This is a genomic window from Paenibacillus sp. MCAF9 (assembly GCF_052114265.1).
Taxonomy (GTDB): domain Bacteria; phylum Bacillota; class Bacilli; order Paenibacillales; family Paenibacillaceae; genus Pristimantibacillus.
The window spans coordinates 57,672-416,448 of the sequence record NZ_JBFREL010000006.1 but is presented as its reverse complement, the minus strand read 5'-3'; the positions used below and the strand labels follow the sequence as shown (position 1 = coordinate 416,448).

General features: G+C 44.2%; 324 protein-coding genes, 7 tRNA genes, 5 pseudogenes, 1 riboswitch and 1 other annotated feature (1 of these 338 running past the window's edge). Of the genes and pseudogenes, 264 read left to right on the top strand and 72 right to left on the bottom strand.

The window, feature by feature from the left end; translation table 11 throughout:
- Positions 1-1,210 (top strand): annotated as a pseudogene (locus AB4Z45_RS14135) (IS1182 family transposase); the annotation flags it as partial.
- Positions 1,211-1,667: 457 nt separating this feature from the next.
- Positions 1,668-1,829: a hypothetical protein gene (locus tag AB4Z45_RS14130; RefSeq protein WP_441909951.1), complete on the top strand. Its 162-nt coding sequence runs from the start codon at positions 1,668-1,670 to the stop codon at positions 1,827-1,829.
- A 618-nt stretch (positions 1,830-2,447) separates the two neighbouring features.
- Here the strand turns inward: AB4Z45_RS14130 and AB4Z45_RS14125 are convergent.
- The gene (locus AB4Z45_RS14125; RefSeq protein WP_441909949.1) at positions 2,448-4,373 is read right to left on the bottom strand and encodes a glutaminase domain-containing protein; all 1,926 of its coding nucleotides are present in this window, start codon (positions 4,371-4,373) and stop codon (positions 2,448-2,450) included.
- Between the two features lie 141 nt (positions 4,374-4,514).
- Between AB4Z45_RS14125 and AB4Z45_RS14120 the strand changes: the two genes are divergently transcribed.
- A complete protein-coding gene (locus tag AB4Z45_RS14120; protein WP_441909947.1) occupies positions 4,515-5,351 on the top strand; it encodes an AraC family transcriptional regulator in 837 nt (278 codons plus the stop codon).
- Positions 5,348-5,887, top strand: coding sequence for a histidine phosphatase family protein (locus tag AB4Z45_RS14115; RefSeq protein ID WP_441909945.1), 540 nt, complete (start codon positions 5,348-5,350; stop codon positions 5,885-5,887). Before AB4Z45_RS14120 ends, AB4Z45_RS14115 begins: the two co-directional genes overlap by 4 nt.
- A 124-nt stretch (positions 5,888-6,011) precedes the next feature.
- Here the strand turns inward: AB4Z45_RS14115 and msrA are convergent, their stop codons facing one another.
- Positions 6,012-6,527 (bottom strand): peptide-methionine (S)-S-oxide reductase MsrA, encoded by a 516-nt coding sequence (gene msrA / locus AB4Z45_RS14110; protein WP_441909975.1) that lies wholly within the window; start codon positions 6,525-6,527, stop codon positions 6,012-6,014.
- A 213-nt stretch (positions 6,528-6,740) separates the two neighbouring features.
- On the opposite strand from msrA, the gene AB4Z45_RS14105 reads away from it, so the two are divergent.
- On the top strand, positions 6,741-7,514 hold the full coding sequence (locus AB4Z45_RS14105) for an HAD-IIB family hydrolase (protein ID WP_441909943.1): 774 nt from the start codon (positions 6,741-6,743) through the stop codon (positions 7,512-7,514).
- Positions 7,515-7,567: 53 nt separating this feature from the next.
- Positions 7,568-8,113 (top strand): GrpB family protein, encoded by a 546-nt coding sequence (locus tag AB4Z45_RS14100; protein ID WP_441909942.1) that lies wholly within the window; start codon positions 7,568-7,570, stop codon positions 8,111-8,113.
- Between the two features lie 75 nt (positions 8,114-8,188).
- Here the strand turns inward: AB4Z45_RS14100 and AB4Z45_RS14095 are convergent, their stop codons facing one another.
- Entirely contained in the window at positions 8,189-9,391 is a 1,203-nt protein-coding gene (locus AB4Z45_RS14095) for a serine hydrolase domain-containing protein (RefSeq protein ID WP_441909941.1), read from the bottom strand.
- 235 nt (positions 9,392-9,626) lie between these two features.
- Here AB4Z45_RS14095 and AB4Z45_RS14090 point away from each other — a divergent pair, with 235 nt between their 5' ends.
- The 8 genes and pseudogenes from AB4Z45_RS14090 to AB4Z45_RS14055 all read left to right on the top strand — a co-directional run bounded on the left by AB4Z45_RS14090 (position 9,627) and on the right by AB4Z45_RS14055 (position 15,886).
- On the top strand, positions 9,627-9,968 hold the full coding sequence (locus AB4Z45_RS14090) for a cupin domain-containing protein (protein ID WP_441909940.1): 342 nt from the start codon (positions 9,627-9,629) through the stop codon (positions 9,966-9,968).
- A gap of 155 nt (positions 9,969-10,123) precedes the next feature.
- Positions 10,124-10,357 carry a DUF3953 domain-containing protein gene (locus AB4Z45_RS14085; RefSeq protein ID WP_441909939.1) on the top strand — a complete coding sequence of 78 codons (234 nt, stop codon included), beginning with the start codon at positions 10,124-10,126 and terminating at the stop codon, positions 10,355-10,357.
- 15 nt (positions 10,358-10,372) lie between these two features.
- A pseudogene (locus AB4Z45_RS14080) lies at positions 10,373-10,814 on the top strand (histidine phosphatase family protein).
- 55 nt (positions 10,815-10,869) lie between these two features.
- Positions 10,870-11,565 carry an HAD family hydrolase gene (locus AB4Z45_RS14075; protein ID WP_441909938.1) on the top strand — a complete coding sequence of 232 codons (696 nt, stop codon included), beginning with the start codon at positions 10,870-10,872 and terminating at the stop codon, positions 11,563-11,565.
- A 225-nt stretch (positions 11,566-11,790) separates the two neighbouring features.
- Positions 11,791-12,888: an endospore germination permease gene (locus AB4Z45_RS14070; protein WP_441909937.1), complete on the top strand. Its 1,098-nt coding sequence runs from the start codon at positions 11,791-11,793 to the stop codon at positions 12,886-12,888.
- Positions 12,885-14,357 carry a spore germination protein gene (locus AB4Z45_RS14065; protein WP_441909935.1) on the top strand — a complete coding sequence of 491 codons (1,473 nt, stop codon included), beginning with the start codon at positions 12,885-12,887 and terminating at the stop codon, positions 14,355-14,357. Before AB4Z45_RS14070 ends, AB4Z45_RS14065 begins: the two co-directional genes overlap by 4 nt.
- A gap of 2 nt (positions 14,358-14,359) precedes the next feature.
- Positions 14,360-15,505, top strand: a complete 1,146-nt coding sequence (locus AB4Z45_RS14060) for a Ger(x)C family spore germination protein (protein WP_441909933.1) — start codon at positions 14,360-14,362, stop codon at positions 15,503-15,505.
- A 153-nt stretch (positions 15,506-15,658) separates the two neighbouring features.
- Complete coding sequence (locus tag AB4Z45_RS14055) at positions 15,659-15,886, top strand: hypothetical protein (RefSeq protein WP_441909932.1); 228 nt, start codon at positions 15,659-15,661, stop codon at positions 15,884-15,886.
- Between the two features lie 82 nt (positions 15,887-15,968).
- On the opposite strand, the gene AB4Z45_RS14050 is transcribed toward AB4Z45_RS14055, so the two are convergent.
- A complete protein-coding gene (locus AB4Z45_RS14050) occupies positions 15,969-16,886 on the bottom strand; it encodes an aldo/keto reductase (protein ID WP_441909930.1) in 918 nt (305 codons plus the stop codon).
- A gap of 320 nt (positions 16,887-17,206) precedes the next feature.
- On the opposite strand from AB4Z45_RS14050, the gene csaA reads away from it, so the two are divergent.
- The gene (gene csaA / locus AB4Z45_RS14045) at positions 17,207-17,536 is read left to right on the top strand and encodes a chaperone CsaA (RefSeq protein ID WP_441909928.1); all 330 of its coding nucleotides are present in this window, start codon (positions 17,207-17,209) and stop codon (positions 17,534-17,536) included.
- 49 nt (positions 17,537-17,585) lie between these two features.
- Here the strand turns inward: csaA and AB4Z45_RS14040 are convergent, their stop codons facing one another.
- Positions 17,586-18,383, bottom strand: coding sequence for a polysaccharide deacetylase family protein (locus AB4Z45_RS14040; protein ID WP_441909927.1), 798 nt, complete (start codon positions 18,381-18,383; stop codon positions 17,586-17,588).
- A gap of 370 nt (positions 18,384-18,753) precedes the next feature.
- Complete coding sequence (locus AB4Z45_RS14035) at positions 18,754-19,002, bottom strand: hypothetical protein (protein ID WP_441909926.1); 249 nt, start codon at positions 19,000-19,002, stop codon at positions 18,754-18,756.
- A 354-nt stretch (positions 19,003-19,356) separates the two neighbouring features.
- Here AB4Z45_RS14035 and AB4Z45_RS14030 point away from each other — a divergent pair, with 354 nt between their 5' ends.
- The 7 genes from AB4Z45_RS14030 (at position 19,357) to AB4Z45_RS14000 (ending at position 26,619) form a co-directional block, all read left to right on the top strand.
- The gene (locus AB4Z45_RS14030) at positions 19,357-20,274 is read left to right on the top strand and encodes a cation diffusion facilitator family transporter (protein ID WP_441909925.1); all 918 of its coding nucleotides are present in this window, start codon (positions 19,357-19,359) and stop codon (positions 20,272-20,274) included.
- A 547-nt stretch (positions 20,275-20,821) separates the two neighbouring features.
- Complete coding sequence (locus AB4Z45_RS14025) at positions 20,822-21,277, top strand: GNAT family N-acetyltransferase (RefSeq protein ID WP_441909924.1); 456 nt, start codon at positions 20,822-20,824, stop codon at positions 21,275-21,277.
- Between the two features lie 194 nt (positions 21,278-21,471).
- Positions 21,472-22,170: an epimerase gene (locus AB4Z45_RS14020; RefSeq protein WP_441909922.1), complete on the top strand. Its 699-nt coding sequence runs from the start codon at positions 21,472-21,474 to the stop codon at positions 22,168-22,170.
- A 216-nt stretch (positions 22,171-22,386) separates the two neighbouring features.
- Positions 22,387-24,057 carry a spore germination protein gene (locus tag AB4Z45_RS14015; protein WP_441909921.1) on the top strand — a complete coding sequence of 557 codons (1,671 nt, stop codon included), beginning with the start codon at positions 22,387-22,389 and terminating at the stop codon, positions 24,055-24,057.
- A gap of 2 nt (positions 24,058-24,059) precedes the next feature.
- The gene (locus tag AB4Z45_RS14010) at positions 24,060-25,148 is read left to right on the top strand and encodes a GerAB/ArcD/ProY family transporter (protein WP_441909973.1); all 1,089 of its coding nucleotides are present in this window, start codon (positions 24,060-24,062) and stop codon (positions 25,146-25,148) included.
- Positions 25,145-26,437: a Ger(x)C family spore germination protein gene (locus tag AB4Z45_RS14005; protein ID WP_441909919.1), complete on the top strand. Its 1,293-nt coding sequence runs from the start codon at positions 25,145-25,147 to the stop codon at positions 26,435-26,437. Before AB4Z45_RS14010 ends, AB4Z45_RS14005 begins: the two co-directional genes overlap by 4 nt.
- Positions 26,434-26,619, top strand: a complete 186-nt coding sequence (locus tag AB4Z45_RS14000) for a hypothetical protein (protein WP_441909918.1) — start codon at positions 26,434-26,436, stop codon at positions 26,617-26,619. Before AB4Z45_RS14005 ends, AB4Z45_RS14000 begins: the two co-directional genes overlap by 4 nt.
- 69 nt (positions 26,620-26,688) lie before the next feature.
- On the opposite strand, the gene AB4Z45_RS13995 is transcribed toward AB4Z45_RS14000, so the two are convergent.
- The gene (locus tag AB4Z45_RS13995) at positions 26,689-26,877 is read right to left on the bottom strand and encodes a hypothetical protein (RefSeq protein ID WP_339208474.1); all 189 of its coding nucleotides are present in this window, start codon (positions 26,875-26,877) and stop codon (positions 26,689-26,691) included.
- Positions 26,878-26,982: 105 nt separating this feature from the next.
- Positions 26,983-28,128 carry an MFS transporter gene (locus AB4Z45_RS13990; protein ID WP_441909917.1) on the bottom strand — a complete coding sequence of 382 codons (1,146 nt, stop codon included), beginning with the start codon at positions 28,126-28,128 and terminating at the stop codon, positions 26,983-26,985.
- A gap of 118 nt (positions 28,129-28,246) precedes the next feature.
- On the opposite strand from AB4Z45_RS13990, the gene AB4Z45_RS13985 reads away from it, so the two are divergent.
- Both AB4Z45_RS13985 and AB4Z45_RS13980 read left to right on the top strand, forming a co-directional pair.
- Positions 28,247-29,125 (top strand): LysR substrate-binding domain-containing protein, encoded by an 879-nt coding sequence (locus AB4Z45_RS13985; protein WP_441909916.1) that lies wholly within the window; start codon positions 28,247-28,249, stop codon positions 29,123-29,125.
- A gap of 73 nt (positions 29,126-29,198) precedes the next feature.
- Entirely contained in the window at positions 29,199-29,717 is a 519-nt protein-coding gene (locus AB4Z45_RS13980) for a GyrI-like domain-containing protein (RefSeq protein WP_441909915.1), read from the top strand.
- A gap of 11 nt (positions 29,718-29,728) precedes the next feature.
- Here AB4Z45_RS13980 and AB4Z45_RS13975 read toward each other — a convergent pair whose 3' ends face one another.
- From AB4Z45_RS13975 to AB4Z45_RS13960, 4 genes are read right to left on the bottom strand one after another with little or no spacing between them, the layout of a single operon-like run.
- Positions 29,729-30,781 carry a Ger(x)C family spore germination protein gene (locus AB4Z45_RS13975; RefSeq protein ID WP_441909914.1) on the bottom strand — a complete coding sequence of 351 codons (1,053 nt, stop codon included), beginning with the start codon at positions 30,779-30,781 and terminating at the stop codon, positions 29,729-29,731.
- Positions 30,778-31,848: a GerAB/ArcD/ProY family transporter gene (locus AB4Z45_RS13970; protein ID WP_441909913.1), complete on the bottom strand. Its 1,071-nt coding sequence runs from the start codon at positions 31,846-31,848 to the stop codon at positions 30,778-30,780. The genes AB4Z45_RS13975 and AB4Z45_RS13970 overlap by 4 nt, the downstream gene beginning before the upstream one ends.
- Entirely contained in the window at positions 31,841-33,187 is a 1,347-nt protein-coding gene (locus AB4Z45_RS13965; protein ID WP_441909912.1) for a spore germination protein, read from the bottom strand. Before AB4Z45_RS13965 ends, AB4Z45_RS13970 begins: the two co-directional genes overlap by 8 nt.
- 57 nt (positions 33,188-33,244) lie before the next feature.
- Positions 33,245-33,460, bottom strand: a complete 216-nt coding sequence (locus AB4Z45_RS13960) for an alpha/beta-type small acid-soluble spore protein (protein WP_076270125.1) — start codon at positions 33,458-33,460, stop codon at positions 33,245-33,247.
- A gap of 181 nt (positions 33,461-33,641) precedes the next feature.
- Between AB4Z45_RS13960 and AB4Z45_RS13955 the strand changes: the two genes are divergently transcribed.
- From AB4Z45_RS13955 to AB4Z45_RS13900, 12 genes and pseudogenes are all read left to right on the top strand, one after another.
- Positions 33,642-34,190 carry a GNAT family N-acetyltransferase gene (locus AB4Z45_RS13955; RefSeq protein WP_441909911.1) on the top strand — a complete coding sequence of 183 codons (549 nt, stop codon included), beginning with the start codon at positions 33,642-33,644 and terminating at the stop codon, positions 34,188-34,190.
- Positions 34,191-34,302: 112 nt separating this feature from the next.
- Complete coding sequence (locus AB4Z45_RS13950) at positions 34,303-35,022, top strand: hypothetical protein (RefSeq protein ID WP_441909910.1); 720 nt, start codon at positions 34,303-34,305, stop codon at positions 35,020-35,022.
- A 180-nt stretch (positions 35,023-35,202) separates the two neighbouring features.
- Positions 35,203-35,469 (top strand): hypothetical protein, encoded by a 267-nt coding sequence (locus tag AB4Z45_RS13945; protein ID WP_441909909.1) that lies wholly within the window; start codon positions 35,203-35,205, stop codon positions 35,467-35,469.
- Positions 35,470-35,659: 190 nt separating this feature from the next.
- Entirely contained in the window at positions 35,660-36,277 is a 618-nt protein-coding gene (locus AB4Z45_RS13940; protein WP_441909908.1) for a cyclase family protein, read from the top strand.
- Between the two features lie 63 nt (positions 36,278-36,340).
- Positions 36,341-37,030, top strand: coding sequence for a metal-dependent hydrolase (locus tag AB4Z45_RS13935; protein WP_441909907.1), 690 nt, complete (start codon positions 36,341-36,343; stop codon positions 37,028-37,030).
- A 44-nt stretch (positions 37,031-37,074) separates the two neighbouring features.
- On the top strand, positions 37,075-37,281 hold the full coding sequence (locus tag AB4Z45_RS13930) for a hypothetical protein (RefSeq protein WP_441909906.1): 207 nt from the start codon (positions 37,075-37,077) through the stop codon (positions 37,279-37,281).
- Positions 37,282-37,502: 221 nt separating this feature from the next.
- Positions 37,503-38,381, top strand: a complete 879-nt coding sequence (locus AB4Z45_RS13925) for a TolB family protein (RefSeq protein WP_441909905.1) — start codon at positions 37,503-37,505, stop codon at positions 38,379-38,381.
- A gap of 27 nt (positions 38,382-38,408) precedes the next feature.
- Entirely contained in the window at positions 38,409-39,161 is a 753-nt protein-coding gene (locus tag AB4Z45_RS13920) for an SDR family NAD(P)-dependent oxidoreductase (protein WP_441909903.1), read from the top strand.
- A gap of 173 nt (positions 39,162-39,334) precedes the next feature.
- Positions 39,335-39,595 (top strand): hypothetical protein, encoded by a 261-nt coding sequence (locus AB4Z45_RS13915; RefSeq protein ID WP_441909902.1) that lies wholly within the window; start codon positions 39,335-39,337, stop codon positions 39,593-39,595.
- 90 nt (positions 39,596-39,685) lie between these two features.
- Positions 39,686-39,931, top strand: coding sequence for a hypothetical protein (locus tag AB4Z45_RS13910; RefSeq protein ID WP_441909901.1), 246 nt, complete (start codon positions 39,686-39,688; stop codon positions 39,929-39,931).
- 219 nt (positions 39,932-40,150) lie between these two features.
- Positions 40,151-40,323: pseudogene (locus AB4Z45_RS13905) on the top strand (transposase); the annotation flags it as partial.
- A gap of 689 nt (positions 40,324-41,012) precedes the next feature.
- The gene (locus AB4Z45_RS13900; RefSeq protein ID WP_076270114.1) at positions 41,013-41,432 is read left to right on the top strand and encodes a GreA/GreB family elongation factor; all 420 of its coding nucleotides are present in this window, start codon (positions 41,013-41,015) and stop codon (positions 41,430-41,432) included.
- 73 nt (positions 41,433-41,505) lie between these two features.
- Here the strand turns inward: AB4Z45_RS13900 and arfA are convergent, their stop codons facing one another.
- On the bottom strand, positions 41,506-43,017 hold the full coding sequence (gene arfA / locus AB4Z45_RS13895) for an arabinosylfuranosidase ArfA (RefSeq protein WP_441909900.1): 1,512 nt from the start codon (positions 43,015-43,017) through the stop codon (positions 41,506-41,508).
- 159 nt (positions 43,018-43,176) lie between these two features.
- On the opposite strand from arfA, the gene AB4Z45_RS13890 reads away from it, so the two are divergent.
- The 7 genes from AB4Z45_RS13890 (at position 43,177) to AB4Z45_RS13860 (ending at position 53,916) form a co-directional block, all read left to right on the top strand.
- Entirely contained in the window at positions 43,177-44,079 is a 903-nt protein-coding gene (locus AB4Z45_RS13890; protein ID WP_441909899.1) for an ArsR/SmtB family transcription factor, read from the top strand.
- 51 nt (positions 44,080-44,130) lie between these two features.
- Positions 44,131-45,705 (top strand): response regulator transcription factor, encoded by a 1,575-nt coding sequence (locus tag AB4Z45_RS13885; RefSeq protein WP_441909898.1) that lies wholly within the window; start codon positions 44,131-44,133, stop codon positions 45,703-45,705.
- 3 nt (positions 45,706-45,708) lie between these two features.
- Positions 45,709-47,484 (top strand): sensor histidine kinase, encoded by a 1,776-nt coding sequence (locus AB4Z45_RS13880; protein ID WP_441909896.1) that lies wholly within the window; start codon positions 45,709-45,711, stop codon positions 47,482-47,484.
- Between the two features lie 174 nt (positions 47,485-47,658).
- The gene (locus AB4Z45_RS13875) at positions 47,659-48,960 is read left to right on the top strand and encodes an ABC transporter substrate-binding protein (protein WP_339208504.1); all 1,302 of its coding nucleotides are present in this window, start codon (positions 47,659-47,661) and stop codon (positions 48,958-48,960) included.
- Positions 48,961-49,149: 189 nt separating this feature from the next.
- Positions 49,150-49,989, top strand: coding sequence for a carbohydrate ABC transporter permease (locus AB4Z45_RS13870; RefSeq protein ID WP_372239025.1), 840 nt, complete (start codon positions 49,150-49,152; stop codon positions 49,987-49,989).
- On the top strand, positions 49,982-50,806 hold the full coding sequence (locus AB4Z45_RS13865) for a carbohydrate ABC transporter permease (RefSeq protein WP_076270107.1): 825 nt from the start codon (positions 49,982-49,984) through the stop codon (positions 50,804-50,806). Before AB4Z45_RS13870 ends, AB4Z45_RS13865 begins: the two co-directional genes overlap by 8 nt.
- A 77-nt stretch (positions 50,807-50,883) precedes the next feature.
- Positions 50,884-53,916, top strand: coding sequence for a glycoside hydrolase family 2 TIM barrel-domain containing protein (locus tag AB4Z45_RS13860; RefSeq protein WP_441909895.1), 3,033 nt, complete (start codon positions 50,884-50,886; stop codon positions 53,914-53,916).
- Positions 53,917-53,998: 82 nt separating this feature from the next.
- On the opposite strand, the gene AB4Z45_RS13855 is transcribed toward AB4Z45_RS13860, so the two are convergent.
- A complete protein-coding gene (locus tag AB4Z45_RS13855) occupies positions 53,999-54,868 on the bottom strand; it encodes a helix-turn-helix domain-containing protein (RefSeq protein WP_441909894.1) in 870 nt (289 codons plus the stop codon).
- Positions 54,869-54,988: 120 nt separating this feature from the next.
- On the opposite strand from AB4Z45_RS13855, the gene AB4Z45_RS13850 reads away from it, so the two are divergent.
- From AB4Z45_RS13850 to AB4Z45_RS13815, 8 genes are all read left to right on the top strand, one after another.
- Positions 54,989-56,092, top strand: coding sequence for a glycoside hydrolase family 172 protein (locus tag AB4Z45_RS13850; RefSeq protein WP_441909892.1), 1,104 nt, complete (start codon positions 54,989-54,991; stop codon positions 56,090-56,092).
- A 99-nt stretch (positions 56,093-56,191) separates the two neighbouring features.
- On the top strand, positions 56,192-56,509 hold the full coding sequence (locus AB4Z45_RS13845; RefSeq protein ID WP_083682390.1) for a Dabb family protein: 318 nt from the start codon (positions 56,192-56,194) through the stop codon (positions 56,507-56,509).
- Positions 56,510-56,540: 31 nt separating this feature from the next.
- Complete coding sequence (gene nikR, locus AB4Z45_RS13840) at positions 56,541-56,990, top strand: nickel-responsive transcriptional regulator NikR (RefSeq protein WP_441909891.1); 450 nt, start codon at positions 56,541-56,543, stop codon at positions 56,988-56,990.
- A gap of 205 nt (positions 56,991-57,195) precedes the next feature.
- Positions 57,196-58,785, top strand: coding sequence for an ABC transporter substrate-binding protein (locus tag AB4Z45_RS13835; protein ID WP_441909889.1), 1,590 nt, complete (start codon positions 57,196-57,198; stop codon positions 58,783-58,785).
- Between the two features lie 21 nt (positions 58,786-58,806).
- The gene (locus AB4Z45_RS13830; RefSeq protein WP_441909887.1) at positions 58,807-59,802 is read left to right on the top strand and encodes an ABC transporter permease; all 996 of its coding nucleotides are present in this window, start codon (positions 58,807-58,809) and stop codon (positions 59,800-59,802) included.
- The gene (locus AB4Z45_RS13825) at positions 59,799-60,659 is read left to right on the top strand and encodes an ABC transporter permease (RefSeq protein ID WP_441909885.1); all 861 of its coding nucleotides are present in this window, start codon (positions 59,799-59,801) and stop codon (positions 60,657-60,659) included. The genes AB4Z45_RS13830 and AB4Z45_RS13825 overlap by 4 nt, the downstream gene beginning before the upstream one ends.
- 45 nt (positions 60,660-60,704) lie before the next feature.
- Entirely contained in the window at positions 60,705-61,628 is a 924-nt protein-coding gene (locus AB4Z45_RS13820; protein WP_441909884.1) for an oligopeptide/dipeptide ABC transporter ATP-binding protein, read from the top strand.
- Positions 61,618-62,223 (top strand): ABC transporter ATP-binding protein, encoded by a 606-nt coding sequence (locus tag AB4Z45_RS13815; RefSeq protein WP_441909882.1) that lies wholly within the window; start codon positions 61,618-61,620, stop codon positions 62,221-62,223. Before AB4Z45_RS13820 ends, AB4Z45_RS13815 begins: the two co-directional genes overlap by 11 nt.
- Here the strand turns inward: AB4Z45_RS13815 and AB4Z45_RS13810 are convergent.
- Positions 62,220-63,062: a helix-turn-helix transcriptional regulator gene (locus AB4Z45_RS13810; RefSeq protein ID WP_441909972.1), complete on the bottom strand. Its 843-nt coding sequence runs from the start codon at positions 63,060-63,062 to the stop codon at positions 62,220-62,222. The genes AB4Z45_RS13815 and AB4Z45_RS13810 overlap by 4 nt on opposite strands.
- Before the next feature lie 127 nt (positions 63,063-63,189).
- Here AB4Z45_RS13810 and fabF point away from each other — a divergent pair, with 127 nt between their 5' ends.
- The 3 genes from fabF (at position 63,190) to AB4Z45_RS13795 (ending at position 66,666) form a co-directional block, all read left to right on the top strand.
- Positions 63,190-64,428, top strand: coding sequence for a beta-ketoacyl-ACP synthase II (fabF, locus tag AB4Z45_RS13805; protein ID WP_441909880.1), 1,239 nt, complete (start codon positions 63,190-63,192; stop codon positions 64,426-64,428).
- A 231-nt stretch (positions 64,429-64,659) separates the two neighbouring features.
- Positions 64,660-65,739, top strand: a complete 1,080-nt coding sequence (locus AB4Z45_RS13800) for an AI-2E family transporter (protein WP_339208517.1) — start codon at positions 64,660-64,662, stop codon at positions 65,737-65,739.
- Between the two features lie 96 nt (positions 65,740-65,835).
- Entirely contained in the window at positions 65,836-66,666 is an 831-nt protein-coding gene (locus tag AB4Z45_RS13795) for a uroporphyrinogen-III synthase (RefSeq protein WP_441909878.1), read from the top strand.
- A 54-nt stretch (positions 66,667-66,720) separates the two neighbouring features.
- Here the strand turns inward: AB4Z45_RS13795 and AB4Z45_RS13790 are convergent, their stop codons facing one another.
- The gene (locus tag AB4Z45_RS13790) at positions 66,721-67,611 is read right to left on the bottom strand and encodes a helix-turn-helix domain-containing protein (protein ID WP_441909876.1); all 891 of its coding nucleotides are present in this window, start codon (positions 67,609-67,611) and stop codon (positions 66,721-66,723) included.
- 162 nt (positions 67,612-67,773) lie between these two features.
- Here AB4Z45_RS13790 and AB4Z45_RS13785 point away from each other — a divergent pair, with 162 nt between their 5' ends.
- Positions 67,774-68,805, top strand: coding sequence for an alcohol dehydrogenase catalytic domain-containing protein (locus tag AB4Z45_RS13785; RefSeq protein ID WP_441909874.1), 1,032 nt, complete (start codon positions 67,774-67,776; stop codon positions 68,803-68,805).
- Positions 68,802-69,785 carry a Gfo/Idh/MocA family protein gene (locus AB4Z45_RS13780; protein WP_441909872.1) on the top strand — a complete coding sequence of 328 codons (984 nt, stop codon included), beginning with the start codon at positions 68,802-68,804 and terminating at the stop codon, positions 69,783-69,785. Before AB4Z45_RS13785 ends, AB4Z45_RS13780 begins: the two co-directional genes overlap by 4 nt.
- A 102-nt stretch (positions 69,786-69,887) precedes the next feature.
- Here AB4Z45_RS13780 and AB4Z45_RS13775 read toward each other — a convergent pair whose 3' ends face one another.
- Positions 69,888-70,583 carry a GntR family transcriptional regulator gene (locus AB4Z45_RS13775; RefSeq protein ID WP_441909871.1) on the bottom strand — a complete coding sequence of 232 codons (696 nt, stop codon included), beginning with the start codon at positions 70,581-70,583 and terminating at the stop codon, positions 69,888-69,890.
- A gap of 171 nt (positions 70,584-70,754) precedes the next feature.
- Between AB4Z45_RS13775 and AB4Z45_RS13770 the strand changes: the two genes are divergently transcribed.
- Positions 70,755-71,984 carry an MFS transporter gene (locus tag AB4Z45_RS13770; RefSeq protein WP_441909869.1) on the top strand — a complete coding sequence of 410 codons (1,230 nt, stop codon included), beginning with the start codon at positions 70,755-70,757 and terminating at the stop codon, positions 71,982-71,984.
- A 265-nt stretch (positions 71,985-72,249) separates the two neighbouring features.
- Here AB4Z45_RS13770 and AB4Z45_RS13765 read toward each other — a convergent pair whose 3' ends face one another.
- On the bottom strand, positions 72,250-73,131 hold the full coding sequence (locus AB4Z45_RS13765) for a helix-turn-helix domain-containing protein (RefSeq protein WP_441909868.1): 882 nt from the start codon (positions 73,129-73,131) through the stop codon (positions 72,250-72,252).
- A 158-nt stretch (positions 73,132-73,289) separates the two neighbouring features.
- Here AB4Z45_RS13765 and AB4Z45_RS13760 point away from each other — a divergent pair, with 158 nt between their 5' ends.
- The 26 genes from AB4Z45_RS13760 to AB4Z45_RS13635 all read left to right on the top strand — a co-directional run bounded on the left by AB4Z45_RS13760 (position 73,290) and on the right by AB4Z45_RS13635 (position 104,070).
- A complete protein-coding gene (locus tag AB4Z45_RS13760; RefSeq protein ID WP_441909867.1) occupies positions 73,290-74,369 on the top strand; it encodes a Gfo/Idh/MocA family protein in 1,080 nt (359 codons plus the stop codon).
- Between the two features lie 33 nt (positions 74,370-74,402).
- Positions 74,403-75,239, top strand: a complete 837-nt coding sequence (locus AB4Z45_RS13755) for a sugar phosphate isomerase/epimerase family protein (protein ID WP_076270088.1) — start codon at positions 74,403-74,405, stop codon at positions 75,237-75,239.
- 228 nt (positions 75,240-75,467) lie between these two features.
- Positions 75,468-77,852: a glycoside hydrolase family 95 protein gene (locus AB4Z45_RS13750; RefSeq protein WP_441909865.1), complete on the top strand. Its 2,385-nt coding sequence runs from the start codon at positions 75,468-75,470 to the stop codon at positions 77,850-77,852.
- 5 nt (positions 77,853-77,857) lie between these two features.
- On the top strand, positions 77,858-80,686 hold the full coding sequence (locus tag AB4Z45_RS13745) for a glycoside hydrolase family 3 C-terminal domain-containing protein (protein ID WP_441909863.1): 2,829 nt from the start codon (positions 77,858-77,860) through the stop codon (positions 80,684-80,686).
- A 142-nt stretch (positions 80,687-80,828) separates the two neighbouring features.
- Positions 80,829-81,182, top strand: coding sequence for a hypothetical protein (locus tag AB4Z45_RS13740; RefSeq protein WP_441909862.1), 354 nt, complete (start codon positions 80,829-80,831; stop codon positions 81,180-81,182).
- A 207-nt stretch (positions 81,183-81,389) separates the two neighbouring features.
- Positions 81,390-83,192 (top strand): cache domain-containing sensor histidine kinase, encoded by a 1,803-nt coding sequence (locus AB4Z45_RS13735; RefSeq protein ID WP_441909861.1) that lies wholly within the window; start codon positions 81,390-81,392, stop codon positions 83,190-83,192.
- A gap of 1 nt (position 83,193) precedes the next feature.
- Positions 83,194-84,741, top strand: a complete 1,548-nt coding sequence (locus AB4Z45_RS13730) for a response regulator transcription factor (protein WP_441909970.1) — start codon at positions 83,194-83,196, stop codon at positions 84,739-84,741.
- A gap of 286 nt (positions 84,742-85,027) precedes the next feature.
- The gene (locus AB4Z45_RS13725; protein WP_076270082.1) at positions 85,028-85,987 is read left to right on the top strand and encodes an ABC transporter permease; all 960 of its coding nucleotides are present in this window, start codon (positions 85,028-85,030) and stop codon (positions 85,985-85,987) included.
- Positions 85,988-85,999: 12 nt separating this feature from the next.
- A complete protein-coding gene (locus AB4Z45_RS13720) occupies positions 86,000-86,893 on the top strand; it encodes a carbohydrate ABC transporter permease (protein ID WP_076270081.1) in 894 nt (297 codons plus the stop codon).
- Positions 86,894-86,963: 70 nt separating this feature from the next.
- Positions 86,964-88,688, top strand: a complete 1,725-nt coding sequence (locus tag AB4Z45_RS13715; protein WP_339208536.1) for an ABC transporter substrate-binding protein — start codon at positions 86,964-86,966, stop codon at positions 88,686-88,688.
- Between the two features lie 92 nt (positions 88,689-88,780).
- Positions 88,781-90,805, top strand: a complete 2,025-nt coding sequence (locus AB4Z45_RS13710) for a beta-galactosidase (protein ID WP_441909859.1) — start codon at positions 88,781-88,783, stop codon at positions 90,803-90,805.
- Between the two features lie 448 nt (positions 90,806-91,253).
- Positions 91,254-91,739: a stage V sporulation protein AC gene (gene spoVAC / locus AB4Z45_RS13705; RefSeq protein WP_076270077.1), complete on the top strand. Its 486-nt coding sequence runs from the start codon at positions 91,254-91,256 to the stop codon at positions 91,737-91,739.
- Position 91,740: 1 nt separating this feature from the next.
- Positions 91,741-92,763: a stage V sporulation protein AD gene (spoVAD, locus tag AB4Z45_RS13700; RefSeq protein ID WP_076270076.1), complete on the top strand. Its 1,023-nt coding sequence runs from the start codon at positions 91,741-91,743 to the stop codon at positions 92,761-92,763.
- Entirely contained in the window at positions 92,760-93,110 is a 351-nt protein-coding gene (gene spoVAE, locus AB4Z45_RS13695; protein ID WP_076270075.1) for a stage V sporulation protein AE, read from the top strand. The genes spoVAD and spoVAE overlap by 4 nt, the downstream gene beginning before the upstream one ends.
- 140 nt (positions 93,111-93,250) lie before the next feature.
- The gene (locus AB4Z45_RS13690; RefSeq protein WP_339208541.1) at positions 93,251-94,207 is read left to right on the top strand and encodes an AAA family ATPase; all 957 of its coding nucleotides are present in this window, start codon (positions 93,251-93,253) and stop codon (positions 94,205-94,207) included.
- Positions 94,208-94,211: 4 nt separating this feature from the next.
- On the top strand, positions 94,212-95,459 hold the full coding sequence (locus AB4Z45_RS13685) for a DUF58 domain-containing protein (protein ID WP_441909857.1): 1,248 nt from the start codon (positions 94,212-94,214) through the stop codon (positions 95,457-95,459).
- Positions 95,456-97,711, top strand: a complete 2,256-nt coding sequence (locus tag AB4Z45_RS13680) for a transglutaminase domain-containing protein (protein WP_441909855.1) — start codon at positions 95,456-95,458, stop codon at positions 97,709-97,711. Before AB4Z45_RS13685 ends, AB4Z45_RS13680 begins: the two co-directional genes overlap by 4 nt.
- Positions 97,712-97,827: 116 nt before the next feature.
- The gene (locus AB4Z45_RS13675) at positions 97,828-98,352 is read left to right on the top strand and encodes a YqeG family HAD IIIA-type phosphatase (protein ID WP_076270071.1); all 525 of its coding nucleotides are present in this window, start codon (positions 97,828-97,830) and stop codon (positions 98,350-98,352) included.
- Complete coding sequence (gene yqeH, locus AB4Z45_RS13670) at positions 98,352-99,476, top strand: ribosome biogenesis GTPase YqeH (RefSeq protein ID WP_076270070.1); 1,125 nt, start codon at positions 98,352-98,354, stop codon at positions 99,474-99,476. Before AB4Z45_RS13675 ends, yqeH begins: the two co-directional genes overlap by 1 nt.
- A gap of 38 nt (positions 99,477-99,514) precedes the next feature.
- Positions 99,515-100,375, top strand: coding sequence for a shikimate dehydrogenase (aroE, locus tag AB4Z45_RS13665; RefSeq protein ID WP_441909968.1), 861 nt, complete (start codon positions 99,515-99,517; stop codon positions 100,373-100,375).
- Between the two features lie 60 nt (positions 100,376-100,435).
- On the top strand, positions 100,436-100,741 hold the full coding sequence (gene yhbY, locus AB4Z45_RS13660; protein ID WP_076270069.1) for a ribosome assembly RNA-binding protein YhbY: 306 nt from the start codon (positions 100,436-100,438) through the stop codon (positions 100,739-100,741).
- Positions 100,742-100,849: 108 nt separating this feature from the next.
- Positions 100,850-101,440, top strand: coding sequence for a nicotinate-nucleotide adenylyltransferase (nadD, locus tag AB4Z45_RS13655; RefSeq protein ID WP_441909853.1), 591 nt, complete (start codon positions 100,850-100,852; stop codon positions 101,438-101,440).
- Positions 101,430-101,984 (top strand): bis(5'-nucleosyl)-tetraphosphatase (symmetrical) YqeK, encoded by a 555-nt coding sequence (gene yqeK, locus AB4Z45_RS13650; protein ID WP_441909852.1) that lies wholly within the window; start codon positions 101,430-101,432, stop codon positions 101,982-101,984. The genes nadD and yqeK overlap by 11 nt, the downstream gene beginning before the upstream one ends.
- Positions 101,985-102,005: 21 nt before the next feature.
- A complete protein-coding gene (gene rsfS / locus AB4Z45_RS13645; protein WP_054027809.1) occupies positions 102,006-102,353 on the top strand; it encodes a ribosome silencing factor in 348 nt (115 codons plus the stop codon).
- Positions 102,350-103,306, top strand: coding sequence for a CvfB family protein (locus tag AB4Z45_RS13640; protein WP_441909850.1), 957 nt, complete (start codon positions 102,350-102,352; stop codon positions 103,304-103,306). Before rsfS ends, AB4Z45_RS13640 begins: the two co-directional genes overlap by 4 nt.
- Positions 103,303-104,070, top strand: a complete 768-nt coding sequence (locus AB4Z45_RS13635; RefSeq protein ID WP_441909848.1) for a class I SAM-dependent DNA methyltransferase — start codon at positions 103,303-103,305, stop codon at positions 104,068-104,070. Before AB4Z45_RS13640 ends, AB4Z45_RS13635 begins: the two co-directional genes overlap by 4 nt.
- A 704-nt stretch (positions 104,071-104,774) precedes the next feature.
- Here AB4Z45_RS13635 and AB4Z45_RS13630 read toward each other — a convergent pair.
- A complete protein-coding gene (locus AB4Z45_RS13630; RefSeq protein ID WP_441909847.1) occupies positions 104,775-104,960 on the bottom strand; it encodes a hypothetical protein in 186 nt (61 codons plus the stop codon).
- Between the two features lie 313 nt (positions 104,961-105,273).
- On the opposite strand from AB4Z45_RS13630, the gene nrdI reads away from it, so the two are divergent.
- The 11 genes from nrdI (at position 105,274) to AB4Z45_RS13575 (ending at position 114,724) form a co-directional block, all read left to right on the top strand.
- Complete coding sequence (gene nrdI / locus AB4Z45_RS13625; RefSeq protein WP_076270063.1) at positions 105,274-105,633, top strand: class Ib ribonucleoside-diphosphate reductase assembly flavoprotein NrdI; 360 nt, start codon at positions 105,274-105,276, stop codon at positions 105,631-105,633.
- Entirely contained in the window at positions 105,620-107,704 is a 2,085-nt protein-coding gene (nrdE, locus tag AB4Z45_RS13620; RefSeq protein ID WP_441909845.1) for a class 1b ribonucleoside-diphosphate reductase subunit alpha, read from the top strand. Before nrdI ends, nrdE begins: the two co-directional genes overlap by 14 nt.
- A gap of 142 nt (positions 107,705-107,846) precedes the next feature.
- A complete protein-coding gene (gene nrdF, locus AB4Z45_RS13615; RefSeq protein WP_076270061.1) occupies positions 107,847-108,803 on the top strand; it encodes a class 1b ribonucleoside-diphosphate reductase subunit beta in 957 nt (318 codons plus the stop codon).
- A 157-nt stretch (positions 108,804-108,960) separates the two neighbouring features.
- A complete protein-coding gene (locus AB4Z45_RS13610; protein ID WP_441909843.1) occupies positions 108,961-109,938 on the top strand; it encodes an ABC transporter ATP-binding protein in 978 nt (325 codons plus the stop codon).
- Entirely contained in the window at positions 109,938-110,741 is an 804-nt protein-coding gene (locus AB4Z45_RS13605) for an ABC transporter permease (protein WP_441909841.1), read from the top strand. The genes AB4Z45_RS13610 and AB4Z45_RS13605 overlap by 1 nt, the downstream gene beginning before the upstream one ends.
- Positions 110,742-110,746: 5 nt before the next feature.
- Entirely contained in the window at positions 110,747-111,529 is a 783-nt protein-coding gene (locus tag AB4Z45_RS13600; RefSeq protein ID WP_076270058.1) for an ABC transporter permease, read from the top strand.
- Between the two features lie 42 nt (positions 111,530-111,571).
- Positions 111,572-112,480: an HPr(Ser) kinase/phosphatase gene (hprK, locus tag AB4Z45_RS13595; RefSeq protein ID WP_441909840.1), complete on the top strand. Its 909-nt coding sequence runs from the start codon at positions 111,572-111,574 to the stop codon at positions 112,478-112,480.
- A 134-nt stretch (positions 112,481-112,614) separates the two neighbouring features.
- On the top strand, positions 112,615-113,067 hold the full coding sequence (locus AB4Z45_RS13590) for a GyrI-like domain-containing protein (protein WP_076270056.1): 453 nt from the start codon (positions 112,615-112,617) through the stop codon (positions 113,065-113,067).
- A gap of 127 nt (positions 113,068-113,194) precedes the next feature.
- Complete coding sequence (locus AB4Z45_RS13585; protein ID WP_441909838.1) at positions 113,195-113,677, top strand: hypothetical protein; 483 nt, start codon at positions 113,195-113,197, stop codon at positions 113,675-113,677.
- The gene (locus tag AB4Z45_RS13580) at positions 113,674-114,465 is read left to right on the top strand and encodes a PhzF family phenazine biosynthesis protein (RefSeq protein ID WP_441909836.1); all 792 of its coding nucleotides are present in this window, start codon (positions 113,674-113,676) and stop codon (positions 114,463-114,465) included. The genes AB4Z45_RS13585 and AB4Z45_RS13580 overlap by 4 nt, the downstream gene beginning before the upstream one ends.
- A 4-nt stretch (positions 114,466-114,469) precedes the next feature.
- A complete protein-coding gene (locus AB4Z45_RS13575) occupies positions 114,470-114,724 on the top strand; it encodes a DUF2164 domain-containing protein (RefSeq protein ID WP_076270054.1) in 255 nt (84 codons plus the stop codon).
- Between the two features lie 166 nt (positions 114,725-114,890).
- Here AB4Z45_RS13575 and AB4Z45_RS13570 read toward each other — a convergent pair whose 3' ends face one another.
- Positions 114,891-116,063 (bottom strand): diguanylate cyclase, encoded by a 1,173-nt coding sequence (locus tag AB4Z45_RS13570; protein ID WP_441909835.1) that lies wholly within the window; start codon positions 116,061-116,063, stop codon positions 114,891-114,893.
- Positions 116,064-116,186: 123 nt separating this feature from the next.
- Between AB4Z45_RS13570 and AB4Z45_RS13565 the strand changes: the two genes are divergently transcribed.
- From AB4Z45_RS13565 to AB4Z45_RS13555, 3 genes are read left to right on the top strand one after another with little or no spacing between them, the layout of a single operon-like run.
- Positions 116,187-117,314, top strand: coding sequence for a glycosyltransferase family 4 protein (locus tag AB4Z45_RS13565; RefSeq protein WP_339208561.1), 1,128 nt, complete (start codon positions 116,187-116,189; stop codon positions 117,312-117,314).
- A 32-nt stretch (positions 117,315-117,346) separates the two neighbouring features.
- Positions 117,347-118,633, top strand: coding sequence for a metallophosphoesterase family protein (locus AB4Z45_RS13560; protein WP_441909833.1), 1,287 nt, complete (start codon positions 117,347-117,349; stop codon positions 118,631-118,633).
- Positions 118,634-118,688: 55 nt separating this feature from the next.
- Positions 118,689-122,009, top strand: coding sequence for an AAA family ATPase (locus AB4Z45_RS13555; RefSeq protein WP_441909832.1), 3,321 nt, complete (start codon positions 118,689-118,691; stop codon positions 122,007-122,009).
- A gap of 24 nt (positions 122,010-122,033) precedes the next feature.
- On the opposite strand, the gene AB4Z45_RS13550 is transcribed toward AB4Z45_RS13555, so the two are convergent.
- Entirely contained in the window at positions 122,034-123,074 is a 1,041-nt protein-coding gene (locus AB4Z45_RS13550) for a YkvI family membrane protein (protein WP_441909830.1), read from the bottom strand.
- A gap of 213 nt (positions 123,075-123,287) precedes the next feature.
- Positions 123,288-124,001, bottom strand: a complete 714-nt coding sequence (locus AB4Z45_RS13545) for a hypothetical protein (protein ID WP_441909828.1) — start codon at positions 123,999-124,001, stop codon at positions 123,288-123,290.
- 266 nt (positions 124,002-124,267) lie between these two features.
- On the opposite strand from AB4Z45_RS13545, the gene AB4Z45_RS13540 reads away from it, so the two are divergent.
- The 3 genes from AB4Z45_RS13540 (at position 124,268) to AB4Z45_RS13530 (ending at position 125,600) form a co-directional block, all read left to right on the top strand.
- Positions 124,268-124,837 (top strand): xanthine phosphoribosyltransferase, encoded by a 570-nt coding sequence (locus AB4Z45_RS13540; protein WP_076270047.1) that lies wholly within the window; start codon positions 124,268-124,270, stop codon positions 124,835-124,837.
- Between the two features lie 82 nt (positions 124,838-124,919).
- Positions 124,920-125,240, top strand: coding sequence for a hypothetical protein (locus tag AB4Z45_RS13535; protein WP_076270046.1), 321 nt, complete (start codon positions 124,920-124,922; stop codon positions 125,238-125,240).
- Between the two features lie 135 nt (positions 125,241-125,375).
- The gene (locus AB4Z45_RS13530; protein WP_076270045.1) at positions 125,376-125,600 is read left to right on the top strand and encodes a hypothetical protein; all 225 of its coding nucleotides are present in this window, start codon (positions 125,376-125,378) and stop codon (positions 125,598-125,600) included.
- Here AB4Z45_RS13530 and AB4Z45_RS13525 read toward each other — a convergent pair.
- Positions 125,575-128,172, bottom strand: a complete 2,598-nt coding sequence (locus AB4Z45_RS13525; protein ID WP_441909826.1) for a transglutaminase domain-containing protein — start codon at positions 128,170-128,172, stop codon at positions 125,575-125,577. The two genes, AB4Z45_RS13530 and AB4Z45_RS13525, sit on opposite strands and share 26 nt — an antisense overlap.
- A 134-nt stretch (positions 128,173-128,306) precedes the next feature.
- On the opposite strand from AB4Z45_RS13525, the gene AB4Z45_RS13520 reads away from it, so the two are divergent.
- From AB4Z45_RS13520 to AB4Z45_RS13470, 11 genes are all read left to right on the top strand, one after another.
- Entirely contained in the window at positions 128,307-129,449 is a 1,143-nt protein-coding gene (locus tag AB4Z45_RS13520) for a GntR family transcriptional regulator (protein ID WP_441909825.1), read from the top strand.
- A 407-nt stretch (positions 129,450-129,856) separates the two neighbouring features.
- Positions 129,857-131,263: an ABC transporter substrate-binding protein gene (locus tag AB4Z45_RS13515; protein WP_339208572.1), complete on the top strand. Its 1,407-nt coding sequence runs from the start codon at positions 129,857-129,859 to the stop codon at positions 131,261-131,263.
- A gap of 68 nt (positions 131,264-131,331) precedes the next feature.
- Positions 131,332-134,283 carry an extracellular solute-binding protein gene (locus tag AB4Z45_RS13510; protein WP_441909824.1) on the top strand — a complete coding sequence of 984 codons (2,952 nt, stop codon included), beginning with the start codon at positions 131,332-131,334 and terminating at the stop codon, positions 134,281-134,283.
- Positions 134,284-134,394: 111 nt separating this feature from the next.
- Positions 134,395-135,279 (top strand): carbohydrate ABC transporter permease, encoded by an 885-nt coding sequence (locus tag AB4Z45_RS13505; protein ID WP_256711010.1) that lies wholly within the window; start codon positions 134,395-134,397, stop codon positions 135,277-135,279.
- Positions 135,280-135,283: 4 nt separating this feature from the next.
- On the top strand, positions 135,284-136,156 hold the full coding sequence (locus AB4Z45_RS13500) for a carbohydrate ABC transporter permease (RefSeq protein WP_076270040.1): 873 nt from the start codon (positions 135,284-135,286) through the stop codon (positions 136,154-136,156).
- A 17-nt stretch (positions 136,157-136,173) separates the two neighbouring features.
- Positions 136,174-138,231, top strand: coding sequence for a YIP1 family protein (locus AB4Z45_RS13495; RefSeq protein WP_441909822.1), 2,058 nt, complete (start codon positions 136,174-136,176; stop codon positions 138,229-138,231).
- A 22-nt stretch (positions 138,232-138,253) separates the two neighbouring features.
- The gene (locus AB4Z45_RS13490; RefSeq protein ID WP_441909820.1) at positions 138,254-140,845 is read left to right on the top strand and encodes a DUF5696 domain-containing protein; all 2,592 of its coding nucleotides are present in this window, start codon (positions 138,254-138,256) and stop codon (positions 140,843-140,845) included.
- Positions 140,835-141,719, top strand: coding sequence for a carbohydrate ABC transporter permease (locus tag AB4Z45_RS13485; protein WP_076270038.1), 885 nt, complete (start codon positions 140,835-140,837; stop codon positions 141,717-141,719). The genes AB4Z45_RS13490 and AB4Z45_RS13485 overlap by 11 nt, the downstream gene beginning before the upstream one ends.
- A 15-nt stretch (positions 141,720-141,734) precedes the next feature.
- The gene (locus AB4Z45_RS13480) at positions 141,735-142,688 is read left to right on the top strand and encodes a carbohydrate ABC transporter permease (RefSeq protein WP_076270037.1); all 954 of its coding nucleotides are present in this window, start codon (positions 141,735-141,737) and stop codon (positions 142,686-142,688) included.
- Between the two features lie 90 nt (positions 142,689-142,778).
- Complete coding sequence (locus AB4Z45_RS13475; protein ID WP_441909819.1) at positions 142,779-145,544, top strand: alpha-mannosidase; 2,766 nt, start codon at positions 142,779-142,781, stop codon at positions 145,542-145,544.
- Positions 145,545-145,694: 150 nt separating this feature from the next.
- On the top strand, positions 145,695-146,243 hold the full coding sequence (locus tag AB4Z45_RS13470; RefSeq protein ID WP_441909817.1) for an SGNH/GDSL hydrolase family protein: 549 nt from the start codon (positions 145,695-145,697) through the stop codon (positions 146,241-146,243).
- 63 nt (positions 146,244-146,306) lie between these two features.
- Here AB4Z45_RS13470 and AB4Z45_RS13465 read toward each other — a convergent pair whose 3' ends face one another.
- The 3 genes from AB4Z45_RS13465 to AB4Z45_RS13455 form a co-directional block, all read right to left on the bottom strand.
- Positions 146,307-147,122: a creatininase family protein gene (locus tag AB4Z45_RS13465; protein WP_441909815.1), complete on the bottom strand. Its 816-nt coding sequence runs from the start codon at positions 147,120-147,122 to the stop codon at positions 146,307-146,309.
- Positions 147,123-147,145: 23 nt separating this feature from the next.
- Positions 147,146-149,848 (bottom strand): glycoside hydrolase family 10 protein, encoded by a 2,703-nt coding sequence (locus AB4Z45_RS13460; RefSeq protein ID WP_441909813.1) that lies wholly within the window; start codon positions 149,846-149,848, stop codon positions 147,146-147,148.
- A gap of 179 nt (positions 149,849-150,027) precedes the next feature.
- Complete coding sequence (locus tag AB4Z45_RS13455) at positions 150,028-151,608, bottom strand: FAD-dependent oxidoreductase (RefSeq protein ID WP_441909812.1); 1,581 nt, start codon at positions 151,606-151,608, stop codon at positions 150,028-150,030.
- A 187-nt stretch (positions 151,609-151,795) separates the two neighbouring features.
- Between AB4Z45_RS13455 and AB4Z45_RS13450 the strand changes: the two genes are divergently transcribed.
- The 3 genes from AB4Z45_RS13450 to AB4Z45_RS13440 all read left to right on the top strand — a co-directional run bounded on the left by AB4Z45_RS13450 (position 151,796) and on the right by AB4Z45_RS13440 (position 154,519).
- The gene (locus AB4Z45_RS13450) at positions 151,796-152,830 is read left to right on the top strand and encodes a phosphotransferase (RefSeq protein ID WP_441909811.1); all 1,035 of its coding nucleotides are present in this window, start codon (positions 151,796-151,798) and stop codon (positions 152,828-152,830) included.
- The gene (locus tag AB4Z45_RS13445; protein ID WP_441909809.1) at positions 152,811-153,554 is read left to right on the top strand and encodes a glycerophosphodiester phosphodiesterase; all 744 of its coding nucleotides are present in this window, start codon (positions 152,811-152,813) and stop codon (positions 153,552-153,554) included. The genes AB4Z45_RS13450 and AB4Z45_RS13445 overlap by 20 nt, the downstream gene beginning before the upstream one ends.
- 98 nt (positions 153,555-153,652) lie before the next feature.
- Entirely contained in the window at positions 153,653-154,519 is an 867-nt protein-coding gene (locus tag AB4Z45_RS13440; protein ID WP_076270167.1) for a MurR/RpiR family transcriptional regulator, read from the top strand.
- 291 nt (positions 154,520-154,810) lie between these two features.
- On the opposite strand, the gene tlp is transcribed toward AB4Z45_RS13440, so the two are convergent.
- Entirely contained in the window at positions 154,811-155,026 is a 216-nt protein-coding gene (tlp, locus tag AB4Z45_RS13435; RefSeq protein WP_076270030.1) for a small acid-soluble spore protein Tlp, read from the bottom strand.
- A gap of 552 nt (positions 155,027-155,578) precedes the next feature.
- Between tlp and AB4Z45_RS13430 the strand changes: the two genes are divergently transcribed.
- The 11 genes from AB4Z45_RS13430 (at position 155,579) to AB4Z45_RS13380 (ending at position 171,287) form a co-directional block, all read left to right on the top strand.
- A complete protein-coding gene (locus AB4Z45_RS13430) occupies positions 155,579-156,970 on the top strand; it encodes an ABC transporter substrate-binding protein (protein WP_441882796.1) in 1,392 nt (463 codons plus the stop codon).
- A gap of 101 nt (positions 156,971-157,071) precedes the next feature.
- Positions 157,072-159,966 (top strand): extracellular solute-binding protein, encoded by a 2,895-nt coding sequence (locus tag AB4Z45_RS13425; protein ID WP_441909807.1) that lies wholly within the window; start codon positions 157,072-157,074, stop codon positions 159,964-159,966.
- A 15-nt stretch (positions 159,967-159,981) separates the two neighbouring features.
- Positions 159,982-160,935 carry a carbohydrate ABC transporter permease gene (locus tag AB4Z45_RS13420; RefSeq protein ID WP_144376841.1) on the top strand — a complete coding sequence of 318 codons (954 nt, stop codon included), beginning with the start codon at positions 159,982-159,984 and terminating at the stop codon, positions 160,933-160,935.
- Between the two features lie 2 nt (positions 160,936-160,937).
- Entirely contained in the window at positions 160,938-161,810 is an 873-nt protein-coding gene (locus AB4Z45_RS13415) for a carbohydrate ABC transporter permease (protein ID WP_441909806.1), read from the top strand.
- Between the two features lie 20 nt (positions 161,811-161,830).
- On the top strand, positions 161,831-163,894 hold the full coding sequence (locus tag AB4Z45_RS13410) for a YIP1 family protein (RefSeq protein WP_441909805.1): 2,064 nt from the start codon (positions 161,831-161,833) through the stop codon (positions 163,892-163,894).
- 4 nt (positions 163,895-163,898) lie between these two features.
- Complete coding sequence (locus tag AB4Z45_RS13405; RefSeq protein WP_441909804.1) at positions 163,899-166,454, top strand: DUF5696 domain-containing protein; 2,556 nt, start codon at positions 163,899-163,901, stop codon at positions 166,452-166,454.
- Between the two features lie 2 nt (positions 166,455-166,456).
- Positions 166,457-167,359, top strand: coding sequence for a carbohydrate ABC transporter permease (locus AB4Z45_RS13400; RefSeq protein ID WP_076270024.1), 903 nt, complete (start codon positions 166,457-166,459; stop codon positions 167,357-167,359).
- A 15-nt stretch (positions 167,360-167,374) separates the two neighbouring features.
- Positions 167,375-168,370 (top strand): carbohydrate ABC transporter permease, encoded by a 996-nt coding sequence (locus AB4Z45_RS13395; RefSeq protein WP_441909803.1) that lies wholly within the window; start codon positions 167,375-167,377, stop codon positions 168,368-168,370.
- A 98-nt stretch (positions 168,371-168,468) separates the two neighbouring features.
- Positions 168,469-169,152, top strand: coding sequence for an N-acetylmannosamine-6-phosphate 2-epimerase (locus AB4Z45_RS13390; RefSeq protein ID WP_441909802.1), 684 nt, complete (start codon positions 168,469-168,471; stop codon positions 169,150-169,152).
- Between the two features lie 18 nt (positions 169,153-169,170).
- Complete coding sequence (locus tag AB4Z45_RS13385) at positions 169,171-170,229, top strand: DUF4855 domain-containing protein (protein ID WP_441909800.1); 1,059 nt, start codon at positions 169,171-169,173, stop codon at positions 170,227-170,229.
- Positions 170,226-171,287, top strand: a complete 1,062-nt coding sequence (locus tag AB4Z45_RS13380; RefSeq protein ID WP_441909799.1) for a Gfo/Idh/MocA family protein — start codon at positions 170,226-170,228, stop codon at positions 171,285-171,287. Before AB4Z45_RS13385 ends, AB4Z45_RS13380 begins: the two co-directional genes overlap by 4 nt.
- Positions 171,288-171,377: 90 nt before the next feature.
- On the opposite strand, the gene AB4Z45_RS13375 is transcribed toward AB4Z45_RS13380, so the two are convergent.
- Positions 171,378-172,916, bottom strand: a complete 1,539-nt coding sequence (locus tag AB4Z45_RS13375; RefSeq protein ID WP_441909798.1) for a DUF4127 family protein — start codon at positions 172,914-172,916, stop codon at positions 171,378-171,380.
- A gap of 313 nt (positions 172,917-173,229) precedes the next feature.
- On the opposite strand from AB4Z45_RS13375, the gene AB4Z45_RS13370 reads away from it, so the two are divergent.
- The 7 genes from AB4Z45_RS13370 to AB4Z45_RS13340 all read left to right on the top strand — a co-directional run bounded on the left by AB4Z45_RS13370 (position 173,230) and on the right by AB4Z45_RS13340 (position 180,039).
- Positions 173,230-174,597: an N-acyl-D-glucosamine 2-epimerase gene (locus AB4Z45_RS13370; protein ID WP_441909797.1), complete on the top strand. Its 1,368-nt coding sequence runs from the start codon at positions 173,230-173,232 to the stop codon at positions 174,595-174,597.
- 45 nt (positions 174,598-174,642) lie between these two features.
- Complete coding sequence (locus tag AB4Z45_RS13365; RefSeq protein WP_441909796.1) at positions 174,643-175,602, top strand: Gfo/Idh/MocA family protein; 960 nt, start codon at positions 174,643-174,645, stop codon at positions 175,600-175,602.
- Between the two features lie 37 nt (positions 175,603-175,639).
- Positions 175,640-176,482, top strand: a complete 843-nt coding sequence (locus AB4Z45_RS13360; RefSeq protein WP_441909795.1) for a sugar phosphate isomerase/epimerase family protein — start codon at positions 175,640-175,642, stop codon at positions 176,480-176,482.
- Between the two features lie 82 nt (positions 176,483-176,564).
- Complete coding sequence (locus AB4Z45_RS13355) at positions 176,565-177,377, top strand: MBL fold metallo-hydrolase (protein ID WP_441909794.1); 813 nt, start codon at positions 176,565-176,567, stop codon at positions 177,375-177,377.
- 30 nt (positions 177,378-177,407) lie between these two features.
- Positions 177,408-178,787, top strand: a complete 1,380-nt coding sequence (locus AB4Z45_RS13350) for an ADP-ribosylglycohydrolase family protein (RefSeq protein ID WP_441909792.1) — start codon at positions 177,408-177,410, stop codon at positions 178,785-178,787.
- Positions 178,788-178,923: 136 nt separating this feature from the next.
- Positions 178,924-179,127, top strand: coding sequence for a hypothetical protein (locus AB4Z45_RS13345; RefSeq protein WP_441909791.1), 204 nt, complete (start codon positions 178,924-178,926; stop codon positions 179,125-179,127).
- 27 nt (positions 179,128-179,154) lie between these two features.
- A complete protein-coding gene (locus tag AB4Z45_RS13340; RefSeq protein WP_441909790.1) occupies positions 179,155-180,039 on the top strand; it encodes a GNAT family N-acetyltransferase in 885 nt (294 codons plus the stop codon).
- Positions 180,040-180,158: 119 nt separating this feature from the next.
- Here the strand turns inward: AB4Z45_RS13340 and AB4Z45_RS13335 are convergent.
- Positions 180,159-180,542, bottom strand: a pseudogene (locus tag AB4Z45_RS13335) (transglutaminase-like domain-containing protein); the annotation flags it as partial.
- A gap of 268 nt (positions 180,543-180,810) precedes the next feature.
- On the opposite strand from AB4Z45_RS13335, the gene AB4Z45_RS13330 reads away from it, so the two are divergent.
- Positions 180,811-181,305, top strand: coding sequence for a DUF2199 domain-containing protein (locus tag AB4Z45_RS13330; RefSeq protein WP_441909789.1), 495 nt, complete (start codon positions 180,811-180,813; stop codon positions 181,303-181,305).
- 198 nt (positions 181,306-181,503) lie between these two features.
- Here the strand turns inward: AB4Z45_RS13330 and AB4Z45_RS13325 are convergent.
- Positions 181,504-181,587, bottom strand: a tRNA-Leu gene (locus AB4Z45_RS13325).
- Positions 181,588-181,669: 82 nt separating this feature from the next.
- On the opposite strand from AB4Z45_RS13325, the gene AB4Z45_RS13320 reads away from it, so the two are divergent.
- Entirely contained in the window at positions 181,670-182,260 is a 591-nt protein-coding gene (locus AB4Z45_RS13320; RefSeq protein WP_441882835.1) for a xanthine phosphoribosyltransferase, read from the top strand.
- Positions 182,261-182,466: 206 nt separating this feature from the next.
- Positions 182,467-183,372, top strand: a complete 906-nt coding sequence (locus tag AB4Z45_RS13315; RefSeq protein WP_441909788.1) for a divergent polysaccharide deacetylase family protein — start codon at positions 182,467-182,469, stop codon at positions 183,370-183,372.
- Here the strand turns inward: AB4Z45_RS13315 and AB4Z45_RS13310 are convergent.
- Complete coding sequence (locus AB4Z45_RS13310; RefSeq protein ID WP_441909787.1) at positions 183,337-184,038, bottom strand: N-acetylmuramoyl-L-alanine amidase family protein; 702 nt, start codon at positions 184,036-184,038, stop codon at positions 183,337-183,339. The two genes, AB4Z45_RS13315 and AB4Z45_RS13310, sit on opposite strands and share 36 nt — an antisense overlap.
- Positions 184,039-184,174: 136 nt before the next feature.
- On the opposite strand from AB4Z45_RS13310, the gene AB4Z45_RS13305 reads away from it, so the two are divergent.
- Positions 184,175-184,369: a YqzE family protein gene (locus tag AB4Z45_RS13305; RefSeq protein WP_441909786.1), complete on the top strand. Its 195-nt coding sequence runs from the start codon at positions 184,175-184,177 to the stop codon at positions 184,367-184,369.
- Here AB4Z45_RS13305 and AB4Z45_RS13300 read toward each other — a convergent pair.
- The 3 genes from AB4Z45_RS13300 to AB4Z45_RS13290 form a co-directional block, all read right to left on the bottom strand.
- On the bottom strand, positions 184,360-185,253 hold the full coding sequence (locus tag AB4Z45_RS13300) for a hypothetical protein (protein WP_441909785.1): 894 nt from the start codon (positions 185,251-185,253) through the stop codon (positions 184,360-184,362). The genes AB4Z45_RS13305 and AB4Z45_RS13300 overlap by 10 nt on opposite strands.
- 124 nt (positions 185,254-185,377) lie before the next feature.
- Complete coding sequence (locus AB4Z45_RS13295; RefSeq protein ID WP_441909783.1) at positions 185,378-186,337, bottom strand: YqhG family protein; 960 nt, start codon at positions 186,335-186,337, stop codon at positions 185,378-185,380.
- Entirely contained in the window at positions 186,334-188,157 is a 1,824-nt protein-coding gene (locus AB4Z45_RS13290) for a DEAD/DEAH box helicase (protein ID WP_441909781.1), read from the bottom strand. Before AB4Z45_RS13290 ends, AB4Z45_RS13295 begins: the two co-directional genes overlap by 4 nt.
- Before the next feature lie 277 nt (positions 188,158-188,434).
- On the opposite strand from AB4Z45_RS13290, the gene AB4Z45_RS13285 reads away from it, so the two are divergent.
- A complete protein-coding gene (locus tag AB4Z45_RS13285; protein ID WP_441909779.1) occupies positions 188,435-190,984 on the top strand; it encodes an adenosylcobalamin-dependent ribonucleoside-diphosphate reductase in 2,550 nt (849 codons plus the stop codon).
- A gap of 98 nt (positions 190,985-191,082) precedes the next feature.
- Here the strand turns inward: AB4Z45_RS13285 and AB4Z45_RS13280 are convergent, their stop codons facing one another.
- Entirely contained in the window at positions 191,083-191,640 is a 558-nt protein-coding gene (locus AB4Z45_RS13280) for a TetR/AcrR family transcriptional regulator (RefSeq protein ID WP_441909777.1), read from the bottom strand.
- Positions 191,641-191,834: 194 nt separating this feature from the next.
- Here AB4Z45_RS13280 and AB4Z45_RS13275 point away from each other — a divergent pair, with 194 nt between their 5' ends.
- Entirely contained in the window at positions 191,835-192,785 is a 951-nt protein-coding gene (locus tag AB4Z45_RS13275) for a ketopantoate reductase family protein (RefSeq protein ID WP_441909775.1), read from the top strand.
- A gap of 65 nt (positions 192,786-192,850) precedes the next feature.
- Here AB4Z45_RS13275 and uppS read toward each other — a convergent pair whose 3' ends face one another.
- Both uppS and AB4Z45_RS13265 read right to left on the bottom strand, forming a co-directional pair.
- The gene (uppS, locus tag AB4Z45_RS13270) at positions 192,851-193,567 is read right to left on the bottom strand and encodes a polyprenyl diphosphate synthase (protein WP_441909773.1); all 717 of its coding nucleotides are present in this window, start codon (positions 193,565-193,567) and stop codon (positions 192,851-192,853) included.
- Positions 193,568-193,601: 34 nt separating this feature from the next.
- Positions 193,602-194,396, bottom strand: coding sequence for a lipid II flippase Amj family protein (locus AB4Z45_RS13265; RefSeq protein WP_441909771.1), 795 nt, complete (start codon positions 194,394-194,396; stop codon positions 193,602-193,604).
- A gap of 274 nt (positions 194,397-194,670) precedes the next feature.
- Between AB4Z45_RS13265 and AB4Z45_RS13260 the strand changes: the two genes are divergently transcribed.
- The 5 genes from AB4Z45_RS13260 to AB4Z45_RS13240 all read left to right on the top strand — a co-directional run bounded on the left by AB4Z45_RS13260 (position 194,671) and on the right by AB4Z45_RS13240 (position 199,765).
- On the top strand, positions 194,671-195,351 hold the full coding sequence (locus AB4Z45_RS13260; RefSeq protein WP_441909769.1) for a FadR/GntR family transcriptional regulator: 681 nt from the start codon (positions 194,671-194,673) through the stop codon (positions 195,349-195,351).
- A 95-nt stretch (positions 195,352-195,446) separates the two neighbouring features.
- The gene (locus tag AB4Z45_RS13255) at positions 195,447-196,775 is read left to right on the top strand and encodes an ABC transporter substrate-binding protein (protein ID WP_441909767.1); all 1,329 of its coding nucleotides are present in this window, start codon (positions 195,447-195,449) and stop codon (positions 196,773-196,775) included.
- Positions 196,776-196,835: 60 nt separating this feature from the next.
- On the top strand, positions 196,836-197,726 hold the full coding sequence (locus tag AB4Z45_RS13250; RefSeq protein WP_339209580.1) for a carbohydrate ABC transporter permease: 891 nt from the start codon (positions 196,836-196,838) through the stop codon (positions 197,724-197,726).
- A 1-nt stretch (position 197,727) separates the two neighbouring features.
- Positions 197,728-198,555, top strand: a complete 828-nt coding sequence (locus AB4Z45_RS13245) for a carbohydrate ABC transporter permease (RefSeq protein WP_076269999.1) — start codon at positions 197,728-197,730, stop codon at positions 198,553-198,555.
- Positions 198,556-198,562: 7 nt separating this feature from the next.
- Complete coding sequence (locus tag AB4Z45_RS13240) at positions 198,563-199,765, top strand: trans-sulfuration enzyme family protein (protein ID WP_441909765.1); 1,203 nt, start codon at positions 198,563-198,565, stop codon at positions 199,763-199,765.
- Between the two features lie 1,853 nt (positions 199,766-201,618).
- On the opposite strand, the gene AB4Z45_RS13235 is transcribed toward AB4Z45_RS13240, so the two are convergent.
- Positions 201,619-202,515, bottom strand: coding sequence for a diacylglycerol/lipid kinase family protein (locus AB4Z45_RS13235; protein ID WP_441909763.1), 897 nt, complete (start codon positions 202,513-202,515; stop codon positions 201,619-201,621).
- 358 nt (positions 202,516-202,873) lie between these two features.
- Between AB4Z45_RS13235 and AB4Z45_RS13230 the strand changes: the two genes are divergently transcribed.
- The 8 genes from AB4Z45_RS13230 to AB4Z45_RS13195 all read left to right on the top strand — a co-directional run bounded on the left by AB4Z45_RS13230 (position 202,874) and on the right by AB4Z45_RS13195 (position 212,192).
- Entirely contained in the window at positions 202,874-203,251 is a 378-nt protein-coding gene (locus AB4Z45_RS13230; RefSeq protein WP_441909761.1) for a BlaI/MecI/CopY family transcriptional regulator, read from the top strand.
- Between the two features lie 13 nt (positions 203,252-203,264).
- Positions 203,265-204,770, top strand: a complete 1,506-nt coding sequence (locus AB4Z45_RS13225; RefSeq protein ID WP_441909965.1) for a M56 family metallopeptidase — start codon at positions 203,265-203,267, stop codon at positions 204,768-204,770.
- A 165-nt stretch (positions 204,771-204,935) separates the two neighbouring features.
- Positions 204,936-206,885, top strand: a complete 1,950-nt coding sequence (locus AB4Z45_RS13220; RefSeq protein WP_441909759.1) for a serine hydrolase domain-containing protein — start codon at positions 204,936-204,938, stop codon at positions 206,883-206,885.
- Between the two features lie 56 nt (positions 206,886-206,941).
- Complete coding sequence (locus AB4Z45_RS13215; protein WP_441909758.1) at positions 206,942-207,616, top strand: response regulator transcription factor; 675 nt, start codon at positions 206,942-206,944, stop codon at positions 207,614-207,616.
- Positions 207,613-208,965, top strand: coding sequence for an ATP-binding protein (locus tag AB4Z45_RS13210; protein ID WP_441909757.1), 1,353 nt, complete (start codon positions 207,613-207,615; stop codon positions 208,963-208,965). The genes AB4Z45_RS13215 and AB4Z45_RS13210 overlap by 4 nt, the downstream gene beginning before the upstream one ends.
- 165 nt (positions 208,966-209,130) lie before the next feature.
- On the top strand, positions 209,131-209,616 hold the full coding sequence (locus tag AB4Z45_RS13205) for an RNA polymerase sigma factor (RefSeq protein WP_441882875.1): 486 nt from the start codon (positions 209,131-209,133) through the stop codon (positions 209,614-209,616).
- Between the two features lies 1 nt (position 209,617).
- The gene (locus tag AB4Z45_RS13200; RefSeq protein ID WP_441909755.1) at positions 209,618-210,589 is read left to right on the top strand and encodes a hypothetical protein; all 972 of its coding nucleotides are present in this window, start codon (positions 209,618-209,620) and stop codon (positions 210,587-210,589) included.
- 241 nt (positions 210,590-210,830) lie between these two features.
- Positions 210,831-212,192, top strand: coding sequence for a sodium-dependent transporter (locus AB4Z45_RS13195; protein WP_441909754.1), 1,362 nt, complete (start codon positions 210,831-210,833; stop codon positions 212,190-212,192).
- Positions 212,193-212,249: 57 nt separating this feature from the next.
- Here the strand turns inward: AB4Z45_RS13195 and AB4Z45_RS13190 are convergent, their stop codons facing one another.
- Entirely contained in the window at positions 212,250-212,999 is a 750-nt protein-coding gene (locus AB4Z45_RS13190; protein WP_441909752.1) for a class I SAM-dependent methyltransferase, read from the bottom strand.
- A gap of 333 nt (positions 213,000-213,332) precedes the next feature.
- Between AB4Z45_RS13190 and AB4Z45_RS13185 the strand changes: the two genes are divergently transcribed.
- Positions 213,333-214,427: a glycosyltransferase gene (locus AB4Z45_RS13185; RefSeq protein WP_441909750.1), complete on the top strand. Its 1,095-nt coding sequence runs from the start codon at positions 213,333-213,335 to the stop codon at positions 214,425-214,427.
- Positions 214,424-215,038 (top strand): glycerol-3-phosphate acyltransferase, encoded by a 615-nt coding sequence (locus AB4Z45_RS13180; protein WP_441909748.1) that lies wholly within the window; start codon positions 214,424-214,426, stop codon positions 215,036-215,038. The genes AB4Z45_RS13185 and AB4Z45_RS13180 overlap by 4 nt, the downstream gene beginning before the upstream one ends.
- Before the next feature lie 97 nt (positions 215,039-215,135).
- On the opposite strand, the gene AB4Z45_RS13175 is transcribed toward AB4Z45_RS13180, so the two are convergent.
- Positions 215,136-215,597 (bottom strand): VOC family protein, encoded by a 462-nt coding sequence (locus AB4Z45_RS13175; RefSeq protein ID WP_441909747.1) that lies wholly within the window; start codon positions 215,595-215,597, stop codon positions 215,136-215,138.
- Positions 215,598-215,803: 206 nt separating this feature from the next.
- Between AB4Z45_RS13175 and AB4Z45_RS13170 the strand changes: the two genes are divergently transcribed.
- Together AB4Z45_RS13170 and AB4Z45_RS13165 are read left to right on the top strand one after the other, a co-directional pair.
- Positions 215,804-216,313, top strand: coding sequence for a class I SAM-dependent methyltransferase (locus tag AB4Z45_RS13170; protein WP_441909746.1), 510 nt, complete (start codon positions 215,804-215,806; stop codon positions 216,311-216,313).
- A 280-nt stretch (positions 216,314-216,593) separates the two neighbouring features.
- Complete coding sequence (locus AB4Z45_RS13165; protein ID WP_441909744.1) at positions 216,594-216,914, top strand: hypothetical protein; 321 nt, start codon at positions 216,594-216,596, stop codon at positions 216,912-216,914.
- Positions 216,915-217,033: 119 nt separating this feature from the next.
- Here AB4Z45_RS13165 and AB4Z45_RS13160 read toward each other — a convergent pair whose 3' ends face one another.
- A complete protein-coding gene (locus tag AB4Z45_RS13160; RefSeq protein ID WP_441909743.1) occupies positions 217,034-217,891 on the bottom strand; it encodes an SDR family oxidoreductase in 858 nt (285 codons plus the stop codon).
- Positions 217,892-217,985: 94 nt separating this feature from the next.
- Positions 217,986-218,999 (bottom strand): alpha/beta hydrolase, encoded by a 1,014-nt coding sequence (locus AB4Z45_RS13155; protein ID WP_441909742.1) that lies wholly within the window; start codon positions 218,997-218,999, stop codon positions 217,986-217,988.
- Between the two features lie 310 nt (positions 219,000-219,309).
- Between AB4Z45_RS13155 and AB4Z45_RS13150 the strand changes: the two genes are divergently transcribed.
- Positions 219,310-220,761, top strand: a complete 1,452-nt coding sequence (locus tag AB4Z45_RS13150) for an amidase family protein (RefSeq protein ID WP_441909740.1) — start codon at positions 219,310-219,312, stop codon at positions 220,759-220,761.
- A 146-nt stretch (positions 220,762-220,907) separates the two neighbouring features.
- Here the strand turns inward: AB4Z45_RS13150 and AB4Z45_RS13145 are convergent, their stop codons facing one another.
- The 5 genes from AB4Z45_RS13145 to AB4Z45_RS13125 all read right to left on the bottom strand — a co-directional run bounded on the left by AB4Z45_RS13145 (position 220,908) and on the right by AB4Z45_RS13125 (position 226,530).
- Positions 220,908-221,117, bottom strand: a complete 210-nt coding sequence (locus tag AB4Z45_RS13145) for a YrzA family protein (RefSeq protein WP_076268099.1) — start codon at positions 221,115-221,117, stop codon at positions 220,908-220,910.
- 52 nt (positions 221,118-221,169) lie between these two features.
- Complete coding sequence (locus AB4Z45_RS13140; RefSeq protein ID WP_441909739.1) at positions 221,170-222,543, bottom strand: sugar porter family MFS transporter; 1,374 nt, start codon at positions 222,541-222,543, stop codon at positions 221,170-221,172.
- A 234-nt stretch (positions 222,544-222,777) separates the two neighbouring features.
- The gene (locus AB4Z45_RS13135; protein WP_441909738.1) at positions 222,778-224,112 is read right to left on the bottom strand and encodes a response regulator transcription factor; all 1,335 of its coding nucleotides are present in this window, start codon (positions 224,110-224,112) and stop codon (positions 222,778-222,780) included.
- The gene (locus AB4Z45_RS13130) at positions 224,087-225,538 is read right to left on the bottom strand and encodes a sensor histidine kinase (protein ID WP_441909736.1); all 1,452 of its coding nucleotides are present in this window, start codon (positions 225,536-225,538) and stop codon (positions 224,087-224,089) included. The genes AB4Z45_RS13135 and AB4Z45_RS13130 overlap by 26 nt, the downstream gene beginning before the upstream one ends.
- The gene (locus tag AB4Z45_RS13125) at positions 225,535-226,530 is read right to left on the bottom strand and encodes a sugar-binding protein (protein WP_441909734.1); all 996 of its coding nucleotides are present in this window, start codon (positions 226,528-226,530) and stop codon (positions 225,535-225,537) included. The genes AB4Z45_RS13130 and AB4Z45_RS13125 overlap by 4 nt, the downstream gene beginning before the upstream one ends.
- A gap of 158 nt (positions 226,531-226,688) precedes the next feature.
- On the opposite strand from AB4Z45_RS13125, the gene AB4Z45_RS13120 reads away from it, so the two are divergent.
- The 7 genes from AB4Z45_RS13120 (at position 226,689) to AB4Z45_RS13090 (ending at position 238,504) form a co-directional block, all read left to right on the top strand.
- Positions 226,689-228,425, top strand: coding sequence for a hypothetical protein (locus AB4Z45_RS13120; protein WP_441909732.1), 1,737 nt, complete (start codon positions 226,689-226,691; stop codon positions 228,423-228,425).
- A 255-nt stretch (positions 228,426-228,680) separates the two neighbouring features.
- Positions 228,681-231,437 carry a glycoside hydrolase family 2 protein gene (locus tag AB4Z45_RS13115; RefSeq protein WP_441909730.1) on the top strand — a complete coding sequence of 919 codons (2,757 nt, stop codon included), beginning with the start codon at positions 228,681-228,683 and terminating at the stop codon, positions 231,435-231,437.
- Between the two features lie 523 nt (positions 231,438-231,960).
- Positions 231,961-232,689, top strand: coding sequence for a GNAT family N-acetyltransferase (locus tag AB4Z45_RS13110; RefSeq protein WP_441909728.1), 729 nt, complete (start codon positions 231,961-231,963; stop codon positions 232,687-232,689).
- Positions 232,690-232,858: 169 nt separating this feature from the next.
- Complete coding sequence (locus AB4Z45_RS13105) at positions 232,859-233,167, top strand: ArsR/SmtB family transcription factor (protein ID WP_372238995.1); 309 nt, start codon at positions 232,859-232,861, stop codon at positions 233,165-233,167.
- Positions 233,164-233,580, top strand: a complete 417-nt coding sequence (locus AB4Z45_RS13100) for an SRPBCC family protein (RefSeq protein ID WP_441909727.1) — start codon at positions 233,164-233,166, stop codon at positions 233,578-233,580. The genes AB4Z45_RS13105 and AB4Z45_RS13100 overlap by 4 nt, the downstream gene beginning before the upstream one ends.
- A 238-nt stretch (positions 233,581-233,818) precedes the next feature.
- Entirely contained in the window at positions 233,819-236,986 is a 3,168-nt protein-coding gene (locus AB4Z45_RS13095; protein ID WP_441909725.1) for an ATP-binding cassette domain-containing protein, read from the top strand.
- A gap of 132 nt (positions 236,987-237,118) precedes the next feature.
- Positions 237,119-238,504 (top strand): M48 family metallopeptidase, encoded by a 1,386-nt coding sequence (locus tag AB4Z45_RS13090; protein ID WP_441909723.1) that lies wholly within the window; start codon positions 237,119-237,121, stop codon positions 238,502-238,504.
- Positions 238,505-238,569: 65 nt separating this feature from the next.
- On the opposite strand, the gene AB4Z45_RS13085 is transcribed toward AB4Z45_RS13090, so the two are convergent.
- A tRNA-Pro gene (locus tag AB4Z45_RS13085) sits at positions 238,570-238,646 on the bottom strand.
- 8 nt (positions 238,647-238,654) lie between these two features.
- Positions 238,655-238,730 (bottom strand) — tRNA-Thr (locus tag AB4Z45_RS13080).
- Between the two features lie 85 nt (positions 238,731-238,815).
- On the opposite strand from AB4Z45_RS13080, the gene AB4Z45_RS13075 reads away from it, so the two are divergent.
- On the top strand, positions 238,816-239,946 hold the full coding sequence (locus AB4Z45_RS13075; protein WP_441909721.1) for a glycerate kinase: 1,131 nt from the start codon (positions 238,816-238,818) through the stop codon (positions 239,944-239,946).
- A gap of 65 nt (positions 239,947-240,011) precedes the next feature.
- On the opposite strand, the gene AB4Z45_RS13070 is transcribed toward AB4Z45_RS13075, so the two are convergent.
- Positions 240,012-241,331: a hemolysin family protein gene (locus AB4Z45_RS13070; RefSeq protein ID WP_441909719.1), complete on the bottom strand. Its 1,320-nt coding sequence runs from the start codon at positions 241,329-241,331 to the stop codon at positions 240,012-240,014.
- 256 nt (positions 241,332-241,587) lie between these two features.
- Between AB4Z45_RS13070 and AB4Z45_RS13065 the strand changes: the two genes are divergently transcribed.
- The 14 genes from AB4Z45_RS13065 to thiI all read left to right on the top strand — a co-directional run bounded on the left by AB4Z45_RS13065 (position 241,588) and on the right by thiI (position 257,072).
- The gene (locus AB4Z45_RS13065; RefSeq protein ID WP_076268111.1) at positions 241,588-242,358 is read left to right on the top strand and encodes a DUF1836 domain-containing protein; all 771 of its coding nucleotides are present in this window, start codon (positions 241,588-241,590) and stop codon (positions 242,356-242,358) included.
- 72 nt (positions 242,359-242,430) lie between these two features.
- Positions 242,431-242,515: riboswitch (cyclic di-GMP riboswitch) on the top strand.
- Between the two features lie 85 nt (positions 242,516-242,600).
- Positions 242,601-244,358 carry a methyl-accepting chemotaxis protein gene (locus tag AB4Z45_RS13060; RefSeq protein WP_441909717.1) on the top strand — a complete coding sequence of 586 codons (1,758 nt, stop codon included), beginning with the start codon at positions 242,601-242,603 and terminating at the stop codon, positions 244,356-244,358.
- A gap of 157 nt (positions 244,359-244,515) precedes the next feature.
- Complete coding sequence (locus AB4Z45_RS13055) at positions 244,516-246,288, top strand: HSP90 family protein (RefSeq protein ID WP_441909715.1); 1,773 nt, start codon at positions 244,516-244,518, stop codon at positions 246,286-246,288.
- The gene (locus AB4Z45_RS13050; RefSeq protein WP_441909714.1) at positions 246,285-247,328 is read left to right on the top strand and encodes a hypothetical protein; all 1,044 of its coding nucleotides are present in this window, start codon (positions 246,285-246,287) and stop codon (positions 247,326-247,328) included. Before AB4Z45_RS13055 ends, AB4Z45_RS13050 begins: the two co-directional genes overlap by 4 nt.
- 73 nt (positions 247,329-247,401) lie before the next feature.
- Positions 247,402-248,313, top strand: a complete 912-nt coding sequence (locus AB4Z45_RS13045; RefSeq protein WP_441909963.1) for a prenyltransferase — start codon at positions 247,402-247,404, stop codon at positions 248,311-248,313.
- Between the two features lie 29 nt (positions 248,314-248,342).
- Entirely contained in the window at positions 248,343-249,071 is a 729-nt protein-coding gene (locus tag AB4Z45_RS13040) for a DUF6081 family protein (protein ID WP_441909712.1), read from the top strand.
- A 23-nt stretch (positions 249,072-249,094) separates the two neighbouring features.
- The gene (locus AB4Z45_RS13035) at positions 249,095-250,498 is read left to right on the top strand and encodes a sensor histidine kinase (protein WP_441909710.1); all 1,404 of its coding nucleotides are present in this window, start codon (positions 249,095-249,097) and stop codon (positions 250,496-250,498) included.
- Entirely contained in the window at positions 250,491-251,189 is a 699-nt protein-coding gene (locus AB4Z45_RS13030; protein ID WP_441909709.1) for a response regulator, read from the top strand. Before AB4Z45_RS13035 ends, AB4Z45_RS13030 begins: the two co-directional genes overlap by 8 nt.
- Before the next feature lie 82 nt (positions 251,190-251,271).
- Positions 251,272-251,979: a YwaF family protein gene (locus AB4Z45_RS13025; RefSeq protein WP_441909707.1), complete on the top strand. Its 708-nt coding sequence runs from the start codon at positions 251,272-251,274 to the stop codon at positions 251,977-251,979.
- Positions 251,980-252,343: 364 nt separating this feature from the next.
- On the top strand, positions 252,344-252,946 hold the full coding sequence (locus AB4Z45_RS13020; RefSeq protein WP_339208690.1) for a nitroreductase family protein: 603 nt from the start codon (positions 252,344-252,346) through the stop codon (positions 252,944-252,946).
- 171 nt (positions 252,947-253,117) lie between these two features.
- Positions 253,118-253,888: an HAD family hydrolase gene (locus tag AB4Z45_RS13015; RefSeq protein WP_441909706.1), complete on the top strand. Its 771-nt coding sequence runs from the start codon at positions 253,118-253,120 to the stop codon at positions 253,886-253,888.
- 42 nt (positions 253,889-253,930) lie between these two features.
- Complete coding sequence (locus AB4Z45_RS13010; protein ID WP_441909705.1) at positions 253,931-254,608, top strand: lytic transglycosylase domain-containing protein; 678 nt, start codon at positions 253,931-253,933, stop codon at positions 254,606-254,608.
- Between the two features lie 92 nt (positions 254,609-254,700).
- The gene (locus AB4Z45_RS13005) at positions 254,701-255,849 is read left to right on the top strand and encodes a cysteine desulfurase family protein (protein WP_441909704.1); all 1,149 of its coding nucleotides are present in this window, start codon (positions 254,701-254,703) and stop codon (positions 255,847-255,849) included.
- 2 nt (positions 255,850-255,851) lie between these two features.
- Positions 255,852-257,072, top strand: coding sequence for a tRNA uracil 4-sulfurtransferase ThiI (thiI, locus tag AB4Z45_RS13000; RefSeq protein ID WP_441909703.1), 1,221 nt, complete (start codon positions 255,852-255,854; stop codon positions 257,070-257,072).
- A 78-nt stretch (positions 257,073-257,150) separates the two neighbouring features.
- On the opposite strand, the pseudogene AB4Z45_RS12995 reads toward thiI, so the two are convergent.
- Positions 257,151-257,503: pseudogene (locus tag AB4Z45_RS12995) on the bottom strand (transposase); the annotation flags it as partial.
- Positions 257,504-257,709: 206 nt separating this feature from the next.
- Complete coding sequence (locus AB4Z45_RS12990; protein ID WP_441909702.1) at positions 257,710-258,417, bottom strand: TerC family protein; 708 nt, start codon at positions 258,415-258,417, stop codon at positions 257,710-257,712.
- Between the two features lie 139 nt (positions 258,418-258,556).
- Here AB4Z45_RS12990 and AB4Z45_RS12985 point away from each other — a divergent pair, with 139 nt between their 5' ends.
- From AB4Z45_RS12985 to AB4Z45_RS12955, 7 genes are all read left to right on the top strand, one after another.
- A complete protein-coding gene (locus AB4Z45_RS12985; protein ID WP_441909701.1) occupies positions 258,557-259,219 on the top strand; it encodes a TerC family protein in 663 nt (220 codons plus the stop codon).
- Positions 259,220-259,387: 168 nt separating this feature from the next.
- Positions 259,388-259,870, top strand: a complete 483-nt coding sequence (locus tag AB4Z45_RS12980; protein WP_054027942.1) for a hypothetical protein — start codon at positions 259,388-259,390, stop codon at positions 259,868-259,870.
- Between the two features lie 39 nt (positions 259,871-259,909).
- Positions 259,910-261,751, top strand: a complete 1,842-nt coding sequence (typA, locus tag AB4Z45_RS12975; RefSeq protein WP_441909699.1) for a translational GTPase TypA — start codon at positions 259,910-259,912, stop codon at positions 261,749-261,751.
- A gap of 180 nt (positions 261,752-261,931) precedes the next feature.
- On the top strand, positions 261,932-262,243 hold the full coding sequence (locus tag AB4Z45_RS12970; protein WP_441909698.1) for a YlaH-like family protein: 312 nt from the start codon (positions 261,932-261,934) through the stop codon (positions 262,241-262,243).
- Positions 262,240-262,512 carry a hypothetical protein gene (locus AB4Z45_RS12965; protein ID WP_339208701.1) on the top strand — a complete coding sequence of 91 codons (273 nt, stop codon included), beginning with the start codon at positions 262,240-262,242 and terminating at the stop codon, positions 262,510-262,512. Before AB4Z45_RS12970 ends, AB4Z45_RS12965 begins: the two co-directional genes overlap by 4 nt.
- A gap of 17 nt (positions 262,513-262,529) precedes the next feature.
- The gene (locus AB4Z45_RS12960; protein WP_441909696.1) at positions 262,530-263,579 is read left to right on the top strand and encodes an LCP family protein; all 1,050 of its coding nucleotides are present in this window, start codon (positions 262,530-262,532) and stop codon (positions 263,577-263,579) included.
- Between the two features lie 81 nt (positions 263,580-263,660).
- Entirely contained in the window at positions 263,661-263,894 is a 234-nt protein-coding gene (locus tag AB4Z45_RS12955) for a hypothetical protein (RefSeq protein WP_441909695.1), read from the top strand.
- Positions 263,895-263,933: 39 nt separating this feature from the next.
- On the opposite strand, the gene AB4Z45_RS12950 is transcribed toward AB4Z45_RS12955, so the two are convergent.
- A complete protein-coding gene (locus tag AB4Z45_RS12950; RefSeq protein WP_441909694.1) occupies positions 263,934-264,470 on the bottom strand; it encodes a YhcN/YlaJ family sporulation lipoprotein in 537 nt (178 codons plus the stop codon).
- A 119-nt stretch (positions 264,471-264,589) separates the two neighbouring features.
- Between AB4Z45_RS12950 and AB4Z45_RS12945 the strand changes: the two genes are divergently transcribed.
- Together AB4Z45_RS12945 and AB4Z45_RS12940 are read left to right on the top strand one after the other, a co-directional pair.
- On the top strand, positions 264,590-265,921 hold the full coding sequence (locus AB4Z45_RS12945; RefSeq protein WP_441909693.1) for a PhoH family protein: 1,332 nt from the start codon (positions 264,590-264,592) through the stop codon (positions 265,919-265,921).
- 122 nt (positions 265,922-266,043) lie between these two features.
- A complete protein-coding gene (locus AB4Z45_RS12940) occupies positions 266,044-267,333 on the top strand; it encodes an ABC transporter substrate-binding protein (RefSeq protein ID WP_441909692.1) in 1,290 nt (429 codons plus the stop codon).
- Between the two features lie 73 nt (positions 267,334-267,406).
- On the opposite strand, the gene AB4Z45_RS12935 is transcribed toward AB4Z45_RS12940, so the two are convergent.
- A complete protein-coding gene (locus tag AB4Z45_RS12935; protein ID WP_441909691.1) occupies positions 267,407-268,507 on the bottom strand; it encodes a coiled-coil domain-containing protein in 1,101 nt (366 codons plus the stop codon).
- Between the two features lie 78 nt (positions 268,508-268,585).
- Here AB4Z45_RS12935 and AB4Z45_RS12930 point away from each other — a divergent pair, with 78 nt between their 5' ends.
- Complete coding sequence (locus AB4Z45_RS12930; protein WP_441909690.1) at positions 268,586-269,743, top strand: class I SAM-dependent methyltransferase; 1,158 nt, start codon at positions 268,586-268,588, stop codon at positions 269,741-269,743.
- 186 nt (positions 269,744-269,929) lie between these two features.
- Here the strand turns inward: AB4Z45_RS12930 and AB4Z45_RS12925 are convergent, their stop codons facing one another.
- Positions 269,930-270,166 carry a DUF2626 domain-containing protein gene (locus tag AB4Z45_RS12925; protein WP_053375484.1) on the bottom strand — a complete coding sequence of 79 codons (237 nt, stop codon included), beginning with the start codon at positions 270,164-270,166 and terminating at the stop codon, positions 269,930-269,932.
- 276 nt (positions 270,167-270,442) lie between these two features.
- Between AB4Z45_RS12925 and AB4Z45_RS12920 the strand changes: the two genes are divergently transcribed.
- From AB4Z45_RS12920 to ftsZ, 21 genes are all read left to right on the top strand, one after another.
- Positions 270,443-271,093 carry an RsfA family transcriptional regulator gene (locus AB4Z45_RS12920; protein ID WP_076268145.1) on the top strand — a complete coding sequence of 217 codons (651 nt, stop codon included), beginning with the start codon at positions 270,443-270,445 and terminating at the stop codon, positions 271,091-271,093.
- Positions 271,094-271,272: 179 nt separating this feature from the next.
- Positions 271,273-272,274 carry a ketopantoate reductase family protein gene (locus tag AB4Z45_RS12915; protein WP_441909689.1) on the top strand — a complete coding sequence of 334 codons (1,002 nt, stop codon included), beginning with the start codon at positions 271,273-271,275 and terminating at the stop codon, positions 272,272-272,274.
- A gap of 6 nt (positions 272,275-272,280) precedes the next feature.
- On the top strand, positions 272,281-272,676 hold the full coding sequence (locus tag AB4Z45_RS12910; RefSeq protein ID WP_339208710.1) for a DUF3397 domain-containing protein: 396 nt from the start codon (positions 272,281-272,283) through the stop codon (positions 272,674-272,676).
- Between the two features lie 148 nt (positions 272,677-272,824).
- Positions 272,825-274,465 carry a bacillithiol biosynthesis cysteine-adding enzyme BshC gene (gene bshC, locus AB4Z45_RS12905; protein ID WP_441909687.1) on the top strand — a complete coding sequence of 547 codons (1,641 nt, stop codon included), beginning with the start codon at positions 272,825-272,827 and terminating at the stop codon, positions 274,463-274,465.
- Between the two features lie 20 nt (positions 274,466-274,485).
- Positions 274,486-275,751, top strand: coding sequence for an adenosylhomocysteinase (locus tag AB4Z45_RS12900; protein ID WP_441909685.1), 1,266 nt, complete (start codon positions 274,486-274,488; stop codon positions 275,749-275,751).
- Positions 275,752-275,926: 175 nt separating this feature from the next.
- The gene (locus tag AB4Z45_RS12895) at positions 275,927-276,934 is read left to right on the top strand and encodes a DUF4349 domain-containing protein (RefSeq protein ID WP_441909683.1); all 1,008 of its coding nucleotides are present in this window, start codon (positions 275,927-275,929) and stop codon (positions 276,932-276,934) included.
- Between the two features lie 145 nt (positions 276,935-277,079).
- Positions 277,080-277,517 (top strand): division/cell wall cluster transcriptional repressor MraZ, encoded by a 438-nt coding sequence (mraZ, locus tag AB4Z45_RS12890; protein ID WP_076268151.1) that lies wholly within the window; start codon positions 277,080-277,082, stop codon positions 277,515-277,517.
- Between the two features lie 29 nt (positions 277,518-277,546).
- On the top strand, positions 277,547-278,497 hold the full coding sequence (gene rsmH / locus AB4Z45_RS12885; RefSeq protein WP_179089802.1) for a 16S rRNA (cytosine(1402)-N(4))-methyltransferase RsmH: 951 nt from the start codon (positions 277,547-277,549) through the stop codon (positions 278,495-278,497).
- Between the two features lie 23 nt (positions 278,498-278,520).
- Entirely contained in the window at positions 278,521-278,913 is a 393-nt protein-coding gene (gene ftsL, locus AB4Z45_RS12880) for a cell division protein FtsL (protein WP_256710903.1), read from the top strand.
- A 56-nt stretch (positions 278,914-278,969) separates the two neighbouring features.
- A complete protein-coding gene (locus AB4Z45_RS12875) occupies positions 278,970-281,261 on the top strand; it encodes a penicillin-binding transpeptidase domain-containing protein (RefSeq protein ID WP_441909681.1) in 2,292 nt (763 codons plus the stop codon).
- A gap of 136 nt (positions 281,262-281,397) precedes the next feature.
- Positions 281,398-283,338: a stage V sporulation protein D gene (locus AB4Z45_RS12870; RefSeq protein ID WP_339208717.1), complete on the top strand. Its 1,941-nt coding sequence runs from the start codon at positions 281,398-281,400 to the stop codon at positions 283,336-283,338.
- Positions 283,339-283,412: 74 nt separating this feature from the next.
- Complete coding sequence (locus AB4Z45_RS12865; protein ID WP_441909680.1) at positions 283,413-284,900, top strand: UDP-N-acetylmuramoyl-L-alanyl-D-glutamate--2,6-diaminopimelate ligase; 1,488 nt, start codon at positions 283,413-283,415, stop codon at positions 284,898-284,900.
- Positions 284,897-286,312, top strand: a complete 1,416-nt coding sequence (locus AB4Z45_RS12860; protein ID WP_441909678.1) for a UDP-N-acetylmuramoyl-tripeptide--D-alanyl-D-alanine ligase — start codon at positions 284,897-284,899, stop codon at positions 286,310-286,312. Before AB4Z45_RS12865 ends, AB4Z45_RS12860 begins: the two co-directional genes overlap by 4 nt.
- Positions 286,313-286,316: 4 nt before the next feature.
- The gene (gene mraY, locus AB4Z45_RS12855) at positions 286,317-287,276 is read left to right on the top strand and encodes a phospho-N-acetylmuramoyl-pentapeptide-transferase (RefSeq protein ID WP_076268158.1); all 960 of its coding nucleotides are present in this window, start codon (positions 286,317-286,319) and stop codon (positions 287,274-287,276) included.
- 75 nt (positions 287,277-287,351) lie between these two features.
- The gene (gene murD / locus AB4Z45_RS12850) at positions 287,352-288,791 is read left to right on the top strand and encodes a UDP-N-acetylmuramoyl-L-alanine--D-glutamate ligase (RefSeq protein WP_339208719.1); all 1,440 of its coding nucleotides are present in this window, start codon (positions 287,352-287,354) and stop codon (positions 288,789-288,791) included.
- 46 nt (positions 288,792-288,837) lie between these two features.
- The gene (spoVE, locus tag AB4Z45_RS12845) at positions 288,838-289,935 is read left to right on the top strand and encodes a stage V sporulation protein E (RefSeq protein ID WP_076268160.1); all 1,098 of its coding nucleotides are present in this window, start codon (positions 288,838-288,840) and stop codon (positions 289,933-289,935) included.
- A gap of 466 nt (positions 289,936-290,401) precedes the next feature.
- Positions 290,402-291,307, top strand: coding sequence for a UDP-N-acetylmuramate dehydrogenase (murB, locus tag AB4Z45_RS12840; protein WP_441909674.1), 906 nt, complete (start codon positions 290,402-290,404; stop codon positions 291,305-291,307).
- A gap of 15 nt (positions 291,308-291,322) precedes the next feature.
- Positions 291,323-292,591 carry a UDP-N-acetylglucosamine 1-carboxyvinyltransferase gene (gene murA, locus AB4Z45_RS12835; protein WP_441909672.1) on the top strand — a complete coding sequence of 423 codons (1,269 nt, stop codon included), beginning with the start codon at positions 291,323-291,325 and terminating at the stop codon, positions 292,589-292,591.
- Between the two features lie 111 nt (positions 292,592-292,702).
- Positions 292,703-293,455 (top strand): cell division protein FtsQ/DivIB, encoded by a 753-nt coding sequence (locus tag AB4Z45_RS12830; protein WP_441909670.1) that lies wholly within the window; start codon positions 292,703-292,705, stop codon positions 293,453-293,455.
- Between the two features lie 236 nt (positions 293,456-293,691).
- On the top strand, positions 293,692-294,933 hold the full coding sequence (gene ftsA / locus AB4Z45_RS12825; protein ID WP_339208723.1) for a cell division protein FtsA: 1,242 nt from the start codon (positions 293,692-293,694) through the stop codon (positions 294,931-294,933).
- A gap of 119 nt (positions 294,934-295,052) precedes the next feature.
- Complete coding sequence (gene ftsZ, locus AB4Z45_RS12820; protein ID WP_441882996.1) at positions 295,053-296,168, top strand: cell division protein FtsZ; 1,116 nt, start codon at positions 295,053-295,055, stop codon at positions 296,166-296,168.
- 1,353 nt (positions 296,169-297,521) lie between these two features.
- Here ftsZ and AB4Z45_RS12815 read toward each other — a convergent pair.
- Positions 297,522-298,205: a DNA-binding response regulator gene (locus tag AB4Z45_RS12815; RefSeq protein WP_441909668.1), complete on the bottom strand. Its 684-nt coding sequence runs from the start codon at positions 298,203-298,205 to the stop codon at positions 297,522-297,524.
- A gap of 509 nt (positions 298,206-298,714) precedes the next feature.
- Here AB4Z45_RS12815 and spoIIGA point away from each other — a divergent pair.
- From spoIIGA to sigG, 3 genes are all read left to right on the top strand, one after another.
- Positions 298,715-299,632 carry a sigma-E processing peptidase SpoIIGA gene (gene spoIIGA / locus AB4Z45_RS12810; RefSeq protein ID WP_441909666.1) on the top strand — a complete coding sequence of 306 codons (918 nt, stop codon included), beginning with the start codon at positions 298,715-298,717 and terminating at the stop codon, positions 299,630-299,632.
- Positions 299,633-299,670: 38 nt separating this feature from the next.
- Positions 299,671-300,393, top strand: coding sequence for an RNA polymerase sporulation sigma factor SigE (sigE, locus tag AB4Z45_RS12805; RefSeq protein WP_054027973.1), 723 nt, complete (start codon positions 299,671-299,673; stop codon positions 300,391-300,393).
- Positions 300,394-300,497: 104 nt separating this feature from the next.
- A complete protein-coding gene (gene sigG / locus AB4Z45_RS12800; RefSeq protein ID WP_054027974.1) occupies positions 300,498-301,280 on the top strand; it encodes an RNA polymerase sporulation sigma factor SigG in 783 nt (260 codons plus the stop codon).
- Positions 301,281-301,334: 54 nt separating this feature from the next.
- Here the strand turns inward: sigG and AB4Z45_RS12795 are convergent, their stop codons facing one another.
- Together AB4Z45_RS12795 and AB4Z45_RS12790 are read right to left on the bottom strand one after the other, a co-directional pair.
- Complete coding sequence (locus tag AB4Z45_RS12795) at positions 301,335-301,763, bottom strand: DUF3995 domain-containing protein (protein ID WP_441909664.1); 429 nt, start codon at positions 301,761-301,763, stop codon at positions 301,335-301,337.
- 16 nt (positions 301,764-301,779) lie between these two features.
- Entirely contained in the window at positions 301,780-302,346 is a 567-nt protein-coding gene (locus AB4Z45_RS12790; protein WP_441909662.1) for a TetR/AcrR family transcriptional regulator, read from the bottom strand.
- A 178-nt stretch (positions 302,347-302,524) separates the two neighbouring features.
- Here AB4Z45_RS12790 and AB4Z45_RS12785 point away from each other — a divergent pair, with 178 nt between their 5' ends.
- The 9 genes from AB4Z45_RS12785 (at position 302,525) to AB4Z45_RS12745 (ending at position 310,655) form a co-directional block, all read left to right on the top strand.
- Positions 302,525-302,806 carry a YlmC/YmxH family sporulation protein gene (locus AB4Z45_RS12785; RefSeq protein WP_076268170.1) on the top strand — a complete coding sequence of 94 codons (282 nt, stop codon included), beginning with the start codon at positions 302,525-302,527 and terminating at the stop codon, positions 302,804-302,806.
- Between the two features lie 140 nt (positions 302,807-302,946).
- Positions 302,947-303,798 carry a peptidoglycan editing factor PgeF gene (gene pgeF, locus AB4Z45_RS12780; protein WP_441909660.1) on the top strand — a complete coding sequence of 284 codons (852 nt, stop codon included), beginning with the start codon at positions 302,947-302,949 and terminating at the stop codon, positions 303,796-303,798.
- Between the two features lie 3 nt (positions 303,799-303,801).
- The gene (locus AB4Z45_RS12775) at positions 303,802-304,521 is read left to right on the top strand and encodes a YggS family pyridoxal phosphate-dependent enzyme (RefSeq protein ID WP_441909659.1); all 720 of its coding nucleotides are present in this window, start codon (positions 303,802-303,804) and stop codon (positions 304,519-304,521) included.
- 2 nt (positions 304,522-304,523) lie between these two features.
- Positions 304,524-304,973, top strand: a complete 450-nt coding sequence (locus AB4Z45_RS12770; protein WP_053375511.1) for a cell division protein SepF — start codon at positions 304,524-304,526, stop codon at positions 304,971-304,973.
- A gap of 10 nt (positions 304,974-304,983) precedes the next feature.
- Complete coding sequence (locus AB4Z45_RS12765; protein ID WP_054027981.1) at positions 304,984-305,250, top strand: YggT family protein; 267 nt, start codon at positions 304,984-304,986, stop codon at positions 305,248-305,250.
- 18 nt (positions 305,251-305,268) lie between these two features.
- Entirely contained in the window at positions 305,269-306,051 is a 783-nt protein-coding gene (locus AB4Z45_RS12760) for an RNA-binding protein (RefSeq protein ID WP_441909658.1), read from the top strand.
- 96 nt (positions 306,052-306,147) lie between these two features.
- Positions 306,148-306,645, top strand: coding sequence for a DivIVA domain-containing protein (locus tag AB4Z45_RS12755; protein ID WP_076268175.1), 498 nt, complete (start codon positions 306,148-306,150; stop codon positions 306,643-306,645).
- 79 nt (positions 306,646-306,724) lie between these two features.
- Positions 306,725-307,026 (top strand) — a binding site (T-box leader).
- Positions 307,027-307,072: 46 nt separating this feature from the next.
- A complete protein-coding gene (gene ileS / locus AB4Z45_RS12750) occupies positions 307,073-310,171 on the top strand; it encodes an isoleucine--tRNA ligase (RefSeq protein WP_441909656.1) in 3,099 nt (1,032 codons plus the stop codon).
- A 145-nt stretch (positions 310,172-310,316) separates the two neighbouring features.
- Positions 310,317-310,655, top strand: coding sequence for a DUF5665 domain-containing protein (locus tag AB4Z45_RS12745; protein ID WP_256710892.1), 339 nt, complete (start codon positions 310,317-310,319; stop codon positions 310,653-310,655).
- Here AB4Z45_RS12745 and AB4Z45_RS12740 read toward each other — a convergent pair whose 3' ends face one another.
- A complete protein-coding gene (locus AB4Z45_RS12740) occupies positions 310,656-311,387 on the bottom strand; it encodes a TraR/DksA C4-type zinc finger protein (RefSeq protein ID WP_441909654.1) in 732 nt (243 codons plus the stop codon).
- A gap of 228 nt (positions 311,388-311,615) precedes the next feature.
- Here AB4Z45_RS12740 and lspA point away from each other — a divergent pair, with 228 nt between their 5' ends.
- From lspA to AB4Z45_RS12660, 16 genes are all read left to right on the top strand, one after another.
- Positions 311,616-312,137 carry a signal peptidase II gene (gene lspA / locus AB4Z45_RS12735; RefSeq protein WP_441909652.1) on the top strand — a complete coding sequence of 174 codons (522 nt, stop codon included), beginning with the start codon at positions 311,616-311,618 and terminating at the stop codon, positions 312,135-312,137.
- Entirely contained in the window at positions 312,118-313,056 is a 939-nt protein-coding gene (locus AB4Z45_RS12730) for an RluA family pseudouridine synthase (protein WP_441909651.1), read from the top strand. The genes lspA and AB4Z45_RS12730 overlap by 20 nt, the downstream gene beginning before the upstream one ends.
- 112 nt (positions 313,057-313,168) lie before the next feature.
- A complete protein-coding gene (locus tag AB4Z45_RS12725; RefSeq protein ID WP_339208739.1) occupies positions 313,169-314,404 on the top strand; it encodes an LL-diaminopimelate aminotransferase in 1,236 nt (411 codons plus the stop codon).
- Between the two features lie 339 nt (positions 314,405-314,743).
- Positions 314,744-315,319, top strand: a complete 576-nt coding sequence (pyrR, locus tag AB4Z45_RS12720) for a bifunctional pyr operon transcriptional regulator/uracil phosphoribosyltransferase PyrR (protein WP_441909650.1) — start codon at positions 314,744-314,746, stop codon at positions 315,317-315,319.
- The gene (locus AB4Z45_RS12715) at positions 315,316-316,215 is read left to right on the top strand and encodes an aspartate carbamoyltransferase catalytic subunit (RefSeq protein WP_076268183.1); all 900 of its coding nucleotides are present in this window, start codon (positions 315,316-315,318) and stop codon (positions 316,213-316,215) included. Before pyrR ends, AB4Z45_RS12715 begins: the two co-directional genes overlap by 4 nt.
- 40 nt (positions 316,216-316,255) lie before the next feature.
- Positions 316,256-317,542, top strand: coding sequence for a dihydroorotase (locus AB4Z45_RS12710; protein WP_441909648.1), 1,287 nt, complete (start codon positions 316,256-316,258; stop codon positions 317,540-317,542).
- Positions 317,543-317,602: 60 nt separating this feature from the next.
- Entirely contained in the window at positions 317,603-318,748 is a 1,146-nt protein-coding gene (carA, locus tag AB4Z45_RS12705) for a glutamine-hydrolyzing carbamoyl-phosphate synthase small subunit (RefSeq protein ID WP_339208742.1), read from the top strand.
- Complete coding sequence (carB, locus tag AB4Z45_RS12700) at positions 318,735-321,959, top strand: carbamoyl-phosphate synthase large subunit (RefSeq protein WP_441909647.1); 3,225 nt, start codon at positions 318,735-318,737, stop codon at positions 321,957-321,959. The genes carA and carB overlap by 14 nt, the downstream gene beginning before the upstream one ends.
- A gap of 137 nt (positions 321,960-322,096) precedes the next feature.
- Positions 322,097-322,834 carry an orotidine-5'-phosphate decarboxylase gene (gene pyrF / locus AB4Z45_RS12695; RefSeq protein ID WP_441909646.1) on the top strand — a complete coding sequence of 246 codons (738 nt, stop codon included), beginning with the start codon at positions 322,097-322,099 and terminating at the stop codon, positions 322,832-322,834.
- Positions 322,827-323,474 (top strand): orotate phosphoribosyltransferase, encoded by a 648-nt coding sequence (gene pyrE, locus AB4Z45_RS12690; RefSeq protein ID WP_441909645.1) that lies wholly within the window; start codon positions 322,827-322,829, stop codon positions 323,472-323,474. Before pyrF ends, pyrE begins: the two co-directional genes overlap by 8 nt.
- Before the next feature lie 176 nt (positions 323,475-323,650).
- On the top strand, positions 323,651-325,378 hold the full coding sequence (locus AB4Z45_RS12685; protein ID WP_441909644.1) for a methyl-accepting chemotaxis protein: 1,728 nt from the start codon (positions 323,651-323,653) through the stop codon (positions 325,376-325,378).
- A gap of 177 nt (positions 325,379-325,555) precedes the next feature.
- Positions 325,556-326,287, top strand: coding sequence for an ABC transporter ATP-binding protein (locus AB4Z45_RS12680; protein ID WP_076268190.1), 732 nt, complete (start codon positions 325,556-325,558; stop codon positions 326,285-326,287).
- Positions 326,259-327,320, top strand: coding sequence for an efflux RND transporter periplasmic adaptor subunit (locus tag AB4Z45_RS12675; RefSeq protein ID WP_441909962.1), 1,062 nt, complete (start codon positions 326,259-326,261; stop codon positions 327,318-327,320). The genes AB4Z45_RS12680 and AB4Z45_RS12675 overlap by 29 nt, the downstream gene beginning before the upstream one ends.
- Positions 327,321-327,323: 3 nt before the next feature.
- Positions 327,324-330,245, top strand: a complete 2,922-nt coding sequence (locus AB4Z45_RS12670) for an ABC transporter permease (protein ID WP_441909642.1) — start codon at positions 327,324-327,326, stop codon at positions 330,243-330,245.
- Positions 330,246-330,253: 8 nt separating this feature from the next.
- Positions 330,254-331,144 (top strand): ABC transporter ATP-binding protein, encoded by an 891-nt coding sequence (locus AB4Z45_RS12665; RefSeq protein WP_441909960.1) that lies wholly within the window; start codon positions 330,254-330,256, stop codon positions 331,142-331,144.
- 6 nt (positions 331,145-331,150) lie between these two features.
- The gene (locus AB4Z45_RS12660) at positions 331,151-332,656 is read left to right on the top strand and encodes an ABC transporter substrate-binding protein (RefSeq protein ID WP_441909641.1); all 1,506 of its coding nucleotides are present in this window, start codon (positions 331,151-331,153) and stop codon (positions 332,654-332,656) included.
- Positions 332,657-332,723: 67 nt separating this feature from the next.
- On the opposite strand, the gene AB4Z45_RS12655 is transcribed toward AB4Z45_RS12660, so the two are convergent.
- Positions 332,724-333,236, bottom strand: coding sequence for a 2'-5' RNA ligase family protein (locus AB4Z45_RS12655; RefSeq protein ID WP_441909639.1), 513 nt, complete (start codon positions 333,234-333,236; stop codon positions 332,724-332,726).
- Between the two features lie 138 nt (positions 333,237-333,374).
- Here AB4Z45_RS12655 and AB4Z45_RS12650 point away from each other — a divergent pair, with 138 nt between their 5' ends.
- The 4 genes from AB4Z45_RS12650 (at position 333,375) to AB4Z45_RS12635 (ending at position 333,946) form a co-directional block, all read left to right on the top strand.
- On the top strand, positions 333,375-333,539 hold the full coding sequence (locus tag AB4Z45_RS12650) for a hypothetical protein (RefSeq protein ID WP_162839330.1): 165 nt from the start codon (positions 333,375-333,377) through the stop codon (positions 333,537-333,539).
- Positions 333,540-333,648: 109 nt separating this feature from the next.
- Positions 333,649-333,725: transfer RNA gene (locus AB4Z45_RS12645), tRNA-Met, on the top strand.
- 37 nt (positions 333,726-333,762) lie between these two features.
- Positions 333,763-333,839: transfer RNA gene (locus AB4Z45_RS12640), tRNA-Ile, on the top strand.
- Positions 333,840-333,860: 21 nt separating this feature from the next.
- Positions 333,861-333,946: transfer RNA gene (locus tag AB4Z45_RS12635), tRNA-Leu, on the top strand.
- Positions 333,947-334,143: 197 nt separating this feature from the next.
- Here AB4Z45_RS12635 and AB4Z45_RS12630 read toward each other — a convergent pair.
- Entirely contained in the window at positions 334,144-334,659 is a 516-nt protein-coding gene (locus tag AB4Z45_RS12630) for an RNase H family protein (protein WP_441909638.1), read from the bottom strand.
- 220 nt (positions 334,660-334,879) lie between these two features.
- Here AB4Z45_RS12630 and AB4Z45_RS12625 point away from each other — a divergent pair, with 220 nt between their 5' ends.
- From AB4Z45_RS12625 to AB4Z45_RS12615, 3 genes are all read left to right on the top strand, one after another.
- On the top strand, positions 334,880-335,275 hold the full coding sequence (locus AB4Z45_RS12625) for an RDD family protein (RefSeq protein ID WP_076268196.1): 396 nt from the start codon (positions 334,880-334,882) through the stop codon (positions 335,273-335,275).
- A 170-nt stretch (positions 335,276-335,445) separates the two neighbouring features.
- Positions 335,446-335,931 carry a hypothetical protein gene (locus tag AB4Z45_RS12620; protein ID WP_441909636.1) on the top strand — a complete coding sequence of 162 codons (486 nt, stop codon included), beginning with the start codon at positions 335,446-335,448 and terminating at the stop codon, positions 335,929-335,931.
- Between the two features lie 51 nt (positions 335,932-335,982).
- Positions 335,983-336,675: a uracil-DNA glycosylase gene (locus AB4Z45_RS12615; protein ID WP_441909634.1), complete on the top strand. Its 693-nt coding sequence runs from the start codon at positions 335,983-335,985 to the stop codon at positions 336,673-336,675.
- Positions 336,676-336,733: 58 nt separating this feature from the next.
- Here the strand turns inward: AB4Z45_RS12615 and AB4Z45_RS12610 are convergent, their stop codons facing one another.
- A complete protein-coding gene (locus AB4Z45_RS12610; protein ID WP_441909633.1) occupies positions 336,734-337,696 on the bottom strand; it encodes an S-layer homology domain-containing protein in 963 nt (320 codons plus the stop codon).
- A gap of 200 nt (positions 337,697-337,896) precedes the next feature.
- Here AB4Z45_RS12610 and AB4Z45_RS12605 point away from each other — a divergent pair.
- Positions 337,897-337,969: transfer RNA gene (locus tag AB4Z45_RS12605), tRNA-Val, on the top strand.
- 113 nt (positions 337,970-338,082) lie between these two features.
- On the opposite strand, the gene AB4Z45_RS12600 is transcribed toward AB4Z45_RS12605, so the two are convergent.
- The 3 genes from AB4Z45_RS12600 to AB4Z45_RS12590 form a co-directional block, all read right to left on the bottom strand.
- Positions 338,083-339,231 (bottom strand): tyrosine-type recombinase/integrase, encoded by a 1,149-nt coding sequence (locus AB4Z45_RS12600; protein ID WP_441909631.1) that lies wholly within the window; start codon positions 339,229-339,231, stop codon positions 338,083-338,085.
- Between the two features lie 99 nt (positions 339,232-339,330).
- Positions 339,331-339,699: a helix-turn-helix domain-containing protein gene (locus AB4Z45_RS12595; RefSeq protein WP_441909630.1), complete on the bottom strand. Its 369-nt coding sequence runs from the start codon at positions 339,697-339,699 to the stop codon at positions 339,331-339,333.
- A 26-nt stretch (positions 339,700-339,725) separates the two neighbouring features.
- The gene (locus AB4Z45_RS12590; RefSeq protein WP_441909629.1) at positions 339,726-340,385 is read right to left on the bottom strand and encodes a helix-turn-helix domain-containing protein; all 660 of its coding nucleotides are present in this window, start codon (positions 340,383-340,385) and stop codon (positions 339,726-339,728) included.
- Positions 340,386-340,462: 77 nt separating this feature from the next.
- Here AB4Z45_RS12590 and AB4Z45_RS12585 point away from each other — a divergent pair, with 77 nt between their 5' ends.
- From AB4Z45_RS12585 to AB4Z45_RS12530, 12 genes are all read left to right on the top strand, one after another.
- Positions 340,463-340,672: a helix-turn-helix transcriptional regulator gene (locus AB4Z45_RS12585; protein ID WP_441909627.1), complete on the top strand. Its 210-nt coding sequence runs from the start codon at positions 340,463-340,465 to the stop codon at positions 340,670-340,672.
- 122 nt (positions 340,673-340,794) lie between these two features.
- A complete protein-coding gene (locus tag AB4Z45_RS12580) occupies positions 340,795-341,088 on the top strand; it encodes a hypothetical protein (RefSeq protein ID WP_441909626.1) in 294 nt (97 codons plus the stop codon).
- A 48-nt stretch (positions 341,089-341,136) separates the two neighbouring features.
- On the top strand, positions 341,137-341,310 hold the full coding sequence (locus AB4Z45_RS12575; protein WP_441909958.1) for a helix-turn-helix domain-containing protein: 174 nt from the start codon (positions 341,137-341,139) through the stop codon (positions 341,308-341,310).
- Positions 341,311-341,319: 9 nt separating this feature from the next.
- Entirely contained in the window at positions 341,320-342,036 is a 717-nt protein-coding gene (locus AB4Z45_RS12570; protein WP_441909625.1) for a replication protein, read from the top strand.
- 23 nt (positions 342,037-342,059) lie between these two features.
- Positions 342,060-342,407: a hypothetical protein gene (locus AB4Z45_RS12565; protein ID WP_441909624.1), complete on the top strand. Its 348-nt coding sequence runs from the start codon at positions 342,060-342,062 to the stop codon at positions 342,405-342,407.
- Complete coding sequence (locus tag AB4Z45_RS12560) at positions 342,388-342,708, top strand: hypothetical protein (protein WP_441909623.1); 321 nt, start codon at positions 342,388-342,390, stop codon at positions 342,706-342,708. The genes AB4Z45_RS12565 and AB4Z45_RS12560 overlap by 20 nt, the downstream gene beginning before the upstream one ends.
- On the top strand, positions 342,708-342,929 hold the full coding sequence (locus AB4Z45_RS12555; RefSeq protein ID WP_441909621.1) for a hypothetical protein: 222 nt from the start codon (positions 342,708-342,710) through the stop codon (positions 342,927-342,929). The genes AB4Z45_RS12560 and AB4Z45_RS12555 overlap by 1 nt, the downstream gene beginning before the upstream one ends.
- A gap of 284 nt (positions 342,930-343,213) precedes the next feature.
- Positions 343,214-343,831 carry an HK97 family phage prohead protease gene (locus AB4Z45_RS12550; protein WP_441909620.1) on the top strand — a complete coding sequence of 206 codons (618 nt, stop codon included), beginning with the start codon at positions 343,214-343,216 and terminating at the stop codon, positions 343,829-343,831.
- 190 nt (positions 343,832-344,021) lie between these two features.
- Entirely contained in the window at positions 344,022-344,681 is a 660-nt protein-coding gene (locus AB4Z45_RS12545; protein ID WP_441909619.1) for a hypothetical protein, read from the top strand.
- Between the two features lie 11 nt (positions 344,682-344,692).
- Positions 344,693-345,301 carry an HK97 family phage prohead protease gene (locus AB4Z45_RS12540; RefSeq protein WP_441909618.1) on the top strand — a complete coding sequence of 203 codons (609 nt, stop codon included), beginning with the start codon at positions 344,693-344,695 and terminating at the stop codon, positions 345,299-345,301.
- An 82-nt stretch (positions 345,302-345,383) separates the two neighbouring features.
- Entirely contained in the window at positions 345,384-347,927 is a 2,544-nt protein-coding gene (locus AB4Z45_RS12535) for a hypothetical protein (RefSeq protein WP_441909616.1), read from the top strand.
- A 919-nt stretch (positions 347,928-348,846) separates the two neighbouring features.
- Positions 348,847-349,020 (top strand): hypothetical protein, encoded by a 174-nt coding sequence (locus tag AB4Z45_RS12530; RefSeq protein WP_441909615.1) that lies wholly within the window; start codon positions 348,847-348,849, stop codon positions 349,018-349,020.
- Between the two features lie 337 nt (positions 349,021-349,357).
- Here the strand turns inward: AB4Z45_RS12530 and AB4Z45_RS12525 are convergent, their stop codons facing one another.
- Positions 349,358-350,041: a hypothetical protein gene (locus AB4Z45_RS12525; RefSeq protein ID WP_441909614.1), complete on the bottom strand. Its 684-nt coding sequence runs from the start codon at positions 350,039-350,041 to the stop codon at positions 349,358-349,360.
- A 198-nt stretch (positions 350,042-350,239) separates the two neighbouring features.
- Here AB4Z45_RS12525 and AB4Z45_RS12520 point away from each other — a divergent pair, with 198 nt between their 5' ends.
- Entirely contained in the window at positions 350,240-351,181 is a 942-nt protein-coding gene (locus tag AB4Z45_RS12520; protein WP_441909613.1) for a putative phage abortive infection protein, read from the top strand.
- 72 nt (positions 351,182-351,253) lie between these two features.
- Here the strand turns inward: AB4Z45_RS12520 and AB4Z45_RS12515 are convergent, their stop codons facing one another.
- From AB4Z45_RS12515 to AB4Z45_RS12505, 3 genes are all read right to left on the bottom strand, one after another.
- Positions 351,254-351,850 carry a replication-relaxation family protein gene (locus AB4Z45_RS12515; protein WP_441909612.1) on the bottom strand — a complete coding sequence of 199 codons (597 nt, stop codon included), beginning with the start codon at positions 351,848-351,850 and terminating at the stop codon, positions 351,254-351,256.
- Positions 351,792-352,982: an FtsK/SpoIIIE domain-containing protein gene (locus AB4Z45_RS12510; protein ID WP_441909611.1), complete on the bottom strand. Its 1,191-nt coding sequence runs from the start codon at positions 352,980-352,982 to the stop codon at positions 351,792-351,794. Before AB4Z45_RS12510 ends, AB4Z45_RS12515 begins: the two co-directional genes overlap by 59 nt.
- A gap of 279 nt (positions 352,983-353,261) precedes the next feature.
- A complete protein-coding gene (locus AB4Z45_RS12505; protein WP_441909609.1) occupies positions 353,262-353,447 on the bottom strand; it encodes a hypothetical protein in 186 nt (61 codons plus the stop codon).
- A 161-nt stretch (positions 353,448-353,608) separates the two neighbouring features.
- Here AB4Z45_RS12505 and AB4Z45_RS12500 point away from each other — a divergent pair, with 161 nt between their 5' ends.
- The 3 genes from AB4Z45_RS12500 to AB4Z45_RS12490 all read left to right on the top strand — a co-directional run bounded on the left by AB4Z45_RS12500 (position 353,609) and on the right by AB4Z45_RS12490 (position 355,759).
- Entirely contained in the window at positions 353,609-353,830 is a 222-nt protein-coding gene (locus AB4Z45_RS12500) for a helix-turn-helix domain-containing protein (protein ID WP_441909608.1), read from the top strand.
- Positions 353,831-353,834: 4 nt separating this feature from the next.
- Positions 353,835-354,206: a hypothetical protein gene (locus AB4Z45_RS12495; RefSeq protein WP_441909607.1), complete on the top strand. Its 372-nt coding sequence runs from the start codon at positions 353,835-353,837 to the stop codon at positions 354,204-354,206.
- 1,010 nt (positions 354,207-355,216) lie between these two features.
- Positions 355,217-355,759, top strand: coding sequence for an NAD(P)H-dependent oxidoreductase (locus AB4Z45_RS12490; RefSeq protein ID WP_441909605.1), 543 nt, complete (start codon positions 355,217-355,219; stop codon positions 355,757-355,759).
- Between the two features lie 62 nt (positions 355,760-355,821).
- On the opposite strand, the gene AB4Z45_RS12485 is transcribed toward AB4Z45_RS12490, so the two are convergent.
- The gene (locus tag AB4Z45_RS12485; RefSeq protein ID WP_441909604.1) at positions 355,822-356,196 is read right to left on the bottom strand and encodes a winged helix-turn-helix transcriptional regulator; all 375 of its coding nucleotides are present in this window, start codon (positions 356,194-356,196) and stop codon (positions 355,822-355,824) included.
- A gap of 365 nt (positions 356,197-356,561) precedes the next feature.
- Here AB4Z45_RS12485 and AB4Z45_RS12480 point away from each other — a divergent pair, with 365 nt between their 5' ends.
- Positions 356,562-357,068, top strand: a complete 507-nt coding sequence (locus tag AB4Z45_RS12480; protein ID WP_441909602.1) for a DUF4352 domain-containing protein — start codon at positions 356,562-356,564, stop codon at positions 357,066-357,068.
- 453 nt (positions 357,069-357,521) lie between these two features.
- On the opposite strand, the gene AB4Z45_RS12475 is transcribed toward AB4Z45_RS12480, so the two are convergent.
- Both AB4Z45_RS12475 and AB4Z45_RS12470 read right to left on the bottom strand, forming a co-directional pair.
- Positions 357,522-357,689, bottom strand: coding sequence for an aspartyl-phosphate phosphatase Spo0E family protein (locus AB4Z45_RS12475; RefSeq protein WP_441909956.1), 168 nt, complete (start codon positions 357,687-357,689; stop codon positions 357,522-357,524).
- A 210-nt stretch (positions 357,690-357,899) separates the two neighbouring features.
- Positions 357,900-358,073: a YjfB family protein gene (locus AB4Z45_RS12470; RefSeq protein ID WP_076268202.1), complete on the bottom strand. Its 174-nt coding sequence runs from the start codon at positions 358,071-358,073 to the stop codon at positions 357,900-357,902.
- 190 nt (positions 358,074-358,263) lie between these two features.
- On the opposite strand from AB4Z45_RS12470, the gene AB4Z45_RS12465 reads away from it, so the two are divergent.
- Positions 358,264-358,431, top strand: coding sequence for a hypothetical protein (locus tag AB4Z45_RS12465; protein ID WP_179089803.1), 168 nt, complete (start codon positions 358,264-358,266; stop codon positions 358,429-358,431).
- A 137-nt stretch (positions 358,432-358,568) separates the two neighbouring features.
- Positions 358,569-358,777 carry the 5' portion of a DUF3892 domain-containing protein gene (locus AB4Z45_RS12460; RefSeq protein WP_076268203.1) on the top strand. The gene runs 43 nt beyond the window's last position, so 209 of the gene's 252 nt are visible here — the first part of the coding sequence; the start codon lies at positions 358,569-358,571; the stop codon falls past the right edge of the window.

Below are 358,777 nucleotides of genomic sequence, written 5' to 3'. Positions count from 1 at the left end.
TGGATAATGGACGTCCTGCTATTGATCCACTTGTACTTTTTAAGATGATTTTCCTAGGCTACTTCTATGGGATTCGTTCGGAGCGTCAGTTGGAACGTGAAGTGCAAACTAATCTGGCTTATCGCTGGTTTTTGGGCTTAGGATTAACCGATCGTGTGCCGGACCACTCGACTATTAGTTGGAACCGTCGCACTCGCTTTAAGGATACGACAGTCTTTCAGGACATCTTCGATGAGATTGTTTTGCAAGCGATCTCTCATCGGATGGTTGGCGGGCGTGTGTTGGTATCTGATTCTACGCATGTGAAAGCGAATGCGAATAAAAAGAAGCACACGAAAGAGCAGGTWMAGCAGAACACRCGAGACTATCTGGATGAACTGAATGCTGCTATTGAAGCAGACCGGAAAGCACATGGAAAAAAGCTTTAAAGCCACGGGAGGAGGTGAACGAAGAGAAGGAAGTAAAGGTTAGCACGACGGATCCCGACAGTGGCTATATGATGCGAGATGGCAAACCAGAAGGCTTCTTTTATTTGGATCATCGCACCGTCGATGTGAAACACAATCTCATCACCGATGTTTTCGTCACAGCAGGAAATGTGCATGATTCCGTACYGTATCTYTCTCGCTTAGATCGTCAAAGTGAACGATTTGGATTTCATGTTGAAGCCGTTGCTTTAGATTCCGGTTATTTAACAGCTCCCATCTGTAAAGGTCTTGAAATKCGTAAAATATTTGGCGTCATTGCGCACCGGCGTTTTCATTCTACGCAAGGCTTGTACCACAAATGGGAATTCACATACGATAAGGAGCGAGATACGTATCTCTGTCCGCAAAAGCAAGAGCTTCTCTACCGAACAACAGACCGGAAAGGATACCGGCACTATGCGTCAGATCCAGACCAGTGTGCAAATTGTCCGATGTTGGCAAAATGTACACGTTCACGAAACCACCGAAAAGTGGTGACGCGACATATTTGGGAAGACAGCAAGGAACAAGTGCGGGCAAACCGATTGAGTAAATCCGGTAAGCAACTGTACAAGAAACGAAAAGAAACAATTGAGCGAAGCTTCGCGGATGCTAAACAGCTCCATGGGTTTCGCTATTGCCGTTTACGGGGACTGTTGAACGCAACAGAGCAAGCACTCATGACCGCGGCTGTTCAAAACATGAAAAAGATTGCCCTCCACCTAGAAAGGCGGGCAATCTAGTGGGAATCCCTCTAAAAACTATTTAAACCGTATACAAATACAAAAAAAGAAACCCTGCGCTTTGAAAAAGCGGGGGTTTCTCCACAGTCTGAGGTTATCAAAAAGATAACCTTCTCTTTTTTTGTATATAATTAAAAAAAGACTTGATAAGCAGATGAAGTTGTGTGGAGTGGCCCCTTGAAAAAACGAGTAGGTTTCGTCAATGAATAAGTACGCGAATTCGCTAAAACAAACGCTGACATCCCTCATGCAAGAAATGTCATCCACACAAGCACCCTACGTCAAAAATCCTGAAAAAGAATTTACCCGAAAGGAGAATCTGTCTTTTGAAAAGGTTATGAAACTCCTAATCTCCATGGGTGGCAACAGCTTATATAAGGAACTCTGGGAATCGTAGGGCTATGACATAAACACGGCAACGACTTCTGCTTTTGTTCAGCAAAGGAATAAAATCCTGTTGTCTGCTGTGGAATTTTTGTTTCACGCATTTACAGATTTGAATATGGATATCAAGGACTATCGTGGATATCGATTACTTGCGATTGACGGTTCGGATTTACATATGGCAACTAACCTGGTGGACACGGACACCTATTTTCAAAATCAACCGAACATCTAAGGATTTAACCTTCTGCATTTGAACGCAGCCTATGACCACTGTAACAGACTTTATGTGGATGCCCTTGTTCAGCCACGAAGGTTGTGCGACAGGGTAGGCACTAGCTATTGGTCCCTTCCACGTCTACCTTTGACTTTTTGGATTTACAGGAGAACTTGTTTTAACCGATTTCCTTTCGGGTTGTTCGTTTCGTCCTGCCCAGTGGCACTTATGGAATCTTCATTACGAATCATTCTGCTTCTGATTTCTCAGCCGATGAACTCGAGTCGATTTATCACATGCGTTAGGGCATTGAAACTTCTTTCCGGGCCTTAAAATACACTGTTGGTCTGACAAATTTTCACGCAAAGAAGCAAGCAGTATACGCGCAAAATCCGCTCCAGATCAGTCGTTAGCTTCGTCTACAGAGTAGCATATTTCAGTTCACACGATCACTTTTTTAAGCGGATTTTCCATCCGCTTTATTTGTTGTACGCTGTTTCCTTACTTACACAAAAAAACAACGGCACAGGGCTTTGTCCCATGCCGTTGCGGATTCCAATTTTATACTTTATACCGGATATTGTCATTGAGCTTAACGTAATGACTGCCGCTAAAGGTCGCCTTTTCACATACGATCTACTTGATCTTACAAATCTCTTTATCCATAAGCATCTTAATAAATAAGCCGCCTTGCACGGTACGGTTTTGGAAACCTACCATCTTTGCAGTGCTTGTTGAATACCAATCGCTCATTGGAACGCGGCTCTCGGTTTTATCATATGCATGCCAGAGGCGGTCTACAATGGAATTGAAATCTTCCTTATTGTCGCAGAGCGTCGCACTCCAAACGATCCAATCCGATTTGGTGTAAGTGTCACGATTATCAAGCATGAGTCCAAATTCACCTGAATGTTTCTCCAAATAGGCTTTAGTCTCAGCTTTAAATGTATCTTTAGGGAACAATTCTAGACCGAATATTTGATCCCATACCGCATTGTATTTCATGCTGAAGGAATCAGGACGATCAAATGCTAAACGATAGGTTCCGTCTTCATTAGCAGCCATGACGAGCCAGTTATCTATCATTCCTTTTGCAACATTCATTAATTCCTCTGACTTTTTCTCGTCTCCAGCCATACGGTTTAGAATCGCAAAGCTTGCGATACCCATAATAGCCTTAATCGATAAGTTACAGTTATGCGCGAGATGCCCTGCAAAATCATCCGTACACAGCTGGTTGTCAGGATCTACACCATTGTTAATTAAATAATTGCACCATTTCTCAAGATGGTCCCAGTTCTCTTTGGCAAAAGATACATCATTCTCCGTGACCGCAACAGCAGCTGTGCAAATCAGCATATTGCCACATTCTTCAACGGGCATTTGCCAAGTAGGGCATGTGCCGTGACTATAGACTTGGCCGTTAACGAGTGGATAGGTTCCCGCATCGTGTGGTGCAAAATCATAATACCAAATATCAGTAGCAGCGTATTTAAAAATAGGGCGCAGCATCCCTTTAACGAGCTCTGGGTTGTAAATTAAAAATTGCGGTATGGATGGATACGTAACGTCTACCGTAGCTGCACAGCCATTGCTGAAATTTTCTTTGGATATAAAGAGAACGTTTCCATCCGTATCCGCACAAACCTTATGACCTGCAATAGCTTGTCTGTAGGCTAATGATACTAGTTCCGCGTACTTCTCGTTGCCTGATTCTGCAGCTTCTGCAAATAGAGTGGATGAGAATTGTTCACACTTTTCAAATAGGCTGTCGTACTCAGATAGTGCCTGCTTCAAGGCATCTTCGATGGTTTCACCGTCTTTTTTCCAATAAGCATTAAGCGGCTCATTAAAATATTCAATCGCTTTGATGTCATCATATGCAACAGCAAAAAGCGCATTTGCGTTTTCGCCTGTATTTACAGGGATAGACAGCTCAATGTTATGGCTTACTGTACCGTATTCATGCGTATTGGCTACATCAATGACTGAAGCCTTTTCATGATTAGAAGCGAGGTATAAATAACCCCAGTTAATTCTAAGATCATCACCAGCTTTATTTAAAACATTTTGAAATTTGCTTCCAATCTTGCCGCATGTAAAACCTGGCTCGCTAATATCTTTGTAATCGACGGGGAATTCATATTTAAAGTTTTGACATAACTCATCATCGACATTTATTTTTATAGTCACATTATGCGCTTCACCATTGTTAGATTCGGCTTGTACATGAATATAAGACACGGGTCTAGACATAAGCTTTAAATCATCCATTAGAAGTGGGGTAGTAAACGTAACTACCAAATTGATTTCATCAGAAGTAAAACGATATTTGCTGGATAATGCATTAATATCTACACTTGTTTGTTTCATTTTTATACCATTATCGTTGCCGCCCATAAAACAATATTCTTTTCCGTTAACCTCAGCGGTACCGACTAATTTATGAGGTTGGCCCGTCCAATGTTTGGTGTCAGCTTCGTTCAGTTCGTTAGCCATAGACCAAACAGAAAAATAAGGATCTACAGTTATAAGTGGGACAGCTGGAGCTCGCATAATCATAGTAATTCCTCCTAAGTTAGATGAAAATGAATGAAATGCAAAACGATTGAATAATGTTATCTGTTGCTGTAATATACAATTTATCATACAAATTACGGTCTGATAATAGAAGTTATCACAATAGATGTGAGGAATATCACAATGAAAGAAACTGTTTATAGCTTTTGGCATCTGCTAGATCCTAAACTTCCATTGAACATCGTAATGGCAGGAATTTCTTATTGTGATAAGAATTATATCATCGAGAGAAAAGGTGAAAATTTATTTTCATTCGAATATATTATGGATGGAAGCGGTGTGCTCGAGATAGAATCCCAAACGCTGTATCCTCAAAAAAATGACGTATATCTCTTAACTAAAAATAGTTATCATAAGTATTATGCCAGCGAGGAAAATCCGTGGGTTAAAATATGGGTCGTTTTTAATGGGGATTTTGCAGAAAGTTTATTTAAGCATTACTTGCCAGCAGACACCTATATTGTGAAGGATTGCAACATTCTTTCTTATATGAATGAAATTATTAATATTGCATCTGCCAAGCAAAAAAACTACTCTGATATTACAGATGAGATTTCAGTTATTGTGTTAAAAATCATATTGCATTTAAAAAACCATTTGGAAAATAAAGTGCTCTCTATTCCTGAACGCATTAAACAGTGTTTGGATTTAAACATCGAGAATGCTATCGATATTAACGATGTTTCATTGCAGCTTGGTTATTCGAAAAACTACATTATTAAATTATTCCGAGAATGTTATGGTATAACGCCTTATACTTATTTTCGCAATCGCAAAATAGAGCTCGCCAAACAATATTTGCTTAACACGAATCTAAACATCAACGAGATATCTACAAAGCTGAATTTTGCCGACCAGCATTATTTCTCTTCATCATTTAAAGCGATTGCGGGCATTACTCCTTCGGAATATAGAAAAAATAGAACTAATCAATTTATAGATGCGGAGGGGTACTCTTGAACATCTACGTAGTCAGACACTGCAAGGCAGAAGGGCAATCGCCAAGTGCTAATCTTACCGAAGAAGGTTATCTGCAAGCGGAGCGGGTAGCTGAATTACTGCAGGGCAAACCTATCGAACATATCATTTCGAGCCCCTTCCTAAGGGCCATTCAATCTATTTCTCCATTAGCTGAAAATATTCAGGTAAACTATCATGTGGATGATCGCTTGTCAGAACGAGTTTTATGTGGCGAAAGCAATGTTAACTGGCTTGAAATGCTTCGTCATACTTTTACAGATCTGGAGATATGTTATGAAGGCGGCGAATCCAGTACTTCTGCGATGAATCGTGCCTTAGCGGTAATAACCGATGTGAGAAATAGCGGGTTTAGCAATGTGGTTATCGTTACCCATGGAAACTTGATGTCCTTGCTGCTTAAGCATTATGAAACTAAATTCGGTTTTGAGGAATGGGCATCCTTGTCTAATCCTGATGTCTATCATTTGCAGTTTGAAGGTGAATTGCCGATTATACAGCGAATTTGGAATGGCTGAGCTAGACAGAAAACCTACGGCGTATGAAATTATTTTCGAACGTTTCATATCAAATAGGGACGCAAACACGTAAAAGTGTCGCGTCCCTATTTTTTTTCTATCTTTCATTAAACAAAGTTATTTTCTACTTCCAGTATTTCTCGATAATAGCATCACGGCCAGAATATACTCGTGATTCCTTATAAAACTTTGGATTTTTACGGTGATAATTCTGGTGATACTCTTCCGCTGGATAGAATACTTCCGCTTTTTGAATCTCTGTTGCAATCGGCTTGTCAAAACGGCCGCTCTTTCCAAGCTCTTCCTTGGATAATTGAGCAAGCTGGCGCTGTTCTTCTGTATGATAAAAGATGGCAGCACGGTATTGGCTCTTGCGATCATTGCCTTGTCCTACAGCGTCTGTAGGGTCAATTTGGGGCCAATAAAGCTCAAGCAGTTTTTCATATGGGAAGATGTCCGAATCATAAGTGATTTGTACGACTTCCAAATGACCGGTTTCGCCAGTCAATACTTGCTCATAAGTAGGGTTCTCCAGCGTTCCGCCCATATAGCCGGACAGAATGCCATGTATGCCGGGCTGTTCTTCAAAAGGACTTACCATACACCAGAAGCAGCCCCCGGCAAACGTTGCTTTTTGTATCATTTGCTCTCCCCATTTCCATAACTAATTAATAAAGCGTTCGAGTGAACACATATTATAAGCTTGATCATTCAATCAGTCTATTGCTTTGGTGGCTTCATAAGAGATATTGTCTAGAAATTCCAAAGCTTTTGCAGTAAACTAATTGAATCTAATTATATCTATTTATAATCAAATAGTACATGACATTCATTTGGAAGTAGGGGATTACTTATGATTTTTGTTTTTGATTTAGATGGAACCATTTGCTTTAAAGGACAGCCTGTTTCTGAAAAGATTTTAAGTGGTTTGGAGGAATTAACTCAAGCAGGGCATGAAGTTATTTTTGCTTCCGCTCGTCCCATTCGAGATATGCTTCCTGTTCTTCATCAACGTTTTCACAGCTTTTCTCTTATAGGAGGAAATGGTTCTCTTATTTCTAAGGATGGCAGCATGATTGCTATAGAAACTTTTAATGAAGATTTACGCCTTACCATGTTAAAGCATATTGAAGTGCATCAAGCGACATATTTGATTGATAGCCATTGGGATTACGCCTACACCGGTTCCTTAGAGCATCCGATATTAAAAAATGTTGATGCCTCCAAGCTTGCTAAGCTTGTTGCAGTAGAGTCGCTGGAGACCATCGTCAAAATACTAATTCTTACCGCGAATGATATGGAAGCTTTGGAGCAAAAGCTTGCAAGCCTAGAAGTTGTTATTCACAGGCATCGTAATGAAGGTGTCATTGATGTTAGTCCAACTCATATTCATAAATGGAGTGCCCTGCAAAAATTAGGGGTGGAAGCCAAACAATTTATTGCATTTGGGAACGATGCCAACGACATTTCGATGTTTCAAAATGCAAAACATACGGTTATGATTGGCCATCATGATGAGCTGGCTTCTTATGCATCGGAAGTGATTCCGTTCGCGGACAATTACGAAGAACAGATCGTAGAGAAACTGAAGGAGCTTGCTGGCAAGCATGTTCCATTGAATTCATAATTGCTTTTGAGTGATAAGTTTTTATTAAAGAACAGCAACGTAAGGAGCTCATTATGGAGGAACAATGGATAATTGCAAAATATAATCCAGAATGGAAAAATCGATTTAATGAAATCGCTCTAAAAATAAGGAATGCTATGGGAGATTTGGTCGTTCGTATTGACCATGTTGGCTCTACTTCGATTGTTGGTTTAGATGCGAAGCCCATCATTGATATTCAACTATCCGTTATTGATTTTGAAACGATCATAAACCATAAGAATGAGATGGAGAAAATAGGCTTCGTATACCGAGAAGAAAACGCAGATAAAACGAAAAAGTATTTTCGAGAAATACCGGGCAGTCGAAGAACGCATATTCATGTACGGCAGTCAGGTAGTTTTTCAGAACAATTAACTTTATTGTTTAGAGATTATTTGCGTGCTCACCCTGAGGACTGTTTAAGATACGCTCGGGAGAAACATCGATTGTTTGAGCTTTATAAGGATGAACGCTCCAAGTATGTAGAAGGCAAAGGGCCAATCGTTTGGGATATTATTCAGAAAGCACATATTTGGTCGCAAGAAGCGGGTTGGAAACCATTGGCTTCAGATATGTGAAGGAGAAACTTCTTATTCAGAATGGAGGAGCAGCAGGCAGCTGCTCCTTTTCTGCATATATAGGATTTAAAGATGTTACATGCCCGATTCCTTAACGAGACGTTTGACCATGGAATGAAGATTTAGCGATTTTAAACTTAAGCTCAGCTCATTGTTAAAAAAGAGGATCAAACCCGATTTGTTGTCTGGATTAAACACCGTAATCGTGAGTACTCCGGGATCTGAGCCGTTGTGTCCAATAACCTTGCCTTTGCTGACGCCTTTCAAGTAAAGACTATCCAGCGCTGAATAGCTCCATCCGAGTGCCTGATTGCCATTATCCGACTGAGGTTTGAACATCTCATCAAGTGTGGCCTGCGATAGGATGGTTCCGTTCTCAGCCTTCCCGCCGTTCATGATTGCAAGATAGAACTTAGCAAATTCGGTAGTTGTCGTCTTCAACGTACCGTCTGGATAAGTCGGGAAAGAATAGGGCATCAGCGGTTTATGTTTTGCATCATATTGCACGGCAAGTACGTCATTGCTTAATAAATCCTTATGCATCCATTTGGTATGCTTCATGCCCACCGGGTCAAAGATATGCTGCTGCGTATATTCCGGAAAAGGTGTTTTGGTAATCTCTTCGACTAAATAGCCGAGTAAACCATATCCGACATTGCTGTAGTTGAACGCCGAACCAGGTTTATCTTTCGTAAAGTTTTTTTCTTCGTCGTACCATTTTTCTCCCGGAACGAGAAATTCCTTCATGAACTGCGCGAGTGTAACCGTTGAGTCGCCACCACCGCTGTTCGAAGTGTAGAGGCTGTCGTACAGCTTCCAATTGTTATCAATTCCTGAAGTATGGTTTAACAGCATGCGGAATGTAATGGGAGTGTCTGGAAATTTAGGATGAACAATACTTATCGGCAAAAACGTATTTATGTCATCATCCAGCTGAATGGTTCCTTTCTCAACAAGCTGCATGACGGCCGTGGCAGTCACTGTTTTGGAAACGGAGGCAATCTGAAATACCGTGTCATTTGTGATCGGTAAATCTTTTTCCCTGTCAGCGTCTCCGTAATTAATAATGCGATCAATTTGATTGTCCTTGATTATCGCGATGGATACGCCTGTCATGCCTGATTTCTTCATTTTGACTTGGACTAATTTCTCAAGATCCTTAGGGTTAGAGAAGTCAACCTGAATGAATGTAATCGTTGCGAGCGTTATTATGAGAACTCCCAAAATAAGTCCAATGATTTTCCAAACCCGACCCTTCTTCCTTTTCTTCTCCATCATGACGCCACCTTCCGCCGTTTCACAGGCCGACTATTTATAACATTTCTTAACTTTACCAGATATAGTAAAAAACGAATTCGCACCGCAGTCGAGTTTGTTGCCTCGACTTTAGACTAGATCGTGCTGGAGGTTTTAATTATTATTCTTTTGTTTGTATAATAATTCAACCAGAAATAATGGACAATTTTCATGGCGCATTTTACAACAAAAACATTAGTGGTTAGGGGCAATTGATATGAAAATAAGTAAACAATCTGCTGAACATTATATTTGGGGAGACAACTGTGATGGTTGGCATTTAGTTAAAAATAAGGAATTAAGCGTTATTCACGAAAGAATGCCAGCAAATACTGCGGAAGTAAAGCATTATCATCAAGATGCTAAACAATTTTTCTTTGTCTTATCAGGAACAGCTGCTATGGAAATTGGTGATAAAGAGGTTATTTTAAATCAACATGAAGGAATCGAGGTTCCACCTCAGATCCCTCATCAAATGTTTAATAAATCCAACGAAGAAATTGAATTTTTGGTTATATCTCAACCGAATAGTAGAGGTGATAGGTACGTAATAGATTAATGGAATTAGCCGGCGGATAACATTAATAGGTTGTAAGTAAGTTAAGGGTAGTAGGGTGAAATAGAGAATCCGTAATTATGATATCATGTAAATATAAGGTATCTGTGAATTTTAATAGACAAAGATAGTTTTTAGGGAGAAAGGAGAGATATGTTGTGAAAAAAAGTATAATTATATTAGCGATAATTGTTTTCGGTCTTTCCTGTTATAGTCTAACGACTAAAAACTTTGAAATGATGCCATATTTAATGTTATTTTTAGCCATATTTATGTTAGTAACAGGACTAGCTGAACTTCAAAAAGACAGAAAAAGTTTCTGGGGGTATATGAGCATTATTGTTTTTTTATTTGCTTTATTTGTTTCCATTCAAGGTTTCTTATTGAATTAGTGGAAGTGGTTAGATATGAAAACGTTTATTTACATGGTCAGGCATGGAGATTCACCTAAAGGAGAAGGGAAGGAGAGAACGCGTGGGCTAACTGAAAAAGGGATTTCAGATGCCCGTATCATAACTGAAATATTGAAAGAAGAGGGAATAGACAATTATATTTCAAGCTCATACAGAAGGGCGAAGTTGACGATAGAGGAACTAGCGCAGTCTTCTGGCAAAGTAATATTGGTTTTTGATGATCTTAAAGAAGTAAACTTTTTAAAAGATGATGAAATCATGCCCGATTTGGAATTGTATCCATTGGTTAAGAAGATGTTCTCTGACCCGGAATTTTTGTCGTCAGTACGATTTGGAATTTTTATTAAATACCTCAAAGCCGGATATCTATAGATTGGAATTCGAGGGTGAAATGTTAATAGGAATGGAGAGATTATGGAACACAACTACAGTGTGAGATAATTAAACTATGTTTTCTTAAGCATGGGTTAAGCTAGGGAGATAGGATGAAAATGATTAAGTATATTATTTTTGATTGTATGGAAACCATAGTTGATTTAATTGAGCTCCCAAATGCAAGTGATTATGCTTACTGGTCTTATGCGAATTCTGGTGTTGAGCAGTATTGGGTAAATTTTGATGAGTACTATAAAAAATATAAGCTTGCCAAAAAAACATTAAGTGATAGTTATAAGACACATCAAGAATATGAAATGAAACAAAGAATTGAGTTTATCGTTAACAACACAACCTCTATTAAACAAAATAGACAAGCAGTTATAGATCGTTTATACGAAAATTACTGGGATACCTATAAGTCTAAATGTTTTATTAAGGAAGAAACTAAGCAGGCAGTTGCACAACTTAAAGAAAAATATCATTTGGCAATCGTGTCTAATTTCATGATTAGGGATGGCATAGAAGAGCTGCTGGATATAAATAATTTGATCCATAGTTTTGATTTCATTGTGACTTCCATTGGATTTGGATGGAGAAAACCTGACTCAAGAATTTATAAATACGCAATTGATAAATCTGGTTGTCAGGAGCATGAAATCCTATTCATTGGTGATGATTATGAGAATGATTACGTGGCACCAAGGAAATATGGCATGCATTCTCTATGGTTAAACAAGACTAACGAAAAGAAAGATCAAATTGATCAAATTCACGACTTTTATGAATTAACAAGAAAATGTTTAGAGTAGATGCTAAGTTGGAAAACCAGCTTATATTCGATTACATATTGTTATATATGAATGGCAGCCTATGACGTGTTTTTTCGTCCAAGGCTGCCATTTTTTTATTAGGCTGAACCAAGACATGATTTGAATTGAATCTGTGCAACTTGCTCCTTTTGGAATATTAAATTGAAATTAGTACCAAAATAGAGTGAGGGTTTACGGATTGTATAGATATGGATGTGATTTCGTTTGAGCGGTTCGGGAACTAAAATTAGCTTTGTACAAATATTTATGATGTTTTCATTAATGAATGGCCTTACCAGCCACGTTATCGTTAATCCGATGATCTTGTCTGCGTCCAAACGTGATTCATGGATTACTGTGCTGATTACAGGAGTATTTTTTCTTATTTGGATTTTGCTATTGGTTTGGCTAATGAACCGATCCGGTCAACAAGAGTGGAAGAAGTGGCTATCCCGAAGAAGTTCTCCTTTTGTGTCTTGGCTTCTTATCCTTCCTGTTTGTATCCAGATGTATCTCATTGGCGGTATGACCGTCATACACACTGCCACATGGCATGTTACAAACTATTTGCCCACGACTCCTAAAATGCTGCTTGTTGTCTCACTGGTATTATTTTGTACAGCCATGTCTATGTGGGGATTAAGGGTCATTGCGATCGTTGCAGGAGTGCTGCTTCCGCTTGTTGCTATGTTAGGCATTTTTGTCGGTTCATTTAATTCTCCAATGAAAGATTTTGCGCTATTAAAGCCTGTACTTGAGCATGGATGGGGCCCGGTATGGAACGGAATGGTTTATTCCGGAGCAGGTTTTGTGGAGCTGATGGCGCTGATCGTGCTCCAGCATCATTTGAAGACTAAAGTACGTGCTTGGCAGCTGCTTTTATATGGTGTGTTCTCCATCGTCATTTCACTGGGGCCTATCGTTGGTGCGATTACAGAATTTGGCCCGATAGAGGCTTCCCATCAAATGACTTCGCCATACGAGCAGTGGAGGCTCGTGAAAATCGGGCAATTTGTTGAGCATCTAGACTTTTTATCCATCTTTCAATGGCTGTCTGGCGCGATTGTTCGCATAAGCTTATCTGTGTATTTATTCGTTGAATTGCTTTCTCTTCGTCAAGAACGCAGTCGACACTGGGCAATAGCTATCATAATGGTAAGTTATATCCTTCTGTCACTGTTTCGAGTAAACGAATATACCTTTTATTTATGGATGGATCGTTATTACATGCCAATCTCGCTGGCGGTATTGTTATCCTTTTCATTCTTATGGATGATTGCCGCCCTGTTCTTAGGATCTGCCTCAAAGGAGGGAAAAACATGAATGGACAAGCACAATCAAAGTCAAAGATCTGGAATGAGGAAAGCTTAAGGGCTCTCTTTGCAGGCTCATCAGATGTCAAAATCCAAGCTTGCCACTTCGGAGAACAAGAGAGCGTTGAAGTCGTGATTGCTTTTGCAGAAGGACTGAGCCATTCAGCCGATATTGGTAAGTTTATTTTACCAGAGCTTAATCGACTCTTTAAAGAACAGGGCTCATTCAAGGATCCGATTGTGCGGTTGTCCAATGTACTCTCGATTACGGAATTTACAGAAGTGACCGAAGATGCGCTGTCGGAGGCCATATTTCAAGGAGATCTGCTGCTCATATTCACCGAGGAAAACAAAGTGGCTTTTGTAAGCATAGCAGATAAGCCAACAAGACAACCATACGAATCCAGTACAGAAATTTCGGTTAAGGGACCAAGGGATGGGTTCGTTGAAGATATTACTGTAAATATTGCCTTAATCCGTAAACGGCTTCGAAGCCCTTCTCTCCATGTAGATAATTTGACAATAGGACGAAGAACAAAGACGCGGATTGGGGTTCTTTACTTTTATGACATCATTAATCCCAAGATATTGGAGGACTTACATGCGCGATTGGAAAAGATTGATATTGACGGTTTAATCAGTATTAGTCAGCTAGAGGAATTGTTGTCTGATTTTAAATTTAAGCTATTGCCGATTATGGATTTTACCGGAAGACCTGATTATGCCGTCCAAAGCTTGTTATCGGGCCGTGTAGTACTCGTTATCGATGGATTGCCGATGGTGTTAATAGCGCCAGCTGGCTTGTCCCTTATTTTAAAGTCTCCAGAGGATGCCCATTTCAACTATGCGTATGTTTCATTCTCAAGAATAATAAGAGGGATCAGCTTATTTCTGTCTATATTCTTGCCAGCCATATGGGTTGCGTTAGTGTCGTTTCATCAAGACCAAATTCCATTTCAAATGATGGCTACCATTTCTGTGACAAGACTGGGGCTGCCGCTTTCTTCGCATATGGAGATGTTTTTGCTGCTTATGCTGCTGGAGATATTTAGGGAAGCGGGAGTAAGGCTACCTAACGCAATCGGTCAGACACTGACGTCAATTGGGGGGCTGATCATTGGAGATGCAGCCATTCGTGCGGGTTTGGTCTCACCTTCAGTAGTCGTAGTTGGTGCGATTACCGCCGTTTCGGGGGTAACTCTAGTGAATCAGACGTTAAGCACGCAGGTTAGTATTTTGAGGCTGTTCTTTTTTACACTATCCGCAATTCTCGGCATGTACGGCGTGATTTTAGGTATGGTTCTGCTCATTGGTTACATGGGTACTATAAAATCATTTGGCGTAAGCTATTTGGCGCCTTTATCTCCGCTATCCATTAGTGAGCTGCTTATTTCGTACCTGAGATTGCCGTGGGATAAAATCAACAAACGGCCTACCGCGCTGCAAACGAAAGATCCCGATAAGAAGAAGGAGGATTAGACATGTATATTTTCCGGGCAATAAGCGTGCTTCTGAGTAGTATTATGATTCTAAACGGTTGCACGAGTACGCCGGAAATTCAAAATATGGCATATGCGACGGCTATTGGCGTTGACTTTAAGGACGGCAAATGGATTGCTTATACGCAGATACTCAATTTTTCAAACATCTCGCATAGTGAACAAGTTAGCCTTGGTAAAGCTGTCCCCGTATGGGTAGGCAAAGGGGAAGGGAAAACGATGGCATTAGCATTAACAGACATTAGCAGAACATCCCAGCTGCAAGTGTTTTGGGGTCATGTTAAAGCTGTCGTTATGACAGAAGCGGTGCTCAAGAAGGGTGTCACCGATGTGTATAGCGCGATTAATCGTTACAGGGAAGTAAGGTACAATATTCTGATCTATGGAACAAAAAGGAGCCTGCCAGAAATATTTATTCAGAAATCGATTCTGAATTTATCCCCACTGGAAACGATCATGTTTACGGCTAGTCAAATGCATTCAGTCGTTTCAGTCATCCTTCCTGTTACTGGAAATCGCGTTATTGCGGATTTAAATGAACCTGGAGAGCCGGCAATGATTCCATCGCTTGACCTTGATTCTAAAGATTGGTCGGAAGACGAACAACCAAAGCCGATGTTCAGCCTATCAGGTGGTTATTTTTTCAAGAAAAACAAGATGATAGGATGGATGTCAGGACGGGATCTGCAAGGGATTAGATGGGCGGAAGAGGGACTGAAACGTATACCGCTTCAAGTTACTGCCCACGGGTCACCGGCTGCCGTTATTGAATTTTCATCTCCGAGAATGAAAATTAGACCCGTAACGGAAAAGGGAGAAACTCGCTATAATCTTGAAGTTGAGGCAAAGGGCATTGTCATTGAGCTAATGCAAGACGTAACCATAAACCATTTGAAGGAATGTACAGCTGATGCCATCCGCAAGGAAATTACGAACACTTACAATAAAGCGTTAAAGCTCGATATCGATCCGTTTCATCTCAGACAGTCGCTTTATCAGTCATCACCCGCGGAGTTTAAGCGCTTATCCAGCACCGATGATTTTTTCTTGAAAAATGATTCTATCAAGGACATTAAAGTAAACGTCAATCTCTTGAATACGGGCAAATATAAGGGGACAAAAAATTAATTGATGTAGTCATTTGGAGTCTAAAACAAGATTCCTCGTAACTCTTGTAGCAAGAGCACAATCATGAAGCCTCTACTAATCATAGATTAAAAGGAGCATGATAGTGGGAGGTGAGCTTGAATGGAAGAAATGTATCGTTTTAGCAGAAATAATATGAACTGTAGAGTCCGTGTTCGGACTCGTGATGGCCGTTGCCATGAAGGCGTTATCGTAAACGTTGATAGAAACAATCTATATTTACGGACATCGGATGGGGTAAGAACGTCAGCATATTATGGTAATGGGTACGGTAATGGATATGGATACGGTTATGGTTATGGTTTTGGGGCAGGTCTACTGACTTTGTCATTGTTTACGCTTCTTGCTATAGCTTTGATCTAAATAAAGAAACCTCAAGTCCATAGCGGCTTGAGGTTTCCTTGTTTTATAGCAGCAAGATGGAATATCTCGCCCCATGTTTCTGTTAAGGAAGAATGTTTCCTGCAGCACGATAAATGGCATACCATTCTTCGCGTGTCAAATGAACTTCGCTCGCATTGCAGCAATCGTTCAGGCGGTCAAGATTCATTGTACCGATTACCGGTTGCATATGCGCAGGGTGGCGCAAAAGCCATGCAATAGCAATTGTTGTATTGCTAACATCGTATTTTTCAGCAATTTCATCGATTTGTTTATTCAATTCCGGGAACTTGTCGTTTCCAAGGAATACGCCTTCAAAAAATCCATATTGGAATGGAGACCAAGGCTGAATCGTAATATCGTTCAGTCTGCAATAATCGAGGATACTGCCATCACGGTGCACAGCAGCATCATTTTCCATATTTACGTTAAATCCGCTCGATATCATAGTCGCGTTCGTAATGCTTAGTTGCAACTGGTTAGCGACTAGAGGCTGCTTCACCGATTTCTTTAAAAGTTGAATTTGCATTGGTGTTTGATTGGATACGCCGAAATGGCGTACTTTGCCTGAGCTTTCAAGGCGATCAAAAGCTTCAGCTACTTCTTCCGGCTCGACCAATGTATCTGGACGGTGCAAAAGCAGAATGTCCAAGTAATCCGTTCTCAGTCGCTTCAAAATTGCATCTACCGATTCTAAAATATGTTCTTTGGAGAAATCGAACATGCCAGGACGAATGCCGCACTTTGATTGTAAAATAATCTTCTCGCGAACTTCAGCGTTCATATGAATAGCATCTGCGAATATTTCCTCACAAGTTCCACCGCCATAAATATCAGCATGGTCAAAGAAATTCGCACCCTTATCTAGCGCCGTCTGAACAAAACGTTCGGCACCGGCCTTGTCCAGCGAATTAATACGCATGCAACCGACTGCAATCACCGGCACCTCTAGTGTACTGCTTCCAAGCTTCATCGTCCTCATGATTTAAGTCCTCCTTCGAGATTGGTTAACTTTGTTTGATGGATTCATCGCAAATAGAAGAGTGTTCTATTTGTTGCTGCACAAACTATGTAAACGCCTTCCTAAAACAATTGTGCCTTATGATTGTCTCACAAAAGGCTGCAGTATTTCAATGTTTACAAAAAGGATAAAATGATATATGTGTCCGCTGGTCGTGAGCACGGCATCTCTTTCTAGGCGGTCTGGTATTTACATACAAACGTGAATTCGGTATTCTGGAAAAATAGTTTCAACTTGGAATTCATTTAATCGCGAATTATTATTAAATGGAGGCARCAAACATGGCGACAATTGAGGATTTCATGAAATTAGATATTCGTATTGGTACGGTTATTCATGCAGAACCTTTTCCAGAAGCTCGAAGACCCGCAATAAAATTAGAAATCGACTTTGGTGATTTTGGCGTCAAACACTCTTCGGCACAGATCACAGAACGATATGAACCAGAACAGCTTATTGGCAGCCAAGTTGCTGCAGTCATGAATTTTCCTGTTAGACGTATTGCGGGCTTTAAATCCGAGGTGCTTGTCATTGGCGGAGTTCCATCGGAAGGCGATGTGGTTCTTTTAAAGCCTGATCAACCCGTTCCGAATGGGACGCCAATTGCGTGAGGACGTTTATCAAAAAAAGAACAGGCTGCCGATATAATCGGCAACCTGTTTAGCTTTCCACGTTCACACGTCGACAGCGATCGTAGCAATTAAAGTTATAGGGCTCCATGTCAGCTTCGATTTTTTTTGGAACATAACCATCGTTTGTTAGGCTGGTAAGAAGTTTAGTTAAATGCTTTGCCGTTTCTGGTAGATCATGCATGAGCACGATAGGGGTCACATCATTTTTCTCTAATTTTTGTATTTGAGATATTGTCGTTTTAATATAATCTTTGCTTGAATTAGACCAGTCGCTGCTGTCCACGTTCCAATCCCACAATTTATACCCGTTGTCATTTAAAACCTTCCTGAATGAATCTGTTAAATAAGGTACACTGCCGTAAGGCGTACGAATTAGAACCGTTGAGATGCCTGTAATTTTCTCAAGCGTTTTTTGAGCTTGATTCATTTCATCCAGCGCAGATTGTTCCGAACGGTAAAATCGATTTTTATTGTGTGTGACACCATGCAAAGCTACGGCATGTCCTTCTTCTACAATTCGTTTAACGATTTCTGGAGACTGTCTCATTTTTGGTTCCAACATAAAAAATGTTGCTTTTACATGAAATAGCTTCAATGTATCCAATATTTCATTGGTAGCTGAAGAGGGGCCGTCATCAAAGGTTAAATATATCGTTTTATTATTTTTGTCATCATCGATTTCGGAAGGCTGTTTTACAGTAATTAAATTTGTTTCAAGTTGTTCATCTGTGTCATTTACTGTTGCTTGAATAGGGTTTGGACTGCTGCTGCATGCAGATAATTGAGTAACAATGATTAAAATAATACAAATGGCAAGTTTTCGCATGATCTAATTCCTCGTTTTGTGTAAGATGTTTTGATTGCGACGCTTCTTTTGTCCTTTCTTTTTGTACTGTGGTATCTATCTTTGGTATGTCTGTTTAGTCAGTATAAAAAATAAAAGTGTCAGCACTATGGCTAACTTGTTTCTATGTTGTAAAATCTCGCAAAAATCGACATCAGCTACTGATTATTGATTTGTTAATTGGCAACACTATGTAAGAAGAATGATGGACAGGCTATGGCCATCAGTGATGGAGCAGATGAATTTTTTAAGGGGACAGCGGCACTCTGAGACTATTTAATATAAGTCTCATCATTCCGTTGTCCCCTTTATTGATTGACCTGCTTTGATAACCAAATGGCTGTTATTAAATCTATTTTCGTTTCTTTTTTAAAAATTTTCTAGTTAAATTCACTGATATTGATCTTAAATCAGAGGAATCGGTTGAATTTTGACCAGAAGCGCTATTATCGCTGCCGCTGTCACTGTCGCTGCTGCTAGAATCACTGCTGCTTCCTTTTCCGGCTATATTGGTTATGTTGATGTTTATTCTGCCAACATTCCCAAAAATAATCGTGCCTTCGTTTCTTTCAATGATGACACGTCCCAATTCGCATCCCATAATAGCTCAGCATCCCTTTCTTTCATCACTATTTAAAGCAGCTTGACTGTAGATGATTCTTACTGACTATTCTATGAGTGAACGAGTAGATAGGTATTGGCTATTTGTAGAGTTACAGGAGCCTTTTTTTAGTCTAAAATTTGTTTTTATTATGCGATGCGGTATAAATGCTCTCATTCTACTGGATTTTTCTGGTTTTGCGCATGAGCAACAAAATTAGTTTATTCAAACTCTATTGGTGTCTGGGAAGATTTCTTACATGGGGCAAGACTGTTTCTCTAGACCCACATGAATTTCGTTTTGTATAATGACACGGTACCTTTAAGGCTATAGAAGATAGGAAGTGCTCAAGGATTGACTACTCAACTGGATGCAACGAACAAGCAATCAACTTTCGCGATTTGGACCAGCTTAATTAGCAACATTGTATTGACCGTCATGAAACTTACAGTTGGTTTGCTGTTTGGCAGCCAAGTGCTTATTGCAGATGGCGTTCATAACGCAGGAGATGTATTTGCAACTGCAGCAGCATTAGTCTCAATGATGATATCAAAGCGACCGCCGGATGAGGATCATCCGTATGGACACGGAAAAGCTGAGGTTATCGGAGCAGGAATTGTAGCGGTTGTACTTGTCCTTGCTGCGCTCTACATGGGCTATCACTCCGTAATGGCAATGATGGAACCGCCACATAAAGCAACACTGCTTGTCCTCATTGCAGCAGCCATTTCACTCGTATGGAAACAGTGGCTTTATGTTTACACGATGCGAATTGGCAAAAACACGAATAGCAGCGGCTTAATTGCCACTGCATATGACCATTTAGCGGATGTATACGCATCACTGGCAGCAGTTATTGGTATTGCTCTAGCCATGTTAGGTGAACATTACAATATTCATTTTTTAAAATATGGAGACCCCTTCGCTGGAATCATTGTTGCTTATTTTGTTCTAAAGCTGGCCATTCAAATGGGAAAAACCTCTGTTGACGTATTAATGGAGAAAAATATTGATGGAGTGAGCATGGAGCAAATTTCAGAGCTCGTTAAGTCGATACCTGAAGTAAAGCGAATTGACCGAATACGGGGTAGAGAGCACGGACATTACATTATTGTTGATGTAAGGGTGGGTATTCCGGCTGAATTAAGCGTACAAGAAGGCCATGACATTAGTAGAGAAATTAAACGTGTGATTCAGTCGCAAAACCCGATGGTGGAAGAGGTTCTTGTTCATTTAAATCCATGGTATATGGAAAACACTCAAAAAGAGTAAAGGTAGTTAAGCCGATACGAATGCGGAAAAACGGGTGCTGTGGCATCCGTTTTTTGTTTGTTTTTCAACAGGTTAAGAATGATATAAGAATGAATGGTTTCACTAAGCAGTATACCTAAACGCAACAAAGGCTCGCGATTAGTCGTCTATCTCGTAATTGGAATATTTAGCATACGGAGGGTATAGATGATGAAACAATTAAAAGGCAAAGCTGTCGTAATCGTTATATTAATTGCTTGTTGCATTCCCTTACTTTTATGTTGGTGGTTGTATATCATCCTAAGTTCTCCGACGATGCACTGAATGACTCGAGATCTGTCATGATAAATAAATGATATTTTTGAGTTCAGTAAACTTCAGTTATAGACATTCTTTATTACCCAAGCTGCGAATAAGTCGTTTATGATGTGTATTGTAGCTATCTTTATAGAAGGAGTGATGCGTTATGAGAAATGACCGGTTTCAAATCATCGATTTGTTCGAGAGGCCTATCACTTAGGGAAATCCGATAGATGGTTTTTCCTGAAATACAGGGAGGAATCCAGGAATGATTACATTAAAGGCATTAGACATTAGTAATTGGGAACAATGTGCACAGCTTAAACCTAAACCAGAGCAAGAAAAATATATCGCACCTAATATTTATTCGATCGCTGAAGTGCAATTTTTAAAAGGATTTGTAACGAGGGCGATTTACAATGATGAAGTAATGATTGGTTTTACAATGTTTGGGCTTGACCCAGACGATGGGAACTACTGGATTTATCGGTTTATGATTGATGGAGCATTTCAAGGACAAGGTCATGCTTCTAAAGCAATGCTGCTGGTTATCGATGAAATAAAAAATGCAAGTGACCGAACGGATGTTATTGTCCTTGGATATAAACCGGAAAATGAGCGAGCGAGGAAGCTTTACTCAAAAGCAGGTTTTAAAGAAGAATGTTATGCTCCTTGGGGAGAAGTACTTGCGAAGTATAGCTTCAAGCAAGCTGTTCACAAATAACGAGAATAAAATTTCGTACAGCAAAGGCTGCCGACCTAAATGAGACGGCAGCCTTTGCTGCGTTCATATAAAAGAATGTTTAAGAATTATGATACCTAAATAATATCGATATGATTATTGCGGATGGATCGTTTAATATAAGCATAGGAGTGTCAAGTTGTAACCAGCTCTGATTTTCAAGAGGAGGAATTGTGATGTCCATGCCGACTAGCGATACATTGGCGAGAAAGAAAGTTAGAGCCATTATTACTGGTTCTACTGGAATGGTGGGAGAGGGGGTGCTCCATGAATGCCTTAATCACTCTGAAGTGGAGCAGGTATTAGTCATAAATCGCAAGCCATGCGGCGTAACCCATCCAAAGCTAACAGAAATTATATTACCGGACCTCTTTGATTTATCTAGTATTGAATCCAGGTTAAGCGGCTATAATGCCTGTTTCTTTTGTCTAGGCGTATCGTCTGTAGGAATGAAAGAGGCTGAATACAGCAGAATTACATATGGTTTAACCTTATATATAGCTAATCTGCTCTCCAAATTAAACACGGATATGACCTTTTGTTATGTAACCGCGGGAGGAACAGACAGTACGGAACAGGGCAAAAGCATGTGGGCACGGGTGAAAGGGAAAACGGAAAATGATCTGCTGAAGCTGCCCTTCAAAGGAGCCTATATGTTTCGACCAGGCTACATACACCCGACAAAGGGATTGAAAAACGTCCATCGCTTTTATGGGTTGTTAACTTGGCTGTACCCTGCTTTGCGGCCTATTTTTCCGAAGCATGTCATTACGTTAAGAGAACTGGGCATAGCGATGATTCATATCGTTAACGAGGGGTACGAGACTTCCATATTAGAGAGTAAAGATATGGCGAAAGCGGCAAAATTGAAATAAAGCTTCATGGATGTACAAATGAGAACGAAGTTAAATACATATTGGAGAACTTCCCTTCTGGCAGCATAGAGGGAAGTTTTTTTTATGAGCTTCTGCCCTAAGAGGAGTTGGGGTCAGAGCAGAATAACAACAGCTGTAATTGTACATACTACGCTCATCTTAGACTGGGAAACTTAGGGTACCCGCCTAAAGTCTTCCGTAAGGGAGTGGAATGAAATGAAAGCCAAAGGGAAATTAGGGAAATATTTTAGAGCTGATTTGTCTTCTGTCCAAAATGATTTTTCACTGGGAAACTGGGGTGGAAAAGCTGATCAAAACCTTGAGAGCACAGAAGATACCACTATGCCTCAGATTAGTGATTACACTCAAGATTATGGACGTCTATCCCGAAGTCTCGCTGAAAATTTAGAATGGTTTAAGGCTCATTTCACTTATCCCCGCAACCGAGGCTTAATCGTTCGTGAAGTAACAGTAGGACAGCATGGGCGGAAAGGTGCAGTTCTTTTCATGGATGGACAAGTGGACTGGAAGCATCTGGACCGCTGTGTCATGGTGCCTTTAATGAATATAGAGATGAAGCATGTTGAAGAGCCGGATATCGATTTGCTGATGGCGGATACGTTCAAAGATGGAAAAGTCACCTCAAAAGTAGAGCTTGGACATATTACTGATAGTATTTTGGCAGGCTCCGCTGCCATTTTATTTGATGATGTAGCTGAAGCGATACTCATCGTGGTTAAAGGGTGGGAAAAGAGAGCCATCGATACCCCTAGAACAGAGGTTGTTGTACGCGGAGCAAATGAAGGGTTTACTGAGGAGCTAGAGACGAATTTATCAATGATTAGACGAAGACTGCGGACGCCTGACCTCATTGTGGAGTCTGGTTTTGTAGGTACGCTCTCACGGACTGAAATAGCCATTGTATATATTAAATCGATTGCAAACGAAGAGCTTGTAGCCGAGGTTAGAAAACGTATCGCAAGCATTCGATATGATTACATCGGCGATAGCGGCACGATTGAGCAATTAATTGAGGAACATTCAAATTCAATTTACCCCAATATACTCAGCACCGAACGACCAGACTGGACCGCGGCACATCTTGCCAATGGTTACGTAAGTATTATGGTCAACAATTCGCCTTTCTCTCTAATTGTCCCAGCTCATTTTCCACTTTTTCTGCAAACGGTGGAGGATACTTATCTTCGTTGGCCTTACAGCAGTTTTATCCGTTCGATTCGCGTGATCGGTTTTTTTGTTGCACTCTATTTGCCGAGTATCTATGTGGCAGTCGCTAATTTTCATCAAGAAATGATTCCAACGACACTTATGCTAGCTATTGCAGGTTCACGCGAGGTTGTCCCGATTCCGCTGGCTGCAGAAATATTTATGCTCGAATTGATGTTCGAAATCATTCGTGAAGCAGGCGTCAGGATTCCGAGCGTTATCGGTCCTACAATTGGTATCGTTGGGGCATTGATACTGGGGCAAGCTGCCGTACAAGCCAATATTGTAAGCCCGATCGTTGTCATTATTACGGCAACGACAGCGCTAGCTTCTTATACGATTCCGAACTATAACATGCAGTTCGCCACACGTATGCTTCGTTTCATTTATTTGCTTGCAGCGTCTTATCTCGGCTTGGTTGGCGTTGTTTTACTGTCATTATTGCTATGGACTACGCGAGCAGCGGAAAATTCGTTCGGCGTTCCTGTACTAGCTCCTTTTACTCCTCATAGACCCAGCAGCGATTCATTTTTGAGAAAAGCAATCGATAAGCAAATTTATCGTCCGTTTTCGATCCGTCCCAAAGATGCGAATAAAATTCCGAGCAGTAAAGCGGCAGAAAGCGATGAGACGAACAAACAAGGGGATGCGCAGAAGTGAGAATGCATCACATTGGTTTAAGAGAGGCTACTGCAATCGGCATTATTTTTATCATCACAAAAATATTTTTGCCTTTCCAAAGGTCTTTGGCAGAAGAAGGGGGCTCCGCAGCTTGGATTATTCTTGTCATTGCGATGCTGTTCTGTCCGCTTACTTGGTGGGCGATTAGAGGGGTGATAAACAACGGTCCAGAAAATAGTACATTAATTACGGCTACGGAAGACATATTAGGCCCGATTTTGGGAAGTGCAGTTAATCTGATGTACTGCACTTTTTTCTATATGATTACATTCATCGTGCTTCGTGAATTTTCAGAAATCATATCCTCTGAAATTTTGCCTAGAACACCACTTATGGCTATTCTACTTGCGCTTTTATTACCGATTGCCTTTATCGCACATACAGGAATCGAAGCCATTGGCCGAATCAGCTCCATAACTGTATTCCTCATTGTAGGAAGCGTTTATCTATTGCTAATTGGTGGTTTAATGACTCATATGGAGCCCAAAGCTTTATCACCCTTATGGGGAACTGGTCGTTCTCATGTACTTTTTTTGGGTGTAATTAAGAGTTCTTTATTTTCCGAGCTGCTTGTACTCGGATTTCTTCTGCCAAGAATGCGACATCAGAAGGATTGGGGAAAAGTGGCTTGGTGGTGTATCATCGTTTCATCTGTCCTACTGCTCAGCACAACGATTTGTTATTTATTTATCTTCCCATATCCAACAGCTGCGCGAATAAACGTACCGTTAATGGAAATTAGCAAGCTGATTGTATATGGACGGTGGCTGCAGCGCTTGGAAAGTTTGTTTCTCATCGTTTGGTTAATTAGTACAGTCGTTAAATTAGCGGTGGGCTTATATTGTACAGCTTCAGCGTTGTCTCAAATTTTTCACCTGCCAAGACATCGGCCGCTCGTGTTTCCGCTGACGATCACGATATTCAGCTTTGCCATGCTGCCAGACAGTGAGATGACGGCCATCGCTTGGGATCGGGACATTCTTAGAACCTATGGTTCAATCATTTCGATTGGTTTGCCTATGCTGACATGGCTGGTAGGCATCATCCGTAAAGGGAGGAGACCAGCGTGAGACGCTCATTTCGGATTGTAAACACCATAGTGGTTACAGTAACGAGCCTGATTTTTTTATCGGGCTGCTGGGATCGGCTGGACCCGGAAAATATGGCTTTTGTGATTGCAATCGGTGTGGATGAAGGCCCACAAAATGATTTCTTATTTAGTTTTGCCATTGCTGTACCAAAGCTCAGTGATATGGGTCAAAGCTCAGGCGGAGGGGGAAATAAAGTTGTCATTGTACATACCGTTGAAGGCTCCAATATGGCTTCTGCACTCGCTCTTAGCCAAAGCTTTATTGCTCGCAGATTAACGCTAATTCACTCTAAAGCGCTCATTATAGGCGAAGGGCTGGCCAGAAAGGGCGTTATGCCTCTATTAAGCGAAGCGGTTCGTAATCGGGAATTTCGGCGTACCGTTAATATGATTACAGCAAAAGGAAAAGCAAAGGACTACCTGCAATTTGTTCAACCAACGACTGAACAGGACGTAAGCTTCTGGTTTGAGCTTGAAGTAGATCCAAAAAATCAAGGCGGCACCATACCGAAGCAAGCGCGTTTTCATGAATTTATTATGGATGTCGAAAGTAAAGGCACAGGTGCTATTTCTATATTATCAGCTCCTAGGCCTGATGTTAAAAAAGGCAAAGAAAACTTTCCTTCTGATGAGAAAGATCTGAATCCAGATGCCAAACAGCCTATTGTGAGTGATCAATATGCAGGGAAAATAAAACGAGCAGGTGATGTTCCTGTAGAATTTTTCGGCAGCGCCATATACAAAAGCAGCTCTTTGGTTGGTTATTTAAATGGATCGGAGACACGGTTACTAAATATGCTGCGCGGGGAATTGGAGGAAACGACTTGGGATTTCCATGACCCTTCGGATAAAAAGCTCAATTTAAGCATGACAATGAATGCCGATAGACAAGCAAAGCTGAAAATAAAAAGAAACGGTGATCAAGTTACCGCAATCTTCGATGTTAAATTGGAAGGAGAATTAATCAGCGTGCAAACCAAAGTGAATTATACCCAGCCGAATAATCGAGAAAAACTGGAGAAGTCCATTCAAAAACAATTGCACGAGGACGCCCTAAAATTGTTGAACAAGACCATCCATCAATGGAATGTCGATTGTTATCGGATCAACAATCGAGTGATTTCCACATTTTCATCGGTGCAAGAGTGGGATGCATTTAATTGGAGCAGTCATTTGAAGGAAATGAAGTATGAAGTTAATATTTCCTTTGTCATGCGGCGATATGGTGGTCAAGTGGGGCCCGCGATTGAAGGTGATCAGGTTTCATGAGTAAGCATGTTATGTTGTTTACTATTTTAGGTTTATTCTCCATTTGGGGCTGTGTATATGTGGGAAGCCTTGCTCCCTCGCTTTGGAAGCAGAAAAATTTTAGAGGAGCCATTGGTGTAAGTATATTAGCGGGCGTCACGTTAGTTGTTCCTGTTTTAGTCAGAATAATCGGAGAGGAATAAAAAACAAGGCCTTTGCTAACTGCAGAGGCCTTGTTTATATGGTTGCCGCAATATAAGTAAGCTGTTTCTTTATCCAGTTACAGCATCTACTCGTGATTGATCAGCATTTATGCAGCGTTTGCATACCGTGATCGATGAGCCGTTTTTTGTCGCTCGCGGATAAAGCAATTTGATTCTAGTACGATTGCAAGTAGGGCAGGTGCCTCTGCCGCGTGATGGGAGGTTCCAAAGAGTCCGTCCTCTTTTTGATTTTGCCATCAATTATTCCTCCTTTCCGTTCAATTACTGGTTAAAACAATTTGTTTCAATATCTGTATTTTAATTCCTATTCAGGTAGGTTTGAAAGATAATAAATGACTATAATTAAACTGTTTCTTTTTTGTCGCCTATCTTTAAACTAGCAGCAAGCAAAATGAAGATGATGATCATTAGCACGGCTAGCGCCGGAGCAAAGTTATCAAATAGATCGGATGTGAAGCCGATAAATAGAGGGCCAATGGATCCTAATAAGTAACCGCCAAATTGCATGACAGCTGATAATGATGTAGCTTCTTCCGCACCTTTAGCCTCTTGAATTGGAATAAGGATTGCTAGTGGAAACAGACCGCCAGCACCAATACCTAGAAAAACAGCAGCAAACCATGGAGAAAAATGCAAAAGCAATAAAACAATTCCGATCAGTTCTGCAAGACCGCATACGAGCAGCCAAGTTTTTCTGCGGCCAGTTTTACTTACAAGCATTGGAATGAAGAAGCTAATAGGAATTTGAATAACAGTAAATAATGTAAGGACAAGACCGGATTGCGAATGGCTTAAACCTAACGATTGAGCAATGGGAGCGAGCCAAGCAGTTATCGAATAAAAAATAGCGGCCATACAACCAAAAAACAAGGTAAACAACTGTACACGTTTATTTTTGACAAACAAAGATGAGATCGTAATAACGGTTCTCTTTGTTCCTTTTTTCTTTAAAAGCGGGAGAAGCAATAGAGAAGCGGGCAGTGCTAGAATACCCCAGAAGCCTAAAGAGTACTGCCACGATTCATTTAATTTATGGAATAAAGGCACAGAGAAGCTGGATGCAATCGCAGCCCCAATGACCATAGCTACAGAATATACGCCTGTTATACCCGGCTTATTTGGAAAGTGTTTTTTTATAAAGCCTGAGATTAAAGGTCCTGCAATTCCAATCCCAATACCCGTGAATAGCGATGTCGTAATTAAGAAAAGGCTGCTATTTGCGAATACACGAAGGGAAGTGGCTGTCAGGATCAAGAGCATAGCCGCAAGCAATGACTTTTCTATTCCTAAATGGGAATTCAGCTTTATCGCCAAAACAGCAAATATCCCCATAGAAAGAACGGGCAGTGTCGTCATCAAACTTACGGTGACCCCGCTCATTCCTAAATAGGATTGAATAATATCAAATAAAGGACCGACCGAAGTAATCGATGGTCTTAAATTCAAGGATACAAGAAATATAACTAAAATAAGATACATATAACGCATAGGAAACATCCCCTTCTTGGTTGTTGCACTCATTATAGTTTTGTATTTATAATAGTTCAATACTATATAATCTATAGAAATGATAGCATTTAACTATAATCGAAGAAGGGTTGTTACTATGGAGATTAGACAATTACAATACTTTCTTATGTTGTGCAATGAATTGCATTTCTCTGAAGCGGCATACAAATTAGGGATTTCACAACCGACGTTAAGTCAACAAATACGAGTGATGGAAGATGAGCTCGGCGTTCCTTTATTCGATCGCATTGGTAAAAAAACGGTTAAAACCGAGGCGGGAGAACTTCTTGAAAGCTATGCTTTGAACATTGTTCAACAACTAGAAAACGCCAAAAAGGCAGTATCCGATCTTACCAATCTGGATGCTGGTCAATTGCGAGTAGCCGTGCTGCCATCGGATCTCGATTATCGATTAACTTCCTTGCTCGTTGATTTCCACAGGGAACTGCCGAATACAAAAGTTCAAGTGATACCATCGATTGATATTTCAAATAAAGTGCTGAACAATGAGGTTGATATTGGTGTTGGTTTAGCGATTCAGTCAGATCCAAGGTTAACTCGCATTCCTTTCTATACCGAATCGTACAGCCTATACGTAAATAAAGAACATCATTTAGCAGCGCAGGATATTATTTTGCCAGAACAATTATTAGAGATCCCTTTTGTAATGTTCCCCAAAGGTTTTTATGGACGTGATTTAATTGACAAATGGTGCAAAGAGCAAGAAATATTTATCCGAACCATTATGGAGACAGGGTCTGTTACTTCTTTGTTTCAGCTCGTAATAGAAGGAATTGGAGCTACCATACAACCAAGCCAATTGATTGAAAGCTTCCACTCGATGAATATCTATGCGATTCCGATTAAACGTTCACCAACGCGAGAGTTAGAAATTTTTTATCGCAATGATCGATATTTGAGTCGAGCGGCTAAAGTTTTTATGAAGCGGTTGGAACTGTTTTTTTTGAGGATGTAGTTGCAATTCCGTTTACTTTTATGTAAAAATTTAGATGTAATTATTGATTGATAGGCTGAGGGGAGAGGATCATTTGAAAGAGGAAACTGTAATAGAGCTGATCGAAGTAGCGCCATTTAAGGCGCTGGCAGTACGGACAGGAATGACGCCAGACAAGAGTGGAACAAGGGTGGCTTGGAGCAAGCTGACTGAACATGTGCCACTGGACGATGAACGGCTGACTTCAGCACAATCAGCGTATGTATTCATCCCGCAGCAGCAATGGGACAAGGAAGTGGATACACTTTGGGTCGGTCTTAAAGTTAGCGAGTTCGGCATCGTGCCCGAAGGCGTTGAAGCGCTGGAAGTTAGCGGTGGACTGTGTGCTAGCGCTCGCGTGTATGGTGATGAGACGAGCATGTGGGGTGTCTATGAGAAGATGTTCTCCTGGCTGGAGCAGTCACCGGACTACGAGCTTGATAAACGTGATGGTGTACTCGGTATGGAGACGGTTCCGCTCAAGCCAATCAATGCTTTAACCATTCCTTATTCAGACATCAAAACCTTCGATTTCACGATGCTCTATCCCGTTCGGCAGAAGCTGGTCAAATGACATCTATTGCTTCATTTGATATCACCGCTGTCTCTAATGATCACATTAACGGTAAACTCTTGGTTTAACTTCGGAAACCATACTGTTTTCCAGTTTTCACTTTGATTCTCCGTCATCTTATTGCGGTAATATTGTCCGAGTCCCAAAATATCTGATTTATGAGCTTGAAGTCTGCTGAGTAGATTAGTGTATCTCTTTATCATTAGTGTTTCAAGCGCTTTTTCAACCTCTGCATTCGTAGGGTTTCCATTCTCTTCTTCAATAACGCCTATTAATTTCATATGGCTCTTCATACTTGGAGTGGAACCAGACCAAATCGCTTCATTGTGAACACGAGCACTATCGATCATAACGGTTGCATTATTCATGAGTTCAACCGTTCCTCCTGAATATTGTCCTTGGTAAAGGTTGTAAATTAGCGTCTCTTCAATCGACATTTTTCCGACCATACGATCCCTGTTCATTATGGCAGAACCGAGGGACATGAAGGGCGTAGTAACCCCTTTCGCAATAAGAGGGATTGCAGTATCCTCTGTTTGTACATACATTCCGCGGTAGGCTTCCCAAATGTGAATAATGGAAATATTCGGTGTCCAACCAGACTCCTTGCCAAAAAAATCATAAGCGGATAAACCGATATTCACCTTTTTCTTATCGTGCATTAGCTGTGAGAAATCTCCAGATACAATAGCGACTAATGCTTTCGGTGAAATTTCTCTTGAACGGATAACAAACTCGATGGCGTCTTTAATGCTTTTTCTTGCCGTGGTTTCGCTTATGAGCAGCAGCTTTAAATGTAATAAGTCAACACTCTCCTCTGCATGGGTTCGGAGAATATCAACCGCCTTGTCGATCGATTTGGCTTCTGCTTGCAGCGTTCTTGTTGAGTTGTTTTGTTGGCTTGGAATACGTAAAAAAACTTGAACATTGCCTTCTTTGCCTTCCGTTATTCCCATAACGACAGGCAGCATACGTTTATTAATGTCTTTATTATTCCAGCAGCCTCCTAATACGGCGAAGCTGCAGCATAATAATATGAACGCTATAAGAGATTTATATCTCATGCCAGCTTCCTCCTTTTTACCAAACCCATAATGAAAATAGCTAAAGGTAGCGCGAAAATACAATAAAAGCGGAACCACGTATCCATATTGATGAGAACTTGAACAGCATTCCAAGTGGGAAGAAACCCTGCAAGCGCAACGACTGAAATAGCGAGAATGATCACGATGACGGGTACAGAGGAAATGAGATAAAGCTTTTGAATTAATTGGATCATCATCCAAAGTAAAAGAGCAGCGTAAACAAAAACAGAAATGAGCGTACAGGTAATAAAAAATAAAGTTAGCCTATCAAACATAATCCAACTGATATCAATGGAATCCATGGATATAATGGTTGGGAATTGAAAGCGAGACGAGGTTTCACGGCCGAATATAAAAAGCGGAATATAAACGAGAGCTATATAAAAAAATAGCAAACTCACATAAGTTAAAAAAATGGATTTGCTTTTTTTAAATATTGGATATTTATAGAGAGGGATAAATCCTAAGAACAAAAATCCAGAATGTGCAATAAAACTCGAGTAAAAGTCAGCGCTGGCCATGAAAGAAAAGGTTTTATCTATCAGCGGATAACCATTCTTTAAATCAAAATTGCCAAACGAAGTGATAAACGAAAAGAGTGTCACTGGCATACAAATGATAAAAAGAATGAGAGTTGCTCTTATAATAGTCTGAATTCCTTTCCATGCCGCATATAGAGGCACGAGTACCAACAATGCAAGTGACCATAGCGGATATTCCGGAAGGAAGGTCACGGTCAGCATTTCGGAGTGAACCCTGAGAATGACACAAACATCTATAAAGAAGAACAGGAGCAACGGGGCAAGAATGAAGCGTGCAGCCCATTTTCCTGTTATTTCATTAAAAATATCGGCAAGATCCATTTTTGGAAAACCAGCAAGTCCTTTTAGATACAGCCACATTAAGATCAATTCCAACAAATATCCGATTAAAATAGGCTCCCAATGACCGCTTTTTGTAGAAGCGATCGTTTTTTCAGGGAAAATTAAAAGAATGGTAGCTAGATGAACTAAAAAAAATGTAGTTAATGGTGCGAATTTACTCATTAGAACCTCCAGATTTTATACTCGAGTTCACATACGGGTAGTGGAAAGTAGTCATACTTGATAAGTAAAAACATATCCAGACGACCCCGACGAGCGTGCCTAGCAGGCCATAAACCGCGCTGATTAACAAAATTACGTATTTTAGGATTCGAATCAAATACGCATTTTGGTAGCTGACTAACGTGAAATTGGCTATTGTTGTCGCAGCTAAAATAATGATTAATAAATTACTGACCAATTTTGCCTGAACAACGGCTTGGCCAAGTATAATTCCCCCTACCATCGTAGTGGTGGGTCCTATACTCTTTGGAAGTCTTATGCTCGCTTCGATAACCATCTCCAAAATGCCAAGCATGAACAAAGCTTCGACGAGTGCGGGATAAGGTACACCTTCTCTGCTTAATGCCACAGATAAAGCCAGCTGAATACGAAGAACCTCTGGATTGACCGCAACCAAGGCAACATAAAGACCTGGTGCGAGAAGGCTTACGAACAATCCGAGAATCCGTACCATGCGCATGGTAATCATATAAATGTATGGATAGTTGCGATCCCCTTGCATACTCCAAAGATCGGTCACAAAACCAGGCATAGCCATTGCAAAGGGATGATGATCCAAAAAAATGATGATGCGGCCTTCCATTAAATGCCGAACGGACTCTGAAGGAAGCTCAGTTGAAAGGAATGGCGGGACAAGGCTGTACTTTGGCAGTCCTAGCATTTTTGATAAATCTTGAATGCTTTCAATTTCAGTGCCTTTATGTTTCTCCAAAAGGGAGTTGATATGGTTTATGAATTTTTTTTGAGATTTGTTTTTGATGTAAAATAGGCTGATTTGGCGTGGATTAAATGAGCCTATTGAATAAGTACTGAGGATTAGATGATTAGCTGTTATTTTGGATCGCAACAAGCTTATATTCGTATTGATATCTTCCGTAAACGCATCGAATGATGATAATAGTACACTTTCAGTTAGTGGGGGACTGATCGGTCGGGAGATTTGCGGATGCAATAAATTAAGCATTAAAATGGTGGAACCGTCTTCAGAAAAGAGGCCAATTCTCCCTCGTAATAATGATTGTGCAATCTCATCTAGAGATTTCACATAAGCCCCTCCAAAAGTAGAAAAAATCTGATCGAAAACATCGATCGATTCATTGGAATAGGGCTCGAGCAGAAGTAAAGAATTTCTAGACTCGTTAATGTTTACTAGAGATTCAAAATAGCAAAGTTGAATTTTTCTGTTATGAATGAGAAATTCCTCTTTGACGAAGTCTGAGCTTTCTTCGAAATATTGGTTTACTTGATCATATAAGTTCATGGATAATGGTTGATTCATGATTTACCACCCCGTAGTTAAGGCCCTCCACAAAGCGGAGGGCCTTTTGGCTGTTGTTTAGAAGTTGCGTTGACCTAATTGTTGTTCAGCAATTTGGACGAGCTTCTTCGTAATATATCCACCGATTGAGCCTGCATCACGAGTCGATAAGTTACCGTTGTAACCATCTTGCGAGAACTGTACACCTAATTGCTGTGCTGCCTCTGTTTTCAATTGTGAAATGGCTTGTCTTGCTTGCGGTACGACTAAAGTATTCGAACTTCTTCTGCTCATGTTTTATCACTCCTTCATGGGATGTAAGGTTATTATGGTTTGTAAATTGTAAATGTATGCAAGTTTAAAAACTGATTTTTCGAAAAAATTACAATGCTCATAAAGATGAGTATAATGAGTATTGCATTGTTGCGGAAAATTGCATTTCATACACAAATAAAAAGCTTAGGAGTGATGGTTTGTGGAAGGTGAGAAAATATATCTGTCTCCATTAGAAATAAAGGATACCGAAGAGCTGCTTGCAATTAGACGAAGGAATTTTTATTTTTTTCAGCCATTTGAGCCTATAAGGCCAGAGCATTATTTTACGATCGAAGAACAGAAAAAAATGATTGAATCAAGCCTGCAAGCTGCGGCTAACGATCAAGGTTTTGTGTTTGGCGTATTTCTTAACGAGTCGAATAAGCTTATAGGGAGAATCGAATTATCAGGCATCGCACGAGGCCCTTTTCAAAATGCGTATCTGGGTTACTTCCTTGATCAAGAGCATAACGGCAAAGGTTATGCGACTGAAGCCGTATCATTATGTGTCAATTTTGCGTTTAATCAAATCGGCTTGCATCGTATTCAAGCAGGAGTCATGCCAAGAAACTTGCCATCGGTTCGAGTGCTTACGAAAGCTGGCTTTAGATACGAAGGACTTTCCACCAAATATTTAAAAATTAATGGCGTTTGGGAAGACCATGCGATCTATGCGATTATTACTGAGGATAGGGATGCTGCTCAGTAGAAATCCATTTAAAAAGAACCTCATTTTTGGGAAATGTTTCAAATTCGCATAGGGTGTGTATTAGCCTAATAGAATGAATTTAAACAAACAAAGAATGGGGTAGTGATGTTCAATGAAAAAAATGTGTTCACTTATGCTAAGTTTGTTTCTGGTAGTCGTTGTTATTGCAGGAGCAAGTGGAGGAGCCACCGCAGAAGCCGCTGTCAAAAAAGAGTATCTTGAAATTTCAAAAAACGTCGTTTATTACGGACAATTGAAAAACGGTAAACCGCATGGAAAGGGAACAATGTCCTGGTACCAAACAAAAACGTATTCAGGTGATTGGGTGGACGGCAAACGAAGCGGGTTTGGTAAATTTGTGAGCAGATCTACAAGCGAAGGCACAGAAATTACATACGATGGCGCTTGGAAAAACGATCTTAAAGCAGGCAATGGTTCATTGAATACGAAGATTATCAGCTCGGATGGCAGTGTACAATCACATAAGATTCAATTCGGTCAGTTTACGAATGACAAATTCACAGCAGGATATTCCGTATTGCATGTGAAAGATGAACCAGCATATAGCTTTAACTACAAAGATACAGCGATGAATCTTCAAGTGATCGGTACGAATGTGAAGATGAAGGAAGCATGGAAAAATGGTACATTCTCAACCATTCAATTTATGAAGGGTAAAGTGATGAAGCATTACGCTGTCGCATTCAACGAAAACCCTTCTTTGGTGAAACAGAACAAAGCGACACTTAAATATTTACAAGGCATTCAATCACAAGTAAACACGCATTTGATTAAGTTTGAAAGCTTAGCTAAGCGGGTGCCTTTGGCTTAACGCATAATAGATTTTCAGCGGATGGCTCCTTATGTGAAGGGGCCATCCTTTTTTTAATCTTCCTTCACGTTTGTCAAGTACTACAGAAACATGGTACTAGGTGGATGGTAAGGTGTTGTGTATAGTTAATTTATCCATACAACGCGTGGAATAGGTACTTCAGGAGGGTGAATAGTTGCTGTGAATACAACATTAATAAGAAATGGTGAGCTGCAATGGAAAGCATCCATCCTGAAGCAGCATGAAACATATGCCTATCAAGCGGCTTATTATTTGCTTGAAGATGAGTTCCTTGCAGCCAAAGCAGCGATGGATACACTTGCAGCATTGATTCGGGATGAAGCTTTTTTTGTTAAGGAAGCCGTGCTCCAGCAGAAGCAATTGAAACAATTGGTTATGAAAATATCGCTGGGCATTAAAGCTTCACACCTGCGAACTTCAATTTAACCTAATAACAATAAACCTCAAACTTATGCTTCACTCTCCTCGTTGCTTGTTCTAAATCAATTCAATTCTACTCCAAGTCCAATTTGGATTTTTTCTCATCCTGCCGCTACAGCCCATTTTCGTAAACAACACTGATATGATATAGTTTTTATGTAAGATAAAGACAATTCATGCAGGAGGATGTGGCAGTATGATCATAGACTTGACGCATATGATTCATGACGGGATGCCGGTATTTCCGGGGCACACAGAGACGACTCTGGTGCAAAGCAGTCATTTTCAAAGTGATGGGTACAATAACCACCAATTATCGATTAATATGCATGCAGGCACTCATATCGACGGCCCGATGCACTTATTGGACATTCAGAAATATATGACAGAAACCTCAGTTGAGCAATTTGTTGGAGATGGCGTACTGCTGGATGTAACTGGGGCTGCAGTAGTCGATTACAAAGAAGAGTACGAAACACGTATTCATGAGGGACAGATCGTTATTTTACATACTGGGCACGGCGATTTTTATGGGAAACCTTATTATTTCAGCGATTATCCGGTGTTGACCGCCGATTTTGTTGAATTGCTTATTCGAAAAAAGGTGAAAATGATCGGTTTAGATACCCCTTCGCCTGATCGCTATCCTTTTTCCATTCATAAAAGCTTGTTTGGCAGCAATATTTTTATTATAGAAAATTTAGCGAATGTAAAGCGGCTGATTGGCATTCAAGCTTTTGAAATTATAGCGCTGCCGCTCCTTATTCAAGCGGACTCATCCATTGCACGAGTGATCGCACGCGTAAAAGAATAACGATATAATGAGACATACAGCCAGCCCAAGCTTTCAACTAAAACGAAGGAGGATGATGTTTTTATGGATATTATTTATCATGGACACTCTTGTATTCAATTGATCGCGGGGGACAAATCGCTTATTATCGATCCCTTTCTGAGAGGCAATCCGCTTGCCACTACGAAAGCGGAGGAGATAAAGACGGATGCCGTTCTCCTCACTCATGCTCATATGGACCATATTTTAGATGCGGATCAGATTGCATTAAACAATGATGCTCCTGTTGTGGCGAACCCGGAGCTCGCGGCTTATATGTCATGGAAAGGCGTGAAAACGATCGGCATGAACATTGGCGGAACGTTAGATTTGGGATTTGCCAAAGCTAAAATGGTACAAGCGTTCCATTCCTCGGGGATCGTTGTCGAAGAGGACAAAACCATTTTGTACGGCGGCATGCCTGCCGGTTACATTGTAAATATGGAACAACTAAATGTTCTTCATGCAGGCGATACCGCTTTATTTGGCGATATGAAAATGATTGGTGACCGTCATTCAATCGATATCGCTTTTATTCCGATTGGCGATCATTATACGATGGGGATAGATGATGCGCTGCAAGCGGCAATATGGTATAACGCGAAGCTGGTTGTGCCTGTTCATTACAATACTTTTCCTGTTATTCGCCAAGAGGCTGAAAGCTTCGTGCAGCAGCTGCAAGAAAGAGGGATTAAAGGAAAAGTGCTCAAACCAGGCGAGAAAATAACGGTATGACTAGGCATGTAATTTACATTGTCACATGTGTTTTTATAATCGTAATGTCAGTGTGTTTACTTTGGTACGCGCTATGGGATGCGAGTCAGCCCAAAACCGGACCTGTTGGCAACGGCGTTCATATGCCTACTTTCCAAGACTTATGGCCGATATACAGTATGATGGCAATGGGTGTTTTGAATTTGCTTGTGGCCATTATGCGTTATTTGGAATATAAGAAGACACAAGTGAAAGATGATGTAATGAAATAAGGCGTTTGAGAGTAAAAAGGATTGACAGCGATTTCACGTTTTGTGTATGATGTACCTGTTAACGCGTGTTCATAATGATCAAAACAACATAGAAATAAGTCCTATTTAAATAATAGGATTTATTTTTTAGTATGTATAAACACGCGTTCACAAAAGAGATGCCGTGATACAAGTGAATGCGGATTTTGGAAATTATACTTATATAAGGCGGTTGATATGAGATGGAAGCTGCACAAGAATCCAAAAATAATGAAAAGCGCACATTAGTCAGCATGCTTGAAAAGATCGATGTGAAAACTGGCGAACGCAAAGTTTTGGCTGAATTCAATCATTTAATTGAAGCGCCAAACTGGACCAAAGACGGCAACCATCTTATTTATAACAGCGGAGGTTTGCTATACACCTTTGAGCTAGCAACTGGGGAAAGCAAGCTGATCGAATCGGGGTATGCCAATCATTGCAACAATGATCATGTTTTATCACCTGACAATACGCAATTAGCGGTAAGCCATCACACGCAGGAGGATGGAAAATCACGAATTTATATATTCTCACTATCTGAAGGTTTGCCTGCCCTAATTACACCGTTAGCGCCAAGCTATTTGCACGGCTGGTCTCCTGACGGCGCCTCGCTCGCTTACTGTGCAGAAAGGAATGGTCAGTACAACATTTATACGATACCGGCTCACGGCGGGATCGAAGCACAGCTGACCGATACGCCTGGTCTGGATGATGGACCGGAATATTCGCCGGACGGCCTACATATTTGGTTCAATTCGACAAGAACTGGCTTGATGCAATTATGGCGCATGAACGTTGATGGAAGCGAGCAGACTCAAATGACATTTGATGAGAGCAATAATTGGTTTCCACATGTGTCTCCCGATGGTGAATCCGTTGCTTATATTACTTACCGCAAGGGTGATGTTGATCCGAACGATCATCCTGCCAATAAAGATGTTGAAATTCGTCTAATGCCAAGCAAAGGCGGACCACATGCTGTCATTGCTGAATTATTTGGCGGTCAGGGCACAATCAATGTGAACTCTTGGTCGCCGGATAGCCGCGAGCTCGCTTTTGTCAGTTATAAATTTATATAATTATTTTAGTTTGAAGGAGAGTTATTCATGGTTAACGTAAATGGGAAATGGGCGCTAATTACAGGTGCGAGCAGAGGTGTAGGTTACCAGACGGCAATTTTTATGGCGAAACAAGGCTGTAATTTGATTTTGCATAGTCGAAATATTGAACATACAAAAGTGGTGGAACAAGAGGTTAAGGCACTTGGTGTAGAAGCGTATTGCGTCCAAGCGGAGCTGGCTAATCATGAAGAAGTAGTTGCTATGCTTAATGAAATCGAAGCTAAGGATACGGCTGTAGATATCGTTTTCAACAATGCTGCAGTTCAAATCGCCTACCGTACCAATTACTGGGAAACACCGATTGAAGATTTTGAGATGAGCTTCCGTATTAACTTCATTTCAATAGCAACAATCTGTCACCGCTTAATTCCTAAGATGATTGAACGCGGATTCGGACGTGTCATTAATACGACAAGCGGTATTAAAAATGAGCCGGAGCAGGCAGGTTATGCTGCAAGTAAAGCTGCTCTTGATAAATTCACGAAAGATTTGGCTTCGAGACTGGAAGGAACCAACGTCATGATTAATATAACAGATCCAGGCTGGTGCAGAACGGACCTGGGAGGTCCTCATGCACCTAGCTCAGTAGACACGGTTATTCCTGGTATTGCAGTTGGTGCCTTTGTAGATGATAAGAAAAGCGGTAGATTCTTTCATGCGCAAAATTTTGTAGGAATGATGTTAGAAGATGCTGTTGCAAAAGCTGAACAAATGGTAGCGAATCCATACATCATTTAGAACGAATATATGCTTATAGTTGCATGACAATATTCCTGCTCTTCTCACTAACCGTGAAGGAGCGGGATTTTTGTTGTGAAATATTTTTTTTCGACTTCTTACTTCGACAACGTTTTATTATTCATGAAGCTATACTAAACAGGTGCTATTTTATTGACAGCGGAGGGTTGCTCATGACTAATTCGAATTTCAGAAAGCGGATAGTTTGGTTCATTAACAGTGAGAGCGAACGAGTGTTAAGTAATTTGAAGAGCGGGGCAGTTAATAAAGAGAATGCTTTAGGAAGCTTTAACACGCTGTATCAGATCGCTTCATCAACAAGAGATACGGATACGATGGTAAGCTTGTGCGAAATGATCAACAAGGTAAGAGAATCGAATCATCGATCTGGATTATTTCATTTTACGGAGATGCGCAAAGGATCTTTTTATTGACTCTATATCGTTTTCATAGGCGAATTCAAAGAAAAGAGACCGATTCCGGTCTTTTTTTGTTGATTCAATTATTTCCTGCGGGGGTAAGTATTGTTTAAGAATAATCATACAACGAAGCTGAAGGGAGCACTAAGCATGAATAAACCTACAAAAAAACTTAATAAATTGCTTTTGATAACGATGATGAGTATCGTTGTTATTTTCACCGCTTCCGCTTGCAATAATGATAAGGATGCTAATAACAATGGCAATAGCAACGTGATTGAAGACGACGCCAATAACACCCCTGATACGACGGATGATGCCATAACAAACGATGATGCTACAACACCTTAAATACGCCATTTCTATGTAAAAGTGAACAAAGGGGCTGTCTCAAAATTTTCTTCAAATCTAATCAATTAGAGGTATTAGTACACCTATTTGCAACATTCCAATCTTGTTTGTTAAAAACAGGTGTACATTTACACTTATTTACTCTCGACTATCGGATCGCGCACATTACAATCATACGACGATCATCGCTGATGCTGGATATGGTCAGTCTGAGTTATTATGCGCTACAAGCAGCAAGCAAGGGAAAAACTGAGCTGCGAGGAAGGATATTCGCTGTCGGTAAGACGAATGATTGAATCCGAAAGTATTTTAGGGCAGATAAAGAATAACCAAGGATTCCGGCGTTTCTGCTTCGCAGCTTACCGAAGGTAAGTCTGGAGGTCGGGTTATAGACCAGAATAGAAAAAAGCAGTACAGGAATAGCTCTGCTGTACTGCTACCAATACTCCCGTTCAAAGCGAGCTATTCCTCAGCGAGCTTGATGCTTATGGGACAGCCCCTTTGCTTTTTAACTATTTTTTTGATTGTTTCTTTTTTGCTCTCGAAATATAGGATCTCTCGCTTTTATTGCGTTTATGCGAACGGTTTGATCTGTTTTCTTGTTCGCCACCTACTTGATTTTCATCAACATAGCAATATTCATAAAGGTGTTTTTCACAAGGAACACAGTGATGACGTGTAACAACGTTTACTTGGTGAACTACCTCTACGATTTGTGGATGGAAAACATCTCTGGTAACCGTTACTGGAGGATCATATACCCGGACTGTCGGACAAAATGGTCTGCAAGACAATATTGTCAGCTCCTTTCCTAGTAGTCTTCTATACAATATGAAACTCCCTTATACAATGCTTGTGCTACTGCCTTGCGAGACAAATGAGGATAGAGAAGCGCTAGGTTAATTCAATGGTTCGATCAAAAAAAACTAGAGATTGGACTTCTGATTGAAGTCTGATAATATGGGAGCAAGGCCTCTACTCTTAGAGGCCTATATTTTTATAAGGAGGAAGCAGCAAATGATGCGAACCATCGTCCAAACCTTGCCGCTGCGCAATACGTCTTTAGGGGGTGAAGTATACTATGAACCATAGTCTTCCCTTAGATACCCTTAGAGATCAGCTAAGGCTTCAGCTCGTAGTTTTGGGTGAAGAGAAGCAAGCTTTTCTTGATGCGCATGCGCCCAAACAGGAGTCAGAGCGAAAGCAAATCTATCAATTTATTACCGAATATGTACAGTTTGTCGAGAAAGAGCTGAAATCATCGGATGAGCGATTGCCATCAACCGTATTTATAGGCTGCGAGGTTACCATTTCTTATTTGGATGACGCTACCTCAGATACGTTCAAAATTGTTTATCCCCATGACGCAGATCCGGAGCAGAATAACATTTCGTTCCTCTCTCCTGTCGGAAGACAGCTGCTGATGAGCCGTATAGAAGATATTATATCGGTTGAGACGCCAGCTGGAGCTATGCGCATGCGAATGCTTCATATTCAATAGAACTAGAAAAAACCGCTGAAGCTATAGCTTCGGCGGTTTTTTAGTATGCTTTCTATCATTCTGAGAGGCACAATTAACCTCTGTTAGTTTGAAGTCTGATCACGTTCCAAGATGCTTTGCCGAGCAACGCTTTAACGTTTCCATTATCAGCTTTGGCAGTGCCGCGGTTATGAGGTACGACGTTGCTTGGGTTCGTTTTTGTATTATTTGCTTTCAAGTCATCATGCTCCAGAACGATATGCTCGATAATGCTTACATCGCCGAAGCTGCGAACATCTACATCAAGCTCAAGTGCTTCGGATAAATGACGATTGACGGCGAAAATAGTAATTTCTCCTAGCTCCTCATTGAAAACGCTGATTGCTTCTAAAAAAGGCACGTCAGTGAAATCCTTGGAATCGTATTTCGGTGATGAAATTATCGGATGAAGCACGGTTCCTCTTCCATAAACGGAAGCGTGAAGATAAGGATAATAGGTCGTTTGCAGCCATAATGGCCCGCCGGTCTCTGTCATTATTGGCGCGATGACATTAATCAGTTGAGCGATACATGCCATTTTTACGCGGTCCGCGTGTTTGAGCAGCGTAATTAGGAAACAGCCTACAGCCAGTGCATCCTCAAGTGTATACACATCCTCGAATTCAGGTGGAGCTACTTGCCAAAGCTCTTCTGCTCGGCTTGAGCCGATCGAGTTCCATACATTCCACTCATCAAGCGAGAGCATTAGCTTTTTCTTGCTCCGTTTCTTTGCCTTCATATAATCGCAAATGGCTGTTACGCTGTAAATGAACTGATCCATATCAAGCGATTTTGCCAAGAAGTTGGAGGAATCGTTTTCGTTATTGTTGTAATACGTATGAAGCGATAGGAAGTCCACTTGATCATAGGTAAGGTCAAGCACGGTTGCTTCCCACTCCGCGAAAGTGCTCATGCCGCTGGATGAGCTGCCACAAGCAACAAGCTCGATGGATGGATCGACCCAGCGCATTGCTTTGGCCGTTTCATTCGCGAGTCTTCCATATTCCACAGCAGTTTTTGCCCCGATTTGCCAAGGTCCGTCCATCTCATTCCCTAAGCACCAGGTTTTAAATTTATGAGGCTCTTTATAGCCATGTGAAATGCGAAGATCGCTGTAGTAAGACCCTGATGGATGGTTGCAATATTCAACAAGGTTTCTAGCCGCATCAATGCCGCGTGTTCCAAGATTTACAGCCATCATCACTTCTGAGCCGACAAGCTTCGCCCAATCTGCAAATTCGTTTGTTCCTACTTCATTCGTTTCTGTTGTCCACCATGCAAGATCAAGAAGACGTTTGCGCTCGGATTTAGGCCCGACGCCATCCTCCCAATTATAGCCGGATACAAAATTTCCTCCTGGATAACGTATAATTGGCACATTCAAAGAGCGAATGGCCTCCAACGCATCGCCGCGGAAGCCGTTTTCATCTGCGGTAGGGTGGCCGGGCTCGTAAATTCCGCCATATACTGCTCTGCCTAAGTGTTCAATGAATGATCCATAGAGCCGTGGGTCGACTGCGGAAAGTGTGAAATTTTTATCAATATGCATCGTAGATTTCATAGACATAAATAATTCTCCTCCTAGTTGAATTAATGTATTAACTAATTCATATTTGTTGATTTAATATCTAATATTTATCATAATAAATAAATACATTCAATACGATTGTTGTGAATTGCTTTAGGATTAACTAAATTACTAATTGTAAAAGCGGGTGAGTTTCACATGTATTTATCAACCGATGCAGCGTCGCTGCGTGTATACGAAGCGCTTGCGAGCGAAGTGCGCTTGCAAATTATTGATTTGCTGAACAACAAAGAGATGCATATAAAGGAGCTTGCTGCAGAGCTGTATTTGAGCAGCGCAATTGTAAGCACCCATGTCAACAAGCTGCAAAATGCTGGCCTCGTTAGTTATAGAATGCGCAGAATAAATGGAGGCACATATAAATATTGCTCCTTGTCGGCAGAGTATCTCCAAGTTAAACTGTCTAAATATGCAGAGAGTTCTAGAAAATATAAGGAAGTGTCCATACCGGTTGGACATTATACGGATATTGAAGCTGCACCGACCTGCGGCATTGCATCGACGGAAAAGATGATCGGGCATTATGATATGCCCACTTATTTTATGGATCCTGAGCGTGTTCAAGCAGGGATTTTATGGTTCACTAGAGGTTTTGTTGAATACAAAATTCCTAATTATTTATTTAAGGATCAGGTCGTACAGGAAATTGAAATATCATTTGAAATTGGATCAGAGGCACCCTATGTCAATGAGAATTGGCCGTCAGATATTCAATTTACTCTGAATGAGCAAAAGCTTGGCATGTGGACGAGTCCTGGCGACTTTGGCCGGATGAGAGGCCGATATTCACCAGATTGGTGGCATTCTGACGTTAATCAGTATGGCCTATTAAAGGTGCTTCGAATAAATAAAAAAGGTTCCTTTATCGATGGTCAGCAAATTTCTGATATGACGATTGATGATGTATCATGGAATCGTTCGCAGTGGACATTCCGTATAAGTGCGGACGATACGTCGCAGGGCCGCGGCGGTCTCACTCTTTATGGAAAAGGCTTCGGGAATTATGACCAAGATATTGTTATTCGCAGCTATTATGAATGATTGCCTTCTTATTTGACAGAAAAAAATGACGGGGATGGCGGAGGTTTACGAATGGAAATTTCATGTCGTGTTGTTATTGTAGATGACGAACTATTAGTCAGGCAGGGAATTAAGCATCTGTTGAATTGGGAACAGGAGGGCTTCCAGATTGTGGGGGAGGCATCAAATGGAAAAGAGGCGCTTGAGCTGATTGAGCGCGTCGAGCCTCATATTGTGATCACTGATATCGTTATGCCAGTTATGGGCGGAGAAGAGTTAACTCGTGCAATAAAGGCAAGATATCCAGAGATTGAAGTGATCATATTGAGCAGTTATGGCGAGTTTGATTATGTGAGATCGACCTTTCAAAGCGGCGTAGTCGATTATATTTTAAAACCTAAGCTTGAAGCTATTCAGCTATTAGACACGGTGAAACGAACGGCGCAAAAAATTCCATCACTGAAGCTAGTGGAATCAACTAACGAGGCTTTATCCGTTAAACATATTGTTGAGAAGCTAATATCCGGTTACGAAATCGATGTGGATGACCACGTCCTTGCAGAAGCATTTCCTCATAACAGCTATCGGCTGATTGGGGTAGATTTGAAGTCTCTGAACAGCATGAGCAGGGAAAGATATGATGATTCCTATTGGCTCGACAAAATGAAAGCGGTACTCAGCAGCGAATGTCCGCAGGCGATTTATTTTGCACTTCCGGTAGAACATAATATGGCAACACTACTCGTCAATATAGATCAAAGCGAGCAGCATAGCTTGGTAAGAGCAGGCAGAGAGCTTGCTGCTTGGTCGGGAGAGCGGTTGAAAGAGATTGGTTGGACGATCGGTGAGGCATTTGATGATTTGAGGCAGCTTGGTTCGAACTACAAGAACAGTTTTCTGAAATTAAACGCCTACCGTTACTTTCTTCCGCCCACCAATCGTTTAATCGTACATGGCGAACTTCCAAAAACCTCGGATGAAATTGATGTCTTCAACATGAATCAATTTACTGAGCTTTTGAACAGACGGCAATTCGATGAAGCGTTTGACGAGCTGCTCAATTATGTGAATAGTCGTTCAAGCCAATATAAAACCGATGTTTTCGAGTTTAAGTCCTTTTTAGGCAATGTGATTTTCAATATAACGATTTTATTGGGTCGCCTTGACCCAGCGATGAAAAAGCTAGATGAAACGAAGTATGCCTATTTCAAATCCATTGGTGAATCTTCTCATGTCAACGAGGCAGCTGCGCTCTTACAAGCATTTATTAACGAAGTGAATGACGTGGTTCAGGTGAGAGGAGCAGCAAGCAGCAACCCGAATATGACGCTGCTGCTGCAATTTATTCGGGAGAACTATGCTGAGCCGCTTAGTCTGACGGAGATCGCCAAGCATTTTCATTTTAATCCATCGTATTTGTCTAGTTATTTCACAGCGCATAATAAAGAAGGCTTTAGTGAATATTTGAATAAAATCAGAGTGGAGAAAGCGGCTGAGCTGCTGCAGCAAGACGCAGCGTCCATTTCTGAAATTAGCGGCATGGTTGGTTACTCAGATCACAGTTATTTCACGAAAGTATTTAAGAAGCTGACGGGTCTGTCGCCTAGTCATTATAGAAAACAATACATGGGCAAGAAGAGGGATTAGGTTATGAGAGTTTTTTTGGACAAATTTAAATATCACGGCCTATTTATAAAAATGTTTACGGTGACGCTTGTCAGCATCATTGCCGTGTCGCTGCTTACCTCTACCGTCATGATACAAATGTCAGAGAAGCTGTTCATGAATACCTTCAGCATTACAAATTCCAAAATCATCAATCAAATTAAAGCGAACTTTGAATCCTTCAACTATTCGATCGTCACCGCCTCCAATAATGTGCTGCAAAACGGTTCGATAAAAGGTTTCCTCACAAAGCCGGATAAAAACGCTATTTCGTCGGTTAGCAGTTATTATGAGGCCAGTATGCAAATGAAACGGATTCAGTCCAATGTCGCTGCATACCCCGTCACCATTACGATCACAGGGATTAATGGCAAAAGCCATTCGACAGACAGCTATTATTGGCCGAGTTCCTTGGAGAAGCTAAGAAATAGCCGCTTAACCGAGAATACGCTAGTCGCGCCAAAGCGGTTAATCTATCAGTTGGATATTGAGAACATGGCTGATACGTCAGCAGAAGATCCGATTATCGTTGCATCCAGGGCACTTATGGAAAAGACGAGCGCGAAAAAATACGGCATTGTTTATTTTGCAATAAAGGAAAGTGAATTTAAACGGTTTTATTCAAGCTTCACAAGCAGAGGCAATGATGTCGTTATTTTGGATCGATCTGGTTTGGTCGTTTCGAGCAATCGTCATGAGCTTATAGGAAAACAAGAAGACGCTCTGCTCGGTTACGCTAAAGAAATTGACGAGCAAAAATTAGATTATAAAGATGTAAGCGTGATGGGGAAAAGCAACTTGGTGCTCTCTCAATATCTGCCTGTTTATGATTTTTATCTCGTTAATTTAATCGACAAGCAAGCAGTGCTCAGCGAGATGGTTGATTTTAAGACTGTCGCGCTTATTTGCATTGCCATTGTTTTCAGTGCACTTATTATCGTATTTCTTATATCAAGAAGATTGACGAAATCGTTGACGATGCTCGCTAGACAAATGTCGCGTATTACGGCCAATCCCTTCGATAATTATATTAACGTCACAGGCAGCTATGAGATTAAGCAGCTCGGAAATGCTTACAACTATATGTTGGATGAACTAAATGATTATATTAAGCAGCTGATTCAGACGCAGAAGGACCAGCGCAATGCAGAGCTTTCAGCGCTGCAAATGCAAATTAATCCACATTTTCTTTATAACACATTAGCATCCGTCAAAATATTAGTGCAGCAGGGCAACAAGGAAAAAGCAGCAGCCACGATCAATTCACTTATTTCACTTTTGCAAAATACAGTAAGCAACATCAGCGAGACAATCAGCGTAGCGCAAGAGCTCGTTAATTTAAAACATTATGTTTTCATTAACCATGTTCGTTACGGCGAGCAAATTGTCGTCAATTATTTTGTTTCGAATGATTGTTATGGGTATCATTTACCGAAGCTCATCATCCAGCCGTTTATTGAAAATGCCTTCTTTCACGCCTTCCAAGAGCGAAACGATGGACATATTTATGTGCTTTTCTCGCGCGAGGAAAATGCATTAGTGATTGAAGTTGTCGACAATGGGGTTGGCATGAAGGATTATGACCATGAAAATCAGGACAACAGCTCGAGCAGCGGCAGCCATTTTTTCTCTGGAATTGGCATTCGAAACGTTCAAGATCGGATCGTATTGCTCTATGGAGAGGAATTTGGCGTTGAAATTGTGAGTGATATCGGTGAGGGAACACGGGTGAAAATTAGGCTACCGCTCAAATCCTCCTAAAAAAAATACCAATAAACAAAATAAATCACAATTACATAATAACGCTTGGAAAGGTAACAATAGAATGACAAAAGCACACAAATATATTGCTAACGGGTCAATTTATCGAGTTGATATAATTAAAATCGTTAGCCGGCAAACGCTTTCAAATAAGTATCCAAGGGGTTGAATGAATTGAAAAAACTACTTGCAATTATGTTGGCCAGCTTCGTTCTGCTGACCGCATGTTCTAGTAAAGAAAACAATGTTCCTAACAATGGCGGTAAACCTGCTGAGGGGACGAAGGAAATTACAGTATGGGCGTGGGATAAAGCTTTTAACATCGGTGCTATGGAGCGCGCAAGCGAAGCCTACAAAGCAAAAAATCCGGATTCCACTTTAAAAGTAAACATCGTTGAAAATGCACAAGCGGATATTATTCAAAAATTGAATGCTGGTTTGAACGCAGGTACAACAAAAAGCTTGCCAACAATCGTGTTGATTGAAGATTACCGTGCACAAAGCTTCTTGCAAGCTTACCCAGAAGCATTTTTCGAATTAACAGATTTCATTAAGCCAGGCGATTTTGCCGATTACAAAATCGGGCCAACTAGCCTAGATGGCAAGCAATACGGCGTACCATTTGATACGGGCGCTGCGGGCTTGTACGTAAGAAAAGACTACTTAGAAGAAGCAGGCTATAAGCTAGCTGACCTTCAAGATATTGACTGGAAGAAGTTTATCGAGATCGGTAAAGCTGTGAAAGCCAAAACAGGCAAAGCACTTCTTACACAAGATCCGAATGACCTTGGACTCATTCGCATGATGATCCAATCTGCTGGTTCATGGTACTTGAAGGAAGACGGTACTACACCTAACTTAGCAGGCAACGAAGCGCTTAAGGAAGCTTTTGAAACATACAAAGAAATTATGAACGCTGACATCGTAAAGGTTATTTCTGACTGGAGCCAATTTGTTGGTGGATTCAATAGCGGTGATGTAGCAACGATCCCTACCGGCAACTGGATTACAGCTTCCGTTAAGGCTGAAGCATCACAGTCCGGCAAATGGGCAGTCGTGCCATTCCCTAAACTAACGAACAACCCGAATTCCGTAAATGCTTCTAACCTTGGCGGCAGCTCATGGTATGTCATGAACGTTGACGGCAAAGAAGCAGCGGCAGAATTTTTGAAACAAACATTTGGTTCGGATGTAGATCTTTATCAGAAGCTTGTAACAGAGATTGGCGCAATCGGAACACTTAAAGCAGCAGCTGCTGGCGATGCGTACAAGCAAGCGGATGAATTTTTCGGCGGACAAAAGGTCATTGAAGATTTCGCTAAATGGACAGAAAAAATTCCAAAAGTGAACTACGGCATGCACACGTACGCGATTGAAGATATTCTCGTTGTAGAAATGCAAAATTTCTTAGGCGGCAAAACAATCGATAAAGTGTTAAGCGATGCTCAAGCACAAGCAGAAACGCAAGTTAAATAAATCAGAGCATACGGCAAGTGAATAAAACCTGGGGCTTCTCCTACTCCTGATTCGCATGTTCGGCTTCCGGCAGCAGGAGCTGGAGGAGTCTAAAGGTTTTATTTTTTCCGTAAAGAAAGGGGTTAGGCTAACGTGAAAGCAGCGAGGCCTGGCGTGAGTATTCGCACGAGAGCCAACTTAACTGGATGGATGTTCGTTATTCTAGCCGTCATTATGATTGCGGCATTCTATTTCTATCCGATGATTCAAGCGCTCATTTTATCGTTTAAATCCGGTAAAGGTATGAATCTATCATTTACAGGATTTGATAACTACGTTCGGCTATTCAGCGATAAAACGTTTTTGACTGCCGTTAAAAACACATTTATTTATTTGATTATTCAAGTACCCGTTATGATTGTTTTGGCTATGTTTATTTCTGTATTGCTAAATGACAGCAAGCTGAAATTTAAAGGTTTTTTCCGTACGGCAATATTTTTACCGGCCGTTACCTCACTCGTTGCTTATTCCGTTATTTTTAAATACTTGTTTGCTACAGACGGATTGGTCAATAAAATGCTGACTAATCTCCATTTGGTCTCGACACCGATTCAATGGATCACGGACCCTTTCTGGGCGAAAATAACAGTTATCATTGCAATCACATGGCGCTGGACTGGCTACAATATGATTTTCTACTTGTCCGCGCTTCAAAATATTGATCACTCGATTTATGAGGCAGCAAAAATTGATGGCGCCTCCTCTACGAGACAGTTTTTTGGCATTACGGTGCCATTGCTTAAACCAATCATATTGTTTACATCCATTACTTCTACGATCGGAACCTTGCAGCTGTTTGATGAAGTTGTCAATATTACGAAGGGTGGACCAGGCAATGCGTCGATGTCCATTTCGCAATATATTTACAATTTGTCATTCAAGTATTCGTCCGATTTCGGCTATGCTGCAACCGTGTCGTATTCCATCGTAATCATGATCATCATATTGGCATTTGTACAGTTTAAAGCGGCAGGTGATAAAAATGGATAAATTAAAACGCATCTTTGTTTATATTTTTCTAAGTGTCGCTGCGTTCGTGTCCATCTTTCCATTTCTTTGGATGATTATCAGCGCTACGAATAAGTCGGCTGACGTAACGAAGGGAAGATTGCTTCCCGGCAGCCAGCTGTTTGAAAATTTAAGTCAGTTATTTGAGACGGTAGATATTGTTCCAGCATTGTTGAACTCGGCAAAAATATCGGTCACAACAACCATATTGGCCATGGTTATTGCCTCGCTCGCTGGTTATGGCTTTGAGATTTATAAGAGCAAGGCAAAGGATGTTGTATTTAACATCTTGCTGTTATCCATGATGATACCTTTTGCGGCTATCATGGTGCCGTTGTATCAAATGTTTGCAGGCATATCGCAAGCTGTTCCCTTTCTCGGCATAGACACGTTGTCTGGTGTAGTCCTTCCGACCTTTACCACAGCGTTTCTTATTTTCTTCTTCCGTCAGAACACGAAGATGTTTCCGCGGGAGCTGCTGGAGGCGGGCCGAATTGACGGGCTTAACGAAATTAGTCTTTTCTTCCGTATCTTCATGCCTACAATGAAAACGACCTATGCAGCAGCAGGAATCATTACCTTCATGTCAAGCTGGAACAACTACTTATGGCCGCTCATTGTATTGCAATCGCCGGAGAAGAAAACAATTCCGATGCTCATATCCAATCTAGGATCGAGCTATTCACCGGATTACGGCATTATTATGACAGCGATCGTTATATCCACGATTCCAACTGCGCTTGTATTCTTCCTAATGCAGAAGCATTTCGTAGCAGGGATGACGGGTTCCGTAAAATAAGCATAATCAAAGTCAGGCGGGCTGCTTGTTTCACCGCAGCCCGCCTGGCTTTTAAATCCATTTAAGGGGAAAATAAAATGAATGAAATGAAACCGACGATAAATTGGCTTACCGATTTAAGCGTATTTGCTGTGAACCGGCTGCCAGCACATTCTGATCATCGCTATTACGAATCAATAGAGGAAGCAGCCGCTGATCACCAAATGGCACTTCGCTATGATCTAAACGGAAGCTGGAAATTCAGCTATGCAGTGAAACCGGAGGATCGTCCAGAGAGATTCTACCAATTGGATTATGTTTGCGATAGCTGGGGAGATATTAACGTGCCGGGACATATCCAAATGCAGGGATACGGCAAACCGCAATATGTAAACACGATGTATCCTTGGGACGGTCATCATGATATTCGTCCGCCAGCTATTCCGGAGGATCATAACCCTGTCGGCAGCTACGTTAAATATTTTAAGGTACCAGCTAATATGCAGCAAAAACCAGTCTACATTTCGTTTCAAGGTGTAGAGTCAGCGTTTTATGTATGGTTGAACGGTGAATTTGTGGGATACAGCGAGGACAGCTTTACGCCAGCGGAGTTTGATTTATCTCCTTATTTGGTGGATGGCGAAAACAAGCTTGCGGTTGAAGTTTATCAGCGCAGTACAGGCAGCTGGCTGGAAGATCAGGACTTCTGGCGTTTCTCAGGCATTTTCCGTGATGTTTATTTGTATTCCGTTCCAAGTATCCACGTCCGTGATCTATTTGTACATGCAGATTTAAATGATGACTATACTAATGGCAGTATTCAAGCAGATCTGAAACTCGAAGGGCAGCAGCCATCGAGAATAAGGATGGAACTAAAGGATGCAGACGGTTTAACTGTTGCGACGGTTTCCTCTGATTCGGTCGAAGGTCCATCCTTATCCCTTTCATTGGATGCAGGTATAGTAATCCCTTGGAGTGCAGAAAAGCCTTATTTGTATATGCTTTATATTACCGCTTATGATCAAGCAGGTCATCTCATTGAAGCGATTCCTCAGAGGGTTGGCTTCCGCAAATTTGAAATGATCAACAAAATCATGCATCTAAACGGCAAGCGTATCGTATTTAAGGGCGTAAACCGCCATGAATTCAATAGCCGCAAGGGAAGAGCAATTTCGAAGGAAGATATGCTTTGGGATATTGCAACGCTTAAGCGAAACAATCTGAATGCGGTGAGAACCTCTCATTATCCGAATCAATCGTTATGGTATGAGCTATGTGATATTTATGGCGTCTATGTCATCGATGAGATGAATCTGGAGACGCATGGCTCGTGGCAGAAAATGGGCGCGGTTGAGCCTTCGTGGAACATCCCGGAAAACAAGCCGGAATGGCAGCCTATCGTGATGGACCGTGCGATTTCCATGGTTGAACGCGATAAGAACCATCCATCTATTCTGATTTGGTCAGTGGGCAATGAAGCTTATGCAGGCGAGGTGCTCTTGAACGTATCGAATTATTTCCGCGAGACGGACCCTAGCCGTTTAGTTCATTATGAAGGTGTATTCCATAACCGCAAATATAACGACACAAGCGACATGGAGAGCCGAATGTATGCTAAGCCCGCTGATATCGAAGAGTATTTGAACGATGACCCGCAAAAGCCATATATTAGCTGTGAATATATGCATGCTATGGGCAACTCAGTAGGCGGCATGCATAAATACACGGAGCTTGAACAAAAGTATCCGATGTATCAAGGCGGCTTCATTTGGGACTATATTGACCAGGTAATCGTGAAGAAGGACCGCTATGGTAAAGAGTTTCTTGCTTACGGCGGAGACTTCGATGATCGCGCGACGGATTATAACTTCTGTACGAATGGTATTGTTTATGCGGATCGTAAGGAATCGCCGAAGATGCAGGAAGTAAAATTTCTTTATCAGAACTTGAAGCTTATTCCTGATCGCCATGGCGTGACGATTAAGAATGAGAATTTGTTCGAGGGTACGGATGCATATGATTTAGTTGTTTGCCTCCATCTTGAAGGAAAAGAAATATTCCGCAGTACATTATCCGTTGATGTGGCTGCACAAAGCGAATCATATGTGAAGCTTGAGCTTCCTGAGGCAGCGGAGCAAGGGGAATATGTACTGCATGCTGCGCTCACATTGAAAGAAGATCATTTATGGGCACTAGCTGGCTATGAGATTTCCTTCGGACAATTTGTGTTTTTAGTGGAAAATCGTGCGGAAGCCGTGCATCCGGAAGATTCGCTTCGAGTTGTCGAAGGCGATGTTAACATTGGCATGCATGGTCGCGACTTCAGCATCATGTTCTCGAAGCAGGCAGGCACGCTCACATCGGTCAATTATGCGGGCAAAGAGATGATTGCTATCCCGCCGGCGCCATTATTCTGGCGTGCAACAACGGATAACGATAAAGGCTTCTCGCTCGGCTTCGATTCCGGCGTATGGTTTGCGGCAAGCCTGACACGCAAATGTACTCAAGTTGAACTTACCGAGCAGTCTGGAAGTGCAACCGTTACCTTCCAGTACAAGCTGAGCATTAGCTCGGAAGTGCTTGTCACCGTAGCGTACACCGTGTTCGCAGACGGCAGCTTGAACGTCAAATCCCGCTACAAAGGAGCGGAAGGGCTGCCGAAGCTGCCAATATTCGCATTATCATTCAAGGTTCCCGCAGATTATAGCCATTTGGATTGGTACGCCATGGGGCCGGAAGAGAACTACATTGACCGGGCATTTGGCGCTAAGCTTTGTGAGTTCAGCAACAATGCCGCAGACAATGTATCCGGCTATGTCGTGCCGCAAGAATCAGGTAATCGCACGGGCGTTCGCCGTGTAAATATTACGAATGATTATGGTCGCGGCATTCGAATTTCAGCGCCTGCATCGCAGCCGGTAGAATGCAATATTTCGCCTTATACAGCATTTGAGCTTGAAAGTGCCAGCCATCACTACGAGCTGCCGAACGTGCATTATACGGTAGTTACCGTAGCCGGCAGACAAATGGGTGTTGGCGGTGACGACAGCTGGGGTGCGCCAGTCCATGACGAATATCTCATTCCAGCAAATCAAGAGATGGCGTTTGAATTCAATATTCACCGCGTATAAGTTATGTTTATGAACAAGGCTATGTAAAATGAAGGGAGGCTGTCCCCAATGTAGATTATTCTACTTCAGGGGCAGCCTCTATTTATTTTTCCTGCCGGTACTTGGAAGGACTGCAGCCTTCACTCCCTTTGAATGCGCGGCTGAAAGCATGAATGTTCGAATAGCCGAGCTGCTCAGCGATATCCTGCATCGGCAAATAAGTAAACTGAATCATCATTTTTGCTTTTTCTATACGGATCTGCTGATGATATTGAATCGGTGTTTTCTGAAACATGTTTTTGAACAAATGAATCAAATGGAATTTGCTTATATGGAATCGCTCAGACAGCTCATCCAGCTTGATGCAGCGGTGCACATTATGCTCGATGTATGAACGAACATCCGTAAGCAGCCCCAGCTGTCCATCACTTTTCGTTTTGCTTCCCCAATATTGCTCCCTCATTATGAGGGACAAAATCGCCAGCAAACAGCTTTTGATACGGATCTCATAAATGGGAGGTTTCGTTTCGAATTCGCGAATCAATTCGAAAAGCGATTGTTCCAAAGGAAAGGGATCTCCAAGGCGAAAATGAGTAGGCATAAGAAACGGTGATGCGGATAGCTCATTATTACGAAACCAGCCCTTCTCCTTCGTATTCATCTGATGGAGCGGTTTAAAGGAAACGCCAACATCTTGGCTGTCAGGCTGAACATACAGATCAAAATGAACATGGGGCTGGCGAACTCTCGTTCCGCCAATATTTTGAATAGCGTGTCTTTGCCCGGGCTTAAAGAAGAAGCAGTCTCCAGCCTTTCCGTGATAGACAACATCCTCCACGGTTACGAGCATTTGACCCTCCATGAGGTATAGCAGCTCATAATCCCAAATAACCCGCTCATCCATCTTCCACGTAGGCTCCAGCACACTGTCCATAGCCACCCGAATATAGGGGGACAGTTTATCGACCTGCATATCGATCACCTCAGCAATTTATGATAAACAACTTAACAATAAAAGGTAAGGGATAATCATATCTATCATTATATAATAGGCTCGATAATAAACAATAATTGATACATGAGGTGATGGACTATGCTGCAGCAGCACGGACTAGGATTTGGTTTATCCTCCGCTCCGCTCGTCACGAATGCGCGTACCCGATCCATTTCAGCAGAAAATGTGAATGGTGAGAAAGGGCAGGGCGGTAAAGAAGCGAGCAACTTGGGCATTGGAAGAAAAGGCAGGCCTGCCATAACACTGGGTCAAGGTGAAGAAGTGACGCTTGCCCATATCCAAGGGACGGGAGTCATTCAGCATTTCTGGATTACTGTCGCGGACAAAACGGGCAGAGGGCATGCGGCACAATACGTGCTTCGTGATCTTATTCTGCGCATGTACTGGGATGATGAGACGAGCCCATCGGTGGACGTTCCGCTCGGTGATTTTTTCTGCAATGGCTTCGGTGTGCGAGCAAGCGTTCATTCACTTCCGATTGCTGTCGTTCCGACGGGCGGCATGAACTGTTATATTCCAATGCCGTTCCGGAAATCGGCGAAAATCACGATTGTAAATCAGCATGCCGCTAACATAGATGGTTTTTTCTATACGTTTAATTATTCGCTCGTTGATGAGCTGCCAGAGAATGCAGCGTATTTTCACGCGCAGTGGCGCCGTGAGAAGGTCACAGAAATAGGCAAAGACTATACGATTCTGGATAATGTCAAAGGTGCAGGACAATATATCGGCACATACCTTGCATGGGCCGCACTCGAGCGGAACTGGTGGGGAGAAGGCGAGATCAAATTTTATATGGATGGCGATCAAGATTGGCCTACGATTTGTGGAACGGGCACGGAGGACTATGTGGGAGGCGCATGGTGTTTCAGCAATACGCGGACAAACGAACCCGAATCGTATTCCACGGCGTATTTGGGCTATAAGTTTTACAAGGAAACGACGGAGGTCGACCCGTGGTATGGTCATAATGTACCCATGCACGGCATGTACCGCTGGCATCTGCCCGATCCGATTCGATTTAAAAATGATCTGCGTGTGACGATTCAGCAAATCGGTCACGACCATACGAAGCTGTTCGAACGCTCCGACGACATCTCATCCGTAGCCTATTGGTATCAGATGGAGCCGCATGCCCCATTTCCTCAGATGCCCCCGGCTAATGAGCGATGGCCGAGGTAAGCATAAGGCAGTGAATACATTCGTGATAACAATAGAATAGAAGTCCATGATATGATAGGGAGAACGTCGTATTTTACAAAAGAAAGGAGTTACTCGAATATGTACGAGCATCTCGTATCATTTAAGTTTAAAGAGAAGCTTTCTAGCACCAAAGAACAAGAGCTGCTGAGCGCTCTTTATTCCTTGCAAACAGAAGTTCCAGGCATCATTGAATTGACTGCAGGCTGTAATGCAACGACAGAAACGGATAATATTCAAGGTTACACACTGGGCTTGCGAGTTACCTTTAAGGATCAGCAGTCTTTGCTCGACTACGGTCCGCATCCTGCACATCAGCATTTTGTAGGTTTGCTGGACGGGCTGCTTGATAACGTAATCGTTGTAGATTATCCAATCTTGAATAAACCGATCAACTAGCTGTCGAATCTGAAGCAGGCAGGGTGAGCAAATGGCTGAAAAGGAAGAGCTGGTTCGGTTTGGCGTGTCCTTTCCGGCACCGCTGATTGATCAATTTGATCGATATACAGACGAACTTGGCTATCATAATCGATCGGAGGCCATTCGTGATTTGGTTAGGCGAGCCTTGCTTGAGCCAACCAGAATGAACGGTCAGGAGCATGTTGCAGGTACGATTGTTCTCGTATATGATCACCATGTCAGTGATTTACCCATTGTTCTGATGGAGGTGCAGCATCGCTTTCATCACGATATTATTTCCAACATGCATGTCCACTTAAACCATGATCAATGCTTGGAGGTCATCGTCGTGAGAGGACAGCTGTCGCGCCTGCGGTCGCTGCATCAGCAGATTCAAGCACAGAAGGGCGTCATTTATGCCGAGCTCTCCGTTACTTATGCGGATAAACATGATTCTGCCATAGAGCATACTCATACTTGAGATCGGAAGCTGTTATATTTGAATTTTTTAATAGGATTGTACATTTAAGAGGATTTCTAACATATCGACGCTGTCGATGTTAGGTCCTCTTTTTTTCTGGCGTTTTTTGAGCGAATTTTGAAGAAAAAGGATGAAACTCTATCAAAGTCGTGTTACAATATCACATAATCGTGTTACTTAATGTAACGCAACAGGAGGGATTGGGTTGAAAACTATCGTTTCAGCTATCACTTATGCAATCATTGTTATATTCATCATCACAGGATGCAGCAGTGTGAAGCCGGCAGACACTACTGCCAAAACAGATGAGCTAATTGTTGCGGTAGGATCAGAGCCGGACACCGGTTTTGATCCGATTAAAGGCTGGGGACGGTACGGCTCTCCGCTATTCCAGAGTACACTGCTTAAACGGGATGATGATCTGAATATTGTGAACGATTTGGCTGCTGACTATCACGTAAGCGAGGATGGCAAGTCGTGGAAGGTCAAACTGCGGGAGGATGTCGTATTCTCCGACGGAAAGCCGTTAACTTCTGAGGATGTGAAGTTTACATTTGATACAGCTGCCAGCAATGGCGCTGCGATTGATCTAACTAATTTAGCAAACGTAGAAGCAGGAAATAACGAAGTTGTGTTTCATTTAAAGAAACCGCAATCGACATTTGTTTATTATCTCATAACGACAGGTATTGTACCTAAACATGCTTATTCGAGTAGTTATGCGGAAAATCCGATCGGCTCAGGTCCGTTTACATTCGTACAATGGGATCGCGGACAGCAGCTAATCGTAAAGGCAAACGCGAACTATTACGGAGACAAGCCGTATTTTCAGAAGCTGACTTTCTTATTTTTAAATGAAGACGGGCCATTCGCGGCGGCAAAGGCTGGAAGCGTTGATCTTGCTTATATACCGTCCACGTTTAGCAAACAAAAGGTTGCTGGCATGCGGATTGAAGCAGTAAAAACAGTAGATAACCGCGGAATAGCATTCCCCTTTGTCAAAGCTGGCGGCAAAACGGAAGAAGGTTATCCCATTGGAAATGATGTAACCGCAGATAAAGCAATACGCCTGGCTATCAATACGGTAATCGATCGTCAGCAGCTGGTCGATGGCATTTTGGACGGGCATGGCTCACCTGCCTATACAGCGAATGATGGTCTTCCATGGTGGAATGACGAGACGAAGATCAAGGATAATGATGCTGCTGCAGCCGCCAAAATATTAGCGGATGGAGGCTGGGTGGACAGCGATGGTGATGGTATCGTCGAAAAAGGGACGTTAAAAGCACAGTTTACACTTCTGTATCCTTCAGGTGACGTTACACGGCAATCGTTAGCGCTGGCTGCGGCGGAAATGGTGAAAGCTGCCGGCATTCACATTTTGGTTGAAGGTAAAAGCTGGAACGAGCTCGAGAAGCTGATGCATTCGAATGCTATGCTGCTAGGCTGGGGAAGTCATGACCCGCTCGAAATGTACAATCTATACAGCAGCACATTTGGTGGCGTTGACTATTACAATACGGGTTATTACAGCAACCAGACCGTGGATCAGCTGTTTGAACAAGCGTTGGACGCGCGTACGGAGGAAGAAGCACTGGCCTATTGGAAAAAAGCGCAATGGGATGGACAAACGGGACTGAGTGCAAAAGGCGATGCTCCATGGGCATGGCTCGTAAATATTGATCATTTGTTTCTCGTGAAGGACAAGCTTTATATCGGAAAGCAGCGAATTCAGCCGCATGGTCACGGATGGCCTGTAACGGACAATATTGAGAGCTGGCGCTGGGAAGAGTAACGGGCGGGAGAGGTTGTCAGCATGCTACAGGGAGTTGCAGTATTTGTAGGGAAAAAGTTTATCCGATTAATTGCGCTGCTTGCATCGGTCAGCATCATTACTTTTGCGCTCGTTGCTTTATCGCCGATTGATCCCGTGCAATCGTATATCGGAGCAGATGTCATGCGTGTCGGCGCAGAGCAAAGGGAGCAGATTGCTGCTTATTGGGGACTTGACCGACCATTCGCTGAACGGTTTATAAAATGGGCGTCTGCTCTGCTGCAAGGAGATATGGGCACCTCAATGATATACAGAGAGGCTGTAACGAAGGTGATTGCGGACCGTTTCTTGCACTCGGTGCTGCTCATGGCGTTCGCATGGACGCTGTCAGGCATTATTGGATTTGCCGCTGGCGTAGCCGCAGCTATAAAGAAGGATTCATGGTTGGATCGGTTGATCAAAAGCTATTGCTATACGCTGGCTTCGACGCCTGCCTTTTGGATCGGCCTGCTGCTTATGATGGTATTTGCTGTATGGCTCGGCTGGCTGCCAGTAGGGCTCGGTGTTCCTGCTGGGGTATTGTCAGGTAGCGTAACGGCTGCCGATTATATTCGTCATATGATTTTGCCAGGTATTACGCTGAGTGTCGTGGGCATCGCACCGATTGCACTCCATACACGCCAGAAGCTGATTGATGTGATGGAAAGCGATTATTATTTGTTTGCCAGAGCTCGAGGTGAATATGGTGTGAGTTTGTTTCTTAGACATGGTCTTCGCAACATTGCATTGCCTGCTATTACGCTGCAGTTTGCTTCATTTGGCGAATTGTTCGGTGGAGCCGTTCTTGCAGAGCAGGTGTTTTCTTATCCGGGACTCGGTCAAGCGACGGTAGAAGCGGGACTTCGCGGTGATGTGCCGCTGCTTATGGGGCTTGTCTTATGCAGTACGATCTTCGTATTTACAGGCAATGCAATAGCTGATTATTTTTACCGTATGGTTGATCCAAGGCTGAGGTACGGGAAGGAGGCGCAAGGATGAATCAGCTGACAATTCTGCAGAAACCAGCTGCTCGGAAGCGTTCAAACGAACGGCGACGAATGCTTATATCGGCAATAGGCGCAGCGCTTCTGCTTGCAAGCATCGGCATAGGCAGCTGGCTTCTTGATTCATCTGGACTTTCAGTTCAGCTGAATAATCGGAACTTGCCTCCGTCGCTAGCTCATTTGTTCGGAACCGATTGGCTGGGGAGGGATATGCTTTCCCGCACTGTGAAGGGACTGGCGCTTAGCATTCAAGTTGGGCTGCTCGGTTCGATTTCCAGCGTACTTATTGCAGCGATGATGGGATTGATGGCGGCAACGCTTGGGAAGACGGCTGATCGCATTATTTCCTGGCTTATTGATGTTTTTCTAAGCGTACCTCATCTCGTATTGCTTATATTGATTGCTTTTGTTTGCGGGGGCGGCCTTAAAGGGGTAGCCATCGGCATCATGCTGACGCATTGGCCAAGCCTTGCTCGAGTGATTCGTGCGGAGGCGATGCAGCTCATGTCAGCGGAATATGTGCTAGTTGCGAGGAAGCTCGGAAGATCACGTTTGTCCGTTGCTGCGAGGCACTTAGCGCCGCATTTATTTCCGCAATTGTTGGTTGGTTTTCTGCTGTTGTTTCCACATGCTGTGCTGCATGAAGCGGCGATAACCTTCCTAGGCCTTGGCATGTCACCGCATCAGCCCGCAATAGGAATTATACTTTCTGAATCCATGCGTTACTTATCGACAGGAATGTGGTGGCTTGCGGTATTTCCGGGACTCGGATTGCTGCTGACTGTACGCGCGTTTGATAAGCTGGGCAACCATTTGCGGCTGCTCATTGACCCGCGGAATGCTCAGCTATGACGCTAATGGAAGGCGATATTGATCAATATGGAGGGAGGTTCCCCTATGCCGCTGCTGGAGGTGAATAAACTATCCATTTCCTTTATGCACTATGTGAAAGGCAGCTCGCAGGAGCAGGTTTCGATTATCGATGAGCTGGATTTCGCGATAAATGAAGGTGAAATCGTAGCCGTCGTTGGAGCGAGCGGATCGGGAAAAAGCTTGCTTGCTCATGCGATTATGGGCATTTTGCCTAAAAATGTTGTGATGACCGGAACCATCTCATACGGCGGAGAAGTGCTGAGTGAAGCTAAGCTTAAGCGCTACCGCGGTAAGGAAATTGCCTTAGTACCGCAATCGGTAAGCTTCCTTAATCCGTTAATGCGCGTAGGCAAGCAGCTGCGCACGAGCGCTGATGGCGCTGAGCAGCTTCAGGAACGGAGAGGGTTATTTGCGCGGCTTCAGCTTGGAGCACATGTGGAGAGGCTGTTTCCCTTTCAGCTTTCAGGAGGCATGGCTCGTAAGGTGCTTGTCTCTACGGCAGCGCTGGAAAGAACAAGGCTGATCATCGCAGATGAGCCTACGCCAGGCATGCATCCGGATGATGTTGCAGAGGCGCTCGGTCACTTCAAGCAGCTCGCTGAAGGCGGCTGTGCCGTGTTGTTTATTACACATGACATTGAAGCAGCTCTACAAATTGCAGATAAGGTCGCTATATTTTATGCGGGAACCGCTGTTGAGGTCGCTTCGGCCAAAGATTTCCACGGAAATGGTGAGCAGCTTAGGCATCCATACAGCCGCGCCTTATGGCGTGCGCTTCCTCAAAATGGTTTCGAACCGCTGGCCGGGACGCAACCTGCAAGGAGTTCTGCGATTTCAGGCTGTCTCTTTGCTGAACGCTGCAGCTTGGCTACAGAACGATGTGTTGACAGCAGGCCGGCCGCTCGCAGCCTTCGGAGTGGAATGGTGAGGTGTGTTCATGCGACTTGAAGGAAGGAATCTCGGCTGGCGTTATGCGGACGGTCCTTGGTTGTTTAAAGATTTTAACATTTCGATACAGTCAGGAGAGGTCGTCGGCCTGATTGGACCTAGCGGCAGCGGAAAAACGTCGTTAGGCCGGTTATTGGCTGGTTATTTGAACCCTATTGCAGGAGAGGTGTCGGTTGATGGACGGAGCAAGAGTAATAAAGGCTCTGATCCTGTCCAAATGATTTTTCAGCATCCAGAGCGCGCGGTTAATCCAAGATGGCGGATGGCAAAAACATTGACTGAAGGTTGGTCCCCGGATGCTGCGCTGCTTGAAGAATTAGGCATTAAGGAGCAGTGGCTGCGTCGTTATCCAAATGAGCTGTCAGGCGGAGAGCTCCAGCGCTGCTGTATTGCGAGAGCTCTCGGACCAGATACTAAATTTCTCATCGCAGATGAAATGACGACGATGCTTGATGCGATTACGCAGGCGCAAATATGGCATAAGATGCTTGAAATTGTCCGTGCTCGTCAAATGGGCTTGCTCATTATTAGTCATGATCATGCGCTTGTAAACAAAATTTGCAATCGAACGATTTCATTCAAGGGCCAGCGCTAATCTTGTCCGCCCATTAGTCTGCGCAGCTTAGCTTCGGTTGATGTTTCAGGTGCGGGCGTATAGACGCTGCACCGAAGATCGGTATTTCCCTTTACTTGAAATGAGGTCAGATGAAACAACATCTTTCCGACTCGTGCATGTCGAAATTCCAGCAATACATCTGGAGCAGAGCTGACCTGGCTTTGCTCCCAAAGATATTGAAACTCCGGATGGCTTCGCTTCATTTCATCAATAAACCGCTCATACCAATCATCCTGCACATATTGACCGTAATAGGCGCGAAAGATAGCTAGAAATCCTCCTACAAAATGCTCCCAATTTCCTGCTAGCCTGCGGAATTCTTTCCTTGTGAACAATAACTCAATCATATTTCGCTGTTCAGCTGGAATTTGGTCAAAGTCCATAAACACATGCGAGGCGGCCTCGTTCCAACCGACGATTTGGCAGCGCCGATCCGATATAATAGTTGGACAGAAGCGGAGCTCCTTTAAAATTCTTTTTAAAGAGGGTGTAATTTCGGTCTGCTCCTCATTAATAGGCAGCGTGCTATAGCCGGAACCGAGGGCGAGGGCGTACAAGTATTCCCGTTCATCGTCATTTAATTGCAGAGCCGCCGCAACACAATCCAGAACAGACGCCGATACTTGAATATCTCTGCCTTGTTCTAGCCAGGTATACCAAGTTGTGCTGACGCCAGCAAGCTGAGCGACCTCCTCACGTCGTAAACCAGGTGTTCTCCGCCGTGTTCCAATAGGGAAACCAACGTCCTCCGGCATGATTTTGGCACGCCTTGATTTTAGAAAGGATGATAATGCTTGTAGTCTCGTCTCTCGATTAATCATGGTTTCCATCTCCGTACTCTCTTTATAGTAGTACTCATTATACTATAATAAACAACAACTTGTAATAGGATAAAGAGTGTGACAAACTACTACCCATAAAGGATTTTGCGAAGGAGGAAATAAGATGGAACGTGTCGTTATTACGGGGATGGGTGTCATCTCGCCGCTAGGGAACAGTGTGGAGCGTTTTTGGGATGGTTTGGTGCATGGACAATCAGGTATTTCTACGATTGATACATTTGATGTAAGCAAACATAAATCGAAAATTGCAGGTGTCGTAAGAGATTTTGATGGTGAAGCTTTATTTGGAAAAAAAGAAGCCCGTCGAATGGATCGGTTTAGCCAGTTTGCGATAGCAGCTGCTGAGCAAGCGCTGGAGGATGCAGCACTTAAGGTTGAAGAGACAGATCGGGAACGTGTTGGCGTTTATGTAGGCTCTGGCATCGGCGGCATACAGACGCTGCTTGACCAAGCTGAAGTGCTGCATGATCGAGGGCCAGATCGTGTTAGTCCAACGCTTGTTCCGATGATGATTGCGAATATGGCAGCGGCGATGATCAGTATTCGGTTCGGCACGCAGGGGCCGTCGATGGCGCCTGTTACCGCATGCTCGATCGGGAATACGGCAATTGGTGAGGCTTGGCGTCTTATTCGATCAGGCAGCGCGGATGTCGTTATTGCAGGAGGAACGGAAGCGGCAGTTACAGATATTTCACTCGCAAGCTTCGGCAATGCAACATCGGTATCAACGCGGAATGAAGCGCCGGCTTCGGCAAGCAGACCCTTTGATGCAGGGCGCGACGGCTTTGTTATGGCCGAAGGAGCTGGCATTCTCATACTCGAATCACTGTCACATGCGCAGCAAAGAGGAGCCCGCATTCATGCGGAGGTTATCGGCTATGGCGCCAGCTCAGATGCGTATCATATGGTCGCGACTCATCCCGAGGGAATTGGTGCTTATCAGGCGATGAAGCATGCGCTGCGAGAAGCTGACTTGGAGCCTAGTCAAATTGATTTAATAAGCGCGCATGCCACCAGTACGGAAATCGGCGACCGTTCCGAAACGGCAGCCATTAAGAAGCTGTTTGGTGACCTCGCGTATCAAATTCCGGTGACAGCAAACAAATCGATGACAGGTCATATGCTTGGTGCAGCTGGCGGAGTAGAGGCTATCGCACTCGTGAAGAGCATGCAGGAGGGGATTATCCCGCCAACGATCAATCAAGAACAACCAGATCCAATTTGTGATCTTGATTATGTGCCAAACGTTGCGCGCGAAGCTGAGATTAATATAGCGATGTCCAATTCCTTCGGCTTCGGCGGTCATAATGCCGTAATTATTTTGAAGAAATTTCAGGCTTAAACATGATGTAATGAAGTGAATTTTCTTAATACCGAGAATAAAGCAAGAAGCTGGGTTGGCGGATTACTGCCGTTGACCCAGCTTTTTTTATTTTGTTATAAAATCCGAGCGTTATTGCGGGCAGCAGGGAGAAATGACCAGTACTCCAACGATTCAATTCATGGTAGGAAGGGTAAAGGTTATGTAACCTATGGATAACAAGATCAGTTAAAAAGAGAAGAAGGTGCAGGCATGGCCAGACATAATCGATTTTTTAGATGGTGTTTCACGATTATTTTGGTATTAATTATTATTTATTTGGGGTCGCGCGTTTCATTTATATTTAAACCTGTGCTTTCCTTATTCAGTATGATTATCGTTCCACTTATGCTGGCAGGCTTTTTCTATTACTTGCTGCGCCCGCTCGTCAATGTGATGGAGCGGCATAAGGTTAATCGTACGCTCGCCATTTTGCTTATTTATTTGATTTTCGCCATTATGATGGTTGGCTTCAGCATCTTGGTATGGCCTTCCTTGCGTACACAGCTCAATAATTTGGTCGAAAATGCACCCGCTCTGTTTACTACTTTAAGCGAGCAAGTTGCAGAGCTTGAGCATAATGGGTTTTTATCGTCCTTTTTGCCGCAGGATTCGAATCTGTTATCTAAGCTTACGGAGTATTTGAACAAGGGCTTTACGGTATTTACAGAATATTTGACCGGGCTTTTTTCTTTTTTCTCAAATTTCGCGATTGTGCTCATAACGTTCCCGATTCTGCTGTTCTATATGCTGAAGGAAGGCGGGAAGTTTGGTGAACAAATTGTAAGCTTTATACCCAAAAGGTTCCGTATCCACGGTAAAGAGGTCATGGACGATATCGATCATATGCTCAGCAGCTTTATCGTTGGCAGAGTTATCGTGAATGTAGCACTCGGCGTTCTCATGTATGTAGGTTTTCTAATTATTGATTTGCCTTATGCGATGCTGCTGACCGTAGTGGCCGTTATCTTAAACTTTATTCCGTTTATCGGGTCTTTTTTATCTTCCATCCCGATTGTCATCATTGGCTTCATTGAAGCGCCGTCAATCGCGATCTGGTCTATTGTCATTATTACAGTAGCGCAGCAAATTCAGGATAATCTTATATCGCCCTATGTTTTTGGGAAGCAGCTTGATATTCATCCGATGACGACGATTATCTTGGTGCTCATGGGCGGAGATATTGCAGGAATTTTAGGCATACTGCTTATTATTCCGGTGTATATGATTTTGAAAATCGTTTATAGCAAAGTTTACGAGCTGTTCTTCAAGCAGAAATGGGAAAATGCTTAACTGAGATTGTCACATAATGGGTGCGTATTATGGCATCATCTGTTATAATGACGTCGGCTAAGGCAAATTTACCGAAAGTACGGTGGCTTGATAACGATGGGGATAAACGCATTGCAAGGGAAACAAATCGTAATTGCTGGATCTCGGAAAACGGATGAGATGTGCATGGTTATTGAAAAGCAGGGCGGCGTCCCAATTGTTCGTTCGCTTCAAGGCTTGACGATGTTTGATGAGGCGCTGTTGGAAGCGCCATTGCGAAACTTCGCTGAGCAGGGCGCAGATTGGGTTATTTTGACCACTGGCATGGGATCGGATCAGATCGTCAACACAGCCGACAGCATCGGCATTAAACAAGCGGTGCTTGGTAGGCTGGCAGAGGCGAAAATCGCCACAAGAGGCTACAAAACGTCTGCATTTCTTAAACGTTCAGACCTAAAAGCGGTAGTTAGCACGGATGATGGGACGATGGATGGACTCATAGAAAATCTCGAAGCCTTTGATTTTGAAGGGCAAAGGGTGTGGATACAGCTTCATGGCGAGCCAGCTCCGAAACTAGTACGTTTTCTCGAAAATAAAGGTGCTTCGCAAGTAGAAGCGGTGCTGCCCTATAAGCATGTTCCGCCGGATGCTGCTACAGTCGAGCTGCTGCTTAGCGAGCTTTCTGCCGGCACAGTCGATACGGTCTGCTTCACGACTGCGGTGCAGGTGCACTATTTGTTCAAGCATGCAATTGAATCGGGCCGCAAGGAGCTTTTGCTGAACATCTTTAATCAGCACATCGTGGCTGCCGCAGTCGGAAAAGTAACGGCTGCAGCTTTGAAGGAGTACGGCGTGGAAAGAATCATCGTTCCAGAGCTGGAGCGAATGGGCGCATTGGTCATCGAAATTGGACGTTATTATGAGCGTACTGAAGGCAAGGAAGTATAAATATTATGAAGAGGCAGTCTTAGACACGTAATCGTGTTTTAGACTGCCTTTATTTTATGAAAAGGGTTTTTCTTGCGCATTTCTGAAATGCCTTGGTGATAGGCCATAACTTTTCTTGAACGCTTTCGAGAAATGCGAGGCGTTGGCGAATCCGCAATACTCCGCAATTAAATCGAGCTTAAGTCCAGTTGTGGCTAACAGCTCGCTTGCTTTCTCCAAACGTAAATGAACGAGAAACTGATGGGGCGTTGCTCCAAAATAGTGATGAAAAATAACGTTGAAATGGGATTCGGAATATCCCGCATGCTTCGCCATCGACTCCACCGTGATTGTTCCAGATAGGTGAAAGGAAATAAAAGCTTTCATCTTCGTTACGAACTGCTGATCCTCGAATGCCAAAGAGCCTGTCGTCTCAAAGTCGCCGATTAATAGAAGGAGCAGCTCCATAGCCAGCTTTTGGGCATGAAGCACGTTTTGTATGTCGTTGTGGCTAAAATGCTCAATCATTTGGTTCAGCAGCTTTTTGAACGATTCCGGATGCCGCGGCTTCAGCTTGACGGGCAGCTGCAGGTTTGGAAATTCGTTTAACTGCGGCTGCTTCAAATCCGAATAAGGCTCCAAGTTTGTCTGGCCGGGCGTCGTTACAAAGCTTCTTTCTCGGTTCGGATTATAAAAAAAATCAAGATGAGTGTTTGGTACTACGCAGCTCCCATATCCTCTCGTTGTGAAGAGCATTCCAGGCTGAATAAGTGCAAAGTCGCCAGGTAGCAGCTCATATTCGACCCCCTCAACCGTAAGCAAATAACGGCCTTCTTCCATATATAAAAACAAATAATCGAGCAGACGACGTTCACCTTGAAAAAATGACGTTTCTTTAAAGCGATAGCAAAGCCGTATAAACGGCAGCACGGGATGGTCATTCCAGTTATGCAGCTGCGTATTCATTCCTAATTGCCTCCATTTCATATGATTAGTGCGATCATTATCATTGTTTTTGACAAGTTATTTCGATGTTTTTTACATGATTACCTTTATTATTAGCTTTATTATAGAGGTGAGCAATAGAAACTATCGAGGATAATGACATGAAAATGGAGGGGTATACGAATGAGCTTTATGATACCTGACGTGATGACTGCACCAAGATTTTTGGGAAATGGGAAAATTGACTATATCGAGAAACCGGTGCCTGCCCCTGGACCAGGTCAGCTGCTGCTCCAAGTCAAAGCAAACGCTTTATGCGGATCAGAGCGTGGACAGTTCTACAGCGGTTCCGAAGCGACGCCTGGTCATGAGGCGGCAGGCATCGTTGTCGCAGCAGGTACAAATACCAAAACAGATGTAGGTACACATGGCGTTGTTTTTTTAATGGATTTTTGCGGGCAATGCCGCAGCTGCAAGCGAGGGTATACGAACCAATGCTTAAGCAAGCGTGCAGATTATGGCTTCTCTCATGATGGCGGTTACGGCCCTTATATGGTCGTGAACGAAAATGTGTTTTTTGCTGTGGATGCTGCCATTCCGCTCGCAGAAGCAACGATATTGCTTGATATCATGGGGACAGGCGGTCATGCCATTCGCAGAGCGCAGCTTGTGCATGGCGATATCGAATCCATCCTTATTGCCGGTGCAGGTCCGATTGGTCTAGCGGTGCTGGCGATGGCGAAGCTGCTGCTGGGCAAAGAGCTGCCTGTATTCATTATGGATTTTACACCTTACCGTTTAGAACTGGCACAGAAAATGGGTGCTATTCCGATCCATTTGGGGGAAACAACACTTGAAGCGGGATTGGCAGCCGCAGGCTTTGACCGTATAGATGCAGCATTCGATACGAGCGGTAGAAGAACAGCTCGCGAAGCAGCTTTGCATGCACTGAATCATCGCGGTGTACTCGTATGCATTGGTCATGGCGAGCAGCTAAATTTGCAAGTATCCTCCGATTTGATAGCAACAGAGAGAGCCGTGCTTGGCAGTGAGTATTTTCCGTTTAGCGAGCTAGAGGCTAATCATCGTTTGATGGGTGAACACCTGCCATACTTAAGTCAAATCATCACGCACCGATTTGGACCACAATCAATGCAAGAAGCATTTGAGTTGTTTTTCAAAGGGGATACGGGAAAGGTGGTCATTGAGCTATGAGCAGTGAGGGGCGAGTGAAGGTTGCCTTAATCGGTGCTGGCGGCTGGGGATACCACCATGCTCGTATTTTTAATGCGCGTAAGGATGTTGATTTTTGTGCCGTTGTTGGACGAGATGCTGACCGAACAAGGGCAAGAGCAGATGAGTTTGGGACAAATGCTTATACGAGCATCGCGGAGATGCTGGAGACGGAACGGCCTGACCTCGTCAGCTTATGCTTGCCGAATCAAGGGCATTTTGATGCGACCATGCAGGTTATTCAAGCAGGTGTTCCATTATTGGTGGAAAAGCCGCTCGTATTTGATCTAGGGGAAGCTGATTTATTGCTTTCGGAAGCAGCAAAGCGGGAGCTGTTTTTTGCGATTAATTTTAATCACCGCTATGCGACAGCTGTTCAGATGGCTAAAGAAGCGATGGATGCGGGACGGTTAGGAGAGCTTATATTCGTTTCTTGGCGATTTGGCGGTGAAGGAACAAGTGATCATCCGCACGGCAACTTAATCGAAACCCAGTGCCACGGATTTGATATGCTTGAGCATTTATGCGGCCCGATTGCATCGGTGATGGCACAAATGACAGATAAAACCGGAAACGGTTTCTCTACCATGGCATTAGCACTGCAATTTCAATCCGGCGCAGTAGGAACACTGCTCGGATCTTATGACTCCTCGTATGCATACGCACAGACTCATGCGATGGAGCTTAATGGCTTAAAGGGCAGAGTGACCATTGAAGATACAGTGAAGAAATTTACGTTTCAACGCTCGGGCAGCGAAACAGCCGAAGTATGGCAAGCGGGTTACTTCAATGATAAAGAGCGAGAATTCCACCTCACGTTTGACAAGCATTTTGACCATTTGCTCGGTGCATTTCGTGCGGGTGAAGCACCGCCTATTCACGCTGCGGCGGGGCGCAGAGCGCTTCAGCTAGCCCATGCAGCGATTGAATCATTCCAGATTGGGCAACGGATTCAGACGTAGAGCACGCTGTGGAAGGATCGGTTTAACTAAAAAAAGTGATTAAGCGACTTACTGGTCGGCTTAATCACTTTTTTGGTTATAGTCAGATGTGGTACGGATCGCTCAAAGAATTTTGTCCAGATGCTCAAGAGGCCTATTTAAATTAAGCTTCATCAAACGTGAGGCTTCTTCGCCATTACGTGCTTCAAGCGCTTGAATGATGTACTCATGATCCGCTGCAGCCGTATGGGTCTCCCAGTTCGGCCGTTTGAAGAAAATATATTTGTATCTTCTTATATGTAATTGAAGCGAGGAGCAAAAGGTGAGTATATGCTGATTATTGGCAATTTGCAGTATCGTTTCATGAAACTCTTCATCATATTCCATCGCTTCATAGAGCTGCTCTTCACTAACTTTTTCATTAAAGCTGGCATTAATAGCACGCAGCTGTTCAATATGCTCTGGCTGAATATTGTCGGCAGCAAGCTCAGCTGCTAATGCTTGAAGGGCTGTAAGGGGCGCATACAGCTTAAGGATATCTTCCTTGGCTAGCGTCGTGACTCGCGTCTCTTTGCCAGGAAACATTTGAATGAGTCCTTGAACCTCAAGCAATTGAAAGGCTTCCCTAATCGGTGTGCGGCTGACGCCAAGTGCCTCGGCAAGCTCTGAATCGTTAAGCTTCTCTCCGGGCTGAAGCGTGCCGTCGATAATCCATTTTTGCAGCTGGCTTAAGGTACGCTCCTTGGCGGATAGTCTAACGGGTGTTGAATAATCAGTTGGAATAGGCAGAGGGGATCCTCCTTTATTTTTTGGTTTCATTATGAAAGTGATAGGATAACAGTTTCGACAATATATAATATATCGCAGATTCATTCATTGAAGCAAATGCCAAAAAATTTAAAAAGGAATTTATTGCTTTTATTTGCTTAAGGAAATATAATATGCGATATATTACATATTACATTCTATTTGGAGTAAGGAGAAAACTGTATGTCTAGTACTCAAGCTTCAATCGCAACATCACCGTCCGCTTTAAAAACGATATACCCATTGTTGTTCGCTATTAGCTTCGTGCATTTGATTAATGACACGATTCAATCGGTCGTGCCGGCATTATTTCCTATTTTGAAGGACTCGCTTTCACTGAGCTTTGCTCAAATTGGATTGATCTCTTTGATGATTAATTTAACTGCAGCGCTGCTGCAGCCTGTTGTCGGCATTTTATCTGATTCGCATCCGAAGCCGATGCTGCTGCCTATTGGCATGCTGTTCACAATGGGGGGCGTTGCTGCTCTTTCGTATGCCTCGCATTTCTGGATGGTCATGGTCGCTGTTATGTTAATTGGAATTGGCTCAGCCGTTTTCCATCCAGCTTCTGCGCGGGTTTCCTATTTGGCGGCTGGGACGAAAAAAGGTACAGGGCAGTCGATCTTTCAATTTGGCGGAAATATTGGACAATCGCTGGCACCAATCATGACAGCTGTTCTGTTCGTGCATACTGGCCAGCGCGGTGTGATCTGGTTTGCTCTGGTCGTAACTATCGGGATTGTCATTCAATTTAATGTAGCCAAATGGTACGGCAAGCAGCTTGCACTGGAGCCAAGGAAGAGCACGAAGCAAGCGGCAAAGCCGGTCTCCAAACTTAATGTGTCCACTGGTAAAGTTGTATTTGCCATTACGATTTTAATGATTCTTGTGTTTTCCAAAAACGTCTATATTTCTGCGATCAGCAGCTACTACTCGTTTTATGCTATCGAGCATTTTGGACTCTCCGTCAGTCATGCTCAAATCGTATTGTTTGTCTTTCTTGCAGCGAATGTTATTGGCTTGCTTCTCGGCGGGGTGCTCGCTGATAAGTTCAGCCGTCGCAGCTTGATCTGGTTCTCTATCCTAGGAACTGCACCATTTGCGCTGCTGCTTCCTTATGCTAATTTAACATTTTCCGTTATTTTAATCTTTTTTGCCGGTTTGATCTTGGCCTCGGCATTTTCTGTTATTTTAGTTTATGCGAACGAATTGCTGCCTGGGCGGGTTGGCCTCGTATCAGGTGTGTTTTTCGGAATGGCGTTTGGTCTCGGGGGCATTGGTTCGGCGGTACTCGGCAATTTGGCAGATTCCATGGGTATTGAGTTTGTCATTCGCTGCACGTCCTATTTGCCTTTGCTTGGCATGCTGACGATTTTGCTGCCATCGGATCGCAAAGCCAAAGCTGCCGTTTAATCCGAGTGGACGATTTTCTCATTGGGACAATTTCCGCGCATTCCCCGCCCACATACAATGTTGGTGTATAGCCTAAATGGTGCTGGGAGGGGAGTAACGCTGTGAATAAGCGGACTCTAATGATTGTTTCGCTTGTCATTTATGTATTGCTAGCTATCTTATTCCTCGTTTTGTCTATTTTTCACTAAACACATAACAGAGCAAGGGCTGTCCTAGGAGTAGATTGATCTACTCTAGGCAGCCCTTGTTTGTTTATTAGCTTCGGCTACTTGCCGGGCTGCTCCTGACTAAGCTTCATTTTACGGTAATCCTTCGGAACGACGCCCTTGGTTTCACGGAAAATACGGGAGAAGGTTTTGTATGAGCCATAACCAACCTCCAGCGCAATTTCAGCGACGCTCATATCGGTAGAAACAAGCAGGCTGCAGGCATGCCGCAAGCGCAAATCATGCAGGAAATGTACGAACGTTTGTCCAGTCGTTTGTTTAATGACTTCACTTATGCGAGACATGCTCAGTGAAAAGCGGCTTGCAAGGTCAGATAGCGCAAGCTCGTCTTGATAATGTTGATGAATATAATGAATGATCGGCCATACCGAGGCACTCGATTTGGAAGCGAGCCTTGAGGCTGGAGCAGACGGCGCAATATTGCGGCGATAACGATCAAAGAAAGCTAATATTTCCTTCAACCGCACTTGCAGCATCGTTCGGCGCCAAGGCTCCTGCCCCGCATACTCACGAAACATATCTTCTATTAAATGCTTCATTCGTTCATTATCAGCTCCGCTAAGTTGAACGGATGGCGGCAGTGTATTCTGATCGATGAGGTCCATAAGGCCTTCCTCTTGTCCAGGCTCCATCAGCAAGTCCATGCTAAACATACAATTATAAAGAACAAGTGTACTCCCGGGCTCGGTAAATAGTTCATGCACCTGATAAGGAAGCACAAACGTAAAAGTGCCGGGCAGCATTTGATGTTTTGCATCGTTGATCGATTCAGAGCCTCTTCCGTCTACAACATAAGAGAACTCCAAAAAATCATGGCGATGCGGCCTAAAGCCATGATAGAGACGGTTTAGGCTAATATGGAGGGGAGAAGAGGTATTCATATTTGGATACGTTTTCAAATAGTCAGGTATGTAGGTCATGAATGAATGCATTCCTCCGAAAATCTGAGACTTTTATCGAAAAACAAGCACGATTTCTCATCCCGTTTATTCTAACATAAATGAAGAGATCAAGCGTTACCAAAAACGAGTGCTTATTGCTGAGCAAGGGTTCATTCAAAATTATAGGAGGAATTTCATTGACTGCAGAAAATAAGATTAGAATAGGTATTATCGGTGCGGGAAATATTGGCAACGTCCATGCAGGAGAATTTTCTAAGCTTGGCGAAGAGTGTATCATTACGGCGATTACTGATCTGGATTTGAAGCGAGCAGAGAAAGCAGCCAAGCAATATGGTATTGAGCATGTTGCGGCTTCCAATGAAGAGTTGATTCAGCGAGCTGACATCGATGCGGTCATCATCGGTGTGCCTAACCAATTCCATGCTCCGCTTGCCGTTCAAGCTCTTGAAGCGGGCAAGCATGTATTGATAGAGAAGCCGATGGGCATTAACAGCGATGCTGCTCGTCAAATATTGAGAGCAAGCGAAGCAGCAGACCGTGTCGTCATGGTCGCTCATCAAATGCGCTGGGAATCTGTTGCAATGCAAATTAAAGAGCAAATCGACCGTGGTGAGCTTGGCAAAATTTATACAGCCAAAACGGGCTGGTTTCGCCGCAAGGGCATTCCGGGCTGGGGCACATGGTTTACACAAATGGATCAATCAGGCGGCGGCCCGCTTATCGATATCGGCGTTCACATGCTTGACCTTGCACTGTATTTGATGGGCAATCCAAAGCCGGTTTCCGTATATGGATCAACCTATGCAGAGTTTGGACCAAACCGTAAAGGGATTGGCACATGGGGTACACCGGATTGGGACGGAAGGTATGATGTTGAGGACTTGGCTACGGCGCTAATCAAAATGGAAGACGGCAGTACACTCTCGCTTGAAGTGAGCTGGGCAGTTCATATGGATACGGACAATTCACCGTTTATCCATGTAATGGGCTCAGAAGGCGGCGCAAGCTATAGCGGTGCTGAAGGCAAGCTGCTGACAGAAAAATTTGATCGCCCGATTGAAAGTGTTTTGAGCAAAGCAGACAATGATGAAGGTGAGCGCGCTCGTCTTAGCCGTCACTTCCTTGCATGTATTCGTGAAGGTAAACAGCCGATTACTTCCGTATTGACTGGTTTGACGAACAATCTTGTGCTTGATGCCATTTATGAATCATCGCGCACAGGCAATGAAGTGAAGCTGGACTGGAATCTAAATTAATTATAATTGATTGTAGAATGAGGAGGAATTTGTATGTTGAGAGGTTTAACTGGAGCGGGTCTTGGTCGAATCGAAAGTGATGAGCATCTAATTAAGCTCGCTGGCGCGTACGGATTTCAAGCTGTTGATTTGGATGCGGCGTCGCTAATTAATCGCTATGGCGTAGAGCAAGCGCGTGAGCTTCTTGCAAGCAATGGCGTAGTAATTGGCTCCATTGGCCTTCCAGTAGAATGGAGAACAACGGAAGAAGCTTTTCTTGAAGGATTGGAGAAGCTGGCTTCCTCAGCGGCTGCGGCTGCGGCTCTAGGCTGTACAAGCTGCTGCACCTATATTTTGCCTTCAACAGATTTGAAAGCAGCTCGCTTCATGGCACTTGCAACTCGCAGATTGCGTACTTGCGCTCAAATTCTAGGCGCTTATGGCATTCGCCTGGGCCTTGAATTTGTTGGCCCGCATCATTTGCGGACGCGTTGGGAGAATCCATTTATTTGGACGCTCGAGGAAACATTGGAGTGGATCGACGCAATCGGTGAGAGCAATGTAGGGTTGTTGTTTGATGCCTATCACTGGTATACGAACAGCCTGACTGTTGCTGATATTGAAGCGCTTCGTCCAGAGCAAATCGTCCATGTTCATATCAATGACGCGCCGGACGTACCGGTTGAGGAAGCACTCGACAACGGCCGCGTATATCCAGGTGAAGGTGTAATTGATTTAGTAGGATTCCTGCAAGCCCTTAATCGTATTGGCTATAAAGGTGCCGTTTCACAGGAAATCTTATCATCAGAAGCGGAATCGCAATCGCCGGAAGAGCTGGCGCAGCGCTCCAAAGCAGGCTTTGATAAAGTATTTGGCGCAGCTGGTCTGTAAGAAATACACCTTCAAATATAATATGGCTGTTACTTACATCGCTGCAAGCACACATCATCGTGCTTGCAGCGATTTTTTATTATTTAGCGAGAATTCGAAAAAACGCTAATTTTGACATGATTTTTCATGAAATGTATGGGGTACTGTCGAGTAGGGCAATTCCGTTATGATGAATAATAACTGTTTTTTAAAGCGCTGTGAACAGAGCGATAATAGGAGACCAAAAACATGGGATATAAAGCAGAGCAGCTTCATCCGTTAAGCCTTTGGTATAGGCAGGCTGCTTCACGATGGGAGGAAGCGCTGCCCATTGGGAATGGCCGATTAGGCGGTATGGTATTTGGCGGCGTGGAGCAAGAACGCATTCAATTAAATGAAGATACATTGTGGTCAGGCTTTCCGCGGGATACGAACAATTACGAAGCGCTGCGCTATTTGAAGCGAGCCCGTGACTTCATCGCAGATAAAAAATTTGTTGATGCGGAGCAGTTAATCGAGGCGAAGATGCTTGGAACAAACACAGAGTCCTTTCAACCAATGGGCGACTTGTTTATAGAGCAGCATTTTGAACACGCGCATGATCAGGCCGCAGATTACATTCGCAAGCTTGATATCGATGCAGGCATCGCTGCTGCACGGTTTCAAGTGGGTAAAACGGTTTACTCGCGCGAGATGTTCGTTAGCGCGGTGGATCAAGTATTATGCGTTAGATACGAGTCAGAAGGAGAAGAGCTGCTAGAGCTTACAGCAGCAATGACTTCCTCCGTACAGTATGGAATCGAGGCAGCAGGCAGCGACGCTATCGTACTTCACGGTCGTTGTCCAAGTCATGTAGCAGACAATTATTTGGGCGATCATCCGCTGGCTGTACAGTATGAGAATAATCGCGGCATTACGTTTCAAGGAAAACTGATGGTCAAGATAGAAGGCGGCAAACTATCGATAAACAGCAATAAGCAAATAAATATTCAAGGGGCAAGCTCGGCTACATTTCTATTAAGCGCAGCAACAAGCTTTGTGAATTTTGATGTTCAGCCTGACAAAACTGCTGCTGCCCTGACCGAGCAAAACGATCGCCTACTGGAGAAATCATTAACATTCAGCTATGAACAGCTGCGAGAGCGCCATGTAGGGGATCATCGAAGCTTGTTTCAACGCGTGCAGCTCGATTTGGGGCGGACGGCACAAGCTCGATTGCCGACAGATGAGCGGCTGGAAAACTATAAGCAAGGCAAACAAGATCCAGATTTGGAAGCGCTATACTTCCAATACGGCCGATATTTGCTTATGGCAAGTTCGCGGCCTGGCACGCAGCCGGCTAATCTGCAAGGCATATGGAATGACCGGGTTCAGCCGCCTTGGAACAGCGACTATACGACGAATATTAATACGCAAATGAATTATTGGCCGGCGGAAATAGCAAATTTGAGCGAATGCCATGAGCCTTTGTTTCGCTTGATTGAGGAGCTCAGCATCACGGGAGCCCGTACCGCGGCTATTCATTACAACAGTGCAGGCTGGGTAGCGCATCATAATGTGGATTTATGGCGGACATCAACGCCGACAGCCGGCCATCCAAGCTGGGCTTTCTGGCCGCTTGGCGGCGTTTGGCTGACGCAGCATTTATGGGAGCATTATTTATATCATCCGAGTGAAGATTTTTTGAGAGAAAAAGCTTATCCCTTAATGAAGGGCGCAGCTTTATTTTGTTTGGATTGGCTTCAGGAGAACGACAAAGGGCAGCTGATGACTTCGCCATCCACGTCGCCAGAGAATAAATTTCTGACCGCACAAGGCGAGGTTAGCAGTGTTGCTGAGTCATCTGCTATGGACATTACTTTAATTGGCGAGCTGTTTGATCATTGCGCAGCAGCTGCGAGCTTGCTCGGAATCGATGCATCTTTCAAGCAGCAGCTGGAAGCAGCGAGGAGCAAGCTTCCTCCGCTGCAAATTGCGCCTAATGGACAATTGCAGGAATGGCATGATTATTTTGAGGAGCACGAACCTGGGCATCGTCACGTATCTCATCTATATGGTTTATATCCAGGTACGTCCATCAATCAAGAAACAACTTCGGAGCTTGTGGAAGCGGGCCGCCTTTCACTTGAGAGCCGCATAAACCACGGAGGCGGCCATACAGGCTGGAGCTGTGCGTGGTTAATTAACTTATTTGCGAGGCTGAAGGATTCGAAGTCTTCTTATCACTTTATCCATACTTTGCTTGCACGCTCTACGCATCCGAATTTGTTCGATGATCATCCACCGTTTCAAATCGATGGAAACTTTGGCGGTACGGCGGGCATTGCAGAGCTTCTGCTGCAAAGCCATTTGGGTTATATCGAGCTTCTGCCAGCGCTCCCGGGTGCATGGCCGGCAGGTTGCGTGAAAGGTCTTAAAGCGCGTGGAGGGTTTGTTCTCGATATGGAATGGACAGATGGCAAGCTGACGACTGGGCGCATGCAATCCACACACGGATCGATTTGCAGCTTACGATCGAAGGAATCCATTACCGTTGCCGCTTCAGATGGTACAGCTATCGATGCGTCAAAGCCATTTCCAACAAACAAAAATGAATGGTATAGCATATTTACATCCACGATAGAGGGGGAGTAAGCATTATGACGACCAGTATACGTTTTCCATTTGAAAATTTAGAGCTTCCGCTTGAAGAACGGGTAACCGATCTTGTTTCACGTTTTACGCTGGATGAGAAAATTGAATCGATGGTTCAATACCAGCCTGAAATAAAGCGATTAGGCGTAAAGCCGTACAAACATGGGACGGAAGCGGCGCACGGAATGGCGTGGTTAGGCGAAGCGACCACGTTCCCTCAGCCCATCGGGCTTGGCTGCACTTGGAATCCTGTGCTGCTGAAGGAAGTAGGCTCTGCAATCGGTGACGAAGCACGCGTTTACTTTCAGCGAAACCCAGCCATCAACGGCTTGACGCTGTGGGCGCCAACGGTGGATATGGAGCGAGATCCGCGCTGGGGAAGAACAGAAGAGGCTTATGGAGAAGATCCTAAGCTGACAGGTGAGCTAACAGCCTCGCTGGTACAGGGCATTCAAGGCGATCACCCGCTTTACTTTAAAGCGGTAGCGACCTTGAAGCATTTTATCGGCAATAACAATGAAATCAATCGCGGCAGCTGCTCGGCAAGCATTGATCCGCGCAATATGAAGGAATATTATCAAGCAGCGTTCAAGCCTGCTTTCGTCAAGGGCGGCACTTATTCGATGATGACCTCGTACAACTCGGTTAATGGCACGCCTACTATTTTGCACGAGGATGTAAACAAAGTAGTGAAAGCGGAATGGGGCATGAACGGCTTCATCGTCAGCGATGCGGGAGATTTGCTTGGTATCGTCAACGATCATCAATATTATGATTCTTATAAGAAGGCAGTAGCTCATTCCATCAAAGCAGGCATCGACAGCATAACGGATGATAAAGAAAAATCATGCGCGGCTATTCGCGAAGCTTTGACAGAAGGGCTGCTGTCTGAGCAGGATTTGGATAAAGCACTCATTAACACCTTCCGTGTACGTTTCCGCTTGGGAGAGTTCGATCCCGCTGAGCGGAATCCTTACGCGGATATGCCTGAATCGAAACTATGTGCGCCGGAGCATGGACAATTATCGTTGCGGGCTGCAAAAGAGTCGATTGTTTTGCTCAAAAATGAGAACAAAACGCTGCCGTTGAATAAAGAAAAGCTAAGCCGTGTAGCAGTTATCGGGCCGCTTGCCGACGTTGTATACCGAGACTGGTACTCTGGTTCACTGCCGTACAAAGTAACACCACTTGAAGGCATCAAGAGCAAGCTTGCCGGCAAAGAAGTAACATTCAGCAGCGGCAATGATCGCGTTCGATTGAAATCAGCTGCGAATGGAAAAGCATTGCGCGCATCCACAGAACATGCAAACCGTCTGCAAGCGACTGATTTGGATGAGGAAGGCGATACATTTGAGGTGACAGATTGGGGCTGGGGCAGTTATACGCTAGAGAGCATGGATTCCGGCAAGCTGCTTACAAGCGCAGATGATGTCAATATTGCAGCAGCTGCAAGCGAAGCTTTTGGCTGGTATGTGAAGGAAGTGTTCAAGCTTGATGAGCAAGCTGATGAGAAATTTGCGATACGAACTTGGAACGGCAAGCTGGTCTCTGCCCCTAATGGCGGCGCAGATTCCCTTCAAGTTACGGAATTAGCGGATATAGGAGCAAGCGAGCTGTTCTCTAAAGATGTTATCGCGAACGGAATTGCAGAAGCGGCAGCTGCAGCCAAAGCAGCAGAAACGGCAATTGTTTTCGTAGGCAATAATCCGCTTATTAACGGAAAAGAAGAAATCGATCGTCCAAGCCTTGACCTTGCCGCTTCGCAAAATGAATTAATTAGCGCGGTATTCGCTGCTAATCCGAACACGGTCGTCGTAGTTATTGGAAGTTACCCATTTGCACTTAACAAGGTAAACGAGCAAGTTCCCGCGATTGTTTATTTATCACATGCGGGTCAAGAGCTGGGCAATGCCATTGCTGACGTTTTATTCGGTGATTATTCGCCGGCTGGACGCTTGAATATGACTTGGTACAAATCAGAAGAGCAGTTAACCGATCTAATGGATTATGATATTTTGAAAGGAAAACGAACATATCTTTATTTCGATGGCGAACCGTTGTATCCATTTGGTTATGGTCTTAGCTACGGTTCATTTCGATACGGTCCGCTTGAGATTACGAATAACGCTGCGAGTATGAACGGCAGTGTAACGGTGAAACTGCAGGTTACGAATGAGAGCGGCGTCGCAGCGGATGAGGTTGTCCAATTATATGTACGAGTGGAGGGCTCAAGGGTACAGCGTCCGCTTAAGAAGCTGGTTTGCTTCACGCGGATTTCATTCGAGCCTGGAGAGACGAAGCAAGTAGAGCTTGTAGTTCCAGCAGAAGAGCTTGCTATTTGGGATGTAACACGGGACCGTTTCTGCCTTGAATCGGCGGCTTATACGTTTGCAGCTGGTGCCTCCTCCGCACATCTCCTTGCCGAGGGTACAATAACAATCGAAGGCGAGACCATTCCACCACGTCAGTTATCCTTGCAGACGCGTGCGGAAAACTATGATGATTATGCGCATGTTTATTTGGATGAGAGCAAGGAAGGCGGAACGGCAGTCCGTTTATCGCAAGCAGTGGGCTGGATCAAATTTAACGATGTTGATTGGTCAAACGGTCCAAGTGTATTTGAAGCTCGCGTTTGCGGCGGCGCTCAAGGCGGAGAGTTGTCTATTCAGATGATCAGCCCGGCCGCTGTTTTTAGAGGCTCATGCTCGGTTGAATCAAGCGGTGAGCAAGAATGGCAAACGATTCGTATTGATCTGCCAAGCTGCAAGCTGAGAGGCGATCTGGTAATTGGTTTGACGGAAAGCGTGAAGCTGAGCTTCTTCCGCTTCCAATAATAAGAGCTTGTTCGTACGGAGCTGTCTTCAGGTGCTAGATAGCGCTTGTTGCAGCTCCGTTTTTGCGGTTATGGTTGCTTTTTATGTAATGCCGCTTTATTCTTTAAATGAACAATGAGCATCGACAGAGGAGCTAGTCCATATGGCAAACGACATTGAAATCAACTTGTATAAAGATTGGATAAATACGGTGAAAGAAATCTTCCGGGGGTCAGGACATCCTTTGCCTGAATCCATTAGCGATCGGGAGGCAGCATTTGCTTACTTCTCGCAGACCGCACAATCGGAAGAGGAAGCAGCGCAGCAGGCGGATGCGAATGAAGAACGCCTTGCCTCGCTGCAGCAGACGATCATCGATCATTTTGAAACGGTTATTGTGCCGGATATTCGCAGCAGAACAAATTATGAAGGCGATCGTTTTGCTTTCAAATGGTTGTACAACAAAGGCGAGCATATCGTTGAAGAGCACTCATCCTACCGAATTCCGCTCTCTTAAGAGCGGGATTTTTGCATCGTATAGGCAGCGCTCCCATATTGTCTAATTTTCATATGATAAAATATTGAATTAGTGATGTAGGCACGGCAGATTGCCAGCATTATAATGTAGATGCCTTAAAATTTTACGCGAAAAAGTAAACGCTTACCTCAGCCGATACTAACGAATGAAGTTTGCTGCGCAAAGCTTTAAGGAGGAGCCGTTTGTATGAAGAAGAGCATTCGAACAATGGGGCAAAGAATGAACAATATTCGAATCAAAAAGAAACTTATTATTTCTTTTATTCTCGTTGTTTTTGTACCGGTGCTTATCGTAGGCATTTTTCTTACCGTCGCTTTTAGGCAAAATGTGCTTGATCAAGCGACCCAGCAAATTACGAATAACGTCGAGCGAATTAAGAAGCAGACCTTGGATGTTATACGCATGCCAATCGAAATTTCCGACAAGCTGCTGGTCGATAGCAGGTTAACGAACGTCGTCAACACGCAATACAGCTCCACGTTTGATGTCGTTAAGGCGTTTTGGGATTACCGTGATTTTAAAGATTACATTAAACTATACAGTGAAGTCTACAACATACGCTTTTATACGACGAATATGACGATACTCGACAATTGGGAGTTTCTGAAAGTTACCGATCCCATTGCGAGAACAGACTGGTATAAGTCAGCAATGAAGCGCGATGGCATTCACTGGGAATACATTAAGGATGAAACTAAAAATAACCGCCGTTATTTAAGTCTGATTCGGAAGATCACGTTCCCAACGTATCGGACAAGCGGCGTACTAGTGATAGGCGTGAATCAGGATGAGCTTAATGCGATGATTAGCCAAGAGCCGTTTGATACGATGATTATTGATGACAATGGTTATATGATTGCAGCGAAAAACCCCGAATGGGTAGGTAAAAATATTTCTGAATTAGACTTTGCCAGTAAACTGACGAATAAAGCAGCAGGCACCTATGAATTCAAATACGAAGGAAAACCTTCGAAAATTGTGATCGAGGATCTTCAGCCTGAATCAAGCTTTAATCGTTTGAAAATCGTATCTGTATTTACAATTGATAGTATTGTAAGTGGAGCTAATCGCATAAGCTTGCTTGGGCTAGGCATTATTTTGCTAAGCTTAGTTATAGCCTTCGTTATGATTTATATTTTTTCTGCGATTATATCGAAGCGGATGCTGGTCCTGAATAAAGATTTGAACAAAGTAGCGATGGGAGATTTGAACGTGATTTCGCATGTGACAGGCAATGACGAGATTGGCATCCTGTCCAAGCAATTCAACAACATGGTCGTAAGTATTCGCGGCTTAATGGACGAGGTAGCGGAATCGCATAAACAGCAGGCCCAGCTGCAGCTTAGACAGAAGGAAATTAAGCTGAAAATGATGGCCAGCCAAATCAATCCTCATTTTTTGTTTAACGCGCTTGAATCGATTCGAATGAAGGCTCATATCAAGGGCGAGACAGAGATTTCTTCAATCGTTCGTATGCTTGGTAAAATGATTCGTCGAAATTTAGAAATAGGCCCACGCAAAATTGCATTAAAGGATGAACTGGAAATGGTGCGCTGCTATTTGGAAATTCAAAAATTCAGATACGGCAACGATCGATTGACGTTTCGCCTCGATATCGATGCTAACGGTCAGGAGATCGAAATTCCGCCGCTCATTATTCAGCCTCTCATCGAGAATGCTGTTGTGCATGGTCTTGAAAATGTTGCTGAGGGCGGATTCGTATGGTTAAAGACAGAGGTCAGTGATCATATGCTTCGGGTCGAGGTATCCGACAATGGCGTAGGAATCAGCGATGAAAAGATTAATGAAATCAATGAATCGCTGAATGATATGGAAGAAGAGGAAGAATACCGAATTGGGCTGCGCAATGTCCATCAGCGGCTGGTCATGATTTATGGGGACGGATATGGCTTGACGCTGACGAGCGAGCTTGGAGCGGGTACGCGCATTACTTTTGAAATTCCAATAGGGGGTCATTCGCTTGCATAAAGTGCTCATTGTAGACGATGAACCGATGATTCGAGAAGGACTGCAAACATTAGTTGATTGGAGCAAATTCGGCTTTGCCGTCGCAGGGACAGCAGCTAGTGGACGCGAGGCAGTCGAGAAGCACGGCGTGCTGAGTCCTGATTTGATTCTGATTGATATCCGCATGCCTGGCATGGATGGACTACAAGCGATTGAGGAAATAAGGAAAACAGACAATAGCTGTCATTTTTTAATTTTGAGCGGCTATGCGGAGTTCAATTATGCTAAGCAGGCGATCGCGCATAATGTGGATGGTTATATTTTAAAGCCGATTGATGAAGATGAGCTGGAGAGCTATGTCGAACGTGTCTCTGCACAGCTACAAAGTCAGTCGGAGCAGCGTCAAAATACAGAGCAATCGACTGCTTTACTGCGTGAGGAGATGCTGTATCAGCTCTCAAGCGGGAAGCTGGATGCAAATACGGCTAACAGCCACGAGCTGAAAACATTATTGGGTGAGCCGGCGAAATATTACCAGCTGATGTTGATCGAGCTCTACAGCAGGGAGCATTCCCTTACGCTGAATGCAACGCTCAAGAAGAAGCTGACGGACATTGTTGAAGAGAAGCAAATCGCCTGGGTTTTTTCTGCCGAGCCTTATATTGGGATATTGCTTAAAGATTATGTGCTTCAAAATGGCTCGCGCGAGCAAATGAAGCTGTGGATCGAGGAATGCTGCGGAACGAAGGTGAAATTTACAGCTGCGGCAAGCGAATCCGTTCGCGAACCCGCGGAGCTGCAAAAATGGTCCATGCCCATTCACGACCTATTAAAGCAGCGGTTCATGCTGCAAGGACAATTCATCCATATGGCATCTTTAGCGGTGGAGAGACAGCAGGCGGAGGCTGAGCCTAGCAATCAATTATCAATCGATAGCCTTGCTCAAAAGCTTTATTATATGCTGGATATCGGGAGCAAAGAGGGAATGGAAAAAGCGCTGCAGGAGGCGTCAAAGCAAATTATCGCTTTTGATTCTTCCGAGCCGTTCGTCAAATCGAGCTGGGCGCAGCTTCTCACAATTGTACTTAATAAAGCGGCCTTGTCTAATCCGCAGCTATCGCTTCATGAGGATCTGTCGATGATTACCGCCTTGTACCTTGCCCATCATTATGAGGAAATGATTGCGCAGCTGCAAACCCGTCTGTCGGAGCTGGCGATGAAAACCTCGAAATCAGACAGCTTGTCGGTCATGAAACAAATGACTGATTTTATTGAACGTCATTATAGTGAAAATATTAAGCTGGAAACGCTGGCTGATCTATTTAATTACAATAGCGGCTATTTAGGCAAAATGTTCAAAAACTATACGGGTGAGCATTTCAACACGTATTTGGATCAAGTGCGAATACAGCATGCCATTGAGCTGCTGCAGGAGGGGCTCAAGGTTCATCAGGTGTCGGAACGGGTCGGATATGCGAATGTTGATTATTTCCATAGTAAATTTAAAAAGTATAAAGGAGTATCTCCCTCATCCTTTAAAAGTATTTCTGGTAGAACGGCTTTGGAATAGGAAGCTGTTGTTCCTATAATCTTTTTATACTTACAAACATCTATTTCACAGGACTGATAGAGTCGCTGGCGAGCTAGATGTTTTTTTTATTTTTTATGTAACCAATGGTTATGAAAGCGCTTGAAAGAACGTATTTTCATATGATTTTAGGTCTAATTATATGGGTGCCGGAGGATAGGTTCTATCGTTTATGATAAGTACAGATAAGAGAGGGTAAGCTACTCACCACATAAGGTAGCTTGCGAAGACGTTTTTGCACGAAGCAGAAACAGTAGGAGGAGCAGCTATGAAACCGCTAACAGATAGTCCTAAGCAGTTAAGGGCGACAAACAAAAGGAATCGATTTTGGTTCAAAGCCATTCAGCAGCGTTACTTGTACATGATGTCGCTGCCGTTCGTCATCTGGATCTTCCTATTCAGCTATGTGCCGGTATGGGGCTGGTTGACCGCATTTCAGAATTATAAGCCGAAAAACGGGATATTGAATCAAAAATGGGTAGGTCTTGATAATTTCATAGAGCTGTTTCAAGACGAAAGATTTTATATCGTTTTGCGAAACACGCTGGCCATGAGTACGATGGGGCTTATCGTAGGGTTTACGATTCCAGTTATTTTTGCGCTATTGCTTAATGAAATAAGAGGGCAGTTCTTTAAGCGCTCTGTACAAACCATTTCATATTTGCCGCACTTTGTATCTTGGGTTGTTGTTGCGGGGCTTGTAACGAAGATGCTGTCAACAGACGGCGGTGCGATTAATCAATTATTGATGTTTCTTAACATCATTGATACGCCGATTCAGTTTATGGCCAAGGGCGAATGGTTCTGGAGCGTCGTGACCTTATCGGATTTGTGGAAGGAAATGGGCTGGAATTCCATCATCTTTTTAGCTGCGATGGCAGGAATAGATCCTGAGCTTTATGAAGCATCGACTGTCGATGGGGCAGGCAGATTCCGCAAAATGTGGCATATTACATTACCGGGAATTAGAACAACCTTTATGGTGCTGTTCATTTTATCGATCGGTCATTTAATCAGCATTGGCTTCGAGAAACAGTTTTTGTTAGGAAATCCTCTTGTATCCGATTTTTCAGAAGTGCTCGATCTGTATGCGCTGAAGTACGGTATTCAAATGAGCCGATATTCGTATGGTACGGCAATCGGTATCTTTAACTCCGTCGTCAGCATCCTATTAGTGTTTATCGCGAACGGAATTTACAAACGAGTCACCAAAGAATCAATCATATAGGAGGTGCGGTACATGCAAGGAGCTATGAGAAGAAGTACAAGCGATAAAGTTTTTGACACATGCATTTATGTATTCATGATCATCGTTGCTATCGTAACGTTGTATCCGTTCCTGAATGTACTAGCGATATCATTTAATGATTCGGTAGATACAGTAAGAGGCGGTTTAACTATATACCCTCGCGAATTTACACTCAAAAATTACGAGACGATTTTCGGCTTTGAGGGACTGCTTGTAGGCTTCAAAAACTCGGTTATTCGTACCGTTTTGGGAACGCTCATTGGGGTGTTGTCGGCATCCATGATGGCTTACACTTTAAGTCGTCCAGACTTCCAAGCAAGAAGATGGATGTCCGTTGTATTCGCACTCACGATGTATTTCTCAGGCGGTCTCATTCCAGGGTTTCTGCTTATGAAAAACTTAGGTTTGATTGGTACGTTTTCGGTTTACATCATTCCTGCTATTTTGAGCGTTTGGAACGTGTTCATCGTCCGCTCTTATATTGACGGGCTTCCGTATGCACTCCAAGAATCAGCCAAAATTGATGGGGCAAATGATTGGACTATATTTTGGAAGGTTATCCTTCCGCTTTGTCAGCCTGTACTCGCTACAATTGCTTTGTATATTGCTGTTGGACACTGGAACGCGTGGTTTGATACTTACTTGTTCAATAATAGGAGTCCAGAGAATACGACACTGCAGTATGAGCTGATGAAGGTGCTGCTATCCACGCAAACGGGCAGTAATTATCGTGATCCTAATGCGCAGCAAACGCTGGCGTCGGTTTCACCGGAATCTATCAAGATGGCGATTACGATCGTCGTTACAGTACCGATTTTGCTAGTGTATCCTTTCCTTCAGAAGTATTTTGTCAAAGGCATGACGCTTGGCGCAGTAAAAAGTTAATATTGGTAATAGCAGGTTTCCTGTTATATACACGAGCATGATGAACGAGAAAAAGGGAGGCTTTCAAGCAATGAAAAGAAAAATGCAAATGGCTTTAAGCTTGGTATTGGCACTAGTATTCGTATTTGTCACGGCATGCGGCAATTCGAATAATGAAGGCGGCAAAAATAAAGAAACGAACGCGCCAGGCAATTCCACGAATTCACCAACAAATGCAGCAGAGCCTGAGAAGGGTGATCCGATTACGATTCGTATCGCTTCTGGCGACGCGAACCCGAGCTGGGACGATATGAAGTCGGATGTAGGGCAATTTATTGTAGATAAAACAGGCATTACGATTAAGCAAGAGTTCCCTGTCGGCGGCAGTGACACAGATATGTTTGCCCTTATGGTAGCAAGCGACGAGTTTCCCGATATGGTTATGCCAAAAGGCAGCGCAGGCAAATTGGTTGATGCTGGCGCACTGATCGATCTTCGACCTTTGATTGAGGAGCACGCACCGAACCTGAAAAAGATTTACGGCGAATACTTTAACCGTCTTCGTTGGAGTAAAGATGACGACGCGATTTATGTGCTTCCCCAAGACGGCGTAGGGCAAACCTACTTCGAAGCTGGCGGCGGTTTCCAATTGCAGCACCAAGTGCTTGAAGCTGCAGGTTATCCGGAAATCAAAACGGTACAAGACTATGAAGCTGCAATTAAAGCTTATATTGAGAAGAACCCTAAAACAGCTGATGGCCAGCCGACAATCGGTATGTCGCTTAACGGCGGTGAATGGCAAATTCTAATTTCAGTTACAAACCCGGCTTTCTATGCAACAGGCGCTCCAGATGATGGCGAGTTTTTCGTTAATCAAGACACACATGAAGCGATCATGCATTACCAGCGCCCTGAGGAAAGAGAGTATTTCCGTTGGTTGAACCATATGAACGATATCGGTCTGCTTGATAAAGAAAGCTTCGTTCAAAAATACGATCAATATAAATCAAAAATTGCTTCCGGCCGTGTGCTTGGACTTATTGACCAAAACTGGGATTATGGCGAAGCAGAAAACGCTTTGAAAGCAGCTGGCAATTTTAAATCAACTTACGCTCGTTTTCCTGTAACGCTGAATGATACATTCCAAGATCACTCCTTCCAAGGCACAGGTTACCTATCTGGTTATGGAATTGGGATTACAAAGGATGCAAAAGATCCAGTACGCTTAATCAAATTCCTTGATTACCTTGCATCTGATGAAGGTCAAGTATTAGTTAACTGGGGTATTGAAGGCAAGCATTACAATGTAGAAGGCGGGAAACGTGTTATTCCTGCAGATGTTCAAGCTCAAAAATCAAATGACGGCAATACATTTAAGAAAACGACAGGCATTGGCAACTACTTGATTTCTGCTCGCTATGGCGATGGCGTGAAGGACCCTTCTGGAAACTACTATACGACGACATTCCCTGAGCAAATTCAAACGGCTTATTCCGAAGAAGACAAGAAGACGCTAGCGAAATACAATGCGAAAACGTACAGAGACCTATGGCCTGCTGACGATGCATTCCCAGTTCGCAAATACGGCGCAGCTTGGACACTTCCGTTCGAGACGGGCTCGCAAGCAAACGTTATTTTCCAAAAAACACAAGATATTATGAAAAAACGTATCCCTGAAGCGATTCTTGCTAAACCAGCAGACTTCGATAAAATCTATGATGCATTTCTAAAAGATCTTGATGATGCAGGTGTAGCAAAATTGAATGCTGAATTTACAAAAATGGTGCAGGATCGTGTGGAACTTTGGTCGAAATAAGACTCAAAGTGAATTGGCAGGGAGAGGGCTCATCTAATGAGCTCTCTCCCTTGCTGTTAATTAACATAAACTGAAGGGAGATTGAAATAGAAATGATAAACGAGAAACTTCCGAAAATATGGTACGGCGGAGATTACAATCCGGAGCAGTGGGATGATGAGACGATGACAGAGGATCTTCGCATGTTCAAGCTTGCGAACATCGATGTCGCAACGGTTAACGTTTTTTCTTGGGCGCGGATTCAACCAAGTGAAGAAACCTATGATTTCACTGAGCTGGATAACATAATAAACAGACTTCATGGCGACCAAATCGCTGTTTGCCTTGCTACAAGTACGGGGGCTCATCCGGCATGGATGGCGAAGAGATACCCGGATGTCACTCGTGTCGATTATGAGGGCCGCAAACGTAAATTTGGAGGACGCCACAACTCCTGTCCGAGCAGCCAAACCTACCGGCAGCATTCGGGACGCATAGCTGGGAAGCTGGCAGAGCGTTATAAGGATCACCCTGCGATTGTCGCTTGGCATATTTCGAATGAATATGGCGGCTACTGTTATTGCGATAACTGCGCCGTCGCTTTCCGAATATGGCTGCAAAAGCGTTATCACACGATTGAACAATTGAATAAGGTTTGGTATACAAATTTCTGGGGCCATACTTTTTATGACTGGGATGAAATTGAACCGCCTAATGCGCTTAGCGAGGAATGGGGCGGCAATCGATCCAACTTCCAAAGCATTTCGCTTGATTATCGCAGATTTCAATCAGATGCTCTGCTTGATTGTTATTTAATTGAACACAAAGAAATTCGCAAACACTCGCCCAACATTCAAATTACGACAAATATGATGGGTACTTACCCTGAGCTTGATTATTTCAAGTGGGCAAAACATATGGATGTCATCTCGTGGGACAATTACCCGTCGATCGACACTCCTGTAAGCTATACAGCAATGACGCACTCGCTTATGCGCGGTTTGAAAAGTGGACAGCCCTTTATGCTGATGGAGCAAACGCCGAGCCAGCAGAACTGGCAAGCTTACAACGCTTTGAAGCGCCCTGGCGTCATGCGGCTTTGGAGCTATCAGGCAGTAGCGCATGGCGCGGATACCGTTATGTTCTTCCAGCTGCGCCGCTCGATCGGAGCATGTGAGAAATATCATGGCGCAGTCATTGAGCATGTGGGCCATGAGCATACACGCGTATTTCGTGAGTGCGCAGAGCTTGGTCATGAACTGACGAAGCTTTCGGATAAGCTGCTTGATTCGCGAATTGATGCAAAGGCAGCCATCGTATTTGACTGGGAAAACCGCTGGGCAGTTGAGCTATCCAGCGGACCAAGCGTAGCTTTAAAATATGTGGATGAGGTTCATAAGTATTACGATGCCTTGTTTGAATTGAATATTCAAACCGATATGATCAGCATTGAAGAAAATTTCGAGCAATATGATCTCGTCATTGCACCGGTTATGTATATGATTAAACCGGGTTTTGCGGAGAAGGTAGAAGCGTTGGTGGAACGCGGCGGTACCTTCATTACGACTTTTTTCAGCGGCATCGTTAATGAGAATGATCTCGTAACTACGGGCGGCTATCCAGGCAAGCTGCGCAAGGTTCTCGGCATTTGGGCGGAGGAGATCGACGCGCTGCTGCCAGGCCAACACAACCAAATGGTGATGAAAAAAGTTGATGGGGCTCTCAGCGGCACTTATTCATGCAGTCTGCTATGTGATTTGATCCATTCTGAAGGCGCTGAGGTTGTTGCTGAGTATGGCTCGGATTTCTATAAAGGCATGCCAGCGGTTACTGTCAATAAATTTGGCAGCGGGGAAGCTTGGTATATAGCTTCCAGTCCAGATAAAGAGTTCCTGCAGTCGCTGCTCACGAACTTATGCAAGGACAAAGGGATTGAGCCAATCTTGTCCGTACCTACAGGGGTCGAAGTAACACGCAGAAATAAAGATGGGAAATCCTTTACTTTTATTTTGAACCATAACTCAGAGCCTTCTGAGCTTCAGCTTGGCGCTCAGCAGCGAACAGAGCTTCTCACGGGTGAGATTGTCAGCGGCGCTTACAGCTTAGCTGCTAAAGGCGTAATGATTATCGAACAATAAAACATTTGCCTATTGAAATCGCTCTGGATAAGCTTCGCAGCTGGGTGTTTGGCATATGCTGTTGTTAAAAGCCCGGTGTGAGGGGAGCTGCACTTTTGTCTACGAAGCGGCAACGTCATTTATTGAGCTTGCTCGTGCTCATAATGTATGTTTTACTCGTTCTTTTGTTATTAGCCATATTTCTTTAAATAAAGGGTTGCCTTCGATTAAATCATTAGTCGGGGGCAATCCTTTTTTTAATGTAAGAAAGTATATTATTTGCTCCAGATTATCTTGTATATCTCCGTCAAAGCTGATGCAGCATCCAGAGGACATTGATGGCGTTTTTGTTTGAGTTGGAATATTGCAACCTGCTATTACAAATAATGAACCAGAAGAAAGCAAAGCGGTTACGGAACTTTAGCTTCAGGCATAGAGAAAAACCGTAGCGGAAAAGGAGGATGGTTTTGTGGCGACCAAAAGCAAAAGTCATTACAAAAAAATGTCCATGTCACCAAAAGAATATCAATCGTTCGCAAAAACGATGGAGCCGCCTCGATCTGTACTTGGAAATTGTTTGAAAGCATTCGTTTTCGGCGGGGCAGTATGTGTATTTGGACAGGTTATACAGGAGCTTTATGTCCATCTGATGGGAATGAGCGAAGAAGCGGCAAGCAATCCAACAGTTGCAACGCTTATATTGATATCGGTTATTTTAACGAGCCTAGGCGTATACGATAAAATTGCGCAATGGGCTGGTGCTGGCTCAGCAGTGCCTGTAACCGGATTTGCCAATTCCATGTGTTCGGCCGCTTTGGAGCATCGGAGCGAAGGTCTTGTGCTTGGTGTTGGCGGCAATATGTTTAAGCTGGCTGGTTCAGTTATTGTTTTCGGTACAGTTGCAGCTTTCTTCGTCGGTATCGCTCATCTTATTCTCGGAACTGGGGGTCAGTAATATGCTGCGAGGGAAACAATCATGGTGGTTTGAGAAACGCCCGGTAATAATCGGCGAGGCGACCGTGGTCGGGCCTGATGAGGGAGATGGTCCGCTTGCAGCCGATTTTGATCTCGTCCATCCTGAGCTGGACATGCAGCAAAAAAGCTGGGAGAAGGCAGAGCGGCTGCTGCTGGAGCAAGCCTCGGAGTTTGCAATTCAAAATGCCGGCATCGAACGCGACCAGCTTCAGTTTTTTGTCGGCGGAGATCTCATGAATCAAATTATTAGCAATAGCTTTGCTGCTCGATCACTCGGAGTACCCTACATTGGAGTATTTGGTGCATGCTCCACCTCAATGGAGTCATTGGCGCTTGCATCGCTCTTCGTGAACTCAGGCTCAGCCACTCATGTGCTGGCAGGCACTTGCAGTCACAATTGCACAGCTGAGAAGCAATTTCGTTATCCAACGGAATATGGCTCACAGAAGCCGCCTACCGCACAATTTACGGTTACGGGTTCTGGCGCAGCTGTTGTCGCTGCAGAAGGTGACGGCCCAGTAGTGGAATGTGCAACCATCGGGAAAGTCATAGATCTTGGCATCACAGATCCATTTAATATGGGAGCTGCAATGGCACCCGCGGCTGTAGATACGATACAAGCCCATTTTAACGATACAGGTAGATCTCCTCGTGATTATGATTTAATTGTAACGGGTGATTTGGCTGGAGTAGGGCATCCCATTGCAAAGGAATTGCTTATGAAAAACGGCGTTCCGATGAACGAAACAGTGTTTGGCGATTGCGGCCTTATGGTATATGACGTTCAGAAGCAGAAGGTACAGGCAGGGGGCAGCGGATGTGGTTGTTCAGCCGTCGTTACTTACGGACATTTGCTCAAACGAATCAAGAAAGGCGAATTAAACCGAATTTTAGTCGTGGCGACGGGCGCATTATTATCGCCGCTCTCGTTCCAGCAAGGCGAGAGTATTCCATGTATAGCACATGCTGTTGCCATTAGCGCAGGAGGGAGCAAGCATATATGATCTTTTTGTGGGCTTTTTTAGTTGGTGGAGGAATTTGTGTGATTGGTCAGCTGATGTTTGATGTTCTTAAGCTGACTCCTGCCCATACGATGTCGACCTTAGTGGTCATTGGGGCTATCGTTGATGGTTTTGACTTATATGAACCGCTCGTTAAGTTTGCAGGAGCAGGAGCTACAGTTCCGATAACAAGCTTTGGTAATGCCCTCGTACATGGCGCATTAACCGAATTGCATACGCAAGGCTGGATTGGCGTTATATCGGGTATCTTTAAGGTAACTAGTGCCGGCATTTCGGCAGCGATAATATTTTCCTTCTTGGCAGCACTTGTCGTCAGGCCAAAAGGATAACCATTTATGCACTTAAGTTGGAGGGTCCTGTGGGATCTTCCAATTTTTTTTGTAGCGAAAAAATTTGTGTACTGCAAAGGAAGTACTGTAAAATAGTAGTATTGAATACTAACTCATGCGTTATTTCGGGAGGTTATGAAATGGATATTCGTCCTGCAGACATGCAATTATGCTCTACTATTCTCCGAAACTTAGAATCTTGTATCCTCGGCAAACAGGAAGAGATCCAAAGATTGTTAATTGCCGTTGTTGCAGGTGGACATGTTCTGCTTGAAGACGTGCCAGGCACGGGTAAAACACAATTAGTGAAAGCGTTGGCAAAGTCAATAGGCGGCCAATTCCGCCGGATACAATGCAATCCCGACTTGCTGCCAACTGACATAACAGGCGTTTCCATTTACCATCCCAAACAAGAAACCTTTTTATTTCGTCCAGGGCCAATTATGGCTAATATATTGCTAGCCGATGAAATCAATCGCGCGACAACGAAGACACAATCTGCATTGCTTGAGGCGATGGAAGAAGGACATGTAACGGTTGATGGCGATACATATGAGCTGCCTCGTCCGTTCGTTTTGCTTGCTACCCAAAACCCAATTGAATTTGAAGGCACCTATACGCTTCCAGAGGCGCAGCTGGATCGGTTCATGATGAAGCTGTCGCTCGGTTATCCAAGTGAAACAGATGAGCAGCAAATGGTGCTCTCTAATGAAGGAATACATCCATCTGACCGCATTCAGCAAATGATTAATATATCCGATATGATTCAAATCCAGGACCAAGCGCTTAAGGTGCATATTGATGACGCCGTAGGCAAATATTTAGTTTCATTAATAAGAGGAACGAGAGAAAACGTGAATGTAATGCTCGGTGCAAGTCCTCGTGCAGCGTTAGCGCTAGCAAGAGCAGCTAAAGCAAGTGCTTATATTCAGCAGAGACAGTTTGTAACGCCTGATGATGTGAAGGAACTTGCTCCTTACGTGCTTTCGCACAGGCTTCTTCTAAGAATGGAAGCTAGAATGAACGGTCTTAAAGCGGAGGATATCATCGAGCAGGTGATTCAGTCCACGAAAGTACCGGTTCGGCTAGAGCGTTAGTCGTATGACAGCGGCCAAATCTTCGAAGGTGCGGATGCAGCTTGTCGCAGTCATTTATTTGACCAGTCTGTTCTACTTTTTATTTCAAGGCGGCAAAACCGCGATGATGCTCTTCATGATTTTGAATTTATTAATTATTTATTTAGTGCTTGGCAGGTGGAGCGGAATCAACAAGGTTACAGGAAGCAGAGTGTATGCGATGCCCGGAGCTACAACAATCGATCAATCTTTATCAGCAGGCAGCACGCTTGAAGTAAGCCTTTCCATGAAAATTCCTGGCTATTATCCGCTTCCATACGTCATTGTTAGAGATCAGCTGCATCGTCATAATGGACAAAGGCTGGCATTTGAAACTTCCTTCGTACCGAATTGGAAGCGTGCGGGCCATGTCGTTTATCAGACGCCTCCGCTGCAGCGCGGCGAGTACCGATTTACGCATACAGAGTGCTTATCTTATGATGTATTCGGCTTGTTCGAGCATTCAGGGAAATTCGGCTCGGAGACGGTGCTTAATGTACTGCCTCAGACGGTTCCGCTAAGGCAGTGGAATGGCATTCAGCGCGGGATTCGCGGTCCTTACTCTCATGCCATTGCGTCACGCTCAGCGAAGGAAACGACACAAATTAACGGGGTTCGTGAATATTTATACGGAGACCGTTTGTCACGTGTCCATTGGAATGCGACGGCGAAGACCGGCGAGTGGAAATCGAAAGCATTCGAGCGTGAATCATTGCCGCGAACGCTTGTCATACTAGATCGTCATTCGAGCAGCTACAAAGGTGAACTCGCGACTCGCTTCGAATTAGCCGTATCTGTTGCTGCTTCATTGCTCGAGAACGGTCTCAAAAGTGATACTGCAATGGGGCTGCTCTCCATTGGAGACTCCATGACATTCGTTACACCTAAATCTGGCATTGATCAACGAAATATGGTGATGAGGCATTTAACCTTTGTTGATGCAAATGCAGCACGGCCCTTGTATCCGTCGCTTCAGCAAGCTGATTCTACGATCGAAGCCGGAAGTTTTGCAGTCCTTATTACTCCTGAGACCGGCGCGGATGTTATTCGAAGTATGGAGTGGCTCTCTCGCAAAGGAATTACCCCTTGCTTGATTCATATCTCTTCGTCGATTGATTTATTAAGCCATAACACTTCTTGGAAACGTGTATTGCGCGAACGCGGATGGCCTGTATTTGAAGTTCGTCAGCTGCAAGAGCTCCCAACGGTATTGGAAGGGAGCGGAATTGCATGAAGCAAATGATGAAATCAATTGGAGTGTATTTAACGACGAACTGGTTTGAGAAGCTGAGATCTATATTTATTGCCATTATTTTAGCGAATGTAATTACAATATTTGAAGGTTATTGGTGGGACGAAACGTACGCCATTGCCTACTACACTTTATTTGCGGCGGCAGCAATTGATATATTGCTTCCTCCCCGCTGGAAGTTTCTGAAGCTTCTTTTCCAAGTAATGGCAGCTATTTTCATTACAACGCAATGGGCAAGAATGGAATGGATTGTTGCAAGTCCACAGGGCTGGCAAGAGTGGCTGTGGTGGCTGCAGGTACATCTCGTTCAGCTTAATCCATTTATATGGATAAGTGGGGCGATGCTTATGCTCTACGTGCTGTTTGGAATATGGACAATCACAAGAGTTCGAATGTTCGGATTTGTAGGCGTAAGCATTTTGGTGTTAACCATCGCAGATTCCTTTACGCCGATCTGGCTGTGGGATGAAGTAGGGATGGTCGTCTTTATTGGTTTGCTCTGGATGGTCGCTGGCCACTTGTCGAGGCTGAAGCGCGATCATCCGAATAGCTGGAAAGAGCTAATCGAGTATCCGCTGCGATTAATGGTGCCGATTGCACTCGTTTTATCTATTCTCATGATTGTTGGATTGAATATGCCTTCAATTGCTCCTATTCTTCAGGATCCTTATACGATCTGGAAGGAAGCTAAGGGGGAGAGGGTTCAGGTGTTTTTAGGCGATAAGGGCACAGACGTCATATCGCCGAACCGATCAGGCAATGCGAGCTCCGGATATAGTCGAAGCGACGATAAGCTTGGCGGTGGATTTGAATTTGATTATTCACCGATGATGACCGTTACGACCTCGCATCGCAGCTACTGGCGCGGGGAGTCTAAAGCTTTTTACACAGGTGACGGGTGGATTGATGTTGCTCCCAGGCTTGCTGGCGAAGAAAATATTCCTGTTGTGAAGGGTGAGGCATTCGCTTCATTAGATGATCCGCCAAAAGCTGGTGTAAAGCAAGTCAATCAGATTGTTACGATGATTCGAAAGGATGTTTATCCGGTTCTTTTTGCCGCTGCACCACTTTCGAAGATCAACTGGATTGAAAATGAAGAGGCAGCTATTCCAACTAGCTTAAGATGGGAGCCTAGCTCAGGCGAGCTGCGGCTGCTGAACTGGTCCATGCAAAACCGCAAATACCCGCAAACGTATTCGGTTACGTCGTCTGTACCTGTTCTAGATGAAGCGCTGCTGAAGACATCCAAAGCTGGCTGGTCAGATAAGGAAGAGGCTGCACGCAATTCATTTTACTTGCAATTGCCTGAATCATTGCCTGATCGAGTCAAACAGCTTGCAGAGCAGGTTACCGCCGGGGCTGCTAATGATTATGATAAAGCTAGAATGTTGGAATCGTATTTAAGGCTCAATTACAACTATAATAATTTGCCCGATGAATCAAAGCTCACAGGATCTACCAGCGATTTCGTTGATCAATTTCTGTTTGAGCTGAAAGAAGGCTATTGCGACTACTTTTCAACCTCAATGGCCGTTATGGCGCGCAGCTTAGACCTGCCGACGAGATGGGTTAAAGGATTTGCTCCTGGTGCGCTGCCAGCTAGTGATTTCGGGCCTCCAGGCGGTTATAGGGAGGAAGAAGTAAATCCAAGCGGAGCAGGCACTTACACCGTTCGAAATTCAGATGCTCATTCTTGGGTAGAAATTTATTTTGAAGGTACAGGCTGGATTCCTTTCGAAGCAACAGCGGGTTTCTCATTCCCGTATACGCTGCCTGAAGAGGAGGTTGCTCCTTTGCCGGATCTCGATCTCGGCGATAGCGATACTGCAGCAGCTGGAGATACAGAAGGCTCATCAAGCTCGCAGGTTTGGTTATGGAGCTCCATATCACTGCTTATCGCTGCTTCCGTTGCATGGCTTATTATTCGTCGTGACAAGCTTATCTTTTCTTGGAGAAAGCTCCGCCATGGATCATACACAACAAATGATCGAATCGTACTTGAGACGCAAAAACTGCTGCGCATTTGCAAAAAGCGTGGAATGGAGCGCGAAGACCATGAGACGCTGCGCGAGGCAGTGTTGCGCTGGTCGCAAAATCAGAAGCGGCTGCGTGAAGATTTTAAGATTGTGCTGAATGGGTTTGAACAAGCGAAATACAGCCCCGTTATGGCGTCATCCGAAGAAGCAGATCGTTTCGTCGTTAAAGTACGCTCACTCATTGATCAATTAAGATAACATACGAACAAATACCGCTCGCCAGAGAAATTGGTAGCGGTATTTTTTTGCAACAAATTTAGTTTGTATGGTATAGTTTCGTAAGATAGCAAGCAGAAAGCAGAGGGATATCCATTATGTTTGAACGGCTGTTGCCGCATATGCGCGTCAATACAGTATATGAAATTAACTTAGATGAGCTGCATGCAAGAGGCGTTCGCGGCATCATTACGGATTTGGATAATACGCTTGTCGGTGCCAAGGAGGCGTTAGCTACGCCTGAGCTTGTGCAGTGGCTTGATTACGTACGTTCTCGGGGCTTTCAGGTTGTTATCGTATCCAATAACAACGAGACACGCGTCGGGAAGTTTGCTGCGCCGCTGAATATTCCATATATTCATGCTGCTCGCAAGCCAGCTGGCAAATCGTTCAAGAGAGCGCTTAGCGTACTCCGCCTTGCACCTGAGGAAACCGTCGTAATCGGAGATCAGATGCTGACGGATGTGCTTGGGGGTAACCGTATGGGGTTGTACACCATCCTTGTCACGCCAATCGCTCCTGCTGATGAAGGTATAATGACACGAGTGAATCGTCGTATTGAACGAATAGCGTTAGTGCGTTTAAGGAAAAAAGGGTTATGGTATGAGGGGGAAACAAAGTGATGGAACAACAACTTAGTCAGGCATATGGATCATGTGCGGGCTGTGGAGTGGCGCTTCAGATTAAAAGTTCTGATTTGCCAGGTTATTTGCCGGAGGCGGCTGTCGGTCGCGAACCGGTTATTTGCCAGCGATGCTTCCGAATTCGCAATTATAATGAAGCTTCATCCGTAGCGGTTGATCAGGATGACTTCTTAAAGCTGCTTGGCAGCATCGGAAATACGGATAGCCTCGTTGTGCATATTGTCGATTTGTACGATTTTGAAGGAAGTTTGATTTCAGGCTTGCAGCGTTTTGTCGGAAACAATCCAGTGCTGCTTGTCGTGAACAAAATCGATTTGCTGCCGAAAGCGATGAACGTCAATCGACTTCGGAATTGGGTTCAGAAGCAAGCAAAGGAAGAGGGACTGCGCACAGTCGATGTTGTCCTATGCAGCGCGAAGCGGAATATGGGCTTCGAGCGAGTTATTGAAGCGCTTGAGCAGTACCGGAATGGCCGAGATGTCTATGTGGTTGGCGCGACGAATGTCGGCAAATCAACCTTGATTAATCGTCTAATTCGAGATTACAGTGACATGGAACGTGAGCTGACTACCTCTCGTTATCCGGGAACAACGCTTGATGCCGTTCATATTCCGCTTGAGGATGGTAAAGCGATTATTGATACCCCAGGTATCGTCTATACGACACGTATGACAGAGGTTGTACCGCGGAGCTTCCTAGGCTCACTATTGCCGGACAAGCCAATTAAACCGCTCGTCTATCAATTGAACTCGGGTCAATCGCTGTTTATTGGCAGCCTTGTTCGATTCGATTTTGTCGAGGGTGATCGCCAATCCTTTACGTTCTATGTTTCAAATGCGCTCAACATGCATCGTACGAAGCTGGAGCGGGCGGATGAGTTGTATGCAGATCACCGTGGGCAATTGCTCGGAGGACCATCGCTTGAAGAACTAGAAACGATTCCGGCTTGGACAAGGCATTCACTGCGCGTTAAGCGCGGCTTGAATAAGGACGTATTTATATCCGGTCTTGGCTGGATTCAAGTGAACGGTACTGGTGGAGCTGTTATTGACATTTATGCGCCGAAGGGCGTTAAGGTCATGCTTCGCGACTCGATGATCTAAACACATGTCACTTGGAAGGGGAATTCACTGTGACGAATATGGGCGCAGGAAACCAGATTGACAGCAATACTCTTTTGTTCGGCGTCATCGGCAATCCGATTAGGCATTCGAAATCACCTATTATGATGAACCGTGCCTTTCGGGAAACGGGAATTAACGGTGTATACACTGCTTTTCATGTTACGAGCGATCGTATCGGAGATTTTGCCGCTGGTGTTCGTGCAATGGGCATTCGCGGTGTCAATGTTACGATCCCCCATAAGCTGGACATTATGTCCGTGCTTGATGAGATCGATGCAAGCGCGCAGGCCATTGGCGCGGTTAACACGATTGTCAACGACGCTGGCCGCCTAATCGGATATAACACCGATGGCATTGGTTATGTGCGTTCGTTGAAGGAAGAAGCGGAGCGTGAGCTTGCCGGCAAACGAATCGTCGTTATCGGCGCGGGCGGCGCAGCCCGCGGCATCATTTATGCTCTAGCAAGCGAGAATCCTGCGCGAATTACGATTGCCAATCGTTCCGTAGACCGGGCAAAAGAGCTTGCAGATTCATTGCAAAATAAAGTAGATATTGAAGCGATTTCGAATGATGAGCTGCAAACCGCATGCGAGCAAGCCGATATCGTGATTAACACGACATCAGTAGGCATGTTCCCTCATACGGAGGAGACGCCAATTGATGCAAGCTGGCTGAAGCTGGGCGCGGTTGCAAGTGATTTAATATACAATCCTTTGAAAACGAAATTTTTGCAGCAAGCAGAGCAGCGCGGCTGCCGCATTCATGGCGGGCTTGGCATGTTTATTTATCAGGGCGCATATGCCTTTGAATATTGGACAGGCCAGCCAGCACCCGTCACAGCGATGCGAGAAACGGTACTTGCTTCATTGCAAGGCTAAACTTATTTATTGAAGCAATCAAACAGACGAATTATTGAGATGAAAGAAGGAACACTTATTATGCTTACAGGCAAACAAAAACGATATTTAAGAGCGCTAGCTCATCATTTGACACCGATTTTCCAAGTCGGAAAAGGCGGTACTAACGATCACCTCGTTCGTCATATCGAGGAGGCGATTGAGTCGCGCGAGCTTATCAAAGTTTCTGTTCTTAACAACTGTCTAGACGATCCTAAGGAAATCGGCGTTGAAGTTGCTAAATCAGCGGGCGCGGAGCTTGTACAAGTGATTGGCAAAACGATCGTTCTGTACAAAGAATCGAAGGACAACAAACAAATCGAGCTTCCTACAGCTGCTCGCAAATAATAAGGACCGAGACTTGCGCGGCGAATGCAGCTTTTTGTCATAAAGGGCATACTAGAAGACACGAGCTGTTAACGCTTCGACTTTGCTTGATAGGGAGGCGTTCAACAAGTGAGTAAGATAGGAATTATGGGCGGCACCTTCGATCCCATCCATATCGGTCATTTGATTGCTGCAGAAACCGCACGAGAGCAGAGCGGCTTGGACGAGGTGTGGTTCATCCCGTCATACGGACCACCGCTCAAAGCGAATGAGCCAGGCGTTAGCGGAGAGCGGCGCTACGAAATGGTATGCAATGCTATCGAGAGCAACAAGGCCTTCCGAGCGCTTGATATTGAATTGCAGCGCGGTGGCGTGAGCTATTCCTACGACACGATCGTAGAGCTGCAGGGACGTTATCCGAACCATTCTTTTTCCTATATTATCGGTTCAGATCGCATCAACGACCTGCCGAAGTGGCATGAAATCGAGCAGCTAGCTGCTCGAATATCATTTATTGGATTAGAGCGTCCAGGCAATCCGGTCGATATTTCCGCACTGCCGGTTTTTTTGCAGGAGCGGGTCAGCTTGGTTCACATGCCTGCCATTGCGATTTCTTCAACAGCGATTAGGAGCAAGGTGAAAGCTGGGCAGTCTGTTCAATACTTAGTGCCTGATTCGGTGAATAGCTACATGAGGAGGTACAACCTGTATGAATCGTGAGCAAATGATCGAAAAAGTAAGAGCGGAAATGCCTGAGCGAAGATGGCTGCATACACAGGGAGTTATGGAAACCGCGGTCATATTAGCTAATAGGTTTGGCGAAGATGCTGTACGAGCTGAGCTTGCTGCCATTTTGCATGATGTTTCTAAGTACTGGAATGTCGATCGTATGCAGAAAGTCATTCGCGATCAAGCATTGCCAGCAGAGCTTTTACTTTATGATAAAGAATTATGGCATGCACCCGTTGGGGCGTGGGTAGCCGAACATGAATTTGGTGTGGCGGACACCGAAGTGCTGGACGCTATTCGCTACCATACATCTGGTCGCCGCGGCATGTCGAAACTTGAGAAAATTGTTTGCCTTGCTGATTATATGGAACCAGGGCGAGATTTTCCAGGGGTAGACAAAATTCGCGAGCTTAGCGAGCATTCATTGGATCAAGCATTGCTTGCTGGCTTTAACTCTACAATTTCCTTCTTATTAGAAAAAGGAAAACGAATATTTCCGCTAACAATAGAAGCAAGAAATAGTTTATTAGAATAATATTTAACAGGAGGCTGAGCTATGGCGTTACATTCGGATCAATTGCTTCAAATCACAGTCGCAGCAGCAGAAGACAAAAAAGCGGTGCGCGTTGTTGCTTTGAACTTAAAAGAAATTTCCTTGGTGGCGGATTACTTCGTAATTTGCAGCGGTAACTCGGATACACAAGTACAAGCTATCGCAACAGAAATTCGGAAACAAGCTGAGAAAAATGGCAATCGCGTGCGCGGAATCGAAGGTATGGATTCGGCAAGATGGGTGCTGATTGACCTCGGCGACGTTATCGTTCACGTATTCCATCGCGATGAGCGTGAATATTACAACATTGAGCGGCTATGGTCCGATGCGAAGGTTGTGGAGTTTGCATGAGTTTTGTAGCCGGAACAACTTTGACTTTAAGGGTGGCACGCGAGGTGTCGCCCTACGGCTATTTTTTGAGCGATGAAGAATCGGATGTGCTCATGCATTATACCGAGCTTGTAGGCTCTAAGCCAAAAATCGGCGATGCAGTAGAAGTATTCATTTTTTACGATTCCGAGGATCGATTGGCTGCTACGATGAAGAAGCCGCTTCTCCAGCTAGGTGAGCTTGCTCGCCTGAAAGTAGCGGACGTTCATCCAAGGCTTGGCTGCTTCCTAGAAATGGGGCTTGGCAGACAATTGCTGCTTCCGCTTTCGGAGCTGCCGGAGAGTTTTGAATACAGGCCTCTTCCTGGCGATGAAGTATTTGTTGTGATGAAGCATGACAAAATAGGAAGACTCGTAGCGAAAATTGCTTTTGAAGAGGAACTCTCGGAGCTTGTCTTCCATGCACCTGAGAGCTGGAATAATCAATGGGTTGAAGGCTGGGTAACTAAAACGCTGCAGCTCGGCTCGTTCGTCATGATTGATGGCGGCGTTGTAGGGTTTGGCGTTTATGGGCTTATTCCAAGCGCGGAACGAATCCGTCCGCTTAGACTTGGTGAGCGTGTAAGCGCTCGTGTAACCTTCATTCGTGAAGATGGCAGAGCTAACCTCTCCATGGCGCAGCGTAAGGAAGTAGGACGATTGGAGGATGCTGATCGACTGCTTGCCTTCATTAAAGAAAGACCAGGCGGCGGAATGCCATACTCTGATCAGACAGATGCCGACATTATTAAACAAAAATTCGGGATTAGCAAAGGTGCCTTCAAACGCGCTTTAGGCAAGCTGATGAGAGAAAGGCTTGTCACACAGAAAGGCAGCTGGACTTATTTGGCAGAACCGTCTGATGCGACGACCGAGCAAGCAGGAGAGCAAGCGAACGCTTCAGGCTCCTCAGCTGAGGGAGCTGACGGGCAATGACACGCTCTTATGGACAGTTCGCTGCTGTCTATGATCAGCTGATGGAGGATATGCCTTATGCAGAGTGGCTGGGCTTCGCAAGGGCCGGCTGGTCGCGCTATGGCATGCCTGCTACTGTCGTAGATCTTGGTTGCGGTACAGGGAGCATTTCGATTCCGTTAGCACGCTCGGGTTTCCATGTGTATGGAATCGATTTGTCATCGGACATGCTTACCGTCGCACGCAGCAAGTGGGATGAGACGCCTCAGGCTGTTACGAGACCGCGCTCCGGTTCGATTCGGTGGCTACAACAGGACATGCGTGAATGGGAGCTGCAAGAGCCCGTTGATGCGGTCATTTCGTTTTGTGATTGCTTGAACTATTTGACGGAGGAAGAGGATATTGAGGCGGCTTTCCGAGCTACCTATGCCGGCCTTCGCAGCGGCGGTTCCTTTTTATTCGATATGCATCCGCCAAAGCAGCTCATTCGTTATGCGGAAGAACAGCCCTTTGTGCTTGATGAGCGTGATGTAGCCTATATATGGACATGCGACTTTGAAGAGGAGCGCTGCGAGATCGAGCATAACCTAACGATATTCTCGCGCGACCGCGATTCAAAGTTTTATCGGTTTGAAGAATCACATGTGCAGCGCGCTTACGATCCAGACTGGATCGAGTCAGCTCTGTACCGTGCGGGCTTTAAAACGGTTGACCGTTACGCAGATTTTGAGCTGAAGCCAGCTGACAGCGAGTCAGAGCGTTTGTTCTTCGCAGCAATCAAATAATATGATCCACTAGAGATGGGTGTCTCATAGAGTCTAACTAGACTTTATGGGAAACCCTTTTTTGATCTGTCCGGCTATTCGCAGAAAACGTCGCTTTATAAGAGACGACAAAAGGGGACTGTGGTGCGTTAGTACCTATACGTGCTTACAGAGTGGAATAGTCATGAGAGTACGCTCGAAAGTTCGCTGTAAGAACACATATGCGCTTATAGAGGAAAAGTAACTCTGGTTTGTGGTGGTTAAGCACACATATGTGCTTAATGAGTGGAATCGTCGTGAGATCACGCTCGATAGTTCGCTGTAAGAACAAATATGCGCTTATAGGGGGCATGTAACTCTGGTTTGTGGTCTGTAAGAACACATACGTGTTTACAGAGTGGGTTCGTGGTGTGAGTATGCTCGAAAGTTCGCTGTAAGAACAAATATGCGCTTATAAAGGAAAAGCAACCCTGGTTTGGAGGTTAAGCACACATATGTGCTTAAAGAGTAGGATCAAAGTATGAGTTGGTCTGTATAGATGTCGATTGCAGTGTCGAAGTAGAAACATTGCAATCGACATCTATATCTAGTGTGATTGTCGAATGATGACGATTTTCGTTCTGATTGTAAAATTTTATCAACAGCGTTTTGGTGAACGAGAAGTGCTATCGATTTCTTGAATTATTCGCTTGTATATATCTAGATCTTGTGACTCGTATATCCGATTATTCTCGAAGCGCATCTTTTAATCGGCTGTTCATGCCTGCGGTAGCAGATGCTTTTCGTATCGATTCAAGCTTCATTTTCTTGATCGTTTCGGCCATTAGATCTTGATCTTTTTCAAGTTTTTCGATGTATTCAAGCAGCTCTGGCACTGTATATCCGGCATCTTTGAACAGTTTTTCTAGCAATGCTCTTATTTGTTCTGCAGTTGTGTTTACGATTTTCAGGACCCCCAAAATAGCAATAAAATGTCACTATCACATCATATCCTCATCTGTTAAAATAGTCGAGTGCGCCAAAAAAATAGATTAATATTTTCTCCATAATTTTCATTGACTACTCCTATATATTGATGTAGAATCAAAAACATCAACTACATATTGATGTGGATTGGTGCCTTCAACGATTACCAGCGGTATATCTTGAACAAGCGCAGCTGACGGAATTGCTAGTCAGAAGCGCTTTTTAATTGCTTGATTACAGTAAGGGAGCGAACGTGTTATGCTAGTCGTCTATGATTCCAAAACAGGCAACGTCAAGCGTTTCATCAAAAAATTGAATATGCGGGCGGTGCCGATTGATGAGAGGGAAGAAGTTGACGAGCCGTTCGTGCTAGTAACATACACAACAGGGTTCGGCCAAGTTCCAGAGAAGGTAACTTCGTTTCTAGAAAGCAACTCTGGCATGCTCCGCGGCGTTTCTGCGAGCGGCAACCGCAACTGGGGAACCGGATTCGCTAAAAGCGCGGATACGATCTCACAAATGTACGATGTTCCAGTGATTTTGAAGTTTGAATTGTCAGGTACGAATCAAGATACGCAACATTTTGTCGAAAGGGTGCGAACCATTGAAGCATATTGAATTGAATAACGAATTGATGCAGCGCGGTGCAGACGGATTTTACCAGCTTGATAAAGATAAAGAGGCTGTCGCTGCATTTATGGAAGAAGTGGCTGAGAAGAGCGTGAAGTTCGACTCCCTCAAACATAAGCTAGAATACTTAATCGAAAACGATTATTACGATAATGTATACGAAAAGTATACATATGAGCAGGTTGAAGCTGTATTTACACTAACGGCAAACAGCGGCTTTGAATTCCAATCCTACATGGCTGCATCGAAGTTCTACAAGGACTACGCGATGAAGACCAACAACAAATCGCAATACTTGGAGCAATATTCCGATCGTGTAGCCATCGTTGCTTTGCATTTGGGCGAAGGCGATGCTGCTAGAGCACTTCGAATTGCGGAAGCGATGATTGACCAACGTTTGCAGCCAGCTACCCCTACCTTCCTCAACGCAGGCAAGAGCCGCCGCGGAGAAATGGTTTCCTGCTTCCTGCTTGAAATGGACGACTCACTTAACTCCATCAACTATGTACTCGGCACATGTATGCAGCTCTCCAAAATCGGTGGCGGCGTAGCCGTCAACCTATCGAAGCTTCGTGGACGCGGTGAGCCTATTAAAGGCGTAGAAGGCGCAGCAAAAGGCATTATGCCGGTGCTGAAGCTTATGGAGGATGCTTTCTCCTACGCAGACCAAATGGGACAACGCAAAGGTTCTGGAGCAGGCTACTACAATATTTTCGGCTGGGATATTATCGAATTCCTTGATTGCAAAAAAATTAACGCAGACGAAAAAGCACGTATTAAAACTCTTTCGATCGGCCTAATTATTCCGAATAAATTTTATGAGCTAGCTGCTCAAAACAAACCGCTATTCGTGTTCGGTCCACATTCCGTTCAGAAAGCATACGGCAAGCATCTCGACGATATGGATATGGACGAGATGTACGAAGAGCTGCTGGCTAATGAGCTGGTAACGAAGAAAAAAGTAATGAACGCACGCGACATGTTGACAAAAATCGCTTCGATTCAACTAGAATCTGGCTACCCATATATTATGAACAAATCGAATGCTAACAGCGTTCACGCTTTGAAGGATATCGGCTCTATCAAAATGTCCAACCTGTGCACAGAAATATTCCAGCTTCAGGAGACATCGGAAATTAAGGATTACGGCTACGAGGATGTCATTAACCGTGATATTAGCTGCAACCTTGCTTCCCTTAATATTGTTAACGTAATGGAGCACAAAAAGGTGAAGGAATCGGTACATGTTGGTATCGAAGCTTTGACGACGGTTAGTGATTTGTCTAATATCGACAATGCACCAGGCGTTCGCAAAGCGAATGAGGAGCTTCACTCCGTAGGACTTGGCGCGATGAATCTAAATGGATACCTTGCGAAAAACAAAATCGCTTACGAAAGTGAAGAAGCGAAAGACTTTGCCGGCGTATTCTTTATGATGATGAACTACTACTCCATTGAGCAAAGCATGGAGATCGCCAAAGAGCGCGGGATTACTTTCAAAGACTTCGACCGTTCGGAGTATGCGAAGGGCACATACTTCACTCGTTATGTGGAAAATGATTACCGTCCAAAAACAGACCGCGTGAAGGAATTGTTCGACGGTATGGAAATTCCATCACCTGAGGACTGGGCTGCACTTAAAGCAAAAGTCCAAGAACACGGCTTGTACCATGCTTATCGTCTGGCTATTGCGCCTACACAAAGCATTTCGTATATCCAAAATGCGACTTCAAGCGTAATGCCGATTGTTGAGCATATCGAGACTCGTACGTATGCAAACTCAACAACTTATTATCCAATGCCTTATTTGGCGCAGGAAAATTACTTCTACTACAAATCGGCTTACAACATTGATCAGTTCAAGCTGATTGATCTTATCGCAGAGATCGGACAGCATATTGACCAAGGTATTTCGACTGTACTGCATGTTAACAGCAATGTGACGACTCGTGAGCTGGCGCGCTTCTATGTTTATGCTGCTCAAAAAGGTCTTAAATCGCTTTATTACACAAGAACGAAGCGGCTTTCCGTTGAGGAATGCACGAGCTGCGCGGTTTAAAATATAAGAAAGTATATGTTTTTCACATACTTTTCTTATATTTCTCTGCGAAACGAAAGCTATGCCTCTAAAAGACGGCATAGCCGTTTACGCTTGAGTACTATTTAAATGACGCTTACGTAGCAAAGAAGGAGCTCACCAAATGAAAGCAGTAAACTGGAACCGCCCAGATGACGATTTCACGTTAACATTCTGGCAGCAAAATGTAATGCAATTTTGGACGGATGAAGAAATTCCGTTATCAGATGATAAAATGGACTGGATGGAAATGACGGACGCGGAGCGCACGCTGTACAAAAACGTGCTCGGCGGTCTGACTTTGCTTGATACGATTCAAGGCGGCGTCGGCATGCCGAAAATTTTGGAGCATGTTGATGGCTTGCAGCGCAAAGCAGTATTGTCATTTATGTCGATGATGGAACAAATCCATGCCAAATCGTACAGCAGCATTTTCACTACACTTGCTTCTGGCGAAGAGATCGACGAAATTTTCCTGTGGGTTGAGCAGAACGAACAGCTTCAGAAGAAAGCAAACCTGATTTCTTCTTGGTATTCGAACATCACTGGCCCGAAAGAGCTTTACAAAGCGATGGCTGCTTCTGTATTCCTGGAGAGCTACTTGTTCTATAGCGGATTCTTCTATCCGCTTTACTTAGCTGGACAAGGTAAAATGACGAGCAGCGGCGAAATTATCGATTTGATTTTGCGTGACGAGAGCATCCATGGCTTGTACGTTGGCGTTCTAGCACAAGAGCTGTTCCAAACGTTTAGCCCTGAGGAGCAAGCACAGCTGGAAATCGAGATTTATGCATTGCTAAACGAGCTGTACGAGAATGAGATTGTGTATACAGAGCATCTTTATGCGCCGCTTGGCCTTGCTGAGGAAGTAAATGTTTACGTCCGCTACAATGCGAACAAAGCGCTTATGAATCTTGGTATGGAACCGCATTTCCCTGAGGAAGCGGTAAACCCAATCGTGTTCAATGGTATCAGTACGCATACGAAGCAGCATGATTTCTTCTCCAAAAAAGGTAATGGCTACGTACGTACGATTCACGTTGAGCCGCTTAATGATGACGATTTTGTTTTCAACTTCTAATAAAACTTAATGTAAATGCAACATACGAGTCGCTCTTTATTCAGCCTTATAGGCAGAAAAAGAGCGATTTTTGATTTTTTTATTGAGGAAACAATTGACACATTATTCTTTCGATGTTAGTATTTCCCTCTCAAAACTTGCGCGGAGGTAAAAAATAGTGATTACAGTTCATGGGATAAGTAAATCGTATCAGGTTGCTAAACGCTCTTCAGGCGTTAAGCAAGCAGTAAAGGCATTATTCAAAAGGGAATACAAAGTTGTGGAAGCGCTTAACGATATTTCTTTCACGATTGAGCCGGGTGAAATTGTAGGATACATCGGACCTAACGGGGCGGGCAAGTCAACGACCATTAAAGTGATGAGCGGCATTCTTGTGCCAGACAGTGGTACATGTACGGTCATGGGTTATACGCCGTGGAAGGATCGGGTCGCGTATGTGAAGCATATTGGTGTTGTTTTCGGTCAGCGTTCTCAGCTGTGGTGGGACGTGCCAGTCATCGATTCCTTCGATCTGCTGCGGGATATTTATAAGGTGCCAGAGCAGGAGTATCAAAGCACATTAGCATTGCTTACAGAAACACTTGAGCTGCAGGAAATTATTCAGATGCCAGTAAGACAGCTTAGTCTTGGACAAAGGATGCGCTGCGAAATTGCGGCTTCCCTGCTGCACAGCCCAAGTGTACTATTTCTGGATGAGCCCACAATTGGCCTCGATGCCGTATCCAAAATCGCTGTGCGCCGCTTCATTAAGACGATAAATGAAGAAAAGGGCGTTACGATCATTTTGACCACTCATGACATGAATGATATTGAAGCGCTGGCGAACCGGATTATTCTTATTGGCAAAGGAAAGCTGCTTTATGATGGCAGCCTAAGTGCGATACGCAGCCAGTTCGGAACACAAAAAACGATTACAGTCGTATACAGCCACCGCGCTGAGCCGCTTGAGATTGCTGGTGCTGTCGTTGAAGAATGGTCGCCTGAGCGTGCTGTGCTAAGCGTCGATACAGCTCTGGTTGTCATAAGCGATGTGCTCATCCGTCTGTCTGAGCAGGTGGAGCTTCTCGATGTCACGATTGATACCTTGCCTATTGAAGATATGATCGTTCAGCTGTATAAGGAGCATCAAATATAATGAGAGCGTATATTTCGGTATTTAAGCTGCGTCTCACATACGGATTGCAATACCGTACCGCAGCGCTGGCGGGAGTTGCGACTCAATTTTTTTGGGGTTTCATTATCATTATGGTGTTTGAGGCGTTTTATAGCGGGACAACGACTCCGCCTCCAATTTCATTGAAGCAGCTTATCACATATGTATGGCTGCAGCAGGCTTTTCTTTCGTTTGTGATGTTGTGGTTCCGAGACAATGAGCTATTCGGACTTATAACGACTGGCAATATTGCTTACGAGCTTTGCAGACCTAGCGGCATTTACGGATTATGGTATGCCAAGCTGATTGCACAGCGGCTCTCGAGTGCCATTCTAAAAAGTATCCCTGTTTTAATAGTAGCTTTTTTTCTGCCAGAGCCTTACCGGATGCCGCTGCCAGAAGATCCAGCAGCCTTTGTTTTGTTTATCGTTGCATTATTGCTTGGACTGCTTATGATTGTTGCCCTTTCTATGTTGATGTACATATCCGTGTTCGTTACGCTTTCACCGGCTGGCTCGCTGCTCATGTTTGGTGTAATCGGCGAATTTCTGGCAGGCATGGTTATACCTGTGCCTCTTATGCCCTCATGGCTGCAAAACATTGTATATGTGCTGCCGTTTCGATGGACAGCGGATTTCCCATTTCGAGTTTACTCGGGACATATTGCTAAGGAAGAAGCGCTCATCGGCATCGGTGTTCAACTGGTTTGGTTTGTTGTACTAGTGGCCTTAGGCAGGCTGGCAATGGCAAAAGCATTACGTAGAGTTGTTGTGAATGGAGGGTAACCCATATGAGATTGTTCGGTAAATATATTTTGATCATGTTTAAGTCGCAAACGCAGTACCTTACCTCATTTTGGCTGCTCTCCTTAGGTCAATTTTTTGTGCCATTTTCTGTTTTTGCAGGATTGTATTTTATGTTTGAACGTTTTGGCCAAATTGAGGGTTGGAATTTTCAAGAAGTAGCGTTATGCTTTTCTATTATTCATATGTCATTTGCGATTAGTGAATGTTTTGCACGCGGTTTTGATTCGTTCTCTACGTTGGTCGTTAATGGAGATTTTGACCGTCTGCTGGTTCGGCCGCGCAGTACCGTGCTTCAGGTACTCGGCTCGAAATTCGAATTTTCACGTGTGGGACGGCTGCTGCAAAGCGTAATCATCTTGACGTGGGCTTTAAGTGAGCTTACGATCGAGTGGACATTGCTTAAAACAATAACTCTTATTTTTATGATTTTAAGCGGTGTCTTTGTTTTCTCTGGTATCTTTATACTGGCTGCAACGATGTGTTTTTGGACGGTTCAAGGTCTTGAGATTGCAAATATATTTACGGACGGAGGGCGAGAGATGGCCCAGTATCCGTTAAGCATTTACAAGAAATGGGTGACTCGTTTTTTTACGTTCGTCATCCCTTTCGGAAGTGTCAATTATTTGCCTTTGCTCTACTTGTTAGACAGAACCTCTGGGAATGAACTGCTCTATATGATTTCGCCAATAGCTGGCATCCTCTTTATTTTGCCTTGTCTGCTTGTATGGAACATCGGTGTTCGTCATTATCGCTCGACAGGCTCTTAATATGAACAGCACTTTATGATAACAGCAAAGGAGCGTAATGTTATGAAATCAATAGCGGTACGGGAATTAGCAGCGCAATTATCATTAGAAATATTAGCAGGAGCCGATAAGCTCGATCGACAGATTGCTAAAGCAAGAGCCTATCGACCAGGACTTGAATTTGTTGGATATTACGATTTTTTCCCACAGGAGCATGTTCAAATTTTGGGCAGGAAGGAAATTACATACCTGCACTCCTTAAGTGAAGAAGAACGAAATCATCATATTGGCAATATTGTTAAATATCATCCGCCTTGCTTTGTAGTTACTGCGGGTCAGGAAGGTCTAAAATATTTGACCAAATATTGCGATCAAGAAGGCATTCCTTTGCTGCGAACGAAGCTTCCAACGGTGCAATTGCTTGGCATGCTGGATGCTTATCTGCTCAAAACGCTTGCTCCGGAAATATCGATTCATGGGATTTGCTTAAATGTGCTTGGCATTGGCGTACTGCTGCGCGGCAAGTCAGGCATTGGCAAAAGCGAAACAGCCCATACGCTCATCAAACGGGGCTCTAGGTTAGTTGCTGATGATATCGTTGTACTAAAAAAGCTGAGCTCCCAAACGCTGCTTGGCACGCATAATGAGAAAACAAAGGAGTTTCTAGCTCTGCGCAGCATTGGTCTTATTAATGTTGTGAGATTGTATGGCAGACAAGCGTTTCAAGACGAGACGAGAATTGTACTCGATATTGAATTAACGAAGTGGCGTGATAATGAACTCAATAATGATTTAGAGCTGGAAACCAAATTTACAGATTATATGGGCGTGAAAATTCCTCATATTGAAATCCAAGTGCAGCCGGGCAGAGACGTTGCAGGTTTAATTGAGGCAGCCGCGAATAATTGGTACTTAAAGCAGCAAGGCTATAGTGCGGTAGAAGAATTTATGAAACGGCTGGAGCAAGGCTAGCGGCTTTGTCAATAATCCCGATAAAGGATTAACATGCAAACGACTATCCAAATACTTGCAAATCATGTTACACTATGGGCAGAGAAAGCTCATCCTAGCGCACAAGTCCTGACAGATTCGAAGGAGGAAATCGCGTGGAAAACTGCTCAATCGTAACAAAACCTGCGCTTCATTTGGCGGGTATCAGCTACTGCGGTCCATATTCATCCTTTCCGGATGAAGCGATTCGGCTGCAGACCGAGTTTTTGACACGCAAGCACGAGTTGAATGATGCAACAAAATCGACCGTATTGTACAGTCCGTACTTCGGCAATGAAGTGTTTGCTACCTACTGGGCTTGTTATGAAGTCCAGCATCTGGAGGAATTGCCTCCTGGTATGGTACAATTCACGATTCCTGAACATCGTTATGCGATGGTCGCTTGCTCCAATAAAAGAATCGGCGAAGGGTACGAGCAGCTTCATGCTTGGATAAATGAGCTGCGGCTAGAGAAGCAAGAAAACGCCGTATCGCTGGAGTTGTTTTATATTGACGAGCATCATTTGGAGGAAGAGCCGGTAGAGCTGCTTATTCCGCTCAAAGGATAGCCTATATGAAGTGCTTGCACGCAAACGAATCGGAGTATGGAATGGATAACATTCGAGCCGAATCATTTTGTGAGAGCAAGCACTTTTTTGTTTGAGATTGAAGCAGATTCAGAGAAGAGGATTTCAAATGTCAGCTATGAGAGATGGGAATAAGCACTCGTTTCGGCAGTATGCCAGCAAGCTAGTTATTGCTGGTATTGCGGCTGGTGCTGTGAGTGGAATCGTGTTAGGCTTTACGATGAAGCTGCTTGAGCACCTTACCGGATCAGCGGTATATGTATTGCTTCTTAATATTGATTTCATAGAATGGCTGCCTTATAAACGAACGGAGACGCTTGAATTTATCCTTCATATGGTTGTTGCACTTCCACTCGGTATTATTTATTTATCCCTGTTGTCGCTTTGGAGAGCCCCGATAGGACTAAGCCTTGGCATGAGTATAGCAGTCGCATGCTGTACGTGGATTCCACTTACACAGCTATCAGAGCGTACTCCAGCAACTGGCGATGTACAAGCGCTGATTTGGTGGTTGCTTGGTCATCTCTTATATGGCGCTGTACTTTCGTTGTTTGGCGTGACATGGATTAAGAAAGGAATGTTGGAAAAATGAATTATGCGTTATATATTGTAGATGCATTTACGAATGAAAAATTCAAAGGCAATCCTGCCGCTGTTTGCATTGTAGACGAGCCTCAGTCTGAACGCTGGATGCAGCAGGTGGCAGCGGAAATGAATCTCTCAGAGACGGCATTTATTAAGCAGGGAGCAGAGCATTATGAGTTAAGATGGTTCACACCGATTGCTGAGATTGATTTATGTGGACATGCTACGCTTGCGACAGCACATATATTATGGGAAACAGGAAGACTGCCACAGCACGAAACGGCACGATTTATGACGAATAGCGGGTTATTGACCGCTGTGCATAAAGGGGACTGGATGGAGATGAATTTCCCTTCCGAGCCGCCGGAAGCAGCTGTTGCACCTGAGGAGCTCATTCAGGGTCTGGGTCTCATTCCGAGATATGTTGGCCGCAATCGAATGGACTACTTTGTTGAGCTAGACAGTGAGGATACACTGCGTACGCTGCGGCCTGACTTTGGGATGCTTGCCCGTCTGAGCGCCCGCGGAATTATCGTTACAAGCCGTTCAACAAATGCTGCGTATGACTTTGAATCTCGGGCATTTTTTCCTGGCACAGGGATCGATGAAGACCCCGTAACGGGTTCGGCTCACTGCGCGCTCGCGCCATATTGGGCGAAGAGGCTCCGCAAGCAGGAGTTAACTGGCTATCAGGCATCGGAGCGCGGCGGGATTGTGAAGGTAAGGCCGGAAGGCGAGCGAGTGTATTTGCAAGGACAAGCAGTGACCATTCTAAAAGGACAATTGGAGGGGTAATAAAATGTTAATGTTGAAGCTGCCAAAAGAGCAGAAGGAGCAGTTGATTGCTAGCATTCAGCAGTATTTCGAGCTGGAGCGTTCGGAGACGCTTGGATCGATTGCGGCGGAGCAGCTGCTTGATTTTATGATACAAGCGGTTGGGCCGCATGTTTATAATCATGCGATTAAAGATGCACGCCAAACGGTACTTGAGCGGATGCAAACGCTGGAAGACGAGCTTTATTCATTAGAGAAGCCAACTGCGGCGAAGCGATAACGAGAGGGCTTGGCAGTCAGCTGTAAGTACAGCGAGAAGGCAGGCCAGCTGTTTTAAATGGTAATCATTAGACTGATAATGAGCATGTACGCATTTCTCTGAAGCAAGCAAAAAAAGGCACTGACCATCAAGGCTATAAGCCTCATGATCAGTGCCTTTTCATTGTTTATGCTTTTGATTTTTTGGAAGCAGCTGATGATTTGAACGGGGTTACTTTATTTTTGCCCGTCGTTTTGGAATAGTACATCGCTTCGTCAGCCTGCTTAATCATTTCTTGAACAGCCTTGCTTTCTTTGGAGGTGCTGAAGCCGACGCTTATCGTAACCATCGTTTCCTGCTCGACTCTGCGCCGAATGGATTCAGCTACAATTTCAGGTTTCACTCGCTCCGTGCTAATGCAGCTTAGCAGCTCTTCTCCGCCATAACGGCCAGCTGATCCGATGCCGCTCGATTCTTCCTTAATAATCTCGGAAACCTGCTTCAGTACGCCATCGGCTTTATGGTGGCCATGGGTATCATTCAATTTCTTAAAGTTGTCGATATCGCAAAAAATAATAGCCATCGGCTTGCTGCTCAGCAGCAGCTGCTCCGCCTTTGAATAGAAATGGCGCCGATTATACAATCCAGTCAAGCCATCCATAATTGACGATTGATAGGTAAACATCAACCTTTCGATTACCCACTCGAACAAGAGAATAAACAACAGGGTATAATATACGATTGGCAGCAGCTGGCTAATCGTCAGCAACCAAGTCAATGAGCCATGAAATACATAGGCATTCGACAGCCTAGCAAGCTCGCTTGCAAAAAAAACGATTAAGCTCGCGTAATATTTGGAGCTCATATGGGCGCTTCTTGTATCAAGCATAATCATGAAAATAACGATCAAACCATAGAAATCGAGTGCGGGATATGTAAAAGCTTGCGCATGAACGACCGTGTCCATTGAATTGGGCATAATCGCAAATTGTATGCCTGCAATAACGAATGTCATCATACTCATAATGATAAAGGGAATGACTTTAAGCTGTGCCGTTCGATGAGTATATAATTTCATGAAAACAAAGTTTATAATAATAAAAGATAGGATTTGAAGTATGGTAAAGGCTAAATGTAGAAATGGTGATAATGACCAGCCTGGATAAGCGAGCACGACGAGCAGGCATTGCTTAATAATAATGATTGGGATGGCTGTAATGAGCAAGCGATAAATTCGTTTGTTGCGGTAGCTTACATAAAGCCGAACCGACATGAAGAGCATTAAGATCAGAATGACGATGACCGCCGATGAAGAGAGCAGTTGTCCATTTGGGCCTGAAAGCCATTGTGTAAGAGTCATGAGTTACCCACCGTTATCTAGTATTAGTTTCAATAGCTTTACAGAAACATATGTTCTAATATATCATGTTTTACGGTGAACGAATAGTTGGAATACAGGTTTTACGTTGAAAGGATGGGACACATGAATATTTTACAAGCGTTATTTTTTCCACCGGAGCAGCCGGGCGGAGTTTCTTCCATGATCCCGTATATTCAAGATAGGTTCATTAAGTTTGGTTGGCAAATGGAATTGTTCTCTCTGCCTAAGCGGGTAAGAAGCAAAGGGCAGGAAGAAGTGACATTCGAAACCTTTGATCACACGATCTACAGCGGAAATGTAATGGTCGATAAATATATTCAAACGTATAAAGATTACGTATGGTGGACAAAGATGCGCATCAAAAAGCCATACGATATTATACATGCGCATCATCCCATTGCTGGGCTTGTCATGAAGCAGCTATTTCCAGATACTCCGCTTGCGATGACGATCCATTCCAGCTATGAACGGGAGCTTATTCTAAACGGCAAGATTAAAGAGGGTGGACCTGAACACCGATTTCTTATGAGTCTTTATGGCGAGCTGGAAGCGAAGGCGGATCAATTGCTGACCGTTTCCGAGTCCTTCCGTACCTATATCGCTCCTCATATCAAGCATCCAGAGAAAATAAAGGTTATTCCAAATGGTTTTGACGAGAAACGATTTAAACCGATATCCCACGAGAATGCGGTAACGCAGCTCATTACGGTGTGCAGGCTTGTCCCTGCCAAAGGACTTGATGTTCTGCTGCGCGCATGCGCAGAGCTTAAACAGAAGGGTCATCCGTTTGTTCTTCATATCATTGGCGATGGACCGATTCGCGAGGAGCTTGAAGCATTAGCAGTTGAGCTTGATTTGTATGATGATATTATCTTTTACGGCTATATGCTGCATCCGGAAGAGTTTATGCCGTTTTTTGATGTATTTGTATTGCCTTCACGCGCTGAGGCCTTCGGCTCTGTGTTCGCAGAAGCTGCTTTATGCTCGCTTGCGCTTGTCGGCACGAATGTAGGAGGCATTGCCGAGCAAATCGAAGATGGCGTTAATGGATTGTTAGTACCGCCGGAAGATGCGACAGCTCTTGCTGATGCGCTGGAGAAGGTCGTAACCGATCCCACTTATCGTTATCATCTGGCAAGGTCTGGTTCGGATAAAGCCAAAAAGGTATATTCACTTCAACGAGTGATTGCACAGCTGAAAAAAGTTTATATTCATATGAAGCCGGAATAACGGCTCATTCTATCGGAATAGGCGGTTATAAAATGTCGGTACCTTTTCGATTTATCCATGCAGCAGATTTGCATTTAGACAGCCCTTTCCGAGGGCTTGCGAAGGCTCCGGATCAGGTGAGAGAGGTGCTCAGCGAGTCCACCTTTGCAGCGCTGCGTCAGCTAACGCAGACCGCCATACGCGAGCAGGTGGATTTTATCGTGCTGGCTGGCGATTTGTTCGATGAAGCAGACCGTTCGCTCAGGGCACAGCTCATGCTCGTACGAGAGTGGCAAAAGCTGCAGGAGCACGGAATATCCGTATATGTGATCCATGGAAATCATGACCCGTTAAATGGCGAGCGAGCAGACTTAGAACTGCCGGCAAACGTGCATATATTTGGAGCGGATCAAATGGAATATCGGCCGGCTTACCGTACTAACGGTGAGCTGGCTGCATTTGTTTACGGCAGGTCATACGGAAAACGCGTCGTCTCGGAAAATATAGCTGCGGCTTATCAAATACAGCAAGAAGCGCCCTTTCATATCGCGCTGCTCCACGGAAATGTTGATGGCGATGGAACGCATGACCCGTATGCGCCATGCTCGCTGGGCGAGCTTATCGGGGGCAAGGGCTTCGATTATTGGGCGCTAGGCCATATTCATAAACGAAGGGTGCTGCATGAATACCCTCATGTCGTATACGCAGGCAACACACAAGGAAGAAATCCGCGTGAAGTAGGGGCTAAGGGCTGTTACTTGGTGGAGGTAAACGCTGCAAGAGCGGTAGAGCTGACCTTTTTGCCGCTGGATGAAGTCAGGTGGCACGAGTATGACTGCTCCATCTCTGAGCTGAGTACAGAACAGGAGCTTTTGCAGCAATTGGAAGGTCTACTTGACACAATATTAGCTGAAGCGGAAGGCCGCTCGGTTATGCTTCGACTTTGTTTGACAGGTCGCGGGCTGCTGCATCAGAAGCTCTCGGAGCCAGCGATTGTTCGAACGCTGCTTGAGCAGTTGCAGGAGGGCAGGGCGATATCGTCTGCTGAACCATGGATCTTCGTGCATGGCCTAGAGGTGAATACAGGGGCTGCGATCAAATGGGAGGAGCTGGCGGTGGAAGACAGCTTTACCGGAGAGCTCGTTCGATTTAGCGCAGCATTAACGGAGGATGAGAAGTTATGGCAGGATTTTGCCAAAAATGCTGTGAGCCCTGCAGCAGGGCATGCGAAGCTTGGCAGACTTATGTTTAACCAATGGGACGAGCCTCCCGAGCGCTGGCTAGAGCAAGCGCGCGAGCTGACGCTTGGTTTGCTTCATGATCATGAACGTGGCGGATGATGATAGGGCGAGTGCAGCTTGTATCTGCAAAAGCCTATAGGAGATGACAGGAAGCATGAAGCTTTTGAAGGCTGAAATTGACGGTTTCGGACAGCTATATAGGAAGCAAATACCGCTCGATGCGGCGGTCATTATCGTATATGGTCCAAATGAAGCGGGAAAAAGCACGATGTTCGGCTTTATTCGATCGATGCTTTTTGGTTTTGCCAAACGCGGACAGTCGAATGAGCGGCAAGAACCGGTGAATGGCGGCAAGCATGGCGGTCGGATGTTTTTTCAAAGTGCAGAAGATGAAGCCTACGTTGTTGAGCGGTACGCGGCTGACGGATTAGGCAAGCTTAAGCTGCGCGCTCTAAGCCTTGCAGCTGGCAATGACGAATTGTTAAATGATCCATTCATTAGCGTCATTGCTGCAGCAGATAATTCACTCGAAGAAGCAGCACTCACACAAACGGAATGGGAACGGCAGTTTTTAGGAGGCATTAGCGAAAAGCTGTATCGACAATTGTTCGCTATTACGCTGACTGAACTGCAAGAAATCGGCGCGTTGTCGGGAGAAGAGCTTGGACAATATTTGTATCAAGCAGGGTGGGACAACGGAAAATCGATAGCAGCAGCTGAGAAGCGTTTAGCACAGGAAATGGACCTTCTCTTTAAGCCACGCGGAGCTAATCAACAAATTAATCAGCATTTGAAAACGCTTGAGCAAATAGATGCGCAGCTTCGCAAGCGCGCAGATGCCATTGTCTCCTACAATCAGTTGACGCAGCAGACGGGCGAGCTGGATGCATTCTTGCAGCAGCTGGAATTGGGGCTGCCAGCAAAGGAAGCAAGGCAAATGCTGCTTCATAAAGCTTGCACGACTAGGCCATTGTGGATTCGCAAGCAGCAGCTGATGATTGAGCGCGAGCAAGTCGCTTACGCTGCAGAGCTCTCGCCGCATGCGGAGAAGGAATGGGACGAGCTGCAAAGGCAAAGAGCTGAGCTGCGCGAAGAAGCGGAGAAGCAAAGGCAGAAAGCGCTGCTGCTGGAGCTGCAGCTTGAAGCAATAAGTTATGATGAGCAGCTTCTCCGTATTGGAGATGAGACGGAAGCTCTGCTTCAGGCAGCTGAGAGTATGCGCCAGCTGAAGCAGGACAGCATAGAGCTGGAATCAGAGCTTCGCGAGCATGATGAGATGATTGCGAGGCTCGTTACCAGCATCGCGCCGGAATGGACAGAGCGTCAACTGAGGGAGCTTCACGTTACGATAGCCGATCGTGACTTTGTGCGCAGCGCCAGGCAGCAGGAGCTGGAGCACGCGCGAGGAGAGGAGCGATTCGCGGCTGAGCTTGAGACGCTTAAGCAGCAGGAGCAGGAAGCGTCTATCGCTTTGGAGGAGGCGAGGTCAGCCGCCGCACGGGAGAAGGAGCGCAGCGAGCAGGAGGGCAGCACCGGATTTGAGGTGCTGCCGCGCACGCGAGATGCGCTGAAGGGGGCGTGGAACGCCCTCGATAGCGCGCTGCGCGAGTGGGAGCTCGAGCGGGCGCGCTCTGCCGGAGCCGCTGCAGCCGCAAGCGAGAGCGAGTCGGCTGGCCGCGGCGCGGCAGCTTCGGGCCGAGGCGGAGCCGGCCCTTGGTGGGCTGCGGCGGCAGGAGCGGGCGGAGCCGCGCTGGCGCTTGGAGCTGCCGCGCTTGGCGGAGCAGGGCGCGGTGCAGGTATTGCTGCGCTGGCGCTGGCGGGAGCGGCGCTTGCGTTTGTTGTTATGGCGCTGCTGCGGAGTCGCGGTGCTGGGAATGCAGCAGCAGGCGAGAGCAGTGATCAGCTGCGTGGACGCGGACGTTCGCGAGGGCGCAGCGGAGCAGCTGCGCTCACCGGTACGGAGCTTAATGAACGAGAGAAACGAGTGCATCAAGCTTTAGAGATGATTGTACATAATCCGCAAGAGGCAGCGGCTGCCCTGCTTGCGGCAAAGCATTACAGCTCGCCAGAGCATCTGCTCGCAGCGGAACAAGCGCGCACACAGCTGCGCGCCGCAGTCGAAGCCCGTCTCGAGGCGCTGCAGCGCAGCGAGCGCCTCATCGACCATAGCAGCGAGCTCGCCCGCCGCCTAGAGCGGCTGCGCGCGCACGCTGCAGGACGCAGCGAGGCTGCCGCCGCTGCTGCACAAGCAAGGCAAGCCATCGCCCATCAGTGGGCTGACTGGCTTGCAGCTCGCTCACTGCCGGCGGGAATGTCGCCGGCCGCTGCGCTCGAAGCATTCGAGCTTGCCGAGCAAGCTTTGCAGCGGCTGCAGCATTATGACCGGCTGTCGGCGAAACAAGCCGCCGCAGGCAAACAGCTGGCTGCTTTCGCTGCGCAAGCAGCGAAGCTGTGCGGGCATTTCAAGGAAGCGGCCGCAGCGGTTGCAGCTGATCCAGCCCTCGCGCTGCGCCTGCTGCATGCCGAAATTCGCCGCCATGCTGCAGCCAAACAAGAAGCGCGCGCTATTATTGCGCGCCGTGACGAGCTGCAAATGGCGCAGCAGGCTGCTGAATCCCGGCAGCTTAAGCTAGAGAGCCAAGTGTTGAAAACAGTGGAAGCGGCTGGTCTATCAAGTGAAGCCCAATATGAGCTTGCCATTTCGCATCATAGCATATGGACAGCGCTTGAGCTTGAACTTTCAAAGCTTGCGTTGGAAATAACGGCTGGCATGTCAGCGGAGAGAATTTCCGAGCTCGAGCATTTGTTTGGCAGCTATGATGAAGAGCAGCTGCAGCAGCTGCATTTGGAGTCGCAGACGGAGCTGAAAGAGCTGGAGCGGCAAAAGCAGGAGCAGCTTGAAAAGCGGGGGAGAGTGCGGCAGTCGCTAGACCATCTTTTGCAGGAAGAGGAGCATCAAAGGCTGCTTTCTGATAAAGCGATGACGGTTGCCCAGATCGAGAAGGATGCAGAGCGGTATGCGGTCCTTTCTATTAGCGCAGCATTAATTAGCCGAACAAAACGTGTTTATGAAGAAGAGCGTCAGCCTGTCGTGCTTCGCAATGCGTCGCGTTATATGATGGAGCTGACAGATGGCAAATATATTCGGGTACTTACAACGCCAGGCGAACCGGGAATCAGGCTGGAAACAGCGGAGCACCGTCTCATCGACAGCGGAATGTTAAGCAGAGGAACAGCGGAGCAGGTTTATTTGGCGATGCGCCTTGCTTTGGCGGAGGAAGCAACAAGTGGATCGAAGCTTCCTCTTATGCTGGATGATGTGTTTGTTAATTTCGACAAAGGCAGGCTGCATGCAGTAACCAAGCTGCTCGCATCCTTATCGAGTGAAAGGCAAATTATCGTTATGACTTGTCATGAGCATGTTCGAGACGCAATGCTTGAGCATTGCGAGGGTGCGTTACTCGTACAAATTTGATGGTTGCAAGCAGCCAAATGCTCTCTAATGAGTAGTAACACGTTTGCGGATAATTAAGATGAGCCAGCCCAAGCTGACCAAGCCGAATAACGGATAAAGAGTTGACAGCAGCGGACCAAATCCGATTTGGCTGGCTACATAACAAATCGCGAGGATAAGAAGTACAATCAAGCTCCGAGCCCATTTCAAACGCTCATGAAGCTGAAGGGTGAGGCCGTAAATGTCTGCAATGAGTGTCGTGAAGATTTCAGCGAAAATAATGAAAACGTAAATAAACTGTACGCTAGGCCCTAGCTGCCGAGCAATCCCGCCCATCGGTATTGCGAATTGTTGAATGCCTGGCATATGAACGGAAAGCGCGATGTGACCAGCCAGCAGCATGAACCCAATTCCGATTCCTCCGACCCATGAGCCAGCAATAATGACCTTGCGGTCACGGATTTCTGCTCCCAGCGGCACAAGCACAGCTTGCGACATCGAGAGGTTGAAGGCGGTATATAAAAAAGGTGAAGCCCAAGCGGCCCAGATGGAATGGTCGCTTGATAAAGTAATGAACTTGTCTGCGCCTGGCGTTTGAAATGTATTGATGATGATGAGTACAGTGAACAGCAGCATAACAGGGACGACGATCGCATTGACCGTCAGAATAGCATTCATTCCTTTGCGCAGCAAAAAATAACAAGCGGCAATCGTAATAAGCAGACCTGATTGATAAGAAATATTCCAATGCTCATAAAATATGGTGCCGGCACCTGCGAGCATAACAGCGGTTACGCCAAGGAGTACGACTAACATAAAGTGGCTGATAAGTCGTCCATATTTGTCGCCGAACAATGCTTTATTTAAGTCTTCGTACGACTTTGCTCTAATTTCACTTGCAATGAGCATCATCTTGGTGCCTAGCCAAATGAACAAAATGGTAGATATAACAATCGTGACCGTACCCCAGTAACCGAAGCGGGTAAAAAACTGAAGTATTTCTTGGCCGGTGGCAAAACCGGCCCCCACGATTGTTCCCATGTAAGTTGAAGCGATTTGCAATACCTTCCCAGTACGTTTCCACATCGTCTACCGTCCTCCGTTCGATAACCCTCTATAATTAGAAGGTATGTCCAAACGGGGACAGGCATGACTTTTTTCAAAATATTACGATTTTCTACGGGATATTTAGAAGCAGAGAGGGCCTTAATTCTAGCAGCGGCGGTAGTGCTGTGGTGTATTTCCTTCAATGGCAGCCTTGGTTTGCTCTTTACATTAGTCACGCATGCTAAATTCTGTCTAGCTGATAGCGAGAAGCTTAATGGAAATGATTTCGTTATGCTCGGGGTCAAGATCCAGCTTTAGCAGCGCTTTGTTTGCTTTGTAAGTGAGCAAATAGGCGGTTTGCTTCTCAGGCTTGCCAAGTGCAAGCAATGCAGCTTCCGGATTGTCGCCAATTTGCAGGCCGCTTAGGCCGGCTTGAATGTTTTTTTCAAAAAGCTCAATAAATTGCGTTTTTTTCTTAGCATTGATTCCAACTGCAAATCCATCATATTCAAGCACGGTAACAGGATCCGTCTCTTCCTCAAGCTTGTAGCTGTCTTGCGGATTGCCAAACTGCTTAACAACCGAAGCATGGGTATCGCCAATTGCTACGCCGTGGAGAAGAGGCGCGTCTGCTTGCCACAAAGCATCTTCACTTTCGGTTTTTACCGGCGCTTTGGGATTCTCTGACTTGCTGACTGCTGAGGTTTCAGCGTTTGTATTGCTGCTCGTATCCACTTTGTTCACATGAGGCTCGTCCATTTGAATCTCATTTTCCGTTAGCTCAGAGTAAGAGTTTTGAGGGCTGTTAGGCTTGCTCGTCTGCTTGGTCGGAAGAGGAGCTGTGTCATCCGTGTAAGTATCTGGCGTTGTCGTCGATGCGCTCTGGCAGCTGGCAAGCAATAAGGCAAGCGTTGAAGTTGCCGCGAGCATAGCTGCTTTTTTCGTAAATAATCGATTGGTTTTCAAGGTTTACACTCCTTTCCCTATAGGAAATATCATCGGTATAATGAACCATATTTATAAATGTTCAGCTAAATTCGTTCAAAAGTTATGTTATTAAATTAGACGTGTAAAATGTGGTAAAAGTTTCTCTATTTTACTGTAGATATGAAATTTCTCGCTCGAATTCGCTAGATTTTTTTGGGATTAAAAACGATCCCTTCAATAGGGTTGCACTTTTTGCCTGACCTATGGTACGGTATCAAAAAGGATTTTGGTGGAGGTAATGAAAGATGGAAAGTTTAAAACAACGTATTTTAGCAGAATCATCCGTATTGTCTAGCAATGTACTGCGGATGGATGCTTTGATCAACCACCAGGTCGACCCAGCATTGACAATGGAAATGGGACAAGAGTTTGCAAGACGCTTCGCGGAGGAGCAAATTACGAAGGTGATAACGGTGGAGTCGTCGGGAATACCCGCTGCCTTTGCAACCGCATATACTCTAGGAGTACCGCTCGTTTTCGCTCGCCGCAAGAAGACATTAATTGCTGATCCGGATGCATATGTGGAACGTGTTCCTTCCTTTACAAAGGGAATGGTGACTGATATTATGGTGTCCAAACAGTTTCTAACGGCTGAAGATCGGGTACTCTTTATTGATGACATTATTGCCAACGGCGATGCAGCGCGTGGATTGATAAAAATTATTCAGCGCTCGGGAGCAGCTTTAGTTGGACTTGGCGTCGTTGTCGAGAAGTCATTTCAAGCTGGAGGAAGAACATTGCGGGAACAAGGAATTCGTGTGGAGCCGCTCGTTCGCATTTCTTCGCTTGATAACGGTGAAATTAAATTTGAGTAATAAGTTCCAGTACAAATGTTCTTTTCGCATCCGGCATTATCGCTTATAATGGTACAGAAGTGATCGAGGGGAGGCACATACTATGGGGGAAATGTCTGCAGAGTTTATGTATACAAAGCTAAGCGATGCTAAAGTCCACTTTGAGCGTGCACTAGATTGTAAACATACGGAATTTGATGATTTATATCCTTATATGATTGAGCATCCGCAATTTTTCTGGTACAAACGTTATGTCGCGTGGTCAGAGCTGCTCACTATCGTGAAGCTTTGCGACGAATTGTCTATTGAATGGCGGGAGCAATTCACTGACCGTCAAGGCGAATATATCGGCAAACGGGTGATGTCATCACGCGTGCTGGATGAGTGGTATGAAACGAATGACGCGAAAGAGCATGCAGGTTAACGTAAAGAATGATATAAGTATAAGTTAAACCTTATTATTATTTATATTTTGAAGTAAACCTCAATGTGATGCGTAAGCATCCATTGAGGTTTTTCAATAATCATACGGGTTAGAATAGAAGCAGGAGGAATTGCAATGATAAGTGAAGAGCAATTGGATCAATATCGCGTAAGCGGTGAGACGATAAGAGTTGTAAGAGATGCAATCGAAGCAAATGACGTTAAAGGTATCGTTGTAGCATGGGACGAGTCCTCTGTCGTTATTCGCAGACCAAATCGCCGAGTAGTGAAGCTAAGCCGTACATATAGCTACACACCAGCATCCGAGGATCGGCTTAATCTTTTTCCTGATGAGAATTAGCAATCGCATGAATGGCATCCAGCGCTTCTTTGCCGGTTCCGAGCTTGTATCCCTCTGACATGTATCGGATTCGTCCTATATTATCCAAGACAAACAGGATGGGAAACTGTTCCATCCTCTTCGGCACGATCAAGGGCTGGAAGAGGTTAAGGCCAGCGTATGACTGGTCAAGGTGGAAAGAAGCGTTTCGGGGCAAGGCAGCATCTTGTTCTAATGAGAAGGATGCGGTCAGCTTATCTTCACCCGCTGTCAATATGACTTGGCCATTCCATGCCTCAAATGCAGGAGCCAGCTCTCGAAGCTCTCTCAGCAGATGTTTTGAAGGCTCACGGTCTGGCTCGATCCAAGCGATGACTGCGCCGCGCGGCTGAACGGCTGCTTTCATGCTAATCTTTGGATAGAATAACTCCTTATCCATGGCATCAACAGAGAGTGAGGCTAGTATTGGAATTTCCATATCCTTGCTGCGGAAGCTCAATGTCAATTTTGTTGTAGCTGATGGAGAGATGTCAAAATAAGCAAGCCGGACCTTTACAGTACCATTTGGAAGTCTTGTTCCGGTTATTAACCGATATTGTCCGCATACCAATTCGATTGGCGCGTCGAATACGTCCTTTTTGCCAAAGGGGAGCATCTGTGTGTGATACATGCCCTTCGTAAAGCGCGCAATCGTGAAGTTATGGAAATAGGCAGCTTCTTCTACATCTGCTGCTATGTCTTTGATGAAATGAACAAAACCTAGAGCTGGCGCTGAGGTGCCCTCCGAACAAAAGTCAGTCCAATGGCTTAGCATAAAGTATTGCGGCCTTAAATCAGTTGGTTCAAGGCGAGCTGGTATTCCTATGCTTCTTGCTGTCGCGATTAGAAGAATGTGGAAGCAAAGCCGATCGCCTTTTTGTAATTCAAAGCTGCCTAGCGGCGTGGCAGAGCCGTTATAATGATTCATGCCTTCGATAATATCAAATTCACCGGCAAGCCGCTCGTACATGGCCTCAGGTTGACCGCGATACAGCTCCTTTTCTGCCTCAGAGTAATGCTCTTGGAAACGATGCTTGTAGGGTGCAATCATCTCATAATGTATACGCGGACAAAGAAGATACTTGCTGGTAAAAGATTTATCTAAATCGGTATCCTGACTTTCAATCAGCGGCAAAAAACCAAGTAGATGATCATCTAACGAGATTTGAAACGTATCTGTCAAATCCTTTTCATGAAGTGATTCCAGCAGCAAAAGCGGCCATTCTCCATGCAAAGGGGATTGATTTTGTAAAAAAGCATAAATCTCATGGCTGTTGCCTCTAGCTTTTTGAAGGACATTCCATACCCGATCTCCATTTAGGGAGAGCTGATCAGCTAGCTGAGAAGACTGCTCCAAGCTAACAAATGTGGCTTCATATGCAGCACGAATTTGGGAACCCTCTTGAATTCGCTCACTATTTTTCTGTTTCTCCTGCTCAGTGGCGGCTGAAGTCAGCTTGCTGTCCACAGATGGCGGGGGGATCATCTCAATATCCGAAATGCCGCCTCGAACTTCCTCTTTGCTCATAACCATTGTAAATTCGTTCGCGTCTCCCGTATGGATAAGTATAGAGCCCCAGCCTTCTTCGCCAACAGCATGTATATATAAGCTGCCAAGTCCAGTTGTAAGTGTAACTTGCCCGGATTGATCTGTCGTCTTTGTCACAATAGTAGAAAACTCGGCGTAATTATACAGCTGGAAGTGTACCTTAGCACTAGATGGGGAACCAGCTTGATTAAGTACTTTGATCGTAATGGTCTTGTTTACGGCATAGTTGTCTAGTAAATTAATTTCGGTATACCAAGGATGCTGCAGCGTAATTTCCTCGGGGCCTGCATAGTTGGAGGGAACTCTCGTATTAACGAGCATAGCTCTTTTTGCAGGGGCGCTAAACCAGCCTTGGTCTAACTTTGCTTCTGGCTCGCAAGCACCGAGAAAACGCCATCGACCATCAGCCCAAGCTTCCACCCAAGCATGATTGGAATCACAATGGGCCCAGCGTGGTGTATAGCACTGCCTTGCAGGAATTCCGATGCTGCGGAGTGCAGCAACTGCAAGTGTGGACTGCTCTCCGCAGCGTCCGAGAGTGGTACGGATAATGGTTAAAGGAGATACGGTGCGCTGGTCGTTTCCTATGTAGGTAGCTTTTTCATGGCACCAGTAGTTAGTCTCCAAAATGGCATCTTCCATGGACAGACCTCGAACGCGCTCGAACAATTCATTAAACAGCAAGCTTCGAATATCTTCGATGTTCTCGTTATTGACCCGATATGGGAGAACAAAGTGGTAAAATAAATGATCGGACACTGTGCTGCCCCATGGCACTTTATTCCGAATAGCAAGGGAAGCCCGTACATGGCTAAGAAAAAGTTCACCATTATAATCAGCTAAGTCATTTAGAGGCATGTAGGCATATAAAAATTGCAGCGCAAACTGCTCATCCGCGCTTAAGGGCTGCTGAAAAACGCTGAATAGCTGCTCTTCACGCAAGCTGGCTAGGCTCCTTTTGTAGGCAAATTTTTCTAGAACCTGTGTTGTCCAGTCTGAATTCATAATTATGATCATCCTCTCCTAAAAACTGCAGGTATACTCCAATGAAGTTGGTATATTTAATTTGCATTATAAAGAATTGATTTGGTATAATCAATACAAGAAATGCATTACGGATAGACTGGAAGTGAATGAGCATGCAGTCCGAAAACAAACCTTTGTATATGGTCATTCTTGAGGATCTCAAGGAAAAGATAAAATCGGGAGAATATTTGCCTGATCAACAACTTCCAACAGAAGTGGAATTGGCGGAGAAGTCAGGGGTTAGCCGCATTACATCGAAGCGCGCATTAATCGAGCTGGAACGGGAAGGCCTAATATACAGAAAACGCGGAAGCGGGAGCTTCGTCAAAAAACAAGAGATTTATATCGAATCCGATACAGGCACCTCAAATGCCAATCGGATTATTTCAATGATTCTTCCTTATATGGCGACACATGAATCGGACTATATAACCGGAGCATCGGACTATTTGGACGATAAAGGTTATTATTTAAGCATTCATAACAGCAATTGGAGCAGGGACAAAGAGAAGGAGCTGCTCGTTCGAATTCCTAAGAACGGTTCAAGCGGCATCATATTGTATCCGATCAGCACCATTAGCAATATTGATTTGATCAATGCTATTTATTGGAACGACTACCCGATTGTGACGATTGATCAGTACTTTGAAGGCATTCCGATTACGAGCGTTACTTCAAATAACTTTGAAGGCGGTTATGAGATCGCGAAGCAGCTGCTTGAGTTTGGCCATGAGCGAATTGCTTTTGTTTCCAGCATCAGCATCGAATTTCGCAGTTCGGTGCGCGACCGGTATCAAGGCTACTGCAATGCGCTGAAGGATTACAAAATTCCGATTGATCCTGACTTAATCGTTTCGGATTTCTATAGACAAGTAGATGAAACAAATAGCAAAACCTTCTATAAATCAATGATTGCTTCGCTGATTCAGGCTGGGGTAACAGCGATTCAAGTTGAGCATGATCACCTTGCCGTCGATCTTCTTAAAAACGCGATTGAAATGGGATTGCAAGTTCCAGGACAGCTTTCAATTGCCGGCTTCGACGATCATATCATTGCGCAGCATGTAGAGGTTCCGCTTACGACCGTAGCCCAAGATTATAACGAAATAGGCCGTAAAGCGGCTGAATTAATCGTTAATCGAATTGAACGAGCTGATTTTTCACCGCAAAAATTACAGGTTCCCGTTCGTGTGGTAGAAAGAGAGTCCATTGGCATGCAGACGGTAGATGATCAAGCCTCGGTCAAATCGGTATAGGCAATCTATTATTCTGCGTCATTCATTTTAATGTAAAAAGCTGGCCATAATGGCCAGCTTTTTTATTTGGTATAATCAATAATGTATTTTACTATATTAAGTATATTCATTGTTTACAAAAAATAGTATTGCGATTATAATAACTTTTGTAAGCAGGCTAAAAGGTATATCTAATTACATAGCCAAGTCGGTTTGTAATTGAAGTGATGCACCTTGAGAACGAACCGATTGTACAACAATGGATATATCGGTTATTTTTGCTTGCGAAGAATGTAAGCGCTTTATAACTGGTTTTATTATGCCGTTAAGGAGGGCTGCTCGGTATTTCTGTCTAGAGCTTGGTTAAAGCGTTTCGTAATCATGTCTTTTTAAAATTTCAATCCAATATGAATGATGGGGGATTTTAAATGAAAAAGCTAAAATTACGCTCGTTTGCAGTCATTGCATTAATACTCATGGTTTCAATTGTAGGATGCTCCGGAAAAAATGGTGCTAACAGCAATCAAGGGAAAGAAACGAATGCAGTTTCTCCGACAAATGCTGAACCAACAACAGAAGCGACTGTGGCGCCGGAAGAGAACAAATACGATTTAAAAGGGCAGACGATTAAAATCGGCGTTTGGTACGACGGAGCAGATCCAAGATTAGTAGAAGAAAAAGGTCCCGCAGAAGAAGCACAAATCAAATTGATTGAAGCTGCGGAGAAAAAATATAACGGCAAAATTGAATTTGTAAAGTTCGGCGACTATGGAAAGTATATTGAAAATTTTACGACGACTTCTCTCTCAGGCACACCGTTTGCGGATATCGTTCGGATCGAGCTTTTCTGGGCGTTTCCACAGCTTGTGAACAAACAGTTCATTCAGCCAGTTGATGAATTTTTGGATTTGAATGATCCGAAATATATTAGCTGGATGAAGGTTGGAGGAAGTTATGACGGCAAGCAATACGGGATGACGGATTCAGCTCCTTCTCCGTACGGCATGTTTTATAACAAAACGCTCGTTCAGAAGCTTGGCCTAGAGGATCCATACGAGCTTCAACAAAAAGGCGAATGGACATGGGATAAATTCCGTGAATTTGCAAAAACCGCTACGAAGGATACAGACGGCGATGGAAAAACAGATGTATTTGGCGTAACCGGCGCTTATGGTAAAGTTAAAGCATTTGCAGAGCAGATGGTCTACACGAACAACGGGGCTCTGGACAAGGATGCAAGTGGAGAATACAAATTCGCTATGAACAGTGAAAATGCGATTGAGTCCTTGCAATTCATTTCTGATCTCTACAACACTGATAAATCGATCATGCAGCCGGTTCCTGAGGATGCAGCGAAAGAATTCATCGCTGGCAAAGGCGTTATCTATGCAGGATTCAGCTGGGAGCTTGGCACGTTTGTCGATAGTATGAAGGATCAACAACTTGGTTATGTTTTCTTCCCGAAAGGCCCTAAGGCTGATCGCTATGTTTCCTACACACCGTTTGGCAATATGTTCATGGTAGCTAAATATTCGAAAAATGCTGAGGTTGCTGTGAAAATTCTTGATGAGATTAGTCTTCATGAAGAGGGCAGAAAGCTAGCCAATGAGTCATGGGAAACTTCTTACCCTAGTAAAGAGTCGCTCGATACTCGGAAACAGATGGCCGACAACATTGAGTATATCTCCTACTATGGCATTCCAGATGGCGAGAAGCTCTTTGAAGGTGTCGTCAAAGAAATTACAGAAGGCAAAGTATCGCCGTCCACTGCAGTTGACAAAATCAAACCGCAGTTTGAAGCGAACATGAACAAATTGCTTCAAGACAACAAATAAAATTTTGTCAAAAACTCTCGGCAGGCTCCTATTTTAATAGAGAGCCTGCTAGGGAGGAGGGGGAAACGATGCGGCGACCAAGCGTTAAAGTCATTTCGTTATTGCTTCTGTCACTAGCTGTTTGTGTCTCCTTGTTTTTTCAGGAGTCCGCACTAAATGGCACGGTTACTGCTGAAGGAACATCGGCAAGCAATCGGAATACCCATTCGACGGCTTTAGATGCGCCATATGAAAAGGGTGGTTATGACGAATACTTGTCTAAATATGATCCTATTCAACTGGCTGCTAACGATACGATTGTAATCGAAGGGGAGAGCTACAGCGAAGTTAAGGGAATGGAAGTTTCTATCGTTGAGAATAGAGCGGGCAACGAGGGGCAAGCGGTTCTCACGAAAGATTCAGGTGCGATTTCCTGGGCATTCGAGGTTAAGCAAGAAGGACTATACAATCTCGGTATATATTTTTATAGCGAGCCGGGCAAGGATTCAGATATTGAACGGGAGCTGTTAGTGGATGGGCAATCGCCATTTAATGAAGCTAGAAGCATAACCTTCAATCGAATATGGAAAAACGAGAAGCAACGCTTCGATCGCGATGCGAGGGGAAATGATCTGCTGCCTAACCAAATCGAAGAGCATATGTGGCAGGAAAGCTTAATTAAAGATAACACGGGCTTTTATGAAGAGCCTTTTTTATTTTATTTCTCGAGAGGCCAGCATACACTGACGCTGACTTCGGTTAAAGAGCCGCTCCTCATCGATTGGTTGAAGCTGTCTGCACCGGAAATTGCTCCTACATATGCAGAGGTTGCCAGCAAGTATAAAGAAGATGGGCTAAAGCAGGCTGCAGACGTTTCGATCAAGCTTCAAGCAGAGCAAGCTTTATACAAATCTACGCCAAGCTTGCTGCCTTATAATGATCGTTCTTCTCCCGCGGTCGAACCTTACCATGTATCAAAGCTTCGCAATAATGCAATGGGTGGATGGGCATGGAGAATGCCGGGACAATGGATTGAATGGGAAATTGAAGTAGAGCAAGAAGGGCTCTATCAAATCGCTTTGAAAAACCGTCAAAACTATTTGAATGGCATGTCTGCGCTGCGCTCCATTTATATAGATGGGAAGCTGCCCTTTAAGGAGTTGAAAGAGGTTCAGTTTCCATATAACCATTCTTGGCAAATGAATGTTTTGGGAACGAGCAAAGATGAGCCTTATTTATTCCATCTCACTAAAGGCAAGCATCGGTTACGGATGGAAGTGACTTTGGGCGAGCTGGCGCCAATTTTGCGATCGGTGGAAACGAGCATTCTTGAGCTAAATGCCATGTATCGCCAAATCATCAGCTATACAGGTACTGTTCCGGATACCTTTCGTGATTACAATCTGGAACAGCGCATCCCTGAAATGATTGAAGTGTTTGAGAAACAAAGCAAGCTGCTTTATAGTATTGCGAGCAGTATGGAAGGACCATCTGAGAGTGGAAATGACCGAACAGCGATTATTAATAGACTAGCGTATCAGCTTAAGGACATGGCGGGCCGCCCGGAATCCGTGCCATCACGGATCGAAGCATTTAAGACGAATGTTGGCGCGCTTGGCTCATGGATGCTTACGATTAATGAACAGCCGCTTGCTTTGGATTATTTGATCGTTAGCTCGCCAGAAGCAAAGCTGCCGAAGCCCGAAGCAACCAGATGGGCAAAGATGTTAACTGGGATCAAATCGTTCGCAGCATCCTTTAGTGAAAACTACGATGATTTCTCGGATGAAGAAGAGACGAAGCAAAGCGTTACTGTATGGGTAACATCGGCTCGTGACCAAGCACAAGTCATTAAACGCTTGATAGATGATCGTTTTACGAGTACGACGGGCATACATGTGAATTTAAAACTCGTAAGCGCGGATGTGCTTCTACCGTCAACTGTCTCGGGGAAAGGGCCGGATGTTGCTTTGCAGGTTGGCAACGACTTGCCGATGAATTACGCGAGCCGCAGCGCTCTTCAGGATTTATCTGCGTTTCCAGATTATCCGGAAGTTCAGCAGCAGTTTCTGGCAAGCGCCATGGTGCCTTATGAATATAAAGGAAGCTATTACGCATTGCCTGAGCAGCAAACGTTTCCAATGATGTTTTTCCGAAAAGATATATTGGAGGATGAGCTGCATTTGGAAGTGCCGGAAACGTGGCAGGATGTCTATGATATGCTGCCTACGCTCCAGAAGCATAACTTGCAGTTTGGTTTACCGCAAAAACCGCTTGATTCCATTGGTAATGAGCTTGCAACGACGAATATCATGACGCTTCCGCCCAATCCTGCATTTGCGATGTTTCTGCTTCAGCAAGGCGGCCAGTTTTATAAGGACGGTGGTAAATCGAGTGATTTGGATTCAGAGACATCGATTTCGGAGTTTAAGAAGTGGACCGATTTTTATGTCAATTATAAAATTCCAATCGCAGCTGATTTCGCAAACCGCTTCCGAACAGGCGAAATGCCAATCGGTATCGTCGATTATACGATGTATAACAAGCTGACTGTTTTTGCGCCTGAGATCAAAGGGCTGTGGTCATTTGCGCCTGTTCCAGGCGTTGCTGCTGTGGATGGTTCCTTACACCGCGAGGTAGGCAGCGGAGGCTCGGCATCGATTATGTTCAAGCAAGCGAAAAACAAAGAAGAGGCGTGGACCTTCTTGAAATGGTGGACAGGCAAAGATACGCAGGTTGCTTTTGGCAGACAAATGGAAATTCGAATGGGTGCTGCTGCCAGATACCCAACGGCAAATATGGAAGCGTTAGCTTCACTTCCTTGGCCAACGAAGGATTTTCAAATGCTGCAGGAGCAAATGAAATGGGTTAAGGGCATACCAGAGGTTCCGGGTGGATATTTGACAGGCAGAAACATCGATAATGCATTCCGCCGTGTTGTCGTTCAAGGAGAAGATCCGCGTGAAACGATGGACAAATATGTAAGGGCGATGAATGAGGAAATTACATTAAAGCGCAAGGAATTTAATCTTCCTTATTAGAAACGAGGGGCTTAAATGAAACAGCAGTTAGCAGCCCGCCCCGTAACGAGGGGGAAAGGCGATTCACGTATTCTAGCTCATGGGAAAGAGCTGAAGCCAAAATTAACGCGCATGTTTGTTGAAATGAAAAAAAGTAAACACGCTTATGTGCTGCTGGCACCATACTTTATTATTTTCTGCACATTTACTGTACTCCCTGTGCTATTATCGCTGCTGCTCAGCTTTACGAATTTTAATTTTCTTGAGAAGCCTAGGTGGATTGGCTGGCAAAACTATTCAAGATTACTCGTTCAAGACGATATTTTTCTGATTGCGGTAAAAAACACGTTTTTGTTCGCGGCCATTACGGGGCCGATTAGTTACTTGGCGTGCTTCTTGTTTGCATGGCTTATTAACGAGCTAAGGCCGAAGATAAGAGCTTTTCTTACGCTCGTCTTGTATGCGCCATCGATTGCGGGCAATACCTATTTGATTTGGCAGCTATTGTTCGCAAGCGACTCTTATGGTTATGCGAACTCCTTTCTAATGAAGTGGGGCTTCATTATGGAGCCGATTCAGTGGCTGCAAGATACGAGGTATGTGCTGGGCATTCTCATTCTCGTTCAGCTATGGCTAAGTCTCGGCACATCCTTTCTAGCCTTTATCGCAGGGCTGCAAAATGTAGATCGTACCCTGTACGAAGCGGGAAGCATTGACGGCATTCGCAACCGCTGGCAGGAATTATGGTTCATAACACTGCCTGCTATGCGCCCCCAGCTGATGTTTGGCGCGGTTATCCAAATTACGTTGGCGTTCTCCATTGCAGAGATCTCCATCTATATGATCGGTTTCCCAAGTGTGGATTACGCAGCACACACCATTGTTACCCATTTGGTTGATTACGGCTCCATTCGGTATGAGATGGGCTATGCGTCGGCGATTGCCACGGTATTGTTCAGTATCATGCTCCTTACAAATCTCTTAACGCAGAAGCTGCTCGGAAAAGTGGGTGAGTAGAGGGATGAAACGATCTTTTAAAGTGTCAAAGAGGCTGAATCGTTCCTTGTCAGTCGATATACTGCTGTTTCTGCTGCTTGGCGGCGTCGCTTGTTTTATGGCATTGCCGCTTGTGTTCACGATCAGCAATGCATTTAAGCCGTTGGATGAAATTTTCTCCTTTCCTCCAAAGCTGTTCGTTCGAAATCCTACTTTCAAAAATTTTAGAGATTTGCTTGGTATATTCAGTGATTCGTGGGTGCCCTTCTCAAGATACGTATTCAATACTTTTTTCATTGCTATCGTGGGCACCGTGGGGCATGTCATTTTTGCTTCGGCAGCGGCTTACCCTCTTGCCAAGCTTAAATTTCCGGGGAAACGAGTGTTGTTCTCGCTCGTTGTACTCTCTCTTATGTTTACCGCCTACGTTACACAAGTGCCGAACTACATGATCATATCGTGGCTTGGTCTGATTAATACGTATTGGGCGATCTTGCTGCCTGCTTTCGGCATGACTCTAGGATTGTATCTCATGAAGCAATTCATGGAGCAAATCCCGGATGCTCTGCTAGAAGCAGCCAAAATTGACGGAGCGAGTGAATACCGAATTTATTGGCAAATTATTATGCCGATCGTTAAGCCAGCTTGGCTGACGTTAATTATTTTCTCCTTGCAAAGCTTATGGACAAATGGGTCGGTAACGAGCCACAAATATATTTACAGCGAGCAATTAAAAACGGTAGATTACGTTTTTGGTCAAATCGCGAGCGGAGGACTTGTTAGAACAGGACCGGTAGCTGCGGTAACACTGCTGATGATGCTTGTACCGATCACCGTATTTATCGTAACGCAGAGCAATATTATTCAAACCATGTCTACATCGGGCTTGAAGGAATAACAGGAGGGAAGCAACGGATGAAGAGAATCATCGCCGCGTTATTTATCGCATCGCTCATGATCGGTGCGGCCGCTCCTGTTGCAGAAGCCGCAATAGATACCTATCAGTATTCCTATTGGGGAGATGCTGTGCCCTCGCCGAATGCATACAAAATGGAGCAAGTCATTTACGGTGACAACTGGAGCAGTGGGCGTCTTGCTTCGCCAATGGATATGTTCGTTGGCAAGGATGAGCGAATATACATTGCGGATACGGGCAATAACCGAATCATAATATTGAACAAGGAATTTCAAGAAGAACTGGTCATTTCCAAATTTGATAATGAAGGAAAAGAAGATGCGCTGAATAAGCCGGAGGGAGTATTTGGCACAAACGATGGTCTCATCTATGTGGCAGATACACTCAACCGAAGACTTGTCGTATTTGATACTGCGGGTAAGTTCATACGAGCAATAGGCGAGCCTAAATCAACGCTGCTGCGGCCAGGGTTTCAGTACGCGCCAATTAAGGTGGCCGTTGATAAAGCGAAGCGAATATTAGTCGTTAGCCGCGGGTCTTACGAAGGAATGATGGAGTTTGACGATGAAGGGCAGTTTATCGGCTTTATTGGAACGAACCGAGTAAAGTTCAGCCCGATTGATCTGTTCTGGAAACGGATATCGACCAAAGCACAGAGACAGCAAATGGAGCAGTTCATACCGCTTGAATTTAACAATCTCGATCTTGATGAGGACGGGTTCATCTACACCTCAACCTCAGAAGAGGATTCGAACCGGCCGATCAAACGGCTGAATCCATCGGGAGCTGATATTTTGCGGAGCAAGGGTTATTTTCCGCCCAAGGGTGATATTGGCACTCTGAAGACGGGGACCAATCCGGGCAGCTCCATATTCATCGATGTGGCTGCGGATCAAGCTGGCATGTATTCCGCGCTTGATTCTAAGCGGGGACGGATATTTACTTACGACAAGGATGGAAATCTGCTGTACGTGTTTGGAGGGTTAGGAAGCAAGCAGGAGAATTTCCGTACCCCCTCTGCCATTGAAATTATGGATGATCATATACTTGTGCTGGATAAAGATAACGGACGGTTGACAGCATTTGAGCCAACCCGCTATGGCAGCTTGATTAGGGAAGCCGTTATTTCACTTTATCATGGCAAAACAGAGCAATCCACAGCTGCTTGGGAGAAGGTGCTTCAGCTAAACGGAAATGTGGAGGTAGCCTATTTAGGCATCGGCAAATCTCTGCTCAAAAAAGGCGAATATCATGAGGCAATGTCTTATTTCAAGCTTGGGAACAACAGGGAGTATTACTCCGAAGCCTTTAAGGGTTATCGAAAAAGCATCGTGCTGGCGCATTTTGGCACTATTGTTCTCGTTGTTGCACTAGCTGTTGTACTTGGTTTTACCCTTTTGAAGTGGAATCGGAGAAAGGTGAATGGCCAGCACTTTCAGGAGTTCGGCATTATCAAAAATCCTTTCTATACGATGATGCATCCCTTTAATGGCTTCTGGGAAATGAAATACGAGCAGAAGGGCAGGCTCAAGCTCGCTTTCGGCATTGTGTTTCTGCTTGTCATCTTCACCATTATTAAGCGGCAATACAGCGGCTTCGTCGTCAATTTCAACAACCCAAGCCAATTGAACAGCTTGAACGAATTAACTTTTATCGTATTGCCTTTTGTTCTGTGGTGTGTTGCGAACTGGTCCTTAACGACCTTGATGGATGGTGAGGGTAAATTCAAGGAAATTGTGATGGCGACAGCTTATGCGATGATGCCATTAGTTATCATTTATTTGCCTCAAACGCTGTACAGCAATTTAATTACAGGCAGCGAAAGCTCGTTCTATTATTTGCTTGATGGGGTTGCCCTGATTTGGTCAGCATGGCTGCTGTTCACAGGTACGATGACAGTGCATCAATATTCAGCTGGGAAAACGGTTGTGACGATGCTGCTTACACTCGTTGTCATCGGAATTATTGTTTTTATCGGGGTATTATTATTCAGCATGCTTCAGCAGATGATCAGCTTCGCCATTTCTGTCTATAAGGAATTATCGTTCAGATTGTAGCGTGCGGGAAGGAGAGATGGTCGTGACAGGTAAGAGGAAGATGTCCAGCATCCTGTTCGCGGCACTGCTTGCGAGCGTTGTTGCTGCAAGTGCGGCAGGCTGCAGCAAGAAGGAAGAAGCTGGAGCGCAGATAAACCTCGGTACAAAAGAAGCCGAGGCCATCTCTGATCAGCAGGAAGACCGGGTGATTGGAGCAGGACGTAAATCAACTGCGGTCAACACGGATAAGGAGCTGCAAGCGTTGTCGGCGATGGAATTAGTGAAAGAAAATGACGCGCTTCAGCTCTATATCAACCGTGAAACAGCAGAAATTGCCCTAAAGGACAAACGCGACAGCTACGTCTGGTTTTCAAACCCGGTTGAGAGAAGCGAGGATCAGAAAGCTTCGCCTTTGTACCAATCAGAGCTATCCTCACAGGTGCTGCTTACTTACTACAATGAAAAAGGGCAGGTCAATGCTTTCAACAGCTATGACGATAGCGTCGCAAAGCAGCAATTTGAAATAACGGACGAAGAGAACGGGATCAAAGTCGTTTATCGAATAGGCAATATTGCCAAAGGTTTCGCTAATATTCCAAAGGTAATCAGCAAAAAAAGATTTCAAGAGCAAATCTTGGATCAGATTGCCGATGAAGAGCTGAGAAAAAGTGTTGAATACAAATTCAGCTTCGATGAGGCAAAACAAATTTATGTCGTCCGCAAGCTGCAGGATTACGTAGCGGAGGAAATCTCTGCGGCACTCGAAGCTGCGGGCTACACAGCGGAGGATGCGCTGCAGGATAACGAAGAGAACGGCGCAGCCGACGCTGCATCAGCCGCAAGGGCAGAATTTACGATTCCAATCCAGTATAAGCTGGATAATGAGCAGCTTGTTGTAACGATTCCGGGCAAGGAGCTGCAATTCAATGCGGAATATCCAATTGCCAGCGTACAGGTGCTTAAACATTTTGGCGCTGCTGGTGTGAAGGAATCGGGATACTTGTTCGTGCCTGACGGCGCAGGCGCTCTAATTGAGCTGAACAGCGGAAAACACCAAGCGGAACCCTACAATTTGCCTGTGTACGGCAATGACGGTACGTACAATGTGAAAGAAAAAATACAGACTAATGAGATGACAAGGCTGCCGGTATTTGGGCTTAAGCGATCCGACCATGCTTTATTTGGAATCATTGAAAATGGTGATGCGATGGCAAGCATTACAGCAGATGTAAGCGGACGAAATGACTCCTATAATACCGTTGGAAGCAAGTTTCAAATTTCATCCATGGACTTTTACACGCTTACGTCGGGGACAAAAACGAGCTCCGTGCCGATGTTTCAAAAGAAAAGGTATGACGGCGACTTATCCATAAGATATTCCTTCCTTAGCGGTGAAACCTCCGATTATGTAGGAATGGCTGCTGAATATCGCAATTACTTAATCAATAAATTCAATATACAAAAGCTGGATAAAGTCGAGGATTCGCCGTTTGTGATGGAGCTGATAGGAGCATTCCGGGTAGATAAATCATTCCTCGGAATACCGTATGAAGCAACACAATCGCTAACCAGCTTTGCTGAAGCGAAAAACTTGCTGCAAGAGCTGATGGATACGGATATCCGCCATATCGATTTGCGTTATGTCGGGTGGTTTAATGATGGTATTCGGCACAGCTCGCCAGCAAGTATCAAAGTCGTGAATAAGCTGGGAGGCAAAGAAGGGCTTCGTGAGCTAGCTGATTTTGCACAGAAAAACGGGATCGGCTTCTACCCGGATACAGCTTTTTTGGAAAAATACAAAGGTTCCAGCGGATCGGCTACATGGCTTGATCGCGGTGAAGCAAAGGTTTATCAATATAATCCGGTTATGTACGATCAGGATACTTCGAAATTTTCCCACTATATCTTATCGCCTGCTGCGCTGCCGAAGCAAATAAACGGTTTTTTGGCGGATTACAAAGCGCTCGGGCTGCAGGGATTATCGCTAAGAGATATGGGAAATCAGGTCAATTCCGATTACAATCCGGATAAAACGATAACTCGTCAGGAAGCGCTGGAAATGATCAAGACACAGACAAATAAGCTGAGCCTTCAGACGCAATCGATCATGGTGAATGGCGGCAACGCATACAGCTTGCCTTATGCAGATGTAATCGTAAACGCACCGACCAAGAGCAGTCTGATGAATATTACAGATCAGGATATTCCGTTTTATCAAATTGCATTGCATGGCTATTATGATTTGGCTGGCTCACCTTACAACATGGATGATAAGCAAAATCCTCGTCTATCGATGCTGAAGGCGCTGGAAACGGGCTCGAGCTTATATTATCAATGGTACGCCAGTGACTCAACGAAAGTGAAGGACACCGACTACGATAACCTTTATGCTTTGAACTACAAAGATTGGCTTGATGAAGCGGTGCTGCTCTATAAGGAAGCGAATGGCGTATTGTCGAAGGTTCGGAATCAGGTCATTGTGAAGCATCGACAAATCGTGCCGGGCGTCGTGGAAACGACATTTCAGAACGGTTATGTCATTACGATTAACTACAATAATAAGGCGATAGCACTAGAGGGCATGCAGCTTGCAGCTCAAAGTTATCAGGTAGGCGGTGAGGCAGATGTTCAATAAGCCATTGACCTTGGCGCAGAAAAAAGCATGGTGCGGCGTGCTGTTCGCCACGCCATTAATGCTGGGATTAGTCATGCTGTTTATCATGCCGCTCATTCAATCCTTACGATTCAGCTTAAGCTCAATAAGTTTGGTTGAAGGCGGCTTCGCAGTAAAGTATGAGGGTTTCGCAAACTTTCGTCATCTATTTCTGACAAATGCAGATTTTCCGCGCAGGCTGACTGAATCGGTTACAGATATGATCGTTAATGTGCCAATCATCATCGTATTCAGTCTCTTTGCAGCGGTGCTATTGAATCAGAAGTTCAGAGGAAGAGCGATGGCAAGGGCAGTCTTTTTTCTACCCGTCATTCTAGCCTCTGCGGCTATAGCCAATATGGACATTAGCAGCTTTGTTGGAAGCTCTTCATCATCTAGCGGAAGCGGAAACCTTATGCAGAGCTTCGAGCTGAAAAAGATGATGATGGAGTCCGGCTTGGCGCCTGTATTCGTAAATTATATTTCGGATGCGGTTGACCGAATCTATGAAATTATTAGCTCCTCCGGCGTCCAAATTCTTATCTTTCTTGCGGGCTTGCAATCCATTTCACCCTCACTGTACGAATCTGCGAGAATTGAGGGGGCAACGGGCTATGAGATTTTTTGGAAAGTTACATTCCCGATGATGACGCCGCTTATTCTGACGAATTTAATTTATTCCATTATTGATTCATTCAATAACAATTCTGTTAACGCACTTATTTCGGAAACGGCATTCAAAACGTTTGAGTTCGGGCAGAGCGCAGCGATGTCTTGGGTGTATTTTATCGTTGTCGCTATAGTACTCAGCTTATCGGCGGGAATCATTTCGAGAAAAGTGTTTTACTACGATTGAGAAGGAGGAGAGGCCATGAAGCTGCCGGCCATTCACGCGGAAAGGTTTCACCGCCACTATAATCCGGTCGAGAGATCGAAGCGATTGTTATGGACGTTGCTAAGGTCAGTACTCGTTTCTGGTTTTTGTTTTATTATATTATTTCCGCTATTTCTTCGTTTCTCGGTCGCATTCCGCAACAAAATTGATATCTATGATCCGACGGTGCTGTGGATTCCTAGAAACTTCACGTTGGACAATTTTAAAATTGCGATGGAAGCGACCCACTATTGGGCTACTCTACTGAATACGTTTTTGATATCGGCGGGAACCACTGCCATTCAACTCGCATCCTGTGCGCTAGCGGCATATGCTTTTGCAAAGTTGAAGTTCAAAGGCAGCGGCATCCTCTTTGGATTCGTTATATTCACCATTGTTGTACCGCCGCAGACGATTATGATTCCGCTATATTTAACGTATAGGTACTTTGATATGTTCGGTTTAGTAGGTTTGTTTTCGAAGAGGGACAGCTTTAATCTAATTGATACCTTTTGGCCTTTCCTAATTTCATCCGCTACGGGAATGGGGCTCAAAAACGGTCTTTATATTTATATTTTTCGGCAATTTTTCCGAGGCATTCCGAAGGAGATTGAAGAAGCGGCCGTTGTTGACGGCTCAGGTGTTTTTAAAACCTTCTATAAGATTATGCTGCCGAATGCCGTTCCTGCAATTGTTACGGTGGTGCTGTTTTCCTTCGTATGGCAGTGGAATGACAGCTATTATGTCTCGTTGTTTCTCAGCAAAGTAAAAGTATTGTCAACGCAGTTAGCAGACATGGGCTCTGTGCTTGGCAAAGAACCCGATCTTGTGTATCAATCCATGCTGCTGAATACGGGCGTTCTCCTGCTTATGCTCCCGCTTATTATTATGTACTTGTTCGTACAGCGCTACTTCGTCGAAAGTGTAGAGCGTACAGGCATCGTAGGCTAACGCTAGCAAAGTAAGCATTAATCGGCATTAGGCAAGCACGTGGAGCGGCGTCTTTGCTTTCATCCCAAACAGAGAATGGAGAAGGATACTTTGATATCATCTACTACTGTTCATATCATTTCACACACCCATTGGGACAGGGAATGGTACTTGCCATATGAGAAGCACCATGTTAGATTAATTGCGCTTATCGACCATTTGCTTGAGACGCTGGAACGAGATTCGGATTTCAAAAGCTTCCATCTTGATGGGCAGACGATTATATTAGAAGACTATTTGCAAATTCGTCCGGAAAAAAGAGCGCTGCTTGAGCAGTATGTTCGCGAAGGACGCATTCATATTGGACCGTGGTATATTTTGCAGGATGAATTTTTGACGAGCGGTGAAGCAAATGTACGCAATCTCGTTTATGGGCACCGAGATGCTATGCAGTTCGGCAAAGCTGCAAAGGTGGGTTATTTTCCGGATTCGTTTGGAAACATTGGGCAAGCACCGCAGCTGATGCTGCAAGCAGGAATCGAGAATGCTGTGTTCGGACGCGGTGTGAAGCCAACTGGCTTTAATAATGAAGTTTCTCAAACGAAAGCCTACGAATCACCGTTCTCCGAGATGATTTGGGAGGCTCCAGACGGCTCAAGAGTGATCGGCATTCTGTTCGCCAATTGGTACAGCAATGGCAATGAAATTCCAACTGATCCTGAAGCGGCCGATGCTTATTGGCAGCGTAAATTAAAGGATGTCGAAGAGTATGCTTCAACGCCCCACTGGCTCATGATGAATGGCTGCGATCATCAGCCGGTGCAGACGGATGTAGCACAAGCTATTGCGACAGCGCAGCAGCTATTTCCGGAATATCAATTTGTCCATTCGAATTTTGAAGATTATATTAGTGCGGTAACCGCATCGCTTCCTGAGAAATTGTCCATCGTCAAAGGTGAACTAAGAAGCCAGCATACCGATGGCTGGTCGACGCTTGTTAATACTGCATCTTCGCGAATCTATCTTAAGCAAATGAACCAAACAGGCCAGGCGCTGCTGGAGAAAGCGGCCGAACCGATAGCAGCCTTTGCTTATTTGACAGGCCATGCTTATCCTCATCATCTATTCACATATGCTTGGAAAACATTGATGCAAAACCATCCGCATGACAGCATTTGCGGATGCAGTGTCGATGAGGTCCATGCAGAAATGGTGACCCGTTTTGCCAAAAGTAAGCATGTCGCCGAAAGCATTATCGAAGACAGTTTATCCGCAGTCGCTTCGAAGGTAGATACGAGCGTATTTGCTTCCTTTGGAGAGGTTACTTCTACACTCCTTGTTGTTAATACAACGGGCTGGCTGCGTTCTGGTATTGTTACCACTGATGTTGAGATCGAGCGCATCTATTTCAATAGTGGAATAGATTTTTATACGATGAAGCAGCGACTGAAGGAAATTGATTTAGCAGGTCTATACCTCATGGAGTCAGAGGGCAGCAAGGTATCCAGCGGCATAGAAGATCTAGGCGTACAATTCGGATACGATTTGCCCGAGGATCAGTTCCGTCAGCCTTATTTTGCTAGAAAAGTACGTATTCGATTTGAGGCGCACGGTGTACCAGCACTTGGCTACAAAACCTATGCGCTGATTAGAAATGACTACTCTAAACAGCTTCAAGCTGAAGATGGCTCTCTAATTAGAAATGAACGAGAGATGGGCAATGCTTATTTGACTGTAACGATCGCTGATGATGGTTCCTTGACTATTGTTGATCATCGTTCGAATGAAGTGCTGCGCAATCAGTGTATATATGAAGATACAGGAGACATTGGTAATGAGTATATGTACCGCCAGCCAAACGGTGACGTCCCGCTGACAACGAGAGGTCTTCGAGCCGAAATACGCATAACGGAAGATTCGCCTTTTCAAGCCAGCTTTGAAATTACGCACCAGATGTTAATCCCGAAGTCGGCAGAAGAGCTGTTGCAGCAGGAGAGAGAAGAGCTGATTTGGTTTACTGGACGAAAATCAGGCAGGTCGGATAAGCACATTCCTTTTACGATTAAGACGAAGGTATCACTTAACAAAAACGGGCAAGCACTGCAAATAGAAACAACCTTTAACAACGAGGCTCTTGACCATCGTTTGCGTATGTTGTTCCCGGTAGACTTTCAATCGAAGACACATTTGGCAGATTCAATCTTTGAAGTGGTGGAGCGGGATAATACCCCATCGGAGGAATGGAGAAACCCAAGCAATTGTCAGCATCAGCAAGCTTTTGTGACGTTGATTGGCGAGAAGCAGGGGGTTACGATCGCCAACCTTGGTTTAAATGAATATGAAGTTTTGCGAGAGGAAGATGAAAACAATACCATTGCGGTTACTTTGCTGCGTGCGGTGGGTGAGCTAGGTGATTGGGGGTACTTCCCGACCCCTGAGGCGCAGTGTCTCGGCGAGCATACGGTTAAGCTTGAAATTATACCGTTTTCGGTGGAGAATCAGCATGCAAAGTCGGAGTTCATTGGGCATGGAGCTATGGCATCGATGAAGGAAGCTTATCAATATCAATTTCCTTGGATAGTGAAACAGACGGGTACACATGAGGGTGGGCTTCCAAGTAGTTTTTCCTTTATGCAATGGGAGGGTGACAAACTATGTTTGTCTGCTCTTAAGGTATCGGAGAATACGGGGGATTTGATCGCGCGCTGGTATAATCTATCACGAGATGAGCAAACGTTAAGCGTTTACCCTACGCTAGGCGTGAGCGCAGCACATCGCAGCAGCGTTATGGAGCAGAGACTGGAGGAGTCAGAGCTTGGCCGAATGGTGGTTCGTCCCGCTGAAATCATTACGCTTAGTTTAGATGTTACTTTGTAAATTAGCATACGGAGTACAACACACACCTAACTGTCTTTGAGAAACGGTTGGGTGTGTGCTATATTTCAAGAGGGATGAGGATGACATGGACGTAAGCATCACGTTTGCGGCATGGGCAAATATTATAAAAACAAGGGGAAGGTGTTGCGGATGAAAAGAGTACTGCTGCTCGGAGATTCGATCCGAATGGGCTATGAACCGCTTGTGCGCGAGGCTTTGAATGAAACGGCAGAGGTTGTCGCACCTGAGGAGAACGGCAGATTTGCGAAACATACGTTATGGGGAGTTAACTTGTGGATTAGAGATCTGGGCAAACCAGATATCGTTCATTGGAACAACGGGTTATGGGATTTGCATCATGAAGCGCCAATGGTCGAGGCACTCACTTCATTAGAAGAATATTTGGAAACGCTTAAACGGACGGCGAATGAGCTGCAAAGAACGGGTGCAAACATCATATTTGCAACAACGACGCCTGTTCCAGCCGATGCGATTGGGCGCAGCAATGCAGAGATTGATTTATACAATGCGGCAGCTGTAAAGCTGATGGAAAGCCTAGGCATACAAATAAATGATCTGAATGCTGCCATAAAAGAAGATCTAGCATTACATATTTGCGAGGATCGTTTGCACTTATCTGAACGAGGAAATCGTAGATGCGCGGAGAAAGTCATCGAGCACATCCATAAATATTTGTAATGTAAGGAGTAAAGGAAATGGCAGTCCAAAGCCTGTAGCTAGGCAGGACTGCCATTTCTTGTTTTAACGGATAAGATTCACATCGTCGCATCGATCAAAAAAAGCGGTTTGCTGCTGCAAAGAGGTTTCATCATTTTTGACAGCGTGTATCGCTTTGGCGAAGTTGCTAGCGCACATTGAAATATACTCCTTACCATACGCTGCCGACGACAGTGAAGGATCGCCTGCAATCTGATTTGGGAACTCCATATACCAATGGATGCCAGCGGACAGCCTATGCTCTGTTAGCGTTCGTCCAAGACCTTTGGACTCCCACTCGCCTGGATTCAAACGTTCCATATGGACAAGAGAAGGATTAATATGAAGAATTTGCGATGTTTCCATATGATCGGCATGCCCGTAGTCATCTGGCGTTTCATAGGATTGATCAAGATGAGCAAGCTGCTCGGCATTTAATTCCCATAGATTATAGGCGTACACAACATAATCCTTGCGTTCATCGAGCATCGTTTGGACGAAATAGCTCAGCAGATTGTTATTGCCGCCGTGCCCATTGGCCAAAATAATTTTGTTGAAGCCGTTGCGCCTAATTTCCTTGCACACTTCCTGCAAGAGGCGCAGCTGCAGCTCACTGCCAAGAGCAACTGTGCCTGCGTAATGCTTCACCTCGGATACTTGGCCGAAAATATAATAAGGAAAGATAACACAGGACTCTAATTGAGCTGACTTCTCTACGATTTCTCTAGCGATCATCATATCCGTTCCGAGGGGAAGATGATCGCCATGCTTTTCAAGACAGCCGATCGGCAGCACACAGACTCGGTTCGTTGACTTCACGGCCGTCTCAAATTCCTTGACGGTTAAGTTTTCCCATAACATACAGTTGGTCCTCTCTGTGTTGTTTAGTGCGCTGCCTTGGATACGTAAACGAGAATAATGGTTTCCAAATAATTAAGATCCGCAGCCATTCGTTTTTTAACTTCTACGTTCAAAGCACGATCCGATTCGATACGCTCCAGAAGCTTCTCTATTTTCTTAAGTGCTTCTTTGGCGTCCTTGCCGACTGATTTTTTATCCTTCCAGCTTTTTTCAAGCTGCTCCAGCTCTTTTACATATTTCTTATCGTTATCCATCCCATTGAACGGGACATAAATTTGTTTGATTTTGCGCTGCATTTCGGAAATGATCGTTTTGAAGGATGTTAAAACATCTTTGTCTGGGACGATGGCAGGCTTGCTGTAGAGACCTGCTAAAAGCGCCTTGTCATATTCATTTCCAAACAACGATTCAAATTCGAACAAAGCTGAGCCGGATACGCCTACTGCGACGGAGTCATTAATTTGTTTAAGCAGCATCTCCTTCGTTAAGCCAAGATTCGTTCCGACACCAATGACGATCAGCGCCTTGTTGTTTGCGAGTGCAACGGAGTTTAAGGAATCAGTGGCAACAGATGAAGCATCTGGATGATAGGACATCGGGAAGAGCTGGTCGATATAGTTTTTGGCAATCCAATCCCTTGGCTCCTGGTGCATGAACTCTGGCCCATTCACGTAGTTCGGCCATACGGCGGCGGAGACTCGGATATCCGGCTTCAATTTTTTGGCTTCACTGGAGATCCGATATACGAACTCATTAATCGTATTTTTTCTAAAATCAACCCACGCTTGCCAAAGCTTGTCGCCGGGATGAAGGTCGATCGGATCTGCGCCATGCTTCTGCTTGAACAGATTGCGCGTATAAGAGTCATAACCAAAGTCGTTCGTGTAGTCACCTGCATCGGGATAACGAATATAGTCCAAATGCAAGCCGTCTACTTTATATTTCTGAAGCAGCTCCTTATAAATTTCAGAAACAAAGTCCCGTACTTCAGGCCTTACAGGGTTGAGGAAGTAGTACTGGGTGTTGTAAAGCGGAACGTCTTGATAATCGTGGCCTTGTCTACTGATCATGGACCATTCCTGCTTAAGGCTTCTGACGGGACCAGCCATACTGCCGACGCCTACCAAAAAGTTTTCGACCCACGCATGAACCTCGATGCCTGCTTTTTTGGCTTCTGTTATATAGGCGTTCAATACGTCAAAACCGCCATAAATCGGATTTTGATCAGCTAGCGGATGGCTCGTTGGGTAAATCGTAAAGCCATTCCACCACGTCTCTAAGTAAATGGAGTTGATATTTAAAGCGTGAAGCTTCGCAATATGCTGCTGAACCTGCGCTAGATTCGTTTCCTTCGGACGAATCCAAATGGATCGATGGTCTACAGCGCGGGATTCATAGCCCATGAAGCTGGCTTTCTCCACCCGTGCGTGCAGCTCTGCGAACTGGACGGTGAAGGAAGCGAAATCACCTTGTGCAATCTGGCTTTTCAAATCGACCAATGCTGCTTGTGCAGATGTAATTTGTTGTTCCATACCGTTATAGTTAATGTCTAGAAACTGCTGCTTGGAGAGAATAAGCTTTTGCTTCGCGGCATCTATTCCTATTTGCGCTTTATCCAGATAGGATTCTGGCGTGAACAGAAATAACGCTTGTTTCTTATCCGTGAGCAGCTTGAAGCTGCTGCCAATGGATACATGCTCGCTTAGCCAGCTTGCTTTGACGCCATGCCCGGATATGACATATCCGCCAGCTGGAATGGTAGAATTATTGCCGCTCACATGCGTGACTTTGCCTTCCGAGTTTACGACAACCTCGTATCCCCAAGGATTCGTTCCCGTTGACGCGCCATAGCTGTTGTCGTAAATAATGAGCTGGTCCGTTCCGCGGTGTCCGGGGTATGGTTCATTGCTGCCGTCATCCCAGCCTCCGGGATTATCTTCTCTCGTTCGCGGATTTAAGGCGTCGTATCCTATTTTGGAGGCTTCAACTAACACTTCATTGTTCATATTCAATTCAACGGCATCTCCAATCCGCACAGTTCCATTTAATTTGGCAAAAAACGGACTTTCAGCTTGAATAGAGACAACGTATCCACTCGCAGGAATGGATGAGTTGTTATCGAGCCAATTGCCGCTAGTATCCTGCGTCATCGTTGCTATTCGCGTAACGGAACCTCCGTCAACGGTGATCTCCATGCCCCATGGATTTGTTTTTGTTGCAGGGCCGTATTCTGGCAAATACAGAACGATATCTGCCGCTCCGCGCCCTGCATTAATCTGAGTAATTGGAACGATCTCTTCATTAACGGTAAAATATTGGGCTGGATAAACCGATATAGGAAAGCTCGTTGTAATGGAATCTCCAATCTTGAAGCCGTTGATTAATGCAGCTTTGTTTCCCGTTCCAGATATGACGTATCCGTTAGCAGGAATATAAGTGCCGTTAGTGCTGTTTGTGTATATGGCTGTAACGATATTGTTTGTAATGATGGCTTCTGTTGTCGGAACGAGCGGAGGTTTTGTTGTGGTTCCGTAGCTGCGGGTAAATATCATGAGCTTGTTGTCTTGACTCTCTTGATTAATGAGGTCAACGATGTGGTTTGTGCCGTCCTCAAGCGTAATGGATGGCTGGTCAGGAGAAGCGGGCTCTGAGAAGGCGGTTGAAGAAATGCTGATCAGAAGAAGGGCAACACAAAGGACGAGATTAAACAATCGTTTGGTCATCATGGCATACACCTCGAATCTTCTCATTTGTACGCATAAAACAGAACCTTACACTTCACCGCCTTTCGGATAAAGTAGCTGTTCATGTTCATGATTGATTGTTTATCTAGCAGTAGTGTACCAGCAAGCGGATCGTTTTTCCATAAATTTTATGAAAAGAGGATAATATTTTTATTTTCTATCTATTGCTTTAAATTTTCTGGCCAATGAGTCTCAATGCCTTGATTTTGAATAAGCGTTAAAAAAGCTTCCAGATGCTGCTTATATTCTCGTACTTCATGCGGGGTGACTTGATTTATAATGGAGTAAGCGGCTAAATAACCTGCAGATTCACCGATGTTCCATTCGGTTGGATGCAGCCGGTAGCAGCCGTTTGTAATTTGAGTGGTGCCAATATTTTTACACGCAGGGAGCAAATTTTTCATCCGAACAGGGAGGAGGGCTCCGAGCGGAATTTCGTATGGCAAGCTGGGAATGTAGAAGCCGCGATTGGATTTTGTTGTTGTGTGGAGATCTAGATGATAACTTCCGACGCCTACACTGTCCTCATATCGTTTGATCCCTTGATCCCCCCTGATTTCGAGGCTGACATCATGCTCCGTAATCGTATACTGCGCCTTTATTCTGCGAGATTCCCGTATATAAGGATGTTTGGCAATACCATCTTCTGTTCCAACAATGTCACCGCGAAGTCGAAGGCCTGGATAACCAATGCCTCCATCTGGACGCGGTGCTTCCGTTTGCAGCCAATAAACGAGCGATAGACTTTGCTGACGCGCACTCTTCAAATGTTTTTGTTTTTCTTCCTCAGTTACCTCATAAATAGGTCCTAAATAATAATCGTTTTGTGCCCAGTTAATTAAAGTGATATCGCTTTCAAACGAGCCTTCTTTAAACAAAGAACGGTCAATAATGCGCCTGTAAGACCAGAAGGGCATGGGTTCTTTCCCATCGGGCATGAAGATAATTTCTTTGTCCTGGCACGGATCATGAATGTCTCCCATTTTCCAGCCGAACAGCGGGAAGCGTGAATGCGCAGGAATGAAGCTTCGCCAAAAGTCATACTGCTCTGGTTTCTCAATCGTATAATCCGCGTTCTCCATGTGATCCAAAGCAAATACAAACGTAAAGGATTGCATATCAAGGGAATCGGCCTGCTCGAGCGCATGTGGCTCTCCCGTTTCAGCTTTCGCTTCAGCTCCTGATACATACTCTGCACCGGCAAGAGGAAGAAGGTCGCCGCATTCGGTCGCGTCCAAATAGTAGGAGCCCTGCAGCTTCTTCATTTCACCTGAGGTGATATGTTTGACAAGGACAGATTCAATCAGGTCTTCGTTTGTTTCAGCGGACTTTAATTGATAGCCGAGTAGAATTGTTATTTTTCCACTGCTGATATGAGGAGCAAGCATGGTCTCAAGCACATGAAGCGCGGCTTTTGGTTCATGGCAAAGTCGGCTGACCCAGCCGTTTCCTGGGTTTAGGCGATCATTGTTTTTGGCGTCTTCTACTAAGGGATAGTTTTCCTTGTAATAACGGCGAATACGGTCGCGAAATTCACGATATGTACGGGTGCAGCCGAAGCTTTCAATCCAAGGATGCTCGTCGGGAGGAACGGCTTGACTAGTCAACTGCCCGCCAATCCAATCTGTTTCTTCCGTAACAATCACCTTCATGCCTAACTTAGCTGAGGATAGTGCAGCCATGCATCCGCCAAGCCCTCCGCCAAGTATAATGATGTCAGCCGTAATCGATTGTTGTTCCATTCGAGTCCCGCCCTTCTAGAATTGAATGAAAATTTGCTATATCGTAACACGAGATAGAGATTATATCCACCAATTATGATATTATTAAAAAAAATATCTTTTTCAAAATTCTGGCAGGCCATAAAGCCTATATCCGAACATTATTTTAAATTGTGAAAGTTAATTGAAGGAAAGAGGAGGGATTCTATTGCCTCAAGAGATCAATATGCAATGGGTTACGAGTCTTTGTATTCATTACGAGATTGGAGAGCCGCTCATTCAGCCAAGTCCGGTCACTGGCGGTTTGCTTCATCACATGTGGAAGCTCAGCACAACAGAAGGCCAATTCGCCTTGAAAATATTAAACCCTGAAATTATGGCAAGAGCAGGTGTCTTGTCCAACTATTTGCTCTCGGAGCGTATTGCAGCAGCCGCAGCAAGTTCAGGTATACCTGCCGTCTTAGCAAAGACGGTTAATAATGACATCATTACTCAGGTTTCTGGTGTGGATGTTATGCTGTTTGATTGGATTGACGGAGCTGTCATTACTCCCGCTGATTGCCGCAGGGAACACGCGAGTGTAATTGGAGCTTTGCTTCATAAGATTCACAGCTTGAATTTCGAGGAGCAGCAAAGTCCACTCTGGACCTCCTTTGGGCAGGACTACTGGAGGAAATTGATAGATGATGGGCTCAGGACAGCGACGCCATGGGCGCAGCAGATGGATGCTGGATTCAATGACTTGTTAGAATGGAATCATCAGTATCAGCAAGCCAGCCAGATGTTGAACAATAGCCAGTGCTTCAGCCATCGCGATTTAAATCCGAAAAACGTCGTTTGGAAGGACGGTCTTCATCCGCATATTATTGACTGGGAAGCAGCTGGCTCAACAAATCCAACAATGGAGCTGCTTGATGCTGCCTTAAGCTGGAGCGGGATGGATACGGGACACGTCAATAAAGAGACTTTTATGACGATGCTAGGCGCATATCAAAAGGCCGGTGGGACAGAGCTAACGCATGTGAAGGAAGCTTTCTACGGCAGAATGGGCAGCATGCTCGAATGGCTGGAGTACAATATGAGACGTTCGCTGCACACAGATATTTTCGGTGATTCGGAGCAGCAGCTTGGCAATGAGCAGGTGCTGTTGACCTTCTCGTCCTTAAAGGAAATGTCAGCAAATATTGATGAGTGGATGGAATGGATAGAGGAGAGGGATCAGAATGAAACCAGCAATCAATAAAAAACTTATCGTCATTGCCCACCGAGGTGCGGCCGGGTATGCACCCGAGAATACGATAGCGTCATTTCAGCTTGCGATAGAGATGAAGGCTGATTTCTTGGAACTGGATATTCAGCTTACTAAGGATGGGCAGCTTGTTGTTATTCATGATACAGAGGTTGATCGTACGAGTAATGGCAAAGGCAAGGTGCTAGACTTTACGATGGCTCAGCTGAGTAAACTGGACGCAGGAAGCTGGTTTAATGCGAAATTTGAAGGTGAACGAATGCCAACACTATCAGAGGTATTCACCTTATGCAAAGGGAAGATCGGTATCTTAATCGAGATTAAGGCGCCTTGGCTGTATCCGGGGATAGAGCAAAAGTTAGCCGAAGAGCTGCTTGCTCACGGCATGCTGGATGAAGATCCTGCCTCTATTATTGTTCAATCTTTTGATCAGAGCTCTGTGAAGCGATTTAGTGCTATTATGCCCCAGGTTCTAGTTGGTTTGCTCGTTTATCAGTCTGAAGATGTAACAGCAGAGAAGATTCAAGAAACAGCCGTGTATGCAGATTATGTGAACCCGAGCTTGAATCTCGTTACAAAAAGTTTCGTAGACACCATTCATGCTTTAGGCAAAAAAACGACGCCTTGGACGGTTCGCTCGGCAGCGGAAGTGCCGCCATTGCTTGATTTTAACGTTGATGGCATTATTACCGATTATCCTGATTATGTGAAGCGATAGGAATTAATCAGGAGTTTTGAGAGTATGTCATTTATTGTAAGCCAAGAATAGATCATCTAAACTATTGAGATAAGTATACTATGAAGCGAGCTGATACGATGAAGATGGCAGGTCAAAAAATTAACCAGTCCAATACGCTTTTGTTGATTTCGAGTATATATACTTCCTTGACCAAAGCGGAGAAAAAAGTAGCCGACTATGTGAAATCAAATCCCGAGGAAGCGGTTATGGCGACGGTAACCGATTTATCTGAGCAGGCGGGGGTAGGCGAAACGTCCGTTATTCGTTTTTGCCGCAAGCTAGGCTTCCGCGGTTATCAAGAGTTTAAGCTTTCTATTGCGCAGGATTTGGTCAACCGTCCGTCGTACTCGACCGTTGAAATAGAAGAAGAAGACAGCACGCTGACGAAGGCAAGAAAAATTACGCTTCGCAACGAAATGATGCTGAAAAATACGCTTGATCTAATCAATCCGGCGGATTTGGACAAAGCAGTCCATCGGATGCTCGCAGCGGACAAAATTTATATTTTTGGAGTAGGATCATCCGGTATTACAGCACTTGATCTTCATTATCGACTGATGCGAATTGGAATGAATGTGGAGGCGCATAGGGATTCCCATATTATCGCGATGTCTGCATCGCTCGTGAAGAAAGGGGAAGTGGTGTTTGGCATATCAACCTCGGGAAGCACGAGAGATTTGGTAGATCCGCTGCGCCAAGCGAGAGCTAATGGAGCTGAGGTGATTTGCTTGACAAGCCATATGCGTTCTCCGATAACAGCACATGCCGACACCATTTTATTGGTGCCCTCACGTGAGATGCCTACCGAAGGCGGTTCTTGGTCAACAAAAATTACTCAGGTACATTTATTGGACATTTTGTGCAATTTGTTGTCTCATAAGAAAAATAATGCCACAGAAGCTTTGGAGAAGACGGCTCGCTCCGTCGTAGACAAGCTGTATTAATCGACAGGGCCGTCTTTCAATCATATCGCAAAGCCTATTAAAAATAGGGCTGTCTCAAAAACGTTTAGCTTCTGAAGGGATTGCTCACATGAAAAATAGCCGTACAGGAGAGCTATTCCTGTATGGCTATTTTTCTATTCTGGTCTATATTTGCTTGCAACATCAGATTGTGGGCAGGCGAAAGCCACGGCCTCTAGACTTGGCTTAGGCAAGCCGCGAAGCAGAAAACGCCGAAATCCCCGGTTATTCTTGATATGTCCGAATACACTGCTTTAGGGAATCGAGTTTACTTTATTGCCCTGCTTCATCCTGCTTCTCCGCTGCGAAAGATTGGATGCTTTCTTTGCGGCGCTCGTTTTTAGCTTCGATCGATTGCTGCTGATCCGAAGATAATTCATCTGCAAATTCATTTAAGTACTGTTCTGCTTCTTGCAAATTTTCTTTTGTGTTGTTAATATGCTGCTGCAAATGAGCGGCATTATCTTCTCTGTTGTCTGGTTTAGCCATTTGTAATCCTCCTCTCTGTGCAGTAGTCCTTCTTAAGATGTCCGACAAGCACCGAAATTATGCCAATAGAGAGCGCTGACAGCTAATGTTTAAATTTTCTGACAATATAGAATAAAGGCATATTTTTTTAATATATAAATTAATAGTGGAGATAAAATCCATTGTGTGATAGCTTAAAAAAGGATTCACCCGTAAAAGGACGAACCTTTTAAAATACGATTTTTCCAAACGGTTTTAAAGTAGATTTACGAATAAAAGAATTTTCTTTCAGAAAAAATAAAATTATTGAAAAATTCCTCCAGTGATGATATGTTGTAAACAGGAAAGATCATCACTTTCTGGAAGGATTTATAGCATCTCATTATTGGTGGACTACCATGACAATCACATAAAAAGTAAGCCGAAACCTTCCAAGTAAGTGGGGCATGAAGGCATCGATGCGGGGTTGGAACTTGAACTGATAACAGGGAGGGATGACCAAACAGCAGTTGATCGCAGCAAATGTAGAGTAAGCATGAGCTCTTGCATTTCATCCATTGGAGGGGTAAAGCTATGCGGAAAATAAAATGGTTTGCAATGGTTTTATTGGCGGTTACGCTCGTTTTTGTATCGGCATGCAGCAAGGGCACCAATAACGGAAGTGAGAAAGCGACGAACAAGCCTACGAATGATACGACTGCCGAAACGGCAGCTCCGACAGAAGCTCCGCCTGTAGAGCCGGTTATCGACATGAACGGCGAGACGTTGAAAATTATTCACTGGGTCGACGGACCGTCAGAGGATACGCCGGAAGGTGCAGCGACACTGGAGAAGTGGCGAGCTGCCGAGAAGAAATATAATGTGAAGATCGTGTGGGAGAAGGTGCCTTGGGGCGAGAACATCAAAATGGTTACAAACGCCGCGCTTTCTGGTGAGTCAGCAGCCGATATCGTACCTTTGGATTACTATTTTGCAGTGCCGGCCATCAATCAAGGATTGTTTATGCCGGTGGATGATTTCTTCAATTTTGATGATCCCAAATGGCCTGCAGGCTTGAAGCAGCACGGTGCGGTCAATGGCAAAATGTACGGCTTTACCTCCAATATCAACAACGCCTCTGGTCTCTACTACAATAAAACATTATTTGAGCGCGAAGGTCTTCCAGATCCGCATGATTTGATCGCTCAAGACAAATGGACATGGGACGCTTTCCTAGACATCGCCAAAAAAGCGACAAAAGATACGAACGGCGACGGTGTAATCGACCAATGGGGCGTCACCAATATCGTCGGAAATCTATCGCGCATCTTGATTCACTCCAACAACTCCTCCTTTATTACACTCAAAGACGGCAAAAACGTCTTCAACTATGACGATCCAAACCTGCTAGAAGCACTTCGCTTTTTTAGTGATCTGTTTAATGTGCATAAAGTCGTCGCTCCTAACAAAAACGAGAATTTCGAGGATTACAATGAGTCGCAAACGTTATTCAACTCCGGTAAAGCCGCAATGGTGACTGGTGAAGTGTGGGAAGGCGCAACAAGAACAACAATGACCGATGAGCAAGGTTTTGTTTATTTCCCTAAAGGTCCAAAAGCAACAACATGGCAAGGCAGCATTGAAAACTACGTGCAGTTCTATATCCCTGCCATCGTTAAGAGAGCAAAAGAGAAAGCTTATATTTGGGAACAAATTCAAATGTGGGATCGCGTAGAGCCGATTAACCGCGAGGAAGCGGAGAAGCAGCTGCTTGCTGATGAAAGCGATATTGAAGTGATGCTCGATTCTCTGAAATATGCACAGCCTATTTTTCTGCCGCTAGGCGGAGCTTTAAGCGATATTTCCTATTCGATTGCCAATCGCGGCGAGTCGCCAGAGACAGTGCTTGAGCGAAATAAACAAATTGCACAGGATGCGATTGATAAGGATTTGAATACACAAACAACAACAAAGGCAGCACAATAAAGGATGAGACTAGATTGATAAAACAGCATCGCAGGGAATCCCCATTAGGGATTCCCATCCTTTTATATGGACGACCATTTAAAGAGGAATGAGGGGTTCGCATGCTGAAGGTAACCAGGAAAACAAAGAGAGTGGTTGGCGCACTGCTGGCTCTGGTCCTATGCCTGACAATCGTCTCCATTTATCCTGCAAGCCGCTCCTCAGGCAGCGATCATATACTGGAGTCTACTCATGCGGCATCAGCCTTATTGGAGAAGAAATTAGCAGACCTTCCTTCAGCAGGAAATCGCTATGAAGAGTATGCAGCTGAGTATGCAAATGAGCCGCATCCATCGATCAATCAAACAATTGAAGCCGAATCCTTTGCTGCGATTGAGGGTATGAATGCTGAAAAAATGGAAGTTTACGACGGTGCCGAGACGCCAGTCGTTGAAACGGAAGATTCAGGTGTGATTCATTGGGATGTTGATGTGCCAGAAGACGGATTATATCATATGGCTTTGCGCTATTTTCCGGTGGAAGGCAACACTTCACCCATTGAGAGAGAGCTGCGTATCGACGGTGAAGTTCCTTTTGAAGAAGCATCCAGACTTGTTTTCTCACGGGTATGGCGCAATGAGCTGGCCGAGCTGGAGCAGGATGCCAAGCAAAATGATTTGCGGCCGAGACAAGTTGAAAGCCCGCAGTGGCAGGAGAGAGTAATGCGAGATGCGGAAGGTTATTATCGTGAGCCGTTCTCTTTTTATCTATCCAAAGGCCAACATCGAATTTCACTCGTTTCTCTAAGAGAACCGATGATTATAGACTATTTGAAGCTTTACCAGCAAGAAGAAATTCCTCCCTATGAGAAAGTAGCGCAAGGGTATCAAGAGCAAGGCTATAGTGCGACGAACGGCTTGTTTATTAAGCTTCAAGGCGAGGACGCCGCGTTCAAATCAAATCCCTCATTGTATCCGCTGAATGATCGCTCCAGTCCTGGCACGGAACCCTATCATGTATCAAAAATTAGAATGAATACAATCGGAGGCGTCAACTGGAAAATTCCTGGACAGTGGATTTCGTGGAACCTTGATATTCCAGAAGACGGGCTTTATGAATTTGGCCTTAGATACAAGCAAAATACGGTCAGAGGCGTGAACGTGGTTAGAGAGCTTTCCATCGACGGAAAAATTCCGTTCAAGGAGGCGGAAGCTATCCCTTTCCGTTATGACGGCGCATGGCAGATTGGAATGCCTGGCGAGGATGGCAAGCCGTACTTATTTTATTTGACCAAGGGGAAGCATGAAATCAAGCTGGAGCTGACGATGGGCGACCTCGCTGAAATTATTCGAATGGTGCGTTCCAGCATCCAGCAGCTCAACGCATTGTATCTCAAAATCATCATGATCACTTCGGCTTCACCAGACCCTCTTCGCGATTACGAGCTGGAGAAAAAAATTCCTGAGCTGCAAAAGGTGTTTAAGGAGCAGAGCGAGTTTCTTACCGCCGCAGCAGATCGGATGGATGAGCTGGTTGGCGGCACGAGCGCCAGCACGACGATTTTAAGAACAACCGCCTATCAATTGAAGGATATTGGGAGCCGTACCGAGACGTTGACCTCACGGCTCAAAGGCTTCAAGGATAATGTGACCGCCCTCGGCACTTGGCTGCTTACCGTAAATCAACAGCCGCTTGAAATCGATTATTTGTTTTTCAAATCGCAGGATGTACCTGTGCCGAAGGTCAGTACTGGAATCATCGGGAAGTCTGTACATGAAGTGATGTCCTTTGCTAGATCGTTTTCCGAGGATTACAGCCACATCAGCAACGTCAAGCAAGGAGACAAGGAAGTAACCGTGTGGATTGCAGCAGGAAGAGATCAGGCTCAGCTGCTTCGGTCTATGATTGACAACACCTTTACGCCGCAAACGGGCATTTCAGTTAATTTACAGCTCGTGAATCCAGCAGTCGTTCTGCCTGCAACGCTAGCGGGGAAAGGCCCGGATATCGCGCTGACCCAAGGCGATGTAATCAACTTTGCGATGCGGAACGCGCTTCAGGATTTATCCAGCTTCCCGGAATTTGAACAGGTTAAGGACCGGTTTATGGATAGCGCTTTCGCAAGCTTTAAGTATCAGGACGGCGTGTTTGCTCTACCAGAAACACAATCGTTCCCAATGCTTTTCTATCGCAAAGATATTTTGGAAGAGCTGCATTTGGACGTGCCGCAAACATGGGAGGATATGTACCGTATCATTCCCGAGCTCCAGAAGCACAACATGGATTTGGCGCTGCCGCAAAATATTGTGTTTGAATCGATGCTCTATCAAAATGGCGGCCAATATTACCAGAAAGACGGTATTGCAACCGACCTTGATTCAGCTATTGGCATAGAGTCGTTCCAAAAGTGGACGGAGCTGTATACCAACTATAAGCTGCCAATTGAATTTGATTTCATTAACCGTTTCCGTACAGGCGAGATGCCAATTGGTATTGCGGATTATACCACGTTCAATTTCTTGACGATTTTTGCCCCGGAAATTAGAGGCCAGTGGAGTTTTGTCGCGGTACCGGGCACGAAGAGCGAGGCGGGGACGGTTCGCCACGACACACTTAGCTCAGCTACAGGCACAGTGATGTTTAAAGACGCCAAAAATAAAGAGGCAGGCTGGGCGTTTATGAAATGGTGGACGGACACGGAGGCGCAGGTCACGTTTGGGCGTGAGATGGAAGCGATATTAGGGGAATCGGCGCGATATGCAGCTGCGAATTTAGAAGCTTTGCAGCGTCTTCCATGGTCAGCAAAGGAAATGAATCAGCTGGTTGAGGAGCTGAACTGGGTCGTCGGCAGACCTGCTGTCCCAGGCGGCTATTCACTCGATCGGCACATCTATAATGCCTTTTACGAGGTGTACACCGACGGCAGCGAACCGCGGGAAACGCTGGAAAACTATGTCCGAACGATCAATCAGGAAATTACGATCAAGCGCGAAGAATTTGATTTGCCGACAAAGTAGAAGGGAGGGGTCCATATGATTCAGCTTGTTAAAAAAAGCAAGTTAAAATTGGACAGCAAAACGCTGCGGCCGCGGTTGAATCTGAAGTGGAAGGAAGTTTCGAAGAACAAGGTTTTATATGCCATGATTGCACCGTTCTTTCTGATCTTCTTCACCTTTACCGTCCTTCCCGTCTGCTTATCGCTGCTGGTCAGCTTCACTAACTTTAATATGCTGGAGTTTCCGAAGTGGGTAGGCTGGCGCAATTACGCTCAATTGTTCGTAAGGGATGATGTGTTTCTAATCGCTTTAAAAAACACGCTGATCTTCGCCGCAATCACAGGACCTGTCAGTTATATCGCCTGTTTTGTGCTCGCGTGGATTATTAATGAGTTTCCGCCAAAGATTAGAGCTTTTGCGACGCTGGTTTTTTATGCGCCTGCCTTGTCAGGGAGCGCCTTTATCGTGTGGACGCTCTTGTTCAGCAGCGATTCCTATGGATATATCAATGCTTTCCTGCTCAAGTGGCATTTGATATTGGAGCCCATCCTTTGGCTCAAGACACCAAAATATATTCTTCCGATCATCATTATCGTACAGCTTTGGCTCAGCCTTGGAACGAGTTTTCTTGCCTTTATCGCAGGGCTGCAAGGACTTGATAAAACGTTATTCGAGGCGGGTGCGATCGATGGCATACGCAACCGCTGGCAGGAGCTTTGGTTCATTACGCTTCCTTCAATGAGGCCGATGCTGATGTTTGGTGCGGTCATCCAAATTACAGCTTCCTTCGGCGTTGCGGAGGTAGCGACTGCGCTTGCTGGGTTCCCAAGCGTGAAGTATGCGGGCCATACGATCGTTACGCATTTAATGGATTACGGCTCCATTCGCTTTGAGATGGGATACGCCTCAGCTATTGCGACCGTGCTGTTCGCAATGATGCTCGGCTCCAATCTCATCGTACGAAGGCTGCTGGCGAAGGTCGGTGAGTAGCGATGATCACAATTCGTCTAAGAAAAAAAAGAATAAGCCGCTCATGGATGGGCGATATCTTTCTGTTCTTGCTGCTTGCAGCAGTAGGCTATTTTATGGCAATGCCGCTCGTATTTGTGATCAGCAATGCATTCAAGCCGATTAACGAAATTTTGAAGTTTCCGCCTGATTTTTTGGTCAAAAATCCAACATTCACTAACTTTACGGACTTATATCATCTGCTTTCCGGCTCATGGGTGCCTTTTACTCGTTACATTTATAACACTTTTTTTATTGCGATTGTTGGTACGGTCGGTCATGTGCTCATTGCTTCCCTCGCAGCTTATCCACTGGCGAAGCGGAAATTTCCGGGAAAGGGATTCCTTTTTACCATTGTAGTCCTATCGCTAATGTTCTCAGCTACGGTTACTCAGATTACGAATTACATGACGATGTCATGGCTCGGTTTTCTGGATACCCACTGGGCGGTTATTATTCCGGCAATTGGCTCCTCGCTTGGGCTGTATCTTATGAAACAGTTTATGGAGCAAATACCGGATGCGCTGCTCGAAGCTGCACAGATTGATGGCTGCAGTGAAGTTCGCATTTTCTGGAGTGTCGTTATGCCTGTCGTCAAACCTGCATGGCTTACGCTAGTTATTTTCTCTTTCCAAGGTTTATGGGGGGCAGGCGGAGCAGCGGGCTCGATGTACATTTACAGCGAGCAGCTCAAAACAATTGATTACGCGTTAAGTCAAATTCTGGCGGGAGGCATCGCACGAACGGGTCCTTCGATGGCAGCAACATTGCTGCTGCTCACCGTTCCGATTCTCATCTTTGTGCTATCGCAGAGCAGCGTTATTCAAACGATGTCAACCTCCGGCATGAAAGAATGATGGGAAAGGGGAGGCTTACGTTGAATCGATTATGTAAATTGCTGCTGCTCTTCCCACTAATGCTGATCCTGGTTGGCATTTCGGTTCCGGTCTATGCTGCGCCATACGATGGCTACAATTATTCGTGGTGGGGAGATCCTGAGCCAGCGCCTGTGCCGTACTTGCCAGTGAAGCAAATCGGCGGGGAGCAGTTAAGCTCCGGACCATTCAAATCGCCAGAGGATTTGTTCATCACCGCTGACAATCAGATCTATGTCGCGGATACAGGGAATAACCGCATCGTAGTGCTTGATGAGCAAGCAAGCGTAATTCAGACGATTGATGCTTTTGTGAATGGCAATAAAGAGGATCGCTTCTCAGCTCCGCAAGGGATCTTCGTACATTCAAATGGACATTTGTTCATTGCCGATACAGGAAACAAACGCATTGTTGAACTAACGAAGGAAGGCGAGCTGGTACGCGTCATTGGCGCTCCGGAGAGCGATGTGCTGGGCGGGAACTTTGTCTATGAGCCGATCAAGCTGGTCGGAGATTCAGCGGGTCGTTTATATGTTGTCGGAAAAGGCGTGTTCAATGGCATTATGCAGTTTGATTCCGGCGGCAAGTTCTCAGGGTTTATGGGGGTCAATAAAGTACGCTACAGTGCCGCGGATTTGTTCTGGAAGCGCGTCATGACGAAGGAGCAGCGTTCCAAAATGGTGCTCTTTATCCCTGTCGAATTCAACAACGTCGATATTGACAGCGAGGGCTTTGTTTATGCTACGACAAGCGAGGCATTCTCGGATACACCAGTTAAGCGGTTGAATCCATCTGGAACGGACGTGCTGAAGAGAACGGGCTACCAGCCGCCAAAAGGCGATATCCGATTCCGCATGGGAGGCACACGGCCCGGAACATCAGCTATTCAAAGCGTCGCGCTTGATCGAAATGGGATTTACAGCATTTTGGATAGTACGCGAGGGAGAATCTTTACGTACGACAGAGAAGGCAAGCTGATGTATATTTACGGACTGCTTGGTGAGCAGGTTGGCACGTTTAAGACGCCAACCGACATTGACATGTTAGGCGAGAAGATGATTGTGCTGGATAAAGGCTTGAATCAGCTGGTCATGTTTGAGCCAACGCGCTATGGAAAGGTGATTCGAGAAGCCGTTATTAATAATGATATTGGCGAGGAAGAAAAGTCGGTCGAGAAATGGCGCGAGGCTTTGCGCTTAAACAACAATCTCGAAATCGCCTATTTGGGGATCGGGAAAGCGGAGCTCAGACAGGGACATAATTACGAAGCGATGAAGCATTTTGAGCTGGGCATGCACACGCAATATTATTCACGGGCTTTTGAACGTTACCGCAAGGATTTCATGTGGGAGCATTTCGGGAAAATTGCGGCAGTAGCGATAACAGCAGTCGTTCTGCTCATCGCTGCGAGAGTGCTTATCAAGCGCAGAACAGCTGAGCCTGGCGTAGTGGGAATGGGCTGGTATACAATCTTCCATCCGTTTAATGGATTCTGGGAGCTGAAGTTTGAGCGAAAAGGGAAGATCTGGTTTGCTTTGCTGCTGCTGCTTATTCTCTCTCTTCTCTATGTGCTTAAAAGGCAGTTTACCGGCTTTATCTTTAATCCAACGGTCAATGCAGAGAATGTAAACGTGCTTGATGAGATTAAATTTATTGTGCTCCCGTTTTTTCTATGGTGCATCGCCAACTGGTCGATGACGACGCTGATGGATGGCGAGGGGAAATTCAAAGAAATTGTAATGGCTACCGCCTATGCGCTTATTCCAGTTGTGCTGATGCAAATTCCGCTTATTTTATTGTCCAATGTCATTACGATTCAGGAAGGCTCCTTCTATCGATTGCTGGAGTCAATCGGCTTCTTGTGGTTTTTTGGATTGTTATTTGTCGGTATGCTTACCGTTCATCAGTATACGGTGGGGAAAACGGTCATTACGATGCTGCTAACGATGCTTGTGATGGGCATCATTATCTTCTTAGGCTTGCTTTTCTTCAGCTTAGCGCAGCAGATGCTTTCCTTCGCGGCTACGGTATACAAAGAAGCGATGTTTAGACTAGGGGAGGGATAATGCCATGTCAAAGCACAATACACGGAAATGGGTGGCATTATCCCTGCTGCTTGCGATGCTGTCGCTGCCGGCTTGCACATCGGGAACGGTTAACAGTACCCTTACATCCGGGACGCCGAGTAAAGATGCCGCGGCAACGGATGCTTCGCTTCGTGCACTGGACGCATCCGCTCAAGTGGAGCCTCGAATAGAAGGTCTTGATCCGGTGCTGGAGAATGATGCGCTTCGGCTTTATATCAGCAAAGCTACTGCTGAAATCGCGGTCGTGGATAAAAAAAGCGGGAACATTTGGCGCTCGAATCCTGACAGCACGGAGGATAAGCTTGCTTCACCTTATTTAAAGGGGAAATTATCCTCCCAAATCTCTTTCGTTTACCTCACGAAGAGCGGTCAGAACAAGGATTATGACAGCTATAACAACAGCGTGAAGTATAATCAGTTTGAAATTAAGCAAGCGGATAATGGGGTGACGGTCACCTATCAGTTCGGTGATCCGCAGAAAGGGCTCGAGTCCATACCGCAGAAGATAAGCAAGGAGCGGTTCGAAGAAAGATTGCTGAAGCGATTGGAAGATCCAGCGGATCAAGAACAGCTGAAGGTTAGATACAAGCTAAATGAGGAGCAGGGTATTTACGAACGCCGAGAAATACCAAAAGCTGTCGTGAAAAAGCTATTGGCAATTTTTGAGAAGGCGGAATATACGGAAGAGGATTTTGCTATCGATAATGGTGAGGGAGACGGCGGTGGAGCAGCTGAAGAATCGGTTAAGCCGAAATTTTCAGCAGCGATTGAATACACATTGGATGGCAGAGATTTAATCGCTTCAGTGGATACGTCGACCATCACTGAAGATACTCCGCCTTATCGGATACATTCGATCAGTCTTCTTGAAAATTTCGGAGCTGCGGGCCAGAAGGATGACGGCTACCTCTTTCTTCCTGACGGGTCGGGAACACTTATTAGGTTCAACACTGGAAATATTCAAGCGCAGCCTATCCTGATTCCGATTTACGGTGAAGACAGCTCGATCTATGTAAATGAAAAGTTTAATACGCTTGAACCAAACCGGTTGCCGGTATTCGGAATGAAAAAGAACGATGCTGCTTTTCTTGCCATTATTGAGCAGGGGGAAGCGCTCGCCAAGCTTTCCGCGGATATAAGCGGGCGATTGCATGAGTTTAATACGATTGCTGCCCAGTTCATTATTTTGCCGAAGGACGAGGTGCGTTTAAGCAATAACGAGATTATGCACAAAACGCCAAAGGAGACGTACAAGGGGAATTTGAAAATTCGTTATTCCTTATTAAGCGGCGATGAGGCTGATTACTCGGGCATGGCAGCAAGCTATCGCACTTATTTGGAGAAGGCGGATGGGCTAACAAAGCTGAAAGCAGAAGGAGATGCGCCATTTTATATGGAGCTTGTTGGCAGCATCCCAAAAAAGAAAAACATGTTAGGTTTTCCATATGAGGCTCTTGTGCCTTTAACGAATTTGAAGGAAGCTGAGCAGCTCGTTGATCAGCTTCACGGCAAGCAAATACAAAATATACGGCTGAGTTACAAGGGCTGGTTTAATGAAGGCTTAAATCATACGATAGCTTCGAATATCGACATGGATAACGTGATAGGGAGCAAAGGCGATTGGCTGCGATTAGCGGAAAAGCTGCAGAAGAGCGGAGGCGGGTTTTATCCGGATGCTGCCTTCCAGCATATCTATCAGAATTCCGGGAAATTTAGCCCGAGCAAAGACTCTGCCCAGTACATTTCTCGGCGCTATGCGAAAATTTATGAGTTCGATCGCGCAGCATATTTTCGGCATAACGAGCTGTTGTCACACTATTTGTTGACTCCAAGAAAGCTAAGTTCAACGGTCAGCGGTTTTCTGTCTGATTTCAAGAAGCTGAATCCTGGAGCTATTTCCTTAAGGGATCTGGGCTCTGAGCTTCATTCGGATTTCCGAAGAAATGCAGAGGTGACAAGAGAGGACGCAAAACGAATCGTTACAGATCAGCTCGAAGCCATTTCGGAGATGTCTCCAAGCATAATGGTCAATGGCGGCAATGCTTATGTGCTTCCGTATGTATCGCATATTCTAAACCTGCCGCAAAAAAGCAATGAATACCAGCTAGCCGGTGAGTCGATACCGTTTAACCAAATGGTGCTGCATGGTTATATCGAATATGCGGGAAAAGCATACAACATGGCTGACGAGCAAGACATTCGGGAAAGTGTACTGCGCTCGCTTGAAACGGGATCAAATGTCTACTTTAGCTGGTTCTATGCGGAGCCGTCCGTCCTTAAGGACACTCGATTCAGTTATCTTTATTCGAATGATTATGAGCAATGGTTTGATGAGGCTGTCGACGCTTATGGCGAAGTGAATGCAGTGCTGCGGCAGGTCCGCGGTCAGAGCATGATCAAGCACGAAAAGCTGGCGGAACGCACTTACAAAACCGTGTATGAGAGCGGCTTAACGGTTTATGTAAATTACAGCGATGCCGTTGTGCATACGGATGGTGTGAGCATTGAAGCCCATGATTACATCGTTAAGGGGGGATAAGGATGTCGAAGAGACGAACACTGAGCTTGGAGCGCAAAAAGGAAATATACGGCGTGTTGTTCGTAACCCCTTGGCTGCTTGGATTCGTACTGCTGATGGTTATCCCATTCGTCCAGTCGCTTCAATTCAGCTTCCATAAGCTGACGCTAAATTCGGAAGGCTACTCGCTTCAATATGTCGGCCTTGAAAATTATCGCAACATCTTTTTCGTTGATGCCTGGTACGTTCGTTCCTTAACGGAAGCCGTTACGGTGATGGCATTAAACGTACCGCTCATTATTTTTTTCAGCTTATTTACAGCCACATTATTGGTGCAGAAATTCAGAGGGAGAATGCTTGCGAGAGCGATCATATTCCTGCCAGTCGTGTTAGCCTCAGGGGTTATAGCTAAGCTTGATAACGGCAATTTTCTAGCTCAAATGATCGGCTCCGCTTCAACCGACATGGAGGGCAACTATTCTGGACTGCGAAGCATTGAGCTTAGGCCGCTGTTATTCCAAGCCGGTCTTAGCCGGGACATTGTGGAGTATTTGACGAGTGCGGTTGATCGAATCTACCAGATCATCAGCTCGTCTGGCGTCCAGATACTCATTTTTTTAGCGGGGCTGCAGTCGATTTCACCCTCTCTTTATGAAGCGGCGAAGATGGAAGGGGCCACAGGTTATGAAGCCTTCTGGAAAATAACGTTTCCAATGATTTCGCCGCTCATTCTGACGAATGTGGTGTATACCATCATCGATTCCTTCTATGACAATAAAATGACGCAAATGATTCAGGACGCAGCTTTTGGTCGATTGGACTTTGGCGTCAGCTCGGCGATGTCGTGGATTTACTTTCTAGTCATCTCGATCATTCTAGTCGTATCGACGTATCTGATTTCGAAGCGTGTATTCTATTATGACTAACAAGGAGGAAGAGATATGGATGCTGAGACAAAGGTGAAAAGCCGCATCTCGGACTCTGCCTTAGTGCGGGCCGCAACGAGCTGGTACGATCGCCATAGCCCAGTTGAGAAAGCGAAGCATTGGCTTTGGATATTCATCCGTTCCGTACTCATCGTCGGGATTTGTTTTATCATTTTGTATCCGATCATTACGAAGCTTTCCATCGCGTTGCGCGACAAGCAGGATATGTTCGATGCAACCGTCGTTTGGCTGCCGCGGCATTTTACACTGGATAATATCAAAATCGTCATGGGTTATTTAAAATATTCGGAATCCGTCACTAACACGCTGCTGCTCAGCCTTGGGACGTCGCTGCTTCAACTTGCTTCCTGCGCACTGGCTGGGTATGGCTTTGCAAGGCTCAAGTTCCGGGGCAGCGCCATTTTGTTCGGAGTCGTCATCTTCACCATCGTTGTGCCGCCGCAAACGATTATGGTTCCTACGTATTTGCATTATCGCTTTTTTGATGTGTTTGGGCTTTATCATCTGTTCACAGGAAAAGATGGCGTGAATCTGCTGGAGAGCTTCTGGCCTTTCTTTATTTCTTCGGGGCTTGCGATGGGCTTGAAAAACGGTCTGTATATTTATATTTTCCGTCAATTTTTTCGCTCGCTGCCGAAGGATTTGGAGGAGGCTGCGTATGTGGACGGAGCGGGCATTCCGGGTACCTTTGCAAGAGTCATGCTGCCTAATGCTGTACCTGCGATAGCTACGGTCATGCTGTTCTCGTTCATCTGGCAATGGAATGACAGCTACTTTGTAAATCTCTTTGCGCCAAATTATACCCTTCTAGCAAGAATGCTCGATTTGCTGCCTGGCGCTGTTCGACCCGAATATGTTGGAGGTATTTCTCATACATCTTTATATTTGAACACTGGTACACTGCTCGGCATTTTACCGATCTTCATTCTTTATTTATTCGCACAAAGATACTTTGTAGAAAGCGTAGAGCGCACAGGATTGGTAGGCTAGCGATTATTCGGGCAACCGTACTTACGATTGGAGGGTTCTGCAATGAACGATGCCATAGGAGTAGATAGCGAGGGGCTCTTGGATAAGCAGGTGACCCTATGATCCCACCATTAATTGCCGGACTAAAAAAAGGATTTATCGTATCCTGTCAGGCGCTTGAGCATGAGCCATTGTACGGCTCCGATATTATGGCTGCGATGGCAGCGGCAGCGGAATCCGGAGGGGCATCAGCTATCCGTGCCAATACGCCGCAGGATATTGCCGCTATCAAACGCAAATGCAAGATTCCGGTTATCGGACTATATAAAAAACATTATCCCGATAGCGATGTCTACATTACTCCAACCTTGCTAGAGGCAGGAGAAGTGATTCGAGCGGGTGCTGACATCGTGGCTATAGACTGTACTTCCATGCCGAGGCCAGGAAACGAGAAGCTGGATCATGTCCTTGCTGCTATTCGTAAAAAATTCCCTGATACGCTGATCATGGCGGATATTTCTACATTTGAGGAAGGCGTTTCCGCTATGAAGCTTGGCGTAGATGTCGTCTCTACGACGATGTCGGGTTATACGCCACAAAGTCCGAAGCAACAAACTCCTGATTTTGAGTTGATCGGGAAATTAGCTGCGCTTGGTCAGACACCCGTTTTTGCGGAAGGAAGAATATGGTCGATCGAGGATTGCTTGCGCTGCTTTGACGCTGGCGCGCACGCTGTCGTAATCGGAACTGCTATTACAAGGCCGCAAGAGGTTGTGAGACGTTTTGTAACGAGCATCAAGTAATGAGTAGGAGGCAGCGATATGGAGCGATCGGATAGTGGAGCTTTTCTTCGTTCAGGGGAACAAACGGCAGGAATAAACAACCTGATGTTGTTTTATAACGGTCATTATAAAAACGATGCGGGCGTATGGAGGAAAGAACAATTTATTCCCTATATCAGCTACATCGATGCTGAAGGCAAGCCGCTCGAATGGCTGTTTGACGGGGCTTTGTTTCTAGCCAAGTGGTCTTATTCCTCAAACGGATTTGAAGAATCAGAGGAGCATCCAAACGATCAAAAAGACTGGCAATGGTACTTGGATAAGACCTTTGCAGAATCAGGTGAACTGTCGGCATTAAATGAAGCGATGGAGGAAGTTGCTCTAAAATTAGCAGACCCAGAGCATAAAATGAAGGTTGTGCTCATGATTCCCTATCCGGCTCCGAATCAACAAAACTTTGGAGAAATAAGCGATGACAACAAATCGCTTTGCTTCGATCATACGATTGTTTCTGCACTAGAAGCGACTCGAAATAAACAAAAAGCGCTTGAGTGGTATATTGGTCAACTTCTAGAGCGCTGGGAGAATGCTAACTTGCCCTTTCTCGAGCTGAAGGCGCTCTATTGGATGAATGAAGCTGTGAATACGAGCGTTCCCTACGAGGAAGGGCTGATTGGCTGGACGGGAGATCTGGTTCGCGCGAAAGGGTTGAAATTTTTCTGGATTCCCTATTACAGGGCCAGCTTGTATTGGAAATGGAAGGAGCTAGGCTTTGACGCAGCAGCAATGCAGCCTAATCACTTTTTTACTAAGACAGGCGAATCGAGAGTCGGGATCGCAGCCAACATGGCCAAACAAGCCGGCATGGGCGTAGAGATCGAGGTCGATTCTCGGGTTTTTGAAAGCAATGGCGATTTTCGCGCAAAATATGAAAATTATTTGGCAGGCGGCGCGAGATATGGTTATAGCGGGGATGTATTTAAAGGTTATTATCAAGACGTCAAGCTGCTCTTTGATGCAGCATATGCGGAGGAGCCGGAGAAAAGGGATATTTATGATTTGACCTATCAATTTATAAAGGGGCGTTATAAACGATGACAAAAGTGAATATTGGCGTGATCGGGGCAGGTTCTATTTCGGAGGTTCATCTGAATGCGTATGCAGGCAATCCAGAAGTTAACCTTTATGCCATATGTGATTTAAACGAAGAACGGGCCCAAAACAAAGCGAGTAGATTTGGCGCGCAGAAGGTGTACACCGACTACCGCGAGCTGCTTGCAGATCCAGCAATCGATGCAGTGAGCATTTGCACATGGAACAACTCGCATGCTGAAATTAGCATTGCTGCCGTAGAGGCCGGCAAGCATGTGCTCGTGGAGAAGCCGCTTTGCAAAACCGTTGCAGAAGCGGAGCGGGTAGAGCAAGCGGTGAAAAATAGCGGCAAGGTTTTGCAGGTTGGTTTCGTGAGGCGCTACGGCTCGAATACGGACGTTTTGCAGCGTTTCATCAGTGCAGGTGAGCTCGGCAGCATTTATTATGCAAAGGCGACTTGTTTGCGAAGGTTAGGGAATCCAGGTGGTTGGTTCTCTGACAAGGAGCGTTCGGGCGGGGGGCCTTTAATCGATCTTGGCGTACACATCATTGATTTATGCTGGTACTTAATGGGCAAGCCGAAAGTAAAGTCGATCAGCGGCAATACTTATCGTCAGCTAGGGAATCGGGCAAATGTCCAAAATCTATCGTTTTACAAAGCATCCGACTATGATTCCAGCAAAAACACCGTTGAGGATCTGGCAAACGCGCTTATCCGTTTCGACAACGGGGCATCACTTTTGGTTGATGTAAGCTTTACGCTGCATGCCAAAAAAGATGAGATTACCGTCAAAATTTTTGGTGACAAAGGCGGCGCCGAAATCGAGCCGGAGTTGTTCATCGTTGCGGAGAAACATGATACGATTCTGAACATTACGCCGCAGGTTGACCAGCTAGGCTTTGATTTCGCCAGCGGATTCCAAAATGAAATCAACCATTTCATCGAAAGCTGTCTCGGAAGAAAAGAGACCTTAAGTCCAGTACAAGATGGTCTTGAGGTGATGAAAATGCTGTGCGGCATATACGAATCAGCAGAGAAGGGTGAAGAAATTCAGTTCAGCTGAGCTTTAAAGGATTAATAAAAATGCTGTTCCATCGGGCAAGCCTAGGAACAGCATTTTCAGATCTGATGTTGATGGCTTGCGAGCGCTGTATTATAAGGATAAATCGACTTCAAACATGCGATTCCAAGGGAGATCGGCTTTTAATTCGTCGATCCTGCCCTCAGCGAGTTCAGCTAAATAATCATTGCAGAAGCGCTGCAGCTTTTGGGTGATGAGCTGAGATACATGCTCTTTAACTTGGCTCACATCGAAGTAGTTGGCTCCGAGCTCTGGCAAGTGATGAGCGACTTCCTGTCTTACGATTGTTTGATAACCCCAATCTTCAATCAAACGATAAAGCATGAAATGCTCGCTCATTTGTGTGCTTGATTCTTGGTTATTGCTTTGTTGGCGATAGTAGGAAGCTACGATGGCATGCGCTATCACCGTTCCGAGTGTATTGCCGGACGTATTCCAGCCGGCGTAAGCGGAGAGGCGGGAAATTAGGTTTTTCTTGGATAACAGCTTTAAGAGGCTATTATCGGCGCCATTGCATGAAGCGACATCCGCCAGTGCAACCATGGCCCCTTTATTAGCTATCGCTTCAATCGCCGTAACGAATTCAGCTATATGTACCTCAGAGAAGTAGGAACGGTGACGATCCCGGTATAAATTTGGTGATTCAGCTGCATCATGCGAAGACACTGGAGGAGAATGTACCATGAGTACAAAATCGGCTGTCATCGAGGAATCACCCATGAAGGCGCCTCCTGAAGTTAAGTGAGATTTTATGCTTTCATTCAGACTGCGATCCTCGTATTTCGGAATGATCGTTGGCCCAAGTGTCGAGGAGTAGCGAACAAAAACTTCAGGTTGATATTTTTTGATCGAGCAAAACACCTTGGCGAATAAGATGCTTCCTATTTCGTCAGCACCAGGGTAAATAAGCACATTATCCATGAGATTGTACTGCTCTAACGAGATAAGAAGCTTGCGCTGCTCCATCGGACTGAAGCCGTATTTCGAATTATCGTCCAGAGGAATAACAAGATGATCAATGATGCCGGATTGTACGATCGTGATAATGTGTTCATTCACTTGTGAGTTCGTTTCTCTGCGCTGTAGAAAGTCATTTAGAATGGCGCTTGGTATAGAGGTATGAAGCTGAAGCCATTCGTTTTGTTCATCATCGTTCAGCAGCTCGGAGGTCTGCTTGTCTTTTAACCAGCCATAGCGATAAATCGAGTGTCCATAATGCGCGTAATAATCAGGTTCCTCGTCACTGCTGTTGTATGCTGGGGCTCTCATAATTAAATTGAACGCATAAATGCGAAGTGCGGGATTGCGCTGCTTCAGCTGCTCAAGCAGTTGGAGACGTTCCATGCATGCTTGAAGCGATAATTGATGCAGACGGGAAGGAACAATGCCGCCGTAAACGAGCATATCAACGGAAAGAATCAAGTAGTCTGCATCAACAGCTTGCTGAAGCAGCCAGTCATGTACCCCTTCATAGCGGGCAGGCTGTTTCTTTCTTCCGAGCAATTCTAGTGGCGGAGCGACGAGCGAGAGATCGCTGATTGCAGCTATCATTTGTGGGAATTTTGCATTGCAAGGACGTTCGTCTAGCGGAAGGTAAACGACTTTACTCATACAATGACCTCCAGTTATGGATAAATGATGAATTACACCTATTATACATCAAGCAGAGTGAATGGAATATTTTTTTATAGAAATAATTTAAAAAGGATTTTTTCTCTAAATAGGTCATGAAAATTAGATTGCGAGATCTCACATCTGTCGTTGGATGATCATTTATGAGGCGTGGTCTCGTTCTACTAGAAAAGTCGAAATTGAAACGATTGGAGGATTTATTCTAAAAGTTTAAAATAAATAAAAAAATATTCCGTTATCTATTTATAGGTGGTACACTACAAGTGAAATTGGAAAAAGGAGGTATAAATGGTTGTCTACGTTGTTTAAGGACTCATTTCGCAACCAAGCCGTTTCTGGTCCTAGCATCCAAATTGATCCCTCATTTCCCTATTATCAGCAAAGGTCGCCAGAGAGTATTGTTGAAGAAATTATGCTTGCAGGGTATCAAAGCGTCCATTATTTTGTTGTAAATGAACATGTCATTCAGAAGGACTTGCTGCACGCTTTCCGTCAAAATGGAATTCCGGTGTGGGCGATGGTGATAGGAAACGGTACCTTCTCTACCGACAGGTTTCCAGAAGAATGGCCTTCTTGGCAGATGAAGCTGCTTAAGGAGCTGAATGACGGCTTCTGGCGATTGTCGCCATTTAGTGAAGGCTACGTGCAGTGGAAAAAATCAGCGATGGCTAAGCTTGTGACGGAGTATCCTTTTGACGGGATAGAAATTGCCGAGCCGTATTTTCCGGAGTGGGGCGGGATTGAGAGAGGGGTTTACGGAGATATTGGGCCGCTTGCTAGGTCGGCGTTCCGAGCACGTTACGGCGTAGATATGCCTGATTTTACAAATGCAGCTGCCCCTAACTATTACCTTCGGGATGTTCAAACCTACAACAAGTGGATCGAGTTCCGTGTAGAAGCAGTCAATGGCTTTATAAATGAAATGATAAATGGAGAAGGAGGCGTTCGCGAGGTTAGGCCAGATATCGTTGTCGCCACTTGGTCGCTTGCGATTAATGCAGGACAGGATAGCGTTGAACGACTCCGTGAAGACCAAGGCCTCGATGCTCCATCGATGATTGAAAAGGTTAAGCCCGATATCCATTTCTTGCAAACGCATTGGCCCGATTGGCTGCGCGGTGATCTGCCAGCTGATTACGTTAAAGGCTACCAGCCCTTTGTCGATCAGATCAAGGAGCGATTTCCCGAGCTGCCATTAGCCGTTCAGGCGGATATCGGTTCTGCACAGCCAATGATTAAAAGCGGGGAATGGCTGGAGACATTCAGTCAAACGGCTTTTGCGCTCGGCTATGCATCTTGGACAGCTTATGAGTATCATACAGGCGGTTATATGTATGATCATAAGCCGTTTCCCATGCTAACTGAACGGAGAAGCAGAAACGAAATTGTGATTTCATTCAACAAACGGATTGACGAACACTCGGCTATGAATGATTCCTGCTACAAGCTTTGGGATAACGGCGCTTCTATTTCTCTGATATGGGATATTATAGCGGTTGATGGAAATAGAGTTATTCTTCGTTCAGAACAGCTGCCGGCAGCTTCATTTGTGCTAGAGCTAAGTGATATTCGTGATACGCCGGAGAGATGGTTGTTTAAGGATAGACCCGCAAATGTGATTCCAAATGGTACGAGATTGTCCATTCTAGGAGTTTATTGAGCAAGAACGCAGCAATCATTACTCATGGGGAGTGAAGATGATTATATGCAAAATATTCATATTGGTTTTATAGGTACTGGCGGTATCGCGCAGCTTCATGCTGGTCAGATGCAAGCGCTGGAAGGCGTGGAAATCGTTGCAGTGGCAGACCCAAATGAACAGTCTGCTCTGCAGTTTCTATCAACATTCCATTTGACCAATACCCGTCGATACGCAGGCCATAAAGAAATGCTCGAAGAAGGCGGCTTGGATGCTGTTATTATATGCTCACCGCATACTTTGCATTTTGCCCAAGCGCTTGATGTATTGAACGCAGGCTGCCATGTCTTGATTGAGAAGCCGATGACCTGCACCTCCCAAGAAGCTGAGCAATTAATAAATGCTGCAGAGGCAAATTCGAGGCTGCTTCAGGTTTCCTACCAAAGACATTTCCAACCGGAGTTCATCTTTATTCGCCAAGCGATAGCAGATGGCGTAATTGGCAAGCTAAGCTCGATTAACGCAACGCTCTATCAGGATTGGAAACGCAGCCAAACAGGCACATGGCGACAAAATGCTGCGCTTTCTGGAGGCGGTATGCTAATGGATTCAGGCAGCCATATTATTGACGTTCTGTTATGGACAACAGGCCTTACGCCGCTTGAGGTGAAGTCGACGCTAAGCAGCCACGGTGCACCGGTGGAAATCGATTCTTTTTCGAGCATCACCTTTGAAGAGGGTGCCATTGCTGCGCTGAACATTATTGGTTATGTACCGGGCTATAAGGAGTTTTATTCCTTCTGCGGAGATTTAGGCGTGATCTATCTCGAGAATGGCAGAATTGAAATTTCAACCTATATGGATGGCGTTCTGCCAGTTCAGCTGCCAGCTCAAAGCACCAATCAGGATAAAAGCTTCATTGATGCGATTAGAGGAGAACATGAAATATTGGTGTCGGGAGAATATGCTAGGAGGGTTATTCAATTGACTGAAGCGATATATCGTTCAGCTGACTATCAAGTTTGATTTGGCACTTCTATTTTCCATGAGGAGCGTGATTGGTTTGAACGTTAGCTTGAGTATGTGGAGCGTGCATAAATATTGGTATGAGGGAAAATGGGATACCGTTGATTTTCTAGCATTTGCCTCCGAGACAGGGGTTAAGGGAGTGGAGCTGCTCAGTTGTTTTTGGAAGGATAAGGAGAAGGATATCCCATTAATTGATGAAGCGCTTCGTAAATATGGTTTGCAGGTTGCGTGCTTCAGCGCGTGCAACAACTTTGTGGTAGCAGATGATTCACAAAGGCAAGCACAATTAAAGGAAGTAACGGATGCTGTCGACGCGGCTGTTCATTTTGGAGCCAAGGTCGTTCGTGTATTCTCAGGGGATTTACCCAATGACTCCATATCGTTTGAGCAGGGAATGCAATTCGTAATTGATGGACTTCGTGCAGCGGCTGATTATGCCGAACAGAAGGGTGTAACACTATGCCTAGAAAATCACGGGTTATTTGCAGGACGCAGCGACCAGGTTATGGCTATTATCCAACAGGTTAATTCTCATGCGCTGCGAAGCACATTTGATACCGGAAATTTTCTGCTCGTTGGCCAAAGCTCTAGCGATGCGATTGATGAGCTGAATGGATATGTTGGTCATGTGCATGTTAAGGACTTTTTACCAGTGCCGGAAGGTACGGCTGGCGGCGTCACTCGGGCTTTAACGGGGGAACTGTTTTTAGGGAAAATTGCTGGAGAAGGCGCTGTCGATTTGAAGTATATTTTCGGCGAGCTGAAAAAATCAGGTTTTGACGGGTGGCTTACCGTAGAGTTTGAAGGCGAAGAGGAGCCTAAGCTTGGCTCTATTGAAGCGGTTAATCATGTAACACGAATAGTGGCAGGCCTTTAAGAAAGCATTAAATGATAAAGGATAGTTAGTTGATTCTGTGTCTACGACCAAAACTTAAGAACGATTTGGAAGGAGATATATCGTGAAGGTGCATTTTCTTGGCACTGCTGCTGCGGAAGGTTTTCCTGCGATGTTTTGTCGTTGTGTGCACTGCTTGAAGGCAAGAGAGCTTGGCGGTAAAAATGTGAGAACACGGAGCTCCGTCCTTATTGATGGCGTGTTGAAGGTTGATTTTCCGCCAGATACGCTTCATCATGTTTTGACGGGCGGCATCGATCTCGGTCTTGTGAAGGATTTGTTCATCACGCACACGCATCTGGATCATCTTCGTGCAGAGGATTTGGAGCTGCGGATGCCTGTTTATGCTCATGGATTGGATGCGCCGTTGCATGTTTACGGCCACGATGCAGTCATTCGCAAATGCCGGGATGCTGTTGGCAGACCAGATGCGGAGCGGTTGGTGCTGCGAAAAATAGATCCGTTCGAAACCGTCGATACCGGAGATGCCAAGGTGACGGCGCTGCCGGCTAATCATGATCCCGATGAAACCTGTTTGCTCTTTCTAATCGAAAAGGATGGAAAGCGCATCTTTTATGGACACGATACCGGGCTTCTTCCTGAAGAAACTTGGCGATGGCTGGAACAGACGAAATTGGACCTCGCCATATTGGATTGTACGAACGGCCATCTGCCGTTTACAGGCGGCCATCTCAACATCGCAGCCGTTCTTGATATTAGGAATCGGTTACGCAGCAATGGGATATTCAGCCGGGAAAGCAAGGTTGTGGTCACACATTTCTCTCACAATATAGGACTGCTGCACGATGATCTTACGCAGTTTTTTGATCAAGAGGATATCATAGCAGCTTTTGACGGTATGCTTTTGCAGCTATAATACGGTTCCTGAAAGGAGTGAATGCCGTTCATGAAAGCCTCCGAGCAGTATTACTTGCAATACAGCCATCATGTTGAAATTGAAAGGCAGCAGGCAATGGACGAGGGGAAACAGATCAGCGCAGAATTGGCTGCTACGTATGAGAAGCTGGCTTCCATGCCGTGGAATGACCCGCAACGTGAACAAATGGCTGCGGCTTATATAGACGAAATGGGAGAGCTGCCTTTAAGAGCTGACTTCCCGTTTGTTGAGCCCTCTAACCAGCCGGAAATCGTAGCGGAACGACCAGTTGCCGAATTCCCGGTGAATCAACCTGCTCTATATGAAGATTTAGCGGATAAAATGTATGGTGCATGGCTCGGTCGATCCGCAGGCTGCTTATTGGGGCAGCCGATCGAAGGGTGGAGAAAGGAACGTATTACAGGCTTGTTAAAGGAAACAAACAATCTTCCAGTTCATTATTATATTTCATCCGAAATGGATCCGGAAATTGCGGAGAAGTACGGCGTCATCAACGAGGGCGGGTCGTATGGAAACGAGCTCGTAAGCTGGATTAATAATGTGAAGCATATGGTCGAGGACGACGATATGAACTATACGATCATCAGCCTTGCTGTATTAGAAAAATTCGGCTATGACTTCTCTCCCGACGATGTAGCAGAAACATGGCTTAACCTGTTGCCTTTGCTGCGCACCTGTACTGCAGAACGCATTGCATACCGGAATCTCGTTAATCGCTTAGATCCACCACTCTCAGCTACATATCGCAATGTCTATAGAGAGTGGATTGGCGCTCAAATTCGAGTTGATTTGTATGGCTACATTAATCCTGGGAATCCAGCGAAAGCCGCTGAAATGGCTTGGAGAGACGCTTCGATCTCACATGTAAAAAATGGTATCTACGGCGCTATGTGGACAGCAGCTATGCTGGCCATGGCTGCCGTGACGGACAACAGGCAGGATGTGATCAGAGCCGGTCTCGGTCAAATTCCTGCCAATTGCCGGCTTGCTGACGATATTCGGACGGTGTTACGCTGGTACGAGGAGCAGGTGGCCTTTGATTCAGTAGTAGAGCGTATCCACCATAAATATGATGAAAGCAATGCACATCATTGGTGCCATACGATCTCTAATGCGATGATTGTGGCGGCGTCTCTGCTGTATGGTGAAGGTGACCTGGAAGCAACAATAGGTCTAGCAATTATTTCGGGCTTTGATACTGATTGCAATGCGGCTACCGCAGGTTCTATTGTAGGTATGCAAAAAGGTGCGAGCCAACTACCCGAGAAATGGGTGAAGCCGTTAAACGATAAAATTCGTTCCGGCGTAGATGGCTTCGGAATCGTGCCTCTATCTCATTTGGCAGAGCGAACGGTGAAGTTGATTGCAAATAATCCTTATTTGAAATGATGGGGTTGCTACAATTTGAAAGCGATACAAATACAATAAACCCAATACCGCCAAGGTGTTGGGTTTATTGTATACTGGGAGAAAAGGGTAATCATTTTATCTTATAAAAACAGCTAGATATGGAGGAGATTATTCGATGCGTTATGAAGTTAAACTGAATGCGATAGAACAGAAATGGGATATTGTAGCTGGCCGAAAAGAGATCATAAAAGGAATGACGGATAAAATTTTTGCTGAGAAAATTGCTGAAGAATTAAATAAAGCCTATGATCAAGGCAGTGCTGATAGAGAGAATGTAGATAAGAAAATCAATGACAGCATAAATAAATTATTTTTTTAATACTAAAACAGAATCGAGGTGTAAGAATTGAACCAGATTATTATACAAAAATATGATCCTCAAAGAGATAAAGCTCAAATCGAACGTATGCTGCTTAACTACAATCATCTATTGAATATATTTTATAATGATGAAAAAGGAAACAAAGATAATATTTTGGTTGCACTCAATAATACTACAACCATTGGGTTTCTTTCATTTAATGGTTTCGGCAGAAAACCTCAGGCCATATTATATGTGAACAAAGAGTATGAAGCAGCGGATGTCGGCTCAATGCTAATACAAGAATATGAAAAAATGCTTATTCCAAATGAAAAAGTAGAGCATACCCTATTTACGTGTTCTCATCTTGACACTGATTTAATTAGTCTTTTGGACAATAATGGATACAGATTATATATATCCTCATACATTATGGAGCGTAAGGGTGAATCATTCCCTTCAGACAACATCATAGTTAGAAATTATGAAGAGAAAGATTATTTTGAATGGGATAGAATTTGCGAATTAGCTTTCTATCATATGCGACAGCGTATAGGATTGTATCCTTCGTTTTTTTATAAACCTGTGGAATGGGAACGCGAGCAGTTTGCCCAAAATAAAAATAATATGTTTGTAATGATAGTTGATAATACTATAGTAGCAATAGGAAAAATTGAAGGAAATAAAATATGTACCGTTGCTATTTCCATAGAACATCAATCACGTGGTTATGGAAGACTTTTTGTGAAATACCTGGTTAATGAAATCATCAGCAGAGGTGAAGAAAAGGTAATCCTTGACGTTGCAAAAGGTAATTTTGCGAAAACATTATATGAAAGCCTTGGGTTTGAAGAAACGGCGCTTTACGACCACTATATTAAATATTTTAGACCGGATACAAGACTAAGTGCTCCACCCGACGATTATTAAACAATACTTATGGATGCTGAAAAGTGCCTCGAAATGAATCTAAAGCTCAGAAGGCAATCCATTCAAATACATATGAATAGCGTTTGTACATTGTTTAAGTACTTGAATCGTTTTAGAGTCAGGCTGTTGATATAAGCGGCATTAAGAGCATGAATGCAGTATCCTGTGTCGGGTGTATCCCCAATTGTAAGTCGTTGATAACAAAATCCTGTTGGAATCCCTTTGCTTCTTAACAGTGCAGATAATAAATTTGATTTGGCGTAGCAAATACCTTCTTTATAAAATAGGACATCTGAAGCGCTACATGTTATCTGATTGCTTTGAATGTCCCAAGAGTGCGCTATTTGATTTCGAACAAATTCGTATGCATTTTTTATAAAATCGACTTCGTTAGAAGATCTAGAAAATAATCCATCTGATAAATTGTTGATTGTCGGGTGACTGAAATCGATGTCTTCTGTTTCCTCCAAATAATCTTCTATATTATCCGACTCACACGATATGTTCGTAGCATAATGCCTCCAGTTATTAGTTTATTCTTGGGAATTATTATGCATTTAAATGAATTAATATACAACATTTAATTTCGTTCAACCGTTGTTGACCTAGTAGTTTTTATATCTGAATAATGAAATGCAATATGGTACAATAGAACGGATTATTATTGAGAAAATGCAATTATATACGGTAGAATATAGAAGTAAAGTGCTTTAAGAATTAACATAATTTGGTGGTTATAAAAATATTAGAAAACAGGCAGGAGTAGAAACGATGAAATGCCCTCATTGCAACAACGAATTAAGTGAAGTCCCTTTATGTTACGGAATTGAAGCACCAGACTATTTTTACAAGGTGCCAGAAGAGCAAAGAACAGAGTTAATTAGAGATTTTTGCGTAATTGATGAACAATTTTTTTATATTAGGGGACACATTGAAATACCAATTATTGATTGTCATGAAAAATTTATATGGAGTGTTTGGGTTTCACTTAGTGGCGAAAATTTTTTGAAATCCAATGAATTATTGAATGTACAAGGGAGAGAAAACGAACAACCATATTTTGGCTGGTTGTCGACGGAACTTTCAATATATCCAATATCTACACTGTCGTTGAAAACAATGGTACATACACAAGAAGTAGGCGCTGTTCCATTAATAGAACTAGAACAGACTGATCATCCACTTGCAGTTGAACAAAGAGAAGGAATTACAATGGAGAGAGTAATAGAGATTGCTCATTTAACAAATCACCACATGAACGATTGAATAGCTAATGAAAACTGACTTTTATGAACATCTATTTTCAATTGAAATGGGTGAATTGCAAAATTACGCAACAAAAAACCACTTCGTTATCATGAATTAAGTATCATGATAACGAAGTGGTTTAAATTTACAAAATGTTGTCTCATATTGACCACTAGATTAAACATCGTCTAAAATAGTCTATAAACCCAATAAGGATGCGGTCGAGAGGACTCGAACCTCCACGGCTGTTACACCACTAGAACCTGAATCTAGCGCGTCTGCCAATTCCGCCACGACCGCAAAACATGTTTTAACAAGAAATATCGTATCATGAGCAAGCTGGAATAGTCAACAATATTTTATAAAAATGGGGGAAAATGCTGTGGAACAGTTAGAGCAAAAAATCATGCAAGAAGGAATCGTCCTCAATGACAATGTATTGAAGGTGGATTCATTCTTAAACCATCAAGTAGATCCGCAGCTTATGCTTGCCATAGGTAAAACGTTCACTTCCCTATTCGAGGCGCAAGGAATTACGAAGGTGCTCACACTGGAGTCTTCAGGCATTGCACCTGCGGTTATGGCCGCTCTGCAAATGAACGTGCCGTTAATATTTGCGCGTAAACGCAAGTCGCTGACACTTAAAGATGATCTCTATACCGAGAAAATCTATTCCTTTACGAAGCAAGAGGAAAGTGAAGTTACTGTTTCACGCAAGTTTTTGGCAGCTGAAGATCGTGTCCTCATTATAGATGACTTCCTAGCGAACGGCGATGCAGCGCTTGGTCTGGCTCGAATTGTTGAGCAAGCGGGTGCTTCGGTAGCCGGAATCGGTATCGTGATCGAGAAGGCGTTCCAGCCAGGACGTGAAAAGCTCATCGAGCATGGTTATCTTGTACATTCATTGGCAAGAGTGGCATCATTAGCAGGCGGAAAAGTAACATTTGCACCACATCCAGTCGCTCACGCTTAAACAACAAGTTGTATATAACTAAATTGCTCACAGAAATTTAAGTTCGAATAAATTATAAATAGGAATCAATGACAAGAGAGGCCTAAATCAGGTCTCTTTTTTTATATTTAGAAGTTAGGTTTATTCTTCTGATATTATGCTGCATTCGCATATTTTCCAGCATTTTCACAAACAATAACAGCAAACGGTGAAAGGTGCGTGCAGCAATGAGCAGACAGCATAATGTAATTGAAGAAAAAGAAAGACAGAAATTTTGTGAAATGAGATGGTTATCGGTTGCTAAGACAGCTGCGGCAGTCATGTTGTTGAGTACATTTTCAGCTGCTATTAGCCCGCTCAGCTATAATCATGTTTCTGCTCAGAGTTCAGCTAAAGGGATAAGTGCGGCTGAGCAGGTGGATGAACGGAAGCCAGTGGCAATCGTAATTGACGATTTTGGCAATAACATGAGCGGAACTGAGGAAATGATGAAGCTTCCAGTCAAAATTACAGCGGCGATTATGCCTTTTATGCCAACGACTAAGAAGGATGCAGAGGAAGCGTATAGGCTTGGCCATGATGTCATTGTTCATATGCCGATGGAACCGAACAAAGGGCTAAAAAGCTGGTTAGGCCCTGGAGCGCTCACAACTGATTTAAGCGATGCAGAGGTGCGCAAACGGGTAGAGGATGCCATTGACGATGTGCCTCATGCCATTGGGATGAATAATCATATGGGCTCAAAGGTGACAGCAGATGAGCGAATGATGCGAATTGTGCTCAGCGTATGCAAGGAGCGGGGGCTCTTTTTTCTAGATAGCCGGACCACCTTCAAAACGGTTGTTCCCAAATTAGCCAAAGAGCTGGGCGTGCCGACAGTCTCCAATGATGTATTTCTTGATGACGTTTATACTGTTCAACATATATCCAAGCAAATCGGCGTGCTGCGCAAGCATCTGGAGTCACATGACAGCTGCATCACGATCGGACATGTTGGAGCACCTGGGAAATACACATCCTCGGTTCTACATCAGTCCATACCTGCGATGCAGCCTACTGTGAGATTCGTGAAGCTGACTGCGCTTATTGGCGGTGAATCAATGAACGATCCACTTGTATTGCCTAATCCCTGAGGCGATGGCTTCAGCAACTTCTTGCTGACGCTGCGGATCTGTCAGCATTGTACGATCATGCTCGCTGCTTATAAAGCCCATTTCTACAATTACAGCAGGGTCCTGCACCCTTCTAAGTAAATAAAACGGTTTTCCTTCCCTTGGGAGGAAAGCCGTATTTTGTTGTCGATTAAGCGCATCTTGTATGCAAAATGCAAGCAATGAGCTTTCACCGCTGCTCTGATGCAGCACCAGAGGGCCTTTCTGCATACTTTTCTTTGACCAATTGACATGCAAACTAATGAGCAGTTCACTTTCAATTTCATCGGTTAGTTGACGGCGCTGCGATAAATCTTTACGATGTCTCGAACGTGTATTATGCCAACGATTATCGTCACTGAGTGCATAGTCGCCGGTTCGATTGAGTACAGCCGGTATGTTTTGGCTTCGCAATATGAAATACAGCTTTCGCGCAACAGCTAAATTAATGTCCTTTTCTAAAATATCAGCTGATGAGGCTCCCCCGTCAATCCCGCCATGTCCAGCATCGATGATGACTACAGTTGACGGAAGCGCCCAGTCCTGATTGTAGCCTACCGGCAAAAGAGGCCATGCAAAAGCGCTGGATGAGCTGCTGGAAGCAGCCAGCCATACTACAACAAAGGTTAGTGCCATTTTACGAAACATGCTGATTGTTCCTCCAGATTTCTTTGACATACGGTTAGCGTGGCTGTTTGGAGGGAAACTCATGCATGTTTAGATTGGATGGTTAAGGGGCAAACTTAAATTATTAATTCATACGGTATTGAAAGGACTGATTAGCATGGCAAAAGGCGATGAATACGTAAAATTTATGACCGAAAAATTTATAAATTATGTGGAGACACCAAGAGAAGAACGGAAACAAACCAACGTATTAGCCAAATCTCGGAGAGAGCCTTGGCTGACGCGTTGGTTCGGATGGGGACCAGTGAGTGTAATGTTATGGTGGCGCGGACGCGCTGAGCGTCATCGGTAAAAGTGACCAAGCTCGATTAAAAGCTGAAGTGGAATATAGCGGCGATCAGAACCATCCTCGCTTGCTTCAAGCGCGACATAGATTTGACCGTTATCCCATTTGTTATATCCGACGACAGACCAGACATATAACATCTGGCCATCAAACAGCTCAGCAGTAAAGCGGAGCTGTTCTTTGTTGTTTATTTTCGCAAAGAGAGGTGTGTAAGAATTAGAGCTTAATGTGATGGGTTTATTCGTTAGCCAGGGAAGCTTATCGAATGGATTAAATGACGGCAGCGAGACTTGTTTAATAAGGACTGCTTTCTGAGTGTTAAGTAATGGAGCCGCTTTATCAAGCTTAGTTGCGGCAGCATTTGTCCAATCTTCCTTCTTGGCAGGGAGCGATTCACCGCTGACAGCATCTGCATAGTACGTTTCTTTCTCTGTCGTTATTTTCCATGCGGCAAGGAGAGGGTGAACATATATTCTTTCGATTTGGTTTGCAGGCTTTAAAAGCTCCAGCTGCTTAATCGCTCTAGAAAGGGTGCTTTCATCGAATAATGGATGATTGTTTGTTCCGTATTCACCTAGCTGATATCCACCTGACTCCACCGCATTAATGACAAGATAACCGACAGTATTTTTATTTTGCATGACAAGCACAAGCCAGCTATGCGTTCCAGGACCAATTGGAGAAACAATAAGCGTCGACTTTTTCCATGCGGCAAAAGAAGGCTGTACAGCCAGTTCTTCAACCCAGCGCTGCGCTTGCTGCTGAACAGGCTCATAAACGGTTGTAGGATTAGAAACGGCCGCAGCAGCTTGTGGCTGCAATCCTCCTGCATACAATACAATAGCGGTCAAAACACATGCCGCTGTAAGCTTGATGAATTTTTTTGGCATAATTAATCACCTCCATATCATTGTATAGGACAAGCTTTAAGAAGGCTGTTGCAACCTGTCGCGTAAGGGCGGCCTTGTGACCGCCTTTTTTTGACGTATTGCTGCGGATAACGTCAGATCCATGTCAATCGATACCCTCGAGATGAAAGATGCCGCAGTTAATGGCGGACGCAGTCACCCTAGGCTCATATTGCCATCTGATTTCGGATTGACGCTGAGCGAATTGCTCCTCAATCGCTGGTTTGTTTTCTTCGATTGCATTCTTAACAAGCGGCTCGTAGTAGCCGTTAATTCGATCAAGCTCTTCCTTCAACCTTGCTGATGCACTCTCAGCCCAGCTGTAATCATAGCTGCGAAGCTTGCGCTCCAGCGTTTGCTCTATGATGCTAAGCGCTTTATTGAAGGAGAGGCCATTTTTGGTGATGTGAATATTTGCAGGCAGGCGAGGCGTAAGCTTGTGCGTAAGCAAGCGATCGTAGAAATGCTCCACGCATTGGCCAGTCGCGAGCGAGACACCGTAGCTATGAATTTCTTCGCGCTTGCGATCACAAGCGAACTCTACCCGCATATTGACAGACAGCCATGCGGTGTAAGGGGTCGAGGTAAAGGGATTGTTCGAGCGTTTGTCTGGCTCCTGAAACAAATGGACGAAGCTGCCCTTAGCTTTTGCAGCATCAAATATTTGCTCGAGCTTGCGTGCGCCAAAAAACAAGTCTTCACGCGGAATGCGAACGGGTGCCGCTAAGCTGCCGTGAATAAAGCCTAGCGAACGCCCAAGAGCGGCATTCGCTGCTGTATCTTGCACGTTCAGCGCAGCATCCTGTTCGGTGTTCACGACTTCAATTTTTTTGAGCTCCTCGGCAGCGTCATATTTGTTCTTGTCCGTTACAAACAAGAATGTCATCGTCTCTGGTTCTGCGTCAACACGATCGACGAAGCTCCAGTAGTAGGGACGATTCGTAAGTTCACGGTCGGCGTGAGGAGAGAGCTTCACCGTGAAATGGCTTGGTGACTTTTCTAAAATCGAGCATTCGGTAGCTTCTAAATAGCGGTTTACAAATTTGTGCACCTGTTTTTCGTTCAAGGCTGCACCTCCACGGTTTGTCCAAGCGTATCCAAATTCACTAGCAGGTCGGGACTTGTCGGCAGCGGGTTTTCGCCTGTCAGCACCTCTTCGCGAATGCGGCTGAGGGAGGAGCCCAAATGATTGATTTTTTGTTTTAAATCCGTATCGTTGCCCGATTCTAGCAGCATTCGAGCAAGCCGCTGCTCCAGCGAGCCATCCCCTTTCTCAAAGCGCTCCAAAATATGATCCAGCTCGCCAATAACAAGCTCGAACAGGTTTATTTTTTCATGCAATAGGTTGACGATATGCTCTTCAATGGTACCGATTGTGCACAGATTGTAGATTTTTACGTCTTCCTTTTGCCCAAGGCGATGCACCCGTCCAATGCGTTGTTCGACTCTCATTGGATTCCAGGGCAGATCGAAATTAATCATGTGGTGGCAAAATTGCAGGTTTATCCCTTCGCCGCCAGCTTCCGTTGCGATGAGGATTTGCGCGCGCCCGCGGAATAAATCCATCATCCAATCCTTTTTGCCGCGGTTCATACCGCCGCGATAAGGGACGGCAATCATATTTTGAGCGCGGAAAAACTGCAGCAAATATTCCTGAGTAGCCCTGTATTCAGTGAAAATGATAACCTTGTCGTCCATTTCTTTGACAAGCTCCATCGCTTTCTCTGCTTTGGTATTGGCTTTGATATTACGAATTTTCTCTACAAGCTCCCATATTTTTGGACGCATAGGGGAGTCTTCGGACGTTTTCTTAAATAGATTAACAAGCGTTAGAAAAACCGCATCGCGACTGCTGCATACTTCACGCTGAAGGGTAACGAGTGAGAGCATGCTCGATAAATCGCCGCCGCTTTCTTCATACCGTTCCTTAACGAAGCCCGTCACCGCGTCGTATAGCGCTTTCTCTTCTTCTGAGAGAGTAAGCGGTATATTTTTGACAAAACGTTTCGTGAAATGAATGCCGCCGTCCCCGCGCCGATTCCGAATCATGACGCCGGAGAGTGCTTCCTGCAGCTGATCTTCGTTTTTCGGAAGCCGCTTGTCGACAACAAAGTTTGCTGCAAATTCACTTTGACCGCCCAGCTGACCAGGCTTGAGAAGCGTAATGAGATTGAACAGCTCGTCCATATCGTTTTGGATTGGGGTAGCCGTAAGGAGCAAGCAATATTTTTTACGTAAAAGATTAGCAAACTGATAGTTCGTCGTTTTCTTGTTTTTCAGCTTATGTGCTTCATCGATGATGATGATGTCATAATCTGTTCCAAGCACAATCTCGCGATGCGGATCACGCTTAGCGGTATCAATAGAAGCGACAACTACATCATAACCCCATGTATGCTCCTTCTTCTGGGCTACGGCAGAGATGCCGAATTTCTGATTAAGCTCACGCACCCATTGAAGAACAAGGGAAGCGGGGACAAGAATGAGAATACGCTTAGCTAAACCGCGCACAATATATTCTTTGAGCACGAGTCCTGCTTCGATCGTTTTGCCAAGTCCAACCTCATCGGCCAAAATCGCACGGCCGCCCATCTCATGCACCACTTTGCGCGCTGTGCTGATTTGATGTGCCATTGGCTCGAAGGCTGGAAGAGATCGCAAGCATAACAATTCTTCGAAGCTTTCAATTCGTTTCGCTTGCTCGGCCTCCATAGCGAGCTGATATAACGTCCAATCATCCCATGGGCCGCCTTTTGTTAAACGGTTTTGCAGTTCTTCAAACCAAGAGCGGTCATGCTGCAGCTCAACTAAAGGATGAAGCTTGCGAGAAGTAAAGGCAGTGCCTGCTTCACCTGAGGCAGCCTGCGGCGTCGTCTGAAATGTCATCTAGTACAGCTCCTTCCGCAGTAAAAGGGATAAGTTGTTATTAGTATTGCCTTTTCATCTAATATTAATAAGATGCTGCTTAAAAAAGAGGATGGACTAGCAATATAACGAGAGTGGGCATGTAAGCGGACAGGTTTGCTAAATTTCGCCACAAACGAGCATGAAAATCAATATGTAGTATAGTATAATGGTTTTATGACACAATATATTGTGCTAAAAGCATATCTGATCTTACCTATGCCTTCAGCACGTTAGTATGAGGGAGGAAGCAGCTGCGATGGAGATGTCTGGTGGAAATCGGCTTGAGGGCCTTAGTGAAAAAATCTTTTTGGATCGATATGCATGGAAAAATGCAGATACGAGTAAAACGGCGATCGGCGATATCGTGCTTGTTCTAACGAAGGATGATCCGAAATTCCCTGTCAAGGAAGTCGGAGAAGTTATCGGCCGCGATGGCAGCCAGGTTACCGTAAAGCTTAGAAACGGCGAGCTTGTGGAGTCTACAACAGAGAAACTTACGCTTACGATTGAGAAAACGCCTGAGGAAATGTGGGATCGTCTTGCAGATGCGATGGCATCCGTTGAAGATGGATCAGAGAAGCAAAAGGAATGGCGGGACAAATTCAGATATTTATTAGATGATTGGAAGCTGGTTCCGGGCGGGAGAATTGCAGCGGGGGCTGGAGCTAGTGAAGAGCTGACGCTATTTAATTGTTATGTCATCCCCTCGCCAAAGGATAGCCGCGGAGGCATCATGACAACGCTCACGGAGATGACTGAAATTATGGCGCGAGGCGGCGGCGTTGGGATGAATTTATCTTCGCTGCGACCTCGAAGAGCGATAGTTGCAGGCGTTAATGGTTCATCGAGCGGCGCTGTATCATGGGGTGGGCTGTTCAGCTATGCAACGGGACTTATTGAGCAGGGCGGCAGCCGCCGAGGCGCCTTGATGCTTATGATCAATGATTGGCACCCGGACGTATTAGAGTTTATTACGGTCAAACAAACGATGGGGCAAGTGACAAATGCCAATCTGTCGGTTTGTATCAGCAATGCTTTTATGCGGGCTGTAAAGGAAGATTTGGAATGGGAGCTCGTATTTCCAGATACCAAAGATATAGAGTATAACGAGCTATGGACCGGCGATCTGGATGCATGGCGCAAGCTTGGCAAAAAGGTTATCCCCTACAAAACGATGCGCGCTCGTGAAATATGGCAAGCGATTATTGAATCCGCATGGAAGTCAGCCGAGCCTGGCGTTGTCTTTATGGAGTATTATAATCAAATGTCGAACAGCTGGTATTTCAATCCCATTATTAGTACGAACCCTTGCGGTGAACAAGGCTTGCCGGGCTGGGGCGTCTGTAACTTGTCAGCTGTAAACCTATCGAAGTTTTATGATGAAGAGCAGCATGACGTTGCTTGGGATGAACTTGCTAAAGTTACACGCTGGTCTGTAAGGTTTCTTGATAATGTCATCGACAAAACACCCTATCATTTTGAAGAAAATGAGCGCAATCAGAAGCTTGAGCGGCGTATCGGGCTCGGAACGATGGGACTAGCTGAGCTTATGATTAAGCTGCGTATCCGATATGGCAGTGCAGAGTCGTTGGTTTTTCTAGATAAGCTGTATGGATTTATGGCTAGGGAGTCTTATTTGGCGTCATCGGAAATCGCTGCTGAGAAAGGTTCATTCCAAGCGTTTGAAGCTGATAAATATGTACAGAGCGGATTTATGAAGCAATTGATAGCCGAATTTCCGGAGATTGGCGACAGTGTGGCTTTGAACGGCATGCGAAATGTGACGGTCATTACACAAGCGCCAACAGGAAGCACGGGAACAATGGTCGGGACGTCTACGGGAATCGAGCCTTATTTTGCCTTCGAATACTATCGTCAGAGCCGTCTCGGTTTTGACAAACAAGATGTTCCGATTGCAGCGTCTTGGAAGGCGTCTCATCCGGGGGAGGAGCTACCAGATTATTTTGTAACCTCGATGAGCTTGTCGGCTGAGGATCATATTCGGGTACAGGCGGCTATCCAGCGCTGGGTGGACAGCTCGATTTCCAAAACGGCGAATTGCCCGGCAGATTTCACAGTGGAGGAAACGGGCAGATTGTATGAGCTTGCTTTTGAGCTCGGCTGCAAGGGCGTGACGATTTACCGAGATGGCAGTCGTGATGTTCAAGTTCTCTCAACGTCGTCTAAAGAAGAGAAAACGGAAGTACCATTTGACGCGGATTTGGTGGAAGCCGTTGTCCGAACAGCCGTGCAACCTGAGCAGGAGCTGGATAAGCAGTACAAACGCAGACCGCAGGTGCTGCGGGGAGCGACCTATAAGGTGAACACACCATTTGGCATGGCTTATATTACGATAAATGATCTGAATGGCACACCAGCAGAAATTTTCTTGAATGTAGGCAAGGCAGGTTCGGATGTGTTTGCGATGGCTGAAGCATTAGGGCGTGTATGTTCGTTATTTCTGCGCTATGGCGATCATGGAAACAAGGTAAAGCTGCTCGTCAAGCATTTGAAAGGGATTGGCGGATCGGGGGCGATCGGATTCGGAGTCAACCGAGTGGAGTCCATTGCGGATGCCGTTGCAAAATCGCTTGAGATTCATATGGAGAATGGGACGGAGCAGGAGACTGCAGCGAAAATAGTTCAAAGAGAAGAAGCAGCAGCGTCTGCGGATTATACGGCAATCTCCAAATCTTCTGTAGACACTTCTTCCGTAGATTTGTGCCCCTCTTGCGGTTCGGCAGCGCTTATTAATATAGAAGGCTGCAAGCAGTGTACGCAGTGCGGTTTTAGCAAGTGTAATTGATAGGGTGTTGAAATGAATTGGGCAAGCAAAAAAGAGAACCTCGTGACCGCGTGGTTCTCTTTTTTATTTTGTGTAGTCTTTCCAATAATGCAAAAGAGTTAGGCTGGCTCTGGAAAGATATGACGCTCAAGCAGCGTCCACAATTGTTCGACGATATCTTCAGCAGGATAGGGCATGGAGTGAATGATCCACCATTCCAGCAGTCCAATTGCCGCTGAAGCCAGAAATTGCACCATAATCTCCTTGTTCATATCCTGATTGATGCCGCTCATATCAATATGATCCTCAATACCTTGCTGCATGCATTCCATCAGTCGGTTTCTAAACGTAGGAACACCTTTGCTCGTTAACAGCGTCGTATAGATGAATGCATGCTGCTCTAAATACTTGAATGTTCGAAGTAATAATGTTTTGGCAGACGATGGGGTTATGTCTTCAGCAGGCATGCAGCTCTCAAACAATTGTGTTAAATAAACCTCAATACATTGATTCAGCAGATCAAACTTGTCAACGTAATGCAAATAAACAGTACCTCGGTTTACATTGGAACGTTCCGCAATTTCGTTAATGGTTACTTGCTCAAAATTTTTCTCTGCAATTAGCTCGACAAAAGCCTTCATGATGGCTTCTTTTGTTTTGAGTACTCGTCTATCCAAAGTGTGACTCCTTTTGAGCGGTTTTAGACATTTGCTCTCGATCTGTTGATTAATCAACACTTTCGCTGATTTTACCGATTGAAGAGCAGCATCTGCGCTGATATGATCATTATATTGAACAGATGTTGTTTAATCAACGAATGTTCAGAAAATACTACAATGTTCATTTCACTTGAAATATATAATAGGCGGAGATGCTTTGTGAAAATATTAGTTTATGGCGCAGGCGTGTTGGGCACTATCTTGCACATGTGTTAGCGCGTGGAGGCAATGAGGTTACCGTACTTGCCAGAGGAAAAAGATATGAAGAGCTGACGAAAGACGGCATCGTTATTCGTCATTATTTTCAGCGTAAGACGACGGTGGACAAAGTGAGAGTTATTCATCATTTGTCATCAGAAGAATTGTATGATCTCATTTTTGTGGTTATGAAATACAATGATTTTCCATTAGTGCTGCCCATTCTTGCGCAAAATCAAAGCAGTCATATTGTGCTTGTAGGTAATAATGCAGACGCTCATGAAATGCAAAATGACTTGCAGAAAAATAGTGCCGTGAAAAAAAATATAGCATTCGGATTCCAGCTTAGCGGTGGTCGTCGAGAAGTTGATCGAATGATCTGTATACGTGGAGGCGGACATATGGTGCTTGGCAGTTTAGAAGGGGAGCTGTCATTTAAACCTTTACTAGAAAAAGCCTTTGAAAAAGTAAAATACAAATTAGATTATCAAGAAGATATGGATGCTTGGCTTAAAAGTCATATCGTCCCTATACTGGCAATGAACGCTATTAGCATAACAAGCGATAATCAATTCAAAAAAATGGCGAAGAACAAAAAGCTGCTCATGCAAATGATTACAGCAATAGATGAAGGCTTTAAAGTGTTGGAATCATTAGGTTATACGATTATACCAGCAAACCAAGTTAAGTTTATTCGCAATTATAGAGGGATGGTATACAGCTTTCTGAAAATATACCATATGTCGCCGATTACCAAACTGATCGATGGGTCCCCCTATGAAATCGCAGCGTTAATGAATAAGTTTACTATTTTAAAACAAAAATCTAATGTTATGACTCCACATTTGGATGAGATTGCACAGCAATTCAATACCAAGTTTGCAGAAATAGCGAAACAAAACTAGCATGATTTTCAAACAAAAAGACCATTCTCCTCGTTTATGTGAAGGGTTTGGTCTTTGCAGGTTCATTATTCCCGTTCTTTTCTTTTCGAATAATTTTGTATCGCATCGTTCAATAGGGCATAGTTAAAATCTGGCCAGCTTTTATCTGTAAACCACAATTCAGCATACGCTGCCTGCCATAGTAGAAAGTTGCTCAACCTCTTTTCACCGCTTGTCCGAATGATTAAATCAACTGGCGGATAATCGGAGGTAGCGATTGTTTTCTCAAATTGTTCATCGAAAGTGAGCGGGTCTGCTCCGCTAGCAATGAGCTTTTTTGCAGCTTGCAGAATTTCAGTTCTCCCCCCATAATTAAGAGCCATATTCAGAAGCATGCCAGTGTTGTTCTTCGTTATTTCACAGGTTCGCTGAATGACATCCACCGTATGAGCGGGAAACGAGCTAATGTCGCCGATATAAGTTACTTTTACATTTTTTTTGTTTAGTTCGTCGATCGTTTGATTCTGAAAATATTTGATAGGCAGCTCCAATAAATAATCAACCTCAGCTTTGGGCCTTCTCCAGTTCTCTGTTGAAAATGCATATAAGGTCAAGCAGCTAAGCTTTAGCGAAATCGATCTTTTTATGATTTTCTGCATCGTTTTCATCCCGTAAAAGTGTCCAACGTTTCGCGGCAGCCCTTTGCGAGTTGCCCATCTCCCGTTGCCGTCCATAATGATCGCGATATGTTTTGGAAAAAATTTATAACGATCCTGCTTGTAAAATAAATGTGACCACAGCATGACTTTCCTCCTCAAGCAAGTTAACATTCTTTTTTTATCTAGATACGACCCACAAAATCAAGGATGCTGCAGGGACAAGCAACAATTGTGCCAGCATCGTGCCCATCACACGGGACAACATAAGCAGACCGAATACTTTAGTTAACGCAGCGCTTTTTTTCTCTCCCTTTAGCACTTTATCCGTCAATAAGCCGATTTCAGGATCAATAAGAAGTGCTAGCAAAATCGTTGCTACCCCATTGATTAGCCCGGATGATTGAGAAGCGGCGATCGCATGTTCAGTCGTAATGGAAGAAGCGAGTAAAGCAGCCAGCACGCCAATGGTATAGACCGCAGTTACGATAATGTTGAGTAAAAACAATCGTTTCGGTATGCCGCCAATTCTTAAACGCGCCAGCATTCCCAGCTTTGGCAGTCGGATGTGTGAACGCGAGTTTTTAAGTTTCTCAATGGATACCGTCGTTCTTAGCAAGCCTGGGATAGAGCCTGCTACCTCCAAGTGGGCAATGACTCGTCTAGCCAGCATCACCGCGGTTGGAAATGCTAGCATCGCAGCAATTGTTCCGAGTGACGCGCTTAAGATTATGATTCGAAATTGCTCAATCAATGAATACTCCATGGAAGTTTTGGCAGAATCGATGAGCTTTCCCATAAGCGGTGCTTGCACCATGTTGGCTGTTCGTGATACCAGCAGGATAATGCCGGTTAACGATATAGCGACTGCTATTTTTCCCATACGCACGCCAGCTAATCGAAGAGAGTATGTAATCGTTTCTGCAAAATGAATAATAAACGTAAAGCTGCTAACTAGAATAATCTGCTCAAGCATGGCAGCACCTCTTTCTCTTATGGAGGTAAGATTCTACTATCATTAAATAGGAAATACCGAAATTAAAAAATAGAAAGTAAATAAGCAAGTTTTTCTTATTTTATGTTCGAAGGAGCATTCTCATCTCTCATCTAGCAAAATATTAGTTATGAAAATGGTAAACTCAGACTCTATCGGCTTGTAAGCAATGCTTGCAAAAAGAGAGCGCTTTATTGACAAAATACATATAATCGAATAAGATTCACCTATCTGAAAGGTAAAAAGGATGATAGAAATGATTCAGAAGGTTAAGAAGCAAAATGTTCATGAGTTGGTCTCAGAAGAGATTCAAAAATACATCGAGGTTAAAGGTTTGCAGGAGGGTGACAAGCTTCCATCAGCCGAAGAACTGACTAAATTATTAGGTGTAGGACGTTCCTCTTTGCGTGAAGCACTGAGGTATCTTGAAGCTATCGATATTGTTAAAGTGGTGAACGGAAAAGGTATATTTGTTAATGATTCTGAGTCTTATCGCTATAGCGGAAAGGTGAAAATTGAGAATGAGAAGAAGTTTCTTCTTCATATTCTTGACGTGCGCAGAGCTTTGGAAGGAAAGGCTGTAGAGCTTGCTGCTATACGGATTAGTGACGAAAAAATCGAGAAGATGAGACTATGTTTAGAAGAGTATGATGTGTGCAAAAACAGAGGTCTGGATACATCGGCAATTGACTATAAGTTTCATCAGCATATTTATGATGCTGCCGCTAATCCGCTGCTTCACAGCGTCTATGAATCTATCTCTGAATTAATCAAACGTTTCTTTGCTGGCCCGTTCGGCGTTAAGGAATTATTTGATAACACGTATCCGTTTCATCGTACGTTATTTGATGGTATTGCCAAACATGATGTACAGCATGCATTAGCTGAATTTAACAAAATGATGGATATTATCGAGGAAACGATACGTCATTATTAATTAAAATTTGTTATTGACAAGATGAAAGTGCTTACATTATATTTAACCTATCATACAGGTAGATAGTATGACACTATGTCTCTAGGGGGATTCATATGTTTGGTAAACCAATGAAAACATGGATGTTATCCGCTTTGACGGCTGTAATGGTTTTTACTCTCACTACAGCTTGCAGTTCTTCAAATGATGGGAAAAAGCCTGACAGCGGAAGTAAAGAGAAAGTAATTACGCTTCGCATGATTGAAAGCTTGACCAGCCCGAGTCGTACAGCATTGATTAAAGCAAGCATCGACAAATTCATGGCCCAGAACACGAACATCAAGGTTGAATTGATTTCTCCACCGTTTGATCAGGCTGATAACAAAATCAGAACGATGTTGGCCGCCAAACAACCGCTAGACGTTTTGGAAGTACGCGATCTTAACGTTGCGGAATTCGTAAATAACAACTACGTAGAGCCATTGAACGATTACACAGGCTCATGGAGCGACTTTGGCACTGTAACGGCTGTTGCTAAATCGGTTGCTTCAGTCAAGGATAAGCTCTACTTCATACCAAACGGATTGTATCAGCGCCAATTGTTTTATCGTGCAGATTGGTTGAAGGAAGCGGGAATCAATGCTCCGGTTACCTACGAAGAGTTAGTTAATGCATCTGTTAAGCTGACGGACGCTGCAAAGAACCGTTACGGCTTCTCATTCCGTGGCGGTCCTGGTGCCAACGGTGTTCCTGATGCATTGATCCAAGCGTACGACGCAGACAAGATCAATGTTGATGATGCGATGTTCCTGAAAGATGGCGGAACAATCTACTCTTCTCCAGAAGCCAAAACGGCATTGGATCTATATGTGAAGCTGTACAAAGAAGGATCACCTCCGGATTCTATTAACTGGGGCTTCCAAGAGCAGGTACAGGCATTTACTTCTGGTGTAACTGCATTCCTTTTGCAAGATCCAGACGTTATTCAAGTATTGAGCGAGAACATGCAAGAAGGCACTTGGGCAACAGCTCCAATGCCTACTGGCCCATCAGGCAAAGCGATGATTTCTGCAGGTGGAGCAGGCTGGGGTATCACTTCCCACTCGGAGAACAAAGAAGCTGCTTGGAAATTAATTACGTTCCTATCCTCGCCTGAGGAGAATACACAGCTATCCAAAAGCCATGGTACTGTACCGATCCACTCTTCGGCTACAGAGGATGAGTTTTTCCAAAAAGGACCTTACAAAACTTTGCTTGATATGACGAACAAACCGGATACTTTCATCAATTTCAAACCGCCGTTCGAATATCCTGCTAATGGACAATGGGGTACCGTCGCTATGGAAAGTGGTCAGGCGATGCTGCTAGGCCAAACTTCAGTTGAGGATACGTTAACGAAGTGGAACGAATATTGGGCGAAAGCGAAAGCGGACATGAACAAATAATCTGAAAAATAGTGATGGGTGGCTCAGCAGCCGCCCATCGCATTTTCTAAGTCAAGGGCGGTGATTGCATTGAGAAAGCAGCGAACGTATATTTTGCTCAGCTTGCTACCAGCTTTGGTGTTGCTGCTCATATTTACGTTTTATCCATTCCTACAAGGGGTAGTCATGGCGTTTCAGAACTACGTTCTGTTCGATCTGACGAACGTTCGATTCATCGGATTCCAGAACTTTGTAACCGCATTCCAAGATGCTAAGTTTCTGAAAGCGATGACGAATAGCGCATACTGGGTGTTTTTCTCCTTAACGTTTCAATTTTTGATTGGCCTCTCACTTGCACTGATTTTGCGCAAACCGTTTAAAGGCAGAGGGGTATATCAAGGGTTTATCTTTTACTCTTGGGCTTTGTCTGGTTTCTTAATCGGCTTGATTTGGAAATGGATGTTCAACTCCCAAATGGGCGTTATTAATGATCTATTAATGCGCATCGGCCTTATTGATACTAGAATCGGTTTTCTCTCTGATCCAGATTGGGCGATGTCATCGGTCATTATCGCCAATGTATGGTACGGCATCGCGTTTTTTGCAATCATGCTGCTTGCGGCTCTTCAATCGGTGCCAGCTGATTTGTATGAGGCAGCGGATATGGATGGAGCGGGGAGCATTCGCAAATTTGTTAATGTCACCTTTCCTTTTATTCTTCCTACGATTATCGCAACGACTTTGCTCAGAGCGATATGGATATTCAATGATCCAACGATTATTTACGGTTTGACAAACGGCGGTCCTGCGGGAACAACCCATATTTTATCCTCACTAATGCTGGATAAAATTATTTACGGCGGGGACTACGGGATGGCATCGGCAATTGGTGTTACGATGATCGGCATTCTAATCTTGTACACGATTTTCTATCTGTTTGTGACCAAGTCGGAAAAGGTGGGTGATTTTTAAGATGAAGCCACGCATACTGACAGGTCTGAAGGTGCTGTATCTAGCGTTGCATTTTGTAATCATGGTATTTCCTTTATACTGGATCGTCATTACTTCACTTAAGCCTCAAAAGGATATATTCTCTTTCCCGCTTCAATATTGGCCAAAGCAATTCACGCTGGATAACTACATCCAGATTTTCAAAATATCGAAATTCCATATTTACATCTTCAACAGCTTATTAGTAGCCGTCCTTGCTGCTGCTATCGTTATTTTTATTGCGACTCTAAGCGCATATGTCATGGCCCGCTTTCAGTTTAGAGGGCATAAACAGATTATGATGGCGTTTTTCGTTACGCAAATGCTTCCGGGATTTATTGCACTAGCTCCATTGTACTTATTGATGGCGGACTTGGATTTGATTAATTCAAGGATGTCATTAATTATCTGCTACACGGTTATGCTTATTCCATTCTCAACTATTATGCTTCGAGGCTTTTTCCAACGCGTTCCGAGCAGCTTAGAGGAGGCAGCCATGATTGATGGTTGTTCGCGTCTGACGGCGTTGTTAAGAGTAATCATTCCGGTCATGTTGCCGGGCATTGCTTCAACCTTCATCTTTGCATTTGTACAAAACTGGAATGAGCTGTTTATGGCTGTCATGTTTATCGATGACGAGGCATTGAAGACGCTGCCGGTAGCTATGAACTCCTTCGTTATGAAATTTGATGTCGATTGGGGTGCAATGTCGGCTGGAACGGTACTATCTGTCATTCCTACCGTCGTATTGTTCGCTTTTGCCCAGCGTTTCATCGTAGAGGGATTAACACAGGGAGCAGAAAAAGGATAATAAATTCATGGAATGGATAGAGGGAAACGACATGATGGAGAGAAAAGAAATGGATAATCAGCTGCATACAAAAGTCTCTCACGATCAGGTAGATAAACAACATTACGGTGCGGTAACCATACCGATCTATCAAAATAGCTTATTTACTTTCGAGAATCATGAAACCTTCGATCATGCGATGCAGGATGTATTAGCTGCCAACGTATATTCCCGAGGCAACAATCCAACGGTAAAATATTTGGAAAGCAAAATCGCAGAATTGGAGGGCGGTGAGCAGTCGCGCTGCTTCGCATCGGGCATGGCTGCAATTGCAGGAACGCTGCATGCGCTGCTTCGTTCAGGCGATCATGTCATCTGTGTTGATCAGGCTTACGGGCCAACACGAGAGTTTCTAAATGAAATGTCAGAGAGATATCAGGTTGAAGTCACTTATGTAGATGGCAGTTTGCTCTCCGATTTCGAGGATGCAGTACAGCCAAATACAAAAATTATATACGTGGAGAGCCCTACATCAGGCCTTTTTCAGCTGCAGGATCTTGAAGGAATAGCTGAACTGGCGAAAAAAACAGGGATCATTACAATGATAGATGGCAGCTGGGCAACACCTTGCTTCCAAAGGCCGCTGACTATGGGCATCGATCTCGTGCTGCATTCGATGACTAAGTTTTTTTCAGGACATAGTGATTGTCTGGGCGGCGTTGTAACTGGAAGTGCTGCGCTAATTAGTAAAATTGAGAACAAAGGGTATATGCTGCTAGGAGGAATCATGACCGCTCATACAGCGTCGTTAATGATTCGTGGTTTACGTACGCTTCCGCTTCGTATGGAGCGCCATCAGAAGAGCGGCATGATCATCGCGGAGTATTTGGAGAAACACCCTATGGTCAATCGTGTAAACCATCCAGGTCTTCGTTCACATCCTCAGCATGAATTGGCACAAAAACAACTGGACGGATACAGCAGCTTGTTTTCTTTCGAATCCAAGCTTCCCGTTGCTGTCATGAAGCAGTGGGCAGATACGCTGCATTATTTCCGGATTGCAGTCAGCTGGGGCGGTTACGAGAGTCTCGTTACGGTCAATACAACGCCTGAGCGTAGAAACCCGGACGGAACAAACCCATCAGTAGCCAGATTGTACATCGGAATGGAAGATCCGTATACGCTAATCGATGATATGGAGAGAGCGTGGAAGCTAGTAAAAGCTTACTAGGGCAAATAGTGACTCATCGGGAGTGCTAGCTGCTATTTCACCGTAGTTGCTATAGCGAGCAGCAGTATTATTTTATTGCAATGAAGGTTGGCGGGGGACGGTTGGCGGTTTGCTGGCTTGGGAGCTTTAGAATCCTCGTTCCTTGCGGAGCTTATCAAGCGTATTTGGAGCAACAATCGAGCAACTTTTCAATTACATTTTCAATTACTTTTTAAACAACTTTCAAACATTTGATAGGACACGAAAGCTACTGAGAACCATTGAAGGATTTCCTGCTTGGAGCTTTCTTTATCGACAAGCTACTCTAGCTCTTTTTTAACAATCTCCGAAAATCATTTGAGAATCATTCGAACATTGCGAACATCTTCAAGGCCACTTCTTTGGAAGTGGCTTTTTTGTATTAGTAGAGCGGAGGAAAGGGCGGTGATTACCAGGTTTTGAGGTAGGTTTCAAGGTTTGTAGCAGTCCTAACGGACATCAGTTCCGCTAAATTACGGTTTAAGGGGGTTTGTAAGTATGTAACGGACATGAGATCCGTTATTTGTGATAAAACCCCCGAAATTACGCAGATTTATAGCAAATAGCGGAACCTATGTCCGTAAAACCCGCAAAATGGGCTAATATTCACAAATAGCGGAACCAATGTCCGTAAGAAATGCCAAATGAGGTGAAGTGTTCGAAGAGAAGAAATTGTGTCTGTAAAACAAGAAAAATGAGGCGAAGTGTTCAAAAAGCGGAAACTATACCCGAAAGATGAGCAAAGTAGTTGAAGTGTTCAAAGAGCGGGATCTATATCCGAAAGACGAGTAAAATGAGTTGAGCTTTTCGAAAAGCGAAAACTATATCCGAAAGACGAGTAAAAAGAGTTGAAGTGTTCAAAGAGCGGGATCTATATCCGAAAGACGAGCAATGTGAGCTGAAGAGTTCGAAGAGTGGAAATGTGTCTGTAAGACAAGTAACATACAGCGAAGTGTTGATAGAGTGGGATTTTGTATCGGAAGAACTTGAATAGAAGCGGCAGTTTCGAGGTTGCAAGGTTTTGAGCAGTGCTAACGGACATCAGTTCCGCTAAATAACAATTTAAGGGGGTTTTGAGATTTTAACGGACATGAGATCCGTTATTTGTGATAAAACCCTCGAAATCACTCGATTTTATAGTAATTAGCGGAACCTATGTCCATAAAATCCGCAAAACTAGCTAATATTCACAAATAGCGGAACCAATGTCCGTAAGATAAGCAAAATGAGGTTAAATCTTCGAAGATTGGGATCAATGTCCGTACGACGAGCAAAATGAGCAGATGCTAGCCACTACGTCTTACATTTATCTGTCCAATCTTGGTAGGCAGCCTTGCTCCAAGGCTAGTATTAGTCCTCGTAAACAACGACGAAGGGACCTAACGTTGTAGATTCCGAAAAGGCTTGTAATGCCCCATTGACAAAGACACCTATCATGCCGATCTCACTGACCCCAACAATCTCAGAGTTCCTATTGATTCCGCCGACCTCAGTGATCCTTCCGATCTCACCGACTCCTCCGACCTCATCGATTCCACTGATCCCACCAATCTCAGAGTTCCTATTGATTCCGCCGACCTCAGTGATCCTTCCGATCTCACCGACTCCTCCGACCTCATTGATCCACTTGCCCCACCAATCTCAGCGTTCCTATTGATTCCGCCGACCTCAGTGATCCTTCCGATCTCACCGAATCAACCGACTTCATCGATCCTTCTGGTCCCACCGATCTCACCGAATCCACCTATCTCGCCGATCGCACGGACTCCATCGATCCCATCTGTTCAACTAGCCGGTTATATTGATCTTGATCTACAAATAGCTGCGGACTAGGACTACACTGTAGCCTCTTCCGGTACAATCACCTGAATATGACGAGGCATACTGCTTATTTGGATGGGTAAGGAGGGCCCTTCTTCACCATCAACGTTAGTCCTTACTGATTCAGGCGAGCTTATACTTACATTTTTGGCTGTAAAATAAACCACGTCTTTATGATTTTTGAATTTGCCGAACAGCAATGAAAGGCTGGCTGTAATCGTATTGAATATAGTCAAATCCTTTATAATAAAACAGTGAAGCAAACCATCGTCAACAGCCGCGTCGGATGCCAACCTCTCAAATCCGCCTACTGAATTGGTTAACGCAGCGAGAAAGAGTGGAGATTCTCCTTCCCATGTTTCTCCATCATATTGAATGCAAAGAGGATGAGTCGGCGGGTTCATAAGCTCTTTGATCCCTTCTTTTACGTAGGCTAAAGCGCCGAGCCGGGATTTATCGTCTGACGTAACGGAAGAGAGTGATTCAGCAAATGAGCCTACAGCAACGGTGTTGACGAACAATTGGTCATTTAATTGGCCCAAATCTACTATTTTTATTCGGGAAGAAGAGAGGGTCTGAATGGCTTTGTCGGGAAGAAGCGGTATTTGTAATGCGCGAGCAAAATCATTAACTGTTCCAAGAGGGACTACTCCAAGCCTCGGAAGATGTTTTTGATTGATAAGTCCATTAATCGTTTCGTGAAGCGTGCCATCCCCTCCGATTGAAACGACCAAATCATAACTGTCCTCACACGCAGATATACAAAACAGGGTTGCGTCCTGTTCTTTTGCCGTCTCCTTGATCGTAACGTCGTATCTTTGATCAGTCAAAAGGTTTTCCACTTTTCTGACATAGTTGAGTGCCTCTTCTTTACCAGAAGTGGGATTAATAATGATCATCGCCTTTTTCATAAATAGTATCCTCTCTATGGACATTTCTATTAGATTCGTTAGTTAACAGTTACTATTACCCTGCAGGGTTCGTGGTTAATCTGAAAGACTAGGATAAAACGAAGTAAAATTTTGGGGGTATAGTGTAGTAGACTTAAGAATTGAAGTCTTGAAGTCTTGAAGTCTTGAAGTCTTGAAGTCTTGAAGTCTTGAAGTCTTGAAGTCTTGAAGTCTTGAAGTCTTGAAGTCTTGAAGTCTTGAAGTTTTGAAAAATTGAACACCATGAGTGGTGGCAATAATACACAGGAATGATTTGACAGTTGGAGGTTACTGCTGTAAACTCTAATCAGAGTCTACATACGTAACCTTGAGGAGTGGGATGATGAGCAGCTTAGTTTCAAAGATAACGGATTCAGAGCTTGAAGTTATGCGTGTATTATGGGAAGCCGGGACAGAGCTGCCTATATCTGAAATTAGAAAATGTCTTGAAAAATCAAGCAGCTGGGAAAGCTCTACAATAAAAACCTTGCTTCGGAGATTGTGTGAGAAGGGCGTAGTCATTGCAGCCAAGAAGGAAGTGTTCTATTACAAGCCACAAGTGAGCGAGCAAGAATATAACGAGCATGCGACACAAACATTAATCGATCGTTTATATTCTGGAAGTGCAAAAAGTCTAGTTGCAACGCTATTAGGAGGCAATAAGCTAAACGAAGCAGACATCAAGGAGCTGCGTACCTTATTTAAGGTAGGTGACTGAATTGAATGACATCATGAAACTTATATTGTCGCTTTCGATATCAGGAAGCATCCTCTTCTTTTTATTGTTTTTAATGAAGCCAATAATCAAGCATAAATTCTCGAAGTCGCTTCAGTATTACATCTGGATCGTAGTACTCCTAAGATTGACGATTCCGTTTTCGTTTGATGGGAGTATTATGAATGATGTTTTTAACAAAAATCCATTTCTAACAGGTCCCATTTTACAAGGTGGGGAAGCTGCAAAATCTGGTATGGAGATAGACCCAACTCATGCAATCTCCTTGCCTCAAGCAAATGATGCTCAAGCAGCAGAGAGTATCAGAGCTGATAATTCAGAAATTTTTGTGATTACAATAATTAAGCAATATGCCATTTACGTTTGGTTAATTGGGACAATACTATCACTCTTTATAAAATTAAGAGGCTATACTCGATTTTTAAAGTATATGAAAACAACAAGCAAGCCTGCATATGATTGGGAAAATAGGATGCTTGGCATGATGTTGAATGGACGGTATAAAGCGAAGCTTGTACGCAACTCCTACATCACCACTCCTATGCTTATAGGCATTATAAGGCCGACAATCATCTTACCAGATAACAATTTCAATGAAGTTCAGCTCAAAAATATTTTGATTCACGAAATCACACATCTGAAACGGTTTGATATTGTTGTAAAATGGTTTTCCATGCTCGTTACTTCTCTGCATTGGTTTAACCCCGTAGTTTATTTTGTAGAAAAAGAGATCAACCGTCTTTGTGAGCTGTCTTGCGATGAAGTGGTTATTCGTAAATTCACCTCTTCAGAGAAGCAGGAATACGGTGAAACCTTAATTGCGGTAGCCTCAAATGATCAATACCCCGTTGGAGGATTACAGGCTACTTTTAGCGATGAGAAGACGATTTTAAGAGAAAGGCTGGTGGCTATTATGCGACCTAGCAAAAGATCGACATTCATAATATTATCCTCATTCGTATTAGCGGCAGTCGTCATTATTAGTGCTATTGCACTTGGGGCTAGTGTGGGAGCAAGCAATTCCAATATAAGCAGCAGCATCAGTCCTGTTGAACCACCCGCAATAGTCATCTCACATGAGAGAAATCCTGATCCCATCGAAAATTATACAATTCTAAAATCAAGTTGGAATGGGGTTAAGTATGATCGAATGTCCTTTTACCAAGCTGCTTGGCATAGCGAGCCTACCCTTCTAACAGGTCTGCGTCGTTTAAAGCCAGGCGAGAAATTGAAAGTCGATTTTGGAGAAAATACACCAGATAAAGTTACAGTGAAAATGGCTTTTCTGACTGAAAGCTTTGAGCAATCGTTATTGCCGATTGAAGAAGTTGCCGTAAACCATGTTAATGGAAAGTATGCATTCATTAATCCACCAACAGTTATAAGCGATATACCGACAACTGGCCGAGTTTATAGCATCACAGCCACTTGGGGTCAAAATAGCTGCGAATATGTTTTTGCTTCGGATGGAAAGTTTGATTACGAGCAGTTTCCCGAATAAATAAATGGCTTATTTCGATTAAGAGTCGCCCACGCAGCATGCGGGCGGCTCTTTTTTTGTGAAAACTAGCGAGGTTCACTCTGCGTTCACAAGCTTATGATATGCTCTCACAAGCAAGTCGAGAGTAGGTTGTCAAAAAAATACGCAGAATGTTGGAGGCTCACCATGTTATCGATTATGAAGAAAATAGGTTACAAAATGATGTTAGTCACTTTACTGGTTGCTGTTGCGGGAGTGAGCTTATTCGGAGCACAGGCGCCGGTATCGGCAGCGCAGTCCACACCCGAGGGAGAAGCCAATTCTCTAAACGATGTCGCTGGGCTAACGGCGTTCATTGATGGTATTATGAAAGTGCATATGGACAATTTCAAGTTTCCAGGTGCGGTTATTTCAATCGTCAAGGATGGGGAAATCCTGCTCGCTAAGGGGTATGGTTACTCTAACCTCGAGAAGAACCAGCTGGCGAACCCAGAGACAGATCTATTTCGAATCGCTTCAACAACGAAGCTTTTTACTTGGACCGCTGTGATGCAGCTTGTTGAGCAAGGCAAGATCGATCTGGACACAGACATCAATAACTATTTGAAAACGGTGAAAATACCGAAAACCTATTCAGAGCCGATTACGATGCGTCATCTAATGACCCATACCGCTGGCTTTGAAGAAGGCGGAGTCGGCTATCAAATTACTACAGATCCTAAAAAGCTGCCGGTATCGATTTCGGAAACGCTTGCCAAGCATATGCCGGCACGAGTAAGGCCTCCGGGCGAGATGTCGTCTTATTCCAACTATGGCGCCGCGCTAGCAGGATTAATCGTCGAGGAAGTTAGCGGGACAGCGTACAATGATTATATTCAGAAATATATTTTTGATCCGCTGGATATGAAATACGCTACTATTCAAGAGCCTATTCCTGCTGCATTAGAAGCTTTTTCTGTACCGGGATATGCTAAGGAAAACGGTGCATATACAGCTCAGCCGCCAACGTTTGAGGGAGGATTTCGGCCTGCGGGATCAGCTGCAGTATCCGCGATGGATATGGCTCATTTCATGATTGCTCATCTTCAGAATGGACGTTATGGAGAAAATCAAATTTTGAAGCCAGAAACAGCCATATTGATGCATGCACCGGCTTTCCAGTTCCATAAGGATTTACCGGCAATAGATCTTGGTTTCTATGAACTGAACATGAACGGCCGGAAAGTTATATCCCATGGCGGAGCAGATTTGCAGTTTAATACAGAGCTATATCTCGTTCCAGATAAGCAGATTGGCATTTTTGTTTCCTACAATGGAGGGGACGGCTCATTAGCAGCGGATGGACTCGCAAAAGCCTTTTTAGACCGCTATTTCCCAGCCGAGGAAGTCAGCCTGCCGCCAGTATCCGCTGAACTTAATGATGCTGTACAGAAATATGCGGGTTCCTATCAATTTACTCGTCGCAATCATACCGATATTGATAAGTTTTATAGTTTTATGTCCAAGATCAGTGTAGCAGCTGCAGGTAATCGTTTACTCATTGGGAGTGGTGCTGAACAACAAGTATTTGAACCTATTGGACCTGATGTATTTCAACAAGTAGGCGGAGAGGGACGGATTGGATTCCGCACCGACGAATCAGGAAAAGTCACTCATTTGCTTCTTGATTTCTTACCTACAATGCCGCTTGAGCGCGCGTCGCTGCTGGATCAAACATCGTTCTGGTTTCCATTGCTTGGCATCTCAGTCTTTCTATTTATTACGGTAATATTAGGCTTCCTAAATCGCAGACGTGAAATCAGCGCGATGCCGAAAGAGCAGAAGTGGGCTTCTCGACTGTCTGCAGCCACCGCCGTCTGGGCGCTTACAACCATTGTGGCGACGCTTGTTGTCGTGATGAATATGGATATGCTCACTCGACTTAGCCGCATTACACAGTCGTTGAATCTTTATCTGTTTATGCCTATTCTACTCGTTGGATTTACTTTGGCGATGATCGTTATGAGTGTGCTTGCTTGGAAAAACAGCTATTGGACAGTCCTAAGACGCGTGCATTACTCTCTTATTATGCTAGCGGCAGTAGCACTCAGTTTGTTTTTCTATCATTGGAACTTGCTTGGATGGCATTTTGGTTGAAACAGCAATCCGCCCATATGGGAGGCGCATGTTAAAGAGGGGAGACTTACATCTTAATGGCCAAAATTCTGATCGCGGATGACGATGCACATATTCGCGAATTGATGTCTTTATTTTTGAAAAACGAAGGTTTCCAAATTTTAGAGGCAAAAGACGGTGCGGAGGCGCAAGAAATTTGGGAAAACAATCAAATTGATATGGTTATCCTCGATATTATGATGCCTCAAGTAGACGGATGGGAATTGTGCAGGGAGATCAGGCGCATCGATTCCAATATCCCTCTTCTGATGGTCACAGCCAAAGGAGAGTCGGGGCAGAAAGTGAAGGGGTTTCAGCTTGGCACGGACGATTATTTAACGAAGCCGTTTGATCCGATGGAGCTGGTGATGAGAGTAAAAGCGCTGCTGAAGCGTTACATGATTGTCTCATCACAAACGGTACAGCTTGGCGGCGTTACCCTCAATCGCCGCAACTATCAAGTGATTCGAGGAGAAGAAACGCTAAATCTGCCGTTGAAGGAATTTGAGCTGCTGTTTAAAATGGCGAACCATCCCGGACAAATTTTTACGAGGGAACAGCTGATCACTCAGATCTGGGGCAAAAATTATGAAGGTGACGACCGAACCGTCGATGTTCACATTAAACGGCTAAGGGAAAGATTTGCTGGCGATGCACAACATTTTCAGATTGAAACCGCCCGTAGTCTGGGGTATCGGCTTGTCATTACATGATCAATACGTTATATGTCCGCATCATTTGCACGTTTCTGGCCGTCATCATATTCAGCTTGTTGTCTTCATTTTTTATAGGCTTTTTTATATTCAAGAAAGAAATAAACCATGTCGGTCAGAACGACATGCTTGCAGCAGGAGAGGAAATAATTACTCTCTATGAACAAACAAGGCCGGATGATCTGAGTGTTTTCCTAACAAGAATGGTAAAGGTGTCCGCTTATCCAATCCACATGTATGATGCATCCGGAAATGTTACGATCTATGCTTTAAACAATACGAGTAATGTGAAAATTGCGCCGGAAGCTGTTCAGCAGGTGCTTCTAGGACAATTATATCGCTCACCTGGTAAGGAAGGCCAAACATTCGTTGGTATTCCTTTTCCCATCGATGGGAAGATACAGGCCATGTTTATGCAGTTTTCAGCGCAAAATGAAGATATTATAAATCGAATGCTGCTGCTCATACTGCTTCTCGGCTTAATTATTGGGAGCCTATGTATTCTTATTGCAGCTCGTTATTTGGTGAAACCGATTCAAGCGATGACACAAGCGACCAAGAGGCTTGCCAAGGGAGATTTCGATGTGGAAATCAAACTGAAAAGCGCGGATGAAATAGGAGTCTTAAGCCATAGCTTTAATGAAATGGCTAGTGAACTGAAACAGCTGGAGCAAATGCGGCAGGATTTTGTATCGAATGTATCGCACGAAATTCAAACTCCGCTAACGTCTATATCGGGTTTTGCAATGGCGATGAAGAACAACAGCTTGGTAGCAGAAAATAATCGTAATTATTATTTGGATATTATTATTATGGAGAGCGGGCGGCTATCGAGGCTTAGCGATAATTTGCTCAGGCTTGCTTCGCTTGATTCCGATCAGCATCCATTCGAGCCGATGACGTATAATCTCGACGAGCAAATTAGGCAAATCGTCGTTACTTGCGAGCCTCAATGGTCGGCCAAAGACATTCGCATCGAATTAGAATGGGCGAACACGATCAAGATTACAGCAGATCAGGATCAGTTGAACCAGGTATGGATGAATTTACTCGGCAACAGCATCAAATTCACACCTGAAGGCGGAATTATTGAGATTTCTTTAACTCAATCCGATACCGAAGTGCTATTCACAATAACCGATTCAGGTATTGGCATTGCGGCGGATAAGCTTGAACATGTGTTTGAGCGGTTTTACAAGTCGGACCAATCACGCAACCGCAATATTAGCGGCAATGGTTTGGGGCTTGCGATCGCCAAAAAAATTGTTACTCTTCATCATGGAACGATCGAAATGAAAAGTAGGCTAGGCGAAGGTACGACAGTAATGGTATGTTTACCCATTCATTAATAATAATTGGAGTGATCGGTCAAATGACCGATCACTTCTTTTTTTTAACGTACTGTTGAACCCAATTTGAAACTAAAAAACGATTTTTCAAAAAAAAAAAGTAAAACAATATGTGACCAATCTACGTTCTTAATTGTGTTAATGGGTAAAGGAGGTCATATTACAATGCCAAGCAGTTCGCTCCGGCCGGGCGTCGATTTTGGGGAAACCTATCTTTTATACGGCAAAATGCTTTATCGAATCGCAATGATTCACCTCGGAAACAAAGAGGACGCAGAAGAAGCCATGCAGGAAACATTTGCGAAATTGTTGTATAAATCACCTGAATTCAATGATCAGAATCATAAAAAGGCATGGCTCATAAGAGTCATCACGAACCAGTGCAAAAATATGTTAGGCAGCTTATGGCGAAGACGTGTAGTGAAGATGGAAGAAATGAATGATTTTTTTGAATCGGAAACGGATCGTACAGTTATGGATCATGTCATGGCATTGCCGTTTAAATTCAAAGCGGTTATTCACCTTTATTATTATGAGGATTACTCGGTCAACCAAATTTCAGACATTTTGCAAATTAGTGAGTCTGCAGTAAAGATGCGTTTGCAACGGGGAAGGCAACGGTTAAAGCTGGAATTGGAAGGAGAACGATAATATGAATCACAAGGCGTACAAGCATGTGATGGATCAAATAGAGCCGGAGGCAGATTTACAGAATAGAATTGCTCAACAGCTGCTTCGTCAGAAACCAGCGAGTCCATTTCGAATCAAACGATTTCAATATATTGTGGGTAGTTTACTGTTGGTCGTTATCCTTGGATGGATAAGTGCAGATAGGTGGATGAGTGATAATAAACTTCTTATTGATATAACGGAGCCCATTGTACAAAGAGATCCAGTTGAACCTATAAACGACCCGAATGCAATTACGATTCCGAAAATAAAGCTTCCAGATCAATCAAATGCCATGGCTGATATGATCGGTCTAATCGTCTATAAAGGCAATATTTATACACAAACGCAAACTCGCATCTCTGCGCAAAATGCGAAGGAGCTGCGCGGCGACAAGCTTGGACGTACAAAAGCTGGTATTGACGAGTGGAGCAAGCAAACAGATTATGTTGAACTAGCTTCAACGATAGGCGTTGCTGACATTTATTCCGTGAACGGATATGATAGTGATTTTAGAATTATGTCCTACCAAGAGCATGAGGGACAGATCTATGCTGAATTGTATGAACATCTAAATGGCATTACGATTGCGAGTGGCGAAGATTTAATAGGAAAAACGAAAGTAAAGGATCATATGGAATCAGTAAGATGGCAGGATTATAATAGCTGGAATTATAGCAAGCCGCAATTTAATAAGTTGCCAATCGATCAAACGCTTCATGTGTTCATGACAGCATTGTATGATGCTAAGCCTATTGATGGGGATAAGCTGTACAAGGAAGGCATATACAACGAAGGTGCACAAAATCAGAAGGTTTTGTTCTTTAAGCTGGAGGATCAGACGGAAGTGCAGATGTGGTTGTTTAAAGGAAACTATGTGAAATATTCAAATGCACCTGTTTTTTTTCAGTTAGAGCCGGCAGCTTTCTCAGCGCTATGGGATCGTTTGCAATAAGGCAGCAAGTTTTTTGGTAATAAAATATCGACAATAAAGGTTGACCTTTCGTTGTTGCCGTACTATAATTCCGTAGACTATTAATAGCGTAAGAGCGATAAGCAGGAAACAAAATTTGTTTTCCATTAGGGTGGTACCGTGTGAATAGCCTCGTCCCTATCGTTAAAGATAGAGATGTGGCTTTTTTTGTCTTTTACATTTTTAAAAAAAGACATAATAAAAATAGACTGGATTGATTTGTATGCAAACATCAGCGCAATGGACATCGAAGATTGGTTTTATTTTATCCGCGGCAGGCTCTGCTATTGGAGTGGGCGCAATATGGAAGCTCCCCTATGTTACGGGGATAAGCGGGGGAGGGGCATTTTTTCTCTTATTTATTTTATTCACTTTTTTTATGGGTTTCCCATTGTTATTAGCAGAGTTTGTAATCGGGAGAAGCACACAAAAAGAAGCCATAAGTGCTTATCGCAGCTTAGCTCCTCATAGCAATTGGCATTGGATCGGAAAGCTCGGGGTATTTACCTGCTTTCTTTTATTGTCTTTTTATAGCGTTATTGGCGGTTGGATTGTTATTTATTTTGCAAAAGGTTTGTTTGGCGGAATTATTAGTGAAGGTGCAAATTATGGAGCGGTCTTTAACGATACTATTGCTAATCCTATTTTAGTTATTGCGGCACAATTTGTATTTTTGGCTTTGACAGTTGTTGTAGTGGCAAAAGGGATACAAAATGGGATTGAAAAGGTGAGCAAAATTTTGATGCCGGCTTTATTTGTACTCTTTATCGTACTCATCATTCGCTCACTTACACTGGATAACGCGATGGAAGGTGTGAAGTTTTTTCTAGCACCTGATTTCTCAAGGATCACATCCCAAAGTGTATTGTTTGCGATGGGTCAAGCGTTTTTCTCCTTAAGTGTCGGAGTATCCGTCATGGTTACCTACAGTTCTTATTTGTCAAAAAAGGAAAGCTTGATTCAACCGGCTATTTCTATCGTAACCATGAATTTGCTGATAGCATTATTAGCGGGATTGGCCATCTTTCCGGCTGTATTTTCACTAGGTTTAGAACCAGCGGAAGGACCTGGCTTGTTGTTTGTAGTATTGCCCGCGGTATTTGATCAAATTATTTTTGGGGAAGTTTTTTTATTAGGCTTTTTAGCATTATTTTTATTTGCAACATTAACGTCGGCCTTCTCGATGCTAGAAATCATTGTAGCTTCTATGGTTAAAGGAAAAGAGGAGAAGAGAACAAAATATGCCTATATGCTTGGTGCATTCATATTTGCGGTAGGCATTCCGTCTGCGTTATCCTATAGTGCTTTTGCCGACATTTTAATCTTTTCGAAAAATCTATTTGATTCAGCAGATTATTTAGTAAGTAATATTTTGATGCCGCTTGGCGTTTTTTTGATTTCGATTTTTGTACCGCTTAAAATGAAGAAAAGCAAGCTGCGAGAGGAGTTATTGCAGCATTCTCGTTTTGGCGCTACTGCCTTTACTATTTGGTTTTTTATTATCAGGTTTATTATTCCTCTAGTCATTATCATCGTATTTCTTGATATTACTGGAGTGCTTGATAAAATAACTTCATTATTGTAGTATCCAACATTATGAGCAAAAGAAAGGGATACCCATAACCGGGTATCCCTTTCTATTTTATTTCCTTGCAGAAATCATAAATCGTTCTGAATTTGTTCTGATTCCTTGTTCGGTTTGGTTGTTTTTAATAAATTGTTGAAGGATTTGAAAATCTGTCTCGGATTGTCCGAAGTTCGGAATAATTGGCGTGTGTTTCAATAGAAAAATGATGTCTTCAGCCGTCTCAAAATAATCGGTTGCGTTGTATTCAAATGACTGAATGTCTGTGAAGCCTGCATCAGCTAACTCCGCAATATATTGATTTTTCAAGACACCTTTTTTTGTGCCAAATGACTGTCCTCTTCCGAATGCCTCTTTAAGGTTGAGCTTATCGTGCTCACTAACCTGTTGGGTAAAAAATACACCATCGTTCACCAATACTTTTGCGATTTCTTTGGCAGAAAAAGCGGAATGTCTGCAAGAGACTACATTGAAAAAGTGGTCAGGAAAATCGAGCTTCTCCGCATCCATTTGTAAAAAGCGTAGATTTGATTTATTTGATTGTTTTACGTTATTTAATGCGGTCTCAATCATGCCTGTGGAAAGATCAATGCCAATTAGAAGCATGGCTGAATCCGCTATTGATAATAATGCTTCTCCGCCGCCAGTGCCGATATCAAGCAAAAGATCAGACTTCTTGCAAGACTGGATGACTTCATCATAAAAATCCCATGCGATTCCTTCTGAGACAGATTTCACTTTGCTGAAATCCCAACCGTTGATTTTCCCGACTTGATCATAAAATTGTTTGTATTCTACTGCATTCATATTTCTTCCACCTTCCAAAGAGGATAATAAAAAACAAATGGATTGCTGCCGATATCCGTTCAAAATTTAGTTTCATGTAGCCAGAAGGACAGACGATCCCCTCTGCAGCTGGTACGCGTTTTATCCAGCCCGGAAACTAATTACTTCGAACCATTCGGAAAGACATTCCATTCACCTCGATTGAAAGATTGTTCTCATTATATGGCAAAGTGAGCTTATCAATCAAGCCATCGTGCAAAATGTGCCGTTCCCATATGGATGGAGGAATCAATGAAACTAAAATAATACAGACGGCCCCTTCATATACATAAATACATGAGGGGGGATTAGAAAATGTGGATGCTCATTCTAATGCTAGTCGGATGTCTCTCAGGTTTTTTTCTGTTCAGGAAAAACACTCTGACCGTCACTAATCAGACAGATCAGAGCGTGCGGAAACTGTCCATTATTATTCCAGCTAGAAATGAAGAATGTAATTTACCACATTTGCTTGAATCCCTTAGGTCGCAAACGGCTCAACCCTTTGAAATTATTGTGGTAGATGATTATTCCGATGATCGAACCAAAGAAATTGCTGAAGGCTATGGGGTCAAAGTTATTTCAAACAGCAGCCTCCCTAAAGGCTGGACAGGTAAGAACTGGGCGGTATGGAATGGATATTTGCATGCCTCTGGTGATATGTTTGTATTTTTAGATGCGGATATAAGACTGGCGCCTAACGCCTTGGCTTCATTAATAAAGGCTAGGGAGCGATCGAAGGGTGTGATTTCAGTTGTTCCTTTTCATCACACCGAGAAGCTATATGAGAAGCTTGCTTTGATTATGAATGTGCTTGGGATATTTGCGTTTACATCGGTCTTTGAAAAGAAAAACCCGATGAAAGGGCTCTATGGCTCCTGCATTGTCGCATTAAGGGAGGATTACGAAAAAATCAATGGCCACGAAAGCGTGAAAGCAGAAGTGCTGGACGATTTGTTTCTAGGCTCCAAATTTATGGCAGCGGGCGTTCCAGTCAATAATTTTATCGGATATGGCTTAGTTTCTTTCCGCATGTATCCTCAAGGCATTCGAAGCGAAATTGAAGGATTTAGCAAAGGGGCGGTGTTAAGCACTTCGACGCTTAGTCCGTGGACGATTATCCCGATAGCTATTTGGGTGGTAGGACTGCTTCTATCGGAAACGGTATATATTTTTGTGAATACTTCATGGGCTTTGCCACTCTTAATCGGTTATTTTGTCTATATGTTTCAATTATTTTACTTCACGAAGTATGTAGGCGCTTTTGGAATCGTTATTCCGCTGCTCCATGTTTTTGCTTCGTTATTTTTTATCATTGTTATGCTTTATTCCATGTATCAGGTGGTTATTCTAGGGCATGTAAGCTGGAAAGGCAGGCAAATCCGGGTAGGGGGCAAGAGGGACCTATGATCATATTATGGATTGCGGGTTCATTTCTATCGGGTTCTCTTATGTTTTCGTATTGGCTTGGTCAGCTCCGCAAAAAAAACATAAAAACGGTTGGCGACGGCAACCCTGGTGCTTTGAATCTTTGGAAGTCATCTGGATATAAATTCGGCGTGGCCGGTATTTTATTGGATTTTTTGAAAGGATACTTGCCAGTGCTTTTTATAATGGGAAGCAGCTATAATGATGGTTATCTAATCGTTCCGCTTGCCATCGCGCCTGTCGCAGGGCATGCCTTTTCTCCTTTCCTGAGAGGGAAGGGCGGCAAAGCTATTGCTGTCACATTTGGTATATGGAGTGCGCTCACGGGGTTCGAGGTTTCTTTGGCTTATGCCGTAATTCTTGCGCTGATGGCTGGTGTGAGCCGTATGTTATACAAAAATAAGCCTAAATCCACCGAGGCGGATGGCTTGCAGGTTGTGGTTGGCATGCTGCTTCTTTCCGTTTATTTGTATATAAGGATGTTCTCGGCTGCCATACTCCTCGTATGGCTTGGAAATTTTGCAATTCTTGTTTATAAGCACAGAGTTGAAATAGGGAAGTCGTGGAAAAAAGCATATGACAAAGGTGTCTAAAATGAAAAAGAGATTGTCTCTTAAGGTGATGCCTTCCGAGACAATCTCTTTAAATATCTTCCCGCCAAACGATCCTTCATTAGGAGTTGTATTTATACTACGAACGAGAATTTTCACGCATAGCGCCCAATACGATATGATATCCATCTAGGTCTTTGATATAAGCGTTTTTAAATTCGTGATTGCCGTGAGCATCAGTAAACGGCTCGACAGCAATATGTCCGCCAAGCCTACGCACTTCCTCGATAATGGAGTCCAAGTCCTCCCAATTAACGTGAATAAATGTGTCCCAACCATAGTCAGGGCCTTCCCATTCCGTTGGGTAGTCTGGACGTTTTTGTGAGCGTGCATTCGGTCGCACATCTTCAGGAGAAGCTGCCTGCTGCAGAATGAAGGTCATGCCGTCTCTTTCGGCATGCCCCCAGTTATCGATATGGCAGCCGAGCACATCACGGTAGTATTCCTGGGATTTCTTTAAGTCTGAGACCAACCGAACTTGAATGGTGTGACCGAATTTTGCTTTTTGACCTGTAGGTGTCGTTGCAGCTTGCTCGCTCATTTTATTTCTCCTTTGTCACCAGAAATTTTATTAAGAATTTTTGACTATATTCGATTATCTACCAATGTTTTCCTGCAAGCTGGTTTGAAAAAGGGATCGGAGTTGTGATTGATCCTGATGGAAACCGAATAGAGAATAAATAGGCGTTATAACATGGTAAAATGAAAAATATAGATTCGAATTCAAGCGGTTGGAAAGGGGGATTTATGGACAACGACGAAACGATTCAAACCATTGTGAACTGTATGGCTGTTACTGGTGAGGATACTTCGATACAAAAAATACAGACGGAGCATCGACTGAAATTAGCACAATTTTGGGGCATAACAAAAGGCAGTAGAGTGCTCGAAATAGGCTGTGGGCAAGGGGATACAACAGCAGTTCTTGCCTTTTTGACTGGAGAAAGCGGCTTTGTTCAAGGGATTGATATTGCTTCCCCTGATTATGGAGCTCCGATCACATTAGGTGAAGCTTATGAGCATTTGAAAAGATCTGAGTTAGGAAATCGACTAGAAATGAACTTTGAGGTTGATGTATTGTCCGATAAGATAAGTTATCCTGATCAATCCTTCGATTTTATTGTATTGTCTCATTGCTCATGGTATTTAGAATCGTTTGAACAATTAACGAGCATTATGGAAAAAGTGAAGAAATGGGGGAAACAGCTTTGTTTTGCTGAATGGGATTTAAATGACATTAGAAGATTATCCACATGAGCTGAAAGCTCTTACCAAAATACCAAGCAAGCTAAAAACGCTCATTAACTTGGAGATTGGTTTACTTCAAGAAGCGGTGAAGCAAGATCATACAAAACCAATGTCGACATTTGCATTGGTTGCACGATAATGTGAATGCTGGAAATGAATATTTATACGTTTGTAACGCTAGCTTGAATATAGATAAAAGTCCAAATCTATAAAACAATCAAATGTCTGGTTACAAAAGATAGAGTTGGTTCATATGTTGTAAGTATCTTCTAGAGGAGGTATTACAAATATGCCAAAAGAAAAGAAAAATGCAAAAAACAGCTCAACAGGCAATCGTAGCGAAGGAAACCGTACAGGCGGTAACCGTACCGTTGGCAACCGCACGAAAGGCAATCGTACAGGAGGAAATCGCACGGGAGGAAACCGTACAGGCGGTAATCGCACGGGAGGAAACCGTACTGGTGGAAACCGTACCGGAGGAAATCGCACGGGAGGAAACCGTACAGGCGGCAATCGCACGGGAGGAAACCGTACTGGTGGAAATCGTACCGGAGGAAACCGCACAGGCGGCTATCCTTTAGGTGACACAGCCCCAGGCAACGAAGTTTAATTGATGCAGATCAAGCTATAGTTTTGTAGAAGCTATGCTTGAACAAGATGGCAGCTCATGACTCTTAGAGAAATGAGCTGCTTTTCTTTTCAAAGATTCATAGGATGCGGCTGAGCGACTCAACCTTTACCCTTGCGCGTCATTTCAGCCAGCTCATCCCATTGCTTATCGGACACCTCTGCTAAGCTGTTGAATTGCCCTGCACCTTGCAGCCACTCGCCGCCATCAATCGTTACAACTTCACCATTCAAATAATGTGCGAAATCCGAAACTAAATAGGCGGCTAAATTAGCTAGTTCTTCTTTATCGCCAACACGTTTTAAGGGGATGCGGCTTATCATCTTCTCCTCAAGCTCAGGAGTGGGAGAGAGGCGAGACCAAGCGCCTTCTGTCGGAAAGGGACCTGGTGCAATCGCAACTTGGCGAATACCGTAAGGTGCCCATTCAACGGCGAGCGATCTTGTAAGCGCAAGAACGCCAGCTTTTGCAGCAGCGGAAGGTACAACATATCCCGAACCGGTAGAAGCATAGGTGGTGACGATGTTCAACATCGTACCGCCTCTTCCTTGTTCAATCCACCGCTTGCCTACCTCCAGAGTCGTATAAAAGGTGCCGTGTAAAACAATATGTAAGATCGTATCTACTGCTCTTGGAGAGAGCCTCTCGGTAGGACTGATGAAATTTCCTGCAGCGTTGTTGACGAGGATATCGATATGTCCAAAATGGTTCTCGACGGCTTCAATCAGCTCATGAACTTGTGATGGATCGCGAACGTCACAGCTTTTGTAGTAAACGGTGCTGGTGGGCAAGCTCATTTCTTCAGCCGATTGCTTCAATACCGCCTCACGGCGGCTGGCAATTGCGAGTTTAGCGCCTAACGCAACAAATTTCTCACCCATGGCGCGTCCAAGTCCGGTCGCTCCTCCCGTTATGAGAACGACCTTTCCTTGCAATAAATCGTTTGTAAATGGTCCCAAATGCACACCCTCCTCTGAATCAGAATGATTCTGTCTGTATATTCATATCAGGGAGTGGTATAGGTTATGTGCAAAATAAAGAATCATTTAGACACTATCCATTCATAACATATCGACTGAGAAATGCCGCCACTTTTTGTTCATAGGTTGTTGTATCCGTACCATAGGACATGCCGTGACCAGCACCCTCGGCGATATAAATATCTTTGTCAGCTTTACAAGCTTCATAAAGCCTCCACACCATTTCTGTAGGTACAAAAGTATCGGCGGAACCATGAATAAAGAACATGGGCAGCTTATTTTTATCCAGCTGCTTGATTGCAGATGCCTCCTCGAAGCTATAACCTGCTTTAAGGCGGGTTAATAAGCTAGTTGCAGGTAAAATCGGAAAAGCAGGCAGCTTGTACATCCGCTTTAGTTGATAAGAGAGCTGATCGGTAACGGACGTATAGCCACAGTCCTCCACAATGGCCTTGACTTGTTTTGGAACGTTTTCACCGCTTACCATCATCACAGTCGCTCCACCCATCGAAATGCCGTGCAGCACGATTTGCACCGATTCACCAAGTTTCTGTAAGACCTCGTCTATCCAAAGGAGATAATCCTTCCGATCTGGCCAGCCGAAGCCGATGTAATCGCCTTCACTATCGCCATGACCTCGATCATCAGGCATAAGCACGTTATACCCAAGCCTGTCATAATAAAATTTAGCGAAGCTGCCCATATCTTTCCCTTGCGAGGAATAGCCGTGTGCAAGAATGACGGTTTTGGACGTCAAAGTTTTAGCTTCAAGGTAATAGCCAACCAAGGAGAGACCGTCACTTGAAGTAAGGTGCCAAATTTCATAAGCTTGTTTTTCTATCCATTCTACTCCTATAGCCTCTACCGGTGTTGGACCAGATTCATCTGCTAATGCAATGGCAGCTTGATCATCCGTTTCCTTTTCTCCGTGAATTTGCGCTAAATCCTGATTATTGCTTAAAAATGCTTTGGAGTTTCGTTTGATTGCCACGTAATAGAAATAATAACTAATCACGGTAAGTAAACCGATAAAAAGGACCGCCAAACCTCCTATTCCAAGTATAATTCTGCTCATCAGCATCGTCATAGTCATTCTTCCTCCAAGTAGGCGGTTATGTGTGAATTTGTGCTATGTCTCTATCATACTGAAGAAAGCTGCTAAAAGGGAGCGAATTGTTGAAGTGATGGTTTGAGTGTGGAGATTATATAGGTATTGCCAGCTTCTTTATGGAATCAATCGTTATTATTGTTTCTTTTCTAATGAAAATCATTCCTTGTCTGCAATATTTCTAGTCTAAGCTCATTAGCTTGCCTTTATCAATGATGTTCATTACCAAAAAATAGTATATACTAGGCTCATATCGTACATATTCGGGTTGATGAGGGGTATAAGAGGCATGGAAATCGTAGAGGCAACCATTTCGTCCATTCAAGCCGCTTTGGAATCTGGCGAGATCACATCTCGCGAACTTGTACTATTTTATTTTGACCGAATTGCAGCGCATGATAAAGATGGACTCACGATAAATTCGGTGCTTGAGCTTAACCCCGATGCTTTATTTATAGCTTCTGCATTAGACAGCGAACGAGCTGTCCAAGGCCCAAGAGGTCCGCTTCACGGCATCCCCATCATGCTCAAGGATAATATTAATACAGGGGATAACATGCATACGAGCGCTGGCTCGCTTGCGCTTGCCAATTCCTATGCGGGAGTAGATGCTTTTATTGTAAAAAGGCTGCGCGAAGCGGGGGCCATTATATTAGGGAAAGTGAATATGACGGAGTTTGCTAACTTTATGACAGATGGAATGCCGTCTGGCTATAGCTCGCGGGGCGGCCAAGTTCTTAATCCTTACAACATATCTACGCCGACAGGCGGATCAAGCGCTGGTTCAGGCGTCGCGGTGGCTTGTAATTTCTGTATGGCTTCGATTGGGACGGAAACCTCAGGATCGATCTTAAATCCCGGCAATTTAAGCTCAACCGTGGGCATTAAGCCGACCGTTGGACTGGTGAGCCGATCAGGCATATTACCACTCTCAAACTCACAGGATACTGCGGGACCAATGGCAAGAACCGTAACGGATGCAGTGATCGTATTAAACGTTATAACGGAGCATGATGACAGGGATGCTGCAATGGGTGCGGGGTACTTTAAAAAACATAAGGATTATCGTGTTTTCCTTGATCCGAAAGGTCTTGAGGGTGCACGAATTGGCATTCCTAGAGATTATTTTTTTGAGGAATTAACGGACGAGCAGCTAGCCATATTTAACGACGCAGTAGAGGTGATGAGAAAACAAGGAGCGGTCATCATTGACCCGGCTGATGTAAGAACTGCTAGGCAAATCGTTTATTCATCGGTAGTGCTGAATGAATTCAAATCCTCGATAAACGCATATTTGTCCAAGCTGCCTCCAAATGGCAAAATTCGCTCGCTCAAGGACATTATTGCTTTTAATAACGAGCATCCGGTTGAAACCTTGAAGTATGGACAGTCCACTCTGCTGCTAGCAGAAACGACGACTTCAGGTACGCAGACTGAGCTTCCTTATCTTCGAGATCGGCTTGCAGATCTCCGTTTATGCAAGGAAGAGGGAATAGATGCGACGATGAAGGAGCATCAGCTTGACGCGCTGCTTTTTCCTGCTGACTTTGGTGCAAGGATAACATCGCGTGCAGGTTATCCATCAATTGTCGTGCCTGCTGGCTATACTTCAAAAGGAGTGCCGTTTGGTGTGACATTCGCTGCGAGAGCTTTCGAGGAGCCGATGCTCATTAAACTCGCTTATGCATACGAGCAGCACAGCAGGGTGAGGCGTCCGCCTTCATTAAAGAGCTTTATTTAATGGGATAGGACGAGATGTCGCATCTCGACTATGTAGCTTTGATGGTGAAATATAAAATAAGAATGAGAAAATGATATACTTTCCTATATTTTTAAAAAAATCCTCTCGACTGTTGGAGTCGGGAGGATTTGTATGCCTTTATAGCGCTATTTCTTCGCTTTAAAGTGAACAACCGCGCTATATAGCATCTTTTCAATTTTAGGATTAAATACAGCATGATGGCTGACGTGGAACACCTCTAGCAGCAAACCTTTATTATTTTCAATTTGCTGATCGATTTTTAGCTCTAGCGTCTTCAAGTCATAGGCTTCAAAAAATTCGATCTTATTTTCAATTAAATCTAATCGGAAGTCCATTTGTTTATCTCCTATAAATAGATTTATAACCTAAACCTATTATACAGAGATATTACTTCGCCCACAAAGCTTCAATTTCTTCAAGTGATTTTCCTTTGGTTTCCGGTACAACACGCCAAGTAAACAAGAAGGCGAGCAAGGCCATGCCGCCATAAATCCAGAACGTAGCGGCAGGTCCTGCAGAGCTAAGCATAGGTGGGAACGACTGTGAAACGAGATAATCCGCTGCCCAGAGCGCCATTGCAGCAATAGCCGTCGCTTTTCCGCGAATACGGTTAGGGAAGATCTCGGACATGATGACCCATACGACCGGCCCAAGCGAAATAGCAAATGAAGCCACATACAATAAAATAAAGATAAGCACGAGTGGACCTGCTGCATGTCCCGTTTGAAAAGCGATGCCTATAACAATCAAACAAATCGTCATGGAAGCCGAACCAACGAGCAGAAGCGCTTTGCGTCCTACTTTATCAATGAGCCAAAGAGCAACGAGGGTGAACAATAAGTTGATAAAGCCGACCAAAATCGTTTGGATCAATGAAGCGTTTGTTCCTGCGCCTGTTGCTTTGAAAATTTCTGGCGCATAATACATGACGGCGTTGATGCCTGTCACCTGTTGGAGCACAGCAAGTCCAACTCCTACAATTAAAGCAATTCGAAGCGCTGGAGAGAATAGCTGCCGAATCGAGCCGCTCTCTTGCTCGAACGAATGCTTAATATCAATCACTTCTTTTTTGGCGAGCTCTTCGCCGTGAATACGCAATAAGATCGGAAGAGCTGCCGCTGCGCGCCCTTGCTTGATCAGCCATCTTGGGCTCTCGGGCACAAAAAATAGCAAAATCAAAAATAACAAACCAGGTATAGCGCCAACTCCGAACATCCAGCGCCAAGCGGAGGCGATGCCCCATGCTTCGTCACCTGAGCCGGAAATCCATAGGTTTACGAAATAAGTAAGAAAGATGCCTGTAACGATGGCGAGTTGGTTAAGTGCAACAAGTCTGCCGCGATATTTTGCAGGTGCAATTTCGGCATTGTAAAGCGGGCACAACGTAGAGGTAATTCCGATTCCGATTCCACCAATAATCCGAGCTACAATAAACGCGGAAAAGGTATCCGGAACAGCTGAGCCAATCGAGCTGATAATAAATAGAGTCGCGGCAGCAATAAGTACCTTTTTACGTCCGAAGCGATCTCCCAAAATACCAGACATAGCCGCGCCGACAATACAGCCAATAATTAAGCTCGATACAGCCCACCCCACTTGAAGCTTAGATAAGTCGAATCGATCCTCCATAAAACCGACAGCACCTGATACGACTGCTGTATCGAATCCGAATAATAATCCGCCAAGAGCGGAAACAATGGAAACAAGCGTCACAAATTTCATGCTTACTTGTTCATTTTTGTTAGTAATCGGCATTTCCATTTCCGTTTCTCCTCTCTGTCAAAAACCTTTCCTGCGTGAAAACGAACTTTATTATAGCATGCAAAAAGAGCGAATCCGCTCGTAAAAACCTGCATTAATGAGTGTTGTTCCCGCATTTATTTTAGACAATGCAAGCACAGGGGAACGAATAAAGAGAACTAGCATTTTGTTGTCATCCCAGCACAAAAAAGTCCATGTCGTTGCAGCATGGACTTTACTTTTTTGCTCATTTTTTTATCCCCGGTAGTCGGAGGGGGGGACGCCGGTCACTTTTTTAAAGACACGGCTGAAATAGTTTGGATCATTATAACCGACCTCAAAGCAAACTTCCTTTAAACTCAGTTTTCCAGTTGCCATTAACGCTTTCGCCTTTTCGATACGAAGGGTAGTGACATATTCGATAAAGGTTGTGCCTACTTGCTGCTTAAATATTTTACTGAAATAGTGTGGGTTTAGATGAACGGATTCGGCTACCTCCTCGAGTGAGAGGTCCTTTGTATAATTATCCTGAATAAAACGTTGTGCGCGGTCAAGCACGGATTGGGTTTGCTGCTCTCGCTGCTCTCGAATGCGCTGCATTGCTGAGATCACATACGCTTCAGGTATAGCTTCCACATGTTCATGCTGCTTGTTATTACGATTCAGTGAAGGGACTGCAACATGTATCAATTCATCAAAGTGGCATATCTTGCCGCATTGCTCATAATAATTGGAGGCAAATACAGCCTCGAAATAGGATTTGCGCAAACCCTCAACACCCGAGCGCGTTTTTCCGATGCCGACTAAGATGTCAACCTCAAGCTGACGTGCTGCGATCGTGCATAGTTCTTCACCTAAAGCGGTTCCGGCTGCCTTCCAATTTGCGTCCACAGCAGATTTATCATGATTGATGAAGATAGCCATATGACGATCAATTAAGGAGCTTACAATACTATTTGTTAAAGATGATTTGATAAAGCTTCTAATCGTTTCGTAAACTTTTTGCTTGGGATTAGCTTTGACATGCTCGGGAAATGCGATCACGATCGCGCAGCCTTGTCCTAGTGGAAAGCCGAGCCATTCTGATAATTGCTCGATATCGGTATTTGTAACATGATCGACCATAAACATCATAGCGAGTTCATTTTCTGCTAAAGGCATGAATTGAGAAACTTTATGCCGCAGCTCTAGTTCGTCCGAGCGTTTCCTCTTCTCCAGCTCGAGTTCCTGTATGAGCTGCTGAAGCGTATGTATGATATGCTCGCGTTTGGCAGGCTTGACTAAATACTCTTTCACTCCGAGAGAAAGGGCTTCTTTGGCATATGCAAAATAATCATAAGCGGTCACCATGACGAACTTCACATCCGGCAAGGTATGCTTGATTTCGCGGATTGCTTCTAAACCTTGAATGCCGGGCATATTGACATCCATAAGTACGATATGGGGGCGATATTCCTCTGCTTTTTCTATCGCGACACGTCCATTCTCGGCGTGGATGATTTGAAAGGTATTCGGAAGCATTCGTTCAATGATCAATTCCAAGCCTTCCCGCTCAAGTGCTTCATCATCCGCGATTAACAGTCGGTACATGTATGTTTTCACCGTCCTCTCTAATAGGTATTCGGATTGTGACTGTCGTTCCGATGCCCCGTTCGCTTTCAATATCGACTAATCCATGTAGACCATAAAATAGTTGGAGGCGCTTAAACACATTTTTTGTGCCAAGGCCTGTTGATTGTTCGGTGAATGCGCCAGCTTCCATTCGGAGCAGCGAATCTCGAATCTCTTCAGTCATACCTCTGCCATTGTCGGAAATGGAGATACGTACATGATGTTGATCATGCTTTATTTCAAGGCGAATCTTCGCTCCATTCTCCATACGTTCAATGCCATGAACAAAGGCGTTTTCTACGATGGGTTGAAGCGTGAGCGCAGGGATGTGATATGACAATACAGATGGGTCGATATCCTTCACCAGCTGAATGCGGTCGCGAAAGCGTGCTTGTTGAATGGTGAAGTACTCCTCTACATGTGCTACCTCATCTCTGAGCGTGACCGCATGCTCCAGATTACGCAAGTTATATCTCAGTAAATTGGACATCGAAATAATGAGATCACTTGTTTTCTCGGCTCCTTCAATGAGCGCTAGCTTGGATAATACATTGAGCGTATTAAAGAGAAAATGCGGATTAATTTGGCTTTGCAGCGCTTGCAGCTCTAATTCCTTAACGAGTCGATCCTTCTCCAGGCTTTCTTTATCCCGCTCCATCAATTCGAAGAGGTCGCTCGACATTTGCTCGAATGCGCCTGATAATACGCCAAGCTCATCCTTGGCTTGCAGCTCGTTTGAGCTTTGCTTTAGATGTCCCTTGGAGATCTGCTTCGCACGTGAGACAAGACTGCTTACAGGTCCAGTAATGCTGCGTGAAATCCATATGGCAAGTAAAATGCTCAGCAGGGTGTTCGTTATGAAGACGGCGGCACCGAGCAAATACATGCGTTTATTTTCTGCATGAATCTGTTCATATACAGGTTCATAAATGTTTAACTCCAATTCAACCAGCTGCTGGCTGTCCTCTTGTATGAAGCTGGCTGTCCTTTCCGCATTCTCGTATTGAGTGAGCGACACCTTCGACCTTTCGGCAGAAGCTGCAGTGAAAGCGTCTTGCTGCTGCTCCAAAAAAGTATCTAACAGATGAACGTAGCTAGTAATAGTGGAGGAAGATATGGAAACATTCGACTTTTCTTGGAGCAGCAAGCGCAGATCCTGAAGTTCCACTCGACTATGATCATATCGCTTTTTTTTGCTTTCGTCTGGATTAAGCAAATAGCTATGCAGCGTACTTAAGTTGTTATCTACAACCTTGGAGGACTGGTTGTACAAAAGGATACGTTCGATCATTTGATTATAGCTTTGCTGAACCATCTTTCCACTTTGAAATAAAAAGAACGTAACCAAATTAATGAGGAGAACGAGTAATGGGATGAAAATGAGCAGCTTAGTCCGAATAGTCATGGGCTGGTTTCTCCATTTTCTTGAACGAAGGGCTTCTGGCCTTGTACCGATATTTTCGTAAAATGCTGCACAGGAAGCTCCTTGCCATGGAGGTAATCGTTCAACTGCGATACAGCTTCATTGCCCATGTCGTAAGGCTGCTGGACAATGGTTGAATGGATGATTCCACTGCGAATAAGCTCCAAAGTTTCATCGAGCGCATCAAATGCAAAAATTTGCAGACCTTTTGGCCGAATGCGTTCAGTGGCCTCCGCGATGCCGATCGCATCGAGTGCGCTTAATCCGACCATTACATTCAGCTGTGGATAGTGCTGAAGCAGTTCCTCTGTTTCACCTGATGCTTGGAGGCGTGAAATGTTTGAGGAGCGCACCTCGACAAGATTCAGCTCGGGGTAACGTGAAATAACCTCTCGAAATCCAGCAAGCCGCAGCTGCTGATTTGGGGCTTGCTCGTTTCCGATTAAAGCGGCGATTTGCCCATGATTTCCAGCCGCTTCGGCAACCAATTCACCCATAACTTTGCCTGCATCGAAATTGTTTGTGCCGACATAAGAGAGCCTGCGGCTGTTCGGAGCATCTGTATCAATCGTTAAGACAGGAATGCCATAGCTAATCGCTTTATTAATTAATCCGATATACTGCGGGTCATTAAGCCCTTGTACGAGCAGCGCATCAGCTTTGGCTGCAATAGCTTTCTCCAGCAGCTTCATTTGCTCCGTGGGATTAATGCGAAACGGTCCTGTATATTCAAGCTCCATCCCAAATTCAACCGCTGCATCTTTTGCACCTCGTTCAATTGATCGCCAATATGGATTATCGATTTCTTGGGAGATGAGGACAATGTGATAAGGAGGTTTCTGGCTTATCTCGCTTGAGAGAATTGACTGCAGCAGATCCTTTATCCGAAGCGTGGAGAGAAAGAAGCTTAGCAGAAGACTGGAAAATACAATAAACAGAATGGCAATGCCTATGTTCCATTTACGATTAGACATTATACAACTCCCTTACTGCGTCCATTTATATCGGATTATTATACAAGAACAGGCGAATAATCAAAAGCTGCAGCGAAAATGAGCGATATTGAAGCTATACAACATACAACTAAATCATTATAATTTAGTAAAATTACGGAAAAAGAAAGGGGTTTATTATGGAGCATCAACCGCCTAATGCCCAAAGCAATCTACATAACCAATTACATGATCCAGACAGTCTTCCTCAGAGAATATGGAAGTTCAAGCTGCATTACTTGATCGTCATTCCCGCTCTTATGCTCATATTGATTTTTAAGCTGCTTCCATTTGCTAACGGTATAATTCTATCGGTCGTCGACTACAAAGTTTTTGTTGGCCTATTTGAGAGTTCTTGGGTAGGCTTTAATCATTTTGCCCAATTGTTTAACGATGAGAACTTCCGAAGGGTAATTGTAAATACATTTATTATTAAAACGGGTTATACACTGGCTAGCGGATGTATCGCATTCCTTTTGGCGCTTGCTCTGAGCAATATTCGTTACAAGTGGTTGAGAGGGCTGTTCTCGTCTTTATTTCTTATTCCTTTTTTCATTCCTTCTATTGTTTTTGTGTATATTTTCATTTATATACTGTCGATAAGCACATCTCCTTTTCTAACCTCTGGGACGCTGATTTTGGGGGATGAGACATTATTTCGACCGATCATTGTATTCGTTGAAGTGTTAAAAACATGCGGTATTCCGATCATCATCGCGCTTGCAGCTATAGCCTCGAAGCATGCTTCAGTGAACCGGCAAGAAACAGGGCTTGCAGGCTTCGGGAATAGCTACCTTGTAATGAATGTGATTCCAGCACTGAAAGCGGTAGCCGCTTTTATGGTGCTGCAGCTGTCTACCATCATGTCCACGGACTATGAGCTCATTAGAAGCTTGCTGAATCCCTTGGTATCGAAGACAGGAGAGACGCTTGACGCTTATATTTTTCAACTAGGTTTTTTGATGATGAACGTAAGTACTTCCGCTGCTGCGGGCATTTTTCAGTTTGCGGTTCAACTGCTCTTTACGATCATCGCTTATTTCATTGTAAAAAGACTGTTTTTAAAGCAATTATTCAGTAATCACACTGGTACAGCTGACATTAAAACAACGAATAATGGACGCAGCATAATTGGGATTGTGACAGCTTGCTTATATTCAATCGTTGTCATTTTTTTACTGTATATGCTGTTCATCTATCCGTTTACTGGAACCGGAGAAGCAAGGCAATCGGTGTGGAGCTTCATATCGTTCTGGAACGTTTTTTCTTATTCAGTCGTTAACTTTGTTGCTGTAATTATATTTTTATTGATGACTGTCACACTGGCTTATCCGCTGACTGTCAAACATTTGCCAGGGCGCAGCTGGTATAGGTTGTTTCTGCTTATCGTCATTTCGATGGGAAGCGGGATGATTAATGAGTACCTATTCGTTCGGAGCCTGGAAATGGTCAATACGATTATTCCGCAAATGATATTCGGCTTTTTTAATTTAGCGGCGGTTTTTGTTCTCAAAAGTATTTTCAACAGTAGATACGCCGACTTAAAGACTGAGGCCGAGCTATCGGGAAATGGGGAACTGCATACGTTTTTCACTCTGTTTATCCCAAAAATATGGAAGCCACTGCTTGCGCTTGGCGTGCTCCATTTCGTCGTATTATGGAACTCATACTTACCAGCGTTAATTTATATTTCTAATATGGAGCTGCAAACACCGATAATGAAATTAGTACAGTTAGCAAGCTCAGGAGGAGAAATGGACAGTACATTAATGCTGCAGCTTGGAGCATTGACAAGCCTGCCGTCAGTTATGTTATTTCTTATATTCCGGAGATGGCTGACTTCCGAGATATTTATCGGTCAGATCAGAAAGCTTTAGCATTATATTTGGAGGGAGCTTGGCTAAGGCCAGCTTCCTTTTTTTGATATCAATGAGGATTCACCATATATTAGAGTAACTTAATAGTTAACTATATAATAGGTTTATCACGGGTTTTCAAAGTAATAGTTGACAAACAAGTTAATGAAGACGTATTCTTGTTACGAAATGGTTGTTATTTCAGTTTATTATTAACTTTTTAATTAATCTTATGAACGTCATCAAAATATCAATGGAGAGGCAGTGTGATTAATAATGTCTTTAAATACGGTACATGCATCACAAGTGAACATCCCTCGAGCTGAGTATCCTCGGCCAGATTGGCAGCGCTCGGAATGGTTGAATTTGAATGGAGCATGGTCCTTTGAATTTGATCATGAGAATCGTGGCATCGATGCAGATTGGCAAAAATCGAAGGGTCAATCCTTAAAGTCGGAAATCACTGTTCCTTTCTCCTGGTCAAGCCCGTTGTCGGGAATCGGAAGCAATGATAAAGGAATCGCTTGGTACGATAAGGAAGTGGATTGGACACCAGAACTAGCTGATGCGCGAGTAATCCTTCGCTTTGGAGCGGTCGATTTTAAGTCCGACGTATGGGTAAATGGGATCTCCATTGGTTCGCATGAAGGCGGATATGGCCATTTCGAATTTGATGTAACAGACGTATGGTCAATCGACAGCACAAACTCGATTACGGTTCGTGTTGAAGATTTTGATCATTCATTCCAAGGCCGTGGTAAGCAAGGTTATGGAGAAATCCGCGGCATTTGGCAGCCCGTATGGCTGGAGGCTCGTCCTCAAAACTATGTACAGGATTCGAAGTTTAATACAAAATTGGACGGTACAATACAAGTTACGACTAGAGTGACAGCAAGCCGCGCAGGTCATGCTCAGCTTTCCTTCTTGTTTGCAGAGGGTGCGGTATCACATCAATTCGAAGCGGAGCTGACAGAAGGAGCAAATACGATCAGCACTTCATTCGTAGTGGCAGATCCTAAGCTGTGGAGTCCAGAATCTCCTTTCTTATATGAAGGCGAAGTTTCCCTGTCCAGCAATGGTCAGACGGATGTTATAAGCACTTATTTCGGTATTCGTGAAATTTCAACTGCACTTGTAGGCGATCGGAATTATCGCTGGATTACGTTAAATGGCAAACCTATTTATTTGAATGGAACGTTGGATCAATCCTTCCATCCAACCGGATTTTTCACGTACCCGTCCGATCAAGAAATGCATGATGAAATTTTCCTTTTAAAACGTTTGGGCTTGAACTTTGTTCGGATTCACATTAAGCCGGAAGAGCCGCGCAAGCTTTACTGGGCCGACAAACTTGGAATCCTCGTAATGGAGGATATGCCATGCTTCTGGGGGGACCCGGATGAGCAGGCACGGCTTGCTTACGAGAGTGAAGCGCGTGAAATTATTGATCGTGACTACAATCACCCGTCGATTTTCTCTTGGGTCATGTTTAATGAGACATGGGGCTTGAAAACGGAAAGTGAATCCGCTTCGCTTACAACAGACGCGTCACATCCGCAAAATTATTTGCCGCAAACGCAGGAGTGGGTTCGTTCCATCTATCGTTGGGCCAAACAGGTTGATCCAACCCGTATAGTTGAAGATAACTCACCATGTAACTATGATCATGTGGAGTCTGATATTAACACTTGGCATTTCTACATTAATGGCTACAATGAGCTGCGCAACCATGTAACAGAGGTCGTTGATAAAACGTTCGTAGGTTCTACCTTTAACTATACTGCGGGCAATGTACAATCAGATGCACCATTAATGAACAGCGAATGCGGCAATGTATGGGGGATCGAAGGCGGAGCAGGAGATAGCGACTTAGCCTGGCATTACCGCTATATGATGAATGAATTCCGCCGTCATGATAAAATGTGCGGTTTCGTATTTACGGAGTTCCGCGATGTTGTAAATGAGTTTAACGGTTATTACCGTTTGGACGGCACCGACAAGCATTTTGGCTATGAGTGGTTCGTTCCCGGCATGACGATCGCAGATTTGCACTCGCCAGATTTTATCGTTATTGATGCACCTCCTTGTCAAACGCTGGATACAGGTGCACAGGTTACATTGGAGCTTTTGCGTTCCAGCTTCTCGGATCGTTATCATGGTCAAGCGCTTCAGCTGGCGTGGGAGCTGTCGTATGATCATTTTGGTGTACGTACTGTCGCACAATCAGGACACGAAATCATTGACTGGAATGGATTCGGCGTGAGTGCATTGCAGCCGCTTTCCTTGAAAATGCCTCAGCAGGATGCGGTTGCGGTAATTGCAGTACGTCTCTTGTCTTCCGATGGCAAAACGATTACACGCAACTTCGTTACTTTCGACGTTCGCAGCGGTCAAACCAATGGGAAATATGAGGTTGACGGCCAAACGATAAGCGTACCGGTTGCAAGCTTCACCGATAGCGAGTGGCCGCATAGCTGGAATTCGTTGCAGAATCAGAAAGTGAATGGCGGAATTGCAGGACAATTTACGTATGATGTACAGCTGCCATCCATTTCGGAGCAAACGATGATTTATGATATTGAACTGTTTTTTGAAGCGGGCTCCAAGCGTCTGCTAAAACGTGATCTTGAGGAAAGCATTCAGAAAAAGCTGGACATTTCCTTTATGCATGGTGCGTTGTCAGATCCTGAGTACAACATAAACTCATATTTTATGACGGATTCGGATCGCCATGAAGCTAAGTTGAATGTTCTCATTGATGGACAGCTAGTTGATACGATTGTGTTGACAGATGATCCAGCGGATAGCCGTGGCGTTCTGTCTTGGCACTATCAAGCGGTTTCTAACAAGCTGGAGGATGCAGGCTCATACGGCTATCTCTGCAAGGTCATTTTGCCTAGTGCGCTGACTGCTAAGCTGAACCAAAATCGCAGCTTTAAGCTTCAGCTCGAAGCTGAACAAGGCGGTTTGACGCTTTACGGACGCAATGCTGGTCGTTATCCGATCGATATTATCGTTCACCATAGAGGTTAATTCATGAAGTGTAATCCGTTATTTGCTACTCCGTCCATGATGATTTATGATTAGAAAAGTTACGAATTTGTTAACGGATCTGTTGAAAATAATCGAATGGGATCTTGTAAAATAGAGGGAGTAGACAAAGAGGGGGTACATATAGATGAACGTTCCTGCAGGTGTTTGGATTTTTTCGGGTATTATCGTTGTATTACTCACATGGCTGACACTTTGGGTTACAAAAAAAGCCTATTCGAAAAAATGGGATGAATCGGATCATTAGTTGTAATGATAAACTAAACTTTAGATAAGATTAGATGGAAGGAAAGACTCTTTAGCTACGCGGCTGAAGAGTCTTTTTTGTGTAAGTAGAGACTAATCATCCTATGTATTTCAAGCTATAAAGGAAAGCTGGCATTCTTTTTAATATAAAGCTGTGCCCGTTTTGCAAGGCGAATGATTATAAAAAAGATAAACTGTTTGCGTTGTGCCTACTTTATAGTATTTTAAAATAGAAATTCTTTTATAGGGGGTAAATAGGATGTCTTTATTTTCTCAAACAATAACTGACTTTTGGAAGGCGCCATTTTTGAATGGAGATGTCCTGTATAGCGATGATGTTTTTACTGTCGCCACTAACGATGACCTGAGCGAAGATCGTCGGGTCATGTTGCTGGAAAGCTCCGACGGCCGAGTAATGGCGATCCTAACAGCTGCATTGGCCGAAAAGATTGGTCTTTATCAAGGACAAGACCTGTCTGAGTCGACCTTTCGCCGGAAATTGAAAGAAGCGGGAGTAGCTTTGCATGGTGCGGATTATCTTTTTTATTTTTCAGAAGCCGATAAGTACAAATTACTGCAAGAAAACCAGGATGGTGTCTTGCGACAGTTAACAGTGCAAGATGATTTAATCTTCTCCGAGTTCCAGTCATTAGCCTCGGAACAAGATTTGGATGACGCTTATGTGGAATTAGATCACTGGGCAGTGTTCGGATCTTTTGAGCAAAAACGCCTGGCCAGCGCCGCCAGCATGTATCCTTGGGAGAATGTGCAAATAGCGGATCTTGGCGTACTGACTTTGACGTCTTTTAGAGGAAAAGGTCATGCCCGCAAAGTAGTGCGTACAATAAGTAAATACGCCTATAGTCAGGGATACGAACCCCAGTACCGATGCCAACTCGATAATCAGGCTTCTACGTCGCTGGCTAAAGCGGCGGGTTTGACGCTGTTTGGAAAGTGGGAAGTGATTTCTCCAGAATCGATTGTCTGATAATGCGCCAGATGATGTCTGCGCGGAAAACTTGACACGACACCTTTTGGTGTCCTATAATCGATGTGACTCCAAAAGGTGTCTTAATAAGCTGTAATGTCGTTTAATAGGCAGCATTACAGTAAATAATAATGAAAAGGTGGGGGTGGTTTTGAACGATAAAGGTCAAATGAGGGATGTTTACGACGCTGTTGCCGATCCAACAAGGCGAAAACTAATTCAATTGTTGGCAGAAGTTGAAGACTTGCCCCTACATGAGATAACGGTTCATTTTCAAATGGGTCGAACAGCGGTTTCCAAGCATTTGGCAATCCTGAAAGATGCCGATCTTGTCATTGCTCAAAAGGTTGGAAGAGAAACGAGATATCGATTGAATGCTAATCCGTTGAAAGAAATTAAAGATTGGGTATCATTTTACGAAGGATTCTGGAATGAAAGAATAGATAAATTAAAACTTATATTGGAGGAAAAAAAATGAAACCAGATGTATCATTAGATTATCAATTTACAAGCTCAATCGACCAAGTGTGGAATGCTTTAACGGATTCGGATACGCTTGCGAAATGGATTTGGAATAATGATTTTGAACCAGTCGTTGGACATAAATTTCAGTTCAAAACGGAGCCTTCCGAATGGTGGAACGGCATTGTAGATTGCGAAGTGCTTATAGTGGACGAGCCTCATACCTTATCTTACACTTGGATAAGTGCCGGAGAAAATACGACAATTACATGGACTTTGAAAGAAGGTTCAGATGGAACGGTTCACCTGCACCTCGACCAAACTGGATTTAGTGAAGAAACAAAATCCCGTCCGGGAGCAATTGAAGGAGCTAAATCTGCTTGGACTTACAAGGGCGATCAGCTTGGAAAAGTGTTAGCCGAACTATAATATGATTTTTCAACTTTCATGATGCAAGTTATTCAACACCAAACTTAATTCATCGTTTTATACAAATAAATCATTTTTTAAAAATAGGGCGCAATTCCGCAGTAAGAATTGTGCTCTTTCTTTTTCATAAGATGCCTTTTGAAATCATCTTAAATGAGCAAACATAGCAGGTTGGCTGTAGAAGCTTGCTTTTATCATATACAGAGACAAATTTTTAGAGATTGGAGAGGAGATCACAATGAAAATAAAGCAATTAATTGCGAACAATATTAACAAATTAGATGAAGTACTGCCAGTAGATAAATCGTTAGGCATAGCTGGTTTATCTGGATCTGGAAAAACAACTTTTTCTCAAACCATTGGTGAAGAATCGAAGAAACGTCTCGTTTCCTTATTGCCAAAGGCGGAGTATCAGTATCTATTTCCTAATATTATGGAAACCAATTTCAGTGCCATTAAGATGGAGGAAATGCCGCTTGTCCTTTTTCTAGGACGATCATCCATTTCTTCAAATCCTCGTTCAACTATTGGTACGCATACTGGCGTGTTTACTGAAATTCGAGTTGCACTTGCTGAAAAGTATAATCTTTCTCCAGAAGTTTTTTCATTTAATAATGAATTAGGCTGGTGTCCAGACTGTAAAGGCCGCGGAACAACTAAAAATATCGAATGTATAAAATGTATGGGGAAACGTTACAATCAAGAAGTTGAACAATATAAATTTGAGTTATTGGATCAAGCACAGAGTATATCGGACATCAACGACTTCAGTGTGGAAACAATTTACTCACTAGCAGAAGTTCTAAAGCTTAGTGAAGGTAAACAAAACATTTTAAAAAATATAATCAATATGAATATCGGTTACTTAACGTTAAATCGGATTATGGGAACATTGTCAGGTGGAGAAGTAACTCGGCTCTACTTGGCTGAATTTATGGCTACAAGTGAGAATACGGTTATTATCATCGACGAAATTTCCGTAGGTCTTGATCATCAAACGTTATTGAAGATTTTAGCTGAGATTAAACAATTAGGGTTTAAAAATCAAATATGGCTCATTGACCATTCTGACACGGTGCTGGACACAGCGGATAAGCATTTGTTTTTTGGCCCTGGCAGCGGTAAATACGGCGGAAAAATAGTGGAAGAATCACCACGTCCAAAGCCAATCCACGGGGAACGAAACGAGGCAGCACCAACAGAATATTATCAATTTCTTGATCTTCACTGCCGGAATATTCAAATCAGTGAAATTCAGATTCCTAAAAATAGACTTGTCACTTTTACAGGCGAGTCAGGCTGTGGCAAATCCACACTTGTTAATGAGTGCATGTCCAAGGATTTTGTAAAGCGCTATCCGAAGGATAAGCTGGTTATGGTTGGGCAGGATCGTAACCAATCAATCACTAGCCGGTCAACCGTTGCCACTTTTCTAGATATTAAAAAGAAGCTTACAAAATATAGCGATGATATTGATGATATTTTTCAGCGCTCGATTGAAGATATTATTGTTGAGCTGCCAAATGAAGACATCGCTCATAAACGCTTGAGCTTATTGATCAAGCTAGGACTTGGTTATTTGACGTTGGAGAGAAAAACACAATCCTTATCTACGGGTGAATTTCAATGTGTTCATTTAGTTTCTGAGTTGTTTGCGGGCTCCAGAAACCCGAATACGCTATTTATTTTTGACGAGCCTTCAAAAGGGTTATCACAAAATATTTTGAATCAATTCATTGATAGTGTGAGGGTCATTCTACAGGATGAATCCGTCTCCATGATCATGATTGAGCATAATTCGTATATGCTGGAAAGCTCTGATTTTATCGTTGATTTTGGCAAAAGACAGCATGCACCCGTGGAGCATCTTGATGTTGTCAGTCATGATGATTATTACAGGGAACAAAACCATGAAGATAAAGCTGCTCCTTTCCATATTCCTTCAACACTAGATCAAAAAAATGGCGTTAATTATTTAAAAGAAAACCAGATTGCCTATTTTAAAAATGCGGAAAACGTTTATAAAGGCGGCATCTTAAAAAGTTTATCATCAATGGCTCGTCTCATTTATGGTGAATATGAATCAGATACCATTGCACCCGTCATCGCCATTGATTTGGAACGCCACTTGTACAGCCAATATACTTTTCTCTACGAAATTGGCGGCTTAATCAACCATATTGTGGCGGCACATCCAACCAATAAAGATACGAATAGCTTCGATTTCTATAATCAAGGCAATCATTGCCCATGCTGCTCTGGCCGCCGTGTAATTGAAAAATTTGATTTTGATATTGTTATTCAGGACAAAACCGCGCCATTCTGGGATGGCTTATTGCATCCAGATGTGATGGATATTTTGAAGTTTTATCAATTCCCAAAAATAAAATTTATTTTTGAAGAGATTAAAAATGAGCTCGGCCAGGATATAAGCAAAAGTTATGCAGAGATGACAGACGCAGAAAAGCATACTTTTTTGTACGGATATTGGGAAAAGTCATTCTATGATAAAGTAGGCAAGGCATCAAGGACTTGGGAAGGCTTTAATCACATCATTGGGATGTATATGGTGGTATCGAAATCGGAGATTAAAGAGCGTATAAAAGAATCCAAAAAGTTGATTACTTGCCCAATTTGTCAAGGAACGGTATTAAAGCATCATAAAAAGCTAAAGTTTGGCGAGACGGATATTCGTGAGATTATTCAGCAGCCTCTTGATCAAGTCATTAAAACCGTTGGAAATCTAAAGGTTCTAGACAAAATGAAAGCGATTGTCGGGGGCGATATGGTTTTGACAGAAGAGGTTTCTCTATTGCCTAGGGAGACGCAAGCTGCGTTGAAAATGCTTGAACTAGAGGTCGCGAGCTTTTCCCACTATGAAATGGTCTTGCAAAATGTGCTGCCGTTCTGGGGCCGTATCAGCAACAGTATCGAATCCATCAGTATTAATAATCGGATCACCGTCTGTGATTTTGCCAATATCACCGAAACGAGAGAAACGATCATTGATAAGTATTTCACCAATGGTAAATACAAAAAACTGACCTATGTCTATGAAGCGTTTGGTTACAAAAAAATTGTTACCTTAATAAATAAAATTAAAGCCAGCCAGCCATGTCCATTCTGCAAAGGGAAAAGAGTAATTTCGGAAGATGGCCTACACGATGGCGTGTTTAAATTATCGGTACCATGTGTTAGCTGTTATGCAAGTGGCATCAATGATGAAGGGCTTAAGGAAATTGTTGAAGGCATAGACGTGCAAACATGGCTGACAGGCAAAGTAAGTGATGTTGTTAAAGACAGCTCAAATATTGAGGCGGTAGCTGATATTCCAATTTTCAATCGCATTCGTGAGTTGAATAAACAAGAAATGATGGCTGTTTACCAATTCCTTGAGCAAAGCTAGATGTCAAACACTGAAAGAACTCATTTGCAATCCTAAATTGCAGATGAGTTTTTTTGTTATGCTGAAGGTTGTATAATAACTTTGGGAAATCGTGTATAATGTGGGTATTATTTTAGAAGGGGATGCCATTAATTGAATGCAATTGATTTAGAAACGTCGCTCATACATAAGAAAGAGAATCGTTACTTTGTTCTAGCGCTTATCTTTAGTGTTTTCATTTATTTATGTCTGTTTATTTCTATTATTTTCATTTTCATCCTACCGATTCTTATTCTTCTGCCCTTATTCGCTCAAGCGGTTATGATGGCAAGCATTCGAACCAATGGCGTTCGGATCACACCGAGACAATTCCCGGAAGTGTTCGCAATTGCCCAGGCACAGTGTGAGCGGATGGGCTTTACTGTTGTACCGGATCTATATGTTATGGAGTCAAGCGGGATATTAAATGCGTTTGCTTCGCGCTTTTTTGGCCGCAATATGGTGGTGCTTTATTCCGATTTGTTCGAAATGATTCAGGCGGGTGGGGAAAAAGAGCTCACTTTTGTCATTTCACACGAGCTCGCCCACATCAAACGAAATCATTTGTCGAAGCAGCTGCTCATATTGCCGGCGTTATGGCTTCCATTTCTTGGCGAAGCATACTCGCGGGCTTGCGAATATACATGCGACCGTATGGCAGCTTATTACACCAATGATGCTGAAGCCGCAATGAATGGTTTAACGATATTAGCCATCGGCAAAACGCTCTACAAACGGGTAGACCGTGAGGAATATTTACTGCAAAGCAGCTATGAGAAAGGTTTGTTTGTATGGCTGGCTGAGAAGCTATCGACTCACCCGCCTCTGCCGAAGCGTATCTACGCGATTCAGCAATATGCAGGCATCTCATCGAATATCATTTTTAAGACATCCTCTTCGCGAATAGCACTTATCATCGTTTTGGCTGTTATTCTTGTTCTCGGGGGATCTGTTACGATCGGGGTGACCTTCTCGAAATCGATTGATACCTTTATGTCTTCTCTTGATGGTCCGCCAACCGATGATCAAATGCTTGGTGCGGCTTCAGAGGCTGATTTTGAGCTCGTTAAATCTCTGCTTGATGCTGGAGGAAATCCGAATGCAGCAGACGATGAAGGATGGACAGCGCTAATGTGGGCAGCCCAGCTAAATGAAACAGCAATCGCTTCTTCATTGATAGACGCTGGAGCGCAATTGAATGTGATTGAGCAAAGTTATGAAGAAACGGCATTAACGATAGCGTTGTATAATGAAAGCATAGAGATGGTAGCGTTATTGCTGGAAGAAGGAGCTAATCCGAATTTACAGGACAGTACCGGATGGACACCGCTAATGACCGCAGCAAAAAATGGCGACATAGAAGGAGCGGAACTTTTGCTAAAAGCAGGGGCTGATCCGTTGAAAGTTGATGAAACAGGATATACAGCTGAGGATTATGCGCTGGATGCTGGATTTGACGAGCTCGCCGAGCTGTTGCATAATTTAGGCGATCAAATATAAAACAAAAGAAGCTTGATCGCTCAAGCTTCTTTCTTTTATGTATATTCAATTCTTTATGTTTAGGATGGTCGGGACGACACGATTTGAACATGCGACCCCCTGGTCCCAAACCAGGTGCTCTACCAAGCTGAGCTACGTCCCGGGAAAAGATGGTGCCGTCGAGAGGACTTGAACCCCCAACCTACTGATTACAAGTCAGTTGCTCTACCAGTTGAGCTACAACGGCAAGATGTATTCGCTAAACACAAGATGTATTATCGCATATAAACTGAAATAATTGCAAGTGTTTTTTTATTTTTTTTTCTGAAAGGATGATTAGGGTGAAAATCGTTATTGCACCGGATGCGTTTAAGGGGTCAAGCAGCGCATTTCAAATTGCTAGCACGATGGAAGCAGGCATTCGCACAGTACATCCACATGCTGAAATCGTACAGCTCCCAATGGCTGATGGCGGTGAAGGAACGATGGAGATTTTGGTACAAGCTACAGGCGGGAGTTTTATCGAGGTTCCTGTCCACGACCCGCTCAGCCGAAGCATTCATGCAAGATATGGCGTACTGGGAGATGGCCAAACCGCGGTTATTGAGCTTGCTGAAGCATCTGGTCTTGCTTTACTGAAGAGTGAAGAGAAAAATCCACTTATCGCTTCAACATTTGGCACCGGTGAATTGATTCGGCATGCACTAGGTTCTGGCTATCGTCAATTTATTATTTGCTTAGGAGGCAGCGCGACCAATGATGCCGGATCGGGCATGCTGCAGGCGCTCGGAATGAAGCTGTTAGATGAAAGTGGAGCTGAGCTGCCGCTTGGAGGCGTTCATTTGTCGAAGCTTGCATCAATTGATGATGCTGGTTTCCATTCGAGCATTCGCGAAAGCAGCTTCATTATTGCTGGCGATGTACGTAATCCATTGTGCGGGGAGCATGGAGCCTCTTTGGTTTACGGCCCTCAGAAGGGGGCATCGTCAGAAGCAGTCAAGCAGCTTGACCTTGCATTAGCCCATTTTGCTGAAGGTATATACAAGCATACAGGGATTGATGTGGCGAATTTGCCAGGCAGCGGAGCGGCTGGAGGAACAGGTGCAGCACTTTTAGCTTTTTTTGACGCGGCTATGCACGCTGGAGCAAAACTTGTTATGGATAGAATTGGATTTGAGGAGCATATTGTTGGCGCTGATTGGATTTTGACAGGCGAAGGGAGATTAGACAGCCAAACGGGTTCAGGCAAGGTGATCAAGGCGATATGTGATGCCGCTCGGGGGCAGCGCATCCCTGTTATCGCCGTTTGCGGGTCAATTGATGCGAGTTCAGCATACACGTCGGAGCTTGGTCTTCGTGCAGGCTTCTCGCTCGTGCCGGGTCCATGTTCTGTAGAAGAGGCGATAGACCACACGGATGAGTGGCTGCTTGATCGAATCGTTCATATTTTCAGCTTGTTATAATGTCATAAAAAAAAGAAGCAGCCTATGCAATGAGCAATGGCTGCTTCTTTCTTGTTAACCTATCGTTATGCGGTTTCGCCTTCAACGGCTTCTTGATTTTGCTCAATTAGCATTTCGACCTTGCGAATCCGGTTTTTGCTCGTCTCACGGATGATAAATTTATAATTTTCGTAAAAGTGCTCTTTGCCTGGCTTTGGATCGGTCACTTGACTGTACAACCAGCCGCCGACCGTATCCACATCCTCTTCCTCGAAGTTCATGCCGGTTAAATCGCTCAGCTCGCTAAGTGATACTTTACCATCGAGAAGATAGCAGTTATCAGCCAGCTGTTCGATTTCCTTGCGTTCGTCGGCGTCAAATTCATCACGAATTTCACCAACGATTTCTTCCAAAATATCTTCAATTGTAATCAGGCCGGAAGTACCGCCGTATTCATCGACGAGAATAGCGATGTGAACACGTTCTAATTGCATTCTCTTTAGAAGCATTTTGACTGGCGTAACCTCGGAAACGCTCAGTACAGGATGAACAAGCTTTTTGAAATCCAAATCACGATCAGATTCATATTCTAGGAAAAGCTGCTTCGTGTTAATCATGCCGACGATGTTATCCTTGCTCTCAAGTGCGACCGGGAAACGCGTATATTGTTCCTTGCGAATAATTTCCATGTTCTCAGCTAATGTTTTGTTTGTATACAAACAAATCATATCGGTGCGGGGCACCATAATTTCTTTGGCCAGCAATTCGTCAAAAGCGAAAATGCGGCTTACATATCCGTATTCTGTATTGTTAATCTTTCCGCTTTGGTAGCTCTCGTTAAGAATAATTTGAATTTCTTCTTCCGAGTGTGCTTCTTCATGCTCTGTAGCTGGTTTCAATCCGAACAAGCGAACCAAAGCGTTAGCCGAGCCATTTAGCAACCAAATGAAAGGATATAAAATTTTGTGGAATAAAATAATCGGTTTTGCTGTTAAGAAGCTAATAAATTCAGCTTTCTGGATCGCCCACGTTTTTGGTGCAAGCTCACCGACAACAACATGCAGGAATGTGACCGAAATAAATGCGATTAAAAAGGATAGAATATGACTGATGTCATCGTTAATAGCAAAACGTTCAAACAAGGGTAAAAGCATTTTTTCAACTGTCGGTTCTCCCAGCCAGCCCAGCCCGAGCGCTGTAATAGTAATACCTAATTGACAGGCTGACAAGTAGGCATCCAGATTACTCGTAACCCGTTGAACGGCAAGTGCGTTCTTCCGGCCCTCAAGCACTAACTGATCGATCCGACTGGAGCGAAGTCTGATGATGGCGAACTCCGTTGCGACGAAAAAAGCAGTTAATAAAATAAGAAGAGCAATCATGAATAAATTGAATCCTATACCCATTTTCGTTTTTCACTACCCTTTTATGTTTATATTTTTTTTATTCTTATGATCTACTATAACGAATGATTACATGATATGACAAATGCCATATCCAACGGTAACAGCCTTATACGCGCTTTAAAAGCGATTTAACGAGAATGAAAGGCTTATTCTCATTGATTTTCGAGCCTTTACAAGCGTCATTCTCCGGCATATGATGAGTTCATATGAACTTGTAATATAGGAATGCAAGACGAATGCGCGAGGAGGAAGCGATATGGAGTCCTTTACGCTTACTCGAAAAGAGATGGCTTGCTTACTGCTGGCTCTGGACGGAAAGTATAATTTGAAGCCGCTGCAAGTGCTGCAAGCCGCATGGACCAAAACGCATCAATGTGATTTGGAGAAAGGCACGGGACTGCCTGCATTTATGTCTACGCTGCTGCCTCCAATTATGGAAAAGCTCATTAAAGGAAATGAGATTAAAGGCTTTTCACTTCATGAAATTGCTGCGTTGGGCCAACTAATCGAATATTCGAATCTGTCGATTACCTCCATGCAAAACTGGGTAAAGCGAGATTTCAAACCTTATTTCGATTGTCCGAAAGCTGGGAAAAAATATTCTCTGAACCAAGCTGCGTTATTATTCATTATTGATGATTTAAAGTCAAATCTCGATTTTGAATCAATACGCAAGCTTTTTGAGATCGTATTCAAGAAACCAGAGGATGAAGCAGACGATTTAGTTGGGCCTATTGAATTATATGCATCTTATACCAGTATGTTTGAGGAGCTCGATGCGAATAACGATCAACTGCTCGACATTTCCGGTCATTTGAAGGAAAATCCGCATCAAGATTTATTGACAGAGCATGTCATTCGCTCTTCAGCGAATCAATTTGCAAGCAGATTGCCAAATTTAACGGAAAAACAATGGGAAGCGGTGCGAAATATTTTGCTCGTTGCGGTTATTTCCATCCAAACCTCCTATTTTCATTCGTTAGCAAGGCGTTATTGCAATGCAACCTTATTTTTAGCCACAGAATAAATATGGTTCAAGGGATGACAAACTCACTAAATAGTCCTATACTGGTTTAAGTTGTAAACTACAAAATAGACAAACTGAAAAAGGCAAACTTGTTGAAAGACAAGGACGCAAAGTTATGGGCCTAAGGTGTACGCACTATGGCTGCCAGACCGCCGGAAGGATAATAAGCTAACTGAGCTGTCCGCCTCCTGTGGCTGGATAGCTTTTTTTGTTTTCAGGAGACAGAGGAGAGAGCAAGCAGGATGGTTTTTAAGGATAGGATAGAGAGAGCAAAAATACTGTTTAAGAAATTGAGTTTGAAGAAAATAACGAGCAAATTATTGCTTGTTACCGCAATCATCACACTTTTTAATGTAGGCTCGGGCGTTTTGATTTATTTTCAAAATCATTCAGTAGCAACCTCGGTCGAAGGTTCAGAGGAATTGCAGCGTGCTGAACGCAATTATCAGGGTATATCGAATAGGCTGCTGAAAGTGATGCTTCTAATGGTAGATGCCATTGAAAATGGCAAAAGCGATGCAACGCTGATCATGAAGGATTTGGAAACGATGCCTGCCAACATCGATGAATTAGAGAAACAGCTTATCGATATGGATAAGAAATATCCGCCTGCAACGGAAGATGGTCCTTATTATGCGAATCAGGTTAATGTTCTTAAGCTTGCATTAGATAACTTGAAAGTGACGAATACAGACGTGAGTGGATTATCATCAGATGAGAAATCGCTCCGCATAAGCAATCTAATAAGCGTATATACCGTCATTCTAAGTTATTCCAACGATACAATGCACGAGCGTTTGACCGCAGACGCTAACGCGACGCAGAAGCTTCTTAATAAAGACATATCCAGTGCGAACGTAATTGTTCTTATTAATGTCATTTTGCTTGCTATTCTGCCTGCCATTATGATTTTTGTCATCTCACAATCAATTAGAACAGGACTTGTAGGCATTACAAAAAGAATTAAGCAATATGGCAATAATGATTTTACAAGTCAAGAAAAACTCGTTCGCTCTGACGAATTTGGCGACCTCGACCATGATTTGGCTAATATGGGCGATCAGCTGCGAGAAACGATTAAAGCTACGCTTGAAGTGAGCGAATCCGTGCTCCACATTTCGAATAATATGGATAATATGATTGGTATTAATCGAAAAGCATCAGAGGATGTAAATGGCCAAGTGGAGCTGGGCAGAAAAGTGTTGCTGTCGCAGTATGACGATGCTTCATCCATTTCGGCAGTTACCGAAGAAATCTCAGCAAGCTCTCAGCAAATTGCTGCCTCGAGTGAATACATAAACAATGATATGCAAAATATGAAGCAATCATCTCATAACGGCACGCAGCAGATGGCTGGCGTGGTCTCGATGGTAAATGAAACAGTAGACCAGTTTTCAAAGCTAACTGAAGCTTTCGAAACGATGAATGAACGATATAACAATGTCGCTAAGTTTTTGAACGGCATTCAGGATTTGAACACACAGACAAATTTGTTGTCACTGAACGCATCCATTGAATCGGCAAGAGCGGGTGAGCATGGCAGAGGATTCGCTGTTGTCGCTGACGAGATCCGCAAGCTGTCCAGTCAAACCGATATGATCTCGAAGCAGATCACGAAGGAGCTGACGCTCATACAAAGCGACGTGGCAGCAAGCAGCCGCACGATCGGCAGCTTCGCGAATGTTATTAACACGACGCGTCAAGCATCCGAAACCGCAAGCAGCACATTCCAAGCGCTGGAATCACAAAGCAGCATGCTGTCAGATCAAGTGAGCGAGATTTCTACGGCAATCAGTGAAATCACAACAGGCATGTCTCATATCGTGTCTGCAGTAGACAAGCTATTGACTACGTCTTCAGAAGTAAATGGCAAAATGGAACATATGAGCGAGCTTTCTGTTAAGCAAAATGATATTTCGGATGATTTGCGCACCCTAGCGGAGAAGCTTTCACTTTCCTCGCAGGATTTGAAGGAGAAAGCATCTGTTTTCAAAGTGTAAGCAACAAAATGATAATCGAGTGAGGCAGGCAGCATCCATAGGTTTGGGGTGCTGCCTGCCTCTTTGTGCAAATAAAGAAGGATAAGCGAGTATAATGCCGAATCAATGAATGGAACCAATAAAAAACAGATCCACTATGGGAGACAGGATGAGCGAAATGAACTTTCAAGTTAATTTACAAGGGATGATCGAGCTTCTCTCAAAGCATTTATATTCGAGCCCAGGCGTGTTCATTAGGGAATTACTGCAAAATGGCGTTGATGCGATAACGGCACGCAAACGGCTTGGACATCGCTTTGATGCACGCGTAACAGTTGAAATTTACGGTTCTCGAACGATTGCCGTTCACGATAATGGGATAGGCTTGTCCGAATCCGAAATCCAGCTTTTTTTGGCTCAAATCGGAAGTACCTCCAAGCGTGACGAAATGGATTCAGCAGACGACTATATTGGACAATTTGGCGTGGGCTTGCTGTCCTGCTTCGTAGTGAGCGGCGAGATCGTTGTTATTACCCGCTCCGCTCTAGAAGGCGATACTTTAGAATGGCGCGGGCGGCCAGACGGCACGTACTCGATCCGCAAGCTTGAGAAGGATGCTCCAATCGGCACCACCGTGTTTTTGACATGCAAGGAGGGTTACGAGGATTATTATGAATGGGATCGTGTGATGGAGTTAATGAGCCATTATGGTCAGTTCCTGCCAGTTCCGATTCATTTGTCCGAAGGGAAAACAGATATTAGGATTAACGAGGAAACTCCTCCGTGGTCCATGAATAGCAGTGATGCGCTCACCTATGGCGAAGATCACTTGTATCAAACCTTCTTGGATGCCATACCTTTAAAATCAGTAATTGGTGAGCTTGAGGGTGTCGCTTATATTCTTCCTTATGCTGTAAGCTTGCAAGCCGAGAAAAAACATAAGGTATATATGAAACGTATGCTGCTTTCCGATCAAGTTAACAATATGCTTCCGGATTGGGCTTTTTTTGTTACGTGTATCATGAATACGAATGGACTTCGACCAACGGCTTCTCGGGAGTCATTTATGGAAAATGAGCTTTTTCACACCGTAAAGGATGAAATTGGCGAAAACATTAAACAGCATATGATCCAGCTTTCAGAATCAAACCCTGAACTATTCGGGAAAATTATTGTTATTCATTCTGCTTCCATTAAAGCGATGGCTGCCGAAGATGATGAGCTTTATCGATTGTTTATCCGTTTCTTGTCGTTTGAGACTTCATTTGGCATGATGAAGATGAGCGATATATTGGAACAGAACAAACGTATCGTTGTATCTTCAACGCTTGATGAATTCCGCCAAGTGGCTCGCGTTGCCAAAGCGCAAAATGTGATGGTTATTAACGGCGGTTATGTCCATGATTTTGAACTTGTGCGCAAGCTGCCTGAGCTGAATGAGGATATTGAGGCGTTAGTTCTAGATCCGATTAATTTCTCGAACGTCTTCCAATCCATAACTCCAGCGGAGCATAAAAGCATTCTTTCCTTTCTGGAGCTCTCGGATCAGCTGCTAGCACCATTTCAATGCAGAAGCGTAGTAAAGCGATTTGAGCCAGTAGATTTGGCCGCTTTATACAATACAAATGATGAAGTGAATTTTCTGAGAATGGCAGAGCAAACGAAAGATGAAGCTAATGATTTGTTCGCAAACATTGTGGATGTCGTCATCCATGAGTTATATGAGGTGCCGTATGCGACGATTTGCTACAACTTTAACAATCCGCTTATGCAGCGGGCTATGACTTGTCAGAATGCGGATATGCAGAAGCTAAGCATTGAGACCGTTTATACGCAGGCCTTGCTGCTTGGTCAATATCCTCTTGGCCCTGAGGAGCTGAAGTTAATGAACAAATCGTTTATGCAGGTGCTGGAAATCGGTCTTAGTCAGGCTGGTGAGCGAGAGCTATGAAGCAGCGATATGATCAATTGCGCAGCGAGGCATGGAGCTTGCCGCAGGGAAAACAGAAGCTTGCGGTGCTTGAGGAGGCTATTCGGATAGCCGATTTGCATATGACGAAGGAAGACTCCTATTACGCCCGCATGTCTTATTCCGAGGCAGCGCTTGATTCGGGCTATGAAGAGCGATTTCTTGTTTCATTTACCTGGTGCTTAACCCAGTTTGAAAAAGATCCGACTGCTTATTCGAGCTTCACCCTTATTTGGCACTATAAATGGTTTGTTAATCAAATTTGGCGGTTTCCGCAATTTGGTACGGATCAAATCATTTCGATTTTTAATGATTTTAAGGCAAAATGCTTACAATACGGTCACAGCCTGCGCCCATATTATCAATGTCTTCATCGATACGCGCTATCTCAAGGCGATCATGAGTCAGCTCAAGCAAACTATGAGCTTTGGCGCAAGACGGCTAGAGATGGAATGTCTGATTGCAGCGCCTGTGAGCAAAATGGCTTTGGCTACTATCATTTTACAGTTGGCAGATATCGGCGAGGACTGCAAGCCATGAAGCCTATTATGGATGGGCGAATGACCTGCAAATCCATTCCGCAAAATACGTACAGCCATCTGCTTCTCCCGCTCCTTGAGACAGAGCAAGCAGATGAAGCTGTAAAGATGGCAAAAAAAGGCGCGCGTTTGTTAAAGGGCCCTGGTTACTTAAGTGAATATGGGAGCTTCCTTGCTTATTACACAGCAACCGACATTCATAAAGCCGCCAAATGGTTTGAACAAACCGTACAATATGCGCTGGATACGAAAGTAGGCTGGGATCGGTTGTTGTATATGATTTCAGCTAGAGCATTTCTACAATTGTGGCATGCAAAAAACCGTCGGAGAAAGCTGAATGTCAGCAGCGATATTACGTATGAGATGATTGTAAAGGATACCGAACAATTAGCTGCTGCTTTTGATCAGAGAAACCAAAATCATTATTGCACTGAGCTGCTCAAACAGAAGCTTAAACAAGTTCAAAAACTAAGCCATTTTTAAGCCATGTGTTGACGTATAGCAAATGGAAGTGGTTCAATTGAACGATCGACAACAGAGAGGGCAGTGGCAGCTTATGTTTAAACAATTTATGAAAGCATCCAGGCTGAGCGTTCTTCCTGTTATGCTTATTCCCGTGGCGTTAGGTGCGCTGGGGGCTTTTGTGTGGAACGGCATTTTCAATCCTTTATTATTTATCCTCACCATAGTTGGGGCAGGAACAGCCCATTTATTTTCTAATATGATCAATGATTTATGGGATTATTATAACGGTACGGATACGGCCGCTCAATCGACGGAAGGGGTCATTGCAACCAACTCTGGCTATCTGACAAAAGGGACATGGAGCATTCGCACCTTTGCGACCGTAACATGGGCATTATTTGGCATTGCAGCGATTTGCGGCATTATACTTAGTATAACAAGCGGCTGGCCGGTGCTCGTATTTGGCGGGCTTGGGGCGTTAATTGCTTATTTCTATGTAGCTCCGCCGATCCAGTTCGGATACCGCGGCAAAGGCTACAGTGAAGTCGCGATCTTGATCTCCTTTGGCATACTGCCTGTCGTAGGCGCTTATTTTGTACAAACCTCAGAATTAGATTCTCGGGCATTTTGGTTATCGCTGCCAATAGGACTTTTGACTACCCTAATTTTGTTTAATCACCATTTCCTGCACTGGCAAGCTGATCGTCAAGCAGGGAAAAGAACATTAGTCGTCGTTTGGGGAGAAAAGAGAGCACTCGTTTTCTCGCGCATTTTGCTTTTTCTCGCCTATATTTCGCTTATCCTATGCGTGGTCGTGGAAGCATTGCCTATTTACGGGCTGCTGGCGCTGCCAACAGCAATACCTTTATATTTGGTATACGGCAGGTTATCATCAAATAATGCATCGACTGCATACGTACCGCTTATGGGTGCCTCGTTGAAAGCTACGATGCGATGCGGTGTGATCTTAATCGTTGCCTTAATTATTCAAGGTCTTATTTAAAACATACAACTTAGAAAGAGGTCATGGACATGGAGAAGCAATGGACTTTAGGAGATTTTCATACGATTCTAAATGAAGGGGAAGTATGGAAAATCGGCGGTTTTCCGCTGCAAGACGGAACCTTCTGGCAGTACCGCGAGCCTAATGCGGTTGTCATTGTTCGCAATGGACTGCTGTATGTAAGAGCACCGCTTAGCCGCTCGAACGATCAAATTCAAATACTGGATAATGCTAAGCATATGTATTATTCTGCTGAACCTGTTCTTGTACCTGAATCCGGTGAGATCAGCTTTGAGCTGCAAATTCGCGCACGTTCGCAAAATACAGCGCCTGATGATCTTTATGACGGTTTCGTCTCGTTGAATCTGCTCGATTTCACGACGGGCGGTGCGCTAGACTTTTTTGCGGGAAATGACAAATATGCAAGTGTATATGCCGTTCTTCCTTTTCCGGGAGTAAAGGTGCCGGAGACGGATAAAACGAGATATTTCTGTGTGTTTAAGGAAGACACAAACTTTGCGGTGCGCGAGTTTAATACGTACAAAATTACGTACAATCGCACCAATGATGAAGTCGTATTTTTTGTGAATGGCCAAGAAGTGCGGAGAGAGCGTGATGTTCCGGTTAAATTTAACCAATTTATCGTTGCGCTAGGCATTATGACGGAAAAGGATTTGTCGCCGGAGGGCAGCGTGTCGGTGCACGGACAGACTGTGATCGGAGAATGGTCTCCCATTACAATAGAAATTAAAGAGTAAAGTTGTTATGAAGGAGCTGCGTTATGCTATTCGTTCTTATTGCTTTGTGGGCTATTGCAGCCATTATATGGCTCTCCGATCGGCGAGCATCCGTTAATCATTGGTTAGGCGCTGTGGCGTTTAGCGGAGGAGCTGGTGCGCTTGCTGCCGTGCTTGACCTGCAATGGCTGCCAGCAGCAGCGGAAGCTGGAATGAATCAAGTAGCGCAGCAGCTTCTTTATCGCTTGCAAGCGTTCTCCTCGTTGACCTCCTACTACGGATTGCCGTATTCCTTTGCATTGTTTGCTATAGCGTACAAACCTGTACGGCTTCCAAAACGTTTGCAGCAGCTTATGCCCTTTTTACTGTTAATTCCGATTGTTTTATGCGTTTTGTTTACGCCATTTTATAATACGATGTATCCGATCTCGTTCAAGATTGTCGTATGGTGGGCGGTTCCTTATATTATGTACGGGGCGATACAGGTACTGCTCAAGCGGCAGCTGCATGCCTCTTTTTCTCGCACACACTGGATAATATGTTCAACCGTGCTGCCGCCGGTTATGTTCTGTATGGTCATGAATTACGTATTTCCAAGCTTCGGCATGCTGCGGATGTGGGTTTATAATACATGGATTATTGGATTAGCCGTAACTGTATTCGTTATTGCATTATTCACCTATGGCTTCATGGGTGTGCGAGTGAAGATCGATCGCCGCAGATACGATTCTACGTTAAGAGCAGTAACCTCAGGAACTGCCATACTTAATCATGCGATCAAAAACGATGCAGGAAAAATGCGGCTTTTCTCGGAGAAGATGAAAGCTTACGCCATCGAAACCGATCAGCAAGAGCTGCTGGCGGATGTTGAAACGGTGCTGAACGCTTCTCGCCATATGCAGGAGATGCTGCAACGGGTGCATCGTCGAACAGAGGATTTGGTGCTCCGTGTTGAAGTGACCGACATGGCAGCGCTTATCGAAAAGACGATGAAAGGATACGCCCAGAGCCTTGGCAACATCAAGCTGCAAAGCGTGTTAAACGAAGGCTGGAGCTGCCGCATCGACCCCGCGCAGGTAAGCGAGGCTTTAGGCAATATAATAGCCAACGCTTTGGAGGCTATGCAAGACAAAGGCGTGCTTTCTATTCTGTTAAGCGAAACCAAAAGAGAGCTTATTATTGAGGTCAGAGACACGGGCCTTGGCATGGACAAGAGTGAGATAACGAAGGTAATGGAGCCATTCTATACGACCAAAAGCGGCAGTGACACTAATTTTGGGCTCGGGCTGCCCTATGCGTACCATGTGATGCGCAAGCATAAAGGAATGCTTGGCTTGCGAAGCGTGCCGGGCGCTGGAACATCGGTCTACATGACTTTTCCGAAACGGAATGTTCAAGCCACAAAAATAGATGTACATGTTTCGCAGAGGAGGGAAGCAAATGGATAAAATCAAGGTATGGATCGTCGAGGATGATCGTGATTGGCTGCGCGGCCTTGTCGCTTATTTAAACAAGGAGCAGGATATTGAAGTGGTTTGGACTGCCAGCAGGGCTGATGATGCTAGACAAGCGCTTATGGAAGGGAAGCAGCAGTCTGTGCCTGCTGATGTAGTGCTGATGGATATTATGCTTGACGGAAGGCCGGAAGGCGTTCTGCTTGCTGAGGAGGCGGCAATAGCTACCGGAGCAAGGGTCATCATGCTCACGTCAATGGAGGAGAAGGAGCTTATCTTTCGATCGTTCCAAGCGGGAGCTATCGATTACCAAATCAAATCTGACTTTGAAAGCTTGCCTGAAGCTGTACGCTCGGCATACCGGAGCCAATCCCCCATTAATGCGGCTGTAGCAGAACGGATGCGCGAGGAATTCCGCCGACTGAAGCAGATGGAGCGCGAGTTCGAGGCGAAGAAGCTCGGTGATCTCATTACGCCGTCTGAGCTTCAGCTGCTTGATTTAATTGATCAAGGATATACCCAGCCGCAGATTGCCGACAAGCTGGTTGTATCGATTCGTACCGTCAAAAACCATGTTAATCATATATTAAAAAAGCTGAATTTGAGCGGGTCGCGCGAAGCAGCAAATAAAGCCAAAGAGATGGGCTTATTTCATAAGAAAAAGGACGAGGATAGTACCATGTAAAGTTGGTACTATTTTTTTTATGTCATTTTTTACAAAATAGATAGTAGAAGAACGCTTACATCAACAGATTGGAGGCATACCGATGGATTTTGAAATGTTCTCGGCTGCTCATTTTGGGGCATTGGCGATTCTCGTTGCAGCCATTATCTGTATTATCGTTTTCCGGAAGCGAATGAGAGTGCCTAGAATAAACAAGATGGTACGAATAGGGCTGGCTATTTTGCTAATATGCTGCGAGGTCTCGCTTCAGCTATCTTATATTCTCAATGATAATTGGGGAGTAGGCTCGCTGCCATTTCAGCTTTGCAGCTTAATGCTTTTGGTTAGCGCGGTCGTATTGCTTTGGAATCCAAAAAGTCTGTATGATGCTTTATTTTTTCTTGGAAGCATGGGGGCGCTGCAGGCGCTGTTAACTCCTAATTTAGATGAAGCGTTTCCGCATTTTCGTTATTTTCAATTTTTTATCGCACATTTAGGGATCGTTAGCGCAGCGCTATTTATCGTCGTAGTAGAACGCTATCGACCGACTTTCTTTTCCGTAGTGAAGGCTCAGCTTTGGCTGCATGTATTCGCTATTCCGGCTGCGATTACGAACGTGGCATCGGGTAAAACAAACTTTATGTTTTTAGCTGAAAAACCGGGAACAGCCTCGTTGCTTGATATTCTGGGGTCATGGCCATGGTATTTGCTGCAGCTGGAGCTTATTGCATTTGTTATATTTTTGCTGCTATATGCCGCTGTAAGGCTGCTCGATCGCTTAAGATTCGATAAACCAAGCAGTTCTGCTTAGTAATATCAGAAATGAATTTGTTATTAAAAGCCTTTAATTACAGTGCTGCTATGGGGCTGCATAAACTTTACAAGGTAGGTGTACTGTTAATACTAGGAGCTATTTCGTTTTTTATTACTTGGATAAATAGCAAATGGCGTGTAAAGAATGGAGAAATTAATGGCAAATGCGAAGAGGCTGTCACTGAATCATAATTAAGAACGCAGGGGGAATAATGAACCTGTTGGTCTTGACAATTGTACTCCAATACAATAAAGTTACTTACGTAAAGTAATTAAATTTATTTGGATTTGTAACTGCCTTTTAAGGCGGATACTTAGTTCACAGATGGAAGACACACAACATGTGAGAGGCAGGAGAAAAAATGACATCACAAGCTTTTTTGGAAGCAGTAAGTAAAAGACGCTCGATCTACGGCATTAGCAAGGAGGCCGTTATCTCCGATGACAAAATTGTAGAATTGGTACATGAAGCGGTCAAGCATACTCCATCATCATTTAATTCACAAAGCACTCGTGTCGTTGTATTGCTTGGTGAAAATCATGATAAATTGTGGGATATTACGACGAATACGCTTCGCAATATGATTGCAGCAGATCAATTCGAGGCAACTGAGCAAAAAATGGGCGCTTTCAAAAGCGGATACGGTACCGTATTGTTTTTTGAAGATAAACAAGTCGTTGACGGCTTGATGGCCAACTTCCCAGCATATGCTCACAACTTCCCGATCTGGTCGCAGCATACTTCAGGCATGCATCAATTTGTAATCTGGACGGCGCTTGAGAATGAAGGTTTCGGCGCTTCACTTCAGCACTACAATCCACTTATTGATGAAGAAGTAAAAACGACATGGTCATTGCCGGATTCTTGGCAGCTTGTTGCTCAAATGCCATTTGGCAAACCAACAGCAGCTCCAGGCGAAAAAACGTATCAACCGATCGATGAGCGTGTGAAAGTATTTAAATAAGCACTATTTTATATATTAGCTTTGAGCCAAAGATCGTTCCTAATTTATAGGGGCGATCTTTTTTTATGCCGTATGAATATTGTCTTTGATTTTATAGTTAACTTTTGCCATAAGCGCTATAATGAAAAAAGATTTAAAGCGACAGCATGGTGCAAAGATAGGTGATAACGAGTGATTAAAGCGGTCTATTTTGATTTGGACGATACCTTGTACGATCAGCTTCAGCCCTTTCGGCTTGCTGCTCAGGGTACTGACTTGGCAAAACATTTCATGGGGAGCTTTCTTATAGAAGATGTGTACAAACGTATCAGAAGACACAGTGATCGTTTATGGGAGCAGCATGCAAGAGGTGAATTATCACTAGAGGAGCTTCGCATCCAGCGGACGGTATCGGCGTTCTTTGATATGGGCATAGCTGTGTCGAGCGCGGCAGCCGAGCAGCTTCAGCGGAACTACGAGCAGGAGCAATTGCAGATTAAGCTCCGAGCAAATACGGCTGAGCTGTTCGAGCAGCTGGAAGCTAGAGGCATTGAAATTGGCTTGATTACGAATGGCCCGGTAGAGCATCAAATGAGCAAAGTTAGCGCATTATCCCTATTATCATGGATAAATGAAGAACACATATTCATTTCTGATGGAATGGGAATTGCTAAGCCTAATAGAGAAGTCTTTCAGCATGTTCAGCAGCAATCCGGTTACAGACCGGAACAGCTTATTTATGTAGGCGATGCATGGCATAACGATATCAAACCATCCTTTCTTGCTGGCTGGACGCCTATTTGGCTGAATCCCAGAAAACAGCTGCCTCTTCCAGAGGATGGGCATGTGAAATATTTGGAGTGTCAAACGATAAAACAGGCAATGCCGCTCATTGAAAGGATTCATGAGGGGAAACTGGCTGTTTGCTCTAAAAACATGTACAATAAAAACCGATATACTTAAAGTACACGTAACAAACTTACATAATGATTCAGCTAGGAGGATATGATGAGTATTGACCCTCGGATAATCAAAACATTATTGCAGCTTCAGCTTTCACCAAATGTAAATTTACAAGCAGCTACTAATCCGTTGCAGGCGACAACAGGCGATGGATCGGCATCCTTATTTGATACTCTTTTATCCCAATATATGACCGATACTTCTTCTGAAAATAATACATTGGCGCAAGTCATGCCAGCAGATGCGCTCGCGCAACTGAGTTCACTTAGCGGCATGCCTAACGTGTCGTTCAGCAGTCAAGGCGCGTCTAACAGCTCTCCTTCTGCTTATGACGAGCTTATTCAACAGGCATCAGCCAAATATGGCGTAGATTCTTCATTAATTCAAGCGGTAATCAAAACCGAATCCGGCTTTAACGCAGATGCACAGTCAGGTTCAGGCGCTAAGGGCCTGATGCAGCTAATGGACGGAACAGCAAGAGGTCTAGGCGTTAGCAACTCCTTTGATCCCGCGCAAAACATTGATGGCGGAACTAAATATTTATCAATGCTGCTAAACAAGTATAATGGACATGAGCAGGTTGCGCTGGCTGCATATAATGCAGGACCGGGTCGAGTGGACCGTGCAGGAATAAAAACAAACGAGCAGCTAATAGAAAATCTTGAAGCGTTGCCAGAAGAGACGCAGCGCTATGTTGCCAAGGTGCTTCAGGCCAAGTAGAACGACAGCAATAAGATCACGATTTAGCGAACCGTCATGCAGGCGGGAGCAATCGATGATCTTTTTCTTTTTGAAAAGGAGATAAATCGAAAATGTTATATTTTGATCATTGTGCTTCATCACCGCCGTATGAAGAAGTGGTGCAGACCATGATGGAAGTGATGAAGTCGCAGTATGCGAACCCTTCATCGCTGCATCGTGCGGGTATTGAAGCTGACAAGTTAATTGAACGCTCGCGTGCTGTTCTAGCCGAGCAGATGCAAACCTCTAAGGGGAAATGGGTATTTACTTCTGGCGGTACAGAGTCAAATAATATAGCGATAAAGGGTGCTGCTCGTCAGTATGCTGGACGAGGCAAACATTTGATAACGACACAAATCGAGCATGCCTCCGTATACGAATCTTTTGCGCAGCTGGAGCAAGAAGGCTTCAATGTCACCTATTTGCAAGTAGGCAGGTCGGGTCATGTAGAGCTTGAGCAATTGGAAGCGGCAATTACTGAGGAAACGATTCTCGTTAGCGTTATGCATATCAATAACGAGATCGGTTCCATTCAGCCAATCGAGAACATTGCAAAGTTGCTTAAACGATATCCGAAGGTCATCTTGCATGTCGATGCCGTTCAGAGTATCGGAAAGCTGCCGATTCATTTGGAAAAGTGGGGCATCGATTTGCTTAGCGGTTCGGCGCATAAGCTTCGTGGTCCCAAAGGTGTAGGTTATTTGTACGTGCGTGACGGCATTACGCTGTCCCCTTTGTTTAGTGGCGGCTCGCAGGAGTTTGGACATCGCGCTGGAACACAAAACGTACCAGCTATCGTTGCGTCAGCGAAGGCGCTGCGCATGTCGCTTGCTTCGATGGAGCAAAGAGAAAGGCGATTGAAAGTGCTCAAACAGAAGCTATTAATGCATATTGAGCAAATTCCAGAGCTTAAGCTGAACGGGGCGGAGCCGTCAGCTTCCCATATTATACATTTCTCCTATCCGGGCATGAAGCCAGAGGTTGTCATCCATATGTTAGAGCAACGTGGTATAATGGCTTCAACGAAATCGGCATGTTCTTCTAAGGATGACAAGCCGAGCCGCGTGCTGCTTGCCATCGGTGCAAGTCATGAGCAAGCGAGCAGCGGCATTCGGATTAGTCTCGGTGACGAGCATGAAGAGCAGGATATCGCAGCCTTAGGAGCTGCACTGCATCATGTTGTCGCACAACTTAAGCCGCTTGAGAGGAGATTGACTTAATTTTGCTTTATGATCAGATCGTGCTCCGTTATGGAGATTTAATGGTAAAAGGAAGAAATCGGAACAAATTCGAGAAGCGAATGCTTGATCAAGTAAAGCAGGCATTAATTTCTTATGATAATATTAGTTATTTCAAATCGTTTGGGCGTCTTTATGTCAAGCTGAATGGACATCCCTATGAGCCTATAGCAGATCGCTTGAAGGATTTGTTCGGCATCGTTTCTTTAAGTCCAGTTGTCAGCACAGAGGCTGATCTTGAGAAAATAAGAGCAGCTGCGCTAGCTCTTATGCAAGCTTTGCCAGAGCAGCCCAAAACGTTCAAGGTGAGCGCGAAACGTGCTTGGAAAGAGTTTCCTCATAATTCGCAGGATATGAATCATTTGGTGGGCGGACATGTTCTGCGTGCGATGCCAGGACTTAAAGTTAACGTGAGCAAGCCGGAAATTGAGCTGCGGGTGGATATTCAAGCGGAAGCTACTTACGTCTTCTACGATGTCATCCCTGGCGCTGGCGGATTTCCGTTTGCATCGAATGGCAAAGCTATGTTATTGCTCTCCGGGGGCATAGATAGCCCTGTAGCGGGCTGGCTGGCACTGCGTAAAGGCCTTGAAGTGGAGGCAGTGCATTTCCACAGCTACCCATTCACGAGCGAGCAGGCTAAAGATAAGGTAATTGAGCTAGCAAAGCGATTATCCTATTTCAGCGGGGAGCCGATTAAGCTTCATCTTGTGCCCTTTACCGAAATTCAAACTACGCTAGTACAAGCGAAGAGCGATAATCTGATCATTACATTAATGAGAAGGGCGATGCTTCGGATCACAGAGCAGCTGGCAGAACGCAATGGGGCAAACGGTATCGTTACTGGCGAGAGCTTAGGGCAGGTTGCGAGCCAGACGCTGCCGAGCATGAATGTCATAGGTCGAGCAACAGATCTGCCGCAGCTTAAGCCATTAATTATGATGGACAAGCATGAAATTATTCGGATGGCGGAGAGAATCGGGACGTTTGAAACGTCGATTTTGCCATATGAGGATTGCTGTACGTTATTTTTGCCGAAATCACCAAGTACGAATCCGAATCTTCGTATCGTTGAGAAGATTGAGGCTCTAATTCCTAATTATAATCAATTGCTCACTGCTGCAGTTGACGGCACGGAGGAAATTTTATTGTCGCCGCAGCTTCAAACGGCTGCCCAAACCGCTGGCGAGGATAGCTGGTTTTAAATGCGAATGAAGAAGCTTTGCAGGCGTATAGTTCCTGCGGGACTGACCCCCCATTTGTCATACAGGGATCAAAACACCTTCAAGTTTTAGTGTGGAATGAAACGATTCAATGGTGCATTATCAGCGGGCGTTCCCTTGCGGGACATGCTCATGGTAATGCCTTTTCTTTTTATAGCTTCCTGATACCCATGGGACGTGTAGACGCTTCCCTGATAGCTATGGAGAATCGCACCACACACAGTTGGTAATGACTGTATCTAGGACAAAGGCGTGTCTTGCATATCTGATAAACTGCTAGCTACGATCTCTCCGTTTTATAAATCGAGGATGCTCGATAGGTACATCATTTTTTCGCCAATTGGTAAATACTTAATATCCGTGATGAGTTTATGCATCGGTTTTTCAGCTTGAAATTGCCGTTTTAACAGGTGAATTTTATTAACTGGTATGCCTGCTATTCTCAATTCAATGGCTTTCATTTTTGTTTCCACCGGATAACTTACTCTTGTTGCCAACGTAAAAACACCTCCAAGGTTGTCTCCATATCTTACGACATGGTTGCAATTTCTTGCAGGTGTTTTAATTTGTCTCACGTCATGGGTCAGTCCCTTGCTGGATGCAACTACACAACGGCTTTTCAATGTTCTCCCTTAGTGGAATCGCTATTTAATTGTTCTTCCTTTTGTTTTTTGCCTTTATTGGTCAATAATCCAGCTGCGATTGTAAGAATAATGACTACGATAACAAAGGACCAGAAGAGGAGTTGATTCTCGAAAAATGCTGTAAACGATTTTTCATGTGTGATCATCTTCGCAGCGGTATATGCAAGAACCGCTGAGCCTAGATAAACGATCCAATTATAGCGATTGATTAGTTTGATGAATATCGTACTGCCCCATACAACGACTGGTACGCTGATGAGAAGCCCAAGAATAACGAGCAAAGTGTTCCCGTGGGCTGCGCCTGCAACTGCGATTACGTTGTCAAGTCCCATGGCCGCATCGGCAATAATGATTGTACGTATCGATTGCCAAAGGGTATTGCCAGATTTGATGCCATCATGTGCATCATCCTGTACGAGAAGCTTGTATGCGATCCATACGAGGAGAAGTCCTCCAACAAGATTGAGCCAAGGAACGTTTAGAAGCTGAACAACAAGCAAGGTGGCAATGATTCGAATGCTAATCGCTCCAACAGTTCCCCATATAACGGCTTTCTTCTGCTGTTCCTTAGGTAGGTTTCGTGCTGCCATCCCAATCACAATGGCGTTGTCACCAGCCAATATAAGGTCGATAAAAACGATGGTCAGCAGGGCGGAGAAAAACTCGACAGAGAATAGTTCCATAAGTCATTTTCACCTTCCATAAAAAGGAATATATTGAAGTCTACAATAAATACGCTGCGCAGTGAAGAGGGATTCAAAAATTTTAATGGACATATTCCTCACAGCTTGTTCATACAGCTGATTAGAGGGGGTATGTAACTTGGACAGCCTTATTATATTTATCGAAATCGTCTTGATTAATGTATTGCTTAGCGGGGATAACGCCATTGTGATTGCAATGGCTAGCGGCCAACTGCCGCCAGAGCAGCGTAAACGGGCTGTATGGTGGGGTGCAATGGCTGCTGTAGGCTTAAGATGCGTATTGACCGTCGTAGCGATTAAACTGCTTCAGGTGCCTTTTTTACAAGCCGTAGGAGCTTTGCTATTGTTCTACATAGCGGTTAAGCTGCTTGCAGAGGCAGGCGGCAATCAGGATATGCATACGGTGAAAAAAGCAAAAACGATTGGTCAAGCGATTTGGACAATTGTTGTAGCCGATTTCGTTATGAGTCTTGATAATGTTCTCGCTATTGCAGCGGTAGCAGATGGAGATATTGTACTTATTTTGCTCGGAATTGCGCTCAGCATACCTATGATTATTTGGGGAAGCCAAATGCTGGGAACGCTCCTTCATAAATTTCCTGCTCTTTCCTATATTGGGGCAGCTTTACTCGCTTATGCGGCAGGTGGAATGCTAATGCATGACCCTGGCATGAATGATTTGCTGTTTCATGGCTCAAAAACGCTCGCTGAAGCCATTCCTTTGATGTGTGTTCCGCTTGTCATTGTACTCGCAATTGTCAAAAAAAAGGCTGTTTTATAAGGTTTATGACTCGCTCCATTCACGCAAAATAATGCGGGACGGTTTTTTTTTTGTTAAGACCCTCGCAACGTACTGGTATTTTTGCCTCAGTTCCTATAAACTAATATAGATAAAAACTGTCGTCTTTCGTCAACATATGCGAAAGGCGCTGTAAGGAGCGGAACGCGAATGCCTAATAACAAATATTCCGCTGGAATCATTTTGCTGTTAGCCGGGGTCGTTATTTTGTTGGGCAAGTTAGGTGTATTCAGCTTTCTGGGCGCAATCTTCTGGCCGCTGCTCGTCTTAATTCCCGGCGTGCTTCTGCATGTTCTCTACTTCGGCAGATTAGTTCCGGCGGTCGTGCTCGTCCCAGGCGGAATGCTCGTCGTATATGCCCTGCTGTTTGTCGTTTGCAACCTTTTTGGATGGGATAGTATGAAATATTTGTGGCCGCTGTTTATCTTTGGAGTGGCAGCTGGTCTTTACGAATATTATTTGTTCGGTTCATCCAGACCGCGTGTTGTACTCACGGCATCGATTGCGCTTGCTGCCGCATCGGCTGTGTTTGTCATTCTTGTGCTTTTGTGGAGCTGGGGGATTTATGCGATTGCTGTTGCGTTAATTGCAGCAGGTGTTTGGATGATGCTAAGCAAACGCAAGCGTTGGTAAAAGATTTAAATAAAAAACAATTGGAGTGGATTACAAGTTATGCAAGCAAGAGAGAAATTACGGAATATCGCAATTATTGCCCACGTTGACCATGGTAAAACGACATTGGTTGACAAACTGCTACAACAATCAGGCACGTTCCGCGACCATGAAGCAGTGCAAGAGCGCGCAATGGACTCAAATGACATTGAGCGTGAACGCGGTATTACGATTTTGGCAAAAAACACAGCAATCAATTACAAAGACTATTTGATCAACATTGTTGATACGCCTGGACATGCTGACTTCGGCGGCGAAGTTGAGCGTATCATGAAAATGGTTGACGGCGTTCTTTTGGTTGTTGATGCATTTGAAGGCTGTATGCCGCAAACGAAATTCGTTTTGCGCAAAGCGCTTGAGTCAAACCAAACGCCAATCGTTGTCGTTAACAAAATTGACCGTCCAAATGCAAGACCTCAAGAGGTTGTAGACGAGGTTCTTGACCTTTTTATTGAACTAGGTGCAAATGACGCTCAACTTGAGTTCCCAGTAGTTTATGCATCTGCATTGATGGGTACTTCAAGCCTTGACCCAGAAAAACAAGATGAGAACATGGAAGCACTTTACGAAACAATCGTAAGCAACATTCCGTCACCAACTGAAGACACAGAGAAGCCGTTGCAATTCCTTGTAACTTTGCTGGATTACAACGAATACCTTGGCCGTATTGCAATCGGTCGTGTTAACCGCGGCATGATTAAACAAGGTCAAACCGTTGCCGTTATGACTCGTGAAGGCGGAGTTAAGCAAGCAAGAATTGAGAAACTGTTTGGTTTCGTTGGTTTGAAACGTGTTGAGATCGAAGAAGCAGGAGCGGGCGATATCGTTGCGATTGCGGGTATTCGTGAAATCAACATCGGAGAAACCATTGCAGATCCACAAAATCCAGAAGCGTTGCCGGTTCTAAAAATCGATGAGCCAACACTTCAAATGACTTTCCTCGTTAATAACAGCCCGTTTGCAGGCCGTGAAGGAAAATGGGTAACTTCCCGTAAACTTCGTGAGCGTCTATTCAAAGAGCTTGAGACAGACGTAGCACTTCGCGTTGACGAGACAGACAGCCCTGATGCTTTTGTCGTTTCAGGTCGCGGTGAGCTTCACCTTGGCATTCTTATCGAGAACATGCGTCGTGAAGGTTTCGAGCTTCAAGTATCCAAACCTGAAGTTATCATTAAGGAAATCGATGGTTCGAAAGTAGAGCCTTACGAGCGTCTTCTTATTGATTTGCCTGAAGAGAGCATGGGCGCAGTAATGGAGAGCCTAGGAACTCGTAAAGCAGAAATGATCAACATGATCAACAACGGCAACGGCCAGGTGCGTCTAGAATTCAAAATCCCTGCTCGCGGCTTGATTGGTTACCGTACACAATTTTTGACGTTGACACGCGGCTACGGCATTATGAACAACGCTTTTGACAGCTATGGACCTCTAGCTGGCGCTGGTGTAGGCGGCCGTCGTCAAGGCGTTCTTGTTGCAAGTGAAAATGGTGTATCGACATTCTACGGCATGATGGGCGTAGAGGATCGCGGTATTCAGTTCTTGGAGCCAGGTACAGAAATTTATGAAGGTATGATCGTTGGCGAGCACACTCGCGAGAACGACATTATCGTAAACATTTGTAAAGTAAAACAACTGAACAACATTCGTTCAGCAGGTAAAGACGATACCGTAACATTGAAGAGCCCGCGTCTATTCTCGCTTGAGCAAGCGCTTGAGTACTTGAATGATGATGAGTTCTGTGAAATTACACCGAAGACGATTCGTCTTCGCAAGAAAATTTTGAACAAAAGCGAGCGCGAACGTGCGGACAAAAACCGTAAAAATGCGCAAGCAAGCGTGTAAGAATTAGTTTTCTAAATGAACGTAAGGTTTTGCTCTGCAAAGCCTTACGTTTTCTTTAAAATATAAGTGGGATTATAAGTTGCTTAACTTATAATCCCACTTATATTTCACAGTGTTATGCGTACTGTGCAACTAAAGCACGGCGAAAGCCGTTTACAATGAATGAGGGAGGAATACGATATGCAAGCATGGTTAAGCGATCATAAGCTAGTCTCTTATTTAATCATTCTGGGTTTTACGATATACATATTCAATAAAGTATTTCGTGCACAGCAGAAGCTTCCGTTATTTAAAGAAATTTTAGTGTATGCATTGATTGCCTTCGGCTCTTTCGTTCTAATGATATTGCAGGTGGACAAGCTGCCAATCATTCAATGTATGGGAGTAGCCGTTCTTATGATGCTTATGCTCCGTGGTCGTCAATTGTACGACAAATGGAAGGGCAACAAACCAAATGACAGTCCATCTCCAAATGCGGAATCCGGCAAATGAAGTTCGAGGACGCACTATTCAACTGGCTTCAAATCAAGCTGGTTGCTGACGCTCGTCCCGATGACAATGCAGCATTTGAGACACTATCGTTTTTTGAGCAAATATTGACGGAGGATCATGGGTTGACGGAATTTGTAATTACGAAGACCGATGATACGATGGTTCATGTGAAATACGAGAAGGATGGCCGTACGAAACTTCAGCTTTATCCTCGTGAGCTGGGTGAACAGCTCTTGACGGATATTGAATCCAATCCCAAATACAACTGAACTTGAAGGTGGATCATATGAGTAAAGGATCAACAGCATTACCACCAAGAACGGGCTCTCGTCCACCAGCAAAACCAAAAAAGCAGAAGCCACGAAAAAAACGCTCGGCAATGAAAATCTTTTTCTCATTGCTATTTTCAATACTTCTGATCGTAGCTGCGGGTTTAACTTATTTGGTCTTGCAAGCGGATAAAGCCATTGATGAGATTTCATCGCCAGTTGATGAAGAGGTTGTTATACCGCCTGGAGAAGCTGTAAATGAGAAGGCAGTTGCCATGCTTCTGATGGGGATCGATGCTCGTGCTCATGGAGGAGGTTTGAATACGGACGTTATGATGGTCGCTGTATTTAATCCGAATTCGAAGAGTGCTACTATCGTTACCATTCCTCGGGATACTAACATTGATATCGAAGGATATCGAGCTCGCAAAGCCAATAGCTTTTATGCTGATTTCTATATGAATGCGCTCAATAAGAAGAAATTAAGCAAAGAAGCAGCTTATGCGGATGCGAAGCAAGAAGTGCGCAACGTCATGAGTAAGCTGTTCGACATCGACATTAAATACTCTGCAGTCATTAATTTCCAAGGATTCGCAGATGTTGTTGATGCACTTGGCGGCGTGACAGTGGATGTTGATAAGCGTATGAAATACAAGGACTCTGCTGATGGAACAAATATCGACTTGGAACCAGGCGTTCAAACGCTAAGCGGTGAGAAAGCACTAGACTTTGTTCGTTACCGGAAATCAAATAATGGGAAAAACATGTCAAGCGACTTTGAGCGCAATGCTCGTCAAAGCCAAGTTATCGGAGCACTGACGGACAAGATGAAATCATTTGACGGCGTTACGAAGATTGGGTCCGTCATGCAAGCAGTCGGCAAAAACTTGACGCTGGATATGCCTTCCAAAGAAATTAAAAATATGATGACGACTTATTTGGGTTTAAGCCGCAATGATATTACATTCATCCCTCTTGAAGGAACTTGGAGAAGTCCTTATGTTTATATGGACGAAGAGAAGCTGAAGGAAGCTCGGGCTGCACTCCAAGCAAAAATGGCTGAATAACCGTAGACTATAGCTAATATTATAGCTATAATAAATCTACAGAGGCCATTTTTGAAATCTGTTCAGAAGGAGGTCATGCGAATGACCAATACCGTATCCTTAGTATCCGAGCTACCGATCGAAATTTTGCATAAGCAATCTATCGTTCTAATGCACAGAATTGATGCGATTTCTGACGGACTGGCCTTGAACTTTTCTGGTGGGCTTAGTGCGAACGACGACGTCGTAAGCTTGTCCGCTACCCTTGCGTGCGAGGAACCTATTGCTGCGAACACCTTTGTTGTACAGGTTCTCGCAGCTATGAAGAAAGCCTAGTGATAGCTCACTAGGCTTTTTGTGTCTTCAGGGATGCCTTTACAATTTCTTATTCATTTTTGGAGCTTGTTTCTCGAGTTCCTGAGGGATGACATCACGCGGCATTTGCGGAATTACTCTGCCGATAATATCGGCCATCTCCTCGGCAAAGCCGGATATCGGTTTGCCACGTCTTATATCGGCGCCGATTTCATTGATTCGCTGGGACATATCGATATCCGCAGTCACTAGTGCATCTATACCGTATGGATCTTTACGGAATGCTTCGGCTACGGCATATTTGATTGTACCGACTCTAGAACGCTCCATCTTGGCGTCTACATCGATGCCCACAATTGCAGTATTCCCGAACACGACACAGTGCGCGTTCGTTACTCCGTCAATTCCTTTGGCCAACTGCTCCAGATGTACCGCAACCTGTTCCGAGTTTTTAATTTCTTTTTTCCTTGGCTCGGTTTGCTGCGTATGGACACGGCCATTATTTCGTGGAGAGGGTGATGTTTCATTTCGTGCGACGGTGCTGCAACCTGTCGCTACAATCGCAACAATGATCGCTGAAGCAAGCCATTTGTACATGTTTGACACCTCTTTTTTCTCGATGAAAAGCTGATAGTCACCTGTCCGCCATAGTTTACCCGCAGCAGCGATATGCTATGTATGGCCTCTAATGAATATCCAACACCGGGAGGGTTCTCATGAAAAAAATATTCGTGCTCGATACAAATGTGCTGCTTCATGATCCGCAAGCGATTTTTGCTTTCGACGATAATGAAGTCATAATTCCCGCGGTTGTGTTGGAAGAAATTGATTCAAAGAAGAGGTTGGCTGATGAATTAGGACGAAATGCGCGTTCGATCTCGCGTCTGCTCGATAAGATGAGAGAAATAGGCCACTTGCATGAAGGGATTAAACTGCCTAGCGGCGGCTTGCTCAAGGTAGAATTAAATCATCGCAGCTTCATGCGAGTACAAGAAATGTTTGGGGAAATGTCCAACGATAATCGGATTTTGGCGGTTGCGCTGAATTACCATATAGAACAGGAAAATGAGCCGGAGAAACAAAGTATCGTATTAGTTAGCAAGGATGTACTCGTTCGTATCAAAGCTGATGTTCTAGGCTTGCAGGCTCAAGATTATTTATCTGATCGGGTTGTTGTTTCGTCGGAGTTTTATTCGGGCTATATGACGCTTTATGTTCATCCTGCAGTTATAGACGAGTTTTACACTTATCGCTTCCTTACAGTTAACAACATGCACCTCAATATTCGATTAAATCCGAATGAATTTGTGATTTTGCGCGATGAAATGGGAACCTCGAAGTCAGCGCTGCTTAAGGTTAGCCAAGACGGGGCAAGGCTTGAGCCTTTATTTTTAAGCAATGATCCGGTTTGGGGAATAACGGCTCGCAATGCTCAGCAGCGCATGGCGCTTGAGCTGCTTCTAAATGACGACGTGCCGCTCGTGACACTTACCGGCAAGGCTGGTACGGGTAAGACGCTTCTCGCGCTGGCAGCGGGTCTTCTGAAGACGGAGGATGAGCATAAATACAAGAAGCTGCTAATCGCAAGGCCTGTCGTACCTATGGGGAAAGATATCGGATATTTGCCAGGCGAGAAGGAAGAGAAGCTGCGACCATGGATGCAGCCGATTTATGATAATTTGGAGTATTTGTTCGATACGAAGAAATCAGGCGATATTGATAAAATATTGATGGGAATGGGCAGCATTCAGGTCGAGGCTTTAACTTATATTCGCGGCCGATCTATTCCCGGGCAATTCATTATTATCGATGAAGCACAGAACCTTACGAAACATGAGGTGAAAACGATTGTTTCAAGGGTCGGTGAAGGAAGTAAAATCGTTCTTATGGGAGATCCCGAGCAAATAGATCATCCTTATCTGGATTCGATCAGCAATGGTTTGACCCATATTGTGGAGCGCTTTAAAGCAGAAGGCATCAGCGGCCATATGACGCTTGAGAAAGGCGAACGCTCCAAACTAGCCCAATTGGCAGCGGATTTACTATAACGACTGTGCCCCTCTTCGAAGAGGGGCTTTTTTTATTGCAAAAAATTGAAGGTTGTTTGGACAAAAAAACAAATTATTGTTATCCTATTTTTAGTAGTTTTAAGGATGAAAGGAAGAAGGCTGTGACTCCCAGAAAATACGTGCTGGTTTTATTCGGCACATTACTGTTAGCAGCATTATTACTTATCCCATTCTCACGAAATGCGAACCCTACAAGCATCGGAAAGCCTGACGGCAAAACAAATGTTCAACCCGCTCCCGGTACGCTTGTTGTGGATCAGCTGTCTGACATTACTGTAAGCGTTTCCTTGCCGAACATGCAATATCAACAGCTTCAGGAATTAAACCGGAATTTTATGATGAAATACCCTCATATTCAAGTCGAGCTTTCAAATGAGCCGAATAAGGAAAGAGCATATGATCTGTGGACGCTTCAGAGCCAGCAGAGAGAAGCCGCAGATATTATGCTGTTAGATAATGGATGGGTTAGATCATTTGCTGTACGAGGGTTTCTAAAGCCTGCAGACAGCATGATGACAGGTGACACGCTCACCGATCAAATGACAGGATTGCTTGATTCGCTCAGATGGAACGGTTATTTATGGGGCGTACCAAAGGACTTAAACCCATATATCATTGTTTGGAACTCTGCATTGCTTAAGGAGACAGGTCTTAAGGACCCTCCTTCTGACTTTGCTTCCTTTCAAGCCGCCGCTTCAAAAATGATCGAGCTTCATCCGCAAGCGAGTATTGTAAACTGGAGTGCAGGCGATTTGCAGCAGCAGCTAACTTGGTTAGCCGCGTTTCAAACGAAACCATCCAACTTGTTGAAATTGCTTCCGCTGAGTGAGCAGCAGACTCAGCAGCTGGAATGGTTTCAACAAATGGAAGTGAATTTGAGCAGAATCGATGTGGATGCAATCAATCAATTAGCAGAGGAGTTTCAAAATAATAATCTGTTTGCAGCTGTAATTCCGTGGAATCAATACGAGCGTTTAAATGAGGATTTGCGAATGAAATTAACGATTGATCGTGAGCAAGTCTATTATCCATGGTTGAATGGACGAAGCTACGCGATTTCCTCAAACAGCGATGAAGAAGAGGAAGCGATGCTTTGGATTGGGGGAATGACCGAATTAATGAATCAACAGATGACCTATGACCGATTTGGCTTTTTACCTGCAAGATCTTCATTATATTCGTTTAACAGCACCCTTCAAAGCGAGCAAATTCATATCCCGCCTGCTTGGTGGAAAAATGCGCTGAACACTAAGCTCGCAGATGAAAATCTCCCGATTTCAGATCCAATTTGGCCTGAGAAATGGCGTCAAAGGGAGAAGTTATGGAGAATGTTTTCCGATGGCAATTTTCAATTGGCTGAATATATGAAGTCGCTTGCCGCTTTAGAGTGAAATGAAAACAGCCGGCCTCATTTTGCAATGATGGCAGGCTGTTTTTTGCTTGTTAGATGAATAATGACAGCAGCTATAACTTTAGGCTGAGCTTGATGATCAGTTCTCCGTCTTTCATTTCAACAGCGTTCGCTTTAAGAAACGAAACGATTAAATCAGGATAAAAGCCGAGATCGAATTCCTTCTCGAGCGCACTGCGTGTCGTGTCAGGAAGGGAGAAGCCATTAAATATGAGTTCATCGACATGAAATAGGATGGCGTTTTTGGGATCATTTTCGATCGTGTAGTGACCGCTGATTTTTATTTCCATGTTGTCGCGTTTTCCTTGAGCAATGACCTTGTCATCAATGAATTCAAAAGAGAAATGATTGAAGATATCATTTTGCTCGCGAAGGAATGTATTTAAATCATCTTCGGGCACGCGTATGGTGTATTGAAAACCTTTTATTTCGAGCAGCTGCTTGTTTTCTTGTACCCAGCTTGGCAGCTTCTGCATCGCCTTCGAGAGTGCTCGGAAATATTGTTTCACTTCAGCTATTCCTGCTGTTTCCCAGTAAGAAGTAAGCTCCTTCATCAAAATGCGTATGCGATCGGCATCTGATCTGCCAGCTAGCTGCTCGTCAAGCTGCTTCTCAAGCGCAACTACACGCTCTCTCTGCGTTTTGAGCTGTTGTTCAATCGTACTCAGCTCATTCTGCCTAGCTTCAAGCTTCTCATAACCCACTTTAACTTTCTTGTATTGCTCGACATATGTATTCAAGGTATGCTTGTCATGAGTAAGTATAATTTCGGCATAATCCAGCATTTGAAACAACTCCGATAATGAATCGAACGATAAAAGAGCGCTAAGCAAAAAATCTCGTTCTCCCATATAGTAAGCGCGCAGCACATTTCCTGCTTCTTCTTGCTTGTCCGCTATTTGCTGTTCTTGTATGAGCAGCTGCTTCTCCGTGTCCGTCATCGTCAGCATGAGCTGTTGCTTCTGTTCTTGTATGCGGATGATTTCTTTATCGATTTCCACGACAGACAAGCTTTTCTCAAGCAGTGCATGCATATCCGCCTCATCAGCCGGTAGAGGCTCAGCCCAAGCGGGAAGCCGAAACAGGAACAAAAAGATGAGTAGCATCGAAGTGGCTGCGATAGAAAATCGATTGCGCCTGGCTGGCAATGTCAACGGCATCGACCTCCTCAGCATTCATTTTATGCGGCAATCCATTCTATTATATCTTACAATTGGAAAAGGATGAACCTTATGATGATGGAAAACGAGCTCGCAGCCTCAATTGCGGAAAAAATAGCAGGTGCAAAAACGTATGGCAAGCTTGTAGATGAAGATGGAGGCTGGAGTTCAGTCAAATGCATCTCTTTTTTTCAATATATGCAGGCATGTCTATATGATCCGCAATATGGTTATTACCGTTCAGGGCCAATTAGAGTGGGCAAGGAGGGTGATTTTTATACGAGCTCAGGCATTGGGCAGGTGCTTGCTGAAGTTCTAGCGAAATATGCGCTGGACTATGCGGCATTAGTGGATAAGCCGCTTAAACTGATTGAGTGGGGAGCAGGAACGGGGCGATTGTCAGCTCAAATTGCGGCTGCAGGTTGTGAGCGAGACTTGGATTGGAAAAGAAAAATGCAGCCAATTCTAATTGAGGATCATCCTGCGCATGCTGAAGCAGCACGGAATGCTTTTGCAGATATTAGCTGCTTATCGGATGCAGAACCGCTGCTGTCATCCTCGGAAGATGCTTGGGGGGAAACCTGGCTTAAGCAGCCATCGATTGTGCTCGCAAACGAGCTGTTTGATGCTTTTCCCGTACACCGTGTGCAGCTAGTGAATGGAGAACTGATGGAGTTAGGCGTTGCTTATCATGATGAGCGTGGCTTCGTTGAGGTTCAAATGCCGCTTACCGATACTCGGATTACAAATTGGCTTAATCGGGATCATATTCAATTGCTTGAAGGGCAGCAAACGGAGGTGCATGCTGGTGCAGTTGACTTCCTTAATAAGCTTGGAGCCGTAATGACTAGCGGACGTGTCGTCATTATTGATTATGGGCATAAAGCGGAGGAATATGCGGCGGAGCACCGGATGCTTGGTACTCTTATGTGTTATTCGCACCATCAGACGAACACAAATCCATATAGTCGAATTGGGGAGCAGGATATCACTTCACATGTCCCTTTTACCTTTATCCATCATTCTGCTGAAGAGGGCGGTTTTCAAGTAACAAGCTATATGACACAAAAACAATTTTTAATTGAGCACGGCGTAATGAATATGCTTCAAAATCATAACAGTACGGATCCTTTCAGCAAAGAAGCGCGAAGGAATAGAGCGATTAGGCAGCTGCTGCTCAGCGATCAAATGAGTGAGACGTTTAAAGTGATGGTTTTGGAAAAAGGTTAAATCGAATACAAAAAAAGTGTCAGCCCTTAAAGGGCTGACACTTTTTTGTTTAAGGAAAAGAACTCATATGTACTCTTGTTTGTTCTTACCTTAAGCGCATAACGAACCATTATCATTTAGGATAATGGTTGTTCTTTCATGGCTTTGATTAAAGCTTGCCTTGGCGTATTTCGCTGACGCCTTTGTTTAGAACGGCAAGTCCATCTTGAAGACCGACCAATACGTGAAACCCACGAATGAAATGATCATATATCCCCAGAACATTACAATGTAAGTTCTTTCGGAGAAATTCAAGTAGCCTAGAAATACGAAAGCAACGGCTTGTGCAAAAAACAATAGCGCAAATTCCGTCATATGGCCTGCGAAAGCCATAAGTCCGATTACCAGGGTCCAAAAGCCAAGTACCCGATACATACGTGCCATGATAACATCCCCCTTTCGCTGCGACCCGATTTTCTAATGATCATTATAACGTTTGGTGTAATAAGTGTAAACCAAAATACGTGAAGAAATCGCAAATTTTTTGTTTGCATCTAATTAACTCCTGTTGACTTAGATATAGTTTGCTCAAATATAAGAGCTAACATGTATGAGTAATTGAAAATTTGGTTATACAAATTAGTATCCAATAGATTCTATGAACTCTACCAAGGGCATAGAGATAAAGTAAGCGCCTTTACGTTAGGAGGTTTTTGTTGCATGACAGCAGTTAGACAAGATGCGTGGAGTCCGGACGATGATTTAATTCTCGCCGAGGTTACACTACGCCATATTCGCGAAGGTAGTACTCAGCTTGCAGCATTTGAAGAAGTGGGCGAACGAATTGGGCGTACATCCGCAGCATGCGGATTCCGCTGGAACAGTTGCGTTCGCAAAAGGTATGAGGATGCAATACAAATCGCTAAACAGCAGCGCCAGAAGCGAAATTATTTAAAAAAACAAACGATTATCGCAACGCCGCATGTTTCATCGATTGCCGTTTTTGAAACGGAAGAACGTGGATTCAAGCAAGAGAGTGGTGCAATCGAGGAAAGTTTATCGGTAGATGCTGTTATTCGTTTTCTCCGTGGATGGAAGACGACCTATCAGGATTTAACCCGCCAACTCAAATGGTATGAGAAGGAACTGAAAGACAAAGAGGAAGAGCTATACCGTTTGCGTGATCAGAATGAGAGATTGTCCAAAGAGGTTAACAATGTTCAAACGGATTACCGTGCTGTGAACGACGATTACAAGACACTTATTCAAATTATGGATCGTGCAAGAAGGCTTACCGTTTTAACGAATGACGATGAAGCTAAGCCGAGATTCAAGATGGATGCTAATGGCAATTTGGAACGGATTGAATAAGTTATAATGCGTAAATAAGAGGAGCTGGCCATTATTTGGCCGGCTTCTTTTTCTTTTGCGCTTTTTTTATAGAAGAGTCTAGTCGGCTAAACTTGTATCAGTTGCAATATTTTCGGAAAATTTGATACGATGTTTGCTAATATTATTGATGAGCAGCAGTTGGTCGGAAGGAGTATAAGGTGCAGATAGATGTAGTAGGTGGGGGCTCGTTAGGACTGCTCTATGGAGCGAAGCTAGCAGAAGCAGGAGCGGATGTTACGATTTGGACGCGCAGTGAGGAACAGGCTGATGTGCTTGCTAATCAAGGCATTAGGCTTAAGGAGCTAGATGGAGCAAATGAGAAATCGATTCGTATCAAAAGTTTATGGAGCGGGTCTGTTTCAGAACATAGAGAACGTTATGACGTCACAAAACAGAATGCCGACTATCGCTGGGTGCTACTGAGCGTTAAACAATCGGATTTGGATGATGCTTTTCTAAATATGCTTGCTTCGCTTCTTGCCAGCTATGATGGAGAGCGTGTGGCAGTCGTATGTATGCAAAATGGAATTGGACATTTAGAGCGAATTAAAAGCAAACTTCCTACCTATCCGCTATTTGCAGCGGTGACGACAGAGGGAGCGAAACGATTCGATGTTCGTTCGGTTGAGCATACGGGGAAGGGGCAGCTTTGGCTTGGTGAATGGGGAGAAAATGAGCGCAATCAAGATGATTCTCTCGATAACTCGCAAAAAATGTTGATTTCTTTGCTGGAAACGGCAGGATTTACCTCTTTTCTGTCGAAAGACTTGGAGAATCGAATTTTTAATAAGCTGCTTATTAACGCAGTCATTAATCCATTGACGGCAATATTGGATGTGGAGAACGGACAGCTGCCGCTCCATCCTGTCGGCGTCAAGCTTATGCAAGCGCTGTATGAGGAAACCGAGTTGGTGTTAATACATGCTGGAATGAGCTTGCCGGAGAATGGGTGGGAGCTCATTATAAAGGTTTGCAGGCAAACCAGCAGCAATATTTCTTCCATGCTTAGTGACGTAAGAGCTGGCAGAGCGACAGAAATCGATGCCATTAATGGTGGTGTCGTACAGCTGGCTGAGAAGAATAGGCTGCAAGCGCCGTTAAACCAAGCAATAGTTACGATGATTAAAGCACTAAATCTTAAGTCGACTATGAAGGAGTGAAGGCCGATGGAAATGATTTGGGAAAGCATCAAACATGCATACGCTTATTTGGCTGTAATTCCAATCATACCCTTCACCATCATTTTGTTTGGATATGGAGCATATATTCAGGATCGAAAAAAAGCGTTCCGATTGGCAATGGATGTTACGACAGCCTTATTAATTGGCTGCGTTGCTGTATTGTTTGATGAGCTGTTTAACAGCAGATTCGGGATTTACGGCATATTGCTATTCATGCTGCTAGGCGGAGGATTGCTTGGAAACGCCCAATTTCGCAAGCGCGGCGCAGTGGATGCCAAAAAAATATTTCGGACGATATGGCGGCTAAGTTTTTTTACGATGAGCGTGCTGTACATCGTTTTTATGTGCATCGGCATCGGTAAAATGTTTCTGACTGCTTAACTCAAATAATAAATTGCTAAACGCCTCTCCCGAGCAGAGGTGTTTTTGTTTTGACGGACGGCTTCACCATTGTGTACAATTAAAATGTTCAGTTTTACAATATGAAGTCGTACTAGCGACTATTAAGCGGGAGGTTACGGGCTGCGCTATGAGAACAGATACTTATGCATTGCCTATTGCACAGCCTTTGACAGAGGCTTATATACATCAAAACGATGACCGCATTGAAGCTTTATATGGCTATCATGCGGGAGTTGATCAAGATTGGGTTAAACGCTTTAATCGTTTGGAGCAAAGCGGAGAGGTTAGAGCTGATGCAGCTCAAGTAGCTCGCGCGCTTCGTGCTTACAATGAAGCGATTAACGCTGATCCAGAAGTTTTTGCTTCCATTTCTGCGATGGCAGAGGGGGCTCCGGTCGTGGTTGGAGGTCAGCAAGCTGGTTTATGGACGGGTCCGCTGCTTGTCATACATAAAGCGGTATCCATCATAGGTGCGGCCAAAGCTGCAAGTGAGCAGCTGGGGCGGACGGTTGTTCCTGTATTTTGGGTAGCCGGTGAAGATCATGACTGGGATGAAGCGAACCATGCCTACGTTATTACAACGGAGCAGGAGCTTCGCAAGTTGTCAGTTGCGCGTCCTGAAGGTGCGCGTACTGCTGTAAGCCGCACGATGATTGCAGCAGAAACATGGGAAGAGCTGCTTGTTGAGCTTGAACAATCGCTTCCGCATTCGGAGTTCAAACCTGTGATGCTAGAGGAACTGCGCCAAATGTCGAAACAAGCGAAATCATTATCTGTTTTTTTTGCTATGATATTGAGTCATTTATTCGGAAAACACGGCTTAGTATTAATGGATGGCGATCATGAGGATATTCGTCGTATAGAAGCGCCTATGTTCAGGAAGCTGATTGAGAAGAACGATGAATTAGAGCATGCTTATGCTGCTGCTGCAGATAAGGTGAGTGAGCTTGGTTACAGCCTTCAAGCGGATGTAACGGCTGGCAGCTCGAATCTTTTTCTCTTCAACTCGGATAACGGCGAAGAAAGAACGCTTCTTCACAAGAAGGATGGAAAATTCCAAGACCGTAAAGAGCAAGTTTCGCTAACGGAGGAACAGCTCCTTCGGATCGCTGACGAGCAGCCGCAGCAGCTTAGCAATAACGTTCTGACGCGGCCGCTTATGCAGGATTATTTATTCCCTGTTCTTGCGACTGTGCTTGGTCCTGGGGAAATTGCCTATTGGGCTTTAACTGGAGAAGCATTCCGCACGCTGAATATGGAAATGCCCATTATCGTGCCGCGTATGTCTTATACTTTAATTGAAGGAACAGTTGCCAAGCACATGGATAAGTATGAGCTTTCCTTTGAGGATGTTATGGAACATTTCGAAGAGAGCAAAGGGAAATGGCTGAAGGCACAAGATGGCTTGTCCATTGAACAGCAGTTTGCCGAAGCAAGAGATACGTTTGAGCAGCTATATAAACCGCTTCTTGAGCTTGCAACTTCCGTTCAACCGTCGCTCTCTAAGCTTGGGGATACGAATTTGCAAAAAATAGTAGAGCAAATCAACTACATGGGCTCAAAAACGGTAGATGCCTTCAACAAACAATTTGAAGCATCCACACGTCAGCTTGATCGTATCCATCTGTCGATTAACCCGCAGAACAAGCCGCAAGAGCGAGTACTTAATATGGCAGCCTATTGGAATCGTTACAGCCTGATTTGGCTCGATAAGCTGCTTGAAGCGCCATTTAGCCGTACTGGTGGACATGAAATCGTTTATTTATGAAATATGAGGAGGCAAATGGAATGAGTACAGCAAATAAAAGCATCGTAGCCGATCTATCATTGGCACCTGAAGGCCGTTTGAAAATTGATTGGGTAGCTGCGCATATGCCGGTATTGAATACGATTCGCGAGCAATTCGAAAAGGAACAGCCTTTTAAAGGACTGAAAGTTACAATTGCTCTTCATTTGGAAGCGAAAACCGCTTATTTGGCTAAGGTTGTTAAGGCTGGAGGTGCTGATGTTACTATAACAGGCAGCAACCCGCTATCAACACAAGATGATGTTTGTGCCGCTCTCGTTGAGGATGGCATTACTGTATTTGCCAAATATAATCCAAGTGCTGAAGAATTTAAAGCACTTAATATTAAAGCGCTGGAATGGAAGCCTGATCTTATCATTGATGATGGCGGCGATCTTGCAACGATTCTAAATTCGGAGCACCCGGAGTTTGGCGAAAACCTGCGCGGCGGTGCGGAAGAAACAACGACAGGCATTATTCGATTGAAAGCGATGGAGAAAGACGGTTCATTGAAATTCCCTATGGTCGCTGTTAACGATGCATATTGCAAGCATCTTTTTGATAACCGCTATGGTACTGGGCAATCCGTATGGGACGGTATTAATCGCACAACGAATTTGATGGTTGCGGGCAAGACCGTCGTTGTTGTCGGTTATGGCTGGTGCGGAAAAGGTGTAGCCATGCGTGCGAAAGGTCTTGGCGCAAATGTTGTCGTAACTGAGATCGATGCGATTAAAGCGGTCGAAGCTTATATGGACGGTTTCGCGGTAATGCCGATGATCGAAGCGGCTAAGGTTGGTGAGTTTTTCGTAACGGTTACCGGAAATCGCGATGTTATTCGCGGAGAGCACTACAAGGTGATGAAGGACGGGGCGATCATTTCCAACGCAGGTCACTTTGACGTCGAAGCAAACAAACCAGAACTTGCAGCATTATCTTCAAGTGTACGAACCGTTCGCCGCAACATCGAAGAATATAAGCTGGAGGATGGACGCAGCATTTACTTGCTGGCAGAAGGCCGCCTTGTTAATTTGGCTGCTGGCGATGGTCATCCTGCAGAAATTATGGATATGACGTTTGCACTGCAAGCTGTTGCACTAAAATATGTAAATGAGCAGTACAAAACGATTGGAAACAAAGTAGTCAATGTTCCTTATGAGCTCGATGAGCAGGTAGCGAGACTGAAGCTGCAATCTCTAGGCTTTGGCATTGATCAGCTGACAGCGGAGCAATCGGCATATTTGGACAGCTGGAAAGAAACAGAATAGAGCATTGATGAAGCCGCGAGCAATCGCGGTTTTTTTTATGTGGAGATAAAAGATGCAATTGATTCGTTTACACCGATGTTTAGATCGGGCGGATGTAAGGGTTTTGATGGACAAAGTTGTAACCTTTTATTCCCAGATTGCGTCTAGAGGTAAATAAAAGCAAGGGGGTATTTTCTTGTATAGACATAAAAAAGGGATATTTGCATTTATTTCAATTGTTTCTCTGGTTATTCTGCTTGTTGGATGCGCTTCCTCAGAAGGGGATACGAGCAGCTCTAAAAACTCGGCTTCTGAACAGATGTTATCAACAACAGCTTCTAGAAACGTAGAAACTGAGATGAGCTATACCTTGAATGACAATGCTGCTAAAGCAGAAGAGGCTCCAGCTGAGGGATCGGGCGAGAGCAAAGCATCTGGCGGGGGAATTGATGCTCAGCTGGCAATTGGCACGGATGGATTCAACCAGAAAATTATTTATACCGCTAATTTAAGTATGCAGGTGGACGATTTAGCTTCTGCAGCAACCTCGCTGCGCAATGCCATTCATCAAAGCGGCGGTTATCTTTTGCAATTTCAAGATACGAAGCACGAGGGGGAAATTGGATCAAGCTATACGATTAAAGTTCCAGCTGCAGGGTTTATGTCGTTCATTGATCGGATTGAGCAAATCAAACATAATGAATTTGAACGCAATATCGGCGGCAAGGACGTATCTGAGGAATATGTGGATCTTGAATCCAGGCTGAAAGCGAAGCAGCTTGTTGAAGCTAGACTGCTCACCATGATGGATAAAGCGACAAAGGCTGATGATCTGTTAAAGTTTTCACAGCAGCTCTCAAGTGTGCAGGAGGAAATTGAACGAATCAAAGGAAGAGTTCGCTATTTGGATAATAATGTAGCTTTCTCGACGGTGGAGCTGCGCCTGTACCAAACGAATCAAACACTAAAAAATAAAAGTATCGAAAAACCACATTTAGGTGGCAGGATGTCGGACGCGCTAGTTAACAGCACAAAAGTAGTTTGGGATGCCATCAATCTATTGTTAGTTATTTTAGCAGGTGCATTGCCTGTATTAGCTATATTGGCTGTTATTTCAATCCCAATCCTTTGGTTTTATCGAAGAAGGAAAGAGACGGCGCCGAAGCCATCCAAGCCTGAAGAAGAGCAGCCGCCAACGCTGTAATGATTAATAATCTTTAATAGTGTGAAATATTTTAGAAAATCCTGCTCACAGAGCAGGATTTTTATTTTAGGTGGCGAACTACTGTTACTAGGTGGGGAAAAGTGGGGCAAAGTGGTGGAAATAGGGGAAGGGGTGGTTCAAAGTCATGTTTATGGGTGAATATCAACATAGCATTGATGAGAAAGGCCGAATCATCATACCTTCGAAATTCCGCGAATCGCTTGGAGCCTCTTTTATTGCAACCCGTGGATTAGATAATTGCTTATTCGTATATCCCATGAGTGAGTGGACTGTTTTGGAGCAAAAGCTGAAAACATTGCCTCTTATGAAATCAGATGCGCGAGCATTTACCCGGTTTTTCTTTTCCGGAGCAACCGAATGTGAGCTGGATAAACAGGGAAGGGTAAATATACCTAGCCATCTTCGTGAATATGCGAAGCTGGACAAGGATTGCATGGTGCTCGGCGTTTCTAGTCGCGTGGAAATTTGGAGCAAGCAGACTTGGGACGGTTATTACGAACAATCCGAACAAACCTTTAACGAAATCGCCGAAAAGCTCGTTGATTTCGATTTCAACTTCTAGAATAGACAACAAGAATGGAGGGCTTAGGCGTGTTTCAGCATATTACAGTACTTTTAGAAGAAGCGGTTGACGGTTTGGCTATAAAGCCAGATGGCATCTACGTCGATTGTACGCTTGGGGGTGCAGGTCACAGCGAATTAATAGCCTCCCGGTTAGGCGAAGGAGGACGGTTGATCGCTTTCGATCAGGATGACTGGGCGCTGGAAAATGCTCGTGTTAGGCTTGCTCCTTATTTAGATAAGGTAACACTCGTAAGAAGCAACTTCCGCGATTTGGAGCAGGAGCTTAGAAATTGCAACGTTCCGATGCTGGATGGCGTTCCGCAAGTCGATGGCATATTGTTCGACCTTGGCGTATCCAGCCCGCAGCTAGACGAAGCCGAGCGCGGCTTCAGCTATAACCATGATGCCCCGCTCGACATGCGCATGGATCGCGAGGGTGATCTAACCGCTCATGAAATCGTCAATACTTGGGACGAGCGTGATATATCCCGCATTTTGGATCGTTACGGTGAAGAGAAGTTTGCTCGGTCCATCGCTAGAAATATTGTGAAGGCCCGAGAAAAGGCGCCTATTGAGAAGACTGGTGAATTAGCTGAATTGATAAAAATATCGATTCCTGCTGCAACTAGGCGCACAGGCGGGCATCCCGCAAAACGCTCCTTCCAAGCGCTTCGTATCGCAGTAAACGATGAGCTGGGAGCAGAAGAAGAAGCTTTGGAGCAAACGATTCGCTGTTTAGCCCCTGGCGGCAGAGCATCGGTGATCACTTTTCATTCGCTTGAAGATCGCATATGCAAGCAATTGTTTGCAAAGTTTGTGGAGAAATGTACATGCCCGCCCGATTTTCCGTTATGTGTATGTGGCAATGCTGGGAAAGTGAAATTAGTCAATCGTAAGCCGATCGTACCTTCAGAGAGAGAGCTAGAGCTCAACCCGCGTGCAAGGTCGGCCAAGCTTAGAGTTGCAGAAAAATTGTAAGAGGGGGATTTGAATTGGCGTATGTGAATGGCAATTTAGCGCTGCAGCCTAAGCGAAAGCAGGATCAGCAACCGGTTATCAAGGAAACGAAGCGGCTTGTTAAAACTCGTAAATCCTTACCGGTTCAGGAGAAGTTGTTGTATATGTTTACTGTATTAATGTGCGTTGTAGTTGCTGGTGTCATTATTTTACGCTACGCACAAATCTATGACATGAGCCTCGAAATTAAAAAGTTGAATAGCGAATACCAGACGATGAATGTAGAGATGGAAGACTTGAAGAAACAAGTAGAGATGCTCAGTGATTCAGAACGTATACGCAAGCTTGCAGAGACCCAAGGGATGGTTAGCTCTATTGAGAGTGGAATTACCGTAAATACTGGTGACGACGCGATAAAATCAGCAATGAGTGAATAGGGTGAGCGATGATGAAAAAAAGAATTAGATTGCGGACACTATTGTTTGGAGGGGTAATGACCCTCCTTTTTCTTGTTTTAATAAGCCGAATTTATATTGTGCAAGTAGTAGAAGGCGCCAAATGGTATGGACTTGCAAAAGAAAGATGGTCAACAGAAGAAAAGATGCTGGCCAAGCGGGGCACGATCGCCGATCGTAACGGGAGTGTTCTGGCAATGGATACGATCGCTTATAATGTGACGTTAAATCCGAAGCTGATTAACGATCAGGAACTTGCAGAAGAAATTATAAATGGCTTGCATGACATCCTTGGCACTTCTAAGGAAGAGCTCCGGAAAAATGTAACTGCCAAAAAAGAAGACGGGAATTACTTTGTATATCGGGAGGTGCGTAGCGGAGGCTGGCAAATTGACAAAGCACATGCCGATAAAATTAAACAGTTCCGTGAAGATTTAGCCAAAGAAAAGGAGGTATATAGCGTCGGCATCGATTTGCAAGAAAATTTAAAACGGTATTATCCTAAAAATTCTCTAGCTGCACAGCTTGTCGGTTATTTGGATAAAGAGGGAGTCGCCATGACTGGCGTTGAAGCTTCATTCAATGAGCAGCTCTCGGGTGAGGATGGCTATATCAAGTATGAGAAGGACGGTAAACGCGTTCAGCTCACGGAGGGTGAAGTAGACTACAAGCCAGCCAAAGATGGTCAATATGTACAGCTGACGATCGATAACGAAATTCAGCATTATGTGGAGGAAGCGCTGCAGGAAATTATGAAAACCTATTCTCCTAAGAGCGCTACAGCGATTGCGGCTGATCCAAATACGATGGAAATATTGGCGATGGCAAACATGCCGCAATATAATCCGAATGAATATTGGAAAAACAACTCGAACTCTTACAATCATGCGATTAAGTCTTTATATGAGCCCGGCTCAACCTTCAAAATTGTAACGCTGGCTTCAGCGGTTGAAGAAGGTTTGTTTAATCCAGATGAATTATACAAATCAGGTCAAATCAAACTGAAAGGTGTACCTAATCCAATCCGTGATATTAAGCGAGAGGGATGGGGAACCATATCATTTTTGGATGGCTTGAAATATTCAAGTAACGTTGCCTTCGTCAAGCTTGGTTATGAGAGACTAGGGGAACAGAAGCTGAGAGAATATTACACGAATTTTGGATTTGGGCAAAAAACAGGCATTAAGCTTGGGAATGAGCTAAGCGGTACGATTAACTTTAAATACCCGAGTGAGATTGCGAATGCTACCTTTGGACAAGGGGTAGTTACGGTTACGCCTATACAACAGGTTGCAGCAGTCGCGGCAGTAGCTAACGGCGGAAAGCTGCTTCAACCACAAATCGTAAAAAGCATGACAGATCCGTCGACCAAAACGACGACGACTTTCGAACCGAAGATGGTTCGCCAAGTGATCTCAGAGGAAACCTCTAAAAAAGTCGGTGAGTATTTGGAGCAGGTTGTATCGGATCAGGATAAAGGCTCCGGTAAAAACGCTTATATCGAGGGTTACCGTGTAGCAGGTAAAACAGGAACCGCTCAAAAGGTTACTACGGTAAATGGTAAAAGCGGCTATTCCGACTCCAAATATGTTGTTTCGTTTATTGGCTATGCGCCGGTTGATAATCCGAAAATCGTCGTTTATGTTGTCGTAGATGAGCCGAATACTACTTTTGCTTCAGGAGGAAAGATCGCTGCTCCAGCTTTTAAACAAATCGTTCTCAAAAGCTTGCGTAAAATGGGAGTAGCTCCTAACTATCCGGCTGGTTCTGCAAACTCGAAGAAGGAAGCGACAATAACGGTTCCAGATTTAACAGAGTTTAAAGTTCAACAAGCGAAAGCGGAATTAAAAGCAAAAGCCATGACATTTGATTTAATCGGAAACGGTAAAACCGTGCTGCAGCAAATACCTGCTCCAGGTTCAGCCGTACATCCGACACAGCGAATATATTTAATAACGGAGCAGCGTGAAAAGCTGGCTATTCCTGATTTGACAGGGGTTTCGCTGCGGGATGCTCTCGAATTAACCTCTCTTATCGGCATTCGACTCATTCCGGAGGGGCAAGGATTTGTTGTTTCTCAGAAGGAAGAGACTTTGAATAAAGTAAGAGTGCTGAAAGTTGTACTTGCTCCTCCGACAGGCAAAGAAGGCCAATCCGGCAATGCGGAAACAAACCCTGATGCGGCAGAAGGCGGCGATAAGGGGAGTGAGGCTGGAAAAGAAGATGAAGCTGGCACGAACGGAGGAACCTCCGGAGGCCAGACAACTTCAAATGGGGATCAGGCTGCTAATTCCAATACAGGCAGTAATGGGAACGCTGCTCCTGAGTGATCCATATACCGAATTTTCAAGGAACTAATACGATGTTGCTTAAAGCTTGTTCTATCGTCCGCTTGTCCCGAATAATCTGGGAATGAGCGCAATTGAGCGCTCCTTTCGAAACGGTCAAGCGGAGGGGGAACAAGCGATGAAGGTATCTAATGTAACGGTTAGACGACGTTTATTTATCGTGCTCATACTTGCTGGGGTGTCATTCCTAGCATTATGTGTGAGACTTAGCTTTGTACAACTATGGCAAGGTGAGCAGCTGGCGGATAAAGCAGAGGATTCATGGAGACGCAACATCCCCTATGTAGCCAAACGAGGCGAAATCGTTGATCGCAACGGTATTCAGCTCGCCTACAATGTAAGCTCACCTACCGTGTATGCGATTCCTGTCCAGATCAAGGATCAACAGGCAGCAGCAGCAGCGCTTGCCCCTTTGCTCGACATGTCGCAAGAAACGCTCTATAAAAAAATTAAAACACGAGCGTTGATCGTTAAGCTAGGCCCAGGCGGGAGAAAAATTACGATTGATAAAGCTGAACAAATACGTGAGCTAGGTCTTGATGGCATCGTTGTAGCTGAAGACAACAAACGATTTTATCCCTTCGGCAGTTTAGCGGCGCATGTGCTAGGTTTTACGGGGATCGACAATCAAGGCTTAACCGGTGTAGAAGCAAAATATAATACAGAGTTAAGCGGTATCGGAGGCAGCGTATCCTTCTTGTCAGATGCAGCGGGCAGACAAATGCCTAATTCTTCGGACACCTACGTGGAACCTAAGGACGGGCTTACGATGCAGCTTACGATCGATAAGCAAATTCAGACGGTTATGGAACGTGAGCTTGATCAAGCGATGACGAATTTACAGCCTAATGGTATAATCGCGATTGCGATGGATCCGAACAACGGTGAAATTTTAGGCATGGCGAGCAGACCTACCTACGAGCCAGACAAGTATCGAGAGGTTCCAACTGAGGTTTATAATCGAAATCTTCCTATTTGGATGACATACGAGCCAGGCTCTACCTTTAAAATAATTACGCTTGCTGCAGCCCTTGAGGAAAAAAAGGTTGATTTGAAAAACGAACGTTTTTTTGATCCAGGCGCTATTGAGGTGGGGGGTGCTAGACTTCGCTGCTGGAAAAAGGGCGGACATGGCAGTCAGACTTTCCTTGAGGTTGTTGAAAACTCCTGTAACCCCGGGTTTGTAACGCTTGGTCAGAGGCTGGGCAAGGACAAACTATTTGATTACATTAAGAACTTTGGCTTCGGGACGAAGACGGGCATCGATATTGGCGGCGAAGAAAATGGGATCTTATTCAAGCTTAGTCAGGTCGGTCCGGTGGAACTTGCCACTACGGCTTTTGGCCAAGGGGTCTCCGTTACACCAATTCAGCAAATAACGGCTGTTTCCGCAGCAATTAACGGCGGAACGCTGTATAAACCCCATGTAGCAAAAGCATGGATAAACCCGGAGACGGGAGCGACCGTAGAAACGGTAGAATCGGTTGCGGTTAGAAAGGTTATTTCGGAGGAAACGTCCAAGCAGGTGCGTGAAGCGCTTGAGAGCGTCGTAGCCAAAGGAACAGGCCGCAATGCCTTTATTGACGGGTATCGCGTAGGCGGCAAGACGGGTACTGCTCAAAAGGTTATTAACGGACGTTATTCCCCTAATGAGCATATTGTATCTTTTGTTGGCTTTGCTCCAGCAGATGATCCGAAGATCGTCATTTATGTAGCGGTTGATAATCCGCAAGGGATTCAGTTCGGCGGAGTCGTTGCAGCGCCGATCGTTCGCAATATGCTGGAGGATGCGCTCACCATTCTGGAAGTTCCGGCTCGTGAGAAGCAGATCGACCGTATTTATAAGTATGGAGAAACACCTATTGTTACAGTTCCGAACTTGATTGGCAAGACGGTATCGGATTTGTATGAGGATATGAATATGAATTTCAATCTGACTTCCGCAGGTTCTGGGAAAACGGTCATACGCCAAGCTCCAGCTGCTGGAACCCGTGTAGATCGCGGATCAACGATTCGGATCTATTTGGGCGAAGAAGATAATATATCCCACTCGCATTGACTATAATGGTAGTTAACGAGGGTGCAGCAGGCGGGGAAGTTTGTCCGCCGGCGCTTAAGGGAGGAGCTGGGCAGATGCGATTAAAGGATGTTGCGGAATTGCTTATAGCCTCACGGCTAGTAGGCGATGGGGAAACGGAACTGACTGGCATTGAGACGGATTCACGAAGCGTAATTGAAGGGCAATTGTTTATTTGCTTGAGAGGCCACACCGTTGATGGTCACGCGTTTGCTTCGGAGGCAGTTGCCGCCGGAGCAGCAGCGCTAATAGCGGAACGAAAGCTGGACCTGTTGGTGCCCCAAATTATTGTAAGAGATTGCCGCCTTGCCATGGCTGTAATTGCTAATTATTATTATAGACAGCCTAGTCAAACCCTGAAGCTTATCGGTGTAACGGGGACGAATGGCAAGACGACAACAACTTATTTGATAGAGCAAATTCTAAATGACCAGAGTAAGCCTACCGGCGTGATTGGTACGATTGAACGTCGATATGCGGGAAAATCGTTCCCTATGACCAGTACGACGCCTCAAACATTGCAGCTTCAAAGCTATCTCGGGGAGATGCGTGATGCGGGCACGCAATATTGTGCAATTGAAGTGTCCTCCCATGCTCTCGAGCAAGGACGGGTGAAGGGCTGCAGATTCCGAACTGCAGTATTTACTAATTTGACGCAGGACCACTTGGATTATCATGAAACGATGAGTCGATACGCTGCGGTAAAGGGATTGTTCTTCTCGCGACTTGGCAATGTGTATGCATCTGCGGAAAACGAAAGATCTTATGCGGTTCTTAATGCAGACGATGCTTTATCTGCAGAATATGCCGAGCTCACAGCGGCAGAGGTTATCACTTATGCAATTGATAAAGAGGCAGACGTTCGGGCAACGAATATTCGAATAACTGCACAGGGTACGACCTTTCATGTTGACACATTCAGAGGCGAGCAGGACATCACATTGCAAATGGCTGGGAAGTTCAACGTATACAACGCGCTTGCCGCTATAAGCGCTGTACTTCTTGAAGGCGTGGAACTAGAGGCGATTGCACACAGTTTAAGCAAAATTCCCGGCGTTCCCGGACGGGTTGAAGCGGTTAATGCGGGACAGGATTTTGCTGTAATTGTAGATTATGCTCACACACCTGATGGGCTTGAAAATGTACTCAGAGCTATTCAACAATTTGCAGAAAATCGAATTATATGTGTATTTGGCTGCGGCGGTGACCGTGATCGCTCCAAGCGGCCGCTAATGGGGAATATTGCAGTGAAATACGCGGATTACGCAATCATAACATCGGATAACCCACGTTCGGAGCCGCCTGATTCCATATTAAAGGATATTGAAGCTGGATTAATAAGCAGCAGAATTGATCCTTCATTTTATAAATTAATCGTTGATCGCAAGGAAGCAATTGAAAAAGCGGTTGAAATGGCAAGCCTCGGCGATGTAGTATTGATTGCGGGGAAAGGTCATGAAACCTACCAAGATATTAACGGAGTCAAATATCCATTTGACGATCGAAAAGTAGCGAAAGCAGCGATAAGGGGAATCATACAGTGATTAAACGTACTATTAAACAAATTGCCGAAATGAGCGGCGCTAGATGGAATGGAAATCATGCAGAGCTTAACATAACAGGAGTAACAACTGACTCGCGGCAAGCTGCTGCGGGCCAGTTGTTCGTTCCGATCGTAGGCGAGCATTTTGACGGGCATGCCTATTTGGAGCAAGCTATTGCAAATGGAGCGGTTGCTGCGCTTTGGCAGAAAGGCCGCGAGGTTCCAGCATCTCTTGAGGGAGTGCCGCTTCTTATTGTTGGGGATACGCTGGTTGCATTGCAGCGCCTTGCAACAGCTTATCGCAGTGAACTTGTCACTCGTGTTGTTGGCATTACAGGCAGCAATGGCAAAACAACGACAAAGGATATGGCAGCTGCTATTCTCGGCACAACTTATAAAGTGCATAAGACTGAAGGCAATTTGAACAATCACATCGGCTTGCCTCTGACGGTGCTGAGGCTTGAAGAGGACACGGAAGTAGCCGTGCTCGAGATGGGAATGAGCGGCTTCGGCGAGATCGAGCTGCTGACGAAGATCGCACAGCCTGATGCCGCTATTATTACAAATATCGGCGACGCGCATATGCTCCAGCTTGGCTCAAGAGCCGGTATTGCGAAGGCGAAGCTTGAAATAGCGCTCGGGCTCAGCGAGGATGGTTTACTGCTATACAATGGCGATGAACCACTTCTGGAAGCAGAGCTTGAGCGTTCAATACTTCCAGCAGGCATCGTACGCCGTACATTTGGGTTATCGATGCAAAATGAATGGTCAGCATCTGGCATCAGCATTGAATCGGAAGCGACGACCTTTACTGCTATTTATAATGGAACTGCCAGTGGCCTCGGAACTGTTCGAATTCCTGTCCCAGGGCAGCATAATGTCAGCAATGCGCTCGCTGCAATAGCGATTGGCCGCTTCTTCGGAGTTCCAGCTGCAAAAATTGTTGAAGGTCTAAGCCATCTTAAGCTGACAGGCATGCGCATTCAGCCAGTTCGCGCGTTTAATGGCACTATGTTATTGAACGATGCTTATAATGCCAATCCGACTGCCGTTCGCGCGGCGATTGATCTGGTAGAGCAACTAGACGGCTATAGCCGCAAATGGATCGTGCTAGGCGATATGTTAGAGCTCGGGCCAGAGGAGCAGACGCTTCATTTTGAAGTAGGTGCATATATAACGCCAAGCAAGGCGGATGCGGTTCTTACCTTCGGACCTTTGGCAAAACATATTGCTGAGGGCGTGAAGTCGCAATTCCCTAACGCAGGCGCGAATGATGTGATTAAACATTTCGAAGATAAAAATGAGCTGACGCAATGGCTGAGGGAGCAAATGCAGCCAACGGACATCGTGCTCATAAAAGGTTCACGCGGCATGCAGATGGAACAGATTGTCCAAGCATTGGAAGTGGGGTGAGGAAATGGATATGATGGTCATTTTATTTTCGATTGGCGCTTCATTCCTGCTAGCGGTTCTACTCGGACCATTGTTCATTCCAGTGCTCCGCCGCTTAAAGTTTGGGCAGCAGATTCGTATGGAAGGTCCGCAAAGCCATTTGAAAAAAAGCGGTACGCCAACGATGGGCGGCATTATCATTATGGTTGCTCTAATGATCGCGTTCCTGAAGTTTTCTGATAAAACGGCTGAATTTTGGGTGCTGCTGACCGCATCACTTGGATTTGGTCTTGTCGGCTTTTTGGATGATTACATCAAAATTGTATTTAAACGTTCTTTGGGGCTAACGGCAAGACAAAAGCTTTTTGGTCAACTTCTATTTTCTATAATCGTGTGTGCAATGCTCTATAATATGGGGCACAGCACCGAAATATCAGTGCCTGGTACAGGCTGGGGAATTGATTTAGGCTGGTTTTACTATCCGCTTGTCGTCATCATTCTTTTTGCAGCAAGCAATTCAGTTAATTTCACCGATGGTCTTGACGGTTTGCTGGCTGGGACGAGTGCCATCGCATTTGGTGCCTTTACTGTAGTTGCTTTACAAACGTCAGCTCATGAATCAGCAGTATTCTCTGCAGCTATGGTAGGCGCTGTTTTAGGTTTTCTAGTATTCAACGCACATCCAGCAAAAGTGTTTATGGGAGATATGGGCTCGCTAGGAATAGGAGGCGGTATTGCAGCAGTCGCTATTTTGACCAAAACGGAGCTGCTCCTTATCGTAATCGGCGGTGTTTTTGTACTTGAGATGCTTTCTGTTATATTACAGGTAGGCTCCTTCAAGCTTAGAGGGAAGCGTATTTTCAAAATGAGTCCCATTCACCATCATTTTGAGCTCGTTGGTTGGTCCGAATGGAAGGTTGTTACTGTGTTTTGGTTTGTAGGCATCGTGTTTGCAGCAATTGGTTTACTATTTGTTATACTATAGAAATAAAGCTTACGAAAAAGCGGCTTTTATTTGATTAAGAGCCGCTTTATGCATACATAGAAGGGACTGTCAGTTATGAATCATCCGGCATCTTATGAAGGCCGCCGAGTTGTCGTCTTAGGCTTGGCTAGAAGCGGGGTAAGCGTCGCAAAAGTATTTCATCAATTAGGCGCAGAAGTTGTAGTGAACGACATGAAGGAACGTGAATTATGCCCCGAAGCGGACGAATTGACTGCTTTGGGCATTTCTGTGCTATGCGGTTATCATCCAGATGACCTAATTACAGAAGAAACAGCGCTCCTTATCAAAAACCCTGGTATCCCATATACGTCTACTCCAGTGCAGAGGGCAGAGGAGCTTGGCGTTGAGGTCATTACGGAGGTAGAAGCTGCTTATTGGCTTTCTCCTGCACCGATAATAGGCATTACAGGCTCAAACGGCAAAACAACAACGACGACTTGGATCGGCGAAATATTAAGCGCAGCTGGCTTGAATCCCATCGTGGCAGGCAATATCGGTCGCCCTCTATGCGAAGCAGCCTTGGAAGCGACGCCCGATCAATGGATCGTTGCTGAGCTAAGCAGCTTTCAATTGAAAGGAACAAGCGAGTTCCGTCCGCATATTGCTCTCTTGCTTAACATTGCAGAGACGCATTTGGATTATCACGGCGATATGGATGACTACGTCAATTCAAAAGCAAAACTTTTTGATAACCAAACGGAAGATGATGTTGCTGTCGTCAACTGGGATGACCCGGAATGCCGCGCGCTTTCGGAGTTTCTTATCGCACAGCTGCTGCCTTTCTCTATATATGAGCGACTGGATGCGGGCATTTACATTGATCCGCCATATGAGCGGGACAACGGAGACGCACAAAATGATGAAGCCGCTGTGGATAGACAAATTGTATTCCGCCAGTCTGAGGACTCGGAAATTAACATTTTGCCCGTTTCAGAGCTAGGCATACCAGGCCGCCACAACGCCGCTAACGCGCTTGCTGCCATTGCGGCGTGTTTGGCTGCTGGAGTTGCACCAGAGCGTCTTGTAGAACCGCTGCAGTTGTTTAGAGGCGTGGAGCACCGCCTGGAGTTCGTCCGTGAAGTGAATGGTGTCAAATATTATAATGATTCGAAAGCGACAAACCCGGTTGCAACGATGATGTCCGTTCGCTCGTTATCCGCACCGATCGTTCTAGTGGCTGGAGGACTTGACCGCGGCTCTGACTATATGGAGCTTGTACCTTTATTCCGCGACCGCTTAAAGGGGCTTGTTGCTTTAGGCGAAACGAGAGAAAAGCTCTCCCGTGTAGCAGAGCTGGCAGGTTTAGCTAAGGTGGAAATCGTCGAACCTAGTGAGGACGCCGAGTCCGTCCTTCAGCAAGCGGTGAAACAAGCTGCAGCTATCGCAGAGCCTGGTGATATCGTTTTGTTGTCGCCTGCATGCGCAAGCTGGGATATGTTTACATCGTATGAGCAAAGAGGGCGCATTTTTAAAGATTCGGCGCATACCTTGTAAGTAGGGGGCATGTCCCTACTTTCCCATGCTAAGAGGTGTGTTCGCTATGGCCAAAGCGCGTTCTGCCCCGGATATTTGGATGCTGACTGCAATTGGGCTCATTCTCGCTATCGGGTTGATTATGGTGTACAGCGCTAGCGCAGTGCTTGCTTTTCATGAATTCGGTGATCGTTTTTACTATGTAAAGCGTCAGGTGCTATTTGCTGGACTCGGTATAGGCGCGTTGTTGTTTACGATGAATACGCATTATACGGTTTGGAAAAAGTGGGCGCCAATGGCTTTATTGGTTTGCTTCGGCCTTCTTCTGCTCGTGCTGATCCCTGGTGTCGGCGTCGTTCGCGGCGGCGCACGCAGCTGGCTTGGCATTAGCTCCTTCGGTATTCAGCCTTCTGAATTTATGAAGCTGGCGATGATATTATTTTTAGCAAAATGGCTCTCTGAGAAGCAGCAAACGATTACGCAGTTCACAAAAGGGCTTATGCCGCCGCTAGGGCTTGTTGGACTAGCCTTCGGACTTATAATGCTGCAGCCTGATCTAGGTACAGGAGCGGTGATGGTTGGCGCTTCTTTAATTCTGATTTTTACAGCTGGCGCTAGATTATCTCATTTAGGCGGCTTGGCGCTCATCGGTGTCGCAGGTTTTGTTGGCCTTATCATCGCTGCGCCATATCGATTAAAGCGAATAACGAATTTTCTTGATCCATGGGCAGACCCGCTCGGAGGCGGCTATCAAATTATTCAATCCTTATATGCGATCGGACCAGGTGGACTCGTTGGGCTCGGTCTAGGTATGAGCCGACAGAAGTTCAGTTATTTGCCAGAGCCTCAAACCGATTTTATATTCTCGATTTTAGCGGAAGAGCTTGGCTTCATCGGCGGAGTTACTCTTATACTATTATTTCTAGTTGTTATCTGGCGGGGGATACGCGCTGCTATTGCAGCTACGGATACATTCGGGAGCTTGCTGGCAGTTGGCATCACAGGCATTATCGGTGTACAAGTATTGATTAATATTGGTGTCGTCATTGGCATGATGCCCGTTACGGGAATTACGCTTCCGCTTGTTAGCTATGGGGGTTCATCCCTAACGCTTCTCTTAACTGCACTGGGGATTTTGTTGAACATATCTCGTTATTCGAGGTGAGGCTTCATGCCTAGGGCAATAACCAGCAGATGCTTAGTAGAAAAAAACAATAAACGTCCGGCTTGGATAGCTGCAGGTTGCATTAACAGCAGCTGCAACTATCCAAGCCGGATATTGTTGTTTACAGGAAAATTTGCACCTTTAATATGATGAGATATTGAATACACTTTTTTTTGAAAGAAACAGTCAATTCGCTAAAGCGGCAACCAGCTTTGAGTACTGCTCTGCTGCACATACCAATCAGTGAGCCAGTTGGCTCGATATAGGCCATTGTCACACAAGAGCCTATATGGGCATAAGATACACTATATTCGTGACCGTCACCCGAAAGGAGCGGTGATTACAACAGAAAAACCGGCAGCAGCGATTCAGGCTGCTGAAGGGGAATTTCTTTTTCTTCTTACACAGCCCGGCATGTGCTTGCGGAGTAGGTTTTGCTGCGTAAAACCTTTGGGAGGTTCAACAAATGGAAGCTTTTAAAGCGGAATTGGAACAAGCTAATCTTGGCGAAGTTTTGTACAACGAACCGCTATCGAACTATACAACCTGGAAGATCGGCGGTCTCGCTGATATTTTAATCCTCCCTAGCAGCAAAGATGAATTGGTATCGGCGGTACGTTTGGTGCAAAAACATCAAATACCCTGGACTAATTTAGGCAGAGGCTCGAACATGCTGGTAAGTGATAAAGGGATTCGCGGCGTTGTAATAAAACCGCACAGAGGGTTCGATTACTTGCGTTTTGAAGGATCGACAGCAATAGCCGGTGCTTCATATTCTTTAATTAAGCTATCAGTCATGGCTGGGAAACAAGGTCTGACCGGACTTGAATTCGCGGGGGGAATCCCAGGTACGGTAGGCGGAGCCGTTTATATGAATGCTGGCGCGCATGGATCAGATGTGTCACGTATTTTTAAGTCAGCTGATATTGTACTGGAAACAGGAGAATTGGTTCGCTACGATCGTGAGGCTATGAACTTCGCTTACCGACATTCCATACTTCACGAGCAAAAAGGCATTGTCATTGAAGCCGCCTTTGAGCTGGCAGAAGGGGATAGGCAGGAAGTACTCGCTAGGATGGCCTCCTACAAAGAGAGACGATTGAGAACGCAGCCTTTGCAGCTTGCCTGTGCAGGCAGCGTATTTCGCAATCCGCCTAATGATTATGCCGCTAGACTCATTCAAGAGGCTGGATTAAAGGGTGAAAGCCTCGGAGGAGCGCAAGTATCGAAGCAGCACGCCAATTTTATTGTGAATACCGGTCAAGCAACAGCTGAAGACGTTCTCGCCCTCATGACTCATATAAAAAGCACTGTTCAGGACCGCTATGGCATCCTGTTGGTGCCGGAAGTATTGGTGGTGGGTGAGCGGTAATTCGGAGGTGATACATTGGACAAATTGGTGATTGAAGGTGGGAAACCTCTCTCAGGAACCATAGTTATCCAAGGAGCGAAAAATGCCGCTTTGCCGATTCTGGCTGCCAGTCTATTGGCCGAAGGCACAACAACGATAGATCATGTGCCTGATTTGCTAGATATCGATGTCATGCTGAACATTTTGCGCGAATTAGGATGCCGCGCCGAGCATGCGGGAGGAACTGTGGTGCTGGACACTGAGACTGCACATACATCCCACGTGCCGGAATCGTTAATGAGACAGATGCGATCTTCTATTTTTTTAATGGGGCCTTTGCTTGCTAGATTTGGGGAAACTCAGGTTTATCAACCAGGTGGATGTGCAATCGGTGAGCGGAAAATTGATCTTCATTTAGAAGGTCTTCAGGCTCTGGGTGCAGAAATAGAAGAATTGGGTAACCGGATCATATGCCGTGCCGAGAAACTAAGGGGAGCGGATATTCACTTAAGCTTTCCAAGTGTCGGCGCAACAGAAAATATTATGATGGCCGCTGCTTTGGCAGAAGGCCGAACCACAATAAGCAATGCTGCAAGGGAACCGGAAATTCAAGACTTGCAAGGCTTTTTAAATGCAATGGGCGCTAAAATAATGGGAGCCGGAACCGACACGATAACGATAGATGGGGTACAGTCGCTAACACCTTGTCGTTATAAAGTGATTCCGGATCGTATTGTAGCAGGGACCATCATGGTAGCCGCCGCTGCAACACGCGGTCAAGTCACGCTCCAAAATACGCAGCCAGCCCATTTATCTTCCTTGATTCATGTTCTGCGCCGGGCAGGTGTTCAAATTGTTGTCGACGATGATATAATTAAAGTTGGCAGTGCAACAAGGCCTAGAGCGGTTGAAAGAATCGTAACCTCTCCATACCCGGCTTTTCCTACCGATTTGCAGTCTCAGGTTATGGTGCTGCTTACGCTTGCAGATGGTGTGAGCATATTGAAAGAAACGATTTTTGAAGGCAGATTAAAGCATGTGGATGAACTGTCACGTATGGGTGCAGACATTCGCGTAGACATGAATGCGGCATTCATTCGCGGCGTGCCAAGGCTTTATGGAGCGACGGTGGAAGCAACGGATTTGAGAGCGGGTGCCGCCCTTGTCATAGCTGGTTTAGCAGCGCAAGGAAGGACGGTCGTTGAGCAAATTCATCACATCGATCGAGGCTACGAAAAAATCGAAACGATGCTGTCTAGGCTGGGTGCGCGGATTTCGCGTTATTCGCCAGTGCCTAATAACTAATACTATGCGCATGAGCTGCAAGATAGAAACAGCCGGTACCCTTTTGATGCTAAGCGAAGGCTGACGCGGAGAGGTTAACCGGATGTTTTTTGGGGAAAGAAGGGACAAGTTATGAGTGCACAGATGCCAGTACTTAAGGAACCACCGAAAAAAAGAATGGGCAATCGGAAGCTGTTGACCATACTTATATTATTGTTTGTGGCGCTTTTGGCTGTATTATTTTTTAATTCCTCTATTAGCAAAATATCAGAAATCCAAATTGAAGGAACTAGATTCGTAACGAGAGAAGAAATAGGCAAGGCAGCTGCTATTTTGGTTGGCGATGCTTTTTTTCGAACTTCGTCTTCTACTATAGAAGATAGAATTGTCACATTGCCACAAATTAAAGGGGCTAAGGTTACGAAGGTATTTCCAGGTGTGGTGAAGATTCATGTAGAGGAGTTTCCAGTTGTTGCATTCGAGCTATCCAAGCAAGGGGAAATGACAGCGTTATTGACAAATGGAACGACAGTTGAGGCTGACAGCGATGAAATGCAGCTTGTGGACAAGCCTGTATTGTCAGGCTGGACAGATGGAGATCCCGTAAAAGCACAGCTCACGAAGCAGCTTGCAAAAATATCGACGAAGCAGCTCTCCGACCTGTCTGAGATTTTACCATTTCCGTCAACCGCTTATCCCGATCGGATTCTGATGTACACTCGCACAAAATTTGAAGTGGTAACAGCGGTGTCGGTTCTTCCAGAGAAGATTGAAGCGTTGAATGCAGTAATCGAGACCCAAGAGCCAGGTAAGATCACGATGCTTCTGGCGGATACATATGTGCCTTTCGTAAGTGAAAGTCCAGAAAATATAGATTCTGAGTAAAATTATACTACTCAATAGTCTGAAAGAATGGTAGAATTTTATTTATGCATTAATACTCGATTAAGCTGGATAAACATAGGAAATATAGAGAATCGCAAGGGGCGGTGCTCGACACAAAGCGAGAAACATCGAAAAATTTGTTGAAAAAAGAGGGAAAATAATAAAAGCGTTGAATATGTAGGAAGACCTTAACATGTGGTAAAATAATTAATTATTTGAAACGGAGGTGCCGCAAGATGAGCAGCAACGACATCATCGTCAGTTTGGACATCGGTACATCCAAAGTTCGTGCTATTATTGGTGAAGTGAATAATGGAGCCATTAATATTATTGGAGTTGGATCTGCCGACTCAGAGGGTATTCGCAAAGGAGCAATAGTAGATATTGACCAGACTGTGCAATCGATCCGTAATGCCGTAGAGCATGCGGAGCGCATGGTAGGCATTCAAATATCAGACGTATATGTTGGTATTCAAGGCAATCATATTGCTTTGCAAACCAATAGAGGCGTCGTTGCAGTATCCAATGAGGACCGTGAAATTGGTGAAGAAGATATTGAACGAGTATTACAAGCTGCTAAAGTAGTGGCGCTCCCTCCAGAGCGTGAAATCATTAACTTGGTTCCAAAGCAGTATCTAGTAGACGGCTTGGAAGGTATTTCCGATCCGCGCGGTATGATTGGCGTTCGCCTTGAGGTTGAGGCGACGATCGTCACGGGGACGAAGACTGCTATACATAACCTTATGCGTTGTGTAGAGAAAGCAGGCCTTCGTATTTCTGGTGTCATTTTGTTATCACTCGCTTCAGGCGTGGTTTCGCTCACCAAAGATGAGAAATCGATAGGGACTGTTCTTACAGACATAGGAGCAGGATCATGTACGATTGCCATTTATGATCAAGGCGGCCTAGCTGCTACGTCAACGCTTCCAATTGGTGGCGAATATGTAACAAATGATATAGCTTATGGTTTGCGCACGCAAAGTGAGCAAGCTGAGAAAATCAAACTTAAATATGGCTGTTCTAATGTATTGGATGCAGCTGAAGATGTGAAGTTTAAAGTAGCACGAATGGGCAGCAATGTGGAAAAAGAGTTTTCACAGGTTGATCTTGCTAGTATTATTGAGCCTCGCATGCAAGAGATTTTCCATTTAGTTCGACAAGAGGTACGTCGACTTGGTTATGGAGACAAGGTTAACGGTTATGTGTTGACCGGTGGCACTGTATCGATGCCAGGAACACTCGCTTTGGCCCAGGCAGAGCTTGAGTCTTCCGTCCGAATTGCACTCCCTGATTATATTGGTGTAAGAGACCCGGCGTATAGCAGCGGCGTTGGCATGATTCAATATGTGTCAAAATATATGGGAGCTCGCGGAACTGGAGCAGTGAAGAAAACGGCAAGCCGCAAAGCAAGTCCAACACCTTCTACTAAACCCGGTATGTTCGAGCGGATTAAAAGTATGTTTAATGAATTTATTTGAGGATTTAAGATAATATAAGTTTCACCTTATATACGATACTTATATTTTACTGCGAAACGTTGCTGTGCCGTCTCATAGATGTTATCAGCAGTTTACGCTTGACTGGGGGAAAATGAAAGATGTTGGAATTCGACTTTGAGCTTGAGCAGCTTGCTCAAATAAAAGTAATAGGTGTTGGCGGTGGCGGTAGCAATGCCGTTAACCGAATGATAGAAAATGGTGTTAAAGGCGTGGAGTTTATTACGGTAAACACCGACGCTCAGGCGCTGCATTTGGCTAAATCCGAGCATAAGCTGCAAATCGGCGATAAGCTGACGCGTGGACTTGGTGCGGGTGCCAATCCTGATGTAGGCAGCAAGGCTGCAGAGGAATCTCGCGAAATTATTATGAACCAGCTTAAAGGCTCGGACATGGTATTCGTGACAGCAGGAATGGGCGGCGGTACGGGAACGGGAGCAGCTCCGGTTATTGCCGAAATCGCTCGCGAATGCGGCGCACTCACTGTAGGGGTTGTTACTCGGCCTTTTACCTTTGAAGGACGCAAGCGTGCTGGACAAGCTGAGCTTGGGATTGAAGCACTTAAAGAAAAAGTAGATACGCTTATCGTCATTCCTAATGACCGTTTGCTTGAGATTGTAGACAAAAAGACACCAATGCTGGAAGCTTTCCGTGAAGCGGATAACGTGCTCCGTCAAGCCGTTCAAGGCATCTCAGACCTTATTCAAGTACCAGGCCTAATCAACCTTGACTTTGCAGACGTAAAAACGATTATGACAGAACGCGGCTCCGCATTGATGGGTATCGGTATTGCTACGGGCGAGAACCGTGCTGCTGAAGCAGCGAGAAAAGCGATTATGAGCCCGCTGCTTGAAACGTCAATTGACGGCGCTCGCGGCGTTATTATGAACATTACTGGCGGCAGCAATCTTTCACTCTATGAAGTGAATGAGGCAGCTGAAATTGTCATTTCAGCATCTGATCCAGATGTGAACATGATCTTTGGTGCGATCATCGATGAAGATCTGAAGGACGAAATTAAAGTAACCGTTATAGCAACGGGCTTCGAGCACAAGTCACCAGCTGCGCGTCGTGTTCCACAACAGCAGCCAGAAGCGGTTGATACAAGGCAACAGGGCAGCTCCAATGCAGTTAAGCCTTTTGGAGCTAACAACACTTCAAGCGACCAGCTTGAAATTCCAGCATTTTTGCGCAATCGCCCTCGCAACGATCGCTAAAACTTTTTGTACTAAGCCTCGCCATTATGGTGAGGTTTTTTTTATTTTTTTGATTGTAAGTTGATTGAGAAAAGGGGAGAAGCAGCTGTTAGCACGCATATGCACTTACAGCATGAAAGTAACCATGGTTAGCTGCCAATAAGCACCTATATGTTCTTACAACCAATGCTTGGCGAATGAGCAAGCTAGAGAAGCCGCTGTAAGAACACATAGGTTCTTACAGCATGAAAGAAGCCTTAGTTTGCTGCGAATAAGCACCTATACGTTCTTATAGTTTACTATTTGGGAATGAGCAAGGTAGAGAAGCCTCTGTAAGCACGTATAGGTTCTTACAGCATGAAAGAAACCATGTTTAGCTGCCAATAAGCACCTATACGTTCTTATAGTTTACTATTTGGGAATGAGCAAGGTAGAGAAGCCTCTGTAAGCACGTATAGGTTCTTACAGCATGAAAGAAACCATGTTTAGCTGCCAATAAGCGCCTATACGTTCTTACAGTCTACTATTTGCGAATGAGCAAGCTAGAGAATCCGCTGTAAGAACACATAGGTTCTTACAGCATGAAAGAAGCCTTAGTTTGCTGCGAATAAGCACCTATACGTTCTTATAGTTTACTATTTGGGAATGAGCAAGGTAGAGAAGCCTTTGTAAGCACGTATAGGTTCTTACAGCATGAAAGAARCCATGGTTAGCTGCCTATAAGCGCCTATACGTTCTTACAGTCTACTATTTGCGAATGAGCAAGGTAGATAAGCCGCTGTAAGAACACATAGGTTCTTACAGCATGAAAGAAGCCTTAGTTTGCTGCGAATAAGCACCTATACGTTCTTATAGTTTACTATTAGCGAATGAGCAAGGTAGATAAGCCGCTGTAAGCACGTATAGGTTCTTACAGCATGAAAGAAACCATGGTTAGCTGCCAATAAGCACCTATATGTTCTTATAACCAATGCTTGGTGAATGAGCAAGGTAGAGAAGCCTCTGTAAGCACGTATAGGTTCTTACAGCATGAAAGAAACCATGGCTAGCTGCCAATAAGCGCCTATACGTTCTTACAGCCTACTATTTGCGAATGAGCAAGGTAGATAAGCCGCTGTAAGAACACATAGGTTCTTACAGCATGAAAGAAGCCTTAGTTTGCTGCCAATAAGCGCCTATATGTTCTTATTGCCTACTATTTGCGAATGAGCAAGGTAGATAAGGCGCTGTAAGCACGTATAGGTTCTTACAGCATGAATGAAGCCTTAGTTTGCTGCGAATAAGCACCTATACGTTCTTACAGCCAATGCTTGGTGAATGAGCAAGGGTGAGAAGCTGCATATCGTAAATGCTAACAACCCTCTAATGTACCTGTTAAAGTGAGGTAAATAAAAGAGTATGCAGCTGCTCTTGGTTTACTTTGTAGCATCGAATTCTCTGGGTGCCATTTCCTGCGGGCAACAAGGCTTGATTGAGAACCATACGGTGAAGCAGTTTTTGAGCTTCGCGTTTTTTGATTTTTAGAAGATCGATTACGTCAGTGGGCCGGATAGGATGCTGTAGTTGAGAAGCATAACGTAATACTTCCAACTGCAAGAATGCATCAGCGCTTGTATCTTGTTTATTGCCAATTAAGCTCCTACCCATAAATTGTTGGAGAAGCTGCTTACACATTCGCGGTTTTTCTTTTAGGTCATCATAGGAAAAACGCAATATTTTCCAACCGTCGAGCACTAGGTGGTTTTGACGCATTAATGAATCTGAAAACTGCCAGCGAGTGGTTTCTGAGGAATGAGTGCGAAATCCATCAATTTCGATCGCTAGCCGCAAGCCTGATTTTAAATATGCAAAGTCTAAAAAACGAGTGCCGTCTCGAAAATCAGCAATCTCAAACTCTGGAATAAGTCCCTCAAGTTGATGGAAGGCAGGATACCATACCTTTTCTAAAAATAATTTTTCAGCATGTCCATGTCCTTGCTCCAGCCTCCGTCTATTTTCTCCACTACTCTTTTTTAGATGAAGTTCCAGCCAACATTCATATACCGATTGAAACGACAAATTTATCATCCTCCTCCGGGAAATAAAAAAAACCGCATACTGCGGGAGAGAGATCTCCCGAGTAAGCGGTGTGCTTCACTGCTTCTATCTAATTAGAATGATAATCTAATTGACAATGTGGAACAAGTATCCATTCCAATTTTTTTTGTATTTTTAAAAAAAGCGGCCAGATTAATTAGTCGAAAATTATTTTAGCAATGACAAGTAATGGCGGGAACCTCAAAAAGAAACAAAAAGGTAGATTCAGCCTGACATAGGAGTGATCCCTCACAGGAGCAGTCCTAGGTTAATGAACTGTTAGCAAAATAGGACGAGCTAAAGATACAAGCCTCTGCAAAATTAAACGTAAAAGACTTGCCGTTTTTTATACCCCTACTCGACAAAAAAAGATACGTCATGCCGTCATGAATAGACAGACTTTGAAATAGGATTTTAATATACTAGTGTCAATCGTTCTCCCGGGTGCCGGCTGCAGGCCGTTTACCGCCAGTTGCAGGAAGGTGACCGAAGTGGCTGTTTATGTTGATGTTATGTTTTTGCGAGAGCTGCTCGTTGACGGTGCTATTCTATTAACTACTGCTTGGGCACGTCATCTTAAACCGAAGCCTTGGCGAGTATTATTGGCTTCTGCTGTCGGAGCTTGTTATGTCGTTTTAATGCTTTTTCCACAATTATCTTTTTTATTCACATTTGCAGTTAAGGTTGCTACGTCGTTATTGATTTTATGGATTGCTTTTGGCTTTGCCTCGATTCAGCACTATATGAGGAATGTTGCAGCGTTTTATGCGGTTAACTTTGTGGCTGCTGGAGCTGTGCTTGGACTTTATTATTTGTTCATGCAAGGGTCCCGTGAGGTTTGGAAAACGATGATGTTCGTAAACGGAAACATGCGTGTGGAGCTTAAGATGGGATTGTTTTATTTGATTGCTGCGTTATGTATCGGATTGTATATATACCGTGCCGTATTGACGCAAAAAAGAGAAAGGGAGCTGGTGCAAACTCATTTGGCAGAAGTGAAAATTATGATTGGAGAACGTATACAAACCTGCATAGGCCTGATCGACACCGGCAATCAGCTTTATGATCCACTTACACGGACACCGGTCATGGTAATGGAGGCATCCTTGTGGCAAGATGATTTACCTGAATCGTGGTTGAATAGCATACGAGATGCACAAGTGGATCGTCTTGTAGCGGGAATGGATGAGCACACCTTTGTTTGGCAAGATCGACTTCGTCTTGTACCATTCAGAGGTGTCAATCGAGGGTCACAGTTCATGCTAGCGATAAAGCCGGATGCGGTTGAAATTACTAGGGAAGGACAAGTTTTTGAAACGCGGAAGGTGCTTATCGGGCTTGACGGCGGTAAGTTAACGTCTGATGGGGCATATCGAGCCATTATCCATCCGTCTATGGTACAACAGTAACGAACGTATGCTCATACAAACGAGGAGGGATGGGCCAAATGCTCGTCAAGTACAAACTGATCCTTCAGTTATATTATTATCGTGTCATGTTTTTATTCGGATTAAAAAGTGAAGAAATTTATTATATTGGTGGCAGTGAGGCATTACCGCCTCCCCTAACACGTGAAGAGGAAGAATATTTGCTGGAAAAACTGCCTACCGGCGATACGGCTATTCGCGCAATGCTAATCGAACGTAATTTAAGGCTAGTCGTATACATCGCTCGTAAGTTTGAGAATACCGGCATTCATATTGAAGATCTCGTATCAATCGGCGCGATCGGTCTAATTAAGGCGGTTAACACGTTTGATCCTGAGAAAAAGATTAAGCTGGCCACCTACGCCTCGCGTTGTATTGAAAATGAAATATTGATGTACCTGCGCCGCAATAGTAAGACGCGCACCGAAGTGTCCTTTGATGAACCGCTTAACATCGACTGGGACGGCAATGAACTTCTTCTATCGGATGTGCTCGGAACGGAGAATGACACGATTTACCGTAACATTGAAGAGCAGGTAGATCGCAAGCTGCTTCACAAAGCGCTTGATAAGTTGTCAGAGCGTGAACGAATTATTATGGAGCTTCGCTTCGGTCTTGCCGACGGCGAGGAAAAAACACAAAAGGATGTTGCTGATCTTCTTGGCATTTCACAGTCCTATATTTCACGCCTTGAGAAGCGAATTATTAAAAGGCTTCGCAAAGAGTTTAACAAAATGGTTTAGATCCCGCATCCTGCTTGCAGTTGTCGAACGATGTCGCAAGAGGAATAAAAAGGACTCCTGAGGAGATAATGTACATTAATGTTTCTCCTTGGGAGGTAATCACGTTGACCCGAAATAAAGTCGAGATCTGTGGAGTGGATACCGCGAAACTGCCTGTCCTTAATAATGTCGAAATGAGAGAATTGTTTACGGCATTGCAAACCCGTAATGAGTGGGCAGCAAGAGAGAAATTAGTTAACGGTAATCTGCGGCTAGTGCTTAGCGTTATACAACGGTTTAACAATAGGGGAGAGTTTGTAGACGACTTATTCCAGGTTGGATGCATTGGACTTATGAAGGCGATAGATAATTTCGACCTTAGCCAAAATGTCAAATTTTCCACCTATGCCGTACCGATGATTATCGGGGAAATACGCCGTTACTTGCGTGACAACAACCCTATACGCGTATCACGCAGCTTGAGAGACATTGCCTACAAGGCGCTTCAAGTTAGGGATAGCTTGACGAACAAAAATTCACGCGAACCGACGATTTTTGAAATATCGGAAGCATTAAACGTTCCGAAGGAAGATGTCGTATTCGCTCTGGACGCCATTCAAGATCCTGTTTCATTGTTTGAACCGATCTACCATGACGGCGGCGATCCTATTTATGTTATGGACCAAATTAGTGACGAACGAAACAAAGACGTATCGTGGATCGAGGAAATCGCGCTTCGGGAAGCTATGCATAAGCTGAACGACCGTGAAAAAATGATTTTGTCGATGCGCTTTTTCGAAGGCAAGACGCAAATGGAGGTAGCCGATGAAATCGGCATCTCACAGGCACAGGTATCTCGTTTGGAAAAGTCGGCTATTCAGCAAATGCAAAAGCATGTAAAAACATAAAAAACGGTGCCGAGAGGCACCGTTTTTTATGTTTATGTGATTTATTGAAGAGGACTAACCAATAATCATCAACCAAAAAGATAAGACACTGATGATCAGACAAAGCGGAGAGTAAACATACGTATCCATCCGTGCAAAATGTGTGTTTCGAATCGTTTTGAATAACCCGACAGCACGAAATTCACCAACTGCTCTAGCCAAAAAAACAATAGCAAGTGCCCAGCCTGCAATGGAGGGCAGCGATGTTGATCCGATGACAGGGATAATATCAGCAAACATAAGAATGAATGCGGCGCCCGCAAAGAAAAGTATTGCAACAGCTGCCGTTCCGACAGGACGAGGTTTAAAAAGAGGCTGAGATGTGTAATTCTTTGTCGGGACAGCAATGGAGATTCCATGCCGACCGCCTAACACCCAATATATATGTATCGCGCCGATGACGAACAACACCGTACTAATGAGCGCTGCTAATAACAATTGCATCACATATCCCTCCGTGTCATGTATGTTTTTTTTCAATAAACGGCATGAGCAGGTCAATCTGCTTCTGGGTTTCTTCCGGATTGAGAGTACGATGTTTATTTCGTTCGTACCATCCCAAGTAATAACTGTATAAGAGTTCAGATCTATTCTTTGCCTCATGTTCTAATAATTCACACGCTATGAGCAAGCCGCTCATATAATCCAAGCGCTGCTGCTCAATTTGCTGAAGCAGCTCAGCATACGCAGGCGATGCCTTTCCTAATTTTCGGAAATGATAAATAAAATCTTTTCCTGCTATCGTGCTGAACATGACGCTGAGCAGCTGGTGTACCTTTTGCTTCGGTTCTAATGAATCATGCTGCTGAATATGAGCGATGATTGATGTGGTTGTTTGTTCATGCCAGTAATGAATAATACGATCAATATACAAAATACGATTTTTAAAATACCAATAAAAGCTGGTTTTACTGCTGTTTAACTGCTTAGCGAGCTGTTCGATAACGAGAGCTTCGACACCCCCTTCAGCAAATTTTTGCAATCCAAGCTTGATCCAATCGAGTTCCGTTGCGACGATTTTTGGCATGATATGCTCCTTATTCGATCCTCTGATATTCTTTTATTGTACGCTATCGTACATAAAAATCAAATTTTGAAATAAGAGGCTCCTTTTCATGATAAGAAGGACATTTTGGGCGATTTCCACATATAGTTATAGGAGAGACAAACGGGTGATCACTCTACTTGAAAAGTGGTGAGCGGAAATGAAAATATCTGATTTTCAAACAAAGGACGTTATTAATATTGTGGACGGAAAAAAGCTAGGTCAAATAACGGATTTGGAGCTTGATCTGCGGCAAGGTCGGATCGATTCTATTGTGGTGCCGCAGTATACTAAGTTTTTGGGGATGTTTGGCGGTGGCGGCACGGAAGTCGTTATTCCATGGCGCAATATTGTGAAAATTGGGGCAGATGTTGTGCTCGTTCGAATGGATGACACGAAACAGCTTCGTTCCGAGGAAGAAGATTTGCACGCTCGCTCATAAAACGCTAAACTGTGACTATACCAGCAAAGCAGATTTGCTCTGCAAACCAAAGCTTATGCTTACGAAGTAGGTTTGCTCTGCAAACCAAAGCTTATGCTTACGAAGTAGGTTTGCTCTGCAAACCTTTAAGAGGTGAACAAATGGAAGCTTTTAAACATAATCAATCAGCGAAGGGACCTTCGCTTTTTTTATTGTCTGAATGGGAATTACATTATGATCGTTTGAACGCGGGGTTTACAGGACGTCAAGGCGGGGTTAGCGAAGGCCACTTTTCATCGTTAAACATGGGCTTGCACGTCAAGGATAAAGATGCCGCGGTTATATCGAACAGGCGATTGCTGACCGATGCTATCGGCTGGCCTTTTGAAGCATGGACTTGTGCTGAACAGGTGCATGGGAACCGGATATGGCAAGTGACTGAAGCAGATAAAGGCAAGGGTAGAAATAGTCTGGACGATGTGCTCAGGGATTGTGATGCTATCATGACTAACGTCCCTGGGGTGCTGCTGACTTCTTTTTACGCAGATTGTGTCCCATTGTATTTCTATGATCCAGAGCATGATGCGGTGGCGCTTGCCCATGCCGGTTGGAAGGGAACCGTCCAGCAGATCGCTATTGAAACGGTACGAGCAATGGAGCAAGCATATGGAACCGACCCTAAAGCGCTTGTGGCAGCGATAGGGCCTTCTATAGGAGGCTGCTGCTATGAGGTGGATGGTCCAGTCATAGAGCAAGTACAGGCGCTTTTGACTGATCTGAGCTTGACGCCAGAAGAAGCGGAATCAATGCTTAAGCAAACCGAGGATGGCAAAGCGAACTTAGACTTGAAAGAAATAAACCGACAGATTATGATAAAAGCAGGAATTTTGCCGATACGTATCGAATTAACAGAGTGGTGCACTGGATGCAGACGGGATTTATTTTTTTCTCATCGCAAAGAAGGTGGCTTAACCGGCCGAATGGCCAGTTGGATCGGCATTCGGGAGAGGTGAAACATGTCATTCACATTAGAGAATAGAATTGAGCTTGTGGAAGAGCGAATTAAGAAAGCCTGCGAGCGTGCCGGGCGCAGCAGAGATGAAGTTCAAATTATTGCTGTTACGAAATATGTTTCTTTAGATACTACGAAGGCTGCCCTAGGGCAAGGCTTGCTTCATTTGGGTGAAAATCGTTGGCAGGACGCGCAGGCGAAGTGGGAAGCGATAAGCGGCAGTGACGATCTAGCAGCAGAGGATCAGCCTATCTGGCATTTTATCGGTTCATTGCAAACGAATAAGGTGAAGGACGTCATTGGGAAGTTTACATACATGCATTCGTTGGACAGGCTATCGCTTGCTGAAGCCATAAATAAGCGTGCTTCCCAGCTTGGGATTATCGTTCCTTGCTTTATTCAAGTAAATGTATCTGGGGAAGATTCCAAGCAAGGCATTAATCCAAACGAGCTCTTTCCCTTTGTGGAGCAGCTTGCTAAGTTTAATTCGATCAAGCCAATTGGTTTGATGACGATGGCTCCTTATGAAGCCGAACCAGAGCAAACGAGACCCGTCTTTAGAGCATTGCGAGAGCTGAGGGATGAATTAGAGCGGCGCTCGGAACATCCAAACACCATCACCCAGTTATCAATGGGCATGTCGAATGATTTTGAGGTTGCCATCGAAGAAGGAGCGACATGGATTCGCCTTGGTACGATATTAGTAGGGAAAGAGGAGGAATAGGGATGAGCGTCATGAACCGCTTTATGAGTTTTCTTGGCTTGCAAGATGAAGAAGAAGTTGTAGAGAGAGAACGTGTTGTACAGCAGGAAGAACAAGAAGCTGAAACTTCTCCCTTCGAGGCACGTAAAAACACGAAGAGCAATAATGTCGTCAGCATTCATTCACAGAAGAATGTCCGGGTAGTGCTTAGTGAGCCAAGGTCTTATGATGAAGCGCAAGAAATTGCTGATCATCTACGTTCACGACGTGCAGTAATCGTGAATCTTCAACGTGTTCGCAACGATCTTGCTGTTCGAATTGTTGATTTTCTAAGCGGTACCGTGTACGCTTTAGGCGGAAGCATCTCTAAGCTAGGACCCAATATTTTTCTTTGTACGCCGGATTCAGTCGAAATTCAAGGTGCTATAACGGAAATGCTGGCGGAGGAGAACGACTACAACAAAATGAGGTGACCTTGAGTTAATGGATGAAGTTTATAGTATTGTGATGCTGGTACAAAAAATTTACACGTTTATGATCATTGGTTATGTGCTGCTATCTTGGTTGCCTAACGCTCGTGAAAGCTTTATCGGCGTATTTCTAGGTAAGCTGGTTGAGCCATACTTAGGTATTTTCAGAAAGTTTATTCCGCCAATCGGAGGCATGCTGGATCTTTCGCCAATCCTTGCCGTGTTCGCTTTGCAATTTGTAGCGTATGGCCTGATTGCAGTAATCGGATTTTTTATTTGATTAAAGGAATGAGTTTATATGAAACAAGGAATATACGATCATTTCCATCCCGATGAGAAACCTTTCGTAGATCGGGCGGAGGAATGGATAGAGCGGTCCGCACAGCAGCATGAGCTGAAGCGGACCGATTTTTTAGACCCAAGACAAGCACAAATATTGACTATTTTGGCAAATCGCAACCCTGATGTTAATGTCCGGTTTGACGGCGGTTATGATCAAGCTGAGCGTAGACGAGCCATTATAGGTCCAGATTATCGAAATTTGGATGACGAAAATGCTGGCATATCTGTTCTTGTAGTTAATGGACCGGGACAAGCCCAAATGGAATTAGATCATGGTGATTTTTTAGGAGCACTGCTTGGACTTGGTATAAAACGTGACCGAATTGGTGACATACATGTGCATGATCATTTTTGTCATATCATTGTTATGGATGAAATTGCGGATTACTTGAATATCCATCTAAGACAGGTTCATCGGATTAATGTGCTGACAGACGTACTTCCACTATCTGAGCTTCAGACGGCTTTGGTTAAGCTGGAGGAAATGAGTTTGTCAGTTGCTTCTATGCGATTGGACGGGATTGCGAGCGATGTTTATCGCATAAGCAGATCCAAAATCGTTGATCCGATTCGAGCAGGAAGATGCAGGGTGAATTGGAAATCGGAAGAAGACCCATCCGAGCAGCTTCGAGCAGGTGACGTTGTGTCATTCAAAGGACTTGGCCGATTTAAAGTACTAGAGGTGGATGGCGTGACAAAAAAAGGCAGAATTCGAGTAAAGATCGGCAAATTTATTTGAATGATTGCAGGAATTTTCCTGTAGTTGTCGAATTATTCTCATCAAATCGTGTATTTTCGGTTACGAATGTTCCAAATACCATAAGGAGGTGCCCCAATGCCGTTATCGCCATTGGACATACATAACAAAGAGTTTGGTCGGAGATTGCGTGGCTACGATGAGGATGAAGTTAATGAATTTCTAGATCAGGTCATCAAAGACTATGAATCGCTCATTCGTGAAAATAAAGAAATGCAAAACCAAGTATTAGGCTTGCAGGAGAGATTGAATCATTTTACGAATATCGAAGAAACGCTTAGCAAAACGATTATAGTTGCACAAGAAGCAGCCGATGAAGTAAGAAACAATGCGAAGAAGGAAGCACAGTTGATCATTAAGGAATCAGAGAAAAACGCTGATCGAATTATTAATGATTCACTTGCCAAGTCTCGAAAGGTTTCTCTTGAGGTGGAAGAGCTTAAAAAACAAGCTTCCGTTTATCGTGCTCGTTTCCGTACACTTGTAGAAGCTCAGCTTGAACTGCTTTCCGTAGATGGTTGGGATACGCTGGAGCCACATGTTAGACAAACCGAGCATGAATTGACTCGCGGCTAGTTTTTTTAACAACAGGCGAAATGCCATTTGACATTTAGCCTGTTGTTAAGCTATAACTAATAGTAAATAATTGATGATCTAAACTTCGTTGATGAGAACAAGTACGTTTTGAGTTCACTCCTCAGAGAGCCGGCGGCAGCTGAAAGCCCGGTGTGTGAGCTATTGCGGAATATCCTCTCTGAGAAGCGGTGCTGAACCTGCGTAAGCAGCAGTAAGTGCTGACGGCTGTCCCCCGTTACAGGGAACGCGAATATTATGTTCGCGACTAAGGTGCCGCATGAAGCACAGCTGAACGTAGCTGTCTGCTCTCATTAACTTGTTGCTGGATTTCAGCAGCAGTGCGGAACAAGGGTGGTAACGCGACTAAGCCTCGTCCCTTCTCATAGGGATGAGGCTTTATTTTTGTTTAAATTAGGAGGCTGAAGCGATGCAACGCGTAGACGTTAAGGAACGTGCCCGCACCCGTGAGCTGCGAGTGCTGGAGCAATGGAAAACAGATGAAACGTTTAAAAAATCAATAGCAAACCGGGAAGGCAAGCCGAATTTTGTGTTTTATGAAGGGCCGCCTACCGCTAATGGAGCACCCCATATCGGTCATGTACTTGGCCGCGTAATTAAAGATTTTATTTGCCGCTACAAGACAATGGCAGGATACCGTGTTATCCGTAAAGCAGGATGGGATACGCATGGTCTACCGGTTGAGCTTGGAGTTGAGAAGCAGCTAGGCATCTCCGGCAAGCAGGAAATCGAAGAATACGGTGTAGAGAAGTTTGTGAAAAAATGCAAAGACAGCGTTTTTGAATACGAGAAGCAGTGGCGTGAGCTGACAGAAGGCATCGCGTATTGGACGGATTTAGACAATCCATATATCACGCTTAAAAACGAGTACATCGAGAGTGTATGGCATATTTTATCGTCAATCCACGGAAAAGGTCTGCTGTACCGCGGTCATCGCGTAAGTCCTTATTGCCCGGATTGTCAAACGACGCTTAGCTCACACGAGGTTGCTCAAGGTTATGAAGATGTTAAGGATCTAAGCGCAACAGCGAAGTTTAAGCTAGTAGAATCGGGAGAATTCGTTCTCGCTTGGACAACTACGCCGTGGACGCTTCCTGCAAATGTGGCGTTAGCCGTAAATCCAGAGCTTGATTATATCCGTGCTTCCAAAAACGGTGAAGTGTATATCGTTGCTCAAAATCTAGCGGAGAGCGTTCTTAAAGAAGATTACGAAGTTCTATCCGTATTGAAAGGCGCTGAACTTATTGGTCTTAGCTACGAGCCGCCATTCCAATACGTTACCCTAGAAAAAGGCCACATCGTTATTGCAGGCGATTTCGTTAGCGACACTAGCGGTACGGGTATCGTTCATATCGCACCAGCACATGGTGAGGATGACTACCGAGTTTCACGCGACAACGGAATCAGCATGCTGAGTGTTGTTGATTTGGCTGGTCGCTATACGTCAGAGGTTACTGACTTTGCAGGACGTTTCGTGAAAGACGCTGAGCTTGATATTGACATCGTCAAAAACCTTAGTGAACGCGGTCTTCTTTACTCGAAGGAGCGCTACGAGCATAGCTATCCATTCTGCTGGCGCTGCAAAACGCCGCTCATCTACTATGCGATGGAAAGCTGGTTTATTAAAACAACAGCGGTTAAGGATCAGTTGATCGCCAACAACAACAGCGTTGATTGGTATCCTGGCCACATCCGTGAAGGACGCTTTGGTAAGTTTTTGGAGGATTTGGTGGATTGGAACATCAGCCGCAACCGTTACTGGGGCACGCCGCTTAATGTTTGGGTCTGCGATGTAACAGGCAAGGAGTATTCACCAAGCAGTATTGCTGATCTGCGTGCGATGGCTACCTGCGATGTGCCAGAAAACATTGAGCTTCATAAACCGTATGTGGATGATATTAAGCTGAAATCACCTTTCGCTGAGGGTGCTGAAATGACGCGAACACCTGAAGTTATCGATGTATGGTTCGACAGCGGTTCGATGCCGTTCGCTCAGCATCATCATCCGTTTGAGAACGAGCAGCAATTCGCTGAGCAATATCCAGCAGACATTATCTGTGAGGGTATTGACCAAACGCGCGGCTGGTTCTACAGCTTGCTTGCAGTTTCTACGCTGTATAATGGCAAAGCGCCATATAAAGCGGTTATCTCGACTGGCCATATTTTGGATGAGAACGGTCAAAAGATGTCCAAATCTAAGGGCAATGTAATCGACCCTTGGGAAATCATCAACGAATATGGAACGGACGCATTCCGCTGGGCATTGCTTGCAGACAGCGCGCCATGGAACAGCAAACGCTTCTCACGCGGCATTGTTGGCGAAGCGAAATCGAAAGTCATTGATACCATCGTAAATACACATGCGTTTTTTGCGTTATATGCTTCAATCGATGGCTTTGACTACACAGCGCATGAAGAGATCAAATCAGACAACAAGCTGGATCGCTGGATCATTTCACGTCTGAACAGCTTGATTAATACAGTGAACAAGGGTCTTGAAGTAAATGATTTCCTGAATCCAGCTAAATCGATTGAGGTTTTCGTTGACGAACTGAGCAACTGGTATATCCGCCGTTCACGTGATCGTTTCTGGGGAAGCGGGCTTACAGATGATAAATTAGCCGCTTATCAAACTTTGCGCAGCGTATTGCTTACCCTCTCGCGTCTGATCGCTCCTTATGCACCTTTGCTTGCAGAGGATGTATTCGGAAACCTTGGCGGAGCAGGCAGCGTTCATTTGGCTGATTATCCGAAAGCGGATGAAACGCTTATTGATGAGACGTTGGAGCGCGATATGGAAAGTGCAAAACAAATCGTTGAGCTTGCTCGCAACGTTCGGAACGAAACGGGAATCAAAACGCGCCAGCCTTTGTCGGAGCTAATCGTATCGCTTGATCGTGATTTCAACGTAGCAGACTACGAGGATATCGTGAAGGATGAAATAAATGTAAAAGCTATTACCGTACAAAATTCAGACAGTGGATTTGTTGACTTCACCCTTAAGCTGAATCTTAAAATTGCCGGTAAAAAATACGGTAAAAACGTTGGACCTATTCAAGGTCAGCTAAAAGGACTATCAGCAGAACAAACTCGAAACATCGTAAATGGCGGAAGCTTCGACTTCACAAGTGCAGAAGGCGAACAGCTGTCGATCACTGTTGATGAGCTGTTAGTTGAGAAGCAAGCGAAGTCAGGTTTCGCATCTGCATCAGGCAACGGTGTTACTGTAGCGCTGAATACGGATATTACAGCTGAGCTTGAGCAAGAGGGCTGGGTTCGTGAAGTGATTCGCGCCGTTCAGGATACACGCAAAAAGCTCGATCTGCCAATTGAGAAGCGCATCGATTTAGTACTTGATGTTGATGCTGAGCTCAAAGCGGCGCTGGATGCGTTCGCACAAGTGCTTCAAGACAACGTGCTTGTTCAAACCGTTACTTATGGTGATGAGCCGGGGATGGAGAAAGTTGTGCTTGGCGAAAAAGAAATAGGGATTTTCATCCGCGGATAAGGTTATAGTATAAAGGAAATTAACAAGCGAAAAAAACGAGGCCGTCGCCTTCCGACAGCTGCAGCAAACGACTGAATGGTCGCGATGCTTGCAATGTCCGGCAGGTCAGGCCTCGTTTTATTGTTTGACAAAGGGGATGCCTCGTATGAATACAAATAACCCGGAACAGCCGAAAAATTTGAACGAGTTACAAACTTCGTTAAGCAAGCTTGATAAACGACTGCAAACTATTGCTACCGAAATGGAACATACCCAAATAGCGGACTACATTGATCTGTTAAACCGACCATGGACAATGATTTGGAAAAATCTCCTGGCTGGTACTGCCAGAGGTGTAGGAATCGCAATTGGCTTTACCTTTTTTGCTGCGACCATTCTTTATGTTCTGCGTATATTAGGAGCGTTAAACTTACCGATAATCGGCGACTATATCGCAGATATTGTCCGAATTGTCCAAATTCAGCTCGAAGGAAAAGTTTATTGATTATAAGTGTTGATCCTCAAGATCAGCTTCTAATCCATGATCGCCTTCATCCGACTCCAAGTAATTTTTATATTCTCGGTTGCGGATGACGGACACATGACGCCCTGTAATGTCGGTCGCAAGAAAGCTTTCAATGGATTCAACGAAACCGTCATTCTCGAAAGCTTCAATGCCTACATGCTCATAATCGGCCACATCTCGATTCTCAGATGTGGCAGGTGAATCAGCGTTGCCCCATTGCTCAACAATTTGCCAAGCATCCTCGCCATCAAAACCGTTGTAGGAATCATGCTCATCCATGCTGGTTCGACCAAATGGCGGATCGAGAAATAATTCTTCAACTGGCCTGCGCAGGGATAAATGCTGTCTTGGTGCATGTTCAATGCAGTAAAGCGTATCAGGCACGGCATCCAAACGCTCAAGCGGGATAGGTTCATTGCATGTTTTACAAATGCCGTATGTTCCATCAGCAATCGCGGTTAGCGCAGCCTCAATGCGATTCAGATGCAATTCCTCTTGTTCATGAAGGGCTACATCTTTCTCGCGTTCATAAAGCTCAGTAGCGACATCACCTGGATGATTATCGATTGTAGATAGTTCTCCGGTATTGTCACGCAACGAATTCGCTAAGCCATAATGATCGTTTTCTGAGAAACGTTTTTCAATTTCGCGCTGCTCGTCCAATAATCTGGCTTGCAGCAGCTGAATATGAGCAGTGTTTGGCTTTGTCATTTTGAGCACCCTCCTTAGCAGGGAACATAATTGCAGTATTAGCTTTTGCTGAAATACGGTTTTTCAGTATGGTCTTCAATGGAAGAACAGCAGGCGGGTGCTGGCTCTTATTTAGCTCCGTATGCTACAATTGATTAGCAAACTTTCAGAAATGCGCTGGCTTTTCACATCTAGCCTGAAGTGCTTTTGAATGGAAACGCTGCTTTACAAAAAATTAGGAGTGATTCGATGCGTTTTTATTATTACTGGGTAGCGGTATTAGTGTTAGTCCTTGATTTTGTAACAAAGAAATTAATTGAGACAAAATTGGAGATCGGGGATCAAATTAGCATTATCGGTAATTTTTTTCTCATCACTTCGCATCGAAATCGCGGTGCTGCATTTGGCATCTTGCAAGAGCAAAGACTGTTTTTTATCATTATTACCGTTATCATTGTTTTGGGTATCATTTGGTACATACAGGCATCGAGAAAATCAGCTAAGCCTTGGCTGCTAGTAGGACTCGGACTAGTTCTTGGCGGCGCAATTGGCAACTTTCTCGATCGCGCGCGTTATGGTGAGGTTGTCGACTTTCTGCAGTTTAACTTCGGCAGCTATGGCTTCCCAATATTCAACGTAGCGGATTCAGCGATTGTCTGTGGTGTAGCATTAATTCTAATTGACACCTTGTTATCGGCTAGAGATGACAAGAAACGTTTGCAAAATGGAGAGGACAAGGATCAAAACAATCATGAGCAGCAACCTGTATAATGAAGAACCGTTGGAATGGATCGTAGAGGCGGAGCAATCCGGCGAACGAGTAGATAAGTTTGTAACAGACAGTATTGACGATCAAGGCGTATCCCGAACCCAGGTTCAGGAATGGATCAAAGCAGGGGCCGTACAGGTCGATGACAAAGTGGCAAAAGCGAATCTGAAGGTAGCAGAGGGCAATCGTGTCGTTCTGATTATCCCAGAGCCTGAAGAGGCGGCCATTGTCCCTGAGAACATTCCGCTTGAAGTTATCTATGAGGATTCAGACTTGATTGTTATTAATAAAAAGCGCGGAATGGTCGTTCATCCTGCACCTGGTCATTCTTCAGGCACGCTTGTTAATGCGCTGATGTATCACTGCAAGGACTTGTCCGGCATTAACGGCTTGATCCGTCCGGGCATTGTTCACCGCATAGATAAGGACACAACAGGTTTGTTAATGGCTGCCAAAAACGATCTGGCGCATATCTCGCTTGCTGAGCAGCTTAAGGAGCATACGGTAACGCGGAAATATATCGCACTTGTGCACGGCAATTTGCCGCATGACCAAGGTACAATTGATGCGCCTATCGGACGTGACCTGAATGACAGGAAGCTGTTTACGGTAACCGAGCACAATAGCAGACATGCAGTAACACATTTTCACGTATTGGAGCGCTTAGGCGATTACACGATTGTAGAGCTTCAGCTAGAGACGGGACGTACCCATCAAATTCGTGTGCATATGAAATATATCGGTCATCCGCTTGCGGGAGATCCGGTTTACGGCCGCAACAAGACTGTAGCCTTAAAAGGACAAGCTTTGCATGCTACGCTGCTTGGCTTTACACATCCGCGCAGCGGCGAGCGGCTGGAGTTCGAAATGCCTTTGCCGGCAGACTTCGAAAATGTATTAAGCAGCTTGCGTTCAAGGTAATAGTGCAATAGTGCAAACTTTTCACCACATTATTCATTATTTCAAGCACATAAGTACGTTATTCTAATCAATAACAACTGAAGTAAATGAATATAAGGATAGGTGACGTGAAATGACTTCCATTAACCAAAATTACTTGGAGCTGCAAGGCAGCTACTTGTTTTCTGAAATTGCAAAACGCCGTACTAAATTCATTCAAGAAAATCCAAATGCTGAAATCATCAGCTTAGGAATTGGTGATGTTACGCGGGGTTTGCCGGATTCGGTTCTGAATGCTATGCACAGTGCAGTGGACGAGCTTGCAGCTCCAGGTTCATTCCGTGGATACGGACCTGAGCAGGGCTACGATTTTCTAATAAATGCAATTATCGAAAATGACTATAAAGCACGCGGCATTGACATTGCAACAAATGAAGTGTTTGTAAGTGATGGTTCCAAATGCGATGTCGGCAATATACAAGAAATTTTCAGCGAGAATAGTATCGTTGCAGTACAAGATCCGGTTTATCCAGTCTACGTCGATACGAACGTCATGGCTGGCCGCTCAGGCAAATACAATCAAGATACAAAGCGCTATGAGAACATTGCGTATTTGGAGTGTACAGCTGAAAATGATTTCAAGCCTAGCCTTCCTGATCGTAAAGTAGACATTATTTACTTGTGCTATCCGAACAATCCAACTGGCATGACGCTTACGAAAGAAGAGCTTAAAGTATGGGTTGACTATGCGAAAGCAAACAACTGCATCATTCTTTATGACTCCGCATACGAAGCATTTATTCAGGAAGAAGATGTTCCGCACAGCATTTACGAAATCGAAGGCGCGCGTGAAGTAGCCATCGAATTCCGCAGCTTCTCCAAAACAGCAGGTTTTACTGGTGTTCGCTGTGCCTACACAGTTGTGCCGCGTGAGCTGAAAGGTCTTGACGCTTCAGGCAATGAAGTGTTGATCAATGATTTGTGGAATCGCCGCCATACGACAAAGTTTAACGGCGTATCATACGTTACACAACGTGGAGCAGCTGCTATCTATTCAGAAGAGGGCAAAGCGCAAATCAAATCATTGGTTGACTATTACATGAAAAATGCAGCAATTATCCGTGACGGCCTTGCGTCCATCGGTCTTGAGGTATTTGGCGGAGTAAACGCTCCTTATATTTGGCTGAAAACACCGAACGGCATGGATTCATGGTCATTCTTCGATAAGCTTCTTACAGAAGCAAACATCGTTGGAACGCCAGGTGTAGGCTTCGGCCAAAGCGGTCAAGGCTATTTCCGCCTTACAGCATTCGGAAGCCTTGAGAATACTCAAAAAGCAGTTGAAAGAATTCGTAAATTAAGCCTGTAACAAATAATCGCTATCCTTGCATAGTTTATCAGGATTGGTCCACACTAAGTTGAAGCGGAAATAATCGTTTTTACTTGACATCTTTTGTCGAACGTGGGATAATTCCTATGATATACATCAGTACCTTTAACTCAGTCCAGAGAGGCTGGCAAGGTAGCGTGAATAACAGGTCTATAGAAGAGAGGAATAGGACAGCTTTATGCACTGCTTTCTGTGACGAGAGCTCTGCTTGCTTGCACCTATCTCTTTAAGCCTTATCACAAGCTCCTTGCGAAATTCGCAAGGAGCTTTTTGTCGCAACCTGGCAGTTTTGGACGGTTATGGAAGGAGTCAGCGGAAATGACGGAAGAAGAGCATTTAGTCATCATGGATGAAACGGCGATTCGCCGCGCATTAACGCGAATTGCTCATGAAATTGTGGAGAAGAACAAGGGAATCGACAACTGTGTGATTGTAGGCATTCGCACAAGAGGGATCTACCTTGCTCGGCGCATTGCAGAGCGCATCGGTGAAATTGAAGGAAAGCCTGTTCCTGTGAGCGAGCTTGATATTACTCAATACCGTGATGATCGCAAAGCAATCATATCTGCAGACATGGAAATAGCAGCAGCAATTGGCGATACCGACGGCATACCCTTTACGGTTCAAGACAAGCGCATTATTTTGTTCGATGACGTATTGTACACGGGCCGCACGATTCGCGCTGCAATGGACGCGCTTATGGATTGCGGAAGGCCGCAAAGCATTCAACTCGCCGTCCTTGTAGACAGAGGACATCGCGAACTGCCGATTCGACCAGATTTTGTAGGCAAGAACGTCCCAAGCTCTAAGCAAGAGCAAATCGATGTGGCTCTTACCGAAATCGATCAAATCGACCAAGTGACCATTATTAATCAGAGGGGGCAAGCCGGATGACCATCACACAGCTTAAACAACGGAGTTTGCTCGGATTAAAAGATTTAAGCCAAGAAGAGATTGAATCGATACTAGATCGTGCTGCTTATTGGGAGAATCATTCAAACAAAGTGCACACGACGATGCAAGGCAGATTTGCAGCCAATATGTTTTTCGAGAACAGCACTCGTACTCGCTTTTCATTCGAAGTAGCAGAGAAACGACTAGGTACAGAAGTGCTGAATTTCTCCGCTGCGGTTTCAAGTGTACAAAAGGGCGAGTCAATCTACGATACTGTACGCACACTTGAATCAATGGGAATTGACGTTGGCATCATTCGCTTAAAGCCGATCGGCGTTCTTGCAGAACTGGCAACGAAGATCAAGGTGCCGCTTATCAATGCCGGTGATGGCAATAACGAGCACCCGACACAAGCGCTGCTGGATATGTACACGATGCGCAAGCATTTTGGACAACTCAAAGGCTTAACGGTCTCGATTGTTGGAGATGTGCTGCATAGCCGCGTTGCAAGATCGAATCTATGGGCTTTGCAAAAATTCGGAGTTAATGTGAACTTTTGCTCACCGCCCAATATGCAAGCCTCTGAACTTGACGTCTCTTATGTCTCTATAGATGAAGCATTAAAATCAGATGTTGTCATGATGCTGCGCGTCCAGTTGGAACGCCATGAAAGCGGAATGCTGAACTCTGCTGAAAGTTACCGCGAGCATTACGGCTTGACGGTAGAGAGAGCCAGCAAGCTGGCTAATCACGCGATCATTATGCATCCTGCTCCAATCAACCGCAACGTAGAAATAGACGATGAACTGGTTGAGCATCCACAATCTCGTATTTTCCCGCAAATGGAAAACGGGGTTCCTATCCGCATGGCGGTAGTAGAGCGTGCGCTTAGCTAACTTTAGCAACATAGATCTAAATCCGGAGGGTGAAACGACAATGTCATTATGGATTATAAACGGTAACGTATGGAATGAAACTTCGGGCAGCTTAGAAAGTAAGCATATTCGGATTGAAAATAACAAGATCGAAGCTATTATAGACGGTTCCGAGTCAGTAGATACAGGAAGCGCAGAAGTCGTTGATGCAAAGGGCAAGCTGGTATCGCCAGGCTTTATCGATATGCACGTTCATTTGCGCGATCCGGGCTTTGAATATAAAGAAGATATCGCAACAGGCACACGCTCTGCGGCAAAAGGCGGATTCACAACGATTGCATGTATGCCTAACACTCGTCCTGTAACGGATACTGCTGAAACGGTACGCTACATTACGAACAAGGCGGCTCAAGTCGGCGTTGTCAAAGTATTGCCATACGCATCCATCACTAAAAACGAGCTTGGCCGCGAATTGACGGATTTTGCTTCATTAAAAGAAGCGGGTGCAATTGGCTTTACGGATGACGGTGTAGGTGTCCAGAACGCGCAAATGATGAAAAACGCGATGGCGCTTGCTCATTCCATGGATATGCCGATCATCGCTCACTGCGAAGATGATTCATTGGTTGAAGGCGCTTGGGCATCGGAAGGCGAGTTTTCCCGCAAGCACGGCTTGAAAGCTATCCCAAATGAATCCGAAGCGATTCATGTAGGCAGAGACGTACTATTGGCGGAAGCGACGGGCGTTCATTATCATGTATGTCACGTTAGCACGGAACAATCGGTACGGTTAATTCGCCTAGCTAAGCAAATCGGAGTTCGCGTTACTGCTGAGGTTTGCCCGCATCACTTGCTGCTGTCTGATGAGGATATTCCGGGCCTTGATGATGCAAATTGGAAAATGAATCCTCCGCTTCGTACGCCGCGTGACGTTCAAGCGGTTATCGAAGCGATTGAAGACGGAACGATCGATATGGTCGTTACGGACCATGCACCGCATAGCGCGGAAGAGAAAGCTCGCGGCGTTCAACTTGCACCTTTTGGCATCGTTGGCTTCGAGACAGCTTTCCCGCTCTTGTACACAAAATTTGTTCAAACCGGCAAGTGGACGCTTGGCTTCCTGCTTCAGCGCATGACTGCGGATCCGGCACGTGTTTTCCGGCTTCCAACGGGGCGTTTAGAGCAAGGCGCTCCCGCTGATATTACAATCGTTGATTTGGATAATGAGCGTTCGGTTGATCCGAGCACATTCGCATCCAAAAGCAACAACACGCCATTCGGCGGCTGGAAGCTTAGCGGCTGGCCTGTGACAACGATCGTTGACGGCGCAGTTGTTTGGTCAGAATAAATAACTTTTACTAACTAAAGCCAATATATGGGGACAATCAACACCTGAGGAGTGATACGGATGCAAGCAAGGTTATTATTGGAAGACGGTACATTGTTCACAGGACTTTCGTTCGGTGCAGAAGCACAAATGATGGGCGAGGTTGTATTTAATACTGGAATTACTGGTTATCAAGAAGTTTTATCCGATCCGTCCTACTGCGGACAAATCGTAACGATGACTTATCCGCTAATCGGCAACTACGGTATTACACGTGATGATTTTGAGTCGATGCGTCCATTTATTCACGGCTTTGTCGTTCGTCGTCATGAAGAAGTGCCAAGCAACTGGCGCGCTCAATATTCACTAGGACAACTTCTTAAAGAATACGGCATCCCGGGCATCAGCGATATTGATACACGTATGCTTACTCGCAAGCTTCGTAACTACGGTACAATGAAGGGCCTAATCACAACAGGCAACGAGCGTGTAGAAGAACTTGCTGAACGTCTGAACATTTCGAAGCTAATGACGGATCAAGTTGCACGCACTTCTACATCTCATGTATTCTCAAGCCCGGGTCAAGGCGAGCGTATCGTACTTGTTGACTTCGGTGCAAAAAGCGGTATTTTGCGCGAGCTTACTAAGCGCGGCTGCGATGTAGTCGTTGTTCCTCACGATACAACAGCAGACCAAATTCGTCGCCTAGCTCCAGACGGCATTCAATTGTCCAATGGCCCTGGGGACCCGCAGGATGCACCTTATGCTGTAAAAATGATTTCTGAGCTGCTCGGCGAATACCCGATCTTCGGAATTTGCTTAGGCCATCAGCTGTTCGCATTAGCTTGCGGAGCAGAAACAACGAAGCTTAAATTCGGACATCGCGGCGGAAACCACCCGGTTAAAGAATTGGCAACTAACCGCTGCTACATTACTTCACAAAACCATGGCTACACGGTGCTTGAAGAATCAGTAGCGAACACGCCGCTTGTAGTAACACATATCAATAACAATGACCGCACGATCGAAGGACTTAAACACAATACATTCCCAGCTTTCTCGGTTCAATATCACCCAGAAGCTGCGCCTGGACCGTATGATTCCAGCTATTTGTTTGATGAGTTCCTAGAAATGATCCGTACGCACAAGAAAAATAACCCACAAAAACCTCGTCAAGCTGTGTTGTCGGAGACGTTGAAAGGAGAGCTTCAGTATGCCCAAAAATAATGAACTCAAAAAAATTCTCGTGATCGGTTCCGGTCCAATTGTCATCGGACAAGCGGCGGAATTCGACTATGCCGGTACTCAAGCCTGCCAAGCGCTCAAAGAAGAGGGCTATGAGGTTGTTCTTATAAACAGTAACCCAGCAACAATCATGACAGACACGAACATGGCTGACAAAGTATACATCGAGCCAATTACTTTAGATTTTGTATCACAAATCATTCGTCAAGAACGTCCAGATGGACTTCTTCCGACGCTTGGCGGCCAGACAGGCCTAAATATGGCGGTTGAGCTTGCACGCGCAGGCGTTCTTGAACGCGAAAATGTAAAATTGCTTGGAACACAGCTGACAGCTATTGAGAAAGCGGAGGATCGCGACTTATTCCGTGACCTTATGCGTGAGCTGGAACAGCCAGTACCAGACAGCGACATCGTGACTACAGTAGAAGATGCAGTTAACTTCGCTAACACGATCGGTTACCCAATCATCGTTCGTCCTGCTTATACACTAGGCGGAACAGGCGGCGGTATTTGTGCGAATGAAGAAGAACTGCGGGAAACGGTTGCTTCTGGAATCCGTTATAGCCCGATTAGCCAGTGCTTGATTGAAAAATCGATTGCAGGCATGAAGGAAGTCGAATATGAGGTTATGCGTGATGCGAACGATAACTGTATCGTTGTCTGCAACATGGAAAACTTTGACCCGGTTGGCGTACATACAGGCGATAGCATCGTCGTAGCGCCAAGCCAAACCTTGTCTGATCGCGAGTATCAAATGCTTCGTTCAGCTTCCCTAAAAATCATTCGTGCGCTGAACATCGAGGGCGGCTGTAACGTACAGTTCGCACTTGATCCACAAAGCTATCAATATTATGTCATTGAAGTAAATCCGCGCGTAAGCCGTTCATCGGCACTAGCGTCGAAAGCAACAGGATACCCAATTGCCAAAATGGCAGCAAAAATCGCTGTCGGCTACACACTCGATGAGCTTGTAAACCCTGTTACAGGACAAACGTATGCTTGCTTCGAGCCAACACTTGATTATATCGTATCAAAAATTCCACGCTGGCCGTTTGATAAATTCGTTAACGCGAACCGTAAACTTGGTACGCAAATGAAAGCAACTGGCGAAGTTATGGCTATCGGCCGTACGTTTGAGGAATCCATTCATAAAGCGGTTCGTTCACTGGAAATTGGCGCTCACCGCATTCACTTGAAAGAAGCTTCATCTTTGGAAGATGCAGTGCTTCGCGCACGTCTAGAGAAGCCGGATGATGAGCGTATGTTCCTCGTAGCAGAAGCGTTCCGCCGTGGCTATCAGCTTCAAGAAATCCAAGACATTACAAACATCGACTGGTGGTTCCTTGATAAAATTCAGTCTATCGTAGCATTCGAGGATCGCATGCGCAGCGAATCAACGTTGAATCAACAAACGTTGTATGAAGCTAAACGCAAAGGCTTCTCAGATCGCTCTATTGCTGAAATTCGTCAAGAAGGTTTCCCGAATGGCAGTCACACAACGGAAGCTGACGTGCGTGCACTTCGCGAACAGCTTAACTTGAAGCCGGTATACAAAATGGTTGATACATGCGCAGCTGAATTCGAAGCTTCGACACCATATTATTACTCCACTTATGAAGTAGAGAATGAAGTAACCGTTACGGACAAACAGAAGGTTCTAGTCCTTGGCTCTGGACCAATTCGTATTGGTCAAGGCATCGAGTTCGATTACTCGACGGTTCATGCGGTATGGGCAATTCAAAATGCAGGTTATGAAGCGGTTATTATCAACAATAACCCAGAAACGGTTTCAACGGACTTCAGCACATCGGACAGACTCTACTTTGAGCCATTGTTCTTTGAAGATGTAATGAATGTTATTGAGCAAGAAAATCCGATTGGCGTAATCGTACAATTCGGCGGTCAAACGGCAATCAATCTAGCAGCTCCGCTTTCCAAAGCTGGCGTACGCATTCTAGGCTCCAGCCTTGAGAGCATCGATGCAGCAGAGGATCGCAAGAAATTCGAAGCATTGCTTCGCAGCCTAAATATCGCACAGCCAGACGGCAAAACGGTTATCTCTGTTGATGAAGCGGTAGTTACGGCACAAGGTCTTGGTTATCCGGTACTTGTTCGCCCTTCCTATGTACTTGGCGGACGCGCAATGGAAATTGTGTACTCAGACGAAGAACTGCTTAACTATATGGAAGTTGCAGTGAAAATTAACCCTGAGCACCCGGTTCTAATCGACCGTTATATGCTAGGCAAAGAAGCTGAAGTAGACGCGATTTGTGATGGCGATACTGTTGTTATTCCAGGGATTATGGAGCATGTTGAGCGCGCAGGCGTTCACTCAGGCGATTCCATTGCGGTATATCCACCACAATCACTTTCGGAAGACATTAAACAGCAAATTGTTGACATCACGATTAGCATTACTAAAGCACTGAACGTAATTGGACTGGTTAACATCCAGTTCGTTATTCACCAAGAAAAAGTATATGTGATAGAAGTTAATCCGCGTTCATCGCGTACCGTACCTTTCCTAAGCAAAGTTACGAATATTCCGATGGCAAACTTAGCTACTAAAGCAATTCTCGGTACGAAGCTTGCTGATCTTGGTTATGTTGAAGGCTTGTGGCCTGAAGATGAATATGTTTCTGTTAAAGTTCCTGTCTTCTCCTTCGCGAAGCTGCGCCGGGTTGACCCAACGCTAACGCCGGAAATGAAATCAACAGGTGAAGTAATGGGCCGCGACGTTCAATATGCGAAAGCTCTCTATAAAGGTCTCATTGGCGCAGGTATGAAAATTCCAACATCAGGCGCTATCATTGCTACAGTTGCGGATAAAGATAAAGAGGAAGCAACAGAGTTGCTTCGCGGATTCTTTAACCTAGGCTACAAAATTATTGCTACAGGCGGAACGGCGAAAGCACTCGAAGAAGCAGGCCTTATCGTTACGACTGTTAATAAGCTTAGCGAAGGCTCGCCGAATATTCTTGATCTAGTACGTGAAGGGCAAGCGCAATTTGTAGTCAATACGTTGACTAAAGGCAAAGCTCCTGAACGTGATGGATTCAGAATTCGTCGTGAAGCGGTTGAGAATGGCGTCGTTTGTATGACATCGCTTGATACCGTTCGTGCATTGCTTGTCATGCTCGAAACGTTGAACTTCTCCTCCCGTTCAATGCCAGTAGCGCTACAAAACAAATAAGCTCACTTAGCTTAAAAGTACGGCCAGCGTTTATTGCTTCGTTATCTACCTTAAGACGTTAGTCTTAAGGTGGATAGCTTGAAGCAAACGTATGGCCGTTTATTTTGCAAATGAACAGAGAAATGGAGCGATTTCGGATGAAATTGACTAAAGAGCAAGCAGCTGGACGGATTATGGTAGCCCTTGATTATCCAGATGCAGCAGCGGCTGAACGTTTAATTGCCGAACTGCAAGGCATTCCCTGTTTTATGAAGGTGGGCATGCAGTTGTTTTACGCTGCCGGTCCTTCCTTCGTGCAAAGCTTGAAAGAGCGCGGTTACTACGTATTTCTTGATGTGAAAATGCATGATATTCCGAACACTGTCAAAGGCGGCTCTAATAGCGTAACGAAATTGGGAGTTGACATGTTTAACGTCCATGCAGCAGGGGGCAGTGATATGATGGAGGCTGCGCTTGAAGGCGTAGATATTGCATTAACAGGAAGCAGCCTTCGTAAGCCAACGGTTATCGCGGTAACTCAATTGACAAGTACGAGTCAGTCCATGCTCAATGAGCAGATCGGTATTAGCGGAACTGTAGAAGCGGCAGTGCTTCGTTATGCGGAGCTTACCAAAAAAGCGGGTTTGGACGGTGTTGTCGCATCACCTTCCGAGGTTGAGGCTATTAAGTCGCTATGCGGCAGCTCTTTCAAAACCATAACGCCAGGCATTCGTCCCATTGGAGCGGATGTTAATGATCAATCACGCATTATGACGCCAAGTGAGGCGCTTCGCAAAGGAACGGATTATATGGTAATCGGTCGCCCGATTACAGCGGCACCAAGCCCGCGTGCAGCATTAGAATCTATTATTGAGGAGCTGATTTCCTATGAGTAAAATTACTTTATCTGAATTGCCTAATCAAATTGCTAAAAGCCTGCTCGAAATCGAAGCCGTAGCACTTCGCCCTAATGAGCCATTCACATGGACATCAGGCATTAAATCACCAATCTATTGTGATAACCGCCTTACGATGACATACCCAACGATTCGCGATCTTGTTGCAGAAGGTTTCGCAACGATCATTCGTGAGCGTTATCCTGATGCTGAGGTTATTGCGGGCACTTCAACTGCCGGTATTCCACATGCAGCTTGGGTAGCACAGAAGCTTAATCTGCCGATGGCTTATATTCGCGATAAAGCGAAGGGTCATGGCAAGCAGAATCAAATCGAGGGCCGTGTTCTACCTGGTCAAAAGGTCGTTGTGATCGAGGATTTGATATCGACAGGCGGCAGCTCGCTTAAAGCTGGTCTTGCAGTTAGAGAAGCAGGCGCAGAAGTATTGGCGGTGCTTGCTATATTCACTTACGAATTCGATTCAGCGATTCAAGCCTTTGCTTCAGAGAAAATGCCTCTTGTTACATTATCTAGCTATAGCGCACTTATTCAAACGGCTGTAGAGCTTGGAAAAGTTGCTCCTGAAGATGTAGCTGCTTTGCAAGCTTGGAGACAAGATCCTCAATCGTTTGGAAAATAATTGCTTAAATAAAAAAAAGCGTGCTCTTTTCCATGAGAGCTCGCTTTTTTTGTGACAAAATTGTTCATAATTCGACACTAAAATTTAATTTTTTTTGAAAGGGTCTCTTCTTAATAGCTATTTGTCTCCGATAAATAATTATAGAGTATAGTCATGAATTGAGGGGCGGGGTTTTAATGAAATTGTCTTTACGTGTTAGGCTAGTCTTGTTGTCTTTGGTTCCACTTATGTTTTATGCATTTACAGGGATTTATTTGCTCAATGAGCAGTGGCGCGTGTTGAATGACATGACAGATCGTATTTATGAAACTTCTAATCAAGTAGACACATTAGTATTAAACGCGGATAGGGATATGTATCAGGCCTATCAAGCTTACTTGAGAGTGGAATCCGGTACTTTGGATCAAGTAAATGCAGACGCTGCTCGAGCGGAGTTAGCCGAAAATATAAAACAAGTGGAAGACCGGGTAGGAGAAGCACAAGCCATTTTATATGAGAAAGGCCTTCAGAACTTAGCAGAAGGGGATTCTGAGCGCAGCATAAACCAAATTTTAATTGAGTTTAAGGCTAATTTTAATTTCTGGTCAGCTGCAGCGATAAAAGCAGCAGCGGATGGAAAGAACAATTTCCAAAATAAACAGATTGATAATAGCTTCTTAACAAGCCGTACAGGGATTGATGAAATCGGTCAAAATATTAAAATTTATGCACAAACCACAATTACTGATATTACAAATGAGCTTAGAAAAACGCAGCTTACTCTCTTAATCTGCATCATTGTGGTTACATTAGTTATATTAATTGCTATGTACTTTACAGTGCGTCATATAATGAAGACAATCAAGAGTGTTGTATTTAAGACACAGCGAGTAGCAGAAGGAGATTTAACAATTCTTCCGGATCAGAAATACAGCAAGGATGAGCTTGGCCGTATTTCGCAATCGGTGGATCATATGATTGAAGCTACTAAGCAGCTGATTAGCGGTATTGCTAGCAATGCAGTTGAAGTGACCAAATCAACTGATCAGTTAACGACTGCATCTAAGGAATCTGCAGATGCAGCAGAGCATGTCGCTCAAAATATTCAGGAAGTAGCGAATGGCTCAGAAGTACAAGCAAGAGGTGCGGAAGAAACATCTAGAGCGATCGAAGAGATGACGATAGGCATTCAACGAATCGCAGAAAACACAGCCTCCATTGCCGATAAATCATCTTCAACCTCTAAGCAGGCTGAACTTGGTCATGAAGCGCTGCTCCGGTTAATTGATCAAATGAGCGAGGTAACCTCAGTAACTGGCAAACTATCGAATACAATTGAAACGCTTGAGCATCGTTCCAAAGAGATAGGTGCAATTGCGGAGAATATAACGAGCTTTTCAAATCAAACGAATATTTTGTCGCTGAACGCATCAATTGAAGCAGCCCGTGCAGGCGAACACGGCAGAGGTTTTGCCGTCGTTGCAGGAGAGATTCGGAAACTGGCAGCGGGATCCCTTGCATCTGCTGACGGGATTCATCAACTCGTAGACATTACCAGAAGTGAAATCGCAGGAGCTTCTGCTTACATGTCGCAAACGGTTCTAGAAATGGAGCGAGGCAGCGCGCGGGTAGGCGAGGTTCGTCAGAACTTGGATGTCATCGTTGCTTCTATTACACAGATGAGTGAGCAGATTCATGAAAATTCTGCAATTACTCAGCAAATGTCAGCCAGCTCGGAGCAGGTAAGCGCCTCAATGCAGCAAACGGCTGCTACAGCTGCCGTTAATCTGGAGAAGACAGAAAATGTTGCTGCCGCAACGGAAGAGCAGCTCGCTTTGATGGATAACATTTCTTCAGCAGCTGTTCATTTAGAGGAAATTGTACGCGATTTGGACCTTGCTATTTCTCATTTCAAGGTGAAGTAAGATAATGTAAAAGCTGTTTTTTATGCGGAGTTTAAGCCTTCGCTAAAAGCAGCTTTTTTTGTTCGAAAAAGGTTTTAAAAAGTTGTTTGAATTTGACGTAACTTTTTGAGCATGTCCTACGTCTATCATGTAAGATGAGAATTATGAAAGTTGGTTGAGGAGGGATCGGAAGCGCTAATGGCCATTCCGCAGGAAGAAGAACAGAAGGTAGAAGAGCAGGTTGAAACGACTGAGGAAAGACGCGATCTGCTTAAAGTTATTGATGTAGAGCGAACCTTCCAAGTTGGAGGAACTCCGCTGCCTGTACTGAAGGGCATCAATATGGAGCTTAAGGAGCGTCAATTAGTCATGCTCAGAGGCAGATCAGGCTCTGGCAAGACGACGCTGCTGAATTGCTTGGGCGGGCTCGATACGCCAAGCAAAGGAGAGATTTTGTTTAACGGTTTGAAGTTTCACAGCATGAGCGATGACCAACGCACTTTAGTTAGGCGAAAGCACATGGGCTTTATATTTCAAGCCTTCGCACTTATGCCGCTATTGTCCGCGCGTGAGAATGTGGAGCTGTCTCTTCGGATGGCTGGTGTACCGCGAGCGGAATGGAAGGATAGAGTTACGCAATGTCTTGAACTGGTTGGTTTGGAGCGCCGAATGAATCATCGTCCCTTCGAGCTTTCTGGCGGTGAGCAGCAACGGGTCGCAATTGCTAAGGCGATCGCCCATAAGCCAATGCTGCTGCTTGCTGATGAACCGACGGCAGAGCTTGATACTGGCATGTCGGCTCAAATTATGGCGGTTTTCCAAAATATTATTCGCACTGAACAAGTTTCTATTTGTATGACTACACATGATCCTACGATTTTGGAGGTTGCTGACATTGTCTATGAAATGGTGGACGGAAAATTTATTTAAGCGTTCAATGGTTGTTGTATTAAGTGCTTCTTTGGTGCTTTCAAGCGGGTGCTCCTTGCTTCCCGCAGAAGATGAAGAAGAGGTTATACCTGAGATTGCCCCTGCACAAATATCCAAAAAGCCCGAGTATGAGGTAACGACGACGACATTAGAAACGTCGATACCGCTGATCGGCAAGCTTATCTCTTTGGAAGAAGAGACGATGTTTTTCACATTGGACGGCAAGAATTTGAAAGAGCTGAATGTGAAAGTAGGAACAGCTGTAAAAGCCGGTCAAGTGATTGGTCAGCTGGACGTTGATGTACTGGTTAAAAGCTTGCGGCAAGAGCGGCTTTCATTTAGGAAAATCGAAAATGAGATGAAAGACACGCTTCGCCAGCGTGATGAAATGGATCCGATTGAATTCGAAGGTAAGCTGATTGCTTTTGAAGAACAGAAGCAGAAGCTAGTCGATATGGAAGAGGAAATCGGGAAAGCGACATTAAAAGCTCCATTTGCCGGAACGATTGTATCGCTTAACGTGCAGAAGGGCGATTTGATTAAAGCCTATGCTCCAATTGCAATTGTAGCCGATACGAGCAAGATTACAGCTGCAGCCAAAATTTCTAAGTCAGAGCTAGAAAAACTAGGCGTTGGCATGGAAGTAACGGCTGATATTACGAGCGTTGGTAAATTTAAAGGCAAGATCAAGCAGCTCCCATACAAAACGGAGGAACAGAACAACGGCGGCGGCGGTGGTTCTGGAGTAGAGAAACCGGAGAAACCCGAAGACTTCTTAATCGTTGATCTTAAGGATTTGCCTAAAAACTTGAACCGCGGAATGCCGCTTTCAATTAAAGTCATTACGAAGCGCACTGAAAATGCTATTGTTATTCCTCCTTCTACGCTTCGTTCTATTGGATCTCGTACGTACGTGCAGGTCATTGAAGGCGAAGTTAAGCGCGAAGTTGACGTAGAGGTCGGCCAACAAACCTCGACGAATATTGAGATCCTCAAAGGGTTGAAACCGGGGCAGAAAGTTGTAGGTCGATAGCCAATGGGAATTCCGCTGTTTCGTTTTTTGTTCCGCAAAATGTGGAACACGCGCTGGCTAACCTTAAGCACGCTGGCTGGGCTAACTCTGGCGGTTGCATTTGCAACGAGTATCCCTATGTATGCAGATGGCGCACTCAAGAGAGTAGTAGCCGAATCACTGCAGCAGAAGAGTACCGGATTACCTGCGGGCTCGCTTCTCATGAGATATCAATCACCTGCTGGCGGGAAAACGGATTTAGCAGCGCTGTCGGAGCTTGAAAAGTATATTAAAGATGGAATACCGAAAGAAATTGGATTTCCATTTGGTACTTATGTAAACAGCTATTCCATTCGCGGTGCTGAGGTCGTTCCTGAGGATTCAAGCAAAGTAGACGCAGGACGCAACCGTCAACTGACGATTATGAATCTGTCAGAACTTGAAAAAAATACAGAGCTGACCCAAGGTAAATGGTTTTCAAATACCGAAGGGGATGGAGACATACTCGAAGCAGTCATGTTTGAGGAAGCAATGTATAGAAATGATGTACATATCGGCGATGTTTTTGAATATCCGATATACGGTGGACTGGATCTGACATTGCGAGTGAAAATTGTCGGAGCAGTCAAACCGCTTACTGATACGAGTTCATACTGGTATCAAGGGATGGAAAGCTTGCTGAACACGTTCCAAATAAGCAAAGCAGCATTCGAAAAGACGCTGTTAGCGAATAAAAAAATACCGCTGCATAATGCAAGCTGGTACTACGCATTTGATTTATCAGAAGTAAAAACGAGTCAATTAACACCTTTAAGCAAGACGCTAGAACGCTTGAATATTGAGCTGTATCAGCGTCTTAAGGACACAAGAGTAGAAATTTCTTTTGCATCTACGCTTACCGAGTTTAAGAAACAAAGCCTGCAGCTGCAAACATTGCTGTTTACGCTAGCTGCTCCAATGCTTGCGATGGTGTTTTTCTTCATTGCCATGAATGCAAGGCAGTCACTGGATAAGCAGCGAAGCGACATTGCAGTGCTTCGAAGCAGGGGTGCCGGCACACGGCAAATCATTTGGATTTATTTGCTCGAAGGACTACTGCTCGGCGGTATCGCGCTTGGAAGCGGTCCGTTTATCGGTTGGTTCATGGCGAAGAGTATCGGATCAGCCAATGGCTTCCTCTCTTTCGTTAATCGGAAGTCCATACCGGTTGGTTTCTCTACAGAGGCCATTATTGCGGGCGGAGCTGCAGTCTTTCTAGCGCTTATGGCGACCATTATTCCAGCTGTTATTTATGCAAGATCTTCAATCGTAAGTTATAAGCAGGATCTGGCGCGTTCTGATCGCAAGCCAGTTTGGCAGCGTTGGTATCTTGATGTCTTGTTAATTGCCGCTGCTGGTTATGGCTGGTATATGTTCAATGAGCGCCAAATGTTGACTTTCAAAACAGGCATGACAACGGATCAATTAAACGTACAGCCATTTTTATTTTTTGTTCCTGCCTTATCAATCTTTGCATTTGGGTTGTTTTTCTTAAGATTATTCCCATGGCTGTTGAAGGTGTTTACATGGCTAGGACGCAAATTTTTACCGGTTCCGCTTTATTTGACGTTGACTCAGCTTTCACGTTCATCCAAAGGGTATTACCCGTTGATGATTCTATTGGTGCTGACGCTTGGGCTTGGTGTTTATAACGCATCGGCAGCTAGAACGATTGATTTGAACTCCACAGAACGTACGCTGTATAAATACGGAGCAGACGTAACCATTCAAACGGTATGGGAAGGCTCTCCGGAAATTACTACGACGCCTGGCAACAACGGCGGAAATGGTGGTAACGGCGGCAGTGGAGGCAATGGCGGCGGTTCTGGCGGCGGCGGAAATGGTGGAGGAGGCAACGGCGGTGGTTCAGGCGGCGGAGGAGGTGGCGGTCAAACCATACCTTCAAAGATGTTGTTCAGTGAACCTCCATTTGAGCTTTTCCGTTCTCTTGATGGCGTAGAAGCGGCTGCTCGTGTATTACAGACGAAGGGCAGCGTGGTCATATCAGGCAAATCGATTGGTCAAGGAACTGTAATGGGTATTGATAATGTCGACTTTGCTAAGGTCGGCTGGTTCCGCAATGATTTGTATCCTGTTCATCCGAATTATTATTTAAATAACTTGGGTAAATATGAGCATGCGGCGCTTATTCCTTCGAAAGTAGCAGAGAAATATCAATTAAAAATCGGAGATCCCGTATCAGTTGGATTCGCCGAAGGTAAAGTGGATTTTATGGTCGTTGGCATTTTGCCTTATTGGCCTAGCCAATATCCGGATAAATCACCGTTTATTATCACGAATTTAGATTATATTTATGACCAGCTTCCGCTTATTCCTTATGAGGTTTGGCTGAAGATGAAGCCTGATGCTAAAGTAGCTCCGATCGTTGAAGCGCTGCAAAAGGCTGGGGTGGAGATAGCAGCTATTAAAGATGTAAGAAGCGAGCTAATCATTCAATCGAAGCTTCCAACTAGGGGCGGCGTATTCGGAATATTGAGCTTAGGTTTCCTTGTTTCGGTCATCATCACACTAGCTGGCTACGTTCTATTCTGGTTCTTCAATCTCTCAGGGCGTGTTGTCCAATTCGGGGTATTGCGGGCAATGGGATTATCGCGAAGACAGCTTACGGGGATGCTGCTTCTGGAGCAGCTATTTACAGCAGGACTTGCGATAGGACTTGGCGTGTTAATTGGTAAAGGTGTGAGCTTGCTCTTCCTTCCATTCTTGCAAACGACAGAAAACGTTGCAGAAACAGTACCGCCTTTCCGAGTCATATTCGAGTCTAGCGATACGAACCAATTGTTCATAGTTGTCGGATTTATGATGCTGACCGGCGCATTGCTTCTCTTCCTGCACATACGCAGGCTTAGAGTGCATCAAGCGGTCAAGATGGGAGAAGAACGATGACAACAGCGATGATCGATTGCGAAGGTCTAGTGAAAATTTACAAGACAGACGATCTAGAGGTCGTTGCCCTGCAAGGCTTGAACCTAAAAGTAAACGAAGGCGAGCTAATGGCTATCATCGGCAACAGCGGCAGCGGGAAATCGACGCTTCTGAATACGCTGGGCGGTCTTGACCGCCCTTCAGCCGGCCAGGTGCATGTAGGTCCTTGGGATCTTCTGAAGATTTCCGAAGAGGATCTAGTGAAATACAAGAGGGAGACGGTAGGATTTATTTGGCAAAATAATGCGAGAAACTTGCTGCCTTATCTTACTGCCCTCGAAAATGTAGAAATGCCGATGATGCTCTCGGGAAAGGTTGATCGCGCATATGCGAAGCAGCTGCTTGAATGGGTTGGCTTGAAGGAGCGAATGCATAACAAGCTCCATCAATTGTCAGGCGGTGAGCAGCAAAGGGTTGCCATTGCGATTTCATTGTCGAATCGCCCGAAGCTTCTGCTTGCGGATGAACCGACAGGTTCGGTTGATACGGCTACCTCCGATTTGATTATGGGTATTTTCCGCAGGTTGAATCGCGAGATCGGTATTACCATCGTCATTGTAACGCATGACTTGACGCTTGCTGGCAAGGTAGACCGAGTGGTTGCCATTCGCGATGGCTTGACGAGCACCGAGTTTATTAAACGCAATCCGAATATTAATCTTGATGGAGGTGAGGCAGAGCTTCCAGCTGCAAGCAGCGGACTGCAGTCTGTGCATGAAGCCTATGTCGTGGTAGATCGAGTTGGACGTTTACAAGTGCCTAAGGAATATTTATCTGCTCTTAATATTAAAGACAAAGCAACGATGGAATTTGACGGCGAGCGGATTATTATTACTCCGCCTAAATCACTAGGGGGTTAAAACCAAATGAATAATAAAAGATTGTCAGGCAAGCGAATTCGCAAATTTACTTTAGTATCGTTAACACTTACCCTGCTTATTGGCCTGCTTGCAGCGTGCAGCAGCGGCTCAGACAGCTCTACTGAAAAACGGGTTTTACGCATTGGCGTGCTTTATGGCGGTTCGGATAATGAGCCTTACTTCCGTCAGCAATACACGGATATGTATGAAATGTCTCATCCTAACATTGAGTTCCAAATCGTAGGCGCAATCAACTATGATGATCAACGCTTTGAACAGCAAGATCCTGCAAAGCCAACGAAGCAGCCAGATCCATATGAAAAAATGAAAGAAATGCTAACTGGATCAAATCCAGTCGATGTTGTTGTTCTGGATTACAATATGCTTCGTCGGATGACACAAGACAACTTGTTGCAACCGCTGGATCCATTAGTAGCACAAGATAAATTCGACTTGTCGGATTATGTTCCAACTGTTATTGAAGGCATTAAAGCTGCTGGTGATGGCGGATTGTATGCATTGACGCCAACTTTTAACTCTTCTGCACTTTACTACAACAAAAAAATGTTTACTGATGCTGGTGTAACTCCTCCGACAAACAAAATGGAGTGGACTGAAGTTCTTAACTTGGCACGTCAAGTGGCAAAAGGTGAAGGCGTGGACCGTAAATTTGGATTCTCCTTCAATCGCTGGTCCAATGACGGCTTTAGCAATGCGCAGTCTTATAGCCAAGCATTGCAGCTAAAAATGTGGGATGACAAAGGCGAGAAAATGCTCGTCAATAGCGATCAGTGGGAAAATGTATGGAGCACTGTTGCATCGCTGTATCAAGAAGAAGTTATTCCAACACAAGAATTTATGAATAAAATGTATGAGAAGCAAAACGCGGAAGGCGGCAATGACCCATTCTATGGTGATTTGTTCATCAAAGGCAAAATTGCGATGACGATCGGTGATTATGGTTATATCAATGAGCTTAAGAGAGCTTCGGACAACGCATCGAAAATTAAAGATTTTGAAGCTGTTGATTGGGACGTTGTGACAGTTCCCGTTTCTCCAAGCGATCCAGAAGTGGGCAGCAGTATTTCATTGAGCCAGTTGATGGGTATTAACAACAAAGCTCAAAACGATAAAGACGCTTGGGATTTCATCAAGTTCTCCAATAGCAAGGAATGGGCTAAGCTGAAATCAAGAAGTCTTTATGAAATGGTTGCACGTAAGGAATTTTTGACGCCAATCGGCGGTTTGCAATACAATATTGACGCATTTACTTCACTTAAGCCAATGCCAGCTTTAGATACGGACAAAATCTTCCGTGAGAAACCAGGCGTATGGGAAGCACAGCAACCTGCTTATGAACTGTTCCAAGCCGTAATCGATAAGAAAAAATCTGCTCGTGAGGCGCTAGCTGAGTGGGAAACACGCGGAAATGCGGTTTTGGAGAAAATTAAAAACAATCCAACTGGAGAAGGCAACGGCGGCGGAGTCGAAATTATGCCAATGCCTAGATAATTTGAAATAAGAAAGAAGCCCGTAATCGACCTCTGCGTCGTTTGCGGGCTTTTTCCTTAATATTTGTCTAACCTCGTAATAGAAAGGACTGGTAAGCGGTCCAAGAGCCGTTCTCGGTCTGATACATCAGATGTATGCGATCAATTCTCGAAGTAAGATCAATGGACTGCATGCGCAGATTTCCGAATAAATCATGCAGCTCATCAGCTGAGATTTCTTGCCCTATCGTGACATGTGGCGTGTAAACATATTTGGGCTCGACAATGGCCAGCGGACCGCTGCATATGCTCTCCTGGAGCTTCTGCATGGAAACGGTGTCTTCAAGCGCTAAATAGAGCACATGACTTACAGGGAAAAAAGTAGATACACGGTTCAAATGGATAGAGAAAGCAGGCAGCTTAGATGTTGTTTGCTCTAAATGAGCGACTGCAAGCTGCAATTCATCGTCTGACCAATCTTCTGCGTATCGTACTGTCAAATGAGCAGGTACAGCTGTGTAATGCGGATCATGGCGTCTTCGCCAGCTATTAGCGAAGTCCTGTACATGCTTTTCGGGGAAAACAACAATTCCATATAACATGGTCTTCAGCTCCTTCGAAATGACCTATTTTGAGTATACCCCATTTGCATGTATGATCCCAATTTTGGGGTATTCTAATGTATACAGCCTTTGGAGTGATAAGCATCAGCTTCTCCAATAAGATAGTGGAGGGATGACATGAGATGGGTATATTGGGTTCGCCTATATGAAACCAAATTTCAAGCGGGTTGTTTGGTTAGGAGAATGGAGAATGACGGTTGGATGTATGGCTATGAAACTCCGCATGAGGTAGAGGTATTTCGATCCCGAAAAGGGCGATACGGCGTGAGGTTTATACCATAAAAAATAAAAAGAAAATAAATTAGAATATTTTGCTTGACTTAAAACACACCTATATAGTATATTATTTTATGTCGCCAATTCAACTGGCTTTGCTCAAATGGATATACGTCGCGGGGTGGAGCAGCCCGGTAGCTCGTCGGGCTCATAACCCGAAGGCCGCAGGTTCAAATCCTGCCCCCGCAACCAACCTTTCGATGAATACGTTGAAATATACGTTTTTCGAGGGCCCTTAGCTCAGTTGGTTAGAGCGGTCGGCTCATAACCGATTGGTCGGGGGTTCGAGTCCCTCAGGGCCCACCATAAGCAAAACCTTTACAACATGCCGGGGTGGCGGAACTGGCAGACGCACAGGACTTAAAATCCTGCGATGGGTGACCATCGTACGGGTTCGATTCCCGTCCTCGGCATACCTCGAAGACATTGACGAGTCAATGGTTTTCACGAAGTACATAAGATGTACGAACGATAAAAGAACCTCCTTTATAGAATCTGACTTGTCAGTTCTAAGCAAAGGAGGTTTTTTTATTGTTAGGTACTTAATCTAGCAATTTAATTTAATATGTTAATTTCTAAAGCCGTTAAGTAAATTAGAGGCTGGCAGTAATTAATTTATAGCAGCTTGTCTCGCAGCATTATGGGCTAACCTATGGAGGGTATTGTTTTTCTTGTGCTTGCTTATGTATTTTATTTGTATGTAAACGTTGGGATACATATTATTTAAATGATGTAGAATTGCCAATACTTCATCTCTAGCATCTTTATGATGTGAATGAGAAAAATAATCTTTTGATAAAATGTTTGTGATTTGACTGCAATCAGTATAGATAATAGCGAACTTCGGCTCATACTCCGTCAGCGCACTTGCAAGTATTTCAAGACTGTAACGAACAGCAAGCAATTCACCGTAATTGGAGCCTTCAACATGTTCCATCAGTATTTTTTTGGCGGTAACGCGTATCGTTCTATTGAAGACAAAGCAACAAGCTGCTCCATGATTGTTTTGCGCAACGAAACCGGAGTAGTCACAATACAAACAAATCATACTCTTGTTCACAATGTTTTGTCTTAAACGAGGATTGGCATATGCTCTTTTTATTAGCAATTCTGTTGTAGTATCCACAAAATCTATCCTCCAGATCGTATTCCTTCTTTCATTATTTTAATCATCGTCAAAAAAGAGATGGGTTAGTCTTCAAATGGGATAGCTTCGAAATATTTTTTACTTTAAGAATAGGCGAATGGATTAAGGTATACATCGGAGCTGATCTGCGTAAGTTTTAATAGGAATGTGTCTGAATAAGGGAGTAACATTAATGATGTAATACTGGAGGGGACTCGGCATGAACGCAGGTTTTTGGATTCGATTAGGAGCTTCGTTGCTGGATGGCATTATTATTGGCATTCCATTAGCCATTATTTCATTAATATTTACAGGAGGAAATGAAGGTAGAGATTATTTTACAGATGCGGTCTCATTCCTTTACTCGTTACTGGTTCCGGTATTTTGGAGCGGCTATACCATTGGGAAAAGGATATGCGGCGTACAGATTAGAAAGTTGGATGGCTCACCTCCAGGTATAGGAACCATGTTATTGCGTAATGTTGTTGGTGGACTCGTTTATGGATTAACATTAGGTATTGCTGTGATCGTCAGCGCCTTTATGGTCGGTTTGCGCGAGGACAAAAGAGCGATTCATGATTTTATAGCAGGAACAGAAGTGGTGCATTCTGATTAAGCTGTCTTATGAGCTCGTTGCGATATCATGCAGCGGGCTTTTTTTATTATACTTTTGGCATTTGCCACGACATTTAATGAGGAAACTTTTTTGCTTTCTCTATTTTGAATGAAGTAAACTAAGAGTTGTATTGAAATACCTGAGAAATAAGGGAAGTTGGTGGATGATTGATGCAGCACAAGAACGAGGAGAATTCACTTAAGCTAAGCGCGCGTCGACTCTATGCGGAGATATTCTCTTTAAAGGACACACTTTACAATGATCTTCTACATCGGTTTAAGGATGATGTATCACTCACGGAAAAAGCGGAGCAGTGGAAAACCGGCATAATGGCAGTTGCGATCTCTACAGCGCTCTACAGCTCTTCTCTGGGCGGAAACAAGGAGTTTCCTTATGTCTATTCCTATTTGAAAATAAAGCTTAAAACGTATCATTCTGAAGGGGAAGCGGCGATAGAGGACTGTATGTCTGTCATTTCAGGCCTATTAAATGAAGCTGATTACGAGCCTGATTCATTTTCCGAAGGAATCGCTTTATGGCTTTATTTTAGTATTCAAGGAAAAGAGTCGTTTGTAGAAGAAGAGACGGTTCCATATTTGCTTACTGGACAATATATTAATCAAGTTTTTTATAATTGGTTTGATAAGCAGAGCTAATAAAGGCTGCTTATTCAAAAACGATTGCGTTTGAAGGGGATATTAATGATTATGAATACGTTAGTAAATGATTGGGCGCAGAAATTGCAGAGTGAGCTTGAAGCGCCTTATATGCAAGAGCTTTTTGCCATATTGGCAGAAAAATATAAAACGACCACAGTTTATCCGGAAGCAGAAAATATATACAATGCACTTCATCATACATCCTATGAGCAGACGAAAGTGGTCATTTTAGGACAAGACCCTTATCATGGACCAAAGCAGGCGCATGGGCTTAGCTTCTCCGTGCAGCCAGGATTAAAGGTACCTCCTTCACTAAAAAACATTTACAAAGAGCTGGAGTCGGATGTAGGGGCCACTGTGCCTGACCATGGAAGCTTGCTATCATGGGCTAAGCAAGGAGTGCTGCTTCTAAATACAGTGCTTACGGTGGAGGATGGCAATCCTAATTCCCATCAAGGAATAGGGTGGGAGCAATTTACCGATCAGATTATTGCCACTCTAAACGATAGGGAGAAGCCCGTGGTATTTATACTTTGGGGCAAGAATGCAGAAGCGAAAGCGAAGCATATTAATGGTGACAAGCATCATTTAATTATTTCACCGCATCCGAGCCCATTTGCAGCGCGCAAAGGTTTTTTTGGAAGCAAACCATTTTCCAGGACAAATCGTTTCTTAGAATCGATTGGAAGCGAGCCGATTGACTGGTCGATTCCAATGCTGAATGAGCTTGAAAGCAAATAAAAAAAGACTTCTCAACTGTCCGATGGTTAATAAGACAGGTAGAGAAGTCTTTTTTGGTTTAATTGATGATGATCGCTTTGCCTGTTGACGATTCACTTGATCCCGTAGATTGCGAGGATTGGGTGAGTACTGGCTTTAGCTTAGCATCAATATAAGTGGAGGCGGATACGTCTGTAATAACTTGAGGATACATTTTATCAGGATCAGGCATGACCAATTCTACATTGATGAAAGCTTGATCTCCTTCGAAAGCAATAGAGGTAATACGGAAACCATAACCGGGATGCCCTACTTGAGTGCTTACGGTTACTTTATTGATCTGCGGGTTTACCGCCTCAATCGAAAGCTTCAGGTCGAGGCTCGGTTGCTCAGGTTTAGTTGGAATCGGAGCCGTCTCCTTTACAAATGTAATGGCGTCATATAGCCAGCCTGCTGCTTCACCGCGCAAAATAGCTTTTTTAGGATAAAACTTGTTCGCATTATCCAATGTGACGATTTTGCTTATGAGAAGCTTTTGAATGCTGTCCATGTAGGTTTTGTTCACATCAGCCGCATCTTCCAACTGCATGAAAATTTCTATAAAAGCGTAATCGCCTTTCGTCATCATAGCTTTAAACAAATGATGAGCAAATTGCTCGCGGGTCATGATGTCGTTAGCTTTGACCGTTTTTGGAATTTCTAGACCATTAATGCTCGCGATGATAAAAGCTTGCGAATACCAAGCGTTATCTTTTATGTTTGTAAAATAGTCGCTTGCTTTAGGTTCTTTAATGAAGCGGATATGGTCAATATTAATATCTAACCCTTTAACGATCAAAGAAACGCCTTCGGCATAAGTGAGCTTGCCTTTAGGATTAAACTTGTCATGTTTATCTCCGCTTATTATGCCCATCTTCTTAAGCTCGTTAATTTTATGCTCGTTTACGTCATTTTTAACGTCCTTGAAAGCCCATACGGATTGTCCAAGAGTGAAGAGCATCATTGCAACCAGTGTCATTGTCAGTATCAATCGTCTTTTCATACGGTCACCTCTTCTTTTTTTTGCTGCAGCACTTACTTGACGTCGTTAAAAGACAAATTGTTGCAATTATTATACAATCATTATGACCGATTCTACTTTTGTGGAGACATCGTGATGAGAGTGGAGAGTCAGAAAAATCTGTAAAGAAATATGTTGACTTGACGTCTTTCACCTGATATATTATTAATTGTCGCTAATATGATCTGGTAGCTCAGCTGGGAGAGCACTATCTTGACAGGGTAGGGGTCACAGGTTCGAACCCTGTTCAGATCATAAAATTAAAAGTCCGAAACTCCTTGATATATAAGGGATTTCGGACTTTTTCCTTTTTTAAGCGCATGAAAGAATTGCCCCTATAACTGTATCTGGTGCCGAAATGGTGCCCTTTATTCAACTAAAGCGATTGTGGTGCCATTCGCGGCACCAGCATTAAAAAACATTTCTCCGAATGCATCCGCTGTTTCCTTTTGCATATGTGGTGTCACATGCGAGTACCGATCAAGCATTTTCACACTAGACCAGCCCATGCGCTCCGCGATCCTTTTATTGTTTTCTCTCATTTTCAGTAGCATTACAACGTGGGTATGCCGCATATCGTGAAAACGAATTTTCGTTACCTCTGCCTTATCAATTAGGCGATAGAATGATCTGTTGAGGTTACGAGGTGACAGGGGTGTGCCTAGCTGAGTACATATCACCAAGTCGTTGTCCTCGTATATGTCTCTGTTTTCCATTTTCTCTTCATTCGTCCTACGGCGAAGCTTGTCCAATTTAGCGGCGGTTACTTTATCAATACCAATGGATCGAACGCCGGATAATGTTTTTGCACCTACGTCAAAACTCTTTCCATCATGATTCAATATTTGGCGCACCGATAATGTTCGATTTTTCAAATCAACATCTTGCCAGCGTAAGCCCAATATCTCACCTTGTCGCATTCCGGTCGTTAGGGCCAGCAGAAAGGCGCTGTAATAGCGATCTTCTTTAGACGCGTCCAAAAATAAATGTGACTCCTCATCAGTCCAGTAAAGCATTTCCTTTGCTTCGGCTTTAGGGCGATCTACTGCCAATGCTGGGTTTCTCGTCAACATGTTCCAAGCAGTTGCCTTGCTTAACGACTCCTTTATAATTGTGTGCACCTTTTGAATGTTCTCGCCTGAGAGCTGCTCTGATTCGTGTAGCGCATTGTAGAGGTTTTGAATGTGCCGAGGCGTTATGTCAGCAAGAGCTAAATCACCAAGGGTAGGCAAGATGTGCTTATTAACCATGCTCGTGTATGTTGCCAGCGTGCCAGCCTTTACTTTTGGCTTCTTATCCTGGATACAATCTTTCATGAAATCTCGATAAAGCGTCTTTGAAGCGTTAAGGTCAAGCCCTTGCCCTAGCTCATTCAATAGAGCGCGCTGAGCTGTTTCGGCTTCCTTTTTCGTTTTAAATCCCCGGCGTTTAATGCGTTCTCGTTTATCGTTTCTTGTTACCTCGATTGTGAAATACCAAGGCTTGTCCTTAACGTTCTTGTCTTTTGTAATTGCCATGAAAGAACCTCCGTTAATCAATGTGTGCGCCCAAGGCTTGGAAAGGGCTTTGAGCGCGTTTTTTTGCTTGAGTAGGGTGTTTCTGTCAGCTTGTTTGTTTCATATGTTTTTACCTTCCAGCCACTTGAGGAATAAGGGACGTGAAACCACTATCTTCTTGCCTATTCTTGTAACCTGGAGCTCACCAGAATTGACCAATTTATAAACTTGATTGATACCGCAGCACAAAAATTCTTTGATTTCTTTAACGGTTAGGACTGGTGGCAGCAATTCCTCACTCTTTGTTATGTCATCGCGATCCATAATAATTGGAGCGGCGAGGATGGGGGCTTTCGCGCTCTCCGGCTCCGGTTCATATTTGATGTGAATCGTAATGTCGCATTTTAATTTAGCGAGCCCTCTAAGCGTTGGGATCAGCCAGGCTTCTATATCGGCTGTTCCCGTTTTTTCGTTGTATTTGATTTCCATGATGTTGGGCTCTTTTAGTAAAGTTACTATTTGTCGGGGAATAACGCATCGAGATAAGCAATTATAAGTTTTCGATGATTATCATTAAGGTCATGGCCTTTATATGTGCTTAAAGGGTTTTTTATTTTGTAGTAAATATCATCACGCGAAAAAGGAAGTGGATTATTATCATGAAATAGTTTAGATATATCATCATAAAAGGCAATAAACTGATTCATTTCTTCTGATGTTCCTGAAACCGATAACTCCCTACCTAATTCTCTTATGGCTTCCTTTGTAAACTCAAAAGATTCCCCAAGTAAGGCTTTGTATTTTAATTTTAGTTCTGCAAATTTAGGAATTAATAAATGTTTACGTTTGTGGTGAATTTTCAATTCTTGTACGATTAGTTCGCAAAAACTAATAGGGTCAAAAATTCTTTGCACATTAAGTGCCTTTTGTTTTTCGTCGCTGCTCAGGAAACCTGCTTGTTCTGCCAACTCTAAATAAGGACGATCATAAGCTTTTGCTAATTTTTTAATGACTTCTGGGGTAGGCGTAATTGAATTTCCTGATCGTGGATCAGTACCTTTTTCAATACTGCTCAGGTAAGTATGGCTTACACCTGAAATCCTCTCGATCTCGCGCAGACTTCTCTTGCCCCTTAATTCTTTTAATACCTCTCCGATTCTTACGATCTTATTCAACCTCCAAATCAAATTGCTATGCATGGTTGACATTAATAATATCATGTCGTATTATAACTATCAAGGAGGTGCTATGCATGGTTAGCAATAAATTGAGGGAAGTTAGGAAAGAAGTCGGCATGCCTATTTCAGAGCTTGCTCGTCGAGCTAAGACAAGTCGGCAAACTATTACAAATATCGAGTTGTATGGGCAAGTACCAAATGGGCTTCTTATGATTTCAATTTGCGAAGTCCTAAAGAAACAACCAAAAGAAATTTTTTTTGCAGAAAGTGCTATGCATGGTTAGCGGATTTGGGAGAATAGAATTCAATCGAGGAAGTAACTGAGCTCTGTCGTAAGTCACCTTAATAGGAGAACGTAGAAAATCCTTATGAGATCATCACGTTTCTAGGAAAGGATGTTAAACGAATGGCATATTCAAATGAGGAACAAGAAACGGTTTGTGTTTATGACAAAATCGATAACGTTTGGGATGTTTACACTTGTGTTCAAAAACACATCACCAAGCTAAGCAAGATAGCAATGCCGTACTGGGAAGAAAAAGAAGGGGACCGTGTTGTAGCAGCCAAGTGGAAGATGAAAGGCAATCAAGTCAGATTTGCTACTGAGATCATCACGAAAATGAGTGACGAGCGAAGAGAAGCTTCTAGGCAGCGGATGCTTGCTATGCATGACAAACAAGTGTCAACCGTCAGCAAATAAGAAGCAGAAGCGAAAATACCATTGGGAGGTGAACAGACAGTGGAACGAATGACAGTTAAAGATGCTGCTCCGTACATAGGAGCGTCGGAGTACAAATTGCGAGAGATGGTAAGGGAGAAGTTGGTGCCAGCTTATCGTATCGGAAGTAAAATCATGTTTCGTAAAACTACTCTTGACCAGTGGATTGAGCAGCAGGAAGCGCAAAACAGCGCTGGTAAGTAGGTGAAGTGATTGGAGAATTACACGCAAATCCCGAATTATGTCTTGGACTTTCTGGCGAGAACTAAGCTCAGTCCTACTCAATATAGAATTGCATTGGTTGTATGTCGGTTTACATTTGGATTCCATCGAAAAAAAGCAAAATTGTCGCTTTCATTTCTATCCAAAGCTACAGGCTGCACTGAAAGGTTGATTCAGCGTGAAGTTACTGAGCTAGTTGAGATGGGAATTTTTTTAGAAGGGTTAGAAGGGAGAACCCGAACACTGGAATTTAATATCGATCATATGTCTGAGGTATACGATCCTTACCCTCAAAATACGCACGGGTCAGATATAACCCTGTCCAAACAGACAGGTACACCCCGTCCAAATGGACAGGTACCGACATTGTCCAAACAGACAACTAAGAAAGAAAGTAATAAAGAAAATATTAAAGAAAATAAAAGATACATCGATTTAATCCAAATCGAAGATACTTTTTTCAAAGTTTATAATGATCGATTTAAAGAGAAATTCGGAAAAGATCATTCGAAAGTGACAGAGGATCAGATGGCAGACATTCAACTAAGAATCGATCATTTGAAAAGCTTCGAGGTTACAGAAGAGGAATTTATAAAAGCAACTAAGGAGCACTTTGAAACATTGCCTAAAGGGAACGACGGGAAAATATTCGCCTTTTTACAAGCTTCTGCAAGATATTTCGAGATTCCGTATTTCGAGTTCTCATAAATAACATTCGAAGGGAGCAGCTCATGGAAAGTTCCTATCGGCAAAACAAAGCTGCGTTGTTGAAAATGTTCCAGCAATACCGCTTATGCAAATACCTGGAGGAGGTCAAGGGTCAACGAAAAGAGCTCATTGAAAAAGTGGAGTCAGCTATGGAACGATTGCCTGAAATAGAAAGGAAGCTTATCACCTTGCGATTCTTGCAGAGTGGCAGTGAGTACGAGCGTAACTATAACGTATGTGAGGCTATGCAGATCAGCAGCGGAACGTTTCAAACAATCAGAAACAGAGCTTTTTATAAGCTGATTTACATGTTCTCAAAGGATGCGGAGCAGATAAGGGAGGATCATAACAATGAAGCCAATAACGCTTAATCCGCTGGACAAGCTGGGAAAGTCGCGTGCGGCCTATCTCATTGAGGAAAACAGGGCAATAGTAGCAGACGGATTGGTTTCACTGGTTCGTGTTGTTCCGGACGAAAAGCCAGGCGAATACAAGCAGGCTAACTCTTACAATTTTCAGACCATCACAACAGTTGAAAGCGAGCTCGATGAATCAGAACTGGGAGAGCTGCTTCACAAGCTTAATACTATATCGGCATATGATTTGCTCACTCGACATTACGATTGGCACAACGAGCATTACGACATCAATAAACAGATTGAAGGCCGCTAATGACAATCAAAAATAGGCGTGGCACCTGTCCGCTTTGTAGATCAGATAAAGGCGACCGCATTATACAGATAGACCAGGAGCAAAGAAGTCTAGCCAATAAGATAAACGCAGCTAGATTTATGGGAGGAATCAGCATAAAAGAGTTTTCTGCACTGATTGATCGTCAGGATGAGCTCAAGAAAGAACGCTTAAATATTGTGAGCCAGGCAACCTATAACTAAGAATCGGGAGTGATACTTATGGAAAAAAAGGTTGTTGATATGAGGAGATTGATTGCCGAGTTACAAGCTAATGGAGTAGACACCTCTAGCCTAGAGCAGTGCGTTGCAACCATCAGAGGAGGGTGGGCGCAGGTGGGAGCCGCGACCGAGAATGAGCAGAGAATTGAATGTGATTGAAGTAATAAAGGAGTAATTAAGAGGCACCGCTCTGCACTCTTTATAGTCAAATGTAATGATACATAAGTGAATTATTCCTTTGGACTATAAAGATTACCTGAAAGGAGGTGATAAAAATAAACAATATACCGAATATAGAACATCGCTCGTTTTCTTTACAGACGCGAAGTGCAGCTAACGGTGAAATGTATGTTGAAGGTTATGCTGCACTCTTTAATAGCACGACTACTTTGTATGAGGTTGATGGGGTCGCTGTGAAAGAACGCATTGGTTACGGTGCTTTCACGGGAGCCGACATAACAGATGTGATCTTTAACTATAACCATGGCGGTAAAGTGATGGCTCGCACTCGCAACAATACGCTGCAGCTTAAGGTAGACAGCAAAGGCTTATTGATTCGTGCCAGGCTTGACGGCACCGAGGAAGGCCGTAAGCTCTACGAGGAAATCAAAGGCGGCTACATTGATCGTATGAGCTTTAGATTCACCGTTGCTCATGACTATTGGGACACTGATAAGACGCGTTTAATTACGAAGTTCAAGAAGATATACGATGTGTCAGCCGTAGATATTCCGGCGTATGACGACACTTCTATCAGTGTTGAGAAGACACTAGATGAGCAAAAGAGGGAGCTTCTTGCAAAACTAGATAAAGCCATAGAATTCGAGAATAAACGAAAACAGTTCATTCGGGAAATAGACGTTATGTTGCAAAGGCGTGTGTAACGTTCATGTGTGATACCCCCCCCCACCCAGAAATAGGTTGGCTCAAAGTGTAAGACCGCGCTCCCAGATTCAGAAAATACGCAGGCCGCGCGCGAGGGGGAGGGGTCATAAATCGAGCAAAATAGGTCGTTTTTCTCGGGACTTATAAATTTTTAAACAAACTAAACAAATTATAGGGAGATGTTGAAGAATGAAATCAACTATTGAAAAATTGGAGAAGCAGATCACTGATGAGCAATCAGCATTGGAAACACGGGTTGCCGGATTGCGTGAGACTATAATCGAGGATCAAAAAGTTTTGAATACCTACGCCGAGCGTTTCGCACGTGCCGTACAAGATGAAGCTGGAGAAAATGAAGTTTTAAGATTAGAAGTGCAACGAAACGAAGTGTTCAAGCGTGTTGAGCAGAACGAGGAAGTTGTCAGAATTCTAACAACAAGCAACGGCTCCAAACTTCAACGCTTGAAAACAGAGTTAGTCAGTGAACATTTAAAAGAATTAAAAAGCGTTGAAGATAAGGCTGCAGTAATTTATAAAGGGATGTTGCAACAACAGAAGGCAATTATTGATGCTTTTGAAAAGCTTGGCGTCGTTCGTGAAACAATAACTCAGCACAAAGATAGTATCAATGCATTCAGAGGTGATTTAAGTGAGTCAGATCGAAACGCACTAGGAATCCCTTATGAAGAGTTGCCTACTTTCCGCTCTTTCTATGGGAGCCGAAATCCAATTGACCAACAAATGATCGATCTAACCATGGGGATCTTAGAAAAAGTGCTCAGTCATTATGAATTCACTAAATTGGAGGTATTTTTCAAAACACGCGGAACTCCACGCGTGACAATATGAGCAATAAGGTTATGACGGCGCATGAACTGCGCCTTCTCCAAAAAAGCAGCATCCGGCTTAGTAAATTCACAGGCGACACAGCAATCATCAGCGGACTAGCCGTTCCATACGGAACTTGGGCAGAAATTCATTCACTATCCGGCGACAGGTTTCTTGAGCGCATCCAGCGCGGAGCCATGAAGGATTCTCTAGAAAACGGGAGCGGAGTCGGATTTTATTTGCACCATGACTGGGATAATTCGCCGATCGGAAGCACCGAATCAAATTTAAGGCTTATCGACAAACCTGACGGTCTATACTTCGAAATCGTGATTGACCCCTCAGATGAAGTTGGTCTTAAGGTTATTAATGGGGTTCAATCCGGTTTAGTCGGAAAATGCAGCATAGCATTCAGGCCAATTACTGAACGGTGGGATGAGGAAGGCTGGTATGGAATGCGCACTCGCACAGTGACGGGTCTTGCGCTCTACGAAATCTCTCTTACTGCAAATCCTGCATACATCGAAGCGACAGCTACAGTCAACAGGATACTCGGATCAAAATGTATTAGTTCAACAATAGAAACCGCGAGGGTTGGAGCATGCGGTGTCGATCTTCAAACAAATAATCTAATTTATTAACCTAGGAACGGGGCCGAGTTTGCTACTCAATGGAGGAGATTTCGCCCCGTTTCTTAAAACCACAAAAAGAAGAGGTGAATATATGGCAGGCCCCGTTATTAGACAACTATTAATACGGGCGGGTGCTGATTTTTCCGCATTGCGTCGGGAAATGCAATCCGCCAAAAATGACATAGATAAATTCAAATCAGGTCTTAAAGCTGCGGTTGCTGGTATCGCAACGATTCTCGCGGGTATCGGTCTAGGCTCCGCTATGAATGACGCTATAAAGTTTGAGGCGTTGATGGGCACGATTAGCAAAACGCTCGGCAGAAGCGCGGAAGACTTCGTTAAATGGCAACAGACCGTCGGCGATGCTATGGGCTTCTCGAAACTCGAGACAGCAGAGATGGCGAACAACTATTCCTTGCGGCTTAAGTCTATCGCAAAGGACGAGCAGGACTTACTTAAAAAGACAACTGACCTCATTAAAGCAGCTGCAATCATTCGAAGCAAAACGGGTATGAGCTCGATTGAAATATCTGACCGTATGCGCTCGGCAATGAACCAAGAAGCTGACGGAGCGGACGAGCTGGGCGTTAACGTCCGGGTATCAGCTATCCAACAATCGAATGCCTATAAGATGCTTGCGAACAATGCACCGTGGGATTCAATGAGTGAGTCACTAAAGAAAACGATCCTCTATCAACATATCCTGGAATCGACTACCGCTAACTTTGGTACGGAGATAGCGCAAAACACCGCTTTGTTAAAAGGCGGGTTTATTGCTGCGCTCAATGATACCAAACTAGCACTCGGTCAAGCCTTCCTGCCTATCTTGAATATCGCTTTGCCGCTCCTTACACGAATGGCTAGAGCTGCGGAATGGGCTTTTCAACGGTTCTCCATGCTCATGCGGGCGCTTTTTCCTAAGTCGAACATAGCATCTGGCGCAGCAACAACATCTATGATAGACAAGCAAATGAGTTCCGTTGAAGGTTTAGGAGCTGCACAGGACGCAGCAGGAAAAGCGGCTAAGAAAGCAGGTAAGGCGGCGAAGGAAGCAGCCAGCAATATTCAAGGGTTTGATGAGCTGCACCAAATCCAAGAGCCGAAAGCCGCAGCTGGTGACAGTGCAACAAGCGATCCTGCGGGTGCCGTTGGCGGTGTTGCTGGCGGCGGCATGGGTGACATTGGCGAGTTTGACGCTACGACTATGGACATATCTCCTAAAATACAAGCTGTTGCCGATAAAATCCGAGCAGCTTTTGCTTGGATGCGCGATGGAATCAAAACGGCCTTTGGGGAAACTTCTGCTTTTGTCACGGAACATAAAGAAATAATCATAGCGGCTCTTTCAGGGCTTGCTGCTGGCATTGCGACATTCTTTATCGCTATTAATTGGGCTTCGTGGGTTGCGGCTATCCAAAAGGCTCTCGCTGCGTTGCGGGTGGCTTTGTTGGCAGTATTTGGCACCATAAGCCTGCCTGTGTTATTGATAGCTGCTGCGGTCGCCGCTCTCGTTGCGGCGTTCGTTTACTTCTACCGAACGAATGAAAAGTTTCGCGGAGTAGTGGACGGCATCCTGCAAAAAATCGGTGATGTTGCAAAATGGTTATGGCAAGAGGTTCTTGTCCCACTCGGTAAGTTTCTCGGTGAACAGCTTGTGGACGGATGGGAGCGAGTAACTAAGGCGGCTACATGGTTTTGGAATAACGTACTTGTGCCGCTTGGCAACTTCTTAAAAGAGTTCTACAGCAGCGTGATCAAGCCGCTTGCAGCATTGCTTTCAGATGTATTCGCCTTTGCTTTCGACAAGGTTTCAAAGGTCGCTAAAATATTTTGGGAAAACGTACTTGTACCGCTCGGAAACTTCTTGAGTGCGACATTTAAGCCGTTGATCGAAGCTATTAGCGCGGTCTTTACATTCCTTTGGAAGTACGCCATACAACCGCTGGCAGAATACGTGGGCGGCAAGTTCTTAAAGGTTTGGCAAAATATCGTTGCTGTACTTAAAGTCCTGTGGGATGTTGTCAAGCCCGTTGGTGATTACATGTTCGAAAAGTTTGCGCCGATCCTCGAAGAAGCTTTTGGGAAGATAGGCGAAGCAATCGGAAAGGCACAAAACATTTTCGTCAATCTCCTTAACTTCATAACAAAGACGTTTACAGGAGATTGGGAAAATTCATGGGAAGCTGTTTCTGCTGTTTTTGGTCGCATCTTCGGAGCAATCGGCGACGCTGCAAAGGCTCCGCTTAACATGATAATCGACATGATTAACGAAGTTATCAGCGGAATGAATAAAATCACAACCGTTGAAATCGGGGGTAAGCAAGTAGGCATTAAAATACCTAAGATTCCAAGGCTTGCTCGCGGCGGTGTTGTTGACCGAAAAACTAACATGGGTAATTTTATCGGCGGTGAAGCAGGTGCTGAATTAATCGTTCCACTTGAGAATACGAGCTTTACGGATAAAATCGCAGCAGCTATCGGAACGGCTGTAATGACCGCTGTATCTATGGGTCAAGGTCAAGGTAAAGGCGACACGATTATACAGATTGACGGTCGTGAAATTGCCAGAACGGTTCAACCGTATTCAGCAAGCGAAGCAAAGCGCATAGGCGGCTCAATGATAGTAACGACGTAGGAGGGGTGACGCATTATTAAGAATAAAATCACAAGAGAACAGGCAATTGCTGTAGAAGTGTTCTTTAAACATTTGTTCAGCGAAGATACGGATGCATACTGGCAGACAATATCAGGTATTGATCAATCTCGGGTATATGGAATGTACAGGGAGGACAGCAAGAAGAGTTACTACGATGGCGTGTCATTTCACGAGTACGTACAGGACATAATACATCCGGAACACGCAGGGCTGTACGATGGTGTAAAGGACAAACCAGGAGTGTCCAACACTATTAAATATAATGATAAGGGCGAGGCGATTGTGCAGATATTAGGGAACGTACAAGTTACGAGGCATTACATTGCCCCAACCATTATTAATAATAATCATATTACTCTGGCTTGTGAAATGATCTATTGTGACGGTATATTAATGCCAACGTGGAAAGTCAGGATTTATTCAGATCATCTATATTCATGTTTGACGATAGAAGCGTCCTGTTAGGCGGTTGTGTGATTTATTAACAAAATGAATATATAAATATTGGATTGCCCGGCGAGAAATTGCCGGGGCATTTTTTTTGAGTGGGGCACGTGTGAAAATTAAAATAAATTAATCCTCTGACGATAATAATTAAGGGGGTGCAATATGAACATTATTCCAACGGACGTTAATTTCAATTTTATATTATGGCCACTTTTGTCGGCAATTGCTGTTATGCTTATATGCGGTTTTTTAGCTGGGCTAATAGCTACCAAACTTCCGCGAGTGCTACAAAGACCGCTTGTAGGGATTGGAGTATTAGTGGGGATGTGGGGATTCTTTAAGTTTTACCCATTCAATTAGAAAAGCCGCTTAGCGGATTCTAAATTCGTTGACACCGAGCAGCCGCTCAGAGTTATTAGTATCACAATTGCCTAAATAAGGGGGCGGATGCGTGCACAAGAATAAACGAAATTCAAATTATAAAATTAAAATAATACGTGTGGGTAACCGATCAGGTGAAATAGTAAGAAGTATTGTGAAGGAGACATTGGAGGCTATACTTGCAAAAAATGGTGCTGTTTCTAATAATATCGATGAAGTTTTGTTAAAGTACATAAAAGATTAATGGTAGGAAGACAGATGGAAATCAATACCACCGTTGGGCCATCCAATAAATCAACGAGAAGAGGTAAAGCCTCCGTCTCGATTCAGACTTTTGTAAGTATCTGCGCTAAGAATTGTAATTCCCAGTGCTTCGATAGACTTGTCGAAAACGCAGTCGCACCCATATGGGGCGCTGGTCGCCGAATTACGCCAAGCTACTAACCAATATATCGCTTATTTAACTAACAACGGATTAGGAGTCAGAGTTGATAATCCCGCTATCCTGCCATGCGACAACAGGCATTTTGTTGTACATGGCAGCATAGAGGTGAGAATCTGTGAGTAGGATGAAGCCTGATTTAAACATTAAAAGACTCCTTAGCATCACGAATATTCTTTTCATAGTCAATTAAGATTTCATCACGTGTTCTGAAATCACCTGGGAGGTAATAACTAACTGGTAGAACATTGAGCTTGAGAAAAGCCACATCAAAATCATCATAGTCATAATGTGAGAAGTGGCTAATATCGAGAAGTTTATTATTGGGAGGTAAAGTGTTGTATGTCATGATAAAACCAAGTGGAGCAAATCCTATTTCACTAAAATGTGATATCCTGCTACCTTTAAATACATAACTTTCTCCACTTTGCCTTGAGAGCTTAGATGTTGTTAAATAAGCATAGATTTTAAATTTTGGGTTTATATATTTTTGTTCTTTATTCAATATAAATTGAACAAGCTCTTTATTTCTTATTGCAAATCCCGGCTTATTTACTGAGCAAATCATTGCTATGACTTGTTTGATTAGTCGAAGAGGAAATATATAGTATGGATATTGTAACGTCAATTCGCCTTTTGACTTATTTAATAAAACAGCTGCTTGATGGGCAAAATTAACATATTCATCAGCATACCAACTTCCCGTTTTATTATTACAATATCCACATAGAGTATGTCCTCCGGCTCCTTTTTGCTGAAAGGGTGCATGTTTTGGATAAAAGTCAGGGCCTTCATTAGAATAGTCATTGAATTTTGGTTTCATTATCCTTTGATTATTAAACGCTGCTTGTGGAGGAAGATGCTCAAAAGTCAGCTCGGTATCTTCTCCACATATGTGGCAAACTCCAAAGTGTTTTCTTCGTGAAATAACATAACCCCTCCTTTATTCCTAGTACTTTCGACACCAAAAGAGGAAATCCTTTCCTGTTGTCGAAAAGAATGTGAGGAGGGAATAACATCTATGGACTTTATTTTTGGTTTTTTAATTTGTTTGCTTAGTTTGTTAATTGTTTTTATTATTTATAACGTAGAAAAAAAGGTATCTAATTCGAGATCAAATAATAACAAAGTAAATAATCATAGCTATATTGCTTGGCTAGTTATACTTATCGGAATTATAAGCCCAGTCGTTACTTATATTCTGAGTACAAATGATAAATTGAATTTAGTTAACGCTGGAGGAGTCGGCGATTGGTTGGCAGGTTCTTCGGTACCATTTTTAACCTTTGGAGCATTCTTGGTTGCATACTTTACTTTTACAAGTCAAAAAGAAGAATTGAGATTGACTAGAGAAGAGTATAATCGGCAAACACATACTCTAAATATCCAAAGATTTGAGAATACATTTTTCCAAATGATATCTCTACATAATCAAATCTTAAACTCATTTGTTGTTACTGAGTTCGAAACGTTTAGTAGTAGAAATTATAATGGTGATGACCAAACTATAACTGTTGAACATAGAGGTAGGGAGTTTTTAAATAGAATAATTAATCGATATGGAATAATTTACAGTAAAGACGGAGAGAATGCCCAATCATATCATTCTCGATATGCTAAGCTATATGAGATAAATGATGATCACTTAGGGCATTATTTCAGAAACTTATTTCATATTATAGATTTTATTGATAAGAGTGATGATTTAGTTGTTTTTGATAAACAAGGAAAAATACTTATTGAAACTACCTTTGAAAAAAGAAAGAAATATATACGGATAATAAGGGCTCAATTGTCGAGAAATGAATTAGTCTTATTGTTTTTTAATTGCTACACTGATGATGGTAAAGATTTTTATGATCTAATTGTTAAATACCAACTTCTCAATAATTTAAAGTATGATGTGGTTTTGCCTGAGGAGTTACATCCTGAGTTTGTTGTGATGAAACAAATAGAAGAGTAGTCAATTGCATTTAGGATTCTTAAAGTCGCTCATTTGAGCGGCATTTTTATAAATATAAGCAATGACTCATGGTTATTTTAGGTCGTTATAAGTAATGACTTCCGCTTTCATTCCGTCCAGTAGTGCTCGAATGTTCTTTTTACGGTACTCCGAAATAGTAACGTAGAGAATCGTCGGAAAGAGGCCATGTTTCTTCTGGAATATTTGAGTTTCCCGCAGTTCCCGGTAAAGCGCGATTTTCTTTTCGTTTTGGGTCATGGCCTGCGTGTTATCTACTTCAAGAAAAACGAATTGTCCATCACGCTTAAATATCGCGTCAGGAATGATTGCTTTATCTGCCCATTTGATTGGGAATTCAACCCGCCAATACTCAGGATGGTAATGAAGATACACTTCGTTTCTGAGTAAAGTGTGCTGCGTGTGCAGCGTCCGGCGCCGGGTGGTCGTGCTGCCGATCTCCTTGCGGCCCTTGGCTGAGAGATAGTAAACCTTTTCCTCAAGCTGAAATGAGCTGAGCAGATCATTCATATCGTTAAGAATCCGATTTGTATTACGCCTGCCCCCAAGATTGTGCAGCCGCTGCAGCTGGGAGGTGGTCATGAATCCATGGCTATCCAAGCTCGTCAATATTTGAAGCCATCGCGTAACCTTTGCTTGAGCTAGGTTCATTCGTTTCAACCGCCTTTACATGAGATATTGTTTTGCGCTCAACAGATTCAAGCAGCTCCTTCGCATCCTCGTATGAAAGATAATAGGTCTGCAAGGTTTCGTCCTTGGCTTGCTGGAAGATACAGCGTCCGGGTACGTCCGGTAGATCAGATGCATCGTTATTGTCTAGAATGATACGGCTCTGAGTAGAATCGCGAGTGCGGAAGCAGATGGAGGTAGCAATGTTCGTTTTAATAAGTCCATCCACAATATCTGCTGAGGGGCGTTGCGTACATAGCACAAGTATTACACCAGCTGCACGGCCTTTTGCTGAAATAGCTGTAAGCCGAGACTTAATCGCTGACTTAATTATTGCGTCGGGGTCTTTGGGCCTTGCTTTCAGATCGGCTAATTCATCCATTACAAAAACAATGCGCTTCCCACTCCACTCCTGTGAGCCGTTTCGTTCCATAACCGCATAACGCCGATTCATTTCGGCCTCTACCATATTGCCTAATTTATAAACGTCATTTAGCGTCGTTGCGAACCCTTTCGTTATTGATAGGTCTTTATAAAGATTCAACTCTACGCCGCCTTTAAGATCACAAAGGAATAGATCCGGCTGCGGGCCAAGAGCGAGCTGCGTAAGAATTAAGCGAAGCAGCACCGATTTACCACCTCCCGATATTCCCCCAATGAGCAAATGCGGGAAGCTTCCGGCGAAATCGTAGTATTTCGTTTCATAGCGACGGTTAGCGCCTACTGCTACCTTGTAGTCATTGCGAACCGTTGCAATATACGGCAGGCTCTTAGGCATGGCGCCGCGGTATATATCTATGATAAGACCGTTCTGCCAATAGATATCAATTTCGTTGCGTATCGCCTCCGAAATAGCCTGCTTTTGATCAATCACCTTATGAGAGCTCAAACCAGCAGGAAGCCMGCATAGCAGCCGTGTTCCCCATTCATACGGAATCTCTTTATTGATGGTGGGGAGCGCTAATGCGTCACCCAACTGTACGCCCAGGTTTAGGCTTTTGAATGTAGCGATGAGCGTCCGAGTTAAATTTAAAGATGAAGAAGAGAAGAGAGTAGAGATAGAAGTACCAACACAACCAACTAACAAACCCACACCCACAGTCACAAGAAACATAGCTTTCCCTCCAGAACTCTATAGTTCTTTCAGTTCAAAGGAATGAGTTGATACAAGCCTAAACCCTTATTGCGCTTATTTCCGAATGCTTCCGCGCTTTTGTTCTACATTGGAATGGTGCCTGGAATGATGAATGGAATATATTAGACAGCGTGTTCGCTGCCCTGGATGGAATGCTTACAGGAATGATTCGTGGAAGGATCGACTACCCATCATAGCTTCACGCAGTCATCCTTTGGGTGCTCCGTTCAACTGTTCGACCTTTTCTTTTCGTAAATGTCAGGCGATTAAAGCAAGCACAGCCACGGCCCACACCCAAACAACGTACGCTCCCGAACCGATCAGAAACCATCTACCAAATTGTTTTACCGTTCGAGCTGCAGCTGCGTCTCCATGTGCTACGTAGCGTTTTTCTAATGCTGCCGTTCCTATAATAACGCTTGCTATGCAAACCACTGTCACCATTCGGTTTCACTCCCTTGCTAGAATGTTCCGCGCTCTATTCCTCGCGACTTGTTAAGAGCATATGGGGTACTGATTGTCCGTTATTACGTGTTTTGTTTACAAACTACGAATAAAATTTGATAGACTTGTCCATGATAGACATTATTGGGAGAGTGATGATAATGTTTCCTTCATGGATGAAAGATCGTTCGAGATTAGGTAAATGGCTGGATCGTAAAGGTGTAACGCAGGAATGGCTCGCAAAAGAAACGGGGCTTAACCGGAGTTCTATATCGGATTTGTGTGATGGTACTGTAAATAGTCCTCGCAGCGGGACACGCTCGAAAATAATAAAAGCACTCCGTCAGTATGATCCTAACGTAAGTGCTTCTGAGTTTTGGTGACATTATGAAATTTAACATAAGTATCGATGAAAGATATTTATTTGATTGGCTGACAAGTAGGATTCAAGAAGATGTTCTGGAGAAGTATGGTATTAAAATAATTATTACTCAAATGGACGAATCGAATGAAGAAACCGCAATGGAATCACAATTTATATCCTCGAATTCGCTTCCTAAACAGGATTCTGAAACCCTAGACCGTTTCAAATTACCAGAAGTATTAGAACCTGCTCATATTCAACAAATATTAGGCATCGGGAGAAGAGCGACGTACGAGCTTTTGAATGATCCGCCGTTTCATGTAAACCGGGTAGGCAAAAACAAAATGATGAAAGTTCCAAGAGACGTTTTCTTTAGATGGCTTGACGGAAAATAATTCCTAAGTAAGTGGTGCCCAATCTGGTGCCGAAAGATGATTACAGGCACCAGATTTAAACAACAACAAACAAATAGACATTATCGGAAAGTCTATATATATCAAGGGGTTAAGACTCTTAACCACATACAACAATATGTAAGGGAAGTCTTGACAGGGTAGGGGTCACAGGTTCGAACCCTGTTCAGATCATACAAACAAAAAACCCGCAAACCCTTATAATACATGGGATTGCGGGTTTTTCCTTTCTCGAATAACTCAATCATCATCACGTGGTTTTGACTGTGATACGAATTTGATACGAAAGAACTCTAAATAAAAGGCTGACGGACACGAATATCAAACTTCGGATTTCTGCTTATTCTTGTTAAGCTGAATCAGATTTCTTTGATGAGAGGTGATTCCAATGAATCAACAAAATCCAATTTATATTCTCATACAAGTTATACTCCCGCTGGCTTTGGTCTTTCTATTCATCTACATCTACACGAATAGGATGACCAAAGCGACACATTTTGTTTGTCCGTTGTGTCGCAGTCGTTTTAAATTATCAAAAGTAGGCTTTGCATCGGCACTAAAGACGGGAGTATTTAACGAGCGAATCGTAACTTGTCCTGTTTGTGGCTATAAAGGCAGGATGCCCATTATAAAGGATTAGGAGTTCATAACTTAAACTTCGGAAGCCTTGATAATCAAGGTTTTTTTTGATTTTATAATCAAAACTGCGATACGAAAAACCCTCAGATTCTCCTAAACATTCTCTCCTTGATTAACGAAAAAATCGATTTAAATCAAGTGGACGGCAGTACCGTCAACAACTCTTTTGCACGCGCAATTCGTAACCATTTCACTCCTTCACTTGCCAAGTCTATTTAGCATTTGGTAAAGCGTGTTCGGTACAGTACTTACCTTATGGTAAGTAGGTGAACGAAAAGTGCATACTTCCGCAATGCGGCGATGCGATCTATACTCTAGTTCAGAAACAAATACCGCTCAAGGAGGGCAATACATTGAAAACACTTGTTATCATTACACATCCAAACATGGAAGCATCCATCGTCAATAAACGCTGGGCGGGTGAGCTTCGTAAATATCCCGACAAATATACGGTTCACGATTTGCACAGAGCCTATCCCGACGGAAAAATCGACGTGGAAAAGGAACAACAGTTGATTGAAGCGCATAGCAATTTAGTTTTGCAGTTCCCTGTTTACTGGTTCAGTTCTCCACCGCTGCTTAAACAATGGCTTGACGAAGTGCTAACTTACGGGTGGGCATACGGATCAAAGGGCGATAAATTAAGAAATCGAAAAACCGCTCTAGCTGTAACCGCAGGGGGAAGGGAAAAAGACTTTACCGAAGAAGGGAAATTCCGTTACGGACTTGACCAACTCTTATCTCCCTTTGACACGACATTTTTGTATTGCGGCGCAGATTATCGTTCCTTCTATGCCTTCTATGGTGCAGAATACGAGACGGAAGGAAATCCAGATTACTTAAGAAAATTAGATATTAGCGCGCAGGGTTATGTTGATTTTATTGATAGTCTTTAATTAGTAGTGAAACGAAAAGCAGCATTTCCATCCATGGAAATGCTGCTTTTCTTCTTGAGTATTTATATCGAAAGCGGAATTGTTGCCGCCTGAGCGGCTGGTATGCCGTTTTTTTCTCCCCATTGGCACATGATATCCAGTACCGGAATAATCGTTTGCCCCAACTCGGTCAAGGAATACTCGACTTTGGGAGGGATTTGTGGGAATTCCTCGCGGCTGACAATGCCGTCTGTCTCCAACTCTTTTAACATCACGCTTAATGTTTTAAAGGATATAGTGCCGATTCTCCGTTGCAGCTCATTGAACCGCATGATCTTGTTTTCGGAGAGCCAGTACAGTATGGTCATTTTATATTTGCCGCCAATAACAGACAATGTGTAGCCGAAGCCAGTGTCTTTGGGTTGAATGCCAGTCGGTACACAGTTTTCAACCTGCATGGGCTGTTATCCTCCTTTTGAGATATTCGACGAAAAAGGCAGGTGCTGCCGCGTCTCTATGCTAAGAATTCGTTTTCTCTGTAATTGATAATTCACTGAAAAGTCAACCTGGGAGCAATAAACTTACTATACCATTTCGAAACGATTAGTTCAAAACACTCTGGCAGTAAAAAGGTGCTTGATATAGCAAATGAGAAACTTTCTAACCACCATTTTATGGATATAAATTTATAAAAGTATTTTATAGCAATCTATTATAAGTATCAATTACTTGAAAAAGAATTGACGTAGTATGACAAATATTTCTAAGATAACCCTTGGAATTTGTGATAATATGTAGAAAATTTTTGAAGGGGGAAAGTTTGATGAAAAAAGTTCAAATCTTTACATTACTCGCACTCATATTGCTTGTTTTATCAGCCTGCGGGGGATCACAAACAAATAATGCAGCCAAATCTTCAAGTAACAATCAAGCAAGCACGGTGGATAGCAAGGAGACTGAGGCTACTGAAACACCCAAAGAAACGGAAACTCCGCCTACGGAGGAACCGAAAGAAGCATCCTTCAAGCCAGGTGAAAAATTCAAATTAGGCACTTGGGAAATTACCCTTGAATCATTTGAGTTTAATCAAAAAGTGAGTAGTGATATGTTTTCCTCAAGCGCTGATGAAGGCAATAAATTTATTGTATTAAATTATAATGTTACCAATAATGGCAAAGCGGCAAATGATTTTACTGCAATGATAAATGGTATTCGAATGAAAGCTATTTTTAAAGGCGAGTATGAATATGATTACACTGTAACTATGATCGATGGAGACTTGAGTCAAAATAGTATTAAACCATTAGCGAAAAAAATGGTTTTGTTGTAATCGAAGTTCCAGACTCGGTAGCTAGTTCCAATGGAAGTCTTGTAATTAAGCTTGAAGATGATGGGGAAAAAGCTCAAATCGTTTTAAAATAGTAGATACATGCACCCATTATTGTGGGTGTTTTTTTATCCCGAAAAAGCAAACTTTAATCGCGGCAGTTGATTGTTCCATTCTTTTAAGAGAGAGCTGCGCCGAAAATGGCAAGGTAAAGTAGTTAATTAGAGGAAGCAGGAGGGAAAATCAAAACAGGGAAATCAAATGGTGTTGTGGCAGTTAGGATCGTGAGCCTTATGAGGTGAAGAGGAGAATGCTGCAAAATTTTGATAAGGTAGGTGCACGTTCAGAACCCTTGCATAGCAAGGGTCCTTTTTATTTTATGTCCACAATTAAACCTCCAAAACCTAATTTCATATTCTTTCATGCAATATAAGAAAACCTCTTCATGCGAAAGGGCTAATTTGAATGATTGGCTAAGCATCCGGAATATTGATTTAAGAGAAAGTCCAGTTCTTGGCTAATTTTGAGAACAGCTTGATCTGTAAAATTATTGCACGCGCCAAATATCTCGACCATTTCAGCTCGTAATTCTTCAATTCTTTGTTGATAAAAGCAGATGTTCATCATAATCCCTCCAACTTTTCATTTGTTAAATTAAGGATAAACGAAGGTTGTTAGAATTTTTTAACAATGAGATTAGGATAATGTTAGTTTTCTGAACAATCTCAAAGAAGCAGGCCTTCGTATTAGATTAACTAAACATATCAGTTTCATTTGAAACAGTTTCAAGATGGAAAGCCCCCAAGTAGCGATTTATGCCTTTGGGGGTTCAGTTTAAACTTGTATATCGATGCTTTGGCCTAAATGAGGTTGTGCTTGTTTCATCATTTGAACCATATCCTGCGCTTGCTGCGTAGCTTGTTCCTTTGCTAAAGACATGACACGGATGCTCGCTGCAAGTGCTAAGCTGTTCTGATTCATTGCTATTGATGCTGCTGCTATATCCATAAAACACCTCCTTATTTCATTATCGGCAAAAACGATCAACTTCTTTACAATAAATCGTTGCTCGCTGGTGCTGCCCTGATATGCTGCTTAAACCTGTTTCATGCGACTTAATTGTGGATTTAATTTAAACAATACTAAAGGCACGATTCCCAGCATACGATGATAGAAAGCGCGCAGGAGGCGGTTGCTGTTGGCAGCAGAGTATGCCTATTTAGCCATTTGGCTATTGGGGATGTTTGGAATTATCGGCATTGTTATTGGTTCTGTAGCAAATTTCGCAATACATGATTCTTTGTCACATGACGAGCAGTTTGTTTGGAGAAGGAAACTTCCAGCTGACGCAATCAAAAGAAAATAAAATCAAAAATCCAGCGTTCGCTCCTCATGCGATAGCGCTGGATTTTTTTTGTAAGGTGATGGTGCATAATTATTGCACACGCAAGGCATGATATAAATTGGCTGTACATTCTTATAAGTTGAGAGGGGCTAATAAAGATGAGTCACGAGGTTGGCGGACAAGATACTAGGGAGCAAATTGTTGCCGTACAAAAGGATGGAGACGGTGATCTTACCGCATTCAAAACGAATAGCGGCCGAGTGCTTGACTATGCAACAGCACTTCAAGAGGTACAAGCAGGGCATATTGCAGGGGTAAATGCCTTTAAGGGAAAAGATGGCGACATCTATATCCGAGGCGACGCAGA

Coding starts and splice junctions, on each gene's coding strand:
- AB4Z45_RS14125 (WP_441909949.1), bottom strand. CDS start 4,373: ATGATTATGCGAGCTCCAGCTGTCCCACTTATAACTGTAGATCCTTAT.
- AB4Z45_RS14120 (WP_441909947.1), top strand. CDS start 4,515: ATGAAAGAAACTGTTTATAGCTTTTGGCATCTGCTAGATCCTAAACTT.
- AB4Z45_RS14105 (WP_441909943.1), top strand. CDS start 6,741: ATGATTTTTGTTTTTGATTTAGATGGAACCATTTGCTTTAAAGGACAG.
- AB4Z45_RS14100 (WP_441909942.1), top strand. CDS start 7,568: ATGGAGGAACAATGGATAATTGCAAAATATAATCCAGAATGGAAAAAT.
- AB4Z45_RS14095 (WP_441909941.1), bottom strand. CDS start 9,391: ATGATGGAGAAGAAAAGGAAGAAGGGTCGGGTTTGGAAAATCATTGGA.
- AB4Z45_RS14090 (WP_441909940.1), top strand. CDS start 9,627: ATGAAAATAAGTAAACAATCTGCTGAACATTATATTTGGGGAGACAAC.
- AB4Z45_RS14075 (WP_441909938.1), top strand. CDS start 10,870: ATGATTAAGTATATTATTTTTGATTGTATGGAAACCATAGTTGATTTA.
- AB4Z45_RS14065 (WP_441909935.1), top strand. CDS start 12,885: ATGAATGGACAAGCACAATCAAAGTCAAAGATCTGGAATGAGGAAAGC.
- AB4Z45_RS14060 (WP_441909933.1), top strand. CDS start 14,360: ATGTATATTTTCCGGGCAATAAGCGTGCTTCTGAGTAGTATTATGATT.
- AB4Z45_RS14055 (WP_441909932.1), top strand. CDS start 15,659: ATGAACTGTAGAGTCCGTGTTCGGACTCGTGATGGCCGTTGCCATGAA.
- AB4Z45_RS14050 (WP_441909930.1), bottom strand. CDS start 16,886: ATGAGGACGATGAAGCTTGGAAGCAGTACACTAGAGGTGCCGGTGATT.
- csaA (WP_441909928.1), top strand. CDS start 17,207: ATGGCGACAATTGAGGATTTCATGAAATTAGATATTCGTATTGGTACG.
- AB4Z45_RS14040 (WP_441909927.1), bottom strand. CDS start 18,383: ATGCGAAAACTTGCCATTTGTATTATTTTAATCATTGTTACTCAATTA.
- AB4Z45_RS14035 (WP_441909926.1), bottom strand. CDS start 19,002: ATGGGATGCGAATTGGGACGTGTCATCATTGAAAGAAACGAAGGCACG.
- AB4Z45_RS14025 (WP_441909924.1), top strand. CDS start 20,822: ATGATTACATTAAAGGCATTAGACATTAGTAATTGGGAACAATGTGCA.
- AB4Z45_RS14020 (WP_441909922.1), top strand. CDS start 21,472: ATGTCCATGCCGACTAGCGATACATTGGCGAGAAAGAAAGTTAGAGCC.
- AB4Z45_RS14015 (WP_441909921.1), top strand. CDS start 22,387: ATGAAAGCCAAAGGGAAATTAGGGAAATATTTTAGAGCTGATTTGTCT.
- AB4Z45_RS14010 (WP_441909973.1), top strand. CDS start 24,060: ATGCATCACATTGGTTTAAGAGAGGCTACTGCAATCGGCATTATTTTT.
- AB4Z45_RS14000 (WP_441909918.1), top strand. CDS start 26,434: ATGAGTAAGCATGTTATGTTGTTTACTATTTTAGGTTTATTCTCCATT.
- AB4Z45_RS13995 (WP_339208474.1), bottom strand. CDS start 26,877: ATGGCAAAATCAAAAAGAGGACGGACTCTTTGGAACCTCCCATCACGC.
- AB4Z45_RS13990 (WP_441909917.1), bottom strand. CDS start 28,128: ATGCGTTATATGTATCTTATTTTAGTTATATTTCTTGTATCCTTGAAT.
- AB4Z45_RS13985 (WP_441909916.1), top strand. CDS start 28,247: ATGGAGATTAGACAATTACAATACTTTCTTATGTTGTGCAATGAATTG.
- AB4Z45_RS13975 (WP_441909914.1), bottom strand. CDS start 30,781: ATGAGATATAAATCTCTTATAGCGTTCATATTATTATGCTGCAGCTTC.
- AB4Z45_RS13970 (WP_441909913.1), bottom strand. CDS start 31,848: ATGAGTAAATTCGCACCATTAACTACATTTTTTTTAGTTCATCTAGCT.
- AB4Z45_RS13965 (WP_441909912.1), bottom strand. CDS start 33,187: ATGAATCAACCATTATCCATGAACTTATATGATCAAGTAAACCAATAT.
- AB4Z45_RS13960 (WP_076270125.1), bottom strand. CDS start 33,460: ATGAGCAGAAGAAGTTCGAATACTTTAGTCGTACCGCAAGCAAGACAA.
- AB4Z45_RS13950 (WP_441909910.1), top strand. CDS start 34,303: ATGAAAAAAATGTGTTCACTTATGCTAAGTTTGTTTCTGGTAGTCGTT.
- AB4Z45_RS13940 (WP_441909908.1), top strand. CDS start 35,660: ATGATCATAGACTTGACGCATATGATTCATGACGGGATGCCGGTATTT.
- AB4Z45_RS13935 (WP_441909907.1), top strand. CDS start 36,341: ATGGATATTATTTATCATGGACACTCTTGTATTCAATTGATCGCGGGG.
- AB4Z45_RS13930 (WP_441909906.1), top strand. CDS start 37,075: ATGTCAGTGTGTTTACTTTGGTACGCGCTATGGGATGCGAGTCAGCCC.
- AB4Z45_RS13925 (WP_441909905.1), top strand. CDS start 37,503: ATGGAAGCTGCACAAGAATCCAAAAATAATGAAAAGCGCACATTAGTC.
- AB4Z45_RS13920 (WP_441909903.1), top strand. CDS start 38,409: ATGGTTAACGTAAATGGGAAATGGGCGCTAATTACAGGTGCGAGCAGA.
- AB4Z45_RS13915 (WP_441909902.1), top strand. CDS start 39,335: ATGACTAATTCGAATTTCAGAAAGCGGATAGTTTGGTTCATTAACAGT.
- AB4Z45_RS13900 (WP_076270114.1), top strand. CDS start 41,013: ATGAACCATAGTCTTCCCTTAGATACCCTTAGAGATCAGCTAAGGCTT.
- arfA (WP_441909900.1), bottom strand. CDS start 43,017: ATGTCTATGAAATCTACGATGCATATTGATAAAAATTTCACACTTTCC.
- AB4Z45_RS13890 (WP_441909899.1), top strand. CDS start 43,177: ATGTATTTATCAACCGATGCAGCGTCGCTGCGTGTATACGAAGCGCTT.
- AB4Z45_RS13885 (WP_441909898.1), top strand. CDS start 44,131: ATGGAAATTTCATGTCGTGTTGTTATTGTAGATGACGAACTATTAGTC.
- AB4Z45_RS13880 (WP_441909896.1), top strand. CDS start 45,709: ATGAGAGTTTTTTTGGACAAATTTAAATATCACGGCCTATTTATAAAA.
- AB4Z45_RS13870 (WP_372239025.1), top strand. CDS start 49,150: ATGTTCGTTATTCTAGCCGTCATTATGATTGCGGCATTCTATTTCTAT.
- AB4Z45_RS13865 (WP_076270107.1), top strand. CDS start 49,982: ATGGATAAATTAAAACGCATCTTTGTTTATATTTTTCTAAGTGTCGCT.
- AB4Z45_RS13860 (WP_441909895.1), top strand. CDS start 50,884: ATGAATGAAATGAAACCGACGATAAATTGGCTTACCGATTTAAGCGTA.
- AB4Z45_RS13855 (WP_441909894.1), bottom strand. CDS start 54,868: ATGCAGGTCGATAAACTGTCCCCCTATATTCGGGTGGCTATGGACAGT.
- AB4Z45_RS13850 (WP_441909892.1), top strand. CDS start 54,989: ATGCTGCAGCAGCACGGACTAGGATTTGGTTTATCCTCCGCTCCGCTC.
- AB4Z45_RS13845 (WP_083682390.1), top strand. CDS start 56,192: ATGTACGAGCATCTCGTATCATTTAAGTTTAAAGAGAAGCTTTCTAGC.
- nikR (WP_441909891.1), top strand. CDS start 56,541: ATGGCTGAAAAGGAAGAGCTGGTTCGGTTTGGCGTGTCCTTTCCGGCA.
- AB4Z45_RS13830 (WP_441909887.1), top strand. CDS start 58,807: ATGCTACAGGGAGTTGCAGTATTTGTAGGGAAAAAGTTTATCCGATTA.
- AB4Z45_RS13825 (WP_441909885.1), top strand. CDS start 59,799: ATGAATCAGCTGACAATTCTGCAGAAACCAGCTGCTCGGAAGCGTTCA.
- AB4Z45_RS13820 (WP_441909884.1), top strand. CDS start 60,705: ATGCCGCTGCTGGAGGTGAATAAACTATCCATTTCCTTTATGCACTAT.
- AB4Z45_RS13815 (WP_441909882.1), top strand. CDS start 61,618: ATGCGACTTGAAGGAAGGAATCTCGGCTGGCGTTATGCGGACGGTCCT.
- fabF (WP_441909880.1), top strand. CDS start 63,190: ATGGAACGTGTCGTTATTACGGGGATGGGTGTCATCTCGCCGCTAGGG.
- AB4Z45_RS13800 (WP_339208517.1), top strand. CDS start 64,660: ATGGCCAGACATAATCGATTTTTTAGATGGTGTTTCACGATTATTTTG.
- AB4Z45_RS13795 (WP_441909878.1), top strand. CDS start 65,836: ATGGGGATAAACGCATTGCAAGGGAAACAAATCGTAATTGCTGGATCT.
- AB4Z45_RS13790 (WP_441909876.1), bottom strand. CDS start 67,611: ATGAATACGCAGCTGCATAACTGGAATGACCATCCCGTGCTGCCGTTT.
- AB4Z45_RS13785 (WP_441909874.1), top strand. CDS start 67,774: ATGAGCTTTATGATACCTGACGTGATGACTGCACCAAGATTTTTGGGA.
- AB4Z45_RS13780 (WP_441909872.1), top strand. CDS start 68,802: ATGAGCAGTGAGGGGCGAGTGAAGGTTGCCTTAATCGGTGCTGGCGGC.
- AB4Z45_RS13775 (WP_441909871.1), bottom strand. CDS start 70,583: ATGAAACCAAAAAATAAAGGAGGATCCCCTCTGCCTATTCCAACTGAT.
- AB4Z45_RS13770 (WP_441909869.1), top strand. CDS start 70,755: ATGTCTAGTACTCAAGCTTCAATCGCAACATCACCGTCCGCTTTAAAA.
- AB4Z45_RS13765 (WP_441909868.1), bottom strand. CDS start 73,131: ATGACCTACATACCTGACTATTTGAAAACGTATCCAAATATGAATACC.
- AB4Z45_RS13755 (WP_076270088.1), top strand. CDS start 74,403: ATGTTGAGAGGTTTAACTGGAGCGGGTCTTGGTCGAATCGAAAGTGAT.
- AB4Z45_RS13750 (WP_441909865.1), top strand. CDS start 75,468: ATGGGATATAAAGCAGAGCAGCTTCATCCGTTAAGCCTTTGGTATAGG.
- AB4Z45_RS13745 (WP_441909863.1), top strand. CDS start 77,858: ATGACGACCAGTATACGTTTTCCATTTGAAAATTTAGAGCTTCCGCTT.
- AB4Z45_RS13740 (WP_441909862.1), top strand. CDS start 80,829: ATGGCAAACGACATTGAAATCAACTTGTATAAAGATTGGATAAATACG.
- AB4Z45_RS13735 (WP_441909861.1), top strand. CDS start 81,390: ATGAAGAAGAGCATTCGAACAATGGGGCAAAGAATGAACAATATTCGA.
- AB4Z45_RS13725 (WP_076270082.1), top strand. CDS start 85,028: ATGAAACCGCTAACAGATAGTCCTAAGCAGTTAAGGGCGACAAACAAA.
- AB4Z45_RS13720 (WP_076270081.1), top strand. CDS start 86,000: ATGCAAGGAGCTATGAGAAGAAGTACAAGCGATAAAGTTTTTGACACA.
- AB4Z45_RS13715 (WP_339208536.1), top strand. CDS start 86,964: ATGAAAAGAAAAATGCAAATGGCTTTAAGCTTGGTATTGGCACTAGTA.
- AB4Z45_RS13710 (WP_441909859.1), top strand. CDS start 88,781: ATGATAAACGAGAAACTTCCGAAAATATGGTACGGCGGAGATTACAAT.
- spoVAD (WP_076270076.1), top strand. CDS start 91,741: ATGCTGCGAGGGAAACAATCATGGTGGTTTGAGAAACGCCCGGTAATA.
- spoVAE (WP_076270075.1), top strand. CDS start 92,760: ATGATCTTTTTGTGGGCTTTTTTAGTTGGTGGAGGAATTTGTGTGATT.
- AB4Z45_RS13690 (WP_339208541.1), top strand. CDS start 93,251: ATGGATATTCGTCCTGCAGACATGCAATTATGCTCTACTATTCTCCGA.
- AB4Z45_RS13685 (WP_441909857.1), top strand. CDS start 94,212: ATGACAGCGGCCAAATCTTCGAAGGTGCGGATGCAGCTTGTCGCAGTC.
- AB4Z45_RS13680 (WP_441909855.1), top strand. CDS start 95,456: ATGAAGCAAATGATGAAATCAATTGGAGTGTATTTAACGACGAACTGG.
- AB4Z45_RS13675 (WP_076270071.1), top strand. CDS start 97,828: ATGTTTGAACGGCTGTTGCCGCATATGCGCGTCAATACAGTATATGAA.
- yqeH (WP_076270070.1), top strand. CDS start 98,352: ATGGAACAACAACTTAGTCAGGCATATGGATCATGTGCGGGCTGTGGA.
- aroE (WP_441909968.1), top strand. CDS start 99,515: ATGGGCGCAGGAAACCAGATTGACAGCAATACTCTTTTGTTCGGCGTC.
- yhbY (WP_076270069.1), top strand. CDS start 100,436: ATGCTTACAGGCAAACAAAAACGATATTTAAGAGCGCTAGCTCATCAT.
- yqeK (WP_441909852.1), top strand. CDS start 101,430: ATGAATCGTGAGCAAATGATCGAAAAAGTAAGAGCGGAAATGCCTGAG.
- rsfS (WP_054027809.1), top strand. CDS start 102,006: ATGGCGTTACATTCGGATCAATTGCTTCAAATCACAGTCGCAGCAGCA.
- AB4Z45_RS13640 (WP_441909850.1), top strand. CDS start 102,350: ATGAGTTTTGTAGCCGGAACAACTTTGACTTTAAGGGTGGCACGCGAG.
- AB4Z45_RS13635 (WP_441909848.1), top strand. CDS start 103,303: ATGACACGCTCTTATGGACAGTTCGCTGCTGTCTATGATCAGCTGATG.
- nrdI (WP_076270063.1), top strand. CDS start 105,274: ATGCTAGTCGTCTATGATTCCAAAACAGGCAACGTCAAGCGTTTCATC.
- nrdF (WP_076270061.1), top strand. CDS start 107,847: ATGAAAGCAGTAAACTGGAACCGCCCAGATGACGATTTCACGTTAACA.
- AB4Z45_RS13605 (WP_441909841.1), top strand. CDS start 109,938: ATGAGAGCGTATATTTCGGTATTTAAGCTGCGTCTCACATACGGATTG.
- AB4Z45_RS13600 (WP_076270058.1), top strand. CDS start 110,747: ATGAGATTGTTCGGTAAATATATTTTGATCATGTTTAAGTCGCAAACG.
- hprK (WP_441909840.1), top strand. CDS start 111,572: ATGAAATCAATAGCGGTACGGGAATTAGCAGCGCAATTATCATTAGAA.
- AB4Z45_RS13585 (WP_441909838.1), top strand. CDS start 113,195: ATGTCAGCTATGAGAGATGGGAATAAGCACTCGTTTCGGCAGTATGCC.
- AB4Z45_RS13580 (WP_441909836.1), top strand. CDS start 113,674: ATGAATTATGCGTTATATATTGTAGATGCATTTACGAATGAAAAATTC.
- AB4Z45_RS13575 (WP_076270054.1), top strand. CDS start 114,470: ATGTTAATGTTGAAGCTGCCAAAAGAGCAGAAGGAGCAGTTGATTGCT.
- AB4Z45_RS13570 (WP_441909835.1), bottom strand. CDS start 116,063: ATGACTCTTACACAATGGCTTTCAGGCCCAAATGGACAACTGCTCTCT.
- AB4Z45_RS13565 (WP_339208561.1), top strand. CDS start 116,187: ATGAATATTTTACAAGCGTTATTTTTTCCACCGGAGCAGCCGGGCGGA.
- AB4Z45_RS13560 (WP_441909833.1), top strand. CDS start 117,347: ATGTCGGTACCTTTTCGATTTATCCATGCAGCAGATTTGCATTTAGAC.
- AB4Z45_RS13555 (WP_441909832.1), top strand. CDS start 118,689: ATGAAGCTTTTGAAGGCTGAAATTGACGGTTTCGGACAGCTATATAGG.
- AB4Z45_RS13550 (WP_441909830.1), bottom strand. CDS start 123,074: ATGTGGAAACGTACTGGGAAGGTATTGCAAATCGCTTCAACTTACATG.
- AB4Z45_RS13540 (WP_076270047.1), top strand. CDS start 124,268: ATGGAAAGTTTAAAACAACGTATTTTAGCAGAATCATCCGTATTGTCT.
- AB4Z45_RS13535 (WP_076270046.1), top strand. CDS start 124,920: ATGGGGGAAATGTCTGCAGAGTTTATGTATACAAAGCTAAGCGATGCT.
- AB4Z45_RS13530 (WP_076270045.1), top strand. CDS start 125,376: ATGATAAGTGAAGAGCAATTGGATCAATATCGCGTAAGCGGTGAGACG.
- AB4Z45_RS13525 (WP_441909826.1), bottom strand. CDS start 128,172: ATGAATTCAGACTGGACAACACAGGTTCTAGAAAAATTTGCCTACAAA.
- AB4Z45_RS13520 (WP_441909825.1), top strand. CDS start 128,307: ATGCAGTCCGAAAACAAACCTTTGTATATGGTCATTCTTGAGGATCTC.
- AB4Z45_RS13515 (WP_339208572.1), top strand. CDS start 129,857: ATGAAAAAGCTAAAATTACGCTCGTTTGCAGTCATTGCATTAATACTC.
- AB4Z45_RS13510 (WP_441909824.1), top strand. CDS start 131,332: ATGCGGCGACCAAGCGTTAAAGTCATTTCGTTATTGCTTCTGTCACTA.
- AB4Z45_RS13505 (WP_256711010.1), top strand. CDS start 134,395: ATGTTTGTTGAAATGAAAAAAAGTAAACACGCTTATGTGCTGCTGGCA.
- AB4Z45_RS13500 (WP_076270040.1), top strand. CDS start 135,284: ATGAAACGATCTTTTAAAGTGTCAAAGAGGCTGAATCGTTCCTTGTCA.
- AB4Z45_RS13495 (WP_441909822.1), top strand. CDS start 136,174: ATGAAGAGAATCATCGCCGCGTTATTTATCGCATCGCTCATGATCGGT.
- AB4Z45_RS13485 (WP_076270038.1), top strand. CDS start 140,835: ATGTTCAATAAGCCATTGACCTTGGCGCAGAAAAAAGCATGGTGCGGC.
- AB4Z45_RS13480 (WP_076270037.1), top strand. CDS start 141,735: ATGAAGCTGCCGGCCATTCACGCGGAAAGGTTTCACCGCCACTATAAT.
- AB4Z45_RS13470 (WP_441909817.1), top strand. CDS start 145,695: ATGAAAAGAGTACTGCTGCTCGGAGATTCGATCCGAATGGGCTATGAA.
- AB4Z45_RS13465 (WP_441909815.1), bottom strand. CDS start 147,122: ATGTTATGGGAAAACTTAACCGTCAAGGAATTTGAGACGGCCGTGAAG.
- AB4Z45_RS13460 (WP_441909813.1), bottom strand. CDS start 149,848: ATGATGACCAAACGATTGTTTAATCTCGTCCTTTGTGTTGCCCTTCTT.
- AB4Z45_RS13455 (WP_441909812.1), bottom strand. CDS start 151,608: ATGGAACAACAATCGATTACGGCTGACATCATTATACTTGGCGGAGGG.
- AB4Z45_RS13445 (WP_441909809.1), top strand. CDS start 152,811: ATGAAACCAGCAATCAATAAAAAACTTATCGTCATTGCCCACCGAGGT.
- AB4Z45_RS13440 (WP_076270167.1), top strand. CDS start 153,653: ATGAAGATGGCAGGTCAAAAAATTAACCAGTCCAATACGCTTTTGTTG.
- tlp (WP_076270030.1), bottom strand. CDS start 155,026: ATGGCTAAACCAGACAACAGAGAAGATAATGCCGCTCATTTGCAGCAG.
- AB4Z45_RS13430 (WP_441882796.1), top strand. CDS start 155,579: ATGCGGAAAATAAAATGGTTTGCAATGGTTTTATTGGCGGTTACGCTC.
- AB4Z45_RS13425 (WP_441909807.1), top strand. CDS start 157,072: ATGCTGAAGGTAACCAGGAAAACAAAGAGAGTGGTTGGCGCACTGCTG.
- AB4Z45_RS13420 (WP_144376841.1), top strand. CDS start 159,982: ATGATTCAGCTTGTTAAAAAAAGCAAGTTAAAATTGGACAGCAAAACG.
- AB4Z45_RS13415 (WP_441909806.1), top strand. CDS start 160,938: ATGATCACAATTCGTCTAAGAAAAAAAAGAATAAGCCGCTCATGGATG.
- AB4Z45_RS13405 (WP_441909804.1), top strand. CDS start 163,899: ATGTCAAAGCACAATACACGGAAATGGGTGGCATTATCCCTGCTGCTT.
- AB4Z45_RS13400 (WP_076270024.1), top strand. CDS start 166,457: ATGTCGAAGAGACGAACACTGAGCTTGGAGCGCAAAAAGGAAATATAC.
- AB4Z45_RS13395 (WP_441909803.1), top strand. CDS start 167,375: ATGGATGCTGAGACAAAGGTGAAAAGCCGCATCTCGGACTCTGCCTTA.
- AB4Z45_RS13390 (WP_441909802.1), top strand. CDS start 168,469: ATGATCCCACCATTAATTGCCGGACTAAAAAAAGGATTTATCGTATCC.
- AB4Z45_RS13385 (WP_441909800.1), top strand. CDS start 169,171: ATGGAGCGATCGGATAGTGGAGCTTTTCTTCGTTCAGGGGAACAAACG.
- AB4Z45_RS13380 (WP_441909799.1), top strand. CDS start 170,226: ATGACAAAAGTGAATATTGGCGTGATCGGGGCAGGTTCTATTTCGGAG.
- AB4Z45_RS13375 (WP_441909798.1), bottom strand. CDS start 172,916: ATGAGTAAAGTCGTTTACCTTCCGCTAGACGAACGTCCTTGCAATGCA.
- AB4Z45_RS13365 (WP_441909796.1), top strand. CDS start 174,643: ATGCAAAATATTCATATTGGTTTTATAGGTACTGGCGGTATCGCGCAG.
- AB4Z45_RS13350 (WP_441909792.1), top strand. CDS start 177,408: ATGAAAGCCTCCGAGCAGTATTACTTGCAATACAGCCATCATGTTGAA.
- AB4Z45_RS13345 (WP_441909791.1), top strand. CDS start 178,924: ATGCGTTATGAAGTTAAACTGAATGCGATAGAACAGAAATGGGATATT.
- AB4Z45_RS13330 (WP_441909789.1), top strand. CDS start 180,811: ATGAAATGCCCTCATTGCAACAACGAATTAAGTGAAGTCCCTTTATGT.
- AB4Z45_RS13315 (WP_441909788.1), top strand. CDS start 182,467: ATGAGCAGACAGCATAATGTAATTGAAGAAAAAGAAAGACAGAAATTT.
- AB4Z45_RS13310 (WP_441909787.1), bottom strand. CDS start 184,038: ATGTTTCGTAAAATGGCACTAACCTTTGTTGTAGTATGGCTGGCTGCT.
- AB4Z45_RS13305 (WP_441909786.1), top strand. CDS start 184,175: ATGGCAAAAGGCGATGAATACGTAAAATTTATGACCGAAAAATTTATA.
- AB4Z45_RS13300 (WP_441909785.1), bottom strand. CDS start 185,253: ATGCCAAAAAAATTCATCAAGCTTACAGCGGCATGTGTTTTGACCGCT.
- AB4Z45_RS13290 (WP_441909781.1), bottom strand. CDS start 188,157: ATGACATTTCAGACGACGCCGCAGGCTGCCTCAGGTGAAGCAGGCACT.
- AB4Z45_RS13285 (WP_441909779.1), top strand. CDS start 188,435: ATGGAGATGTCTGGTGGAAATCGGCTTGAGGGCCTTAGTGAAAAAATC.
- AB4Z45_RS13275 (WP_441909775.1), top strand. CDS start 191,835: ATGCTTTGTGAAAATATTAGTTTATGGCGCAGGCGTGTTGGGCACTAT.
- uppS (WP_441909773.1), bottom strand. CDS start 193,567: ATGCTGTGGTCACATTTATTTTACAAGCAGGATCGTTATAAATTTTTT.
- AB4Z45_RS13265 (WP_441909771.1), bottom strand. CDS start 194,396: ATGCTTGAGCAGATTATTCTAGTTAGCAGCTTTACGTTTATTATTCAT.
- AB4Z45_RS13260 (WP_441909769.1), top strand. CDS start 194,671: ATGATTCAGAAGGTTAAGAAGCAAAATGTTCATGAGTTGGTCTCAGAA.
- AB4Z45_RS13255 (WP_441909767.1), top strand. CDS start 195,447: ATGTTTGGTAAACCAATGAAAACATGGATGTTATCCGCTTTGACGGCT.
- AB4Z45_RS13245 (WP_076269999.1), top strand. CDS start 197,728: ATGAAGCCACGCATACTGACAGGTCTGAAGGTGCTGTATCTAGCGTTG.
- AB4Z45_RS13240 (WP_441909765.1), top strand. CDS start 198,563: ATGGAATGGATAGAGGGAAACGACATGATGGAGAGAAAAGAAATGGAT.
- AB4Z45_RS13235 (WP_441909763.1), bottom strand. CDS start 202,515: ATGAAAAAGGCGATGATCATTATTAATCCCACTTCTGGTAAAGAAGAG.
- AB4Z45_RS13230 (WP_441909761.1), top strand. CDS start 202,874: ATGATGAGCAGCTTAGTTTCAAAGATAACGGATTCAGAGCTTGAAGTT.
- AB4Z45_RS13225 (WP_441909965.1), top strand. CDS start 203,265: ATGAAACTTATATTGTCGCTTTCGATATCAGGAAGCATCCTCTTCTTT.
- AB4Z45_RS13220 (WP_441909759.1), top strand. CDS start 204,936: ATGTTATCGATTATGAAGAAAATAGGTTACAAAATGATGTTAGTCACT.
- AB4Z45_RS13215 (WP_441909758.1), top strand. CDS start 206,942: ATGGCCAAAATTCTGATCGCGGATGACGATGCACATATTCGCGAATTG.
- AB4Z45_RS13210 (WP_441909757.1), top strand. CDS start 207,613: ATGATCAATACGTTATATGTCCGCATCATTTGCACGTTTCTGGCCGTC.
- AB4Z45_RS13205 (WP_441882875.1), top strand. CDS start 209,131: ATGCCAAGCAGTTCGCTCCGGCCGGGCGTCGATTTTGGGGAAACCTAT.
- AB4Z45_RS13200 (WP_441909755.1), top strand. CDS start 209,618: ATGAATCACAAGGCGTACAAGCATGTGATGGATCAAATAGAGCCGGAG.
- AB4Z45_RS13195 (WP_441909754.1), top strand. CDS start 210,831: ATGCAAACATCAGCGCAATGGACATCGAAGATTGGTTTTATTTTATCC.
- AB4Z45_RS13190 (WP_441909752.1), bottom strand. CDS start 212,999: ATGAATGCAGTAGAATACAAACAATTTTATGATCAAGTCGGGAAAATC.
- AB4Z45_RS13185 (WP_441909750.1), top strand. CDS start 213,333: ATGTGGATGCTCATTCTAATGCTAGTCGGATGTCTCTCAGGTTTTTTT.
- AB4Z45_RS13180 (WP_441909748.1), top strand. CDS start 214,424: ATGATCATATTATGGATTGCGGGTTCATTTCTATCGGGTTCTCTTATG.
- AB4Z45_RS13175 (WP_441909747.1), bottom strand. CDS start 215,597: ATGAGCGAGCAAGCTGCAACGACACCTACAGGTCAAAAAGCAAAATTC.
- AB4Z45_RS13170 (WP_441909746.1), top strand. CDS start 215,804: ATGGACAACGACGAAACGATTCAAACCATTGTGAACTGTATGGCTGTT.
- AB4Z45_RS13165 (WP_441909744.1), top strand. CDS start 216,594: ATGCCAAAAGAAAAGAAAAATGCAAAAAACAGCTCAACAGGCAATCGT.
- AB4Z45_RS13155 (WP_441909742.1), bottom strand. CDS start 218,999: ATGACGATGCTGATGAGCAGAATTATACTTGGAATAGGAGGTTTGGCG.
- AB4Z45_RS13150 (WP_441909740.1), top strand. CDS start 219,310: ATGGAAATCGTAGAGGCAACCATTTCGTCCATTCAAGCCGCTTTGGAA.
- AB4Z45_RS13145 (WP_076268099.1), bottom strand. CDS start 221,117: ATGGACTTCCGATTAGATTTAATTGAAAATAAGATCGAATTTTTTGAA.
- AB4Z45_RS13140 (WP_441909739.1), bottom strand. CDS start 222,543: ATGGAAATGCCGATTACTAACAAAAATGAACAAGTAAGCATGAAATTT.
- AB4Z45_RS13135 (WP_441909738.1), bottom strand. CDS start 224,112: ATGTACCGACTGTTAATCGCGGATGATGAAGCACTTGAGCGGGAAGGC.
- AB4Z45_RS13130 (WP_441909736.1), bottom strand. CDS start 225,538: ATGACTATTCGGACTAAGCTGCTCATTTTCATCCCATTACTCGTTCTC.
- AB4Z45_RS13125 (WP_441909734.1), bottom strand. CDS start 226,530: ATGTCTAATCGTAAATGGAACATAGGCATTGCCATTCTGTTTATTGTA.
- AB4Z45_RS13120 (WP_441909732.1), top strand. CDS start 226,689: ATGGAGCATCAACCGCCTAATGCCCAAAGCAATCTACATAACCAATTA.
- AB4Z45_RS13115 (WP_441909730.1), top strand. CDS start 228,681: ATGTCTTTAAATACGGTACATGCATCACAAGTGAACATCCCTCGAGCT.
- AB4Z45_RS13110 (WP_441909728.1), top strand. CDS start 231,961: ATGTCTTTATTTTCTCAAACAATAACTGACTTTTGGAAGGCGCCATTT.
- AB4Z45_RS13105 (WP_372238995.1), top strand. CDS start 232,859: ATGAGGGATGTTTACGACGCTGTTGCCGATCCAACAAGGCGAAAACTA.
- AB4Z45_RS13100 (WP_441909727.1), top strand. CDS start 233,164: ATGAAACCAGATGTATCATTAGATTATCAATTTACAAGCTCAATCGAC.
- AB4Z45_RS13095 (WP_441909725.1), top strand. CDS start 233,819: ATGAAAATAAAGCAATTAATTGCGAACAATATTAACAAATTAGATGAA.
- AB4Z45_RS13075 (WP_441909721.1), top strand. CDS start 238,816: ATGATTAGGGTGAAAATCGTTATTGCACCGGATGCGTTTAAGGGGTCA.
- AB4Z45_RS13070 (WP_441909719.1), bottom strand. CDS start 241,331: ATGGGTATAGGATTCAATTTATTCATGATTGCTCTTCTTATTTTATTA.
- AB4Z45_RS13065 (WP_076268111.1), top strand. CDS start 241,588: ATGGAGTCCTTTACGCTTACTCGAAAAGAGATGGCTTGCTTACTGCTG.
- AB4Z45_RS13060 (WP_441909717.1), top strand. CDS start 242,601: ATGGTTTTTAAGGATAGGATAGAGAGAGCAAAAATACTGTTTAAGAAA.
- AB4Z45_RS13055 (WP_441909715.1), top strand. CDS start 244,516: ATGAACTTTCAAGTTAATTTACAAGGGATGATCGAGCTTCTCTCAAAG.
- AB4Z45_RS13050 (WP_441909714.1), top strand. CDS start 246,285: ATGAAGCAGCGATATGATCAATTGCGCAGCGAGGCATGGAGCTTGCCG.
- AB4Z45_RS13045 (WP_441909963.1), top strand. CDS start 247,402: ATGTTTAAACAATTTATGAAAGCATCCAGGCTGAGCGTTCTTCCTGTT.
- AB4Z45_RS13040 (WP_441909712.1), top strand. CDS start 248,343: ATGGAGAAGCAATGGACTTTAGGAGATTTTCATACGATTCTAAATGAA.
- AB4Z45_RS13035 (WP_441909710.1), top strand. CDS start 249,095: ATGCTATTCGTTCTTATTGCTTTGTGGGCTATTGCAGCCATTATATGG.
- AB4Z45_RS13030 (WP_441909709.1), top strand. CDS start 250,491: ATGGATAAAATCAAGGTATGGATCGTCGAGGATGATCGTGATTGGCTG.
- AB4Z45_RS13025 (WP_441909707.1), top strand. CDS start 251,272: ATGGATTTTGAAATGTTCTCGGCTGCTCATTTTGGGGCATTGGCGATT.
- AB4Z45_RS13020 (WP_339208690.1), top strand. CDS start 252,344: ATGACATCACAAGCTTTTTTGGAAGCAGTAAGTAAAAGACGCTCGATC.
- AB4Z45_RS13010 (WP_441909705.1), top strand. CDS start 253,931: ATGATGAGTATTGACCCTCGGATAATCAAAACATTATTGCAGCTTCAG.
- AB4Z45_RS13005 (WP_441909704.1), top strand. CDS start 254,701: ATGTTATATTTTGATCATTGTGCTTCATCACCGCCGTATGAAGAAGTG.
- AB4Z45_RS12990 (WP_441909702.1), bottom strand. CDS start 258,417: ATGGAACTATTCTCTGTCGAGTTTTTCTCCGCCCTGCTGACCATCGTT.
- AB4Z45_RS12980 (WP_054027942.1), top strand. CDS start 259,388: ATGCCTAATAACAAATATTCCGCTGGAATCATTTTGCTGTTAGCCGGG.
- typA (WP_441909699.1), top strand. CDS start 259,910: ATGCAAGCAAGAGAGAAATTACGGAATATCGCAATTATTGCCCACGTT.
- AB4Z45_RS12970 (WP_441909698.1), top strand. CDS start 261,932: ATGCAAGCATGGTTAAGCGATCATAAGCTAGTCTCTTATTTAATCATT.
- AB4Z45_RS12965 (WP_339208701.1), top strand. CDS start 262,240: ATGAAGTTCGAGGACGCACTATTCAACTGGCTTCAAATCAAGCTGGTT.
- AB4Z45_RS12960 (WP_441909696.1), top strand. CDS start 262,530: ATGAGTAAAGGATCAACAGCATTACCACCAAGAACGGGCTCTCGTCCA.
- AB4Z45_RS12955 (WP_441909695.1), top strand. CDS start 263,661: ATGACCAATACCGTATCCTTAGTATCCGAGCTACCGATCGAAATTTTG.
- AB4Z45_RS12950 (WP_441909694.1), bottom strand. CDS start 264,470: ATGTACAAATGGCTTGCTTCAGCGATCATTGTTGCGATTGTAGCGACA.
- AB4Z45_RS12945 (WP_441909693.1), top strand. CDS start 264,590: ATGAAAAAAATATTCGTGCTCGATACAAATGTGCTGCTTCATGATCCG.
- AB4Z45_RS12930 (WP_441909690.1), top strand. CDS start 268,586: ATGATGATGGAAAACGAGCTCGCAGCCTCAATTGCGGAAAAAATAGCA.
- AB4Z45_RS12925 (WP_053375484.1), bottom strand. CDS start 270,166: ATGGCACGTATGTATCGGGTACTTGGCTTTTGGACCCTGGTAATCGGA.
- AB4Z45_RS12920 (WP_076268145.1), top strand. CDS start 270,443: ATGACAGCAGTTAGACAAGATGCGTGGAGTCCGGACGATGATTTAATT.
- AB4Z45_RS12910 (WP_339208710.1), top strand. CDS start 272,281: ATGGAAATGATTTGGGAAAGCATCAAACATGCATACGCTTATTTGGCT.
- bshC (WP_441909687.1), top strand. CDS start 272,825: ATGAGAACAGATACTTATGCATTGCCTATTGCACAGCCTTTGACAGAG.
- AB4Z45_RS12900 (WP_441909685.1), top strand. CDS start 274,486: ATGAGTACAGCAAATAAAAGCATCGTAGCCGATCTATCATTGGCACCT.
- mraZ (WP_076268151.1), top strand. CDS start 277,080: ATGTTTATGGGTGAATATCAACATAGCATTGATGAGAAAGGCCGAATC.
- AB4Z45_RS12875 (WP_441909681.1), top strand. CDS start 278,970: ATGACCCTCCTTTTTCTTGTTTTAATAAGCCGAATTTATATTGTGCAA.
- AB4Z45_RS12870 (WP_339208717.1), top strand. CDS start 281,398: ATGAAGGTATCTAATGTAACGGTTAGACGACGTTTATTTATCGTGCTC.
- AB4Z45_RS12865 (WP_441909680.1), top strand. CDS start 283,413: ATGCGATTAAAGGATGTTGCGGAATTGCTTATAGCCTCACGGCTAGTA.
- mraY (WP_076268158.1), top strand. CDS start 286,317: ATGGATATGATGGTCATTTTATTTTCGATTGGCGCTTCATTCCTGCTA.
- murD (WP_339208719.1), top strand. CDS start 287,352: ATGAATCATCCGGCATCTTATGAAGGCCGCCGAGTTGTCGTCTTAGGC.
- spoVE (WP_076268160.1), top strand. CDS start 288,838: ATGGCCAAAGCGCGTTCTGCCCCGGATATTTGGATGCTGACTGCAATT.
- murB (WP_441909674.1), top strand. CDS start 290,402: ATGGAAGCTTTTAAAGCGGAATTGGAACAAGCTAATCTTGGCGAAGTT.
- AB4Z45_RS12830 (WP_441909670.1), top strand. CDS start 292,703: ATGAGTGCACAGATGCCAGTACTTAAGGAACCACCGAAAAAAAGAATG.
- ftsA (WP_339208723.1), top strand. CDS start 293,692: ATGAGCAGCAACGACATCATCGTCAGTTTGGACATCGGTACATCCAAA.
- ftsZ (WP_441882996.1), top strand. CDS start 295,053: ATGTTGGAATTCGACTTTGAGCTTGAGCAGCTTGCTCAAATAAAAGTA.
- sigE (WP_054027973.1), top strand. CDS start 299,671: ATGCTCGTCAAGTACAAACTGATCCTTCAGTTATATTATTATCGTGTC.
- AB4Z45_RS12795 (WP_441909664.1), bottom strand. CDS start 301,763: ATGCAATTGTTATTAGCAGCGCTCATTAGTACGGTGTTGTTCGTCATC.
- AB4Z45_RS12790 (WP_441909662.1), bottom strand. CDS start 302,346: ATGCCAAAAATCGTCGCAACGGAACTCGATTGGATCAAGCTTGGATTG.
- AB4Z45_RS12785 (WP_076268170.1), top strand. CDS start 302,525: ATGAAAATATCTGATTTTCAAACAAAGGACGTTATTAATATTGTGGAC.
- pgeF (WP_441909660.1), top strand. CDS start 302,947: ATGGAAGCTTTTAAACATAATCAATCAGCGAAGGGACCTTCGCTTTTT.
- AB4Z45_RS12775 (WP_441909659.1), top strand. CDS start 303,802: ATGTCATTCACATTAGAGAATAGAATTGAGCTTGTGGAAGAGCGAATT.
- AB4Z45_RS12770 (WP_053375511.1), top strand. CDS start 304,524: ATGAGCGTCATGAACCGCTTTATGAGTTTTCTTGGCTTGCAAGATGAA.
- AB4Z45_RS12765 (WP_054027981.1), top strand. CDS start 304,984: ATGGATGAAGTTTATAGTATTGTGATGCTGGTACAAAAAATTTACACG.
- AB4Z45_RS12760 (WP_441909658.1), top strand. CDS start 305,269: ATGAAACAAGGAATATACGATCATTTCCATCCCGATGAGAAACCTTTC.
- AB4Z45_RS12755 (WP_076268175.1), top strand. CDS start 306,148: ATGCCGTTATCGCCATTGGACATACATAACAAAGAGTTTGGTCGGAGA.
- ileS (WP_441909656.1), top strand. CDS start 307,073: ATGCAACGCGTAGACGTTAAGGAACGTGCCCGCACCCGTGAGCTGCGA.
- AB4Z45_RS12745 (WP_256710892.1), top strand. CDS start 310,317: ATGAATACAAATAACCCGGAACAGCCGAAAAATTTGAACGAGTTACAA.
- AB4Z45_RS12740 (WP_441909654.1), bottom strand. CDS start 311,387: ATGACAAAGCCAAACACTGCTCATATTCAGCTGCTGCAAGCCAGATTA.
- lspA (WP_441909652.1), top strand. CDS start 311,616: ATGCGTTTTTATTATTACTGGGTAGCGGTATTAGTGTTAGTCCTTGAT.
- AB4Z45_RS12730 (WP_441909651.1), top strand. CDS start 312,118: ATGAGCAGCAACCTGTATAATGAAGAACCGTTGGAATGGATCGTAGAG.
- AB4Z45_RS12725 (WP_339208739.1), top strand. CDS start 313,169: ATGACTTCCATTAACCAAAATTACTTGGAGCTGCAAGGCAGCTACTTG.
- pyrR (WP_441909650.1), top strand. CDS start 314,744: ATGACGGAAGAAGAGCATTTAGTCATCATGGATGAAACGGCGATTCGC.
- AB4Z45_RS12715 (WP_076268183.1), top strand. CDS start 315,316: ATGACCATCACACAGCTTAAACAACGGAGTTTGCTCGGATTAAAAGAT.
- AB4Z45_RS12710 (WP_441909648.1), top strand. CDS start 316,256: ATGTCATTATGGATTATAAACGGTAACGTATGGAATGAAACTTCGGGC.
- carA (WP_339208742.1), top strand. CDS start 317,603: ATGCAAGCAAGGTTATTATTGGAAGACGGTACATTGTTCACAGGACTT.
- carB (WP_441909647.1), top strand. CDS start 318,735: ATGCCCAAAAATAATGAACTCAAAAAAATTCTCGTGATCGGTTCCGGT.
- pyrF (WP_441909646.1), top strand. CDS start 322,097: ATGAAATTGACTAAAGAGCAAGCAGCTGGACGGATTATGGTAGCCCTT.
- pyrE (WP_441909645.1), top strand. CDS start 322,827: ATGAGTAAAATTACTTTATCTGAATTGCCTAATCAAATTGCTAAAAGC.
- AB4Z45_RS12685 (WP_441909644.1), top strand. CDS start 323,651: ATGAAATTGTCTTTACGTGTTAGGCTAGTCTTGTTGTCTTTGGTTCCA.
- AB4Z45_RS12680 (WP_076268190.1), top strand. CDS start 325,556: ATGGCCATTCCGCAGGAAGAAGAACAGAAGGTAGAAGAGCAGGTTGAA.
- AB4Z45_RS12675 (WP_441909962.1), top strand. CDS start 326,259: ATGAAATGGTGGACGGAAAATTTATTTAAGCGTTCAATGGTTGTTGTA.
- AB4Z45_RS12670 (WP_441909642.1), top strand. CDS start 327,324: ATGGGAATTCCGCTGTTTCGTTTTTTGTTCCGCAAAATGTGGAACACG.
- AB4Z45_RS12665 (WP_441909960.1), top strand. CDS start 330,254: ATGATCGATTGCGAAGGTCTAGTGAAAATTTACAAGACAGACGATCTA.
- AB4Z45_RS12660 (WP_441909641.1), top strand. CDS start 331,151: ATGAATAATAAAAGATTGTCAGGCAAGCGAATTCGCAAATTTACTTTA.
- AB4Z45_RS12655 (WP_441909639.1), bottom strand. CDS start 333,236: ATGTTATATGGAATTGTTGTTTTCCCCGAAAAGCATGTACAGGACTTC.
- AB4Z45_RS12650 (WP_162839330.1), top strand. CDS start 333,375: ATGAGATGGGTATATTGGGTTCGCCTATATGAAACCAAATTTCAAGCG.
- AB4Z45_RS12625 (WP_076268196.1), top strand. CDS start 334,880: ATGAACGCAGGTTTTTGGATTCGATTAGGAGCTTCGTTGCTGGATGGC.
- AB4Z45_RS12620 (WP_441909636.1), top strand. CDS start 335,446: ATGCAGCACAAGAACGAGGAGAATTCACTTAAGCTAAGCGCGCGTCGA.
- AB4Z45_RS12615 (WP_441909634.1), top strand. CDS start 335,983: ATGAATACGTTAGTAAATGATTGGGCGCAGAAATTGCAGAGTGAGCTT.
- AB4Z45_RS12610 (WP_441909633.1), bottom strand. CDS start 337,696: ATGAAAAGACGATTGATACTGACAATGACACTGGTTGCAATGATGCTC.
- AB4Z45_RS12600 (WP_441909631.1), bottom strand. CDS start 339,231: ATGGCAATTACAAAAGACAAGAACGTTAAGGACAAGCCTTGGTATTTC.
- AB4Z45_RS12595 (WP_441909630.1), bottom strand. CDS start 339,699: ATGGAAATCAAATACAACGAAAAAACGGGAACAGCCGATATAGAAGCC.
- AB4Z45_RS12585 (WP_441909627.1), top strand. CDS start 340,463: ATGGTTAGCAATAAATTGAGGGAAGTTAGGAAAGAAGTCGGCATGCCT.
- AB4Z45_RS12580 (WP_441909626.1), top strand. CDS start 340,795: ATGGCATATTCAAATGAGGAACAAGAAACGGTTTGTGTTTATGACAAA.
- AB4Z45_RS12575 (WP_441909958.1), top strand. CDS start 341,137: ATGACAGTTAAAGATGCTGCTCCGTACATAGGAGCGTCGGAGTACAAA.
- AB4Z45_RS12565 (WP_441909624.1), top strand. CDS start 342,060: ATGGAAAGTTCCTATCGGCAAAACAAAGCTGCGTTGTTGAAAATGTTC.
- AB4Z45_RS12560 (WP_441909623.1), top strand. CDS start 342,388: ATGAAGCCAATAACGCTTAATCCGCTGGACAAGCTGGGAAAGTCGCGT.
- AB4Z45_RS12555 (WP_441909621.1), top strand. CDS start 342,708: ATGACAATCAAAAATAGGCGTGGCACCTGTCCGCTTTGTAGATCAGAT.
- AB4Z45_RS12545 (WP_441909619.1), top strand. CDS start 344,022: ATGAAATCAACTATTGAAAAATTGGAGAAGCAGATCACTGATGAGCAA.
- AB4Z45_RS12540 (WP_441909618.1), top strand. CDS start 344,693: ATGACGGCGCATGAACTGCGCCTTCTCCAAAAAAGCAGCATCCGGCTT.
- AB4Z45_RS12535 (WP_441909616.1), top strand. CDS start 345,384: ATGGCAGGCCCCGTTATTAGACAACTATTAATACGGGCGGGTGCTGAT.
- AB4Z45_RS12525 (WP_441909614.1), bottom strand. CDS start 350,041: ATGAAACCAAAATTCAATGACTATTCTAATGAAGGCCCTGACTTTTAT.
- AB4Z45_RS12520 (WP_441909613.1), top strand. CDS start 350,240: ATGGACTTTATTTTTGGTTTTTTAATTTGTTTGCTTAGTTTGTTAATT.
- AB4Z45_RS12515 (WP_441909612.1), bottom strand. CDS start 351,850: ATGAACCTAGCTCAAGCAAAGGTTACGCGATGGCTTCAAATATTGACG.
- AB4Z45_RS12505 (WP_441909609.1), bottom strand. CDS start 353,447: ATGGTGACAGTGGTTTGCATAGCAAGCGTTATTATAGGAACGGCAGCA.
- AB4Z45_RS12500 (WP_441909608.1), top strand. CDS start 353,609: ATGTTTCCTTCATGGATGAAAGATCGTTCGAGATTAGGTAAATGGCTG.
- AB4Z45_RS12495 (WP_441909607.1), top strand. CDS start 353,835: ATGAAATTTAACATAAGTATCGATGAAAGATATTTATTTGATTGGCTG.
- AB4Z45_RS12485 (WP_441909604.1), bottom strand. CDS start 356,196: ATGCAGGTTGAAAACTGTGTACCGACTGGCATTCAACCCAAAGACACT.
- AB4Z45_RS12480 (WP_441909602.1), top strand. CDS start 356,562: ATGAAAAAAGTTCAAATCTTTACATTACTCGCACTCATATTGCTTGTT.
- AB4Z45_RS12475 (WP_441909956.1), bottom strand. CDS start 357,689: ATGAACATCTGCTTTTATCAACAAAGAATTGAAGAATTACGAGCTGAA.
- AB4Z45_RS12470 (WP_076268202.1), bottom strand. CDS start 358,073: ATGGATATAGCAGCAGCATCAATAGCAATGAATCAGAACAGCTTAGCA.